Source organism: Microbacterium sp. C5A9 (assembly GCF_022627955.1).
GTDB lineage: Bacteria > Actinomycetota > Actinomycetes > Actinomycetales > Microbacteriaceae > Microbacterium.
On sequence record NZ_JABXGD010000001.1, the window covers coordinates 287319 to 702155 of the forward strand.

Here is a 414837-nt window from a genome sequence, read left to right on the forward strand (position 1 = left end):
GGAGAGACGATGAAGTCCACCGCCCCCGCAGTTCCCCGTCGACGCCGCACTCTGACGCTCGGCGTCGTCATGACCTTGGTCGCCACGCTGTTCACATCGATCGACGCTCCCGTCGTGCACGCGGCCGAGCCCGTGGCCGACGCTCCGCTGCGGATGACGGTGTCGTCGGAGAACCCGCTGCTGCTGACGCAGATGAACATCGGCAACGACATGGGCAAGACCGAGGGGTTCGCGCGCGAGTACAACGACGGCTGGAGCATGGGCCAGATCTGGGCATCCGTCCCGGACGACGTGAAGGGCAACATCGGGTTCGTCCTCCACCAGGGCCACAACGAGGAATCCGACGCCAACCCGGACATGTCCGCACGGTGGCTCGAGGACAACGTCGCTGAAGCCGATGAACTCGGCATCCCCGTCTTCATCCTGTGGGACGAGGGCAGGACGCTCATCTCCAACCAGACCCGGTGGCAGTTCCTCGAGCACCTCTACCGCACGTACGACACGTTCATGGGCACGGTCGTGTCCGAGCAGGCCGACACGCTCGGCGACCTGCCCGAAGCGCTGCGGATCGCGAACCAGTACGGCGGCTTCCACATTCTCGGCTCCCTCGAGGAGACGAACCAACTCGCCAGCCGCATGGAGACCCAGAGCTACTGGGACTCGGTGTCGAAGTACAAGCAGAACTTCATCTTCAACCCGAAGAACTTCCACGAGAACTTCGAGACGGTGAACGCCTGGACGCAGGGCGCGTGGCTCGCCGGCGCCTTCGACAACTGGGGGCCGTACTTCGACGGCTACCCGTACTACACCTGCGGAACCTTCGGTGTGCGCACCGCATACTCGAACTGCGGCGACCGCTGGTCCCGGAGCATCGCCGAGACCGTGTCCTCGATGATGATGCTCGACCAGTGGCAAGCCGGCGCCACCGTCTTCCATCTCGAGAATCAGCTCGACATGCCGACCGACGGCAGCTTCTACTCTCCGTACTTCTATCAGTCGATACTTCCCGCGATGCGATACATGCTGGAGCACGACGGACCGGACCGCGCGCAGATCATCGAACGCACGAAGGTCGCCTTCTCAGAGGTGGAAGGACCGATCTCCGGCCTCCCGGATTCCACGGCCGCGGGGCGCGGCGGCAATCCGAACCGCACCACGTTCTTCTCGATGTACGAGCAGGCGCCGGCTCTCACGGCGGTGCAGAAGCAGATGTGGTTCTACCTTCGTTCCAGCGGAAGGTACGGCATCGTGCCTCGGATCCCCAAGCTCGCGCCGGCCGCGCTCGTTGACCAGCTGCGAGCTGGGGGAGCGACGGTTCTGACCAAGTCGACCTACGGACCTGCGATGGGCTTCGGCGATACCCGAGGGGCGCTGTTCGACACCGCCTACCCAGCTATCTCCACCGGCGACGCCTTCGTGCAGAAGTCCGGAGCGAGCTGGCTGGTGTACAACTCCAACGACCGGGACAACTTCGCGCAGGACGCGTCCCTCCTGCTGACCGGGAGCACGTTCACTCGTCTCGAGATGCCGCAGATCACGCCCCACACCTGGGCGATGGTCACCGAGGACGGCGCGTCGCTCGACGTGCGTCTCAACACGTACCGGACGGACCGCGAAGCGGATCTGCTGTCGGTCGGCGGTGTGCGCGACATGGAGTTCAACCGCAACTTCGTCGAGTACGCGTACGTTCCGAACCCCCATGATGATGCGCTGCGGACGACGACGCTCCGCGTCGAGGTCGGCACCCAGCCCCAGCTCACGATCTCGGGGTACGACGGAAACCAGTACGACTACCAGGAGCACTACGACGCGTCGTCGAACACCTACACCCTGACCGTCCAGTCGAACGGCGTGGTCGACATCCGCCTGACCACCGGCGCCGACGACGCCGGATGGACGACCCTCCCGAGTTCCCAGGTGCGCACCGACGACGGTGGGCTGGATGCGGTGTTCGACGGCACGTCGGTTCGCTGGACCGGCGCATCCGCCGGCGCGGTGACGGTCGATGGCGTGGCGGTCGGGAACGCCGGCTCCGGAGCAGTCCACGTGACCGGCCTGTCGAACGGCGTCCACACACTGCGCATCGAGGGAGCCACGGGCGGGGAGGCCTCGTACGTTCCCTCCGTCGAGCACTCGGCGACCAGTGTCGAGTCGAACGACTTCACCTACGGCAGTGCGGCCGAGGACGAAGACGTGCTCTACGGATCCGATGGCTGGCGCGTCACCGAGGACGGCAGGATGAAGCTCGTCGGATACGTCTTCCCGTTCTACGGGGACACGACCGTCTACAACACGAACGTGAAGGCGAGCGACGTCCGATACGAGTCGTCGCTGTCCCTCGTCAACGGCACATCCGGATCCCTGATGGTGCGCGGTGATGAGAAGGGCAAGCTCGGCTACTTCTTCCGCCTCGACCCGCTCCGCGTGAACGACGGCCGCAACGGGACGGCGGGGTACTCCTGTTCGCTCCACAAAGACAGCGCCGGTTCGCTGAACGGCGGATGGGCGCCGGTCGCGACATGCGACCCGAGCGTCGTCCTGCAGCAGAACCGCAGCTATGACGTGGTCGTCGAGGCCCGCGGCGACACGATCACCGCGAGCATCGACGGGGCGCAGGTGCTCACCGTCACCGGTGCGGTCGAACGCGCCGGATACACCGGTGTCCGCTCCCCGGCCGCGCAGTCGTATGCCGGCACGTTCGGGCAGTTCGTCGAGTTGGACGACGCCACCGTCACCGACCTCGCCACGTCGAAGACGTACTCCACCGACTTCTCCTCGTGGACGACGGCGAAGGGATGGATGACGGAGACACCTCTCGTGTTCGGCTGGAACGACAGGGAGGACCCGCGGAGCTCGTTCACCTTCCCCTGGGAGTGGGACGTGAGCGGCGGCGAGATGACGGTCGTCGAGAACGATGTGTTCACCTCCGGGCTCGTCGGGCACGGCCGGCTCTCCGCGGGGAACTCGAACGCGGTCGCGACGGGCGGAGCGGAATCCGACTGGGCAGAGGACGGAGACTACGACTACTGGGCCTGGGTGAAGGTGACGGCCGGGAACCAGGGTGGTCTCGTCGTCCGCGGCGACGACGCCGGCGACGGCTACCAGGCTCGGGTCGACGTGGAAGCCGGAAGCGTCGAGCTCGGCACGGTCGTGGACGGAGAGTGGGCCCGTCTCGCCCAGGCAGATGTCGAGGGACTCGCGCGGGACGAGTGGATTCTGGTCAAGACCAGCGTCCGCGGCCCGCTCATCACGGTCTCGGTGGCAGGGCGCGAGGTGCTCAGCGCTGCGGACGACCGGTTCGAGACCGGGGCCGCCGGGATCTGGACGCCGAAGGGTGGGGAAGTGGATGTCGACGAGGCCCGGGTGGTGGCGCGTCCTGCGCTTCCTCTGACCGACGCGCGCACGGCGCTCACCACCGTCGCAGACGTCTCGGGTGTACCGCAGATCACCGGATACGACCTCGTCAGCGTGAAGACGGCACGCACCGAGCAACCGGCGCTCCCGGCGACGGTGACGGCCCGGTATTCAGACGGGTCGCGGCACGAGGTCGACGTGACGTGGCCGGCGTTGACCACGGCGCAGCTGAACACCGCCACGGCGCCGACGGCCGACGGGCCGAGCCGCGGAATCCACGTCGTCAGCGGCACCGTCGCCGGGTCCGCGATGCCCGTGCCTGCGACGGTCATGGTGATGCCGAACCTGACGACCCCGCTGAACGTCACCGGCACCTACTCGAGTGCTGCACCCTCGATTCCGAACCAGGTGCCGGGGCTCGGCACGTTCAGCGACGGGACGCGAACCTGGACGAAGTACCTCTACGTGCGGTGGCAGGACACCCCGCAGACCGCGCCCGGTTCGCCGAACACTCAGACCATCACCGGCACTGTCGGTGGCGCACCGTGGCAGACGGTGACGGCGACGATCGCGGTCACTCCCGACAAGGATCCGACCGACCCAGGCAGCGGGCCCGACCCGGAGCCGGTGCCCGCGAACCTGGCCCTGGGTGCCTCCGTGAAGACGTACTTCACGGCGTCGAACGCCGCGCGCGTTCCTGCGAAGATCGTCGACGGAGATCTGGCCACCGCCTGGTATACCGGCGGGTCGAGCGACGGGTCGTTCTCGGACGGCACGGCAGCATCCACGCAGGGATCGCTGTGCTCCTGGGTGTACGTCGATCTCGGCGCAGACGCCACGCTCAGCAGCGTCGCGACGCAGTTCGGAGAGAACCTCTCGACGTTCGGTTCGATGTTCAACGCGCCCTACAGCGTGCAGGTGCTCACCGACGCGGAGGCAGCGGCGCATACGGAGAAGGAGCGGAACAGCTCGGTGTGCACCCGCCGATCCGGAGGCAACTACGGATCGGCGGCGACGGGCAGCGAGTATGTCGTGACACCCGACGAGGACATCTGGCGCACGGTCGCCACGGGTACCGGGACCGCGACTCTGGCGTCGCTGGACCTGGCGCAGGTCGACGCGCGCTACGTGCGGATCCTCACGAATGAACCCGCGACCGCGCACCGCTATGGGACGGCGATCTACGAGCTGCAGGTCTGGGGGCTGCGTGACATGACGAATACGACGGCCCCCGCTGTGACGGGGACTCGCGGTATCGGTTCAGTGCTCGAGGCGAACGCCGGAGCGTGGAGCATCGACGACCCGGAGGTGCGGTTCCAATGGATGCGCGACGGCCAGCCGATCGACGGTGCACGGTCGCCGAAGTACACGCTCACCGAGGCCGATCTCGGCGCCGCAGTCACCGTGCGAGTGCGCGCTTTCCGCGACGGTTTCGCGCCCGGTGAGGCAGGCTCGAATGTCGTCACTCCCGTCGCAGCGCCGACAGCCACGATCAAGGACGGCGCGACCTTCACCGTGAGAACGGGCGAGACCTACGCCATGATCTCGTTCAAGCTCTACTCGGCGCAGAAGATCGACAGGGTCGTGCTGAACGGCACGACGAAGGATCTCACCGACAACCAGTGGTCCGACGTCAACTTCATCAGGCCGTCGACGTTCGGAGCCGTCACGGGGGTGAACGTGCTCGTCGTCTACGACGCGGAAGGGAACTCGAAGACCTCTACCTTCGTGCTGAACTAGGCGGCGTCGTCGCGCATCCGAGAGAAACACGCCCGGGGTGCTAGTTAGGATTACCTACCCTAACTTCAATCTTGCTACGGTCGAAGGGATCCCCTCCGCCGACAGATTGGTCCTCACCGTGCTCCGCCGCGCCTCCCTCGTCGCCCTCGTGGCCGCGTCCGCCCTGCTGCTCGCCTCCTGCGCCTCATCGGAGGGGCAGGCCGAAGAAGGCACCGGCGGCGACGCCGGCGTGACGCTCACGCACCCCTCGCTCGAGGGACTCGAGATCGACTTCGACGCCCAGCCGCAGGACATCGTCATGGACTGCTACGCCTACAGCTCGCTGCACGAGTACGGTGTCGAGCCGGTCGCGCTCTTCGGGTACGAGTGCGACAACCCGTTCGTAATGGGGGATGCCGACATCTCCGACATCCCGGTCGTCGGCACGGACGGCGAGATCGACGTCGAGAAGCTCGCCGAACTGCGTCCCGATGCGATCATCGGCCAGGGCACCGCCGAGGGATGGTCGTGGTTCGACGAAGACGTGAACGCGCAGATCACCCGCGTCGCGCCGTTCGTGCCGCTGCCGAGCAGCGAGACGATCGACGGTCGCATCGCCGACACCCGTGAGATCGCGGCCTTCTTCGGTGCCGACGTCACCTCCGACGCCATCGAGCAGTCCGATGCCGACCTCGCTGCGGCGAAGGAGGCCTTCGGTACCGCCATCGCCGACAGCGATCTCGACATCATGCTGACCAGCCCGACGAAGGAGATGCTCTACACGGGCGTCGGATTCGCTCAGGCGACGATGCTCGAGGAGCTCGGCGCCACGATCGTCGGCGCCGAGGCTCCGGCGACCGGCAACCCGTGGGGACAGGTCGCCTGGGAGGACGCGTCGACCTTCGGAGCCGACATCCTGCTCGTCGAGGGCTACGACGAGGACTTCGCGTTCAGCGCCGACCTGTGGAACGCTCTGCCCCCTGTCCAGGCCGAGCAGCTGGGTGCCTGGAGCTCGAAGGGCGCGATGACCGCATCCACCTACGCGGCATGGCTGAACGACCTGACCGATCTCGTCTCCTCCTCGACCAAGGTCGCCTGACACCCCGATGCACGCGCAGAACGCGGCAGTCGGGTCTGCCCCGGACACCCTCGTGTCCGGGGCGGACCCGCGACCCTCGGCGACCCGACCCCACCATCGGCGCCGGTGGCTCGGTCTTCTCGTGCTCGCCGTGCTCTGCGCACTGGCGCTCGCAGCGAGCATGCTGGTCGGATCGCGCTTCGTGGCTCCGGCAGACGTGCTGCACTTCCTCGTGCACCCAGATCCCGACGATGCGGTGTCGCAGACGATCTGGTTCTCACGAGTGCCGCGCACCGTCCTCGTGCTCGTCGCCGGGGCGGCACTGGGTGTCGCCGGCGCCCTGATGCAGGCGGTCACGCGGAATCCGATGACCGATCCCGGCATCCTGGGAGTGAACGCCGGCGCATCGCTCGCCGTGGTCGTGGGGCTCGCGTTCTTCGGCGTGACCGACATCTCGCAGTACATGTGGTGGTCGTTCGCGGGCGCGATGATCACCTCGGTGCTCGTGTTCGTGATCGGCAACACGGGCACGGCGCGCGGCAATCCGGTGCGGATGACGCTCTCGGGCGTCGCGCTCGGCGCGGTGCTGTCGGGCTTCACGTCGGCGGTGCTGCTGTCGAACTCCGAGATGCTGCAGCGCCTGCGCGGCTGGTCGGCGGGAACGACCGCCTCCCAGCCCCTCGACGCCACGCTCGCGATCGTGCCGGTCATCGCCGCGGGGCTCGCGATCGCGCTCCTCAGCTCTCGGTCGCTCGACGTGCTCTCACTCGGCGAGGCCTCGGCGGTCGCGATGGGGGCGCATCCGCAGCGCATCCGTCTCGTGGCGCTCGTCGCGATCGCGCTGCTCGCCGGCGGCGCGACGGCCGCGGCGGGGCCGATCGGCTTCCTGGGTCTGCTCGCACCGCACCTCGCACGCATGATCGTCGGTCCGCACCAGGGATGGATCATGGCGTACTCCGTGCTGATCGCGCCCGCGGTCATGGGCTTCGCCGACGTCCTCGGCCGGGTCATCACCGCGGGCGAGGTACCCGTGGGCATCGTCACCGCGTTCATCGGCGCGCCCGTGCTGATCTACATGGTCCGCCGCTACCGGGTCTCGGAGGTGTGAGGCGATGACCGACATCGACTTCGGCCGACGCGTCCTCCGTGTCGGACCGCCCTCGCGTCCGCTGCTCCTGGTCGACGCCCGATCCCTCGTGATCTGCACCTCGATCTGGATCGCGATCGTCGTGCTCGCCGTCTACGCACTGTGCACCGGATCCGCGCAGATCACGCCGTGGGAGGCTCTCGCGACGCTCGCCGGACGCGGAGACGACTACACGACCATGGTCGTGCTCGAGTGGCGCGCCCCCCGCATCCTGATGGCGGTGCTGCTGGGCGCCTGTCTCGCATTGAGCGGAGCGATCTTCCAGAACCTCACCGGCAATCCGCTCGGTTCCCCGGATGTCATCGGCTTCCAGACCGGGTCCTACACCGGCGCGCTCGTGGTGATGCTGCTGCTGGGCGGGGGATCGGCGGCGACCATGGTCGGTGCCCTCACCGGTGGTGTGGCGACGGCGTTCCTCGTGTTCTTCCTGTCTTCCACGCGCGGGGCGGTGCGCGGCGTGCGCCTGATCATCGTCGGCATCGCCGTGAGCGCCATGCTCGCCTCGGTGAACGTGTGGATCCTCCTCACCGCGACCGTCGAAGATGCGATCATGGCGGGCCTGTGGGGCGCCGGCAACCTCTCGGGAGTGTCCTGGCCGACCTTCGCGACCGCCCTCTTCGGCTCCGCGCTCTTCCTCGTCGCGGCGGCCGCGCTGAGCCGGCCGATGCGCATCATGCAGGTCGGGATGCCGTTCGCGACCGCTCTCGGGCAGAACGTCCGGCTGGTCCAGGTCTCGGCGATCGTGATCGGCGTCGGACTCACGGCGCTCGCCACCGCGACGGTCGGCCCGATCTCGTTCATCGCGCTCGCCGCGCCGCAGATCGCCCGCCGCATCGTGCGGTCCGACGGGCTCGCTCTGGGACCGACGGCTGCCGTCGGCTCGATGCTCCTGCTGCTGGCCGATGTGGTGGCGCAGCGGATCCACCCCGACTCGCCCCTGCCGGTCGGCATCGTCACGGTGTCGATCGGCGGACTCTACTTCCTGTGGCTGCTCCTCCGAGAGGGAAAGAAGCGATGACTCGATTGATGGTCGACGGGGCGGCGCTCGGCTATGCCGACACGCTCGTGTGCGAAGACGTGTCGGTGCAGATCCCCGATGGGGCGTTCACCGTGATCGTCGGTCCGAATGCCTGCGGCAAGTCGACCCTGCTGAAGAGCCTCACCCGGCTGCTGCCGCCCACGCGCGGCCGGGTGCTGCTCGACGGCCGGAGCCTCCACGAGATGCCGACCAAGCAGCTCGCACGCGAGGTCGGGTTGCTTCCGCAGGGGCCTGTCGCGCCCGACGGCATCCGCGTGGTCGATCTCGTCACGCGCGGACGCTACCCGCATCAGAGGCTCTTCGCGCCGTGGTCACCCGAAGACGAGACCGCGGTCGCAGAGGCGATGGACGCCACCGGCATCCGCCATCTCTCGGGGCGTCTCGTCGACGAGCTGTCCGGCGGGCAGCGGCAGCGCGTGTGGATGGCCGTCGCGCTCGCCCAGCAGACCCCGATCCTGCTGCTCGACGAGCCGACCACCTACCTCGACGTCAGCCATCAGATCGAACTCCTCGAACTGTGCCGATCGCTCAACCGGCGACAGGGCCACACGCTCGTGGCCGTGCTGCACGACCTCAACCAGGCCGCTCGCTACGCCGATCACATCATCGCGATGAAGGACGGAGAGGTGGTCGCGACCGGCAGCCCGGGGGAGGTGATCACCGAATCCCTCGTCTCGAGCGTGTTCGGGGTGGATGCCCGCGTGATCCCCGACCCGGAATCCGGCAGCCCGCTCGTGGTGCCGCGCTGGCCCCACGCCGTGTGACCCGCGAGTCACGCCGCGGAAGTCACCGGATCGTCACTCGAGGTCGCCGGCGATCGGGCCGTCCTCCACTTCGTCGACGAGGCAGATGCCGCCCGACGAGCTGGCTTCCATCATCAGCTCCTGGATCCATCTCGCGTTGAGGCGCGGGGTCTCGGGCTCGTCGAACACGAAGCGCACGGGGATCGACGGGTGGAGCCAGATGGTCGAGCGCCCGCGGGGCTCGCCCTCGGGGTGGCGCCACGACAGCGTGAAGCTCTCCTGCCGACGCAACTTCGTGGCGATGGCCACCTTCAGATGGGCCAGAGCGCGATCGTCGATGCGGATCGGCTCCTCGGTGGCGCCATAGAACAGCATTCCCATATATCGAGCGTAGCCAGCACCGGCGTGACGGTGGGCGAAGAATCCGTGCGCGTAGGGGACACCGGCGGTGCGCGAACAGCCGATGTACATTTCCGACGTGGCATTCTGGAGATGTCACCACGTGGCGGTTCCCCCGGATCGCCCCTTTCGCACGGGTTCTGTGGAGATGGGAGCAGAGGAGCCTCTGATGGGCAGATTCATCTACGAAGGTGGTCAGAAGGTCGAGATCGAGGACCGCGCTCTCACGCACCTGCAGCTCGTGATCACGGCCAAGCTGCGCCGCGGCGAGCCGTTCTCGTTCTCGTGGAAAGAGGACTCGAGCGTCGGCGGCGGGCGCACGACGGTCTGGATCCACTCGGGCAGCGCCCTCGTCTTCAAGTACTTCGGCAGCCGCCAGCCGGCCATCAACCGTGCGTGGGTCGACGCGCTCGCCTTCACCGCCAACGCGCCGTCCGGCCTCTACATCACACCGGAACCCGCCGAGGGCGGTGCCGTGGAGCGCAAACCCGAGGTGGCGAACGCCTGATCTCGTAGGCTGGGGGAATGCTCATCGCCCTCATCCGTCCCGTCGAGAGCAGCACCGTCGACGTCATCGGCGCGACCCTCGAAGACGTGCACGATCAGCTCATCGCCCATCAGCAGCCGGGCTTCGTGCTCGCATCGGCTCCCGTGCGCATGCTCAAGGGCGAGGCGAAGATGGAGTCCACCGGCACGTTCTGGCGGGTCGACGGAGTGCAGGAGATCGAGGCGGACGACATGGCCGCTCTCGAGGCCAAGGTTCCCGAGGGCTGGCGGATGCTCTCGGTGCGCAGCACCGACTGAGCACCCGCTGTCCGTCACGACGTGGCGAGCGCCTCCACGCCCTCGCCGACGGACGTGCCCTCGCCGACCGACCAGATGAACTCGGGCGTCCGACCGTTCACGGCGTGGTCGCCGAGCTGACGGGCCTTGAAGATCCACGGGTTGTGCGACGACACGGTGCGGGCGTTGCGCCAGTGCCGGTCGAGTGCCGTGCCCGAGCGCACCGCCGAGGCCCCCAGGGTGTCGAACAGGCGTGAAGCCGCGCGCGGCACCAGGTCGGTGAGCACGATCTGCGCCTGCGAGGAACGCAGCTCGGCGGTGACCACGGCATCCTCCGTCTCGGGCGTTCCCAGCACGTCCGCCGCGTGCTGCACGGCGCGGGCGACGTCGAGCACGAGTGCCCGTGCCGTGGCGCCGGTCGCGGTCAGCTCGCCGACGATCTGCAGCACCTGCGGGTCGTCGCCCGCGCGGCCGGCGCTCCCGTGGCTGTACACGCGGGTTCGCGCCCGCACCTGGGCGACCGTGTCGCGTTCGATCGCCGCGGCGATGCCGGCGAGCACCGACAGCAGGGTGAGCTGGTAGACCGCGGTCTGGAACGGGAAGCGAGACGTGAACGGCTCGACGTCGTCGTCGTCGACCGAGGCGTCGTCGAAGACCGCGGTGCCGGTTCCGGTCAGCGGCTGCCCGAATCCGTCCCAGTCGTCGGAGATCGACACCCCGCTCTGGTGCCGCCGGATGATCGCCGTGGCCGGCGTGCCGTCGAGGTCGACCGTGGCGTCGATCCACTCGGCGAAGATGCTGCCCGTGGTGTAGAACTTGCGTCCGTCGACCCGCCAGGTGCCGTCTGCCCGTCGGCTCACGCGCGTCTCGCTCGTGCCGACGGCCGCGGGGCCCGTCTCCGACCACGCGTTGCCGATCAGCTCGCCGTCGGCGATGCGCTGCAGCCACCGCGAACGCCGCGCGCTCGGGGCGGCGGCCAGCAGGTGCTCGACGTAGGCGATGTGGCCGCGGAAGATCTGCGGCAGGTTCGAGTCGGCTGCGGCGAGCTCGATGAGCAGCTCGGCGAACGACGGCCAGTCCAGACCGAACCCGCCGAGCTCGATCGGCAGTCGCAGCCGTCCGAATCCGGCGTCGCGCAGCGCGTCCACCTCGGCACGCGGCAGTTCACGGGCCTGCTCGCGGGTGATCGTGCCGGCCCCGATCTCGGCGAAGACCGGGCCGAGGTGCTTCCGGGCGGCGTCGAGCCGCTCTCTCTGCTCACTCATCAGGCGCACCCCTCAGGTGTACAGCGAGATCGGCTGGAGCTCGCCGTTCAGCGTCCATGCGCCGACCTCGAGCTTCTTGTAGTCGATCGGGTCGTGCAGCGAATGGGTGCGCACGTTCCGCCAGAACAGGTCGAGCCCCACATCGGCACGGGCGGAGCTCGAACCGGTGATCTCGAAGATGCGATCCGCGACCTCGAGGCCGACCTCGGTCGAGACGACCTTGACCTTGGCGATCTCGATCGCGAGCTCGCCGCGACGCGCGGCCGTGACCCGGCCGCCCTCGTCGACCACCTCGTCGAAGAGCCGCCCTGCGCGGTCGGCCAGCGCCTCGACGGCGGCGATGCGCGACGCGAACTCGCCGACCACGCGCTGCACGAACGGGTCGTCGCGGTACGTGTCGGCCTGGCTGAGGAACCAGGCGCGCGGACGCGAGCGCACGATGTCGAGCCCGCGCGCGAGCGCCCCCTCGGCGATGCCGAGGTAGAGGTTGCCGAAGGCGAGCTGGATGCCGGGGGTGATGAGCGTCGAGAACGGCTCGTCACCCAGTTCGCCGAGCACGTCGGCGGGGGAGACCCGCACGTTCTCGAAGCTCACGGAGCCGCTCGCCGACAGGCGTTGCCCGAGAGCATCCCAGTCGCCGAGGTAGCGGATGCCGTCGCGATCGTGGTCGAGCACCACGAGCTGAACGGTGCCGTCGAGGTCGCCTCCGCGCACGGCGGCGGCAGCGAGCACCACGTCGCCGGCCGAGGCGCCGGTCGAGAAGCGCTTCAGACCGTTGAGGCGGTACTCCTGGCCGTCGGCCGTGAGCTCGAGGTCGGGGTCGGTCGGGTTCACCGAGTCGCCCCACACCCAGCGACCCTCGACGGTCTTGCGGTGCCACGCGTCCTGCACCGCGGGGTCGGCGGCGAAGCCGATGTTGCCGGAGTTGATGTAGTGGTACGCGAGCACCTGCGCGATCGACGCGTCGGCGCGCGACAGGATGCGGATCACGAGGAACGCGGTCTCCCAGTGCGCACCGCCGCCGCCGAACTCCGCCGGCTGCAGCAGCGTCACCAGTCCGGCTTCGCGGAGCAGGTCGAGCTCGACGGTCGGGTCCTCGTTCGCACGGTCGCGCTGCAGGGCGTCGCCGGCGAGCTCTGCGGCGACGCGTTCGGCGACGCCGCGCCAGTGCCCGCGTTCGGCGGCGTCCGCCGTTCCGGTCCAGCGGCTGCGATTCGTGGTCTCGGCGATGACGCTCATCGGGCGCCCTCCTTCTCGGTGAGTGCGGTCAGATCGGCGGTGGCGGCGGTATCGGTGGCGGCGTCCACCAGCGGTCCGCCGCGGGTGCCGTCGAGCGCGGACGCCCCGCCGGCGTACGCGCCGCGATAGGCGTGCGCGGGGTGCCATTCCGGGACGACGGGAGAGCCGTCGCCGCTGAGGCGCCCGCGCAGGGTCCCCTCGGGGTAGTCGTCCCAGGTCCGTCCGCGACGGCGGAGTTCGGGAACGAGATGCTCGACGATGTCCTCGAACGAGCCGGGCGTCACCACGTAGGCGAGGTTGAAGCCGTCGACACCGCCGACCTCGACCCAGCGCTCCAGCTCGTCGGCGACCGTCTGCGGACCGCCCACGATGACGGGGCCGATGCCGCCGATGCCGACGTAGTGAGCGATGTCGCGAGGCGTCCACTTGCGGTCGGGGTCTGCCTTGGTGAACACCGACAGGGCGGAGCGTCCGGCATCCGTGTCGACGTACTCCAGAGGCACGTCGGGGTCGTACTGCGAGAGGTCGAGGCCCGTCCACCCCGCGTAGAGCGCCAGTGCGCCCTCGACCGAGACGTAGCGGCGGTAGTCGGCGAGCTTCGCCGCGGCCTCGTCGTCGGTCGCCGCGACGACGACCGTGACGAGGGTGAGGATCTTGACCGAGTCGCGCGGACGCCCGAGCGCTTCGGCGCGGTCGCGGATGTCGTCGGTCACAGGACGTGTCGCCTCGGGGCGCAGGCCGTTGATGAAGATCGCCTCGCCGTGCTTCGCGGCGAACTGCCTGCCTCGGGGCGATGCTCCCGCCTGGAACATCACGGGGGTGCGCTGCGGGCTGGGCTCCGCGAGGTGGATGCCGGGGACCCGGTAGTGACGACCGTCATGGCCGATCGGGTGCACGCGGGACGCATCCGCGAAGACGCCGGCCTCCCGGTCGCGCAGCACCGCGTCATCCTCCCACGAGCCCTCCCACAGCTTGTACGTGACGTCGAGGAACTCCTCGGCGATCTCGTAGCGGTCGTCGTGGGCGATGAGGGTGTCGAGCCCGAGGTTGCGGGCGGCGGAGTCGAGGTAGCTGGTGACGACGTTCCACCCCACGCGGCCGCGGGTGAAATGGTCGAGGGTCGAGAACCGGCGCGCGAGCGCATACGGCTGCTCGTAGGTCGTGGCGACGGTCACCCCGAACCCGAGGTGCTCGGTCGCATGCGCCATCGCGGAGATCTGCACGACGGGGTCACCGAGGGGGACCTGAGTCGCGTCGCCCAGAGCCGTGGCCGCTGAATCGCGGTAGACGTCGTAGGTGCCCAGCACGTCGGCGATGAAGATCGCATCGAACCTCCCTCGCTCGAGGGTCTTCGCCAGATCGACCCAGTAGTCGAGGTCGTGGTAGCGATCGGCCTGGTTCTCCGGGTGCCGCCAGAGTCCCGGGGCCTGGTGCGTCACGCACGTCATGTCGAAGGCGTTCAGGATGATGCGACGTGACACGGTGCTCCTCAGAAGGTCGGGGACGACGCGACCATAGTCCGGTCGCGTCCGCCGCCGCAGAGCTCGGCGACACATTCGGTCACGGTGCGACCCAGTGTTACGCGCACCGTGCACGCGGCAGAGGTCACGCCCTAGCGTGAGCGCCGATCTGCTTCCCCGACCCGAAGCCTGAGGAGCCCCCATGTCCCTTCTTCCGAGCCGCGGCGGTCGCCGCATCCTTCTCGGCGCCGCCGGCATCACCGCCGCGACGATCGTCATCGCGGGCTGCGCGGCGTCGGCGCCCGAGTCGGGATCCTCCGGCGCCGACGGCGACTTCTCCGGCCAGACCCTCAACGCGCTGCTCATCACCTCGCACGAGGGGGCCGGAAACTGGCTCAAGGAGCACTTCGAAGAGGAGACCGGCGCCGAGGTCAACCTCACGATCGTGCCCTACGACGAGATCGGCTCGACGCTCGCGCTCGACCAGCAGTCGGGGGCGAACACCTTCGACGTGGCGGCGCCCTGGTACGTCTCGATCGGCGACCTCGCCGAGGGCGGCTCGATCCAGGACCTCACCGACTGGATCGAGGAGACCCCCGCGCTCGACACCGACGACTTCATCCCCTCGATCAACGATCCGTACACGCTCGTCGGCGACCGCCGCTACGGCCTCCCGTTCGACGGCGACACGCATGTGCTCTTCTACAACAAGGAGATCCTCGAGCGGAACGGGATCACCGAGCCGCCGGCCACGTGGGACGAGTACCTCGCCGACGTGCAGACCATCACCGAGAACGAGGGCGCCGACGGCGTCTACGGATCCGCGATCTTCGGTCAGAAGTCCCCGCTGATCCTCGGAGCGGCGTATGCGAACCGTCTCGCCGGCTTCGGCGGCGAGTTCGTCGACGAGGACGGCACCCCCACGATCAACACCCCCGAGGCGGTCGCCGCCGCCCAGGCCCTGGTGGATGCCGTGCCCTATGCCTTCCCGACCGCGGCCGAGACCGACTTCGGCGTCGGCAACGGCGCCTGGTACGACGGAAAGGTCGGGTTCATCGAGAACTGGACCGACCTGGGCGTGGGGTCGGAGACCAACCCCGACTCGAAGGTCGCGGGCAAGTGGGGTGTGACGACGCTGCCGGTCGGCGGCGACAACACCGAGGCGCGCGCGTCGCTCGTGGCGGGCTTCACCTGGGTCATCGCGGCCAACACGCAGAAGACCGACCTGGCCAAGGCGTTCATCGAGTACGCGGCATCGAGCGAGGTCAACTCCGAGCTCATCGTCGCCGACCCGCAGACGGGCATCGACCCGAACCGCGAGTCGTCTCTCGAGAGCGCGGCCTACGGCGAGACCTACCCCGACCTGCAGCGGGTGAATCGCACGACGCTGAGCGGATCGCTCGCCTGGCCGACCGGCGAGAACGCCTCGCAGGCGGCGCAGATCCTCACGGACGAGCTCGCCAAGCTCATCGCCGGCGACGGCGGCACCGCCCAGGAGACCCTCGACCGCGTTCAGGCCGAGTGGGAAGAGATCCTTGGCTGATCCTTCGACGCGCGTCCGTCGGGCCCGCCCGTCCCGCCTCGTGCCGGGACGGGCGGGCCGGCGCACGACGGTGCGCACGGCGTCGCCGATCCTCACCGCCCCGGTCGTTCTGGCGATCGTCGTCCTGGGGGCGTACCCGCTGCTGTTCATCCTCGCCGCGGCCTTCACCGACTCGACGCTCGGACGGCCGTTCCAGGAGTGGGTCGGCGCCGAGAACCTCGAGAGCATCCTCACCGACGGCGACGTGGTCGCATCCTTCGCCCGCACCGTGGCCTACGCGCTCGTCGTGGCCGTCGCGAGCGTGGTGCTCGGGGTCGCCGTCGCGGTGGCGCTCGAGCGGGCGACGCGCGCGGGAGCGGTCGTGCGCACGCTGCTCCTGCTGCCTCTCATCACCCCGCCCGTCGTGGTCGGCACCCTGTGGAAGCTGGTCTTCAATCCGGGTGGCGGTCTGCTCGCGACGCTCCTGCCGGGGGTGTCACTCGCCCCGCTGTCGTCGACCGCCTGGGCGCTGCCCGCCATCGGCCTCGCCGACGTGTGGCAGTGGACTCCGCTGATCGTCATCCTCGTGTACGCGGCGCTGCTGACGCAGGATCCCGCGGTGCGCGAGGCCGCGTCGCTCGACGGCGCGCACGGCGTCGGCCTGTTCCGGCACATCACCTGGCCGGCGATCGCGGGCACCGTGGTCGCGGCGCTCTTCATCCGCATCGTCATCGCCCTCAAGGTGTTCGATCTCGTGTTCGTGATGACCTCGGGCGGCCCCGGTCAGGCCTCCACGACCACGACCTATCTCATCCAGCAGGTCGCTCTGAAGGAGTTCGACATCGGGAGGGCCTCGGCCATCACGATCGTCTTCGCCGTGATCGTCACCGCGGTCACCCTCGGGGTGGCGGCCCTGGCACGAAAGGCCCGAAATGAGTGAGCGGAGAATCCGCCGCCGACCCGTCGCGAGCGCGGTGCTCGTCATCGCACTGGCCGTCACCCTCGTGCCGCTCGCCTACCTGTTCTCGGTGTCTCTCATGGGCCGAGACGAAACGGTGTCGGGCGTGCTGTGGAGCGCCGACCCGCACTGGTCGAACTGGGGAGATGTGCTCGCGACCGACATCCCGCGGTCGATCCTGAACTCGCTGGCCGCCGCGATCGGCGGCGCGCTCGTGTCGCTCGTCCTGGCGGTGCCGGGGGCCTGGGCGATCGTTCGGTACGACGCCGGCGGCCGCACGCTTGCGGCGACTCTCATGAGCCCCTGGCTGCTCCCTCCAATCGTCGCGGTGGTTCCGCTGCTCACCCTTCTCCGCGTGGTCGGGCTGAACAACACCCTCGTCGGGCTCACGCTCGTCTATGCGCTGGTGAACGTGCCGGTCGCGGTGTGGCTGCTCGAGGGGTTCATCCGTCGCCTGCCGGTCGAGATCGAGGAGGCGGCGCGCATCGACGGCGCGGGCACGGCGCGGATGCTGTGGTCGGTGGTGGTTCCGTTGCTGCTGCCGAGCCTGGTCGCGATCGGCATCATCGTCGCGATCCTCAACTACAACGAGTTCCTGCTCGCGACCTTCCTGACGCAGAGCGTGGACTCGCAGACCTTCCCGGTGGCGCTGTCGCTCTTCTACGGCGACCGCACCCCCCACTTCGGAAAGATCGCGGCGGCGTCGTTCATCGGCGTCATCCCGGTGTTCGCCGCCGCCGTGTTCTTCCAGCGCTGGCTCGTCGGGGGACTGACCGCGGGCGCGGTGCGCTGAGGCGGGTCCCCGTCGCGTCACCTGCAGTTTCGGAATATCGGTGCTGTATTCCGGTGGTCGCGTAATCGAACGTCGATTCTCTGCTCTCTTAGATGAGTCGCCGATGAGAGCGACGTGAATCGGACTGGGGAAGACGATGACCGGGGAAAACGGTGTTCTGCGCGCTCGGATGAGCGCGATCGATGACAAGACGGCGCCGGAGGTGCGAGGAGCACGGGCGCATCGACTGTTCGCGGCTCTCGTGGGCCTGGTGCTCGCGCTCGCCGGGGTGCTGGGGGTGACGCTGCCCGCCTCAGCCGCGCCGACCGTGACGTATCCGGGCGCGATCAGCAACCTCACGCTCGCGACCGAGAGCGGCACCGGCTCGCTCGGACAGTGGGACGCGGTGCGCATCTCGGGCGACTGGTCGGTCCCCGACGGCGCGAAGGCCGGCGAGACCTTCGGCATGACCCTTCCGGCGGAGTTCAACCGCCACGCCGCGGGAGACTTCACCATCGCGGATCCGGCGAGCGGAGCGGTGCTCGCCACCTGCGTCGTCGCCTCCGGACACGGACCGGAGATCGTCTGCACGCTCACCGACGCGGTCGAGGGGCTGGAGCAGATCGGCGGCTCCTTCTGGATGCAGGCACAGGCGTCGCAGTCCACGACGAGCGAGACGGTGGACTTCGACCTGGGAGACCGGATCGAGATCGTGGACCTGCCCGGCACGGGCGGTATCGGTCCTGAGCGGCTGACCGAGAGTGCTCAGCCTTACAAGTACGGCGGCGCCACGGCGACCGACGGTCGGCTCAAGTGGATCGTCGGCGTGCCGAGCGGCCACGTCGATGACGGCGGGTTCACGATCGTCGACACGCTCGACACCGGGCTCGACGGACACCACTACACGGGGGAGATGCGTCTCGCTCAGCGCGAGGTGCAGAACGGAGAGCAGACCGGGTCGTGGACACCGGTGGATCCCGCGCGCTATCAGATGGTCTTCGCAGACGACGGACTCTCCTTCCGGCTGACCGCGAGCGGACTGCCGAACAGTGGGTTCGCCTACGAGCTGACCTACTTCACGCAGGCCGACGGAGCCGTCCTCGAGGGCGATGTGTTCGGGAACCGCGCGGTCGTCAACACCACCGAGATCTCGGCCACGCACACGGCGACCGAGACCGGCGGTGGCGACGGAAGCGGTGTCGTGTACACCCGCTTCTCGATCACCAAGGCGCTCACAGGTGCGCAGGCCGACGCGGCACGCGACGCCGAGTACACCGTGCGATACACGGTCGAGGGATCGGATGCACCGGCGGCGACACTCACCGTGCCGGTCGGAGAGTCGGTCACCAGCGCGCGTGCGCCGCTCGGATCCACGTTCGTGATCGAGGAGATCGATCTGCCCGCGATCGACGGTGTCGAATGGGGCGAGTGGACCATCACCGGCGAGGGCGTGACCGCTGCGGGTGACGGAACCTACGAGGTGACTCCCGGCACGGCGGCCGGCGTCGAGCTGACCCTCACGAACATCGCCAACACGGTGCCGGCTCCGACACCCGAGCCCACGCCCGAGCCGACGCCCGAGCCGACGCCCGAGGTCACGCCCGAGCCGACGCCTGAGCCGACGCCCGAGGTCACGCCTGAGCCGACGCCCGAGGTCACGCCGACGACGACGCCTGGACCTGTACCGTCAGAGACGCCGGCCACGCCGACCACGCCGACCACGCCGGCGGCCGGTGGGCTGGCTCTCACCGGCGGTGGTGACGGCCTGGCGCTGCTGCCGATCGCCGGTGTGCTGATCGTCGGCGGAGCTCTCGCGGCCGGCATCAGCGCCACGCGTCGAGCGCGCGCAACGCGGCGCTGACCCGCAGCATGCCGAGAGCGGCAGCCGTCGACCCGGTGGGTCGAGGGCTGCCGCTCTCTCGTGCGGGCCGCAGATCGGCCGTGCGATTCGGCGCTCAGCCGACGGCGTAGAGCGCACCGCCGACGATCACGGCGACGATGGTGGTCCATCCGACGATCGCAACGGCCTGCCAGATCAGGATCCGTCCCTTTCCGACGCCGGACGCGGCGAGCATGGTCGCCGTGAAGTGGGTGGGGAGGAGGAGCGGGCCGAGCAGGCTCACCCCGGGGACTCCGTACCGCTCGAAGGCGCGCTGGAACTTCTCGCGTCGAGCGGCGCCGCGCGGCGTCGTCTCGGGCTCGTCGTCGATCACGGTGCCACCGCCGGCCAGTGCGGCCTGACGCGTGCGTGAGCGGTTGACGATCGCCGAGCGGGCGCCCGAGCTCGCGATGACGAGCACCGCCACGCACAGGAAGTTGCCCACGATCGCCGCGATCGCGGCGACCACCGGGGTGATGCCGCCGAGGATGCCGATGGCGACGGCGCCCTCGCCCTCGATGAACGGGATGGCACCCGCGAGGGCGATGATCAGCGGCTGCACGAGGTCGGGGACCTGCGCGACGATGTCCTGGAAGGTCTCGACGAGGTTCATGGTGTTTCTCCTGCGGATCGATGCGACGGAGGATCCGCCGCGATGACTCCAGTCCACCGTGTCGCGTCGCTTCGCGTGAGTGTCGGGTCGTCACCTCTTCCCGGGTGGTTCGCACGGCGCATCCGTGACATCTGTCACGCCCGTATCGTGGGGGCATGCGCAGTCCCTCCCGTGTCTCCGACCAGCTCGGCGACCCTTCGCCCGGAGCACGACAGCTCGCGCGCGGCATCACGGCCACGTGGTGGTACACCTTCTCGGCTGTGGTGCTCCTCGAGCTCTTCCTCGTGTTCGTGTGGTCGCTGCGCGTGTTCGCCGAACCGGTCGGCGCCGTCGCGCCACTGGTCGTCGGCATCGGCGGGCTGGTCTGGTGGCTGTCGACGATGCTCCTGCTGACGGACTATCGTCGTCGGCTCGATGCGGAGTCGGGCATCCCCTGGGCGCGCATCGCCGGGCCCCTGCTCATCGCCGTCGCCTACGGGGTCGTGGCGGGGGTGCTGGCCGACAGCCTCCTGCTCGGGGCGATGCCGATCGCCCAGTCGGTCGTGCTGCTGAACTGGCCGCGCGGGGTGCGATATCGCGTGGTCCTGCTCCTGACGGCCGTGATGCTCGTGCTGGCCTTCGTCGACGGGGCGCGAGGTGCGGCGGCCGGCGGTCCGGAGATCTGGGGTCCGTCGCTGTACGCCGTGCTCATCCCGTCGATGACGGTCAGCTCGCTGTGGTGGTGGGACGTCCTCGTCACGCTGGACCGCGCGCGGGCGTCCGAGGCCCGACTCGCCGCCACGCAGGAGCGTCTGCGCGTCGCGACCGACGTGCACGACCTGCAGGGGCACCACCTGCAGGTGATCGCTCTGCAGCTCGAGCTGGCGGAGCGGCTGATGGAGCGGGATCCGGCGGCGGCGCTCGAGCAGCTTCAGCTCGCGCGGGGCAGCGTCGACGACGCCAGGCAGGGGACTCGCGATCTGGCCACGCGGTTCCGCGCGGTGCCCCTGGGCGACGAGGTCGCGAACGCGCGCGATCTGCTCCGTGCCGCCGGCCTCGATGTCGAGGCGACGATCGCCGCTGATGCCGACCGCGCTCCCTCGGCGGCTCTGGGGCCGGTGATCCGTGAGACGACGACCAACGTGCTCCGGCACGGGACCGGACGACGCGCCCGTCTGTCACTCACGAGGGTGAGGGAGGGGTGGCGCTTCGAGGTCGCCAACGACGCCGAGCGCCCGACCGCGACGGATCCGAGCGGCTCCGGGATCGACGGCGTGCGGCGACGCATCGCGGAGGCGGGCGGGACGCTCGAGGTCAGGGACTCCGAGGGGGAGTTCGCGGTGATCGTGACGGTTCCCGCGTCGGAGCACGCCGTCACGGTCGAGGGGGAGCGGCGATGATCCGCGTGCTGCTCGCCGATGACGAGGCGATGATCCGGTCGGCGCTCGCCGCGCTGCTGCGCTTGGAGGGCGACATCGACGTCGTCGCCGAGTGCGCCGACGGCGAGCAGGCGCTGCGTGAGGCCCTCCGGCTGACGCCCGACGTCTGCCTGCTCGATCTCGAGATGCCGGGTCTCGACGGCGTCGAGGTCGCCGAGCGGTTGCACCGCGCCATCTCCACTCGGTGCGTGGTCGTCACACGTCACGCCCGCCCCGGTGTGCTGCGTCGGGCTCTGGCATCCGGGGTGTCGGGGTTCCTGCCGAAGTCGCGGGGCGCAGACCAGGTCGCCGATGTCATCCGCCGGGTCGCGGCCGGCGCGCGGTATGTCGACCCGGAGATCGCGGCGGATGCTCTCAGCGACGAACGTGCCCCGCTCACCGACCGCGAACTCGACGTCCTGCGGGCCGGGCGGCGCGGGGAGACGACGGGACAGATCGCTCGCACGCTGTCACTCGCTCCGGGGACCGTCCGCAACCACATCTCCGCCGTGCTGGCGAAGCTGGCGGTCGCGACCCGTCAGCAGGCGGTGCTGCTCGCCGAGGAGCGCGGCTGGATCTGATGTGCGCTGCCCGTGGTCGCCGCGCGGCCGGAGCAGAAGGTGCGGGTGGAGCCGTGGGAGAGGGGCCCCACCCGCGAACCGCGCAGGATGGGGAGCAGCGCGGTCCAGACGTCGACGAGCGTGATCCCCGTGCTCGTCTTTCGTCTCACCTACAAGACCTCGCTGTCGCGGAATGATGACGCGCCCTCACAGTAGACATGCAGGAACGGTCAGCCCTCGTGGTGGTCGTGGTGGTCGTGGTGGTCGTCGTGTTCGTCTTCGAGAAGCATCCCGACGGACGTCGCGCAGGCATCGCCCTTCCACGCTTCGAGACCCTCGCGCACGGCGAACACCGCGATGACCAGACCCGCGACGGCATCTGCCCACCACCAGCCGAACAGGGAGTTGAGCGCGAGGCCCACGAGCACAGCGGCCGAGAGGTAGGTGCAGATCAGGGTCTGCAGGGAATCCGCGACCGCGGTGGCGGATCCGACCTCGCGCCCGGCGCGACGCTCCGCGAAGGACAGGAACGGCATCACGATCACGCTCACGGCGGTCAGCACGAGTCCGACGGTGCTGTGCTCAGGACGTTCCCCGGAGAGCAGCGCGAGAGCCGAAGACGCGGTCACGTATGCGGCCAGTGCGAAGAACGCCACGGCGATCACCCGCAGCGTCGGCTTCTCCCACCGCTGCGGGTCCTTGCGCGTGAACTGCCAGGCGACGGCCGCGGCCGACAGCACCTCGATCGTCGAGTCGAGTCCGAAGCCGATGAGGGCCGCCGACGACGCGATCGAGCCCGCCGTCAGGGCGACCACCGCCTCGACGAGGTTGTAGGCGATCGTGATCCCGACGAGCAGTCGGATGCGGCGGTGGAGGAGGTCCCTGCGCGCCGGGGCGAGGATCGGAGACGCCATCAGCAGGTGCACCCCTCGCCGTCGCAGCACGTCGGCTCGACGATGAGCGCGACCCGCATGAGCTCGTCGAGGGCGGGGGCGAGATGCGGATCGGCGAGCTCGTATCGGGTGCGCCGCCCGTCGGGCACGGTCACGACGAGTCCGCAGCCGCGGAGGCACGCGAGATGGTTGGAGAGGAGCTGTCGACTCACGCCGAGGTCGTCGGCGAGATCGGACGGGTACGCCGAGGAATCGCGGAGGGCGAGCATGATCGCGGCGCGCGTCGCATCGGAGAGCGCGTGCCCGAGTCGTGCCACTGCCGCGGTGTGAGTGAGGGAGGAGGAGAGAGCCACCGTCTCAGAGTACAGATTCTGCTGAATTCAGGAAAGCGTGTTGTCACTGTCCGGGGATCGGGACGACGGGCGTCGGCGGCGCAACACGGCCGAAACCTCGCGTCGGTAGCGTTGCCGGTACGCGAGGCTGAGGCAGGAGAGCACGGATCATGGGTGTGACGATCGAACGGGTCGAGTGGGAGCATGACGATGCCGAGCGACTGCGCGCGGCGCAGCGCGCCGAGCTCGACGCGCGGTACGGATGCGACGACCATGAGCCGGGTGTGGTCCCGACGGCCGATGACGTGCCGGTGTTCCTGATCGCGCGGGACGGGACCGGAGAGGCTGTCGTCTGCGGCGGACTGCGCCCGCTCGATGTCGAGGTGCTCGGTGCCGATGTGGCGGAGATCAAGCGCATGTACGCTGCCCCGTCGAGTCGCGGCACCGGCGCCGCGGTCGCGGTGCTGCGCGCGCTCGAGGTCGAGGCGCAGGCGCTCGGCATCCGGCGTCTGGTGCTCGAGACCGGAACCGCCCAGCCCGACGCGGTGCGCTTCTACGCGCGAGAGGGGTATTCGCCGATCCGGCTGTACGGGCACTACGTCGGCAGCGACCTCTCGCTGTGCTTCGCGCGAGACCTCAGCGACGGCTGACTCGCGTCAGCGCCTCCGCTCGAGGATCACGGCCGCCTCCGGCGCGACGACGATGGTGCCTTCGCCCGCACGCGACGAGGACGTCTCGAGCAGGACGGCATCCGACTCGTCGACGTCGAACTCGACATCGCCCGCCGTCAGGTTCACGAGCACCGACGTCTGCCCGCGATCGATGCGGAAGGCTCGAGCCCCGGGAGCCGCGTCGGGTGTCAGGACCGCGGCGTGCGTGCGCGTCTGATCGGGATCCGTGAGGTCGGGACTCCGTCTGCGGAGGGCGATGAGTCTGCGGTACAGATCGAGCAGGCCGGCGTGCTCGGGTGTCTCGGGCTCGCGCCAGTCGAGGTGCGAGCGGTCGAAGGTCTCGGGATCCTGCGGGTCGGGCACCTGGGCGGGGTCCCAGCCCATCTGCGCGAACTCTCCGATGCGGCCCTCGGCGGTGGCCCGCGCCAGCTCGGGCTCGAGGTGCGAGGTGAAGAACTGCCACGGCGTGGTCGCTCCCCACTCCTCGCCCATGAACAGCATCGGCGTGCCGGGTGCGGTGAGGGTGAGCACCGCGGCGACCTCGAGGCGCCCGCGGGACAGGCTCGCCGTGAGACGATCGCCCGCGGCGCGGTTGCCGATCTGGTCGTGATCCTGCGCGAACGTGACCAGCCGCCAGGCGGGGACATCTGTCGGCAGGGGGGATCCGTGCGGCCGCCCCCGGAACGACGAGAACGTCCCGTCGTGGAAGAAGCCGTGCTCCGACACCTTGACGAGGGCATCGGATGCCGCGAAGTCGGCGTAGTACCCCGCGGTCTCGCCGGTGAGGGCCACATGCGCGGCATGATGCCAGTCGTCCGACCACTGCGCGGTGAGGCCGTAGCCGCCCGCGTCACGCGGCAGGATCAGGGTCGGGTCGTTGAGATCGGACTCGGCGATCAGGCTGAGCGGCCGATCGAGCTGGGCGGACAGGGCGTCGACCCGTTCGGACAGCTGGCGGAGGATATGCGGCGTCTGCTCGTCGTGCAGGGCGTGCACGGCATCCAGACGGAGGCCGTCGACGTGGAAGTCGCGCAGCCACATCAGGGCGTTCTCGATGATGTACTCGCGCACGGCCGGCTCATCGAGGTTGACCGACTGGCCCCAGGAGGTGTGTTCGCCGTCGCGCAGGTACGGCCCGAACTCGGGCAGGTAGTTGCCGCTCGGGCCCAGGTGGTTGTAGACCACGTCCTGGATGACCGCGAGACCGCGCTGATGGGCGGCATCGACGAATCGCTGGTAGCCGGCGGGCCCGCCGTATGCCTCGTGCACCGCGTACCAGAGCACCCCGTCGTATCCCCAGTTCCAGGTGCCGCTGAACGCGTTGACGGGGAGCAGCTCGACGTGGGTGACGCCGAGGCGCACGAGGTGATCGAGTCGGCCGATCAGGGCGTCCAGAGTGCCCTCGGGCGTGAAGGTGCCGACATGCAGTTCGTAGATCACCGCTCCGGCGAGCCGGCGTCCGGTCCAGCCCTCATCGGCCCACTCGAAGCGCGAGGCGTCGAACAGGGCGGAGGGGCCGTGCACGCCTCGGGGCTGTCGTCGTGAGCGAGGATCCGGTCGCAGGTCGTCGCCGCCGTCGAGGAGGAACCCGTAGCGCTCGCCCTCCGCCATCGCGACGTCCACACTCCACCACCCGTCGTCGTGGGGTGCGGGCGCGAGGTCGTGCTCCGAGATCGGTACGCAGGCGGGGGTCAGCCGTCGCAGTCGCACGCTGTTCGCGTGCGGGGCCCACACCGAGATCATCGATCCTCCACCAGCAGCGCGACGGGGTACGTGTCGAGCAGATCGGCCATTCGCAGCGGGCCCCCTTCGAAGCGTCGCCCGGTGAGAGCATCCCGCACCGGAAGGTCGCGGTGCATCAGCACGGTGTCGCCCCAGCCCCCGCGTCGGGCCAGCGCGACCGGAAGCCGCGTGGCCACGGCGATCACGCCGCCCCGATCCATCGCGATCGCATGGGCGGATGCCTCGCCGGCGACGCCGGCGGGACGATAGCCCTCGAAGAGGTCGACGTTGTCGCGTCGCAGGCGCAGCGCTCGCGAGGTGACGAGCAGCTTGGCGAGCCCGGAATCGTCGATGGGCGGCAGGACGCCGCGCTCGGCATCCTCGTCGAGCCGGCGCAGCATGTCGCGCCGCGCGGCGAAGTCGACGGGCCTGCGGTTGTCGGGGTCGACCAGGGAGTGGTCCCACAGCTCGGTGCCCTGGTAGACGTCGGGGACCCCGGGTGCCGTCAGCTGGAGGAGCTTCGCGGAGAGCGAGTTGACCCGGCCGGGAGCGATGATCTCGCCCACGAACCGCTCGATGACGTCTCGAGCGGAGCCGTCGGCCGCCTCGGCGATGGCGATGACGCCCTTCTCGAAGTCGGCGTCCGGATGCTGCCACCCGGTCGACTCCGCGGCCTCGCGCGCGGCCTTCAGCCCGTATGCGGTCAGCCGCTCGGAGGAGATCGGCCAGGCCCCGACCGCCGCCTGCCACAGCAGCGCGTCGAGTGGACCGTGCCCGGTCGAGGCGATGCCGCGGAGCTCGGTCAGCACCTCCGCCCAGCGATCCGGGACCTCCGCGAGCACCGACAGGCGCGCCCGGACGTCTTCGGAGCGCTTCGTGTCGTGGGTCGACAGGGCTGTCAGCGCGTGCGGCCACGAGGCGAGGCGTGCCTGCTGCGCCGCGTGGAAAGCGTCGACCGGCAGGGAGGCGATCGAGGGGTCGCCTCCGACCTCGGTCAACGTGCCCAGACGGGTGAAGCGGTAGAACGCGGTGTCCTCGACGCCCTTCGCCATCACGGCCCCGGTCACCTGGGGGAAGCGCTCGGCCACCTCGAGGCTCGTGTCGAACAGCAGCGGGGTGAGTTCGGCGATCGCCTCGGCGAGGTCGGGCCGCCGCCGTGCCGCATCGTCGATCGCCTGCTGCACGTGCTCGCGTCCGGCCGGAAGGTACGCCCGGTAGACGGGGAAGCTCGCGATGATCTCCGTCAGCGCGTCCTCGGCATCGACCACGCCGAACGGAAGCGCTCTCACCAGTCGTCGCACCTCGGACTGCAGCAGCTCGTCGGCGACCATCCGCTTGGTCGTGAGGATGAGGTCGTGCCACGACTCCGCGGCGGGCAGCGAGGTCTCGGCGCGCAGCCGGGCGTCGAGCTCATCGAGCGCCTCGACGCCGGCGCCGTCGATCAGCACCCGGTCGACCTCGCCGAGGGCGTCGTAGCCGGTGGTGCCGTCGGTGCGCCACCACGAGGGCAGCTGCTCGCCGGGCTCCAGGATCTTCTCGACCACGGTGTACGCCGCGCCGGTCGCGTCGGCGAGATGCTCCAGGTAGGCGCCGGGATCGGCGAGGCCGTCCGGGTGGTCGACCCGGAGCCCGTCTGCGAGGCCCTCGGTGATCCAGCGGGCGATCTCGCGGTGCGACTCGTCGAACACGTCGGGAAGCTCGACCCGGATGCCGGCGAGCTCGGACACGGCGAAGAAGCGGCGGTAGTCGAGGTCCGTGTTCTGGTCCTCCCAGAAGCGGAGCTCGTAGTGCTGGGCCTCGATCAACGCGGGCAGGTCTGCGGACAGCTCGCCGGTTCCGGGTGCCAGCGGCAGGACGTGGTCGAAGTAGCTCAGGGTGCCGTCTGGCGCGTCCTCCGCCGGGGTCGTGTCGACGACGATCTCCCCGGCAGCGAGCACCTTCTCGAGCGAGGCTCCCAGGATCGGCAGCCGGACCTTGCCGTCGGCCACCCTCCTGTCGACGTCGAAGGCCACCGCGTGCCGAGAGGCGCGGCCGAGACGCAGCAGGTCCCACCACCAGAGGTTCGCGCGCGGGATCGCCACCCCCACGTGGTTCGGGACGATGTCGACGAGGATGCCGAGTCCCGCGGCGCGCGCGGCGGCGGCGAACCTCTCCAGCCCCTCGGGGCCTCCGCGGGCGTCGTCGACCCGTGAGTGGTCGACGACGTCGTAGCCGTGATCGGAACCCGGTACCGCGGCGAGCAGCGGCGACAGGTACGCCCACGACGACCCGAGGTCGGCGAGGTAGTCCGTGACCGCCGCGGCGTCGTCGAGAGTGAATCCGGCGCGGATCTGCAGGCGATACGTCGACAGGGGGCGCTGGGTCATCGCGGGAGCTCCGGGCTCGGCGCCGGCGCCGGAGTCTCGGCGCGCTCGGTCTGGATGCGCAGCGAGGCCTCGACGGAGTCGTCCGTCGGGACTTCGGTCTGGTCGACCTCGCGCAGGACAAGCAGCGAATGGGCTTCCAGGGTCACCGGTGCACCCGCGTCGAGCGGCGTGCCGCCCGCCCGATCGGAGGCGGTGTCGATCGCGACCTCCCAGGCGAGCCCGTGTCGTCCGTCCGGGAGAACCGCGTCGATCGACTCGCTCCCGCTGTGGAAGTACACGAGGAAGTTCTGATCGGACACCGGGCGGCCGCGGCGGTCCTTCTCACGGATTCCCTGCCCGTTGAGGAACATGCCGATCGCGAGGCCGAAGCCCGAATCCCAGTCCTCCGGTTCCATGCGGCGACCGTCCGGTCGCAGCCACACGACGTCGGGAACCCGCTCGCCGTCCTCCGAGCGGACCGGCCGCCCGTCGAAGAAGCGGCTTCGCCGGAACGTCGGATGCGCGCGGCGCAGTCTCGCGACGGCCGCCGTGAACTCGATCAGCGGTCGATCCGCCGCCTCCCAGTCGACCCAGGTGATCTCGTTGTCCTGGGCGTATCCGTTGTTGTTGCCGCCCTGCGTGCGGCCGAGCTCGTCGCCGTGCGCGATCATCGGCACGCCCTGCGAGAGCAGCAGCGTCGCCAGGAAGTTGCGCTGCTGACGTGCGCGGATGCGGTTGACGGCCTCGTCGTCGGACGGCCCTTCCACCCCGTTGTTGTCGGAGCGGTTGTGCGATTCGCCGTCGGCGTTGTCCTCGCCGTTCGCATCGTTGTGCTTCTCGTTGTACGACACGAGGTCGCGCAGCGTGAAGCCGTCGTGGGCGGTGACGAAGTTGATCGACGCCACGGGGCGTCGGCCGGAGTGCTCGTAGAGGTCGGCCGAGCCCGTGAGGCGCGAGGCGAACTCGCCGAGTGCCTGCGGCTCTCCGCGCCAGAAGTCGCGCACCGTGTCGCGGTACTTGCCGTTCCACTCGGTCCACTGCGGGGGGAAGTTGCCGACCTGGTACCCGCCGGGGCCCACGTCCCACGGCTCCGCGATCAGCTTCACCTGCGAGACGATCGGGTCCTGCTGCACGAGCTCGAAGAACGCCGCGAGGCGATCGACGTCGTAGAACTCGCGGGCGAGGGTCGAGGCGAGGTCGAACCGGAATCCGTCCACGTGCATCTCGGTGACCCAGTAGCGCAGCGAGTCCATGATCAGCTGCAGCGCATGCGGGTTGCCGGCGTTGAGGCTGTTGCCCGTCCCCGTGTAGTCGGTGTAGTAGCGGCGGTCCTCTTCGAGGCGGTAGTAGGCCTCGTTGTCGATGCCCCTCATCGAGAGCATCGGGCCCATGTGGTTGCCCTCCGCCGTGTGGTTGTAGACCACGTCGAGGATGACCTCGATGCCCGCGGCGTGCAGGGCGCGCACCATCGCTTTGAACTCCTGCACCTGCTGGCCGTGCTGGCCGCTGGACGAGTAGTCGTTGTGCGGGGCGAAGAACGCGAGCGTGTTGTAGCCCCAGTAGTTCGTCAGTCCCTTCTCCAGGAGAGTGGAGTCGTAGACGAACTGGTGCACGGGCATGAGCTCGATCGCGGTGACCCCGAGGTGCACGAGGTGCTCGATGACGGAGGGATGCGCGATCGCCGCGTAGGTGCCGCGCAGCTCGTCGGGCACATCGGGATGCCGCTCGGTGAGGCCCTTCACGTGCGCCTCGTAGATCACAGTCTGCGCGTACGGGGTCTTGGGCAGTCGATCGCCCGCCCACTCGAAGAACGGGTTGATGACGACGCCCTTGACCATGGTCGAGGCGGAGTCCTCGTCGTTGCGGGAATCGGGGTCGCCGAAGTCGTAGCCGAACAGGGGCTGACCCCAGTCGATCCGTCCTGCCACGGACTTCGCGTACGGGTCGAGGAGCAGCTTGTTCGGGTTGAACCGCTGACCCTGCGCGGGGTCGTAGGGTCCGTGCACGCGGTAGCCGTAGAGCTGGCCCGGCTGCACCGACGGCAGGTAGCCGTGCCAGACGAACGCGTCGACCTCCTCGAGGAGCACGCGCTCCTCGGTGCCGTCGTCGTCGAAGAGGCACAGCTCGACCTTCTCGGCGCCCTCGCTGAACAGGGCGAAGTTCGTGCCCTGACCGTCGAAGGTCGCGCCGAGCGGGTAGGGGGAGCCGGGCCAGACGTCGTGGCTCACTGAGCGCGCCGAGTCGCGACGGCGCGGTGCAGCACGGTCTTCACTGCCTCATGGAAGTCGTGCACCTGAGCGACTTCGTCGGCCTGGTGGTACGGATGCCCGACGTAGCAGACGAACACCGGATGCACGTGCTCGACGTATCCCACGGGTCCTCCGTGGAGAACCGCGTAGCGATCGAGGTCGACGCGTTCGTACAGGGGCTCGACGGGCGTGGCCGCGTTCTGGGGAGCCGTGCCGTTCGCGGGCTGGTGGTCATGCGCGGCATGTGTCTTCGCAGTCATGAGGGCTCCTGATTCTGTTGATGGCTCCACGGTAAGAGCTGAGAACCGGATGCGGAATACCATTGCCTCCCCGCGTCAAAGGCGCTAGGTCGAGAACGGCGGCGTCCCCGCGCGATAGCCTCTGGCCATGCCCTCGTTCGGAACCGCGCGCTCTCCCCTCGGAGAGATCGGCGTCGTCAGCGACGGAACGGCGATCCTGCGGGTCGCGTGGCTGGCGGATCCTCCCGCGGGGACGGATGCCGGGCCGGACCCGCTGCTGACCGAAGCCCTCCGCCAGCTGACCGCATACTTCGGCGGGACGTTGCGGGATTTCGACCTGCCGGTCGACCTCGGTCGTCAATCCGACACCACCCGCACGGTGCTGACGGCGCTGCACGAGACGGTCGGGCACGGAGACACGGTGACGTACGGCGGCCTCGCACGCCGCAGTGGCACGGATGTCCCGGCGCGGGGGATCGGCGCGATCATGGGAGCGAATCCTGTTCCGATCATCGTGCCGTGTCATCGGGTCGTCGCGGGAGACGGGCTCGGCGGATACTCCGGAGGCATGCCCGGTCAGGGGCTCGCGGCCAAGCGGTGGCTGCTCGAGCACGAGGGTGCGCTGCCCGCATCCCTGTTCTGACCGCGGGGGAGTCGGCGCTTCGCGTGAAATCAGCTCCCGGCCACCTGCGACAATGGAAGTCCCGTGCCGATTCCGATCTGAGGAGCCACCGTGCAGTACATCTCGACCCGAGGCGGCATGCAGCCGCTGCCGTACTGCGAGACGCTGCTCGAGGGCCTCGCGCCCGACGGTGGACTGGCCGTTCCCGAGACGATGCCGACGGTCGACGGCGAGACTCTCGAGCGCTGGCGTGCTCTGACGTATCCGCAGCTCGCGACCGAGGTGCTGGGGCTGTTCGCGACCGACATCCCGCGGGTCGACCTCGCACGCATGACGGCTGCCGCGTACGAGCCGTTCCCGGAGGCCGTCGTGCCGCTCCGGTCGATCGGCGACGACCTCACACTCGTGGGGCTGTCGGAGGGGCCGACCCTCGCGTTCAAGGACATGGCCATGCAGTTCCTCGGTCAGGTCGTCGAGTACGCCCTGGAGCGCAAGGGGTCGGTGCTCAACATCCTCGGCGCGACGTCGGGTGACACCGGGTCGGCCGCCGAGCATGCGCTCCGCGGCAAGGACCGCATCTCGGTCTTCATGCTGTCGCCGAAGGGGCGCATGAGCGCGTTCCAGCGTGCGCAGATGTTCTCTCTCGACGACGAGAACGTGCACAACATCGTCGTCGACGGTGTGTTCGACGACTGCCAGAACCTCGTCAAGGCGCTCGCCGGAGATCTCGACTTCAAGCGCGCGCAGAACCTGGGCGCCGTCAACTCGATCAACCTCGCCCGCATCACCGCGCAGGTCGTCTACTACTTCTGGGCGTGGCTGCGTGCGACGGACGCCGGCGGCTGGACCGAGGTGTCGTTCACGGTGCCGTCGGGCAACTTCGGCAACATCCTCTCCGGCTTCTTCGCGAAGCAGATGGGGCTTCCGATCCGTCGCCTCGTGCTCGCCGCCAACGAGAACAACGTCCTCGACGAGTTCTTCCGCACCGGCGTCTACCGCCCGCGCAGCGCCGCCCAGACCCTCGCCACGTCGAGCCCGTCGATGGACATCTCGAAGGCGTCGAATCTGGAGCGCTTCATCTTCGAGCTGGTGGGCCGCGACGCCGCCCGCGTCGTGAGCGCCTGGCAGGACCTCGACACGCAGGGCCACTTCGACTTCACGGCCGATCTCGAGCGGTTCGTGGAGGAGTTCGGCATCGTGAGCGGAACCTCGACCCACGATGATCGTCTCGCGACCATCAAGGCCGTCTACGACTCGACCGGCGACATCATCGACCCGCACACCGCAGACGGCGTCAAGGTCGCCCGCGAGTACGTCGAGCCGGGCGTGCCCATGCTCGTGCTCGAGACCGCCAAGCCGCAGAAGTTCGCCGAGACGATCCGTGAGGCGATCGGCGTCGAGCTCGAGTACTCGGACGAGGTGCGCGAGATGCTCGACGCCCCGCAGCGCACGACCGAGATGGCCGACGACGAGAGCGAGCTCCGCGCCTTCATCGAGGCGCACGCCCTGCGCTGACATACGGCGCGGATGACGCGCCGCTCAGTGTGTCACTCGGGGTCACCGTGGAGCATCCAGGGCACGCCGAACCGGTCGACGAGCATCCCGAACGTCCCGCCCCAGGGTGGGGTGTCGAGAGGCATCGTGATCGCGGCGCCGTCCGCGAGCGCATCCCACACCTCCTGTGTCCGCTCCTGGGTGTTGCCGCTCAGCGAGACCGAGAACCCCTGCGGCGGTTCGAACGGGATGCCGTCGGGGGTGTCCGATGCCATCAGGACGAGGCCGTCGGTCGTCGTGAGCTGGGCGTGCATCACGAGGTGCTTCTGATCCGCATTCTGGATCATGTCGGGGAAGTCGCCGAACACGCTGATCTCGAGATCACCGCCGAGCACGCTCTGATAGAACTCCATAGCCTGCCGCGCCTCGGTGCGGAAGGAGAGGTAGGGGTTGAGATTCGCCATTGTGCTGCCCTCACTCATGAAGCGGAGTCGTCGTGACGCGGAGTCGTCGTCGACCCCGTCTGCACGCTCATTCTTCGCCGGGGGTCAGACATCCGCAAGGGCGTGCGCGGCTGCTCAGGCCGGCAGCGCCCTCACCGCGGCGGTGAGCACCTGGGGGACGGTCGGCACGCCCTCGGCGCGGAAGACCTGAGTGCCCGAGGCATCGCGGACGATCACGGTGGGGGTGAAGCGGATGTCGAGCGCCTCGGCCGCATCCGGCTCGCGCGCGACGTCGATCTCGGTGATCGTGGCGTCGGGGAGGTACTTCGCCGCCTCCGCCAGGACGGATCGGGTGCGCGCGCAGGCTCCGCAGAACGCGGACGTGACGAGCGTCAGTTCCATGGGTCTCCCTCTCGGTCCTCGGAGTGCAACCGGCGAGGCCTGACCGATGTTCCCGTCGGCGCTCAGAACTCGGTGCGCTTGACGAGCCCGCGGTTCGTGCGGATGTGCTCGTAATCCCACTGGATCCGCCGGGACTCGGCGAGCCAGTCGGCGAGGAGCGCGATGTCGACCTCCGCCGCGTCGAGGAATCGCGCCTCGGCAGCCTGGAAGGTCCCGGATGCGGCCAGGCCGTCGGCGGCGAACGACTGCCCGCTCCAGAACATCAGCCGCACGGCATCCTTCAGCCGGTGGTATCCGACGATCGGATTCCCGTCGAGGAACCACACCGGGTGCGCGTGCCACACCCTGCCCTCCGCGTCGGGGAGGACCCGTTCGATCTCGGCCGCGAGAACCTCGCAGATCGCGCGATCTTCGGGGGCGAGCCTGCGATGGTAGTCGTCGATCTCTGTCGCACGGGTCATGGTGCGAGTATGGCCCGCGCGGCGGCCGAGATCGAGGAGGTCAGCGGTCCTTCGCGCCGGGGCGTGGGTGGAGAACCCCGGACGCGGCTCCGAGAGCGGCCCCGGCCACGGTGTCGACGATGCGCTCGAGCGCGACGTCCATCGATCCGATCTCCCCGGTCGCCGCCCCCGTGAGCAGCAGGACGAGAGGGGTGATGAACACGAGTGCCAGGGCGTAGTGGCGCACGACGACCAGTTCGATCGTGAACTGCAGTGCGCCCAGCAGCAGTGCGAGCCACAGCCCGGCGGGATGCAGCAGTGCGAGCAGCGCATACACGCCGGCTCCGACGACGGTGCCGAGCATCCGGTGCAGCCCACGCTCCACGGCGGCACGACGCGAGGCGGCGACGCCGATCACGGCGACGGCCGATCCCACGACCCAGTACGTGCGCACGGGGTCGATCACCAGGCCCAGAAGCACACCGAGCACCGCGACGATCGCCACCCGGATGAGCAGCATGCGCGAGTCGGGGGTGAAGGTCGGTCCGGGCAGCAGCTCTTTCAGGGGCCGGGCTGCGACGGCGCGCGTGCGGCGGCGCAGCAGAGGCGACACGGCGACCAGGTAGGAGAACAGGCAGCCCGCGGCGAGGGCCGCGAGATAGAGGAGCGGCGCGATCGGCGAACTGGCGATCACGTGGGCGGAGAGCCCGAAGACGAGGACGAAGAACAGCGGGCCCGGCGGACCGAGTCGGAACCCGAACGAGAGCGCTGCGCTGACGATCGCGACCACCACGACGCCGATGCTGACGAGCACGGCATTCGCCGAGAGGGCTGCTCCCAGAGCGGCGCTGAGCAGGAGACCCGCGGCCACGAGCGGGAGGATCCTCGCCCGGTCGACGACGGCGGCCCTGCCCGCGAACAGGACGGTGAAAGCTCCGGATGCCGCGATGTAGCCCAGCGACGGCTGGCCGAGCAGCGTCATGACCGCGATCGGCGCGGCGATGCCCAGGGCGGCCTGGGTCGCGAGGTGCCATCGCGGCCCGGGGGAGGGGGCGAAGGCGAACAGGCTCATTCCTCCATTCTCTCGCGGCTCGGGCCGCCCGCGAGACGTCGTGTGCGCCGCGTGACGCCGACGATACGATGGCCGACGTGACCGCACCGCGCCCCGGAATCGCTGAACGCCTCTCGCAGATGATCCAGCTGCCGACGGTGTCGGCCGAGCTCGAGGAGCGGGGCGCTGCGCCGTTCGACGACTTCGTCGCGCTGCTCGCCGAGCTCTATCCGCTCGTCCACGAGAAGCTCGCTCTCGAGCGTCACACCGACTTCGGTCTTCTGCTCCGCTGGCCCGGCCGAGGTGGGGCATCCGATGCCCCCCTCGTGCTGATGGCGCACTACGACGTGGTCCCCGTCGACGAGAGCGATGCGTGGACGCACCCGCCCTTCGCGGGGGTCATCGCCGACGGCGTCGTCTTCGGACGTGGAGCGCTCGACGACAAGGGGCCCCTGATCGTCGTACTCGAGGCGGTCGAGAACCTCCTCGCCGAGGGGTTCGTTCCGGCCCGCGACGTCTATCTCTCCTTCGGGGGCAACGAAGAGACCTATGGCCGCGCGGCTGAGGAGATCGCGCGCGTGCTGCGCGACCGGGGCATCGTGCCGTGGCTCGTCGTCGACGAGGGCGGGGCCGTGGTCGACGCGCCGCTGCCCTTCGTGCCCGGACGTGCCGCCATGATCGGCGTGGGCGAGAAGGGCGTCATGACCCTCACCCTGTCGGCGCGCGGCGAGGGCGGCCATGCCTCGGCGCCGCCTGCGCTCACCGCCGTCCGTCGGGTGGCGCGCGCCGTCGACCGGCTCGGACCTTCGACGTTCCGCCCGCGACCCTCCCGGGCGATCGGACGGATGCTGTCGCAGCTCGGCGCGCAGACACCGGGACCCGCCGGGCACCTGCTCCGCCTGCTCGGGGCCGCGCCGTGGCTCACGGGGCGGGTGTTCGCCGCGCTCGGCGGCGAGCCTGCGGCTCTCGTGCGCACGACCGTGGCGCCCACGATGCAGTCGGGCGGCACCGCGGCCAACGTCCTCCCGTCTCAGGCGTCCGCGACCGTCAACCTGCGGATCGCTCTGGGAGAGACGACGCAGCAGACCGTGATGCGGGTGCGTCGCCGCATCCGCGACCCGCTCATCACCGTGACGGTCGAGGAGGCGAGCGAGCCCTCGCCCGAATCCGCGACCGACAACGACCAGTTCGCGCTGCTCGCGGAGGCGCTCGCGGTGTCGCATCCGGGTGTTCCGGCGGTGCCGTACGTGATGATGGCGGCGACGGACTCCCGGCACTTCCACCGGTTCGCCCCTGCCGTGTACCGCTTCGCGCCGCTGGACATGTCGAACGCGCAGCGGGCGTCGATCCACGGCGTGGACGAGAACGTCGAGATCGCCGCCCTCGAGCGAGGAGAGCGGTTCCACCGCGCCCTCATCGAGCGGCTAGGGTGATCTCACCTTCCTCCGGGCGTCCGAGCGCCCGGATCCCCCTCTCATCGAGGAGTCGCGATGATGCGCAATCGGACTCTGGGCACCCTGGCGACGGTCGTCGGGTTCCTGGCCTTCGTCGAGTTCACGAGCGGTGTGCTGCAGGGCTACTACACGCCCATGCTCACCGACATCGCGCGGCACCTCGGCATCCACGACGCCGACGTCAACTGGCTCGAGGGCACGCAGCTCATGCTGTCGGCGCTCGTCGTGCCGGCGTTCGCGAAGCTCGGCGACATGGTCGGCCACAAGCGGATGCTCCTGATCTCGACCGCCCTGACCGCCGCGGCGGCTCTCGTCCTGCCGTTCACGGACTCGTTCGCGGTCTTCCTCATCGGGTGGACGCTGATGGGCTTCTATGTCGTCTGGCTGCCCCTGGAGATCGCTCTCATCTGGTCGCGGTCGCGGCGCATGGAGGGGCGCTCGTCGATCACGGCGAAGGCCGCCGGGCTTCTGGTCGCGGCGCTCGAGGGCGGGGCCATCATCGGGGCTCTCGTCGGCGGCGCGCTCATCGACGTCCTTCCCCTGACTGTCGTGCTCCTGATCCCCGCCGTATTGATCGTCGTCTGCTTCTTCGTCATCCTGTTCGGGGTGAAGGAGTCGCCCGACCCGACCGGCGGCGTGTTCGACACGGTCGGCGTCGTGCTCATCTCGATGGCGCTGATCTGCTTCACCGGGGGCCTCAGCCTGCTGCGTCTCGAGGGTGGGCTGGTCAACCCGTGGTCGTGGGCGGTCGTCATCCTCGGCGTTCTGCTGGTGGTCCCGTTCGTGCTGTGGGAGCTGCGCTGCGACGACCCGCTCATCGACGTGCGCATGTTCCGGTCGCCGGCTCTGGGGCCGGTGTTCCTCACCGCGGGCCTGTTCGGAGTGAGCGTCCTGGGGGCCCAGGCGCCGCTGTCGACGTTCGCGCGCACGGATCCCGGCGTGTACGGATACGGGCTCGGCACGACGGGGTTCGCGACGTCGCTGATCATCGGCCTGTACCTGATCGCCATGATCGCGGGTGCGCTCCTGTTCCCGGTGATCGCGCGCCTGCTCACCCCGCGCATCACCCTGATGGGCGCATCGCTGCTGGTGGGTGCGGGGTTCCTGTTGTTCCTGCCCTTCCACGACTCCTACCTGCAGGTCGTGACGAACATGGTCGTCGTCGGACTCGGATCGGGCGCCCTCGTGGCCGCGCTCCCGGCTGCGGCGGCCTCCGCGGCTCCCGCCACGCAGACGGGGGTCGCGACCGGACTCACCAACTCGGTCAAGACGGTGGGCGGGGCGATCGCCTCGTGCGTCTTCGGCATCGCGTTGCTGAACGGCGTGAGCGGCGCGGTCGAGGGCACGGCCGGATCCTTCGCCGGCTACATCACCGTGTGGGTGGTCTGCGGTGTCACCGCCCTCGTCGCGGCCGCGATCCTCGTGTTCGTCCCGAAAGAGGCGTTCACCGACCGGGCGGATGCCGAGGCTGTCGCCGCCCCGATCGTCTGAGGTCAGTCGCGGTCGAGGCCGAAGGAGCGCTTGACCACGGCCTGCATGTCGCGGTCGAGCCCGTCGATGCGCGTGTTCACGGTGTCGAAGCGGGCGTTCATCTCGTTGCGGAGTCCGCCGATCTGGGCATTCATCTCCCCGCGGAGTCCGCCGATCTCTCCGCGGAGTCCGCTGATCTCGGCCCGGACGACGCGGATGAAGAGCGTCGAGACGATGGTCAGCATGCCGAACATGAGCGCGGTGAACGAGCCGATCATCGTCCAGATCTGAGCGTCGTTCATGAGGTGCACCGTGTCATCCTCCCATCGTTCCCGACGGCGTATCCCGATCGGCGTCGCTGTATACCGTCATCCCATCGCGCGGGGAGAACTCGTGGCGAGCGCATGGGCGTGCAGAGGAGATCCGGCGCGAAACGATCAGGAGGTTCGAGGAGGGTTGTGCATGAACTCGACCCGGATTCCGCCGGCATCCTCGACGAACGAGGCGTAGTAGTTCTCACTGAACCGCTCGTAGATCTGGGGTTCGCGCACCACGGTCCACCCTGCGGCGACGGCGACCGCGTGCAGCCGGTCGACGTCGTCACGCGAGTCCACGGCGAACGCGAGATGCTGCCATCCGACGCGTCCGTGCACGTGCGGGCCGCTCGCCTCGTCGCGCGGGGCGAAGATGATCAGCTCGGTCTCCTCGCCGTGGTGCCATGAGATCGAGTGATCGTCTTCCGACCCGCTCTCGTATCCGAGTGCCGCGAGCACAGGGTGGAACTGCGCCCGTCCGGTCTCGAGGTCGTCGACGGTGATGCCCAGGTGATCGAGGAGAGCCATGCACCCAGTCTTGCAGGCCGGCGTCCGACGCCCCGGAGGACTCAGTGCGGCGCGTGGTACTCGGCTTCGCCCCGCTTCCAATAGCCCTTCACCACGGCGCGCGCCGAGTCGATGCCCCACCGTTCCAGCAGTGCGCGTCCGTGCCGGACGATCGACTGCTCGGCCGCGATGAAGACGAACGGGTCGACGCCGATCATGTCGGCGGCGGTCTGCTCTTCGAGGAACCCGATCAGCGCCGAGCCCGAGGGAGCATCGCCCCGATGCAGCCACTCGATCTCGACAGGTGCGTCGATGTCGACCTCCCGCCCGGCCGAGACCGTCTCGATCACGATCCGAGCCCCGACGTCCGAGGGGATCAGCGCGGCGAAGCGCCTGATGGCGGGGATCGCCGTCTCGTCTCCGACCAGCAGCCAGGAGTCGGGGGCGCCGGCGATGACGGCCGACCCGCGCGGTCCACCGACTCCGATCACCGAGCCGAGGGGAGCGGTGGCCGCCCACGGCGCCGCGACGCCGGTGTCTCCGTGCACCGCGAATTCGACGTCGAGCCAGTCAGGTCCCCACGCGAGGGGCGTGTACTCGCGGCTCGGCGCCGCGCGCATCTCCTCGACCGAGCTCACGGGGCCGGTGGGGAAGAACAGGCGCATGTGGTCGTCGGATCCGGGAGAGTCGAACCCCTCGAGATCGCTGCCGGTGAGGCGCACGCGCACGAAGTCGGGAGCGAGCCACTCTCGGGCGCTCAGGGTGACGGTGCGGAAACGCAGATCGAGGCCGCGGCGCTCGATCGAGAAGCCGGATTTCGTATCGCTCATAAAGTAAGGCTAACCTATCTTGAGAGCGGAACTTAGGCATGCCTAAGTCGCTCGTCCTGCGCCACTCGTGCGCGTTTCCACACAGCAGAACAGGAGTCTCTCCATGTCCATGCCCAGAATCCTCACCGCCACGAGCGTCGGCGTCGTCGGCCTTGTCGCGCTCGCCGGGTGCTCCTCCCCAGCCGAGGCCGAACCGGAGCAGACGGAAGCAGCTGCATCATCCGTCACGATCGAGGACAACACGGGCGAGCACGAGATCGCGACCCCTCCCGCATCCGTCGTCGCTCTCGACAACCGCACCTTCCAGACCCTCTCCGACTGGGGGATCGAGCTCTCGGCGGGCGCTGTCGCACTCATGCCCGACACCGTGTCGTACCTCGACGACGACTCGATCGTCGACATCGGACTCCACAGTGAGCCGAACCTCGAGGCGATCGTCGCGGTCGAGCCCGACCTGATCATCAGCGGACAGCGATTCACCCAGCACAACCAGGCGATCGCCGACCTGGTGCCGGATGCCACGATCATCGACCTCGAGCCGCGCGACGGTGAGCCCTTCGACGCCGAGCTCAAGCGGCAGACCACGGTCCTCGGCGAGATCTTCGGCAAGCAGGACGAGGCGAAGGAGCTGGTCGACGCCTTCGACGAGGCGGTCGAGCGCGCGACGGCAGCCTACGACGACTCGGCCACCGTGATGGCCGTCAACACGTCGGGCGGCGAGATCGGCTATCTCGCTCCGACGGTCGGGCGCTCGCTCGGCCCGATCTACGACATCCTCGGCCTCACGCCCGCTCTCGAGGTCGACGACGCGTCCGACGATCACCAGGGCGATGACATCTCGGTCGAGGCGATCGCCGCCTCGAACCCCGACTGGCTCCTGGTGCTCGACCGCGACGCCGTCTTCGCGGCCGAGACGCCGGACTACGTACAGGCGTCCGAGATCCTCGTGAACTCCGAGGCGCTGGCCGGCGTCACCGCGATCGCCGACGAGCAGATCGTCTACATGCCCACCGACACGTACCTCAACGAGGGCATCCAGACCTACACGACGTTCCTCAACGACTTCGCCGACGCCCTCGAGGCCGCGCAGAAGTGACCACCGCGTGGCGGCATCCGATCCTCGATCGGATGCCGCCATCCGGCGTTCCGTCATGAACCACCTCGTCACCTCCGAGTCCGCCCGCTCGTTCGAGCCGCCCCGTTCCGCCGGGCGGCTCTTCGACGTGAAGCTGCTGATCGGCGTCGTCGTCGTCGTCGCGCTCCTCGTCCTCTCGCTCTTCACCGGGGTCTACGACATCGCCGGCGCCGCCGACGGCGCCGAGATGTTCCAGATCACCCGCATCCCGCGCACGATCGCCCTCGTGCTCGCCGGCGCGGCCATGGCCATGGCCGGTCTCGTGATGCAGCTGCTCACCCAGAACCGCTTCGTCGAGCCGACGACCACCGGCACCACCGAATGGGCAGGCCTCGGTCTGCTGACCGTGATGGTGCTGGTGCCGCAGCCGTCGATCCCGCTGCGCATGGCCGGCGCGATCGTCGCCGCATTCATCGGCACCATGGTGTTCTTCGCCTTCCTGCGTCGCGTCTCGCTCTCCTCATCGCTCATCGTGCCGATCGTCGGGATCATGCTCGGCGCGGTGGTGGGCGCGGTATCGACTTACTTCGCGCTCGCCACCGACTCGCTCCAGGCGATCGGCGTCTGGTTCGCGGGCAGCTTCACCTCGGTGCTCCGAGGACAGTATGAGATGCTCTGGATCGTCGCTGTGGTGGGCGTGATCGTCTTCCTCGTGGCCGACCGCCTGACGATCGCCGGTCTCGGCAAGGAGATCGCGACCAACGTCGGGGTGAACTACGACCGGATCATCCTGCTCGGCACCGCACTCATCGCGGTCACCACCGGCGTGGTCACCGTCGTGGTCGGCAACCTGCCGTTCCTGGGGCTGATCGTCCCCAACATCGTCTCGATGGTCCGCGGTGACGATCTGCGCAGCAACCTGCCCTGGGTCTGCCTGCTCGGAATCGCCATCGTCACCGTCTGCGACATCATCGGGCGCACGATCATCATGCCGTTCGAGGTGCCGGTGTCGCTGATCCTCGGCGTCGTCGGTGCCGTCGTGTTCATCCTCCTGCTCCTGAGGCAGCGCCGCCGTGGCTAGCGCGATCGCGGGTGGTGCCCGCACGTCCGGATCCTTCACGACGCCGCGCGCACGGCGCCGCTACCTCCTCGTGCTCGGCCTCCTCGTCGTGCTCTCGGTGGTCTTCGCGTTCGGGCTGCTGGCGTGGGACAACCCGATGCCCGTGGGGTCAGCCGGGTTCTGGCGCATCGCCCAGCACCGGGCCACCAGCGTGACCGTCATGGTGGTGGTCGCGATCGCACAGGCGACCGCGACCGTGAGTTTCCAGACCGTCACGAACAATCGCATCATCACTCCGTCGATCATGGGCTTCGAGTCGCTGTACCGGGTCGTGCAGACGAGCACCGTGTACCTCTTCGGGGTCGCGGGACTCGTCGCGATCCAGGGCGTCTGGCAGTTCGGTCTGCAGGTCGTGATCATGGTGGCTCTCGCGATGGCCCTGTACGGGTGGCTGCTGTCGGGTCGCTACGGCAACCTGCACATCATGCTCCTCGTCGGCATCATCATCGGCGGCGGACTCGGTGCGATCTCGACGTTCATGCAGCGACTGCTCACGCCCAGCGAGTTCGACGTGCTCGCCGCGCGGCTGTTCGGCAACGTGTCGAACGCCGACGCGTCATACCTGCCGCTGGCGATCCCGCTCTGTCTGGCCGCGTCGACGCTGCTCGTGATGCGCTCGCGCCGCCTCGACGTCATGGCCCTCGGGGCGGATGCCGCGCGCTCGCTCGGGCTCGACCACAAGCGGGAGCTCTTCGTCGTGCTGTTCCTCGTCGCGGTGCTCATGGCGACCTCGACCGCGCTCGTCGGTCCGATGACCTTCCTCGGGTTCCTCGTCGCGACCCTCGCCTATCAGTTCTCGGACACGCACGACCACCGGCTCATCTTCCCCGTGGCCGTGCTCACCGCGTTCACGATCCTGGCGGGGGCGTACTTCGTGATGAAGAACGTCTTCTACGCGCAGGGCATGGTGTCGATCCTCATCGAGCTCGTCGGCGGGATCGTGTTCCTCATCGTCATCCTCAGAAAGGGCAGGCTGTGATCGCACTCGACGGCGTCCGCCGTGACTACAGCAGCGAGGTCGCCATCGGCCCCGTCGATCTCGAGATCCCCGCAGGCGGGATCACGGCGCTGATCGGACCGAACGGCGCGGGCAAGTCGACCCTGCTCACCATGATCGGACGTCTCGGCGGCATGGACGCCGGGTCGATCGAGATCGCAGGTTACGACGTCGCCACGACCAGATCGAAGGACCTGGCGAAGATCGTCTCGGTGCTGCGGCAGGAGAACCACTTCGTCACGCGGCTCACCGTGCGGCAGCTCGTCGGTTTCGGACGCTTCCCGCACTCGCGGGGACGATTGACCGGGGCCGACGAGGAGATCGTGAGCCGCGCCATCGACTTCCTCGACCTCGGAGACCTCGAGGGACGCTACCTCGACGAGCTGTCGGGAGGTCAGCGTCAGCGCGCCTATGTCGCGATGGTGCTGGCACAGGACACCGAGTTCGTGCTGCTCGACGAGCCGCTCAACAACCTCGACATGAAGCATGCGGTGCAGATGATGCAGCACCTGCGCCGGGCCTCGGACGAGCTCGGTCGCACGATCGTCATCGTGCTGCACGACATCAACTTCGCGGGTCACTACGCCGATCACATCTGCGCCATGAAGGACGGTGAGGTGGTGGAGTTCGGATCACCTCGCGAGATCATGACCGACGAGGTCCTGACGCGGGTGTTCGACACACCGGTGCAGGTGCTCGATGGGCCGTCGGGGCCGCTCGCCGTCTACTACTGACGAGGTGCGCGGGGCGGCCCGATGCGCACGCCCGCGTCAGAGTTCGACGCCGTGGTCCTCATCGTTCACCCCGGCGTTGCGCCCGCGGCGGGATTCGTATCCGATGAACCAGCCGAGCCAGACGATGGCCGCGAGCAGGATGCCGAGCCAGACGTTCTGGAAGATCAGGCCGACCACGACACCGAGGATCAGGAGCCCACCGGTGACGGAGAAGCGGAGCGCGTTGCGGGACATGCGTTCAGCCTAGGGCTCCGGAGGCTTCGCGGGGGGTCAGCGATCGCGATGGTCCTCCGGTGACAGACGCGGGCCGCGACGCGCTTCGCTGATGCCGCTCGCGAAGATGAGCCGGATCACCCGCTGCCGATGCCCGGCCCACGGCGCGAGGAGCTCGAGCATCCCGTCGTCGTCGGTCCGATGGCCCGTGAGCACGTGGCCGACCTCGTGCGCCAGGTGGTAGTCGCCGACGCTGACGGCGTCGGGGTCGCCGAGTGCGCGGATGCGCGTCTCCGCCGAGGTCCAGAGGCCGATGCCCGGGAGGCTCGTCAGCACACGGTCCCGGTCGTCGCCGGTCTCCGCAGCGAGAAGGGCGCGAGAGACGCTCTCGCCTCGGGACGCCGTGCGGACGATCGTCTTCGACTGCGGAGGCTGCACGCCGGCGCGATGCCACTCCCACGAGGGGATGGCCCGCCACACCTCGGACGTCGGAGCGGTGTACATCGGTCGCGGCGTCGGGCCGGGAGCGCGCTCACCGTACTTCGTGACGAGCAGACGCCAGGCACGGAAGGCCTCGAGCCCGGTGACCTTCTGCTCGAGGATGGCGCAGGCGAGCGCATCGAAGACCTCGCCCGTCCTGGCGAGGCGGATGCCGGGCGTGCGCCTCGCGACCTCGGCGATGAGCGGATGGAGCGACGCGTCGAAGCCCTGCGGGTCGTCGTCGGCTCCGCACAGAGCGGGCAGCCGGTCGAGCGCGTCATCGGCGCCCGAACCCCACGCGGTCGCGTGTATCCCTCCGTCGGCCGCGCGGAGAGCGAGCGTCGCCGGTCCGCGGGGAGTGCGCAGCGCCCGCCAGATCACCGGGCCGTCGAAGAGCATCGTCGGATCTCCGGGCCCGCGGCGGAGCATGCCGACCGTGCGCCGAAGATCGAGCGGGTGCGCGGGGCGATAGACGGCTTCGCGCCTGCGGACGGACACCGGAGGGCCGTCGGCGGCGGCATCGGTCGTCAGAGTCACGCTCCCACGGTACGCCGCGGGTCTGACACCGAGCTCAGAAGCGGTCGGGCGACGGGGTGCCGTGACCGTAGCGGATGACGACGTCGGCATGGCGGTCGAACCGGTAGCCGATGCCGCGCACGGTGCGGACGATGTCCTCGTAGCGGCCGAGCTTGGCGCGGAGGCGACGCACGTGGACGTCGATCGTGCGCTCTCCGGGCGTCTCGTCGTCCTGGGCCTGCCACAGCGCGGAAACGAGCTCGCTGCGCTCGATCGTGCGCCCCTCGCGGAGCACGAGGTACTGCAGCAGTTCGAACTCCTTGTAGGTGAACGCGGCCGACTCGCCGTCGATGAGCACGCGCTTGCGCGAGATGTCGACGACGACGCCGCCCTCTTCGTCGACCGTCTCCTCCTCGGCAGCAGCCTTGGTGCGGGCGATCGCGCCGGGCTCCTGCAGGGCGAGCCGGACGACGTCGAGGTCGCGACCGCCTGAGCCGTGCGGTGCGAGCGCGACGGTCGCATGGGTCTCGGCGCCGGGGGCGAGCTCGGCGAGAGTGCGGCGGAGGGCGTCGACGAGCAGGGGGAGGCTCACGCCGGCTTCGGCGGCCTTGATCTCGTCGAGGCCGACGTAGAGCGCGAAGCCGCGCGGTGAGCGGACGGCGGGAAGATCTGCGGCGAGCGGCTCCTCATCGGATCGCGCGGGGGAGGTGCGCACGGCGGAGACGGAGGGACGCTCGAGAAGAGTGGTGTTCGACATGATGATGAAGTCCTCAGGACATGAGCCGGAGAGAGGCTCTGATGCGTTGCAGGAATGACCGGGCGAGCCGGAGAGCGAGCAGGGGTGGGTGCTCGGAGACCAGTTCCCGCAGATCGCGAGGGTCAGGTCAGACGGAGTGGCTGTTCGTTCAGCGACACATTCGGCAACACATGCCAACGCGACCGGGCATCATCATCCCGGCAGTCCTGTTCGCCTCCTGGGCGGACAAAGGGCTTGCGTTGGTAGTCATGGGGGGATTATGTCCCACGATGTCCGGGCGTGTCAAAACGACTATTCGTAAGGGATGTGGGCGTAACGTGGGGCGGGTGAGCACATCGTCACTGGCATCCGGGTTCATCCTCACCGACGAGAAGGACGCCTCGCGGTACACGCTGATGCGCGACGGCCAGCTCGTCAGCGTCCTCGACTATCGCGACGACGGGCAGACCATCGCCCTGACCAGAGCCTTCACGGTGCCGACTTTCCGCGGCAAGGGCTATGCGGGAGCGGTCGTCGAGGGTGCCGTCGCCGACATCGAGGCGCGCGGGGATCGCACGGTCGATGCGGTGTGCTGGTACGTCGCCGACTGGTTCGCAGCCCATCCCGACCACGCTTCGCTGCTGCGCTCACGCTGACTTCCGGCCGTTTGACGCTGTGTTACGCGGGGCCGCTCTGCGAGGATGACAGCATGAAACTCGCCGAGGCCCTCACCGCCCGCGCCGATCTGCAGCGACGGATCGAGCAGCTCCGTGTTCGCATCACCGCGAACGCGCGCTATCAGGAGGGCGAGGAGCCGGCGGAGGACGCCGTGGCTCTGCTCGTCGAGGCGGATGCCGATCTCGCACGGCTGAGAGATCTGATCCGGCGCATCAACGCGACCAACTCGCGGCTCGATCTGGGCGCCGACGGCACCATGACCGATGCGCTCGCCACGCGTGACGTCCTCCGGCTTCAGCACTCGCTGCTGGTGGATGCCGCAGCAGCGGCGTCGGGCGCCTCGACCGTGTTCCGACAGATGCGGTCCGAGCTCCGGCAGCTCGCCGCGCTGCCCGTCGCCGACCTGAGGTCCAGGGCGGATTCGACGGCCCAGGAGCTGCGCGAGCTCGACAATCGGATCCAGCAGGCGAACTGGACCCACGATCTGGAGGAGTAGAGCGGAAGTCGGTAGTCGCGCCGAGGCGGACACAACCCCAGCCGGAGGGGCAATTCCGGCCCTGTCGGGCAGAGGGCAGCCCGGATTCGCATCGCGCAGCCCCGCATCCCACACAGGTGACCGAGCATGAGCACGGTGCATCACCGCGTGTCGATCGACGTGACGAGGGTGGGTCAGGGGACCTTCCGCTCTTCTCCCCGGTGTCTCCTCGGCGTTCAGCGGCACGCCTCGGACCGAATGTCGGTGGTCGTTCGTAGCGTGTGACCATGCGCATCCTGCACACCTCTGACTGGCACATCGGCCGCACCTTCCATGGCAGCTCGACCATGGACGCGCTGGCCGAGGTGCTGGCGGCGCTCACCGAGCAGGTGCGGGAGAACGCGGTCGACGTCGTCGTGGTCGCCGGCGACGTGTTCGACTCCGCGACACCCGCCGGTGCCGCGTACACGCTTCTCGGAGACGCACTCGTCGCGCTGCACGACACCGGGGCGACCGTGATCGTGACCAGCGGCAACCACGACTCGGCCGCGAGACTCGGATTCCAGGCGCGCCTGCTGCGCGACGGCATCCACGTGCTCACCGATCCGCTCGCGATCGGCGAGCCGGTCACGGTGAACGACGCAGACGGACCCGTGCGCTTCTTCGGGATCCCGTATCTCGAACCGGCCATCGTCCGGCAGCACTGGGCCGACACCGAACTGCGCACGCAGGCGCAGACGCTCGCGCACGCCATGGACATCGTCCGTCAGGGCATGCAGGAGAATCCGGGACGCTCCGTGGCGATCGCGCACTGCTTCGCCGCCGGCGTCGACGCGACGATCGGGCTCGAGCGCGAGGTGCGCCAGGGTGGACTCGACGTCGTGCCGCTCGCCGTCTTCGACGGGCCTGACTACGTCGCGCTCGGGCACATCCACGGACGTCAGCAGATCAGCGGACGCGTGCGGTACTCGGGGGCCCCGCTGCACTACAGCTTCGGCGAGCAGAACAAGCCACGCGGATCGTGGCTGGTCGACCTCGACGCGACCGGGCTGTCGTCGGTCGAGTGGCTCGATCTGCCGATCCCTCGTCCGCTGGTCACCCTCACCGGCACGCTCGAGGAGATCCTCTCCGACGAGAACGTCGCAGCCCACGCCGACCACTGGGTGTGCGCGGTCTACACGGATGCGCTCGCTCAGACCGAACCGATGCGACGGTTGCGCGAGCGGTACCCGCACTGTGCCATGGTGCAGCATCAGCCGACCGAGACAGCCGAGGCGGTCGAGCGCTCCTACGTCGACCGACTCCGCGGCGCCGTCACCGACCCGCAGCGCATCGAGGCCTTCCTCGAGCACGTCCGCTCGGGGCAGGGGGCCACCGAGCGTGAGGGCGAGCTGATCCGCGAGGTGCTCGATGACCGCGTGCGCGCGGAAGCGCTGATCTAGTCCGTGATGGCTGCGCGCGGTGATGCTCTGACAGTGAGGGTTCGGACACTGACGGCTCGGACCTCGAGGGCTACGACAGCGAAGAAGGTGCGTTGATGCAGCTGCACCGACTGCAGGTCGAGGGATTCGGTCCGTTCCGCGAACGGCAGGTCGTGGATTTCGACGCGTTCGCCGATGACGGCATCTTCCTGATCGCCGGTCGCACCGGGGCCGGCAAATCGAGCATCCTCGATGCCGTGTGCTTCGCCCTGTACGGCGGTGTTCCCCGATACGAAGGCGGCGAGAAGCGGCTCCGGAGCGATCACTGCGAACCCGACGACGTGACCGAGGTCGTGGTCGAGTTCAGCACGTCCGCCGGGCGCTACCGCGTCACGCGTTCACCCGACTACGAGCGGCCGAAGAAGCGCGGAGGAGGCATGACGGTGCAGGCCGCCGCCGTGCAGCTCGACATGCTGGTCGGCGGGGAATGGGTGGGGCTCGCCGCACGAGAGCGGGAGGCGGCGTACGAGCTCGATGAGATCCTGCAGCTGAGTCGCGAGCAGTTCCTCCAGGTGATCCTGCTCGCCCAGAACCGCTTCTCCGAGTTCCTGCTGGCAGGCAGCAGAGAGCGTCAGGCGCTGTTGCGACGTCTGTTCGGCACCGAGCGCTTCGAAGACGTGCAGGCGCGTTTCGATGACCGGCGCAGGGCTGCGGAGCATGCGGTCGGCGCACGACTCGCGACGGTGTCGGCGAGACTCGACGAGGGCGAGCGGCTCGTCGCGAGCGCCGGACTGGGTAGCGGTGCGGATGACGTCGCGGGGCAGGAGCGCGGCGCAGAGGCACGTCCGGCCGCGAGGACGGCTGACGAGCGGCTCGAAGAACTGCGGCAGGCGCGAGCGCGCGCCGACTACCGCGCGGAGCGGCGTGCGGCGGAGCGCGACGATGCCGAGAAGGCCGTCGCCGCCGCCGATGCAGCGCTCGCGACGGCGCGCGACGAGCAGCGGGCGCAGGTCGAACGAGACCGCGCCAGGGCTGCGCTCGAGCGTCTGGACGCCGACGAGCCGTCGATCCGCCTGGCGCGGGACGAGTGGGATGACGCCAGGGCCGCAGAGGTGCTGCGCGCACCGATCGCCGCCGCGGTCAAGGCGGCGGATCTGCTCGAGGCGGCTCTCGGAGCCGAGAGACGAGCGCACGCTGCGTGGGAAGCGCACGGGATCGCGGTCGACGACCTGTCGGGGTGGGCGGCCGAGCGGACGAAGCAGACGGGTGCGTGGGAACGTGCGGTCGAGCTGGAGCGCACGGCTCCCGAGCTCGACGCCGAGCTCGCCGCGGCGGCGGATGCCGTGAGCGCGGCGACGAGCCGCGTCGAGGCGGGCGAGGTCGAGCGCGCCGCGCTGCCCGCCCAGTGGGAGGCTCTCACTGCGGAGCGCGACGAGGCGCGTCGAGTCGCCGACCGTGCGGGTGATCTGGCGACGGCGCGAGACGCCGCCGCCGGTCGCCACGCCGCGGCGCTCGAGGTCGTGCGTCTCGACGCCGACCGAGCCGCGGCCGACCGGGCGCTCGCTGATGCCAGCGCGGCGTTGGCCACCGCGCAGGCGGCGCTCGCAGAGCTTCGGCGGCGACGACTCGACGGCTTCGCCGGCGAGCTGGCCACCTCTCTGCACGATGGCGACGAGTGTCCGGTCTGCGGTTCGCGCGAGCATCCGGCGCCGGCGGTGCACTCCGATCCAGTCTCCGCCGACGACATCGACCAGGCGGAGGCCGCTCGTGATCGACTGGCCGCTCGGGAGCGTGAGGCGGCGGACCTCGCATCGACCCTACGCGCCGAGCTCTCCGCCGCGATCACGCGAGCCGACGGAAGGGATCCCGAGGCGGCGGCCGCTGCACTCGCACGAGCGACCGAGGAGCATGCGCGGAGCGTCGCTGCGGGGGAGCGGATGCGCATCCTGGACAGCGAGCGGGACGCACTGACCGAGCGCATCCGACGACTCGACGCCGACCGCGACCACCACGCCACCGCCCTGGCCGCGGCTCGCGAGGAGCATGCCGTGCTCGTGCAGCGGGTGGCCGAGACCACGGCGGCGGTCGCGGAGGCGCGGGGTGACTTCGCCTCGGTGGCCGACCGCCTGGCGGCGACGACCGCGCAGGTCGAATCGGCGCGGAGCCTGATCGAGGCGACCGCCGAACGGGTGCGCCGCGCCGAGGCGGCAGCCGCAGCGCGAGCCGAGCAGGACGCGGCGCTCGCAGCCTCGGCGTTCGACGACGTCGACGCGGCAGAGCAGGCACTTCGATCCTCGGCCGCGATGGCGGCCCTCGAGAGCCGTGTCACTCAGCACGCGGTGCAGCGCGAGAAGGAGCGCGCGATCCTCCTCGATCTCGAGCTGCGCACGCTCCCCGAGGATCCGATCGATCTCGAGCCCGTCGAGCAGGAGTCCCGATCCGCCCGCCTGAGGTGGACGACGGCCGTCGATGAGGCCGGGCGGGCCGCGGGCGTGGCCGAGCAGCTCTCGGCGATCATCGACGCCGCGGCATCCGAACACGCGCGCACAGCCGATGAGGTCGCCGACTTCGAGATCCTCCGCGGCCTCGCGGACACCGTCGCAGGGCGCGGAGCGAACACCCGCAAGATGACCCTCGAGACGTTCGTGCTCGCCGCCGAGCTCGAGGAGATCGTCGACGCGGCGAACCGTCGTCTCGGCGACATGTCGACCGGGCGATACCAGCTCAGGCACTCCGATGCGCTCGCCGCCCGCGGCGCGGCATCCGGCCTGGGGATCGTCGTCTTCGACGCGTTCACCGGGCAGACACGGCCCGCGCAGTCGCTCTCCGGAGGAGAGACCTTCCTCAGCTCACTCGCGCTGGCACTCGGCCTCGCCGAGGTCGTCACAGCACGCGCGGGGGGAATCCGCCTCGACACGCTGTTCATCGACGAGGGGTTCGGATCCCTCGACGGCGACACCCTCGACGTCGCGATGCGCACACTCGACGAACTCAGGCAGGGCGGCCGCACCGTCGGCGTGATCAGTCACGTCGAGGCGATGCAGGAGCAGATCCCGGCACAGCTCCGGGTGCGTGCGACATCGGCGGGGCCGAGCGTCATCGAATCGCGCTGAGGCGCACTCCCGCTCTCGCGCCGACCGCCGCTGACACGCCGGCCACCGGTCTCGCGTCGGCAGGACGCCCGGTGCGACGCCGTCTGCCCTCAGACGCCGTACTCGCGGCGGATGACCTCGCGCAGCTGGACGCTGCACCGCGCGATCGCCTCGCGGAAGTCGACGAGAGCGCCGTCCTCGGCCCGATCGGAGATCGCGCGGAATGCACGGATCGGCACGCCGAACTGCTCCGCGACCCAGATGTACGCATAGGTCTCCATGTCGACGAGCCCCGCGCCCGACGGCCGGATGACAGCGGTGATCCCCGCATCGCCGACGAAGCTGTCACCGGTCGCGATCAGCACGCCCTCACGGCCCGTCGAGACTCGAGCAGGCAGAGACACGTGCTGTCCGGCGACGCCGTCGAGGTCGAACACATCGTGCTGCAGCGCGCTGCCGATCTCGTGCACGGTCGCTTCGAGCTCGGGGTCGATGCCCCCGGCGGTCCCGACGACCACGACCTCGGTGTACTCCCGCGCATCGAGCGCACGGGTCAGGGCGAACACGGCCTGCATCTTGCCCTCGCCCGTGACGAGCTGGTCGAATCCCTCGAGCTCCTCGGGGAACGCGGCGAGTTCGGAGGCCATGGCGGCGACGAGAAGTTTCACTCCGCCATCCTGCCAGGTCGGTGGGGCGCCACGAAGCCGGCCGCGTGCGAGCGACGTCATCCCGATGTAACACTGGGGGAGGATACTGACGTCGAGTAGACCGGAGGAACACGTGTCCCTGCAGCAGCAGATCTCTGAAGCGCTCGGTGTGAAGGCCGAGATCGACCCCGAGGTCGAGGTGGAGCGCCGTGTGGGCTTCCTCGTCGACTACCTCCGCGCGACCGGTGCGAAGGGCTTCGTGCTCGGGATCTCGGGCGGGCAGGACTCGACGCTCGCAGGACGTCTCGCGCAGCTCGCCGTCGAGCGGGTTCGGGCCGAGGGCGGCGAGGCGGCGTTCCTCGCCGTGCGTCTGCCGTATCGGGTGCAGAGCGATGCGGCCGACGCCGAGGCCGCCCTCGAGTTCATCGCTCCGGACTCCTCCGTCGAGGTGAACATCCAGAACGGCGTCGACGGCGTCGAAGAGGACATCGAGTTCGCAGTCACGAGCGACATCAGCGACTTCAACCGCGGCAACATCAAGGCGCGCGTGCGCATGGTGACGCAGTACGCCCTCGCGGGCCACGACGGCCTCCTCGTCATCGGCACCGACCACGCGGCGGAGGCGGTGACCGGCTTCTACACGAAGTTCGGCGACGGAGCGGCCGACATCCTCCCGCTGTCCGGCCTCAGCAAGCGTCAGGGGCGCTCGCTGCTCCTGCTGCTCGGAGCTCCCGACCGTCTCGCCTACAAGGTGCCGACCGCCGACCTGCTCGACGGCCAGCCCGGGCGCGCCGACGAAGACGAACTGGGGCTCACCTACGAGCAGATCGACGATTTCCTCGAGGGCCGCGATGTCGACCCCGAGGTGGCGGGGCGGATCGAGTCGCGGTATCTGGCCACGCAGCACAAGCGCAATCTCCCGGTTACCCCCGACGACACCTGGTGGCGCTGACGCTCGACGGAGAGCCCGTGTCGGATGCCGCAGCTAGTGTCGAAGCATCCGAGAGAACGGGAGCATCGTGCGGATCGACACTCAGGCGCAGCGCGTCATCTGGAGCGCAAGCGACCTCAAGGCGGCCGCCGAATGCGAGTTCGCGTGGTGTCGGGCCATCGACGCCAAACTGGGACGCGTGCCGGCTGTCGAGGAGCCGGAAGACGCGACGCTCGCGCGCGCCGCGCTGCTCGGCGACGTCCATGAGCAGAACGTCCTGGCGCGTTACATCGCCGATCTCGGCGACGACAGGGTGCATCGCATCGAGAAGGTGTCGTCGGTCGACGCCGAGGCTCTCGCAGCAGCCGTCGATGAGACGGTGCGTGCCCTGCGCTCCGACGCCGTCGTCGTCTTCCAGGCGGCGTTCGCGACGCCGGAGTTCGTCGGATTCGCCGACTTCCTGAAGCGCGACGACGACGGTCGCTGGCGCGTGCAGGATTCCAAGCTCGCGCGCAAGGCCAGGGTCACGGCCCTCATGCAGCTCGCGGCATATGTCGATCAGCTCGACAGGCTGGGGATCCCGAGATCGGACGAGGTCGACCTGATCCTCGGCGACGGATCGATCAGCACGCACGCGGTCGACGACCTGCTCCCGCTCTTCCAGGTGCGGCGCGCCCGGCTGCGCGCTCTGATCGCCGACCGGGCGATCGACGATCCGTCCGCCGACGCCGCGCTCGCGTGGGGCGACGACCGCGGCGACCTCGACGTGGTCGCGTGCGGGCGCTGCGCCACCTGCGAAGAGCAGGTCATCGCGCATCGCGACCTGCTGATGGTGGCGAGGATGCGTCCCGTGCAGCGCGCACGACTGCGCGCGGCGGGCATCGAGACGATCGATGCCCTGGCTGCGGCTGACGGCGCGCCGGAGGGCATGAACTCCGACACCTTCGAGACCCTGCGCGCGCAGGCGCAGCTGCAGCTCAGGGCGGATGCCGAGGGAGCACCGACCTACGACGTGCATTACGCGGCGGCGATCCACACGCTGCCGGTGCCGAGTCATGGCGACATCTTCTTCGACTTCGAGGGCGACCCGCTCTACACCGAACCCGCTCCGGACGGAGATGCCCACTGGGGGATCGACTACCTGTTCGGCTGGGTCGACAACTCCGACCAGTACAGTGCGCTGTGGGCTCATGACTTCGCCGCGGAGCGCGAGGCGTTCGAGCAGTTCCTGGACTTCGTGACGGTGCGCCGGGCGGCGCACCCGGGCATGCACATCTATCACTACGCGCCCTATGAGACCTCTCATCTCGTCGCCATGGCGGCGCGCCACGGGGTGCGCGAGGGCGAGGTCGACCGGCTGCTGCGCGAGGGCGTGTTCGTCGATCTGTACCCCCTGGTCCTGCGGACGGTCCGCGTGGGATCGAGGTCGTACTCGATCAAGAAGCTCGAACCGCTGTACATGGGCGACGACGTGCGGACCAGCGATGTGCAGAAGGGCGACGACTCGATCGTGCAGTACGTCGCCGCGCGCGAGCTCGCCGCGGCGGGGCAGCGGGCCGAGGCCGACGCGGTGCTCGCCGATCTCGCCGACTACAACCGCTATGACTGCGTGTCGACTCGGCGTCTGCGCAACTGGCTGATCGAGATCGCCAAGAAGGAGGGGGTGAACCCCGCGCCGCCCGATGAAGCCGACGAGGTCATCTACGAGCCGTCACCGCGGTCGGTGGCTCTGCTCGCCGACGCCGAGCGCGAGGTCGATGCGGGTGGTGACGGTCAGGTGCATCGCATCGCGGCCGCCGCCATCGACTACTTCCCCCGCGAGGCGAAGAGCTTCTGGGTGTCGCATTTCCAGCGTCTCAGGGAACCCGTGACGATGTGGGACGGCACACGTGACGTGGTGCGAGTCGACCGTTCCGCGTCGAGCGTGCTGCGCGACTGGAGCGTCGGAGAGGGGCGCCGTGTCATGTCGCGCGACCTCGAGATCCGCGGCGAGGTGTCGCCGGGCACCACGCTCGGCGTCGGGGCGCAGCCGTTCGCGCTCTATCCCGTCCCCGCGCCGTTCGACACCGATGTGCCCTCGCGTGCGGTGCACGTTCCGCACACCGTCACCGTCACCGAGGTGCTCGACGACGGGTACCTGATCACCGAGACGGCGATCCAGGGACAGACCTGGGATGAGCTCCCCCTCGCCCTGACTCCGGCCGCGCCTCCGCGCGTCGTCTCGCTGCAGGGAGCGATCGACGAGTGGGCCGACACGGTGCACGTCGCGGCGCCGGGCTTCCCGCGCGATGCTGCGACCGACATCCTGCGTCGCATCCCGCCGCGGACGATCTCCGGTGAGCCGCTGCCCTCGAAGGGCGACGACGTGATCGACGCGATCGTGCGCGGCATCCTCGACCTCGACGACAGCTACCTCGCGGTGCAGGGACCTCCGGGCACAGGCAAGACGTACACCGGTTCCCAGGTGATCGCGCGCCTCGTCAACGACCACGGCTTCCGCATCGGCGTCGTGGCGCAGTCGCACGCGATCATCGAGAACCTGCTCGAGCGGGTCGTCGCCGATGGCGTCCCTGCGGCGCAGGTCGGGAAGGCGCCGAAGGATCCTGCGGCAGAGCCCACGTACACGGTGATTCCCAAGAGCGGCATGGCGGCGTTCCTGGGCGAGCACGGCGCGCATGGCGCGGTCGTCGGTGGCACGGCCTGGGACTTCAGCAACACGTCGCGGGTCGATCGAGGGGGGCTCGATCTCCTCGTCGTCGATGAAGCCGGTCAGTTCTCCCTGGCCTCGACGATCGCCGTCGCCGCCGGCGCCCGGCGGCTGCTGCTGCTCGGTGACCCGCAGCAGCTTCCGCAGGTCAGTCAGGGCGCGCACCCCGAACCCGTCGACACCTCGGCTCTCGGCTGGGTCATGGACGGTGACGCGGTCGTCCGGCCCGATTACGGCTACTTCCTGGCGAGGTCGTGGCGCATGCACCCGTTCCTGGCGGCGCCCGTGTCGAAGCTCGCCTATGCCGGGCAGCTCGCCTCGGCGCCGGGGACCGAGCTGCGATCGCTGGCCGGCATCGACCCCGGCCTGCACGTCGTCCCTGTGCGGCACCGGGGCAACGCCACGCAGTCGGCCGAAGAGGCGGCACAAGTGGTGGCGCTGGTGCACGACCTCCTCGGACGCACGTTCACCGACAACGATGCGGATGCCACGGCTCGGCCGCTCGTCCAGAACGACATCATCGTCGTCGCGCCCTACAACGCGCAGCGTCAGATGGTCCACGATGCGCTCGCGACGGCCGGCTTCCCCGATGTGCCGGTCGGCACGGTGGACAACTTCCAAGGCAAGGAAGCCGTGGTCTCGATCACGTCGCTCGCCGCGTCCAGCGGTCGCGACGCCCCGCGCGGCCCCGAGTTCCTGCTGTTGCAGAACCGCCTGAACGTGGCCATCTCACGGGCACAGGTCGCGGCCTACCTGATCCATTCGCCTGCACTGCTCGACGATCTCCCGCGCACGCCCGAGGGGGTGGCGCGGCTCAGCGCCTTCGCGCGGCTCGTGGGCGTCGCCGGCTGAGAGGACGTTCATGCATACGCTCGACGAGATACTCCGGGCATCCGCCGCCTGGGTGTGGTTCCCCCGTGACAGCGAACAGGAGAAGCAGCACCTGCAACTCGTCCGGTACCCGTCTCGATTCGGAGCCGGGGTGCGGGGCTCGCAGGTCGCGTCGACGGCTGACACGGGCACGGTCGTCGACCACGCGATCGAGCGCACGCGAGCGTGGGGTGAAGCGGAGCTGACCTTCTGGACGAACGCCTCGGACAGTCCCGACATCGAGGACGAGCTGCGTCGTCGCGGGGCCGAGCACATCGACACCGTCGCGGTCTTCGCGCGAGAGATCGACGGGCTCTCGGTCGACGTTCCCCCCGGAGCGACCGCCGAGATCGTTCGCTCGATCGATCAGGTGCGCGAGGTCGACGCGGTCAATGTGCCGGTCTGGAAGCAGGCGCCGCTCGACGCGCCAGGGCTCGCGACGGAGCTCGCCGAGGTCATCGGATCGCTCGAGGCGGGCACCGGGTTCCGGGTGCTGGGGCGGCTGCACGGAGAAGCGGTGAGCACCGGCGGCTGCACGATCGTCGACGGTTTCGCGCGGCTCTGGGGCGCCGCGACGCTCGAAGGGGCGCGAGGGCGCGGCGCATACCGGGCCGTCCTCGCCGAGCGGCTGCGTGTGAGCGCCGAGATGGGGGCGACCACGGCCCTCGTCAAGGGACGCATCTCGACGTCGGCGCCGATTCTGGCCCGGGCGGGCTTCACCCATCACGGCGACGAGCGCGGATATCTCCTCCGCGTCTGATCGCCGGGTGGTCACTCACAGGCGCTCGCAGAGGAACGCCGTTCTCGCCCGTGCCGCAGAACGCAGACGGCGCCGCAGAACGCAGACGGCGCCGCAGAACTCAGACGGTGCCGTACAGGCGGTCGCCCGCGTCACCGAGACCGGGCACGATGTAGCCCTTCTCGTTGAGGCGCTCGTCGAGAGCCCCGAGGACGAGCGTCACATCGCGATCGCCGACCAGAGCCTCGATCGCGGCCACGCCCTCCGGCGTGCCCAGGAGGCAGATCGCCGTGACGTCCTTGGCTCCTCGGTCGAAGAGGAACTGGATCGCGGCGGCGAGCGATCCGCCGGTTGCGAGCATGGGGTCGATCGCGAAGCACTGGCGGTCGCTCAGGTCATCGGGAAGGCGTTCGGCGTACGTCGTCGGCTCGAACGTCTCCTCATCGCGCACCATGCCGAGGAATCCGACCTCGGCGGTCGGCAGCAGCTTGACGAGTCCTTCGAGCATGCCCAGGCCGGCGCGCAGGATGGGCACCACGATCGGTCGCGGTTCGGAGATCTTCACGCCCATCGTCGTCGTCACCGGCGTGGTGATCTCGATGGGGCTGACCTTGACGTTGCGAGTCGCCTCGTACGCGAGCAGCGTCACGAGCTCCTCGGTCAGCTGACGGAAGACGGGCGACGGGGTGCGGTGGTCGCGCAGGACCGAGAGCTTGTGGGTGACGAGAGGGTGGTCGGCGACGTGAACACGCATGGGTACAGGCTAATGCGCGGGACGCTCTCGCACGACATCGGCGGTGTCGACCCCGGGGGAGAATCGGCGTGGAGGGTGCCGAGCGGGCTGTCGTAGGCTCGACGCATGACCGCCGCCGACCTGATCGCGATGGGCCGCGCCCTCGAGCTCGCGGCCGATGCCGCATCAGCATCGGAGATCCCCGTGGGCGCCGTCGTCCTCGACGCGGAGGGACGCATCGTCGCCGAAGGGCGCAACACTCGCGAGGCGACGAACGACCCGACAGGTCATGCCGAGGTCGAGGCGCTGCGCGCCGCCGCGGCAGCCGTGGGCTCGTGGAACCTCGACGGACACACCCTCGTCGTGACTCTCGAGCCCTGCGTGATGTGCGCCGGGGCCATTCTGCAGGCGCGCGTCGGGCGGGTGGTGTTCGGTGCCTGGGACGAGAAGGCGGGCGCGGCGGGCTCGATGTACGACGTGCTCCGCGACAGGCGCCTGCCGTATCGGGCCGAGGTCATCGGAGGGGTCGAGGCGGATGCCGCCACCGCGCTGCTGCGGGACTTCTTCGAGCAGCGCCGCTGAACCGCAGGGCGGCGCGGGATCAGTCCGACGACTTGAGCACGAACACGTCGGTGGACGGTTCGGGGTCGAGCGAGGGCCGATACACGTCGGGCTCGATGTAGATCACCCGCGCGATCGGCATCGCCTCGCGGATGCGGGCCTCGATCGCGTCGATATCCACGGCGGCTTCGCGCAGCGGCTTGTCGGCGTTGAGGGCGATCTTCGCGGCGACCATCAGCTCGTCGGGGCCGAGGTAGAGGGTCTTCATGTGGATGATCTTCTCGATCTCGTCGCCGGCGTTGATCGCGTCGACGATGCGGTCGTGATCCGCCGCGGTCGCGCCCTCGCCCACCAGGAGGCTCTTCGTCTCGACTCCGAGCACGATCGCGATCAGAACGAGAAGGATGCCGATCATCAGGGTGCCGAGAGCATCGAAGACGGGGTTCCCGGTGATCACCGTGAGTCCGACTCCGAGCAGGGCGAAGGTGAGACCGGTGAGAGCGCCCACATCCTCCAACAGGACGACCGGCAGCTCGGGGGCCTTCGCGCGTCGCACGAACGACACCCATGATTGGCCCTTGTCGCGCACGAGGTTGCTCTCCTTCACCGCGGTGCGCAGGGAGAACGACTCCAGTCCGATCGCGACCACGAGCACGACGAGCGGCAGCCACCACCAGGTCGGATCGAGCTCGTGCGGGTGGGTGAGCTTGTCGATCGCCTCGTAGATCGCGAACAGCCCTCCCACAGAGAACAGGATGATCGAGACCACGAAGGCGTAGACGTAGCGTTCGCGTCCGTAGCCGAACGGATGCGCGCGATCGGCCTCCCGCTTCGCCTTCCGGCCGCCGAGCATGAGCAGCAGCTGATTGCCGGAGTCCGCGACCGAGTGGATGGCCTCGGCGAGCATAGAAGCAGACCCCGAGAGCGCCCAGGCGAGGAACTTCGCGAGAGCGATGCCGAGGTTCGCCAGGAATGCCGCGATGATCGCCTTGCTGCCGCCCGATGCACTCATGCGACGAGTCTAGATCGGGTACCCCGCTGAGACCGGGTATGCCCGCCGTAGGATGACGACATGGCTGACTCTCTTCCCGCTCTCGCGTTCCTCGGTGCCGGCTCGATGGGCGGTGCGATCCTCCGAGGGGTGGTCGCATCCGGCATCCGCGTCGACGGTGGCATCACGGCCACGAACCGCACGGCGGAGAAGGCTGTGGCGTCCGCCGACCTCGACGGCGTCACCAGCATCGCGCTGTCCGAGACCCCCGACGGCAACGCGGATGCGGTGGCGAAGGCGCGGATCGTCCTGGTGGGCGTGAAGCCGGCGATGGTGCCCGATCTGCTGCGCGAGATCGCCCCGCATCTCGCGGAAGATGCGATCGTCGTGAGCCTCGCGGCCGGTGTCACGATCCAGACCTTCGCCGACAACCTCGGCGCCGACGCCCGCGTCATCCGCTCCATGCCGAACACCCCCGCGACCGTCGGCAAGGGGGTGACCGGCCTCGCGGCGGGCGCAGCGGCATCCGCCGACGACCTGGCTCTCGTACATCGCCTGTTCGAGACGGTCGGCGCCGTGGTCGAGGTGCCCGAATCGCAGATCGACGCACTCTCGACCATCTCGGGTTCCGGCCCCGCCTACGTGTATCTCCTGATCGAGGAGCTCACGAAGGCCGCCACCGGCATGGGCTTCTCCGAGGCCGACGCGCGACTGATGGTCGAGCAGACCTTCATCGGCGCGACCGCGTTGCTCGACGCCTCGGGGGAGGAGCCCTCGGAGCTCCGCCGCCGCGTGACCAGCCCGAAGGGCACGACGGAGCGGGCCGTGGCCGTGCTGCAGGACGCGCACCTCGACCGCACGTTCGCGGAGGCCGCCGACGCCGCCCTCGCGCGCGCCCGAGAGCTCGCCGCCGGATCCTGACATGCAGCTGCGGTTCTCGGGAGCGATCTGGTTCTGGCGCGGTCCCGCGCCCTTCCACTTCGTCACGGTGCCGCCCGTCGAGAGCGAGATGATCGGCGAAGTCGCGAGCGTCGTCACCTACGGCTGGGGCATGATCCCGGCATCCGTCACGATCGGCCGAACCACCGTCACGACCGCGCTCTGGCCGAAGGACGGCGGCTACATCGTCCCCGTCAAGAAGCTGCTGCAGGACCGCGAGGGCCTCGGCGTGGACGACGTCGTCGAGATCGCCCTCGACATCGACGCCTGACAGCGGTGTCTGCCCGTGCGGCACGAGCGGATCGCGCTCAGCGGTCGAGTGAGGCGAACCGCTCGATGTCGCTGTTGGTGCCCGAGACGATGATCAGGTCGTGGTTGGTCACGATCGTGTTCGCCTCGGCATAGCGGAACGGCTTGCCCGGGCTCTTCACGCCGACCACGGTGACCTTGTACTTGCTCCGCACGCCCGACTCGTTGAGACCGACTCCGCGGATGAACTTCGGCGGGTACATCTTCGCGAGCACGAAGTCGTCGTCGAAGCGGATGAAGTCGAGCATGCGTCCCGACACGAGGTGGGCGACGCGCTCGCCGGCTTCACGCTCCGGATAGATGACATGGTTCGCGCCGACGCGGGCGAGGATCTTGCCGTGGGACTGAGAGACGGCCTTGGCCCAGATCTGCGGCACCTTGAGGTCGACCAGGTTCGCGGTGATCAGCACCGACGCTTCGATCGAGGAGCCGACGGCGACGACGGCGACCTGGAAGTCCTGCGCGCCGATCTGGCGCAGGGCGTCGATGTTCTTGGCATCGGCCTGCACGGTGTGCGTGACGCGATCGGACCACTTCTGCACGAGCTCGAGGTTGTCGTCGATCGCGAGCACCTCGCGGTCGAGGCGGTCGAGCTCGCCCGCGCACGCGGCACCGAACCGGCCGAGACCGATGACGAGGACGGGAGCGTCGCCCCGGAGGACTTCAACCAACGATCGGCCTTTCCACGGGCAGTGAGTAGTACTGCGTTCGCGACGTCGCGGCGACCGCCGCGGCGAGAGTCACTGTACCAACGCGCCCCATGAAGATGGTGGCGGCGAGCACGTACGCGCCGGCGTCGGGCAGCTCGGCCGTGAGCCCGGTCGACAGGCCCACGGTCGCGAAGGCCGAGATCACGTCGAACAGCACGTGGCTGATGTCGGCCTTGGTGATCTGCGCGATGATGATCGTCGAGAGGGCGACGATCGTGGCACCCCAGGCGACGACGCTGAGCGCGACGCGCTGCACATCGCTCGGGATGCGGCGACCGAAGGCCTCGACCGACTGCCGACCCTTGGCCTCGGACCACACAGCGATGGCGAGCACGGCGAGCGTGGTGACCTTGATGCCGCCGGCGGTGGATGCCGAGCCGCCACCGACGAACATGAGCATGCTCGCGGCGAGCAGGGACGAGCCGTTGAGGTCGTCCATCTCGATGACGTTGAAGCCGCCGGAACGGGTCATCGCCGAGAGGAAGAACGCCTGGAAGGTCGTGTCCGCGGCATCCATCGATCCGAAGGTCTTCGGGTTGGCGTACTCGAGGATCAGGAAGACGGCGGCACCGAGCACGAACAGCAGCACCGTCGTGACGAGTGTGAGCTTGGTGTGCAGCGACCACTTCTTGACGTGCCACACGTGCTTCGCGAGCGTGTAGATCACCGGGAAGCCGATGCTGCCGAGGAAGACGCCGACCATCAGCAGCGACAGCACGAGGTAGTCGTCGGCGAAGACGGCGACTCCGCCCGCATTCGGCGCGAAGCCCGTGTTCGTGAAGGCCATCGCGGCGAAGTACGGCGCCTCCCACAGCGCGGCGATGGGCTCGACCCCGGCCATCACGAGTGCCGGGTAGAGCAGGATCGCGAGCGCGCCTTCGATGATCAGGGCCGAGAGCGCGACGGTGGTGAGGAGCTGGCCGACCTCGCCGAGGCGCACGGTCTGGCTCTCGTTGACCACGCCGCCATGGGCGCGCAGCGGATTGGTGTCGCCGGCCGCCATGAGCTTGGCCCGAAGGCCGAGGCGCTTCGAGATGAGCATGCCCATGAGCGACGCGAGGGTGAGCACGCCCAGCGCGCCGATGTTGACGCCGACGAACACGAGCACGTGGCCGAAGGGCGACCAGTGCGTGGCCATGTCGACCGTCGAGAGCCCCGTGACGCAGATGGTCGACACCGCGGTGAACAGGGCGTCGGCCAGGGGCGTCACGGTGCCGGTCGCCGACGCGATCGGCAGCGACAGCAGGACCGTGAAGACGAGGATCAACAGGGCGAAGATCACGATCGCGAAGCGCGACGGCGATGACGTGATGAGGTGCTTGCCCCAGGACGCGGCGCTCTCGAGCCGCTGTCGGGGTGACGACGCCGAAACGAGGCCCGACATCGCGTCCCCCTTCTGTCTGCCTCCGCGTGAGCGCGGTCGCTCGACATGGTCACCGAGCCTTCGTCATGGTACTCCGTGCCAGGGACGACTACCCTGATCTCATGACCGACATCTTCGACGTGATCGCAGACGGCACGAGGCGCGACATCCTCCAGCTCCTCCTGCGCCGCACGTCAGAGGGCGATGCCGGCACCAGCGTGAGCCACATCGTCGCCGACCTGGGCATCAGCCAGCCCACCGTGTCCAAGCACCTCAAGGTCCTCCGCGAGGCCGATCTCGTCAGCGTGCGCGAAGACGGCCAGCGCCGCTTCTACAGCCTCGCCGTCGAGCCGCTCGAGGCCGTCGACGACTGGCTCGTGCCGTTCCTGATGGACGCATACGGCGACGACGCGCCGGACATCGACTACCCCGGGCTGCCGCTTCCCGACGGCGCCGCGCACGCCGCCGAGGTCGTCGGCCGCGCCGCGGCATCGGCGAAGCACGTGGTCGCGACCGCACTCAAGCGACTCGGCGCCTGACCGCCGCACGCACATCGCCCCCGGCGACAGGGGGGCTTGTCGTCGGGGGCGAGGCTGCGGGCCCCAGCCCGCGGGGACTCGGATGGTGCCATCGTGAGTCCCGACGTCAGCGTCGCAGACGAGTCTGAGCAGACCCGGCATGGCTCCTATGACTCCGCTGGGATGCGGGCCGTCCCGGCGTGCTCCGAGCCCTCCCTCTGTCTCGGGAACTCGTCGCCGTCCCAGAACCTCACTGATCACACGAGTCACGCGGGTTTACACGCGTCCCAAGTTCCCCATAGAGTGTGCTCAAATCGAGAAAGGGGTACGTGGGATGCCCGAGGTGCCTGATGTCCGGTTCCTTACGGTGGCCGAGGTCGCCGAGCTCATGCGCGTGTCGAAAATGACCGTGTATCGGATGGTGCACGCTGGGGAGCTGCCGGCCATCCGCTTCGGCCGCAGTTTCCGCGTGCCGGAGTCCGCTGTCGCGGAAGCGCTGCAGCGACCCATCGCCGACGTCGGCTAGCGTCGCCGACCGCGTGTCTCGCCCGTCGCCGAGAGGGTGACGGAGAGGCCCGTTCGGTTTGCTAGACTGATCCGAGGCATTTTTCCGTGCCCGTACCCGGGTGTCCGTCACCGTGCGACGCCCAGCCACTGACTTAGTGAGGTTTCCGTGGGTTCTGTCATCAAGAAGCGCCGCAAGCGCATGGCGAAGAAGAAGCACCGCAAGCTGCTTCGTAAGACTCGCCACCAGCGCCGCAACAAGAAGTAAGCGGCCAGACACGAGCGCCTGTCTCCGGACGGGCGCTTTGTGTCTCTGCCCTCGTTTTCCGTCTCGTCGCAGGAGCACGCCATGAAGTCGATCACCGTCACCGAGCTCGCCGAGCGCTCGAACACCCCGCTCATCGATGTGCGAGAGGTAGGCGAGTTCGCGGCGGGCCACGTGCCCGGGGCTATCAACATCCCGATGTCCGAGATCGGCAACCGCCTGGAAGAGCTCCCGGCCGAGTCGTTCGACGTGATCTGCCAGGCCGGCGGTCGCTCCGCCCGTGTCGTCGAGGCGCTCGAAGCCCGCGGCTACGACGCCACGAACGTCGAAGGCGGCACCGGAGAGTGGATCGCCCAGGGGCGCGCTGTCGAGGTGCCGTCGGCGTGACCACGCTGACCCTCATCGGCAAGCCCGACTGCCACCTCTGCGATGTCGCCTCCGACATCATCGATGCGGTGGTCGCGGAGCTGCCGGATGCCGCTGCCGAGCGCATCGAGATCGTCGAGGCGTCCATCCAGGACGACCCCGCGCTCTACGAGCTGTGGTGGGAGAAGATCCCGGTCGTCCTCATCGACGGCGACCTCCACGCCCACTGGCGTCTCTCGGCCGACCGGTTGCGCGAGGCGCTGGAAGAAGCCGTCCAGGAGGACGCGCTGAGGAAGGACGCCCGATGATCCGTCACGTGGTCAGCTGGAAGCTCGCTGCCGAAGACGCCGGAGAGCGCGCCGAGCAGGCGGCAGAGGTCGCCCGTCGCCTGAACGCCCTCGACGGCGTCGTGCCGCAGCTGCGATCGATCTCCGCCGGCGCGAACGTCGCATACCCCGACGCGAACTGGGATGTCACGCTCGTCGCGGACGTCGATTCCCTCGCCGCGCTGGAGGAGTACCAGGTGCACCCGGCGCACGAAGAGGTCGTCGCCTACGTGCGCTCGGTCGTCGCCTCGCGAGTGGCCGTCGACTTCGAGGTCTGACGCGACCTGTAACACGTCCGTCATATTCGGTCATACTTGCAACACAAATGTGATCCGCGGGGGACGGCCGACGGCACGCTCGTCCCTGTCGTGCATGTTTAGATGTTCTCCTACCCGTCCGTGGGCACTCATACCCTCGTCGTTCAGGAGCTGACATGCGCCGTCGCAACATCATCGCCGGGATCGCGCTCGCCGCGACCGCCACCCTCGCCCTCGCAGGCTGTGCGACGGGCGGCGAAGACGCCGGATCGGGTGATGACAACGAGTATGGCCTCGTGGAACCCGGAAAGCTCACGGTCTGCTCCGATGTTCCCTACCCGCCGTTCGAGATCGAAGACAGCAGCGCGCCGAGCGGATACTCCGGCTTCGACATCGAACTCCTGGGAGCAGTCGCGGAGAAGCTTGACCTCGAGATCGCTGTCCAGGACGTCGGGTTCGACGCGCTTCAGTCGGGAACCACCTTGGCGGCTGGAACTTGCGACGTGGGAGCTTCCGCAATGACCATCAGCGACGAGCGCAAGGCGAACATCGACTTCTCTGATCCGTATGTCGACTCCATGCAGTCTCTTCTCGTGCGGGCGGATTCCGGAATCGAGTCGATCGATGACCTGGACGGCAAGAACGTGGGCGTGCAGCAGGGAACGACTGGCGAGAGCTACGCGACGGAGAATGCGCCAGGAGCTGTTCTCGTGCAGTACCCGTCGGACGGAGAGCTGTGGCCGGCGATGCAGGCTGGCCAGATCGAAGCCATCCTCCAGGACCAGCCCGTGAACTACGTTCACGAGCAGGATGATTCCGCCTACAAGATCGTCGAAACCTACGAAACGAACGAGTCGTATGGGTTCGCCTTCGCCAAGGGTGAGAAGGACGCTCTCCGAGAAGCGGTCGACAGCGCGCTTCAGGAGGTCCGAGATGACGGAACCTATCAGGAGATCTTCGACAAGTACCTCGCGGTCAAGTGATCGGGGACAGATCGGGAGCGAAGGGACCTTGACGATGGCGTTAAGGCGCACGACCAAGCAGAAGATCTACCGATATGCCGTCTACGCGATTCTTATCGCATTAGTCGTCTGGGCCGCGGTCACCACCAACTGGGCCAAGATCGGTCCGCTCTTCTTCAACTTCGATGTTGCCGTGAAGATGTTCCCCGGGATCATCACGACGGCTCTCGTCAACACGCTCTGGTTCACTGCGGTGGCTTTCATCGGCGGGCTTGTGCTCGGCGTCATCCTTGCGCTGCTGAAGCTGTCAAGTATCGGACCCTTCCGTTGGATCGCGACCGTGTGGATCGAGCTATTCCGCGGACTGCCGGCCATTCTCACGATCTTCGGCGTGGCGTTTATCGTGCCGATCGCGACAGGCATCCGTGGTCAGCAGCTCGGCGGACCGGTGGTTCTCGGGCTGATCGGTCTCATCCTGGTCGCCTCCGCCTATATGGCCGAGACCATCCGAGCCGGTATCCAAGCGGTTCCCAAGGGACAGACGGAAGCGGCTCGATCCTTGGGGCTGTCGCCTATGAAGACGACGTTCTGGATCATCGTTCCGCAAGGGTTCCGGATCATTATCCCTCCGCTCACGAACGAATTCGTGCTACTGCTCAAGGACACCTCGCTGCTCTTTATCGCGGGGTCGTTCATCTGGTCCAAGGAGCTAACGACGTTCGCTCGCGATGCGACCACCCAGAACTCGAACGCGACGCCTCTGATAATGGCGGCAATCCTGTACCTGCTTGTGACGATCCCACTCACTCGCTTTACTGCGTATTTGGAACGAAGGATGTCGAGGCAGCGATGATCACCGAACTGATTGACGTCCACGCGCCGGCGATCGACCTGCAGGGGCTCGTGAAGAGCTTCGGCGACAACGAGGTGCTCAAGGGCATCGACCTCACCGTCACGAAGGGCGAGGTCGTCTGCATCATCGGCCCGTCGGGATCGGGGAAGTCGACGCTGCTGCGCTCGGTGAACCTGCTCGAGGAGCCGACCGGCGGCAAGGTGCTGATCGAGGGCATCGACATCACCGACCCCGACGTCGACATCGACCGGGTGCGCACGCGCATCGGCATGGTGTTCCAGAGCTTCAACCTCTTCCCGCACCTCGATGTGATGGGCAACCTCATGATCGCGCAGCAGCGCGTGAAGAAGCGCACCAAGGCCGAGGCCGAGCGCGTCGCGAAGGAGATGCTCGGACGCGTCGGACTGTCGGAGAAGGCCGATGCCTTCCCCGGACACCTCTCGGGCGGGCAGCAGCAGCGCGTCGCCATCGCGCGTGCACTGTGCATGAACCCCGACATGATGCTGTTCGACGAGCCCACCTCGGCTCTCGACCCCGAGCTCGTCGGTGAGGTGCTGCAGGTCATGCGCTCGCTTGCGGACGAGGGCATGACCATGCTCGTGGTCACGCACGAGATGGGGTTCGCGCGCGAGGTCGGCTCACGCCTGATCTTCATGGACGGCGGGCACATCGTCGAGGAGGGCGACCCGCGCGAGGTGCTCGGCAACCCGCAGCATCCGCGCACCCAGGACTTCCTCGCCCGAGTGCTCTGACCCTCGGATCACCCGCACACGGAGACCCCCTCCTGCTGAGTCGGCAGGAGGGGGTCCGTGTGTGAAGTGCGGAGTGCAGGTCAGTCGAGCTCGACGACCGTCGCTCCTGGGGCGTTGGACTTGACCGACTCGACGCCGTTCTTCGCGGCGGACCGCGTCGTGTAGCTCTCGCTCGACGCGATCACCTCGCCATTGCCGGCCTTCAGACGGAACCGGTGACCACCGGCGCTGTCGGTGTACAGCTCGAACTTGCCTGCCATGAGGAGTCCTTTCTCTGCCGAATCGAGGGAGAGGCGCCCCTCGGGGATCACGGTATCCCGGAGTACCGGCCAGGGCTAGTGCGAGTCAGCCCCGCGGATGCACGGCCACGGGCTCCGGTGCCACGGCGATCCGCACCCGGTCGCCGAACGCCGGGTGGATGCCGGGGGAGTGCTGCAACCGCACCAGCTCGCCCGACTCGGTGCGCACGAGTGTGCGGCGCATGCTGCCCAGGAACGTGCTCTCCTGAACGAGCGCGTCCGTCGCGGCATCCGCCTCCGAGGCGAAGTGCACGTTCTCAGGCCGCAGGTAGACGTCGACGGGGCCGTCGGCCGGCGACTGCAGCGGGAGCCGCTGGCCCCAGACCATGACGTGGTCGCCCTCCGCGACGCCGGACACCACGCTCGAGAGCCCGACGAATGCGGCGACTCCGGCGGTCGACGGGGTCGTGTAGAGCTGCTCGGGGGTGCCGATCTGCTCGATCCGGCCGGAGTTCATCACCGCGATCCGATCGGAGACGGCCAGTGCCTCCTCCTGATCGTGGGTGACGAAGACCGTGGTGATCCCGAGGCGGAGCTGGATGCGGCGGATCTCGTCGCGCAGCTGCACCCGCACCTTCGCGTCGAGGGCCGAGAGCGGCTCGTCGAGCAGGAGCACCTTCGGCTCGGTGACGAGGGCGCGGGCGAGCGCGACACGCTGCTGCTGCCCGCCCGAGAGCTGATGCGGGAAGCGGTCGGCGAAGTCGGCGAGGCCCACGAGGGCGAGGGCGTCGAGCGCGCGCTTCGCGGCCTCGGCCTTTCCGATGCCGCGGCGGCGCAGGCCGAACGCGGTGTTCTCCGCGACGCGCAGGTGCGGGAACAGCGAGTACGACTGGAAGACCATGCCGATGTCGCGCTTGTTCGTGGGGACGCGCGAGACGTCGCCGCCGTCGAGGAGCACGGCGCCGCTGTCGAGCCCTTCGAGCCCGGCGAGCACACGCAGCAGCGTGGTCTTGCCGCAGCCCGATGGGCCGAGCAGCGAGACGAACTCACCCGGAGCGATGTCGAGGTCGACGCCGTGCAGCACGGTCGTGCCGGAGTAGCTCTTCACGATGCCCTGGAGCTGCACCCTGGTGCCCTCGCCCGCCTCGGCGAGCAGCATGTTGTCGGCGGTCTGGGGGAGGGTCATGAGCGGGCCTTTCCGGTGCCGCGCGCGACGCGGCCGATGAGGAGGAGCAGCAGGAAGACGAACAGCAGCGCCAGAAGGGTGAAGATCGCCGGAGCGTACGGGTCCTGCTTCTGCACGACCACCATGGCCGTCTGGAAGACCTGACGGTTCAGGAGCGAGGCGATCGTGAACTCGCCGAGCACGACCGCGATCGAGATCAGCGAGGCCGCGAGCAGTCCCTGGCGCAGGTTCGGGGCGAGCACCCTGAGAACCACGGTGGGCCAGCTCGCGCCCAGTGAGCGGGCGGCCTCGGCGAGAGTGCGCAGATCGGCCGCGTCGATCGAGGCCTGGATCGACCGGTACGCGAACGGCAGCACGGTGATGCCGTAGGCGAAGGCCAGAGTCCAGGTGCCGGTGCCCAGGGTGCGGCCGATCTGCAGGTAGATCGGGGCGAGCCCGACGACGAGCACGATGGCCGGGATCGAGATCGGAAGCAGCACCGCGAACTCGAAGAGAGGCTTGAGCTTCGCGAAGCGCAGGTTCACCAGGATCATCGTCGGCGCGAGAAGGAGCAGCACGATCGCGACCGTCACGACGGCGAGGATCAGCGAGTTGCCGAGACCCGTCCAGATCGGCCTGATCGCGGCCGACTGCGCCGGATCGAACAGAGCCGTCCAGCGCTCGAACGACAGCGCGCCGTCGGTGCCCCGCAGCGTGTAGAGGAAGGTCGAGATCAGCGGTATCGCGAAGAACACGCCGACGACGATGCCGATGACCCACCGCGTCGCGAGGGAGGGGCCGAGACGGTTCACGACTGCCACCTCGCTGCCCGGCGCTGGATGAGCGAGTACAGGGCCATCACGACTCCCACGATCACGATCATGCCGAGCGCCAGGGCGCCGGCCAGGTTCTCCCGTCCGAGCACGGTCTCGCTGGTGAGTGACGCGCGGATCTGCAGCGGCACGATCTGCGACCCCTGACTGGCGAGAGCGGCGGCGGTCGCGTACGACGAGAAGGCGTTCGCGAAGAGCAGCAGCAGGCTGGCGAGGAACGAGGGGGCGAGCACGGGGATGCCGATGCGCAGCCAGAAGCTCGACCGGGTGCCGCCGAGCGTGAGGTTCGCCTCGGCCCACTGCGGCTTGAGCGCGGCGAGGGCGGGCATGAACGTGATGACCATGAGCGGGATCTGGAAGTAGATGTACGGGAGGATCAGGCCGGGGAGCTCGTACAGCCAGGTGCCGTTCGCGAAGATGTCGATGCCGAAGGCGTCCTGCAGGAACAGCTTGACCACGCCCTGGATGCCGATCGTGGCGATGAACGCGAACGCGAGCATGACGCCGCCGAACTGGGCGAGAACCCCGGCAGCGGCATCCACCGTCGAGCGCACGACGCCGTCGGGGTTCATGCCGAGCAGGGCATAGCAGACCAGGGCGCCGATGATGGCGCCGACCACGGCCGTGAGCAGCGACAGTCCGGCGGAGTTCGCGAACGTGGTGAGGACGACCGGGTCGCTGAGCGCCGAGACGTTCGACCAGGTGAAGGATCCGTCCTTCGTGAAGAACCCCGAGCCGATGGCGAGCACGGTCGGCACCGCGAGGAACAGCACCACGTAGGCGGCGAAGGGGACGAGACCGAGCCACGCGACGGACGGCGCGGAGCGCCGGGTCGGCGACGACGTCGCGGACCCGGCGCTCCGGGGAGGGAGGGAGACGGGGGCGGAAGCCGAGGCATCCGCCCCCGTCGTGGTGGCAGTGGTCACTGGACCGCCGCTGCCCACTTCTCGCCGAGCAGCGTGCCGGCGTTCGTCGACTGCTCCTCGGTCGGGACGACCGTCTCGCTCGGGACCTCGGGAAGGGCCGCGGCGAGGTCGGCGTCGATCGTGCCGGCCTCGGTCATGGCCTCCATGCGTGCCGGGCGGGCGCCGCCCTTGAGCCACAGGTTCTGCACCTCGTCGCTGTACAGGAACTCCTGCCACAGGCGCGCGGCGGCCGGGTTCGGGGCATCCTTGTTGATCGCCTGGTTGTAGTAGCCGGCGTAACCGGTGCCGTCGAGGACGACGACCTTCCAGTCCTTGTTGTCCGCCGTGTGCGCGGCGTTCAGGTAGTCCCAGTCGAAGACGACGGGGGTCTCGCCGCTCGCGACGGTCGCCGTGGTCACGTCGACCTTGAGCAGGTTGCCTGCCTTCTGCAGCTCGGCGAAGAAGTCGATGCCCGGCTGGAAGTCGTCGAGCGTGCCGTCGGACTGCACCGTCGCGAGACCGACGGCGGCGAAGGCCGCACCGGCCTGGGTCGGGTCGCCGTTGATGGCGACGGCGCCCTTGTACGCCGCATCCTTCAGGTCGTCGAGGGACTCGGGGGCGTCGTACTTCGAGGAGTCGTAGCCGATCGACATGTATCCGCCGTAGTCGCCGACGAAGAGACCGGTCTTCTCCTTGAGCGCGTCGGGGATCTCGTCCCACGTCTGCACCTGGTACGGCGCGAACACGTCGGTGTTCTGCAGAGCGACCGTCAGGCCGAGGTCGAACACGTCGGGGGCGGTGTCGAGGCCCTCGTTCGTCTTCGCCGCCTGGATCTCCTCGGCGCTCGAGACGTCGGGCGAGGCCTCGTTGATCGTGATCTCGGGGTACTTCTCGGCGAACAGATCGAGGATCTCGCCGTAGTTCGCCCAGTCGCGCGGAAGGGCGATGACGTTGAGCTGTCCCTCGGCCTTGGCGGTCTCTTCGAGGTCGGCGAACGAGCCGAAGTCGTCGACCGACGTCGCGGCGGCGGCGTCGACGGCCTCGCCTCCGCCGGAGGAAGCCGTCGCCTCCGTGCCGGTGGCGCAGGCCGTGAGGCCGAGCGCGGCGGTGGTGAACAGGGCGATGCCGGCGCCGATGCGCGCGCGGCGGTGGAAGTTCGTCATCAGGGTCCTCTCGGTGCCGGCGCTGTGAGCCGGATTCGGGTTGCGAGAGGACACTATGAGCCGCGGGTTGCCGACGATCCCGGCCCGGGTGAACGAGAGGTGTCCGAGTCGTGGCGGGTCGGGGCGGGCCCGCGCGCATCGCGCGATGCCGGCGATCTGACATCCTGGACGGATGGACATCGGCAGTGTGCTCGGGCTCGAGCAGCTCACCTGGGGCACGCTGATCCTCGTCATCGTCGCGGCGTTCGCTGCCGGCTGGATCGACGCCGTCGTCGGCGGCGGAGGGCTGCTGCAGCTCCCCGCGCTGCTGCTGATCCCCGGCATCTCGCCGATCCAGGCACTCGCGACGAACAAGCTCGCCTCCGTCTTCGGCACCGCCACGAGCAGCGTCACGTACTATCGGCGCGCGAAACCCGACATCCGCACCGCGTTGCCGATGGCCGCGATCGCGCTCGCCGGCTCCTTCGGGGGAGCCGCGGTCGCCACCGTGCTGCCTGCTGCCGCGTTCAAGCCGATCATCGTGGTCGCGCTGCTCGCCGTCGCGCTGTTCACCGCGTTCCGGCCGCAGATGGGAGCCGCGACTCGGCTGCGTTTCAGCGGTCACAAGCACCACATCATGGCCGGGCTCGCCGGGCTCGTGATCGGCTTCTACGACGGTCTGATCGGGCCGGGCACGGGCACGTTCCTGGTGATCTCGCTCGTCGCGCTGCTCGGCTACGACTTCCTCCAGGCGAGTGCGAAGGCCAAGATCGTGAACCTCGCCACGAACACCGGCGCGCTGCTGCTGTTCATCCCGCACGGCGCCGTGCTGTGGCTCCTCGGTGGCATCCTCGCTGTCGCCAACGTCGCCGGCAGCTACCTCGGCTCCCGCATGGCGATCTCGCGCGGCACGACCTTCATCCGCGTCGTGTTCCTCGTGGTGGTGGTCGCGCTGATCGCCAAGCTCGGTGTCGACGTGTGGAACGAGAACATCGCGCCGGCGCTTGCGCAGATCGGTGGTTGAGCGAGGCCGGCGGAGCCGCCCGAGACGAAACGTGGTGAGGTCGGCTTGCGGCGTTTCGTCTCAGTCGACTTCGTCGTCTTCGCTCAACGAACGGGGGTGACGAAGAGGCCCTCTCCCGCCGCAGCGGAAGAGGGCCTCTCGAGGACAGGGATCAGGCCTCGTCGTCCTCGGGCTCGAAGTCGACGCCGGCCTCGGCGCGCTGCTCGGCGGTGATCGGAGCAGGAGCCGCGGTCAGCGGGTCGAAGCCGTTGCCGGACTTCGGGAACGCGATGACGTCGCGGATCGACTCGGTCTTCGTCAGGTGCTGCAGCACGCGATCCATGCCGAGCGCGATCCCGCCGTGGGGCGGGGCGCCGAACTTGAACGCGTCGAGCAGGAAGCCGAACTGCTCCTGCGCGACCTCGTCGCTGATGCCCATGACCTCGAACACGCGCTTCTGCACGTCTTCGCGATGGATGCGGATCGATCCGCCGCCGAGCTCGGAGCCGTTGCACACGATGTCGTACGCGTAGGCGAGAGCCGAACCGGGGTCGGTGTCGAACGTGTCCTGGAACTCCGGCTTCGGACCCGTGAACGCGTGGTGCACGGCGGTCCATGCTCCGGCGCCGACGGCGACGTCGCCTGATGCGACGGCATCCGCTGCGGGCTCGAACATCGGAGCGTCGACGACCCACGTGAAGGCGAACTCGTCGGGGTTCAGGTAGCCCAGTCGGCGACCGATCTCGACGCGAGCCGCGCCGAGGAGCGCGCGGCTCTCCTTCGTCGATCCGGCGGCGAAGAACACGCAGTCACCGGCCGAAGCGCCGACGAACTCCGCGAGACCCGCCTGCTCGGCCTCGGAAAGGTTCTTGGCCGCGGGGCCGCCGAGTGTTCCGTCCTCGTTGAAGAGGACGTACGCGAGGCCGCGGGCGCCGCGCTGCTTGGCCCAGTCCTGCCACGCGTCGAGCTGCTTACGGGGCTGGCTCGCACCACCCGGCATGACGACGGCGCCGACGTACTCGGCCTGGAAGACGCGGAACGGGGTGTTCGCGAAGTACTCGGTCGCCTCGACGAGCTCGAGTCCGAAACGCAGGTCGGGCTTGTCGGAGCCGTACTTCGCCATCGCGTCGGCGTACGTCATGCGCGGCAGCGGGGTCTGCACCTCGACGCCGATGGTCTTCCACATCGCCTGGATGAGCGACTCCATCAGCGTGATGACGTCTTCCTGGTCGACGAAGCTCATCTCGATGTCGAGCTGCGTGAACTCGGGCTGCCGGTCGGCGCGGAAGTCCTCATCGCGATAGCAGCGCGCGATCTGGTAGTACTTCTCGACGCCGCCGACCATGAGCAGCTGCTTGAACAGCTGCGGCGACTGCGGCAGGGCGTACCAGCTGCCAGGGTGCAGGCGAGCGGGCACGACGAAATCGCGGGCGCCCTCGGGCGTCGAGCGCGTGAGCGTCGGCGTCTCGACCTCGGTGAAGTCCTCGCCGTGCAGCACGTCGCGGACGGCCTTGTAGACGTTCGAGCGCAGACGCAGAGCGGATGCCGCGGCCGGGCGACGCAGGTCGAGGTACCGGTACTTGAGACGGGCCTCCTCGCCGACCGTCTCGGTGTCGGCGACGGCGGTCGACACCTGGAACGGCAGGGGAGCGGACTCGTTCAGCACCTCGACGTCGGTCGCGATGAGCTCGATCTCGCCGGTGGGCAGGTTGGGGTTCGCGTTGCCGTCGGGGCGGCGGGAGACCTCGCCGGTCACCTTCAGGACGAACTCGTTGCGCAGCGGGTGCGCCACCTCTTCGTCGCGGATGACGACCTGAGCGATGCCCGATGCATCCCGAAGATCGATGAACGCGACTCCTCCGTGATCACGACGGCGATCGACCCAACCCGAGAGGGTGACGGTCTGACCGATATGCTCGGCTCGCAGTGAGCCTGCCGAGTGGGTGCGAAGCACGGAGGATTCCTCCTGATCTGGGAAATGATGAACCCGCCCATTCTACGGGGGCGGGTGTCGCCTCCTCCGCCGGTGGCACATCGATCAGTAGGATCTCCACGAGGGAAAGGCGCACCATGGACTCCAACGGCATCTCCGACCTGTTCGCAACGATCTTCTCCGGCACGGCGGGGCTCATCACCCTCGTCTTCTACATCCTCGTGGTGATCGGGTTGTGGAAGGTGTTCACGAAGGCCGGCTACCCCGGCATCCTCGCGATCATCCCGATCGTGAACGTGGTGTTCCTCGTCAAGATCGCCGGGATGTCCGGCTGGCTCGCGCTGCTGTACCTCATTCCCATCGTGGGCTTCGTGTTCGGCATCATCGTGGCGATCAGGCTCGGGGAGCGGTACGGCAAGGGCGGGTTCTTCTCGTTCTTCCTGCTGTTCGTCTTCCCCTACATCGGGTATCTGATCATCGGCTTCGGCGAGTCCCGCTACCGCGCGATCTGACATGGTGGCGTCGCGACTGCATCTCGTTCGTCACGGTGAGGTCCACAATCCGAAGCGCGTGCTCTACGGGCGGCTGCCGGATTACCACCTGAGCAGGGCCGGGCGCCGCATGGCGCAGGCGGCGGCCGACCACGTCTCCGGCCTGGATCGACCGGTCGCCGCGCTGTACTCCTCTCCGTTGGAGCGCGCGCAGGAGTCGGCGGAGCCGTTCGCGACCGGATTCGATCTGGTTCCCGAGATCGACATCCGCATCATCGAACCGACGAACGTGTTCGAGGGCACGCAGATGCGGCGCTCTCTCATGAACCCGCTCAACTGGTGGCACCTGCGGCAGCCCTCGCTGCCGAGCTGGGGCGAGCCGTACACGTCGATCGCGGAGCGGATGCTGAGCGCGATGGGTGAAGCCTGGCGTGCGGTGGACGGCGGTGACATCGTCATGGTGTCGCACCAGGCCCCGATCTGGATCACGCATCTGCGGGTCGCGGGACTGCCGCTCCGACACGACCCGCGCACGCGACGGTGCGCACTGTCGAGCGTCACCTCGTTCGAACTCGTCGGTGATGTGTGGCGCGAGGTCGCCTACGCCGAGCCCGCGTCGACCAGCGGCGCGGTCGACGTCGGCGCGGTCTGAGATCTCGTCTGTCCGGACCGCCTGAGTTGTCGTCTCCGGCGGGCGGAAGTCGTCCGGCGAGCGATCCGACGCGGATGCCGGCCGGGGTCAGCCGACCATGAGCGACTGGATCACGCCGACGGCCGCCATCTGACCGGCGGCGGCGGCGAGCAGCACCGCGGCCATCGGGCCGGGCAGCGACGCGCGGTGCGCGAGGTCACCCGCGGCGAAGACGCCCGGCGTCGACGTGCGCCCGAAGTCGTCGACCTCGATCGATCCCGACGGCAGCAGGTGCAGTCCGAGCTGGTCGGCGAACGGTGCGCGGTGTCGTTGCGAGCCGGCTGCCACGAAGACGCCTGCCACGGTCTGGTCGCCGGAATCCGTGGCGATGCGCACGCCGTCGTCGATCCGGCTCAGGGCGGTGACAGGTGCGGTGCTGACCCGAGCTCGTCGGCGCGAGAGAGTCTCGACCTCCTCGGCCGTGAAGGTCTGATCGACCGGATACACCGTGATTTCTCCCACGATCGGACCGAGCAGCCCGATCAGATGCTCGGCGCGAGCGGCGGGGCCGAGGATGCCGATCGAGCGTCCCGCATGCTCGTGGCCGTCGCAGAACGGACACGTGAATGCCCCGGTGCCCCACAGCTCCTGCAGTCCGGGCACCGGCGGCAGGTCATCGACGACACCCGTCGCGAGGATCACCTGGCGCGCCTCGACCGCATCGCCGTCGGCGAGGTGCACCGTGAAGCCGCCCTCCACCCCGGTGACGGTCTGGGCCGCGACGTCGCGGATCTCGACATCGTCGTATGCCGCGAGCTGCTCCCGCGCGGTCGCCCGGAACTCCGCGGGCGGTGTGCCGTCGGCGGCGATGACGTTGTGCATGTGCAGGACGGTGCCGTTGCGGTACTCACCCGAGTCGAGAAGGAGAGCGGGGCGGTGCATCCGCCCGAGTGTCAGCGCCGCCTGCAGGCCTGCGGGTCCTGCGCCGATGATGATCGCGTCGTACATGGTGGTCCTTCCGAGGGGTCGAGCTTGCGTTCTCCCTCAGTGTGTGACTTCATGTCAACATGAAGTCAAGTGTCGAGACCCCCTGGTCCGTCGGCGAGGTCGCGTCGCGGTTCGATTGTCAATCGTCACCCAACTCGGGGTATTTGTTCCCTCAAGTTGGACAGGCGCACGGTACTTGACTGAACGGCTCTACTTGACCGGCGGAATTCCGCGGTTTTGACACTCTCTATTGGAAAGTACCCATGCCAAAAACTCCACGAAAGACTCCGGCCGAGCTCGCTAAACCTTGGCCGACGGCGCCCTCGCCCGACATCGCTGGCGAAAGAGCGCGTCTGCTTGCCCTGAACCTGCAGGCCGCGATTGATGCCCGGCGCCGCGTGAAGTCTGGTGTCAGCGTACGCTCTATCGCCGACACCGCGGATCTCGACGAGGGGACGATCCGCAACATCCTGACAGGTGCGAGGTGGCCCGACCTGCGGACGATTACTCGTCTCGAGGAGGCGCTGGACACTTCCCTGTGGCCGGTGCGCCGAAGCAGAGACGACGTCCGATGAGGCGTATGAGCATCGGTGAGGTTGCAACCGCAGTGGGGCTGCCCACGAACGTCCTGCGGCACTGGGAGAGCATGAAGTTGTTGTCCCCGGAACGCGACGCCGGCGGTCGACGAACGTATGACGAGGATCAGATCGTGCGTATCGCTGTCATCCAGCGCAGCAAGGGTGCGGGGATGACGTTGGAGCAGATCGGCGTGATGCTCGACGACGGGGCACGCGAGCGTCATCAGGTGCTCCAGCAGCATCTCGACGACATCGACCGTCGGATGGAGGACATGCGCCGGTCGCGCGAGATGACCGAGCACGCGATGAACTGCCGCTCGCACGACATCGCGACCTGCCCGCGGTTCAGAGCAGGCGTTGCGGACGTGATGGCTCGCCTCTGACGTCATCGAGGGGAGGAGGTGGTTGGTCCACCCCAGGCGTGATTTCGTCTCAATTCTTGATCTAACTGTCCACTTATGCCCTCGAAATGTCCGACGTCGCCCGTAGACTGTCCACCATGGAGCACTTCCCGATTGTCACGTCTCTTGTCCGCGTCGCACTGGGGAACGACTCCGCGCGTCTGAGCCATCAGGTTCAACGCCTTGTCGAGGCTCTCGTTGCAGACGGAGAGGATGCTCAGGCTGAGGCGCTTTCCAAGCTGCTCAACCGCCGTTCTCGCAACACGGAACTCGCCCCGAGTCGTCTCACGCAGAGCAGTCGCGCGGTGCCTCTCGCTACCGGTCTCGAGAAGCTGAGTCCCCAGTCAGCTGTCCCTGTTGATAAGGATTCGTCAGCACCGTTGGCGACCATCATCATGCCGGATGACGTGGTCACGACTCTGCCGCTCTTCCCGGCGTCTGTCCATGCGAACATCGAGGCGCTGCTCATGGAGTGGATGAACGCGGATCGAATCCGGGAGGTCGGCCTTTCTCCGTCGCTGTCTCTCCTGGTGTACGGCGCTCCTGGGACAGGGAAGACGACTCTTGCGTTGTGGCTTGCGCAGCAGCTCGGACGACCTGTTGTTCTCGCGCGACTCGACGGACTCATCAGCTCCTTCCTTGGAACCACCGCTCGCAATCTGGGGGCACTGTTCACGTTCGCGAACAAGTACGACTGTGTCCTCGTCCTCGACGAGTTCGATGCCCTCGCCAAGGTGCGAGACGACCCGAATGAGGTGGGGGAGATCAAGCGAGTGGTCAACGCCCTGTTGCAGAACATGGATGTGCGGGTTGGAAGAGGTATCACCATCGCCCTGACCAACCACGAGGGTTTGCTGGACCCGGCGATCTGGCGCCGCTTCGAAGTGCAGCTCGCAGTGCCGAAGCCCGAGTTCGAGCAGCGCGTTCAGATTGCGCTTCGCTCACTGGACAGTGCCGACGACAGCGCTCGTGCTGAAGCGCATCTGCTGTCGTGGGTGGCGGAAGGGTTGTCAGGAGCTGAACTACGGACGCTGGCGACGAAGTATCGCAAGCGACGTCTATTCGTGAACGCGGAGGATGTACCGCCGGCGGCCACTATCGCTCAGGTGGCGAGCTCCACCTCTGTTCACATTGGCGACGATGTGCTGGACGTCTTGCAGCTTGACGAAGCAAAGCAGTTGAAGCCGCTGCACTCGAAGGGGTTCAGCTACGCCGACTTGGCCTACCTGTTCGATATCAGCACCAAGACCGTTCAGCGTCGTGTAACCGAGGAGTAGAAGTATGCCCAATGCGCCTGTACAGCTTGTGCTCAACAACGAGCGTCTCCGCGGCGACCGTAAGCGAGGCCGACCGGGGGATAACGGCACGGACTTCTTCGAGAACGACGATGGCGGCTTTGCCGCGCATCGCGAGTCCCTGGTTGCCGCGGTGAGGGCGATTCGGGATTCTCTCGCGCAGGCGAGCTTCGATGGTCTCGGCCACGTGAAGGTGACCATGAAGCGCACCGCTATCGCGAAGACGCACCGTCCGCAGACGAAGCTCTTCCAGGACCGGTGGGCTCCGCAAGTGGGAACGGACGGAGTTGGCGAGCCGATTTTTGCTGTGACGCCGGCTGCCCTCGACAAGGTCATCGCGGCGATGGATTCAGCGGAAACTGAAGTGGCGCGCAAGGTCGATGAGGAAACCGGGAAGGCGAGGCTCACGCCAACGAGACAGCGATGCGAGGTGTCTGCTATCGCATCTATCACGTTGTGGTCCGAGGCGGATCGCCGCGATTTCAGTGCCGCGGACGCGGCCACCTGGATGCAGCGAGCCGGTGCGGGCAGCGGCTACATCGTTACCTGTTTCCCCATCGTGTCGGCTGCCGACGTCGCGGGCGTGGTCACCGGCGCCAGCAAAGCCCTCGCCGCGTTGGAGGTGGCCCTCAGCCACGAGAAGCTCGACGTACATCCGCTGGCGGGGGCACGCGGCAGCGGTGGCGCTCTCTCCTTGACGGTCGCACTCTCACCCCGCGCCATCGAACCGGCGGGGGCCTCGGCTCTCACCCTTCCTGAAGCCCACGAGGACATCCTGCGGGCGTTGGGATCAAATCCGCTCGTTCGGTCCATTGCACTGCCGCCAATCGTCTCTGCAGAACGAGGGTCGAGCGCGGTCCTTGGCGGGCCGGCGCCGGAGCAGTACTTCGAGAACTCCGACGAAGTACCTGTGGCGAAAGTTGGAGTCATCGACGGAGGAGTCGGTGCGCACCTTGATGACTGGATTGGGGCACGGTGGGGACAGCTGAGGGACGACGACCGGGACACCGACCATGGCACGTTCATCTCAGGGCTTCTCATCGCCGAGAAGCGAATGAACCCTGCCTTCCCGGGGGAACAGAAGCATGGCTGTGTCGTCTACGACATTGATGTCCTGCCGGCCGACCCGGGAGGCACGGGGCGTCCGTTCAACGGCTACTACCCCGGAGGGTTCACCGAGTTCTTCGACGAGATCGAACAGGCCGTGGCGGAGTACCGCCGAGAGTATGGCGTTCGAGTGTTCAACCTGAGCATCAATGTGCGGGCGCCTCGGACGTCGCAGACGTACGGGTGGTCGGCTGAACGGCTTGACGAGATTGCAGTCAAGCACGATGTCATTTTCGTCATCTCTGCAGGGAATCTTGATCCGGCAGACACTCGGCCAGAGTGGCACTCGACGCCCACGAATGCGCTGGCCGCTCTTACCGCTGACACGGTCGGGTTCCTGGCCGAACCGGGGGAGAGCCTGCGTAACGTGTCGGTGAGCGCGGTGAATCCTCCGAGAATGCCTGGCCAAGTGCCGCTTGCCCTGGCCCGGTACAGCCGCCGCGGTCCCGGACTTCGAGGAGCAACGAAGCCTGACTTTGCTCATATCGGTGGCTCAGGCAGCCCGTTGGCGGATGGGAGCCGCGGAATCCTGTCGGTCAACGGTGACGGCGCACTGGTCACTGGCTGTGGCACCAGCTACGCGGCGCCGCTGGTCGCTCGACGCCTCGCCGACTTGGACTCGCTTATCGATGGTGAAGTCAGCCGAGAGGTACTCCTGGCACTGATGGTCCATTTCGCGAACACGCCGTTGCTCTATTCGCACAAGATGTTGCGTCCCGCCGCGCAGAATCTGATTGGGTTCGGCATGCCAATCACGGCCGAGAAGATGTTGCAGCGAGATGACTCGGAGATCACGCTGGTCGTCAGCAGCGTCATCCGCCCTCGGGAGGACAACTGGTTCGAGTTTCGCTGGCCCGATGCGCTGGTGGACGATGGAAAGTGCCGCGGGCAAGCGCGGGTGACGCTCGTTGCGCGCCCGCCAGTGGCGTATCAACACGGCGACGAACGAGTGCGCGCGAACATCGATGCGCACCTGAAGCAGAGGAAGAAGAACGGCAAGTTCGCCACGCGTCTCAAGCGCGTGAACGCTGCGCCGACTCCCGATAAGGAACACAAGAGCGAGCACGAACTCCTGGTTGAGTCGATGAAGTGGCAACTGGTGAAGTCGTTCGAAACGCCGAAGATGACTGGCAGCGGTCCGTCTGCGGAGTGGCGCTTTCAGGTCGACTACCTGGAGCGAGCTGACGAGCATCTGCCTGTGGAGGGGATCCCTTATGCGGCGATCCTCACCATCGCGGATCCGAAAGGGCAGGCTCCGGTATTCACCCAGATGCGCCAGAACCTGAACGCTGTGAATGTGCAGACTGATGACATCAGGACGAGCATCCGGACTCGTGCGACGACCTAGGAGTCGGTCGAGGTCGAAGTGGCGCGCAGCGTGATGTTGGCCAGCGATGCACAGCTGGACGCTCGCCGAACGTGCAGCGCGTGTGGCTTGAAAACGTGCACGAGGAGTTCCCTAGGCGAGACAAGCGCGACAGAGTCTCCTCGACGCGCGCAAGGCGTAAGACACCGCGGCCATCGTTGGTCGAGCGGGAACATGATCCGTCCAGGGTGAGCCGGCTCGAAACGGATGGAGTCAGGAGGAGGAGGTGCAGCCTCCTCCTCCCTTTCACTCAGCGGTGCAGGTTGCACCTCTAGGTCCCGGGCCGACGGATCGTGGATTGTCGGCCCGGGAAGATTACACGTCTGCCGAGGTGAGTATGTCGGCGGAAACGCTCACGTCCTGCGCGAGGGGAACCCGGATCGTCATAGGAGCCATGACTTCATCGATCTTGTACGTTCCCGCGAAGAGGTCGGAACCGGCTGCGGTCAGCGCCACATGAGCGTCCAGCCACATGAGGACGTCGTCATCGTGAGTCTGAGCAGTCAGGTCGATTTGACACAGGTCGTCCCGGGCACCGTCACTACCGTTGATGAGTACCCCGCTGGTGCCCACAATGCGAATGAGAGGGTTGGTGAGGGTGACTGCGAGTAGTCCGCGGTGAGCGACGAACCGAACCTCGCCGCCAAACTGCAAGTCCAAGCCTGCCGGCGTCTGGCGGACCGATGTCAGCGGGAAGTAGAACTGGCCATCGCGGGTGACTGATGCGCCGTCGCCCCAGCGGATGGAGCCGTCCGGCATGCTGCGGATGTATTGAAGAAAGGAGTCCTTGACACTCCAAGCGAAGCCCAGGTCGGCTCGGCCGTCGAATCGCGGTGTGTTCATGGCTACCTCCTTAGTCAGTGTTGCGGGGGCTTCATGCCCCCGCAACAGCAGTGGTCAGGCCGCGAGGACCCGTTCGACAGCGGCGCTTTCAATACCGAGCGCTTCGCCGACTGCCGCGTTCGTCAGCACACCCTCGTGGGTGCTGAGCCCGCGAGCGAGGGATGCGTCGGCAGCCAACGCCGCCCGCCATCCCTTGTCGGCGATGGCCAGAGCATAGGGCAGGGTTGCGTTGGTCAGAGAGATCGTAGACGTACGCGGGACGGCACCCGGCATGTTCGCTACGCAGTAGTAGATAGCGTCATGAACAGGGAAGGTGGGGTCATCGTGGGTGGTCGGGCGGGAGCCTTCGAAGCATCCGCCCTGGTCGATGGCGATGTCCACGAGGACGGAGCCTGGGCGCATGCGCGCCACCATCTCGTCGGTGACGAGCTTCGGAGCACTGGCGCCAGGGATGAGGACGGAGCCGATGACGAGGTCGGCGTCTTCTACCGCTGCAGCGATGGTGTAAGGGCTTGAACGCAGGGTTGTGACCCGCCCGTCGAAGCGTGCCTCGAGCGCGCGCAGCCGCGGAAGGTTTACGTCGAGCAGAGCAACTTCCGCCCCGAGCCCTAGCGCCATCGTAGCCGCGTGCTCGCCAGCTACGCCGCCGCCGATGATGACGACCTTGCCCTTAGGAGTTCCCGGGACGCCGCCGAGGAGAAGTCCGCGACCACCCTGAGACCGCATGAGTTGGTTCGCGCCCACCTGGGCGGAGAGCCTCCCCGCGACCTCCGACATCGGCGAGAGCAGCGGAAGGCTGCGATCCGGAAGCTGCACCGTCTCGTAGGCGATGGCAGTCGTGCCGCTGTCCAGCAAGGCCTGCGTGAGCGGGGCGTCCGCAGCGAGGTGCAGGTACGTGAAGAGGATCTGATCCTTGCGCATGAGCGAGTACTCACTATGGACCGGCTCCTTGACCTTCAGGATCATGTCCGCTTCTGCCCAGACTGATTCCGCGACAGGGCGGAGCTCAGCGCCGGCGTCCACGTACTCGTCGTCGGAGAATGCGCTGCCGACCCCAGCTCCTGCTTGGATGAGGACGCGGTGCCCATGCGCCGCGAGTTCAGCGACGCCGGCAGGGGTCGCCGCGACACGGTTCTCATTGTTCTTCACTTCCGCGGGAACACCAATAATCATGTGATTCTGCTTTCTCTTGCTGATGATGTGAACAGAGGGTCTAAATGGGCAGCGAGGGGTCGTCGACACCAACGACACGTCGCCCCTGATAGAACGCGACGCCTTGCGCGGGGCCATGACCACCCACCCCGGACATGCCCCAGAAGGTCTGCTGTGATTCCCCCGCCAAATCAGCCATCTTGGTGCCGTTCACCCTGACCTCTCCGGCGAGAAGACGAGCTCCTACCTGAATTGCTTCGTCCTCATCTGCGCCGAACACGAAGGCATCCAGCCCGCCGCCCGCAGCGTTTGCGTCGGAGATGGCATCGGCCACGCCGTCATAGGCATGCACAGTGACTGCCGGGCCGAACAGTTCCTCCGATGCCGCGGCCGCAGGAAGGCCTGTGATCACGGCAGGGCTGAAGAACCAGCCATCGGCAATCGGCCTCGTTCCCGCGCGGCGCACACGTGCCCCTCGAGCCTCTAGTGCAGCGATGGAGGCCTCGAGGCGGTCTCGATGTGCTTCGTAGGCAAGAGGCCCGAGGTCGCAATCGGGGTCGAATGAATCCCGGATCCGCACGCGCTCAGCTTCGGCGATGAGCGCTTCTGTGAGCGCGTCATGCAAGGACTTCGACACAAGAACCTTGCCGGGTGCCTCGCACCACTGCCCGTTCAGACGCGTCATGCCCGCAACAAGATCGGCCGCGGTTCTCTCCACATCGGCGTCACCAAGGACGACAGCGGGGTTGTTGGATCCGAGCTCAAGCTGGACGCTCGCGAGGGATTCTGCTGCCGCGCGGGCGACGGCGCGGCCTGCAGCGAGACCTCCTGTAAAGGTGATGACCCGAATCCGGGGATCCGAAGTAAGGGCGCTGCCCACCTTTGCGCCGCCGTGAACGAGCTGCAGGGACGCGGCGGGAAGGGCTTGAGCCTCGAGTACCTGAACGAACAGCCCGAACGCGATCTGCGCTCCCCCCGGTGTCCATTCGGAAGGCTTGAGTATCGACGGGGAGCCCGCGCCGAAGGCCGCGGCAAGTTTGGAGACAGCGACAAAAGTCGGCGCGTTCCACGGCGCGAGGATCAGGGTCGGCCCCAGGGAACGGTTCAGCAGACGAACGGTGCGGCCGGATGCAGACAGGTCCTTGCCGTCTCCGAGGTTGAGCACCTCTGCCGCCAAGGACCGCACCCGTGCCCCCAGCGAGCCCGCCAGCATCCGAGTCGTGGAGAGAGGATTGCCCGTGGACATCGAGTCCTGCAGTGCGATGTCCTCGGCAGCTTCATCCAGAAGCATTGCCCACTCCCCAAGGGCTGCGGCACGGGATGCGGGACCGAGGTCGTCAAGAGTTTGAGTGGTGAAAAGACGTTCCGCCGCGGTGATGGCGGTCGTCACGGATTCTAGGGAGTTCTCGAGCTGAGGGCCACGCCGTTCACCGGTGTTGGGATCGTGGAGCGATCCGATTGTGCGGTCCGGTACCACCCAGCGACCATCGATCCAAGATTGTGTCTCGACAACCGGTACTGACACCGTCACATCGTTTCCTCTCATTCGAACGACACCACCGTGCGGATCGTCTCTGGGGAGCGCATCGCGTTCAGTCCCGCGTTGATATCGGAGAACGGAATGACGGAGGTCACCATCGCGCGTAGGTCAAGGGCGCCTCGCTCGTATTGCTCGACGAGCATCGGCACGTCGGCGAGGAACTGGTTGGCACCCATGTAAGCGCCCTGGATGCGGCGGTCGCCTTCGATGAGGGCACCGGCATCGATGCTGATGCGCTTGCCGGCTGGCATGAGTCCGAGAATCGTGGCGATGCCGCCCGGGGCGAGCAGGTCGAAGGCAAGCTCGGCAGTCTCGGGTCGCCCCACCGCTTCGAACGAACGTGTCACGCCATCCGGGACGATCTCCCGCACAGCGTCCATGACCTCTGGTGACGGTCCGGACACCACGACATCCGTTGCCCCGATCTCGGAGGCGAGCAACAGCTTTTCGGGGTGTAGGTCGATGGCGATGACCCGCCGTGCTCCGGACATCCGAGCGGCTTGGATTGCAGCCATGCCGACACCGCCGCATCCGATGACGGCGACGGTGTCGTCGGGGCTCACCCGTGCGCCGTGAGTGACGGCGCCGACGCCCGTGCTGATGCAACAACCGAGGAGACAGGCGACATCGAGACCGACAGTGTCTGGTAGCACCGCGAGGGAAGCTTCATCGAGCACGAACGCTTCAGCGAACGTCCCCATCCCGCCCAACATGAACACAGGCGCGCCATCTTCGGTTTCCAGCTTGGGCCGGTCCCGTTGGCGACGCTCCGAGGTGCGCTCACAGAGCGTAGCGTGGCCGGCTACGCACTTCGGGCACGCACCACAGCTTGGGGTGACTGTGGCGACGACGCGGTCTCCGACCTTCACTCGATGCACGCCTGGACCGACACTTTCGACGACGCCGGCAACCTCGTGACCGAGCACAGCTGGTACATCCATGGGAAGGGTGCCGTCGGCGTAGTGAAGGTCGCTGTGGCACAGTCCGATGGCACCCGTGCGCACCAACACCTCGCCGTGGAGCGGCTCATCGAGGAGCAACGTACGGTGGTCAAGCGGTGCACCCGGGGTGAGCAGCACCGCGGCTCGGATCGGCAGTCGGGCCATTGCGACGTCCTCCTTAGAGCGCTTCGATGGGCTTCCACGGAATACTCACGCTCGGGCTCTGAACTCATGCGGTGCGCGCAGCACCGTGTTCATCCCGCCGGTGTGCGTCGTGCACATGTCCGACTAGGTGGTTTGTGATGGAGTGTGTGCTGGCCTTATCCATGCGCTTGAAGGAGCATTCATGCCAGACAGCTCTGCCCCCCGCCGTCCCACGCTGCTTGTCATCCAGCCTGATGCGAAGGATGATCTGGAGCGTCTCGGAGTGTGGATCGCAGAAGAGGGGGTGGATGTCACTGTGGTCCGGCCCTTCGACGGAGATGAGATCCCCGTCCTCAACGACGTAAATGGGCTCGTTGTCCTTGGCGGCAGCATGGGCGCAACGGATGTGGCTGACTTCCCGTGGTTGGAACGAATCAAGGAGCGGCTGCGCGAAGCGGTGGCGACGGAACTACCCACGCTGGGGATCTGTCTCGGAGCGCAACTACTCGCTGATGCGACAGGCGGAACTGTTCTCCGCGGTGACGCCGGTCTCGAGAGCGGCGTCGTCGCTGTGGATTGGGCACCGGAGGCCGAGGACGATCCGCTCGTTTACGGGTTGCCCCGACCGCTACTCGCCGGCGCGATGCACTTCGATGGCATCGTGAGCTTGCCCGAAGACGCGGTGCTGCTGGGTACGGGGGAGAAGTACCGTCATCAGGTGTTCCGTCTTGCCTCCGCATGGGGAGTGCAGTTCCATCCGGAGATCTCGCCCGCGCGCTTCGAGAGCTGGCGACCGTTGATCCCAGAGGAACACCATTCGGCCTACGACATCCAGACAGAGGAGTTCAAGTCGTCCGACTCCGCGGTGAAGGAAGGGTCGAAGGCCCTCGCCGAGCGCTTCGCCAACATCGTTCGCACCCGAGCAAAGGATGACGACTCTCTGCCCATCAATCCTCGGGTCGATCCATAGGCGGCGCGCACATACGAAGGCCGCGACATGGGCCTAGGTGACACTCTGTGCGGACTCAAGCTTCAGTAGCTTTCCGCACATCCCGATTGAGTGAACGACGGCGTTCACGGCGTTCAGGTCTCTTGAACGGGAGTATCCACTTATCAGGCAACATGCACTGAGAGGCATACCCGAATGGCGACAAATTCCACCCGGCGGGCGACCGCGGAAGTCTCAACCGACCTTCTGAAAGGCTCGATCCGGTTCTTCACCATCGTCTTGATGGTCACCGCGGCGGCGGCCCCACTGGTGGTGGTTTCCACCTACATCCCGATCTCCTTCGCGAACGGCGCCGGGATGGCGACGGCGCTGACGTATGTCGCAGCAACTCTGATCTTGCTCGTATTTGCAGTGGGATTTGCCCAGATGGCAAAGCGAATTACGGCGGCGGGGGCGTTCTACAACTACACGACGCAGGGCCTGGGCCGACCGATTGGGTTGGGTGCAGGGTGGACGGTCATGCTCGCCTACAGCATGATCGTCCCCGCTATCAGCGGCGGATTCGGATACTTCACCTCAGCGATGCTGGAGAACTACTTCGGGTGGGCTGTGCCGTGGTGGGTGTGCAGCGTTGCAGGCGTCATCCTCATGTTCGTGATCTCGTACTTCAAGGTCACGCTCACCGGCAAGATCCTCGGTGTCGCGCTCGGTCTTGAAGTGCTCGTTGTCTTCTTCGTCGCGACCGCAGTCATCGTTCAGGGCGGAGCCCAGGGGCAGATGCCCGAGGCGTTCAACCCGGCAGGATGGCTGGCCGCACCAGCTATCGGTATCGGCTTCTTCTTCGCGTTCTGGTCGTGGATCGGCTTTGAGACCACGGCGATCTACGGCGAAGAGACTACCGATCCGAAGCAGTCCGTACCTCGAGCGACGTACATCGCCGTGATCACGCTGGGCGTGTTCTACACCTTCGCGGCCTACGCGGGGATCGTCGGATTCGGTGACCAGACCATGGAGCAGGCGGGGAACCTTGTCGGGGACTACTACTTCGTCCTCGCAGACATGTACACGTGGCATTTCATGCGCGTGCTGATGGACTTCCTCGTCATCACCGGTTTCTTCGCGTGTGCGTTCGCGTTCCACAACAACGCCTCCCGGTATTTCTTCTCCATGGGGCGCGACCGCATTCTGCCAGCAGCCCTTGGACGTACGCACGACAAGCACAAGTCGCCCTATGTCGCTAACGGCGTTCAGGCGGCCATCGCGGTCGTCGTTATCCTTCTTTTCGCTCTTGGCGGCGCGGACCCGCTTCTGCAGTTGGGAGGCTGGTTGCCCATCTTCTGCACCGCAGGCGTTATTTTCGTGCAGTTGCTCGTCTCGCTCGCCGTGATCTTCTACTTCAACCGTGTCGGCCGTTCCGGCCCCGGGGCAACCTGGAAGACTCTCGTCGCTCCAGCTATCGGTGTCGTCGCACAAGCCATCGTCCTGGTGCTGCTTGTCGTCTACATCCCGTTCCTCGCCGGCGCGGATGTGGTGGTCGTAAATCTGATTCCGCTGTACGTCCTGCTCATCGCGCTCGCGGGCGTCGTCTACGCCCTCTACCTTCGCAAGCGCCGGCCGGCGGAATACGCCCGCATCGGCAAGATCTACGACGAGGAGGAGCTGCCCGACGCCCTCGACGCCACGGTCGGAGGGGAGGCTCCCGCCCGACCCTGAGCTCCGGTCATGACGACGCCCGGGCGAGGCTCCACCCTCGCCCGGGCGTCGTCGTTTGCCGACAGAGGCGCGCCCGTACGTCGTGCACCGCGAAACTAGGAACGATGTGCGCGGCGCACATATCGAGGCGTTTGCAGCGCCGATAGCCTCGCTGCACGCTCTTCATACTCACCATCAATGCAAGCTGGAAGGCAGGGCACATGAACAATGAGGTTCTGATCGAAGATCCGAAGCGCTACGTCGAGAAGTTCGTCGCCGAGCACGGGATCAAGGTCATCAAGATCGGTGCACCCGACATCGACGGCCTCTGGCGTGGTAAGCGCCTGTCTGCGAAGTACTTCGTCGAGTCCGCGTACGAAGTCGGAACGAACATCTGCAACATCCTCTTCGGGTGGGACATCGAGGATGCAAGCATCCCGAACCTCACCTTCACGGGCTGGCACACCGGCTACCCCGACGTGAATCTGCGACCCGATCTCACGACCCTCCGGCTTGTTCCCGGCGAGCCCGGTGTCGCCTCTGTTATCTGCGACCTCTACAACCCCGATGGCACACCGCTGGAGCAGTCGCCTCGCGGCGTCCTGCGGCGCGTCGTGGACCGTGCCGTGTCCCTCGGATACACGCCAATCTGCGCGTACGAATTCGAGTTCTACCTGTTCGAAGGAGCTCCTCGCGAACTCGCACGCCGCAACTGGCGTGATCTCGAGCCGATTACCAACGGCAACCACACGTACAGCGTGTATCGCGACTCGGGCACTGAGTATGTGATCGGCCTCATCCGCGACCAACTGGCGGAGCAGGGTGTGTTCATCGAGGCCAGCAACAGCGAGCACGGCGCAGGCCAGTTCGAAGTCAACATCCACTACGGAGAAGCCATCCAGGCGGCCGACAGCGCCCTGCTGCTCAAGCACACCGTCAAGGAGATTGCTGCCGCCCATGGAATGACCGCCTCCTTCATGGCCAAGGTCAACCCCGGGCAGGCCGGCTCGTCCGGCCACGTGCACCAGAGCCTGGTCAGCGCCGAGGACGAGGACGCCCTGTTCGCGAATCCGACGACGCCCGGTGAACTCAGCAGCATCGGAAGCGCGTACCTCGCCGGACTTGTCGCCGGCTCCCGCGACTTCACCGCGCTGTACCTGCCGACCGTGAACTCGTACAAACGAGTCGAAGGCGGGCAGTGGGCAGGATCCAGCGCCACATGGGGTGTCGACAACCGCACGGTCGCCATACGCAGCATCCCGTCCGCGGGCGCGGCCGCCCGTGTGGAGAACCGCATCGCGGGAGCGGACGCCAACCCTTATCTGGTTCTCGCCGCCAATATCGCCTCGGGACTCAGCGGGTTGGAGAAGTCTCTCACCCCGCCGGCGGCAGTGACCGGCAACGCATACGAACAGGACGGCAACGCCGCTCTTCGTCTGCCGCACACGCTCGAAGCAGCCACCGCTCTCTTCGCGAACAGCGACCTGGCGAAGGAGTACTTCGGCGAGGAGTTCGTGCGCCACTACACGGAGACCCGCCAGTGGGAGGTGCAGCAGTTCCACAAGGCTGTCACCGACTGGGAGACCTCCCGCTACCTCGAGCACATCTGATCCACAACAAGCCAAGAAAGAGAACGAATATGGGAAATCGACTTGAAGGACGTTTCGCCGCGGTCACCGGAGCCGCATCTGGCAACGGCCGCGCCATCGCCGAGAAGCTCCTCGACGAGGGAGCATCGCTCGCTGCCATCGACCTGAACCCGGAGGCCCTCGAAGCTGTGTTCGGCGGGCGCGACAACGTCATCAACATCCAGGCGAACGTCGCCGATGAGGACAGCGTCCGGGCAGGCTTCGCAAAGGTCGCGGACAAGTTCGGACGCCTCGACGTGCTGGTCAACAACGCCGGCATCGTGAAGTTCGGAACTTTCGAGGAACTGTCCGTCGCGGAATGGGATCAGGTGTTCGCGGTGAACTCGACTGGTCCGTTCATCGTGTCCCGCGAGGCGTACAGTCTCCTGCGAGCAGGAGACGGCGACCACACGCGTTCCATCGTGAACATCACCTCTGTGGAGGCGCACATCGTCATCTCCTCCAGCGGTCACCCCCAGATCCACTACAACGCCTCGAAGGGCGCCCTCCTGCAGCTCACTCGCGCGCTGGCCGTCGAGGCTGCCTCCTCCGGCATCCGAGTCAACGCCGTCGCCCCGGGATTCATCGAAACGCCGTTCACGGCGGAGGCTCTCGGAAAGGAAGAGGTACGCAACTGGCTGCTCGAGCGCACCCCGATGGGACGCATCGGCAAGCCCGAGGACGTCGCCAACGGCGTAGCGTTCCTGGCTTCGGACGAGTCGAGCTGGGTGACCGGAACGACGCTGTTCGTCGACGGTGGTTGGACGATCTACTGATGTCTCGCCCACTCATCGCAGTCACCGCCGACCGAAGCGTCCAGCAATCCGCGTTCGGTCCGCGGGACTCCACGCTCCAGGTTCTCAGTTACGCCGAGGCCGTGGTTTCTGCGGGGGGCCGGCCAGCCATCCTTCCGGCGACGGAAACGATCCCGGAGGACTTGCTCGACGGCTTCGACGCGCTCCTCCTCACCGGCGGGGGCGATCTGTCACCGGAGATGTACGGGCAGGCTCCTGACGAAACCGTTTACGGTGTCAGCCCGTTCCGGGACCGGTTCGAGACAGCTCTCGTCCGTGACGCCCGCGAGCGAGGCCTGCCGATCCTGGCGATCTGTCGTGGCCTGCAGCTCATCAACGTCCTGCGCGGCGGAACACTTATCCAGCACCTGGACGGGCACTGGCAGACCCGGCCGTCGAACGAAGCAGATCACGAGATCGCTATCGAGCCGACTTCACTCCTCGCCGGCATCGTCGGTGAGCGCATGGCGGTGAACAGCTACCACCACCAGGCGGTGGCGCGTCTCGGTGAGGGGCTGACAGTGACCGCTCGTGCGGGTGAAGTGGTAGAGGCGTTCGAAGACCCGTCCGCGAACCTCATCGCGGTGCAATGGCACCCCGAGCACCTGTTCCTCACCTCACCAGACAACCATGCTCTGTTCGACGACCTTGTTCGCCGAGCGAGCGCGTATACCGAAAGGAAACCGGCTCATGTCTGACAACGACACCCTCGCGGAATTCGACTTCCACGGGAAGGCTCTCGACACGATCTTCGATGACTACGCACAGATGCATGAGTCGAAGCCGGTCGGGCACAGCTCCAAGTACGGCGGATTCTGGTACATCTCCAAGAGCGAAGACATCTTCGACGCGGAGCAGGACCCTGAAACGTGGTCTGTCGGTCCGTCGATGCTGTTGCCATCCTTCGGCACGGATATGCCTCTCATCCCCATCGACATCGATCCGCCCACGCACGCGGGCTTTCGTAAGCTGCTGCTTCCGATGTTCACTCCCATGGCAATCAACAAGCTCGAACCGGGAATGCACACCACCGCCATCGAGCTGTCGGATCAGGTGAAGTCGGCGTTTGAGGACAGGGATGTTGTCGACGTGTCCGCTCTCTTCGCTCGTCCCTACCCGACGATTATCTTCAGTCGCCTTGCCGGGTATCCGGAAGAAGACTGGCCACTGTTCGACCAGTGGATCGATGACATCATCTACGAACGGACGAAGTCGCCTGAGAAGGCTAAAGCCGCGGGAGACGACCTCGTCGCCTACGTGCAGCGCCTCATCGACGACGGCCGCGCGGGCAAGGCGCTCGACGGCATCACCGGCGAGCTGCTCAACGCCACAATCGACGGGCGACCGCTGACGGATGACGAGCTGGTCTCATACGGGTATCTGCTGTTCCTCGCGGGCCTGGACACCACGGCTTGGGCGATCCGCTCCTCGCTGTGGTATCTCGCGCGCAACAAGGAGGCACAGGCGCTCCTGCGTCGCGAGCCCGACCGCATCATGGATGCGGCTGAAGAGTTCCTGCGCACGCTCTCGCCCGTGCAGGCGATGGCGCGCACCGCGAAGCAGGACACCACCGTCCGAGGCCAGGAGATCAAGGCGGGCGAGCGGGTGGTGCTCGTGTTCGGCGCCGGCAACCGAGACCCCGAGATCTACGACAACCCGAATGAGATCGACATCACGCGGGAGAACAACCGGCACCTCGCCTTCGGCGGCGGAATTCACCGGTGCCTGGGATCGAACCTCGGGCGTAAAGAAGTGGTCATCTCGCTCGAGCACTTCTTGGCGACCATTCCGGAGTTCGAGTTGGCTGAGGACGAGCCGTGGCACGGCGTCGGCCCGCTAAGGCTGCGCCTGACGGGAGGTGAGTGACTTGACGAAGATCTGGGTTGATCCGGCTCGTTGTCAGGGCCACGCACGATGCTTCATGATCGCGCCCGAAACCTTCTTCATCGACGATGAGGGCTACGGGCATGTCGTGGAAGGTCGGGAGGGCGCATTCGAGGAGGAGAACACGCGAAAGGCCATCCGAAACTGCCCCGAGCGCGCCATCAAGCTCATTGAGACGGAGGACGCGTGAGCGAGTCGCTGGTCGTGGTCGGCGCTTCGGTGGCGACCACGGCGTTCATCGAGCGGCTGAGGGAACTCGGCAACAGCTCGCAGGTGAGGGTCATCGACTGCGATCCCGACGCCCCGTACGACAGGCCGCCACTGTCCAAGCACTATCTTGTGGAGGGCGAAGCCGGAGACATCGCCGTTGACTGGAGCGACCTGGATGCCGAGCTCGTCCGTGCGCGCGCCACGAGCGTCGACACATCCGCATCTGTCGTACGGGTCGAGTACCCCGACGGCCGAGTAGGTGCTGTGCCGTTCGACCAGCTTGTGATTGCCACAGGAGCAAGCGCCGCCCGGCTTCCCATTGAGCCGGCGGACACGACCGTGCTGCGCAGCGCTGCCGATGCGCGGAATCTACGTGAACGCACCGCGAATGGGGAGTCCGCCGTCGTCATCGGAGCCGGCGCCATCGGCGTGGAGCTCGCCTCTTCACTCGCAGCGCGAGGGTCAAAGGTCGCGCTTCTGGATCGAGCCGCTGGCCCCTTGGAGCGGTTGCTGGCCGGTCATCTCGGCCAGGAGACTTCTACCTGGCTCGCGGACGCAGGTGTCGTATGTCACTGGGAAGCCGACATTGCTCGCATCAGCGCCACCGATGGTGGCTGGGAGGTGGAGCTGCGAGACGGGCCCGTGCTCGTGGGAGACGTCCTCATCAGCGCCGTCGGTGCCCGGCCTGCTGTCGCATGGCTGGAAGATAGCGGCCTTCTCACGCACGGGGCTTTGATGGTCGACGCCGATGGCCGCGTCGTTCAGGCAGGAACTGTTGTCCCTCACCTCTTTGGTATCGGTGATGCGGTCACGCGGATACGTGAGGGCGGTCCAGGCACCCGTACTGAGAGCTGGGCTGAGGCTCGGCAACAGGGGGCAAGCCTCGCGGAACTGTTGACCGGAGTCAGTAGGCAGCCTGCGCCGCCGTCATACTTCTGGACGGAAGTCGCGGGACGCAAGGTCCAGGTCGTCGGCTCGCTGCATCCCGACGCTGTGCCGGTGCTCGAGTTCGAGAATCCGGAGCGGGGCGCGACCCTGCATCGCTATGACGCGCCGGACGGAACAAGCGCATGGATCGGAGTCAATGCGCAACCGCGCATCGCGAGGCTGCTGACAGCGGCGTGAGAGCGCGCCGCTCGGAGCGGAGAGGGCATGTGCACCACGCACATGCCCTCTTTCGTTTCCGTGCTCTCTGCACGTCGGCTCGGCTCCCGCGTGAGCCAAGGTGGGACAACTGAAGCGGGCGAGCGACCCGCATACGGCGGAAGAGGACCGATGACGAACCTGACAATTCCCGTATGGAACCCGGCGACCGAAGAGCAGATCGACGAGGTGCGGGCGTTCACTCGCGCCGACGTCGACGTGTCAGTTGAGCGAGCAGTAACCGCGCAGAAGAGCTGGGCGAGCCTTCCTATCGCACAGCGCCAGCAGTTCCTGTTTGACCTCGCTGATGCGGTATCTCGCCATCGTCAGGAGCTGGCCAGCCTCGAATCACGCGATGTGGGCAAGCCGATGAAGGCGGCACTTGCCGAGGCGGACAGCGTCGCGGGCGTGTTCCGCTACTACGCCGGCACCATCGACAAGCTCACTGGTGAGACCATCCCTGTTGATGGGGGTGTGGCGCTGACCTTCCGTGAAGCAATCGGCGTCGTCGGAGTGATCACGCCATGGAACTTCCCTCTGCCTATCGCCAGCTGGAGCATCGCGCCCGCCCTCGCGGCCGGCAACGCCGTCATCGTCAAGCCGGCAAGCATGACTCCGCTGTCCACCGTTCGCCTCGGCGAGCTCGCTGCGGAAGTGTCGCCCATCCCACACCTCCTGCAGGTCGTCACCGGAGGTGGTGCCGAGGTGGGCTCCACGCTCATCGAGGACCGCAGAGTGGGCAAGATCAGTTTCACCGGATCCACGGAGGTCGGACGTTCCATCCTCCGCTCGAGCGCTGACACCATGAAGCGGGTCACGCTTGAGCTGGGAGGCAAGTCAGCGAACGTCGTCTTCGCTGATGCCGACATCGCGAAGGCTGCAAACGCCGCCCCATGGGCGGTGTTCGACAACACTGGACAGGACTGCTGCGCACGAAGCCGCATTCTGGTGCAGCGTCCCGTCCTGGACGAGTTCGTTGAGAAGTTCGTCGCCGCGACCAGCGCCTTGCGGATCGGAGACCCGTCGCAGCTGGACACGGACCTGGGCCCTCTCGTCTCTCAGGAACACCGCGCCACCGTCGAATCCTTCCTCGACGACAAGCTCGACGTCGTGTTCAAGGGATCCACTCCGAGCGGCCCCGGCTACTGGATGGCCCCCCACATCGCGGTCGACCAGGACGGCTCCACCCGAGCGGCGCGAGACGAGATCTTCGGCCCCGTCGCCGTTGTCATCCCGTTCGATACCGAAGAGGAAGCGGTTCAGCTCGCCAACCAGACCATCTACGGTCTGAGTGGCTCCATCTGGACGAGCAACGTCGGTCGCGCGCTGCGCGTCGCCAGGGGCGTGGAAAGCGGAACTCTATCCGTGAACTCGAACTCCTCGATCCGTGTGCAGGTGCCGTTCGGTGGCTTCAAGCAGTCCGGCATCGGACGCGAGCTGGGGATGGAGGGCGTACGCGGCTTCACCGAGCCGAAGTCGGTCTTCATCAGCACCGACTCATGACCATGCAGTCGAGCGTCGCAGAGGGGGGGACGAAGATGGCCGCGTCAGACGCTGCGGAACTCACCATTCTCTTCGGAAGCCAGACCGGAAACGCGGAGTACCTCGCGTTCCAGATCCACGGGAAGGCAGAGAAGGCCGGCAACAACGTCCAGCTGGCGTCGCTCGAGGACTGGCTGCACTCCGGTGACCGAGAGCTCCAACGACTCCTGGTCGTGACATCCACGCACGACAACGGCCACATGCCGGACAACGCGGCGGAGTTCTGGGACTGGCTCCAGCAACTGCCCTCAGGAGCGTTCGAAGGGCTACCGTACGCGGTCCTCTCCATCGGGGATTCCATGTACGAGGACTTCTGCAAGGCGGGCCACGATATCGACGAACGCCTCGAAGCCCTCGGAGCAGTCCGCCTCGTCGAGAGCATCGACTGCGACATTGACTTCGAGTTCAGTGCCGAGCGGTGGGCGAAGCCGGCAGTTCAGCAGCTGCTCGACGCCCAGCCATGGAACGGTGCGGTCGCTGGCGAGCCTGACAATGCGGACGAACCCGTCAAGGACAAGCACGCGAGCGCAGACCGAAATCAGACCGCTCGGGTGGTAGCAACCGCGCACCTCTCCAAGCCGGGCTCCGCGAAATATGTCGCACACTACGAACTCGCGTTCGACGAGCCATTCGCATACGCGCCCGGCGACTCCCTCTCAGTGTTCCCGAAGAACTCCGACCGCCTGGTGTCCCAGTGGATTGAGGCCTATGGGGAGCAGGTAGTCGACGGGAGACCGCTCCGAGAAATCCTCGCGCATGACGTCGAGCTGCGTTTGCCGCACCCGGGTCTCATCGTCGGTCTGTCGCGTCTGCAGCCTGATAACCAATCTGTGAGCGAGATCATCGATCTCATCCAGTCGGGGTCCCGAGAGCGCCTGGACGCATGGTTGTGGGGTCGCGACGTTCTGGACGTCATCACGGATCTCGGTTGCGAGGACGTTCCTGTGGCGGAGGTTCTGGCCGAGCTTCGGCCTCTCCAGCATCGGGACTATTCGATCTCCTCCAGTCCCCTTCGCGATGATGGCAGATTGCACATCACCGTTGCGGGCGTCCAATACGAGCTGGGACGCGGCGAGCATCAGGGGACAGCTACCGAGTTCCTTCGCAAGCGGGCCGAAGACGGTGCGCCGTTCGAGGTTCGTCGCGTGCCCGCGCACGAGTTCACTCTGCCCGCAGACGACCAGCCGGTGATCATGATCGGGCCCGGCGTGGGAGTCGCACCATTCCGAGCGTTCCTCCGGCATCGAGACGCTTCGGGCGCTTCCGGTCGCAACTGGTTGTTCTTCGGAGACCAGCATCGCGCGTACGACTGGCTGTACGAGGACGAGTTCGATGATCTGGCTAAGCGAGGCGTTCTCCATAGGCTCGATGTGGCGTTCTCCCGCGACCAGGCGGAGAAGCTCTACGTGCAACACGTGATGGTTGATCATGCGGATGAGCTGCGCGGATGGGTTGAGGACGGTGCCTACATCTTCGTCTGCGGCGATAAGACTCGCATGGCGGCAGACGTGGATCGGGCGCTTGTCGAGATCCTCGGTGAAGGCGATTTGACCGCGGGAGAGCAGCGCGTGGCCGCGCTGAAGGCCGCGGGTCGTTACGTCAAGGACGTTTACTGACCCACGACCGTACGGCTGACCCTGACGCTCGCGACCTGAGCCGCGAGCGTCAGGGGAGACCACTCGGTGCCGGACCCCAATACGATGCCGAGCACATGCTCAATACGCTGCATTCGCTGGCGCAGGGTGTTCCGGTGAATGAGCAACTGCTTGGCGGTCTCCTGCACCGACCCACCCCAGCCCGCGAGGACAGCTAGCGTATTCACGAGCTGGGTCCCCTGTTTGAGGTCGTACTGCACCAACGGCTCGAGCATGCCGACGAGCGACACGACCGTGGGGGCTAACTGTCGGACAACCTCGCTCAACGGAAGCATGCCGCGAACATCCTGGTGCGTCGCCAAAGACACAGGCGACGTCTGGCCGTACACGCCTGCCCACTCCAGCGCGCTCCGGGCGTCGTCAATCGCCTGGCGAATGCCGTCCGGGGTCGAGGAGATTGAGCCCACCCCAATCGATGCTCGCAGCCCAGTCCCTTCAGCGAGCCGTTGGGTGGCCTCGAACACGTGGGAACTCAGCTCAGGCGCCAGGCGCCCCCCGGGGGCATCGGCGAGCACCAATCCCCACGTGGAATGGAGGAGTACGACCGCGCGGCTTCCGGCGGCCACGCTGAGAGACTCCTTCAGAGCCCGACTGGCTGTCTCCCAATCCGTCTGCACACTGTGCACACGGACAAGAATGGGGCAGACCGGTCCATCCAGGCCTAGCTCTCCGAGAATGTTGGCTGCCTCTCTGTCGTCCTGAGTAAACCGCAACCTTGTCGCCAGAGAGGAGCCTACTGAGTTCAGATCGACGGCTTCGAGAAGGACGCCGAGCTGCATCGCTAGCGCACTCATGCGCTCGACGTCTCTCGAACGAAACCGAGCGGGTCGGTAGCAAGTGAGAATGCCGCGAGACGCGCCGATTCCGAGAGCGACGGACATGTGTTCAAGGCCTGCGCAGTGCTGTTCAATGCTGCTCTGAGCCGCGGACCGGGAGTGGGTCGACCAGACTCGTTGGCCGGCATCCGTCCGGGACGCGAACATAATCGGCGTTGCGGCGTTCTCGCGTCTACTCATGTATTCGAGCACGCACACCTGCCCATCGACGAGTTCCAGCACGCGTTGCGCAGCGAACTCCAAGGCCGGCACCAACGAGGTCCGGGACGCGGTGGGAAAATCGAGCAGGAAGTGCGCGATGGCTGACTGATGATTGAGGTCATTCACGGTCTCGGCGCGAGCGAGTCCTGTGGCAAGCAAGCGGCCGACCTCGACAGCGATAGCCAACTCATCCTGGCCGAACGCGTCTTCTTCTGTGGAGTACAGGGCGAACACGCCTCGGAGGTTGTTCGACTCGTCTGCAATCGGGGCCGCTAGCACCGAATGGAACTCCTCCTCCTCGATGTGCGCAAACGGGATGAAACGGGGGTCCTCCGCGGGCGCTCGATTGATGATGACGGACTCCTGGCGCATGGCCGCCCACCCGGCGATGCCTTCGCCGAGGCGCAACCGGATCTCGTCGATGCCGGTCTGCTGAGGAACCTGAGTTGCTACTCGCAGAACCAGGCGCTCGTCTTCTTCGTCCCAGAGGTATACGAATACAGCCTTCGTGTCGGTGGCTCGAGCAACCAGCTGCACGGCGTCCTCCGCAAGCTCGACGGGATCGCGACCCTGCGCGAACAGCAGCACGAGCTGCGAGAGCACCGCAGCGCGGCGCTCAGCAAGAACATCCTTACGATCCGATGACAACGACGACACCTTCCTTTGACTGGTGCAGACTCCTTCGCCTTGCCTCGCGACTGTAAGGCGCGGCCGTCACCGCCTCTTGTGCTCGACACACTCTGGCAGTGCTTCGAGTGTGCCTGATGCACATAGTAGACCCCGTGACGGATGGCACAGTTTCAGTGTTGGCGCCGACGAGGGCGCAACGAGGAGGGTGAGATGCCGACCGATCCGCAAACTCGCGACGCTCCCGTACAGAACCTCTGGCGGCACTTCGCCGACATGGGTGGAGAGACCCCGCAGGTTTTCGTCGAAGGGCGAGGAAGCTATCTCATCGACGATGCAGGGAATCGGTATCTCGATGCGTTGTCGAACCTGTATTGCGTCAACCTGGGCTATTCGCACGGTGCGGAGATGGGTCGAGCAGCGTTCGCGCAGTATTGCCAGCTCGGATACCACTCGTCCTGGGGTTCGACGCACCCGCGTGCCATAGAGCTCGCGGACCGGTTGGCCGCTTTAGCGCCGGCTGGGTTGAACCACGTCTTCTTCGTTCCGAGCGGCGGAGAATCGGTCGAGGCCGCCTGGAAACTCGCCCGCGCGTTTGCCCTGGCGAACGGTGAGGATCGATGGAAAGTCATCTCCCGGCAGTCCGCATACCACGGCACGACACTGGGCGCACTCTCGCTGAACGGACTCGACCACCTGCGGGAACAGTTCACGCCGATGCTGGTTCCGAGCATTCGGATTTCGAACACTAGGCGATTGCTCGACCCCGGCGCCGATTCTGTCGAGGACGCCGTCCAGGCGCTGCTCGACGAACTACAAGAACAGATCTTGATAAACGATCCTTCCACCATCGCGGCGCTGATCGTGGAGCCTGTGCAGAACCACGGCGGCATGCTCACTGCCCCACCGAGCTACTTCGCCGGTTTGCGGAGGCTATGCGACACCTACGGTTTGCTTCTCATCGCGGACGAGACGATCACGGCCTTCGGTCGCTGCGGTGAATGGTTCGCAAGCGCCCGATTCGGACTCGACCCAGACATCATCGTGACTGCGAAGGGGCTGTCCTCCGCGCATGCCGTGATGGGAGCGGTAATCGCCTCAGACCGAGTGTTCACACCTTTCCTGGATCCCGGTGCCTCGTTCCTTCACGGAAATACGTTCGGAGGCCACCCTGTGATGGCCGCTGTCGCCCTCAAGAATCTCGAGATCATGGAGCGCATCGACCTCCTCGGCCAGGTCGCCGCACGGCAAACCGCTCTCGAGGAGCGGTTGCGGTCGCTCCTGGACCTTGAGGTGGTCCACGATGTGAGGGGAGCCGGATATCTCTGGGCCGTCGAACTTGCCTCCGCACCATCCGGCGCTCCCAACGGAAGACATATCTGGGGCCCGTTCGAACTCGAGAGGAAGCTCCGCGAGCTGGGCGTGCTGACCCGAGTAGCGTTCGATGATGACATTGCCATCATCAACGTTGCTCCGCCGCTCGTGGCGGAGCAGACTGAGTTCGACATCATCGTCGATGCCTTGCGCTCGGTTCTCAGCGACGTGAGTGCCGAGGTGCTGCAGCGACGGGCCCACCTGAGTTCCCGGGCGTAGGTCGCCGAAGGAGGAACATGCCTGAAACGAACGGCGCGCTACCGCGGTTGACTGGCGCGCGAGACGGCTGGGTGCCTCCGACAGACTACTGCCCGGTCTCAATCGGCGCTCGCCTCATCGCTGACCGTTGGACGCTTCTCATCGTCCGCGAGATGCTCGTCGGAAGCACCCGGTTTAACGCCATCCACCGGGCTCTGCCGACGATGTCCCGCACCCTCTTCGCAACGCGGCTGCGATACCTGGTACGGATCGGTGTTGTGGAGCATTCGTCGGACACTGGCGAATACCGTCTCACAGCGTCCGGCCTCGCACTACGCCCGGTCCTCGAAGCGTTGGGCGCGTGGACACTGGACTGGAGGGTGTCGCCTTCGACGGATGCAGACTTGAATGTGGGGGCTCTCCTATGGCAAATGCACCTCGGGCTACAGCGCGACCGTCTTCCCAGCGGAGGTGTCGTCCTCGCGTTTCGTTTCCCCGACCAGAACCCGGGTGAGGCTTGGATGTTCGTCGACGAACACGGGTCAGGTGCCTGCGTGGGGACACCCGAACGGGAACCGGACTTGACGGTCACCGTAGATCTCCGCGTACTGAATGAGCTCTGGTGGGGGAAAAGACAGTGCGCTGTCGCAATCGCTGATGGTGACGTCGGCTTTCGCGGAGCGGAGACCCTAGCTCGGGCGTATCCGACGTGGTTCAGGCCGAAGAGTCTGACAGCCTGACTCTCGGGCGGACGCCGAAGTATCGGCGCCCACCCGACGCCAGCTCACACAGGGACTCGCTCCGAGTTGGATAGCCTCAACCAGGTTTGTACGACAGTGTCCGGATTGAGGGACATCGAGTCGACACCCTGCTCCACCAGCCACTGGGCAAGCTCCGGGTGGTCGCTGGGACCTTGGCCGCACACCCCGACATACTTCCCTTGAGCTTTACACGCCGTGATCGCCAGCGAGAGCATCTTCAGCACGGCGGGGTCGCGCTCGTCGAAGGACGCAGCGATGATTCCGCTGTCTCGGTCCAGGCCCAGCGTCAGCTGCGTCATGTCATTGGAACCGATGGAGAATCCGTCGAAGAACTCAAGGAATTCGGTGGCGAGAACCGCGTTTGAAGGCAGCTCGCACATCATCATGACCTTCAGATCGTTCTCGCCCCGTCGTAGTCCGTTACTTGCCAGCAGGTCCGTGACAGCGGCAGCCTCATCGAGTGTTCGTACGAACGGCACCATTACCTGCACGTTGCGCAGGCCCATGTCGTCACGAACGAATCGCAGCGCTTCGCATTCCATCGCGAAGCATTCGCGGAAGTCGTCCGAAATGTACCTCGACGCACCGCGGTACCCGAGCATGGGGTTCTCCTCCTTCGGTTCGTAGAGTTCTCCGCCGAGGAGATTGGCGTACTCATTGGACTTGAAGTCCGACAGTCGAACGATGACCGTCTCGGGTGCGAACGCCGCGGCGATTGTCGCGATGCCTTCGGCGACGCGCCGGATGAAGAACTCCCTGGGCGACGGGTAGGCCGCGATACGTTCGTCCACTTTCTGCCGCAGAACGGAGGGCAGGGTCGAGTGATCGAGCAACGCCTTCGGGTGGATACCGATCTGACGATTGATGATGAACTCCAGCCGGGCAAGGCCGACACCGTGATGCGGCAGACGTGAGAACGAGAAAGCTTGCTCCGGCGTACCGACGTTCATCATGATGCGAGCCGGAGGCGGTGGCATGTGGTCGAGCTCTGTCACTTCCTCGTCGAAGCCGAGCAGGCCGGCGTATACAAAGCCGGTGTCGCCCTCGGCGCAGCTGACCGTGACGTCCGTGCCGTCGCTGAGCACCGCAGTGGCGTTGCCGGTTCCCACGACCGCAGGAATGCCGAGTTCGCGCGCGATGATCGCGGCGTGACACGTGCGTCCCCCTCGATTCGTCACGATAGCTGCAGCACGCTTCATGATCGGTTCCCAATCGGGATCGGTCATGTCAGCGACGAGCACATCCCCCGTCTGAAAGTGGCGCATGTCGTCCACGCTGTCGAGCACACGCGTCGTGCCTGCGCCGATTCGCTGACCTATTGCACGGCCCTCAGTGAGGACGTCTCCGGATCGGCGAAGGGCGAAGCGTGTGAGGACGTTCGCTGCGGCGCGGGAGACGACAGTCTCCGGCCGCGCCTGCAAGATGTACACGTTGCCGTCGATCCCGTCCTTCGCCCATTCAATGTCCATCGGGCGCCCGTAGTGCTTTTCGATGGTCAAGGCATGACGAGCGAGTTCTTCGACCTCAGCGTCGGTGATCGAGAACTCGCGTCGCGCCCACTCGGGAACGGGGACGAAGGCGGTGCTCTTACCTGCATCGACCCGGTCGGTGTAGCGCATGGCTGTGCTCTTCTCGCCGACCGAGCGCCGCAGGATTGCTGGGCGTCCTTCGCGCAACCCGGGCTTGGACACGAAGAACTCGTCTGGGTTCACCGCCCCTTGAACCACTGCCTCACCGAGGCCGTATGAGCTGGTGATGAAGACAGCCTCGTCGAAACCTGATTCGGTGTCGATGGTGAACATCACACCCGATGCTCCGAGGTCAGAGCGGACCATGCGCTGTACTCCTGCAGAGATGGCGACGTCCACGCTGTCGAATCCGTGGTGTGCCCTGTAGGCAATGGCCCGGTCGTTGTACAGCGACGCGAACACTGCGCGGATCGCATCGAGGATGTTGTCGATTCCGCCAACATTGAGGTAGGTCTCCTGCTGACCGGCGAATGACGCGTCAGGAAGGTCTTCCGCGGTCGCGCTAGATCGGACAGCCCAGGTCACCGATGCCGGTTCGGGATCGGACGCGACGAGTTCTTCGAATGCTGCTCGAATGTCGTTCTCGAGGGTCTGGGGAAGAGGGTGGGCGAGGACAAGCTGGCGAATATCCGCGCCGACCCGAGCAAGTTCGATGACGTCGTCGACGTCGGTTCGTGCGATGACATCCGCGATGGTGGACCCGAGCGCCCCGTGAGCGATGAATTCACGGTACGCGTCAGCGGTCGTGGCGAAGCCGCGGGGTACACGTACCCCCAAATCGGTGAGGTGCGACACCATCTCTCCCAAGGAGGCGTTCTTTCCTCCCACTCGGCCAAGGTCGGACATCCCGACCTGATGGAACCACAGAACGTTGGTCATGCTTGTCTCCTTTGACGGGCTGCTAACGCAGGTTGAGGGTTTGAATCACGACGGCGGACATCTCCTCGACGCTCTTCGCTGAAGAGTTGAGGAAGGGGATGCCTGCGCTGCGGTAGAGATGCTCTGCTCTGCGGATCTCTGTCGTGCACTGGTTGAGGCTGGCGTAATGAGATTCGGGCCGACGCTCATGTCGGACCTGGCTGAGTCGCTGAGGCGTGGTGGTGAGGCCGAAGCACTTCGACGAGAATGGGCGGATCCGGGGAGGCAGGTCGTCGCTCGGTGGATCGTCATCGGTCAGTGGATAGTTCGCGACGTGCAGTCCGTGCTGGAGCGCGAGGTACATGGAGGTCGGCGTTTTTCCGCACCGACTCGGCGCGATGATGATGACGTCCGCGCGGTCTAGCCGGCGCAAGCTTTGACCGTCGTCGTGCTCGATGGTGTATTCGATGGCTTTGATCCGGGTGAAGTACCGGTCGGTGTCAGCAAGAGAGTGGTACCGACCCGATTCTGGTGTTGCGGACGCCCCAAGCGTCGCTTCGATGCTGGTCAGATGCCCGCGGAGCAGGTCGATAAGAACGGCCGGAACGTTCGCGAGGGCCAGACCGATCTCCGGATTCTTGGCGGTCATGAAGACGATTGGAGGGGGACCCATCTCCGCAGCCGCATGTACGAGCGCAACGACGGCGGCCGCCTCCCGTAGCGTCTCGACGAACGACACAGTTCTTCTGACGAACGCGAAGCCCGGGAAGTTGGAGAGCAAGGCGTTCCCCAAGGTCTCCGCGGTGATTCCAGTGCTGTCGGACACGAAGAACACCGCTCGGGGAGCGGAGGACTCGGCCATGGGATCACCTCGCCACCACCGTCGCTGAACGGCGATCCGAGGGTATGTGCGCAGGGCACGCGTTCGCTATGCGCCTTGTGCATCGAAGCCATTCAGACCGGGGGTACGAAATCTGCACTGGAGGCGGCGACCCGATCCGTATTGACTTTCCGCACTGCCACATCGAGGTGGCCTCTGCCATGACAGAAAGGCTCAGTATGACAACGTCCGTCCAGCCGCCTGACTTCGAGCGCCTGTTCAACGCCATCAACGCCCAGTACATCGCCGTCGACCCGGATCTACGAGTGGTTGCGGCGACCGATTCATTCCTCGCCGCAACCTTGAAGGAGCGTGCGAGCTCCGTGGGGAAGCACATTCTCGAGGTCTTCCCCGATAACCCGGACGACCCGACCGCGAACGGCACGGAGGTACTCCGCGGTTCCCTCGAAGAGGTCCTGCACACTGGTCAATCTCTGGTACTTGCACCCCAGAGGTACGACATGAAGCGCTCAGACGGCACATACGAGGAGCGCTACTGGCAGCCCCACAACGAACCTGTCTTTGACGACGACGGAAACGTCATCTACGTCCTCCACGGTGCGGAAGATGTCACCGCGCAGACCCTGTCCGAACGCAACAGTTGAACCCTCCCGAGGAGCATCACATGTCCACTTCAGTCACTCTCGTCGGCGGGCCCACCGCCGTGCTCAGCATCGGCGGTGTTCGGATCATCACCGACCCGACGTTCGATGCACCGCAGACCTACCACCACCCCATCGCTGGTCCGGTCGTGAAAAACGCAGCCCCCGCTTTCACGCCCGAAGAGCTCGGCCAGATCGACATCGCGCTCGCGTCCCACGAGCACATCGACAACCTCGATGTCAGCGGTCGCGGCTTCCTGACGATGGTGCCGCTCGCATACACGACGGAGGAGGTCGCTGCGAACTTCGGACCGAACGTCGTCGGGTTGGCGGAGCACGATTCCCGCACTGTGCCTCTCCCGGACGGTGGGGAGTTGACCATCACAGCGTTGCCGGCCAAGCATGGCCCGGAAGGAGTGTGGGAAGCGCTGGGGCCGGTGATCGGGTTCCACTTGGCCGGGCCGGGGCTCCCGACCGTTTACGTCAGCGGCGATAACTCGCAGATGGATGTCGTGGACGATATCGTCGAGCGCTATGGCCCGGTGGACATCGCTGTGCTGTTCGTCGGCGGCGCGAAGTTCGATGTCATCGCTGACGGAAGCTACATCACTCTCAGCAACGAACGGGCGCTCGAGGCGGCTCAGCGGCTTCAGGCGAAGAAGGTAGTCGCCATTCATGAGGACTCCTGGGCGCACTTCAGTCAGAGTGCTTCGGAGATCAAGGAGCTGTTCGAGCAGGCCGGGTTGGGCGAGGTCATCGTGGCGCTGAATCCAGGCGACACTGCGGAACTCGTCTGATTCTGCCCGGGGTGCCCGGTCGGTCTCCCACCGACCGGGCACCTTCCTGTCTACGAATGCACCCTTGCCTCTGGCGTGCGCACGCCGATGGCAACGATGATGGCCCCGACGAGCATGAGTGCGGCGGCGACGATAAACGCCGTTCCGTTGCCCGCGGACGTTGGCGTGAGCGCTTCAGCTTCTGAGGTCGCGGCAGCTCCAGCTGACGCGGCGGTGAAAACGGCCAGGCCGAGGGCGGCGCCGATCTGCTGCGCGCTGTTCACCAGGGACGACCCGACGCCTGCCGTGCCCACGGGGAGGTCACGTACTGCGGTCAGTGTCAGGACGACGAAGGCGGCACCGAGACCGAGTGCTGCGAGGAAAAGGCCGATAGCAATGTGCGGGAAGTATGCGGTGTCCGGCTTGATGGCGGCAAGCGAGAATAGTCCGCCAGAAGAGATTACGAGACCTGCAGCAGCGAGGAGGCGGGCAGGAAGTCGCTCGGCCAACTTGCCGCCGATGACGCTGGCGATGATGACCCCAAAACTGAACGGTAAGAACGCCAAACCTGTCATCATCTGGCCCATCCCTGCGACGTTCTGGAAGTACAGGGTCAGTAGGTAGAAGGTGCCCATGAGACCCGCGCCGATGAAGAGCACCACAACGTAGGAGACACTTCGGCTGATGTCGTGAAAGACGGAGAGCGGAAGCATCGGCTCCTGGCGGGTGCGCTGCATGATGACGAATCCGACGAGAAGGCCACCACCGACGATGACCGAGATGAGTACGGGTGGTGCTGCCCAACCCATTTCGCTCGCCTGAGTGATTGCGAGAACCAGCGATATGAGGCCAAGAGTTCCGACAACGGCGCTGGGAATATCGAGCCGCTGTCGGTGAGGGGGCGTTGAGGGAAGCAGTCGCGTTCCAATCAGGAGGGCGACCCCAACCGGGATGTTGATGAGAAACACCGACCGCCATCCCAACGTGGATGCGAGTATTCCGCCGAGGAGAACGCCGCCGATGATCCCAAGGCCCGACATCGCTCCGTACGCCGCGAACGCCTTGTTGCGTGCGGGGCCTTCGTCGAACGTGGTGGATATCAGGGCGAGCAGATTGGGTGCGGCCATCGCCGCGCCCAGGCCTTGGGCCGCGCGAGCGATGATGAGCGCTTCGCCGCTCCAGCTGAGCCCGGCAACTGCGGATGCTGCGATGAAGATGGCTAGGCCGATGGCAAGGACCCGGCGGCGTCCGAAAACGTCGCCGAGTTTTCCGCCGAGCAGAAGCAGACCGCCGAAGACCAAGATGTAGGCGTTGATGACCCACGGGAGGGCCGCCGGCGCGAGAGAGAACTCCGCTGCGATTGCGGGTAGGGCGATATTCGTGATGGTGTCGTCCAGGACCAGCATCAGCTGGGCGGTAGAGATGACCAACAGGGCCGCGGGGTGGGGAGGGGGTGTCGGGTGGTGTGTCATTTCAGAGCCAGAAGTAGTGAGTTCGAGAGCCGCGCAGGGTGGTGAGGTGGTTGGGATCGGTCGTGAAGGGCGACGGTGGTGGATAGCGCTTTGCGCGTGATGTCAGCGTCCGTTTCGTCTGTACGTGCTGCATCGACGACGAAGTGCTTCATGTGGTCGCGAGGAGTCGACTGGGACAGATCGAATACCGCCTCCTGTCCGACGGACGCCGTCCTCATCGGTTGGCGCGGCTACTGCGCGGAGCAGCAAGCGGTGGCGGGCGGATCAGCCTCAAGGGAGCTGGTGAGGATAGGCGAGCAGCAGCCAGAGCTGTTCTGGATCATGGGGAGTGGATCGTGACTGGTCATGCCGGAGTCCTTTGTGGCGGTTGGCTGGTGAAGGTGCTGCGGTATCACGCGGGTGCTGGGGAACCACGAGGATTCCGAACGAGCGAACGCGCAATACCCCGGATGGGTATCTCAATGAACACTAACACCATACCCCCGGGGGGTATGCAATCTGAGGATCCGGGCGCAGTGGGCGGGCTCGCGTCTTCGGAATCGGCCCCTAGTGCGCGGTCACAATTCCGATGACCGCCTGGATTGCAGTACCGGCGCCTGCGAGGAGGACCAGCGTGGCGAAGCAGATGCGGAGGACCCGCTCGGGGAGGCGGCGTGCCACGAGTGCGCTCGCGAACGCGACAATGACTGACGGAATACCGAACGCAAGAGCGATGGCCCAGTCTGGTTGGGTGACCGACGCATGTGCAGCGATGCCGGCAAGCGCGTTCACCACCGTCACAACCAGCGATGTTCCGATAGCCAATCTCAACGAAAGTCCGAGGAGTGCGACGAGTGCAGGGACGGTGATGAAACCGCCGCCCACGCCGAGCAGCCCGGTGAGGAACCCCACCGCTACGCCGACTCCCAGGGCGCGAAGAATCCACAGCTTCGGACGCGCCAGGCGGTCGTCGCCATTTTCACGACGACCTCGGAGCATCTGTGCGCCCGCGACCAGCATCAATGTGGCAAAGCCTACGAGCACGATCTCATCTGGCAGGAGGGAGCCGATAAACGTGCCTGCGAACGCTGCAGGTATGCCGCCGACAATGACGGCGCCGGCCGTCCGCCAGTCCACTCCGCCCCGAAGTCTGGGGATGATCGCCCCCAACGGAGCGAGAGCGCCCATGATGAGCGAAGTTGATACGGCGGTCGGCAGTGGGACGCCGGCGATATAGATCAAGGAAGGAACGGCGATGATTCCGCCTCCGGCGCCGACAAGGCCGGTGATCGCGCCGACCAGGGCGCCGAGAGCTGCAACGGCGTAGATCATTTGGGTGCACTCCTCCGGACCTCGATATGCCGCACGGTCGTAGTTGACCGCAAGCGGACGTGGTCATATCATCAGTGTACCGACCGAGTGCTCGGTCGGTACTTCTACTCAATGAGGAGACCACGTGTCCAATGCCGAACCCCCCATCACGCGCACCGCGTCGCCCCAAGCGGACGAACGACACGCAGCACCCCTGATTCCCGCCCCGACGCAGCGCGCGACGTGGAAGGTGATCTCCGCAATGATCGCGGCGCGCCTCGGAATCATGCTCACTGTGCTGACCCCGCTCACTGCCGGACTCACGCTCAAGCTTCAAGAGTTGCTGCCCGCAGACCAGGTCGTTGGGACGCTCGGCACCATCACGTCAATCGGGGCGCTCGCTGCCCTCCTCTTCGATCCGATCTTCGGCCGTCTCAGCGACCGCACCACGGGACGTTGGGGCAGGCGTCGCCCCTGGCTCGTCGTCGGCTCAGTAGGTGTCGTTCTCGCTCTTATCATCATCGGCGTCGCCCCGAACACTCTCATCGTTGGAGTCGGTTGGGTTCTCGCGCAGATGCTTGCTAACGCCGCCATCAGTGCTCATACAGCGACCATCGCCGACCAGCTCCCACCGATGCAGCGAGGCAAGGTCAGCGGCGCCATCGGTGTTGCCCAGCAAGCCGCTACTCTCGGTGCCGCCTATGCCGCGCAGTTTTTGAGCTCCAATATCCTGCTGCTGTTGCTCATCCCGGGAGTCATCGGTGCCGCCCTCACCGTGCTCTATGCTTTTGTTCTTCCTGACAAGGAGCTCCCGCACCGCCCGCGTAGTGAAGGCGGGCTGCGAACCATTCTCCTGACGTTCTGGGTGAACCCGCTGCGTCACCCGGACTTCGCGCTCACCTGGGCATCGCGGTTCCTCCTGGTGCTCGCCAACTTCATGTTTGTCACGTTCCGCCTGCTGTGGATTCAGCACGAGTTCGGTTTGGATGCTCCCACGGCGGCCGGAATCATGGCGACCGGCGTACTCTGCTACACGATCTCGCTGGTCGTGGCGGGGCAGTTGGCTGGGTGGCTTTCCGACAAGACGAAGCGCCGCAAGCCCTTCATTGTTGCGTCCGCCCTCATTTTCGCGGCAGGAACCTACCTGCTGGTCCATGCCAGCGAGCCCACGGCCTTCTTCTGGGCAGAAGTTGTCCTCGGAATCGGATTCGGGATCTACGTCGCGGTAGACCTGGCCCTGGTCATCGACGTCCTGCCAAACCCGGACAACGCAGCCAAAGACCTCGGCGTGTTCAACATCGCCATGGCTGGCCCGCAGGTGCTTGCCCCCGCCGTGTCCGCGTTCCTCATCGGAATCGGTACCGGCCAGAATTACGACCTCATGCTCGTCATCGCCGCCGTTGTCGCAGTGGTCGGTGCCGCACTGATTCTGCCCGTGAAAGGCTCCAAATGACAGACGCGAACCTCGATTCTCAAATCGATGAGGCTATCGCCGCCCTTAGCCTCGACGAGAAGATCCAGTTGCTGTCAGGGGGTGCGTTCTTCGCTCTCGCCGGGAACGACACAATCGGCTTGGACCCGGTGGTGCTGTCGGATGGCCCGACGGGTGTACGCGGTGAAGTGGTCGTCGGCGGACGGGAGAGCTGCTTGCTTCCGAATGCCAGCCTGCTCGCTCAGACCTGGAACGCCGAGGCTCTAGGCGAGGTCGGTGAGCTCCTCGCCGAGGAAGCCATCGACCAGGAAACGCACGTCGTTCTCGGGCCGACCATCAACCTCCACCGCACGCCATTGGGCGGGCGCCTATTCGAAGCCTTCAGCGAAGATCCTCTCCTCACGGGACTCCTGGCCGCCGCCTACGTGCGCGGGCTGCAGCGCAGGGGGATCGGGGCGAGCCTCAAGCATTTCCTGGGCAATGAATCGGAAACGGAGCGCACCACAGTAAACGCGGTGATGAGCGACCAGGCGTTGCGGGAGGTCTACCTCGCGCCCTTCCAGATTGTGCTGGAAGATGCGAATCCCTGGACGCTCATGGCCGCCTACAACAAGGTCAACGGCACGCCTTCCACCGAGCACAGCGCCTTGCTGGAGGGCGTGGTGAAAGAAGAGTGGGGCTACGACGGAGTCGTCGTCTCCGACTGGTTCGCCACCGGTTCCTGCGTCGAAAGTGTCACCGCGGGGTTGGATCTGGTCATGCCGGGACCGGTGACGGCATGGTCTGAGTCGCTTGCGGATGAGGTTCGCTCTGGAGCGGTCGCGGAGACCGTCGTCGACGAGCACCTGCGACGGATCCTGCTTCTCGCCTCGCGTGTGGGCGCGTTCGGTGAGAAACGCACGTGGGAGAAGGGTCTTCCTGCTCCGGCGAGCGAAGCGCGCTCGACGCAACTCATCAACCTCGCCGCACGCGGCATGGTGGTGTTGAAGAACGATAGCCAGACGCTCCCACTCACCGCCAAGGGCGGAAACATCGCTGTCATCGGCCGACATGGAATCGACACCATCGCGCAGGGTGGAGGATCCGCCCAGGTGCGTCCGCCGCACATTGTCAGCATCGCGGACGGTCTCCGCGCAGCGTTCGGCGGCGAGAACGTCACCGTCACCGACGGGGTAGAGACGCGCATGGTCCTTCCCGCCGCGCCGACGAGCCGCGTCAGTCACCCCATGACCGGCGTTCCTGGTATTCGTGTGCGAGTCTTCAACGATGCGGGAGTAGTCACCCACGACGGGCACTTGGACGTCGCCGAGCTAGAAGACAGCAGAACCGGATGGCTCGCGGACGCTGCACAGATCGAACTCAGCGCTCGACTTCAGGTGGCTGAACCTACTGACCTGCAGGTCGGGGTTCGCGGCCCGGGACGTTGGCACGTTGAGATTGCCGGTCGGGAGGAAGCGTTCGAGATACCGTTCCATGAGGGTCCCGGTGGGGGGTTCTTCCGCCCGCGGAGCCAAGCATTCACCATGAGGGTGAACCCGGGTGACCTCATAGTTGCCACCACCAAGAGAACCGAACTGCAGCGGATTGTCGGGATCGTTGTCGCGGAGGCGCGTCGCAGCCCGGCAGTTGCCATCAGCCGGGCCGTCGCCTCAGCGGCAGCTGCAGACACCGCCGTCGTCGTCGTGGGGAATACGCCTGACCAGGAGACGGAAGGTCAGGACAAGAGCACCCTCGCCCTGCCGGGTCACCAGGATGCGCTCGTCGCCGCAGTGGCGGGACAAGCAAGACGCACCGTCGTCGTTGTCAACGCCGCAACCCCGGTCCTGATGCCGTGGGCGAATCTTGTCGATGCCATCCTGTTCGTGGGCCTTCCGGGGCAGGAGGCCGGGCATGCTGTCGCCGCGGCGTTGCTCGGCGACATCCTTCCCGAGGGGCGGTTGGTCACCACCTTCCCGCAGGCGGACGGAGAAGGGCCGGCATGGACCACCACTCCGGTGAAGGGCGACCTGCGCTACACGGAGGGTGCCTTCGTTGGTCACCGCGGTTGGTATGCGCAAGGCCATGCCCCCGCGTACTGGTTCGGTCACGGGCTCGGGTACACGACGTGGGAGTACACCGAGCCGAGTGTGATCGAACGAGCTGGTGATGGCGCGGCGACCGTCGTAGCAGTTACGGTCCGCAACGCCGGGGACTTCGACGGGCGTGAGACGGTGCAGGTGTACTTGCAGCCCATAGACGAGGAGCAGCCTATCCGGCTTATCGGGTGGTCCCAGGTCGAGCTCGGCCCGGGCGCAGAGGCTCGCGTCGAAGTGGAATGCGATATTCGTCTGCAGCGTCACTGGGATAGCGACGCTGATGCGTGGACTTCGATTGACGCGGGAAGAATTTACGTTGGCCGGAACCTGGGGGATGTGCGGGGTACCCTAGACCTGGCTCCCCGGGGGGCCTTCGAACAGTCGGAGCCGAGTAGCGCCGTCCGAACGATCTGAGGTTGAAATCGCGTGTCCTTTCCATCGCAGTATGCAGCGCCCGTTGAGAAGTCCGCGCCGCAGCGCGACGGGGAGCGCACTCGACAACGTGCGATTCAGGTAGCGGCGGCACACATCTCCGCGAACGGGTTCCACAAGATGTCCATCGCTGCAGTCGCCGTCGAAGCAGGTGTCTCGCAGAGCGGGCTCCTGCACCATTTCCCATCGAAGGCCGCTCTCTTGAGCGCAGTTCTCGATGAGCAGGAGCGCTCGGACAGTGAGTTCTTGTTCGGTGACGGGGAACCGCCGCTGGGGTGGGACGCGTTCGATGCCCTCGTTGCTCTTGCGGCACACAACTCGACGAGGCCGCAGTGGGTTCAACTGTTCGTTCGCATCTCGGCTGAAGCGACAGCACCCACGCATCCGGGACACCCATGGATACGCCGCCATTATGACAGCGTCCGCTCCTGGCTGGTGGACGCCGTCGAGCACGGGAAGGCCAACGGCAGCATTCAAAGAGGCGCTCCCACCCGGCTAATCGTCGAGTCGACTGCAGCGCTTCTCGACGGCATTCAGCAGCAATGGGTGCTCGCGCCCGAGACGGTTTCGATGGTCGATAACGTGCGGTTCCACGTAGAGACGCTGAAGAAGAGCTGGGGCTGACTGACTCCTACGTGCCGTGCTCACGGAGGTTGGTCGGTCACTGCGCGCGACGGCTCTCGAGGGCGTCGCTGGCACGTGTGGCGCTCGATGAGTGAGACACGCGAGACTGGCGTCAAAACGATGTCTGGCGCTGCCTTTCCGCCTCGGTCGAGCGCCAGCCCGCCGTCACCGTCCGCTGAACGTCACGTTCGGCATGCCGCTCTTCGGGAACCAGGACGGCGGTTCGACGCTCAGCGGGAAGTTCGAATTGCCGTGGAACGAACGCTGGTCGACACCATCGTGCTTCGGGAGGGCGTCGAGCGTCGTCACCGGGTTCTTCGTCGAGTCGAGGATGGTCAGGTTGCGGAAGATCTGCTGGGCGATGAACGCGGCGGCGTCCCAGGCGCGGATGCCGTTCGCGTCGGCCAGGTCCAGGATGACGTCGAGCTGTGCCGCCGTGTACTCGAAGCGGAACTCGCCTTCGGTGGTTCGGACGGCGTCCGCGTTCACACGCTCCTCCGACCAGCAGTACTTGTGGATCTCCTCGACGCCGATACCAGGCACCAGCTTTTCGATGCCGACGACCTCGTGCCGAGCGAACGTCATGGCATCGTCCTGCCGGTGGTCGTAGCCGTAGAGCGGCGCCTCTTCGAGGGTGAGGAAGAGGGGGAACGGGGTGATGTTCACTGCGGTCATGGTGCCTCTATGCGCGGCGTTTGTCACGAACGGTGCACCTTTCCGACGTTGGGTTCGGACGTCTACAGTGACCACATGACTTCAAGCGACGGGGAGGGGAAATGATCCTCCCGCCGGAAGAGCAAGAGCGCCGTCGTCGCAGCGTTCAGAGGACGTTCGACGATCTTCGCCTCGACGGCCTTCGTCCCAGCCATGAAGCGCGCGTCGATGCCGAGGACTACATCTCGGGGCGCCGAACGCTCGATGAGCTCATCGAGCGGGTGGTCCAGCGGCACGCCCGTTCCTGAACGCGCAGAACATCCTCGAAGTTGGGTCCGCCGTCGAGCTGGAAGCCCAATCTGCCAAGGCCGGCAAGGTCCTGCCAAGGTGACCTCGGCTGGAGGAAGCCCTACTCCCGACTGGAATCGAAGGGCCCTGCCAAGGCTGCCAAGTAGTAGGTATGTCTGTTAAGAGATCAAAAGTAAGTAGTAGATATAGGGGACTTCACCCAGATTCTCTCTATAGGGATAGCTCCCGCACTTGGTCGCCTTGGCAGCGAGAGAATTTGTCAGCTCTGAACTGGGGTTTTAGGCAAATCGAGCCTTGGCGGACGGCCTTGAAGCCTTGGCAGCGTGCCAAATTACCTGGATTTGCACGAGAGTCGGCGGATGTGCCGCAGGGTAGTAGGTGAAGACGGAGCGCGCCCGTCTTCACTTGACAAGACCACAGAGCGAGAGCAACAACGTGCGAGCGTAAGGTGGACGCTCGGACCGGAGCTTTCGCGGTAGCTACGACAGGAGAGGACGGAATGAAGGGTTCGCGTCTCCTCACCACGCCACATGTTGCCGCCGAGATCAAAAGGTCGCTGGTCGCTGGCGACATCGAATTTGCAGACTGTCTCATCACTGAACTCTTCGGCCACGTCATCAACGCGACGGGCACGCCTCCCCACGGCCAGCTCGACGAGCCAAGACCGACGGGAAGCGGGCAATACGACGTTCTGCTCGCCACGGGGTTCGCTTACGCGCTGGAGCTGCGCGGTCTACCTGCTGAACGGTGGATGCGCGAAGCGCCGGCGTTGAGTCCGGAGTGGCTGTGAGATGGGGACGACGTCGCATCGCCGGGGTTCCGTGCGTTCATCCGGCGCCAGACACCTCCGATGTTCCTCGCCAGAGGGCTCCTTCTCCGTGACAGAGACCTGCGAGTCGCCTGACGATTGCAGGTCGGGTCAGGCCTCCGCTGCCTCTCGGATCTGCCGCAGCGACGGCGTCTCCATCCGGAGTGTCCGCATGTCGAGGAAGCCGAGACTGCCCTGTTGTCCGTCCCGGCCCATACTCGCCACGCGGCGGCCATCGTCGGTCTGACCGCCTCCCGGAACGTGCATGTGCCCATGTATCAACAGCTCCGGATGGTTGATAGCCCACACTTTCCCGACCCGGTGGCGTGAGTTGGCAGATCCGGCGAGAGCGTCATCCGGGAATGCCAGGGGATTCTCCCGGAGTACCGCGCGGACAGCTTTCACCGGCGTAAGGTCGGGTGTCTCGTGAGTGAGCATCAGATCGGCGGGTTCATAGTTGGCAGCGCCCACGAGGGCGGCCTTCGCCTGTGCGTCGGTGATGTCTTCGTCTGGCCACCAGCTCGCGCCGGGCTTGCGCCATGCCTTGTCAACGGAGGAAGCACCGCCCAGCGACAACACCCGACGGCCGCCGATGGTGAGGTATGCCGGCCGCGACAGCAACCACGTCATCGCCGATACTCGCACCGACGAGCCTGGATGAGTGTCAAGCAGGGGAGTGACGAGGTTCCAAGGCTCATGGTTCCCGAGCGTCACGAGGACAGTGTCGATGCTGCTGTCTTTGAATGCGGCGTCCTGGTCCCGCGGATTCATCCACCAGTCCCCGAGCTGGAGGATGGTGGTGATCTCAGGCGCAAGTGTGGACAACGCCCGCGCGAGCGTTCTGACCCAGTGGACGTTCCCGTGCCAGTCGCCGCACACCGCGACGCGCTCATCCGGGAGGTCAAGGTGTGTCGAGTACTCAAGTGCCTTCATCAGCTCCTCCAAGCCGCGGCTGCGTGTCTTGCATCGAGCAGGTCCTTGTCGACCTGCCCGGCTCGAAGCTGCTCAATGGCACTGGGCGCCGGTTCTCCGGTCTCGTCGTCGACGGGGGCGTTCAGCCACTGCGCCCACGTCCATGTCGACGCCGTGCCTGCGCTCAGTGCCTGCAGGACCTCGCCTGAGCCCTTGACCACTCGGCCGTTCCAGACCTGAAACTCTGGGTAGAGAGGTGTGCGTTCGACGGTCGTCAGTTCGAGTAGCTCGAGTGCTACTGCGGATGCGCTCACCTGCTGCGATGGCCATCCGAGCTCGCGCGCGATTGAGTGGGCTATGTAATAAGGACCGACGATGGCGGCCCACGAGTTGGGCTGGTCATCTGTCATCGTGTGAGCTCCTCCTGCGAATCGGGGACTCGTGCGGCGCGCTACGACGTCCTGCGCGATCCGCGAAGTCCGGAGTGTCACGGTTCTCTGAGGTAGAAGGTTGCAGGCCGGGCAAAATGCATCGAATCGAGCGTGCTCACGAGATTTCGGTCACGGTACGGAGCCATAACCCTCGCGGGGTCCACCCACTCAGCAATATAGTCCCAACATTACGTGTTGCGGAATATATTCTGCGCAAGCGTGGCTGCTGCTAAGCATCGCAACGCTCGGGTGACGTCGCGAGTCGACCACTGGTGCAGGACTGACAGTGATGTCAGTCCGCGGCGCTCCTCGAAGTTGGCCATGGTTCACCCGGCGGCCACGGTGTCGGAAGCCCGAAGAAGTCCAGTACGCGCACAGCGTTCGGCTCCGTCGCGATTCTTGTGCCATCGAAAGTGATCCGGTCGCCGACCACATCCAGTCCAGGCAGTGCTTGCTCGGCTCCAGGATGCGCCCAGACGGTCACCTCCACTTCCGCAAGCTTCGCGGGGTGGAGGCGGTTCACGAGCAAGACGCCCGCGACGCTGGTATTCCGCCAGCTTCCGGGGAGCCCGAAATATCCACCGTCCTCGGGGGATAGCTCGTCCTCTGAGCCGAGGTCATTTCCCCAGAAAGCCTGGAGGCTGTGATGCCGGTCCGTGTCGTAGAACGAGGTGCCGAGGGCGATAACGAACGGCGCATCGAGTGCACCGTACTTGTGGTGCTTCACTTCGAGTGCGTTCAGGATGACGCCTGCTCCATCGAACGACGCGGCCGGTTCGTGTGCAAACAGCGCTATCGCCCGCCTTCGCTTCCCTCGAGCTTTCCGGTCGACGGGAAGAGCGCAGAATGTCGCTGACCAGTCGTCGTGCGTCCATTCGAGAGTAGGTGCCGCGGAGAGGAGGTCCACCTCGTCGGGGTTAAGGGTGGCTAGCCACTGTTCGATCTCCCGTCGGAGCTTGGACGCGGCCGGGTCGGAGGCGCCCTGTGTCAATTCCACGAGCCCGATACGAAAGTTGGGGATCTTCGCCTTGTTGATGACGTCAACGAAGCGGTTGAAGCGGGACCTCTCCGCGTCGGTGACGTTGCTCCACCCCGGAGCGATGCACTCGACATACAGCCCAGCGTCATCCTTTTCCGCGTAGAAGTCGGGGTGCCGCGTGGAGTCGCTGAGCATCGGGTGAACCGTGACCTGGTAGCCAGCGCGGAGGAGCATCTCGTGTACGAAGAGTTCGTGGAGCGCGCTATTGAACTGACGGTCGTCCCGAGCCCGGAGTCGAGCGCGGATATCCTTGTACGCGAAATCGTCGACGACATGTGACGCCCAAGAGTCGATGAGGTGGCGGGGATGCTGCCAAAAGTCGCCGCTAACGCGGTTCAGGAACGTGTAGGTGCGCTCTGTGCTATGTCGTGGACTGCCATCCGTGCGTTCGACGGAATCGAAGACAGGCTGCCTGTCCGAGGCGTGCATGGGGTCTCGTCTTCCTCTCTGGTGGCGGCACGCTACCGGTCAGTCCATCTCGAAGAATGGAACGCCAGCAGCTTCGAGCTCGTCGTAGAGTGCACGAATCTTCCACGGAGTGGCCCCGTCGTCGGAGCGGGTGAAGATCACGCGCTCGGCAGCTCGGGACACACCGACGAAGAAGGTCATCGTCGCCTCGATGGAGTCCTTTGTGTACGCCCACCACTGTTCATCGTCTAGGCCAACGATGAACACCGTGTGGTACTCCAGACCTTTGCTGCGGTGGATCGTCATGAGAGGGATCGCGCCATCATCCATGAACGTGTCAGCCACGTCGGCCCAGTTGGCGGTCGTTTTCAATGCCCATTCGAGCCGGAGACCGACGGCAGTGAGCTTGGTCTTAGCCTCATCGACGTTCTCAGCCAGCTTCCGACCGTTTCCGAGGAGCTCAAGACTAAGGAAGCTCGTGAAGCGGTCAAGAGTGCCGGCTGCGATCTCTGTTGCCGCCGTGCTTGCGGGCAGCGCCGTCTTTGTCTCCGAGAACCATCCGCGCAGGTCGGTGAGATAGTCGGAGAGCTGGTCCTCCCACGTCTCGCCAAGCGAAGCAGCGGGTAGGAGGGCTCGGAGGGTGGATGCGGTTCGCAACCACGCGTCAGGCTCGCCTCCTCTCGATGCGGCGAGCCGCAATGTGTCGATGAACAGCCGAGTGAGGTCGTCTCCGAGGAGGTCCTGCAGGCGGATTTTGTTGATGTCTGTGTCATCGTTGCGAACCCGGAGGTCCCGCTTCGTGAAGGCCTCCCGAATGCGGGGCTCGATGTCGGCAACCTGTTGGCGAGCAAGGATGGCGTAATCGGACGCCAGTCGGCCGGATTCGTCGATGTCGTCGCGCACCCAGTCGGCGATCTTCGCCGCCTCGGTGTCGGGGTCTGGGAACGACCAGACCTGTGCGGCAGAGTCTCCAGTCTTCGATATCACCTTCGACGCCTGTTTTGCGGCGTCGGGGGACAACAGCTTCGCGAAGCGGTGCTGCAAGTCGACGAGCGCCGGGGAGGAACGGTAGTTGGATGTGAGCGCGAAAGTCTCCGCCCGGAAGTCGTTCTCAAACTCTTTGAATGCGTCGCTGAGCGCACCCGCCCAGCCCATGATGCGCTGATTCCGGTCGCCAACTGCGGTGACCTGGGCGTCTGTACCCGCGAACACCTCACGCAGGAACGAATACTGCGCGAAGGTGGTGTCCTGGAACTCGTCGACGAATACGTACGGGTACGTCACTGCCAGTGCGCGTCTGAGGTGGGGGCTGGTCCGGATGATGAGGTCCGCGAGACGGTTCAGCATCACGAAATCCACGGTCGGCAGTTTCCTGTCGAGGTAACGGTACGACCACCATTCCTTGACGGCGAAAGCCTCGGCTGTTGTCGGTGTGAGCAGGTCGTCGTTCAGCGGTGCGGAACCGACATGCTTGGCGAGGAAGTCGTCCGCCTTGATGGCGTATACACCTGAGCGGAAGGCCGCGGGCGCAGAGGCTGCGACATCAGTAAGGAAGTCTTTGATGTCCCTGTTGCTCGCGAATTCGATGCGGTAATTTGCGAACGCCCACTCGACTGGCAGCACATTGGAGAACCGGTCGACAATCATCTTCGTGAATGCGTCAAACGTCATCGACACAAACCGGGAAGCGTGGTCAGGAAGCCGCTCCCGAACACGGTCACGTAGGTTCGTCGCAGCGGACCGCTTGAACGAGATCGCGAGGATCTGCTGCGGATGCGCGCACAGGCCCGTTTCGAGGAGGTAGCTGGCGCGTTGCGCGAGAAACTCTGACTTGCCCGCTCCGGGGCCAGCGGCCACAGACGCGGTTTCCGACTTCAGCGCCTCCCAGGCGGCCTCCTCGAGGTCATCGATGCCGTGTGGCCGCCAATCGGCTTCAGGGGTGCTCATAGGTCACCGATCTCCTTCCCGATGACGGTGATGAGCGACTTCAGTCCACCGTCGATGGCCTTGAGCTTCGACTTCGGGATGCTCGCCATTGCACGTACGTGCGTGCTGGGTTTCGACTGTGATAGGAACAGGTAGCGGTACCACCGCAACTCCGTCTTCTTGGCGTCGGAGTCCCAGAAGGTCATCTCGGGTCGCACATCCGCGGCGCCGAGCACAGAGTTGCGTGCGTCATGTGTTGATGGGCCACGCCCACCGTTCTTGACGCGGTAGTACGTCGGGAACTTTGCAGACAACGTCATGTCCAAGTCCAGCGGCGCAGAGAAGAAGACGTACCAGCTGCGAAGGTGCTTCATCCACTCATCCAGCCGCGCCTGGGTGAGATCTTTCAGGTCTGCAACGCTCGTCGCTTGGCCGGGCGCACCATCGAACGGGTCGTAGCCTTCGTCGAGAAGATTGTTGACGACGTCCTTGATGCGGTCCTCCCCGCCGCCAGCCCGCCCGTAGTCGAGGTCGAGCAGGGTCGCGTAAGGAATCTCCAAGCCTTCCAGCAGCCGCCAGAAGTACAGTGTGTGCCGGCCGCCGAGAGGGATGATGGACACGAAGGACTGGTCAATGTGGATTCCACGCGCAGCGGCGAGGATCGGGAGCACGACCTCCTCTGAATCCCCCTCGCCGAGGACGACAAACTTCGCGAAGTAAAGCTCTGGGTACGCGCGGACAGCTTGGCGGATGTACTTACCCTCCTCGGTCCCTCTTGGGGGGAGAGGGACCTTTCGCACAACCGTGGTCAGCGTCTTTTCGTCAAGCCGGAAGTGTCGGATCCTCTCCGGCGCAATCCGGCTCACCACGCTGGAGGAGTGGCTGGAAATCACTGCTTGCGCTCGTCCTCCCTTGGCAACTGCGAGGAGTTGTCGCACGACTCGAGAGAGGAAGAACGGGGAGAGGTTGTTCTCCGGTTCTTCCAGGATGAGGAGAGTGAGAACCGGTAGCGACGAGGGCTTCACATCGAAGGCATCGGCGTGAGTGCCGGCGACGATCCCCTCTTCAAGATCGAGTGATGCGGCGGTCAGCGCGATGTGCAGAAGCGAGCGCTGGCCGTCGCTGAGTTCGGCGGCGGGTCTGGAGCGACCAGTCACCGACGGCTCGAACAGCAACTCCGCGTTGGAGACGAGAACTCGAAGCTCACGATTGATGGGCTCGAAGGTCGGTGTCGCATCCGTTTTCATGCTGTGCAGTTGCTGCCACCGTCGGGTGATGACATCGGTGACGGAAAGCACGACCTTCTCGTCTTTGAACCGTTCGGACAGTTCGGTGGCTGCTGTGGCGAGGTGCGTTCGGAAGTCGGCCGACCATTCTGCTGCCCGCCACAGCCGGCCACGAAGGAATGCCGTGACTTCACGGGCGCCATCGCGAGAGGCAGGGACGTAGATTGCCTGGATCTTCTCGCGTGCGCTCTCCTCAAACCGGGCGGATCGACTCTCGTCGTCGTCATCAAAGGTGTAGACGATTCGTCGCTCGGTTTTGATGGTTCCGTTCGCGCCGCCCTCGTCCGTCCACGTGGAGGTGACAACGATGCGGAGTTTCAGATGCCCGTCTTCGTTTGCGGTCATGTGCCGGAAGAATTCGGGGACGGTCCGTTCGGGGTGAGCGTCGGGGTCATCGAGTTCGGGGAAGGCGAAGACCGCTTCGATTCGCAGGTCCCGTTGTGCGGGCGCCGTCGTCTCGTTCGCGGGAACGTGGAAGTCGCTCAGTCGCACCGAGCGTTGGTCGGCTACGACGCTGAAGAGTCGAAGAAGTGCTTGGTTCGCGGCGGTTTTTCCTGTGGCGTTTCCGCCGAGCAGTGCCGTGAGACGCTCACTGAAGCGGATGACTTCGGGATCGGGGCCGAAGCTCTGAAAGTTCGTGAGCGTGAGTCTTTCCAGAAACATCTTGCCTCTTTCCGCGGTGCCGTGATGGTCGCTTCATCGCCAGCGACATGTGACCCGCCATCGTCATAGGTTCAGCCTAGAGATAGGAAGAGCTCGCGTTCGAGAGAAGCCCTTCATAGGCGCAACCGTGGGCGTGTTGGTCCTCAATTCTGTAGCGGGGCCTCTTCCAAAGGAGGTTCCTCGATACCCCTGGTGTGTGTCGGAAAGGGGAACCATGCAACCGTTTGAACCCGGTATCCGAGCGGCGGTTATCGCGGTTGAACCGCGACTTCCTGAGATTCGGCTGGCGCAGGAATCCCATCCTGACCAGTGGCAGGCACTGCACCTTGAGTCTTTCTGGAACGGGGACGCCGCGCTTGTGCTGCTGAAGCCGCAAAACGTCCGTCCCACCGATATGACGGTCACGGCAGATGGCGCCTTGCAGGAGCACATGGGCGGTCTCGGAGTCGTCCGCGAAACCTAACCGATGCTCGATTTTGCTGGCTGCGTCGGGGTCATTCGGTCTCCGCCAGCGTGACCCAGTCGTGCTCCGATTCGGCTGGAGACCCGTCGAGAACGTCGATACGTGATGCTCGTGGGTCCATTCGCACAGTTGCGAGAGTGCGAACCCGCTGGCCGAACGAGGCTCCTGGATCCGCGCGGCACGACAATTTCGGCTCACCCGGGTCTGAATGCAGGAACGATGGGAGATCGTCAATGGTGGTAGGTCTACGCCACGACCGTGTCCGCTGACAGAGCAGATCCTGTCGCTCGTAGCTGTCGTCGCCGAACCGTCCGCGCCGTTCACCGCCTTGCAGCTCAGCACTCAAGTAGTGATTGGTGTGCACGACGACATCATGCTCATCGGCAGGAACGACCCTCACCCCGTTCGGGCTGAGCTCCACAGCGCACGCAGTGTGAGAGTCGATGACGGTCAGGTTGCTGGAGCTCGCTAGAGGGGCACTCTGAAGTAGGTCGATGGCATCGAACACCGACGCGGCGTTATCAAGCACACTCGCAATGAGTACATGGATTGGGACTCCGGAGGTGTGGTCGTCGACGCTGGAGAGGATGTTGAGGAACACACCGACGCCTGCGCTGTTCATCCCGATCTTCGCAAGAATGCCGTGTTCGCTGACTCCACGGTGGGAGAGTCGTCCGCCGAACACTGTCTGCGTGTGCCAGTACGCGCTCAGTTCGTCTTGCCAGTCCCACGTTTGGATCCCCAGCACGCGGTGCTCGTCGGCGAATGCAAGCGTGCTGCATTCGCCGCCGAACGTTACGCCTTGCTCTTGGGACATCAACAGCTCGGTGCGGGCGTTCAGTGCTGTGATCTTCCATGGGTCGAGCTCCGCGGCCGATGCGATGCCTTCAATCTCTTCGGCGTATCGCCGGTCCCACGACCTGACAGTCTGTAGTGCGGCCTCGGCATGCTCTCGCACCTCGGATTCTTTCATCCCGCCGAGCGCGAAGAGGTCCAAGTACTGGGTAAGCATGTCGGGAAGGGCAGAAGACACTACTCGACCACGTTGAAGTCCTCGCGAACGGGGATTGGATGAGGTGACAGTGACGTGCTGGCGCATGGGGGTCCCCTCTCAGGCCGTTGTGGGGTAAGTACTGGCGACCTCAGCGGAAGGTGCGCTCGCAGTGTCACGCCGTGCAATGACTCGCCCCAACAAGACGCATCCCGTCAGGGTCGCGATGAGGAGGGCCGCGTAGAACACCGCGACCGCCCAGGGATTGTTGCCGCTGGCGTTCAACACCCACTGAGCGATGAATGCCGTTGGCCCGCCGATGAGTGATGAACACAGTTGGTAGGAGAGGGAGATGCCGGAGTATCTGATCTGCGGAGGGAACGCGTATGCAAGAAAGCTGGCGAGGACGGCGAAGTAGGAGCAGATGCTCCCGAACGAAAGCCACAGGGTGAGAGTGATGAAGAGGAGATTCCCACTCGTGATTGCAGCGAAGTAGGGGACGATGAGCAGGATCCCGACGCCAAGGCCGACCGCCATGACCCTCGTACGTCCGAAACGCTGCGCCGCGTGACCAGCGAGGAGCTGCGTGAAGAACTGCACCACCGAAGCCCCGACAAGAACATTGAGGATCACCTGCCGGTCGAACCCAAGCGGCCCCGTCGCCCACGCGAGAAGGAACGTATTGGTGAAGTAGGCGTTTGCGATTGCCATGATGGAGGCGAGGATCGCGAGGATGAGGATCAGCGGAGCCTGAGTGAACACACGGATGGCTGGTGCCCGTTCAGTAGCGCCTGCCTGCTTCGTCTCCAGGAACTCTTCCGATTCCGTCACGCGCAAACGGAGGACGATGCCCACCACGACGAGTACAACCGAGAAGAGGAACGGCAAGCGCCATCCCCAGGCGAAGAAGTCCTCATCGGGGAGCATCCCAACGAGGAGGAAGGACCCCGTCGCCAAAAGCGATCCGACGGGAGAGCCCTGCTGCACCCAGGCTCCAGCGACGGTCTTGCGCTTCACGTCGGCGTGCTCAGTTGCGATGAGGACGGCTCCGCCCCACTCGCCTCCAACGGCGAGTCCTTGGGCCGCACGCAGAAGCACGAGCAGGATCGGGGCGAGGAGACCCACCTGCGCGTAGGTCGGAAGCAATCCGATGAGAGTGGTAGAGACACCCATCAGAAGCAGGGTGGCAAGGAGCACGTTCTTACGGCCGAACTTGTCGCCGAAATGCCCAAAGACGAACGCGCCGAGTGGGCGGGTGAGGAATCCGACCCAGAGCGTCGCGAATGACGCTAATAGTCCGGTGCCCGCGTCGACGTCCGGGAAGAACACGGGGCCGAAGACGAGTGCCGCCGCCGTGCCGAAGACGAAGAAGTCAAACCATTCCAGTGAGTTGCCTATGAACGCCCCGATAAGCGCGGTGCGCTCCTTCGATGATGTCTTTGCCATTTCTTCTCATCTCCCTTGACGAGCCCTGCGGTCTAACTGGCCGCCGGTCCATCGTCATCCTTCTGAGGCGTGCCGTCTAATGCCGATGTGTGTTCTTCGGCATAACCTGAGGGAATGGACATCGTTGACTATCAGTGTGTACAGGCCATCGGTCGTCATCAATCGTTGACCGCGGCTGCTCACGCCTTGCACATCACGCAGCCGGCTCTGACCAAACGGGTGCAGCGTATGGAAGCCCGCATCGGTGCGAAGCTGTTCCATCGTCGACCAACGGGAATGCAGTTGACGGCGGCGGGGGCCACGATGCTTGAACTGAGCAGTGTGATTCTCTCCCAGGTAGAACAGCTCAACGCGGTGATGGACGCTCGTCATGGCGGCCAGCCCAGACTCCGCGTCGCGTGCCCTTTCAGCACCGCCGAGCATGTCCTTGCTCCGTTCATTGCCCAGGCGCCTCCCGGCGTCTCCGATCTCGTGGTGATGCCGGCAGACTCCATTGACAAAGCCCTGGACAGCGAGGCTGATCTGGCCGTGTCAACTGTGATGCCGAGCGCGGGCCGACAGTGGACTATCGTTGCGGAGATCCCCATCATGGCCCAAGCTCGAGATCTTTCTGGTTGGTCGAGATCGCCCTCTCAGTTCGACCTCGAAGCTAGCAAGACGGAGGTCCTCCTTATCCCGCGGACAGGCGTCGGGATCGCCGTGCGGGGACAGGCGGCTCACCTTCTTCCTACCGCGGTGTTTCGTGAAGTAGTCTCAGGTTCCGTCGCGCAGGCACTTGCAGCCAGCGGCCAGGGTGTCGCTCTAGCCACCGAGTCGGTGCGTTTCGGTCTTCAAACGATGCGGGCTTGCGTCCAGGATCGGGCGCTGTCAATCGCTCTATACGCGTCCTGGGACCCAGGCCACTTCGCAGTTCGAGAGATCCGAGAGCTGGTCGACCAGCTTGCCGCATGGATGGCGGAGGATCCACCGTTCCCGATTGTCCATCGTTCATGATGACCTGCATCGACTACTGTCGGCGTAATCAGCCGAGTCGCGAGTCCGTCAGAACGAACGGCGTGATCTTCAGGTCGATGAGCTTCCGGATCTTCCATCGCTGCTTGGAGGTGATTGCGTCCTTATCGCGCACTCCGAACATCTTCAGGAGGAAGTCGTAGTCATTCCACCCATCCCCGAAGTTGTAGGCGTCGGGCGTGAACACCCCCTCCTCGTAGAGGAAGCTGAGCGCTGCGCGCGAGAAGAAGTTCGTATCCATCGTGATGGGGGAACCTGACTTCGCGGCATCTCGAACCAAAAGCAGCTTTCGGAAGACTGTGATCTGCCGGTTCAGATCCGTCCGACCGAAGTGATTGACGCACGTGCTGCCGATGGGGAACAGGGTGCGGCCGTTCGCGTCATTCGCGATTGTGTACATCCAGAGCAGGTTTGTCTGACCGCACACACACTCGCCTTCGCTCGTTGGGTGCTCTTCGACGGAGATTACTTCCCATTCGAGCAGAGCTGTCTTCCACCGGTCCGCCACTGACGCGTCAATGACCGCGTGCCGCAAGACCTGAAAGTTCGCTGTTGTCCCCATACATCCCCCTGACGCTCACGACTGTATCGCGACGGAAGGGGTGCGTACGCGAGATGCCGATTGCGCGCGCGAGGATCGGTCAGTGGGACTCGCGAGCCCTCTGTGGGAGAGCTGAAGCGCCGTCAGGACGGCTCTGGCAGGACCATCTTGGCTGGAATGGTTGCGCCGCCTAGCAGTGCCTGATTAAAATCCGCATACGACACGCCGGTTAGACGCGTCTAACGAGATCGGATTTTCATGTCACTTTTCGAGGTCCGGCCAGTGGGTGCTCTGCTGCCACTCGCGACTGCTCGCGATCCACAATCCGAGGGGCTCGCCAATCAGTTTCCGAAGCCGACTCACGTCCTCCAGCTGCATCACGACGCGTCCGTTCAGCATACGCAGCAGACGGTCGTAGGGGATGTCCACTTCGGCCGCGAGAGCCGTGATGGTGCGGATTTCCGAGGAAGGAAGGAACTCCTCGACCACGCCATAAGCGATCCGATGCTGCAGCTGGGATGCCTCCAGGTGGGCGACTTCCTGAGGGGTCCACGACGCATCAGGCTCGAGCCAATCGGTGTGCCTACGTCGCCCGAAATCGCGAGCCGGGAGCACGTAAGAGCGCGGCGTATATCGGGGATTAGACATGTCTAACAGCGTAGTCGGAGCTTTTGACTTACTTGTCTACTTCGCCGTAAGCGGCGAGGTAGCCCGGTAGGGTCGTCACCGCGACGGAAATGGAGCTCAGATGAATCTGGTGAGACGGGCAGCGAAAGGTGCTGCAGGGGACGTGGATCGCATCTCCTGGAGAGACGCCAAAGGTGTTCATACGACTCGTGTGAGCAACGAGCATCGGCTCAACGAGTTGATGCCGGAAGGGCGCGCTCGTATCGCGCCGAAGTACAAAGGGCAGCTCAACTACCAAGGCCATTACTGGTTCGAGGGAGTAAGGGGAATGGTCTGGCATGAGTCGATGGCGGAGTATTCCTGGCTCATGATGTTCGACCACATGCGAGCGGTGCGCGCGGTGTCCGCCCAGCCCTTCGTCTTAGGCTTCGCTGACGGCACGACCCACGTTCCCGACTATCTGATGCGCACCGCCGATGGGAGTCGAATCGTACTCGACGTCCATCTGCAGTCGATGACGTCTGAGCGCGACCGCCAGGCGTTCGCCTCAACACAGCGAGTGTGCAATGAGCTCGGGTGGGAATACGTGCTTGTCGACCAGCTGCCCGACGTGACGGCGTGGAACCTCGAAATGGTCTCTAGATACCGTCACCCGATGTTTAAACCGTCGTCGGATGTGCGTGCGCGGATACTGCGTTCCGCCTGCAACGCACCACGGTACGGCGCGCTGCGCCGAGCGTTAGAGACCGACAAGCCAGGCGAACACGTACCCGCACTGATGCACCTGATGTGGCATCGAGAACTACTCATCGACCTCGATGCCGTCTTCACCGATAACTCCGCAGTAACCGCAGTCTGACAACTACCGACAGGAGAGACAATCATGCCTAAGCCCCCCAGCATCGTGCTCGGACAGATCGTTCAGCTTGGCCGCGGCCAGTTCCGAGTCATGTCTTACGGAAAGGGATGTTTCCGGATCCGCGACGAACGAACCGGCGACGAAGAAGTCATCCACCATCTGGAGCTTGCTCGCGAGCTCCTTCCTGGGGAGTCGCTCCGTACGGAGGATGCAAAGCCCAAGCCTCCTTTGTTCAATCAGGTGAACTCCCTGGACGACACCGCGCGCATTCTTGCTGTCCATCTGCAGCAACTCCTCGACGAGGATGTGCCGGCCATCGGCCGCATGGCGGCAAAGGTCGAAGAACTCGAGGCGCTCGGGATCAAGATCTCGGAAGGTACCCTGAGGCGTCGTCTCCGGAGCTACCGCGCGCTCGGCGTGGTCGGGCTCAGCGACGGACGAAGCACAAAGCCCAAAAGGCCGCTGTCGCGCACGGACCGCGTCGTCGTGGAGATTCTCGGAGAGATGCTCAACGACCACCTCGGGCGTTCGACCATCACCTACAGCAAGATCCGATCTGACCTTCGCGACGAGCTGACCAAACGCTTCCCCGATGCGGAAGCCCGTCCGACCACGCCCTCGCTCAGCACAGTGATTCGACTCGTCAGGCTCCTCGCGGGCGACCAAAACCCCACGCATGAGGCTGCCCGCCGGGAGACAGACGCGCTGGTCCCGAAGCGGACCTTCCGACCGCGAGGCGTGACCGCGCCGGGCGATGAGTGCCAGGTGGACACGACCGTCTTCGACGCGCTCGTCCGTATGCCGGACGGCAAAGTTGAACGACCCCACCTGACGATCTTGCTCGACCGCAAGACCAGAAGCATCCTGTCGCACGCGTTCACCGTCGGCGCCCCGACGGGCTACGACCATGCGCTTCTGCTCGCGAACGCCTTGGTTCCGCGACGCTCTCGACCGTGGGCCAAAGACTACGAGTCGCTCCAGCTGCCGGAGATGCCATGGGCGAAGCACCTCACCACTGAACAGCGTGCGGGGTTCGACGCGCACCGGCCGTACATCTTCCCCCGCCGCATCCTCATCGACAACGGCCAAGACTACAGATCACTCGTCTTCCGCGCCGCGTGCGAGAGGTACGGGATCAGCATCACAGAGGCGCCCCCGCAGAGCCCGACGAGTAAAGCGCATGTCGAACGCAACTTCGCGACCATCAACACCAAGTTCACGCAGTACCTCCCGGGGTACGTGGGCGGAAACATCGCTAGTCGCGGACGGAAGGCCCAAAGCGACGCGGTCATGAGCCTGCGCGAACTTGACGACCTGTTCGAGAGGTGGACCGGAATCGTTTGGCAGAATCGCGAACACGGCGGGCTCCGAGACAACGACGATCCCAGTCTCCGTCACACGCCCAACACGATGTTCATGGCGTCAGTCGCTCTCACCGGACATTTCACCGTCGCCTTGCAAGAGGACGACTTCATCTCTCTCATGCCCTCGACCCGACGGGTGGTCCAAAGCGACGGCATCAGCCTCAACAGCCGTACGTACGACAGCCCGCACCTGATCCCGTATCGCAGGCGTCGCGACATCAACGGAGCGGCGCTTCAGGTCGAAGTCCATTTCGACCCCACCGACCACCACCAGGTGTGGGTGAGAGGCGAAGACAACGCGTGGATCACCTGCCGATGGACAGCGCTTCCTGGCATGCAGCGCCCCCTCGATTCTGAACTGATGCAGCGCGCAGCGGAGTACACCCGAGGGACGGTCACGTTCAGCGATGACAAGGCTGACGAGATCCTGGGGAGTCTCCGACGGGCCGTCGAGGACGAGACTGCGGAGCGTGAAAAGGAAGAGCGCGAGCGAGAGCGCGCCCTGCGTCGCAATGAGCTGCGTGCTGCGCGACGTGCCGAAGCGCCTGACGCCAACGAAGACGACGAAGACGACGGCTTCGAGATGGCCGTCGCCTGACCGGCCCCGACAGGAACGAGGAACAACATGTTCGCATCTCCTGCTTCCGAGACCGGGGACGTGCATTTCGACCGTCGAAGCGCGCTTGAGCGTCTGCTGGAAAACCACACACCGTCCGCGCCTGAAGACATCACCCGAGCCGTTTATGAGAAATGGAGTCCGGATCGCCAAGCAGAGTTCAATCTGCAGCGCGCCACCCGGATCGCTGCCGGTGTCGTCATCAAGACGCCTCAACTCGACGAACTGGACAAGGAAATCAGGATCGCGGAGGCGTTCGCAGGTCGCGACATCGGGCGCACAGGCGTCATCGTGAATGGCCCGCCGACCACAGGTAAGACGACTGCTGCCTTCCACGCGATGTCGAAAGCGTTCCGGCGGCACACGCTCCGCTACCCGGACTGGAAGCGCGACGGGCACATCCCCGTGGTGTTTGTCGAGGTCCCGCCGGGCACTACAGCGAAGGGCATCATGGGGCGCTTCCTACGCTTCCTCGAGATTCCTTTCATCGAGAAGATGACCCTCGAGGCGCGGACGCAGCTCGTCACTCAACAACTGCAACGGGCGCGCACCTCGCTCATCGTCATCGACGAGATGCAGAATCTTGCGCGGCTCAGCAACGGATCCTTCGAATCCGCGCAGGCAATCAAGAATCTCCTCAACTCCCTGAAGACGGTTCCGCTGTATGTGGGATTCAAGTTGGATGACCTGTTTTCCCACGATGATCTCGGAGCGCAGTTCGCGGCGAGGTCAACGATGATCCGGCTGGATCGGATGAAGTCCCGCAACGCTGAAGGGAAGAGGAACTGGAGAGGACTCATCCGAGCGTTCGAGACCCAGTTCGCTCTCTTCAGCCACCCGACAGGCACGCTGATCCCGTACGCCGACTACCTCTGGCTTCGCACAGGCGGGTCGATTAGTGCACTGTCGCGACTTCTCACCGTTGCCGCGCTTCACGTCGTCGATTCGGAGCCGGATGAGCAGGTCATCAGCGTCGAGCTGCTGAAGAGCATCAAGCTCGACGTCGAGACCGAGGCGCGCTACGACGAGATGGTGCAGTCGAACGGGAATGCGAAGAGCGATGCTGCCTGAGTATGAGGCGATGCCCGTACGGGTTCGGCCTGTGCCGTTCGAAACGGCTCTCAGTTACGCGGAGCGCCTGGGTAAGGCAAACAGTGTCGGGACGAAGGCCTGGAACGGTGGTCTGCGGCTCATCAAACGACAGGCAGACGGCGACCCTGAAGCAGTCGAGCGCGCTCTGGAGATCCTGGGGAGATTGCAACCAGGGCACTTCGCGCGCGAACGGGCTCTGCTGCCAGCCCATCAGGATGGGGTCACCTGCAACAAGTGCGCCACCGGGCTCAGCGGACGGGTCGGATGCCTGCTGTGCACGGGTGGCACTGTCGCCACGCAGCTCGACCACGACGGACCACGCGTCTGTCGCCGGCACATGCGATGGGTCGGCCCGGGCGCACGCGCGGCACAGCAGTATCGAGTGGGTGCAGAGGTGCTGCGAGCAGACCGGCAGTACCGGAAGCTCCGCGCGCAGGGGGCGCTCGACGCGCACCGGCTGGCGGAACTGCTCGGATGTGTCGACGCGTGGGCGGAAAGCGAACCTGCCGAAGCGCCGAACGCGGCGACGCGGTTTGTGATTGCGGTGACGATAGCCACGCGCCTACTGGCCATGCACGCGACATCTGTGACCGACGTGAAGGACCGCTACGAGGCACTGCATGACGCCATCAACGACATCACGGGTGACGGGGGATGCGCGGTCTTGGTCGACGGCATCTGGATGCTGCTTCGCGTGGCAGGTCACGGCGACGGGCCGCACGCATTCCTCGGATTCTCGACGGAGGGTGCTCCGGATTCTGAGAGCTACTTGGAGCAGCGTCGGACGTGTGCCTATCCTCAGATGCGCGACCGGCATCTCACGCAGTTTGTGGGCTCAGTGGCTCCCGGCACCCGGTACGAACGCGCGCGAAACTCGGGCGCCAAGAACCAGTACCTCTGCCACCTGAATCACCGTTTCACCGCGTCAACATCAGTCCTGCAGGAGTTTCGCGGGTCGGACGGATGCAGATACTGTGCGCGTCGTGCCCCTCTCGCTGGATTCAACACGCTGGCCGACACCCATCCGTGGATCGCTGTCGAATGGCACACAGATGTCGGGGGACATGCGCTTCCCACAGACGTTCTGTCAGGCTCGAGCAAACTCGTACGTTGGAGATGCCCGGTGGGCCACCTCTATGAACGAACGGTGGCGCTTCGCGTGCGCGGTCAAGGATGCAAGGAGTGCGCAGCGACTGCCGGAGACCAGTCCTTCGCTGTCACACATTCGACGGCAGCAGCCGAGTGGCATCGGACGCTCAACCTCGGCGTCACGCCGGCTGACGTGACCGCTGAGTCCACAACGTCGCGATGGTGGATATGCGCTGCGTCAGCGCATATCTACGAGATGTCACCGCAGTCACGCGCGAGGGGCGCAGGGTGTCGAAGATGCCGCCGAGGTGCTCGCCCCAGCCTCGCGGAGTCGCATCCCGCTGTCGCCGCACTGTGGCACAAGTCGCGAAACGCCGGGCTCATGCCGTCTGACGTCCTCGCATCATCGCCCCAACGCGTATGGTTCACCTGCGCCGCAGGTCACGATGTGGAAAGAGCCGTGACAGCATTCGTGCGACGCCCGGAATGTGACCGCTGCGCTCTGCTCGTGACATCCGCGGAGGAGTCGATGGCGTACACCCATCCCCGGCTCTCGGCCGAGTTCGACAGGCGACGGAATACTGGTCTCACCCCAGAGACCGTGAGCGCTTCGACGACAGTCGTGCTCTGGTGGCGATGCGCTCGCAAGCACCGGTGGGAGGCCTCGGGGAAGCGTCGAGTCGAGGGTGGCGGGCACTGCCTGGTGTGCACCAATCGACGTGTGGTCGTCGGCGAAAACGACATGGCGACGACGCATCCAGAGTTGGCGGCCCAACTCGATCCCGTTCTGAACTTCCCGGTGACAGCGCACAACATCGTTGCCGGAACCGCGAAGAGACTGGTGTGGAGATGCGAACGGAACCCAAAGCACGTTTGGGAAGCGACTGGCCAGCAGCGAACCCGAGGGCGAGGATGTTCCGGCTGCTCAGGACGACACGTCCTCGCAGGCATGAACGACATGGCCACGACGCACCCCGTTATCGCGGCTGACTTCGACGAACGCAACAACGGATCACTCAAACCACAGAACCTTCTCGCCACAACCTCGAAGTCGCTGCACTGGGTCTGTGTCCGCGGGCACCGCGCCCGCGAATCCGGACGAGTGCGCACGGCTCGTGGTGGATGCAAGGAGTGCCTGCGCTGCTCGTAACTCGAACTCAAGGAAATGGCGGCCCCGCAAGTGCGGGGCCGCCATTTCCTTGTCTGTCATCGGGGCGGTTGGGGGTAATCCGAGACGAGGTCAGCGTGCCGAATGCGACGTCCACTCCGGGCGGGTTTACAGCGGTGTAGAGATCCGTTCAACTTCGGTGACGCGACCGGGCGACGGTTGTTGGAAGAATCCCCGTGATCCCGCGGATCAACTAGTGCGCTTCTCGTTTAAGTGAGCTGACGATTGACATCGATCTGCCCACGAACGTCCTGCGGCACTGGGAGTCGGTCGGGCTGCTGCGTCCTGCTCGCGATGCGGCGGGGCGGCGCCGGTTCGGGCAGGACGACGTCGTGCGGGTCGCCGTGATCCAGCGCAGCAAGGCGGCGGGCATGAGCCTCGAGCAGATCGCCGTGCTTCTCGACGACGGCAGCGCCGGGCGCCACGAGGTGCTGCAGGGGCACCTCGACGATCTGGATCGGCGGATGGAGGAGATGAGGATGTCGCGCGCGATGACGGAGCACGCGATGCGGTGCCGCTCGCACGACATCTCGACGTGTCCGCGCTTCCGCGCCAGCGTGTCAGACGTCCTCTCGCGGCTGTGACGGGACCCCGCATCCGGCCCATGCATAGGAACCCCGCGTAAAATCAGAGCCGTGCCACGCGTCTCGACGATTCGTCCGAACCGCAGCGGCCGCTCCTCCCGCATCAGGCTCTCTCGCCGTGCGGTCGGTGTCGCGCTCGCCGCGGTGTTCGCCATCGGTTTGAGCGCCTGCGCGCCGGACGCGGTGAGCGATTCCTTCCTCTCCGGTGAGAACACCGGCTATGTCGCCGCGGACGGCGCGATCGTCGAGATCCCCGTCGACAAGCGCGAGCCGGTGGACGACTTCAGCGGCATCACCGAGAACGGCGAGCAGTTCGACAGCAGCGAGCTCGCCGGCAAGGTCACGGTCGTGAACTTCTGGTACGCGGGATGCGCTCCGTGCCGTCTCGAGGCCGAGGATCTCGAGAGCGTCTGGCAGGACCTGGGGGGCGACGACGTCGCGTTCCTGGGAATCAACACGCGCGATCAGGCCGACACTGCCAAGGCCTTCTCCGCGGAGTTCGACGTCACGTACCCGAGTCTCATCGACGTCGACACCGCCGAGGCGAAGCTCGCCTTCTCGTCGTCCGTGCCGATCCAGGCGACGCCGACGACGCTCGTGCTCGACAAGCAGGGTCGGGTGGCGGCACGCATCATCGGACCGATCGACGGCACCTCGATCCTCTCGACGCTCGTCAAGGACGCGCTCGCGGAGGACTCGTGAGTCCCTCTGGAGCGGCGTGAACCCCGAAGCGATCATCGGATCGGGAGCCCTGTGGCTCGCGATCCCGGTCGCGATGCTCGCCGGCCTCGTGTCCTTCCTGTCGCCCTGCGTCCTGCCGCTGGTCCCCGGTTATCTCGGGTTCATCGGGGGAGCGGTCGCGCCGCGGCGGGCGGTGGGCTCCACAGGCGGCGCCACGCCGTCGGTCGAGGCCCCCGCACGCAGTCGCCTCGTGGTGGGCGTGCTGCTGTTCATCCTCGGATTCACCCTGGTCTTCGTGCTGTACACGGTGCTCAGCGGGACCTTCGGAGTCTTCTTCCTCCGCTGGGGTGACCTGATCACCCGCATCCTCGGCGTCGTCATCATCCTCATGGGGCTCGTCTTCCTCGGGGCGTTCGGATTCGCGCAGCGCGAGTTCCGCTTCCACGTGGATTCGAAGGCGGGCGTCATCGGCGCTCCGCTCCTCGGGATCGCTCTCGGCATCGGCTGGGCGCCGTGCATGGGGCCGACGCTGGGCGCGATCATCGCCCTGTCCTTCAACGCGGGCGACCCCGTGCGTGCGGGCTTCCTCGGCCTCGCCTACTCGCTCGGTCTGGGCATCCCGTTCCTGCTCGTCGCACTCGGATTCGGCTGGGCGACCAAGACCATCGGTTTCCTGCGCCGTCACATCCGCGTCGTGAACATCATCGGCGGGGTCCTGCTGATCGTGCTCGGCGTCCTGATGGTCACCGGATTGTGGACCGACATCATGTCTCGACTGACGGCGGTGATCGGCAGTGTCCCCCTCCCGTTCTGATCAGACCAAGACGCATCGGAAGGATGACGTGAGCAGCACTACCGACAGGTCCAGCGATCCGCTCCGGCCGTCAGACCATGTCGACGGCGAGGAGTCGATCACCCAGCCCCGCCTCGGAGTCGTGGGCTGGCTGCGCTGGGGATGGCGCCAGCTGACGTCGATGCGCACCGCGCTCATCCTGCTGCTCGTACTCGCGATCGCGGCGATCCCCGGGTCGATCTTCCCGCAGCGGATGGCCGACCCGAACGGCGTCACGCAGTGGGAGCGGGACAACCCCGATCTGTTCCCGGTGCTCGATTCGCTGAAGCTCTTCGACGTGTACCTGTCGCCGTGGTTCTCGGCGATCTACCTGCTGCTCTTCGCCTCGCTGGTGGGCTGCGTCATTCCGCGCATCAAGCATCACGCCAAGGCCCTCCGTGCCCGTCCGCCGCGCACACCCGTTCGACTCACCCGACTCGCCGACTATCGTGCGGTCGACCGTTCGTCTGCGGACCCCACGGCGGATGCCGCCGCGTCCATCGACATCGCCGCGAAGCAGCTCAAGGCACTCGGGTACCGCGTCGAGCGCTATGACTCCGGCCGCACCTTCTCGGCGTCGGCGGAGCGCGGGTACTGGCGCGAGACCGGCAACCTGCTCTTCCACCTCGCTCTGGTGGGTGTGCTGATCACGATCGGTGTCGGGGGCGGGTTCGCCTACACGGGCCAGCGTGTGCTGGTCGAGGGGGAGACCTTCGCCAACACCCTGCTCGACTACGACTCGATGAACCGGGGGCGCTTCGTGGCCGACGACGCGCTCGCGCCCTACTCGATGCGCCTCGACACCTTCGACGTCACGTATCAGCCGTTCGGCGAGCCGGGATCGGGCCAGGCCGGCGACTTCTCGGCGAACGTCACGGTGCAGGAGAACGGCGAGGAGCGCACCGGCTCGGTCAAGGTCAACGAACCGCTCGCGGTGGCCGACGACGACGTGTTCCTGCTGGGCAACGGCTACGCGCCCACGATCACGGTGCGCGACCCCGACGGCGACGTCGTGTTCACGAACAGCACCCCGTTCCTCCCACAGGACAACAACATGACCTCTCTCGGGGTCATCAAGGTGCCCGACGGACTCGCGGAGCAGGTCGGTCTGGTCGGCTTCTTCTATCCGACGACCGGGGTTCTCGACACCGGAGCGTTCTTCTCGGCGTACGGCGATCTCACCAACCCCACGTTGACGCTCGACGTCTACACGGGCGACCTCGGCATCAATGAGGGCGTGCCGCGCTCGGTGTACGTGCTCGACACCACAGGGATGACCAAGGTGACCGGGCGTACGACCGACCTGGAATCGATCGAGCTCACGCCCGGGCAGACCGCTGATCTGCCGAACGGCCTCGGCACCGTGACGTTCGACGACGAGTCGCCGGCCGGTGCCACCGACCTGTCGCAGTCCGTCAAGCGGTTCGCCTCGCTGCAGATCCACCGCGACGAGTCCGGCGTGTGGGTGCTCGGCTTCGCGCTGCTCGCGCTCGGCGGTCTCATGCTCGCGCTGTTCGTGCCTCGTCGACGCGTCTGGATCAAGGCGACATCGGCAGACGGCGCCGTCGCACTCGAGTACGCAGGTCTCGCTCGCGGCGAGGACCCGACGCTCGCTGCCGCCGTCGACGATCTCGTCGCCGGCCACGCGCGCCTGCTCGACGCCGCCGGAGTCACGCAGGCCGTCGAGACCCCTGACGCCCCCGAGGCCGGACCGGAGCCAGCCGCAGAGGCAGAGCCGGCCGCAGACGCGGAGCCGGCCGCAGAGGCAGAGCCGGCCGCAGACGCAGAGACCGAGCGACCCGCATCCGACACCCCGAAAGTAGACTGACACCATGTTCGACCTCGAAGTGATCTCGCCCGTCCTCCTCTGGACGGCGATCGCGATCTACGCGGCGGCCTTCGTGGCCTACGCCTTCGACCTCGCTCGCCGTTCGCAGCTGTCCGCGGATGCTGCCGGTGTGCGCGAGTTCGAGCTGGTCGGCGCAGGGGCGCCCGCCCGCGGCGCCCGGAGCGGGAAGGGTGCCGCGACGGCATCCGGAACCGACGCCGCACCGCAGCGATTCGTGATGGCGCGCATCGGGACCTCGCTCACGATCCTCGCCTTCCTCTTCCATCTCGGTGCGACGCTGACCCGCGGCTTCGCTGCCGGTCGTGTGCCGTGGGCCAACCTCTACGAGTTCGCGATGATGGGCACGCTGCTCATCGTCGCCGTCTTCCTCGTGGTGCTCACCCGCATCGACCTGCGCTTCCTCGGCACGTTCATCACCGGGCTCGTCGTCGTGCTGCTGGGGCTCGCGGCGACGAACTTCTACGTCGACGTCTCACCGCTGATGGACCCGCTGAAGAGCGTGTGGCTCGTGATCCACGTCTTCGTCGCCTCGCTCGGCACCGCGTTCTTCGCTCTGGCCTTCTCCCTCTCGGTGATCCAGCTCATGCAGTCCCGCCGCGAGCGTCTGATCTCGGAGGGCGCCGAGAAGACCGGCCCCGGGTTCCTCCGCACGTTCCCCGGCTCCGACCGCCTCGAGAGCATGGCGTACCGGTTCACGATCATCGGCTTCATCCTGTGGACGTTCACGCTCATCGCGGGATCGATCTGGGCCTACTACGCGTGGAGCCGGTTCTGGGGCTTCGACGTCAAGGAGACCTGGACCTTCGTGATCTGGGTCCTCTACGCCGGGTACATCCACGCTCGTGCGACGCGCGGCTGGCGGGGAAACCCGTCGGCATGGCTGGCGATCGTCGGCTTCTCCGCCGTGATCTTCAACTTCACGATCGTGAACGTGTTCTTCAAGGGCCTGCACGCCTACTCCGGCCTCAGCTGATCCGGCGAGACCGCCGCGGTGTCAGAGCGCGCCGAGCGGAATGATCTCGGCGTGCTCGACGCCGCCCTCGTACCAGACGAACTCGGCCTGGAAGATCCGCTCCGACGGTCGTGAGCCGAGCGATCGTCGCGACTTGTGCGCGAGCTCGGTCCAGACCGCCGTGGTGAGCGTCTTCGCATAGATCAGCGAGAGGTGGAACGTCCATTCGGCGGTGGGGCGTTCGTCCAGGCGACGGAAGTCGGTGGCCTCGAGCGCGGTGCTCAGGCTCGAGTACGCCGACGTGAGCGAGGCGGTGCGTGCCAGGCGCACGATCACGACCTGCCACGGTGTCGGGAACGCATCGACGGCCTCGGCCATGACGTCGATGGGGCGCTGGCCGGCAGCCCATTCGCGCAGCACGGCGAGCAGCTGCTCACGCCTCTCCGGCTCGGCGAAACCGCGCAGGGTGACATGACCCGTGTGGGGGTGCGGCACGTCCGCGCGCCCCAGCGCCGCCGCCTGCTCCGAGCGGTAAACATCGGCGACCGCCGTGGTCGGACGCAGCACGAGGTACTGCTGCCCCTCGAGTGAGGCGAGCTGGGCAGGAGTGTCCATGAAGGGTCGACGCATGTCTCGACCTTATGTCCCTGCCGAGGCGGCGCGCCGGTATGCCGGTCCCGCGATAGCGGCGCGCCGACTTTCGCCGGGCACGGATTCGGACCGGAACAGGAGAAACGCCGCACATCGGGGGTGAGGTGCGGCGTTTCTCGCCGGGAGTCCGAATCCGTGCCCGGGCAGACAGGGTCAGGCGGTCGCGAGCGCCGCCTTGGCGGAGGTCGTGCGCCGGAGAGCCACGGCCACCGTGGTCGCGACGAGCGCGAGCACGCCCCACACGACGAGGCCTGCGGCGGCCGCCCCATCGGGTGCGATCAGCCCGGCGAACGCGGGCGACGTCGGCAGCGCCGCCCCGAGGTCGGCGAGCCACCCCGGCACGGTCGAGATGAGTCCCGTCGCGACGGCCAGCACACCCACGAGAGCGCTGATCCAGCGGCCGATTCCGCCGAACACCGCGACGAGCGCCTGGTTCACGGCCGCGAACGCGATCCCCGCGAGGACGGCTGTCCCGGCGAACACCCACCACGCACCCGCGTCGTACTTCGCCACGAACTGCACGATCAGCGAGACCAGCAGGCCCTGCGCGGCGCCGATCACGGCGGCCGGCACGAACGCGCGGAGCGCGAGTCCCGCAGAGGAGCGCCGCGAGGTCAGGGCGCGGGCCGTGTGCGCGCGCATCACCAGGAACGAGGCGAGAGCGCCGAACCACAGCACGACTGCGGTGAGGAGCGGAATGGCCGTCGGTCCGAAGATCGTCGTGCCGTCGGCTCCCTCGGACGCCACCGGATCGGCGATCACCGAGGCGAGCGAGGTCGACTCCGAGTCGCTGAACGAGGGGAGCGACTCGGATGCGGTGCTCAGCCCGTCTGCGAGGTCGCTCGTCCCCGTCGCCAGGGTGTCGAGACCCGTCACGAGCTCGGTCGCACCGGTCGCCAGGTCGGTCGCTCCGCCCGAGAGCTGCCCGGCGCCGGAGGCGAGTGCGCGCGCACCCGATGCTGAGGCGACGAGGCCGTCGGTGGCGAGCTGGTTCAGCCCGTCGGCGAGCGTCGTCGCGCCCGCGCCGGCGTCGCCCAGCTGGGTGGAGAGCGTGCTGAACGCGCCGGGCAGGCCGGCGACGTTCGGGGCGACGTTCGTCAGGTAGCCCGACGCCGTGCCCGCCGAGGTCGCGGCCGTGACGGCGTCTCCTGCGGCGGCCGCGAGCTGTGCGCAGAGCTCGCCGGAGGTGGTCGGGTCGCACGTCGCGGCGAGGCCGCCGAGTGTCTGCGCGAGCGCCGCGGTCTGCGAGGCGGCGTCGGTCGCCGCGCCGGTGCCGGTCTGGATCGCGCCCACGAGCTGCGTCATCCCGTCGGCGTTCTTCTGCAGCTCGGCGGCTCCTGTCGTGAGGCCCAGGCCGATCTGCGATGCGCCGGCCGCGGCCTCGCGGGTCTTCGACGTGAGCGTGTCGAGCCCGTCGGCGAGCGACGAGGCGCCGGTGCCCAGTTCGGATGCCCCCGAGGCGAGCTGCGTGGCGCCGTCGGGGATCGCCGCAGCGCCGGTGGCCGCATCCCTGGCCCCGGTCGCGAGCTGCGCCGCGCCGTCTGCGGCCTCGCCGATCTGATCGCCGATGGTCGTGAAGCCGACCAGGATGTTCTCGGTCGTGGCCTCGGAGAGCATCGTCCCGAGACTCGAGGCGGCGACGTTCGCGATCTGGCTCGTGATGAGGTCGTCGGCGACGAGTCCGTCATCCGGGGTGGTGATCTGGATGGTCGCCTGCTCGGCGTCGCCGCCGCCGTCGGAGATCGCCTGGCCCGCCGAGGTCGCCGCCGCGGAGAAGTCCTCGGGGATCGTGATGACCGCCTGATAGGAGCCGTCGGCCAGACCGTCCTTCGCGTCGTCCTCGTTCGAGATCACCCAGGTGAGGTTCGAGTCGAGCTCATCCGACCCCTCGACGAGGCCGGAGGCGAGCTGACGTCCCAGCGGGGTGAGCTGCCCGTCGATCTCGACGGGCTCGTCGAGGTTCACGATCGCGGCCGTCATCGAGTCGAGGCGCTCGGCGGGATTCTGCAACGCGGCGACGAGGATGCCGCCGACGGCTGCAGGCAGCAGCAGGATGCCGAGGATCGTCAGCCACGTGATCGGCTTGCGCGAGCGGGCGCGCTCGATGGGGAGGGTCATGCTGTCACCTCGGTCGATTCGGAGGATTCGTCTGCGCCGTGAGCGGCAGAGGAGCGGGGGTCGCGCTGCGGTGCGGGGTCGTCGACGTCGATCACCTCGACGGCGGCGCGACCCGCGTCGGCGAGCAGTTCGAGCGCGACCTCGGGAGCGAGCGCGGTCAGCAGGACGGCGGTCGTCGGTCGTGCGTCGCGCAAGCGTGCGGCGACCTGATCGCGATCGGACCGGGAGAGCCGGTCGACGCCGTCGATCACCACCAGAGCGGGCTTGCCTCGCAGCGCCTCGGCGAGAGCAGCCGACAGGTTTCCGGCATCCGCGGCCATCACCGCGCCGACATGTGCACGCACCCAGGCCGCGCGGCCGGGCAGCAGGTGACCGGCGACCCGCAGGCGCCCGTCTTCGGGGGCCACACGCCCCGCGATCGTCAGCGACAGAGCCCGCAGCGCACCGCCGGAGGACCCGGTGAGAACAGCCGCCGACCCCGACCCGACGCGCAGACGGAGTCGCTCGATGCCGGCGTCGGCGAGAGACAGGTCATCCGCGGCGATCACGGAGTCGTCTCCCGGCCACTCGGCGAGGTGGCGCTCCCGCTCCACAGCCTCGCCCTCGATGTCGACACGGGGGAGGACCCGCTCGAGCCACGCCGGGATCTCCCAGGCGCGCTCTCCGAGGATCGCCATGAGTGCGGGGATCAGTGTCATCCGCACCAGGAACGCGTCGATCGCGATTCCGGCGGCGAGGCCGAGCGCGATGGGCTTCAGCGACGAGTCGCCCTCGGGCACGAACGCCACGAACACCGCGAACATGATGAGTCCGGCCGCCGTGACGACCTTCGCCGAACCGGTGAAGCCGCTGCGCACCGCACGCAGGGCGGCTGCGCGACGGGTGGCGCGATCCGGGCTCTTCCCGTCGGGATCGTGCACGAAGTCCTCGCGCATCCGAGACACCAGGAAGACCTGATAGTCCATCGCGAGTCCGAACAGCACGCCCATGAGGATGATCGGCATGAAGCTGATGATGGGGCCGACCTTCGCGACGTGCAGGGCGTCGGCGAACCAGCCCCACTCGAACACCGCACCGACGATGCCGAACCCGGCGACGATCGAGAGCAGGTACCCGGCGGCCGCGGTGATCGGCACCCACAGCGAGCGGAACACGATGGTCAGGAGGATCAGCGAGAGGCCGATCACGAACACGCCGAACGGCAGCAGCGCATTGCCCAGCTGGTCGGAGATGTCGATGCCGACGGCGGTGAACCCGGTGACCTTCAGATCGATGCCGAACTCGTCGAGCCACTCGTCGTGGTGCAACCGCAGCTCACGCACAAGGTCGGCGGTCGCGGGGTCGTCGGGTGCGGTCTCGGGGATGATCTGCACGATCCCCGTGTCTGCGGTCTCGTTGGGTGTGGCGAGCGCCACCTCCTTGACACCGTCGATCTTCGCGACCTCGTCGCCGAGGTCCTCCATCAGCGTCAGCGGATCGGTCGAGGTGACGATCGTGCCGGTCAGGATCAGCGGTCCGTTGAATCCGGCGCCGAACTCCTCGGCGACCAGGTCGTAGCTCTGTCGAGCCTCGTTGTCCTTCGGCAGCACGCCCGCATTCGGCAGTGCGAGATTGAGGCTCAGCGCCGGGATGGCCACGATGCCGAGACCCAGGACCACGGCCAGCGAGACGAGGATCGGACGCGTGGTCACTCCCGTCACCCAGCGGTCGCTGAAGCGGCGACGCGGAGCGGGTGCGGGCGCGCCCTCCTTCGCCTTCCGCGGCCTGCGCGGGCGGCCCGCGACGCGTCCCTTCATGAAGCCGAGCAGCGCGGGGGTGAGGGTCACCGCGATGGCGACCGCGACCGCGACGGCGGCGGATGCCGCGATGCCCATGGTCGTGAGGAACGGGATCCCCGCGAAACCGAGTCCGATGAGTGCGATCAGCACGGTGACGCCGGCGAACACCACGGCGGATCCGGCCGTGCCGACGGCGCGAGCGGTGGACTCCTCGGGGTCGACCCCCTCGCGGACCTGATCCTGGTGTCTGGCCATGATGAACAGCGCGTAGTCGATGCCGACCGCGAGCCCGAGCATGAGGGCGAGGAGGGGAGTGGTCGACGAGACGGTGGCGAAGGCCGTGGCCGCGAAGATGCCGGCCATCGAGATGCCGACGCCGAGCACGGCGGTGAGCAGGGGCAGGCCCGCGACGACGAACGATCGGAAGGTCACGATCAGCACGAGCAGCGCGATCAGGAGTCCGACGGCCTCGGTCAGGGTCACACCGGGGATCGAGGTGGCGAACAGCTCGCCGCCGAGCGAGGTCTGCGACCCCGGGGGAAGCTCGGCGGCGAGGTCGGCGACGACGGTCCGCAGCTCGTCCTGGGTCTCGTCCGAGACATCGGTCGACTGCCCGTCGAACTGCAGACGGATGATGCCCGCGGTCTCGTCGTCGGTGATCATGCCGCTGACCATCTCGTCGTACGGAGAGGTCGCGGACAGCACGGAGTCGTCGAGGTCGGCGAGCTTCTCGACGGTCTCCTCGATGTCATCCCGATACGTGTCGTCGGTGATCGAGTCGCCGTCGGCCGCGACGACGATGATCTGCGCGCTGGTGCCGCTGACCGCGGGGAACGAGCGGTTGAGCTGCTCGAGACCCGCCTGCGACTCGGTGCCCGGAATCGAGAAGGAGTTGTCGGTGCCCGCTCCCAGCACGAGGGCTCCGGCGCCGGCGATGCCGAGTGCGAGCAGCCAGGAGACGAGGACGCGCCACGGATGCCGGTAGGACCAGCGGCCGAGCGAGGACAGGAGTGTGGACACGAGTCTCCTCAGGGAATACGGGCCGGATACACAGGTGTATCCGATACATAGATGTATCGTAAGGTGATCCGAGCCCCGGAGTCTGTGTGCGGGGTGTGAGAATGAGAGGCAGGAGGACTCGATGACGACATCCGCCACCCGAAGCCGCGAGAACACCCGAGCCAGGCTGCTCGAGGCCGCAGCGCAGGTCTTCGCCGAGGTGGGCCTCGAGGGCGCCTCCGTCGAAGCGGTCTGCGAGCGTGCGGGCTTCACGCGCGGCGCCTTCTACTCGAACTTCGACTCGAAGGACGAGCTGTTCCTGATGCTCGCCGGCAGCGTCGCCGAGCAGCGTGTGGGAGCCGTGCGCGATCGCGTCGAGGAGATCGCCGCAGAGGGCGGCCTCACCGCCGGATGCGATCCGGTCGAGCTGGTGCAGCAGATCATGGATGCCGGAGGCGACGACCGCCTCGGGGTGATGCTCATGAGCGAGATCCGCATCCGGGCCCTGCGTGACGAGCAGTTCGGCGCGGCCTACCTCGTGCAGGAGCGCGAGATGGTGTCGAGCATCGCGACGATCATCACCGACATCGTGTCGGTGAGCTCCCTCGAGCTCAAGGTGCCCGCCGAAGAGGCGGCACGCATGCTCATGATCGTCTGGGAGGGCATGACGGTTCGGGGTGCCATGGCCGGACAGGATTCGGAGCAGCTGCGCCATTCGGGCAGCGAGGAGCTGGGAAGGCTCGTGCAGCTGCTGCTCGCCGAGTGATGTCGGTCAGCGTGCGGACAACACCTCGTAGCAGCGGCTGAGCCTCTCGAGCCACCAGTCGCGACGATCGTCCGAGGCGGCGAGTCGGCTCAGCGCCGCCGCGTCGGGGGAGACCCGCTCTGCCGAGATCGATCCGTCCACCGCGCGCAGGTCGGCCACGTCGTCGAGGAACAGCGACGAGGTGCCCAGGCCGCAGTCGTAGTCGAGCGTCGGCAGCGCGGCCGCGAGCGCGGCCCCCTGCGAGAGCCCGATCGCGGTGTCGAGCGCGCTGGAGACGACGACCGGCAGGCCCGCCGCCGTGACGATCTGCAGGGCGTGGGTGATGCCGCCGAGCGGCTGCGCCTTGATCACGAGCAGATCGGCCGCCTTCTCTCGGGCGACGGCGAGCGGGTCGGACGACTTGCGGATGCTCTCGTCGGCGGCGACCGGGATGCCCATGTACTTCACGCGGGTGCGCAGCTCGGCGAGTTCGGGCACCGTCGCGCAGGGCTGCTCGACGTACTCGAGGTCGAATTCGTTGAGGGCATGCACCGCGTGCTCGGCCTCATCGACGTTCCAGAATCCGTTCGCGTCGACGCGGATACGCCCCTCGGGGCCCATGGCCTCGCGCACGGCTCGCACGCGGGCGATGTCGTCGGCGAGCGTCTGCCCGGGTTCTGCGACCTTGACCTTGGCGGTGCGGCATCCGGCGAAGCGCGCCAGCACCTCGGCCACCCTCGCGGCGTCGATCGCCGGGATCGTGGCGTTGACCCCGATGCGCTCGCGCAGGGGCTCGGGCTGCGGTCGCCAGGCGAAGTCGATCGTCGCGGAGAGCCAGGTCGCGGCCTCGTCATCGTCGTATTCGAGGAAGGGGGAGAACTCCGCCCAGCCCTGCGGCCCCTCGACGAGCAGCGCCTCGCGGGTGTCGACGCCGCGGAATCGGGTGTGCATGGGCAGGGAGACGACCCGGGCCGTGCTGAGCAGGTCTGCGAGCGGAGGGAGCATGTGCTCATTCTGCTCGGGATCGTGCCGCGGGGGCATCCGCCGTGCCGGACGAGCAGGAGGACGTGATCTGGTGACAGTACATAAATGTGCGATTGACAATGGTGTGTGACGCACAGTACTGTGACGAACATGAACGACACCCTCGACACGCATCTGCAGGAACTGCGCCGCGGCACCGTGGTGCTCGCCTGCCTGCAGCTGCTGCGCACGGCGGGATACGGATACGCCCTGCTCGAAGAGCTCGAGCGCCGCGGCTTCGCGACCGACGCGAACACGCTGTACCCGCTGCTCCGCCGGCTCGAGAAGCAGGAGTACCTCACGAGCGAGTGGAACACCGACGAGGCGCGGCCTCGCAAGTTCTACCGCACATCGGAGGCCGGCATCCGGCTCGCCGACACCCTGACCGACGAATGGCGATCCCTCACCACGGCGATCGCGACCCTCACAGCCGAGGAGAACTGACATGACCACGACAGCCACGCTCACGGAGCGCTACATCAGCGCCACCATCCGCAGTCTCGCGCCCGAGATGCAGGACGACGTGCGCACCGAGCTCGAAGGTTCCATCGCCGACGCGATCGACGCCAGGCTCGAGCAGGGGGAGCAGCCGGGCGACGCCGAGCGGGCAGTGCTCACCGAACTCGGCGACCCGGGCATCCTCGCGGCGGGCTACGCCGATCGTCCGCTGCACCTGATCGGGCCGAAGTACTACCTCCTCTGGTGGCGACTGCTGAAGCTGCTGCTGATCATCGTGCCGATCTGCGCGTTCGGCGGTGTGGTGCTCGGACAGCTCATCGACGGCGCTCCGACGGGAGAGATCATCGGCAGCGCGGTCGTCGCCGCACTCGGCTCGATCGTGCACGTCGGCTTCTGGGTGACGCTGGTGTTCGTCATCCTCGAGCGCACCGGCGCCGACACCGGAGTGAAGTGGAGCGTCGACAACCTGCCCGAGCCGACCCAGAACGGCGCGGGGCGGGCGGACGCCATCGCATCGGTCGTATTCCTGCTGCTCGGTGTCGGAGCGGTGTTCTGGGACGCGTTCCTCGGGTTCTTCCCGACCGACGGCGCCCCGATCGCGATCCTGAATCCCGGTCTGTGGCCGTGGGGGATCACCGTCCTCCTCGCCCTCTTCGCCGCCGAGACCCTGCTCGCGGTCGTCGTCTACGCGAAGCGCCGATGGACGGTGGGCGTCGCCGTCGTCAACACGGTGCTGGCCGTGGCCTTCGCGGCATGGTCGCTCACCCTGCTGGTGACGGGCGAGCTCATCAACCCCGAGTTCCTGAGTTTCGTCTTCACCGACAACGGCGTGACGGACGAGACCATGCGGATCCTCGCCGTCATCACCGGATTCGGGCTCGTCGCCTTCCCGCTGTGGGACATCATCGACGGCTGGCTCAAGACCGTGCGCGCTCGCCGCGGCTGAGCGGGATGCGACGGTGCCGCCTCTCCGGGGGCGGCACCGTCTGCGTGTGCAACCCCGTCGGGAATAGGCTGGATGCCGTGACCAGCGCATTCGTCTCAGACCTGTTCGACCCGGACGAATGGGTGCTCGCGCCCGGTGCCGAGGACTACACCGACATCACCGCCCACGTGAGCACGGACGGCGGGGTCGCTCGCATCGCCTTCAACCGTCCCGAGGTGCGCAACGCCTTCCGCCCGCACACCGTCGACGAGCTCTACCGCGCGCTCGACGATGCGCGGCAGAACCCGCGCATCGGGGCCGTGCTGCTCACCGGCAACGGCCCGAGTCCGAAGGACGGCGGCTGGGCGTTCTGCTCGGGCGGCGATCAGCGCATCCGCGGCCGTGACGGGTACAAGTACTCCGACGACGAGACGACCGTGCACGATCCGGCGCGTGCCGGTCGCCTGCACATCCTCGAGGTGCAGCGGCTCATCCGCTTCATGCCGAAGGTCGTGATCGCGGTCGTTCCCGGCTGGGCTGCCGGCGGCGGGCACTCGCTGCACGTCGTGTGCGACCTCACGATCGCCTCGGCGGAGGAGGCGCGGTTCAAGCAGACCGACGCCGACGTGGGCAGCTTCGACGCCGGGTACGGCTCCGCCTACATGGCGCGGCAGACCGGTCAGAAGTTCGCCCGCGAGGTGTTCTTCCTCGCCGAGGAGTACTCGGCGCAGCGCGCCTACGAGGCGGGCGCCGTCAACCGCGTGGTGCCCCACGCCGACCTCGAGCGCGAAGCGCTGAGGATGGCCCGCACGGTGCTCACCAAGTCGCCCACCGCCATCAGGATGCTGAAGTTCGCGTTCAACGCCGTCGACGACGGACTCGTGGGTCAGCAGGTCTTCGCGGGTGAGGCCACACGTCTCGCGTACGGCACCGACGAGGCTGTGGAAGGACGGGACTCGTTCCTCGAGAAGCGTGACCCGGACTGGTCGTCGTTCCCCTGGCACTACTGAGTCCGGACAGCATCGAGCACGGCGGAGAACACGATGGTCGCACTGAGATCGACGGATGCCGACGATCCGGTCGCCCTCCGCGACGCACTCGCCCGTGCGCTCGACGGAGGTCCGGCGCTCGGATTCGGCATGCTCGGAGAAGCACCGGACCGGGTTCCCGACGGCACCGCGGTGGTGATCGCCACGTCGGGCTCGAGCGGCATCCCCAAGCGCGTCGCACTGAGCGCCGAGGCCCTGCGCGCGAGCGCCGAAGCGACGGCTGCGCGGATCGGGGGCGGACGGTGGCTGCTCGCACTCCCCGCCGGCTACGTCGCGGGTCTCCAGGTGATCGTGCGGTCGCTGCTCGCGGGCACGCATCCGATCGCGCTGCAGGGGCGCTTCTCGCCCGAGTCCTTCGCGGAATCGACGCTCGCGATGCTCCGGCCCTCGGCACACGCGTCCGGAGCGATCCCCGAGCTGTACACCTCGCTCGTCCCCGCGCAGCTGTCGACGCTGCTCGAGGCATCGGCAGACGGTCCGGTACTCGCGGCGCTGCGGGCGTATCGTGCGATCCTCGTCGGAGGCCAGGCCCTGCCAGAGCCTCTTCGCGACCGGGCGGCGGACCTCGGTGTGCGTCTCGTCCGCACCTACGGCTCGACCGAGACCAGCGGCGGATGCATCTACGACGGAACACCTCTCGACACGGTGGCCGTGCGCACGGTCGACGGTGAGCTGCGCATCGCCGGACCGATGCTCGCCGACGGCTACCTGGGCGACGGCGAGCTCACCGCGAAGAACTTCTCACGCGACGAGCACGGCATCCGCTGGTATCACACGGGCGACCTCGGGCTCGTCGACGACGGCACCGTGCGGGTGCACGGCCGTGCCGACAACGTGATCGTGTCGGGCGGCATCAACATCTCGCTCGATCGTGTCGAGAGGCTGGTCCGTCGCGTTCCGGGGCTCACCGGCGCCGTCGTGGTGGGCGTGCCGGACGAGCGCTGGGGAGAGGCATCGGTGATCGTGGCCGCTCGCGGCGACGCTCTTCGCCGCAGCGAGGCCGAGCAGCTCGCACACGCGCGCGACATCGTCGCCGACGAGCTCGGCAAGCATGCGAGACCCGCGCGGCTGATCCTCGTCGATGCGCTCGACGTCCTGCTCTCGGGCAAGCCCGATCGCGAGGCGATCCGTCGAGCGGTCGCCGAACTGCACTGATCCCTGCGCCGGTCGCCCTCGCTCGCCTGCCAGACTGAACCATGGCCATCTACACGCACGGACATCACGAGACCGTCCTCCGTTCGCACAGCAGCCGCGACATCGCGAACTCCGCCGAGTACCTTCGCCCGCATCTCACCGCGAGCACACGGCTCCTCGACGTCGGAGCGGGCCCGGGCAGCATCACGGTCGACTTCGCCGGCACCGTCGCCCACGTCACGGCCACCGAGATCGACGAGACGGCGCTCTCGCTCTCGCGGGATCGCGCCGCGAGCAGCGGCCTCACGAACCTCGACTTCTCGGTCGAGGACGTGCACGACCTCAGCTTCGCCGACGACAGCTTCGACGTGGTGCACGCGCATCAGGTGCTGCAGCACGTCGCCGACCCGGTGCAGGCCCTGCGGGAGATGCGTCGGGTCACGGCACCGGGCGGCGTGGTGGCGGCGCGCGACGCCGACTACGCGGGCTTCATCTGGTTCCCCGTCCTGCCCGAGCTCGACCGCTGGCTCGACCTCTACCGTCGGGCGGCGCGCGCGAACGGCGGCGAGCCCGACGCGGGCCGGCGCCTGCTCGCCTGGGCACGGGCAGCGGGATTCGAGGACGTCACGGCGACGACCTCCACCTGGACCTACGCGACGCCCGAGGATCGCGCCTGGTGGGGCGGCATGTGGGCCGACCGCATCCTGGAGTCGGCGCTCGCGCGCCAGCTGGTCGACAGCGCGATGGCCGCGCCCGACGACCTGCGTGACATCAGCGATGCGTGGAGGCGCTGGGCGGATGACGGCGACGGCTGGTATCTCGTGCCGCACGGCGAGATCATCGCCCGCGCCTGAGGCCGCGCCGCGCGGATACATCTCGCGGCGGATGCGTGGCGGTCGACCCGCCGCGTAGCGTGGGAGAGTGATCCGCCCGCTCTCTCGCACGGCGCTCGTGCTCGACATCGTCGGGGCGGCGCTGCTCTTCGTCATCCTCACGCCCTTCTCCGTCGCGTTTTACGGGCCGGGAGCGGGGACCGTGTCGAATCCGGTGGCCAGTACCGGCGCCATCGCCGTGTCGGGGCTGCTCATGTTCGGCGGCGTCGCGATCGGCAGGCTCGCCCCGGCGCTGGCGCTCGCCGCGGCCTGGGCGGGGGCGATCGTGCAGATGCTCGCCGGCTTCGGTCCGCTGCCCATCGACCTCGCGATCCTGCTGATCCTCTACGCGACCGCCGCGTGGGGATCGCGAGCCGTGCTGTGGTGGGGCTTCGGCTCGGCGCTCTTCGGCGCTTTCGTCGCAGCGCTCTACATGGTGTTCATCGGCGGGGTCACGGCCGGGGCGACCAACGGCTGGGACCAGCTCACCACGGGCACGCTGCTTCTCGTGCTGTCGATCCTCGCTCTCGGCTTCGCCTGGGTGTGCGGTCTTCTCTGGCGCGTCGTGCTGCGTGCCAGGAACACACGGACCGCGCAGCTGCAGGCCGAGTCGCTGGCCGCGGAGGAGCAGGAGCGCGTCCGGATCGCCCGGGACATGCATGACATCGTCGCGCATTCGCTCGCCGTCGTGATCGCGCAGGCCGACGGCGCGCGGTACGCCGCCGCGGCCCAGCCCGAGATGGCCGGCGAGGCGCTGACGACCATCGCCCAGACGGCACGGAGCGCCCTGAGCGACGTCCGGCTGCTGCTCACGCAGATGCGGCATCGCCAGGGCGAGGGTCCCCAGCCGACCCTCGCCGACCTCGAGACGCTGTTCGCCCAGGTGCGCCAGGCGGGGATCGAGCCTCGCATCACGGTCGATCCGATGCCCCCGGGCGAGCCGCCGGGAGCGATCCAGCTCGCGGTCTACCGAATCCTCCAGGAGGCGCTGACCAATGCGATCAGACACGGCGACGGAGCGGTCGACGTGCATCTCGCGTGGCTTCCCGATCGCGTCGACCTGCAGGTGCGCAACACCGTGGGGAAGGGCGCCGGAGGCACAGGGGCCATCTCGACCGGCGGAGGTCACGGGGTGATCGGCATGCGCGAACGCGCGCAGCTCGTGGGCGGTAGCCTGCAGGCGGAGCGTCACGGCACGCAGTTCGTGGTCCAGGCGTCGCTCCCGATCGGAGAACCAGCATGATCAGGGTCGTACTCGTCGACGACCAGGCGCTCTTCCGCGCCGGAATCCGGATGCTCGTCGCATCGCAGCCCGACCTCGATGTGGTGGGGGAGGCCGGAGACGGACGCGAGGCGGTGGCGCTCGTCCGTTCGGTCCGACCCGATGTGGTGCTCATGGACATCCGCATGCCGGTGATGGACGGACTGACCGCCACCGCGGAGATCCTCGCGCAGCCGGATCCGCCCCGCATCGTGATGCTCACGACCTTCGATCTCGACGAGGCCGCCGCCCGGGCGATCCGTCAGGGCGCGAGCGGATTCCTTCTCAAAGACGCGGACCCCGAGTTCCTGCTCGCGGCGATCCGCACGGTGCATGCCGGGTCGAGCGTGATCGCCGCTTCCGCGACGCGGGAGCTGTTCCAGCACTTCGCCGAGGCGCCGCAGCCCGTGCCCGCGGAGTTCTCCACCCTCACCGACCGCGAGCGGGAGATCTTCGCCCTCGCCGCACGGGGACTCTCGAACAGCGAGATCGCCGCGCGCGAGTACCTCAGCGAGGCCACCGTGAAGACGCACATCAGCCGCATCCTCGCGAAGCTCGCGCTGCGTGACCGGGTGCAGCTCGTCGTCTTCGCGTTCGAGCACGGGCTCGCCTGACTCGCTGGGCCGCCCCTGACTCGCGGGCCGCCCCGGATCGGAGGTTCGGTCCGATCGCCGGTTCCGGTGCGGATCATCCTTGCGATGTAGGCGGATGAGTCGAGCGGGCGACGCGGTCGGACACCCGCCCGAAATAGCGTCGTCGACATGGAGATCACGACCACCGACCTCGGGCTCGCAGCCCGCGTGCAGCACCTCAGCAAGACCTACGGGACAGGGGAGGGCGCGGTCCGCGCGCTCGACGACGTCAGCGTCGGCATCCGCCGCGGCCAGTTCACGGCCATCATGGGCCCCTCGGGGTCGGGCAAATCGACCCTCATGCACATCATGGCCGGGCTCGACACCCCGTCGGAGGGGCGGGCCTGGATCGGCGACACCGAGATCACCGGACTCGGCGACCTCGACCTGACGATCCTGCGTCGTCGCAGGGTCGGCTTCATCTTCCAGGCGTTCAACCTGGTGCCCACCCTCACGGCGCTGGGCAACATCATGCTCCCGTTCGAGCTCGACGGACGACGCCCGAGTGCGATCGAGAAGGCGCGCATCGACGGGCTCGTCGAGACGCTCGGGCTCGGGGCGCGCCTGCAGCACCGGCCGCATCAGCTGTCGGGCGGCCAGCAGCAGAGGGTGGCGATCGCCCGCGCGCTCGCCACCGCTCCCGATCTGGTCTTCGCCGACGAGCCCACGGGGAACCTCGATTCCGCGACAGGGCGAGAGGTGCTGCAGCTGCTCGCGACCGCGAGCCGCGAGCACGGGCAGTCGATCGCGATGGTCACGCACGACGCGATCGCCGCGAGCCACGCCGACCGGGTCCTGTTCCTGGGCGACGGTCGCCTCGTCGCCGATCACCCGCGTCAGAGCGCCGAGCAGATCTCCGCGTACATGCTCGCGGCAGAGGTCGCGGCATGAGCACCGTCAGCGCTCCCGTCATCCACACCGCGGTACCCCAGACGGCATCCACCGGTCCTCGGCTCGCGTGGCTGCGAGAGCGGGGCATGGGCGCGAGCATCCTCGTCGCCGCGCTGTCGGCTGCGTTCGGCGTCGTGCTCGTCGAGGTCACCGCCTACCTCGGCGCCGTCCTGCAGGCCGATCCGTTCATCGGCGACAGCGAGACCCTCGCCTTCATCGTCGGTCTGCTCTCGGTGCTGCTCACGGCGGTGGCCATGTACGTCGCCGCGATCGTCACGGCGAACACGTTCTCGACGATCATCGCGGGGCGCACCCGCCGCATCGCCCTGATGCGGCTGATCGGGGCGACCGCTCGATCTCAGCGCGCGGAGGTGGGCGGTCAGGGGCTGACCGTCGGCATCCTCGGCGCCGTCATCGGCGTGATCGCGGGGCTGGTGCTGTCGGCGGTCGGAGTGCAGATCGGCTCGACGATGATCACGCACCAGCCGTCCGGATTCTCTCTCGTGCAGCCCGCGCTCGTGCTGCCGGCGGTCGGCGTCGCGCTGACGACCTGGGCGGCGGCCTGGGTCGGGTCGCGGCGGGTGCTCGAGGTCACGCCGCTGCAGGCGATCGGCGGCTCGGTCGAGCGGACTCGCGACGAGGTGGCGCGCCCCGGCCGTCACCTCAGCGCGTGGGTGCTCCTCGTGGTGGGGTCGCTGCTGCTCGCCGGCGGCGTGGTGTTCGGGCTGGTCCACCCGCTCGGAGTCGTCGTCGCGTTCTTCGGCGGACTCCTCTCGTTCACGGGCCTGGCGCTCGGCGCCGTGCTCTTCATGCCGCCGGTGCTGCGGGTGGTCGGGCGGCTGTTCGGATCCAGCGCCACAGCTCGACTGGCGGCCGAGAACGCGCTGCGTCATCCGGAACGCTCTTCGCGCATGGCCATCGGCGTCGTCATGGGCGTCACGCTCGTGACGATGTTCGCGGTGGCGCTCGAGTCGGTCAAGCAGATGCTGATCGGGCAGTCGGAGGGATCGATCCCCGACGAGTTCTTCGCACCGTTCGACGCCTTCGCCGCCATCATGATGCTCCTCGTCGCGGTCTCCGCCGTGATCGCCGCCGTCGGGCTGGTCAATCTGCTCACGATCGGTGTGGTCCAGCGTCGACGCGAGCTCGGTCTGCTGCGCTCGATCGGGCTCTCGAATCGGCAGGTGCGCCGCATGGTGCTCCTGGAGGCCACGCACATCACCGTCGCCGCGACGATCACCGGCCTCGTGCTCGGCATGGTCTACGGATGGGTGGCGGCCCAGTCGCTGCTCGGGTCGACGCCCACGCTGCCGGACTTCGAACCGGCCGGTCTCGTCGCGCCCCACGTGCCGTGGCTGCCCATCGTGATCATCGTGGCCGCCACGGCGGTGCTGACGCTCGTCGCCGCTGCGGCCCCGACCCGGCTCGCGACGCGGGTGGCACCGGTCGAGGCGCTCGCCGCGGACTGAGCGACGTGCCAGGGCCCCGTCGGCGTCATCTGCCGACGGGGCCCTCGTCGTGCCGCATAAGCTGGACGGATGCCGGCTCCGTTCGACCAGTCCACGTATCAGGTGCGTCTCGAATGGGGCGTCGACGGCCTCGCCCGTCTCGCCCCCGCCGACATCGTCGTGGTGGTCGATGTCCTGCGATTCTCCTCGTCCGTGGCCGATGCCGTGGCATCCGGTTCCGAGGTGCCTCTCGAGGGTGCCGTCGCCTGGTCGCGCAACGGAGCGGCCGTCGCGGCGGCGGCGGGGGATGCCACGGTGCTGCTCGGCAGTCTTCGCAACGCCGGTGCCGTCGCCCGTGCCGTGGCGACACTGCAGAACCGGCGCCAGGCCCGCACCTCGGTGGCCGTCATCGCGGCGGGCGAGTCCGATGCCGCCGGCGCTCTGCGTGTCGCGGTCGAGGATCAGCTCGGGGCGGGCGCCGTGATCGCCGCGCTGACGGACCTCGGCATCGATCACACGGCGCCGGATGCCGCCGTCGCAGCCGAGGGCTTCCGGGCGCTCCGCAGGGCTCTGCGCCACATGGTGAGCGCCAGCGGGTCGGCCCGCGAGATCGCCGACGGGGTTCCCGCGACGGATCGCATGACCGCCGCAGGTGTGGTGCCGACGTCTCCGGCGGCTGCCGCCGAGCTCGACGCACTCGATGCCGTGCCGATTCTGCGCGACGGGGTGTTCGTCGCGTTCGAGTAGGCGGATCGACGTAGGGTCGGGTCATGCGGTACGTCCCTGCGCTCCTCCTCGATGCGGTCTTCGTTCTCGTCTTCGCGGCGATCGGTCGTGCGTCCCATGCCGAGGATCCGGCCGGATTCCTGGTCACGGCGTGGCCGTTCCTCGTCGCCCTGGCGCTCGGGCACCTGATCGCCGCGCTTCTGCCCGGTCGGCCCCGCCGCCCGTGGTCCCTCGCATGGGGAGCGGTGGTCTGGGTCGTGACGGTCGTGGGTGGGATGCTGCTGCGCGTCGCCTCCGGCGACACGGCTCAGATCGCGTTCATCATCGTCGCGACGATCACCCTCGGTGTGCTCCTGATCGGGTGGCGCGCGGCAGCCGCCCTGGTGCGTCACCGTCGCTCCGGGCACACGGCCGAGGACGCCGATCACTCATCGACTGATATGCCGCAGATCGATGCCGATCACGAGGCCCCCGCCGATCGGGAGCTCGACGCCGACCACGAGGCCGACCGGCTGCCGGGCTCAGGAGCGGAATCGGAACAGCGCTGAGTCGATCAGCGTGACATCTGCGCGGCCAGGCGGGTGTCGGCCGTGATCTCGCGCCGGGTCCAGGTGAACTGATACCGGGCGTCGAAGGAGCGCGAGCAGCGCGCGCACGACGTGGGTCGTGACGGACGGCGGTGCCGATACGTGACGTGACCCGCGGCGCAGGTGCCGACCCACGGGGCGAGCTCGACGGCCGTCTCGCCGTGATGGGTGGTGCCGCCCACGTAGCCCAGCTCGCGAGCCACGCGCTTCCATGCGGGCCCGTGCGCGGCGGCGTGCCCCGCCAGCGCATGCGCGACCTCGTGCAGCAGCACCTGATGGATGTCGTCGTCGTCGAACCGGGCCGCCAGATACCGCGACACCGTGATGCGCTTCTTCGTGTAGTCGCACTGCCCTGCGCGACGCTTCGCATGATCGAACCCGAAGGACCAGCTGTCGTCGAGGTGCAGCGCGATCAGTGCCTCGCCCCAGACCCGCACCCGGTCAAGTTCCGCCATGCGCTCAGGCTAAGCCATGCCGCCGACATCGCGGAGCATCCGGGCGTCAGCCGACGGGCATCCGGGCGTCAGCCGACGGGCATCCGGGCGTCAGCCGACGGGCAGAGGGGCGACGCGGTGCCGTTCCGCCGCCTCGATCGCGAGGAGCACGGTCTCGAGCTCGCTGTCGGCGGCCCCGGCTTCGCGGCGCAGGAACAGCGACTGCTTGAAACTCTCCCTGGCGGTCTCGTAATCGCCGGCCTCGTAGGCGTTCTTGCCGTGGTGCTGGTGTGCGAACGCCGCGATCGAGAGCCATCGCTGGCCCTCGGCCTCCGCCGCGCACGTCGCGAGCTCCTGCTCCGCGGCGGCGTGCGCGCCGCGGTACTGCAGAACGGTGGCGTGCAGAACCCGCGCGCGCAGCACGTCTCTGCGGGTGCCCGCCATCCGGGCCTGGCGCACTGTCGTGTCGGCGAGGGCGAGGGACTCGTCGAGACGACCGAGCACCTTGAGCAGCCACACGCGCTCGAGCAGGGCGGGAAGACTGCGCTGCTCCTCGATCTCCGCGAGTCGCGCCGCGCATTCATCGAGATCGACCAGTTCGCGAAGACTCTCCCGGTCGTATCCTCGGATGAAACTCATTGCTCTCCTTCCGCAGCGTCCCCTCGACCAGTCTGCCCCGAGAGTGCTCGCTCCGTCGGTCGGCACGCCCCGCTCGCTCGCATCCGGGTGCGATCCGAGCTGTTCAGCGCAGGAAGAGAGACGCGTCGGGACGGGGGGATGCCACGGCGTCCTGATCGGTCACGACGCGCGCACCCTGCACGAATGCCGCGACCTCCGCCCCCTGCGCGATCTTCGCCGGGTGCGGCCCCGCGGCGAGCATCCGCGGAAGCCACTCGGTGGGCAGCGGACCGGCGGAGGCGGCGATCACGAGATTGCCGAATCGCCTCCCCTTCAGCACCTGTGCGTCGGCGAGGATGGCGACCTCGGGCAGCACCTCGGCGATCGTCGCGACCTGCCGGCGGGCGAACGCGAGTCCCGGTCCGTCGGCGACATTGATGAGGAGCACTCCCGCCGGACCGAGCAGCTCGGCGATCTCGCGGTAGAACTCGATGCTGGTGAGGTGCGCCGGGGTCTGCGCGCCGGAGAAGACATCCGACACCACGAGGTCGCAGCTGCCGACGATCGCCGGGGGCAGTCGACGCACACCCTCTCGGGCGTCGCCGATGCGCAGCCGGATGGCGGCGCCGCGGGGGAGGGGCAGATGCTCACGCACCAGCGCGATGAGCGGCGCCTCGAGCTCGATGACCTGCTGGCGCGAGCCGGGCCTCGTCGCGTCGATGTAGCGGGGGATGGTCAGCGCTCCGGCGCCGAGGTGCACGGCAGTGAGAGCTCCGGCGGGGAGCTGATCGATCACGGCTCCCATGCGCACGATGTATTCGAAGTGAAGGTGCGTAGGATCGTCGAGGTCGACATGCGACTGAGGGGTGCCGTCGACCACCAGTTCGAAGCCGCTCGTGAACTCCGACGGGATGACGCGGGCCTCCCCGCCATGGTCGAGCCGGGTGTGCGGATGCTCGGCGTCGCGTGCTCGTGTCCGTCCCATTCCTCGAGACTACGCGGCTCTCAGACGCCGGTGGGACGGGCAGGGAGCGGGCCTCCGAGGCCCGATGTTACGGGCAAGTGACGTTTCCGGGAATAACTTGCAGGGAATTAGTTAGTGATGAATACTTTTTCCTAACCGGGTGGGTTCCCGAAGCCACCAGGACGTTCAAAGAGGAGATCCCTGATGCATAAGCGCATTCTTCCGGTCGTGGCGCTCGGCGCCGTGGCCACCCTGGGCCTGGCGGCCTGCGCCGGTGGCGCGACCGACAACGGCGGGTCTGCAGACGGAGAGGGCCAGGAGCTCACCGTCTGGATCATGAAGGGCACCAACCCCGACGCGAGCGCGTTCTACGACGAGGTGTCCGCGGCGTTCGAGGAGGAGACCGGAGCGACGGTCACGATCGAGGAGATCCAGTGGGCCGACGCCCACGATCGCTTCGTGACGTCGATCGCCGGTGGCACGACCCCCGACATCGCCGAGACCGGTACGACCTGGACCGCCGAGTTCGCGGATGCCGGCGCCCTCGAGCCGATCGACGAGTACGTCGACGCCGAGAAGGGGCTGCGCGACGACCTCGTCGAAGGTCTCGCCGTCGCCGGAACCTATGACGACGAGCTGTACGGCATGCCCTGGTACGCCGGTGTGCGCTCGATCGTCTACCGCACCGACGTGTTCGAGGAGCTCGGCCTCGAGGCTCCGAAGACGTGGGACGACATCGTCACCGCGGGTGAGGCCATCAAGGCCGCCAAGCCCGACATGCTCCCGTTCCCGGTCGCCGGCGACGCCGAGTTCCAGGTCTACCCCTGGGTGTGGGGCGCGGGCGGAGAGGTCGCGACCCTCGACGGCAAGACCTGGACCAGCGAGCTCGACAGCGACGAGTCGCAGGCCGGAATCGAGTTCTACACCGGACTCGCCACCGAGCACGGCTTCTCGTCGGCCGGTGCGACCACGTGGAAGGAGACCGACCTCCGCGACTCGTTCACGCAGGGCAACGTCGCGATGATGCTCTCCGGTTCCTGGACCCCGAAGGCGCTGATCGAGGCGAACCCCGACCTCGACGGCAAGATCGGCGCGGCCGTGATCCCCGGTGAGGACGGCGGCATCGCTCCGTCGGTGCTCGGCGGCTCGCACCTGTCGGTGTTCAACACCACCGAGAACCCGGAGCTCGCCTGGGAGTTCGTCAAGCTCATGACCACCGGCGAATTCGCCGAGAAGTGGGCGGACGAGACCGGGTACTTCCCGGGCGTCCAGTCGGCGATGGAAGAGGCGCTCGCCTCGACCGACCCGCTCGTCGCTCCGTTCGCGCAGCAGATGGTCGAGGGCGGAGCATCCGTGCCGGTGACCCCCAACTTCGGCGCCGTGCAGGCCAAGAAGACGACCAACTCGATGATCCAGGCGATCCTCAGCGGACAGAAGGACGTCGCCACCGCGACGAAGGATGCCGCTGCTGAGATGACCGACCTGCTCAACCAGTAAGGCTGTATCCCTCCATGTCGATGGTGCAAGCGCCACTGCCGGCCACGAAGGCGGAGTCCACCTCCGCCTCCGTGGCCGGCGGCCGGCCGCAGAAGAAGCGAGGACTCTCGCTGATCTCGGCTCGTCCCTGGCTCCTCCTCGCCCCGGGCCTGGTCATCCTCGCGGTGCTCATGCTCTGGCCTCTCGTCCAGGTCGTCATCTACTCTCTGCAGGACTACGGTCTGCGCGAGATCAACACCGGTGAGAGCAACTGGATCGGCGTCGACAACTACGTCGAGGCGCTCACCAACCCGACGCTCTGGACCGTGGTGCTGCCGAACACCGTCGGCTTCGCCGCCGTCGCCGTGTTCGTCACGGTCGCCGTGGGCACTCTCGTCGCGCTGCTCCTCGCACGACTCGGCACCGTGTGGCGCACGATCGTCTCGAGCTGCATCATGGTCGCGTGGGCGATGCCCGCGGTGACCGGCACCTACGTCTGGACCTTCATCTTCGATGCCGACCGGGGCATCTTCAACTCCGTCCTGACCGACCTCGGCCTGATGGACGATCCGGTCAACTGGTTCACGAACCAGTGGTCGTTCTACGCCATCGTGCTCCTCAACGTCGTGCACCACGGCTTCCCGTTCGTGGCGATCACGGTGCTCGCCGGACTCCTCGGCGTCTCGAAGGAGATGCTCGAGGCCGCAGCCCTCGACGGCGCGAACGCGTGGATGCGGTTCTGGAAGATCATCTTCCCCACCCTGAAGCCCGTCTTCTCCGTCGTCATCATCCTGTCGACCATCTGGGACTTCAAGGTCTTCGCGCAGGTCTACCTCATGCCCGGCGGTGGTGGCGGCAACCGGTCGGTGCTGAACCTCGGCGTCTGGTCGTACGTCGAGTCCTTCGGCCAGAACCGGTACGGATTCGGCGCCGCACTCGCCGTCCTGCTCACCCTCGTGCTGATCGGCATCACGATCGTGTACATCCGCTCCCTCATGAAGGAGGACGAGCTGTGAACCCCCGCCCGTCTGTCATGTCGCGCGTCGGCACCGGCATCGCGATCGCCGCGGTCCTCATCTTCACCCTGTTCCCCGTCTACTGGATGGTCTCCAGCGCGCTCGACGGCAAGGCCTCCAGCGGCGGACAGTCGCTGCTGCCGCAGGAGTTCACGTTCGACAACTTCGCGTACGTCCTCACCGACGGCGGGTTCGGCACGTACCTGCGCAACTCGGCGATCGTCGCTCTGGTGACGGTGCTGGTCAGCGCGCTGGTCTGCCTGCTCGCGGCCGTCGCGGTCGCGCGCTTCCGCTTCAAGTTCCGCACCACGATCCTCATGATGATCCTGGTCGTGCAGATGGTGCCGCTCGAGGCCCTCGTCATCCCGCTCTTCCTGCAGGTCAAGAGCCTCGGGCTGCTCAACAGCATCCTGGGACTCATGGTCGTGTACGTCGCGCTGTCCCTCGCCTTCGGCATCTGGATGCTGCGCGGTTTCGTCGCGGCCGTTCCGGTGGAGCTCGAAGAGGCCGCCTACATCGACGGCGCCAGCTGGTGGCGGATGTTCCGGTCCATCCTGCTGCCGCTCGTGATGCCGGGTCTCGTCGCGACGAGCATCTTCAGCTTCATCACGGCGTGGAACGAGTTCATCTTCGCGATGACGATCCTCGGCAGCGCGACCGACCAGTACACGGTGTCGATCGGTCTGAAGTCCTTCTTCGGCCTGCACTCGAACGACTGGGGCAGCATCATGGCCGCGTCGACGATCATCACGATCCCGGTCATGATCTTCTTCGTCATCGTGCAGCGGCGCCTGTCCGCCGGTATGGTCGCCGGAGCGGTGAAGGGATGAGCGACGAGCTCGAGCGTCTCGCGAACGGCGTTCTCTGGCCCGGCTTCTACGGCACCGAGGCCCCGGGGTGGTTGCTCGACGCGCTGCGCGGGGGACTCGCCGGCGTCGTGTACTTCGGCCAGAACGTCGGCGAGGGTCTCGCGGCGCTGAGCGCGCAGATCCTCACCGCCAACCCCGACGCGCTCATCGGGATCGACGAAGAGGGCGGCAGCGTCACGCGCCTCGAGTCCGTCTCGGGATCGACCCTGGCGGGCGCCGCCCAGCTCGGTCTGGTCGACGATCTCGCGGCGACCGAGGCGACGGGTGCCGAGCTCGCGCGCCGTGTCCGCGCGATCGGCGGCAACGTCGTGCTCGGCCCGGTCGCCGACGTCAACACGGACCCGCGCAACCCGGTGATCGGGGTCCGGTCCTTCGGCGGCGACGAGCGCCTGGTCTCCCGGCACGTCGTCGCCGAGGTCGAGGGGCTTCAGCGCGCGGGCGTCGCCGCCTGCGTCAAGCACTTCCCGGGCCACGGCGACACCCACGTGGACTCGCATCACGCTCTTCCGGAGATCTCCCTCGACATCGCGGAGTTCGACCGCGTGCACCTCGAGCCGTTCCGTGCGGCGGTCGCCGCGGGCGTCGACACCATCATGACGGCCCACATCGTGGTGCCCGCGTGGGGCTCAGAGCCTGCGACGCTCAACCCGCGGATCCTCGGGATGCTGCGGGAGTGGGGCTTCGAGGGCGTCATCATCACCGACGCGCTCGACATGGCCGCGATCCGCGAGACGGTCGGGATCGGCGTCGGCGCCGCTCGCGCCCTCGCGGCGGGGGCCGACCTGCTGTGCATCGGCAACCCGACGAACCCCGGCAGGGAGGTCCATCCCGACCAGGACCTCCGCGACTATCTCTCCGCCCGCGATGGGATCGTCGACGCGCTCCGTGACGGCTCGCTGCCGCGGGCACGGGTCGAGGAGGCGGCGCGTCGCGTCGCCGCTCTCGCGCAGACGCTGCGTGCGCGTGCCGCGGACTCTCACGACGACGCCGCACCCGACGCCGCACCGGGGGCCGACAGCATCGTGCGCCGCGCGGTCCGCGGTGCACGCGGCGACGCCGCCGAACTGGCGGTGCTCGACGCGCGGCGTCGATCATCGCTCGCGATCGACAGCGCGGCCGCCTACGTCGCCGCGACTCTCGCCGGTGACGGGCACGTCGCGCGACTCGACGTCGCACGCACCTCGGTGCAGGAGCAGGATGCGGCGCTCGACGAGGTGATCGCCGCCGAGGGGCGGACGGTCGTGCTCGTCGACCGACCTGACGCCGACGACGACCAGCGCGCCCTGATCGAACGCGCGGCCGAGCGCGACCCCGGTGCGGTGGTCGTGAACGTCGGGCTCCCGTCCCAGCGTCCGCTCGTGCTCCCCACCGTCGAGGTGGGGGCCGCCAGCCGCGTCGGAGCGCAGGCCGCCAGGGATCGGCTGCGCGGAGCATACGCGCGCAGCGCCGGTTCGTCACCGGGTGACGCCGAACACGACGACTGAGGCAGGATGGCCACGTGGACGCTGATGTTCTTGCACTGGTACGCCGAGCCGTACCGCGCCTGAGCGCCGCGGAGGCCAAGGTCGCCGAGACGATACTCGGCGACCCCACGCTCGTCGTCGATCTCGCGATCAACGATCTGGCGCGCTTGTGCAGCACATCGCTGTCGACCGTCGCGCGCTTCGCCCAGTCGCTCGGCTTCAGCGGGTATCGCGAACTCCGTGTGGCCGTCGCCCGCACGGTCACGTTGGCGCAGGCGCAGCAGGCGCGTTTCGGACTCGACACCACCGCGATCAGTCCCGACGACGAGCCCGCGGCGATCGCCGCGAAGCTCGCTGCCCAGGAGATCGACGCGATAGAGAAGACCGCTCGGGGCCTCGACGCCGCGGCGCTGGACCGGGTGGCTCTCGCGCTGGTCGAGGCACGGCACATCGACCTGTTCGGCCAGGCGGCATCGTCGCTCACTGCGCAGGACCTGCAGCAGAAGCTCGCGCGCATCGGATGCTCGGTGGCGCATTCGGCCGATCCTCACCTCGCCGTCACGACCGCCTCGCTGCGCTCGTCGGAGGACGTGGTCATCGGCTTCTCGCACGGCGGGGAGACGGCCGAGGTCGTGCAGGCGATCGAGGTCGCCCGCGACGCCGGAGCCCTGTCCGTCGCGATCACGAGCGCGGGAGATTCCACGCTGGCCCTGGCGGCCGACATCGCTCTGCTGACCCACGCCCACGAGTCGCCCTTCCGCATGGCGGCGATGTCGAGCCGCATCGCTCAGCTGGCGCTCGTCGACATCCTGTTCGTGCGGGTCGTGCAGCATCGCGGCGAGCCTGTCTCGATCCCGCTGCAGCTCACCCATCAGGCGGCCGCTCCGCGTCGCCGCCCTCCGAGCTGAATCGACGGACCCGCTGTCGGCCGCCGGCGTCGACCGGGTGACTCAGTCGATGTGATCGCGCGTGCTGGTGAGCGCCCGCGTCGCGATCCGGTGCGCTCGGGCGAGGCTCCCGGTGAGCGACAGTCCGCTGAGGACCCCGGCGAGGAACCCGGCGGCGAACGCGTCCCCGGCGCCGACGGTCTCGACGACGGGCGCGTCCAGCGCGGCGCTCTCGATGCGCTCCGCGCCGTCGTACGCGGTGGCACCGCCGGGACGGGTCACGACCAGGTGTCTCGGCTGAGGAAGGAGCGTTCGCAGGCTGTCCGGATCGGAGGTGCCGAACACGGCGTCGGCGTCCGCCCCCGTGCAGAAGACCACATCCGCCCGGCGCGCGTAGTCGGTGATCGCGGCCCGTCCCTCGTCGTGGCGTCCGCGCCACAGTGCCGGGCGCCAGTTCACGTCGAAGCTGATCAGCCCGGACTCCCGAGGGGCAGCGAAGACCGCATCCTGCGCCGCGCGGGCCGTGTCCGACAGCGCAGGGGTGATGCCGGTGGTGTGCACGAGCGCAGCCCGCTGGATCAGCCGCGAGACATCGGGCAGGGCGATGGTCTCGGGGGACATCGCGGCGGCCGCGGATCCGCGGCGGTAGTAGTGCATCGCGCTGTCGACGGACCCCTCGGGGAGGGGCCTGAGCTCCTTCACGTACAGGCCGGTGGGAGCCTCCGGATCGACCTCGATCGCCGAGTCGTCGACTCCGTGTCGACGAAGCTCCGCGCGCAGGAAGCGCCCGAAGCCGTCGTCGCCGACGCGGGACACGACCGCTGCGCCGACGCCCGCGGATGCCAGCGCGATCGCGGTGTTCCATTCGGCTCCGGCGAGGGAGCGGTGGAACGTGCGGCAGTCCTCGAGGGGGCCGGCGACCGAGGGGACGAGAGAGACCAGACCCTCGCCGAGACACACGGCGAGGGGAGAGGAGTCGGGCACGATCTGGAGATTACCGGATCACTTCGGTGAATCATCCGATACCGGAATGCAACCTGGAGATGTTTCGGATCGGTCGGCGCACTGGGTAGCGTCGATGCAACACGATTTCCGGACCCGAAGACGTCTCCGGAACGCGCACAGCAGCGCTCGACAGGAAGGTCACACAATGCACCACACAGTCATGCGTCGGCGAGGACTCCTCGCCGTATCCGGGGCGGCACTCGCCGCACTGGTCCTCTCGGGGTGCGTCGCCAGCGAGCGCGGCGACGACGGTGCGGAGGGCTCGGGCGATGTCGACGGTACGTTCGTGTTCGCCGCCTCGTCCGATCCGGCCAGCCTCGATCCCGCCTTCGCGCAGGACGGTGAGAGCTTCCGCGTCTCGCGGCAGATCTTCGAAGGACTCGTGGGCACCGAGCCCGGAACGGCCGACCCGGCGCCGCTGCTCGCCGAGTCGTGGGAATCGTCGGATGACGGCATGAGCCACACGTTCGCGCTGAAGGAGGACGTCACCTTCCACGACGGCACCCCGTTCAATGCCGAGGCCGTGTGCGCGAACTTCGACCGCTGGTACAACTGGACCGGCCTCGCGGCCTCCGAGGCGTTCGGCTACTACTACAACAAGCTCTTCAAGGGCTACGCCGACAACCCCGCGGATGCCGTCTACAAGTCGTGCACGCCCGACGGCGACTACTCGGTCACCGTCGAGCTGAACAAGCCGTTCGCCGGCTTCATCGCCTCTCTCTCGCTGCCGTCGTTCGGCATGCAGAGCCCCTCCGCGCTGTCGGAGTTCGGCGCAGACGACGTCAGCGGCTCGGCCGAGGCGCCCGTGCTCTCCGAGTACGCGATGGGCCACCCCGTCGGCACCGGTCCCTTCGAGTTCGAGGAATGGGCTCCCGGTGAGCAGGTCACCCTCAAGGCCTACGACGGCTACTGGGGCGATGCCGGCCAGGTCGACGAGATCATCTTCCGCACCATCGACGACCCGACCGCGCGTCGTCAGGCGCTCGAGTCCGGCTCGATCGACGGCTACGACCTCGTCGGCCCCGCCGACACCAAGGCGCTCGAGGACGACGGCTTCACGATGGTGTCGCGTCCGCCGTTCACGATCCTCTACCTGGCGTTCAACCAGGCCGTCCCCGCGCTGCAGGACCCCAAGGTGCGCGAGGCGCTCTCGTACGCGGTCGACAAGGACGCGCTGATCAGCCAGGTCCTGCCCGAGGGCACGGAGAAGGCGATCGAGTTCGTCCCCGACACCGTCAACGGATACAACCCCGACGTGACGACGTACGACTACGACCCCGAGAAGGCCAAGTCGCTGCTCGCAGAGGCCGGCTACACCGAGGCCAACCCGCTGAAGCTCGACTTCAACTACCCGGTCAACGTGTCGCGTCCGTACATGCCGGACCCCGAGCAGATCTTCACGGTCCTCTCGTCGCAGCTCGCCGAGGTCGGCGTCGAGACCACCCCGGTCTCGGAGGAGTGGGTCGAGTACCTCGACCGCACCACCGGCACCCCGGACCACGGCATCCACCTGCTGGGCTGGACCGGCGACTACAACGACACCGACAACTTCGTCGGCGTCTTCTTCGGACAGCAGAGCTCGGAGTGGGGCTTCGACAACCCGGAGCTGTTCCAGAAGCTGAACGAGGCCCGTGGTGTGTCGAGCCTCGAGGACCAGACGGCGCTCTACGAGGACATCAACGAGATGGTCGCGCAGTTCATCCCGGGTGTGCCGCTCGCGCACCCGGCGCCGACCCTGGCGTTCGACCCGCGCGTCGAGAGCTACCCCGCCAGCCCGGTGAACGACGAGGTCTTCACGGACATCGTCCTGACCGAGTAGGTCCGACCGACTGAGATGCCCTCCCGGGTCCCCGCGCGCGGCGCGGGGACCCGGGACCGGCGTCGCTCCTGATCAACGGAGACCTTCTTGCTGCGCACCATCGGCAGGCGACTGCTATTCCTCATCCCCACCCTGATCGGCCTCAGCATCCTGCTGTTCGCCTGGGTCAGGGCCCTGCCCGGCGGCCCCGCCGTCGCTCTTCTCGGTGAGAAGGCGACCCCGGATGCCATCGCCAGGGTCAACGAGCTCTACGGCTTCGACAGGCCGATCATCGAGCAGTACTTCATCTGGGTCGGCCGCCTCCTGCAGGGCGACTTCGGTACGTCGATCCAGACGAACCGTCCCGTGGTGGAGGAGTTCTTCCGGCGCTTCCCCGCGACCATCGAGCTGAGCGTCGTGGCGCTCATCTTCGCGGTGGGCGTCGGCATCCCGCTCGGGTACTGGGCGGCGCGCCGTCACGGCAAGTTCACCGACCACGCGTCGGTGGTCTTGAGCCTGATCGGCATCACCATCCCGGTGTTCTTCCTCGCCTTCATCCTCAAGTACGTCTTCGCCGTGCAGCTGGGCTGGCTGCCGTCCGACGGCCGGCAGAACCCCCGCATCGACGCGACCCACGTGACCGGCTTCTATGTGTGGGACGGCATCATCACCGGCGAGTTCGACGCCGCGTGGGACGCGTTCCTGCACCTCGTGCTCCCGGCCCTCGCGCTGGGCACGATCCCGCTCGCGATCATCGTCCGCATCACGAGGGCCAGCGTTCTCGAGGTGCAGAACGCCGACTACGTGCGCACCGGTCGCGCGAAGGGCGTGGGCGCCTCGACACTGCGGAGCCGCTTCATCCTGCGCAACGCGATGCTGCCGGTCATCACGACCATCGGCCTGCAGACGGGGCTCCTCATCTCGGGAGCGGTGCTCACGGAGACCGTGTTCGCCTTCCCCGGCATCGGCTCGTTCCTCGCGAGAGCGATCTTCACGAGGGACTTCCCGGTGCTGCAGGGCTTCATCATCTTCATCGCGATCGCCTACGCGCTGATCAACCTCGCGGTCGACGTGTCCTACAGCTTCATCGACCCGAGAGTGCGGGTGCAGTGATGTCCCGTCTCGTTCTCCGAAAGGGGGTGGCGTCATGACCATCTCGCTCCCACCCGCGCAGGGCCCGTCGGCCGCGAGCGGCGAGGTCGTCGACACCGTCGCCGTCGGCCAGGCCGGTCTGAAAGAAGGACCCGGCGGGTTCTGGCGTGACGTGTTCCGCCGACTCCGCCGCAACCCCACCGCCTGGATCGGCGCCGGCATCGTGCTGGCGTTCCTCGTCGTGGCGCTGCTCGCCCCCGTGCTCGCTCCGTATCCCGAGACGGCGCTGCCCGGCGCGAAGTACATCACGCCGACGAACATCCCCGGCCCCGGCGAGCTGCCGGAGTTCCCCCTCGGGCTCGACCGCTTCGGCGGCGACGTCCTGTCCAAGCTCATCTGGGGTGCACAGGCCTCGCTGCTGATCGGCGTCATCTCGACGGCGATGGGCCTGGTCGGCGGCATGACCCTCGGACTCCTCGCCGGCACGTTCGGCGGCTGGGTCGACACGATCATCATGCGCGTCGTCGACATCATCCTGTCGGTGCCGAACCTGCTGCTGGCCGTCTCGATCGCGGCGATCCTGGGGCAGACGCCGTTCGCAGTGATGATCGCGATCGGCGCCTCGCAGGTGCCGATCTTCGCCCGTCTGCTGCGCGCGTCGATGCTGCAGCAGCGATCCAGCGACTACGTGCTCTCGGCACAGACCCTCGGTCTGGGACGTGGGCAGATCACGATGTCGCACGTGCTTCCGAACGCCATCGGGCCGGTCATCGTGCAGGGGACGCTCACGCTCGCCACCGCGGTCATCGACGCCGCGGCGCTGTCGTTCCTCGGTCTCGGCGGCGGCCGCCCCGAGACGGCGGAGTGGGGCCGGATGCTCACCTACGCGCAGGCGGAACTCGCCATCGCGCCGTGGCTGGCGTTCCTGCCCGGCATCTGCATCGCGGTCACCGCGCTCGGCTTCACCCTGTTCGGTGAGGCGCTGCGCGAGGCCATGGACCCGAGGACGAGAGCACGATGAGCGCTGCGAAAGAGAACCACATGACGGATGCACCGCTGCTGTCGGTCGAGGGACTCGCGGTCGACTTCGCCACCATGGACGGCGTGGTCCACGCCGTCGAGGGCGTCGACCTCGAGATCGCGCCGGGGCAGACCGTCGCGATCGTGGGGGAGTCGGGCTCGGGCAAGTCGACGACCGCGATGGCGATCATCGGTCTGCTCGCCGGGGGAGGGCGCGTGGCCGCGGGCAGCATCCGCCTCGACGGACGCGAGATCGCGCACGCCCCTGAGCACGAGCTGCGCACGATCCGCGGACGCGACATCGGTCTCGTTCCGCAGGACCCGATGTCGAACCTGAACCCGGTCGCCAAGATCGGCACCCAGGTGGCGGAGACCCTCCTCGCTCACGGACTCGCGAACCGGCAGAACGTGCAGCAGAAGGTCGTCGAGGCGCTCACCGCGGCGGGGCTGCCCGACCCGGAGCGGCGCGCGAAGCAGTATCCGCATGAGTTCTCGGGCGGCATGCGTCAGCGAGCGCTGATCGCGATCGGCCTCGCGTGCAAGCCGCGGCTGCTGATCGCCGACGAGCCGACCAGTGCGCTCGACGTCACGGTGCAGCAGACGATCCTCGATCAGATCGGTGCGATGACGAGGGAGCTCGGCACCGCCGTGCTGCTCATCACCCACGACCTGGGTCTCGCGGCGGAGCGGGCCGAGCGGGTCATCGTGATGCACCGCGGCAAGGTCGTCGAGCAGGGTCCCGCGAAGCAGATCCTCGAGGCGCCGCAGCATCCCTACACGCAGTCGCTGGTGCAGGCGGCTCCGTCGGTGGCGGCGGCACGGCTACGGCCGGAGGCGTTCCATGCCGAGGATCGGCCGGCGGCGGATGCGACGGATGCCGTCGCGCCCAGCGCACCGGCATCCGCCGACAACATCGTCGAGATCGAGAACCTGACCAAGGTGTACCCGGTGCGCGGGCAGAAGGAGGACTTCGTCGCGGTCGACGACGTGTCGCTCGCCATCCCGCGCGGCGAGACGGTCGCGATCGTGGGGGAGTCGGGGTCGGGCAAGACGACGACGGCGCGGATGCTGCTGAAGATCATCGAGCCGACCAGCGGGCTGATCCGGTACGAGGGCAAGGACGTCGCGTCGCTCAGCCGTGCCGAGACGAAGGACTTCCGTCAGAAGGTGCAGCCGATCTTCCAGGATCCGTACTCGAGCCTGAACCCGATGTTCACGATCGAGCGACTGATCTCCGAGCCGCTCGACTTCTACAAGCGGGGGAGCAGCGCCGACCGGCGCAGGCGCGTCCGCCAGCTGCTCGACGACGTGGCGCTGCCGCAGTCGATGCTGCGTCGCTACCCCTCCGAGCTGTCGGGAGGCCAGCGGCAGCGCGTCGCGATCGCCCGCGCACTCGCGCTGTCGCCCGAGCTGATCGTGTGCGACGAGCCCGTGTCGGCCCTCGACGTGCTCGTGCAGGACCAGATCCTCACGCTGCTCGGCGACCTGCAGCGCGAGTACGGCCTCAGCTATCTCTTCATCTCGCACGACCTCGCGGTGGTGCGACTGATCAGCGACTACGTGTGCGTGATGAAGGACGGCTCACTCGTCGAGGCGGCTTCGTCGGAGGAGATCTTCACGAATCCGCGCGATCCCTACACGCGACGCCTGCTGGCGTCGATCCCGGGGAACGAACTGAACATCGCCTCCTGACGATCCGATCCCGACCTTCTCCGGGCGCCAATACCGCAGCGTCCGAAGAAGGTCAAGGATTGAACTTGCCATGTCGCGATATCGCGTCTATAGTTGGTAGTTGCGCTCGCTTCTCCGTGCCCTCATATGGTGGTCGGCATCTCGTTGAGCTATCGGGCGCACACTCCACCTGACGACAAAGGAATCGAGAAGCCCTGCGGGGCTCACGGAGGTTATTCCCTTGGCTGCTGCTCCCAACGCATCCACATCCACCACCACCAAGAACGGACGCGGAGCTTCCCGCCTCTCGTTCGCGAAGATCTCCGACACGCTGACGGTCCCCGACCTTCTCGCTCTGCAGACCGAGTCCTTCGGTTGGCTCGTCGGAAACGACGCCTGGAAGGCGCGGGTCGCCGAGGCGAACGCCGCCGGCCGGACCGACGTGAACCAGGTCTCCGGACTCGGCGAGATCTTCGAGGAGATCTCCCCGATCGAGGACCTCGGCGAGACCATGCAGCTCTCGTTCACGAACCCGTACCTCGAGCCCGAGAAGTACTCGATCGAGGAGTGCAAGGAGCGTGGCAAGACCTACGCCGCTCCGCTGTACGTCGAGGCCGAGTTCATGAACCACCTCACGGGTGAGATCAAGACCCAGACGGTCTTCATGGGCGACTTCCCGCTGCAGACCGACAAGGGAACGTTCATCATCAACGGCTCCGAGCGCGTCGTCGTCTCGCAGCTCGTGCGTTCGCCCGGTGTCTACTTCGACAAGACCCCCGACAAGACGTCCGACAAGGACATCGTCTCGGCGCGCGTCATCCCGAGCCGTGGTGCATGGCTCGAGTTCGAGATCGACAAGCGCGACCAGGTCGGCGTGCGCATCGACCGCAAGCGCAAGCAGTCCGTCACCGTCTTCCTCAAGGCCCTCGGCCTGTCGAGCGAGCAGATCCTCGCCGAGTTCTCGGGCTTCCCCTCGATCGAGGAGACCCTGGCCAAGGACACCATCGTCACGAAGGAAGATGCGCTCCGCGACATCTACCGCAAGCTGCGTCCGGGCGAGCAGGTGGCCGCCGAGGCCGCCCGTGCGCTCCTCGACAACTTCTACTTCAACCCGAAGCGCTACGACCTGGCGAAGGTCGGTCGTTACAAGATCAACCACAAGCTGGGTCTCGACGCGCCGCTGACCGACTCGGTGCTCACCGTCGACGACATCGTCGCGACGATCAAGTACCTCGTCCGTCTGCACGCCGGTGTCGACACGTTCGACGGCATCCGCTCGGGCAAGCAGGCCGAGATCCGCATCGCGACCGACGACATCGACAACTTCGGCAACCGTCGCATCCGCGCGGTCGGCGAGCTCATCCAGAACCAGGTACGCACCGGTCTGTCCCGCATGGAGCGCGTCGTCCGCGAGCGCATGACCACGCAGGACATCGAGGCGATCACGCCGCAGACCCTGATCAACGTGCGCCCCGTCGTCGCCGCGATCAAGGAGTTCTTCGGAACCTCGCAGCTGTCGCAGTTCATGGACCAGAACAACCCGCTCGCGGGTCTGACCAACAAGCGCCGCCTCTCGGCTCTCGGCCCCGGTGGTCTGAGCCGCGACCGCGCCGGTGTCGAGGTCCGTGACGTCCACCCCTCGCACTACGGCCGTATGTGCCCGATCGAGACCCCTGAAGGCCCGAACATCGGTCTGATCGGTGCTCTCGCGACGTTCGCGCGCATCAACTCGTTCGGTTTCATCGAGACCCCGTACCGCAAGGTCGAGGGTGGCGTCGTCACCGAGCACATCGACTACCTGACGGCTTCCGAAGAGGTCGACTTCAACATCGCGCAGGCCAACGCCCCGCTCGATGCCAAGGGTCGCTTCCGCGAGAGCCACGTCCTCGCACGCCCGAAGGGCGGCAGCGGCGAGGTGGACCTCTTCCTCCCCGAGGAGATCGGCTACATCGACGTCTCGCCGCGCCAGATGGTGTCGGTCGCTACCTCGCTCGTGCCGTTCCTCGAGCACGACGACGCGCAGCGCGCACTCATGGGTGCCAACATGCAGCGTCAGGCTGTGCCGCTGCTCCGCAGCGACTCGCCGCTCGTCGGAACCGGTATGGAGGGCTACACCGCCATCGACGCAGGTGACGTGCTCACCGCCGAGAAGGCCGGTGTCGTCACCGAGGTGTCCGCCGATCGCGTCACCGTCATGCTCGACGAGGGGGGAACGCAGGACTACCACCTGCGCAAGTTCGACCGCTCGAACCAGGGCACGTCGTACAACCAGAAGGTCGTCGTCAGCGAGGGCGAGCGCGTCGAGGTCGGAGAGGTCATCGCCGATGGCCCCGCCACCGAGAACGGCGAGCTGGCACTCGGAAAGAACCTCCTCGTCGCCTTCATGACGTGGGAGGGCTACAACTTCGAGGACGCGATCATCCTCAGCCAGGACCTGGTGAAGGACGACACCCTCTCCTCGATCCACATCGAGGAGTACGAGGTCGACGCCCGCGACACGAAGCTCGGCAAGGAGGAGATCACCCGTGACCTCCCCAACGTCAGCCCCGAGCTGCTGAAGGACCTCGACGAGCGCGGCATCATCCGCATCGGCGCCGAGGTCCGCCCCGGCGACATCCTCGTCGGCAAGGTCACGCCGAAGGGCGAGACCGAGCTGTCGGCCGAGGAGCGCCTGCTCCGCGCGATCTTCAACGAGAAGAGCCGCGAGGTCCGTGACACCTCTCTGAAGGTGCCCCACGGTGAGCAGGGCACGATCATCGCCGTCAAGGAGTTCAACGCCGAGGACGGCGACGACGAGCTCGGCTCCGGCGTGAACCGCCGCGTCGTGGTCTACATCGCCCAGAAGCGCAAGATCACCGAGGGTGACAAGCTCGCCGGCCGTCACGGCAACAAGGGTGTCATCGCCAAGATCCTCCCGATCGAGGACATGCCGTTCCTCGCGGACGGAACCCCGGTCGACATCGTGCTCAACCCGCTGGGTATCCCCGGTCGAATGAACTTCGGCCAGGTGCTCGAGACCCACCTCGGGTGGATCGCGAAGCAGGGCTGGAAGGTCGAGGGAACCCCGGAGTGGGCTGCGAAGCTCCCGAAGGACGCTTTCGAGGCCGCTCCCGGAACCAAGGTCGCCACCCCGGTGTTCGACGGTGCGAGCGAGGAGGAGATCTCCGGTCTCCTCGACGCGACCACCCCGACGCGCGACGGTGTCCGCCTGATCGACTCGAGCGGAAAGACGCAGCTGTTCGACGGCCGCTCCGGCGAGCCGTTCCCGGCGCCGATCTCCGTGGGCTACATGTACATCCTGAAGCTGCATCACCTGGTCGACGACAAGATCCACGCGCGTTCGACCGGTCCGTACTCGATGATCACCCAGCAGCCGCTCGGTGGTAAGGCGCAGTTCGGTGGACAGCGATTCGGTGAGATGGAGGTGTGGGCCCTCGAGGCCTACGGCGCCGCGTACGCGCTCCAGGAGCTCCTCACGATCAAGTCCGACGACATCCTCGGCCGCGTCAAGGTGTACGAGGCGATCGTCAAGGGCGAGAACATCCAGGAGCCCGGCATCCCCGAGTCCTTCAAGGTGCTCATGAAGGAGATGCAGTCGCTCTGCCTGAACGTCGAGGTCCTCTCGGCAGACGGCACGCTCGTCAACCTGCGTGACACCGACGACGAGGCCTTCCGCGCTGCGGAGGAGCTCGGCATCAACATCTCCAGCCGCTTCGAGGCCGCCTCGATCGACGAGATCTAAGGTTCAGGCCGCCGCCTGAGCGTGCAGCTCCGGCGGCGGCCCACCTCCCCGATTTCTTCAGAAGAATTCCTACACAGGAGAATTTGTGCTCGAGTCAAACACTTTCGATGAGCTTCGCATCGGTCTCGCGACCGCGGATCACATCCGCGCCTGGTCGTACGGCGAGGTCAAGAAGCCTGAAACCATCAACTACCGCACCCTGAAGCCGGAGAAGGACGGTCTCTTCGGAGAGCAGATCTTCGGCCCGTCCCGCGACTGGGAGTGCGCCTGCGGCAAGTACAAGCGTGTCCGCTTCAAGGGCATCGTCTGCGAGCGCTGCGGCGTCGAGGTCACCAAGAGCTCGGTCCGTCGTGAGCGCATGGGTCACATCGAGCTCGCCGCTCCCGTCACCCACATCTGGTACTTCAAGGGTGTTCCCTCGCGTCTGGGCTACCTGCTCGACATGGCGCCGAAGGACCTCGAGAAGGTCATCTACTTCGCCGCCTACATGGTCATCTCGGTCGACGAGGATGCTCGCCACCGTGACCTGGGCACGCAGGAGAACAACATCCGCCTCGAGCTGAAGACGCTCGGAGACCGTCGCGACGCGAAGATCGCCGAGCGCCTGGCTCGCCTGGAGGAGGAGCTCGCTTCCCTCGAGGCCGAGGGCGCCAAGGCCGACGCGAAGAAGAAGGTCAAGGACGCCGCCGAGAAGGAGATGTCGCTCATCCGCAAGGGTGCCGACGAGGCGATCGCCAAGCTCGAGCGCGTGTGGGAGGACTTCCGCACGCTCGAGGTCGGTGCACTGCGTCCCGAGGACGACGTCTTCCACGAGCTGCAGGACCGCTTCGGTCAGTACTTCGAGGCCTACATGGGTGCCGAGTCGATCCAGCGTCGCCTCGCGGCGTTCGACCTCGCTGCCGAGGCGGAGAGCCTGCACCTGCAGATCTCCGAGGGCAAGGGTCAGCGCAAGATCCGTGCGATCAAGCGTCTGAAGGTCGTCAACTCGTTCCTGGAGACCGGCATGAGCCCGGCCGCCATGGTCCTCGACGTCGTTCCGGTGATCCCGCCGGAGCTGCGCCCGATGGTGCAGCTCGACGGTGGCCGCTTCGCGACCTCCGACCTCAACGACCTCTACCGTCGTGTGATCAACCGCAACAACCGTCTTCGTCGTCTGATCGACCTCGGTGCCCCCGAGATCATCGTCAACAACGAGAAGCGCATGCTGCAGGAGGCCGTCGACGCCCTGTTCGACAACGGTCGCCGTGGTCGTCCCGTCACCGGTACCGGCAACCGCGCCCTGAAGTCCCTCAGCGACATGCTGAAGGGTAAGCAGGGTCGCTTCCGCCAGAACCTGCTCGGCAAGCGCGTCGACTACTCGGGCCGTTCGGTCATCATCGTCGGCCCGCAGCTGAAGCTGCACCAGTGCGGTCTGCCCAAGCAGATGGCTCTGGAGCTCTTCAAGCCGTTCGTCATCAAGCGCCTGATCGACCTCGGTCACTCGCAGAACATCAAGGCGGCGAAGCGCGCCGTCGAGCGCACGCGTCCCGAGGTCTGGGACGTGCTCGAGGAGATCATCCGCGAGCGCCCCGTGCTGCTCAACCGTGCACCCACGCTGCACCGTCTGGGCATCCAGGCGTTCGAGCCTCAGCTCGTCGAGGGCAAGGCCATCCAGCTGCACCCGCTCGTCTGCGCGGCGTTCAACGCCGACTTCGACGGTGACCAGATGGCTGTCCACCTGCCGCTCTCGGTCGAGGCTCAGGCCGAGGCCCGCGTGCTGATGCTCGCGTCGAACAACATCCTGAAGCCGTCTGACGGCCGTCCGGTCACCCTGCCTTCGCAGGACATGATCATCGGTCTGCACCACCTGACCACGGTCAAGGCGGGCGCAGCCGGTGAGGGCCGCGCGTTCGGTTCGGTGGGCGAGGCGATCCTGGCCAAGGACGAGGGCACCCTCGACCTGCAGGCCAAGGTCCGCATCCGCATCCCGGGTCTGACGTTCCTCGAGGGCGAAGCTCCCGAGGGCTACGAGCGCCACGGCCTCGTCGACGCGTCGCTCGGACAGGCGATCTTCAACGACACGCTGCCGAAGGGCTACCCCTTCGTCCGCGAGCAGGCTGACAAGAACAAGCTGTCGCAGATCGTCAACAAGCTGGCCGAGGAGTACCCCAAGGTCGAGACGGCCGCGTCGCTGGACCGCATCAAGGACGCCGGTTTCTACTGGGCCACGCGCTCGGGTGTGACCGTCGCCCTGAGCGACATCCTCACGCCGCCGAACAAGGCTGAGATCGTCGCCGGCTACGAGAAGCAGGCCGCGAAGGTCCAGTCCCAGTACGAGAAGGGCCTCACGACCGACACCGAGCGTCGTCAGGAGCTCATCAAGATCTGGACCGAGGCGACCGACGAGGTGCAGGCCGCGATGAAGGCGCACTTCCCCGAGGACAACACCATCAACCGCATGGTGTCGTCCGGTGCTCGTGGTAACTGGCTGCAGATCCGGAACATCGCCGGTATGCGTGGTCTGGTGAACAACCCCAAGGGTGAGATCATCCCGCGTCCGATCATCTCCTCGTACCGCGAGGGACTGTCGGTTGCGGAGTACTTCATCGCGACGCACGGTACCCGTAAGGGTCTCGCCGACACCGCTCTGCGTACCGCTGACTCGGGTTACCTGACCCGTCGTCTGGTGGATGTCTCGCAGGACGTCATCATCCGCGAAGAGGACTGTGGCACGTCGAAGGGCCTCGAGCTCCCGATCGCCGCTCCGAACTCGCAGGGTGAGCTGGTGCGCGACGCGAACGTCGAGAACTCGGTGTTCGCTCGTACCCTGGCCTCCGACGTGGTCGACAGCAAGGGCGAGGTCCTCGCCTCTGCCGGAGACGACGTGGGCGACGTGCTCATCGACAAGCTGGTCGAGGCGGGTGTCGAGACCATCAAGGTGCGCTCGGTGCTGACCTGTGACTCGGCCGTCGGTGTCTGCGCGCAGTGCTACGGACGTTCGCTCGCGACGGGTAAGACCGTCGACATCGGAGAGGCCGTCGGCATCATCGCGGCCCAGTCGATCGGTGAGCCCGGTACCCAGCTGACGATGCGTACCTTCCACACCGGTGGTTCGGCCTCGGCCGACGACATCACGCAGGGTCTGCCCCGCGTGCAGGAGCTCTTCGAGGCGCGTACCCCCAAGGCTGCGTCGCCCATCGCAGAGGCCGACGGTCGCATCACGATCGACGAGACCGACAAGGCCAAGAGGCTCATCCTCACGCCTGACAACGGTGACGAAGAGGTGATCTACCCGGTGCTGAAGCGTGCGACGCTTCTCGTCGAGGACGGTCAGCACGTCAACGTCGGTCAGCCGCTCCTGGTCGGAACGCTCGACCCCAAGGAGGTCATGCGTGTCATGGGTGCCCGCGAGGTGCAGCGTTACCTCGTCGGCGGCGTCCAGGGCGTCTACCGCTCGCAGGGTGTGCCGATCCACGACAAGCACATCGAGGTCATCGTCCGTCAGATGCTCCGCAAGGTCACCGTCGTCGATCACGCCGACACGACCCTGCTTCCGGGTGAGATGGTCGACCTCAAGCGCTACCAGGCGATCAACCGCGAGGCCGTGGCAGAGGGCAAGCGCCCCGCGTCGGGCCGTTCGGAGCTGATGGGTATCACGAAGGCGTCGCTCGCGACCGAATCGTGGCTGTCGGCCGCCTCCTTCCAGGAGACGACGCGAGTGCTCACCGAGGCTGCCATGCAGGGCAAGCGCGACCCGCTGGTCGGTCTCAAGGAGAACGTCATCATCGGTAAGCTCATCCCCGCCGGAACCGGTCTCTCGAAGTACCGCGACGTCACGGTCGAGGCCACCGAAGAAGCCAAGAGCGAGCGCTACCCGAACCGGATCTTCGCATCCGACGGCGCGTACGCTGACGGCGACTTCGGCTACGTCGACTTCGACGCGTTCTCGACGGACGACATCACGCCGGGTACGTACAATTGACCCGCTTGCGGGTCAAGATTGAGCGAGCACGCGCGTAGCGCGAGCGAGTCGAAACACTGACGTGCTGAGTGAGTGAGAAGGCCCCGGGCGATTTCGCCCGGGGCCTTCTTCGTGCCCCGGCGCCGGGCGGGGGAGCAGCTCAGTCGAACAGGTGCTCGATGATGCTGGAGGTGTACCCGGTCGGCGCGAGGTTCGAGTACACGGTGTCGATCAGGATGTCGTCGCGCCAGAACAGGGTGCGCCCGTCTGTGACGGGGTACTGCGGGTCGGGCCAGGTCTTCTCGCAGCGGGTGCCCCCGTCGGGCGTGAAGCAGCTGAATCCCTCGTTCGTCACCAGGGCGTTGAGCATGTCGAGCGCGGGGCCGCGGTTCATCCCCGAGATCGTGGTCACGAGCCCTGTGGTGTCGGCCCGCGGGTCGCGCCAGATGCAGGTGAGGGTGCCGTCGGCGCCGACGCCCGACGGTCCGAAGGCGGGGTCGTTCAGCGGTGTCTCTCCCAGCTGCGACAGCACGTCCTCGGAGAGGATGGCCCGGCAGTCGGTCGGCAGCGCCACCGGCGTGGAGGTAGGGGTCGGGGAGGCGGTCGGCGTCGTCGTCTGCTCCGGCTCTGCGCTCGACGACGCGGCGGGTGTCGAATCGGCGTCTCCGCCGCCGGTCGCACCGCCGCAGCCTGCGAGCAGGGTGATCAGGGCGAGAGCCGCGGCTCCCGAGGCGAGACGAGCGTTCATGCGCTCACCGTAGCGCTCCGCGCAGGCGTGACGACAGAGGCGGGCCGGATGCCGCGCGCACCGACCGCGAGTAGTGTCGGCAGGGTGAGTGGTGAAAGCGTGCACGAAGCCTCGTCCGTCGTCGTCATCGGAGACGCCCTGATCGATGAGATCCGCGACAGTGCCGGCGTCCGCGAGCTCGTCGGGGGAGCGGCGCTCAACGTGGCCGTCGGCCTGCGGCGACTCGGCGTGCCCACGACGTTGATCGCGATGGTGGGTGACGACGAGGCCGGCGACCACATCCGCGAGTATCTCGACGATCACGGTGTCACGCTCGTCGGCACTCCGGCGCCCTACGGGTCGTCCAGGGCAGTCGTCCAGCGCACAGCCGACGGCGAACCCACCTACGTCTTCAACGAGGCGGCGCAGCGGCGCAGCATCCGCTTCTCCGACGCCGCGGTCAGCGCGATCGCCGATGCCGACCTCGTCGTCGTCAGCTGCTTCCCCTTCGATGTTCCAGTCGAGGTCGAGGCGCTCGTCGAGGCGACGCGCGGAAAGCGACTCGCCATCGATCCCAACCCGCGTTCGGGGATGCTCCGCGATCGCGACGAGTTCGTGCGCGGCTTCGAGGCTCTCGCGCCGCACTCGGCGATCGTGAAGGTCGGTGCCGACGACGCCACCCTGCTGTACGACGGCGATCTCGACGCCCTTCGCGCGCGTCTTCGCGCGACCGGCAGCGGCGCGGTGCTCGCGACGGCGGGGGCGCAGGGAGCCGTGCTGGAGTCGGATGCCGGCGTCGTCTCGGCGCCGATCGCCACGCTTCCCGGGCGCATCGTCGACACGGTCGGCGCCGGTGATGCGACACTCGCCGCCGTCGCTGCCGGCCTCGTCCTCGACGCGCCCAGGGACCTCGACGCATGGACATCTCTGCTCGAGCGCGCGATGGACGTGGCGGCCGCCACCTGCCGTGCGGAGGGTGGTCTGCTCCGCACGCCGGAGTCTCTGGCAGACGCCGAGCGCGGCGTGCACGGCAGCTGACGCCTCGATTTCTCGTGCCTGCCTCCGACAGGTATGATTGATACTCGTGCCCCCGGTTGGCTGTCGAAGTCGGACGGGTGCGCTCTGGCGAGTTACCCAAGCGGCCAAAGGGATCTGACTGTAAATCAGCCGTCTTAGACTTCGGGGGTTCGAATCCCTCACTCGCCACCATGAGGTGTTCGCGGATCTCGAGGATTCCGTTCTCGGATCTCGGAGCACCAGGTACACGAAGAAAGCCGCCGGAATCCCGGCGGCTTTCTTCGTTCGTCGGCACCGGCCCGCGACCTTCATCTGCTACCCGCGCGGTCCGACCCGGATGCGGGGCAACGGAATGACGCCCGTCAGGCAACGGCCTCAGTCTCAGAGCACCTGCTGCGCGTCTCGAAACGAATGACCTTTCCTTCTGCCCCTCATTGGCGGGATCCTCCTCGTCGTCGCGCAGTCACGCCCGCTCGAGGGTGCGGGATGCTGTGTGCAAATTCTTGAACGCCATCCAGATATCCATGGACAGGGGGTCCATTCGAGCGCATACTCATACCCATAGGACATGGCCTCAGCAAAGGAGCACACCATGAGCGACTCGAACGAACCCGCTGAGCTCTTCTCCTCGCCTTCCGGGCCCGACGGCGCATCCATCACCGACTGGACCGACCTCGGGCGGGAGATGTGGGCGTACCTCACCGGACGCGGCGCAGCGGTGAACTACACCTTCGACGACATGACCGTCGAAGTGCCTCGGGACATCGGCCCCGACGCACCCCGTGCCACCTGGAAGTTCAACGGCACGCTGCGCGTCACGACCAGCGACAGCGCGTCGGGCGACGCGCATTCGGTCTAGCGGAGCCGACTCCGATGATCCGCCTCGACATCGATCTGCACGTCGAGCAGGTCGGACCCGACGACGACATCCCGACACGCTTCACGGTCAGGGCCGCGGGGAGCGAGGTGGTCGTCACCCTCGAAGAGAGCGCGGGCCTCGGCGGAATGAACCGCCATGACCTCGCGGCTCTCATCCCGCTGGCCGACGGGCTGGCACGGCGCGGCATCCGTGTGCGGGTGGACGGGCCGAAAGGCACCCTCGTGCACCTCGGCGATGTGAAGAGCGGACCCGTCGGGCGGGTGATCGCCGGTTCCCCGCACATCCGGCTCGGGCACCTCGCCACTCTCCTGTCCGAGATGCAGCACGGAGAGCGGCGAGGCGGCTTCCGTCTCCCCGCGCCTCCGCCGACCCCGTTCCCCCTCGTGCCGACGCTCGCCAGGAGGGTCCGGCGACGCGTGACGACGACGCACTACATCCCCGGCTCCGGCCGCCCTCGGCTGATCTTCGCCGTGGGGTCGGGTGACTGGGATCGCAGCAAGCCGAGGGAGTTCGACCTCCTTCCCGGACGCACGGTGATCGGCTCCGGCCCCGACGCCGATCTGCGCCTCGAGGGATTGGAGGCGCGTCACGCCGAGATCAGGCACAACGACGACGACGAGTACGTCCTCTACTCGTTCGCTCCCACCGGCGGAGGGCGGCCGAATCTGCCGCACAGCTCCGACGACGCGAGGATCCTGCGGACCGGCTCGCGCATCGAGATCGGGACCTGGCGACTCGCGTACTACCGGGAGGAGTTCGCGGATCACGGTCGTCCGTTCGGCGGGCGCCAGGGCGGCGAGTACGAGTTCCAGAAGCAGCAGCCGATCCGGCCGTACGGATCCGGCGAGCTCGGATGACGGGTTCGCCGCCGAGACATCAGACTGCTCCACGAAAGCCCCGGAGGGCGTGAGTCACTCCGGGGCTTTCGTCGTCCCGCGACGGAGCGGGCAGGATGGACCCTGTACGTGGAGATCGGTCGAGGGGGCGCCGTGGATGACGAGGACCGCAGTGCGCTCCGCCGAGGGCTCCGCAGCGCACTGATCTTCTACGTGTGCCTGCTGCCGCTCGGTGCGGTCGGCGCGGTGTACTTCCTCGTCGCCGGGAGTGTGACCGTGTCTTCGCACGATGAGCTCCGCGAGGCGACGTTCGGGTGGCCGTTCGGCTGGGTCACGCAGGACCTGTCGCGGTATCAGCCGGTCGCCTACCCCGCGACGATCGAGTTCGAATATCAGCGGGCATGGCACGATCCGATCGAGACCTCGTACGACCTGTGGCTCTTCGCTGCGGACAGCGCGATCGTCGCAGCCGTCCCGACGGTCATGCTGCTCATCGGCCTCGGGATGCTCCGGGCGAGGCGTGCGCTCCGCGAGTAGTCCGAGCGCCCGGTCAGGGGCGGATCCGGAGGTCCGCGTACGGATAGTGGCAGTCCGCGACGCTCTCGCAGTCGCGGTCGGGAACGAGCATGAGCATCGCCGTTCCCGTGAGGTGCGGCGGCAGATCGACCGAGACCGTGGTGGATCCGATCTCGAGCCGCGCCCCGGTGCTCGTGTCGCCGTCGGCGGTGCGGACGATCACCTCACCGGCCACGTGCTCGTCGACGTCGCAGCCCGCGGGTGTGATCGACACCGACACCGTCTGGCCCGCGTGCGGCAGAGGATCATCGGTCGTCAGCATCATCGCGATCCCCTCGCAGGCCTCCGGAGCGGCAGAAGGGACGGCCTCGGGGGGAGTACAGCCCGACAGCCCTCCTCCGAGCGCCACTGCCGCGAGCACTGCTCCGATCGAGTACCGCGTCGAACTCTTCATACCCTCCAGTGTCGGGGGTTCCGCGATCGTCTCAGCAGTGCGTGATCGTCTCAGTACTCGGAGTGCAGTCGCAGACGCGAGGCGATCTGCGCCGCCTGCTCCTGAGGGGAGAGGGCGATGTCGATCTCGATCGCCCTCTCGTCGTGTCCCAGCGGCTCGAGCGTGGCGAACTGCGAATCGAGCAGTGTGGCGGGCATGAAGTGCCCCTGTCGGCGAAGCATCCGATCGAGGATCAGCTCGCGCTCGCCGGTGAAGTGCACGAACGTGACCGCGTCGCGCCGCAGCACATCACGGTAGCTGCGCTTGAGCGCCGAGCAGGTCACGATGCCGGGCTCACCGGCGGCGATGCGCTCGTCGATCCATTCCGCGATGCGGTCGAGCCAGGGCCAGCGGTCGTCGTCGTTCAGTGCGTGTCCCGCCGCCATCTTGGCGACGTTCGCTTCGGGGTGCAGGTCGTCGCCCTCTTCGAAGCTCCAGCCCAGCCGGCCGGCGAGCATGGCTGCGACGGTGGACTTGCCGGTGCTGGCGACGCCCATGAAGACGAGAACCGGTGCAGTGGTGGTCATCATGAGGGCCTCACACGAAGATGCTCAGGACGAGGACGCCGGCGAGACCGGTGACCGAGATCAGACATTCGAGCACGGTCCAGGACTTGAGGGTCTGCGGGATGCTCAGGCCGAAGTATTCCTTGATGAGCCAGAACCCGGCGTCGTTGACGTGCGAGAGGAAGACCGAGCCCGAGCCGATCGCGAGCACGAGCAGCGCGACCATGGGGGAGTCGAGTGTCTCGGTGAGGGGCTGGAGGATGCCTGCCGCGGTGATCGTCGCCACGGTCGCCGAACCCGTCGCGATGCGGATCACGACGGCGACGAGCCACGCGAGCACGAGCACGGAGACGGAGGATCCCGACACGAACTCGGCGATCACGCCGCCGATGCCGGTGTCGACGAGCACCTGCTTGAAGCCGCCACCGGCTCCCACGATCAGAAGGATGCCGGCGATCGGACCGAGCGACGAGCCGACGATCTCATTGATGCGCGTGCGGTCGAACCCTGCGCCGCGGCCGAGGATGAAGAATCCGGCGAGCACGGCGATGAGCAGCGCGATGACGGGGGTGCCGAGGAAGTCGAGGGTGAGCTTCCAGGGTGCATCCGATCCGGCGGCCGAGATGTCGGCGACCGCCTTGGCGAGCATCAGGAACACGGGCAGCAGGATGCTGATGAGGGTCGCGAGGAACGACGGCCGGCGCTTCTGCACCTCTCCCTCGTCCTCTTCGGTCACGAAGAGCTCGGGAACGGGCACGTCGACCCAGCGGGCGGCGAAGCGGGCGAACAGCGGCCCCGAGATGATGACGGCGGGGATCGCGACGATGACGCCGAAGGCGAGCGTGAGACCGAGGTTCGCGCCGAGCGCGTCGATCGCGGCGAGCGGGCCGGGGTGCGGGGGCACGAGTCCGTGCATCGCGGAGAGTCCGGCGAGGGTGGGGATCGCGATGCGCATCAGCGGCTGTCCCGAGCGACGCGCCACGAGGATGATCACAGGCACGAGGAGCACGAGGCCGACCTCGAAGAACATGGGGAGGCCGATGACGGCGCCGATGAGGCCCATCACCCAGGGCAGCGACCGGGCGCTCGCCCGGCTCACGAGGGTGTCGACGATGCGGTCGGCTCCGCCCGAGTCGGCGAGGAGCTTGCCGTAGATCGCGCCGAGCGCGATCAGGATGCCGACGCCTCCCATGGTCGATCCGAACCCGGCGGAGAAGCTGGTGACCGAGGCCGCGATGTCCATGCCGGCGATCGCGCCGGTCGCGAGGGCGCCGATCGTGAGCGACAGGAACGGATGCAGCTTGACCCAGGTGATGAGGACGATGATGACCGCGATGCCGATGACGGCGGCGGCGATGAGCTGGCCGGCGGGGCGATCGACGGCGGGGGTGTCGCCGACTGCCGTCACGAGAGCGGACGCGGCGGGGGTGAAGAGTGCCATGAGCTTCCTTGATCCAGGCGGTGGTTCTGCCTTATGTCGTACATAATAAGCACGCCACCCGACACATGCGCAACATAACACTGTCGGAGACCTCTGAAACGCCACGACATCGCACGAGGGCGGGCATACTCGAGGTATGAATGCCCCCACCGTCGCAGGCAGCGTGCACGAGTCGCTCGTCGACGAGCTCGGCCGTGCGATCGTGGACGGTCGCCACGAGCCCGGCTCCCGCATGCTGACGGTCGAGCTGGCGCAGGAGCGCGGCGTCTCCCGCTCCGCGGCCCGTGAGGCCGTGCGGGTGCTGGAGTCCTTCGGGCTGGTGTGGGTGCGACGCAAGTCCGGTGTCGAGGTGCGCCCGCGCGCCGACTGGAACGTCTACGCGCCCGAGGTGATCGCGTGGCGCCTGGCGGGACCGGGGCGGGATGAGCAGCTGCGCGAGCTCAGCCAGCTGCGATCGGTGATCGAGCCCCTCGCCGCGCATCTCGCTGCGGGCGCCGCGTCGTCCGAGCAGAAGGTCGAGCTCGTCTCGCTCGTCGTCGCGATGGGCGAGGAAGACCACGAGGCCGATCGAGAGCGCTACCTGACCGCCGACGTGAGATTCCACCGGCTCCTGCTCGACGCATCGGGCAACGGCATGCTCGCGGCGCTCGGCGGCACGGTCGAAGCGGTGCTGCGCGGACGCACCGTGCACGACCTCATGCCCCACGTCGCGAACCAGAGTGCGGTGCAGTGGCATCGAGACGTGGCATTCGCCGTTGCCAGCGGGGATGCGGGTGCGGCGGCCGCCGCCATGCGCAACATCGTCTCCGAGGCGGATGAAGCCATGCAGCGGGCGGCTTCATAGACTGGTGAGATGCGAGCTCTCACCGAAGCGGAGGTCCGCGCGTCCTTCGTGAACGCGGATGCCGACGAGCTGCGGATCATGGAGATGCCGCACGACTTCGTCCTGACCGACTGGGACTACCTCGACTTCTTCGCCTGGCGCGACCCGGGTGCGGGCCGCCGCGGGTACGTGCTGATCCAGCACGAGGGTCGCATCTCGGGGGTGGTGCTGCGCGCGAGCGACCCGGGCCGTGGCCGCTCGGGGATGTGCAACATCTGCCACACCATGCAGCCGGGCAACCAGGTGGCGCTGTTCGGCGCACGTCGCGTCGGTGAGGCCGGGGCGCGCGGCGACTCGGTGGGTACCTACATGTGCGCCGATCTCTCCTGCCACGAGAACGTCCGCCTCGCCCACCCTCTCGCCCCCAACGAGATCCGCTCGCCCGGCCAGGTCGATTTCCGCCTCGACGGCACCCGGCGGCGCATGGAGGCGTTCGTCGGGCGGGTGTGGGCGTCTGCAGATACCGACTAGCCTGGGGGACTACGCACTGCGCTCGAAGGAGAAGCCATGAGTGATGTCATCCTGTTCCGTGTCGAGGAGGGGATGGCGCGACTCACGCTCAATCGTCCCGCGAGACTCAACGCCTTCAACGCCGAGCTCGCGCACGCGTGGCGCGACGTCACGCAGGAGGCGACGTCGCGGCCCGAGGTCAAGGCCATCCTGATCGACGCCGTCGGCCCCGCGTTCTGCGCCGGCGGCGACGTGATCGACATGTCGACCACCATGGGGTCGGGCGCCGACATCACGGCGCTCGCCGAGGTGATCAACGCCGGCATCCGCTCGCTCACGGAGTCGTCGGTGCCGGTGGTCGCTGCGGCGCACGGCACGACGGCAGGCGGCGGCCTGGGCATCCTGCTCAGCAGCGACTACGCCGTCGTCGGGTCTCGTTCGCGCCTGGGCAGTCTGTACGCGAACATCGGCCTCACGCCCGATCTGTCTGTTTCTGCACAGCTTGCGCGCGCCGTGGGCCAGCGTCGCGCTCTGCAGCTCGTGCTGCAGGACCGCCTGCTCACCGCCGACGAGGCCGTCGAGTGGGGGCTGGTGGCCGAATCGGTCTCCGGGTCGGATGCGGCAGACGAGGCCGACGCCGTGCGTGCGCGGGCCGAGGAGGTCGCCCGGTTCTGGCTGGCGGGTGCCGCCGACGCCTACGGGCAGGCGAAGCGCCTCGTGCGTTCGCAGCCGGAGCGGACGTTCGTCGAGCAGCTCAGCGAAGAAGCGCGCTCGATCGGTGCGTCGCTGGAGACACCTGAGGCGCAGGCGCGCATCGCCGCGTTCGCGGCATCTGCGGCTCGCGCGGGGCGCTGACGCCGCAGACGCGGGCGAACCGTCCGGGGAGACTCCGTCTCCGGGTGAACCCGTGTCCCGGGGAGCGCGGCACGAGTGCACAACGGGTGTGGACACGTCTGAATCGACGCGCTCGCATGCAAGGATGAAGCGCAACGCCGCTTCACGAGAGGAACGCGATGTCCCAGCCGGAGATCGCCCAGCAGCCGAGTGCGCTGGGTGAGAAGAAGAACCTGTCCCTCCTGATCCGAGGGGCGATCTGGATCGCCATCGGAGCGCTCATCGCCGCTGCACTGGTCTGCGTCGTGTGGGTGCTCATCGGCGATCAGGACGGACTCATCGGCAGGGCGTTCCTGACGATCCTCCTGCTCGCCGCGTTCGCGGGGATCGCGATCCTCGAAGCGGGACTCGCGCCCAACCGTCCGGACTGGCTGTCTCTCGCGAGCATGGTGAGCTGGATCGTCGCGCTGCTCGTCGGCGCCGTCAAGATCTGGCTCCCCGAGGACTCCTTCTCCTTCACCGCGGGCGAGAGGTTCTTCCAGTTGCTGGTCGTCGTGGGCATCCTGCAGCTCGCGCTGCTGCATGTGCGTCTGTTCACTCCGGCCGCACAGCGCCACGTGACCACGTTCACGCGCATCATCTACATCGCGACGATCGTGTTCCTCGGCGGCCTCGTCGGGATGCTCGTGTTCTTCCTGACGTTCCCGCACACGTTCGAGTACGGCGAGCTGTACTGGCGCATCGTCGTGGCGCTCACCATCCTCGCCGCCGTCGGCACGACCCTCATTCCGCTGCTCAACGCCCTGTTCGCGCCGAAGAAGCACGCTCCGATCGCGCAGGTCGGTGCTCCGGTGGCGCAGGCCTGGCCCACCTACGCCGACGCGGTCACACCCTTGCCGGTGCTGCCCGACGGGTCGCCTGACTGGAACGCCTATTACACGGGTCGGCCGTCGGTGCCCCAGCCGCAGCATCAGGCGGCGCTGCCCGCACCGCCGGCGACCCCGTTCCCGGTCGCACCGGATCCCGCAGCACAGACGACCGGGCAGCCCGCGCCGCCCGCGCCTCCTGCGCCTCAGGCGCCGCCGGCTCCGCCCGTGCCCCCGGCGTATATCGACTACCCGCCGGCTCCGCCGCGCCCTCCGCAGTGAGCATCGTCGCGGATCTGGTCGAGCTCGCCGCCGCCGTAGCGCGCGAGGCCGGCGATCTGGCCAGAATGAGACGTGAAGAGGGCGTGCACCTCGCGGCCACGAAATCGACCCTCGCCGACATCGTGACGGATGCCGACCGCGAGGTCGAGGAACTCATCCGCGCGCGCCTTCGCGAAGCGAGGCCCGGAGACGGGTTCCTCGGCGAGGAGTCCGCCGCCGATCCGGGTTCCACCGGCATCACCTGGGTCGTCGATCCCATCGACGGCACCGTCAACTACGCCTACGGCATTCCCGCCTACGCGGTGAGCATCGCCGCGGTCGAGGGCATCGCCGATCCCGATCAGTGGCAGGCGCTCGCCGGGGCCGTGTACGCCCCGGCATCCGGAGAGCTGTTCACCGCGGGCAGGGGAGCAGGCGCCTGGCTCGACGATCGCCGTCTGGCTGTCACCGTCGACACTCCTGCCGGAGCACTGCTGGCGACGGGCTTCGGCTACGACCCCGCCACTCACGACGGCGACCTCGCCACGGTCCGCAGCATCATGCCGATCGCACGCGACCTGCGCCGGGCGGGAGCCGCCGCTCTCGACCTCGCCTATGTGGCGGCAGGACGACTCGACGGATACTTCGAGCGCGGGCTCAAGCCCTGGGACTTCGCAGCGGGCTCACTGCTCGTGAGCGAGGCGGGAGGACGTGTGACGAGGCTCGATACGGAGTCGCTGAGACCCATGCTCGTCTCCGGTGGAATCGAGGTCCATGCGCGGCTTCTCGATATTCTGGGAGATGAAACGTGAGCAATTCATGGCATTCCCAGGTCTATCAGGCTAGGGTTTATCCGATCGTTACTTTCACCGGCCCGAATCGATGAGAGTTACAAGCGCCCCCGAGCTTGACGTTTAACCCGAGAGAATCTGTTTTGCCCTTCGAGAATCCCCAGGCTGCCTCTGCGCCCACGCGCCGATCCAGTCGTCCCCGCATCGCGGCCTCAGAGGCCTCCGCGGCAGGAGCAACGGCGACCACCTCCGAAGACATCAACACTGTCTCCGTAGCGACCAGCACTGCCACCGAAGCCTCCGGCGTCGTCCCCGAGGCACCGCTGTCGCGCCGTGCCGCCCGCCAGCGCCTGAGCACGGCCGAGATCTTCGTCGCCGCCGCGACCGCCGATTCTGCGACCGACGCCGTCGTGCCCGCCGATGAGACCGAAACCGCCGTCGCAGACGTGCCCGCTCACTCCGAGCCCGCCATCGTCTCGCTCGACGTCGACTCGGAATCCGCGCCGCAGGCATCGCGCCCGGCCGAATCCGCATCCGCATCCGCTCCTTTCCCGTCCACCGAAGAGGACGCGTTCGAGATCGCAGCTCGCGCGTTCCGTTCGGTCGCGACGGCAAGCACTCCGGTCGCCGAGCAGCCGAAGGCGTCCACTGACTCCGCTGCCCCCGAGGCGTCCACTCCCCATGTCGCGGTCGGCCGGCGAACGCCTCGTCGTTTCCTCGCGATCGGTGCGACCGTCGGCGTCATGAGCCTCGCGGGTCTCCTCGCGGTCGGCATGACGCTCCCCGCAGAGGCGGTCGCTGCAGTGCAGGGTGGACAGAGCCTCGCGTCGACCTCGCTGGTCGCCGCCTCCGGATCGGCGTCGAAGGCGTCGTCCGACGATGAGATCCAGGCCTTCGTCACGTCGTCCGACGTGCAGAACGAATCCCTGGCTCGCTCCGACAGCTTCTCGACGGTCTCGCTCGTCCAGGTCGCGTCCGAAGAGGGAATCAACTACTCGAACGAGCTCTTCACGAACGACACCGAAGCGGCCATCCAGTGGCCGTTCAAGGTCGGCGTGGGCATGAGCTCGGGATACGGCATGCGCTGGGGTCGTCTGCACGAGGGCATCGACTTCGTGCCCGGCGAGGGCGCCCCGATCCAGGCGATCGCCGACGGCGTCGTGCGCATCGCGACCGAGCAGGGCAACGCCTACGGCGTCACCGTGTACATCGATCACGTGATCGACGGTCAGGTCATCACGAGCCACTACTCGCACATGCAGTACGGCTCGCTGCAGGTCAAGGCCGGTCAGACGGTCAAGGTCGGCGACATCGTCGGGCACACCGGCAACACCGGTCGCTCGTACGGCGCGCACCTGCACTTCGAGCTCATCGTCAACGGCAGCACGATCGATCCGCTGCCGTGGTTGCGTGAGAACGCGGGTCGGTACTCGTACTGATCGGCTCGATTTCATGAGGACGCCATGGAGATGGTATTCTCGTGTGGTTGCCCCGCGAGGGGCAGCACGCCCCGATAGCTCAGTGGCAGAGCACTTCCATGGTAAGGAAGGGGTCGTCAGTTCAATCCTGACTCGGGGCTCACAGTGTTCGTATCTGCGATGCGGATACAGTGCGGCAGGGTAGCTCAGCTGGTCAGAGCGCACGACTCATAATCGTGAGGTCGCGGGTTCAAGCCCCGCTCCTGCTACAGATGAAAACCCCCGGGATTCCCGGGGGTTTTGTCGTATCCGACGTCATACGCGGCCGGATGAGAGCCGGCCGCTCTCGGTGAGGCGCGCGTAGATGTACATGTCGCGCGGACGTCCGTCGATCCGCTTCCACGCCCGCAGGAGGCCCTCACGCTCGTAGCCGGCTCGCTCGGCCACGCGCCAGGACCCTTCATTGCCGGGTTCGACGTACAGCTCGACTCGATCGATGCCCTCACGGGTGACCGCCCATCTCGTCAGCGTCGCGAGGGCATCGCCCGCGTATCCGAGACGGCGCTGCGACGGTCCGATCCAGTACCCGACACTCGCGCGGGCGTCTCCTGCCCGGAAGAGGCCGATATGTCCCACGGCGCGGTCGTCGTGATCGGCGATCGCGAACGCGTACCCCTCGCCGGAGCGCAGCCGGTCGTGCTGGCGCCTGACGAACGCCCGTGCCGCGGCCTCGCCTGCGAGCCGTGGCACCGTCGTGATGAGGGGGATCAGCGGATCGCTCGCCGCCTCCTGCACGATCGCGATGTCCGACTCGCGCCACTCGCGCAGTCGAACGCGCTCTCCGGTGAGCATCGGCAGAGGTCGTCGAGCGTCGATCATGCCCCGATGGTCCCACACCGCCGATCAGGTGACGGCCACGGCGCTGTCAAGGGGATCCCGCGCCCCGCGGCGGTCGCGCACACTGAGATTTCAGCAACCCGACGATCGGAGCGACAGATGTCTGACCAGAAGAGCACTCCTGACGGAGTCGAGGGGATCGACGCAGTCGGCGTCGACGCGGATTTCGTGACCAACGACCCGGCGCCTGCTCCCGACGAGGCGACACCGGGGGAGGAGCAGACCTCCGAGAGCCCCGACGAGGACTCCGTCGACGTCGCCGACCTTCCCTGATCGCCGACCCTCCTGACGCAGAAGAGAGCGCGGGCCCGCACCTCGAACATGAGGTGCGGGCCCGCGCTGCGCGTCGTCAGCGCGCGTCGGGCGTATCGCCGTCGTCCGGGGAGTCCGCGTCGCCGGCGTGAGTGTGCGCTCGGGGCGCGGCCCCCACCCGTGCGTCGCCGCGCATCTCGGCCTCGAGCCGCTCCGCCTCGTCGCCGCTGATTGCCTCGCCGCGGGCCACGAGTCCGGCCTGATCCGAGAGCGGGATCTGCTTCAGGAACAGCGACAGCACGAGCGCCAGGACGATGAACGGCACGAGGAACCAGAAGACGGGTGCGAGAGCATCCGCATACGCCGTGACGATGCCGTCGCGCACCTCGTCCGGCAACGCGTTCAGCGTCGCGGGATCGATCGTGGAGGCGGCCTGCGAGGCATCCTCCGGGGATGCCCCGGCATCCGCGAACACGCCGAGCAGGTTCTCGGTGAGACGTGTCGTGAAGATCGTGCCGAACACCGCGGTGCCGAGCGACGCCCCGACTTCGCGGAAGTAGTTGTTCGTGCTGGTCGCGGTGCCGATCTCGCCGGCCGGGACCGCATTCTGCACGACCAGCACGACGACCTGCATGATCAGGCCGAGGCCCGCCCCGAACACGAAGAGGAAGGCGCAGATGAGCCAGATCGGCGTGGTCGCTGACAGCGTGGTCATCGAGACCATCGCGATGCCGGTGAGGATCGTGCCGACGATCGGGTAGATCTTGTACTTGCCGGTCTTCGAGATCGCGATACCCGAGAAGATCGAGGTTCCGATCAGACCCACCATCATCGGGATCATGAGCAGGCCGGACGCCGCGGCCGAGGTGCCGGACGACATCTGCAGGAACGTGGGGACGAAGCCGATAGCAGCGAACATGCCGATGCCGAGCACGAGTCCGATCGCGGTCGCGTTGACGAAGATCGGGTTGCGGAAGAGGCTGAGCGGGATGATCGGGTCCTGCACCTTCGACTCGGTGATCACGAAGGCGGTCGCGGCGACGACGAGACCTGCACCCCACGCCCAGGTGGCGAGCGAATCCCAGCCGAACTCCTTGTCGCCACCGAAGTCGGTGAAGAAGATCAGGCACGTGGTGGCGATCGACAGGAAGATCACGCCGAAGATGTCGATCGGCTTCTCGGCCTTCTTGCTCGGCAGCTTCAGTGCGACGAGAGCGATGATGAACGCGGCGATGCCGACGGGGATGTTGATGTAGAACGCCCACTGCCACGTCATGTGATCGACGAAGAAGCCGCCGAGGAGCGGTCCGGCCACGGCGGACAGACCGAACACGGCGCCGAGCGGACCCATGTACTTGCCGCGCTCGTTGGCGGGGACGATATCGGCGATGATCGCCTGCGACAGGATCATCAGCCCGCCGCCGCCGAGGCCCTGCAGGGCGCGGAAGGTGACGAACATCCAGAAGTCGGTGGCGAAGGCGCAGCCCACCGAGGCCAGGGTGAACAGGGCGATCGCGACGAGGAAGAGGTTGCGACGACCGAGGACGTCTCCGAACTTTCCGTAGATCGGCATGACGATCGTCGTCGCCAGCAGATAGGCGGTGGTGATCCACACCTGGTGGTCCACACCGCCGAGCTGTCCGACGATCGTCGGCATGGCGGTCGAGACGATCGTCTGATCGAGGCTCGAGAGCAGCATGCCCGCGATCAGGGCGCTGAAGATGATCCAGATGCGGCGCTTCGTGAGCAGGAAGGGCGCATCCTTGGTGGCTGTGGCGGACATTCAGTCGGCTTTCTGTGATGGTGCGAACACGGTGCGAGCGACCTCGAGCCGACGGCTGACGAGATCGCTGAAGGACTCGGTGGAGTGGTGGTGCAGCAGCTGGTCCATGCTCAGGCGCACGAGGGCACCCACCGACTGGACGAGCACCTCGGCACGCAGTGCGGCATCGGCTCCCTCGCCTGATCTGCGCACGATGAGCTGCATGTCGCGCCGTTCGTTCTTCGCGATCTGCTCGAAGGCGGCCTTGATGAGGCGGGGCTCCTGCTCGATGATCGCGAACACGGCGGGAGCATCGTCGAGCGGGTTGAACAGCTCGAACCGGGCCATGGTCAGTCGGATGAAGTCGTCGAGCAGATCTCCGCCGTCTGCGACGAACTCCTCTTCGAGAGCCTCCTGGCGAGGGTCGATCGCGGCGAAACCGAAGACCGCGTTCTCCTTGCTCTCGAAGTAGTTGAAGAAGGTCCGTCGCGAGACGCCGACCTCGGCGCACACCTCTTCGACCGTGAAGCCCGCGAACCCGTGCTCCGATGTCAGGCGACGGGCGACGTCGGTCAGCGCGCGCGATGTCTCACGCTTGCGCTGATCACGCAATGACTCTGCACTCTCGCTCATAGAGTGCAATATTGCACTCTGAACCTAGGAGTGCACTGTGAGGATCTGGGAGCGATCGTGTCCTTCTCGTAACACTTACGAAACACTCCGTATCGTATCGTTGGGCCATGGCACCCGAAACGAGCGACAAGACCGGCCGTCCCACCGACGAAGACCTCTCGCGCCGGATTCTGGCCAGCGCCGCAGACCTGCTGGGGCAGCGCGGGTACCAGGCTCTCAGCGTCGAGCAGGTCGCCAAGGCCGTCGGATGCGGCAAGACGGCCATCTACCGCCGATACCCGGACAAGGCCGCCCTCGTCGCGGCCGTGCTCCGCGCACAGGTCCAGGTCGGGGACATGCCCGATCGCGGGAGCATCCGCGCCGATCTCCTCGAGCATGTGCTGCAGAACCAGCGCAACCAGGAGATCTCGCCGGAGCAGAGCCACGGGCTGCGGGCCATGTTCGAGCCCGATGTCTTCCCCACTCTGTGGGACACCTTCTTCCAGCACCGTCGCCGTCAGGGGATCGAGATCATCGATCGCGCGATCTCCCGAGGCGAACTCCCCGAGGACGTCCACCACGACATCCTCCTCGACACGATCGCCGGGCTCACCCTGTACCGGCAGTCCGTGAAGCGCGTACACATCGATCAGCGCCATTACGTCGACATCATCGACGCTCTCGTCAGCACCCCACCGCGTCGACTGACCGACGCCGATGAACAGGCCCACATTGACCACTGACACACCACCCCTCACTCGATCGATCCCGGGCGTCAGCGCCCGCGCGGTCGTCGGATTCCTCGTCTTCTGCGAACTCGCCAGCGGGTTCGTGCAGGGCTTCTACGCCCCGCTGCTCGGAGAGATCGCCGGCCACCTCCGGGTGTCCGACGCCGACATCACCTGGTTCCTCACGGTCCAGACGCTGGCCGCGGCGGTATGCGTGCCGCTCCTGTCGAAGCTCGGCGACATCTTCGGGCACCGACGTATGCTCCGCATCGCGGTCGTCGCCGTTCTCATCGGCACCCTCGTGACGGCCTTCCTGCCCAGCTACCCGCTCGTCCTCGCCGCCCGCATCCTCGTCGGGCCGCTCGCGGTCTGGCTTCCTCTCGAGATCGCGCTCGTACACAACCGCATCAAGGGCGAGACGGCGCGCACCTCGATCGGCCTCCTCGTGTCGTGCCTCACCGGTGGGGCGATCCTCGGCACCATCTCCGCCGGGGTCTTCTCGGCGATCCTCCCGAGCCTGACCCTCACGCTGCTCGTGCCCGTACTGTTCGTGGCGGTCAGCGTGTACGCGGTCTTCTTCAAGGTTCCGGAATCGACCTCGCGCACGGGCGCGAAGATCGACGTGCTCGGATTCGTCGGCATCGGTCTCGCGATGGTCGTCCTGCTGTTCGGGCTGCGCCTCGCGTCGAGCGAGGGCTTCGCCTCCGTGCCGACCATCGCGACGCTCGCCGCGGCCGTGGTGATCTTCGTGCTCTGGGTGCTGTGGGAGCTGCGCACGGACGCACCGGCGATCGATGTGCGGCTGATCGTGTCTCCCCGACTCGGCCCGGTGTACCTCACGGCGTTCCTCTTCGGGATGGTGATGTTCGGCGCACAGGCGCCATCGACGACGTTCCTCACCGCCGACCCCGCCGTCGCCGGCTACGGCTTCGCGGCGACCGCGGCGACGGCCTCGGCGGTCACGGCCGTGGTCACCATCCTCGCGACGGTCGGAGCAGCGACGTTCGCGCCCATCGCGCGCCGGATCGGCATCCGTGCCGTGCTGGTGAGCGGCGCCGTCTTCGCCGCATCGGGCTCTCTCATCCAGATCGCCTTCCACGACCACCTCTGGCAGATCTTCATGATCTCCGCGATCAACGGAATCGGCATGGGCTTCCTGCTCGGAGCGCTCCCTGCCCTGGTCGCAGAACTCGCTCCCAGCGACTCGACAGGCATCGCCGCAGGCGTGTACAACTCGCTGCGCACGCTCGGCGGCTCCGCCGCCGGGGCCGTGTTCGCCGTGCTGCTCGCCGGATTCACCACCTCCGGCGCGCTCCACTCGTCGATAGGCGGTTACATCACGATCTGGAGCGTCTGCGCCGGAGCGTTCGTCATCGCCGCCTTCGCACTCGCGTTCATGCGGATGCCCGGCAAGACCGACTCCTCCCTCACGAAAGGCTGACCCGTGACGATTCCTGACTTCTCCGAGGACGCCGCCGCGATCCTGCCCGACCTCGTCGCGCTCCGTCGCGCCCTGCACGGCGATCCGGAACTGGGACTCGACCTTCCGCGCACCCAGCAGAAGGTCCTCGACGCGCTCGCCGGCCTTCCGCTCGAGATCACGACGGGCACCCGTACGACCTCGGTGATCGGCGTGCTGCGTGGCGGGCTGCCGGGGCCGACGGTGGTGCTGCGCGGCGACATGGACGCGCTCCCGATCGAGGAGGCGACCGGCCTCGACTTCGCGTCGACCAACGGCGCCATGCATGCGTGCGGTCACGACCTGCACACCGCCGGCCTCGTCGGCGCGGCGAAGATCCTCTCCGCCCGGCGGCAGGAGCTGCACGGGTCGGTGATCTTCATGTTCCAGCCCGGCGAAGAGGGGCACGGCGGCGCGAAGATCATGCTCGACGAAGGACTCCTGAGCGCCGCGGGCGATCGACCTGTCGCGGCGTATGCCATCCACGTGGCTCCGGGGCCCCACGGTGTCTTCGCGACGCGCGGGGGAGCTGTCGCCGCCGGCTCCAATCAGCTGCATGTCACGGTGCGCGGACGAGGCGGGCACGGCTCGCAGCCGCACCAGACGCTCGATCCGGTGCCCGCAGCCGCAGAGATGGTGCTCGCGCTGCAGAGCTTCGTGACACGGCGATTCGATGCCTTCGATCCTGTCGTGCTGTCGGTCACCCGGCTGTCGACGGGTGAGGGCGCGGTCAATGTGATCCCCGAGTCGGTCGAGCTGGCGGCGACGGTGCGCCACATGTCAGCGTCGTCGCTCGCGATACTGCAGGAAGGACTGCCGCGAGTGATCGAGGGCGTCGCCGCGGCGCACGGACTGACCGCCGACGTGCGCTTCGAGACGATGTATCCGGTGACGGTCAACGATCCGCACGAGACGGTCGAGACGATCTCCGCCCTGCAGGGGGTCTTCGGTGGGAACCGGGTCCTGACGATGCCGTCGCCGATGATGGGGTCCGAGGACTTCGCGTTCGTGCTCGACGAGGTCCCGGGCACGTTCATCGCGCTCATGACATCTCCGCCCGGCACCGACCTGGCGACCGTCGAGTGGAATCACTCGCCGCGAGTGGTGTTCGACGACGCCGTGCTCGGCGATCAGGCGGCGGCGCTGGCGACCGTCGCGTTCGCTCGCACCGCCCGCTGATCAGCACCCGATCAGCGCGTTTTCAGAGGCCGTTCCCGCATGTGCGGGAACGGCCTCTGTCGTGCGCCCCGACGAATCTGTGACGATGTGCGCGCCAGACCCGTCTTAGGAGTGACGCTGCGCTGCGATCTGCGATCACCACTCGCGGATCCGCGACCGAAGGAGCACACGATGAAGACAGGCGGACGACGCTCCGCGACGCTCTCGTCCTGCTCCCGGCGGGGGCGGGCAGCGACGGGCCGAGTCCCGTCGTCCGCACCAGACCTCGGTGATCCGCGCGATGGCGGCCGTCGTTCCGGCCCTCACCGGAATCGCCCCGTTCCCGGAGCCTTCGCGCCTCGGGCGGCGGTGATGGACGACGGTGCAGCCGTTCGCGGACCGACGGGGACCGGCCTCGAGGCCGGAGCTGGGGGTCGTCGTGGGGACGACGGCCCTCAGCGCAACCCCCTACCCTCGCGACGTGTTTCCTGCGGGAATGACGTGCGGGGGAGGCGTCCGGAGCCGATCCGCAATCGTGTCGGCTCCGAATCTCTCTCGAAGGAACACAACGAAGGGGTGGCCGCATGGGTGGGGAACGCTACCGCAGCGCTCTCGAGCAGGCCGATGACCGGATCGTCGCCGGTCGGGCCATGGACGGCGATGTCGCGGCTTTCGCCGTGCTCGTCCGCCGGTACACGCCGATGATGCGCGCGTACACGCAGCGCATGCTGAACGCGTCGTCGGAGGTCGACGACATCGTGCAGGAGAGCTTCGTCACGGCCTGGCAGCGTTTCTCGGATCTCGACGATCCGGCCAAGGTCAAGAGCTGGCTCATGCGGATCGTCAGCCGCAAGGCGGTCGACCGCATCCGAGCCCTGCGCCCGACCGTCGACGTCGACGACGTCGAGCAGTCCGCGCCGCTCCGGTCCTCACCCGACAGGGTCGTGGAGGCCAGGGCCGGTCTCGAAGCCCTCGGCGTCGCTTTGCAGGAGCTGCCCGCGTCACAGCGAGAATGCTGGGTGCTCCGCGAGATGGGCGGGTACTCGTACGATGAGATCGCCCAGGAACTCGACATCTCGGTATCGACGGCGCGAGGACTTCTCGCCCGTGCGAGAAAGTACATGATCGTCCGAATGGAGGCCTGGCGATGACAGACGGACAGGGACCCGGTGATCTTCACCTTCTCGGGCTCGAGCCCGACGACCTCGACGGGCACACGCTCGACGAACTGACGGACTACCTCGAGGCGGGGAGACAGCCCCGTGACCCGTCGATCGAGGGCTCGGCGGGCTGCCAGCTCGCTCTCGACGCACTGCAGCGGCTGCGTGGACTGGGCGGCCAGCTGATCGATGCCGACGCGGCCGCGATGCCCGAGGTCGAGGAGAGCTGGGTCGACCGCATCCTCGACGGCATCGCGTTGGATGCGCGAGCAGGGCGACGCATCCCGTTCGCTGCGGATGCCGACGGCGCGGACTTCGCGATCACTGAAGGCGCGGTGAGAGGCCTCGTCCGCTCCGCGGAGAACGCCGTCGACGGGCTGCTCGTCGGATCCACGCATCTGCGGGGCGATGCGTCGGTGGTCGGATCGCCGATCCGTCTCGAGGTCGAGGCGAGCGCGTTCTATGGCGCGCGGATCCCCGATGCGGTGGCGCGACTGCGAACCGAGATCGCGGAACGGCTGCGTCACCACACCGAGCTGAATGTCGTGTCGATCGACATCACCGTCAGCGACATCCAGCAGATCGACACCTGGGCGAAGGGGACACGATGAACACGGACCGCGGCGATGTCGCCCGGAGGATCGAAGAGGCGATTCTGCGGACCCAGGGTGTGCGCAGCCTCTATCGACCCGGATCGCTGATCACCAATCTCGTCGGTGCGAGCGCGGCGGCTGTGGGGATCGTCTCACCGACCGAACCCCTCGTCGCGGTCACCGTGGCGGGAGAGGGGGCGACCGTCGACGGGGCTCTCGGCATCGACTACACCTCGCCGGCGATCGACACCCTGCGGCTGGTGCGCTCGTCGATCGGCGACGCGCTCGCCGATCTGGGGCTGACCGCGACGCGGATCGGGCTCACGATCGCCTACGTGCATCCCCGCGAGACCTCCTGAGTCGTCTCGTGAGAGCCCGCTGAGAGAGGCGCCGGACCCCTGGGGGATCCGGCGCCTCTCGAGGATGTCCCCGGTGATCAGGCGATCGCGCGGAGTCCCTCGACGAGCGGGGTGGTGGGGCGGCCGATCAGGCGCGAGAGCGTCCCGTCGGTGTCGGCGAGTGCCCCGCCGGCGATCCCGGCATCCAGGGCGACGACGAATCCGGCCGTTCCCTCGTCGAGTCCCGCCGCCCGGAGCGCAGCCAGCTGCTCGTCGGCCGTGAGGGCGTGGTACTCGATCTCGCGGCCCACGACCTCGCCGATCGCCGTGGCCAGCTCGCCGTAGTTCCACGCGACGTCGCCGCCCAGCTCGTAGACCTCGCCGATGTGCCCGTCATCGAGGAGAACGACCGCGGCGGCCTCGGCGAAGTCCTTGCGGCTCGCGGAGGCCACGCGTCCGTCGCCGGCGCCGGATGCGAGCACGCCGGTCTCGGCGCCGCGGGCGAGATCTGCGGCGTAGTTCTCGGTGTACCAGTTGTTGCGGAGGATCACCGCGGGCAGGCCGGACGCGACGATGGCCTCTTCGGTGGCCTTGTGCTCGGGCGCGAGGACGAGGTCGCTCGTGGTCGCCTTCGGAGCGCTCGTGTAGACGAACTTCGACACTCCCGCGGCCTTCGCGGCGTCGATCACGGCCTGATGCTGCGCGATCCGCTGCCCGACCTCCGAACCGGAGATCAGCAGCACCGAGTCGACGCCCTCCAGCGCGGCGGCGATCGAGGCGGGGTCGGCGTAGTCCACGCGGGCAGTCGGCACTCCGAGGTCCTGCGCCTTGGCGACGTCGCGGACTCCGGCGACGACGGACTGCGGGTCTGCGCCGCGCTCGAGGAGGCTGGCGATGACGAGGCGTCCGAGCTGGCCGGTGGCGCCGGTGACGAGGATGGTCATGGGGTGTCCTTTCCGTAGGTGACATGACCCACAACCGCTCGCACGCTCACGGACATTCCGATCCGCTGGTACCCACTTTGAAGTAAGGTACCTACATGACGGTTAGTTATGCAAAGATCCGGGAGTCCACGCCGCAGGTCTTCGAGCCCGGATGCAGCACCAGAGTGGTCCTCGACCATGTCATGAGCAAATGGGGAGTTCTCGTCCTGTCCTCGCTCTCGGACGGCACCCGACGCTGGGGCGAACTGCGTCGCGAGGTCGGCGGCATCAGCGAGAAGATGCTGGCGTCGACGCTGCGCACCCTCGCCGACGACGGTCTCGTGCACAGGCAGTCGTTCCCGTCTGTGCCCCCGCATGTCGAATACAGCCTGACCCCGCTCGGACGCGATCTCATGGACCGGATGCTGCCACTCGTCGAGTGGGTCGCCGATCACGCTGACGGGATGATCGGCCGAGATTGAGCGCAACGAAATCCGTCGTGGAGATGGGGCTGTCTCCACGGATTCCGTTGCTGAAAGAAAACGATTGACGCGATAACCGCAGTAGCTCTATGTTCTGAACATGTCAGCTACGACGCCGATCCATCTGGAACGCCCCGACGGCAAGGGGCTCGCAAGCGGTTCGCTGGGGCTGTGGGGGTCCACGGTCATCGGGCTCGCGTCCACAGCGCCCGTGTACTCGCTGGTCGCGACCCTCGGGTTCGTGGTGCTCGCCGTCGGCGCGCAGGCGCCGATCGCCTTCATCATCGCCTTCGTGCCGATGCTGCTGATCGCCTTCGCCTACCGTGAGCTGAACAACGCGGTTCCCGACTGCGGCACCACCTTCACCTGGGGCACCAAGGCCTTCGGTCCCTGGGTCGGTTGGATGGGCGGGTGGGGCGTCGCCGTCGCCGGAATGGTCGTGCTCGCCAACCTGGCCCAGATCGCCTCCGTCTACTTCTGGTCGCTGATCGGATTCGATCTCGAGAACAACGACTGGCGGATCATCCTGGTGGCCGTGCTCTTCATCGCGGCGATGACGTGGGTGAGCTGGCGCGGTGTCGAGATCGGCGAACGCATCCAGAACGTCCTCCTCGGCATCCAGTACCTCGCGCTGGCGATCTTCGTGGTGGCCGCCCTCTGGCAGTTCTTCGCAGGCACCGCGCCCAACCCGACGCCCTTCGACATGGAGTGGCTCAACCCGTTCGGCTTCACCTCCTGGTCCGGCTTCACGGAGTCGATCCTGCTCGCCCTCTTCATCTACTGGGGCTGGGACACGTGTCTCGCCCTGAACGAGGAGACCAAGGACCCCAAGAAGATCCCGGGTCGCGCCGCGCTGCTGACCACCGTCATCCTGCTGTTCACCTACGTGGGCGTCACCATCGCAGCCATGATGTACGCCGGACTCGGCGACACCGGCACCGGACTCGGCAACGAGGCCAACGCCGACGACTTCTTCCTCGCCATCAAGGACGGGCTGCTCGGCCCCTTCGGCTGGGTGCTGGTGGTCGCCGTGATCATCTCGGCGATCTCCTCGACGCAGACCACGATCCTCCCGACCGCACGCGGCACGCTCGCGATGGGCGTGTACCGCGCTCTGCCCGCGAAGTTCAAGGACGTGCACCCGAGGTACAAGACGCCGTCGTTCTCGACGATCGTCATGGGTGTCGTCGCCTCGGCGTACTACGTCGGCATGACCCTGATCAGTGACAACATCCTGCAGGACTCGATCCTGTCGCTCGGCCTCGCCATCGCCTTCTACTACGCGATCACGGGCTTCGCGTGCGTCTGGTACTTCCGCAAGGACCTCACCACCTCAGCGCGGGACTTCTTCTTCAAGGGTCTCTTCCCGCTGCTCGGCGGCCTCATGCTCACCGGCGCCTTCGTGCAGTCGGCGATCGACATGTGGGACGTGGACTACGGCTACACCGTGCTGTTCGGCATCGGCGGCACGTTCGTGATCGGCATCGGGTCGCTCGCCTTCGGTCTCGTGCTCATGTTCCTCTGGTACCTGTTCCCGCGGTCGAAGCGGTTCTTCCGCGGCGAGAGCCTCAATCGCGACACCCAGGTCATGGTCCCAGACGAGCCGGGCGACGTCATCCGCTCGATCGACGGCGGCATCTGAGCGGGATCGGGGTGCGCGCGGGGACGCCCTAGGCTTTATCCGTGCGCATCCGGCTCGACATCGCCTACGACGGCACCCACTTCCGAGGGTGGGCCAAGCAGCCCACCCTCCGCACGGTGCAGGGGACGCTCGAAGACGCGCTCGCCCGCATCGTCGGCTCGCCGGCGCAGTTCGTCGTCGCCGGGCGCACCGATGCGGGGGTGCACGCCGCGGGCCAGGTCGCGCACGTCGACCTCGACGACGAGCAGTGGGCGCGGATCGAATCGCGCAACGGCCGGGCCCCGCAGGACCCCGCCGCGTCCATCGCCCGACGCATGCGCGGAGTGCTCGGCGCCTACCCCGACGCGACCGTCACCCGCTCCTCGATCGCACCGGACGGGTTCGATGCGCGCTTCTCCGCGGTGTGGCGCCGGTACCGCTACCGCCTGGCGGACGAGTCGTCGGGGTACGACCCCGTGCGCCGCCACGACACGACGACGCATCGCGGGGTGCTCGACGAGCACGCGATGGACGCCGCCGCCCGGACGCTGATCGGTCTCCACGATTTCGCGGCGTACTGCAAGCCGCGAGACGAGGCCACGACGATCCGCACCCTGCTCGACTACCGCTGGACCCGCGACGCCGAGGGGGTCTTGGTCGCGGAGGTGAAGGCCGACGCGTTCTGCCACAGCATGGTGCGCGCTCTGGTCGGAGCATGCGCCGCCGTCGGGGAGGGGCGACTCGACGTCGACGACCTGGTGGTGCTGCGTGATGCGCTGACGAGGACGAGCGAGTTCAAGGTGCTCGCCGCGCGCGGGCTCACGCTCACCGAGGTGGGGTACCCGGCCGACGAGCTGCTCGCCACGCGCGCGGAGCAGACACGAGCCAGGCGCGACGACACGACCGCGTGACTCGGCTGCGCTGACGCCGAGTCTGCGCGATCCCGCTCTCCGCGGTGGCGGAGGCGGCATGCTGCAGATGAGGGGCGGGGCTGCCGATCCGTATGCTGAATCTACGAAGACGGGTTCACACGACGGCGGGGGCACGGTGACGGATCACGGGCGAGGTGACGGCTCATCTTTCGCGGGCGCGCTCCGCGCCGCGATCTCGGAGCGGGGGATCACGCTCGCGCGGCTGCAGAGCCAGCTGAAGGACGACGGCAACCCGATCTCGATGGCCACCCTGAGCTACTGGCGATCTGGGGATCGTCAGCCGGAGGGCGCGCAGTCGCTCAGCGTCGTGGAGGGACTCGAAGACAGGCTCGGCCTGGATCGCGGCCATCTGAGCACGCTCCTCCTTCCGTCGACTCGACTCGGAACCGTGGCGCCGCCGCGGTTGCCCTTCGACGAAGAGCGCGAGCAGCGCGAGACCGAGGAGACACTCGAGGCGTTGCGCGCGGCGCCGCAGGATGCCCTTCGCGACCTCTCGACGCACATGACGGTCTTCGTCGGCCGCAGCGGAGCGGTCGAGAAGATCGTGATGCGCTCGCTCGTGCAGGCGACGAAGGGCACGATCACGGAGATTCCGCTCATCGACGTGGCGCCGGTCGAGACCGAGACGATGTCGGTGATCTCGGATGTCGTGGGCGGACGGATCGATCGCGAGTACCTGCATCCCGGCCGGCTGCTGTCGGGGGTCGTGATCGCGCTCGACGAGCCGATCGTCGCGGGGAGCACGACGCTGTTCGAGTTCACCGAGACCTTTCCGCCCGGCTATCCGCCGCGCCAATCCGCGTGGCATGCCACGTCGCGGCCCGCCAGGGAGAGCCTGATCTGGGTTCGCTTCCACCCCGACGCCCCGCCGAGCTGGTGCGAGGAGTACCTCGAGACCGAGGACGAGTACGTGTCGTCGTTGCGAACGGTTCGCCACGGGGCGGTGCATCTCGCGCGGCACGGTTTCGGCCCCGGCATCCTGGGGCTCCGTTGGGGCTACGACGAGTGAGCCGGCTCCTCGGCGGAGGAGCCTCACATTCAGACGCCCGTGTGCTCAGGCGTCGCGGAGGATCCTCGCGGTGGTGCGGGCGCTGAAGAACAGGCTCTCGACGGGCACGCACTCGTCGGCCGCATGGAACTGTCCGTAGACGTCGAAGTCCTCCGGCACCCGCAGCGGGACGAACCCGTATCCGGAGACGCCGAGCCGCGCGAAGTGCTTGTTGTCCGTGGATGCCGGCAGCAGGTACGGCACGACGACGCCGTCGGGGTCCTCGGCGGTGACCGCGGCCGAGATCACGCTCTGGAAAGGAGTGTCGAGGGGGGAGGCGATCGGCGAGAGGGAGGCCGTCCAGCTCACTTCGACGTCGTCGCCGGCGAGGCGTGCGACCTCTTCCCGGAGCTCGTGCTCACGATCGGGCAGCGCTCGGAGATCGAGCGACGCCCGGGCGCTGGCAGGAATGATGTTGCTCTTGTCTCCGGCCCGGAGGACTGTCGGGGCGACGGTCTGACGCGCGGATGCCGCGATGACGCGCCCGACGAAGCCGAGACCGTCGAGCTGCGCATCCAGATCCTCGTCCGCGAAGGCGACACCGCGCTCGGTGCCGAACACCTCGAGGAATCGTTCGAGAGCCGGGGTCCGGACCACGGGGAAACGGTGCTCGCCGATCCGCGCGACAGCCGATGCCAGCCGGACCACGGGGTCGTCCGGTCTCGGGCGCGAGGCATGGCCCGCCGCACCGCGCGCTGTCAGGACCGCGCCGCCGACACCCTTCTCCGCCGTGGCCAGGAGATAGGCCCGGCGGCCCTCTGCGAGCGGGACCGAGAAGCCGCCGACCTCGCTGAGCGCCTCGGTCGCACCGGCCAGGAGGTCGGGGCGGTTGTCGACGATCCAGGAGGCACCCCATCGGCCACCGGCCTCCTCGTCGGCGAGGAAGGCGAAGATCAGGTCGCGTCGCGGTCGAGTGCCCGACCTCGCGAACTCGCGCGCGACGGCCAGGATGACGCCGGCGAAGTCCTTCATGTCGACGGCGCCTCGGCCGTACAGCAGGCCGTCGTCGATCTCCGCACCGAACGGCGGATGAGTCCAATCGCCCGAGTCGACGGGCACCACGTCGAGGTGCGCATGCACGATGAGCGCACCGGCCGTGGGGTCGGTGCCCGGTAGGCGAGCGATCACGCTGCCGCGCCCCGGGACGGGTTCCAGGAACGTCGTCGGGATGCCGGCATCCTCCAGCCGCTCCTGCACGAGCCGCGCGGCCCGGGTCTCCCCGTCGCCGACGGTCTCCGGATTCCCCGTGTTGACGCTGTCGATGCGGATCAGAGCGCGGACGAACTCGAGCGTCTCGTCCTCCATCACGGTACGTGTCACCCGCACACGATAGTGATCGGCGCGCCTCGATGAGGCTTCGCGTTACGCAGGAAGTCCTCGATTACGCGCGGTTACCGCGGGGACGGATCGCGAGCGTCGAGCGTGCTTCACTCTCGTCTTGTGAATGAATCCCGTGCGAAGAAGAAGCTCCTGTCCGTACTCGGCGCGCTCGCCGCCGGCGCCCTGACGCTGTCGATGGCAGCGTGCTCGGGTGCGACGGAGTCGGCGGCCGGCGGCACCGCCGACGACTCCGAGAACAGCACGATCGTGATCGGGGCCGATGACGGCACCGAGGCGCACTGGGCGATCCTGAAGGACAAGCTGGCGGAGGAGGGCATCGAGCTCGAGGTCCGCACCATCAACGACGGCGTCCAGCTGAACCAGGGCGTTCAGGACGGCGAGTTGGATGTGAACCTGTTCCAGCACCTGATCTTCCTCTCGCAGTTCAACGTCAACAACGGAGGAACGCTGGTGCCGGTCGGCGCCACCGCCGTGTACCCGCTCGCGATCTACTCCGAGGAGTACACCGCCGTCGAGGACCTCCCCGAGGGCGCGACCGTCGCCGTGCCGAACAACCCGACGAACCTGGCCCGTGCACTCCTCAACCTGCAGCGTGCGGGTCTCGTCGAGCTGAAGGACGGCGGCAGCAGCCTCTCCACGCCCGACGACATCGTCTCGAGCAGCGTCGAGGTGCTTCCCGTCGACGCCAACCAGACCGTCACGGCGCTCAAGGACGGCAGCGCACAGGCCGCGATCGTCAACAACACGCAGGCGCAGAAGGGCGGCCTCGGCGACGACCTGATCATCTTCAAGGAAGACCTCGACGACCCCGAGCTCGCCCCGTACATCAACGCTTTCGTCGTGCGCGAGGACCAGAAGGACGACCCCCGGTGGGCCGCGCTGCTCGAGGCGTATCACAGCACCGAGGTCGAGGCCTCGGTGACCGAGCTCAATCAGGGCAACCTGCAGTTCAAGGCCGACTGGAGTGCGGAAGACCTCCAGGCGGAGCTCGCCGACCTCGAAGACCAGCTGCGCGCGACCCAGTGACCGAGAGAGACGGCGGACCCGTGACGGTGATCAGCTTCGACGGGGTGTCCAAGGGGTTCCCCGCCACGCGGCGCGGGTCCGCCGTCTCGGCGCTCGACGATGTGGACCTCGCGGTCGAACGCGGCTCGATCGTGGGCGTGATCGGATACTCCGGAGCGGGCAAGTCCACGCTCGTCCGACTCGTGAACGGGCTCGAGAAGCCGACCGCCGGCGTCGTGGAGGTTCTCGGCGTCGATGTCGGCTCCGCATCCGCGACCCAGCTGCGCGGCCTCCGGGGCCGCATCGGGATGATCTTCCAGCAGTTCAACCTCTTCACCTCGCGCACGGTGCGCGGCAACGTCGCCTACCCGCTCAAGGTGGCGGGGTGGAAGAAGCAGGACATCGCTCCCCGCGTCGCCGAGCTGCTCGACTTCGTCGGCATCGGCGACAAGGCGAACAGCTTCCCGCGTGCGCTGTCGGGCGGCCAGAAGCAGCGCGTCGGCATCGCGCGCGCGATCGCCGCGAACCCCGAGCTCCTGCTCGCCGATGAGGCGACGAGTGCCCTCGATCCTCAGACGACGGGCGAGGTGCTCGCACTCCTCAAGGAGATCAACCGCACACTGGGGATCACGATCGTCGTGATCACGCACCAGATCTCGGTCGTGCACGAACTGTGCGATCAGGTGATCGTGATGGACGGCGGCAGGGTCGTCGACAGCGGCGACACCTATCGGGTGTTCGCGCATCCCCGTGCCGCGCTCACCGAGCGGTTCGTCTCGGCGGTCACGCAGGGAGTGCCGACGGGGGAGACCCTCGAGGCGCTCCTGCTCGGCGGAGGCACGCTGATCAGCGCCGACGTCAACGAGTTCACGAGCGAGAACGCCGCCGAGGTGTTCGAGAAGCACGGGGTGCGTCACACCGTCGTGTTCGGCGGGGTCACGGACATCCGTGGCCGCCAGCTCGGCACGCTCACGTATCGGGTGCACGCCGACGAGGGGGTGCTGGACGCCGTCGTCGCCGAGCTCTCGACACGGACGAGAGCGCAGCTGCTGCGAGCGCCCGATGCGCCGCCGGCTCAGGAGACGCCCGCCCGCGGAGAAGAGGTGTCCTCATGAGCGCCGTCCGCACCGCGACCGACTGGGGGAGCCTGACTCCGGTGCTCCTGCAGTCCATCCAGGAGACCGTCTACATGGTCGCCGTCACGCTGGTGATCGGCGGCGCAGCCGGCCTCCTCATCGGCGCGGTGCTGTATGCCACGCGTCCGGGGAATCTCTTCGCGAACCGGGTCGTGTTCGGCGTGCTGAACCTCCTCATCAACGTGATCCGGCCCATCCCGTTCATCATCTTCCTCACAGCGGTCGGCCCCGTGACGAAGGCGGTCGCGGGCACGACGCTCGGAACCGAGGCCGCCATCGTCCCGATGACGATCATGGCCGCCGTCGTCATCGGCCGGGTCGTCGAGCAGAATCTCGTCGCCGTGGATCCGGGCATCGTCGAAGCGGCCCTCGCGATCGGCGCGAAGCGGTTCGCCATCCTGTTCGGGCTCGTGATCCCCGAGGCGCTGGCTCCGCTGATCCTCGGGTACACGTTCATGTTCATCGCCGTCGTCGACATGTCGGCTATGGCGGGCTACATCGGCGGGGGAGGCCTCGGCAACTTCGCGATCATCTACGGCTACCAGCAGTTCAACCAGGAGGCCACCTGGGTGACCGTGGCGATCATCGTGGTGATCGTGCAGATCGGCCAGTTCATCGGCAACGGGCTCGCGCAGCGCGTCCTGCGCCGCTGAGCGAGACGACGCCCGTTCACCGAGACGACGGGTGATTGACACCGGAATCCAAGGAGCACGCACTAGCGTGAGACGTGATGAAGGTCATCTCGTACAACCTGCAGAAGCACCGTGCCGCGGGAGAGCTCGTGGCTCTCGCGGCGGCGCACGACCCCGACATCCTGTGTCTGCAGGAGTGCGACGTCGTCGACCTGCCCGATCGCATCGGCGACCTCGCTCTCGCCGACGCGACCCAGGGGAACCGACTCGGGCTCGCCCTGTTCTATCGGGAGAGCGAGTTCCACCTGCAGAGCGTCCGCACGATCGAGCTCAAGAAGTCGCTGCACGATCGCATCGCCAAGCCGGCGCACGAGCGCGTGCTGGGCGCGCGTCTGCGCGACATCGACACGGGCCGCGACTTCATCGCCGCGTCGTTCCACGCCGCGCCGCTGACGGCACTCAACTCGCTGCGCCGGCATCAGATCCGCGCCGCGCTCACGGAGCTCGCGACACTCGGCGAGGGACTCCCGCAGTTGATGGTGGGCGACTACAACTACCCCGTCTTCAAGGAGAACCTCGGCAAGACGGTCCGCGAGCACGGCTACGCCCTCACCATGAGCGATGACCACACCTACACGCGCTACCGGGTCTTCCGGGGGCACTACGACTTCGCGACCTCGGTCGGATTCGAGATCCAGCGGGTCACCACCCTGCCGCAGGGACTCAGTGACCATCGCCCGATCCTGGTGACGACGCGTTTCGATTGAGGGGCATCCGTCCGGTTTGGGATTACAGCCCCGAATGACGTAAGCTGTCTCTTTGGTACTCGACTGCCGAGTCCCACGAACGTGAGCCCTCCACTGGCGTGTTCCTCCCTCTCGGGAAGAACCACCCCGGAGTGGGATTCACGAACTTCTCCGTTCGAACAAGAAAGCAGCACTATCGTGACGCGCACTTACACCCCGAAGGCCGGCGAGGTCCAGCGTGACTGGGTCGTCATCGACGCCACTGACGTCGTTCTCGGCCGCCTGGCCTCGCACGCAGCTACGCTCCTGCGTGGCAAGCACAAGCCCACCTTCGCCAACCACATCGACTCGGGTGACTTCGTCATCATCGTGAACGCCGACAAGGTCGCGCTCACGGGTCAGAAGCTCCAGAAGAAGCTGGCCTACCGCCACTCGGGCTACCCGGGCGGACTGAAGTCGGTCACCTACGCCGAGCTTCTCGAGAAGAACCCTGTCCGCGCTGTGGAGAAGGCCATCCGTGGCATGCTCCCCAAGAACAGCCTGGGCCGTCAGCAGCTGTCGAAGCTCAAGGTGTACGTCGGTGCCGAGCACCCGCACGCCGCGCAGCAGCCGCAGACGTACACCCTCGACCAGGTCGCCCAGTAAGCGCCGTAAGACTTAAAGGACATACTCGTGGCTGACATCCAGGACACCACCGAAAACCTCCAGAACTTCTCGACGTCGACTCCCGAGACCGAAGCAGTCGAGGCGGCTCCCCGCCCCGTGCTGAGCGTCCCGGGTGCCGCTGTCGGCCGTCGCAAGCAGGCCATCGCCCGCGTGCGTCTCGTCCCCGGCTCGGGAACGATCACGGTCAACGGCCGCACGCTCGAGGACTACTTCCCGAACAAGCTGCACCAGCAGCTGATCAACGACCCGTTCACGATCCTCAATCTCGCGGGCGGCTATGACGTGATCGCGCGCATCTCCGGCGGTGGCCCCTCGGGCCAGGCCGGCGCCCTGCGTCTCGGTATCGCTCGTTCGCTCAACGGCATCGACGAGGAGAACAACCGCGCGACCCTGAAGAAGGCCGGCTTCCTCTCCCGTGACGCTCGCGTCAAGGAGCGCAAGAAGGCTGGACTCAAGAAGGCCCGCAAGGCGCCTCAGTACTCCAAGCGTTAAGGTCCACTGCTCCGATGCCGATCTTTGGCACGGACGGTGTGCGAGGGCTTGCCAATGGCATCCTCACCGCCGACCTGGCGCTCACCCTGGCCCAGGCGACTGCTGTCGTCCTGGGCCAGGGCCGTACTGCGGAGGCTCGCAAAGCCGAAGGCAAGCGACTCACCGCAGTCGTGGCACGAGACCCCCGCGTCTCCGGACACTTCCTCACCGCCGCGGTCTCGGCAGGACTCGCCTCCTCGGGGGTCGACGTGCTCGAGGCCGGGGTCATCCCGACGCCGGCACTCGCCTTCCTCGTCGCCGACCGCGACGCTGATTTCGGCGTCATGATCTCGGCGTCGCACAACGCGGCGCCCGACAACGGGATCAAGATCTTCGCGCGCGGCGGGGTGAAGCTCCCCGACATCGTCGAACAGCGCATCGAAGCCGCCATGGCGGGGGAGAAGCTGCGCCCGACCGGTGCGGGAGTGGGCAGGATCATCCGCTTCTCGGACGCGGAGGACCGCTACGTCGTGCATCTGCTCGGGTCGCTGCCGAACCGTCTGAACGGCATCAAGGTCGTTCTCGACTGCGCACACGGCGCGGCATCCGGTGTGTCCCCCGAGACCTTCCGCGATGCGGGAGCCGACGTGACAGTGATCGGCGCCGACCCCGACGGCTGGAACATCAACGACGGCGTCGGTTCGACGCACCTCGAGAACCTGGCCGAGGCGGTCGTGCGTCTCGGTGCCGACATCGGCATCGCGCACGACGGCGACGCGGATCGCTGTCTCGCGGTCGACGCGCAGGGCAACATCATCGACGGCGACCAGATCATGGCGATCCTCGCGGTCTCGATGAAGGAACGCGGGCACCTCACCGACGACACCCTCGTCGCGACCGTCATGAGTAACCTCGGTCTGCACGTCGCGATGCGCGAGCACGGGATCACCGTGCGGCAGACCGCCGTGGGCGATCGCTACGTGCTCGAGGACATGAACGCGGGCGGCTACGCGCTCGGCGGCGAGCAGTCCGGTCACGTGATCATGAGCGAGTACGCCACCACCGGCGACGGTCTGCTCACGGGCCTGCACCTCGTGGCCGAGATGGCCCGCACGAACAAGACGATCGCCGAGCTCGCCTCGGTGATGACGGTCTACCCGCAGGTGCTCATCAACGTGCGCGATGTCGACAAGGACGCGGTCGGCGACGATCCCGTCGTGCAGGACGCTGTGCGCGCCGTCGAGGCCGAACTCGGCGACACCGGACGCGTGCTGCTGCGCAAGTCGGGCACCGAGCCGCTCGTCCGCGTCATGGTCGAGGCCGCCGATGCCGACTCCGTGCAGACATACGCCGATCGTCTGGTCGACGTGGTCCGCGAGCGCCTCGCCCTCTGAGCATCCGCCGGTCACTCCCGTCGACCGTCTCGTCTCCCGCGCACCGTCGGGGCCACGAGGTGGTCGACGGGAGCGTTCTGCGTCAGGGGTGCATCAGGTCGTCGGCTGCTGGCCGAGCTGCTCGATGTACCGCAGCAGCACGCCCTCGCGGAGCGCCCACGGCGACACCTCGAGCTCGTCGACCCTGAGAGCCGTCATCGCGGTGTGCAGCGACACGGCGGCGGCGACGATCTGGAACGTGCGGTCGGCGGTGATCCCCGGCAGCTCCTGTCGTGCCGACGCCGGGATGCGCGCCAGGCGAGGGATCCACGAGCCCAGAGCCTCTCGAGGAAGCACCATGCGCTGGATGCCGGACCATCCGGGCATCGGATAACCCGCCAACCGGGCGAGCGAGCGGATGGCCTTCGACGAGCCCACGACGTGATCGGGTCGGGGCAGCGCCTCGAATCGAGGCAGGACCTCGGCGAGTGTCGACGTCGCGTGGGCGCGCAGCCGGTCCACGTCGTCCTCACCCGGAGGGTCGTTCGGCAGGAACTGCACGGTCATGCGCCCGGCGCCCAGGGGGACGGATGCCGCGGCATCCGGGAGCTCGTCGCCGCCCGCGGCGATCTCGAGCGATCCGCCGCCGATGTCGAGAAGCAGCAGCTGGCCGGCCGACCAGCCGAACCAGCGACGCACGGCGAGGAAGGTCAGCTCCGCCTCGGTCTCGCCGTCGAGCACCTGCAGCGGCTGACCGAGCGCGGCCTCGATGCGGGCGATCACCTCTGCGCCGTTCCGGGCGTCGCGCACCGCGCTGGTCGCGGTCGCCAGCAGCGCATCCACCCGCTCCTCCTCGGCGACGCGGCGGGCCTGCGAGACGGCGGCCTCGAGTGCACGCACGCCCTCATCGGAGATCGACCCGTCATCGGTGAGATACCGCATCAGCCGCAGAACGCTGCGGTCGCTCGTGGTCGCCAGAGGGCGGCCACCGGGGTGGACGTCGGCGGCGAGCATATGGACGGTGTTGGAACCGATGTCGAGAACTCCCAGGCGCACGGATAGACACTACCGCCGCCCCGTTACGATGTATCCGTGACCACCGCCGACCCCACGCTGCCCCTCTCGCCGTATCGGGAGATCGGCCGTGACGAATGGGCGCGGCTCGCCGCGGGACTCGATCAGCCTCTCACCGAGACCGAGGTCGTCGAGCTCCGGGGCATCGGAGACCGCCTCGACCTCACCGAGGTGCGCGAGGTCTATCTGCCGCTGAGTCGACTCCTCAGCCTCTATGCCACGGCCACGAAGCGTCTCGGCGCCGCGACGAGCTCGTTCCTGCAGGAGGACGACACGACGACTCCGTTCGTGGTCGGTGTCGCCGGTTCCGTCGCCGTGGGCAAGTCCACGATCGCCCGCCTGCTGCGCGAGCTCATGAGCCGGTGGCCGGGCACGCCCAGGGTCGAGCTCGTCACGACCGACGGCTTCCTGCATTCGAACGCCGAGCTCGAGCGGCGCGGGCTCATGGATCGCAAGGGGTTCCCCGAGTCCTACGACCGCCGTGCGCTGATCGAGTTCCTCACCGAGGTCAAGAGCGGCGCCGCCGAGGTGCGTGCTCCGTTCTACTCGCACATGCGCTACGACATCGTCCCCGACGCGCACGTCGTGGTGCGCCGCCCCGATGTCGTGATCGTCGAAGGCCTCAACGTGCTGCAGCCGCCGCCCGCGCCCAACGACGTGGCGGTGAGCGATCTCTTCGACTTCTCGATCTTCGTCGACGCCGACACCGCGCACATCGAGAAGTGGTACGTCGACCGGTTCCTCGCGCTGCGCGAAGGCGCGTTCTCGAACCCATCGTCGTACTTCAACGTCTTCGCGCACCTCACGGACGAGGAGGCGATCACCACCGCCCTCGGGTACTGGAACGAGATCAACATGCCGAACCTGGTCGAGAACGTGATGCCCACCAAGCATCGCGCCCGGCTGGTGCTGAACAAGGGCGTCGATCACAGCGTCGAGAGCGTGCTGCTCCGCAAGCTCTGAGGCGCGGGCGGGTCCCGGTTCGTTCGGGATCTTCGCAAAATAGCGCCCTTACGCTTGACCACATGTGTGGAATCGTCGGATACGTGGGCCCTCGGCCCAGCCAGGACATCCTGCTCGCGGGCCTCGCCCGTCTCGAGTACCGCGGCTACGACTCCGCGGGTGTCGCCGTCATCGACGGCCAGGGCTCGCTGGGTATGCGCAAGAAGGCCGGCAAGCTCGCCGCGCTGCGCGAATCGCTCGCCGATTCGGCTCTCGCCGACGGCAACACGGGCATCGGACACACGCGCTGGGCGACGCACGGCGGCCCCACCGACGTCAACGCCCACCCGCATCTGGCGGACGACGACAGGCTCGCTCTGATCCACAACGGGATCATCGAGAACTTCTCCGCGCTGCGCGACGAGCTGCTCGCCGACGGAGTGGTGTTCCGCAGCGAGACCGACACCGAGGTCGCCGCAGCGCTCCTCGGTCGCGAGTACCGCGGCAACGGCGGAGACCTGCAGCTCGCGTTCCGCAGCGTCGTCAACCGGCTCGAGGGCGCGTTCACGCTCCTCGCGCTGCACCAGGACCACCCGGGCCTCGTGGTCGGCGCCCGCCGCAACTCGCCGCTCGTGATCGGACTCGGCGAGGGAGAGAACTTCCTCGGATCCGACGTGGCTGCCTTCGTCGAGCACACGCGCAAGGCCCTCGCGATCGGTCAGGACCAGATCGTCTCGATCACCCCCGACGCCGTCACGGTCACCGACTTCGCCGGCACGCCGGTCGAGGCGGAGCCGTTCGACGTCTCGTGGGACGCCGCCGCCGCGGAGAAGGGCGGCTGGTCCAGCTTCATGGCGAAGGAGGTCGCCGAGCAGCCCGAGGCGGTCGCCAACACGCTGCGCGGTCGCATCCGGGACGGCCAGGTCGTCATCCCCGAGCTCGACGGTCTCGATGAGCTCTTCCTCGGCATCAACCGCATCATCATCACGGCCTGCGGCACCGCCGCCTACTCCGCGCTCGTCGGCAAGTACGCGATCGAGCAGTGGGCCCGCGTCCCGGTCGACGTCGAGCTCGCCCACGAGTTCCGCTATCGCGACCCGGTGATCGGAGCCGACACGCTCGTCGTCTCCATCAGCCAGTCCGGCGAGACCATGGACACCCTGATGGCCGTCAAGTACGCGCGCGAGCGCGGGGCGCGCACGCTGTCGATCTGCAACACGCAGGGCGCCACGATCCCGCGCGAGTCGGATGCCGTCGTCTACACGCACGCCGGTCCTGAGGTCGCCGTCGCGTCGACCAAGGCGTTCTCCGCCCAGATCACCGCTCTGCTGCTGCTCGGTCTGCACATGGGGCGCATCCGCGGGTCGGTCGAGGATGCCTCGGTCGACGTCGCCGAGCTCTCGGCGCTGCCGGAGAAGATCGCCAAGGTGCTGGCGAGCGAGCAGGAGCACGTCTCGCAGCTGGCCGGCTGGATGGCCGACACCCGCTCGGTGCTGTTCCTCGGCCGTCACGTCGGCTTCCCGATCGCGCTCGAGGGCGCGCTCAAGCTCAAGGAGATCTCGTACATCCATGCCGAGGGCTTCGCCGCAGGCGAGCTCAAGCACGGCCCGATCGCTCTGATCGAGCCGGGTCAGCCGGTGTTCGTCCTGGTGCCGTCGCCCCGTCACTCGGCGCTCGTGCACTCGAAGGTCGTGTCGAACATCCAGGAGATCCGCGCCCGCGGCGCCCGCGTGATCGTGGTCGCAGAAGAGGGCGATGCCGCCGTGCTGCCCTTCGCCGACGAGGTCATCCGCATCCCGCTCGCCGGGGCGATGTTCGAGCCGCTGCTCGCGGTCGTGCCGCTGCAGATCTTCGCGATGGCTCTCGCCACCGCCAAGGGTCTCGACGTCGACCAGCCCCGCAACCTCGCGAAGTCGGTCACGGTCGAGTAGCCCGCGCCGTCCTGGCGCGCCGTCGCACGTCCCGGGCGAGGCCCGGGCGGATGCCGCGACTAGGCTGAACTGGTGATCATCGGGACCGGCATCGACCTCGTGGACATCCCGCGGTTCGAGCGGACGCTCGAGCGCACTCCGCGGCTTCGGGAGCGGCTCTTCGCACCGGGGGAGCGGGGGCTCCGGCTGCCGTCGCTCGCGGCGAGATATGCCGCGAAAGAGGCGCTGATCAAGACGCTCGGCGGCTCGGACGGCGTGCACTGGATCGAGATCGAGATCGCCTCGGAAGCGTCGGGCCGACCGCATTTCGTGCTCTCGGGCACCACCGCCGAGGTCGTCGCCGAGCGCGGGATCACCCGACTGCATCTGACCCTCACCCACGACGCGGGGCTCGCCGCCGCATTCGTCGTCGCCGAAGGAGAGCCGCTGTGACCGTTCCGTTCCGCGAGGCGCGCATCGACCTGGATGCCGTCAGCGACAACGTCCGCCACTTCCGTCGGCTCACCGGCGTGCAGGTGATCGCCGTGGTCAAGGCCAATGCCTACGGGCACGGCGCCGCGGCCGCAGCGGTGGCTGCGCTCGCCGGGGGTGCGACGCGACTCGGCGTCGCCGAGATCCCCGAAGCCCTCGACCTGCGTCGCCAGGGCATCACGGCTCCGATCCTCGCCTGGCTGCATGCGCCAGGCGAGCGGTTCGTGCAGGCCGCCGAGCACGACATCGAGGTCGGCATCTCGTCGTTCGACCAGCTCGAGGCCGCGGGTGCGGCGGCGGCCGTCGACCGTCCGGTCGGTGTGCACCTCAAGTTCGAGACCGGGCTGTCGCGCAACGGCATCGCGCCCGCCGACTGGCGACGGGTGCTCGCCGAGGCCGCCCGCCTCGAGCGCATCGGGCGTCTGCGCATCATCGGCCTGTTCAGCCATCTGTCGAACACCTCGCTGCAGGACGACCGCGAGGCTCTCGCCAAGTTCGAGGAGGGCGTCGCGCTGGCGGCATCCTTCGGCATCCACCCGGAGATCCGCCACATCGCCGCCACAGCCGCGGCGATCGACCTGCCCGAGATGCGCCTGGATGCGGTGCGCGTCGGCGTCGGGATCTACGGCCTCTCGCCCTTCGACGACCGCTCGTCGGCCGAGCTCGGCCTGCGCCCCGCCATGACCCTGCGCGGCGCGGTCGCCGCGGTCCGCCGTGTCCCCGCGGGCGCCGGAGTCTCGTACGGCTACGACCACCGGACTCCGCACGACACCACACTCGTGCTCGTTCCGTTCGGCTACGCCGACGGCGTCCCGAGGCAGGCCTCGGGACGGCTGCCCGTCTCGATCGCAGGGCGGCGGCACACCAACGTCGGCCGCATCGCGATGGACCAGTTCGTCGTCGACGTCGGCGACGCCGCGGTCTCGATCGGCGACGAGGTCGTGCTGTTCGGCGATCCGACGCTCGGCGTCCCCTCCGCCGCGGAGTGGGCGAACGTCGCATCGACCATCAACTACGAGATCGTCACACGCATCGGCGCGCGCGTGCCTCGCAGGTCGGCATGAGCGTCGACCCCGCCTTCCTCGGCAGGCACGAGATCGCGACCGCCCATGCCATGGAGCAGCTCGGCTTCCGCATCGGCGAGCAGCTCGAGGCCGGCGACCTGCTGATCCTGACCGGTCCGCTGGGCGCGGGGAAGACGACGTTCACCCGCGGCCTCGCCGAGGGCCTCGGCGTGCGCGGCCCGGTGCAGAGCCCGACGTTCGTGATCGCCCGGACGCACCCGTCGCTCGTCGGCCGTGCCCCGCTCGTGCACGTCGACGCCTACCGCCTCGGCTCGGGAGCGGAGCTCGACGACCTCGACCTCGACCTCGCGCGGTCGGTCGTCGTGATCGAGTGGGGGCGCGGGATGGCCGAGGAGTTGGCGGAACGCTGGTGGGACATCGAGCTCGAGCGGCCGGTGGGCGGGGGCGACGACCTCGACGCGTCCGAGCTCGACGCGGATGCTCCGCGGCACGTCACGATCACCGCTGAGGGGCGCTCGGCGATCACCGGGTGAACCCCGACTACCCTGGAGAGGTGATCCTCGCCGTCGACACCTCCCTGGGCACCGCCGTCTCGCTCATCGATGCCGACGGCACCCTGCGCGCGCAGGCGTCTGCCGCCGATCCGCTCGGGCACGCCGAGGTGATCGGCGGGCTGCTGTCCCGCGCGCTCGACGAGGCGGGTGACGCTCCGATCTCGCACGTCGTCTCGGGCATGGGGCCGGGCCCCTTCACGGGACTTCGTATCGGCATCGCGGCGGCCCGCGCGTTCGCCCTGGGCCGCGGCATCCCCGTCGTGCCCGTGCCGAGCCATCATGCCGCGGCGCTCACGGCCATCGAGCACGATCGGGTCGAGGGCGTGTTCGCGGTCGTCACCGATGCACGGCGCCGCGAGGTCGCGATCACCGTGTTCGACGGCACGGATGCCGACGGCATCCCCGCGGTCGCGGCCGAGACCGTGCTCGTGCCTCGCGTCGACGCGGATGCGCGTCTCGACGGCATCCGCCGCATCGACGTCGAGACGCTCTCGGCCGCCGATCTCGCACGAGTGGGCGCGCGGGCCCTGGCTGCGGGACGCACGCTGGCCGACGCCGAGCCGCTGTACCTGCGTCAGCCCGATGTGACCATGCCCGGCGCTCCGAAGAAGGTGGGACTGTGACCCTTCGCGTCGCGACCCCCGACGACCTCGACGCCATCATGGCGATAGAGCACCGCTCCTTCCCGACGGATGCCTGGAGCCCGCAGGCCATGGCTCTCGAGCTCGCGAGCCCGCACGGTCGCTATCTCGTCGATGAGCACGAGGGCACGGTGGTCGGCTACGGAGGGGTGCGTGCGCTGGAGGGCGGATCGGACGCCGACATCCAGACGATCGCACTCGACGCCGAGTATCGCGGCGCCGGGCGCGGCCGGGCGCTGCTGCGTGCACTCCTCGCCGCCGCGGCCGAACGCGGCGCACGAGAGGTCTTCCTCGAAGTGCGGGCGGACAATCCGACGGCTGAAGGCCTCTACCTCTCCGAGGGGTTCGAGGAGATCGGACGTCGGCCGCGCTACTACCAGCCCGATGACGTCGACGCGGTGGTCATGCGCCTCGCGCTGCAGCACGCGCGTTCGGCGGAGCATCGCGTCGTCGGACCGGATGCCGCGAAGGAGGCGAGCGCATGACCGAGCCACTGGTGCTGGGCATCGAGACGAGCTGCGACGAGACAGGTATCGGCATCGTGCGCGGACGCACGCTGCTCTCGAACACGATCGCGTCGAGCATGGACGAGCACGCGCGCTACGGCGGCGTGGTGCCGGAGGTCGCGGCGCGCGCCCACCTCGAGGCGCTGCAGCCCTCGATCGACGCGGCACTCGCCGAGGCGGGGGTGCGGTTGCAGGACCTCGACGCCGTCGCCGTCACGAGCGGACCCGGCCTCGCCGGTGCGCTCATGGTGGGCGTCGGCGCGGCGAAGGGACTCGCCGTCGCGCTCGACAAGCCGCTCTACGCCGTGAACCACCTCGTGGGGCACATCGCCGCCGACATCCTCACCCCGGATTCGGCGCCGCTCGAGTATCCGACGATCGCCCTGCTGGTCTCGGGCGGCCACACGTCGCTGCTGCACGTCCGTGACCTCACCACCGACGTCGAGATGCTCGGCGAGACCATGGACGATGCAGCCGGTGAGGCCTTCGACAAGGTCGCACGACTGCTGTCGCTGCCGTACCCCGGCGGACCCGAGATCGACCGCGCCGCGGCGACCGGTGACCCGAACGCGATCCGCTTCCCCCGCGGCCTGTCCCGTGCGTCCGACCTCGCCGCGCACCGATACGACTTCTCGTTCTCCGGGCTGAAGACGGCGGTGGCGCGCTGGGTCGAACGCTGCGAAGCCGAGGGGGTCGAGGTGCCCGTCGCCGATGTGGCCGCGAGCTTCCGCGAGGCGGTCGTCGACGTGCTCGTCACGAAGGCTCTCGCCGCGTGCGCCGACCGGGGCGTGCCGCGTCTGCTGCTCGGCGGCGGGGTGATCGCGAACCGTCGGCTGCGCGAGGTCGCGCTGTCGAGGGCCGAGGCCGCCGGCGTCACCGTGCGCATCCCGCCGCTGTCGCTCTGCACCGACAACGGAGCCATGATCGCCGCGCTCGCAGCCGAGCTGATCACCTCCGGTCGTCGCCCGTCGACTCTCGCGTTCGGCGCCGATTCGACCCTTCCGGTGACCGAGATCCAGGTCGATGAGAGGGCGACGGTGAGCTGATGAGCGATGCGTCGCGCACGACGGGACCCGCAGACGCCGAGGGCGCAGCTGCCAGGGCCGCGGTTCCACCGGCGCGTGTCGAGCAGCCGACACCCGAGGTCGAGCGCCCGGAGGGAGCCGCGCGGCTTCCCGGAGCGCGGCGCGAGGGGTACACGAAGTTGCCGACCGGACCGGTCGGGATCGAACCCGTCGTCGTGACCGGCCCCGAGCTCGATCGCCCTCCGGGGGAGGTCGAGTGGGAGCCCACCGGCACCGCCGCGACACCCGTCATCGCGGACGAGACCAGACTCGCCCCGTGGGCGCTCATGGCCGCCGTCGTCGCGCTCGCCGCCTCGTTCTTCGTCGGCTGGGGCATACCGATCGCCATCGTCGCGGTCATCGCCTCGATCATGTCGCTCCGCCGCCCGGTCGAGAACCGTGCGATCGCGCGCTGGGCGCTGGTGCTCGGTCTGTGCGCCACGGTCTACAGCCTCGGCTGGCTGGTGTGGGCGGGCATGCAGTTCGAGAGGCTCGGCTGACACGATGCTCGACGCCCACGAGACCGCAGAGCTGCGAGCGCTCCAGGCGCGCGCGTACGGCCGCGACGGCGGTCTCAGCGACGCGGACGCCGTCCGGTTGCAGCAGCTCGAGCGGACGCGCCTGCAGACTCCTGCCGTGGCGCCGCGCGCGGCACGGGGTGAGGACGGGGGAGCGCCCGCCGATGCCCGAGGAGCGACGGAGCCCCGACACGCCACCGGGTCGCTCGATACCCGCGGGTCGCTCGATACCCGCGGGTCGCTCGATCCCCGAGAGCCGCTCGATCCCCGAAAGCCGGTGCAGCCCCCAGAGACGGCGACACCTGCGGAGCCCACTCCGGCAGCGGATGCTCTGCGTGCGGCGCCGACGGCGCTCCGCCGCCACTGGCGGGCGGTGGCTCTCGTCTGTGCGGGCGCGCTGATCGTGGGACTCGGAGCGGGCTGGGCGCTCTTCGGCCGTGACGATGAGCGCGTCCCGCTCAGTTCCGAAGAGCAGCAGCGGAGCCTCGACCTGCAGTCCGCGGGGGACTACGACCCGGGGACCGTCGAGGCGATCGGACGCGACGACGACGCCATCGTGTGGTTCGGCACGAAGAAGAACGGCGAGATGGAGTGCATCGTCCTCGACGTGGCGGGGGAGTCGTCGAGCGGCTGTCAGATCGCAGACGACCTCGAACGCGGCTACGGCCTCAGCGCGGCGGTGATCGATTCCCGCCGCAGCGACGAGGGGAGCGGCGAACAGATCACCGCGACCGCCGCGCGCACCCACACCGGAGAGATGGTCGCCCTGATCCAGCGCTGGGCGCTCGGTGTCGACGACTGGATGCAGCAGTTCGATCCCGCGGAGCAGGATCGCGCCGGAGAGCTCATGGAGCGGGGCTACGAGCCCTACTCCCTCGCCGTCATGGGGTACCTCGGCGGTGCGCCGGTCTGGTCGGCCACCCGCACCGAGGGATTCACGACCCAGCAGTGTCTGATCATCGACGCGGTCGACGCGACGAACTGCGCCGACGCCAACAACGGGATGATCCCGGGGGAGGGCGTCGTGATCGAGGGATCCTCGGTCGACGATGCGGAGCAGGTGACGAATCCCTGGAGCGTGACACTGGACTTCACTTCCATGGGCCGGTCGTATCTCGTCGTCACGGGCGATTTTCCGGGCGATGCCGACGGTGACGAGGTGACCACCGGCACCACGACGGTGCAGCCCGGCGACTCGCTCGAGGTCGGAGGGGAGCACGGCGACCCGATCCCGGTCGATGTCCCGCCCGGCGACGCGGGCTGACTCTCCGCCGGTTGACTCCGCGGGCTGGCTCTAGGCGGCCGGCGGAACGCGGTCGGCGAGGATCGCGCGACGCTGGGAGCCGACGCGCGTGAGGATCAGGGTCGCGGACGCGTCTCCGCGCAGACTGAGCTTCTTCCGGAACGCTGCGGGATCGATGTCCATGCCGCGCTTCTTGATCTCGAGCGTGCCGATGCCGTGGGCCTTCAGCGCCGTGTTGATCGCCTTCGGGTTGGCCGCGACCACCTCGCGCACGCGGAAGGACTGCACGAACGGGCTCGTGAGAGCGGCATCCGAGGTGAGGTAGGCGATCCTCTCGTCGAGCATCCCGGCATCGAGGCTCCTGGCCACATCGCCGATCAGGCGGGCGCGGATCACCGCGCCGTCCGGTTCGTGCAGGAAGGCGCCGAGCCCGCGTACCGGTGCATCCTCGGCGTCGGCCCCGGCGGTGAGCTCATGGGACTCGTCGCCGCGGATCACGAGCGCCGAGCGGCGCACGCCCTCGCGGGCCAGGATGCCCGTCCACACCACGAGCTCGACCACGCTGCCGTCCGCGCTCACCCACTGCGTCTCGGCGGCCGCGGGAAGGGCGTCGCGATCGTGCCCCGGACCGAGCTTGATCCCCGTCGGGATGCGTGAGGCGACCTCGAACGCCCAGTCCAGCGGCGGAGAGTACTCGTCGGACGAGACCCGCTGCGTGTCACCGTGGCCCTGGGTGCGCCGAGCGGGATCCATCCAGATCGCCCGCGTGCCGTCCGCCGTGTCGGGAACGTTCTCCTGGGCGATGCCGTGGCGCACGGTGGCGCTGTCGCCGAACGGCGCGAGGTTGTATGCGGCGATCGCGGACGTGACCTCGTCGGCGTCGACCGCGACGACGTCGAGGCCCGCTCCGGCGAAGGCGAGCGCGTCGCCGCCGATGCCGCAGCCGAGGTCGGCGACCTGGCTCACCCCCGCTCGCCGCAGCCGCTGCGCGTGCCGGGCTGCCACGCCGAGCCTGGTCGCCTGTTCCAGCCCGGCGCGGGTGAACAGCATCCGCGCGGCGAAGGGGCCGAACTTCGACTCCGCTTTCGCGCGCAGATGCGCCTGCCCGACCACCGCCGACACGAGATCGGGCGAGTGACCCGCGGCGCGCAGGCGGGAGACGGCGCGAGCGACGTCGGCGACCTGGGCGATCGGGCCCAGGGTGTCGAGCAGCTCGAGGCCTTCAGGGGTGAGCAGGGCTCTCAGCTCGGACATCTCCACGTCCTCAGCTTAGGCGGCGGCTCCGGTCGGCTCGGTGTCGGGGGCTGGCACTCGCATTGCATGAGTGCCAGCGCACCGCATAGACTGCTGTTAGCACTCTCGGGTTGAGAGTGCGAACAAGTCTTTCGTGTCAGCGTCAAGAAAGAAGAGGTAGACCGTGTCGGTTTCCATCAAGCCGCTCGAGGACCGCATCGTCATCAAGCAGGTCGAGGCCGAGCAGACCACCGCGAGTGGCCTGGTCATCCCCGACACCGCCAAGGAGAAGCCCCAGGAGGGCGAGGTCGTGGCCGTCGGCCCCGGTCGCATCGATGACAACGGCAACCGTGTTCCGCTCGACGTCGCCGTCGGCGACCGCGTGCTCTACAGCAAGTACGGCGGAACCGAAGTGAAGTTCGGCGCAGACGAGTTCCTCGTCCTGTCGGCCCGCGACGTTCTCGCGGTCGTCGTTCGCTGACCAGCGAACGAGCCGGTTCCTGAGCCCCTCGAGGGCCGGGGACGCCTGTTCCTCGAAGAGGGCCCGGATGCACCACGCATCCGGGCCCTCTTCGCATTCCGCCACGCGGCGCGCGATTCCTGCCATTCCCGGGCCCGGCGGGTCCGCGCGTGCGAGGGCCGTCGACGGCGGGCATAGTGTGGTGCGGTGAGCCTGACGACCCCCGCGATCCGTTCCACCCAGAGCGCGGGAGTCGCGTACGCCGGCGGCGCCTATCTGCTGTGGGGCGTGCTGCCTCTGTACTTCCTGCTGCTCGCTCCGACCGGGCCGTGGGAGGTTGTCGCCTGGCGCGTGCTCCTCTCCTTCGTGTTCTGCGGCATCCTGCTCACGGTCACGCGCGGCTGGAAGGCGCTGGGCGTGATCATCCGGCAGCCGAAGCTTCTGGGCTGGACGGCTCTGGCCGGCGTGCTCATCTACGTCAACTGGCAGGTCTTCCTCATCGGCACGCTCACCGGCCATGTGGTCGAGACGAGCCTCGGGTACTTCATCAACCCCATCGCGACGGTGCTGCTGGGTGTCTTCGTGCTCAAGGAGCGCATCCGCCGGCTCCAGTGGGCGGCGATCGGCATCGCGACGGTGGCCGTGGTCGTGATCGTCGTGTTCTACAGCTCGTTCCCGTGGATCGCGCTCTCGCTCACCGCATCCTTCGGCGTCTACGGACTCATCAAGAAGAAGATCGGCCCCGCCGTCGACGCGATCAGCGGCCTCACGCTCGAGTCGTTCTGGCTGATCCCCATCGCCGTGGTGCAGCTGATCCTCGTGGCGGCCACCCCCGCCGGCATCACGATGGGACAGTACGGTCCCTGGCACGCGGCGCTGCTCGCCTTCGCGGGCGTCGCGACGGCGGTGCCCCTGCTGCTGTTCGCCGCGGGCACGAGACGCATCAACCTGACGGTGATCGGCATGATCCAGTTCGTGACCCCCGTGATGCAGTTCATCATCGGCGCGGCGGTGCTGGGGGAGCCCATGCCGCTGGAGCGCTGGCTGGGCTTCATCATCGTGTGGATCGCGATCGCGGTGTTCGTCATCGACCTGCTGCTGGCCGGTCGTCGAGGCCGGCGAGAGGCGCGGCCCGAGCTGGTCTGAGCCCGAGGCGCGGTGCCCCTGACACTCGGTGCCGGATCGTTAACGCACCGAAACATCGGCGACCCCCAATCGACCAATTCCGGTCCTAGGGTTAGAGCACCCGAGCGTGGTCCGCAAATCCACGTTCAGATACGCAAGGGAGCATCATGAACTCACTGAAGGGCTCGCGCAAGGCGAGGGTCTTCGCCGGGATCGCGCTGGCCAGCGCGGCCGCCATCGTCATCGCGGGCTGCAGCAGCACGCCGACCGAGGAGCCTTCGGACGGGGGTGGATCGTCGTCCTCCGAGGACCTGACCCTCAAGCTCGGTTCGCTGCTGCCGCAGACGGGCTCGCTGTCGTTCCTGGGTCCGCCCATGGAATCGGGTGTCGGCCTCGCCGTCTCCGAGGTCAACGAGGCAGCAGCCGGCATCACCATCGACCTCACCGCCGAGGACGAGGGCGACACCGACACCAAGGCCTATGAGACCTCCATCACCAAGCTCGAGGGCGCGGATGTGTCCGCGATCGTCGGCGCCGCGGCATCGGGTGTGTCGCGACTGATCCTCGACGGCAACGTGAGTGCGGGAATCCTGCAGATCTCGGCGTCGAACACCGGTCCGGACTTCACGGACTGGGACGACAACGGACTGTACTTCCGCACCGCTCCCAGCGACCTGCTGCAGGGCGAGGTCCTCGGCAACCTGATCGCCGAGGACGGCGCCAAGACCCTCGGTGTGATCTACCAGAACGACGCCTATGGCACCGGTCTGTTCGAGAACATCAAGTCCACGTTCGAGGGCGCCGGCGGAGAGGTCGTCGCAGACGCCTCCTACAACGTCGGTGACGGCCAGTTCGACGCGCAGGTCGCGACGATCACGGCCGCGAACCCCGATGCCGTCGCGATCGTGTCGTTCGACCAGTTCAAGACCATCGCTCCGCTGCTGTCGAACGCCGGCGTCTCACCGGAGAAGTGGTACCTGGTCGACGGAAACCTGTCGGACTACGGCTCCTCGCCCGACACGAACTTCCCGTTCTCGCTCGAGGGCGCGCAGGGCACCAAGCCCGGGCCGGCGCTCGAGGATGACTTCACCGACCGTCTCCAGACATTCTGGACCGGTGAGGGCAACCCCGAGGTCAACGACTTCACCTACGCGGCGGAGGCGTACGACGCCGTCGTGCTCGTGGCTCTCGCATCGCTCGCAGCCGGTTCCACCGAGGGTGCGGACATCGCGGCGAAGATGCAGGAGGTCTCGGGAGGCACCGGAGACGGTGAGAAGTGCACCAGCTTCGCCGACTGCGCGAAGATCATCAACGACGGCGGAACGGCTGACTACGACGGCTACTCCGGCGAGATCACGTTCGACGAGAACGGCGACCCGCAGGGCGCCTCGATCGGCACCTACGTCTACGGCGCGGACAACCTGATCACCCGCACCAACTGATCACCCGATCACAGCGCGAAGGCCCCGGATGCCTCATCCGGGGCCTTCGTCATGCCCGGCGCCCCGCGGTGAGGCGCGAGGGCAGAGGGGGAGAGCCGTGACGGCACGAGAGAGGGGCGGATGCCGATGCATCCGCCCCTCTCGATGAACGCCTCAGGCGGCGTCGGTGCCCAGAGTGCCGAGGTAGAGCCCGATCACCTTCGGGTCGTTCAGCAGGTCGCGCCCTGTGCCCTCGTAGGCGTCCTTGCCCTGGTCCAGCACGTAGCCGCGGTCGCAGATCTGCAGGCAGCGCCGGGCGTTCTGCTCGACCATGATGGTGGTCACTCCGGCCTTGTTGATGTCGGAGACGCGGATGAACGCATCGTCCTGACGCACCGGGCTGAGACCGGCGGAGGGCTCGTCGAGAAGCAGCACCGACGGGTCCATCATCAGCGCCCGCGACATCGCGACCATCTGCCGCTCGCCGCCCGACAGCGAGCCCGCGCGCTGCTTGAGGCGCTTGCCCAGCTCGGCGAAGATCCCGGTGACGAACTCGAGCCGCTCCGCGTAGATCTTGGGGTTCTGGTACAGCCCCATCTGCAGGTTCTCCTCGATCGAGAGCGAGGGGAAGACGTTGTTCGTCTGCGGCACGAACGCGACGCCGCGCTTGACGAGCTTGTCGGCCTTGAGGCCGACGATGCTCTCGCCGTTGAGCGTGATCTCGCCGTCGCGCACATTCACCAGTCCGAACATGGCCTTCAGCAGCGTCGACTTGCCTGCGCCGTTGGGTCCGATGATGCCGATCAACTCGCCCTTGCGGGCGATGAGGTTGGCGCCGTTGAGGATGTTGACTCCCGGCAGGTAGCCGGCGTGCACGCCCTTCATCTCGACGACGATGTGATCGTTCTTCACAGAAGCGTCCTCGGTCATGCGCGTCCCTCCTCGGTGTCTTCGGCGGCGAGCTCGGCCTCGGCCTCTGCTTCGATCTGCTCGCGCAGCCGGACGGCCGCGGTGTCGGCGAGAACCGGGATGCGTCCGGTCACCGCTCCGAGGTCGACATCCTGATGCGCGCCGAGGTAGGCGTCGATCACCGCAGGATCCTCCATGACCTGGTCGGGAGGGCCTTCGGCCACGACGCGTCCCTCGGCCATGACGACGACCCAGTCCGCGATGTGCCGGACCATGTGCATGTCGTGCTCGACGAACAGCACCGTCATGCCCAGCTCCTTCAGGTCGAGGATGTGGTCGAGCAGAGATTGGGTGAGGGCCGGGTTCACGCCGGCCATCGGCTCGTCGAGCATGACGAGGGTCGGATCGCTCATGAGCGCACGCGCCATCTCGAGCAGCTTGCGCTGTCCGCCGGAGAGCGCGGCCGCGAAGTCCTTCTCCTTGGCGTCGAGCTTGAACCGCGCCAGCAGCTCACGGGCCTTCACCTCGATCTCCTGATCCTGCTTCCGCCAGAGGAAGGGGAACAGGCTCGACCAGAAGCCCTCGCCGCGCTGGTTCGGGGCGCCGAGCTTCATGTTCTCGAGCACGGTGAGCAGCGACAGCGACTTCGTCAGCTGGAACGTGCGCACCTGCCCCATGCGGGCGACCTTGAAGGAGGGGACGCCCGAGAGGTTGGTGCCGTCGAACGCCCAGGTGCCGCTGTTGGGCTTGTCGAACCCGCAGAGCAGGTTGAACAGCGTCGTCTTGCCGGCGCCGTTGGGGCCGATCAGCGCGGTGATCGCGCCGCGCGGGATCTCGAGGTGATCGACGTCGACGGCGGTCAGGCCGCCGAAGCGCCGCTGCACCGCGTCGACCACGAGGATCGGATCGACCTTACCCACGCCGGGGGCGGCGGGACCCGTGGTGAGTCCGGTGGTCTTCGGACGGCGGATGCTTCCGGTCGCGGGCGCCTGCTCGGCGCCGGCGTCGGGGGTCAGTTCATTTGACAAAGGTCATCTCCCTCTTGTCTCCGAGGATCCCCTGGGGGCGGAAGATCACGAGCAGCATCAGGGCCACACCGACGAAGACGAACACGAGCGTGGACGCCTGGCTGTCGGACATCGGGAGGATCCCCGACTTCGCGAGTGCGGGCAGCAGGTTCGCCAGGAAGGCGAAGACCACCCAGAACAGCACCGCGCCGAGCGTGGGGCCGAACACGGTCGCCGCTCCACCGAGCAGCAGGATCGTCCACAGGAAGAACGTGAGCGACGTCGTGTAGCTGCCGGGGACCACGGCCGAGGGGAGGACGAAGATGATGCCGCCCGCCGCGCCGATGATCCCGCCGACGACGAGGGCCTGCAGCTTGTAGGCGAACACGTTCTTGCCGAGCGAGCGCACGGCGTCCTCGTCTTCACGGATGCCCTTGAGCACGCGGCCCCAGGGACTGCGCATCAGCGACCACACCAGCAGGATCGCGATCGCGAGCACGATCAGGCCGAACACGCGGTTCCACAGGTCGTTCGCGGTGAAGGTCCACGGGCCGAAGCCGTAGGTGCCCTCGGGGAAGGGGTTCGCGTCGCGGAACCCTCCGTTGAACTGCGCGAGGCCGTCTGCGGAGTTGGTGTACTCGTCGAACACCTGCGTCGTGAACAGCAGGCGCACGATCTCACCGGCGGCGATCGTCGCGATGGCGAGGTAGTCGGCCCGCAGACGCAGGGTCGGGATGCCGAGGATGATCGCGAACACGGCCCCGCCGATCAGGCCGATGAGCATGCCGATCCACCAGGGGAGTCCGAAGGTGAGCACGGAGATCGCGTAGCCGTAGCCGCCGATCGCCATGAACGCGGCCATGCCGAAGTTGAGCAGGCCCGCGTAGCCGAAGTGCACCGCGAGGCCGGTCGCCGCGAGCGCGTAGGCGATCGTGACGGGGCTGAGCAGGTAGACCGCGGTGTTGGAGAAGATGCTTCCGAAGTCCATCGTCAGCCCAACCTTTCCTTGCGTCCGAGCAGACCCTGCGGCCTCACCAGGAGGATCACGATGAGGATGACAAGCGCGCTCGCGTACTTGAGGTCAGAGGGGATCCACAGCGTCGAGATCTCGACCGCGATCCCGACGATGAGCGAGCCGACGAGTGCGCCGAACGCGGTGCCGAGTCCGCCGAGCGTGATCGCGGCGAAGATCAGGAGCAGCATCTGCACGCCCATGTCCCACTTCACGCCGGGACGGAAGTACGCCCAGAGGATTCCGGAGATGGCGGCCAGCGAGCCTGCCAGGATCCACACGATGCGGATGACCCTGTCGACGTCGATGCCGGACGCCGCGGCGAGCTGCGGGTTGTCGGAGATCGCCCTGGTCGCCTTGCCGATGCGGGTGCGGGTCAGGAACCAGGCCACGCCGACGATGACGACGATGCTGACGCCCATGCCGATCATGTCGATGTACGACAGGGAGACGGGGCCGAACTGGATCGGCGTGGGGCTCGCTCCGGGGAGCTGACGGGTGCCGCCGCCGATGAAGTACTGGAAGACGTAGCGGAGGGCGAGCGAGAGCCCGATGCTCACGATCATCAGCTGCACGATCCCGAGCCCGCGTCGCCGCAGCGGACGCCAGAGGCCCGCATCCATCGCCCAGCCGAGCAGTCCACCGCCGATCACGGCGGCGACGATGCCGAGCCAGAGCGGCAGGTGCCAGAACGACGTCATGACCAGGGCGACCAGACCGCCCCATGTCACCATCTCGGCGTGCGCGAAGTTCGACAGTCGCGTCGTGCCGTAGATGAGTGCCGCACCCATCGACGCGAGTGCGAGCAGGAGGCCGAAGTTGAGGCCGCCGACCAGGCGCGACACGAGCTGGTCGACGAACGAGACGGTGGTCCGCTCGCCCTCGCCCAGGAAGAGGTTCATGATCTTGGTGCCGGTGAGCCCGAACTCGACCTCGAACGACGCCGTGGTGCCGGAGATCGGCTGCGTCCCCTCGGGGAGCTGCGCCGCATCGACGATCACGCCGTCAGGGAGGGTGTCCTCGTCGACGGTGAGCGTGTACGTCTCCTTCTCGGGCACGTACAGGCGCCACTTGCCCTCGGCGTCGGTCTCGGTCTCGCCCTCGAAGCCGTTGCCCTCGATCGTCATGACGACGCCTTCGACCGGATCGTCATCGAACGTGATGACACCGGCGAAGTAGAAGTCGGTGATCTCCTGCCCGTCATCCGTCTCTTCGGCGGATGCCGATGCGGGAGGCTGCAGCCAGAGGAAAGCGATGGCGAGCAGCGACGCCAGCAGGATCGTGACCCACCGCATTCCGCTTCGTTTCGCCGAGATCGTCGGACGCACAGAACCTCCAGCCCAGTACACAGGCCATGACGGAGTTGTGCATCGGCCCTGATGTACGACGGTATGAGCGTAATGTGTCGGCTCTGTTTCGACCAAGGCACGATCTGCTCACGGTGAGAACGATCCCATCACGAAGTTGCCCGGTCGCCTCGCGCCCGCGGGGGAACCCGCGCGCGGACGACGACGCGCGCGGGAATTTCCGCGCGGCCTCGGCGCTTAGAATTGGTACACCCTCGCCCCACATCGCGCCCGCAGGAGGACTATCCATGGACCAGCACGACCCCTTCGGCTTCGTCGGACTCACTTACGACGATGTGCTGCTCCTCCCGGGGCACACCGACGTCATCCCGAGCGAGGCAGACACCTCTTCGCGGATCACTCGCCGGATCTCGGTCGCCACACCGCTGCTCTCCAGCGCCATGGACACCGTCACCGAGTCGCGCATGGCGATCGCCATGGCTCGTGAGGGCGGCATCGGGATCCTGCACCGCAACCTGTCGATCGCCGACCAGGCCGCGCACGTCGACCGCGTCAAGCGCAGCGAGTCGGGCATGATCACCGACCCGATCACCACGACTCCCGACGCCACCGTCGAAGAGGTCGACGCGCTGTGCGCGAAGTACCGCATCTCGGGCCTCCCGGTCGTCGACCCCGACGGTCGCCTCGTCGGCATCATCACGAACCGCGACATGCGCTTCGTCTCGGGCTTCGAGCGCCAGACCACCTTCGTCAAGGACGTCATGACCTCGGAGGGACTCGTCACCGCGCCCGTCGGCGTCGCCGCCGGCGAGGTCATCGCCCTGTTCGCCAAGCACCGTGTCGAGAAGCTGCCCCTGATCGACGACGACGGCACGCTCGCCGGTCTCATCACGATCAAGGACTTCGACAAGAGCGAGAAGTACCCGCTCGCCACCAAGGACGACCAGGGTCGTCTGCGCGTGGGCGCCGCCATCGGATTCTTCGGCGATGCGTGGGAGCGCGCCGAGGCACTTCGCGATGCGGGTGTCGATGTGCTCGTCGTGGACACCGCGAACGGCCAGTCCCAGGGCGTCATCGACCTCGTCAAGCGGATCAAGGCCGACGAGAGCTTCGCGCACGTCGACGTGATCGGCGGCAACGTCGCGACCCGCGAGGGCGCGCAGGCGCTCGTCGACGCGGGCGTCGACGCCGTCAAGGTCGGCGTCGGTCCGGGATCCATCTGCACCACCCGCGTCGTCGCCGGCGTCGGCGTGCCGCAGGTGACCGCTGTCTACGAGGCGTCGCTCGCGGCGGCTCCGGCCGGCATCCCCGTGATCGCCGACGGAGGCCTGCAGTACTCGGGCGACATCGCGAAGGCGCTCGTCGCCGGCGCCGACGCCGTCATGCTCGGCTCGCTGCTCGCCGGCACCGACGAGTCGCCGGGCGAGATCGTCTTCCAGTCCGGCAAGCAGTTCAAGCAGTACCGGGGCATGGGCTCGCTGGGCGCCATGCAGACCCGCGGCAAGCAGACCTCCTACTCGAAGGACCGCTACTTCCAGGCCGACGTTCCGAGCGATGACAAGCTGATCCCCGAGGGCATCGAAGGACAGGTGCCGTACCGCGGACCCGTCTCGGCCGTGGCCTACCAGCTCGTGGGCGGCCTGCGTCAGTCGATGTTCTACGTCGGCGCTCGCACGATCGAAGAGCTCAAGCAGCGTGGCCGGTTCGTGCGCATCACCTCGGCCGGACTCAAGGAGTCGCACCCGCACGACGTGCAGATCGTCGTCGAGGCGCCGAACTACAAGCGCTGAGGCGTCACGACGGAGGGGCCGGATGCCTGAGCATCCGGCCCCTCCGTCGTTCTCCGCGCCCTTCCGCATGCCGAGAGCCGGGCGTACCGTGCGGGTATGTGTCGAAACATCGTGCCGCTGAACAACCTCGCGCCCGCCGCCACGGACGCGGAATGTCACGACGCCGCCCTGCAGTTCGTGCGCAAGATCTCCGGATCCACCTCGCCGTCCCGCGCGAACCAGGCGGTGTTCGATCGCGCGGTCGAGGAGATCGCCCGCGCGACGAGGGCGCTCGTCGATGACCTGACCACCTCGGCTCCGCGCAAGGACCGCGATGCCGAGGCGACCAAGCGGCGCGCGCGCTCGGCCGAGCGGTACGAGGCGATCCGCGTGTTCCAGGAGCAGAAGAGGGCCGCTCGCTCGGCCCCCTGACGTCGCGGCCCTCGCGCGGGCCGACGCGGCACGGGTATGCCAGTATTTAGGGAACCGCTCGACTTCCCTCGAGCCTCGGCGCGAAGGGCGCGGAGAGCTGCATGCCGGACCGCCGGCAGGGGGATTTCCCCATGGAGAGCTGAAGATATGACACAGGATGCTCCGCGCGTCCTCGTCGTCGACGACGACCCGGACGTGGCCCTGCTCGTGAAGACCGTGCTCGAGAGGCGCGCCGGCTGCGAGGTGGTGCTCGCCGAAGACGGTCTCGCCGCCACCCGGACGCTCTCCGAGTTCACTCCCGACGTCGTGGTGACCGACATCGAGATGCCCGGGCTCAGCGGGCTCGAGCTGCTGGCCGAGCTGAGACGCAGCGACCCGCTCGTCCCCGTCATCGTGATGACCGCTCACGTCTCGGTCGACTACGCGGTGTCGGCGCTGCGTGCACAGGCCGACGAGTTCCTGACGAAGCCCCTCGACAATGCAGGTCTCGTCGAGGCCGTGACGCGTCTTGCCGCCGAAGGACGGGCGCGTCGCGAGGCGAACAGGCCGAAGGAGGTCGTGCTCGCCGTCGGCGCTCACCCCGACGACGTCGAGATCGGCATCGGAGGGCTGCTCGCGGCGCACGCGGAAGCGGGGGACTCGATCACGATCCTCACGCTCTCGCGCGGGGGCCGCGGGGGAGTTGCGGACGATCGTCAGCACGAGTCGCTGGCCGCCGCCGAGCTGCTCGGAGCCCGCCTCTTCGTCAAGGATCTCGTCGACACGGAGATCTCCGGCGGAGGCTCGACCGTGCGGCTCATCGAGGAGGTCGTGCAGGAGATCCAGCCGACGATCGTCTACACGCACTCCGCGCACGATCGGCATCAGGATCACCGCGCGGTCGGCGAGGCGACCATCGTCGCGACCCGTCGTGTGGGCACAGTGGCGTGCTATCAGAGCCCGTCGGCGACGATCGACTTCCGCCCGACCCGCTTCGTGCGCATCGACGATTTCCTCGATCGCAAGCTGAGACTGCTCGAATGCTTCGGGTCGCAGACGGCGACCCGCGACTACCTCGAGCCCGAGTTCGTGACCGCCACCGCGCGCTACTGGTCGCGTTTCGGTGGCGGCGCGGCCGTCGAGCCGCTCGAAGTGGTGCGCGAGACCGCCGACTTCCTCGGCGCACATGAACTGACTCGGCGGGAGAGCTGATGGTCGCACGCGTACTGGTCACCGGAGCCGGGGGTCCCGCCGGCGTCGCGGTGATCCGCTCCCTGCTTCGCCGCTCAGACCTCGAGATCTTCGCCGCCGACATGGACGGCTGGGCGAGCGGCATCTACCTGGTGCCGCCGACGCATCGACGTCTGGTGCCGCCGGGGCGGGCCGACGACTTCGTCCCCGCGATCGCGCGCATGGTCGAGGAGGATGCTCTCGATCTGGTGATCTCGACCGTCGACGTCGAGCTCATCGCACTCGCCGGTCGACGCGAGGAGCTCGCTCCGGCCGTGCTCGCCGCTCCGTCACAGGACACACTCTCGGTCGCGCTCGACAAGCTGCTGCTCTCCGAGCGCTGCGAGTCGACCGGACGCACTCCGCGCACCGTGCTCGCCGGACCCGACGCGCAGGCCGTGGACTGGGACTTCCCGGTGTTCGCCAAGCCCCGCCAGGGAGCGGGCAGCCGTGGCGTGAGGATGGTGCCGGATCGCACCGCCCTCGACGCCCTGCCGATCGACGAGGGACTCATCGTGCAGGACTACCTGCCGGGCGAGGAGTACTCGGTGGACGTGATCGCGGATGCCTCCGGCGCCGTGGTCGCCGCCGTGCCCCGCACGCGCGCCCGGGTCGACTCCGGTGTCGCGATCGCCGGTCGCACAGTGCACGACGCCGAGCTCGAGGACACCGCTGCGGCGATCGCCCAGGCGATCGGACTGCTCGGCGTCGCGAACGTGCAGCTGCGTCGGGATCGCGACGGTCGCGCGGTGCTGCTCGAGGTGAACCCGCGGTTCCCCGGAGCCCTTCCGCTCACCATCGCCGCGGGGGTCGACATCCCCGCGCTCGTCGCCGACCTCTTCCTGGGGCGCGCCATCCCGCAGAGCATCCCGTTCCGCGAGGTGGCCTCGGTGCGCTTCCTCGAAGACGTGATCGTCGAGATCGACGAGGTGCTCGTGTCCGAGCACGCGGGGCACCAGGAGGAGCTGTGAACGATGCCGTGCTGCAGGGCGATCACCACGTTCACTCGACCTTCTCGGACGATGCCGTGTCGACCCTCGCCGAGAACGTGGCCGCAGCCGCGGCGGTCGGTCTGACCACGCTCCGTCTCGTCGACCACGTGCGTCGCTCGACGACCTGGGTGCCCGACTACCTCACGGCGGTGCGGGAGCTGCGGGTCCCCGACGGACTCACCGTCCTGACGGGTGTCGAGGCGAAGATCCTCGACGCCTCTGGCGCGCTCGACATCCCCGACCTCCCGACCGGGATCGACCGGATCCTGATCGCCGACCACCAGTTCCCGGGGATCGACGGGCCGCTGGGGCCCACCGCGGTGCGCGAGCGCATCGCGCGCGGCTGGGCTGCCGACGATGCGCTCGACCAGCTGGTCTCCGGACTCATCGCGGCGATGCGGCGCCACCCCGGCAATCAGCTCGCACACTGCTTCTCGATCCTCCCGAAGATCGGTCTGTCCGAGGACGACCTCGGCACCGAACGGGTCCAGGCGTGGGCGCGGACCGCGGCCGAGACGGACACGCTCGTCGAGGTGAACGAGAAGTGGGGATGCCCCGGAGCACCGCTCCTGGACGCCCTGCACGCCGCGGGCGCCGAGATCGTCGCCTCCACCGACAGCCACGTCGCCACCGAAGTCGGGCGCTATGCCCGCGTCGCCGAACTCCTCTCGCAGCGGAAAGCGCGCTGATGCCCGAACTCGACTGGATCGAGACGCTCGTCGTCGTCATCCTGCTCCTGTGCGTGCTCGTCGGCACGTTGCCGGTGATCAACACGGGCCTGCAGTTCCTCTCCCTGCCCCTGCACGCGTTCCGCAATCACTACGGCAAGGCGGCGCCGTATCACCCGCGTATCGCCGTGCTCATCCCGGCCTGGAACGAAGGACTCGTGCTCGGTCAGGCGATCGAGCGACTGACGCAGCTCGAATACCCCGCCGACCGCCTGCGGATCTTCGTGATCGACGACGCCTCCACCGACGACACCCCCGAGGTGGTGGCGGCGAAGGCGGCGGCCTACCCCGGTCGGGTCGTGCACCTGCGCCGAGACCGGGGCGGTCAGGGGAAGGCCCACACGCTCAACCACGGTCTCGAGGCGGTGCTCGCGGACGAGTGGACGGAGGCAGTCCTCATCATGGACGCCGACGTGATCTTCGCCCGCGACTCGCTGCGCAAGATGAGCCGGCATCTCGCGGATCCCGACGTCGGTGCCGTCACGGCGTACATCGCCGAGGGAAGCCGCGACCGCAACTACCTCACCCGGTTCATCGCCATCGAGTACGTGATCGGCCAGCTCTCCGCCCGCCGTGTGCAGAACGTGGGAGGGGCGATCGCCTGTCTGGCCGGCGGGGCCCAGCTGCATTCGCGCGCGAACCTCGAGGCGATCGGGGGACGGATCCCGACCGGCACGCTCGCCGAGGACACGATGACCACGTTCGAGGGTCAGCTGGCCGGGCGGCGGATGGTCTTCGAACCGCACGCCGTGGTCCTGGCCGAGGAGCCGCGCACGATCGACAGCCTGTGGAAGCAGCGTCTGCGGTGGGCGCGAGGCAACGTGCAGCTGACCTCGATCTACCGCAAGCTGTGGTTCCGACCCAGTCGGGTGCACAACCTGGGCAGCTTCACGTTCGGTCTCGCGTGGTTCACGATCCTGCTCCTGCCGGCGTTCATGGTCCTCGCGGCCGCGGGCCTGCTCACCCTGCTGCTCCTGCACAGCGACATCGCCGAGTTCGTGTTCCGCTTCATGTGGATCGCTGCCGCATGCATCTACCTGTTCTCCATGCTCTACGCGGTGCAACTGGACCCCCGCATCGGACGTCAGTCGTGGCGTGAGGCGCTGATGTTCCCCGGTCTCGGCGCCCTGATCCTCATGGCGATCGCCCTCTTCCCCTGGCTGTTCGAGAGCGGTCTGCGGGAGCTGGGCTTCGCGGTGACGGATCAGACACGGTTCGTCTGGGCGGTCATCTTCTACCTGTGGGGGCCGATCTCGATGCTCGGCATCTGGCTGGCGAGAGCCGTGGAGCCGTTGCCAGGCGGGCGCTTCTTCGCCGGGCTGCTCCTCTACGTCTGCGGCTACGGTTCGCTGCTGTGCGCGATCACGGTGGACTCGTACATCAAGGAGTGGCGTCGTGCCGACGCCGCATGGATCAAGACTGAGAAGATCGGACGGGTCGACTCATGACCGATGCGCCTCCACCCTCCCCGGAGCAGGACGAGATCGCGGCCGATGCTCGGCGCGAGAGGCGGCTGATCCCGCAGGCGCTGCTCGCTCTCGCCATCGTCGTCGTGATCGTCGTCGTGCGAGAGCTGCTTCTGCGATGAGTGACCGTCAGACGGCCCTGGTGGTCGAGGACAGCGCCGATCAGCGGGACCTCCTGCGGCGCTACCTCGATCGTGAGGGCTTCGACGTCGTCGCCGCCGTCGATGCGGAGTCGGCGATCGCGGCGTTCGGCGAGACCCGACCCGTCGTGGCCGTGATCGACCTTCTGCTTCCCGGCATCACGGGCGAGGAATGCGTGCGTCTGCTGCGCACCCGGCATCCGGAGTGCTTCGTGATCGTGAGTTCGGTGCTGGATCCCGGGGAATATCCCGACGCCGATGCCGCGCTGCCGAAACCCATAGTGGGGGCCGATCTGCGCAGGATCCTCCGGAGCGTCAGCCGATGACGACCGGCCACACCGTCCAGGTGTCGCTCCAGCGGGGATGGCGTCGCTACTTCGACAACCCGACCCCGCTGATGAAGCAGGGCCCGACGGCGATCGCGGTCGGCATCGCCGCTCTGCTGATCGGCGCGATCCCGGACTTTCCGGTCTCGCACGTCGGGGGAGTGATCGTCGGGATCGGCATGGTCGGGGCGGTCACGGTGCTCGCTGCCGTGCTCTCCGCACGCGGGGTCTACGACGGATGGGTGGTCACGCTCATCCCGGTCATCGACATCCTGGGGATCGGCGTGCTGCGATCGGGCACCGGCGGAGCCGCATCGCTCTTCTCCTCGCTCGTGCTGCTGCCGGTCATCTGGATCGCGGCCGCGCCGGGCTTCCGACAGGTCTTCCTCGTCGGCGCGCTCACCTCGATCGCCCTGCTGATGCCCTACATCGCCGAGCCCCCCGAGAACGCGCTCGCCTGGCTGCGCGGTGTGATCGGACCGCTCGTGTTCGCCACCGTCGGGGCGATCGTCAACGAGCTCTCCCGGTTCCAGCGGCTGCGGATAGCCCAGGCCGAGGCGCACGTGACCGAACGGACCTCCGCACTCGCCGCCAACGAGACGACTCTCCAGAAGCTGCGCGACAGCGAGGCGCAGTATCGCGCCCTGTCGGAATCGTTCTCGAGTCTGTGGAACTCGATCACCGGGCAGGCGGTGATCGCCACCGACAACGACGGCACGATCACGGCCTGGAATCCGGGTGCTGTCCGTCTGCTCGGGATGCCGGTCGCCGACGCCGTGGATCGGGTGCGCGTGGACCGCTTCTTCGACTCCGCCGTGCTGGCGCAGTTCGCGTCGGACGTCGATCAGGCCGCCGATCGACTGCATCCGGGGCTCCGGGCTCTGTTCGACGAGGCGGATGCCGGGGTCTCGGTCGACTCCGACGTCGAGGTGATCACGGTGGGCGGCTCGTCTGTCCCCGCACGAGTGACCGTCTCGCCCTACCAGGACACCGACGGCTCGCGACGGGGGTATCTGCTCGTGATCACCGACGAGACGCGAGCCGTCGAGGTGGCCCGCATGAAGGACGAGTTCGTGGGGATGATCTCGCACGAGCTGCGCACGCCGCTGAGCGCGATCATCGGGTTCCTCGACCTTCTGCAGAACGATCCCGCACAGCCGCTCACCGCGGATCAGCAGGAGTTCGTCGGGATCATCGAGCGCAACGCGCAGCGGCTGCTGAACCTCGTCGGAGACCTCCTGTTCACCGCGCAGGTCGAATCGGGCCGCTTCCCTCTGGAGCGCCGGGACGCCGACGTCGGCGAGCTCGTGCGCAACGCCGTGGCCTCATCGGGGCCCCATGCCCAGCGGGAGGGGATCGAGCTCGTCGCCGAGGTGCCGACCGCCCCCGTGCGCATGTCGATCGACTCGGGCCGCATGGGGCAGGCGGTGGACAACCTGCTGTCCAACGCGATCAAGTTCACGACGGTGGGCGGCCGCGTCACCGCGAGCGTCCGCCAGGTGGACGCCGGAGTCGAGGTGGCCGTGCGCGATACGGGCGTCGGCATCCCCGAGGACGAGCAGGGCATGCTCTTCACACGCTTCTTCCGCGCCTCGACGGCGACGCGCAACGCCGTGCCGGGAGTCGGACTCGGCCTCACCATCACCCGTGCGATCGTGCTGGCTCACGGCGGATCGATGGATGTCACGAGTCGGGAGGGCGTCGGGACCGAGTTCCGGATGATCCTGCCCGTGTCTCCCCGCACCGAAGCCATTCCGATCGTCGGTCGCGCGGGGTGACCGCTCCGAAGTGACCGCGCGGCGCCGGCGCTCTCGTTCCTGATAGCCTGGTCGGCTCGCCATGCGGGCGGAAGGACGGCACGCACGGTGGGATACATAGATGCAGCAGGGGTCTCGCTGACTCTTCCCGACGGCAGACCGCTGCTCGACGAGGTGACGTTCCGCGTCGGATCCGGGTCGACGAGCGCGCTGATCGGGCCGAACGGCGCGGGCAAGACGACGCTGCTCCGCATCATCCGCGGTGATCAGGCACCCGACGCCGGTGTCGTGACGATCGACGGCGGACTCGGCGTCATGGACCAGTTCGTCGGGCACGGTGAGGCCGGGCAGACCGTGCATGAACTGCTGGTCGGCGTCGCGCCGCGTCGCATCCGCGGGGCCGCGGAAGCGCTCGAGGCTGCCGAGAACGCGCTGATCGAGCGAGACGAGCACGACACTCAGATGGCCTACGCGACGGCGATCGCCGAGTATGCGGATGCGGGCGGCTACGAGCATGAGACGGTGTGGGACCAGTGCACGGTCGCGGCGCTCGGCGTGCCCTATGAGCGGGCACGTTTCCGCGATCTCGCCACGCTCTCGGGCGGCGAGCAGAAGCGACTCGCCCTCGAGGCGCTGCTGCGCGGTCCCGACGAGGTGCTGCTCCTCGACGAGCCCGACAACTACCTCGATGTGCCGACCAAGAGATGGCTCGAGGAGCAGCTGCGTCAGACGCCGAAGACCGTGCTGCTCGTGTCGCACGATCGTGAGCTCCTCGCACGGGCCGTCGACCGGCTGATCACGCTCGAACCCGGGGGTGCCGGTGCCTCGGCGTGGGTGCACGGCGGCGGATTCGCGACCTATCACCGGGCGCGCACCGATCGGATGGACCGACTCGACGAGCTTCGACGCCGGTGGGATGAGCAGCACGAGAAGCTGCGCATCCTCGTGGCGACGCTCAAGGTCAAGGCGTCGGCGAACGACGGGTTCGCCTCGCGATATCAGGCGGCGCAGACGCGGCTGCGCAAGTTCGAGGACGCCGGTCCGCCGGAGGAGCGGCCGCCTGCCCAGGAGTTCGACATGCGCCTGCGCGGGGCGCGCACCGGCAAGCGGGCGGTGGTGGCGCGGCGGCTCGAGCTCACGGGGCTGATGAGGCCGTTCGACGCGGAGGTCTGGTACGGCGATCGCGTCGCCGTGCTCGGGTCCAACGGCTCGGGGAAGTCGCACTTCCTGAGGCTGCTCGCGCGCGGCGGCAGCGACCCCGATCCGGCTCTCGGCCACGTCACTTCGACGGGGGAGCAGCTCGCCGACGTCGAGCATGCCGGTCGAGCGGTCCTCGGCGCCCGCGTCGTGCCCGGCCTGTTCGCGCAGACGCACGCGCATCCGGAGTTCATCGGGCGCACGCTGCTCGAGATCCTGCACAGGGGAGACGAGCGACGGGCGGGGATGCCTCGGGATGCCGCGAGCTCGGCCCTCGACCGCTACGGCCTCGTGCGACAGGCGCAGCAGACGTTCGACTCGCTCTCGGGCGGGCAGCAGGCGCGCTTCCAGGTGCTGCTGCTCGAGCTCTCGGGGGCGACACTGCTGCTGCTGGACGAACCCACGGACAACCTCGACATCGAATCCGCCGAGGCTCTCGAAGCGGCGCTCGTGCGTTTCGAGGGCACCGTGCTCGCGGTCACGCACGACCGCTGGTTCGCGCGCTCGTTCGACCGGTTCCTCGTCTTCGGCTCGGAGGGAGACGTCTACGAGGCCGACGAGCCCGTCTGGGACGAGCGCCGGGTCGCGCGAGCGCGCTGAGGCCGTCGCGCGACCGCGTGCCCTAGGGCAGGCGGAACGGCTCGGCCGCGAGAGCGGTCGGGTCGAGCGCGAGGTCGGCGAGGGTGGCGCCGACTCCCGGTGCGAACTTGAATCCGTGCCCCGAGAAGCCCGCGCCCACCACGATCCGTCCCCGCCGATCGAGCACGAAGGCGCTGTCTTCGGTCGACGTGTAGGTGCAGCTGATCGGCACGGCGGATGCCGGGTCGACGCCCGGCAGCCACTCGCGCACGTAGTCCGCGAGCGCGTCGGCGTGCGTGGTGCGGTGCGGTCGGTCATCCGGGTCGACGAGGTCGCCGACGCGGTGGAAGCCGACCTTGACGCCCTCGCCCGGTGTCGGCATCCCGTAGACGGTCGCCGGATAGCGCTCCGGGTCGACGTAGTGGTTGAACGACGGCCAGGTCGATCCGTCCACGGGCAGGAAGTGCGCCGGCGTCTCCTCGGAGACCTCGAGACGGGGGAGCGGGATGCCCGGGAGCATCCTCTCGGTCCAGGCGCCCATCGTCGCGACCACGGTGTCGGCGCGCACCCGACCGTCGGTGAGCACGAGGTCGACGCCGGAGCCGGTCTCCTCGATGCGGCTCACCGGGGTCTGCCACCGCACCTCGCCGCCGGCATCCACGATGCGCCTCTCCAGTTCGCCGAGGGCCGCGGCGGCCCTGGCGACACCGGCGTCACGGGAGAAGAGCACCGCGTCGCGGAACCGCATGCCGGCCCACCGCGACGCCGCGTCGGCGGGTGACAGGATCTCGGCGTGGATGCCCCGCTCGGCGAGACGGCTCTCGATCCTGCCCAGATCGGCATGGCCATGGGTCACCAGACCGTGCAGACGCAGCAGGGGCTCGCCGTCGACCGGCCCCAGCGCATCCCACCCCTGTCGCGCGCGGACGAGCAGATCGAGGTAGTGCTCCTCGTCATAGGCGTTGTTGAAGTTGCGCGTCGCGCCGTGCGAGGCCCCTTCGAGGTGACCCCGGGCGAAGCGCTCGAAGACCACGGGGCGGTGTCCTCGTCTCGTCAGCTCCCACGCGGTCGCGAGTCCCATCACGCCGCCGCCGACGACGGCGACCTCCACGGCATCCACCGACATACTGCCTCCCGATCTCCCTTCCAGTCTCCCAGCCGTCGGCACGCTCGCGCGCGCCCGGTAGTCTGGAGGGGTGACCATGGAGATCGAGCTCGGCCGAGGCAAGCGCGCGCGACGCGCGTACACGTTCGACGACATCGCGGTGGTGCCGTCGCGGCGCACGCGAAACCCCGAGGACGTGTCGACCGCATGGACGATCGACGCCTTCGGCTTCGGCATCCCGGTGCTCGGTGCGCCGATGGACTCCGTCGTGAGCCCGCAGACGGCGATCATGCTGGGCCAGCTCGGCGGACTCGGCGTGCTCGACCTCGAGGGGCTGTGGACCCGGTACGACGACCCCGAGCCGCTGCTCGCCGAGATCGCGGGCCTCGATGAGGGGCAGGCGACCGCGCGCATGCAGCAGCTGTACGCCGAGCCGATCAAGCCCGCGCTCATCACGCAGCGGATCGCCGAGATCCGCGAAGCCGGTGTGACCGTCGCCGGCTCGCTGACCCCGCAGCGCACGCAGGAGTTCTACGACACCGTCGCCGCCGCCGGGGTCGACCTCTTCGTGATCCGCGGCACCACGGTGTCGGCAGAGCACGTCTCGAGCGTCGACGAGCCGCTGAACCTCAAGAAGTTCATCTACGACCTCGACGTCCCCGTGATCGTCGGCGGCGCAGCGACCTACACGGCCGCGCTGCACCTCATGCGCACCGGCGCGGCCGGAGTGCTCGTCGGATTCGGCGGGGGAGCGGCGTCGACCACGCGCGCCACCCTCGGCATCCACGCCCCCATGGCCACGGCCGTCTCCGATGTCGCCGCCGCTCGCCGCGACTACCTCGACGAGTCGGGCGGACGCTACGTGCACGTGATCGCCGACGGTGGCGTCGGCACATCCGGCGACATCGTCAAGGCACTCGCGATGGGCGCCGACGCGGTCATGCTCGGCGTCGCACTCGCCCGCGCCACCGATGCCCCCGGCCGCGGATTCCACTGGGGCCCCGAGGCTCACCACCCCAAGCTGCCGCGCGGCCGGCGCGTCGAGGTGGGCGGCATCGGCACCCTCGAGGAGATCCTCTACGGCCCGGCTCCCGTCGTCGACGGCACGGCCAACCTCATCGGGGCTCTGCGCAAGTCGATGGCCACGACCGGATACTCCGACCTCAAAGAGTTCCAGCGCGTCGAGGTCGTCCTCGCACCGTACGAGGCCTGAGGCCCAGTTCGACACCGTGACATCACCCGCACTGTTCCCCCCGACCCTCCGTGAGGTCATGCTCCGGGGGCGCTGGATCGGCATGCTCGTGCTGTGTCTGGTGGTCGCCGGTGTCTTCGCCTGGCTCGGGCAGTGGCAGCTGGAGCGCGCGATCGACACCGACCCGCCGCCTCCCGGCGTCACCGAGGAGGTCCGTCCGCTGACCGACGTCCTGCAGCCCGGAGAGTACCTCGCGGAGCCGCTGGTCGGGCAGAAGGTCGAGACCTCCGGCACCTGGGTCCCGCAGGACTTCCTCGTGGTCTCGAGCCGGTACAACGACGATGTCGAGGGCTACTGGGTGACCGGCCAGCTGAGAGTGGCCGACCGCACCTCGATCGCGGTCGCGATCGGCTGGACCGACGACCGCGCCGTCGCCGACGCCGCCGTCGAGCAGCTCGAGGCCGCCGCAGAGGGCGGCGCGACGGTCGATGTCGCCGGGCGCATCATCTCGGACGAGGGGCCGTCCACGCCTCCCGCCGACGACCCCACGCGCATGGATCGCATGTCGACCGCCGCCCTCCTCAGCTTCTGGCACGACACCGACCAGCTCGACGTCTACCGTCCGTTCCTCGCATCCACCACCGCCGATGCGGGGCTCGTCGACATCTCCTCGCCAGCCCCCGACGAGCGCTCGCCGGTGAACTGGTTGAACATCTTCTACGCGGCGGAGTGGGCGATCTTCGCGGGCTTCGCGTTCTACCTCTGGTACCGGCTCGCGAAAGACGCGTGGGAGCGCGAGGTCGAGGAGTTCGAGGACGCCGCGTCCGCTGCTCCGGTCGACTGAGAGCACGCGCATCCGCGCACGCTCGGGCGCGCATCCGAGCGCGTTCCCGTCGTGCTTTCTACCTTCGTCAGGGGTCGGTCGGGCCAATCGGTGAGCGCTGGGTGACCAATGGGAAAACTCCGTTGAGGTTGTCCGAGGGCCTCCGTATGCTCGCTCACATGTGCGTCAGCTGAGAGCCCGCACAGACGCGGTTTCACGAGAGCCGTCGCCAGACCACACCCGAGGAGACAAACACCGATGATGTCCGCTCCCGCCGCCGCGAACCACGAGGTTCCCGGTTCAGATCGCAGAGGTCGGGGGCGCGTCGGCGTCCTCGCCGCCACCTGCGTCGCCGCCCTGGGTGCCAGTGCCCTGATCGCTGCCCCCGCCTCCGCCGACGTCACCGGGACGGGGGTGGTCATCAACGAGGCCTACCTCTCCGGAGGCAGTGCAGGCGCGGCGTTCACGAACAAGTTCGTCGAGCTGTACAACCCGACCACCCAGCCCGTGTCCCTCGACGGCTTCTCGCTGCAGTACCGCTCCGCCACGGGCACGGCCGCGTTCAGCGGGGTCGCCCCGCTCAGCGGCACGATCCCCGCCGGTGGGCACTACCTCGTGCAGGGCGGCAGCAACGGCACGAACGGCGCGGCTCTGCCGACGGCGGACGCCGTGGGCACCCTCAACCCCAGCGGAACGAACGGCACGCTCGCGCTCGTGCAGGGCACAGCGCCGGTCACCCTCACCCCGGGCTCCGTCGCGGGGGTCGACGGCGTCGTCGACGTGCTCGGGTACGGAACCTCGAACACGTTCGAGACCAAGGCCGCGACTCCGCCCACGGGGAACACCGACGTGAAGTCGCTCACCCGCACCGGCGGCGTCGACACCGACGACAACAGCGTCGACTTCACGCTCTCCGCCTCGATCACGCCTCAGAACACCGGCGGCTCCGACCCCGGCACCGACCCCGGCACCGACCCCGTGACGGCGTCGATCGCCGAGGTGCAGGGCACGACCGACGTCTCGCCGCTGAACGGCCAGACGGTCACGGTCGAGGGTGTCGTGACGGCCGACTTCCGCACCGGCGGGTACAAGGGCATCGTCATCCAGACCCAGGGCTCGGGCGGAGACGCGGACGCGACACCCGGAGCCTCCGACGGCGTCTTCGTCTACCTCGACGCGCTCGCCCCGACTCTGGCGATCGGCGACCTCGTCTCGGTCACGGGCTCGGTCAGTGAATACTTCGGTCAGACCCAGATCAACCCGAGCGTGCTCGCGGGCGTCTCGGTCGTGCAGGCCGGGGTCGGTGTGCCCGCCCTCACGCCGCTGCCCGACACGGTGGTCGGCGCCGATCGCGAGCAGTACGAGAACATGTACGTCGCGCCGGCGGGCACCTACCGGCTCGCGTCGAGCCACCAGCTCTACAACTTCGGCACGCTGTGGCTCAACGCCGGCGACGACCTCAACGTCAAGAGCACCGAGCTCGCCCGCCCCGGCGACGAGGCGGCCGCGATCGCGGCGGCCAACCGTGCGAACCGGATCCTCCTCGACGACGCCTGGTCGATCCAGGTGACGAACAGCGGGCACCCGAACGGTCAGCCCTACTTCACCGAAGAGCAGGTCGTGCGCAACGGCGACACGGTCGACTTCAGCGACACCGGCTACGTGCTGCAGTACGGCTTCGACGACTGGCGCCTGCAGCCGGTCGTGCCGATCGACAGCACCACCCCCGCCGAGCAGAAGGCCGGATTCACGGCCACCAACCCTCGTGCCGATTCGGCACCCGAGGTCGGCGGCGACGTGCAGGTCGCGTCGTTCAACGTCTTCAACTACTTCACGACGCTCAAGAGCGAGAACTCCAACGCCCGAGGCGCGGCCGACGCCGCGCAGTTCGCGATCCAGAAGTCCAAGATCGTCGCGGCGATCAACGGCCTGGACGCCGAGATCGTCTCGCTCATGGAGATCGAGAACTCGATCAAGCTCGGCGGTTCGCTCGACGAGGCGCTCGCGGATCTCGTCGACGGCCTCAACGACGCGCTCGGTGCCGAGGAGTGGGACTACGTCCGCACCCCGGATGAGCTGAACGACGCGGCGACGACGGACTTCATCACCAGCGCGATCATCTACAAGAAGGATGCCGTCGAGACCGTGGGCGACAGCCTGACCGTGACCGACGAGTCCGTGTGGGGCAACGCGCGCGAGCCGATCGCTCAGGCGTTCGATGTCGACGGCCGCGTCGTCACGGTCGTCGCGAACCACTTCAAGTCGAAGTCGGCGCCCGAGGGTGGCGGTGCGGAACCTGCCGACGGCCAGGGCTTCTTCAACGCCGATCGCGTGAAGCAGGCGAACTCGCTCCAGGACTTCACCGAGGAGATCGAGGAGACCACCGGCAGCAGCGACATCCTGCTGATCGGTGACTTCAACGCCTACGCGAAGGAAGATCCGATCGACCTCTTCACCTCCGCAGGGTGGAGCGACGTCGCGCGGGAGAAGGCACCGGAGCAGCACACGTACTCGTTCGACGGCGAGCTCGGCTCGCTCGACCATGTGCTCGCGTCGCCCTCGCTCGCCGCGTCGATCACCGGCGCAGGCGTCTGGAGCATCAACTCGCCGGAGTGGAGCGACCGCGGTTATGCGTTCGGCGCCACCGAGGCGGGTACGCCGTTCCGCTCCAGCGACCACGACCCGATCATCGTCGGGGTCTCGTCCGAGATCCCCCCGGTGAGCATCGACGTCGTCACGATGAACGACTTCCACGGTCGCATCGAGGCCGACGGGGCCGCGGCCGGTGCCGCGGTGGTCGCCGGAGCCGTGCAGCAGTTCCGGGCCGAGAACCCGAACACGATCTTCGCCGGTGTCGGCGATCTGATCGGCGCGTCGACGTTCACCTCGTTCATCAACGACGACAACCCGACGATCGACGCGCTCAACGCGGCCGGTCTCGATGTCAGCGCCGCAGGCAATCACGAGTTCGACCAGGGCTGGGAGGATCTGCGCGACCGCGTGCAGGACCGCGCGGACTGGGAGTACATCTCGTCGAACGTGTTCCTCACCGAGACCGGCGAGCCCGCGCTCGCTCCGGCCTGGGTCAAGGAGCTCGACGGGGTCAAGGTGGGCTTCATCGGTGCCGTGACGGAAGACCTCGACTCGCTCGTGTCGCCCGAGGGCATCGCCGATCTCGAGGTGCGCAGCATCGCCGACTCGGTGAATGCCGTCGCCGACGACCTGCGCGACGGAGACGGCTCGAACGGTGAGGCCGACGTCGTCATCCTCCTCGTCCACGAGGGTGCCGCGAGCACCGAGCTGTCGAGTATCACGCCCGACTCGCCCCTCGGCGAGATCGTCTACGGGGTCGACGAGGACGTGAACGCCATCGTGTCGGCGCACACGCACCTCGCGTACAACCACGTGATCGACGGTCGTCCCGTCATCTCGGCCGGCCAGTACGGCGAGAACCTCGGGCTGATGAACCTCCAGGTCGATCCGAAGACCAAGGAGCTCATCTCGATCACGAACGAGATCAAGCCGCTCACGGCCAACGGTCAGGCCCTGTATCCGGCCGTGCCGGAGGTCGCCGACATCGTCGCGAAGGCGAAGGCCGACGCAGACGTGCTGGGAGCGATCAAGGTCGGAGACATCACCGCCGACTTCAACCGCGCGCGTCAGACGAACGGGTCCGAGAACCGAGGCGGCGAGTCCACCATCGGCAACTTCGTGGCCGATGTGCAGAAGTGGTCGACGGGCGCGGACATCGCGCTCATGAACCCGGGCGGCATCAGGGCCAACCTCGCCTACGCCTCGTCGAACGCGAACGACCCGAACGGCAACGTCACCTACCGGGAGGCGGCGACGGTGCAGCCGTTCGCCAACACCCTGGTGACTCTGACCCTCACGGGTGCGCAGCTGAAGAGCGTGCTCGAGGAGCAGTGGCAGCCGGCGGGCTCCGCTCGTCCGTTCCTCAAGCTCGGCGTCTCGGAGGGACTCGTCTACACGTACGACCCCGCCGCGGCGCAGGGCTCACGGGTCACCTCGATCACGCTCGACGGCACCGCGATCGATCCGGCGGCGAACTACACGGTCGCGGCCAACTCGTTCCTGGCGGGGGGTGGAGACAACTTCTCCACCTTCGCGCAGGGCTCGGGCAAGCGCGACACCGGGAAGATCGACCTGCAGTCGATGGTCGACTGGTTCGACGCGAACAAGACGGCGACCCCCGACCTCGCGCAGCGCGCGGTGGGCGTCTCGGTCAGCGCACCGGATGCCGACGGCTACAGCGCCGGCGACCAGGTGACCGTCGCTCTCTCATCGCTGGCGTTCAGCGCCGGGGAGCAGGCTCCCGGAGAGGTGACGCTCTCGCTCGGCGGCACCCAGCTCGCGACGGGCGCGGTCGATCCGACGATCGTCGACACGACCGATGAGGTCGGGCGCGCGACCCTCACCTTCACGGTCCCGTCGGGCGTCTTCGGCGAGCAGCAGCTCACCGTCGCCGTCGCGGGGACGGGAACCACCGCGACGGTGCCGTTCACGATCGCGGATGAGAAGCCCGCGGAGTTCGCAGGTGCGATCGACCTCGGTTCGTCGAAGGTGGCTGCAGGCAAGAAGCTGCAGATCACCGGTGAGGGCTACGAACCGGGCGAGACCGTGACCGTCGAGCTGCGGCCGAAGAAGGGGGCGCCCCTCGAGGTCGGAACCGTGCAGGTCCGGGCTGACGGCAGCTTCTCGACCGCGGTCACGGTGCCGAAGAACGCGCAGCCGGGCAAGTACACGGTCGCGGTGTCGCAGGCCGACGGAGATGAGGCCACGGCCACCGTCACCGTCAACCGTGCGGGCGGCATCGGCGGGATCATCGGCGGCATCATCGACTGGCTCTGGGATCTCATCAACGGCTGGTTCTGATCTCATGCGATGAGGAGCGGGCCGGGGGAGTGATCCCCCGGCCCGCTTCGTCATGCCTGCATGTCTCGATGCAGCGCAGGGAAAACAACATCTGACACTTGTCTTCGTTTGGTTTTCTGTTGTATCGTGTGGGAAAGTTTTCCACCAGCAACGGAGCAGCGATGTACGCGATGGAGCGCCAGCAGGGAATCGAACGGATCCTGGCAGACGACGGACGGGTGTCCGTCGTCGAACTGGCGCAGCGGTTCGACGTGACGACCGAGACGATCCGACGCGATCTCGCCGCTCTCGAGGAGGCGGGTTCGCTCGTGCGGGTGCACGGGGGAGCCGTCGCGAAGGACGACGACAGCACGAACGAGGCCTCGGTCCTCGAGCGCATCCAGCAGCACGGACCGGCGAAGCGGGCGATCGCCGTCCGCGCGCTCGCGGCGCTCGGATCCGACTTCCACGGATCCGTCTTCATCGACGCCGGCACGACTGCTGCAGCTGTCGCGGAGGGACTCTCCGCCCGTGCGACGCCCGTGCCGCAGGGATCACGAGCGCGCGTCGAGGCGGTGACGCACTCGCTGACGATCGCCCCCGTCCTCGCGGTCGCCGAGGGCATCTCGCTCACGGTCATCGGCGGCCGGATCCGCGGGGTCACGGCCGCAGCGGTCGGGGCCGAGACGGTCGCGACGATCGGCCGGCTGCGCCCCGACATCGCGTTCATCGGAGCCAACGGCATCTCGGCCGGGTTCGGCCTGAGCACCCCGGATCCCGACGAGGCATCCGTCAAGGCCGCCATCGTCCGCGCCGCACGTCGCGTGATCGTGGTCGCGGACTCGAGCAAGCACGACCGGGAACTGCTCGTGTCGTTCGCGTCTCTGCGCGACATCGATGTGCTCGTGACCGATGCGGAGCCGCCGGCGGATCTGGCGGCAGAGCTCGCGGACGCTGACGTGGAGGTGTGGCTCGCATGATCGTCACCCTCACCGTCAACCCCGCGCTCGACCGGACCATCGCCCTCGATGCCGCGCTGCGACCCGGCGAGGTGCAGGCGGCGCGCTCTGCGCGCGAGGAGGCCGGAGGAAAAGGCGTCAACGTCTCGCGCGTGGTCGCGGCCGCCGGCGTCGACACCCTGGCGGTGCTCCCGCTCGCGACCGACGACCCCTATCGCGTCCCGCTCGCCGCCTCAGGCATCTCGACCGTCCCGGTTCCCGTCGCCCGGCAGGTGCGCACGAACCTCGCGATCACGGATCCCGACGGGGTCACCACCAAGATCAACCTCCCGGGGAGCCCGCTGAGCGGCGCGGACTCGGCGGCTGTGGTGCACGCGGTCGTCGAGGCGAGCGCAGATGCCGACTGGCTGGTTCTCGCGGGCTCGCTTCCCGATTCGGCCGCCGCCTCGTTCTATGTCGACGTCATCAGTGCGGTTCGCGATCGGCGGGGCGCGAGCGCGCCGCGGATCGCCGTCGACGCGTCGGGTCCCGCGCTCCATGAGGTCGTCGCGCACGGAGCGGTCGATCTCATCAAGCCGAACGACGAAGAGCTCGCCGAACTCCTCGGCACTCCCGTCGACGGCACGAGTCCCGAAGGGATCATGGACAGCGTCCGCGCCATCGTCCCCGCACGCGTCGCCGCCGCACTCATCACACTCGGCGGTGCCGGCGCGGTGCTCGTGACGGCGCAGGGCGCCTGGTTCGCCGTGGCTCCGCGCATCCGCGTGGTCAGCACCGTCGGCGCGGGGGACAGCTCGCTCGCGGGCTACCTGCTCGCCGATCGCGCCGGCGCCGATGCGGCGGCCCGGCTCACATCCGCCATCCGCTACGGCGCCGCCGCGGCGTCGCTCCCGGGGACACAGGTGCCGACACCGGCCGACCTCGGGCACCACGACATCTCTGTTCGATCGATCTGATCACTGACGACCACTGGAGGTCATCATGTCCGAAACCATCAACGCCGAGCTCGTCAGCATCGACGCGCCGCTCGGCACCGACAAAGCGGCGGTCATCCGCGCCCTCGCCGACAGGGTCGCCGCGCAGGGTCGCGCCAGCAGCGGCGAGGGGCTCTTCGCCGATGCCTGGGCCCGCGAGCAGAAGGACGAGACGGGCCTTCCCGGAGGCATCGCGATTCCGCACGCGAAGAGCGCGTCGGTGACGATCCCCACCCTGGCGTTCGCACGACTCGCACCCGGAGTCGACTTCGGCGCCCCGGACGGCCCCGCGGATCTCGTCTTCCTCATCGCGGCTCCGGACACCGCCGCCGAGGCGCATCTCGCGATGCTGTCCAAGCTCGCGCGCAGTCTCATGCAGGACGAGTTCACGGGTGCCCTGCGCGCGGCACGCGGAGCCGACGAGGTCGTGCGCATCGTCGACGCCGCGATCGCGGACGAGCCTGCGGCCGCGCCTGCGGCCGGCTCCGCGGCCGTCGCGGAAGACGTCACGCCGGCCTCCGCGCCCACGCCGCCCACCGCCGGTGAGCGCTCGTCGGCGAAGATCGTCGCGGTCACCGCCTGCGCCACCGGCATCGCCCACACCTTCATGGCCGCCGACGCGCTGACGGCTGCCGGCCGAGAGCAGGGGATCGACCTCGTCGTCGAGCCGCAGGGCTCCAGCGGATACAAGCCGCTGCCGCAGAGCGTCATCGACGACGCGGACGCCGTGATCTTCGCGGTCGACGTCGATGTGCGCGAACAGGAGCGATTCGCCGGCAAGCCGGTCGTGCGCTCGGGCGTCAAGCGCGGCATCGAGGAGCCGAAGCAGCTCATCGCCGAGGCGATCGCCGCGGCGGCCGACCCGTCGTCGCCGCGGGTCACGGGAGCCGCGGCCTCGGCGGCATCCGGTGCCTCGTCCACCGCCGCTCCGCAGTCGATGGGCCGCCGGATCCAGCGCATCCTGCTCACCGGCGTCAGCTACATGATCCCGTTCGTCGCGGGTGGCGGCCTGCTCATCGCGCTGGGCTTCCTCTTCGGCGGCTACGGAGTGAACACCGACAACCAGGCGTTCACCGTGATCCTCGAGAACGCGCTGTGGGACCTCCCCGCGGGCGGTCTCGGCCAGTACATCGGCTCGGTGCTCTTCGTGATCGGCGCCACCTCGATGGGGTTCCTGGTCTCGGCGCTCTCGGGATACATCGCGTTCGCGATCGCAGACCGGCCGGGCATCGCGCCGGGCTTCGTCGCGGGTGCGGTCGCGGTGCTCATGAACGCCGGCTTCATCGGCGGAATCGTCGGAGGACTCCTCGCCGGTACGGTGGCGTGGGCGATCGGTCGCATCGATGCTCCCCGATGGCTGCGTGGCCTGATGCCGGTCGTGATCATCCCGCTCCTCGCATCGCTCGCGGCCTCCGGCCTCATGCTCCTGTTCCTCGGACGGCCGATCGCCTGGCTGATGCTCGTGCTGAACGACTGGCTGACCGGTCTCGCCGGCACCTCGGGCATCGTCCTGGTGGGCGTGATCCTCGGACTCATGATGTGCTTCGACCTCGGCGGTCCCGTCAACAAGGTGGCGTACGCATTCGCGACGGCCGGTCTCGCATCCGCATCGACCGACAACCCCACGCCGTACCTCATCATGGCCGCCGTGATGTGCGCCGGCATGGTTCCTCCGCTCGCGATGGCGCTGGCGTCCACGGTGCTCGATCGCCGTCTGTTCACGCCCGTCGAGCGCGAGAACGGCGTCGCGGCGTGGCTGCTGGGCGCATCGTTCATCAGCGAGGGGGCGATCCCGTTCGCGGCCGCCGACCCGCTCCGGGTGATTCCCGCGTCGATGCTCGGCGGTGCGGTCACGGGTGCGCTGAGCATGGCGCTGTCCGTGCAGTCGCTCGCCCCGCACGGCGGGATCTTCGTCTTCTTCGCGATCGACCCCATCTGGGGCTTCCTGCTCGCGCTGGTGGCGGGAACCCTCGTGAGCGCGTTCGCCGTGATCGGACTGAAGCGCTTCGCACGGTCGAAGACCTCCCGCGAAGCATCCCTCGTCGCTGCGGCGGCCTGACCACCGGCGCGGCACTCGCACCGGCGAACGAAACGAAGGAGAGACCGAAATGGTAGAACGACAGGCGATCATCGCCAGCGGCTCCGGCCTGCACGCACGTCCGGCCAAGCTGTTCGTGGCGGCGGTGCAGGAGAAGGGGATCCCCGTCACGATCTCGGCGGGTGGGGGAGCGGAGCTCAACGCGGGTAGCATCCTCGCTCTCATGGGTCTCGGCGCGTCGAAGGGCACGACCGTCACCCTGCGCTCCGAGGCCGACGGCGCGGAGCAGGCGCTCGACGAACTCGCGGCCCTGCTCGAGACCGACCTCGACGCCGTCTGAGAGACATCGAGGCCGTTCAGGCGGTATCACCGCCCGGCGGCGCAGCCGCTCGTGTCGTCAGTCCCTGAGGTCACCGCGTCAGGGGCTGACGACCTCGACCTCAGCCTGGGCGAGAGCGGCGGCGAAATCGGCGGTCGGAGCGGCGTCCGTCACGAGATAGTCCGCGCGGTCGAGGGTGGCCACCTGCGCGAACAGCCGACGACCGAACTTCGACGAGTCGGCGAGGATGGCGGTGCGCTCGGCGCGCTGGATCATCTCGGCCATCATCGAGGCGTCACCCATGTTGGACGTCGAGAACCCCGCCGCGTCGATCGCCCCGACGGCGATCAGCGCCAGGTCGCACCGGATGTCGACCTCGGGTCCGCCCGGCGTCATGGTGAAGGTGACGGGGCCGGTCGTCGCCTGTGTGATCGCTCGCACCGCCCCGCCGAACACATACAGATCACGGAACACCGCGGGGGAGATCTCCGCCGGGATCCGGAGATTGTTCGTCGCGATGGTGAGATCGCGGTGATTGCGCAGGGCGCGGGCGAGCGCGAGCGTGGTCGTGCCCGCATTGAGCATGACGACAGCGCCGTCGTCGATCAGCCCCGCGGCGAGGCGGGCGATCTTCTCCTTCTCCTCGGTCTGCATCCGCAGACGCACGTCGAGCGCGCGGTCCTTGAGCTGCGCCTCGGCGCTGACCGCGCCGCCGTGCGTGCGGACGACCACTCCCTCGCGATCGAGCTGGTCGAGGTCGCGGCGGATGGTGTCGATCGAGACGCGGAAATGCTCCGCGAGACCACCCACCGTCACTTCCCCGGCCTGCTCGACGAAGGCGGCGAGATCGGCCTTGCGGCCCGCGGGGAGTCGGCGCTTCGGCGCCGGTGCGGTTGCTTCCATGCACTCATCTCTAGCACATTCGAATGAAAAATCGGCAGACTTCGGCATAAATCCGCATCGCGAATGCGCGGAGCATACTGTCGAAAAGCCGCGTCGATACGGGGGCGGAGGTGAATTCCTCGCCCTCTCCAGCCGGTGAGTCCGAAGGAAATGCTTGACGTTCCTGCAAATGTCGGCATAACATGGCTCAAAACCGCACGAACGAGCATTGAAGCGCTGTGCGGCACGATCTCGAAGAGGAGAAGTGATGATCACAGTGGGGCGAGGGCGACGCATTCTGAAGCTCGCCGGCGCAGCGACAGCAGCCGTGACAGTCCTGGCCGTGGCAGGGTGCGCGGCAGGCGACAGCGGAACCGATGGATCCGATGGCGGAGACGTCACCATCGAGTTCGCCCAGTGGTGGGAGCCCGAGCTCCCCGACGGTGAGTTCCGGGCGCTCATCGACGAGTTCGAAGAGGCCAACCCGGGCATCACGGTCAAACTCGTGAGCGGCCCGTACGCATCGACCAAGGAGCAGCTCTTCGCCGGAGCGGCATCCGGCACGATGCCGGACGTGGTCGGTCTCGACGGCGCGTGGGTCAACGATTTCGCCTCCCAGGGTGTCATCTCCGACCTGAGCGCCCTCATGGAGGAGTACGACTACGACGACAGCGAGCTGGCGAGCCAGATCCAGGTCGACGGCAGCACCTACATGATCCCGGTCGTGAACTTCGTGTACCCGATGTTCACGAACGACAGCCTCCTCGCAGACGCGGGCGTCACCGCCCCGCCGACCACCCGCACGGAGTTCGCGGATGCCGCGTCGAAGGTCTCGGCCCTCGGCGGCGACGTCTCGGGCTGGGTCCTCCCGCTCTCCCTCGAAGCGCCGAACGGCGTGCAGAACGACGTCATGTCGTGGGTGTGGGCGTCGGGTGGCTCGATGCTCAAGGACGGCCAGCCCGATCTGACGAACGACGACGTCACGTCGGCGGTCGACTTCATCGGCGGCATGTGGGACGACGGCTCGATCGCCTCGGGATCCTTCACCATGAAGGAGCAGGACAAGGTCGAGGAGTTCACCAACGGCCGCGTCGGCATGATGATCGACTCGCTCGCGCACATCAACCTGATCCGTGAGACGAACCCCGACCTGAAGTTCTCGATCTCGGCGCTGCCCGCCGAAGACGGCTACGACGGCGAGCGCGGCATCCCCTACGCCTCCTGGGGCATCGGCGTCGCCGAGAACTCCGAGCACAAGGAGGCCGCGTTCAAGCTGGTCGAGTTCCTGATGAGCGAGCAGACCAACTCGGAGCTCTCGACCATGGCGAACGCGTTCCCCGGAAACTCGACGTCCGTTCCCGGATTCGTCGAGGACGACGAGCTGTTCGCCCAGGCGTTCGAGATCTACCAGGCCGGATACCCGGCCAACGAGTTCACGGGCCTCCCGGTCGCCGAAGAGCTGATGCGTCAGCTCGGCGAGCAGCTGCAGTCCGCGTTCGACGGGCAGCAGTCGATCGACGATGCGCTGAAGACCGCGCAGGAGGCCTGGAAAGCGGAGTTCTGATCACCCGCTTCCCGAATGAACGGGGTGCCGCATCGCTCCCGATGCGATGCGGCACCCGACCAACCAAGGAGCCATGCTTCCCATGAGTCTGAGAACAGTCGACGACACCGAGGTGATCGTCACCGGGGTTCCGATGTCCCGGCGCAGGCGGCAGCTGCGCAAGACCACCGAGTCGTACGCCTTCCTCTCTCCGACGATCATCCTGCTGTTCGTCCTGATGATCGTGCCGATCGTCATGGTGGTCGGGTACTCGTTCCAGGACAACGTGATCCTGAACAAGTCGCCCGAGTTCGTCGGCATCGGCAACTACGTCGAGATCCTCGGGGACCCGCGCTTCTGGAAGGCGACCGGCAACACGATCCTCTTCACGGTGACGAGCGTGGTCGCTCACCTGGTGCTCGGACTCGCCTTCGCGATGATGCTCAACAGCCCTCTGCTCGGCCGGTTCTCACGGTCGTTCTTCCGGGCCCTGTACGTCTTGCCGTGGCTGTTCACGGTCGCCGTGATCGCCGTGCTCTGGCGCATGCTGCTCGCCCCGAACGGTGTCGTGAACTTCCTGCTCAACACCGACATCGAATGGCTCGCCTCCCCGCAGCTCGCGCTCGGGACGATCATCTTCATCAACATCTGGGCCGGCTACCCCTTCTTCATGGTGAGTCTTCTCGCCGGCCTCCAGGGCATCCCGAACGAGCTGAACGAGGCCGCCACAGTCGACGGCGCGGGGGCGATCCAGCGGTTCTGGAACGTGACCATCCCTCAGCTGCGTCCGATCATCGTCAGCCTGGTGCTGCTCGATCTGATCTGGACCTCGCAGCAGTTCGCCCTCATCTGGATGACCACCGGCGGCGGACCGATCGACGTGACCGAGGTGCTCAGCACCTTCACCTACAAGCTGGCCTTCGCCAAGTACGACTTCTCGCTCGCGGCGACCTCCGCCGTGCTGGTCCTGCTCATGTCGATGGTGCTCGCCGTCTTCTACGTCCGTCACCAGAAAGCGAGGGACTGATCATGGCTCTCACGGTTCAGAACCAGCGCCGCGTCGCCAGGACCGGCGTGATGATCGGCCTCATCCTCGGTGCCGTGTTCGCCGCGGGCCCCGTGCTCTGGATGCTGTCGAGCTCGTTCAAGTCGAACACCCAGATCTTCGAGCTGCCGCCGCGACTGCTCACCGACACGTTCTCGTTCGACGCCTACATCGCGATCTTCACGAATCCCGAGACGATGCGGTTCTTCCTGAACAGCTACGTCGTCGCGGGCTCCGTCACGATCCTGACGCTGCTCGTCGCGATCCAGGCCGCGTACGCGTTCAGCCGCTTCGACTTCCGCGGCAAGCGCATCCTGAACGTCGTCATCGTCAGCGTGCAGGCCGTGCCGCCCATCACCCTGCTGATCCCGTACTTCGGGTTGATGGTGGCTCTCGGGCTCTACAACTCCTACCTCGGGCTGATCCTCACCTACATGGTGTTCACGCTGCCCTACGCGATCATCATGATGACCGGCTACTTCAACACCCTGCCGAAGGAGCTCGACGAGGCCGTCCGCGTCGACGGCGCCGGGTCCATGACCGCCCTGTGGCGCATCCTGGTGCCGATCTCGATCCCGGGCATCGTGTCGGTCGGCATCTACACCTTCATGATCGCGTGGAACGAGTACCTGTTCGCGCTGACGCTCACGCGCACGATCGACATGCGCACGGTGCCCATCGGCATCCAGCTGCTCATGGGCCAGCACTCGTACGAGTGGAACCAGATCATGGCGATGAGCGTGCTCGGCTCCATTCCCGTCCTCATCCTCTTCCTCTTCTTCCAGCGGTACTTCATCAGCGGTCTCACGGCGGGGTCCGTGAAGAGCTGACGTCGCGCCGACGCATCCGACCACCACGAAAACAGGAGAAACACGTGCTCTACACCGGCAGATCCATCCTCGATGTCGCCAACGAGAACAACTTCGCCATCCCGGCCTTCAACATCAGCGACTGGGCGATGTTCACCGGGATCATGGACATCAGCGAGGAGAAGGCCGCCCCGGTCATCATCGCCATCCATCCCGACGAGGTGTCCCACATCACCACCGACCTGATCGCCGCGATGCACTCCCGTGCGCACCGCTCGAGCGTGCCCGTCGCGATCCACTGGGACCACGGCGGCAGCTACGAGCAGATCATCACGGCTATCAAGGCGGGCTTCACCTCGGTCATGATCGACGCCTCGCTGCTGCCGTTCGACGAGAACGTCGCGCTGACCCGCAAGGTCGTCGACGCCGCGCACGCGGTGGGCATCCAGGTGGAGGGCGAGCTCGGTACGATCGGCGCGAACGACAGCTACGGCGAGTCCGGTGCGGCGGAGATCATCTACACGAACCCCGCCGACGCGGTGCGCTTCGTCGAGGAGACCGGGGTCGACAGCCTCGCCATCGCGATCGGCACCTCGCACGGGCTGTACCCGAGCGACAGGAACCCCGAGCTGCGTCACGACCTGCTCGAGGAGATCAAGGCGGCGGTCGGCATCCCGCTCGTGCTGCATGGCGGCTCGTCGAACCCGGATGCCGAGCTGCGCCGCGCGGTCGACCTCGGCGTCAACAAGATCAACATCTCCAGCGACATCAAGGTCTCGTACCACGACCGCATGCGCGAGGTGCTGGGCACCGACCGTCGTCTGCGCGAGCCGAACGCGATCCAGCCGGCCGCGCTCGAGGCCATGAAGGCGACCGCTGCAGAGAAGATCGAGCTGTTCGGCGCAGACGGCAAGGCCACGCTCTACTGAGCTGCGGACAATCGGAGGATGATCGGCGACGTGGACAGAACGCTCGTACTCGGACTCGGCGGCACCGTCGACTATGAGCTCACCTGGGACGCCTCGGTTCTCGACAGGCTCGCGCAGGCCCACGGCGTGCGACGCCACGAGCTGACGGCCACGGCGCCGATCACCGACGAGCGCTCGCTGCTGGTGGCGGTGCTCGCGTTCGTCGCCTCGGGCACCGGGGCGGAGCGGTTCGTCGCCTCGTCCGATGTCATCGAGGACTTCGTCTCGCATTTCGCGTACGAGATCACCCTCGGGGGAACCGGGGTGCGTGCGGGGCTCGTCCTCGACGCCCTCGGCCTCCCGAGCGTGCAGCACCTGGTGAGCATCGACGCCAACGTCCGTCGACTCCTTCCGGAGTCGATCGGCTACATCTGCTCGGCGACCGAGGACACCCTCGATCCGCACCTCATCGTGCAGTATCCGGTCGGTGCGCGCGTGCGACTCACCGACGGCGAGGTGCTGTCGCCCGCGCCCAACCGCCTGATCTTCGCGAACGATCCCCCCAACCGGCGGATGCTGCTCTCGGCCGATCTCGCCGCGTCCCTGTCGAGCGCGGGAGTCTTCCTCGTCTCGGGCTTCAATACGATGCAGGATCACGACCTGCTCGAGCAGCGACTCGTCGAGCTGCAGCGCGCGATGTCGACTCTGCCGGGCGACGCTCTCGTCTATTACGAGGATGCGGGCTTCTACACGCGGGGTTTCGCCGAGACCGTGCGAGCCCGGCTGCTGCCGCAGATCGACGTCTACGGCATGAACGAGGACGAACTGCAGGAGTACCTCGGGAGGTCGGTGAATCTGCTCGACACAGCCGACGTCATCCGCGCCCTCCGCGAGGTGCACATGATCATCCCCGCTCGCGCGCTCGTGGTGCACACACGCTACTGGGCGATCGCCGCGGGGCCGGATGCGGGTCGGCACCGCTCCGCGCTCGACTCCGCCGTCCGCGTCGCCGCCACACGCTACCGGGTGGGCGATGGCCTGACCGCCGCCGATGTCGACGACACGGCCGCGATGCCGCGTCACGGGGGAGGGGAGGCCCTCGTCGTCGCCGTCGAGGCTGCTCTTCCCGATGCCGTGGGCGTCGCGGCGTTCTCGCTGGACGTCGCGAACCCGACCACCGTGGGCCTCGGAGACACGTTCGTCGGCGGATTCCTCGCCGGTGTCGTGCGATCGAAGGAGAGCGTATGAATCCCGTCCTGCTGCCGTCGAACAGACCCGCCGAGCGCTTCTACCGAGGCGGTGCACGCATCAGCGCCTTCCGTGGCGAAGAGGGGGCGGCGCCCCGCGAGCCGGAGGACTGGATCGGATCGACGACCACGGTCAACGGCGAGCCCGAGCTCGGTCTCACCACGCTTCCCGACGGCCGGCTGCTGCGCACGGCCATCGAGCAGGATCCGGTGTCCTGGCTGGGAGACGAGCACGTCGCGCGCTGGGGAGCGGACACGCGGCTCCTCGTGAAGCTGCTCGATGCCGGGCAGCGCCTGCCCGTGCACGCCCACCCGCACGACGACTTCGCCGCGACGCATCTCGGACGTGCGCACGGCAAGGCCGAGGCCTGGTACATCCTGCAGGGCGGCACGGTGCACGTCGGGCTGGCGGAGGACGTGGATGCCGCGGTGCTCGCCGATCTCGTCGAGCGGCAGGACGTCACTGCGCTGCTCGGCCTGCTGCACGAGATCGAGGTGGCTGCCGGCGACGTCGTCTGGGTGCCACCGGGGGAGCTGCACGCGATCGGAGCCGGCGTCCTCCTCCTCGAACTGCAGCAGCCCGAAGACCTGTCGATCCTCCTCGAGTGGCAGGGGTTCGCGATCGACGGTGCCACCCTCGGTCACCTCGGTCTCGGCTTCGACGTCGCGCTCGCCGCGGTCACCAGGCGGGGGCGCGCGAGTGCCGACCTCGGCGCGCTCGTGAGCACGGCGCCGGCATCCGGCTCGGCATTCCCTGCGGCCGCCGACGAGTACTTCCGACTCGAGCGACTGCCGGTCGACGGGGTCGCCGTGATCGACCGGGGATTCTCGATCGTGGTCGTCAGCGACGGTCGCGTCGAGATCGGCGGCGAGCCGCTTCCGGCGGGCTCCGCTCTGCTCGTCCCGCATGCGGCGGGAGCGCTCGAGGCGAGCGGCCGCGGCGAGCTTCTCGTGGCTCGTCCGCCGGCCCCCTGAGCCGGAATCGGCGCGGATTCTCCCCGGCTAGACTGGTGTCATGCCCGAACCGAAAGTCGCCAGCTTTCCGGCGATCCGTGGTGCGCTGAAGTTCTACCAGATCGCGTCGATCATCACCGGAGTCATGCTGCTCCTGCTGTTGGCCGAGATGGTGCTCAAGTACACGCCGATCCACCTCGAACTCTTCGCGGGAGGCTCGGGCGGACCGCTCTGGTTCGCCGGGGTGCTCGCCGGACCCGACTGCCAATGGTGGTCGCTGTTCGCACCGTGGACGAACTCGTGCGAGATGACCTCTCTGGGAGACGGCGTCAACCTGTCGCTGTTCATCCTGGTCGCGCACGGTTGGTTCTATGTGGTGTACCTCTTCGCGTGCTTCCGGGTGTGGAGCCTCATGCGCTGGCCGTTCCCGCGATTCATCCTGCTCGCCCTCGGCGGTATCGTCCCGCTGCTCTCCTTCTTCATGGAGGCGGTCGTGGCGCGCGAGGTCAAGACCTATCTCTCCACCCGCGAGGCCGCCGAGGCCTCCGCCCCTGCCACGGAAGGTGTCCGGTGACCGAACAGTCCGAGACCCAGCAGCGCCCCGCGCTCGTCGTCGACTTCGGCGCGCAGTACGCGCAGCTGATCGCCCGTCGAGTGCGCGAGGCCGGTGTCTACAGCGAGATCGTGCCGCACACCGCCACGGCCGCCGAGATCGCCGAGAAGAACCCGGTCGCGATCATCCTCTCGGGTGGTCCCTCGTCGGTGTACGAAGAGGGCGCTCCGCGTCTCGACCCCGCCGTGTTCGAGCTCGGTGTTCCCACTCTGGGCATCTGCTACGGCTTCCAGTACATGGCGCAGACCCTCGGAGGTGAGGTCGCGAACACCGGCCTCCGCGAGTACGGGGCGACGGATGCCGTCATCTCGGGTGACGGCGGCACGCTGCTCGGCGGCCAGCCGGCCGAGCAGAACGTGTGGATGAGTCACGGCGATCAGGTCGCCAAGGCCCCTGAGGGCTTCGACGTGCTCGCGACGACCGACGCCACGAAGGTCGCCGCGTTCGCGAACGAGGAGCGCGGCTTCTACGGCGTGCAGTGGCACCCCGAGGTCAAGCACTCCGACCACGGCCAGCAGGTGCTCGAGAACTTCCTGCACAAGGGCGCCGGTCTCGCGTCCGACTGGAACAGCGGCAACGTGATCGCCGAGCAGATCGAGCGCATCCGCGAGCAGGTCGGCGACGCGCGCGTCATCTCCGCGCTCTCGGGCGGTGTCGACTCCGCCGTCTCGACGGCTCTCGTGCACAAGGCCATCGGCGATCAGCTCACCGCGGTGTTCGTCGATCACGGACTCCTCCGCAAGGGCGAGCGCGAGCAGGTCGAGAAGGACTACGTCGAGTCCACCGGCGTCCGCCTGATCACGGTCGACGCGGCAGACACGTTCCTCGGACACCTCCAGGGTGTGACCGACCCGGAGGAGAAGCGCAAGATCATCGGGCGCGAGTTCATCCGTGCGTTCGAGAAGGTGCAGCTCGACCTCGTGGCCGAGGCCAAGGCCTCGGGAGGCGCCCCCGTCAAGTTTCTCGTGCAGGGCACGCTGTACCCCGACGTCGTCGAGTCCGGCGGCGGTGCGGGAACCGCGAACATCAAGTCCCACCACAACGTCGGCGGGCTGCCCGACGACCTCGACTTCGAGCTCATCGAGCCGCTGCGGGCCCTCTTCAAGGACGAGGTGCGGGCGATCGGCCGCGAGCTCGGCATCCCCGAGGCGATCGTCGGCCGCCAGCCGTTCCCGGGACCGGGGCTCGGCATCCGCATCATCGGCGAGGTCACGCAGGACCGACTCGAGATCCTGCGTGAGGCCGACGCGATCGCCCGTGAGGAGCTGACCAAGGCGGGCCTCGACCAGGAGATCTGGCAGTGCCCGGTCGTGCTGCTCGCCGACGTCCGCTCCGTCGGCGTCCAGGGCGACGGCCGCACGTACGGTCACCCGATCGTGCTGCGTCCGGTGTCGAGTGAAGACGCCATGACCGCCGACTGGACGCGTCTGCCCTATGACGTGCTCTCCAAGATCTCGAACCGCATCACGAACGGCGTCCGCGACGTCAACCGCGTGGTTCTCGACGTGACCTCGAAGCCGCCGGGGACCATCGAGTGGGAGTGACGCAGGAGCTCCCACTCGCGTAGGCACTGGTGGCACTGGGAGTGACTTCGCTCTCGCGCCGGTGACATCGAACGGGCACGGACCATCACGGTCCGTGCCCGTTCGCGGTATTTCGGGCAGGATGAGCGTATGACCACGGCGCGGACGAAGATCACGGTTATCGGTGCAGGCAGCGTAGGGGTGAGCGTGGCGTATGCGGCGCTGATCCGGGGGAGCGCGGCGGAGGTCGCGCTCTACGACATCGCGACGGACAAGGTCGATGCCGAGGTGCTCGACCTCGCGCACGGCACGCAGTTCACCTCGGCGGCGGTGAGCGGGGGATCCGACCTCTCCGTGGTCGACGGCAGTGACGTGATCGTGGTGACGGCCGGGGCCAAGCAGCAGCCCGGGCAGACGCGTATGGAGCTCTCGGGTATCAACGCGCGGCTGCTCGAGACGCTCATGCCGCAGCTCGTCGAGCGGGCGCCGTCAGCCGTGTTCATCATCGTCACCAACCCGGCCGATGTGATGACCGTGGTCGCGCAGCGCGTCTCGGGGCTTCCGCCGCATCGGGTGTTCGGCTCCGGCACCGTGCTCGACACGTCGCGGCTGCGGTGGCGTCTCGCCCATCGCGCGAATGTCAGCACCGCGAGCGTGCACGCCGACATCGTGGGCGAGCACGGCGATACGGAGTTCCCCCTCTGGTCGAACGCGACCATCGGCTCGGTGCCGATCCTCGACTGGCCGGCCGACGAGCCGTTCACGACGGAAGAGCTCGACCACATCGCGATCGAGGTGCGTGACGCGGCGTACGCGGTCATCCGGGGCAAGGGCGCGACGAACCTCGCGATCGGCGTCAGCTGCGCCCGCATCGCCGAGGCCGTGCTGCACGACGAGCGGGCCGTGATCCCGGTGGCGACGGTGCTCGCCGGCGAGTACGGCATCGACGGTGTCGCGCTGTCGGTGCCGTCGGTCGTGGGGGCGGCCGGAGCCGTGCCGCTGGCGGAGACCCCGATGAGCGAGCACGAGCTGGGTCTGCTCCGGGCCTCTGCCGAGGCGATCCAGGCGGCGGTCGACGAGCTCGGCTGACCGCGCTCGGAGAAGATCTCAGAATTCTTCGTCGAGGATGTCGATCCGGGGTGTTCCCGTTCGACGTCTTCAGTGAGAGGGTCGAGAAGCGGCCCCACCCACCAAGGAGAACACCATGAAGTACATGCTGATCATGCGCTCGAACGACGACGCGGTCGAGGCGTACAAGGAGATGCCCTTCGAGGAGGTCATCGCGGCCATGGGCGCCTACAACGAGTCGATGATCAAGGCCGGCGTGCTGGCTGCGGGCGAGGGCCTGAGCGATGCCGCCGAGGGCTTCGTCGTCGACTTCAGCGCCGAGACGCCGCTCATCACCGACGGCCCCTACGGAGAGACGAAGGAGCTGTTCAACGGCTTCTGGATCCTCGAGGTGTCCAGTCGCGAAGAGGCGGCGGAGTGGGCGAGCCGGGCACCCCTCGGCAAGGGATCGTTCCTCGAGGTGCGGCGCGTGACCGACGAGTCCGACTTCCCGGCCGACAACGAGTGGATCGAGAAGGAGAAGGGCTGGCGCGAGGAGGAAGAGGCGCGCCGGGCCCAGCAGTGAGATGACCGACGACAGCGAGACGGCGCGCTCCGCACCCGGTACGGGTGCTGCGGAGCGCGCCGTCGCCGCCGTGTGGCGCATCGAGGCCGCGAAGATCGTCGCGACGCTCACTGGCGTGGTCGGCGACTTCGGCCTCGCAGAGGACCTCGCGCAGGAGGCGCTGGTGGATGCTCTGCATCAGTGGCCGGTCGACGGGGTGCCCCGCAACGGCGCCGCATGGCTCACCGCCGTCGCGAAGCGCAGGGCGATCGACGGCTGGCGCCGCCGTGAGCGGTTGGACGACCGGATGGCGGTGATCGCGCACGACCTGGAGCGCGAGCAGGCGGAGGCCGCGGACGCGCCTCCCTGGGACCCGGATGCCGTCGACGACGACGTGCTCCGGTTGATCTTCATCTCGTGCCACCCCGTGCTCTCGCGGGAGGCGCAGGTGGCGCTGACCCTGCGAGTGGTGGGCGGTCTGTCGAGCGAGGAGATCGCACGGGCGTTCCTCGTGCCGACCGCGACCGTGCAGCAGCGCATCGTGCGAGCCAAGAAGACCCTCGCCGCCGCGCACGTGCCCTTCGAGATGCCGCCCCGCGAGGAGCATGCGGCCAGGCTCGGGTCGATTCTCGGCGTGCTGTATCTGATCTTCAACGAGGGGCATGCGGCCAGCAGCGGCCGCGACTGGATGCGCCCCGAGCTGAGTCTCGAAGCCATTCGGCTGACGCGTGTGCTCGCGGCGCTGATGCCGCGGGAGCGCGACGTGCACAGCCTCCTCGCCCTCATGGAGCTGACCGCGGCGCGGTTCCCCTCCCGCGTGGATGCGCAGGGAGACCCTGTGCTGCTCGCCGATCAGGATCGTCGCCGGTGGGAACGCAGTCGTATCGCGCGCGGGCGGGCGGCCCTCGCCACGGCCGATGCCCTCGGCTCCGGGCGCGGTCCCTACGGCCTGCAGGCCGCGATCGCCGAGTGCCATGCGGTCGCGGCGAGTGTGGACGACACGGACTGGGACCGCATCGTGCTGCTGTACGAGGCGCTCGGTCGCATCGCGCCATCGCCGGTCGTCGAGCTCAACCGGGCCGCGGCCGTGGCGATGGCGACGGGCCCGGCATCCGCTCTGGCGATCATCGATCGGCTCTCGGCATCCGGTGCCCTGGCCGGCTACCACCTGCTTCCGGCGACGCGCGCCGAGCTGCTGCGGCGTCTCGGACGTGAGGAGGAGGCGCGGGGCGAGTTCGCGGTCGCCGCGGCTCTCGCGGGCAACGATCGTGAACGTGCGCTGCTCGAGGCCAAGGCGGCGACGCCCTCAGCGCACTGACCCGCAGACAGAGAAACGCCCTCTCCCCGATGACGGGAAGAGGGCGTCTCCGATGATGCTGTCGTATCAGCTGCGGGCCTTGCTGCCGCGACCGACGATCAGGCCGTAGATCAGCAGCACGATGATCGAGCCGCCGATGGCGAGGAGCCACGTGCCCAGGTCCCAGAACTCCGTGAGGGGACGGTTCAGGATCAGGCTTCCGAGCCATCCTCCGAGCAGCGCTCCCACGACGCCGAGCAGAAGGGTGATGAACCATCCGCCGCCCTGCTTGCCGGGAAGGATCAGCTTCGCGATCGCGCCGGCGATGAGGCCGAGAAGAAGGAATCCGAGAAAGCTCATGTTCAGCTCCTTTATTTCGTGAGCCCCAGGGTGCCAGGGCTCGTGTGATCCACTGTGCCCTCCCAGCTGACTATCAGCCAACCCCTTGCGCTGAGACCTTCAGATGTGCGAAGAGGCCCGCCTCCGCAAGGAGACGGGCCTCGTCGAGCGACCGGAGGTCAGTTGACCGGAGGTCAGTTGTTGCCGCGGGCGATCGCGATGATCCGCAGGATCTCCACGTAGAGCCAGACGACCGTGACCATGATGCCGAAGGCGCCGAGCCAGCCGTACTTGCGGGGAGCGCCGTTGCGCACGCCCTGCTGGATCTGGTCGAAGTCGAGCACCAGCGAGTAGGCGGCCATGATGACGACCAGCACACCGATGATCACGCCGAGCGGGATGCCGAGGATCTCGACCTTGCTCAGGAGTCCGAAGGCGGCACCCTCGCCGAGCACACCGGTCCAGGTGAGGACGACGTTGAGCAGGGAGAACACCAGGTAGCCGACCATGGCGATCATGAAGATCTTGGTGGCCTTCTTCGACGCGCGGATCTTGCCGCTGGCGAAGAGGGCGAGGGTCACGCCGACCACCGAGACGGTGGCGAGGGTGGCCTGGAAGACGATTCCGGGGTAGAGCACCTCGAAGAACGCCGAGATGCCACCGATGAAGAGGCCCTCGAACGCGGCGTACGCGAAGATCAGCGCGGGACGCACCTTCTTGCGAGAGGTGAACGAGATGACCATCGCGAGCACGAACCCACCGAGCGCGCCGACGATCCACGGCAGGAGGTTCGGCTGGAACTGGTCGTACGGGTTCTGGACGGGAGCGGCGACGCCGCCCAGCGTCAGGAACCAGCCGACGGCCGCGGTGACGAGCAGGATGCCGAAGAGTCCGGCGGTCTTCCAGACGGTGTCCTCGACCGACATCCGGTCGGTCTCGATGGCGCCGGCGGGCGGAGCGGCGTACATGCCCTCCAGCTGTGCGTTCGCAGCGGCGTCCATGGTGCCGTGCTGGAACGATGCGGCCTGTGCCCCCTGAGCGCCCTGCGGCGCGCCCGGGTAGGTCGCGACATTCCGCGGATCCTGCTGCTGGAACGCCGGGTTGTTGAAGGCGAAGTTGCTCATGTGGGCCTCACTCCAAAGTGGGTTGTAGGTCTCTTTCCTCAACGATAGCCGGAATGCGGATTCATCAGGGTGTCCTACGCTGAGAGCGTGCCCAGGAAATCGCCTCTCGTGATCGGGCACCGCGGTGCGCCCGGCTACCGTCCCGAACACAGTCGCTCCTCCTACGAACTCGCGCTCGCGATGGGGGTGGATGCGGTCGAGCCCGACGTCGTCGCCACGAAGGACGGCGTGCTGATCGTGCGACACGAGAACGAGATCTCCGGCACCACCGACGTGGCCGAGCATCCGGAGTTCGCCGACCGCAGGACGACCAAGCGCGTCGACGGCGAGGCCCTGACCGGATGGTTCTGCGAGGACTTCACTTGGGCCGAGCTCACGACGCTGCGCAGCCGCGAGCGTCTTCCCGAGGTTCGGGCGGCGAGTGCGAGCTTCGACGGATCGCAGGCGATCCTCCGGCTCCGTGACGTGCTCGACATCGTGCGCGAGGGGTCCTCGGAGCACGGGCGGGAGATCGGGGTGGTCCTCGAGGTCAAGCACGCGACCTACTTCGCGAGCATCGGACTCGACCTGGCGCCGCTGATCGCGCGGGATCTGCGCGAGGCCGGCTGGGCGGACGGCGAGCTGCCGCTGATCGTCGAGTCCTTCGAATCCACGGTGCTCGCGCAGCTCAAGTCGCTCGGCGTCGCGGCATCGTACGTCTACCTCATCGAAGCCGCCGGGCGCCCCTACGATCTCCTCGTCGCGCACGGTGCCGCGGGGCAGACCTACAATGAGGCGGTCACGGCGAGCGGCCTCGATGCCTTGGCCGGTGTCGTCGACGGCATCAGCGTCGACAAGCGGATGCTGCTGGCGAGGGGCAACACGATCGTCGCCGATGCCCATGCCCGAGGACTCACGGTCTTCACCTGGACCTGCCGCCCGGAGAACCGGTTCCTGGCCCCCGAGTTCCGCGGGGCAGGGGGCAAGAGCGCCTACGGCGACTACGAGGCGGAGTGGGGCGTCATCGCGAGCACCGGAGTAGACGGGGTCTTCGTCGACCATCCGGACCTCGGAGTCGGCTTCTTCCGCGGCTGAGCGGCCTCGAACCCCGGAGGCGTCTCAGAGCGGGCCGAGGACGTCGCGCACGGTGCGGTCGAGGTGCAACGAGCGCAGCGGTGCCAGGATCTCGCGCTCCTCGAAGCGGAAATGCGATTCCATGATCGCTCCCACACCGTCGAGGTGCCGCGCGATGACGTCGCTGCTCTCGCCACCCTCGACGGCGGTGCGCAGTCCGCCGAGCAGGTGCGTGAGCATCGAGTGGTCCTGCATGAGCGCGTCGACCACGTCGCCCAGCTCGGGGTGCTCCTCGCGCAACGCGGGGAACAGGGCGCGGTCCTCGCTCCGATGATGGCCGTCGAGGGCGGAGCAGAAGCCGATGCAGAAGAGTGCGAGGTCCGAGGCGGCATCCGGGGCGTCGGCCCCGTCCTCGAGCGCTGCTCGTGTGGCGTCCAGGGCGGCGCGGAGGCGCGTGTGCGCCCGGCGGAGTTCGTCGTCCCACGCGATCAGGCGGTCGGCATCCATCCCGACCAGTCTAGGGAGAGGGCGCCGTGGCGTCTCAGAGCGTGCGGTCGAACGCGCCGCGGCGCGACACGATCTCCTTGCCGAGGGGCATCAGCGAGACCGGGACCATCTTGAAGTCGGCGATGCCCATCGGGATCCCGATGATGGTGACGCAGAGCAGAAGACCCGAGACGATGTGGCCGATGGCGAGCCACCAGCCGGCGAGGATGACCCAGAGCACGTTGCCGAGGAACGAGCCGACGCCCGAGGTGGGCTTGCTGACGATCTCGCGGCCGAACGGCCAGATCGCGTAGCGCGCGATGCGGAACGAGGCGATGGCCCACGGGATCGTCACGATCGGGATGCAGAGCAGGATGCCCGCGAGCATGTACCCGAGGAAGAGTCCGAGGCCGGCGAAGATCAGCCAGATGATGTTGAGGATCGTGCGCACCCCTCGATTCTCGCACCGGCACCTGAGCGCCGAGGGTGAATGGACACCGGTCGTTCACCACGTGTGCACCCGGGGGCCGTCGGGCAGCCATGCGAGGTCGCTGATGTGAGGTGATCCCCCTCTGATTCCCTCAGGAGCCCCATGTCCCGCCTGCACTCCGCGGCTGCGCTGACCACGGTCTGCGCCCTCAGCGCCGCCGCTCTGCTCGCCGTCCCTCTCGCCGCCGCCGGGGCGGAACCCGGCGTTCGCATCAACGAAGTCGAGTCGAGCGGGGGGCTCCCCGGCGACTGGATCGAGTTCGTCAACGCGTCCGGCGCCGCCGTCGACCTGAGCGGATACGTCGTCACGGACGACGGGGAGGACGAGTCGTACACGTTCCCCGACGGCACGGTCATCGAACCGGGTGCGCACCTCGTTCTCGATCAGCTGGATGCCGGCGTCGGCGACTTCGCCTTCGGCCTCGGCAAGGCCGACCAGGTGCGCCTGTTCGATCGGGACGGCGCGCTCGTCGACGAGACGGCGTGGGACGCGCACGCCCCGGTGACGTGGGGTGCGCGCGACGTCGACGGCTCCGTCGAATGGGCCGACACCGCCGAGCCCACGAAGGGCTCCGCGAACGTCTTCGCGATCGACAGCCCTCTGGGCGGCACGATCGCGATCAACGAGGTCGACTCGCAGCCCGCGGACTGGGTCGAGTTCGTCAACGCGGGCGACGCCCCGCTCGACATCTCGGGCTACGAGATCCGCGACAACTCCGATGACCACCGGTGGCAGTTCCTTCCGGGTTCGACGATCGACGCGGGGGAGTTCCTCGTGGTCGACGAGGCGTCGATCGGGCTGGTCGACGGGGTGGAGACGGCCTTCCGAGACCCGATCGGGATCGGCAGCGCCGACCGCATCCGGCTCTTCGACGCGTCGGGCGTGCAGATCGACGACACCCTGCCCTGGAACGGGCACGCCGCGATCGACGGCGACGCCATCGCGGCCACGCTCGCCCGGTGCCCCGACGGTCAGGGGGCCTTCGGGCTCGCGTACGCGACGCCCGGTGCGCCGAACTCGTGCGTCGTGCCCGACGTCGTCATCAACGAGATCGAGTCGAACGGCGACGCCACCGACTGGGTCGAGATCGTCAACACCGGCAGCACGCCGGTCGACGTCTCGGGCTGGACCGTCATGGACGGGGATCCTGTCGGACACGCGTCGGAGACGACACCGCTTCCTGCGGGCACAGCGCTCGAGGCCGGCGCCTATCTCGTGTTCGACCAGCCCACGGACTTCGTGTTCGGCCTCGGCAACGGCGACACCGTGACCGTCCGCGATGCCGACCTCGATGTCGTCGACGAGCACGTCTATGCCGCGCACGCGGAGGGGGTCCTCGCCCGCTGCGCCGACGGCAGCGGAGATCTCGTCGACATCGCGGTGTCGACCAAGGGCGCGCGGAACGCGTGCGGCAACCCCGTGCGGATCAACGAGGTCGAGTCCGACGGAGGATCCCCCGACGACTGGATCGAACTGGTCAATCCGACGGCGACCGCGCTCGACGTCTCGGGCATCGTCGTGAAGGACGACGACGACGCCCACTCGTACGCCATCCCGGCGGAGACCGCGATCGCCGCCGGAGGCCACCTGGTCATCGAGCGCGCGGAGCTCGGCTTCGGGCTCGGCGACGGCGACTCGGTGCGGGTGTTCGACGGCGAGCTCCTCGTCGACTCGACCACCTGGGGAGCGGGACACCCGGCGACGACCTGGGGTCGGTGCCCCGACGCGACGGGCACGTTCGCCGTCACCGCGGAGAGCACGAAGGGGGCGGCGAACATCTGCGAGGGCGAGATCGCGGTGTCGCCGTGGCCCGGTTCGCCGGAGGTCCGAGTGCTCGACGACGTGCCGACCTTCCTCGAGGACAGCTCGGGTCTGGACGTGCAGGAGACCGCCGACGGCGCGTACCTCTGGGCCGTCGACAACGGAGAGGGGCGCATCTGGAAGCTCCGGGTGCATGCCGACGGGAAGTTCACTCAGATCGAGGGCTGGGAGTCCGGCAAGCGGGTGCGATTCCCGAAGGACGCCGCAGCGCCGGGGGCCGCAGGGCCGGACACCGAGGGCATCACCGTCGACGGCGACGGGCTCGTGTACGTCGCGTCGGAGCGGGACAACAGCGCGAAGGGCGTCAACCGGAACACGATCCTCATGGTCGACCCCGAGGCGTCGAGCGGCGACCTCGTCGCTCAGCAGGAGTGGGACCTGACCGCTCAGCTGCCGGACGTCGGGGCGAACCTCGGCATGGAAGCCGTGCAGTGGGTGCCCGACAGCGCCCTCGACGGCGCCCTGTTCGACGTGAACACGGGCGCGGCCTACGACGCGGCCGACTACGACGGGCACGGCGAGGGCCTGTTCTTCGTGGCTGTCGAGGACAACGGTCACGTCTACGCCTTCGCCCTCGCCGCGGACGGCACCGCGACCCTCGTCTCGGAGATCGCCCCCGGACTCGCGGGTGTCATGGCGCTGGATTACGACAGCGTGCTCGACGTGCTCTGGGCGGTCTGCGACGACGGCTGCCAGGGGCGGTCGGCCCAGATCACGCTGAACGGCACAGAGAAGCCGGGCATCGCCCACTTCGCGCGACCGTCGTCGATGCCCGACATCAACAACGAGGGCTTCGCGACGGCTCCGGCCTCGCTCGCGATCGACGGCCAGCGGCCGGTGTGGTGGTTCGCGGACGGCTTCGCCTCGGAGGCGCTCCGCACCGGCACACTTCCGGTCGTGGACGGCGAGAACCCGGGGGAGAACCCGGGGGAGAACCCCGGTGAGAACCCGGGGGAGAACCCGGGGGAGAACCCGGGGGAGAACCCGGGGGAGAACCCCGGCGAGAACCCGGGCGAGAACCCGGGCGAGAATCCCGGCACGGAGACGCCGGGCGGGGAGCAGCCGGGGGGTGAGGACCCGGGAGTCGAGATCCCCGCGGTCACGCCGTCTCCGCTCCCCGGTTCCGCGCTGACGGACGACAACCGCCACGGCGTCTCGGTGAACCCCTCCGTGGCCGGTCGCGGCGATCGTGTGACCGTCAGCACCGGCCGCGATCACGCTGGCGAGCGGCTCGCGGTCTGGATGTACTCCGACCCGGTGGCGCTCGGTGTGAGCTCCGCCTCGGACACCGGCGGCGTCACGGTGACGATACCGACGGATGCCGCGCTCGGCGCGCACCGCATCGCGGTGTATGCGGCGGACGGCGCGCTCGTGGGCTGGGCGGACATCACCGTCACCGCGCCGCAGGGACTCGCGGCGACCGGTGCCGACGCGCCCGTCGTGGCGGTCGTCGTGGCGATGCTGCTGCTGGTCGCCGGCTCCCTCATCGTGCGCCGTCGTCGGACGATCTGATCCGCTCGGTAGGATGAGGGGTGCGCGCCACACTGCGCATCCCTCATCCGCCGATCACGGAGAGTCTCTGCCGTCCTCAGACGCCGAGGACGGCATGCGCGCCGTCGGCATCCGCCTGGCGATACTCCTCTGCGAGACGCGCGGTGCGCTCGGCGGCCAATCGCAGGGTGGCGGCATGCAGACGCCACTGGGCGTCAGTGGCGGACGAGCGCCGCGTGAACGCCCGCTCCGCATCGCCCTCCCAGCGGGAGCGCAGATCCTGCCCCGACGCCGCGAGAGCGTCGAGTGACTCGACGATGGCCGCCGCCGCGGCGCGCGTGTCCGCGGCGATCTCGCCGAGACGATCGGGGTCGACCGTGAGATCCACGGCTCAGCCTCCCAGTCCGGGCGAGGGGTAGCCCCTGTCCGCATCGGAGCGGATGCTCGCGGCGATGTCGGACTCCGCGCCGAACAGCTCGGCGCTGCGATCGGCGAGAGCGGCCATCGCGCGATGCTGCGCGGCGGCGATCGTCTCGAGCGTCAGCTGGGCGAGTGCGGGCAGCGCGAGGCCCTCGGCTGCGGGACCGAACTCCAGTCCCGCGAGCCGGCCTCCCACCTTGGCGCGGACCGTCACCTCTCCGCGGGGGCTCCGCACCGATTCGACGAGTGTGTCGACATCGGTCGCGAGCGCCTGCGCCCGCGCCTGGTTCTGCTGCGCCTGACGGTTGATGTCATCGAGCTGCTTCCGGGCCGCGGCGAATCCCTCGTCGATGCCGAATGTGCTGTCGTCCATGTGGTCCTCCTCAGTCCTGAACGGTCATGCCGGTGGGGGCCGCCGGCACGTCGCCCGGCCACGAGCCGAGGCGCTCGCGATTGCGCGCCCCCTGCTCCTTGCTGTCCGTCAGATCGATCGCCGCGGCGCTGAAGGGCTTCGGCGTCGTGTCGACATCCCGCGCCCACCCCGCCTGCGCGGCCGCGGCCGCCACGTCGAAGCCGCCCTCCGCCGAGGTGCGCACTCTGATGTCGATCCGCGCGTTCGGCATGTATCCCTCGCGCACCGACCACACGGATGCCACGACGAAGTCGACGAACGCCGTGCCGTCGGCGATCGCGAAGCCCGGCTCGACCTCGAGCGAGATCGCGTATCCCGTGTTGCCCTTGATGTTGGGCTTCTGGCCGCCGGCGATGTCGGAGACCACGATGCCGGGCACCGCCTCGAGCGAGTCGCGCATCTCGGAGAGCGTCTGACCGCCCGAGGCGGCGTCGTGCGGGACGTCGCTCCCGCGATCCCCGGCCCCGATCGCGCACCCCGTGAGCGCGAGCACGCTCACGGCGACGGCGGAGAGGGCGAGCCAGCGTCTAGCGGCCATAGTGCATCATGTCCTCGAGTCGGTACTGCATGTCGGCCCAGATGCTCACGTCGGAGATGCCCGCATAGGCCGGGTTGGTGTTGCCGGGGAATCCCAGACTCGAGAGGATCGTCGAGTCGTAGGCGCCGGTGACCTCGAAGACGCCGCGGCCGTCGACGTTGCGCAGGCGGAACGCGACCTCGCCAGGGTGCTCCGGATGTCCCGGCTGCGCGGCGATCACGAAGCCGTCGTCGGTGATCTGCTGCACGACGATGTCGCCCGCCGTGACATCCGGGATGCCCAGTCCGAACAGCGACGTCTTGATGGTCTGCTCCTCGCCGGTGAGCTGCATGTTGAGCTGCGAGTTGTCGCCCTCACGGGAGGGGAGGAAGACGTGGCCGAACTCCTGCTGCAGCATCTGGTTCAGCTGTTCGGTCGTCATGTCGGTGGGCCCGAGGTCGAACTCGTGCGAGTACCCGAGCTCGTAGTCGCCGAGGAAGCGGTGGTCGGAACCCTCGTAGGGCACCGGGCCCGGGTTGTAGGTGTCGCCCAGGCTTCCCGGGGGAATGGCTCCGGGCAGGCCACCGAGCGGACCGAGGATCGCGCCGGGCGGGAACTGCTCGAGCAGCTCGCCCAGCAGGTCCTCGAGTCGCTGGTGGAACGGGATGATCGCGCGGTAGAGGTCTGTGGCGAGACGCAGCATCTCCCGCAGCGCCTGCAGCGCGCGGTCGATGTTCGAGGTGGCCTCAGCCACCACCTGCGCGCAGTTGTCGGCGAAGTCCCGGATCACCTGGGCCTTCTTGTCGAGCTCCCAGGGCCAGCTGCCGAACAGGAGATCCTTGATGCTGCCTCCGACGGTCGAGAGCAGCTCGAAGCCGGCGCAGACCAGGGAGCGCATGATCTCGACGGCGCGCACACACAGCTGGAGCGCCTGGCTCACGACCTTCGACCAGTCGGCGATCGAGTGCGTCGCCGCGGAGAGAACCCGCAGCGAGCCTTCGACGACCGTCGCGGTGATCCCCTGCACGTGACCGCTGATCTGGGTGAGGGCCTGCTGGTAGAGCTCCGACGCCGACTGCACGTCACCCGCGTACGTCTCCCACGCGTGAGACGCCTGATAGAGCCCGGTCGGGTCCCCGGTCACCTGCTCGAGCAGCTCCTCCAGCGGACGCACGAACTGCATGATGTCGGAGGCGAAGCCGCTGAGGCCGCCCCCGCAGTCGTCGCCGGCACCGCCTCCGGCCGGGAGCTGACTGCTCCAGCTTCCGGATGCGAGCGACGAGGCGGCCGAGTCCGCCTCGGGGAGTACCGCGATGCTCATGTCAGTGTCAGCCTTCCGATGCGATGCGGTCGAGATCCGCACGCCCCGTGTCGTCGACCGTCTGGAACCCGTCCACGGCCTTCTGCACCCCGTCCGCGGTGCGCTGAGAGACCGTCCCGACGACGCCGGACGCGCCCTCGACGATCCCACCCAGCGAATTGAGGACGGGTGGGATGAAGGCCCCGATGGGGCCGAAGGCCATGCCCGGCACCGCGGACGAGAGGCTGTCACGCGACGCGGCGAGCTTCGCCGCGGCCTCGGTCAGGGCGGTACGTGCCGCGTCGTACGCATCGCTGTGCACTTCGATCGCAGTCATCAGGTCGAGTTCCCCCTCGGATCAACCGCCTCGCCGCTGATCTGCGGGCAGACGCACGTCAACGATAGGTCGGCGACGGCGGCGAGCCAAGTCTGCGGCTGCCGCCTCGCCTCCACCCCGCGATGTCGGCGCCTCGGCCTAGACTCATAAGGCCATGACAGAAGCCCCCCTCATCGTGCCCGGAACCGTCGGCCCCCACTCCACCGGAGGACAGGGCCAGGACGATCTCCTCGCCGGTCTCAACCCGCAGCAGCTCGAAGCCGTCACCTATCGCGGCCCCGCGCTGCTCATCGTCGCGGGCGCCGGTTCCGGCAAGACGAGCGTGCTCACCCGACGCATCGCGTCGCTGCTGCGCGCTCGCGAGGCATGGCCGAGCCAGATCCTCGCGATCACCTTCACGAACAAGGCGGCGGGCGAGATGCGCGAGCGCGTGGAGGCGATCATCGGCGATGCCGCCCGCGGCATGTGGATCTCGACCTTCCACTCGGCGTGCGTGCGCATCCTGCGGCGTGAGGCCGAGCAGTTCGGCTTCACCAAGTCGTTCACGATCTATGACTCCGGCGACTCGCGGGCGCTCATCAAGCGTCTCGTCAAAGAGCATGAGGCCGATGCCTACGGGCTGACGCCCGGTGCGGTGCAGTCGCGCATCTCGAAGCTCAAGAACGAGCTGTCGGATGCCGAGGCCTACGCCCGCCAGGCCAACATGTCCGACCCCGCCGAGCGCATCTTCGTCGAGCTGTTCGCCGACTACCAGCGTCAGCTGCAGAAGGCCAACGCCTTCGACTTCGACGACCTCATCGGGCAGACGGTCTACCTGTTCCGTGCGTTCCCGCAGGTCGCCGACACCTACCGCCGCCGCTTCCGGCACATCCTCGTCGACGAGTACCAGGACACGAACCACGCGCAGTACGCGCTCATCCACGAGCTGACGCGCCCCGTGTCTGGCGACGCCCCCGATCCCTATGCCTCGAACGGCATGATGATCTTCGAGCCGGAGACCACCCCCGAGCTCGCGGGCGCCTCCCTCACGGTGGTCGGCGATTCCGACCAGTCGATCTACGCCTTCCGCGGCGCCGACATCCGCAACATCAGCGAGTTCGAGCGCGATTTCCCCGGGGCGCGGGTCGTGCTCCTGGAGCAGAACTACCGCTCGACGCAGAACATCCTGTCCGCCGCGAACGCCGTGATCGGCAACAACTTCGACCGCAAGGACAAGAAGCTCTGGAGCGACAAGGGCGACGGTGACAAGATCATCGGCTTCACCGGCTACTCGCAGCACGATGAGGCGCAGTTCGTCGCGGACGAGGTCGAGTCTCTCCGCCGCGCCGGCATCCCGTACTCCGAGATGGCCGTGTTCTACCGCACGAACTCGCAGTCGCGAGCGCTCGAGGAGATCTTCATCCGGTCGGCCGTGCCGTACAAGATCATGGGCGGCACGAAGTTCTACGAGCGCGCCGAGATCAAGGACGCGCTGGCGTACCTGGTCGCGGTCGCCAATCCGGCCGACGAGATGGCCGTGCGCCGCATCCTGAACAAGCCCCGGCGCGGTATCGGCGACGTCAGCGAGACCGCGATCGCCCGGTTCGCCGAAGAGCACGAGATCACCTTCCGTCAGGCGCTGTCCGTTTCCGACCAGTTGGGATTCGGCCCGAAGATCCAGGGTGCGATCGCGCAGCTCGACGCCGTGCTCTCCGAGGCGACCGAGATCATGCTGCCGTCGTCGGGAGAGCTGCCGGCGCCCACCACGGTCGCCGACGGGCTCAGCCTGCTGCTCTCGAAGAGCGGCTACCTCGACGCGCTGCGCGCGAGCCGTGACCCCCAGGACGAGGCCCGGGTCGAGAACCTCGACGAGTTCGTCGCCGTGGCCCGCGATTTCGCGCGCAACAATCCCGAGGGCACCATCGTCGACTTCCTCACCGAGGTCGCTCTCGTCTCGGACGCCGACGATCTCGACGACGAGTCCGGATCCGTGTCGCTCATGACGATGCACACCGCGAAGGGGCTCGAGTACGACGCCGTCTTCGTCACGGGTGTCGAAGAAGATCTCATCCCGCACCGCATCTCGGCGGGTGAGCCGGGCGGCCCGCAGGAAGAGCGGCGCCTCTTCTACGTCGGCATCACGCGTGCCCGCAAGCGGCTGCACCTGTCGCTCGCCATGACACGGGCGCAGTTCGGCGAGGTCTCGGTCGCCATGCCGAGCCGCTTCCTGCAGGAGATCCCCGCCGGGCTCATCGACTGGCGCCAGTCGCCCGGTGACGTCAACTCGCGCGGCGGCATGCAGTCGCGAGCGCTGAACGCCCGTCGTGCCGGCGGCTTCGGCGGCTCAGGATCCGATGATCGGTTCGCGGTGAAGCAGCTTCCCGGTCGCGACTCCCTCAAGCCGCTGTCGACCGCGATGGACAAGTTCCCCAACCGCGTCACGGCGAAGATGAGGGACAACGGCGACCTCGAGCTGGCCGCCGGCGATCGCATCCGTCATTCCGACTTCGGCGACGGTCGTGTCGATGCGGTCACCGGAGAGGGCGCGAAGCGCATCGCCCACGTGCGGTTCGACTCGGCGGGGCAGAAGAAGCTGCTGATCAAGGTCGCGCCGATCGAGAAGATCTAAGGCATCCGCGGGTTAGGCTGATCCATATGGCCCTGTTCTCCCGCCGCAAGAAGTCCGCTGACGACGCTGTCACCGACCCGACCGAGCCTGAGAACGTCGAGACGTCAGACGCGTCTGCGGAAGACGCTGCCGCCACGGCCGCGCCCGAGGACGCGACGCCCACGATCGGCATCTCCGTGCAGGCGTTCCGCGGAGTGGGCGCGCAGGCGGGTCCTGAGGTCTCCCTCACCGAGCCCGATCCTGCCGCAGCCACGCCGACCCCGTCCGGTGCGTCGACGCCCGCAGCCCCCGTCGCCCCGACCGGATCCGCCGTACCGTCCGCGCCTGCGCAGCCGGCCACCGAGCGTCGCCTGCCTCTGGCCGCCGCGACGCCCCCGGAGCAGACCGAGACGGTCCCCGGCATGAAGGACAACGTCCTGCTGCGCGAGGCCCTGACCGAGATCGAGAAGGGCGCGACCAACGAGCAGCTCCTCGGCGTGCTCCGTCAGGCGCTGCAGGGTCACCTCTACATCCGTGTGAACGGCGACGCCCGCGCGCAGATCAGCGAGGGCAAGCCGCTCTCGGTGGCCGTCGTGCGCGACGGCGAACGCCAGTTCATGCTGGGGTTCAGCTCGGCGGCCGCGGTCCGCGACTCCGTGCAGCTCGAGAAGGACCCGACGGCCACCTCCGCGGTCGCCCAGCCCGTGACCTCCGTTCTCCAGCAGGTCGTCGCCGGCGAGTTCGCCGGTCTCATCGTCGACAACGCCTCCGCACCGCACCGTGTGGTCTTCCCGACCGAGCTGCTGCAGAAGACGCTCGACCAGGCAGACGTCGACATGACGGTGAAGTCGATCATCGCCGCGCCGCGTCAGCAGGATTCTGCCGTGAAGCTCGGCGAGGCGCTCGCGGCGAAGCGCATGTGGGTGGCGGTGAACGACGGCGCCGGCACGGGGCAGGTCGGCATCGCCGAGGCGCAGACTCCCGACGGCAAGAGGTTCCTCCAGCTCTTCTCCCACCCTCTCGAGGTCATCGCACTCGGACGCGGCGATCGTCCGCTGCCGTTCGAGCCGCTGCAGCTGGCGAAGCTGCTGTCGACGCACTCCGAGATGGCCGGGGTGATCGTGGATCCCGCCGGTCCGACGATGGTCGTCGAGCGCGACTCGCTGAGTGCGGTGCTGATCCTCGACATCGACATCGACGACTGACGAGCCACCGGGGTTCCGCCGGTCTGGTGCGCGCCCTAAGGTCGGAGCATGGCCTCCGAGCGCGTGACGTTGACCGTCGTCGATCCCGATGCTGAGCGCGAGGTTGTGCTCTCGAGTCCCAACAAGGTGATCTGGCCCGACGTCGGCATCACGAAGGCCGAGCTGGCCGAATACTTCCAGATCGTGAGCGGGCCGTTCCTCGAGGCGAACGGCGATCGTCCCGTCTCGCTCGAGCGCTTTCGCGACGGCGTCGGCTCGGCGTCGGCGCCGAAGGCCGAGGGCTTCTTCTCGAAGAACCCGCCCAAGGGGACACCCGACTATGTCGATGCGGTGACGGTCACGTACAACAGCGGACGACGGCATCCGCAGATCGTGCTGAATCGGCCGAGCGCGATCGTGTGGGCCGCGCAGATGAACACCATCGTCTTCCACCCGTGGGCGTCGCTCGCCTCGGATCCGGACAACCCCGTCGAGCTGCGCATCGACCTCGACCCGCAACCGGGGACGAGCTTCGTCGACGCTGTTCCCGCCGCGCTGGCTCTGCGCGAGGTGCTGCAGGAGGTCGGGCTGACCGCGTTCGTCAAGACCAGCGGCAACCGGGGTCTGCACGTCTTCGCTCCGATCGAGCCGATGCACGAGTTCCTCGACGTGCGCCATGCCGTGATCGCCGCGGGACGTGAGCTCGAACGACGGATGCCCGAGAAGGTCACGACGAACTGGTGGAAGGAGGAGCGCGGTGAGCGGGTGTTCATCGACTTCAACCAGGCGAATCGGGATCGGACGATGGCCGGTGCCTACAGCCCGCGTGCGCTCCCCGGTGCGACCGTGTCGACCCCGGTGCACTGGGACGAGCTCGAGGGCCTCGACCCGGCGGGCTTCACCGTGCGCAGCATCCCGACGCGGCTCGAGGAGCTGGGCGACGCGTGGCAGGGGATGCAGGATGCGCCGGGCCGCATCGACACTCTTCTCGAGTGGTGGGAGCGCGACAGGGCGGATGGTCTCGGTGAGCTGCCGTTCCCGCCCGAGTTCCCGAAGATGCCCGGCGAGCCGCCCCGCGTGCAGCCGAGCAAGAAGGTCGCCGCGCACTGGGACGAGGACGGCGCACCCGTCGAGGAGTGACCCTCGGCCGACCAGCGCCCCTGGCTGACGAGTGCGCGTCAGTGGAGGACGTCTGCGAGGTCGTACCCCGCCACGGTGTCGAGCTGATCGTAGGTGCACGAGCGCGCCTCGCGGTCGGGACGCCAGCGCTCGAACTGCACCGTGTGCCGGAAGCGCGACCCCTCGAGCTGGTCGTAGCGGACCTCGAGCACGAGCTCGGGGCGCAGTCGCACGAACGACACGTCCTTCGAGCCGCTGAAGCGCGAGCGCTCTCCTGCGCCGGTGATCGCGTCTCCGGAGTCGTCGCGTTCGACGAGGGGTGCGAGGTCGTCGACGAGCTCTCTGCGCCGGACGTCGCTCCACGCAGCGACGCCGCCGACCTGGCGCAGCGTGCCGTCGGAGTCGTACAGGCCGACGAGCAGCGACCCGACGCCGGAGCCGGACTTGTGGATGCGGTAGCCGAGCGCGACGACATCGGCGGTGCGCGCGTGCTTGATCTTGATGAGCGTGCGCTTGCCCGGGGCATACGGCTGATCGAGCGGTTTCGCGACGACACCGTCGAGCCCCGCTCCTTCGAACTCCGCGAGCCAGCGCACGGCGGCGTCGCGGTCGCGCGTCGTGCGTGTGATGTGCAGCGGATGCTCGACGTCGGCCATCATCGCCTCGAGGCGTTCGCGCCGTTCGGCGAAGGGTGCGTTCAGCAGGTCGTCATCACCGAGGGCCAGCAGGTCGAAGGCGATGAACATCGCCGGCGTCTCGTCGGCGAGCTTTGTCACGCGCGAGGCTGCGGGGTGGATGCGCTGGCTCAGCGCCTCCCAGTCGAGTCGCTGAGCGCCGTCGGGTCCGGTGGCGACGACGATCTCGCCGTCGAGCAGGCACGGCCCCGGCAGCACCCGGGGGATCGCCTCGACGAGCTCGGGGAAGTAGCGGGTCAGGGGTTTCGCCCCGCGCGACCCGATCTCGACCGTCTCGCCGTCCCACGAGATCAGTCCGCGGAAGCCGTCCCACTTCGGCTCGAACAGGAGCCCTCCGGTCGTCTTCGCGGGATCGGGGACGGACGCCGCCGCCTTCGCCAACATGGGGGAGGGGATCTCGTAGCGCATGGATCCATCCTGGCGGTGCCGAGGACGAGACAGAAGGGCTGTTCGCGTCGTCAGCCGAACAGGTCGTCGAGGGTCACGCGCGTTCCGGCATCCGTCAGCGCGGTGCGTGCAGCGTGCCACCCGGCCATGCCGTTCACGCCGGGGCCCGGAGGCGTCGAGGCCGAGGCGAGGTACACCCCGGGCATCGGAGTGCGCCACGGTGTCGTGCCGAGCACGGGTCTGCGCAGCGCCTGCGGGATGGTGAAGGCGCCGCCGAGGATGTCTCCGCCGATCTCCGACGGGTTGATCGCCTCGCGTGACGAGGCGGGAACGGAGTGGTGCGCGAGGATCAGGTCACGGAATCCGGGGGCGAAGCGCTCGACCTGTCGCGTGATGAGCTCGGTCGCATCGAGGTCGGAGTTCTGCGGCACGTGGATGTAGGCCCACAGCACCGCCTTCCCCTCGGGTGCTCGAGAGTCGTCGAAGATCGACGGCTGCACGCTGAGCACGTAGGGGCGCTCCGAGATCCGTCCGCGTGCGACCTCGTTCTCGCTCTCCCAGACCTCCGCCGCCGTCCCGCCGAGATGCACGGTCGGCGACCGGGCGACGTCCGTGTTCGTCCAGGGGATCGGTCCGTCGAGGGCGAAGTCGACCTTGGCCGCGGCCGGGCCGTATCGGTAGGCGCTGATCGCCCGTGCGTATCCCGACGGGATGTCCGGGTGGGTCAGTGTCAGGCGGGGCGAGGTGTTCAGCAGCAGCAGATCTCCTCGAGCGGGGTCGCCCCAGTCGAGTGACCCGAGATCCGTGATGTGCGTGCTCGTCTCGACGGAACCGCCGTGGGCGTCGATGTCGGCGACCATGCTGTCGGCGATGCGCTGTGCTCCGCCTCGCGGGTACATCCACCCCCCGGCGTGCGCCTGCGCCGCGAGCAGAAGTCCTGCCGCGGCTCCGGCGAGCGAGGGGAGAGGCGTGTTCGCGTGCGCCAGGACTCCCGACATCAGGCCCGAGGCCTCTTCGGTGCGGAAAGCGCGTCGAGCGAACGGTGTGCCCTGATCGAGCATCCGCAGGGCGAATCGCAGGGCCGTGATCGGCTCGTGCGGGATTCTGAGCATCTGATTGCCCGTGAAGTCGACGACGCCGTCGACATGCCTGCTCAGCGGGCGCAGCAGCGAGAGCCACGCGCGCTCGTCGGCGCCCAGTCCGACGGCGGTGCGCTCGATGTCGCGCCACGCGATTCCGGCCCTGCCCTCGTCGAGCGGATGCGCGTAGGAGATCTCGGGGGTGATCCACTCGATCCGCTCGGCGAGGCCGAACGCCTGGAAGAACGGTGACGAGAGCGCGGCGGGATGCACCGCGGCGCAGACGTCGTGGTGGAACCCCGAAAGGGTCGAGTCGTGCGTGCGCACCCCTCCGCCGATCGTGTCGGCGGCCTCGAGCACGCGCACCTCGTAGCCGGCGCGGGCGAGGGCCACGGCCGCCGCAATGCCGTTCGGACCGGACCCGATGATCGTCGCGCGTGCCATGCGGCCAGTCTTCCACGTCTGGGCGTGAGATCCTTGAAGTGATGAACGAAGTCCAGGGCCCGACCCCCACAGGCAATTCCCGTCCGTACCGCACCCTCGCGGAGGCGCTCCGCGCGCACCGCATCGCCGTCGAGAACCACGAGTTCATCACGGCGATCATGGATGCCGTCGGCATCTCCTCCTACATCGACCGCGGCCGCTACATCGAGGCGATCCGCCGTGGCGAGGGCGCCGCCCTGCACATCGGCAAGACGTACACCAACGGCTTCACGGAGGACGAGGTCATCGTCATCGGTTCGACGCCGTTGCGTCTGCAGCCGAGTGAGGGCCGCGCGCCCTACTTCTACGTGACGCACCCGAGCGAGTTCCGCCCCCTCGCGCCGGTGAAGGCGAAGCGGTCGACGACGCCCCGCGCCGCTGCGGCTCCGAAGGTCCCGCGCACTCCCAAGTTCGTCGAGCGCGACTACGGCGTGTGCGACGTGTGCTTCATGGTGAAGACGCCCGCCGGCGGCTGCGGCTGCGACTGATCACGACGTGCGCGGCGTCACGCCGGTGAGCTCTTCCGAGACCCGCCAGATGCGGGCGGCCGCCGCGTCGTCGCGCAGTCGCGAGTAGAGCTTCTGCGGGCCTGGTCCTCCACCCAGGTGGCCGATGCCGGACGGGCCGTAGAAGCCTCCGCCGACGGCATCCGGAGCGGTCGCGGCGTACAGAGCCGCCAGCCCGGCCGTCTCGGGTGTTCCGACGAGGACGCCGCGGCGCGACAGCGCCTCGATGATCCGTCGTGATCCGGTCTGAGTCGCTCGGCCGAGATCCGGTTGCGCAGCGAGCAGGTTGGTCGGTGCGACTCCGGGATGCGAGAGCAGGCTCCGGATTCCCCACCCCTCGGCTCTGCTCCGCCGATCGAGTTCCCGGCCGAACAGTCCGAAGGCGATCTTCGACTGGCTGTACGCGCGCATCCCGTTGTACGACCGCTCCCAGTGCAGGTCGTCCCAGTTGATCGCGCCGCTGTCCGCCGCGATGCTGATCTGCGACACGACGCGCGCCTTCCCCTCCGCGAGAAGCGGGAGCAGGCCCCCGACCAGCGCGAAGTGCCCGAGGTGGTTCGCGCCGAACTGGAGTTCGAACCCGTCTGCCGTGGTGCGCCGAGTGGGTGGTGTCATCACTCCGGCATTGTTGATGAGGATGCTGATCGGAGTGTCCTCCGCCCGCAGCGTCGCGGCGAGGGCGCCGACCGACTCGAGCGACGCGAGGTCGAGATCACGGAGCGACAGCGACGCATCCGGCACGACCCGGCGGATGCGCTCGATCGCCGCCTCGCCCTTCTCGCGGCTGCGCACCGGCAGGACGATCTCGGCGCCCGCAGCGGCGAGCCGACTCGCGATATGCAGGCCGATCCCGTCGCTGGCCCCGGTGATCACCGCTCGGGCGCCGTGCTGCGCGGGTATGACCAGGTGTGTGTTCTTTTGCGGCATGTGAGTTCTCTTCTCTGTCGACGTCGATGCTCTCGCGGCGGCGCCCGGGGCATCCAGGGATCGTCGATCCATGGATCGACCGGCGGCCGACTGATACAACGGATACGAGGACGGGAGACCCGGAATGGCGATCGACAGGCGTGGCCTCGCGGAGTTCCTCCGCGGACGCCGTGAGGCGCTGCAGCCGGAGGACGTCGGACTCCCGCGTGGGGACAGGCGCCGCACGAGCGGGCTGCGTCGCGAGGAGGCGTCGGCGCTCAGTCACATGTCGACCGACTACTACGCACGACTGGAGCAGGAACGGGGGCCGCAGCCGTCGGAGCAGATGGTCGCTGCGATCGCCCAGGGGCTGCATCTCTCGGTGGGCGAGCGTGACCACCTCTTCGCCCTCGCCGGCCACACACCGCCGCCGCGCGGGGCCGAGAGCGACCACGTGAGTCCGGGAATGCTCCGCATCTTCGATCGGCTGCAGGACACCCCTGCCGAGGTCGTCACCGAACTCGGGGAGACGCTGCGTCAGAACGCTCTCGGCATCGCTCTCGTCGGGGACCTTTCGCGTTTCCGAGGGCCAGAGCGCAGCATCGGGTACCGCTGGTTCACCGATGCGTCGACACGGCGGGGCTACGACTCCGACGACCACGCCTTCCTCTCCCGGCTGTGGGTGTCGGGACTGCGAGAGGTCGCCACGGTGCGCGGCCCGGGTTCGCGCGCAGCGCGCTACGTGGAGCTCCTCCTCGAACGCAGCGAGGAGTTCGGCGTGATCTGGGAGCGGCACGAGGTCGGTCTTCGCCCGCCGGGCACCAAGCGGTTCGTCCACGCCGAGCTCGGACGCCTGGAACTCTCCTGCCAGACGCTCGTGGACCCGGAGCAGTCGCATGCGCTGCTCGTCTACACGGCCGCACCGGGGAGCGAGAGCCAGGAGAAGCTGCGGCTCCTGTCGGTGATCGGCGCCCAGAGGTTCGGGATCGACTCCGACACCGCGCCGGCCGCCGAGCGTCCCGAGCGCTGAGCGCGGGGTCACCCGCTCAGGCGAAGGCGCTCATCCCCGTGATGTCGCGTCCCAGCAGCAGCGCCTGCACACTCTCGGTGCCTTCGTAGGTGTGGATCGCCTCGATGTCGGCCATGTGCTGCATCACGCCGTTCTCGAGCAGGATGCCGTTGCCTCCGAGCAGGTCGCGGGCGATCGACGCCACCCGGCGCGCGGCCCGCGTGTTGTGGAACTTCGCGAGTGACGCCTGCGTGGGGCGCAGCTGGCCCGCCGTCTCGAGGTCCGCGAGGCGGCGGCAGTAGAGCTGCATCGCCGTGAGGTCCTCGAGCATGTGGGTCAGCCGTTCTTGCACCATCTGGAACTTCGCCAGCGGCTTGCCGAACTGGACGCGCTCCTTCGAGTAGGCGAGGGCCGCCTCGTAGCAGGCGGTCGCGTGACCGAGTGCAGACCAGGCCACGCCCGAGCGGGTCGCGTAGAGCACGATCGAGGCGTCTTTGAAGCTCTTCGTCCCCGGCAGCACGGAGTCCAGCGGCACGCGGACGTCGTTGAGCGCGATGTGCGCCTGATGGATCGCACGCAGCGATGCCTTGCCGCGGATCGGCGTGCCGGTGTATCCGGGGGTGTCCTGTTCGACGAGGAAGCAGCGGACGGCGCCGTGCTCCGCCGCAGTGTCGTCGTCGACGCGGGCCCACACGAAGGTGATGCCGCCGGATGCGCCGTTGCCGATCCATTTCTTCGCGCCGCGGATGACCCACTCCTCGCCGTCGCGCCGAGCCACCGTCTCGAGCGACACCGAGTCGGAGCCGTGGTCGGGCTCGGTGAGCGCGAAGGACCCGAAGACCGAGCCGTCGGCGAGAGCCGTGAGCCATCTCTCCTGCTGCGCGGGCGAACCGAAGAGCGCGAGGGTGCGCAGCGCGAGGCCGCCCTGCACGGCGAGCACGGTGCCGAGCGAGCCGTCGCCGCGCGAGATCTCCATGTTCACCAGACCGGCGGCGAGAGGGGAGAGGCGGGTGAGCGACGGGTGCTCGATGCCGTCGACCACGAGGTCCATCTCGCCCATTCGGCGAGCGGCGTCGAGCGGATACTCCGCGCGGTCCCAGGCCTCCGCCATCTGCGGTCCGACCTCGTCGATGTACGCCTTCGCGCGATCCCACGCGACCCGATCGGCCTCGGGGATGTCGGCGAAGACGGCGTAGTAGTCGCTGTCCTGTCGGCCGGTGATGTCATACGACGAGACGCGCTCGCCGGGGAAGGGGGAAGCTGCAGTGCTCATGGAGACTCCTTCGTGGCACTAGGTATCGTACTCCTCGATACTCAGTTCCACGACCCGGAGGTCGAGTCGCCGCTCAGCTGATCTGGGAGCGCAGTCGCCTCGTGACCTCGGCGATCGGCATCGACCGCGGGAACACCGCGACGACGACGTCGTCCGGGGCGTCGGCCGCGGCCTCGGACGGCACTCCGTAGCGTCGGCGCACGTCGGCGAGGGCCGTCTGGAGCGTCGACAGCGGCACCTTCTTCTTGCCGCGCAGCAGCTGGCGCAGCACATGGTTGTGCACGGCGGTGACGAGGGCCGAGAATCCGACCGCGTCCAGAGGATCGATGCCCGGAAGAGAGCTGCGCAGGTAGTCGTCGAACAGGCGCTCGTAGCGGAAGACCGTGATGATCTCGCGCTCACGGAGCACCGGCACCTGACGGACGATCTGGTAGCGGCGGCGGGCGAGCTCCGGGTCGTGCGCGAAGTGGGCGAAGACCGACTCGGATGCTGCACACACGGCGCCCCACGGATCGTCATGTCCTTCGGACAGGAACGCGCGCAGCTGCTCGAGAAGCACCTCGTGGTCGGCGAAGACGACGTCCTCCTTGCCGCCGAACTGGCGGAAGAACGTCGAGCGGGAGACTCCTGCGGCTTTCGCGATCTGCTCGACGGACGTCTGATCGAAGCCGTGTGACGCGAAGAGCTCGAGTGCAGCGGCCACGACGCCGGTGCGCAGTTCTGCGGATTCGTGCATGGGATGAGCCTAGACCTCGCCGCCGGGAGCGTTCAGTTCGAGGTAGTAGGCTGGGCGACTGGTCGATGTCTCGACATCGAGAGAATTACCAGACAGCAGCCCAGTGAAGGAACCACAGTGGATCTGTACGAGTACCAGGCACGAGACGTTTTCGAGAAGTACGGAGTGCCGGTTCTCGCCGGCATCGTCGCCGACACCCCCGAGGAGGTGAAGGCAGCCGCGGAGAAGATCGGCGGCGTCGTCGTCGTCAAGGCCCAGGTCAAGACCGGTGGTCGCGGCAAGGCCGGCGGCGTCAAGGTCGCGAAGACCCCCGACGAGGCATACGAGGCGGCGAAGGCGATCCTCGGTCTCGACATCAAGGGCCACATCGTCAAGCGCGTCATGGTCGCACAGGGTGCGCGCATCGCCGAGGAGTTCTACTTCTCCGTGCTGCTCGATCGCGCCAACCGCTCGTACCTGAGCCTCTGCTCGGTCGAGGGCGGCATGGAGATCGAGGAGCTCGCGGTCGAGCGTCCCGAGGCTCTCGCGCGTGTCGAGGTCAACCCGCTGACGGGTATCGACAAGGAGAAGGCCGTCGAGATCGCTCGCGCCGCCAACTTCCCCGAAGACCTGATCGAGAAGGTCTCCGATGTCTTCGTCAAGCTCTTCGACGTCTACAAGGGCGAGGACGCGACGCTCGTGGAGGTCAACCCGCTGGTCCGCACCGAAGAGGGCGACATCATCGCCCTCGACGGCAAGGTCACGCTCGACGACAACGCCTCCGAGATCCGTCACCCCGAGCACGAGGCGCTCGAGGACAAGGACGCCGCCGACCCGCTCGAGGCCAAGGCCAAGAAGAGCGGCCTGAACTACGTCAAGCTCGACGGCGAGGTCGGAATCATCGGCAACGGTGCAGGACTCGTCATGTCGACGCTCGACGTCGTCGCCTACGCCGGTGAGAACCACAACGGCGTCAAGCCCGCCAACTTCCTCGACATCGGCGGCGGCGCCTCGGCTGAGGTCATGGCCGCCGGCCTCGACGTCATCCTCGGCGACCCGCAGGTCAAGAGCGTGTTCGTGAACGTCTTCGGCGGCATCACGGCATGCGACGCCGTCGCCAACGGCATCAAGGGTGCCCTCGAGACCCTCGGCAGCGCGGCCTCCAAGCCGCTCGTCGTGCGCCTCGACGGCAACCGCGTCGACGAGGGTCGCGCGATCCTCGCCGAGTACGCACACCCGCTCGTCACGCTCGCCAGCACCATGGACGAGGGCGCCGACAAGGCCGCCGAACTCGCCAACGCCTGATCGCAGAGAGACACAAGGACTAGAGAAATGTCGATCTACCTCAACAAGGACTCCAAGGTCATCGTCCAGGGCATCACCGGCGGCGAGGGCACCAAGCACACGGCACTCATGCTGAAGGCCGGCACCCAGGTCGTCGGCGGCGTGAACGCCCGCAAGGCCGGCACCACGGTCTCGCACACCGACAAGGACGGCAACGCCGTCGAGCTCCCCGTCTTCGCCTCGGTCGCCGAGGCCATGAAGGAGACCGGCGCCGACGTGTCGATCGCCTTCGTCCCCGGCGCCTTCACGAAGGACGCGATGATCGAGGCCATCGACGCCGAGATCCCGCTGCTCGTCGTCATCACCGAGGGCGTCCCCGTGGGCGACTCGGCCGAGGCGTGGGCCTACGCGCAGAGCAAGGGCAACACGACCCGCATCATCGGACCGAACTGCCCCGGCATCATCACCCCCGGTGAGGCGCTCGTCGGCATCACGCCCGCGAACATCACCGGCAAGGGCCCGATCGGCCTCGTGTCGAAGTCGGGCACCCTGACGTACCAGATGATGTTCGAGCTGCGCGACCTGGGCTTCTCGACTGCCATCGGCATCGGCGGCGACCCCGTCATCGGCACCACGCACATCGACGCGCTCGCCGCGTTCGAGGCCGACCCCGAGACCAAGGCGATCGTGATGATCGGTGAGATCGGCGGCGACGCCGAAGAGCGCGCGGCCGACTACATCAAGGCGCACGTCACCAAGCCGGTCGTCGGCTACGTCGCGGGCTTCACGGCTCCCGAGGGCAAGACCATGGGCCACGCCGGTGCGATCGTCTCCGGCTCAGCCGGTACCGCTCAGGCGAAGAAGGAGGCCCTCGAGGCCGCCGGTGTCAAGGTCGGCAAGACGCCGTCCGAGACCGCCGCTCTGATGCGCGAGATCGTCGAAGCGCTCTAAGCGATATACTCGAAGAGAAGGCCCCGGACTCCACTCCGGGGCCTTCTTTCATGCCCGCCCCGAGTCGTCGGCGCTGGCGCGCCAGGTGGGTGTCTCGAGGCGGAGCGCGGCGCGATGCGCCCGGGCGATCTCGGGTCCCGCACGCGACAGAGGGGCGGATGCAGCTCGCATCCGCCCCTCTGGTGGTCGTTCGTCGCTCAGGCGACGCCGAAGAGCGCTTCGATCGGCCCGCGGGCGAAGAAGATCACGAAGCCGACGCCGACCGCCCACAGCAGCGGGTGGATGGTCTTGGCCCGGCCGGAGAAGGCGTTCACGACGATCCAGCTGATGAAGCCCGCACCGATGCCGTTGGCGATCGAGTAGGTCATCGGCATCACGGTCGCGGTGAGGAACACCGGCAGCAGCACGCGGAAGTCGCTCAGATCGATGTTCTTGATCTGCGCGAGCATGAGCGCTCCGACGAGCACGAGAGCGGCGGCGGCGACCGCTCCGGGCACGAGCGAGGTGAGCGGGGTGAAGAACATCGCGACGAGGAACATCGCACCGGTGATGACGGTGGCGAAGCCCGTGCGGGCGCCCTCGCCGATGCCGGCGCCGGACTCGACGAACACGGTGGCCGACGATGACGACGTGCCACCACCCGCGATCGCGCCGATGCCCTCAACGACCAGAGCGGACTTGATGCGGGGGAAGTCGCCCTTCTCGTCGGCCAGGTCGGCTTCCTTCGCCAGGCCCGTCATGGTGCCCATCGCGTCGAAGAAGTTCGAGAACAGCAGGGTGAAGACGAACATCACGAGGGCGACCAGGCTGACCTTCTCGAGGTCGAAGCCGAAGTCGACCTGACCGATGAGGCTGAGGTCGGGAAGCCCGACGATCGCGCCGGTGAAGCCGAAGTCGAGACCGAACGGCCAGATCAGGTTGGCGATCGCGCCGAGAACGGTGCCACCGACGAGTGCGATGAGGATCGCGCCCTTCACCCGCAGCGCCGTGAGCACTCCACCGAGCAGGAGCGTGATCACGAAGAGCACGGTCGGGATCGAGGCGACGGAGCCGCCGATGCCGAGGTCGACGGGCGGCGAGGCGTTTCCGGTGGCGGTGACGAAGCCGGCGTTGACGAAGCCGATGAAGGCGATGAACAGGCCGATTCCGACGGTGATCGCGAGCTTGAGCTGCACGGGCACGGCGTCGAAGATCATCTTGCGCAGGCCGGTGGCCGCGAGCAGGACGATGATGACACCGTTGATCATCACGAGTGCCATGGCTTCGGGCCAGGTCACCGTGCCGACGACGGAGAACGCGATGAACGCGTTGATGCCGAGTCCGGCCGCGAAGGCGAACGGCAGGCGGGTGATGAGACCGAACAGGATCGTCATGACACCGGCGGTCAGCGCGGTGGCGGCGGCCACGGCGGTACCGGCGAGAGTGTTGCCGTCGACGTCGGGCGTCGACAGGATGATCGGGTTCAGGATCACGATGTAGGCCATCGTGACGAACGTCACCAGGCCACCTCGGATCTCGGTGCCGATCGTGGATCCGCGCTTGCTGATCTCGAAGAAGCGGTCCAGGGCGTTCGGGGGCTCGGCCTGGGATCGGGTGGGGGACGGGGCAGTTGACATCGGGAAACCTCCGCAGGAGACGATATCGTGTCGCCCGCGTCGCGCGCGTCCCCAGGGCTCCCACGGCCTTCACGTCGTAGTCTCGAATCGATATGCAACGCCTCCTCGTCGCGCTCCTCGCCGCCTTCGACGCCGCCATCGCCGCGGCGGTGGGCCTCGTCGTCCTCCTGGCGCCGCTGACCCTGCTGTGGACGCTCGCCTTCGGTGCGACGGCCGACTGGGGCGCGCTGTGGCCGCTGGCCGGGACCCTGTGGCAGTTCGGCCATGGTGTGCCGCTGAGCATCGAGATCTCCACCGACGTCCTGCGTGCGGCCGGAGTCGCGCCCGACGCCGCCGCCTTCACGCTCTCGGTCGCTCCGCTCGCGTTCCTGGTCTTCACCCTGCTCTTCGCCGCCCGCTCGGGCGCGCGAGCCGCCCGCGCGGGCGCGTGGCTGCTCGGCACGCTCGCGGGGACCGCCGCGTTCGGCGCGATCGCGGCCGCCGTCGCGCTCACCGCGCAGCTCGGCGGCGCGCAGGTGCCCTTCGCCCCGGCGATCGTCTTCCCCACGGCGGTCTACCTGGTGGGGGCCCTGTGCGGATCGGTGGCTGCCGTGTGGGACGACGGCGACGGCGGTCTGATCGATCGTGTGCACGACCTCATGGACTCCTGGGGCGACTGGGCGCCGGTGCCCGCCGCCGCCGTGCGCGGTGCGGCGTTCGCCCTGGTCGCGGTGACGGCCGTCTCGGCCGCCGCGCTCGCTGTGGCCACGGTCGTGCGCGGCGGTGAGGTGGTCGCGCTCTTCCAGGCGGCGCGGGTGGATGCTCTCGGGGCGACCGTGATCACCCTCGGTCAGCTGGCGTACCTGCCCACCCTGCTGGTGTGGACGGCGTCCTGGCTCGCCGGACCCGGTTTCGCTGTGGGGATCGGCACGGCGGTGTCACCCGCCGGTACCCAGCTGGGGGTCGTCCCGGGCATCCCCGTCCTGGGTCTCCTTCCCGAGAACTCGTCGATCTGGATGCTCATCGTGGTCATCGTCCCGATCGGGGCGGGTGCGGTCGCAGGCTGGGCGGTACGCTCGCGCCTGGTGTGGGAGGGGACGCCGTTGGGCGCCGCGCCGAGAGCGGTCATCGCGCTCGGGATCGCTGCTCTCTCCGCCGGTGTGGCCGCCGTCGCGGCGCTGCTCGCGGGCGGCTCCCTGGGCCCGGGGCGCCTGGCGGAAGCCGGGCCGTCCGCACTGCCGTTCGCTCTCGCGCTCGGCGGCGAGGTGCTGCTGGGGGCCGCGATCCTGCTGCTGTCACCGCGCAACCGCGATGAGCTCGCCGAAGAGCGCACCGCTCGGTGGATCGCCGAGATGTCGGCATCCGAAGCCGCACCGGCGACCGTCGAGGCCGCGAATGAGACCGACGGATCCGACTATGCCACCGCGCCTCTCGACGACCTCTCCGGGTACCGGCCCCCGGGCCGCGACCCGAACGGCCCGCACGACTGACACGCGGGTCGGGGCGTCTCCTCCGCCCCGGTAGACTGGGCGCGTGCTCACGGTCGCCGTTCTCATCTCGGGCACCGGCTCGAACCTTCGCGCCCTCCTCGAGGCCGCTCGTCACCCCGATTTCCCTGCGCGGGTGGTGGTCGTCGGTGCCGATCGCGAAGCCGACGGCCTCGCCCACGCCGAGGAGTTCGGCATCCCGAGCTTCACCGTGCCGTGGCACGAGCACGAGTCCCGTGAGGCCTGGGGCGAGGAGCTCGGTCGTCAGCTCGCCGTCTGGAACGCCGATCTCGTCGTGCTCAGCGGTCTCATGCGCCTGCTCCCTCCCGCGCTCGTCGCGGACCTCTCGCCGCGCCTGATCAACACCCACCCCGCGTACCTGCCGGAGTTCCCCGGGGCGCACGGCGTGCGCGACGCGCTCGCCGCCGGAGTCGCCGAGACGGGCGCGAGCGTGATCGTGGTCGACGACGGCGTCGACACGGGCCCGATCCTCGCCCAGGAGCGGGTGCAGATCGTCGACGGCGACACCGAGCACACCCTGCACGAGCGCATCAAGCCCGTCGAACGCCGACTGCTCATCGACGTGGTGCGACGCATCGCGACCGGCGAGCTCCCGCTGCACGCAGCATCCTGAACCGATCCACGCACGCCACCCTCGCACGAAGGAGCCCATCATGGCCGGCCCCCGCCACGACCACTCGCTGTACCGCGATCGCGACACCGTCGCCGTCCGCCGCGCACTCGTCTCGGTCAGCGACAAGACCGATCTGCTGGTGCTCGCCCAGGCGCTCTCCGACGCCGGAGTGCAGATCGTCTCGACCGGCTCGACGGCCTCGACGATCCGCGAGGCCGGATTCGACGTGACCGATGTCGCCGCCGTCACCGGCGTCGCCGAGATGCTCGACGGACGCGTCAAGACGCTGCACCCGAAGATCCACGGCGGCCTGCTCGCCGATCTGCGCCTCGAGGACCACGAGCGTCAGCTCGCCGACCTCGACATCGAGCCGTTCGAGCTCGTCGTCGTCAACCTCTACCCGTTCGTCGAGACGGTCGCCTCGGGTGCCGAGGGTGACGACGTCGTCGAGCAGATCGACATCGGCGGCCCCGCCATGGTGCGTGCCGCGGCGAAGAACCACGCGAACGTCGCGATCGTCGTCTCGCCCCAGTCGTACCCCGGCATCATCACCGCGATCGAGAACGGCGGCACGACCCTGACGCAGCGCCGCGAGCTCGCCGCACGCGCCTTCGCGCACACGGCCGCCTACGACACGGCGGTCGCCGCCTGGTTCGCCGAGGGCACGCTGGGCGACGGCGAAGACCTGCCCACTCACCTCACGATCCAGGCCGAGCGCCTCGCAACGCTGCGCTACGGCGAGAACTCGCATCAGCGCGGCGCGATCTACACGCGCGTCGGCGGCCACGGTATCGCCCAGGCCACGCAGCTGCAGGGCAAGGAGATGTCGTACAACAACTACGTCGACGCGGATGCCGCGCTGCGCGCCGCCTACGACATGGTCAAGCCCGCCGTCGCGATCATCAAGCACGCGAACCCGTGCGGCATCGCGACCACCGCTCCCAATGCTCTCGACCCGATCGCAAGCGCGCACATCCGCGCCCACGAGTGCGACCCCGTGTCGGCCTACGGCGGCGTCATCGCCGCGAACGGCACCGTGACGCTCAAGATGGCCGAGAACCTCAAGGACATCTTCACCGAGGTCATCGTCGCGCCGTCGTTCGAGCCCGCAGCCCTCGAGGTCTTCAAAGCGAAGAAGAACCTGCGCCTGCTGCAGCTGCCCGAGGACTGGCAGCAGGAGCGTATGGACGTGCGTCTGGTCTCGGGCGGTCTGCTGCTGCAGGACGCCGACCGCTTCCCCGACGACATCGTGTCGGTCGCGAAGAACTGGGAGCTCGTCTCGGGCGAGCGTCCGAGCGACGAGGAGATGGAGAACCTCATCTTCGCGTGGAAGGCATGCCGGGCCGTGAAGTCGAACGCCATCGTGCTCGCGAAGGACAACGCCACGGTCGGCGTCGGCATGGGCCAGGTCAACCGCGTCGACTCGTGCCGTCTCGCGGTCGAGCGTGCCGGTGACCGTGCCGCCGGCTCGGTCGCAGCCTCCGATGCGTTCTTCCCGTTCGCCGACGGGGCCCAGGTGCTCATCGACGCGGGCGTCACCGCGATCGTGCAGCCCGGTGGGTCGGTGCGCGACGAAGAGGTCGTGGACGCCGCGCGCAAGGCCGGCGTCACGATGTTCTTCACCGGAGAGCGTCACTTCTTCCACTGAGTCGCGCAGCCGTCGATGACGGCCGGTGCTCAGAACGCCACGATGGCGGCCATCGCGACCGTCGATGCCGCCATCGTGGTGTGATGCACGCGGTGGAGCCACGACGGCTCCGCGCGCAGTGCGATCGCCGAGAGCAGGATCGCTCCGAGCCCGAGAGCCACGCTGAGCACCTGCGGCATCCCTGAGCCCCCGCCGTGGGAGTGCGCGGAAGAGGCCCCCGCGCCGGCGACGCCCGTCGCAGGAATCGCCGCCATCAGAAGGATGAGCGCAGCGGTCGAGACGAGTCCGAGCGCGAGGTGGGCCGACAGCATGCCGCCTGCCTGCGCTCTCCGGCCTTCGAGCGCAGCCGGCACCCGGCAGCGGATCGCGAGCGCGATCGCGGTGGGGACCATGACGGCGAACCAGACGACGGGCGGCAGCAGCGCGACCGTCATGGCATCGCTCATGCCCGCCAGCATCAGCACGGCCGCGGCGATCTCGGGAGCGCCGACTCCCCGCCGGATGCCGATCAACGACCCCGCACCGATCGCCGCCAGTGCCAGTGCGCCGAGGTGCAGGAGGTCGTTCATCGGACGGACGAGGGGTGCGCGTCGCTCAGGATGCCCACACGACGCCACTCGGCGTCGACGACGTCGGCCGGCGCCGCGGCGGCGAAGGACAGGGCCCCCGCCGCGACGTCGAGAGCGACCGTGAGTTTCGTCTCCCAGCGGAGGTGCTCGGGCTGATCGGGCCGCGCGCGCACGGAGATCGGTGCGTTCGGGATGGCGCCGAACGCGAGGGCGCGTTCGCGATCGTCCACGATCCGCGCAAGATCCGCCGCATCCGTCAGACACCGGTATCGAGGCACACTCGTGGTCTCGTAGGGCGAGTACTCGCCGGCGGCGAGCGTCTCGTCGAGGAAGTGGTTCGTGTGGGCCAGCGTGCGGCCGCGCGGCACCGGCAGCACCGCCACCCCCGCGGGGGAGACCTCGACGGCTGCGGCCTCGGCCACCCGTCCGTCGAAGGCCGCGACGGTCAGGACGCTGGATGCGGCGAGCGGCACGCTCCGTGCGACCTCGACCGCCTCGGCGACCGTCGACGCACGGTCGAGGATCATACGTGCGAGCACGTGCACCGGCACTCCCGGCTGCGAGCCGTCGGAGCGGTGATGGAGGATGTTGAAGTGGAGTCCGAGGCCGCGGTCGTTCACGCCGATCTTCGCCGGTTGTCCGAATTCGCAGAAGGTCACGACTCCGGTTCCGGATGCCGACCGCAGGCGCCGCACCACGGTCTCGTTCGACAGGGTCTCGTGCCAGTCCCAGGTCTGGAGGGTGCGCGGCGCACTCGCCTCCTCGGGCACGTACACGACGGTCGAGCACTCCATCGACGGCGTCATGCGCGCCAGGATCTCGGTGCGCGCGGTCAGCAGATGCACGTCGGTCGACGACAGACCGCTGCCCTCGGCGATCCCGACGAACTCGTCGGCGATCTCGGGTGCGTGGGTCTCGGTCATCGCCCGGCATTCGTCGGCGATCGCCCGGGCGCGCTCGGCGGGGACGCCCGACTGCGCGAAGAGCCTCAGATAGGAGTCGCGGGCCGCGGCGAGCTGCGGCGACCAGTGCGCGCCGAATCGCCGGCCCTCCTCGCGCGGCTCCGCGGCCTCGGCAGACCACTCGTGGACGATCACTGCTCTCCTCCGATGCGTTCGACGAGTTCGGCGACGTCTCCGTAGGGGCAGCCGCGGGCGCGGGATGCCGCGGCGACGCGCTCGCGCACCTCGCGCGGCTTGTCCTGACTCACCTTGAAGACCGCGCGCTGCTCGATGATCTCGAACCGGAACGACACGATCCCCCCGACGATGCGCTCGAACGTGGGCAGCGAGCTCTGCATGTCCCATGCCGTCGGCTCGAGGCTCTCGAGCTCCTCGACAGTGCGGGTGACGACATGCATGCCGTCGTCCGAGCCCTCGAGCACGGTCACCCTGGCCGTGAGATGCACGGCCGCGTAATCCCATGTCGGCACGTTGGGGTCGTCGGCGTAGGTGGTGGGCGAGACGTAGCCGTGGGGTCCGGAGAACACCAGCAGCACCGAGTCTCCGTCGGCGATCTGCTGCCATTGCGGATTCTTCCGCGCGATGTGCCCCAGCAGCTCGCCACCGACGAAGCCGCCGTCCGGCGCCATCCGCTCGATGATCACCGGAGTGTGCGTGACGGTGGGGGCGCCCGCGGCCCCGCCGCCGTTGGTCACGACGAGCGCGAACGGGTGTCGACGGACCAGCTCGGTGATCTCGTGCTGCGACGGAGCGAGGTACTTCTCGAATTCGTACACGGTCAGCCCGCCGCGCAGAGGATCGCGTCCCACGCCGTCTCGCCCGCGAGGGTGGCGACGGCGGTCGAGTTCAGCGAGAGGCGGCCCCGGGAGGTGCGGGGGTTCTCGGGCAGCGCGACCTCGTCGGTCGTCAACGCGAAGAGCGTGTCGCCGTCGAGCGGGGTGTGGAAGGGCTGGATGCCGCGGTGCATCGAGCTGTGCACCTGCAGACCGAACTGCCTGAGTTCGGTGTCGCTGAGCTGCACGTTCGTGACGACCGCGGTGATCGTGGTGTTGCCCGACATCGAGTCGACGAGTCGGGACTCGCCGATCGCCTCCTCGTAGTCGAGTGCAGGATGGCGGCGCTCGCCGGTGTTCGCGTCGTAGTTGCCGCGGATGATCCTGCCGGAGCGATCGAGGATCACCCCGTAGGGGTTGAGCACCGTCACGACGAGGACCTTCACGTCACCCACCTGGCGGAAGGCGACGCCCTGGCCGGTGAATTCCACCCGCGCCGGGTCGACCTTTCCGGACGATGCCGAGGCGCCACCTCCGACCCGGCCGACCTCGACGACGCCCTGACGTGCGGCCTGCAGGGCGGCCTTGCCGAGCGCGGTGTCGGGGAAGACGGAGTTCTCGCGCACCGAATAGTCGTAGATGATCGCTCCGGAGACGAGCTGGAGCTGGTCGAATCCGGAACGGTTCTCGGCACGCTCGAACAGCGCCTCCGACACACCGGCGACCGCGGAGAGGCCGTACACCGAGCCCCCGGCGAGGCAGACGGCGTGGTTGTACCCGTACAGGCCGCTGGCGCCGACGGCGCCTCCGCGACGGTCGGTGAACGTCCGCGCGCCGGCCGGGATCGACAGCACCGTCGCTCCGGTCGGACCCTCGGCGTACTCGGCCGTTCCGAGGAGCACGCCGGGGAAGTCGTACTCGACCTGCCCGCGATCGGTGCCGTGCACGGGCGAGAGGGCGTAGTCGCCGTTGGATCGGCGCGGTCCTGCGGCGAGGACGGGGGCGAGACGGTGGGTGTCGGTCACGATGAGAGCTCCTGGAACAGTTGACGCGAATAGGGATGGCTGGGCAGGTCGTAGAAGACCTCGGTCGGGGCGTGCTCGACGATCTCGCCGGCGCGCATCACCGCCACGTGATGGGAGATGTAGCGCACGGCTGCCAGGTCGTGGGAGATGAACAGGGCCGCGAAGCCGTGCTCCGCCTGCAGGTCCTGGATGAGGTTGAGGATCTGCGCCTGCACCGAGACGTCGAGCGCGCTGACGGCCTCGTCGAAGACGATGAAGGCGGGGTGGGTCACGAGCGCCCGCGCGACGCTCACCCGCTGCAGCTGTCCGCCCGAGAGCTGGTGGGGACGGCGAGCGGCGAACGAGGCCGGGAGGCCGACGCTCTCGAGCATCGCCAGAGCGCGCTCCTCGGTCGCCGGCGTGCGACGCTCGTGCACGAGCACGGGTTCGAGCACCGACGAGAGCACGGTCGAGCGCGGGTCGAGTGCCCATCGCGGATGCTGCAGGACCGCCTGCATCCGCCCGGCGCGGGATCGCAGACTCCGGGCGAGCGGCGCTCCCTGGAACCTCACGGCGCCCGAGTCGGGGTGCTGCAGTCCGAGCACCACGGTCCCCGTCGTCGTCTTGCCCGAGCCGGACTCGCCGACCAGGCCCAGCGTCTCGCCGGGCGCCACCGAGAACGAGACGCCCGACATGGCCCTGACCTCTCGCTTGCCCGCGCCGAAGCCCGAGGAGAAGGCGACGCTGACGTCGTCGAGTTCGACGGTGGGGATTACGGAGGACGCGCTCATGCCGACACCTCCTGTTCGGGGATGAGTCCTGCTCGCCGATCCGCCAGCACCAGGTCCGCGGTGCGGATGCACAGACTGTGTCGTGGCGACACGGGCTCGGGTCTGACGATCTCGCACGCATCGATGCGGTGAGCACAGCGTGCCGCGAAGGCGCAGCCCTCCGCCTCGCCGTGCAGCACCGGCGGGGAACCGGGGATGCTCGAGAGTCGCTCTCCTCTCTTCGCACGGGAGGGATCGGTCGCCGCGAGCGCTCGGGCGTACGGGTGCACGGGGGTGCCGAGCACGGCTGATGCCGGACCGCGTTCGACGACCCTGCCGGCGTACATGACGGCGACCTCGTCGCACCAGCGAGCGACGGCCGGCAGGTCGTGGCTGAGCCAGAGGATGGTCGTGCCCTGCTCCTTCGCCTGAGCGAACAGCAGCCGGATGACCTCTTCGCGCACCTGGCTGTCGAGCGCCGCGGTCGGCTCGTCGGCGATCAGCAGCCGGGGACGGCGGCACATCGCCATGGCGATGGCCACACGCTGGGCCATCCCGCCCGAGATCTGATGGGGGAAGAGACGGATGACGCGCGCAGGATCGGCGATCTGCATGCCCTCCAGCAGCTCCACCTGGCGGCGGGGAGAGCCGTCGTCGCCGACGGCCCGGAGCACGAGCTTCAGCTGGGCGCCGATGCGCATCGTCGGGTCGAGCGAGCCGATCGGATCCTGCGCGATGTAGGCGAGGGTGCCGCGTCGGTAGTCGCGCAGCGCGTCGTCGTCGAGACCGAGCACGTCGATGCCGTCGACCTCGATCAGGCCGCTGACGATCTGCGCCGAGCGCGGCTGCAGGCGGCCGATGACGGAGGCGAGGGTCGACTTGCCGGAGCCCGACTCGCCCACGATCGCGACCGAGCTGCCGTCGGCGACGTCGAGGTCGACCCCGTCGAGGGCCCTGACCGTGGTGGCGCCGGTGAACTCCAGTGCCAGGTCGCTGATGCGTACGGCGGTCATCGGAGGGACCTCGTCTCTCGCGGTTCGAATCGGTCACGGAGTCCGTCGCCGATGATGTTGATGCACAGGATCGAGACCACCAGCACGGCGCCGGGGACGATCACGAGCTGGGGAGCCTGGGTCATGTAGAGCATCCCCTGTTGGATGAGCAGACCGAGGGAGGCCTCAGGGGCCTGCACGCCGAAGCCGAGGAAGCTCAGTCCGCCCTCGACGAGGATCGCGACGGAGAGCGCGTAGCTCGCCTGCACCGCGATCGTGCCCGCGATGTTCGGCAGCAGTCGGCGGACGAAGATCACCGGGGTTCGTACTCCGCTGATGCGCGCCGACACGATGAAGTCCCGTTCGGCGACCGCTCGGGTCGCGATGCGCACCACGCGGGTCATGAGAGGGATCGTGATGACGACGATGCTGATGATCGCCGCCGGCCGACCGGGGCCGAGCAGGGCGGAGACGAGGATCGCCAGCACGAGTGCGGGGAACGCGTAGAGCACGTCGGCGACGCGCATCACCGCCTCGTTCACCGCACCCCCGTAGTAGCCCGCGAGCATCCCGAGCACCGTGCTGACCACCGCCGAGCAGACGACCGCGACGATCGAGACGACGAGCGTGGTCGCCGTGCCCTGGAACAGGCGGGGGAGGAGCGAGCGTCCGAGGTTGTCGGTGCCGAACGGCGCGAGTGCCGACGGGCCCTCGAGCCGGCCGCCGACCGTCGCGGTCGTCGACCCGGCGAGGCCGGTGAGTACGGCGATCACGGTGATCACGACCACGAGGCCGAGCACGACGATCGCGGTGCGCAGCACGGCGTCGCTGCGACGCCAGGCGCCGCGTGTCGCGTCGCCGGCCGCGCGGACGCGGTGCGTGGCTGTGGGGACGACGGTCATCGGCGGCTCCCTCCGGTCAGGCGCAGGCGGGGATCCAGCGCATTGGCGATGAGGTCGACGAGCAGGCTCGCGACGATGAACACGATGGCGGCGAGCAGCACCGCGCTCTGGACGATCGCATAGTCGCGCCGCCCGAGAGCGGTCTGCAGGTACGACCCCATGCCGGGGATGTTGAACACGAACTCGACGATCACGGTGCCGCCGAGGAGGACGGCGATGAGGGCGCCGACGATCGTGAGGATCGGGGCTGCGGCGTTGCGCAGCACGTGGTGGCGGATGATGAACCAGGGGGTCTCGCCTCGCGCCACGGCGGCCTGCACATGCGGTTCGACGAGGACGTTCATGACCGCATCCCTCGTGTTCCTGGCGACCACCGCGACACAGCCGACGGCGAGAACCGTGACGGGAAGCACGAGAGCCCCGAAGAAGCGCGCAGGGTCGACGGCGAACGGCGCGAACCGGCCGACCGAGACGCCGAGCCCCAGGGTCGAGACGGCGAAGACCACGACGCCCGCGAGCAGGAACTCGGGGATGCTGATGCCCAGAGCGCTGACGATCCGGCCCACGGCACCGGCGGAACCCTCCGACCGTAGGGCTGCGAAGAAGCCGAGCGGGATGCCGACGAGCAGAGTGACGACGATCGTCAGCAGTGCGATCATCGCCGTGACGGGCAGGCGTGCGGCGAACTCGTCGGTGACGGACACGTTCGACACGAACGAGTAGCCGAGGTCACCGGTGAGAACGCCGAACAGCCAGTGGAAGTACTGCGCGACCACCGGGTCGTCGAGCCCGGACTCGGCCACCGCCTGGGCCCGCTGCGCCTCGGTGGCGAGCGGACCCAGGACGAGGTCGATGTAGTCGCCCGGCATGAGACGGACGGACGCGAAGATCAGCACCGAGACGACGACGAGCGTCACGAGTGCGGCGCCGATGCGCCGGAGCGACCACAGAGCGACGGCCATGTCAGCTGGCGCGGAACTGGGTGATGTACCGCAGGAAGTTGCCGTAGCCTTCGTCGCTGCTGAGCGTCGGCGACAGCGACTCCGTGTTCCATCCGATCGTGGAGGGACGCAGCACCAGCGGCACCATCTCGCTCTGCTCGTCGGCGACGGCGCAGAGATTCTCGAACACGGCGGCCCGGTCGGCCCCCGGCTCGGTCGAGTATCCGTCGGCGATCAGGCCGTCGAGCTCGTCGGAGCCCTTCATGAAGACGGCCGAGAACCCGGCGACCTCGGGGTTCCACCAGGTCGTGACCATCGCGGGGTCCGCGTAGCCGGCGAACCAGCTCAGCGCCAGGTCGAAGGTCGCGGGGCTGCCGTACACCTGATCGGAGTAGGTGGCGTAATCGACCTGCTGGATGTCGACGGTCACGCCGATCTCGGCGAGGTTCTGCTGCATGACCTGCGCGATCTGGGCGAGCACCGGCTCGTCGGTGTACACGACGAGGTCGAGCTCGAGGCCTCCGACCTCGTCGATCACGGCCTTCGCCGCGGCGACGTCGTGCGCGGCGGAGGGCAGGTCCTCGGCGACGCACGAATCGGGGAGACCGGCGGGGGTGACCCCGGTCGCCGCGGTCGAGCCGCCGAATGCGAGCTCGTTGATCGCATCCCGGTCGATCGCGCTGTTGATGGCGAAGCGGACGTCCTCATCCTGCAGCGCCTCGTCGCCCGTGAGCGAGTTGATCATGAGGTAGTGGAAGTCGGTGTTCTTCTGCCCGACGACGCTGACGTCCTGCGCGTTCGCGAGGAGCTCCGCCGAGTCGATGGAGTTGAGCACGGCGAAGTCCGCCGAACCGTCTCTCAGCGCGGCGGCCCTGGTGGCCTCGTCGCCGACGATGTCGATCGTCAGCGACGAGAAGCCCAGCGAGGCGGCGTCGGGGTGGTGCTCGTTCGGCTCGAACGTCCACTCCTCGTCCTGTCGGTGCGCGGTCGCGACCAGGGGGCCGGTGCCGACCATCTCGGTCGTGATGTCGATCTCGCCCGACTCGATCTCGGCCATCGGCAGGATGGCGGCGGGGGTGTTCGCCAGCGCGGCCAGGAACGGTGCATACGGCTCCGACAGGGTGACCGTGACCTCGAGATCGCCGGTCACCTCGACCGACGCGATCGGGCCGAGCTGACCCGTCCAGGTGGTGGGGGTGTCGATGAGGCGCTGCAGGCTGCCGGCGACATCGGCAGCCGTCATCGGGCGTCCGTTCGAGAACACCGCGTCATCCGCCAGCGTGAAGACGTACTCGGTGTCGCTCGGCGTCTCCCAGGAGGTGGCGAGCGACGGCGCGACGTCGAGGTTCTCGTCGATCGTGGTGAGGGTCTCGTACGACAGCCCCTCGAGCATCCACGAGCGTGCGGTCGCCGCACCCTGCGGGTCGAGACCGCTCGCCTCTGCGGTGTCGTAGTCGACCTGGACGACGAGGTCGCCACCGCCGTCGAAGGCGTCGTCTGCGACGGCGAGGAAGCCGGGCGCCGCCTCCTCCTGGGTGGGTTCGGCGTCTGGGGAGGCGCCGGCGGCGCATCCGGTGAGTGCGAGGACGGCGATGGCGGACATCGCCACCCCCGCGCGAGCTGCTGTGTGCATGTCGGTGTTTCCCTTCGGGATGCCGGACGACGGCTGATCAGCCGTGGTGCGACGACGGGCGGACAGAGAGGTGATGCAGGTGGTGCTCGGAGTGCGCAGAGCCTGTGTCCTCGTGAGCGCAGGCGCATGCGGTGGGGGAGGCCGGGACGTCGAGGGTCGGGTTCCGGTCGAAGAAGTCGTGGGGCTTGAGGGTGAATCCGCACGTGTCGACGGGCATGATCGGCCAGTCCTCGGTGCGGGGGAAATGGGTGAGACCGAAGGTGTGCCAGAGCACGAGGTCGGCGCCGTCGAGCGAGGCGTCGTCCGCGACGAAGGCGGGGAGGCCCTGTTCGGGGGCGCTCTGATTGACGACGTCGCCCGCGGGGTAGCGTTCGTCGGGGTCGTAGGCGGTGACCCACAGATCCGACGTCGCAAACCGCGCCCGCGACGCGATCACCGATTCGGGCTGCGCCAGCAGCACCGGCTTGCCCTCGGGGGTGAGTACGTAGGAGGTCGGTCGGCCCAGGCGGTTCTTCGCGGTCGCGCTGCTCACGCGCCAGGTGCGATCGACGGTGGAGTTCGCGCGTCGGCGTCCCTCCTGCTCGCTCCGCAGCCGGGTGGTCGTGAATCCGATCGCACTGCCGTGCACGTTGTCGTCGTCGATCGGCAGGGCTCCGACGTCGATCTCGTCGATGACGGCCGGGCCGTCGTCGACCGCCATGTCGAGCCGGGCGCAGAACAGATGCTGGTGATACGGGGCGGCGAGCCCCGGTGCCAGCTCGCTCGCGAATCGGCTGGTGCGCTCGTCGTAGGCGGCGGTGAAGACGAGGCCGGTCGCCTTGGCCTCGAACTCGATCTTGCCGTCGAGGTAGAGGTACCAGTAGAAGCCGTAGTCGTAGTTGCCGACCGTGACGAAGAACGAGATCACCAGGCGGCGCTGTCGTCGCACATCGCTCGAGCCGGTGAACTGCTCGGTGTGCTTCCAGAGCACCCCGGCATCCTCCTCGTGGATGCAGATCGCGTGGGGCAGCACCTTGACCTCTCCGCGTGCGTCGGCGATCGGCACGTCGAGGTAGGTGATGTCGCCGACGCAGTCGCAGCCGAGTTCGAGCGAGTTCACGAGCCGTCCGAGCTGGTACTCGCCGGTGTCGAAGTAGTTCTGCCAGAAGCGCACCGGGCCCGGGTCTCCGTACGGCACGAGCATCTCCGCGATCGAGGCGCGGTGCACGATCGGACGTACACGACCGTCGTCCTCGAATCCGATGCCGTGCAGGATGAGCCCCTCCCGCATGTCGTACCCGATGCGCAGCGACCACTTCTCCCACGAGATCACGTCGCCGTCGAACGAGAAGCTCGGTCCTTCCGGCTGCGTGATGACGATCGGCTTCTGCGTCGTGCGCTCGGGTCCGAAGGTTCCGGGCACGTGATAGTCGGCGGTCTCCTGGGGGATCGGCATCACCCCGGTGTCGATGACGTCGACGACCGTCCTGCTCGCGAGGTCGACGTAGGCGACGAGACCGTCGATCGGGTGCGCCCAGGGCATGGTCTGCGGAGTCGGCTGGTGGTGTCCGAGCACGCGCGCCAGTCGGCGTCCGCTCTCGCCCTCGATCGGGTATCGGCCCGCCGACAGACCGGCGAGCGCCACGGTGCTCGGGTCGTCGATGCCGCGAGCGGAGAGCGCGGTGGCCCAGCGCTCGTCGGCGCCGATGAGCTCGCGGATGATCGCGTGCTCCTCCTGCAGCAGCGGCACCTGGCCGTCGATCTCGGGGTCGATGTCGACGTCTCTCGCGAGCGTGCGGGAGCCGAGGTCGACCGAGAGTGCCCGTGCGCGTCCGCTGTCGACGTCGAGGAGCTGCACCCGTGCGCGGCGGGGGACGTCGCGGCCTGCGGCGACCTCGGCGCGGTCGGGCTCGTCGAGTCCGAGGTAGGCGATGCGGTGCTGGTCGTCGAGGGCGCCTTCCGCGCGGAGGATTTCGGCCACGCGCTGCAGCTCGTCCGCCGAGAGCGTCGCGTACGGCGCGCCGGATCCGTCGCCGAGGCGGCGCGAGCGCTGGACGTGGTCGGACGAGGAACAGCTGCAGTTCATGGAGTCTCCATCGGAAGTCGGTGCCGGAACGTCTGCGTGCCGGAACGTTCCGGCAAAAGTATGCGAAAAGCGTGTTACGGCGCAAGACCCGATGTGTTTCGAGTGGATTACGGCTTGCTCCCTGTGGTTAGACTCGGCCGCATGCAAGAGCCACGACGCGCCAGATTGATCGATGTCGCTCGGCGCGCGGGTGTCGGGAAGACCACGGCGTCCGATGCGCTCAACGGCGGCGGTCGCGTGTCGCCGGCCACTCGGGAAGCCGTCCTGGCGGCGGCGGCCGAGCTCGGATACTCGGTCAACACGGCCGCGAGGAGCCTCCGAGGCGGCGCGATCGGCACCATCGGGATCGTTCTCCCCGAGGTCGTGTCCCGGTCGTCGTACTACATGGCGTTCACCTTCGGGATCGTCACGAGCGCGGCGGCCCACGACATCGACGTGACCATCGTGAGCCCGTCGGCGTCGTCCGGTCGGTCTCGGCCCATCCGCGCGGACGGATTGATCATCGGCGATCCGGTGTCCGGCGACCCCGGGCTGCCTTCGCTCATGGCCTCCGGCATCCCGATCGTCACCCAGGAGCACCTGCCCGACGACATCGAGGGCGTTCCCGACGGCGTCATCTGGTCGTCGCACGAGGCGGCGATGCTCCGGCTCTTCGACGAGATCGACGTCACGGGGGCGCAGCATCCCGCGCTGCTGGTCGCTCCGGATGCCACGGACTGGTCGCGCCAGCTCGTCTCCGGCTATCGCCGAGGATGCGCGGCGCGCGGTCTCGATCCGGTCCTCGCGCCGATCTCGTTCGAGGCGCCCTGGCACGCGGTGCGCGAGTCGACCGAACGGCTGCTGCAGACGAATCCGGACACCGACGTGATCATCTGCGGGCCGGACTCCAGCGCGATCGAGGTCGTCGCCGTGCTCGGACGACTCGGGCGCACGATCGGCGAGGACATCACGGTCGTCTCGTGCGTGGACCATCCGTCGCTGCCGTTCCTGACCCCGTCCATCACCTCGATCGATCTGCGCCCCCGCGATTCGGGTGTCGCCTGCGCCGAGCTGCTGATCGACCTGCTCGACGGCCGTGCGGCATCCGGCACCGATGTGGAGTTCCCGATCACGGTGGTCGCGAGGGAATCCACTTCTCAGGCGCTGCGGGTGCGTCGGTGAGCGCGCCGCTCGACGGGATCGTCGTCGCCGACTTCTCCCGCGTCCTCGCGGGTCCGCTGGCCACCATGACGCTCGCCGATCTCGGTGCACGGGTCATCAAGGTCGAGCGGCCAGGCACGGGAGACGACACGAGGGCGTGGGGTCCGCCGTACGCCGAGTCCGGGATCACGACGTACTTCGAATCCGCCAACCGCGGCAAGGAATCCGTGGCTCTCGACCTCACTGATCCGGGCGACGTGGCGCGCGCTCGCGAGCTGATCGCGAGAAGCGACGTGGTGATCGAGAACTTCCGACCGGGGCTCTTCGCGAAACTCGGGTTCGACTGGGACTCGCTCAGCGCCGAGCACCCCGGTCTCGTCTACGTGTCGGTGAGCGGGTTCGGGCTGGGAGCCGGCGCGGCGCTGCCCGGATACGACTTCGTCGCGCAGGCGGTCGGCGGCCTCATGCACATCACCGGAGAGACCGGTGGCGATGCGATGAAGGCCGGTGTCGCCGTGGTCGACGTGCTGACCGGCAAGGACGCGGTGATCGGCATCCTCGCGGCCCTCCGCCGGCGGGAGCTGACGGGGCGCGGTTCGAGGATCGACGTCAACCTGCTCTCGAGCCTGCAGGCGGCACTGGTCAATCAGATGTCGGCGCACCTGGGCGCCGGTACGGAACCCGGACGGCTGGGCAACCGGCATCCGTCGATCGCCCCGTACGAAGCACTGCGATGCGCGGACGCACCGATCGCGGTGGCCTGCGGCAATGACGCGCAGTTCGCCCGGATGACCGCCGAGCTCGGGTGCCCGCAACTCGCCGCCGATCCGCGGTTCCTCAGGAACCCCGACCGTGTCGCGCATCGCGAGGCACTCGTCGTCGAGCTCGAGTCGGCGCTGGCTGCCGACACGGCGACGGCGTGGGCCGCGCGGCTGAACCGCATCGGCGTGGCCGCCGGCGTCGTCAACTCGATCGGAGACGGGATCGCGCTCGCCGAGGAGCTCGGACTCGAACCGGTGTGGGAGGCGGTCGGCGCCGACGGGCGTCGGTCGGCGCAGATCCGCTCGCCGCTCACGTGGTCCCCGGCGATCCCGGTGAGCGCGTCAGCACCCCCTCGACTCGGCGAGCATGACGAGTCCGTGCGGGCCTGGTTGGACGCCGATCGCTAGAGCCCGCGATCGCGGAGTGCGATCCACAGTTCGGCCGCGACGTCGGGGTCGTCGAGCGAGGCGTCGAGCATCTTCTCGGCGGTGGTGATCCTCGGCCGGATGGTGTTCCGATGCACGCCGAGATCCCGTGCCGTCCGCTCGGCCTGGTGACGATTGCGCAGGTACGCGATGACGGTGCGCCGCAGCTCCGGCTCGGTGTGCGCGAGCAGATCCGCCCAGCGGCGCGACCGCGATTCCGGATCGGTGCGCGCTCCCGCGTCGGGATCCGCGCGGTGGAGCGCCATGACGCGGGCGGCTGCGGCGGCGACGTCCTCCAGGCCGACCGGTCCGCTGACGACTCCGGACTCGGGCGTCGCGCCCGCATCCGCGGAAATCAGGGTGAGATGCACGCCCTCGTGAGCACTCCCGGCGCCGAATCCGCCGTCGACGGTGGCGCCGGCGCCGGCAACGACCCGGAAGAGCATCGGCAGGGGGATGCCGGAGGCATGGGCGAGTGCGCGGGCGGCCGCGGGTTCGCCGCGGAGCGCGAGCTCAGCGACCCAGTGCTCCGGAGTCGGCCCCCTTCGCTCCCGCGCACTCAGCAGTCGCAGCAGCGCGGCGGCGGTGAGGGCGAGTTGACGGTCCGAGCTGCCGAACGGTCGGCCCGCGCCGATGGCGAGCGCTCCGCGGGTGCGGTCGCCATCGGTGACCGCGTGCGCGACGACCGTCGAGCCGTGCGACACGAACGACGCCGCCTCGACGCCGGAGCGCAGCAGCGACCTCTCCACGTCTGCACGCACGGAGGGCAGCATCCCCTCGAGCGACGGGGGATGCAGGATGTCCGTCGAGCCGCCAGGACCGATCGGCAGCCAGGCGACCCATCCGCCGATGGCCTGCGCCATCACCCGCACGACCGCGCCGATCGGATCGGGCCCGGCCGCGGCCTGCACGAGCCGGGTGTGTGCGTGCGCGGTGCGCATCGCCTCCTCCTGGCCGCCGCGGCCCGCGAGCGACCAGAACGCTCGCGAGACGTCGAGGAACGGGACGCCGTCCGGCACTTCGAAGATCGGTATGCCGGTCGCGCGGCATCGCTCGACCAGCGCGGGGGGCGCGTGCTCCCATCCTTCGCCGAGTCCGATCCCGATCGCGCCGATGCCCTGCTCGGCGAGTCGGTCGACGTAGAGATCTGCCGAGTCGGCGTGCAGCGGGATGCCGGTGGTGAGCAGCAGCTCGCCGCCGTCGAGGTAGCGACCGGGGTCGTCGAGCTCCGAGACGTGCACCCCGGTGATGCTCCGTGCGGCGTCGAACGGTGCGAGCGGTCGCAGTGAGGCGCCCGATGCGAGTGCGAGTTCACCGAGCGAGACCATGTCGCCATTGTGCAGTACGCACAGGGCGGGCATCAAGACTGGGCGAGATGTCACCCACGATGCCCGGGGCACGCTCTAGCGTCGACCGCATGACCACCGCTCCGCATCTGATCACCGAGATCCCCGGCCCGCGATCGCGCGAGCTGCACGCTCAGCGCACCGCCGCCGTCGCCTCCGGGTTCGGGATCACCCTTCCCGTCTTCATCGCCCGCGCCGCCACCTCGACTCTCGAGGACGTCGACGGCAACACGCTCATCGATCTCGCCTCGGGCATCGCCGTCACCAGCGTGGGTGCGGCGAATCCTCGAGTGCGTGAGAACGTCGCGGCCCAGCTCGAGCTCTTCACCCACACGTGCTTCATGGTGACCGAGTACGAAGGGTTCGTGCGGGTGGCCGAATGGCTCAACGCCCACGTGCCCGGCGACTTCGAGAAGCGGACCGCGCTGTTCAGCACGGGCGCCGAGGCCGTCGAGAACGCGGTCAAGATCGCCCGGGCGCACACCGGGCGGCCGGGGGTGCTCGTGATCGACGAGGCGTACCACGGCCGTTCGCTGCTGACCATGGCGATGACCGCCAAGGAGCACCCGTACAAGACCGCATTCGGCCCGTTCCCGCACGATGTCGTGCGGGGGCCGAACGCCAACCCGCTGCGGGGCGAGGGCGCCGATGCCGCACTCGCCGAGATCGAGCGGATCATCATCGAGCACGGCGACGAGCACTTCGCCGCGCTCGTCGTCGAGCCGATCCAGGGCGAGGGCGGATTCATCGTCCCCGCCGAGGGATTCCTCGCGGGGCTCCGCCGGATCGCGGACGCGCACGGCATCGTCCTCGTCATCGACGAGATCCAGAGCGGCCTCGGCCGCACGGGACGACTGTTCGCGAGCGAGCACGAGGGGGTCGCCGGCGACATCACACTCACGGCCAAGGCGCTCGGCGGCGGGCTGCCCCTCAGCGCGGTCACGGGCCGAGCCGAGATCATGGACGCGGCGCACACGGGGGGCCTCGGCGGCACGTACGCGGGCAACCCGCTCGCCTGCGCCGCGGCGCTCGCCGTGTTCGACGTGCTCGAAGACCCCGAGCTGCTGCCGGGCGTCATGCGCATCGAACAGGCGATCCGGGCCCACCTCGAGCCGCTGCGCGCCGAGTTCCCGGTGATCGCCGAGGTGCGCGGGCGAGGCGCGATGATGGCCCTCGAGTTCGCCGACCCCGACACGCTCGCGCCGCGCGCCGATCTCGCTCAGCGCATCACCGCCGCCTGCCACGCCGCGGGCGTCCTCACGCTGACCTGCGGCACGCACGGCAACGTCATCCGCCTGCTTCCGCCGCTCGTGATCGAGCCGGCCGTGCTCGACACCGGACTCGAGATCCTCAGCCGTTCCATCCGCTCCATCGCCGCCGAGGAGGCCGCAGCATGACCGCCGTTCCCGACCTGCTCGACTTCGACGAGATGCTCAGCGACGACGAACGGGCGACGCGCGATCGCGTGCGGGCGTTCGTCGACGCGCGCATCCGTCCCCACATCGCCGACTGGTACGACCGCGCGATCTTCCCGACCGAGCTCGTACCGGAGCTGGCCGATCTCGGACTCCTCGGCATGCACCTCTCGGGATACGGGTGCGCCGGCCGCAGCGCCGTCGAATACGGGCTCTCCGCCATGGAGCTCGAAGCGGGCGACTCGGGTCTGCGCACCTTCGTGTCGGTGCAGGGATCGCTCGCGATGAGCGCGATCCACAAGCACGGCAGCGAGGAGCAGAAGCAGGAGTGGCTGCCTCGCATGGCCCGCGGCGAGGTCATCGGATGCTTCGGGCTCACCGAGCCCAACTCCGGGTCCGATCCCTCGAGCATGACCACCTTCGCTCGTCGCGACGGCGACGGCTGGGTCATCAACGGCGCGAAGCGCTGGATCGGTCTCGCCTCGATCGCCCAGGTCGCGATCATCTGGGCGCAGACGGATGACGGCGTGCGCGGCTTCATCGTGCCCACGGACTCCGACGGCTTCGTCGCGACGCCGATCGCCCCCAAGCTCTCGATGCGCGCGTCGATCCAGTGCGACATCACGCTCACCGACGTGCGTCTGCCTGCCACCGCGCAGCTTCCGGAGGCGCGCGGTCTCCGGGCCCCGTTCTCGTGCCTGAACGAGGCGCGCTACGGCATCGGCTGGGGAGTGATCGGCGCTGCGCGCGACAGCTACGCCACGGCCCTGTCGTACTCCCGCACGCGCATCCAGTTCAACCAGCCGATCGCTGCGTTCCAGCTCACGCAGCAGAAGCTCGTCGACATGGCGGTCGAGATCGAGAAGGCCCAGCTGCTCGCTCTGCGCCTCGGCAGACTGAAGGATGCGGGAAAGCTCGCGCCGCATCAGATCTCCGTCGCCAAGCTCAGCAACACCAGGGCGGCCATCGGCATCGCCCGCGAGGCGAGGACCGTCCTCGGCGGCAACGGAGTGTCCGGCGACTACTCGCCGCTGCGTCACGCCGCCAACCTCGAATCCGTCCGCACGTACGAGGGCACCGACGAAGTGCACACGCTCGTGCTCGGAGCCCACATCACCGGGTTCTCCGCCTTCCGCAGCACTGTCACCGAGGGAGCATCATGACCGCCATCGCCCTGCGCCACTTCATCGACGGAAGCTGGGTCGAGGGCGGGGGAGAAGCCCTCGTCGACGTCAATCCGAGTCGTCCGAGCGACGTCGTCGCCGAGGGCCCGGGAGCGTCGGATGCCGATGTCGACCGCGCCTACGCGGCGGCCCGCGCGGCCGTCGACGGCTGGCGTCGGACACCGGCTCGCGCTCGCGCCGGCATCCTCCTCCGTGCAGCCGACATCATCGAGGCGCATCGTGAGGAGTGGGGAGGAGAGCTGGCGAGGGAAGAGGGCAAGACGCTCGTCGAGGCGATCGCCGAGACCGGCCATGCCGCGAACATCCTCCGCTTCCACGCGCAGGAGGTCGAACGCCAGAGCGGCGGTGTCTTCGAGTCGCCCACCCCGGGCGAACGCATCCTCGTGATCCGCCGGCCGGTGGGGGTCGTCGGGGCGATCACTCCCTTCAACTTCCCGATCTCGATTCCCGCATGGAAGCTCGCTCCGGCGCTGGTGTGGGGCAACACCGTGGTCTGGAAGCCCGCGACATCCGTCCCCGTGCTGGCGATGCGATTCGCCGAGGCGCTGGAGCAGGCCGGACTGCCTCGCGGGGTGCTGAACCTCGTGAACGGCACGGCCGCCGTCGGGGAGGCGATCGTCTCGCATCCGGACGTCGACGCGGTGACCTTCACCGGGTCCACGAAGGTCGGCAGGGTCATCGCCGCGCAGCTGGCGGCCCGCGGCATCCCGTTCCAGGGCGAGCTGGGCGGCAAGAACGCGTCGCTCGTGCTCGCCGATGCCGACCTCGACGTCGCCGTCGAGCAGGTGGCGGTCGGCGCGTTCCGCGCCGCGGGGCAGAAGTGCACGGCGACATCTCGGGTGATCGTGCACGACGCGATAGCCGACGAGTTCCTGCGTCGGCTCGCCGCGCGTACCGAGCGGATGATCGTGGGTGATGCCCAGGATCCGGCGGTCGAGGTCGGGCCCGTCGTCGACTCCGCCGCGCGAGATCGGGTGGCCGCCGCCATCGCGCGCGCTCGGACGTCGGCGACAGCGGTGGTCGCTCCGGAACCGTATGGGCCCGGCGATCTCGACGACGGGTACTTCATCGCGCCGTCGGTGTTCGAGCTGAACGAGGACGAGCCGGGCGAGCTGTGGACGGACGAGCTGTTCGGCCCCGTGATCGGCGTGCGCAGGGTCTCGAGCACCGAAGACGGGATCGCGCTCGTCAACGACAGCGAATACGGCCTCTCGACCGCCGTCTTCACGACAGGTCTCGCGGACGCGCTCCGTGCGATCGAGGAGATCAGGGCGGGTGTCGTGCACATCAACTCGGCGTCGGCCGGCGCAGACCTGCACGTGCCGTTCGGCGGCAGCGGTGCGAGCGCGCTCGGTCCGAAAGAGCAGGGAGCGGCTGCCCGAGAGTTCTTCACCGAGACGGCCACGGTCTATCTGAAGGGCTGATCGGGGCACCGCTGCGGCATCCACTGCGATGTCCGATTTCCGCCAGTCCGGGTCGGTGGGGCGTGACAGAGTGGAGGCATGAGCTTCCCCGTGACCGACTTCGACGAACGGTATCGCGCGATCAGCGCGCGCGACACGCGTTTCGACGGACAGTTCGTGACGGCCGTGCGCTCCACCGGCATCTACTGCCGCCCGAGCTGTCCCGCGCGCACGCCCAAGCCTCAGAACGTCACGTTCTATCCCACGAGCGCGGCGGCGCATGAGGCGGGGTACCGCGCGTGCAAGCGCTGCCTGCCCGAGGCGGCACCCGGGTCGCCCGCCTGGGATTTGCGCAGCGACGTCGCCGCGCGGGCGATGCGCCTGATCGCGTCGGGCGTCGTCGAGCGCGAGGGCGTCTCCGGCCTCGCCCTGCGCCTGGGCTACTCGACCCGGCACCTCACGCGACTGCTCTCGACCGAGCTCGGTGCCGGCCCCCTGGCGCTCGCGCGGGCGCATCGAGCCCACACGGCGCGGATGCTGCTCGTCGGCACCGACATGCCGATCTCCGACATCGCCTTCTCCGCCGGTTTCGCGAGCATCCGGCAGTGCAACGACACGATCCGCGAGGTCTTCGGCCTCACCCCGGGTGAGCTGAGAGCGCGGCGCCGGACGCCGGCATCCGCTGTCCCCGGCGCGATCGATCTGGTCCTGCCCTACCGCGGCCCGCTCGACGCGGACGGAGTGTTCCAGTGGATGGCCGCACGGGCCGTGTCGGGGGTCGAAGAGGCGACGGCCACGTCGTTCTCCCGCCATCTCCGCATGGCGGGAGGCCCGGCCTGGTTCGAGGTGAGTCAGGATGCCGCCGCCCGTCTGCACCTGCGCGCTCGCGTGGCCCAGCTCGGCGATCTCGCCCCGCTCGTCTCGACCGCGCGGCGCATCTTCGATCTCGACGCGGACCCTCTCGCGGTCGACCAGGCGCTGAGCGCGCACCCCGAGCTCGCTCCTCTCGTCGCCCGCACCCCCGGCATCCGCGTACCGGGGGCTGCGGATCCGCACGAGATGCTGATCCGCGCGATGATCGGGCAGCAGATCACGGTCGTCGCCGCGCGGACGGCGCTCACGGCTCTCACCGAGGCGCTGGGGGAGCGGACCGAGCACGGTCTGCTCTTCCCCACGATGTCGGCGATCGCCGAGCACGGCGCCGAGGTGCTCCGGGGCCCCGGAGCCCGCATCCGCGCGATCGTCGGAGTCGCCTCCGCGCTCGCCGACGGCACGCTCGCGCTCACCGTGGGCGACGACGGGGTCGCGCAGCGGGCGGCACTGCTCGCGATGCCGGGCATCGGTCCGTGGACGGCCGACTACGTGCGCATGCGCGTGCTCGGCGATCCCGACATCCTGCTCCCCGGTGACGTCGCCCTGCGGGCGGGCGCCGCGGCCTCCGGGCTTCCCGGCGAACCCGCACCGCTGACCGCCTGGGCCGAGCGCGCCGCACCGTGGCGCAGCTATCTCAGCGCCCACCTCTGGCGTGCGGCGCCGATACGACCGACACGAGCATCGACGACACCCAGCAAGGCCCCGATCGCCGCCGCGACGGCAGGTTCGAAGGAGACATCATGACCGCCCTGATCCAGACCGTCGACACCCCCGACGGTCCCTTCACGATCCTCGCCGACGACCGCCAGCGGGTGCTCGCGTCCGGATGGACCGCCGATCGCGCGGCGATCATCGGTCGTCTCGCGGCCGCCACGCGGCCGGTCGAGGTCAGGGCGGGCGAGACCGATGCCGCAGCATCGGTGCGTGCGTTCTACGCGGGCGACCTGTCGGCGATCGACGCGGTCGCCGTGGCGCAGGTCGGCACGCCGCTGCAGATGGCCGGATGGGCTGCTCTGCGCACGATCGAGCCGGGAGAGCCGCTGACCTACACCTCGTTCGCGGCACGGCTCGGCAACCCCCGAGCGGTGCGCGCGGCGGCGTCGATCTGCGCGCGGAACGCCCCGGCGCTCTTCGTGCCCTGCCATCGCGTGCTGCGCACCGACGGCACGCTCGGCGGCTTCGCCTGGGGGCTCGACGTCAAGCAGCGCCTGCTGGCGCGCGAGGCGGGCGCGGCTGAGGTGTGACCTCGGCGTTCTCACGCCGAGAATCAGCGGATCGGGAATCTCTCTTGTGTTCAGCCGGTTCACAGGAATAGGCTGGTGGGCTGTCGCACCGACCGGACGACGCCGCCGAGCCCTGAGGAGGACACCATGACATCGATCGCCTCTGCGCAGATCAACGCTCTCGGCTCGACCCTGGCGCGACCGCTCCGCTAGAGCCCCTTCCCACACGCACGACTGCACCGGATGCCGGACTCCGAGAGTCCGTTCACGCGTCCGTCCCCGTCAGCAACCGCTTACCCATACGAAACTCGTCTGAGAGACATGTCTTCCTCGCCTTCATCGCAGAACGCCTCCCCGTCCTCCTCTCTTTCCACTCCGGCCGCACTGTGGCGCCTCAAACCCTTCGTGAAGCCGGTCATCTGGCGACTCGCCGGCGGTGCCGCCAGCGCGCTCGTCGCGGCGATCATCGCCCTGATGATCCCGATCGTCCTTGAGCAGATCATCCGCGGACCGGTGCAGACCGGTGCGATCGACGCCATCGCCTGGGGTGCGCTCGCCGTCTTCGGTCTCGCCCTCGGCGAGGCGCTGATGGTGTGGCTGCGCCGTCAGTTCGTGCTCAACCCCGCGACCCAGGTCGAGTACACGATGCGCACCGAGCTCTACTCGCGCCTGCAGACGCTGCCCGTGTCGTTCCATGACCGCTGGCAGTCGGGTCAGCTGCTGAGCCGCATGATGCAGGACATCGGTCTCATCCGCCGTTGGCTGGCGTTCGGTCTCGTGCTGCTGGTCGTCAACATCCTGACCATCGTCATCGGAGCGGTGCTGCTGTTCCGCTGGCACTGGCTGCTCGGCACGATCTTCATCGTCACCGCGATCCCGCTGTGGATCCGCGGATACCTGTTCGAGAAGCGCTACGGCGCGCTCACACGGCGCAGCCAGGATCAGGCGGGCGATCTCGCCACCAGCGTCGAGGAGAGCGTGCACGGCATCCGCGTGCTGAAGGCCTTCGGCCGTGGCAAGCACGCGCTCAGCCGGTTCAGCCGTCAGGCCGAGACGCTGCGCGAGACCGAGATGAGCAAGGCCGGAGCGATCGCATCGATCTGGTTCTGGCTCGATCTGATGCCCCAGATCGCCTTCGGTCTCAGCCTGATGTCGGGCATCTGGCTGATCTCGCAGGGGGCGATCGAGCTGCCAGAGCTCTTCGCGTTCTTCGCGATGGCCACGGTGCTCCGCTGGCCCATCGAGTCGATCGGGTTCCTGTTCTCGTTCATGCTCGATGCGCGCACCGCGACGGACCGCGTGTTCGACATCTTCTCCGAGACGAACACGATCACCGACCCCGAGAACCCGGTGCACATCGCGGAGCCGCGCGGCGAGCTCGCGTTCGAGGGAGCGCACTTCCGCTACCAGGACGCGGGAGCGCACGAGCGCGACCTGCTCGACGGGGTCGACCTCGTGCTGCGCCCGGGCGAGACGATGGCGCTCGTCGGTCTCACCGGCAGTGGCAAGACCACGCTCACCACGCTGCCGACGCGTCTGTACGACGTGACCGGCGGTCGCGTGACGCTCGACGGCGTCGACGTGCGCGACCTGCCGCTCGCCGAGCTGCGCCAGCACATCGCGATGGCGTTCGAGGACGCGACGCTGTTCTCGGCGACCGTGCGTGAGAACGTGCTGCTCGGTCGTGCCGATCTCGACGTGCACAGCGACGAGGCCGAGCGCGTCCTGCGCGAGGCGCTCGACGTGGCGCAGGCCGCGTTCGTCGACGCGCTGCCCGAGGGCACCGAGACGATCATCGGCGAGGAGGGGCTGAGCCTCTCCGGCGGTCAGCGTCAGCGTCTGGCCCTCGCGCGCGCCGTCGCCGCGAACCCGAAGGTGCTCGTGCTCGACGACCCGCTCTCGGCTCTCGACGTCGACACCGAGGCGCTCGTCGAAGAGGCGCTGCGCCATGTGCTGGCCGACACGACAGCCATGATCGTCGCCCACCGGCCGTCGACCGTGGCGCTCGCCGACCGTGTGGCCCTGCTCGAGGCCGGGCGGGTCACCGCCGTCGGCACCCACAGCGAGCTTCTGAAGACGAGTCGCCACTACCGCCACGTCATCTCGAGCCTCGAGGCGGAAGAGGCCGCGCGCACCGGCGCGATCCCGATCATCCGCGACGAGGAGGACGAGATCGACTCCGTGGTCCGTGAAGGAATCCGCGAGGCCGCAGCCGACGAAGACATCATCACCGAGAAGGAGGTGCAGCGATGAGCTCCGCGATCACCGGAACCCAGGATGAAGACCGCTCCCGCTACACCAAGGAGGAGAGCCGGGCGATCCGTCGCCGTTCGCTGCACCTGCTGGGGTCGCTGGTGCGCCCGCTGAAGCGCCAGATCATTCTCGCCGGAGTGGTGCTCGTCATCTCGACCGCGCTGCAGGTGGCGGGGCCGATACTGATCAGCATCGGCCTCGACCGCGCCCTGCCGGCGGTGCTCGAGCGCGCGGACTGGATGCCGACCTTCATGATCGGCGGCATCTACCTCCTCGCCGGCGCCGTCGCCGCGATCATGATCGCCTGGTACGTGATCGTCGCGGCCAAGCTCACCCAGGCCGTGCTGCTGGATCTGCGCAAGCGGATCTTCCTGCACACTCAGCGCCTGAGCCTCGAGTTCCACGAGTCGTACACGTCCGGGCGCATCATCTCGCGACAGACGAGCGATCTCGACTCGATCAAGGAGCTCCTCGACGGCGGACTGAACGAGCTCGTCTCCGGCGTACTCTTCGGACTGTTCACGTTCATCGCCCTGTGCGTCTGGGACTGGCAGTCCGGGCTCATCCTGGCGATCGGCGGCATCCCGCTGTTCTTCCTGATGCGCTGGTTCTACTCGCGTTCGCAGCTCGTCTACCGCGAGTCCCGCGTAATCAGCGCGAAGGTCATCGTGCAGTTCGTCGAGACCATGACCGGCATCCGCGCCGTGAAGGCCTTCCGCAAGGAGCCGCGCAACGACGCCGCCTTCCAGAAGATCGCGGGGGAGTACCGCGACGTCAACCGCCGCTCGATGTTGCTGTTCGGCACGTTCGAGCCCGGGCTGATGGGCGTCGCCGCCCTGGTGCTCGGCATCGTCGTCCTGTGGGGTGGCATCCGTGTCTCGGAGGGCGCGCTGACGGTCGGCGTGCTGCTGTCGGCGGTGCTGTACGTGCGGAACTTCTTCGCCCCGATGCAGGAGATCGCGATGTTCCTCAACTCCTATCAGTCCGCCACGGCGGCGCTGGAGAAGGTGTCGGGCGTGCTCGAAGAGGTGCCGACGGTTCCGGACCCCGAGAAGCCGGTGGATCTGTGGGAGTCGCGCGGTCACATCGAGTTCGATGAGGTGACATTCGGGTACAACGGGGAGAAGACGATCCTGCCGAACTTCTCGCTCGACATCCCCGCGGGGCAGACCATCGCGCTCGTCGGCACGACCGGTGCGGGCAAGTCGACCCTGGCGAAGCTGATCTCGCGCTTCTACGACCCGTCGATCGGAAAGGTGACGCTCGACGGCGTCGACCTGCGCGACCTGCATCCGAAGGATCTCCGCCGCGCCATCGTCATGGTCACGCAGGAGGCGTACCTGTTCAGCGGCACGGTCGCCGACAACATCGCCCTCGGCAAGCCCGACGCCTCGCTCGATGAGATCAGGGCCGCGGCTCGCGCGGTCGGCGCCGACGAGTTCATCTCGTCGCTCCCCGACGGCTACGGCACCGATGTCAACAAGCGCGGCGGTCGCGTGTCGGCAGGACAGCGTCAGCTGATCTCGTTCGCGCGGGCGTTCCTCGCCGACCCCGCGGTGCTGATCCTCGACGAGGCGACGGCCTCGCTGGACATCCCGTCGGAGCGACTGATCCAGGACGCTCTGCAGACCCTGCTGAAGGACCGCACGGCGATCATCATCGCGCACCGTCTGTCGACGGTCGCGATCGCGGATCGCGTGCTGGTCATGGAGCACGGCGCGATCATCGAGGACGACACCCCCGAGACGCTCATCAACGGCACCGGGAAGTTCGCCCAGCTGCACGCCGCCTGGCAGGAGACCCTGGTCTGATCGAGCGAGACTCCTGAGCGCCGAGGCCACGACCGATCATCGGTCGTGGCCTCGGCCGTCCGCCGGAGGGCGGAGCGCGGAGCCGCCTGCCTGGGTAGCATCGGAGTATGGATCCGTTGTCGCTCGCCGTCGAGTTGTGGTGGATCGCGCCCGTCGCCGCCGGAGGAGTCGCCGCCGGCGCGGTCGGACTGCGCCGCCGCAGCACGAGGAGCGGTCGCCGACTCGAGTACGACGCGGCTCGGCACGATCTCAAGGCCGCGCGGGATGCGGCTGCCGAACGGCGTCTGGCGGTCAAGCTCGCCAGAGCGGATGTCTCCCGTATCTCCGCCGAACGCAGTGCGCGGCGTGCGACACCCGAGCAGGTCGCCGGAGCGAAGCGCATGCTGCGGGCCAAGGAGAACGACGCCAGGGCAGCCTCCGCCGATGTCCGGGCGAAGCAGGTGCGTCTGAACGCCGCACGTGCGGCGATCCCCGCGGCATCCGCTCCGCGTCCGCTGGAACGGCTGCAGGCTCAGCACGATGCGATCACGGCGCAGTGGATGCGGTACGAGACGGATCCGGCGCTGCAGATCGCGTATCCGGCCATGACCGATGTGAAGCAGCCCGCGACGGCCGCGTATGCGCGTGCCGCAGGCCGTGCGGTCGACGCGCGCCGCGCCGCGACGAGCATGGTCGACGCCGCCACCTATGCCGAGTACCGCGACGCGGTCGGCGACCTCGAGCGCGCTCTCGAGGCCGCCGAACACGCAGCCCGCGTCCAGGCGGGCGAGTCGCCGTCGGCATCGAACTGGCAGGGCGCCGCTCACGACCTCATCACGCGGTCGACCGAGGCGATCGACCGTGCCGCCGGTGCCGCCGCCTCGGCATTCGCCGCGTGGAACGACCGGAAGCGGCCCGACCGGCGCTAGCGCCCCGCGCCCCGACCCATCCGCCGATCGTGCGCGTGCGGACTCCTGCTGAAGGTGTCCCGGATCGACGGCGTCCGACCGTCCTCCGCCGCGGCCCCCTCGATCTGATACGACGCCGTGGCAGAGCCGAACGCGGATCCCTCGGGCAGGGCGAGTCCGGAGCCGCGGTAGTCGGCGGCGGGGGAGAGGCGGGTCATCCGGTCACCTCTGACAGGTCGGCCGAGTACGTCCGCTCCTCGCCGCCCGGAGCGGTCACCGTCACGGTGGCGGTGCCCGTCCCGCCCGGGAAGACCCGCAGCTGCAGACCGTCGTGATAGTCGTAGTCGGGCCGATCGCTCCGCGCTCCCCAGGGCAGCACGGTGCCGGCCCGCACGTACAGCGGCAGCGAGTCGTACCCGTGCGTCTCGCGACGCCATCCGCCGCTCGTCGTCACGGTCTCGCCGGTGAGCAGCGAGGTCCAGACCCCCTCCGGCAGGTAGAACTCGACCGACCCGTCGGGGGAGAACACCGGTGCGACGAGCAGGCGGGAGCCGAGCATGTACTGGCGATCCAGATAGCCGACAGCGGGGTCGTCCGGGAACTCCAGCTGCATCGGGCGCATCAGCGGATGCCCCGTGTGCACGGCGTCCAGACCCTGCTGATACAGATACGGCATGAGCTGCATCTTGAGCTGCGTGAATCGGCGGGTGACGTCGACGGCCTCCTCGTCGAACAGCCACGGCACCCGGTACGAGCTCGATCCGTGGAAGCGCGAGTGGGATCCGAGCAGCCCGAAGGCCGTCCAGCGCTTGAAGACCCCTGCGTCCGGGGTGCCCTCGAAGCCGCCGATGTCGTGGCTCCAGAACGCGAATCCACTGAGGGCGAGGGAGAGCCCGCCGCGCAGCGTCTCGGCCATGGAGGCGTAGGTCGAGGTCGAGTCCCCGCCCCAGTGCACCGGCATGCTCTGACCGCCCGCCGTGGCCGAGCGGGCGAAGAGCACGGCGTCGTCGGCTCCGCGCGCCTCGGTGAGCACGTCGTGCACGGCGCGGTTGTAGAGGTCGGTGTACAGGTTGTGCATCCGCTCCGGATCCGAGCCGTCGGCCCACACCACCTCGGTGGGGATGCGCTCGCCGAAGTCGGTCTTGAAGCAGTCGACGCCCTGGGCGATCAGACGGCGCAGGTGGCCCTGATACCAGGCGGTGGCCTCGGGGTTCGTGAAGTCGACGAGACCCATGCCCGCCTGCCAGAGATCCCACTGCCACACGGAGCCGTCGGGCCGGGTGACGAGGAAGCCGCGGTCGGCCGCCTCGCGGAACAGGGGAGAGCGCTGCGCGATGTAGGGGTTGATCCACACGCACACGCGCAGATCCTTCTCGTGCAGCCGCGACAGCATCCCCTCGGGATCGGGGAACACCCGCGGATCCCACTCGAAGTCGCACCAGTTGAACTCGCGCATCCAGAAGCAGTCGAAGTGGAAGACGGACACGGGAAGCTCGCGCGCGGCCATCTCGTCGATGAACGCGCTGACGGTCTGCTCGTCGTAGTCGGTCGTGAAGCTCGTCGAGAGCCAGAGACCGTACGACCACGCGGGCACTACCGGCGGCCGACCGGTGAGCGCGGTGTAGCGCGAGAGCACCTCCTTGGGGGTGGGGCCCGCGATCACGAAGTACTCGAGCACCTCGCCGGAGACCGAGAACTGCACGCGCTCGACGGTCTCCGAGCCGATCTCGTACGAGACGTGACCGGGGTCGTTGACCAACACGCCGTATCCGCGGTTCGACAGATGGAAGGGGATGCTCTTGTAGGCCTGCTCGCTCGACGTGCCGCCGTCGGCGTTCCAGATGTCGACGGACTGGCCGTTCTTCACGAGAGGGCCGAAGCGCTCGCCGAGGCCGTAGATCAGCTCGCCGACGCCGAGCTCGAGCTGCTCGTGCACGAAGGCCGACGCGCTCGGAGCCGAGCCGCCCGCGTGCGAGCCGCCCTGGCGGGCGTTGTCGACGATGCCGGAGTCCACCTGCGCGCCGGGTGCGAGCCGCAGGTAGCCCTGGGCCTTGTGGCCGCTGCCGGTCACCCGGTGTCCGTCGACCTCGAACGAGAGATCCCAGGGCGAGCCGGGCGCGATGCGGGCGACGAGCGCACCCGCGTCGAGCGTGCCGCCGACGTCGGAGACGGACGCGGTGGCACCGCCGGTCGAGGCGCCGGGAAGACCGAAGCCTCCGTGCCATCGCGCGCCCTCGTGATGCGCGATGCGCACCCGGATGACGCCTTCGGCCGGCGACGAGAGCGTCGTCGTCAGCACCGGCCGGTTGAGGGTGTCGCCGCGCTTGGCGATGGCCATGGTCGGCGCGGTGATGACGATGCCTGCGCCGTCGGGGGTGTCGTCGGTCTCGTCGATGTCGTAGGCCTCCTGCGCGTACAGCGCGGTGACGCCCGGACGCAGTTGCCAGAACCCGTCGGTGAACTTCATTACTTGACTGCTCCTGCCGTGATGCCGCGCGTGAGTGTGCGCTGGAAGATGAGGAAGAAGATGAGCGTGGGGATGATGCCGAGGAGCGCGGAGGCGCTCGTCGTGGTGACGTCCATCAGGCGATCGCCCTGCAGCACGCTGATCGCGACGGGGACGGTCTGGTTGGCGTTCGAGGCGAGGAACGTCAGCGGGATGAGGAACTCGTTCCACGTCCAGATGAAGAAGAAGATGAGCAGCACCGACAGGGTCGGGCGGCTGATCGGGAAGACGACCCGCCAGAGGATCTGCCAGCGGCTCGCACCGTCGAGCGAGGCGGCCTCGAGCACCTCCTTGGGGAACGTGCCGTACACCGAGGACAGCAGGTAGGTGCCGAACGCCGCCTGGATGACGGTGAAGACGATGATGACCGACCAGACGTTGTCGTACAGTCCGACGGACTTGAACATGTAGTACAGCGGATAGAGCAGCGCCTCCTGCGGCAGCAGGTTCGCGAGCAGGAACAGCAGCACGATCCAGCTGCGTCCGCGCACGCGTCCGATGCCGATCGCGAACGCGTTGAGCATCGAGATGACGACCGCGAGCACCGAGACGATGCCGGCGATGAAGATCGAGTTCCAGACCTTCTCAGGGAAGTTGACCCGCTCCCAGAACTTGATGATGCCGCCGAAGTCCAGCGTCTCGGGGAAGGCGAGCGGACCCGAGGTCGCGTAGTCGACCGGCGACTTGAACGAGTTCACGAGCACGAGATAGAACGGCGCGATCACGAGCAGTGCGCCTATCACGACGAGCGCGAGCATCAGCCAGTCGACGGGACGCTTCTTGGTCATGCCGCCACGGGGACGGGCCTTCGACGGCTTGCCGGTGACGATGGCGGTGGTGGCGTGCATCACAGACCCGCCCTTTCCTTGCGCTCGAGCGAGTTCTGGACGCGGATGAAGATGATCGACACGATGACCACGACGATCGTGAGCACGGTCGCGATCGTCGCTCCGTAGCCGACGTTCCGCTTGGTGAAGAACTCCTGGTACGCGTAGTAGGCCGGCACCAGGGTCGAGCCGGCAGGACCACCGCGCGTGATGATGTAGACCGGACCGAAGACCTTCAGGGCGGCGATCGTGCAGGTCAGGGTGACGACGAAGATCTCGGGGCGGATGATGCTCATGGTGATCGCCGAGAAGCGCTGGAACCAGTTGGCTCCGTCGAGCTCTGCGGCTTCGTAGAGCTCGGGATCCACCCGCTGGAGCGCCGCCATGAAGACGACCACCGGGTAGCCGAGCTGCACCCAGACCATGACGACCATCAGGACGATCAGCGCCGAGGGCATCTGGCCGAGCCAGTCGTAGGCCGGCACTCCGAACCAGCCGAGGATCTGGTTCAGGGCCCCGTCGCCGCCCGGCCGCACGATCCAGCCGATCACGATGCCGGCGACGGCGATGGGGAGGATCTGGGGGAGGTAGTAGGTCGCGCGGAGGAAGCTTCCGACCTTGCCGCCGAACTTGCGGCCGACGACGTCGAAGAGCAGCGCGGCGACCATGAGGCCGACGATGGTGGGGACGACGACCATGGCGATGATCATCCACACGGAGTTGGTGAACGAGGTCCAGAAGTCGCCGTCGGTGAGGATCTTCTGCCAGTTCTCCAGACCGATGAACTCCGGCGTGCGCACGCCCTTCCACTTCGTGAAGGTCAGGTACACGTTCCAGATCAGCGGGACGATGACGACGACGAGCAGGAGCACGAAGCCGGGGAGCAGATACATCCAGTAGGCGCCGGTCCCTCCGCTGCGCTGCGGGATCGACGGCTCTTCGGGCGGCAGCTTCGTGCGGCCCTCACGGCGAGTGGCGAGTGACATGTTCATCTCCAGGGGGATGCGGGGGCGACGCCGACCGGTCGCCGCCCCCGCGAGTGGATCAACGGAATTCCGCGGTGCCCTCGTCGTACTGCTCGCCGAGGTTCTCATTGGTGGTCTCGGCGTCCTGCGACCCCGTGATGAGACCCTGCAGCTCCTGCACGATCACGTCGTAGAAGCCGGGCGCGGGCCAGTCCGGGTAGAACGACAGGCCATCGGCCTCGAGCACGCCGTTGAACGTCTCGATGAGCGCGGCGCTCTTCTCGTCGGTGATGTCCGCCGTGTCGGCGGCGACCGGCAGCCCGCCGTTGTTGCCGATGATCGCCTGGATCTCGGGACGCATCGTGATGTCGATGAACTCGTACGCCAGCTCCTTGTTCGCGGCGTTCTCGGGCACGACCCACAGGTTGCCCGACGATCCGAGCGACAGGTCGGCACCAGGGAAGGCGGTCAGGGTCCAGTCGAAGTCGGTGGCCTCGGCGACGAAGCGGCCGAACCACCAGGATCCCGACACGAAGATCGGGGAGCTGCCGTTGATGAACGAGACGCCGGCGTCCTCGGCCTTGACCGACGACACGTCGGAGGCGATGTAGCCCTTGTCGACGTACTCCTGGAGGGTCTCGGTGGCTGCGGTGACCTCGGGGCCCTGCCAGTCGACCGGCTCCTTGTAGAGCTGGTAGTCGTCGACGAAGCCGCGGTCGCCCGCGTTCAGGGCGAGCTGGTACCAGAGCTGACCCAGAGGGTACTCGGCACCGGCCTCGGCCAGTGGGGTGACGCCCTGGGCCACGAACGCGTCGAGCACGTCGACGAACTCGTCGTACGTGGTCGGGATCTCGAGGCCGGCGGCGGCGAAGGCGTCCTGGTTGTAGTAGACGCCGACGAACTCGCCGTAGTTCGGGATGCCGAACCAGGTGTCGCCGCCCATCACACCGTCGTCCGAGTACTTGGCGGTGGTCTGCAGCGACGGCGCGAGCTTCTCGTCCCAGCCGTACTCCTCGACCGCGTCGGAGATGTCCGAGATGAGTCCCGTCGAGGCGAGGAACCCCGCCGTGGCGTTGCCCTTGTTGAACTCCATCAGGTCGGGAGCGGCGTCCGTGTCGAGCACCTGGCTCGCCGTCTTCTGGATCTGCTCGAAGGACTTCTCCTCGAACTCGACCTTCGCGCCGGTCTCCTCTTCGAAGACGGCGATCGCCTCGGCCCAGGCCTTGCCCATCGCGCTGTCTGCGCCCTCGTAGTGCCAGAGCTTGAGCGTCTGCCCGTCGCCGCCGTCATCGGAGGATCCGGCGGTACAGCCGCTCAGGGCGATTCCCGTCGCGGTCAGCGCGGCCAGAGCCGCCAGCGTCTTCGTCCTGCGGGTGTTGCGTGCCATCGTCGGCACTCCTTTCTGATTGGCCCTGAGGCCGGACACATCGGTGGGTCGTTCGTCTTCAGTTGTCGCGCGGTGTCATCGAAGCGTTTCGACGATGGTGATGCGCGTGTGCGTCTCCGCCTCGGTCATTCCCTCGCGGGGATGACCGATCCGGCGGAGTGGTACTCGGGGGCGATGAGGTGGATGCGCGGCGCTGTCCCGGGGTGATCGAGGTGCTGCTCGGCCAGCTCGACGGCCAGGTCGCACGACTGCTGAGGGATCAGCGGGATCGTGTCCACGGGGACGGCGAGCGCGGTGGTGTCGAACGAGGCGGCGGCCGAGATGACGGACACGTCCCGTCCGACCCGCAGCCCGCGAGCATCGAGAACTCGCAGGAGCACCTCGTGGACGTCTCCCACCGCGTGCACGATGAACGCGCGGTCACCCCGGTCGAGTGCCGCCTCGGTCGCAGCGCGGACCGCGGCGGGGTCGGTCGTCGAGGCGCCGGTCGTCGACCATTCGAGCGCGATGCCCCGGGCCGCCGTGCGCTCCTGCACGCCGCGCAGCAGCCGTCGCGGGAAGTTCGACTTGCGGTACGAGACCTCGGTCTGCCCGAGGAGGGTGACGCTCGAGTGACCGGCATCCGCGATCCGGTCGACGGCGATGCGTCCGGCCGACTCGAAGTCGAGGTCGACGCAGGTGAGGCCCGCCGGGTCGTCGGGGATGCCGATGAACACCGTGGGCGTGCGCACGCTGCGCGCGATGGCGGCTCGGTCATCGTCGGGCGCCACGTCGAGCACGAGGATCGCGTCGACCAGTCGGCTCGCCGCGACCCGGTTCATGCCGTCGGAGGCCTGCTCGTCCGTGAGGAGCAGGATGTCGTAGCCGCGGCGACGCGCGGCCACGGAGGTGGCGAGGACGAACGCCATGTGCGTGGGGGCGTGCGTGTCGGCGCGCAGCGGTTCGGTCAGGGCGAAGATGTGGGTGCGGCGCCCGGCGAGCATGCGGGCACCCGCATCGGGCTCGTAGCCGAGATCCTGAACCGCGCCCTCGATGCGAAGGCGCGTCTTCTCGGAGACGGGACGCTTGCCGCTCAGGGCGTAGGAGACGGTGCTGATCGATACGCCGGCGGCCTTCGCCACCTCGTGGATCGTCGCCATGCTGACTCCATCGTCGCTTGTGTCGGGAACTTGTCGAAGCGTTTCGCTCTCGCGTCAGAAGCGATGATAGGCACGGATCGAGGTGGCGCGCAAGCTTTTTGTGGCGGATGGCAACAAAAAGCGTCGATCGCCGTGGGAGCGTTCCCGCGGATCGACCGGATAAGGCGACGGAGCCTCGATGGGGGAGGGGATTCGAGACCCCGCCGCCGGCCTAGGACGTGACGCGGATCTCGGCGATGACCTCGGAGTACTCGGTCTCGCCGACCGGCGTGAACCCGACGCGGAGGAAGAAGGCCTCCGGTCCGTCCTCGCCCGCCTCGTAGATGACGTTGACGTGGTCGACGCCGCGCGCGCGTGCCTCTTCGACGAGCTGCTCGACGGCGAAGCGGCCGAGGCCCTTGCCCTGGTCGTCGGCGTCGACGTTGATGCGCCAGAGCACAGAGCGGAAGTGCTCCTCGGGAGCCTCGGGGTCGAAGTTCGCGCTCACGAATCCGACGACCTGATCGCCGTCGAGCACGACGCGCTGCCAGGAGGTCAGCGGGTTGATGACGGTGGCCGCGATGCCGTAGGACACCGGAGCGAGGAACTGCTCCTGTCCGGGCTTGAGCGACAGGTTGTTCACGGCGACGATCGTCGCAGCGGAGAGTTCGACCATGCGCAGTTCGGACATAGTCACAGGCTAGCCCCTCCGGTGGCTCCCTGCCGCGAAACCTCGACTTTCGTCAGGGGTGCCGGTGCACGGAATGCCGGAAGTCGATGCCGGTGCGACCTCCGGGCGGACATGCGCCGGGAGAGCCTCAGGTATCTTGGTATCGAGACAAATATGCCCTCGCGAACGGAGAACCTCCTGGTGACCGACGACGCCATCATCTACACCTACACGGACGAGGCTCCGGCTCTCGCCACGGCTTCCTTCCTGCCGATCATCAAGGCCTACACGGGTCAGGCGGGTATCGAGGTCGAGACCCGCGACATCTCGCTCGGAGGACGCATCCTCGCCGCGTTCCCGCAGAAGCTCACGCCGGAGCAGCAGGTCGGCGACTCGCTCGCCGAGCTCGGCGGACTCGCGACGCTTCCCGAGGCGAACATCATCAAGCTGCCGAACATCTCGGCCTCGATCCCGCAGCTCAAGGGCGCGATCGCCGAGCTGCAGTCGCAGGGCTACGACATCCCCGACTTCCCGGACGAGCCCTCCTCTCTCGAGGAGAAGGACGTCCGTGCGCGCTATGACCGCATCAAGGGATCCGCGGTCAACCCGGTGCTCCGTGAGGGCAACAGCGACCGTCGCGCGCCCCTGGCCGTGAAGAACTACGCCAAGAAGCACCCGCACCGCAACAAGCCCTTCGCCGAAGGCTCGAAGACGCGCGTCGCCACTCTCGGCCACGACGACTTCAAGCACAACGAGCGCTCCTGGGTCGCGGCACACGACGACGTGCTGAGCTTCCGCCACACCGCCGCCGACGGCACCGTGACGGTTCTGAAAGAGGGACTGAAGGTCCTGCCGCGCGAGATCATCGACGCGACGTTCCTCTCGGCCGCGCACCTCGACGCCTTCCTCGCGGAGACGCTGGAGGCGGCCAAGAACGACGACGTCCTCTACTCCGTGCACCTCAAGGCGACGATGATGAAGGTCAGCGACCCGATCATCTTCGGACACGTCGTGCGTGCGTTCTTCCACGACGTCTTCGCGCAGTACGGCGACAAGCTCGCCGCCGCGGGTCTCAACGCCAACGACGGTCTCGGCTCGATCCTCGCGGGGCTCGGCGACATCGCCGGCGGCGACGAGATCGCTGCCGCATTCGACAAGGCCATCGCCGAGGGGCCGCGCCTGTCGTACGTGAACTCCGACAAGGGCACCACGAACCTGCACGTGCCGAGCGACGTGATCGTCGACGCCTCGATGCCCGCGCTCGTGCGCAACGGCGGCAAGCTGTGGGGTAAGGACGGCGGCGAGGCCGACACCCTCGCGGTCATCCCGGACTCGTCGTACGCGAGCGTCTACCAGGCCGTGATCGACGATGTGATCGCGAACGGCCCGCTCGACCCCGCCACGATCGGCACCGTGCCGAACGTCGGCCTGATGGCGCAGGCGGCCGAGGAGTACGGCAGCCACGACAAGACCTTCGAGATCGCCACCGCGGGCACCGTCCAGGTGCTCGACAGTGAGGGCACCGTGCTCATCGAGCACCAGGTCGGCGCCGGTGACATCTGGCGGGCGACGCAGACCAAGCACATCCCCGTCATGGATTGGGTGAAGCTGGCCGTCACCCGCGCCCGTGCGACCGGCGACCCTGCCGTGTTCTGGCTCGACGCGAACCGCTCGCACGACGCGCAGATCATCGCGAAGGTGCACCAGGGTCTCGCGACCCTCGACACCAAGGGGCTGACGATCACGATCCTCGCTCCCGAAGAGGCGACGCGATACACGCTCGCGCGCATGCGTCACGGCCTCGACACCATCTCGGTGACCGGCAACGTACTGCGTGACTACCTGACCGACCTGTTCCCGATCCTCGAGGTCGGCACGAGCGCCAAGATGCTCTCGATCGTGCCGCTGCTGGCCGGTGGAGGACTGTTCGAGACCGGTGCCGGCGGCTCCGCTCCGAAGCACGTGCAGCAGCTCGTCGAGGAGAACTACCTGCGCTGGGACTCGCTCGGCGAGTTCTTCGCGCTGGCCGCGTCGCTCGAGCACTTCGCGGACCGCACCGGCAACGAGAAGGCGCGCGTCCTCGCGGAGACGCTGGATGCCGCGACCGGCACCTTCCTCGAAGAGGATCGCTCGCCCGGACGCGCCCTCGGCACGATCGACAACCGCGGAAGCCACTTCTACCTGGGCCTGTACTGGGCGCAGGAGCTGGCCGCGCAGACGAAGGATGCGGAGCTCGCCGCAGCCTTCGCACCGATCGCCGCCACGCTCGCCGAGAACGAGGAGAAGATCGTCTCCGAGCTCAACGCGGTGCAGGGCAAGGCCGTCGAGATCGGCGGCTACTACCGCCCCGACGACGCGCTCGTGGCAGCCGTCATGCGTCCGTCCGCGACGCTGAACGGCATCGTCGACGCCCTGGCCTGACCGATACGACAAGAGGCCGGATGCGAGAGCATCCGGCCTCTTGTCGTATCCCGGGACTCGATGACCGCGTGACGGTCCTGCCCGAGTGCGGTCAGTTGTGGACCGAGACTTCCATTCCGAGCGGGGACCAGTCGTAGACGAACTTGGCGACGTCGATCGGCATGTTGATGCAGCCGTGGCTGCGCGGGTTGCCGAAGTCGTTGTGCCAGTAGGTGCCGTGGAAGCCCTCGTCGCCGTTGAAGTAGGTGACCCAGGGGACGTTGGGCGTCTCGGTGATCGAGCCGTCGGGCTCGCGGCTCTTCATGTTCTGCGAGCGCAGGTGGGCGTACACGGTGAAGTTGCCGACATCGGTGGGCGTCGCGGCCTTGCCGGACGAGATCGCCCAGGAGCGCACGACGTTGCCGTTCTCGATCAGTGTCGCCGTCTGCGAGCCGAGGTCGACGTCGATGCGCCGCTCGAGGTTCACGGATTCGAAGGGCGTCTCCGAGACCTGGATCGGGAAGACTCCGTTTCCGCTCTCGAGGTTCGCGGCGGCCTCGGCGGCCAGGTTCGAGGTGTCTCCGACGGCGCGTCCGGTGACGCCCTCCGTCTCGACGCGCAGGATCTCGCCCGACGAGTTCACGATGTTCGTCGCGTTCACGGGGGCTCGATCCACGACGCCCGCGAGGCCGTCGACCGTCGCCTGGATCGCCGCGGCGTCCGCCGAGATGCGCAGCTCACCGTCGTCGTCGACGACCGTCACCCAGGTCGACACGGTGGCAGGGTCGATCGGGACCGTGCGCTCCTCGCCGATGTAGAACCCGACAGAGCCGAGCATCTCGTTCATCGACGCCGCGAGCGCGGTCGCGGCATCGTCGCTGACGGCGGGCGCCGCTTCGGAGGGGCCGCCGGGGAACTCGAGGCTCGTGCCCCCGTCGGCGACGGCGTCGGCGATCGCCGCGGTGAGGGCATCGACGTCGACGGCGGTACCCGGTGCGGACGGGGTGATCGTGAAGGCTCCGGCGGCGCCGTCGAAGACGACGCCGGCGTCGACCGGCTCCTCGAAGCTCGAAGGTACGGCATCGCGCAGCACGGCGTCGGCCGTGGCCGCATCGAGGGTGATGTCGCCGGGCACCGGGTCGCCCGACCAGGATCCGATGTTCCAGAGGGGGCGCTCCGCGAAGGCCTGGTCGGCGAGGGCGGCGGCATCGATCGTCGCGCCCAGCTCTGCACCGGTCAGCACGACGTCGTCGCCGGCTCCGGTCAGCGTGATCTCGGTGGTCTCGACGTGCTCGGTGATGACGTCGGCGGCGGCGCCCGGGGTGAGCCAGCCGACGGGGATGCCGGCGACGGTCGTTCCCGGCGCGATGAGGATCATCGATGCGGCGCCCGCGCCCAGGGCGACAGCGCCGACTCCCAGGCCGATCCACAGCCCGAGACGCTTCTTCTTCGGCGCAGGCTCAATGGGAGCCCAGGCCAGCGGTGCGTCGCCGTCCTTCGGAGGCTGGGAGTCGGTGGGCGTGTCAGCGCCCTCGCTCGATGGCGTGGCGGAGTCGAGACCTTCGCCGGAGGCTGGCGCCTCATTCAGCTTCTCGGTCTTCGCATCCTGTGCTGAGATCAGATCGGTCACGAACTTCACCCCCCGGTTCTCACGTGGCCTGTATATCGCTAATGGTACGGGATCGGATGTAACGGGGAGGCAACGGTCGTGATATAGCGCGCGAGGGCGCCGTGCTGTCAGTCGGAGACGACGGCGATCCCGTCGATCTCGACGAGCATCTCCTCGCGGGGCAGGCCCGTGAACACGGTGGTGCGCGACGGCAGGACGCCGCTGCTCGTGTGCGCGGTGACGAAGGCGCCGTATGCCTCGTTCATGAGCGCGAAGTCCTCACGCTTCGTGAGGTACACGCGCAGCATCACGACGTCGTCGAACGTCGCACCCGAGGCCTCGACGATCGCCTTGACGTTCTCGAGCGTCCGGGTCGTCTGCTCGGCCACGTCACCCGGGAAGAGGTACTCGTTCGTCCGCGGGTCGACAGGGCCCTGCCCCGAGACCTGCACGAACGGGCCCTTGCGCACGCCCTGCGAGAACGTGTGGGCGGGGGCGGGGGCGGCGTCGGTCGAAACGCGGATCTTCGCAGTCATACCGACAGCCTAGTAGCCTTGTTAGATGCCTCTACAAATTCCGGATCCCGTCCTCGGCACCTGGGCGAAGGGCTTCTCGGCGAGAGCCGCCGGTCTCCGCCTCTCGGAGGTCGCCGCAGCGGGGCTGCACCTGTCGGACATGTCGACCCCCGTGCTCACGGTGCACCAGGGCGCGCTCGACCACAACGAGGCGACGGTCTTCTCCTGGGCGGCGGAGCAGGGTGTCCTGCTCGCTCCTCACGGCAAGACGACCATGGCGCCCGCGCTGTGGCAGCGTCTTCTCGACGCCGGCGCCTGGGGTATCTCGGTCGCCACTCCCTGGCAGGCCGACGTCGCGGTCGAGGCGGGCGTCACCACCGTCCTGATCGCGAACGGGCTCACCGACGTCGCTGCCGCGCGGAGGCTCGGTGCGCTGCTCGCCGCCGATCCGCAGCTGCGCATCCTCTGCTGGGCCGACTCGGTCGCCACCGTCGGCATCCTGGCGGAGGCGCAGCTCGATCCGACGCACCCGCTCGACGTGCTCGTCGAACTCGGCGGTATCGGCGGACGCACCGGCGCGCGCACGGTCGAGGAGGGGGAGCGGATCGCGCGGGCGATCGCCGCGGCACCCGGCCTCCGCCTCGCCGGTGTCACGGGATACGAGGGGCCGTTCGGGCCCGACCGCAGCGACGCGTCGGTCGCCGCCGTCGACGCGTATCTGGCGACTCTCGTCGAGCTCCACTCGCGGCTCGTCTACCCGGACGGCATCCGACCGGTGGTGAGCGCCGGCGGCAGCTCGTTCCCCGACCGCGCGGCCGCCGTGCTCTCTCCTCTCGCCGCCGGCGGTGCCGACGTCGTGCTGAGATCGGGAGCGTTCCAGATCCACGACGACGGCTTCTACTCGCGCATGTCTCCGTTCGGCCCGATCGCAGGCACGCAGCCGCTCCGCTCCGCCATGCACGCGTGGGCGCGGGTCGTGTCGCAGCCCGAGCCGGGGCTCGCGCTCCTCGACGCCGGGCGCCGTGACGTGCCCTTCGACCTCGACCTGCCGGTTCCCCAGTCCGTCGACGGCGAGATCACGGCGCTCAACGACCAGCACGCGTTCCTGAACACGGCGGACGGAGTCGAGGTGCATCCCGGCGACGTCGTGCGCCTCGGCCTGTCGCACCCGTGCACCGCATTCGACAAGTGGCGGGTCGTCGCGATCATCGACGATCCCGATGCCGCCGATCCCCGCGTGATCGGAGCCGTGGCCACATGCTTCTGAGCACCGAGAAGCCCGTTCGCGTCTATCGACGGGCGACCGTCGTCGACGGCACCGGTGCCGAGCGCTTCGAGGCCGACGTGGCTGTCGAGGGAGATCGTGTCGTCGCAGTGACCCGGCAGGGCGATGCCACGGATGCGGTGCTCCCCGACAGCGCGATCGAGGTCGACGCCGCCGGGCTCGTGCTCGCACCCGGCTTCATCGACATGCACGCCCACAGCGACCTCGCGGTGCTGCACGGCGCCGAGCACGACGCGAAGATCCGCCAGGGCGTCACGACCGAGGTGCTCGGTCAGGACGGCCTCGGCTACGCACCGCTCGACGACACCGCGGCAGCGGTGATCCCGCTGCAGATCGCGGGGTGGAATGGCATGCCGGCAGAGGTGCCCTGGCGCACGATGGACGATCTGCTGACGGCGATCGACGCGGCGACCGCCGCCAACGCCGCGGTCCTCGTGCCCCAGGGAAACCTGCGGATGATGGTGATCGGGCACGAGAATCGCGCGGCGACGCCGGGAGAGATCGCCGCGATGGCCGCCCTCCTCGGCGACGCGCTGGATGCGGGGGCGTTCGGCATGTCCAGCGGTCTCACCTACACGCCCGGGATGTACGCCGACACCGCCGAACTCGAGGCGCTGTGCCGGGTCGTGGCCGAGCGTGGGGGCTACTGGGCTCCGCACACGCGCAGCTACGGCGGTGCCGCGCTCGACGCGTACCGCGAGGCGGTCGACATCGGTCGGCGCACCGGATGCCCCGTGCACCTGACCCACGCGACCATGAACTTCGCGCCGAACCGAGGTCGTGCCGCGGAGCTCCTCGATCTCGTCGATCAGGCACTCGCCGACGGCGTGGACGTCACACTCGACACGTACCCCTATCTGCCCGGAGCGACGACGCTGGCCGCGCTGCTGCCCAGCCGCCTCTCCGAGAGCGGCGACCTGCTCGGCACGATCGCCGCCCTCGATGAGGGGCAGCGCGAGGTCGTCCGGATCGAGCTGGAGGACATCGGCTGCGACGGCTTCCACGGTGAACCCGCCGACTGGGAGGCGATCCAGATCGCGGGCACCGGCGATCCGGCCCTCGCCGACCTGGTCGGACGAACGGTGGCCGAGATCGCGGGATCGTCCGGGCGCCGTGCCGTGGACGTCGTGCTCGACACGATCGTCGCCGACGCCGGTGCGACGAGCATCCTGATGCACATCGGAGACGAGCAGAACGTCCGAGCGATCATGCGCCACCCGCGGCACTGCGGCGGGAGCGACGGGATCCTGATCGGGGCCCGCCCGCATCCGCGCGGTCGAGGCACGTTCCCGCGCTATCTCGGCACGTACGTGCGCGAGCTCGGCATCCTCACCCTCGAAGAGGCGGTGCGGCACCTCTCGGGTACCCCCGCGGCACGCCTCGGGCTGGACCGCGGTGATGCGCCGCGCGGTGTGATCCGCCCGGGGGCGACGGCCGACCTCGTGCTGTTCGACCCCGCGACGGTCGATGCCGGCGCCACCTTCGAGCACCCCCATGAACCGCCGATCGGCATCGTCGAGGTGCTCGTGGGCGGTGTGCCCGTCGTCGTCGACGGCGCCGTCACCGGGGCTGCACCCGGACGAGCGCTCCGGATGCCTCCACCGCCGCACCGGGCCACGGTGCCCGCCGTCGAGTCGACGATCGACTCCGGCGCCGAGCCGTTCGCCTGGACGGAGCGCACGCCGATCGTCGCCTCCGCGGATCTCGCGGCCTCCGCCTCTCGTCTGCGCGGGGAGGAGGGGGCTGCCGAGGGTCCGCCGATCCTGCTGCGCGTCGACCCCGCGATCGGGCTCGAGCCGTTCGCGCGCGACCGCGTGACCGATGAGGCGTTCCGGATCACCGTGACGGCTCAGGGCGTCGACATCGTCGGAGCGACCCCCGCCGGTGTGTTCCGCGGGGCGACCGTGCTCCGCCAGTTCCGTGCGCCCGGAGACGCACGCCGCCGCATCCCTGCGGGCACGTGGCAGGGTGCTCCTGCCTTCGCGTGGCGCGGAGTGATGCTGGACGTCGCGAGGCACTTCCGTCCGGCCGACGATGTGCGTCGCCTGATCGATCTGCTCGCCGACCACCACCTCAGCGTGCTGCACCTGCATCTCACCGATGACCAGGGCTGGCGCTTCGCCGTGCCCGGATATCCGCGACTCACCGAGGTCGGCGCCCGTCGCGAGGCGACGCAGCGGGGACACGGGCCTGCCGCGACCGTCGAACCGGGCGTGCACGAGGGGCACTACACCGACGCCGAGATCCGTGATCTCGTCGCATACGCCGCCGAGCGGTTCGTGACCGTGGTTCCCGAGGTCGAGCTGCCGGGGCACATCCAGGCGGCGCTCGCGGCCTACCCCGAGCTCGGGAACGTCGACGCCGGTGAGCCGATCACGGCGCCCTGGGAGCGATTCGGCGTGAACCCGCGCACGCTCGCCCCCACAGACGCGGCTCTCGCCTTCGGCAGGGCGGCGATCGACGCGCTCTGCGAGCTCTTCGACTCCCCGTGGATCGGGATCGGGGGCGACGAGGTGCCCGTCACCGAGTGGGACCGGAGCGACGCGGCGCAGGAGCGGATGCGTGAGCTCGGCCTGGCCACGGCACACGACGTCCAGCCGTGGTTCACGGCCTGCTTCGTCGAGCATGTGCGCGCCCGCGGGCGCTCGGCGCTCGCGTGGGACGAGGTGCTGGAGGGCGACGTCCCCGAGGGGGTGAGCGTCCTCGCGTGGCGGGGCCCCGTCGCGATGCGGGAGGCGCTGGATCGGGGGATCCCCGTGATCGCGTGCCCCGACCTCGAGGTCTACCTCGACTATCCGCAGTCCGACTCCGTCGAGGAGCCGATCAGGGTGGGGCCTCCGCTGTCTCTGGAGACCGCCTACGGCCTGCAGATCGACGACCGCGCTGAGGGGGGACAGTCGAACGTCTGGACAGAGCATCTGCCGACCAGGGACCGGGTGGACTTCGCGATGTTCCCCCGGCTCGCGGCCATCGCCGAACGGCTGTGGGACGGGGGAGCGCCGCGGGAGTTCGAGGGCTTCGCGCGTCGTCTGCCGGTGCACCTGCGGCGGCTGGCGGAAGCAGGGGTGCGGTATCGTCCCCTGAGCGGTCCGATGCCCGACCAGCGGCGTCCGGGAGTGCCGGGGAAGCCCCTCACCCGTGCGGCGCGGGAGGAGATCGTCGCGGGTCTCGTCGCCCGTCTGATCGACCGGTCCGCGTCGGTACCAGGTTCACCCATCCACTGATGTAACGTTTCGGTAACCCTCCCGGCGCGGCGCCGGGCTGGGGTTGCACAATTTTTGTTCGTAAGGTCTACTAACAAACATGTCCGTATCGGATGAACAGCGCCCAACGACGACGCCGGAGTACGCCGGTACGAGTGCTCACGCCTTCGGCCCCGGTCGTCATCTGCGCTCGCGCTCGAAAGTGCTCCCGGAGCACGCGCGAGGGCACAACAGGGCGCTCGTCCTGCAGACCCTGTACCACTCGGGCGCCATGAGCCGGGCCGACCTCTCGCGCGAGACCGGTCTGACCCGGGTCACGATCTCGGACCTCGTCGCGGAGTTCATCGCCGACGGCATCGTGGTCGAGATGGGCGTGCGCGAGACCGTGGGCCCAGGCAAGCCGCCGATCCTCATCGACATCGACCGCATCGGCCACCAGATCATCGGAATCGACCTGTCCGGCCCGCACGCGTTCGTGGGGGCGCTGCTCAGCCTCGACGGCGATGTGATCGAGCGTCGCGAGGTGCCGCGGCCCGACAGCGCCGACGGTGACGCCACGTACGCGGCGACCCTCTCTCTCGCGCGGGCGCTCGTGGCGACCGCGACGCAGCCGATCCTCGGAGTCGGCATCGGGACACCCGGTGTGGTGCGGCCAGACGGCGTCGTCCTGAGCTCGCCGAACCTCGGCTGGAGCAACCTGCCGCTGGAGGCGAAGCTCGGAGTCGACCTCGACCTGCCGGTGCTGGTCCGCAACGACGCCAACGCGGCCGTGCTCGCCGAGTACACGTTCGGCGAGGCCAAGGCCGACTTCATGCTCATCCGCATCGGCCGCGGCGTCGGCGCCGGGCTCATCACCGGCAGCCAGCCGCTGCTGGGCAGCCGCTTCGCTGCGGGCGAGATCGGCCACGTCACGGTCGGCACAGACGGCGGACCACGCTGCGCATGCGGCAAGGACGGCTGTCTCGAGGCCTGGCTGAGCGAGACGCGTCTGCGGCCCGCCATCGAGGCGACGCCGGAATCGCGCGACGAGATCCTTCGCGATGCGGGCACCCGGATGGCCATCGCCGTCGCCCCGATCGTCGCGGCCCTCGATCTGTCGGAGGTCGTGCTGTCGGGTCCTGCCGATCTGCTCGACGGCGTGCTCATCGACGCAGCCGTCCACACCCTGCATGCGCGCACGCTCGAGGGCGTGTTCGAGGACGCGCTCATCCGTCGCACCTCGCAGGCCGACATCGTGCTGCGGGGGACCGCGGTGATGGTGCTCTCCGGACAGCTGGGTGTCTCATGACCCGCGCGCACGCCCCGAACGGCTGCCAGGACGCCGTCCGATGACGCACGACAGCATCGCCGACCTCGCCGGTCGGCCCATTCGCGTGGGCCTCGACGTCGGCGGAACGAAGATCGACGCCGTCGCGGTCGGCTCCGACGGCGAGATCATCGCGCGGGTCCGTCGCCCCACCGGCTGGGGTGACGACGCCGTGGTCTCGAGCATCGTCGAGGTGGTGAGAGAGCTCGCCGTCGACGGCGGATTCGCATCGTCGGACGTCGGCACCGTCGGTGTGGGCATCCCCGGGGTCGTCGACTCCGACGCCGGGCGGGTGCTGCACGCGGTCAACCTCGGTGTCGAGTCGCTCGACCTCGCCGACCGTGTGTCTACGCTTCTCGGTGTCCCCGTGCGGGTCGAGAACGACGTCAAGGCGGCCGCGCTCGGCGCCGCCGCCCTGCGAGGCGTGAGCGGGTCGATGGCGTACCTCAACCTCGGCACCGGCGTCGCCGCGGGCATCGTCGTCGACGGGGAGATCTGGCGCGGATCGCGCGGGACGGCGGGAGAGGTCGGTCACCTCTCGGTCGACCCGAACGGTCGTCTGTGCGGATGCGGCCAGCGCGGCTGCATCGAGACCTTCTGCGGAGGCGGGGCGCTCGCCCGAGCCTGGAACCGGCCGGGCTCGCTGCCCGTGCGCGACATCCTCGACGCCGCCGAGTCCGGCGACGAGCGGGCGACGGCGCTGCGCGCCGACCTGTTCCACGGCGGTGCGGCCGCCGTGCGGGCTCTCGTGCTCTCGGCGGATGTCGAGCGCGTGATCATCGGCGGAGGGCTGACCGCGCTCGGCGACCGGCTCTACGACGGCATCCGCGCCTCTCTGCACGCCGGGGCGGCGGCCTCGGCCTTCATGCGCTCGCTGCACCTCGACGAACGGATCGAGCTGCTTCCCGCCGGTTCCCCCGCGGCCGCCTTCGGCGCCGCGGTGGTCGGCGCCACCACCCCTTCGAAGGAGACAGTGTCCCATGGCTGAAGTCGTCATCGTCGAGAACGCCGCCGCGGCAGGCGAGCTGGTCGCGGCAGAGATCGTCGAGCTCATCGACCGTCGTGCCGACGCCGTGCTCGGTCTCGCCACGGGTTCCACCCCGCTGCCGGTCTACCAGGCGCTGCGCACGCGGCTCGCGGGCCGTGACGTGTCGCAGGTGCGGGGCTTCGCGCTCGACGAGTACGTCGGGCTCGACCCCGCGCACGCCGAGAGCTACCGCTCGGTCATCACCCGCGATGTGGTGGAGCCGCTCGGGCTCGACCCTCGGCGCATCCATGTGCCCAACGGCGCGGCGGAGACGATCCAGCACGCCGGCGACGACTACGAGACGGCGATCGAGGTGGCGGGCGGGGTCGACCTGCAGATCCTCGGCATCGGAACCGACGGCCACATCGGCTTCAACGAACCCGGCTCATCCTTCGCGTCGCGCACGCGGGTGAAGACGCTCACCGAGCAGACCCGCGAGGACAACGCGCGCTTCTTCGACTCGATCGACGATGTGCCGCGGCACTGCATCACCCAGGGCCTCGGCACGATCCTGCGCGCGCGACACCTCGTCCTGCTCGCGTTCGGTGAGGGCAAGGCGCAGGCGGTCGCCGATGCCGTCGAGGGGCCTCTCGCGGCCATCCTCCCGGGGTCGGCGATCCAGCTCCACCCGCACGCGACGGTCGTGGTCGATGAGGCCGCGGCATCGCGGCTGAAGCTCGCCGACTACTACCGGTACACCTTCGCGAACAAGCCCGCCTGGCAGGGCATCTGAGCCTTCGAGGCTGATCAGGGTCTGGTCGCCGGCCACGCCAGCGGCAGAAGGTGCTCGACACTGAGCGGTGCCAGCGGCAGCGTCTCGGCATCGGACGGGGTGATCCAGCGGAGTTCGGCGAGCTCGGCCTGAGCCACCGGCTCCGCCGCTCCGATCGTGACGACGAAGGCGTCGGCGACGACCCGATGACCGGGTTCGTTCGCCGCGGCGGAGACGAACGTGCCGAGCGGTTCGAGGTCGGCGGGGCCGAGCTCGAGCCCGAGCTCCTCGTGCAGCTCTCGGGTGAGCGTCTCGGCCGGCGTCTCGCCGGCCTCGGGCTTGCCTCCCGGCTGCATGAAGCGCGTCGTGCCGTGCTTGCGTACGACGAGCACCCGCCGATCCGCATCGAGGATGATCGCTGCGCTCACGTGGATGTCAGGCATCGGCGGTGAAGACCTTCCCGGGGTTGAGGATGCCGAGCGGGTCGAACGCCCGGGTGATCTGCCGTTGCAGCTCCCACTGGTCCTGGCCGATCTCGTCGGCCAGCCAGCGACTCTTGAGCGTTCCGATGCCGTGCTCGCCGGTCAGCGTGCCGCCGAGGGCGATCGCCGCCCGGAACAGCTCGTCTGCGGCCTCCCAGACGATGGCGGGGGTCTCGTCACCCTCGAAGATGAAGTTCGGGTGCAGATTGCCGTCTCCGGCGTGCGCCACGGACGGGATCGTGAGAGAGAACTTCTTCTCGATCCGGGCGATCTCGTCGAACATCGCGGGCATGGCGCTGCGGGGCACGGAGACGTCCTCGATGAGGGTCGTTCCCAGCGCCGCCATGGCCGGATGCATGGAGCGGCGGATGGCGAGCATCCGCTCGCCCTCCTCGCGGTCGTGCGAGACCTGGGTGGCTCCGTGGTGCGCGGTCAGGATCTCGGCGATCGCGGCGGCCTCCGGGATCGCGGCGGGACCGTCGGTCTGGATGGTCAGCTGGGCGCTGCCCGCGGCGGGAGCGGGCAGCGTGAGGAGCGCGGAGACGGCTGCGAGGCTCGCGGCATCCATGAGCTCCATGATCGCCGGCTGGATTCCCGAGGCGGTGACCGCGGATGCGGCGGACGCGGCTGATCGGACATCGGGGAACGTCGCCGTCACCGTGCAGGTGTCGCCGTCGATCAGGCGCCGCAGCTTGAGGGTGGCGGACACGACCACGCCCAGGGTGCCCTCCGAGCCGATCACGAGCGACGTGAGGTCGAGGCCGGTGACTCCCTTGACGCTGCGGTGCCCGAGATGCAGCAGCCGTCCGTCGGAGAGCACCAGATCGAGGCCCAGCACCGCGTCTCGGACCACGCCGTACTTGGCGCAGAGGAGCCCGCCCGCACCGGTGGCGATGTTGCCGCCGACGGTCGAGATCGCTCGGCTGGCAGGATCGGGTGCCCACCACAGACCGTGCTCGGCGAGGGCGGCGTTGAGGTCGGCGTTGATGATCCCGGGCTCGACGACCGCCAGCAGATCATCGGCCCGGATCTCGTGGATCGCCGTCATGCGGAGCAGGGAGAGGACGATCTCGCCGGCTCCGCCGTTCGCTGCACCGGCGAGGCCCGTGCCCGCGCCGCGAATCACGACGGGTGTTCGCGTCCGGGTCGCGATGCGCATGACGGCCTGCACATGCTCGACGGACTCGGCGTGCACGATCGCCAGAGGACGGCCGGGTGCGGCATGGCCGGACTGATCGGCGCGCGCGCTCTCGAGTGCCGAGGGATCGGTGTCGACGAGGACACCGAGCTCTGATCTCAGCAGATCGAGGGTGCTCATTCGATGCGACGGCGTCCGCTCACGACGCCCGCGCCGACCGCCACCACGGCGAAGGCGATGCCGATGAGGGGCTGGTCCATGAGCCACCAGGCGATCGTGACGCCGACGTAGATGAGCAGCTCGACCGCCGCTCGCAGGAACGGATGCAGACGCAGTACCGGGCGCGGCGACAGGAAGAGCGCCCACACGAGGATCACGACGACGGGGGCGCCGATTCCGAGGATGACGTTCCACGGCAGAGGCCAGGTGGCGAAGCCCCACAGTGCGAGCGTGCCGACGGCGATCACCAGGACGATCGAGCGGACGATGTCGAGGGCGGTGAAGGTCGGCCGATCGACGCCGGGAACAGAGGCGGGATCCTGGTGCATGGATCCAGTCTATTCGCCGTGCGGAGTGCTCAGAGCGGGGCCGCGGCGGCGTCGACGAGCTCGGCCGTACCGTCTTCGACGGGAGGCTGGGTCTCTTCGACGGGAGGCTGGGTCTCTTCGACGGGAGGCTGCGTCTCTTCGACGGGAGGCTGCGTCTCTTCGACGGGAGGCTGCGTCTCTTCGACGGGAGGCTGCGTCTCCTCGACGGGAGGCTGGGTCTCCTCGACCGGGGGAGCGGGCTCGTCGACCGGCGGCTCCTCGGGGGCAGCGGGAGCGTCTTCGCATCCCCCGAAGACCGTCGTGAGGCTGCTGAGCGAGAAGGCAGGGCCGATCTCCCCCTCGAGCGGAGCGCCGTTCTCGTCCAGTCCGGTGTACTGGAACTGCACCGAGGCGTCATTGAGCAGCTGGGTGAAGGTGGGACGCAGGTTGATGACGCCGTTGCCGGCTGCGTCGAGAGTCGTGCCGGTCGTGCCCGCGGTGCTGCCGTCGAGAAGCGCCCGCACATCCCAGTCGGCGGCACCCTGGACCGTGATCCAGTAGTGGGTGATGGGGAAGAGCTTTCCGTCCTCCCACGTGCAGGTGACGAGGCTGGACACGACGGCGGGAGAGCCGTCGGGCACGACGATGGGATCGACCGGGTCGACGGGGTCCACGGGATCGACGGGGTCGACAGGGTCCACCGGGTCGACGGGATCCACAGGGTCGACGGGATCCACAGGGTCGACGGGATCGACGGGGTCCACCGGGTCGACAGGATCCACGGGGTCCACCGGGTCGACAGGATCCACGGGGTCCACCGGGTCGACAGGATCGACGGGAGGGTCAACGGGAGGATCGACCGGGTCCACGGGATCCACCGGAGGGTCAACAGGATCCACGGGAGGGTCGACGGGATCGACGGGAGGGTCGACGGGATCGACGGGAGGGTCGACCTCGGGAGCCGGCGTCGACGGCGGAGCCGGCTGAGCGGGCTGCACGGCCGACGGCGGCGCGATGAGTTCCGGAGCTGCGTCCTCCGCGGGATCGCTGATCACCGGTTCCTCGGCGGGCGGCGTGACCGGCTCGGGAGCGGAATCGGAGTCGTCGTCGACGGCGTCGGGCTTCTGCTCCTCCGCCTTCATCGACTCGTCGGGGCCGACGTCCGCGCTGATCGATGAGGAGTCGGTGTCGCCGGCGCTGGGCAGAGATGCCGCGGGCGATGCACCGGCGAGACCGGGGATGATGGTGGCGGCGGCGACCACTCCCGCCACGACGAGAGCTGCCGTCCCGGCGCCGACGAGCGCTCCCATTCCGCTGAGGATGCCTCCTCCGGTCGTCGCGGCGGAGCCTCCCGTGCCGCCGGCGCCCGCAGCACCGCCGGCTCCGGAGCCGCCCGAGCCGCCGGTCGATCCGGCCGCGCCAGTGCTCACACCGGCGGAGCCGCCGCCCACGACAACGGCGCCGTGCGTGACGGTGGAGGGCATGGCGGCGAGCGCGACGATCGGTGTGCCCCCGCCCTGCAGGGTGGCGAGGTAGCCCGCCGATCCGGTCACGCCGAGGACGAGAGGGAGGAGGACGAGCGCCAGCCGCTTCGAGATGTCCTTCGCCTCGGCCGCCACGATCATGCATCGTGCGCACACTTCGAGGTGCTGCTCGAGTCGCTTGTGGTCGCGGGTGCCGAGGTTGCCCCGCGAGTAGGCGCCGAGGTGCTCGATCGTCCACTGGCAGTCCGACCCGGGGGCGGCGCTGCGCAGATGCGCCTGGATCCACGCCTCGCGCAGGCCCTCACGGGCTCGGAAGGCGAGCTGCGAGACCGCGCCGGCCTTCATGCCGAGCAGCGGTGCAGCCTCCTGCGGCTTCATCTGCTCGATCTCGGTGTACCAGAGCACCTCCTGCCAGCGGGAGGGAAGACTGCGGAAGGCCTGGGCGGTGAGGCTGCGGTCGAGGGCTTCATTCGCCGCCTGCTCGGTGCTGTCGGGATCGACGACCGTGTCGAGTTCGTCGATGGCCGACTCGCGACGGGAGCGCCCCCAGGCGGCGGCGGTGTTGCGGATGCTGGTGAAGAGGTAGGCGCGGAAGGACCCATTGGGACCGCCGCCCTTGATGATCGCCTGGTAGATGCGGGTGTAGGACTCCTGGACCAGATCGTCGGGATCGATCGACGACGTGATCGATCGCGCGACCGACATGCCCGACGGGTAGTGGCGTCGCCACAGTTCACCGAAGGCCGTGGCGTCACCCGAGCGGGTGCGCAGCACCAGCTCGGTGTCAGCGATCGATTCGTCGTACGGTGTGTTGTCGTGATCCACAGTCATCCGTCTTTCATGGAGAGCGGAAGTGCCTCCACAGTAAGAGACGCGTGATTCGTTCTTTCATCACGCGTCTTCTCCATTCTCTCTCCGATCTTTCCTGCACGCCACCCCACGAGAGAGATCTCCTGCATCAGAACTCGATTTAAGAATCCCAGATCAGCAGCATTATCCAGAGTTCACCGAAGAAATCTCGAAGATTTTCTGAGAAGTCGCGTAATGAATCGGGGTCGTCTTCGTCTCATCACATAGAGACAGCCACGAGCTCCACCGGGGGGCGGAGCTCAGGTGCTCATGCAGGGGGCATGAGCGCAGGCACGGCGGGTCGGGAGCCTCGGGGGAGGAGTTCTCGACTCGCCGCTCTGAGTGGGGGGGGGATTCGTGAAGGGGCCGCCGATCTGGGGAACGGCGGCCCCTCACTCACGAAGAAGAAGGCACCGGAGAGCGCAGGGTTGCGCGTCGATGCGCGCAGAGTGAGGCTAGGCCCGACCGCCCGTCCATGCGTGCACGACGCGCAACTGTGCATCCCACAGCACCGCATCGCCCAGATGGCCGGGGGAGAGACGGCCGAGCCGATCGCCGACGCCGACCGCGTGCGCGGGCGTCTCGGTCGCGGCCCGCACGGCTTCGGTCAGCGGCACACCGGCTGCCACCGTCCGGCGGATGGCCTCGTCCTGTGTGAGCGTCGAGCCTGCGATCGAGCCGGTGTCGTTCGCGCGGGCCACCCCGTCGCGGACCGTCACCTTCACGGCGCCGAGGTCGTAGTCGCCGTCGGCACTTCCCGCGGCGGCCATCGCGTCGGTGATCAGGGCGACGCGCCCCGGCGCGGCATCGAACAGCAGCTTGACGACGTGAGGATCGAGGTGCACGTCGTCGGCGATGGCCTCCAGCACGACCCGGCGATCGGCGGCGGCGGCGAGGACCGGGCCGGGCGCGCGGTGATGGATGCCGGGCATCGCGTTGAAGGCGTGTGTGAGGATCGACGCGCCCGCGTCGAATGCCGCGATGGCCGTGGACGCATCGGCGTCGGTGTGCCCGACCGCTGCGGCGGCCCCTGCCTCGGTGATCAGCCGGATCGCGTCGATCCCGCCGGGGAGCTCCGGTGCGATCGTCACCTGGCGGATCGTGCCGCGGCCCGCCGCGAGCAGCCGCGAGACGTCATCGGCGACGGGTTCGCGCAGTAGGCCGGGTGAGTGCGCTCCGTGATGACCGGGATCGAGGAACGGACCCTCGAGGTGCGATCCGAGGATGTCGGCGTCGGTGGTCATCAGATCGGCGATCTCGGCCACTCGGCGCGAGAGATCGTCGAGGGGCGCGGTCACCAGGGACACGACCGCTCGGGTGGTCCCGTGCGCACGGTGCAGGGCTCTCGCGGCGCGGATGGCGTCGATGCCGTCGTCGAACGACGCTCCCGCGCCACCGTGTCCGTGGATGTCGATGAGGCCGGGGGTGAGTATCGCGCCCGCGCCCGCCGTGCTCCGGGCATCGACCTCCTCGTCGGCGCGAGACCAGGTCGCGCCGATGCCGCGATCGACGATCACGCCGTTCTCCACACGCACCCAGGCGTCGTGCGCGGTCTCGCCGCCGTCGATGATCGTCGCCGAGTGCACGAGGAGCGACCCTGACGGGGTGGATGTGACATTCATCGATCGGTCCATGGGATCTCCTCGGCGCGGTGGAAGTCGATCCGGGCAGTCTCCCAGAGCGGAGCGAGTGTCGCGAGCCGGGCGCGGAACGACTCCCAGGTCCGTTCGGGGGCGTCTCGGGGTGACCAGGCGATCTCCGCCTGGGCGGCGGCACGGGGGAACACCAGCTGCTCGACATCGCCGATCGTCCGGGTGGTCTCGCTCCACAGCGGGGCCTCGACGCCGATGATCGCCGCCTCCGGGACGTCGAGCACGGCGGTCGGCTCCCAGTCGTACGCACGTCTGACGTCGACGACGCCCGCCCAGGTGAGCCCGAGGGGGAAGTCGTCGGAGTACTTCATGTCGAGGTACGCGACGTCTGCCGGTGACATGATCAGCGCCCCGCCGCGTTCGACGAAGTGCGCCGCCTCCTCGGCGTGCGTGCCTTCGGGGGTCGTCTTGCCCCAGTACTGGCCGATGGTGCCTTCGGCGATGCCCGCGGCGGCGCCGACCTCGTGCCAGGCGATCGGGATCTTCCCCTGCTCGACCACGATCGCGGTGGCGCGTTCGACGAAGACGTCGAAGTCGGCCTGCGGTGTTCCGAGCGATTCGTCGCCGCCGATGTGGATGTACGGTCCCGGCGTGAGCTCGGCGATCTCGCGCACGACGTCGCGCACGAAACCGTAGGTGCGCTCGTCATGGATGCGCACGCTCGAGTGGCCGACGCCCCAGCCGAGATACGGCTCGCCCTGGACGGGCAGGGGCTGACCCAGGCGGGCGGATTCGGCGATCAGGCCGTCGTTGAGGACCGGAGCCTCCACGAGCTCGGGGTACGCGACGCCGATGGCATGCGTGTGTCCCGGCAGGTCGATCTCGGGGATCACGATCATGTGGCGGGCGGCCGCGTACTCGACGATGGTGCGGTACTCGGCCTTCGAGTAGAACCCGCCGGGGTCACCGCCTGCCGCGGTCTGCGACGCCGACGTGGTCAGCTTCGGCCAGGAGTCGATCTGGATGCGCCACCCTTGGTCGTCGGTGAGGTGCAGGTGCAGGTGATTGAACTTCAGCGCGCTGGTGGCGTCGATGAACTTCAGGACCTCGGCGACGGTGAAGAAGTGCCGAGTGACGTCGAGCATGACCCCGCGGCGTTCGAAGCGCGGGGCGTCGGAGATCTCGGAGTGGAGGAAGCCCCACCCCTCGTCGTCCTGGCGCAGCAGCTGCAGCAGGGTCCGGGTTCCGTAGAACAGTCCGGCCTCGTCACCGCCCACGATCTCGACCGATTCGCCGACCGTGAGCGTGTAGCCCTCCGGCCCCGCGGCGTCCGGATCGATCGTCAGCGAGATCACCGTGCCGGCGCTGTCGCCGTTCCGGTCGGAGCGGGAGAGTCGGATGCCGGTGCGCTCGGCGATCGCGGTGATCAGCTGCTCGACAGGGCGCGGGTCGCCGATGACCCGGACGGCCTCGCTGACCGGCATCCGGCCGTCGCCGACCCGGGCGGCGAGGGGGAGGGGAACGAGGGGCATGGAATGTGGAAGGACCATGAACAAAACCTATCGTGCGACGGCCGGAGAGCACAGAGGGGAATCCGCTATGCTCGTAACCGTCGCGACTGGCGTCTGGGTGGACTACCACCGGGGAGCGACTGACCACGGAATTCGACCGCGCGCCTGGGCCGATTGGTATACCCGTTCGAATCCGTAGTCAGAGGAGCATGTCATGACCGACCGTTACTTCAACGCCCCGCTCGCCGAGGTCGACCCCGAGATCGCTCAGGTCCTCGACCGTGAGCTGCAGCGTCAGCAGACGTTCCTCGAGATGATCGCGTCCGAGAACTTCGTCCCCGTCTCTGTGCTGCAGTCCCAGGGCTCGGTCCTGACGAACAAGTACGCCGAGGGCTACCCCGGCCGCCGCTACTACGGCGGCTGCGAAGAGGTCGACGTCGCGGAGGAGCTGGCCATCCAGCGCGCGAAGGACCTGTTCGGTGCGGAGTTCGCCAACGTCCAGCCCCACTCCGGCGCCTCGGCGAACGCCGCCGTGCTGCACGCGATCGCCCGCCCCGGCGACACGCTGCTCGGTCTCGCGCTCGATCAGGGCGGTCACCTCACCCACGGCATGAAGATCAACTTCTCGGGCCGTCTCTACGACATCGTCGCCTACGGCGTGAACCCCGAGACCTCGACCATCGACATGGACGAGGTGCGCCGCCTCGCGATCGAGCACAAGCCGAAGGTCATCATCGCCGGCTGGTCGGCCTACCCCCGCACGCTCGACTTCGCCGCGTTCCGCGCGATCGCCGACGAGGTCGGGGCGCTGCTCTGGGTCGACATGGCGCACTTCGCCGGCCTGGTGGCCGCCGGGCTGCACCCCAACCCGGTGCCGCATGCTCACGTCGTCTCGTCGACCGTGCACAAGACGATCGGCGGCCCCCGTTCGGGCTTCATCCTCACGAACGACGCCGACCTCGCGAAGAAGATCAACACGGCCGTGTTCCCGGGCCAGCAGGGCGGCCCCCTCATGCACGTGATCGCCGCCAAGGCGACCGCGTTCAAGCTCGCCGGCACCCCGGAGTTCAAGGAGCGCCAGGAGCGCGTCCTCCGCGGAGCATCCATCCTCGCCGAGCGCCTCTCGCAGCAGGATGTGAAGGACGCCGGCATCGGCGTGCGCTCCGGCGGCACCGATGTGCACCTGGTGCTCGTCGACCTGCGTGACGCCGAGATTGACGGCAAGCAGGCCGAAGACCTGCTGCACGACATCCACATCACGGTCAACCGCAACGCGGTGCCGAACGACCCGCGCCCGCCGATGGTCACCTCGGGCCTGCGTATCGGAACCCCGGCTCTCGCGACCCGCGGATTCGGCGACGCCGAGTTCACCGAGGTCGCCGACGTGATCGCGCTCGCCCTGCAGCCGGGTGCCGACGTGGAGGCGCTCCGCGCTCGCGTCGACGCGCTCGCCGCAGGCTTCCCGCTCTACCCGGACCTGCAGCAGTGACCGCGAAGATCCTCGACGGCAAGGCGGCGTCGGCCGCGATCAAGGCCGAGCTGACCGAGCGGGTCGCGGCGCTGAAGGAGAAGGGCATCGTCCCCGGCATCGCCACCGTGCTCGTCGGCGCCGACCCGGCATCCCAGCTCTACGTGGGGATGAAGCACCGTCAGTCCGAGGCGATCGGGATGAACTCGATCCAGCGTGAGCTCCCGGCGGACGCCACCCAGGCCGACGTCGAGGCGCTGATCGACGAGCTCAACGCCGACCCGGAGTGCCACGGTTACATCGTGCAGCTGCCGCTGCCGAAGCACATCGACACCGACGCGATCCTCGAGCGCATCGATCCGGCGAAGGATGCCGACGGTCTGCACCCGACCAACCTCGGCCGGCTCGTGCTCAACGTGAACAGCCCGATCCACACGCCGCTGCCGTGCACACCGCGCGGTGTGATCGAGCTGCTGCTGCGCAACGGCTACGACTTCGCGGGCAAGCACGTGGTGGTCGTGGGGCGCGGCGTGACCATCGGTCGCTCGATCGGTCTGCTGCTCACCCGTCGCGACCTCAACGCCACCGTCACGCTCACGCATACCGGCACGGTCGACATGCCGCGCTACCTGCGCGAGGCCGACGTGATCGTCGCGGCGGCAGGGGTCAAGCACCTCATCCGCGCCGAAGACGTCAAGCCGGGCGCTGCGGTGCTCGACGTCGGCGTGACCCGAGAGTCGCACCCCGAGACCGGCAAGAGCCTGGTCTTCGGCGACGTGCACCCGGACGTCGCCGAGGTCGCCGGCTGGGTGTCGCCGAATCCCGGTGGTGTCGGGCCGATGACCGTCGCCCTGCTCATGACCAACGTCGTCGAGGCGGCTGAACGCCTCGTCTGACCGTCCGCGCGGTCCCGATGTGCGCATCCGGCCCCGGTCCGCGGCCTTCTCCTGCTTATCCGTCCGCGGATCGGGGGCGAAGTCCGCAGGATCGGGGCCGTTTCGTCGTCAGCCCAGCTCGTCGAACATCCGTCGCTGCTCGGGGGTGAGGCCGTCGTCAGCGCGGTCGCGCGCGTCGGACGTGGCTGGGGGCTCGGCAGCGCTGCCCCTCGGGGTGCTCCCGCGCGAGACCCTCGACCGCACGGCGTCGTAGAGCTCGCCGGCCTTCGCCCGCAGCCTGTCATCGACCTGGTCGTATACCACCCAGCCGAGCAGCAGGAAGAGGGGCGGGAGCACGTAGCTCCAGAAGCCGGAGGCGCGGACGCCGCTCAGCCACACGACGGCCACCCAGATGATCAGCTCGACCAGATAGACGAGGACGTACTGCACGACCTTCTCACCGGTCTTCGTGCGGTCGGCCGCGGACTTCGCCGCCGCCCTGCGGAACGCACCGGTGAGCAGAGGCTTCACGAAGAGCGCCGCGAGGGTCAGGATGACCGCGGCCCAGAGCGCGTGGACGCCGACGGAGACGCCCGCCGAGAGCAGGCCGATGAGCAGCAGGACCACGACGTTGTACACGTAGAGCGCGGCGAACCGAACGATTCCGTTCTTCATGTGACCAGAATTCCACATTCTGGCGGCAGCGTCAGTCGGCGCCGTGCCTCGCCTGCGCTCGCGGGACGCATGCACGCCGCGGCATCCGTCGTCGAGAAGGGCCTGACAAGTGGGGGCCGCGCCAATATGCTGTCGGCAACATCCCTGCGAGAGGAACCCCCGTGGACATCGCGTTGTTCGTCATCCAGCTGCTCGTGGTCCTCGGATGCATCGTCATGGGAACCCGCTCGAGCGGTGTGGGTCTCGGGCTCTGGGGCGGCACGGGTGTCGCCGTCCTCGTGTTCGTCTTCGGCCTCGCACCCGGATCCCCGCCGGTGGATGCTCTTCTCATCGTGCTCTCGGTGGTGCTCGCCGCCTCCATGATGCAGTCGGCGGGCGGCATCGACTGGATGGTGTCGGTCGCCGCCAAGCTCATCGCTCGGAATCCGAAGCAGATCACCCTCGTCGCCCCTCTCGTGTCGTTCCTCTTCTCGGTGGGGGCGGGCACCTCCAACATCCTCTATCCGCTGCTGCCGGTCATCCAGGATCTGTCGTACCGCAACGGAATCCGACCGTCGCGCCCGCTCTCGCTCTCGGTCGTCGCGACCGGTGTCGCCCTCGCATGCAGCCCGGTGTCGGCGGCCATGGCGGCCATGGTGACCCTCACGGACACCGCGCCCTGGAACTTCGAGCTCATCGACATCCTCAAGGTGACGATCCCCGCCGCGATCGTCGGCATCGTGGTGTCGAGCTTCGTCGTGAACAGGCTCGGCAAGGACCTGGCCGACGATCCCGACGTGCAGGCCCGCATCGCCCGCGGCGAACTGGCCGCGCCTCGGGCGGATGCCGCCGAGATCAAGGCCGACGTCACCGTCACGACGGCCGGTCGCAATGCGGCGATCATCTTCCTGCTCGGGGTGGCCGCCATCGTCGTGTTCGGCCTGTTCAAGGGCATCCGCCCGCTCGACGCGTCGGGCGATCCGGTCGCGATGACGCCGATCATCGAGATCGTGATGTTCCTCGTCGGAACACTGATCCTGGTTGTCTCGAGGCCGAAGGTCGCGGGGATCCCGACGATGACGGTGTTCAAGGCCGGAATGGTGTCGGCGATCGCCCTGTTCGGGCTCGCGTGGCTCACCGACACGTTCCTCACCGCGCACACCGAGCTCATCTCGAGCACGGTCGGCAGCTGGGTGAGCGCCGCCCCGTGGATCTTCGCCCTCGGCGTCTTCCTCGTCTGCGTGCTGACGACGAGTCAGTCGACCGCGACCCGGACGATCGTCCCCATCGGCCTCGCGGCGGGGATACCGCTCGGTCTGCTCAGCGGCATGTGGGCGGGGGCGTTCGCCGGCATCTACCTGCTGCCGACCAACGGGTCGCAGATCGCGGCGGCGAACTTCGACACCTCAGGCACCACCAAGCTCGGTACGAAGCTGGTCGACCACTCGTTCTTCCTGCCGACGCTGATCCTCGCCGCGACCACGATCGCCTTCGGTGCGCTCTTCGGAGTGATCTGGGGCGGGTGAGCGTTCAGAGCTCCCGGTACAGGTCCCACGACCGGCGGCACGCCTCGGCGACCTCGCGGACGTGGGCGGGATCCTCCGTGATCCAGTCGGTGCCCGGCTGGTGGAGCTCGGCGACCGCGGCCGAGCCGAGCAGGAACTCGCGCAGGAACTCCGCCTGCACCGCGTCCAGTTCGAGCGCAGCCTCGGCGGCGGCGGGTGCGAGCTCGCGGAAACGTCGGCCCGCCGCGAGGATCTCCTGGCTGCCGAGGTAGGGCTGATTCAGGGCGACGTCGGTCGGATCGTCGACCCGGAATCCGGCGCGATGCGCGTCCGCAAGGGCCCGGAGCCTCTCGGGCGCCATCGTCGGCGGATCGGCGGGATCGCGTTCGTCGCCGCGCGCACCGCCGCGATTGGAGAGCGCGACGACGGAGGGAAGGCGGTCCTTTTCGGCACGGGAGACGTTCACGGCGCCATCGCGCGTCGTGGTGGTGTTCATGGTGTCGTGGAAGGACAGCCGGGTGAAGCGGCCGCCGGTCCTCAGCTTCGCCTCGACGAATCGCTCGGTGAGAGCGTCGCGTGTGCGCTCGTAGACACCGAGACCCCGTTCGCCGACCTCGACGAAGGTCTGCACGAGTCGGTCGCGCTCGACCTCGTCGGCCGGAACCTCGAGGATCGGGAAGAACGAGAACGTCACCGGACGGATCGCATCGACGCCCGTGAGGTCGACCTTCTGCCACGCGCCGGCCGCACGTGTGCGCTCGATCGCCGCGCTGAGATCGCCCGCGATGTCGGCGGGACGGGCGCGATTGGGATCGCGGACGAGCCGGGGATGCGGATTGAGCACGGCGACCACGCGGGGGTCGGTCCTCGCCCACTCGCGCACGATCGCGTCGGTGGCGACATCCGTGAAGTCGTACTGGAGCCGTCGCGTCAGCGCCGGGGAGAGGAACGGCACGAGCTCTTCCGGGATGCGAGCCCCCGCATGCGGGCAGCTCACGAGCACATCCGCCTCGGCGACGGCCTCGTCGAGGCTGCGGTTCTCGGCGTCGGCGTAGACGGTGATCTCGTCGGCGGAGAACGTCCGGCCGGCGGGGATGAGATCGAGAGCGCTCATGCGCTCATGCTAGCCGCGGGGGCGCGGGAGGTCAGCCCTGTGCGTGCAGGCTGCTCTCGATGTTCGTGATGCGCGCCTGCTCATCGAAGTGGAACGTCGCCGATCCTGTCGAGTCCGCGACGGTCGCGCCCGAGAAGGACTCGTCGGCCCAGGTGAGGTTCCAGCCGGCCAGGCGAGCCGCGTCCCATACGGCGGTGCGGGCATCGGGCATCGCGAGGCCCGAGAGGATGCGGGGGAGGGCGATGGCCGCTGCGGCGACGGTCAGCGGGGGGATCGGCGCGTCGAGCAGGAACACGGCGGACGTGCCTCCTCCGACCGGGGCGATGTAGTAGGGCGCTCGGCCGGTGAGCTCGATGGCGACCGCTCCGACCGTGTGGGCTGCCTGCGTGATCCACTCGGCATCGTCGGCCGCGTCATCGGGGAAGGGGAGCTCGGTCCGGCTCAGCTCGGCGATGCCGTGCTCGGTTCCGTAGTCGCGGAGCTGCGCCGCGATACCGGCGGCGTCTCCCTGGGGATGCGCCCATGCCCAGAGGAGCGAGCGGGGGCCGGGCGCGATCGTGGCCACGAGATGAGCCCGGGTCACCAGCTGGCGGGTGGCATCGGCGTTCGACGTGAAGGTGATCGTCCCTGCCGCCATGTCGGCATCCCAGCGGTTCTCGCCGAGAGTCTCGAGCGCCGAGGCGAGCGAGTCCTGGCGGAGCGCGGTGAACAGTGCGGCACGGTCGGCGAGCGGCTGGAGCGCGGCGAAGGTCATGGTCCCAGTCTCGCCCGGATTGCTATGAATTAGCCAGTGTCGCGAGGGGCGCGAATGGCAGTTCGCGGGCGCGGAAACCGCCATTCGCGTTCCTCGAAGGACGAAGTTCAGAGCACGGCCGTCGAGCCCCGTGCGACGAACCACCCCGTCGTGCGAATCAGACGGCCCGTGCCCGTACCGCCCGTGGCGAGAAGAGCGCCTCTGCGCCCCCGAGCTCCAGATCGGAGATCCTGACTGCGGCGTCCGAGGCGAGCGACCGGTTGCCGGCGAGACCGACCGCAACACTGCGGATGCCGTCGGTCCAGTCGGCCGTGCGACCCAGCGGGTCGGCGAGACCGCCTCGAAACACATCGTGCAGCAGCATGTCGTCGCCACCGCCGTGACCGCCGGCGCTCCCGTCGATCTCGACCACGCGCGCGCGTCCGAAGTGCGGCTGGACGACCAGACGCTCGCCGACGGGGCGCGAGGGGTCGTCGGAGACCAGATCGGGTCGAGCGCTGGGATCGACGATGGTCCTGCCGGCCTCGTCGACGGTCACCGACCCGCGCTCCACGACGTTCAGCTCGGCACGACCGCGTGTCCCGTTGACCGACACCGTGTAGCCCTCCCACGGGGAGTGGGCATTGAGTGAGTACGACATGGTGCTGCCACGGGCGTAGTCGACGACGAGCGACAGGTTGTCCTCGATGGTGATGCCCTCGTCGAAGACGTCGCGATCGCGGAGGTAGCCGTCGAAGTGCTCCTGGTCGAGGTACAGGCCTCGCCATACGGGATCGGTGCGCAGGTCCAGGCTGAAGGGATCGTGCAGGGTCGAGTCGGTGGTCCCTCGCTCGGGTCTGGGTCCCACATCGCGACGGCGGGCGTTCTCCGCGCCGTAGAAGCGCAGGCCTCCTGCGGCGAACACGCGCGCCGGAGTGTCTTCCAACCACCAGTTGACCAGGTCGAAGTGATGGCTCGCCTTGTGGATCAGCAGCCCTCCGGATCGCGACTTGTCGCGATGCCAGCGACGGAAGTAGTCGGCACCGTGCGCGGTGTCCAGCACCCATTCGAAGTGAACGCTCGTGACGTCCCCGATCTCGCCGGACGCGAGGACCCTCTTCAGAGCGGTGTTGCGAGGTGAGTACCGGTAGTTGAAGGTGAGGATGACCTCCCGGCCGGTGCGCTCGACGGCGTCGGCGATCCGGCGGACGCCCTCTTCATCGATCGTCAACGGCTTCTCGGTGATCGCATCCGCACCCGCTTCGAGAGTGCGCACGATGTGGTCGGCGTGCGTGTGATCGGGGGAGGTGATGATGACGCGGTCGACGCGGTGACGTGCGATCGCGTCGCCCAGATCCTCCGGGGCGAACCGTGCGGGTGCGCCGAGCCCCGGATGGCGGGCGAGCGACCACTCCCGGCGTCCGGTGTTGGTGTCGGCCGCCGCCACCAGTTCGGCATGTTCGGCGTGGGCGCCGGCGATCGCCTCGAGGTACATCTGCGCGCGTGAGCCGGTTCCCACGATGGCGTAGCGGGTTCGTGTCATGGTGTCGTCCTTCCGACTACTTGATGCCGCTGGTCGCAGACCCCTTGATGAGGAACCTTTGACCGAACAGGAAGATGAGGAACAGCGGGACGAGCGAGACGACGCTCATCGCGAACATCGAGCCGTAGTCCGAGCTGGATTGCGCATCGAGGAAGCCCTTCAGCGCCAAGGAGGCGGGGAACAGCTCCGGAAGGCGCACGTAGATGAGGGGCCCGAAGAAGTCGCCCCACGTCCAGATGAAAGTGAAGATCGCCGTGGTCGCCAGCGAGGGAACGATCATCGGCAGAGTGATCTGGAAGTAGCTGCGGAAATGCCCCGCACCGTCCATCCGGGCCGCTTCGAACAGCTCCTTGGGCAGGCCACGGATGAACTGGACCATCAGGAAGATGAAGAACGCCTCCGTCGCGAGGAACTTCGGCGCGATCAGCGGGAGGAATGTGTTCAGCCAACCCAGCTCCTTGTAGATCAGGAACTGGGGGACCAGCAGGACCTGAAACGGCAGCATGATCGATCCCAGCATCAGGACGAACGCCAGCGTGCGGCCGCGGAACTTCAGACGAGCGAAGGCGTAGGCGGCCATCGAACAGGACAGCAGGTTGCCGACGATCGCTCCCAGGGCGATGACGGAGGAGTTGAACAGGAACACACCGAACGGCGCCTGCAGGTCGTTCCACCCGTTGACGTAGTTGTCGAGCGTGAGATCGGTCGTGAACACGCTGAGGTCGCGGAAGATCTGATCGTTCGGCTTGAGGCTCGACACGACGAGCCAGATCAGGGGGTAGATCATCAACAGGGAGGCCGCCGACAGTGCGAGGTGCTTGCCGATCGACCGCGCACGCTGCAAGAGGGGTGTGCGGGCGCCCGCGATGCGCCGACCCCTCAGGTCGGTGCGCCCCGGGCGGAGCAGAGTCTCGGTCTCAGTCGTCATAGAACACCCAATACTTCGAAAGCCAGAAGTTGAACGCAGTGAAGGCGGCGATCACCAGCAGCAGGAACCAGGACATCGCCGAGGCGTACCCCATGTCGAGCTCGGTGAACGCCTCCTTGTAGAGCAGGAGCGTGAAGAACATGGTCGAATCGCTCGGTCCGCCTGTGCCTCCGGAGACCACGTAGGCCTGGGTGAAGGACTGGAAGGCGAAGATGATCTGCAGCACCAGATTGAAGAAGATGACCGGTGTGAGCAGCGGGAACGTGATCGAGAAGAACTGACGGACGCGCCCGGCGCCGTCCATCGACGCCGCCTCGTAGTACATCTCCGGTATCTGTCGCAGACCCGCCAGGAAGATCACCATGGGCGATCCGAAGGTCCAGATGTGCAGGACGATCAGGGTTCCCAACGCGAAGTCCGGGTGGCCGATCCATCCTGGACCGTCGATCCCGAACCAGGCGAGGAAGCCGTTGACGATGCCGTCCTTGCCGAAGACTTGACGCCACAGGATCGCCACGGCGACCGAGCCGCCGAGAAGGGAGGGGAGGTAGAAGATCGATCGGTAGAACGACAGCCCGCGCATCCCCTTGTCCAGGAGGATCGCAAGCCCCAGTGCGAGCGCGAGCTGCAGCGGCACTCCGACGAACACGTAGATCAGCGTCACGCGGAACGAGTTCCAGAAACGCGCATCCGAGAACATCTCGACGATGTTGTCGAACCCCGACCAGACCGGCGGTCGCAGCAGGTTGTAGTCCGTAAAGGAGAGATACAGCGATGCGATGATCGGACCGATGGTGAGACCCAGCAGGCCGATCAGCCAGGGTAGGAGAAAGACCAGCGCCGCCTTGTTGTCGGGGAATCTCTCTTTGACCCGTATCGCCGGACCGCGCCGGGAGCGGGCGATCGTGCGTAGTTCGCCGAGACTGCTCACGTGACCTCCTTGTCATGTCTCTGATCCGATGAGAAATCGGTTTCACGAATTCTCCGATTATTGACGCGACTGTGACGATCCGTCAAGTCGAACCCGCCCGAGGAATTCGGGGAGATCGTGAATTCGTTGCCTGTGACGCGAAATGCGTTGACAGGAGAATCCCGTCGATGTTAGCTTCTTTCGAGAAATCGGTTTCTCCTGACTCATCGTCTGAGCGGACCGAATGCCCTGACATCCCGGCCGCCCAGGCGGCCTCAACTGAAAGAGGCGCAATGACGCGTATCATCCGTGCCCATGCGGTCATCGGCTCCGCCGTCGCCGCGACCCTTCTGCTCGCGAGTTGCTCAGGCGGCACAGCAGACGGGGGATCCGTCGATGACTCCGGCGAAAAGATCGAACTCGAGATGTCCTGGTGGGGGGACGACAGCCGCGCCGCGCTGTTCGGGGAGGTCATCGACCTGTTCGAGGCCGAGCACCCGAACATCACGGTCGTGCAGACGCCCGTGGGTGCGCCGGACGATCTGTTCAACCGCCTGGCGACCGACTTCGCGGGCGGAGGCGACACCGCTCCCGATGTGTTCGCCCTCGGTGGGGCCAAGCCGCAGGAGTATGGAGAACTCGGCGCCCTCCTGGATCTGTCCACCGTCGAGGAGCAGCTCGACTACAGCCAATACCCGGACTTCTCCCTCACCAACGCGACCGTCGACGATGCGCTGTACGGGCTGCCGACGGGCGGCAACGCGACTGCCGCGTTCGTGAATCTCGACGTGTTCGCCCAGGCCGGTGTCGAGCCGCCGAGCGAGGGCTGGACCTGGGGCGATCTGATCGACGCGGCCGGTGAGATCGGCAGCGCCGGCCTGACCAACGCGGCGGGACAGCCGATCTACGGCATCGACCTGCGCATCGGAGACGTCATCGGAACGTACTCCGGTCAGGTCAGCGAGCTGGGGATGTACGACTGGGACGGCCAGCTGGGCGTCACCGCCGAGGACATCGCGGGCTGGTATGAGATCGAGCAGGAGCTTTCGGACGGCGGCGGCCTGCCGGACCCATCTGTCGTCACCGCGAACTGGCAGCTGCCGCCGGACCAGCAGCCGTTCACCCTCGGGCAGGCCGCGATCACCTTCGGGTACAGCAACCTCATGAGCGTGTATGCCACGGCAGGTGAGAACGTGCAGATGATGCTGCCGCCGTCGTCGACGAAGACCTCGGGCGTCGCGCTGCTTCCCTCGGCATTCTGGGCGATCAATGCGGCGACCGATCACCCGCAGGCGGCAGCGCTGCTGGTGGATTGGTTCTTGAACGAGCCCGCCGCTGCAGAGCTCATCCTCGACTCCCGCGGTGTGCCGTTCAACCCCGCGACCCTCGAGGTCGTGTCCCCCCTGCTCAGCGCGCCCGGCCAGATCGCCGCGGACTATGTCGACGTCGTGCTCGACGAGGGTGTCGTCGCCCCGCCCCAGCCCGCCGGTGGATCGATCATGAACGAGCTGTCCCAGCGCATGGAGTCCGATGTGCTGTTCGGTCGATCGACGCCGGACGAAGCCGGGAAGAAGTGGGTCGACGAACTGGGCGCAGCCCTGAAGTGAAAGATTCGGCGGTGGGGCGCGCTGCGCCCCACCGCCGATCTCCCGAGGAGAGCATCATGAGCGACGCACACCGTGCGGACATCAGGCGCCGGCTGCGAAGTGCGCATCCTGCGCGCGACGCCGGCATCGACGGGACACCGTTGGGCGCGGCCCTCGATGGGTCGGGAGTACGTTTCGCCGCCTCGTCGGGACCGCTCGAGCGGCGCTGGCTCGAAGCGCTCGGCCAGCTTTCGCGCTGCATCCGTCCGCTCCTCGACGGCGTGCCGGTGCTCAACGAGGGCGGTGTGTATCGCGGATGCTGGATCGAGAGCACAGGAACGATCAACACCGAGGTGCTCGGTCGGTTCGCCCCCGACATCGCTCGCGACACCCTGCGGCAGTTCGCCGTGCATCAGCGGGCGGACGGGATGATCCCGTACAAGGTGACCGACGCGGGACCCGGGTTCAGTCAGATCCAGATCGTCACCCCGCTCGCGCGCGTGGTGTGGCGTCACTGGCTGTCGACCGGGGATCGCGATCTCCTGCGGACGATGTACGCGGCGATGGTGCGGTACGACGCGTGGCTGGCCCGATATCGCGACACCCGCGGCACAGGCGGAGTGGAGGCGTTCTGTGCGTTCGACACGGGACACGACCTGTCGCCCCGGTTCTGGTTCGCCCCGGACCGTGCTCTGCACGGCGATGCCCGCGAGTGCGATCCGCTGATGCCGGGGGTGCCCTTCATCGCGCCTGACCTCACCGCGAACGTCGCGTGCCAGCGCTCGTACCTCGCACTCATCGCTGCCGAGCTGGGGGACGACATCGAGGCCGAGCGCTGGCGGGTCGCCGCCGAGACGTCGCTCCGGGCGCTGCACGAGCACTGCTTCGACGAGGAAGACGGCTTCTACTACGACAACGATCGCGCCGGGCGGCACGTGCGCATCGAGAGCGATGTTCTGGCGCGCGTGCTCGCCTGCGAGGTGGGCGACGCGGAGTTCTTCATCCGCAGCCTGCGCCGTTACCTCATGAACACACGCAAGTTCCTCGCTCACTACGGCTTCACCTCCCTCGCGATGGACGACCCGCGCTTCGACCACGACGCGGGACGCAACAGCTGGGGCGGGCCGGTGAACTTCCTCGCCCTGCTCCGTGCGCCGGAGGCCTTCGAGCGCCACGGACACGTCGCCGAGCTCAGTCTCACAGCATCCGCGGTGTTGTCCGCGATCGCCGTCGCACCGCGCTTTCCGCAGTGCCTCGATCCCTGGTCGGGCACGGCCGGTTATACCGAGGAATACGCGCCGTCCATCCTCTGGTTCCTCGATGCGATCGAACGGCACAGCGGGATACTCGTGCGTCCGGACGGGGGGATCTGGTTCTCGGGACTCGCACCGACCCGGCTCGAGCACGGTGCGGCTGCTGATGCCGTCGGCTACCGCCGCGCGGTCGACGGGCAGGCGTGGGAGCTGGTCGCGGACGATGAGATCGTCGAGGTGCACCGGAACGACATGTTCGCGTTCTCGTTCCCCCGGGGCTGGCGCGTGGAGACGGATCGAGCGGGCGCGCCCACCGCTGTCGTGGGACTCGCCGCCGGCGCCGTCGAGGGCGAGCTCACGCTTCCCGGAGGAGGGACCCGGCTGACAGCGACGCCGAACGAGCGCATCGCTCGGCGCGACGGTGCTGTCGACGAGCGCACCGCGGTCGAGTTCGTGGGCCCGGTCTTCGACTGAGTCGCACTCTGCCGGAGGGTGCCGTGGTGCGCCTCCGGCGGCGCACGTCCGCGCGTCACGCGCGCAGGCGCAAGCCCTTGTCGGTCTCCTCGAGAGGGAAGAACGCCGCGCGTTCCTCCGGAGTGCGGTTCGGGGTGTGCAGCGCGAGCAGCAGGTCGCCGTCGGCATCCGCGAAGATCATGCCGTGCCCGCCGTCGGCCGGCCAGATCGCGTGTTCGCTCTGGGACCAGGGGCCGATGATCGAGTGGGATGCGGAGGTCGCCACGCCCATCGCATAGCCGGAGTCCCCGAAGCTGGACCACAGCATCAGCAGCCGCCCGTCGCGGGTGCGGTGCAGCGAGGGGCCGTCGGTGACGAACACCTGCGGGAATTCGGGCCGGGGGATCGAACGCGCCCACGGCGCCTCTGATGCTCGGAACAGCAATCGCGGCGCACCCACCGCGGTGCGCAGGTCGTCGGTGAGCCGCATGGCGTGCACCTCGCCATCGCCGACGTCTTTCCACTCGTGGCAGAAGACGAGGTAGGGGACGCCGTTCTCGATGTGCAGGGTGCCGTCCAGGCACTCCCACCCGCGCGGGGTCAGCGGTCCGTCGGACCATGGCTCGTAAGGGCCTTCGGGGCGATCGGCTCGCAGCACCTGGGTGCCCCGACGGTGCCCCTCTGCCGTGAAGGTCGCGAACATGTAGAAGCCCGAGTCATACCGGTGCACCTCCGGCGCCCAGTACTGCGTGCGAGACCAGAAGTCGCTCGGCGGACGGAATGCCGGGAGCGGACCGTGCCATTCCTCGAGATCGTCGCTCCAGTAGGTGTCGAATCCGGTGGCGGGGCCGCTCCAGATGTTCACGTCGGTGCTGCCGAACAGCCAGTGGCGTCCCGCGTCGACCAGGACGAACGGGTCGCGAATCTGGATCTCGTCGAGTCTCACGACTCCGCACCGTCTTCCTGCCTCGGCGGTGCGGTCGACCCTCGGATCTCCAGCCTCGGCTGGAACACGACGTCGTGATCGGGAATGTCGCCGTCGATGAGTGCCCGCATGCGGTTCCAAGCCAGAGTGCCCAGGGACTCGTGCGGGACGGATGCCGTCGTCAGAGGCGGTGTCATGAAGCGAGCGAAGGGGATGTCGTCGAAGCCGGTCACCGAGATGTCGTCCGGCACGCGGAGGCCCTGCTCCTGCAGTCCGTGGATCAGGCCGATGGCGACCAGGTCGTTGAAGGCGAGCACCGCTGTCGCGCCGCTGCGGGCCACGGCGGGCGCCGCCGCCAAGCCGTGCTCGCTGTTCGCCCCGCCGCGCACCCGGGTCAGGGACAGGTCCTTCGTCGAGCCCGTCACATCGCCGATCCCGCGGAGTCGGTTCTCGTTGGCCGGCCCGTCCGGGCCTTCGACGTAGGCCAGGTGCCGGTGCCCGAGGGAGTGCAGATGTCGTGCGAGCGCCTCGAGCCCGGCTCGGGAGTCGACCGTCAGGGTGGGCGCGGAGGTGGAATGACTCGAGCGGTTCAGGAGTACCACGGGACCCAGCGCGTTGGTCGTCTCTCCGAGTGCCGCGTCGGGCATCCGCGGCGCGCACAGCACGAGAGCATCGCAGCGGCGGCGCACCTCAGCCGCCAGCAGCGGTTCGTCCTCGGGTGATTCGGCCGAATCGGCGACGAGCACGCGGTACCCGTCGGCTGCGGCGGCCTTGCTGAGACTCGCCAGCACCGCCTGGAAGCTGGGGTTGGTGAGGTCGGGCACGAGGAACGCGATCGCCTTCGTCTGTCCGAGGGAGAAGCTGCGGGCGAGGTGATTGGGGGAGTAGTGCAGCTCCCGGGCTGCCGTCCGGACGCGCTCGGCCGTCTCGGGGTCGCCGAAGAACCGATCGTTCATGACGCGCGACACTGTGGCGGGCGAGACGCCCGCGGCCTGCGCCACCGCGCTGATCGTGGTCGCTCCGGAGCGTGGAGTCATCGGGTTCTCCTCCCGAGCGGTGAGCGGTGAGCGGTGCGGCCGCTGGCTCGCGGCTCACGTCAGTGTATCGGTGAAACCGATTTCTCGCATCGTCTGACGGTCGATCCCATCGTCGAGCGACTTCTCAGTAACTCGCGCGGGTGCTGTCGTCGGACGTCGGGATGAACCGGGTGGCCAGAGCCTCGGATGCGCGCGCGAGCATCGCCACGTCGGCGCCCACCGCCACGAAGTCGGCGCCGGCCGTGATGTACGCATCGGCGGCAGCCGGGTCGAAGGCGTTCACGCCGACGGGGACGCCGACGGTCGCGACGGCGGCGAAGACCTGCTCGACGGCCGCGACGACCTCGGGGTGCGTCTGCTGCCCCAGCAGCCCCATCGAGGCCGAGAGGTCAGAGGGACCGACGAAGATCGCGTCGACACCGTCGACCGCGGCGATCTCGGAGGCCGCCTCGACTCCCGCTGCCGTCTCGATCTGCACCGTCAGGGACGTGTGCGTCGCGGAATCCTGCAGGTATCCGTCGACCCTGTTCCAGCGCGCACTGCGCGCGAGCGCACTTCCGACACCGCGCACGCCGGCAGGCGGATACCGGGTCGCGGCGACGGCCGCACGCGCCTCGTCGGCCGATGACACCATCGGCACGATGAGGTTCTGCGCGCCGAGGTCGAGGACCTGTTTGATCGCGACGACGTCGTTGACCGGGACGCGGACCACCGGCGTGATCGGATACGCGGCTGCCACCTGCAGCTGCAGCAGGGTCGATTCGAGCGTGTTCGCGGAGTGCTCCATGTCGATCAGGAGCCAGTCGAGCCCGGACCCGGCGGCGACCTCGGTGACCAGCGGACTGCCCGAGCAGGCCCACATCCCGATCAGCGACCGGTCGGAGGCCGCGAGCTGCTCGCGGAAGGAGGGGCTCAGATGAAGCGGCATGCGATCGTTCCCATCGGTCCGTAGTCACACAGCACCTCGTCGCCGCGCGACACCCACATCGGGCGTGTGAACGATCCTGCCAGGATGATCTCCCCGGCCTCCAGACGCGCGCCGTGCTGATGGAACTTGTTCGCGAGCCAGGCGACGCCCGTCGCGGGGTGCCCGAGCACGCCGGCCGCGACGCCGGTCTCCTCGATCTCGCCGTTGCGCGAGAGCACACCCGGTACCCAGCGGAGGTCGATCTCGTCCGGACGCTTGCGCACGGTGCCGAGCACCATCGCTCCATAGGCCGCGTTGTCGCTGATCGTGTCGACGATCGTGCGACCCTCGAGCTCGATGTGCGAGTTCAGTACCTCGAGGGCGGGCACGGCGTAGTCGATCGCCGCGAGGGCGTCATCGAGCGTGCAGTCGGGCCCCTCGAGCGGATGCTTGAGCACGAAAGCGAGCTCGACCTCGATGCGCACGTTCGAGAAGTGATCGACCGGGATCTCGGCGCCCGACTCGTGGACCGTGTCGTCGAACATCACACCGTAGTCGGGCTCGGTGATGCCGGTGGCCTGCTGCATCGCCTTGGACGTCAGGCCGATCTTGCGCCCGACGAGCCGACGGCCCGCAGCGATCTGCGAGTCGCGCCACACGCCCTGGATCGCGTACGAGTCCTCGACCGTGGCCTCGGGATGGCGAGCGGTGATCCGGGGGATCACCCCGTGGGTGCGATCAGCCTCGGCCAGCTCTGCGGCGATCTGTTCGATGGTGTCTGCGGACAGCATCCGTCTCTCCTCTGCGTCTGATCGGTCAGAGCTGGTGGCCGAGCTTGTACTCGCCCTGCTTGTACTCGGGCATGCCCTCGTCGTCGGGACGCGTGTACGAGAACCCGTCTGCGCCGATCGTGACGGCCATCTCCGAGCTGTCGGTGCGGGCGACGACCGGCTGCGGATTGCCGTCGAGATCGAGCACGAGCGAGGCCTCGGTGTACCAGGAGGGCACGACGGGGTTGCCCCACCAGTCGCGGCGCTGGTTGTCGTGCACGTCCCATGTCACGACGGGGTTGTCGGGGTCGCCCGTGTAGTAGTCCTGCGTGTACACCTCGACGCGGTGGCCGTCGGGGTCGCGCAGGTACAGGTAGAACGCGTTCGAGACACCGTGCCGCCCGGGGCCCCGCTCGATCGCGTCGGAGCGTCGGAGGGCGCCGAGCTTGTCGCAGATCGCCAGGATGTTGTGCTTCTCGTGGGTCGCGAAGCATACGTGGTGCATGCGCGGGCCGTCGCCGCCGGTCATCGCCGTGTCGTGCACGGTCGGCTTGCGGCGCATCCAGGCGGCGTACACCGTTCCCTCGTCGTCCTGGATGTCCTCGGTCACTCGGAAGCCCAGGTCCTGCATGAACTTGACGGCTCGCGGCACGTCGGGGGTGACCTGGTTGAAGTGGTCCAGGCGCACGAGCTCGCCGGGGATGTGCAGGTCGTAGCGCCACGACATCCGCTCGACGTGGTCGGACTGGTGGAAGAACTCGATGGGGAAGCCCAGCGGATCGACGACGCGCACCGAGTCGCCGACGCCCTTCACGAACCCGTCGGGGTTGCGGCGCACGTCGCAGCCGAGCTCGGAGTAGAACGCGACCGCGAGGTCGAGGTCGGCTGCCGAGCGGACGCGGTACGAGAACGCGGCGACCGCGGCGATCGGTCCCTTGCGGAGCACCAGGTTGTGGTGGATGAACTCCTCGGTCGAGCGGAGGTAGATCGCCTCGTCGTCTTCTTCCGTGACGTACAGGCCGAGCACGTCGACGTAGAACACCCGCGAGGCGGCGAGGTCGGTGACGACCAGTTCCATGTAGGCGCAGCGCAGCACATCGGGCGGCGTGCTCTCGGGGGTCGCGACGGGGTTGTCGGTCTGGATCGGAGCCTCCTGGCTCACGTAGTAGCCCGAGGAGGTCAGCGTCTTCGCGGTCTTGTCGGTCATGTCAGCGTCCTTGCTCACGTCGGGTTCGGGTCAGTTCTTGCCGAAGGTCGGGTTGTGGGCACCGCCGAGCGTGATGTGCACGCTCTGCTGGTCGGTGTAGAAGTCGATCGAGCGGTAGCCGCCCTCGTGACCGAGACCCGAGGCCTTGACGCCGCCGAACGGGGTGCGCAGGTCTCGGACGTTGTTGCTGTTCAGCCACACCATGCCGGCCTCGACGGACTGCGCGAAGTTGTGCGCGCGCGTCAGGTCGTTGGTCCAGATGTAGGCCGCGAGGCCGTACTTCGTGTTGTTCGCGAGCGCGAGCGCCTCGTCGTCGGAGTCGAACGGCGTGATCGCGACGACGGGCCCGAAGATCTCCTCCTGGAAGATGCGGGCGTCGGGGGAGACGTCGGCGAACACCGTCGGCGCCACGAAGTTGCCCTCGTCGAAGCCCTCGGGGCGCCCGCCGCCGGCGACGAGACGTCCCTCGGTCTTGCCGATCTCGACGTAGCTCATCACCTTGTCGTAGTGCTCGGGGTGCACGAGGGCGCCCACCTCGGTCGCGGGATCGTGCGGGTAGCCGACTCTGACGCGCGTCGCCTGCGCCGCATAGCGCTCGACGAACTCGTCGTAGATCGCGCGCTCGACGAGGATGCGGGATCCTGCCGTGCAGCGCTCGCCGTTGAGCGAGAAGACGCCGAAGATCGTGGCGTCGACCGCGGCCTCGAGGTCGGCATCGGCGAACACGACGGCGGGAGACTTGCCGCCGAGCTCCATCGACAGGCCCTTGAGGAACGGCGCGGCGTTGCCGAAGATGATCTGCCCGGTGCGGCTCTCACCGGTGAAGGAGATGAGCGGGACGTCGGGATGCTTCACGAGTGCGTCTCCGGCGTCTTCGCCGAGTCCGTTCACGAGGTTGAAGACGCCGTTCGGAAGACCTGCCTCCTCGAAGATCCCGGCCCACAGCGAGGCCGAGAGCGGCGTGAACTCGGCGGGCTTCAACACCACGGTGTTGCCGGTCGCGAGTGCGGGACCGAGCTTCCACGACTCGAGCATGAACGGCGTGTTCCACGGCGTGATGAGGCCGGCGACGCCGATCGGCTTGCGATTGACGTAGTTCATCTGCTTGCCCGGCACCTTGAAGGCGTCGTCGGACTGCGCGACGATCAGGTCGGCGAAGAAGCGGAAGTTCTCGGCGGCGCGACGTGCCTGCCCGAGGGCCTGCGTGATGGGGAGGCCGGAGTCGTACGACTCGAGCTCCGCGAGTCGGGCGTCGCGCGACTCGACGATGTCGGCGATCCGGTGCAGCACCCGTGAGCGCTCGCGGGGGAGCATGCGCGGCCACGGGCCCTCGTCGAAGGCCCGCTTCGCGGCGGCGACCGCGAGCTCGATGTCGGCCTTCTTGCCGGCGGCGGCGGTCGTGTACGTCCGGTTCGTCACGGGGTCGAGCACATCGAACGTGTCGCCGTCGACGGAGTCCACGAACGCGCCGTCGATGTAGTGCTGGATGTGGTCGGGCAGATCTGCGGGAATGCGGGAATCGGTCATGACTCGTCTCCTCCGGTGGGGTGCGAACGGGTGTGCAGCGCATCGAGGAAGGCATCCCTCGTGCGCCAGCGGTGGTTGCGTGCGGCGAGCTCGATCTCGAGCGGATCGGCGTCCGCACGGATCAGCTGCAGGATCTGCGTGTGCTCCTCGACCGAGTGCCGGGCGCGGCCGGGAACGTAGGCGAACGTCGAGTCGCGGATACCGGAGAGCCGGGACCATCCGCGGTGCACGAGATCGAGCAGATGCGGGTTGGGGCACGGGCCGAACAGCAGCGAGTGGAACTGCCGGTTGAGCTCGGTGAAGGCATGGGCGTCGAGGTGATCGAGCATCCGGGTCATCCGTTCGTTGACCGCCTCGGCGGCGTCGAGCGTCGCGGCGTCGAGCAGAGGCGCCGACAGCGCCGTGGCCGCACCCTCCACGAGGCCGAGTGTCTGCATCGTGTGCGCGTACTCGCTCTCGTCGACGAGCGTCACGCGCGCTCCCACGTTGCGCTCGAACGTGACCAGGCCTTCGGCTTCGAGCCGGCGGATGGCCTCGCGCACCGGCACGACGCTCATCCCCAGCTCCTCCGCGAGCGAGCCGAGAACCAGCCGGTACCCAGGGCCGAACGTGTGGCCGGCGATGCGCGCGCGGATCCAGGTGTAGGCCTGCTCCGACTTGCTGGAGGTCGTGGCAGAGGTCATCGCCGTGGCCCGTCCGCGGATGCCGTGCCGGTGGCGGCCTCGTACTTCGCGCGCCACTCGCCCGTGAGCGGGAAGAGCCCGTCGACCGGATGGCCCGCGGCGACCTGCTCGGCGATCCACGCGTCTTCGGTCTCCTGGGCGAGAGCATCGTCGGCCACCTGCTCGGCGAGCGCGGGCGGGATCACGATCACGCCGTCGCCGTCGCCCACGATGATGTCGCCGGGCTGCACGGTGGCTCCGCCGCACGAGATGATCGCATCGACGTCCCAGGGCACGTGCCTGCGTCCGAGCACCGAGGGGTGCGCGCCCTGCGAGAAGACCGGGAGGCCGATCTCGGCCACCGCGTCGAAGTCGCGCACGCCGCCGTCGGTCACCACGCCCGCCGCGCCCCGGGCGCGGGCTCGAAGCGCCAGGATGTCGCCGAGCGTGCCGGTGGTGGCGTCGCCGCGCGCCTCGATCACGATGATCTCGCCGTCGTCCACGGCGTCGAAGGCGCGCTTCTGCGCGTTGTAGCCGCCGCCGTGGCTTGCGAAGAGGTCTTCGCGGAAGGGGACGAAGCGCAGGGTCTTGGCGGTGCCGACGATCTTGGCTCCGGGGATGTTCGCGGACACGCCGTCGATGAAGCAGGAGTGGTGTCCCCGCTTGCGCAGCTGCGCGGAGAGCCCGGCGGTGGGTGCCTCGAGCAGCTTGGCGCGCAGTTCGGGGGAAAGCGCCGGAACAGACGTCTCGGCGGGAAGACCTGCGGCGTCACGAGAGCCCCAGGCTTCGGCGCGCTGCAGATCGTCGACCGCCGGGAGGGAGCCGAGGTCGCCGTCGAACGGGGTCTCGCCCTGCGTGACCGTGGTCACCAGGCGGCCGGTGGTGGGAGCCCCCGCGGCATCCGGAGCATCGACCTCGATCTCGACCACGTCGCCGGGCACGATCACCGACGACCCTGCGGGTGTGCCGGTGAGGATGACGTCGCCGGGCTCGAGCGTGAAGTGCTGGGAGAGGTCGGCGACGAGCTGGGCGAGCGGGAAGATCAGCCCGGCGGTGGTGTCGTCCTGCCGCAGCTCGCCGTTGACCCAGGCGCGCACGCGGAGTGCCGACGGGTCGACGGTGCGGGCGTCGATGAGGTCGGGGCCGAGCGGCGTGAAGCCGTCGCCGCCCTTGGAGCGGACGTTGGAGCCCTTGTCGTTCGCGCGCAGATCGTAGAGACCGAGGTCGTTCGCGGCGGTGACCCACCCCACGTGATCCCAGGCGTCGGCGAGCGAGACGTGGCGCGCCGCTGTGCCGATCACGAGAGCGATCTCGCCCTCGAAGGCCAGCAGCTCGGTGCCGGCGGGGCGTTCGACCGTGCCGCCGGAGGCGCCGACGGAGCTCGCGGGCTTGAGGAAGTAGGAGGGGGCGGCCGGGCGGCGGCCGCGCTGATCGGCGCGGGACGCGTAGCTCAGGTGGATCGCGATGATCTTTCCGGGGCGGGTCATGGATGCCGTCACGGGGGCGCCTCCTCGCGCTCTTCGGCGACGCCTTGTGCGTCGTATTCGAAATCATATATCATCGGTTCCACCCCCGGCAAGCATCCGAATCCCCCTCGCGAGCACGCCGTGACAATGCAGTCACAACCGAAGGAGACACCCCATGAGCGGGCAGTCAGCACAAGGGTTCACCCCCACCGGAACCATCGCGACACCGGCGGATCGCCGTCGGGTCGTGTTCGCCACGGTCGTCGGGACCACCGTCGAGTGGTACGACTTCTTCATCTACGCCACGGCCGTCGGCCTGGTCTTCGGACAGCTGTTCTTCGAGCCGCTCGGCGCGAACAGCGCCATCATCGCCTTCGCGACGGTCGGAGTCAGCTTCCTCTTCCGTCCGCTCGGGGCGTTCCTCGCCGGTCACTACGGCGACAAGCTCGGGCGCAAGACCGTGCTCATGTGGACCCTGATCCTGATGGGCGCGGCGACCGCCCTCATCGGAATCCTCCCGACGTACGAGGCCATCGGCATCGCCGCGCCCATCATGCTCGTGCTCCTGCGCATCATCCAGGGCATCTCGGCCGGCGGCGAGTGGGGTGGAGCGGTGCTGATGGCCGTCGAGCACGCGCCCCGCACCAGGCGCGGCATCTTCGGCGCGTCCCCGCAGATCGGAGTGCCGCTCGGCCTGCTGCTGGCCTCGGGAGTGATGGCCCTCATGACCGCGATCGCGCCCGGCGACCAGTTCCTGCAGTGGGGATGGCGCATCCCGTTCCTGCTGAGCGTGGTGCTGATCCTCATCGGCTACTACGTGCGCCGCAAGGTCGAGGAGAGCCCTGTCTTCACCGAACTCGCCGAGCGCAAGGAGAAGGCGAAGATGCCGATCGTGCAGCTCTTCCGCAAGCACCTGCTGCTCGTGATCATCGCCGCCTTCGTCTTCGCCGGCAACAACGCCGTCGGCTACATGACCACGGGCGGATACATCCAGGGCTATGCGACCAACCCCGAAGGACCGATCGGACTCGAGCGCGGACCCGTGCTGTGGGCCGTCGCCGGCTCTGCCGTGACCTGGCTCATCACGACGCTGATCGCCGGGTGGCTGTCGGATCGCATCGGGCGGCGCACCACCTACATCATCGGCTGGATCATGCAGCTCGTCGGCGTGTTCACGCTCTTCCCGCTGGTCAACACGGGTCAGATCGGGATGCTCTTCGCGGGGCTCGCGATCCTCACCATCGGTCTCGGCTTCACCTACGGCCCGCAGGCCGCGCTGTACACCGAGCTCTTCCCCGCCAGCATCCGCTTCTCGGGCGTCTCGATCTCGTACGCGATCGGAGCGATCGCGGGCGGCGCCTTCGCCCCGACCATCGCGACCGCGATCGTGCAGGCGACCGGTTCGACGCAGGCGGTCACCTGGTACCTCGCGGGCATGACGGTGCTCGGCCTCGTCGCGACACTGCTGCTGCGCGACCGCTCCGGGATCCCCCTGGGGCCGGACCACGAGGACGAGCAGTCCGTGAGCCCGATCTACGGCCTGGCCAAGGCCTGACGCCGACCCGGCACCCTCTCAGTCAGCACCCGGAAGGAATCGACGACGATGCAGTTCCACCACCACGGTTACGTCTCGGGGGATCCGCGCGTGACGGATGCCGCCGGCCTCGGCGCGGATCGCCCCGCGGACCTCCCCGACGAGATCGACGTCCTCATCGTCGGATCCGGCCCGGCCGGGATGCTGCTCGCCGCGCAGCTGTCCCAGTACCCCGACGTCTCCACGCGCATCATCGAGAAGCGCGAGGGGCGGCTCGTGCTCGGTCAGGCCGACGGCATCCAACCGCGCAGCGTCGAGACCTTCCAGGCGTTCGGCTTCGCGGAGCGGATCATCGCCGAGGCGTACAACATCGGCTGGATGAACTTCTGGGGACCCGATCCCGAGCGGCCGGGTCAGATCGTGCGCACCTCGCGCACGGCCGACTACGCGTACGACATCTGCGAGTTCCCGCATCTGATCGTCAATCAGGCGCGCGTCCTCGACTACTTCGCCGAGGCCGCCGCCCACGGGCCCGGCCGCATCGCGCCCGACTACGGCGTGGAGTTCGTCGGGCTCACGGTGCAGCAGGACGGGGAGTACCCGGTCGAGGTCGCCGTCCGGTACTCGGCCGGGGAGCGCGCAGGGCAGGAGCGGACGATCCGCGCCAGATACGTCGTCGGGTGCGACGGTGCCCGCAGCGGTGTGCGTCAGGCGATCGGTCGCACCCACGTGGGGGCGAGCGCGGCGCACGCCTGGGGCGTGATGGACGTGCTCGTGAACACCGACTTCCCCGACTGGCGCACCAAGTGCGCCATCAACTCCGAGGCGGGGAACATCCTGCACATCCCGCGCGAGGGCGGCTACCTCAGCCGGATGTACATCGATCTCGGCGAGGTCGCGGAGGACGATGACCACCGCGTGCGGCAGACGCCGATCGACGAAATCATCCGCAAGGCGAACGCGATCCTCAGCCCCTACACGCTCGACGTGAAGGAGGTCGCCTGGCACAGCGTCTACGAGGTCGGCCACCGGGTCACCGACGGCTTCGACGATGTGAGCGACGGGTCGGGCCGCACACCGCGGGTGTTCCTCACGGGCGACGCCTGCCATACGCACAGCGCCAAGGCCGGGCAGGGCATGAACGTCTCGATGCAGGACGGCTTCAACCTCGGCTGGAAGCTCGGATCCGTGCTGACCGGCCGGTCGCCGGAGACGCTGCTCGCGACCTACGGCGCCGAGCGGCGGCCGGTCGCCCAGCAGCTCATCGACTTCGATCGCGAGTGGTCGTCGCTCATGGCGCGCAAGCCGTCGGAGATCACCGATCCCACCGATCTGGCGACGTACTACCTGGCGACGGCGGAGTTCCCCTCTGGATTCATGACGCAGTACACCTCGTCGATGATCACGGGGACCGACGCGCACCAGGCGCTCGCCGCGGGGTTCCCCCTCGGCAAGCGCTTCAAGTCGGCGGAGGTCGTGCGAGTGGGCGACGGCAACGTCATCCACCTGGGCCACCACGCGAAGGCCGACGGTCGTTGGCGCGTGTACGCGTTCGGCGGGCGTGACGGGGCGACGCTCGATGTCTGGGCCGAGCAGGCTGCTCCGGTGTTCGCGCGCTTCACTCCGGCGGATGCCGACGAGGATGCCGTGTTCGACGTGAAGGCGATCTACCAGCAGCCCTACGAAGAGGTCGAGGTCACCTCGGCTCCTGCGCTGTTCCAGCCGAAGACCGGGCCGCTCGGGCTCACCGACTGGGAGAAGGTCTATGCCGCAGGGCCGTCGAAGTGGACCGAGACCGACATCTTCGAGGCGCGGGAGCTGTCGCGGGACGGCGTCGTGATCGTGGTGCGCCCCGACCAGTACGTCGCGGCGATCCTGCCGCTGGAGGCGACGGACGACCTGGCCTCGTTCCTCGAGGGGGCGCTGCTGCCGGCATCCTGAGGGCCGCGCGGATCGCTCGCCCGTTCGGGAGGAGATCACGCGCTCGGGAGGGGGGATCCGTGAGATTCGTCCTCCCCGAGACGCGGTTCTCCTCCCGAGCGCGGGGACGCGGCGACCCCGATCAGGAGAGACGCGCCGAACGGGGGAGAGGGCTCTGGCGGGTGTCGGAGGCTCCGCGTAGCCTGAGGGCCGATGGGCGCCGATGCCCGCGAACGAGGAGTGCGTGATGACCTGGAAGATCGAGCTCATCTTCATGCCGGTGACCGACGTCGACCGCTCGAAGGAGTTCTACACGAAGATCGGATTCACCCCCGACCACGATCAGGTGCCCTATGAGGGTCTGCGTTTCGTGCAGATGACCCCGCCCGGTTCTGCCTGCTCGATCGCCTTCGGCACGGGACTCGAGATTCCCCTCGAGCCCGGTCAGCAGAAGACGATCCAGGTGGTGGTGCCGAACGCCGAGGAGGCGAAGGCGCAGCTCGAGGCGGTCGGCGTGACGACGAAGGGTGTCGAAGACCTGGGCTGGGGCCGCTTCGTCTGGTTCGACGACCCCGACGGCAACACCTGGACGCTTCAGGAGCTGCCGGACTACAGCACGCAGGCCTGATGCCGCGGGAGGCCGGAGCTCAGCGCGCGGAGATCACGCGCAGACCTTCCGGCGCTCCTTCGGGGAACAACACGCGGATGCCGGACACGACGTCGGCGACGGGCACCCAGCGAACAGGGCTGCCCTCATCGAGGATGCGGAGCTCCGCGTCGAGCGGCACGGCATCGAGCGCTGCGGACGACACGGCGAACACATGCGCGATCTCGTGACCGGGCGAGCCCTCGTACGTGAAGATGTTCTCCCACACGCCAAGGAGCTCCGCGGTCTCGAGCGTGACGCCGAGCTCTTCCATGAACTCCCGCCGCAGCGCTTCGGCCGCCGTCTCGCCGAACTCGATGCCCCCGCCGATGGCGCGCAGGAAGTCGAGGCCACGCGAGTGATCATGACCCTCGAGCGCGAGGAGATGCCCGTCCTTCACGGGCAGACCGACGGCGATGTTGCGGATGGCTGGCATCTCGGAAGGCTAACCCACGTCCGACCGACGACTCCTCAGCCGATGCGCGTCGCCCCGCCGGAGACGACGATGCCGCCGGAGTCCGGGATCGTCACCGTGAGCAGGCTCGGTCGCCGCACGTGTTCGCCCTGGTGGATGCGGACCGTCCGCTCCGGATGGCCCTGCTCGCGAAGGTAGGCGCCGACGGCCGCCGCGGCCGAGCCCGTGGCAGGGTCCTCGGTGATGCGTCCGACCGGGAACAGGTTCCGCGCGTCGAAGTCCGCAGCACCGACCTCGTGCAGCACCGTGACCGTGCCCGCCCAGCCCTGCTCGCGCATGAGGGCGGCGACATCTGCGGGGAAGAAGCGGAACTGGTCGAACACCTCGCGGTCTCGGATGACGATGATCGGATGCCAGTTGCCGGCGAACGCCTCCTTCACCGGGAGGCGCTCGTCGAGATCGGCGCGGGCGATGCCCAGGAGGGCGAGCAGTCGTTCGAGAACCGGGACGTCGAGATCGCGGACCCGAGGTTCGACGCTCGTGAACGACACGGCGAGCCGTCCGTCGTCGTCGATCGCGGAGCGGAGCGCCACAGCACCCGCATCCGTGTCGAAGACCACCTCGCCAGGCCCGTCGCGCTCGGCCAGGGCGACAGCCGCGGCCACTGTCGCGTGGCCGCAGAACGGCACCTCCGCCGCCGGCGACCAGTAGCGCACCCGGTGGCGCGGGACCGAGGCATCCGCCGCCCGCCCGACGAGGAACGCGGTCTCGGAGTATCCGACCTCCGCCGCGATGCGCTGCATCTGCTCGTCGCTCATGCCGCCCGCGTCGAGCACGACCCCCGCGGGGTTCCCGCCCTCGGAGGTCGCTGCGAAGGCGCTGTAGCGCAGGACACCGGGGAGTTCCGTCATGACGAGGAGCCTACCGAGCGCGAGGAGTCACGAGTTCACCCGGATGATCTCCTGCTGGTACGGCGCGATGACGTCGCCCGAGATGCGCAGGTCGAGCAGCAGGAAACGCCGTGTCGAGGCATCCTCGTGCGCCCAGCTGGCCAGTCGATCCAGGTCGGCGAGGGTCTTCACGACGACGCCCTCCGCGCCGACGGCGGCGCCGAACGCGGCGAAGTCGACCTCCGGGATCCGCATCGGGCCCTCCGCGAGGCCCTTCAGGCCGTAGAGGTTGACCTCGGCACCGTAGGCGGCGTCGTTCCAGATCACGGCGATACCTCGGCCCTGCGCGGCCCGGACGGCGGATTCGAGGTCGGCGATCGCCATGAGCCCGCCGCCGTCACCCGAGGTCAGCACGACGGTGGAGTCGCGGCGGGCGAGAGCCGCGCCGACCACGCTCGGCCAGCCCTGTCCGATCGACTGGAACGCGGTGCCGACCATCATCATCCTGTCGGGAGCCTCGACCGGCCAGTACATGTTCGCCCAGCCGATGAAGTGCCCGCCGTCCGAGACGACGACGCGATCGCTCGGCAGGAGCTCGGCGATGCGCCGTGCGGCCGAACGGGGATCGAGACGACCGTCGGGGGCGAGGTCGTCGCCGGACTCGTACACGCGTGCGGCCGCGACGTCGACGGATTCGCGCCAGGGCGCCGACGATGGCGCGGAGCCGACCCGCGCGACGAGCTCCTCGGCGGCGAGGCGAGCGTCCGCGCGGACGAAGCCGCCGACATGGGGGTGGGTCGCCGCCGGAGCGATGTCGATCTGGAACACGCGCGTGCCCGGGGCGAACAGCTCGCCGAACCGCATCGTGAACTGGTTGAGCGAGGCGCCGAAGACGACCGCGACGTCGGCGGTGCGGATCAGTTCCATGGCGCCGTCGGCGCCGAAGCCGCCCGCGACACCGAGGTCGTACCGGGCATCGGGGAAGACTCCGCGGCCGAGCGCGGACGACGCGGTCAGGGCTCCGGTCAGGCGGGCGAGCTCGCCGAGTGCGTCACCGGCGCCGGCCAGCCAGGCGCCGCGACCGGCGAGAAGGACCGGGCGGGATGCTCCGGCCAGCGCCGCGGCGATCTCATCCAGCGTGCCCTCGACGAACTCGCCGCGGAGAGCGAGCGGCGCGGGAAGGCGCGGCATCGGCGCCTCGGGCACCGCCCCCGCGTCGAGCGACGCCACGTCGTAGGGGATGGCCAGCACGACGGGCACGCGGTAGGTCAGCGCGTGCTCGATCGCGATCACGGTGGTCGCGGCGGCATCGGCGCGACCGACGGTATAGGTGCGGGCGCCGACGGCGGAGGCGAGGGCGATCTGGTCGACGTCCCACGGGCGAGGTCCCGAGGTCGGCTCGTCGCCCACCACGAGCACGAGCGGCACGTGCGCCTGCACGGCCTCGGCGAGAGCCGTGAGCGTGTTGGTGAAGCCCGCGCCGTACGTCGAGGTGCCGGCGGCGATGCGTCCGGATGCCCGGAAGTGCGCGTCGGCCGCGACGACCGCGCCCTGCTCATGGCGCACGGCGGTGAAGACCGCATCCGTCTGAGTCTCGATCGCGTCGAGGAAGTAGGCGTTGCCGTTGCCCATCACGCCGAAGACGGCGTCGATGTGCTGGGCGAGGGTGAGCGCGACGTGCGCGGAGACGGTGGGCATGCGAAAGCCTCTCGAGACAGGGACGGAGAACGTGCGATTCCGTATGTGTCTCGCCCCGCCTCGTCGTGGGGTGCTTCGTGCCTCTTTTTCAGGCACCGGCGGCAGTGAGCGCCGGACGAGTCGATCCTACCGCCGCGGTGGCCGTCGCGGCTCCGTCTCGCGCACGTAACACCGCCGAAACGGTGACAGGGAAACATGCGGACATGGAGTCGCTGTTCAACGGATACACCTCGCGTCGATCACCCCGGCGGGCGGGTGCTGCTCCGTGGGACGAGATGTTCCCCGCAGACGCGGCTCCCGGAGGCGAGGGCGTCCGCCTCCCGTACCGGGACATGTACCCCGCGCTCGCCGGAATGGACGATGCGGAGCTCCGGGCGCGCACGGATGCTCTCGCGAGCTCGTATCTGGCGCAGGGCGTGACCTTCGACTTCGCCGGCGAAGAGCGCCCCTTCCCGCTGGACGTGGTGCCGCGTGTGCTCGCGGCCGACGACTGGGCCTACGTCGAGTCCGGGGTGAAGCAGCGCGTCCGCGCGTTGGAGGCCTTTCTGGCCGACGTGTACGGTCCGCAGCTCGCCGTGCAGGACGGGGTGATCCCCGCGTCGCTGATCAGCTCGTCGTCGCACTTCCACCGTCAGGCGGCGGGGATCGTGGGGGCGAACGGCGTCCGCATCCATGTCGCCGGCATCGATGTCATCCGCGATGAGGCGGGAGCGTGGCGGGTTCTCGAAGACAACGTGCGCGTGCCGAGCGGCGTCAGCTACGTGCTCGCGAATCGTCGGGTGATGGCGCAGACCCTGCCCGAGCTGTTCACGAGCCTGCGCGTGCGGCCCGTCGTCGACTACCCGGGGCGACTGCTGCAGGCCCTGCGTGCGGCGGCGCCCGCGGGCGTCGACGACCCGACGGTCGTCGTGCTCACGCCCGGCGTGCACAACTCGGCGTATTACGAGCACACCCTGCTGGCGCGCATGATGGGGATCGAGCTGGTCGAGGGGCGCGACCTGTTCTGCTCCGGCGGGCGGGTGTGGATGCACACGACCGCCGGCCCCACGCGGGTCGACGTGATCTACCGGAGGGTCGACGACGAGTTCCTCGATCCGCAGCAGTTCCGTCCGGACTCGGTGCTCGGCGCCCCCGGGTTGATGCTCGCCGCCCGGCTCGGGAACGTCACCCTGGCCAACGCGGTCGGCAACGGCGTCGCCGACGACAAGCTCGTGTACACGTACGTGCCCGACCTCATCCGCTACTACCTGGGGGAGGAGCCGGTGCTCCCGAACGTCGACACCTGGCGCCTCGAAGAGCCGAACGCGCTCGAGGAGGTCCTCGATCGGCTCGACGAGCTCGTCGTGAAGCCCGTCGACGGCTCGGGCGGCAAAGGACTCGTCGTGGGGCCCGATGCGTCACGCGAGACGCTGGAGGAGCTCCGCAAGACTCTGCTCGCGGACCCGCGGGGATGGATCGCGCAGCCGGTCGTGCAGCTCTCGACGATTCCCACGCTCGTCGAAGACGGGTTCCGCCCTCGGCACGTCGACCTGCGGCCCTTCGCGGTCAACGACGGGCAGGACATCTGGGTGCTGCCGGGTGGGCTCACCAGGGTCGCGCTGCCCGAGGGTCAGTTGGTCGTGAACTCGAGTCAGGGCGGCGGGTCGAAGGACACCTGGGTGCTGGACCCGTCGCTGTTCACCGGGCCCACCACGACCGTGACCGGCGAGCCCGATCCGGCGGCCGACGAGGTGTCGATCGCGACCGGAGCGATCGCGATCGTGTCGACGCCGCGCGAGGAGCCGCATCAGCCCTTCCTCTCATCGCCGCAGGACGAGGACCTCGAGCTGCGTCACCACCAGCAGCAACAGCAGCAGCAACAACAACGGCAGCAGCGGCAGGACGAGCGCGGAGGTGCGACATGCTGAGCCGTATCGCCGAGGCGCTGTTCTGGATCGGTCGCTACGTCGAGCGGGCGGACGGCACCGCGCGCATCCTCGACGTGCATCTGCAGCTGCTGCTCGAGGATCCCTGGGTCGAGGAGGACACCGCCTGTCGGGCGCTCCTGTCGGTCATGGGCACGACCGCCGACGACGACGCGGTGCTGAGTCGCGACGACGTGGTGCGCCTGCTCGCCCTCGACCGCGAGCATTCCGCCTCGATCGCCCACTCGATCGCCTCCGCGAGGGAGAACGCGCGCCGCGCGCGCGAGATCATCTCGACGGATCTCTGGGAGACGCTCAACGAATCCAACGCGCGGATGCCGCGACGCATCGCCTCGGACAAGACGCACCCGTTCTTCCGCTGGGTGCGCGACCGGTCGGCGCTCGCCTTCGGGGTCGTGGACTCGTCGACGAGCAGAGACGAGGCGTGGCACTTCTTCGTGCTCGGCCGATCGATCGAGCGCGCCGACATGACCGCCCGCCTGCTGGCGACACGGTCGCTGACCGAGGCCGGGGGCCCGAGCTGGACGACGCTCCTGCGCAGCTGCGGAGCGTACGAAGCCCATCTGCGCAGTCACCGGGCCGTGCCGACCGGAGCCTCGGCCGTGGAGTTCCTGCTCGTGGATCGGCTGTTTCCCCGGTCGGTGCTCTCGAGCATCCTGCAGGCCGAGGAGTGTCTGCGCGGGATCGATCCGGCCGGCGCCTTCGGTACCCCGGATCGCGCCCACCGGGTGCTGGGTCGCATGAGGTCGGAGCTCGAGTACCGACCGATCGGCGACACCGTGCATCGGCTGTCGGAGAGCATGGAGGAGGTCCAGGTGGGGATGTCGATGGCGAGCGACGCGATCAGGGAACGCTACTTCCCGTCGATCGCGATGCCGGTGTGGATCGGAGAGGCGCTGTGAGCCGGCTCCGGATCGTGCACCGCACGGGTTTCCGCTACGAGCAGCCGGCGACGGCGTCGTACAACGAGGCGCGGATGCTGCCGCACTCGCGTGAGGGACAGTTCGTGCTGCAGGCGACGCTCGACATCTCGCCGACCGCGACGCAGCATTCGTATGCGGACTACTGGGACACGCGGGTCTCGACGTTCGAGGTGCTCACACCTCATCAGGAGCTCTCGGTGACGGCGACCAGCGTCGTCGACGTCAGGCCGCTGCCGCATGCGGGCCCCGGGATCGACTGGGATGAGCTCGCCGCGCGGATCGGGCAGTCGCTCAGCCTCGCCGAATGCGTGACGCAGACACCCGCGACCGCGCCGGACGAGGAGATGCACGAGCTCGCGCTGCGGATCGAGGCCGAGGGCGGCGGGGTCGACGAGACGGCCTTCGAGATCTGCCGGACGGTCGGGGAGGCGATGGAGTATCGCAGCGGCGTGACCGGGGTGAGCTCCACGGCGCGCGATGCGTGGCCCGCGCGGTCTGGCGTCTGCCAGGACATCGCGCACGTCGCGCTCGGCGTGCTGCGGGCGGCGGGGATCCCCGCGCGCTACGTGTCGGGCTACCTGCACCCCGACCCGACGGCCGCGATCGGGCAGTCGGTGACGGGGGAGTCGCACGCCTGGGTGGAGTGGTACTCCGGCGAATGGCGCGGCTACGATCCGACCAACCTGGTCGAGGTGGGGGAGTCGCACGTCTACGTCGGGCACGGGCGCGACTATGCCGATGTCGCTCCGTTGCGCGGCGTGTACGCCGGCCCGAGTGCATCCGAGCTGTTCGTCTCGGTCGAGGTCACGCGGCTGGGATGAACCGGGATCATGGTCGGGTGAGACTCGCCGGTGGGGAAGAATGAGACGATGACGGATGCTTCGATCGAGCGCGAGACGCTCACCTGGGACGGCTTCGGATCCGCGACGCGAGATCTCGCGCGCCGCATCCTCGACAGCGGCTTCGTGCCGGAGGTCGTGGTCGCGATCGCCCGCGGCGGGCTGCTGCCGGCCGGCGCGATCGCCTATGGTCTCGGTGCCAAGAACTGCGGCGCGATCAACGTCGAGTTCTACACCGGCATCGGCACGGTGCTCGATGCCCCCGAGGTGTTGCCGCCCGAGCTCGACATGGCGTACCTCGACGGCCGACGGGTGCTGCTCGTCGACGACGTCGCCGACTCGGGGCGCACCCTCGCGCTGGCCGTGCAGCTGCTGAAGGACAAGGGCGCCGATGTGCGCTCCGTCACGATCTACACGAAGCCGTCGACGATCATCCAGCCCGACTACGCGTGGAAGGACACCGACCTCTGGATCAACTTCCCGTGGTCGTTCCAGGGCACCGTGCGCGAAGAGGATCTCGGGCTCGCACCCAGCGCCTGACCTGGCCTCAGCCGCGCAGCAGCGATCGCAGGGTCTGGATCGTGTCGGCACCCGACGGGGTCTTGTCGGGGCGGTATCCCTTCACCCGGGCGAACCGCAGCGCGATGCCGCCGGGGTAGCGGGGTGACTTCTGCACGCCGTCGATGGCGATCTCGACCACGAACTCGGGGCGCAGGAACACGGTGCTCTGCGTACGCCGTGTCTCCAGCGGCGGAAAGCTCTCGGTCTGCCAGCGCAGCAGCTCGTCGGTGAGTCCCTTGAAGGTCTTGCCGACCATCACGAAGCCGCCCGGTTCGCCGAACTCGCCCTCAGGGTCGAGCGCGCCGAGATGGAGGTTCGACAGCCACGCCTGCCGGCGCCCCGACCCCCACTCGGCCGCGAGCACGACCAGGTCGTAGGTCAGCACCGGTTTGACCTTGACCCAGGACTTGCCACGCCGCCCGGCGGAGTACGGAGCGTCGATCCCCTTGACGAGCACGCCCTCGTGCCCCGCCGCCAGTGCGTCGCGGGACAGCTGTTCGGCGGCTGCGGGGTCGTCGGTGACGATGCCGGGCATGCGCCACTCGCCGGCCACGCGCTCGAGCTCTGCCAGGCGGGTCGAGAGAGGCTCGTCGAGCAGGTCGCGCCCGTCGACGTGAAGCACATCGAAGAACCAGGGGCGCAGCACCAGATCGCGCGAGACGTCGGCGCCGAATCGCGACATCGTCTCCTGGAAGGGCCGAGGACCGCCGTCTTCGTCGAGCGACAGGGTCTCGCCGTCGAGGATCAGGTCGTGAGCAGGCAGCGAACGCACGATCTCGACCAGCTCCGGCACACGGTGCGTGATGTCGGCCAGGCTTCGGGTGAAGACGCCGACCTCATCGCCGTGGCGGTGGACCTGGATGCGCGCGCCGTCGAGCTTGTACTCGACCGATGCGATTCCGGTGACCTCGAGCGCGGCGGACGGCGTCGACGCGGTCGAGGCGAGCATCGGCAGCACGGGACGGCCGACCACCAGGCCGACGGACTCGAGTTCGGACGCGGTGCCGGTGAGGGCGATCACGGCGGTGTCGCCGAGGTCGCCCGACAGCATCGCCGCTCGTCGCACGGAGGCCGCAGGGCGATCCGCGGCGCGGGCTATCGCGTCGAGCAGCACACCGCCCAGAGCGCCCGTGCGCAGCTCGCCCAGCATCGCGCGCGACAGGAAGTCCCACTCCGGCGCGGTCGCCCGGGAGGCGAGGCCGGAGAGGAGATCGTTCCGCGCGGTCGCCGACCCCGATCCCGATGTGCGGGCCAGCGTCTCGAACGCCGCGTCGACGTCTCCGATCGACAGCGAGGGTTCCCCGGCATGCGTCACCTCGAGGGCGGAGACCCCGCGCCAGCCCACGCCCAGGCGTCCCTGGCGCGGTGTCGCGAGGAGCAGCCCGACGAGGGCGGGGACGTCGTCCGCGTCCGCGCGCGCCAGCAGCCGCGAGAGTGCATCGATCTTGGCGAGGCGCGATGCGGTGGCGGCGACCTCTTCAGCGGTGGAGACGAGCTCCGAGAGCAACATGCATGCAGTCTCGCACCGGCATCCGACATCGGCGACGGCCTTGCGTCCGCCCTTCCCGTCGCAGTAGGTGCGCGCGGACTCAGCGTCCGCGGAACTCCGGCGTCCTCTTCTGCTGGAAGGCCGCGAAGCCCTCGCGATAGTCGTCCGTGTCGCAGAGCGCGGCCTGTGCGGCGTTCTCGATGTCGACCGCCTCCCACAGCGCGAGACGCTCGTCGCGGATCCTCGCGACCAGCTGCTTGCTCGCGAGGAAGGCCGCGGTGGCGCCGCGGGCGGCGGCGGCCGCGGCATCCGTCGTGGTCTGCACCACCTCGTCGTCGGGGAGAACCCGCGAGAACAGCCCGGACGCCACCGCCTCCGTGCCGCTCATCAGGCGTCCGGTGTAGATGAGGTCGAGTGTCTTGTGCGCGCCGAGCCGCTCGACGAAGAGGGCGTGCCCGCCCGAGTCGAGGGTCGCACCCAGCGCGGCGAACGGCGAGCCGATCTTCGCCGATTCCGCGACGTACACGACGTCGGTGGCGATGAGCAGTCCCAGCCCGACTCCCAGGCAGGCGCCGTGCGCGACCGCGAAGGTCGGGGCGGGGAAGCGCGACATCCGCTGCAGCAGCGGCGTCACGAGGCCGCCGAGGTATCCGATCACGTCGTCGTCGCGCGGGTCGACGCCCGAGATGTCGCGGCCCGCGCAGAACGCTCGCCCCTCACCCCGCAGCACGAGCGCGCGCACTCCGGCCGCCTCGGCCTCGTCGTACGCATGACCGAGATCGCGGAGGGCCTGCTCGTCGAGCGAATTCCGCTTCGCGGGCGCGTCGAGCACGACGGTCGCGACGTCGTCGTCGATGGCGAGATCGATCATCGGATGCTCCTCAGACGTCGTAGTCGACCACGATACGGTCGCTCGTCGGGTGGGACTGACAGGTCAGCACGTAGCCGCGCTCGAGTTCGTCGGGTTCGAGCGCGTAGTTCTCGGTCATGGTGACGCTGCCCTCGATGACCCGGGCGCGACACGTGCCGCACACACCGCCGGCGCACGCGAACGGAGCATCGGGCCGCACCCGCAGCGCCGCGTTCAGCACCGACTCGTGCGCGTCGACCGGGCTCTCGACCGTCGAGGAGACGCCGTCGAGGTTCACCTCGATGCGGATCGTCTTCTCGCCCGCTCGCACCTCGACCGGACGCGCCGCACGCACCGGCTCATCGCCGGTCGTGAAGAGCTCGAAACGGATGTGCTCCCGCGGCACCCCCACGTCGGCGAGCACCTCACGGCACAGGTCGACGAGCGAGAGCGGTCCGCACAGGAACCACTCGTCGACGTCGGCCGGGTCGATGAGCATGCCCAGGATGGTGCGCAGCTTCTCGTCGTCGATGCGCCCCGACAGCACGGGGGCCGTGCGCTGCTCGCGCGAGAGCACGTGGTGCAGGGTCAGGCGCGTCGGATATCGGTCCTTCAGATCGGCGAGATCCTCGAGGAACATCACGTCGAGCGTCGACCGGTTCGTGTACAGGAGCGTGAAGCGGGACGTCTCGGAGCGCGTGAGCACGGTGTGCGCGAGAGCCATCAGCGGGGTGATCCCCGAGCCCGCGGCGATCCCGACGACATGGCGGTGATCGAGGTCGTCGAGGCCCGACGTGAACGTCCCCTGCGGGCTCATCACGTCGATCTCGAATCCGGCGTGCAGGCCCGTCTGCGCCCAGGTGGAGAAGAGCCCGCCCTCGTCGCGCTTCACGGCCACGCTGAGTCGCGTCGGCATGCCCGCCGCGATCTGCGCATCCGTGCGGTGCTCGGGCGCGCGGCACAGCGAGTACGAGCGGCGCACCTCGGTGCCCTCGAGAGTCGTCCGCAGCGCCACGTACTGCCCGGGCAGGTGGTCGTAGTCGTCGGCGAGCTCGGCGGGGACGGTGAACGTCACCTCGACGGAGTCGTCGGTGAGCCGCCGGACCTCCTCGACGGCGAGGGTGTGGAAGCGGGCGCGCTTCTTCGAGGTCGACGCGGCGGGGCGCGGCGTGACCGCCGGCGTGGGGCCGGACACGGCGAACAGCGACATCAGTGCACCTTGAAGTGATCGAAGGGCTCGAGACAGGCGCGGCATTCGAACAGCGCCTTGCACGAGGTGGAGCCGAAGCGCGAGACCTCGCGCGTGTCGAGGGATCCGCACCGCGGGCAGCGCACGCTGATGGCCAGGCGGATCGGGCCGGATGAGACGGCCGCGCGTCCGCTCGGAGGTGCGATGCCGTACTGCGACAGCTTCTGTCTGCCGGCATCCGACATCCAGTCCGTCGTCCAGGCGGGGGAGAGCACGAGGCGCACGTCGACCCGCGCGTATCCGGCCGCGGTGAGGGCCAGGATGACGTCATCGCGGATCGTGTCCATCGCCGGGCATCCGCTGTACGTCGGGGTGATCTCGACCGTGACCGTGTCGCCGTCCACCGCGACCGTGCGGAGCACGCCGAGGTCCTCGATCGTGAGCACGGGCACCTCGGGGTCGGCCACAGCCGCGGCGATGGCCCAGGCGCGGGTCTGCGAGTTCGTGATCACCATGATGCTCCCGGGTGCCGTCTGGCGAGCACCTGCATCTCGGCGAGCAGGTGACCGAGCGGAGCCGCATGCGCGCCGCGTCGGCCGCCGGCGGACGAGGCTCGGACGTCGGGTGTGGTCAGCTCCGCCTCCGCGAACACGGTCTTCACGACGGCATCGAACCCCGCTCGCAGTGTCGAGGGCCGGACGGCGACGTCGCCGAGGCGGTCGATCAGCGGCTCGTCGCGGAAGAGCTCATCGACATACGGCCAGACATCGCCGAGCGCGCGGATGATCCGCCGACGCGACTCGTCGGTGCCGCCGGCGAGGCGCAGCACCCACTGCACCGCGTGGTCGCGGTGGTAGTCGACCTCTTTGAGCGACTTCTCGGCGATCGCCGCGAAGGTCTCGTCGGTGCTCGCTCGCAGCGCGGAGTAGAGCTCGAACATGAAGGTCGACACGACGAACTGCCGCGCGATCGTCTGCGCGAAGTCGCCGTTGGGCTGCTCGACGATCCAGGCGCTGCGGAACTCCGGCTCATCGCGGAAGTACGCCAGATCATCTTCGGAGCGCCCGTCGTACGAGCCCGCGAAGTGCAGGAACGAGCGCGCATGGCCGAGCAGGTCGAGCGCGATGTTGCCGAGCGCGACGTCCTCTTCGAGCTCCGGCGCGCGGGAGATCCACTCGCCGAGCTGCTGCGAGAGGATCAGGGCGTCGTCGCCGAGCCACAGCGCGTACTCGGCGATGTCGGCGGATGCCGCGGCGGAGCCGGTTCCGGTGAGCTCCTCGCTCAGCCGCAGCTCGTCGACCGAGACGTCGCCGTGCAGGTCGCCGTGCAGGTCTGCGTGGATGTCGTTCACAGGTGCGGCACCCCTTCAGAAGCCGTGTAGTAGACGGCATGCCGATAGTTCTTGCCGGCGGGGCTCTCGAAATAGGCGCCCTTGGCGTCGGGGTCGCTCGTCGTGATCGCGTCGGCGGGCACGGCCCAGATCGACACGCCCTCGCCCCGGCGCGTGTAGAGGTCGCGGGCGTTGCGGATCGCCATCTCGGCATCCGGAGCGTGCAGAGAGCCGACATGCACATGGCTCAGGCCGCGGTTCGCCCGGACGAAGACCTCCCAGAGGGGCCAGGGCTCGCGCTCATCGGCGCCGGGCGTCGCCATCACGCCGCCGCCTTCGTCTTCGACGCCTGCTTGCGGGCGTACTCGGCCGCGGCCTCGCGCACCCAGGCGCCGTCCTCGTGCGCCGTGCGGCGGCGCTCGAGGCGCTCGGCGTTGCACGGGCCGTTGCCCCGTAGGACCTCGAAGAACTCGTCCCAGTCGATCTCGCCGATCACATACTGCCCGGTCTCCTCGTCGACGCGCAGATCGGGGTCGGGGAGCGTGACGCCCAGGATCTCGGCCTGCGGCACGAGCATCCCGACGAAGCGCTGGCGCAGCTCGTCGTTGGTGAAGCGCTTGATCTTCCACTTCATCGACTGGGCGGAGTTGGGGGACTGGTCATCCGGCGGCCCGAACATCGCCAGGCTCGGCCAGTACCAGCGGTTCACGGCATCCTGTGCCATCTGCTTCTGCTCGTCGGTGCCCTGCATCAGCGAGAGCAGGATCTCGAATCCCTGGCGCTGGTGGAACGACTCCTCCTTGCAGACGCGCACCATCGCGCGGCCATATGGCCCGTACGAGGCCCGGCACAGCGGCACCTGGTTGCAGATCGCGGCACCGTCGACGAGCCATCCGATCGCGCCCATGTCTGCCCAGGTGGGCGTGGGGTAGTTGAAGATCGACGAGTATTTGGCCTTGCCGCTGATGAGCTGGTCCATCATCTCGTCACGCGTGATCCCGAGGGTCTGCGCCGCGGAGTACAGGTAGAGCCCGTGCCCCGCTTCGTCCTGCACCTTGGCCATCAGGATCGCCTTGCGCTTGAGGCTCGGCGCCCGGGTGATCCAGTTGCCCTCCGGCTGCATGCCGATGATCTCGGAGTGCGCGTGCTGAGAGATCTGACGGATCAGCGTCTTGCGGTACGCGTCGGGCATCCAGTCGCGGGGCTCGATGCGCTGCTCGTTCGCGATCAGCTCATCGAACAGTCGCTCGTCGTCGGAGAGCTGGTCGTCGGCGGGCTCGCCATCGACGACGGAGAGATCTGCGGGGCTGGTCATCATCGACTCCTCAGTGTCCGATCCTCTTTACTGACCGGTCGTTAGGTAATTCTGACACGGCGGTCCGCGGTGCGCAAGGCGAGCGGCTCAGCGCGACCGGGAGACGAGGTCGAGAAGGGCCCGCCCGTACGCCTCAGAGGGGTCGGGATGCTCGAATCGCAGGGTCTCTCCGGCGATCTCGACCTCGACGACGAACGCGTCGGGCAGACGTGTGAGCGCGCGGAACGTGCCTCGCAGCAGCTCGCGCAGCTGGTCTTCCCGCGGGAGCCAGACCGCGTCGGCGAGCGTGACGGCATCGAGAGCCCATTCGGTCGTGCCGTTGAACGCGAGGTCCGTGCCGCTCGGCGTCTGCCGCGCTTCGATCGTCATCCCACTCACCGTGAACACATCGGCCTCGGCTTCGAGCTCGACCTCGTCGGGCAGGTCGAGCTGGAAGCGGTCGCCCTCGGCCGGATGCCACGCGAGTCCGGCGTCGCGCAGGGATACGGCCAGTTCTCGGGTGATCATCTCTCCACGCTAGACGACGTGATCGGGGCGCGGGGCGGCGTTCCGCCTGTGGATGAACGGCTCCCGTGTGTCGGCGGCCTGGGGCAGAGTGGAGGCATGACTTCCCCCGCCGCTGTCGACACCCGCACCGCTGCGCTCTCGGCGCTCCGCGAGCTGGTCGGTCGTCCTGATGCCGACTTCCACGACGGCCAGTACGAGGCCATCGAGGCCCTCGTCGAGGGGCGGCGTCGCGCGCTCGTCGTGCAGCGCACCGGGTGGGGCAAGTCGGCCGTGTACTTCGTCGCGACGCTGCTGCTGCGACGGCAGGGCGCTGGCCCCACCGTGCTCGTCTCGCCGCTTCTCGCGCTGATGCGCGACCAGATCGCCGCAGCCGAGCGCGCGGGCGTGCGCGCGGTCGCGATCAACTCGACGAACGCGCATGAGTGGTCCGAGGTGATGGAGCAGCTCGACCGAGACGAGGTCGACGTGCTGCTCGTGTCGCCCGAGCGACTCAACAATCCTGCGTTCCGCGAGCAGCAGCTGCCGGCGCTCGTGCGACGGATCGGAATGCTGGTGGTCGACGAGGCGCACTGCATCAGCGACTGGGGGCATGACTTCCGCCCCGACTACCGACGGCTGCGCGATCTGATCGAGCAGATGCCGCCTCAGGTGCCGGTGCTCGCCACCACGGCGACAGCGAACAGCAGAGTGGTGGCGGATGTCGCGGAGCAGCTCGGGACAGGCGGCGCGGAGGCCTCGGGTGACCAGCCCGAGGTGCTCACGATCCGCGGCCCGCTCGCTCGCACCTCGCTGCGACTCGGAGTGCTGCGGCTCCGTGATTCCGCGAGCCGGTTGGCGTGGTTGCTGAGTCACATCGACGACCTCCCCGGCGCCGGCATCATCTACACGCTCACCGTCGCCGCCGCGGTAGACACCGCACGCCTGCTGCGCGAACACGGCCACGAGGTGCGTGCCTACACGGGGCAGACCGACACCGACGAGCGCGCCGAGTCCGAGGGGATGCTGAAGCGCAACGAGGTCAAGGCGCTCGTCGCGACCAGCGCCCTGGGCATGGGATTCGACAAGCCCGATCTCGGCTTCGTGCTGCACCTCGGCGCGCCCTCATCGCCCGTGGCCTACTACCAGCAGGTCGGTCGTGCCGGTCGTGCGAGCGAGAGTGCCGACGTGCTGCTGCTGCCTGGCGTCGAGGATCGAGACATCTGGCACTACTTCGCCACCGCGTCGATGCCCGACCGCGAGCGCGCCGAGCGTGTCATCGGGGCGCTCGGGGATCAGCCGATCTCGACACCGGCGCTCGAGGCGATGGTCGACATCCGCCGCACGCCGCTCGAGCTGCTGCTCAAGGTGCTCGACGTCGACGGAGCGGTGCGCCGGGTGCAGGGCGGGTGGGTCGCGACCGGACAGCCGTGGACGTACGACGCCGAGCGCTATGAGCGCATCGCGGCGGAGCGCCGCGCCGAGCAGCAGCACATGATCGATTACGAGCAGACCGACGGATGCCGCATGGAGTTCCTCCAGCGCTCCCTCGACGACGCCACGGCGGCGCCCTGTGGCCGATGCGACAACTGCGCGGGAGTCTGGTTCCCTCGCGAGATCGGAGAGTCCGCGACCACGCAGGCGGCGGAGTCGCTCGATCGCGTCGGTGTCCCGGTCGAGCCGCGCAAGGCCTGGCCGACCGGTGCCGACAGACTCGACGTGCCGGTCAAGGGGCGCATCGCGCCGGGGGAGCAGGCAGGAGAGGGGCGCGCTCTCGCCCGACTGACCGACCTGGGCTGGGGCGGCACTCTGCGCGATCTCTTCGCGGCAGGGGCGCCGGACACCGCGGTGACTCCTCAGGTGCTCGGCGGCTGCGTTCGTGTGCTCGCCGGCTGGAAGTGGGACGAGCGCCCGGTCGCCGTGGTCGCGATGCCGTCGCGGTCGCATCCGCTGCTCGTCGACTCACTCGCTCGCGGCATCGCCGAGATCGGTCGACTGCCGCACCTCGGCGCGCTCGATCCGGTGAACGGCGGCCCGTCGGGGCAGCCCGGTGGCAACAGCGTCTTCCGTCTCGCGGGGCTGTGGGATCGGTTCAGCGCGCAGGGCCTCGACATCCCCGAGGGGCCTGTGCTCCTCGTCGACGACATGGCCGACAGCCGGTGGACTCTCACCGTCGCCGCGCGCACGCTGCGTCAGGCCGGCGCCACGGAGGTGCTTCCGTTCGTGCTCGCGCTCCGCGGCTGACGTCCGAGACGCAGCTCCGACCGAAGCACCTCAGCGCAGGTCGTATACGCGCTTGTACTTGCCCTCGCTTCGGGGCAGGGCGCCGGGCTCTTCGACCGTGACATCGACGGTGGTGCCGATGTGCATCTTGATCCGATGAGCCAGCACCGCGGCCGCGGCATCGCACTCCTCGGCACTCAGCGACGGGTGTCGCTCGATGCGCACCGTCATGGTGTCGAGACGATTGACGTGGTGCAGCTCGAGCACGAAGTGGGGCGTCAGCGTCTCGATGCCCATCACGAGTTCTTCGATCTGCGTGGGGAACAGATTCACACCGCGCAGGATGATCATGTCGTCGTTGCGCCCGGTGATCTTCTCCATCCTCCGAAGAGCGGGGTACGTGGTCCCCGGCAGCAGGCGTGTGAGGTCGCGGGTGCGGTAGCGGATGACCGGGAACGCCTCCTTGGTGAGCGAGGTGAAGACCAGCTCGCCGAGGTCGCCGTCGTGCAGCCGATCGCCGGTGTCACCGTCGATGATCTCGGGGAGGAAATGGTCTTCCCAGATGTGCGGACCGTCCTTGGTGAGGACGCTCTCGCTCGCGACACCGGGGCCCATCACCTCGCTGAGCCCGTAGATGTCGACCGCGTCGATGTTCAGTCGTCGCTCGATCTCTCGCCGCATCTCGTTCGTCCACGGCTCCGCGCCGAGCACAGCCACTCGGAGCGACGTCGTCGTCGGGTCGATCCCCGCCGCCTCCATGGCATCCGCGATCGTGAGCAGATAGCTCGGCGTGCAGAGGATGGCGTCGGGTTCGAAGTCGGTGATCAGCTGCACCTGCCGCGCCGTCTGGCCGCCGGACACGGGGATCACGGTAGCACCCAGGCGCTCGATACCCGCGTGCGCACCGAGTCCGCCGGTGAAGAGTCCGTAGCCGTACGCGTTGTGCACCTTCATCCCGGCGCGGATCCCCGCTGCGTGCAGCGACCTCGCGATCAGGTCGCTCCAGCGGTCGAGGTCGCCCTCGGTGTACCCGACGACGGTCGGACGCCCCGTCGTCCCGGACGATGCGTGCACGCGCCGGACCTCGGCCATGGGCACGGCGAACATGCCGAACGGGTAGCTCTCGCGCAGGTCGGCCTTGGTGGTGAACGGCAGCTTCTGCACGTCGTCGAGGGTGCGGATGTCGTCGGGGTGCACGCCGTGCGCGTCGAACTTGCGGCGATAGGTCGGCACGTTCTCGTACGCGTGGTGGACCGTCCACTGCAGGCGCTCGAGCTGGAGCCGAGCGAGTGCCTCCGCGGAGTGCAGTTCGGTCTCGGCGCCGAACTCGGGGCGGGCGTCAGTCATGGTCATCGTCGACTCCTTCGTCGCAAGGTGGGGCTTCTCCATCAGATCGCGGATGATGAGGGCTCGATCTGCCGAAGGCGTACGACCCTGTGCAGGGTGCGCACGAACGGTCGTCGGCGCTGTACCGGCCCGCGTTCGCGATCGTAGGCTCCGGACACCGGACAGAGCAGTCCGCGATCAAGGAGGATGCTGTGACCACGACCACGACGACGATCCTGGAGTCCATCACCGCGCCGGAGGGCGGCGGTCGCCCCATCCCGGATGCGGCGACGCGCGAGATGATCGGCCATGCGCCCGTTCATACGGTCGATGACCTGAATCGCGCCATCGTGAACGCTCGCTCCGCGCAGCCGGCGTGGGCTGCTCTCGGGCACGCCGAGCGCAGTCGCATCCTCACCGCGATCGCCGACGACCTCGACGCGAACGCTGAAGAGCTGGCCGTGATCCTCTCGCGGGAGCAGGGCAAGCCGCTGAACGGGCCGAACGCCCGCTTCGAGGTCGGGGCGTGCTCCGCCTGGACGCGCACCGCCGCCGACACGCCTCTCGAACCGGAGGTCGTCTTCGAGGCCGGTGACTCGCGCGCAGAGGTCCACTACGACCCGCTCGGAGTGGTCGGCGCCATCGGGCCGTGGAACTGGCCGATGATGATCACGGTGTGGCAGATCGCACCCTCGCTGCGCATGGGCAACACGGTGGTGGTCAAGCCCAGCGAGTACACGCCCCTCTCGGTGCTCGCGCTCGCCGCGATCTACAACAGGCACCTGCCCGACGGCGTGCTGACCGTGATCTCGGGCGACCGCGAGGTGGGGGCGGCGATCGCGGCTCATCCCGACCTCGACAAGATCATGTTCACGGGGTCGACGGCCACGGGCCGCCGGATCGTCGAGGCGTCGTCGAACAGTCTCGCCCGGCTGACTCTCGAGCTCGGCGGCAATGACGCCGGCATCATCCTTCCGGGAACCGATGTCGCGGCCATCGCCGAGAACCTGTTCTGGGGGATCTTCATCAACACCGGTCAGACATGCGCCGCACTCAAGCGGCTCTACGTGCACGACTCGCAGTACGACGAGGTCGTGGACACCCTCGCGAAGCTGGCCGACGCCATGCCGCTCGGCAACGGTCTCGACGAGGCGAACGTCCTCGGGCCGCTCCAGAACGAGAAGCAGTTCGACATCGTGGCCCGACTCGTCGATGACGCCAGAGAGCGCGGTGCGCGGATCGTCACCGGTGGAGAGCCCGCGCCCGAGCACGGACCGCTGTTCTACCGCACGACGGTCGTCGCCGACATCGACGACGGAACCGCACTCGTCGACGAGGAGCAGTTCGGTCCGGTCATCCCGGTCATCCGGTACTCGGATGTCGACGATGCCGTGCGCCGCGCGAACGACTCGGCCCAGGGACTGGGGGCGTCGGTGTGGTCTGACGACCCGGATGCCGCGAGCGAGGTCGCCCGCCGTGTGCAGGCCGGCACCGTATGGATCAACCAGCACGGCGCGATCAACCCGCACGTGCCGTTCGGCGGCATCAAGGCCAGCGGCTACGGCCAGGAGTTCGGGGTGGCGGGGCTCAAGGCGGTCGCGGCTCCCAAGGTCATCCAGCGCTGAGGGCGGGCCGCAGGTCGGGATCAGGTCGGGGCCGGAATCGTGAGCACTCCGATTCCGGCCCTCACCATGCAGGGGCCGCACGATCTCACCCCTCCTGCGAGCGGTTCGTCGTGAGCGAGCGGCCGCGCACCTCGGCGACGACGTCACCGGACTCGTCGGTCACCGAGACGTCGTAGAGGCCGTTGCGGCCGCTCACGACCCGGCGCACGGCCCGCGCCGTCAGACGCTGGCCCGCAGTCGTGGACTTCAGGAACGTGATGTCCGCGCCGCCGGCGACCGTGACCCGTTCGTCCTCGTTGCAGGCGATCGCGAAGGCTGTGTCGGCGAGCGTGAACACCAGACCGCCGTGCGTGATCGCGAAGCCGTTCAGCATGTCATCCCGCACCGTCATCGAGACCACCGCCTCTCCCGGCTCATCGAGCTCGACGACCATGCCGAGCATCGCCGAGGCGGCGTCGCGCTGCATCATCGGCCTCATGCGGCCACACCCTCGGGCGTCTGCTCCTTGTTCACCAGCGTGAGCACGTCGTAGGTCGCCACGAACTCGTCGCTCTGGTTGCGGATGACCGCATCCCAGCGCACCTCGCCGTACTCGTCGGTCTCGCGCGGCGTGATCTGCTTGGCCGTGAGCTCGACGCGGATCGTGTCGCCGGGGGAGACCGGCGTGATGAACCGCAGATTCTCCAGGCCGTAGTTCGCGAGCACCGGCCCGGGCTCGGGGTCGACGAACAGACCGGCCGCCCACGACACGAGCAGGTAGCCGTGCGCCACGCGGCCGGGGAAGAACGGGTTCGCGGCGGCGGCGGCCTCGTCCATGTGCGCATAGAACGTGTCGCCGGTGAAGTGGGCGAAGGTCTCGATGTCGTCGAGCGTGACCTCGCGCGAGGCCGAGACGATCTGGTCGCCGATCCGCAGCTCCGCGAGCGACTTGCGGAACGGATGCCGACCGCCGCTGTGCGCCGCGGCACCCGCGTGCCACACGCCGGTCAGCGCGGTGAGCATCTCGGGCGAGCCCTGCACCGCGGTCCGCTGCATGTGGTGCAGCACAGCACGGATGCCACCCAGCTCCTCGCCGCCGCCGGCGCGGCCGGGGCCGCCGTGCACGAGGTTCGGCAGCGGGGATCCGTGCCCGGTCGACGATCGGGCGTCGTCGCGGTCGAGCAGCAGCATCCGGCCGTTGAACGGTGCGATGCGTGTCGCGAGTTCCACCGCCTGCACGGGATCGTGCGTCGCGATGCTGGTGACGAGCGATCCGCCGCCCCGAGCGACGAGCGCCGCGGCGTCGGCGGTGGTGTCGTAGGTGAGTAGCGACGACACCGGACCGAAGGCCTCGATCGAGTGCGCCGCCTCGGCCTGCGCATCGTCGAAGCGCAGCAGCAGGGGGGAGACGAACGCGCCGTCGGGGGAGAGGCCGGTGCTGCCGTCGGAGAGCCGCACCTCGGGAGCATCCGTCGTTCCGACGACGATCCGTCCTCCCGCTGTCTGCAGCCTGCCGACCTGACGCAGCACCTCGTCGCGCTGCGCGGTCGACGCGAGGGGTCCCATCGTCACGCCTTCGGCGCGCGGGTCGCCCAGCACCGTCTTGTCGGCGATGCGCGCCTGCACAGCGGAGATCACGGCATCCGCCGACCCGGTGGGGACGATCGCCCGGCGGATCGCGGTGCACTTCTGTCCGGCCTTGGTGGTCATCTCGGTGACGAGCTGGCGTACGTAGGCGTCGAACTCGGGCGTGCCCTCGACCGCGTCGGTGCCGAGCACCGAGGCATTGATCGAATCGGTCTCGGCCGTGAACCGCACCCCGCCGGTCTGCACAGCCGGGTGGGCCTTGAGGCTCTCCGCCGTCGACGCGCTGCCGGTGAAGCCGACGATGTCGCCGAGTCGAAGATGCTCGAACAGGTCGGGAACGCCGCCGCTGACCAGCTGCAGAGAGCCCTCGGGAAGCAGCCCGGACTCGACGAGGATGCGCACCATGGCCTCGGCCAGATAGCCCGTGGGAGTTGCGGGCTTCACGAGCGTCGGCATGCCGGCGAGGAACGCCGGCGCGAACTTCTCGAGCGATCCCCACACCGGGAAGTTGAACGCGTTGATCTGCACGGCCACGCCGGGGAGCGTGGTGTAGACATGGCGCCCGAGGAACGACCCGTCCTTCGAGAGCGGCTCGACCGGCCCGTCGACGTGCACGCGGCTGTTGGGCAGTTCGCGTCGCCCCTTGCCGGAGTACGAGAACAGCACGCCGATGCCGCCGTCGATGTCGACCCACGAGTCGTTCTTCGTCGCACCGGTGCGGGCGGACAGCGCATACAGCTCGTCCTTGCGGTCGGTCAGGGCGAGAGCGAACTGCTTGAGCAGCACCCCTCGTTGGTGGAAGGTCAGCGCACCGAGGCTCCGCTGTCCGACCGTGCGCGCGTGCTCCAGGGCCGCCGCGAGATCCAAGCCCTCGGTGGATACGAGAGTGACGACGTCCCCGGTGGACGCATCCCGCACCTCGGCGGATCGCGTGGGCGACGACGGCGTCCACCACGTGCCCTGGACATAGCTCGGCAGATACTCGGTCATCTCTCCTCGTTCCATGTGTAGAACCCTTCGCCGCTCTTGCGGCCGAGCTTTCCTTCGGCGACCATGCGTCGCAGCAGCTCCGGCGGAGCGAAACGCTCGCCCAGTGTGCTCTCCAGCTCCTCGGCGATGCCGAGCCGCACGTCGAGCCCGACGATGTCGGTGGTGCGCAGCGGACCCACCGGATGCCGGTATCCGAGTGTCATCGCCGCATCGATGTCGGCCGCGGTCGCGACGCCCTCGTCGAGCATCCGGATCGCCTCCAGCCCGAGCATCACGCCCAGGCGCGAGGAGGCGAAGCCGGGGGAGTCGCTGACGACGATCGGCGTCTTGCCGAGCGCGGACACCCAGCCGCCGGCGCGGTCGGTCACCGCGGAGTCGGTCGCGGTCCCGTGCACGATCTCGACGAGCGCGGAGGCAGGAACCGGGTTGAAGAAGTGGAGGCCGAGGAAGAGCTCCGGACGCAGGCGGTGGGTGGCGAGGTCATCGATCGAGATCGACGACGTGTTGCTCGCCAACGTCGCATGCGCGGGCATCGCCGCCTCGGCTCTGGCGAGCGCGTGCTCCTTGAGCTCGCGATCCTCGGGCACCGCCTCGATCACGAGATCGAGGTCGGCGAACGCCGCGATGTCGCTTCCTGTGGTGAGACGGCCGATGATGTCGGCCTCCTGCAGGGAAGAATCACGTTCGACGGAGCGGCGGATGCTGTCGCTGACGCGTGCCAGGGCTGCATCCGCGCTCGCCGCGTCGCGCTCGACCACGGTGACGTGCGAGCCGGCGAGCAGGAACGCATGCGCGATCCCGGCTCCCATGCGCCCTCCGCCGAGCACTCCGACCCCGCGCGGTGCCTTCGCCGTCTCGCTCATCGGTTCTTCCTCTCGAGGAATGCCGTCATGCGGCGGTGCTTCTCGGGCGACTCGAACAGCTCGGCCTGCAGCTCGAGCTCGATCGCCGGATGCTGCGCGCGCGGGGTGCGCAGTGCGCGTTTCGTGTGCTGCGTCGCTCTCGGATCGTTCGCCACGATGCGGTCGACGATCGCGTGCGCCGCCGGAAGCAGCTCGTCGGAGGGATGCAGCGACGAGACGAGCCCCCACCGCAGTGCGTCCTCGGCGTCGAGCGCTCGTCCGGTGAGCAGCAGCTCGCTCGCCCGCGCGTCGCCGACGATCTCGGGCAGGCGCCACGTCGCGCCCGCGGCGGCGATGATCCCGAGTCCCGTCTCCGGGTTGCCGATGCGCAGAGACGGCGTCGCGATGCGGATGTCGGCCGCGTAGGCGAGTTCGGCGCCACCGCCGAGTGCATAGCCGTCGATCGCCGCGATCACCGGCATCGGCAGTTCGCGCACGCGGATGAAGGCCATCGCATTGATGCCGCGCCTGGCGTCGTCCGCAGTGCGGTCGCGCAGCTGGGCGATATCGGCGCCCGCGGCGAAGACGCCGTCGGAGCCGGTGACGATGAGCGTCCGCGGCGAGGCCTCGAGTGCGGCGCACAGCTCGTGCAGCGCGTCGATGGTCTCCTGGTCGATCGCGTTGCGCTTCTCGGGGCGGTCGAGCGTGGCGACGACCCGGTCGTCGCGCTCCTCGATGTGCAGGGTCATGGGAGACGCTCCACGATCATCGCGGTGCCCTGCCCGACGCCGACGCACATCGTGGCGAGGCCGTATCGCGCTCCCTCGCGTTCGAGTCGGCCCAGCAGCGTGACGATGAGCCGTGACCCGCTCGAGCCGAGCGGGTGGCCCAGCGCGATGGCACCGCCGTCGGCGTTGACGATCGTCGGGTCGAGCCCCAGGCGGCGGATGCAGGCGAGGGACTGCGATGCGAAGGCCTCGTTCAGCTCGACGGCTCCGAGGTCGCCGACCTGCAGCCCCGCCTTCGCGAGCGCTTTCTGCGTGGCCGGCACCGGACCGAGGCCCATGATCTCGGGGGCGAGAGCGGCGGTCGCCGCCGCGACGATCCGCGCGCGAGGCCGCAGGCCATGCCGCTCGACTGCCTCTGCACTCGCCACGACGATCGCGGAGGAGCCGTCGTTCAGAGAACTGGAGTTCCCGGCGGTCACCACGTCGCCGCCGGCGACCACGGCGCGCAACGTCGCGAGCGCGTCGAGAGTGGTGTCGCGCCGGGGTCCCTCGTCGGTGTCGACGATTCCGCGGCTCGTCTCGACCCCCACGATCTCGTCGGCGAACCGACCGGCATCGATCGCGGCGATGGCCCGCTGGTGGCTCTGGAGGGCGAACGCGTCCGCATCCGTCCGACTGATCCCGTCGACGCGCGCGACCTCCTCTGCCGTCTCGGGCATCGAGAAGGTGGCCTTGTCGCGGGCGCTCAGGAGGGGGTTCGTGAAGCGCCAGCCGATCGAGGTGTCGAAGGCGGCGCCGGGCTTGGCCCACGGCCGATCGGGCTTCGACTGCACCCAGGGCGCCCTGGTCATCGACTCGACGCCGCCGGCGACGATGAGGTCGGCGTCGCCGGCGCGCACGGCGTTCGCGGCGAGTGCGATCGCTGACATTCCGGAGGCGCAGAGGCGGTTGACCGTCAGTCCGGGGATCGAATCGGGGAGGCCCGCGAGCAGCACCGCCATGCGCGCCACGTTGCGATTGTCCTCTCCGGCCTGATTGGCAGCCCCGAGGATGACCTCGTCGATCGCCTCGACCGGGATGGTGGACCTGCGGACCGTCTCACCCACCACGAGGGCGGCGAGGTCGTCCGGGCGGACGGACGCGAGAGCGCCTCCGTACCGGCCGACGGGGGTGCGGACGCCCTCGACGAGATAGGCCTCGGACATCGTCATCCTCTCGATCACCAACGCTGGCGATAATTTCAGACCGATCGGTCAGGAATACGATCTCAGATCGCAGAGCGAATGGCAACTCACCGGGAATGACAGACTTGGCCCATGGCGCAGCCCCGATCCGATGCGCCGGCCCCCAAGCGCGGCCGGCCAGGTTATGACCGTGAGCAGGTGCTCGCGGTCGCCGTGAAGGTCTTCAACGAGCAGGGCTACGACGCGACGAGTGTCGCGGATCTCAGCGCGACGCTGGGACTCACCAAGTCCGCGCTCTACCACCACTTCGAATCGAAGTCCGCGATCCTCGAACTCGCGCTGAACGACGCCCTCGACGCGCTCGAGGCCGTCGTCGACGAGGCGACGGCGCGGCATCCGCTCGCCTCCGACCGCCTGCGATCGATCATCCGCGGCGCGGTGCGCGTGCTGACCGAGAAGCTCCCGTCGGTGACGCTGCTGCTGCGGGTGCGTGGCAACGGAGAGGTCGAGACCGCGGCGCTCGTGCGTCGTCGCGCGTTCGACCAGCGCGTGACCGCGATCGTCACCGAGGCGCAGACCGAGGGACTGATCCGCGACGACGTGGATGCCGCCGTCGCGACGAGGCTCATCTTCGGCATGATCAACTCGGTCGTCGAGTGGTACCGGCCCGGTGGACCCGTCGACCCCGACGAACTGGGCGAGGACATCCTCCGGGTGAGCCTGGACGGACTGCAGTCGCGCTGAGTCGATCCCGCGCCGATGTAGTGCGCGTATGCTGTCCGACACGCGATGAGGCGAGGAGTGACCAATGGACGATCGCGCACCCGATGCGGTCGCTGGCAGAGTCGTCGTCGACTGCGGTGCGGTGCCCTCCGCCGAGCGGTTCGACATGTGGACGGATGCCGTGAACCGCAGCTTCGTGCCGCTGCGGGCCTGGTCGTCCGAACGGGCCGAGCGGTCGGGGTTCCAGGGCAAGCTCGTCGCGCAGCCGGTCGGGCCGCTGTCGGTCTCGAGCGTCGCGGGCTCGGCCGTCCGGGTGAGCCGCACGAAGGCCGAGATCGCTCGAGACGACCCCGGCCACATCAAACTCGGCGTGCAGCTGCAGGGGCGCAGCCTGATCGGTCAAGACGGTCGAGAGGCGACCCTGATGCCCGGCGACTTCGCCGTCTACGACACGACGAGGCCGTATGCGCTCGACTTCGACGGTCCGTTCCGGATGCTCGTGGTGATGTTCCCCCTCGAGACGCTGCGCATCGATCGGGCACGTCTGCGCGCCCTCACCGCGTCGCGGTTCTCCGGGCGCGAGGGCGTCGGTGCGATCGCGTCGTCGATGCTGCGCGCCTATGACGCGACGCTCGAGAACGGCACGCTGCAGAATCGGATGCCGTTGTCGGACGCGGTGCTCGACCTGCTCACCGCAGCGCTGGGCGAGCGGCTCGAAGTGGAGCTGGACGGCGGCGAAGAGGTCGGCCGCCGTGCTCTGCTCACGCGGATCGAGCTGTACATCGCCGAGCACCTCGGCGATGCCGAGCTCACCGTCACGGAGATCGCGAGGGCCCACCACATCTCTGTGCGCTATCTGCAGAAGCTGTTCGAGGGCAAGAACGATACCGTGAGCGCGTGGATCCGGCACCGTCGGCTCGACGCCACGAGGCGCGACCTGAGCAACCCGACGCAGAGTGCGCAGCAGATCTCCTCGATCGGCGCGCGGTGGGGCTTCACCGACGCCACCGCGTTCACCCGCGCTTTCCGCACCCGGTTCGGTATGACGCCCAGCGAGTACCGCGCGCAGACGCTCACCGTCGCGCACTGAGCCCGCGGCCTCCTCGAGTGCGACGACGTGCATCCGTGCGCATCCGGCACACTGGTGTTCGCCGGTGGCCGGTTCCGAGCGCGGTGAAAGGTCGATCCTGATCTGAGAGCAGACGAAGACGTCTGTCGTTCAGAGAGGAACGAGTGATGACCGAGCTCACAGAAGTGGCCGACTACGTCGTGATCGGTGCGGGATCCGCGGGAAGTGCGATCGCACGCCGGCTCGTGGATGCGGGGCGCAGCGTGCACGTGATCGAGGCGGGCTCCGTCGACAGCGATCCGAGCATCCACTCTCCGCAGGGCTGGCCGGGGCTGCTCATGTCGCCGAACGACTGGGCGGTCATGACGACGCCCCAGCAGCATCTCGGCGGACGGGTGCTCTACTGGCCCCGCGGCAAGACCCTCGGCGGGTCGAGCTCGCTGAACGGCATGATCTACATGCGCGGCGACCGCCGCGATTACGACGGCTGGGCGGCGCAGGGCGCGAGCGGCTGGTCGTGGGACGACGTGCTCCCGTACTTCCGCAAGTCCGAGGATCACGCCGACGGCGCCGACGAATTCCACGGCGCCGGTGGACCGCTGCATGTCGAGCGGATCCCTGCCGGCGCGCGGCATCCGCTCGCGGCGGCCTTTGTGGAGGCGTCGGTGTCGAGCGGCATCCCGCGTACGGAGGATTTCAATCGCGAGAGACTCGACGGTGCCGGCTTCAACCACACGACGACCAAGGACGGCAAGCGGGCATCGGCCTGGCAGTCGTTCGTGGCGCCGATCCTCGGGCACGAGGAACTGGCGGTGACCACGAACGCGCTGGTCGGCCGGATCGTCGTCGAGGAGGGGAGGGCCGTCGGCGTGGAGTACGAGGTCGACGGAGTCCGTCACCTCGCGAAAGCGCGGCGCGAGATCGTGCTGTCCGGCGGTGCGATCGGGTCACCTGCCGTGCTCCTGCGCTCGGGGATCGGTCCCCGGGGCGACCTGGAGCGGCTGGGCATCGAGGTCGTCGCGGATGTGCCCGGTGTCGGGGAGAACCTGCACGACCATCTGCTGGTCAGCGTGCTGTACGACGCCCTCGACCCGGTGGCCCCACCGCAGTGGAACCTGCTCGAGAGCCAGCTGTATGCGCGCTCCAGCGTCGTGAGCGACTCGGATGCCCCCGACCTGCAGCCGCTCTTCATCCACGTGCCGTACCCGACCGACGGGGGAGCCGCGCCCGAGCAGGGCTATACGATCACCGCAGGGATCGTCCGGCCGCACTCGCGCGGCAGCGTGCGTCTGTCGTCGGCCGAGCCGTCGGTCGCGCCGCTCGTCGATCCGAACGTGTTCGCCGATGAGCGTGACCTCGAGGCGATGGTCGACGCGATCGAACTCGTCAGGGAGATCGGCGGTCGCGACGAGTTCGCGCCCTTCCGAGCATCCGAGTTCGCTCCGGGCGAGAACGTCACGACCCGCGATGAGCTGCGCGATTTCGCCCGCAGGACCGTCGGGACCTATCACCACCAGGTGGGCACGTGCCGGATGGGTGTCGACGAGCTGGCGGTCGTCGATCCGCAGCTTCGAGTGCGGGGCGTCGCAGGGCTCCGGGTCGCGGACGCATCGGTGATGCCGTTCGTGCCGAGTGCCAACACGAATGCGCCCTCGATCATGATCGGCGAGCGCGCGGCTGACCTGCTGCTGGCCGAGTAGGTCTTTCGCCGACGGTCAGTCGTCGGCGGGGGCGACGCGCGGCGGCCAGGACGTCGCGCCGAGCTCGCGGGAGATGTTGCGCGCCGTCTCGCGCAGCGCGTTGAGCACGGCGTCGGGTGCCGGCGTCTGCGACGTCGGCATCACGACGGCGACCGCCGCGACGATGTCGTTCGACGCGTCGGCCACGGGCGCGGCGATCGACGACTCCCCGAGCACGGCCTCGTCGGTCTCCGAGGCGCTGCCGCGTTCGGCGATGGCGGGCAGCTCCAGCGTCAGGCGCGCGATGTCGGTGATCGTGTCGCCTGTGAGGCTGCGCAGCGGTCGCTCGAACACCGTACGCTGGAACCCGAGGTCGTGCGCGAGCAGGACCTTGCCCATCGCCGAGGCGTGAGCGGGGATCGCGACGCCGGTCTCGAGCATCTGCTGGCTGTCGTCGGGGCGCAGGTCGTGGTGGATGACGAGCACCTCGTGGAAGTGCGGTGCTCCCAGCCGCACCGGGAGATTCGTGCGTCGAGCGAGTTCCTGCGTCCAGCGCATGGCCCGCGCCCGTACGTCGAGCGTGTCGAGGTACACATTGCTCAGACGCAGCAGCGTCGGACCGAGCATGTAGCGCTGCCCGCCGCGCTCCTTGGCGACCAGTCCGTGCTCGCGCAGGGACTTGACGATCCCGTGCACGGTCGAGGGGGGAAGGCCCAGTGCGACGGAGAGATCGGTGATGCCGAGGTGGCGCGCACCCTGTAGCAGCTCGAGCACCTTGGCGGCGCGGTCGATGGCCTGGATCACGGTGGCCTCCTCCTCCGGGTCGTCGTCGAGCCGGACAGTCGCGTCGGTCGTCTGAGTGGACCTTGACAACTCGACTGCGCCCGAGCATATTCGACATTGACGAATAACTTTCCAATATTGCGAAAGATCGCCACCGCAGAGATCAAGGGAGATCGAACGATGAAGAAGCTCATCAACAACCCCGCCGATGTGCTGGACGAGTCGCTGCGAGGCGTCGCACTCGCGCATCCCGAGCTGTCCGTCGACTTCGAGAATCACGTGATCACGCGCGCGACTCCGAAGGACGCGGGCAAGGTCGCGGTGGTGTCGGGTGGCGGGTCGGGCCACGAGCCGCTGCACGGCGGCTATGTGGGGCCGGGGATGCTGGATGCCGCCGTCGCAGGCGAGGTCTTCACGTCGCCGACACCCGATCGGGTGCAGGCGGCGACCAAGGCCGTCGACCGCGGTGCCGGCGTGCTGCACATCGTCAAGAACTACACCGGCGACGTGCTGAACTTCGAGATGGCTGCCGAGCTCGCCGAGATGGAGGGCATCGAGGTCGGCACCGTGATCGTCGACGACGATGTCGCCGTGCAGGACTCGCTGTACACGGCCGGTCGCCGTGGTGTCGGACTCACGGTGCTGCTGGAGAAGCTCGTGGGAGCGGCCGCCGAAGAGGGACAGGACCTCGGATCGATCGTGGAGCTCGCGACGCGCATCAACGGCCAAGGACGTTCCATGGGCATGGCACTGACCAGCTGCACGGTACCCGCCGCGGGCAAGCCCACGTTCGACCTTCCCGACGATCAGATGGAGATCGGCATCGGCATCCACGGCGAGCCGGGCCGCCACCGCGAACCGCTGGCGCCGGCATCCGAGATCGCCCGTCAGCTCGTCGAGCCGATCCTCGCCGACCTCGACCTGACCGGGCCGGCGATCGTGATGCTGAACGGCATGGGGGGATCGCCTTTGATCGAGCTCTACCTGATGTACGGCGAGGTGGCGGCGCTGCTCGAGAAGGCCGGTGTGCAGATCGCGCGCACCCTGGTCGGCGACTACATCACCTCGCTCGACATGGCAGGCTGCTCGCTCACGGTGCTGAAGGCCGACGACGAGCTGCTGCGGCTCTGGGATGCCCCGGTGAACACCCCGGGTCTGCGGTGGGGAGCATGATGGCGAGCGTCGACACCGCCGCGCTGCTCGACTGGATCCACCGGTTCCGCGACGTCGTGACCGAGAAGCGGGACTGGCTGACCGAACTCGACTCGGCGATCGGCGACGCCGACCACGGCGCGAACATGGCCAGAGGGATGGATGCGGTCGTCGCGAAGCTCGACGCGGGCGCGCCGGCCACCGCCGACGAACTGCTCAAGACCGTCGGCATGACGCTGGTGAGCTCGGTCGGCGGCGCGAGCGGTCCGCTGTACGGAACCCTCTTCCTGCGCATGGGGATGTCGGCGGGGCCGGTGACCGAGTTGGATGCCACGGCGCTCGCCGCCTCGCTGCGGGCGGGTCTCGACGGCATCGTGGCTCGCGGCAAGGCCGAGGCGGGGGACAAGACCATGTTCGACGCGATGGCGCCGGCGGTCGACGCGCTCGACGCGGCCATCGCCGGCGGCGCCGACCTCGTGGCCGCGACCGAGGCGGCAGCGCAGGCCGCGGCTGCCGGCCGCGACGCCACCCTGCCGCTCGTCGCGCGCAAGGGGCGCGCGAGCTATCTGGGTGAGCGCAGCGCCGGTCACCTCGACCCCGGATCGGCATCCACGACGCTGCTGCTCGAGACCCTCGCGCAGGCGACGGCGGACTCGTCCCGATGATCGGCATCGTCGCCGTCTCCCACAGCGCACGGCTCGGGGAGGCGGCGCTGGAGCTTGCCCTGCAGATGGTGCGGGGTGACGGCGTGCGCGTGCGTGTCGCCGCCGGTGCGGGCGCGGAGGCAGACGGCACGCCGATCCTCGGCACCGATGCCGTCGCGGTCGCGGCGGCGATCGACGAGCTCGCGGCGGACTGCGACGGGGTGCTCGTGCTCATGGACCTGGGGTCGGCCGTGCTCAGCGCCGAACTCGCTCTCGAGCTGCGGATGAGCGAGGTGCCGGTGCGCCTCGCTCCCGCGCCGTTCGTCGAGGGGCTGCTCGCCGCGGTCGTGTCGGCGGCGGCGGGCGGGTCGCTCGACGACGTGGCCGCCGAGGCGGCAGCGTCGCTCGCGGCGAAGGCCGGCCAGCTCGGGGATGCCGCGACGGCATCCCCATCGACAGCGATCGACGCTGATGAGCGCGGGCCGGCGATCACGCGCGTGGTGACGGTGCGGAATCCGCTCGGCATCCATGCGCGGCCGGCCGCTCTGATCGCCGAGGCGTCCGTCGGCGCGGACGTCAGGCTGCGGCTCCTGCCGGACGGTCCGGAGGCAGGAGCGGCCAGCCTGTCACGTCTGCTGATCCTGGGAGCCCGGCAGGGCGACGCGGTCGAGCTGACGGCCACCGGCCCGGAGGCGGACGCCGCCCTCGACCGCCTGACCGCTCTCTTCGCGGAGGGATTCGGTGAGGGGACCGAGACCGCCCCGAGCCCCGATGGCGCCGATCATCCGAACGCGACCACGCCGACCACGCCGACCACGCCGACCACGCCGACCACGACGGCAGCGCCGGCGGAGCCGGTGCGCGCGGGAACCGTTCTGCGGGGTCGCGGGGTGAGTGCGGGGCGGGTCGCTGCGCCCGCGGTGCTCCTCGCGCCCGCCCTGGCGGAGCCCGAATCGCGCACGGTCATACCGCCCGACCGCCGCGAGAGCGAGGTGGTCGCCATCGAGCGGGCCGTGGAAGCGGTCGCCGAGCAGCTGCGCGCCCGCTCCGCTGCCGCCACGGGCGAGGCCGGGGCGATCCTCGATGCGTCGCGGCTGATCGCCTCCGACCCGGAGCTCGTCGCGGAAGCCTCCTCTCTCGTGCGGTCGACGGGGCGGTCGGCGGCCCGTGCCGTGTGGGAGACCGCACTGGCGCACGAGCAGGGGCTCGAAGCACTGGGCGGCCGCATGGCCGAGCGGGTCGCCGACATCCGCGACGTGCGCGACCGCATCGTCGCGGGCATCCTCGGCATCGACCTGCCCGGCGTGCCCGAGCGCGACGAGCCGTTCGTGCTGGTGGCCGCGGATCTGGCGCCGGCCGACACCGCATCGTTGGACGGCGGCAACTGCGTCGCACTCGTGACCGCACAGGGCGGACCCACCTCGCACACCGCGATCATCGCCCGATCGCTCGGACTTCCGGCCGTGGTCGGGGTCGTCGGCGCGACCGGGATCCCGGTCGGCATGACGGTGCTCGTCGACGGTGACCGCGGAACGGTCGACGTCGACCCCGACGAGTCGCGCATCGCGAGCGCGAGAGCCGTGGTCGAGCCGGTGCGATTCGCCGGGCGGGGTGCGCTCGCCGACGGCCGCCGGATCGCTCTGCTCGCCAACGTCGGGGGAGCGGCGGAGGCCACGGCGGCTGCCGCCGCGCGCGCCGAGGGCGTGGGCCTGTTCCGCACCGAGTTCTGCTTCCTCGATCGGGTCGACGCGCCGTCGATCGACGAGCAGGTGGCGGTGTACCGGGGAGTGCTCGCGGAGTTCCCCGGCCTCAGGGTCGTCGTGCGCACGCTCGACGCGGGCAGCGACAAGCCGCTGCCGTTCGCGAACGCGGATGCCGAGGAGAACCCGGCCCTCGGGGTCCGGGGCCTGCGGATCGCCCGCCGCTCGCCTGCGCTGCTCGACGATCAGCTGCGCGCCCTGGCGCTCGCCGCCGAGGCGGAGTCGGCGCTCGTCGAGGTGATGGCGCCGATGGTCGCGACGGTCGAGGAGGCACGCGACTTCGCGGAACGAGCCAGGGCCGCGGGCCTCGCGACGGTGGGGGTGATGATCGAGACGCCGTCTGCGGCTCTGCTGGCATCCGAGATGCTCGAGGTCGTCGACTTCGTCAGCATCGGCACCAACGACCTGGCGCAGTACACGCTCGCGGCAGATCGGATGCTGGGGGAGCTCGGCGACCTGAACGACCCGTGGCAGCCCGCGGTGCTGCGTCTGATCGGTGCTGCGGGGGCCGCCGGCCGCACGTGGGGGCTTCCGGTCGGCGTGTGCGGAGAGGCCGCTGCCGACCCGACCCTCGCGCCCGTGCTCGTCGGCCTCGGGGTCACGTCGCTCTCGATGGCGCCGCGGGCTCTGGGTGGGGTCGCTGCCGCGCTCGGCGGCGTCACCGAGGCGCAGTGCCTCGCCGCCGCCGAAGCCGTGCTCCGCGCGGCGACCGCGTCGGAGGCGCATGCGGCGGCGACCGAGATCCTCGGCATGTGAACAGAGAAGGGGCCGGTCGCATGACCGGCCCCTTCGGTGTTCGTCCGCGACGCGCTCAGGCGTGCAGGTCGACGCCCTTCGGCTCCTTGACCATCGACACTCCGATGAGGGAGATCACCGCGGCGATCGCGATGTACACGCCGATCGTCCACGCGGCCTGGAACTGGTTCATCAGCGATTCGGCGATCATCGGGGCGAAGGCCCCGCCGAGGATGGCACCCAGCGCGTACCCGATCGAGACGCCCGAGTACCGCACGGTGGCGGGGAACATCTCGGCATAGAGGGCGGCCTGCGGACCGTAGGACAGTCCGAGCGCGAAGGTCATCACGAACAGTGCCACGAAGTACCAGAGGATGTTCGCCGTGTCGATCAGGAACCACATCGGCACCGCCCAGAGCGCGAGGGCGATGTACCCGATCTGGAACGTGCGGACGCGTCCGAGCCGATCGGACAGATGGCCGCCCCAGAGCGTGAAGATGAGCCACCCGAAGGATGCGAGCGTCGTGGCCAGCAGCACCGGAGGACGCTCCATGCCGAGCACGGTGACGGCGTAGGTGGCGAAGAACGCGATGAGCAGATAGCCGGCGGCGTTGTTGCCGATGAAGATGAGCGCGGTCAGCACCACCTGCTTGGCGTTCTTCCGGAACAGCCGACCCAGCGGTGCCGAGGCCTCCTGTCGGCGACGCTGGAGGTCTTCGAAGACGGGGCTCTCGTCGACCGCGCGCCTGATGACGTAGCCGACCGCGATCAGCACGATCGAGAGCAGGAACGGGATGCGCCAGCCCCAGGCGAGGAAGGCCTCGGGTGACATCGCGCTCGTCAGCACCCAGAGCGTGGCCGTGGCGAGGATCATGCCGATCGGGACGCCGATCTGAGGGAACGCGCCGAAGAGTCCTCGTCGGTTGGTCGGAGCGTGCTCGACGGCCATCAGCGCCGCCCCGCCCCACTCGCCGCCCGCCGAGAAGCCCTGCAGGATGCGGAGCACGATGAGCAGGATCGGTGCGGCGACCCCGATCGCGGCGTATGTCGGGAGCAGGCCGATCAGGGACGTCGAGAGTCCCATCATCACGAGGGTGAACACCAACATCTTCTTGCGACCGAGTTTGTCGCCGAGGTGTCCGGCGATGATGGCGCCGAGCGGGCGGAACAGGAACGAGATCCCGATGGTGGCGAACGAGAGCACCTGCGCGAAGCCCTTGTTCTCCTCGGCGATCGGCGCCAGGAAGAGCGGGGCGAGCACGAGGCCCGCGGCCTGTGCGTAGATGAAGAAGTCGTACCACTCGATCGAGGTGCCGACGAGCGTGCTGGCGAGGACGCGTCGTTCCTCCGTGGGCATCCGCCCTGTCGAGCTGCGGGCAGAGACTGCTGACGTCATGAGAACTCCGTTGTTCTGCGGTGGGGGAGAGCGACGCTGCGTCGCCCGGGTCACTTACCGAATGATCGGTCAGTAAATGAAGAGCGTAACGCATCAGGGGATGCAGCCCAAGAGCTGCGATCTCGGCACCGCGCGGAAGAGGGGCGCGGACTGCGAGGACGTCCTCCGACCTCGGACGCCGGGCCGACAGGTGTATGCGCCGGATGGCATGTGATTTCTCTCATTCTCGTATCGACATGCATTTCGCCCTCGACCGGACGAGCACGACGACCGTACTCTCCAGACGGGGGCGTCGGATCTCGGCGTGAACAGCGAATCGGAGGAACGTCATGCGTGTGCGGAATCGTGGTCGGGTGCGTGCTGCGCTCGGCGTCGTCGGAATCGGAGCTCTCCTCGCGCTCACCGCCTGTGCGCCCGCGGCGGATCCGTCGACGTCAGCGACGCCGACACCGACACCAGAGGCCTCCTCGCCGGAGCCCTATACCGGTCCCGTGTCGTTCGTCGGGGACGAACTCTCGTGGCTGTTGCCCTCGGCTGAGGACATCGTCGCTCTGATTCCCTCGGCGTCAGAGGTGAGTGCACCCTCCGACGCTCTGCAGCAGATCTCCGACGGTGGCGGACCGGAGTTCGCGCCAGCGATCTGCGGTGTGCTCTACATGGAGCAGTCGCTCGCTTCTCTGGGAGCGCGGACGATGTCATGGTCGATGCCGAGCGATACCGAGTACTCGTCGAACAGCGTCATCGCCATGCAGTTCGCCGATGAGGCTCAGGTGGCCGCGCGGATGGATCAGCTCGAGCGTGCCGCGGCAGAATGCGGCGCGTTCGACTACGGCAGCCCCCAGACCTTCGAGTCGGTCGTCGCGGATGACGAGGACGGCGCCCGTGCGCTGGCGGGAACGCTGAACGCCGACCCGTCCTCCGACGGCTGGCGGGTCTTCCAAGGATTCGCGGCAGTGGGTAACACCCTCGTCCATTTGAGGACCTCGCTGCCCGATGATGCACCGATCGACGCGGCGGCCGCGGTCGAGCTGCTGCAGACGACCGCGATCGGTGCGAAATCCGAACTCATGGAGAGTCTGACGTCGACCCCTCCGGCAGAGGCGACGGAGCCGGAGGGCGATGCATCCGCGCCCTGGGCAGAGTGGTCGATCACGTCGTCGGGTGTCGGCCCGGTCCGCCTCGGCGACGCCTACGACGACGTCGTGGCTGTGCTGCCGGGTGCTGCGGTGACCCCGCCCTCGTACCCGGGTGGTCCCTGGATCTTCACGAGCCCGGACGGCACCGCCTCGCTCATCGTCACAGCGACCGAGGACGGGATGATCTCCGAGATCACCGCCGGCGCCCGCTCTGATGAAGAGGATGCCGGAGTCGACGGCGTTGCGGCACCGCACGCGCTCGAGGTGCGCATCGGTGACCCGGTATCGTCGGCGCTCGCCGCGTTCCCGTCGGGAACGCGAGTGCACATCTCGTCATCGGGGCAGTGGGCGTACTACGCCGCCGACAGAGAGGGACGCCTCCTCACGTTCCACACCTCACGGGAGGACACCGACTCCACGGAGGCGCGGATCATCGGCATCACGACGGCCGACACCACCCTGCGAGGCGACCTCACCGTGGAGTGAGGCCCGCGGTGCCGGCCGGCGCCGGGATCGTCACACCCTGCCGAATGCGCGCAGCGGATGCTCGATCAACTCGGTCACGCGGCGGAGGAAGCTCGCGGCGTAGCCGCCGTCGCACACGCGGTGGTCGAACACCAGGGACAGCTGGGCGATGCGGCGCGCGACGATCTGCCCGTCGACCACCCAGGGGCGCTCGATGATGCGTCCGATGCCGAGGATCGCGACGTCCGGGTGATTGATGATGGCGGCGGATCCGTCGACTCCGAGTCCGCCGTAGTTGTTCAGGGTGAAGGTCGAGCCGCGCAGACGCTCGGGAGGCATCGACCCGGATCGCGCGGTCGCCGTGAGGTCGCGCAACGCCGCGTCGAGCTCGTCGACGCGGAGTTCGTGCGCGCGCGGGATGACAGGAACCAGGAGTCCGCGGTCGGTGTCGGCCGCCACGCCCAGGTTGACGCCGTCGAACGAGATCAGCTCGGAGGCGTCGTCGCTGAGCCGTGAGGCGAGCACGGGATGCTCTTCGAGGGCGAGCAGCACGAAGCGCGCGATGAGCGCTGTCACCGAGGGTGCTCTGCCGCCTTCGGGTGCCATCTGCGATCGCAGCCCCCACAGCTCGGTCGCGTCGACATCGACCCAGACCGTCGCTTCGGGGATCTCCGAGCGACTGCGAGTCAGCCGGGCGCTGACCGTGCGACGCAGCGCGGACAGGCGCTCGCGAGAGGTGACGGAGAGGCCGTCGACGGTGCCGGTGCCTGTGCCTGTGCCTGTGCTCGCACCACGATGCTGGGCGGCTGCTCCGTCGACGGCGTCGTCCACCGCGGCGGCGAGGACGTCGGCGCGGGTGATGGCTCCGTCGTGTCCCGTCGGGACGATCGCGTGCACGTCGAGTCCGAGATCCCGTGCCAGGCGCCGGACGAGAGGGGAGCGGACCGCGACGGGACCGTGGGCCCGAGCGTCCTGTGCAGGGGGCTCGGGTGCGGACTCCTCGGGTGGGGTCTTCTCGGGTGCGATCTGAGTCAGCGAGGGCGGAGTCGTCGACCCGGATGCCGCTCGCGGGCGGCGGCGTCCTGACCGGCCGCGCTCGGTGGTGCCGTAGCCGATCAGGACGTTGCCGGATCCGGCACGTTCCTCGTCGCGATAGGCATCGTGCTCGACGGCGACCGATGGCTCCCGGCCTGCGGAGGGAGCCGCGTCGGCGACCTCGAGCACGGGGGCGCCGACGTCGATGGCCGAGCCGGGCTCGCCGTGCAGCGCCGTCACGACGCCCGCGAACGGCGACGGCAGCTCGACGATGCTCTTGGCCGTCTCGACCTCGGCGATCGGCTGGTCCGTGACGATGGTGTCGCCGACAGCGACGAGCCATTGCACGAGCCCCGCTTCGGTCAGGCCCTCGCCGAGGTCGGGCAGACGGAACACACGGGTGGTGAGGGCGGTCATGATGCGCCCTCTTCGCGGTCGGAGTCCTCCCAGTGCAGCGAGTCGATCGCGTCGAGGACGCGGTCGACATCGGGCAGGTGCCAGTGCTCGAGCTTCGGCGGTGCGTACGGGATGTCGAACCCCGTGACCCGGCGCACCGGAGCCTCGAGATACTCGAAGCAGCGCTCGAACACGCGGGCCTGGATCTCGGAGGCGACGCTCGCATACCCCGGCGCCTCGGCGATCACGACAGCCCGTCCCGTCGCCCGCACGGCCACGGTGACGGTCGCGTCGTCGAACGGCGAGAGCGAGCGGATGTCGACGACCTGCACGCTGCGCCCTTCGGATGCCGCGACCTCGGCGGCCTCGAGGGCTAGGGGCACGGATGCGCCGTAGGCGAGGAGCGTGACGTCGGTGCCGTCTCTCGCGATGCGCGCGGCGCCGATCCGGGCGCTGACCGTGGTGTCGACCTCGCCCTTCGTCCAGTACAGCTTCTTCGGCTCGAGGAAGATCACCGGGTCGGGAGATGCGATCGCCGCGCGGAGCAGCGAGTACGCGTCCTGCGGGGTCGACGGACTCACGACGGTGAGTCCCGGGGTGTGCGCGTAATACGCCTCGGAGGAGTCGCAGTGGTGTTCGACGCCGCCGATCCCGCCGCCGAACGGGATGCGGATCACCATCGGCATCCGCACCCCTCCGCGCGTCCGATTGCCGAGCTTCGCGACGTGACTGACGATCTGTTCGAAGGCCGGCAGCGCGAAGGCGTCGAACTGCAGCTCGACGACGGGGCGCATGCCGTTCATCGCCATGCCCACCGCCATGCCGACGATGCCGGACTCGGCGAGAGGGGTGTCGAAGCAGCGGTCCTCGCCGAACCGCGCGGTGAGTGCATCGGTGATCCGGAAGACCCCGCCGAGGGCGCCGACGTCTTCGCCGAAGACCACGACCTCGGAGTCTGCCTCGATGGCGTCGGCGAGGGCGAGGTTCAGCGCGGCCGCCATGCTCATGGTCGACACGGATGTCGAGCGCTCGTCCACGCGGATGTCGTCGTGTGCGATGGTCATCGGGCACCTCCTGCGGTGGCGTCAGCGGTGTGCTCGATCTCTCGCCGTAGCAGCTGCCACTGCTCCTCGAGCTGCGGCGACCTCGCCTCGGTCACGAAGCGGAAGAGATCTTCGGGGTCGATGTCCGCATCCTCGTTGAGCGCTTCTCGCATCGCCGTCGCGGTCTCCTCCGCGGCGGCCGCATACTCCTCTTCCAGCTCGGGAGTGAGTGCGCCGGTGTCGCGGAGATGCGCGCGCAAGCGGGTCAGGGGGTCGCGCTCGATCCACGACTGCACCTCGGCGCGCTCGCGGTACCGGGTGTCGTCGTCGGCGTTCGTATGCGCCTGCATCCGGTAGGTATGCGCCTCGACGAGGCTCGGTCCGCCCCCCGATCGCGCGCGCTCGACGGCCTCGCCGAGCACGGCCAGGACCGCGGCGATGTCGTTGCCGTCGACGCGCTGGCCGGGAATCCCGTAGCCGATGGCCTTGTGGGCGAGGGAGGGTGCCGCCGTCTGTCGACTGAGCGGGACCGAGATCGCGAATCCGTTGTTCTGCACGAAGAAGACAACGGGCACGTGGAAGACCGCGGCGAAGTTCAGGGCCTCGTGGAAGTCGCCCTCGCTCGTGGCGCCGTCGCCGCAGAGGGCGAGCACGACGGTGTCTTCTCCTCGGCGCTTCGCCGCGTAGGCGAAGCCGACGGCGTGCAGCAGCTGCGTCGCCAGGGGAGTGGCCTGCGGGGCGACGTGGTGGGCGCGGACGTCATAGCCCGAGTGCCAGTCTCCCTTGAGCAGGACGAGGGCTTCGGCGGCCGGGACGCCGCGCGCGATGACGGCGACCGAGTCCCGGTAGGTGGGAAAGAGCCAGTCGCCCTCGGCGAGGGCGAGGGCTGCGCCGACCTGGCAGGCCTCCTGTCCGTGCGACGACGGATAGACGGCGAGGCGCCCCTGGCGGACGAGGGCGCTCGCCTGGTCGTTGATGCGGCGTCCCTCGACGAGACCGCGGTAGGCCGTGAGAAGCGTCTCGGCATCCGGACGGGGGAACTGCTCATCGGTGGTGCCGACGCCTGAGGCGTCGATCAACTGCACGGGCTCCCGCCGAGGCAGAAGTCGATCCTCCGGTGACCGGAATCGCTCGTCATCCATCTGTCCGCCCTCCTCGCCGAACTCGATGGAACGAGCATGCGCCCTCCACGCCAATCGTCCAAGAGATGTCCGCACATCCTGGACGAGTGCGTCGAAGGTGGCGCTCCACCTTGCAAAGTGTCAGAATTCTGGCACCGGACGAAGGGGTTCCACGACATGCTCGACGACACCGATCGCGCGATCCTGGGCGAGCTGCAGCGCGATGCCCGATCCTCCATGACGGCGATCGCCGAGGCGGTCCATGTCTCCCGCGCCGGCGCGCACGCCCGCATCAGACGGCTCACGGAGGCGGGGGTGATCACCGGCTACACCGTGCGCACCGATCCGGTGCGTCTCGGGCACCACGCGAGCGCCTATGTGACCCTCGCGATCGAGCAGGCGACCTGGCAGGAGGTGAGCGCGCGGCTGCGCGCGATCCCCGAGATCGAGCACATGGCTCTGGTCGGAGGGGACTTCGACGTCATCCTGCTCGTGCGGGCGAGCGACGCGCGTGACCTGCGTCGCATCGTGCTGGAGGACATCCAGGCGATCCCGTCGATCCGCTCCACGCGCACGACGCTCATCTTCGAGGACTTCGCGCTGATCTGATCTCCGGTCGCTCAGCCGATGACGAGGTCCAGACCGTGCTCGCTCGCGACCACCCGCACCTGCGTCAGATCGTCGATGTGGTAGTCGGGGGAGTGCGTCGGGGCGTGGGGGCCGACGCCGACGACGCGCATCCCGGCGGCATGCGCGGCCTGGATGCCCGCCCCCGAGTCCTCGAAGACGACGCAGTCCGCCGGGTCCGCTCCGACCAGCTCGGCGCCGAGCAGGAACCCCTCGGGGTCCGGCTTCGACGCGCTGACGCTCTCCGCCGTCACGGCGAGCGGCGGCACCGCGAGGCCTGCCGCCTCCATGCGAGCCGTCATGAGACGCACATCGGCAGAGGTGACGATGGCATGCGCGTGCTCCCGCAGACTCGAGAGGAACGCCGCGGCGCCCGCGATCTCGATCACGCCGTCGACGTCGCCCGCCTCGCGCGCGAGCATGTCGCGGTTCTCGCTGAGGTTGAGGGAGTGGTCGCGCTCGGGGAGCATGATCGCCATGCTCTGGTGACCCTGACGACCGTGCACGACGCTCAGCACGGTCGCGGGGTCGATGCCGTGCGGCTCGGCCCACGCGAGCCAGAGCCGCTCCACCACAGCCGTCGAATCGACGAGGGTCCCGTCCATGTCGAGGAGGACGGCGCGGGCGGAGATGGTCTCGGTCATCGTTTCAGCGTACCTCCGCGACTCGGCTGCCCACCGTGCGTGCGTTCCCCGCGGTGGTGTGCCCCCACGGTGCGCGCTCGAACCGACATACTTCAAGGAGAAATCCTCGGAAGGGGGAGCCATGAAAGCCATCGGCGCGAAGGCCATGGGTGTTCTGCGGCAGCTGCGGGGCCCCGATACGGCGGATGCCGTCTTCGAGGCGACGGCTCTCATCGTGGGCACCGTGTTCCTGCTCGCAGGATTCGCGGTCGCCTTCCCCGTGTTCTGGGGGCGCGAGCTCGCGATCAGCGGCTCCGGATCGATCGGGGCGTTCGCCGCGATCGGCGGTGCGATCACCGCGGTCCTCGCCTTCGCCGCCGGCCGGTTCGCCGTGCGGCCCGAGCAGATCGATCCGAGTGCGGTGCGTGACGGCTTCAGCGTTCCGGGTGACCGACTGCGCTGATACGACCTCGCCGCCATCGCATTCGCGCACGCCGCGATCGCCTACCTGGGATGGATCGGCATCGCCGAGCTGCTCGAGCGCAGTTTCACCGGTGCGCCGGTCTTCGCCTTCCCCGGGGCCGTGCTGGTCGCCGTCGCGTTCGCGCTCACCGCATACGTGTCGTTCCTCAGCGCCGTGGCGCTGACGCCGGTGGTGCTGTCGCTCGTGCTGGCGGTCTTCCTCGTCGTCGGCGCGTTCGCGGCGATGCTCGCGTCGAGCGACGTCGACTGGTGGCGCGACAACCTGTCGGCACTGGGGATGAGCAGCAACAGCGCGTCGCTGGCCTTCAACCTCACCCTCATCATCGCCGGGGTCATGGTGACGACCATCGCCCGCTACGCCACGGCGGGGCTGCCCGCGTCCGCGCCCGAGGACCGACGCGGACGCACCGTGGTGCGCGGGGGACTCATCCTCATGGGGATCTTCCTGGCGTGTGTCGGCATCTTCCCCGTCGACGAGTTCTTCCTCGTGCACAACTCCGTCGCCACCGGCATGGTCGTCGTGTTCGCGGTCGTCGTGATCGGCCTGCCCTGGTTCCTGCCCACGATCCCCAAGGTCTTCGTCGCCTTCGGCTGGGCCTTCGTGCTGGTGATCGTCCTGCTGGCGGTGTTCTTCGCGACCGGGTACTACAACCTGACGGCCGTCGAGCTCATCGCCGCCGTGCTGATCTTCAGCTGGATCATCGTGTTCCTGCGCACGGCAGGCTCGGTCGTGTCGGTCGACCGGCTCGAGCCCGTCGCGCCCTGAGCCTCAGTCCGCGTCGGTCCCGCCGGGGGCGTGCAGAGGCTGCGTGGCCTCCGAGGTGCGCTGCAGGGCATCGATCGTGGCGTCGTGGCGCCGCTGCCCGATCCCGACGAACAGGCAGTCGACGACCGCGAGCTGCGCGATGCGACTGACCATCGCCCCCGCGCGCAGCCGGGGTTCGCGTGCGTGCGTCAGGAGCGCGTGGTCGGCCTGGGCGACGAGGGGCGAGGATGCGGCCCCGGTGATGGCGATCGTGATGCTCGCCGCGGAGCGCGCCGTCTGCAGGAACGTCACGGTCTCGCGCGTCGTGCCGGAGTGCGACAGCCCGATCGCCACGGACCGCGTGGTTCCCAGCGCCGCGACGGCCGTCGCCTCGTGCGAGTCCGAGGCGACCACGGCGAGCCGCCCGATGCGCAGGAGCTTCTGGCCGAGGTCGGCGGCTGCCAATCCGCTCGCGCCGACCCCGAACAGGACGATCCGATCGGCGATGTCGACGGCGTCGACCGCCCTCGCCAGCGCCTCGTAGTCGAGTGCCGCGACCGTCTCCTCGATCGCGAGCAGTTCGAGGGCTGCGACCTTCGCCGTGGCCTGGCGCAGCGAGTCCGCCGCGGAGATCTCCGAGCCGAAGCCCGCGGGTGCGCCGAACTGGGCCGATTCGCGGCCGAGTTCGGCGGCCACGGCCATGCGCAGCGCGGCGTATCCGTCGACGCCGATCGCGCGGCAGAAGCGGATCACCGATGCGACGGAGGTCTGGCACGTGGAGGCCAGCTCGGTGATGGTGCTGTCGACCACGATCGACGGCGTCCGGGCGACCACGCGGGCGATGCGGGCGAGCGACGGCGGCAGGACGTCGGTCACCGCGGCGATGGTCGTCTGGATGCTCATCGGTCTCCTCGCCTCGTCGGTTTGAATAATTCTTTCATGAAGTCTCGTCCGTGCGTAGACTATTTTCATGCCTTCCGCTTCCGCCGTGCTCGCCGTCGACCTCGGCAAATCGCGGTGCCGCGCGGTCCTGATCGATGCCGAGCGCCGGGTCGTGCACGACGGCGTCGGCGCTCCGGGACTCGCAGCCCGCGGCGGGGTGGCCGCGGCGCTCGCCGCCGTCC

The 414837-nt window shown here is 68.3% G+C and carries 377 protein-coding genes, 3 tRNA genes, 1 pseudogene and 1 riboswitch; of the genes and pseudogenes, 225 read left to right on the forward strand and 156 right to left on the reverse strand.

Features of this window, described 5'->3' with window-relative positions:
- Positions 1-9 precede the first annotated feature (9 nt).
- The 5 genes from HWD99_RS01255 to HWD99_RS01275 all read left to right on the forward strand — a co-directional run bounded on the left by HWD99_RS01255 (position 10) and on the right by HWD99_RS01275 (position 9101).
- A complete protein-coding gene (locus tag HWD99_RS01255; RefSeq protein WP_241794425.1) occupies positions 10-5094 on the forward strand; it encodes a glycosyl hydrolase family 98 C-terminal domain-containing protein in 5085 nt (1694 codons plus the stop codon).
- Positions 5095-5212: 118 nt separating this feature from the next.
- Positions 5213-6172: an ABC transporter substrate-binding protein gene (locus HWD99_RS01260; RefSeq protein WP_241794426.1), complete on the forward strand. Its 960-nt coding sequence runs from the start codon at positions 5213-5215 to the stop codon at positions 6170-6172.
- 7 nt (positions 6173-6179) lie between these two features.
- On the forward strand, positions 6180-7259 hold the full coding sequence (locus tag HWD99_RS01265) for an iron ABC transporter permease (RefSeq protein ID WP_241794427.1): 1080 nt from the start codon (positions 6180-6182) through the stop codon (positions 7257-7259).
- 4 nt (positions 7260-7263) lie between these two features.
- Positions 7264-8316, forward strand: a complete 1053-nt coding sequence (locus HWD99_RS01270) for an iron chelate uptake ABC transporter family permease subunit (RefSeq protein ID WP_241794428.1) — start codon at positions 7264-7266, stop codon at positions 8314-8316.
- A complete protein-coding gene (locus HWD99_RS01275; RefSeq protein ID WP_241794429.1) occupies positions 8313-9101 on the forward strand; it encodes an ABC transporter ATP-binding protein in 789 nt (262 codons plus the stop codon). Before HWD99_RS01270 ends, HWD99_RS01275 begins: the two co-directional genes overlap by 4 nt.
- 33 nt (positions 9102-9134) lie before the next feature.
- On the opposite strand, the gene HWD99_RS01280 is transcribed toward HWD99_RS01275, so the two are convergent.
- Entirely contained in the window at positions 9135-9461 is a 327-nt protein-coding gene (locus HWD99_RS01280) for a hypothetical protein (protein ID WP_241794430.1), read from the reverse strand.
- 187 nt (positions 9462-9648) lie between these two features.
- On the opposite strand from HWD99_RS01280, the gene HWD99_RS01285 reads away from it, so the two are divergent.
- Positions 9649-9987, forward strand: a complete 339-nt coding sequence (locus HWD99_RS01285) for an ATP-dependent DNA ligase (protein ID WP_194762813.1) — start codon at positions 9649-9651, stop codon at positions 9985-9987.
- A gap of 17 nt (positions 9988-10004) precedes the next feature.
- Positions 10005-10283: a hypothetical protein gene (locus HWD99_RS01290; RefSeq protein WP_241794431.1), complete on the forward strand. Its 279-nt coding sequence runs from the start codon at positions 10005-10007 to the stop codon at positions 10281-10283.
- A 14-nt stretch (positions 10284-10297) separates the two neighbouring features.
- On the opposite strand, the gene HWD99_RS01295 is transcribed toward HWD99_RS01290, so the two are convergent.
- From HWD99_RS01295 to HWD99_RS01305, 3 genes are read right to left on the reverse strand one after another with little or no spacing between them, the layout of a single operon-like run.
- The gene (locus tag HWD99_RS01295; protein WP_241794432.1) at positions 10298-11527 is read right to left on the reverse strand and encodes an acyl-CoA dehydrogenase family protein; all 1230 of its coding nucleotides are present in this window, start codon (positions 11525-11527) and stop codon (positions 10298-10300) included.
- A gap of 12 nt (positions 11528-11539) precedes the next feature.
- A complete protein-coding gene (locus HWD99_RS01300) occupies positions 11540-12766 on the reverse strand; it encodes an acyl-CoA dehydrogenase family protein (RefSeq protein ID WP_241794433.1) in 1227 nt (408 codons plus the stop codon).
- Positions 12763-14247, reverse strand: a complete 1485-nt coding sequence (locus HWD99_RS01305; protein WP_241794434.1) for an LLM class flavin-dependent oxidoreductase — start codon at positions 14245-14247, stop codon at positions 12763-12765. The genes HWD99_RS01300 and HWD99_RS01305 overlap by 4 nt, the downstream gene beginning before the upstream one ends.
- Before the next feature lie 181 nt (positions 14248-14428).
- Here HWD99_RS01305 and HWD99_RS01310 point away from each other — a divergent pair, with 181 nt between their 5' ends.
- The 4 genes from HWD99_RS01310 to HWD99_RS01325 all read left to right on the forward strand — a co-directional run bounded on the left by HWD99_RS01310 (position 14429) and on the right by HWD99_RS01325 (position 19339).
- A complete protein-coding gene (locus tag HWD99_RS01310; protein ID WP_241794435.1) occupies positions 14429-15769 on the forward strand; it encodes a sugar ABC transporter substrate-binding protein in 1341 nt (446 codons plus the stop codon).
- Positions 15762-16688 (forward strand): carbohydrate ABC transporter permease, encoded by a 927-nt coding sequence (locus tag HWD99_RS01315; protein WP_241794436.1) that lies wholly within the window; start codon positions 15762-15764, stop codon positions 16686-16688. Before HWD99_RS01310 ends, HWD99_RS01315 begins: the two co-directional genes overlap by 8 nt.
- Complete coding sequence (locus HWD99_RS01320) at positions 16681-17499, forward strand: carbohydrate ABC transporter permease (RefSeq protein ID WP_241794437.1); 819 nt, start codon at positions 16681-16683, stop codon at positions 17497-17499. The genes HWD99_RS01315 and HWD99_RS01320 overlap by 8 nt, the downstream gene beginning before the upstream one ends.
- A 169-nt stretch (positions 17500-17668) precedes the next feature.
- Positions 17669-19339: an Ig-like domain-containing protein gene (locus HWD99_RS01325; protein ID WP_241794438.1), complete on the forward strand. Its 1671-nt coding sequence runs from the start codon at positions 17669-17671 to the stop codon at positions 19337-19339.
- A gap of 94 nt (positions 19340-19433) precedes the next feature.
- On the opposite strand, the gene HWD99_RS01330 is transcribed toward HWD99_RS01325, so the two are convergent.
- On the reverse strand, positions 19434-19970 hold the full coding sequence (locus tag HWD99_RS01330; protein ID WP_241794439.1) for a small multidrug efflux protein: 537 nt from the start codon (positions 19968-19970) through the stop codon (positions 19434-19436).
- 155 nt (positions 19971-20125) lie between these two features.
- On the opposite strand from HWD99_RS01330, the gene HWD99_RS01335 reads away from it, so the two are divergent.
- Both HWD99_RS01335 and HWD99_RS01340 read left to right on the forward strand, forming a co-directional pair.
- A complete protein-coding gene (locus HWD99_RS01335) occupies positions 20126-21349 on the forward strand; it encodes a sensor histidine kinase (RefSeq protein ID WP_241794440.1) in 1224 nt (407 codons plus the stop codon).
- A complete protein-coding gene (locus HWD99_RS01340) occupies positions 21346-21948 on the forward strand; it encodes a response regulator transcription factor (protein ID WP_241794441.1) in 603 nt (200 codons plus the stop codon). Before HWD99_RS01335 ends, HWD99_RS01340 begins: the two co-directional genes overlap by 4 nt.
- 209 nt (positions 21949-22157) lie before the next feature.
- Here HWD99_RS01340 and HWD99_RS01345 read toward each other — a convergent pair whose 3' ends face one another.
- Positions 22158-22841 carry a cation diffusion facilitator family transporter gene (locus HWD99_RS01345; protein WP_241794442.1) on the reverse strand — a complete coding sequence of 228 codons (684 nt, stop codon included), beginning with the start codon at positions 22839-22841 and terminating at the stop codon, positions 22158-22160.
- Complete coding sequence (locus tag HWD99_RS01350; protein ID WP_241794443.1) at positions 22841-23173, reverse strand: helix-turn-helix transcriptional regulator; 333 nt, start codon at positions 23171-23173, stop codon at positions 22841-22843. Before HWD99_RS01350 ends, HWD99_RS01345 begins: the two co-directional genes overlap by 1 nt.
- Before the next feature lie 149 nt (positions 23174-23322).
- Between HWD99_RS01350 and HWD99_RS01355 the strand changes: the two genes are divergently transcribed.
- A complete protein-coding gene (locus tag HWD99_RS01355) occupies positions 23323-23802 on the forward strand; it encodes a GNAT family N-acetyltransferase (protein ID WP_241794444.1) in 480 nt (159 codons plus the stop codon).
- Between the two features lie 6 nt (positions 23803-23808).
- Here the strand turns inward: HWD99_RS01355 and treZ are convergent, their stop codons facing one another.
- From treZ to HWD99_RS01375, 4 genes are read right to left on the reverse strand one after another with little or no spacing between them, the layout of a single operon-like run.
- Entirely contained in the window at positions 23809-25566 is a 1758-nt protein-coding gene (treZ, locus tag HWD99_RS01360) for a malto-oligosyltrehalose trehalohydrolase (RefSeq protein ID WP_241794445.1), read from the reverse strand.
- On the reverse strand, positions 25563-27911 hold the full coding sequence (treY, locus tag HWD99_RS01365; RefSeq protein WP_241794446.1) for a malto-oligosyltrehalose synthase: 2349 nt from the start codon (positions 27909-27911) through the stop codon (positions 25563-25565). Before treY ends, treZ begins: the two co-directional genes overlap by 4 nt.
- Complete coding sequence (gene glgX, locus HWD99_RS01370; RefSeq protein ID WP_241794447.1) at positions 27908-30118, reverse strand: glycogen debranching protein GlgX; 2211 nt, start codon at positions 30116-30118, stop codon at positions 27908-27910. The genes treY and glgX overlap by 4 nt, the downstream gene beginning before the upstream one ends.
- A complete protein-coding gene (locus tag HWD99_RS01375) occupies positions 30115-30399 on the reverse strand; it encodes a hypothetical protein (protein ID WP_241794448.1) in 285 nt (94 codons plus the stop codon). The genes glgX and HWD99_RS01375 overlap by 4 nt, the downstream gene beginning before the upstream one ends.
- 127 nt (positions 30400-30526) lie before the next feature.
- On the opposite strand from HWD99_RS01375, the gene HWD99_RS01380 reads away from it, so the two are divergent.
- Both HWD99_RS01380 and thrC read left to right on the forward strand, forming a co-directional pair.
- Positions 30527-31021, forward strand: a complete 495-nt coding sequence (locus tag HWD99_RS01380) for a methylated-DNA--[protein]-cysteine S-methyltransferase (protein WP_241794449.1) — start codon at positions 30527-30529, stop codon at positions 31019-31021.
- A 90-nt stretch (positions 31022-31111) separates the two neighbouring features.
- Positions 31112-32515, forward strand: a complete 1404-nt coding sequence (gene thrC, locus HWD99_RS01385) for a threonine synthase (protein WP_241794450.1) — start codon at positions 31112-31114, stop codon at positions 32513-32515.
- 32 nt (positions 32516-32547) lie between these two features.
- Here the strand turns inward: thrC and HWD99_RS01390 are convergent, their stop codons facing one another.
- The 4 genes from HWD99_RS01390 to HWD99_RS01405 form a co-directional block, all read right to left on the reverse strand.
- The gene (locus tag HWD99_RS01390; protein ID WP_241794451.1) at positions 32548-32958 is read right to left on the reverse strand and encodes a VOC family protein; all 411 of its coding nucleotides are present in this window, start codon (positions 32956-32958) and stop codon (positions 32548-32550) included.
- A gap of 114 nt (positions 32959-33072) precedes the next feature.
- A complete protein-coding gene (locus tag HWD99_RS01395) occupies positions 33073-33339 on the reverse strand; it encodes a thioredoxin family protein (protein WP_241794452.1) in 267 nt (88 codons plus the stop codon).
- 62 nt (positions 33340-33401) lie between these two features.
- Entirely contained in the window at positions 33402-33800 is a 399-nt protein-coding gene (locus tag HWD99_RS01400) for a DUF1801 domain-containing protein (RefSeq protein ID WP_241794453.1), read from the reverse strand.
- Positions 33801-33840: 40 nt separating this feature from the next.
- Positions 33841-34851 carry an FUSC family protein gene (locus tag HWD99_RS01405; RefSeq protein WP_241794454.1) on the reverse strand — a complete coding sequence of 337 codons (1011 nt, stop codon included), beginning with the start codon at positions 34849-34851 and terminating at the stop codon, positions 33841-33843.
- 68 nt (positions 34852-34919) lie between these two features.
- On the opposite strand from HWD99_RS01405, the gene HWD99_RS01410 reads away from it, so the two are divergent.
- A complete protein-coding gene (locus HWD99_RS01410) occupies positions 34920-36263 on the forward strand; it encodes a M20/M25/M40 family metallo-hydrolase (protein ID WP_241794455.1) in 1344 nt (447 codons plus the stop codon).
- A 57-nt stretch (positions 36264-36320) separates the two neighbouring features.
- Entirely contained in the window at positions 36321-37775 is a 1455-nt protein-coding gene (locus HWD99_RS01415; protein WP_241794456.1) for an MFS transporter, read from the forward strand.
- 2 nt (positions 37776-37777) lie between these two features.
- Here the strand turns inward: HWD99_RS01415 and HWD99_RS01420 are convergent, their stop codons facing one another.
- The 3 genes from HWD99_RS01420 to HWD99_RS01430 all read right to left on the reverse strand — a co-directional run bounded on the left by HWD99_RS01420 (position 37778) and on the right by HWD99_RS01430 (position 39405).
- Complete coding sequence (locus HWD99_RS01420; protein ID WP_241794457.1) at positions 37778-38056, reverse strand: hypothetical protein; 279 nt, start codon at positions 38054-38056, stop codon at positions 37778-37780.
- A gap of 135 nt (positions 38057-38191) precedes the next feature.
- Positions 38192-38596 carry a VOC family protein gene (locus HWD99_RS01425; RefSeq protein WP_241794458.1) on the reverse strand — a complete coding sequence of 135 codons (405 nt, stop codon included), beginning with the start codon at positions 38594-38596 and terminating at the stop codon, positions 38192-38194.
- A gap of 41 nt (positions 38597-38637) precedes the next feature.
- The gene (locus HWD99_RS01430; protein ID WP_241794459.1) at positions 38638-39405 is read right to left on the reverse strand and encodes a siderophore-interacting protein; all 768 of its coding nucleotides are present in this window, start codon (positions 39403-39405) and stop codon (positions 38638-38640) included.
- Positions 39406-39508: 103 nt separating this feature from the next.
- On the opposite strand from HWD99_RS01430, the gene HWD99_RS01435 reads away from it, so the two are divergent.
- From HWD99_RS01435 to HWD99_RS01450, 4 genes are read left to right on the forward strand one after another with little or no spacing between them, the layout of a single operon-like run.
- Positions 39509-40501 (forward strand): siderophore ABC transporter substrate-binding protein, encoded by a 993-nt coding sequence (locus HWD99_RS01435; protein WP_241794460.1) that lies wholly within the window; start codon positions 39509-39511, stop codon positions 40499-40501.
- Between the two features lie 55 nt (positions 40502-40556).
- Positions 40557-41561, forward strand: a complete 1005-nt coding sequence (locus tag HWD99_RS01440; RefSeq protein ID WP_241794792.1) for an iron chelate uptake ABC transporter family permease subunit — start codon at positions 40557-40559, stop codon at positions 41559-41561.
- Positions 41554-42579, forward strand: a complete 1026-nt coding sequence (locus tag HWD99_RS01445) for an iron chelate uptake ABC transporter family permease subunit (protein ID WP_241794461.1) — start codon at positions 41554-41556, stop codon at positions 42577-42579. Before HWD99_RS01440 ends, HWD99_RS01445 begins: the two co-directional genes overlap by 8 nt.
- Positions 42576-43331 (forward strand): ABC transporter ATP-binding protein, encoded by a 756-nt coding sequence (locus HWD99_RS01450; protein ID WP_241794462.1) that lies wholly within the window; start codon positions 42576-42578, stop codon positions 43329-43331. The genes HWD99_RS01445 and HWD99_RS01450 overlap by 4 nt, the downstream gene beginning before the upstream one ends.
- A 36-nt stretch (positions 43332-43367) precedes the next feature.
- Here HWD99_RS01450 and HWD99_RS01455 read toward each other — a convergent pair whose 3' ends face one another.
- From HWD99_RS01455 to HWD99_RS01465, 3 genes are read right to left on the reverse strand one after another with little or no spacing between them, the layout of a single operon-like run.
- Positions 43368-43565: a hypothetical protein gene (locus tag HWD99_RS01455; RefSeq protein ID WP_241794463.1), complete on the reverse strand. Its 198-nt coding sequence runs from the start codon at positions 43563-43565 to the stop codon at positions 43368-43370.
- Between the two features lie 36 nt (positions 43566-43601).
- Positions 43602-44561 carry a DNA-3-methyladenine glycosylase gene (locus HWD99_RS01460; protein WP_374205440.1) on the reverse strand — a complete coding sequence of 320 codons (960 nt, stop codon included), beginning with the start codon at positions 44559-44561 and terminating at the stop codon, positions 43602-43604.
- Between the two features lie 34 nt (positions 44562-44595).
- Positions 44596-45297 (reverse strand): winged helix-turn-helix domain-containing protein, encoded by a 702-nt coding sequence (locus HWD99_RS01465; RefSeq protein ID WP_241794464.1) that lies wholly within the window; start codon positions 45295-45297, stop codon positions 44596-44598.
- Positions 45298-45692: 395 nt separating this feature from the next.
- On the opposite strand from HWD99_RS01465, the gene HWD99_RS01470 reads away from it, so the two are divergent.
- From HWD99_RS01470 to HWD99_RS01485, 4 genes are all read left to right on the forward strand, one after another.
- Positions 45693-45932, forward strand: coding sequence for a GNAT family N-acetyltransferase (locus tag HWD99_RS01470; RefSeq protein WP_241794794.1), 240 nt, complete (start codon positions 45693-45695; stop codon positions 45930-45932).
- Between the two features lie 53 nt (positions 45933-45985).
- On the forward strand, positions 45986-46450 hold the full coding sequence (locus HWD99_RS01475) for a DIP1984 family protein (protein WP_241794465.1): 465 nt from the start codon (positions 45986-45988) through the stop codon (positions 46448-46450).
- A gap of 266 nt (positions 46451-46716) precedes the next feature.
- On the forward strand, positions 46717-47871 hold the full coding sequence (locus tag HWD99_RS01480; protein ID WP_241794466.1) for an exonuclease SbcCD subunit D: 1155 nt from the start codon (positions 46717-46719) through the stop codon (positions 47869-47871).
- 95 nt (positions 47872-47966) lie between these two features.
- Positions 47967-50963, forward strand: coding sequence for an AAA family ATPase (locus tag HWD99_RS01485; protein ID WP_241794467.1), 2997 nt, complete (start codon positions 47967-47969; stop codon positions 50961-50963).
- 89 nt (positions 50964-51052) lie between these two features.
- Here the strand turns inward: HWD99_RS01485 and HWD99_RS01490 are convergent, their stop codons facing one another.
- Positions 51053-51610, reverse strand: coding sequence for a nucleoside phosphorylase (locus HWD99_RS01490; protein WP_241794468.1), 558 nt, complete (start codon positions 51608-51610; stop codon positions 51053-51055).
- A gap of 112 nt (positions 51611-51722) precedes the next feature.
- Between HWD99_RS01490 and nadE the strand changes: the two genes are divergently transcribed.
- The 3 genes from nadE to HWD99_RS01505 all read left to right on the forward strand — a co-directional run bounded on the left by nadE (position 51723) and on the right by HWD99_RS01505 (position 56857).
- On the forward strand, positions 51723-52541 hold the full coding sequence (gene nadE, locus HWD99_RS01495; RefSeq protein ID WP_241794469.1) for an ammonia-dependent NAD(+) synthetase: 819 nt from the start codon (positions 51723-51725) through the stop codon (positions 52539-52541).
- Between the two features lie 67 nt (positions 52542-52608).
- The gene (locus HWD99_RS01500; protein WP_241794470.1) at positions 52609-56079 is read left to right on the forward strand and encodes a bifunctional RecB family nuclease/DEAD/DEAH box helicase; all 3471 of its coding nucleotides are present in this window, start codon (positions 52609-52611) and stop codon (positions 56077-56079) included.
- 10 nt (positions 56080-56089) lie between these two features.
- On the forward strand, positions 56090-56857 hold the full coding sequence (locus HWD99_RS01505) for a hypothetical protein (RefSeq protein WP_241794471.1): 768 nt from the start codon (positions 56090-56092) through the stop codon (positions 56855-56857).
- Positions 56858-56957: 100 nt separating this feature from the next.
- Here HWD99_RS01505 and upp read toward each other — a convergent pair whose 3' ends face one another.
- Complete coding sequence (gene upp / locus HWD99_RS01510; RefSeq protein WP_045254751.1) at positions 56958-57590, reverse strand: uracil phosphoribosyltransferase; 633 nt, start codon at positions 57588-57590, stop codon at positions 56958-56960.
- A gap of 105 nt (positions 57591-57695) precedes the next feature.
- Between upp and HWD99_RS01515 the strand changes: the two genes are divergently transcribed.
- Complete coding sequence (locus HWD99_RS01515; RefSeq protein ID WP_241794472.1) at positions 57696-58151, forward strand: nucleoside deaminase; 456 nt, start codon at positions 57696-57698, stop codon at positions 58149-58151.
- A 19-nt stretch (positions 58152-58170) separates the two neighbouring features.
- Here the strand turns inward: HWD99_RS01515 and HWD99_RS01520 are convergent, their stop codons facing one another.
- Positions 58171-59142, reverse strand: a complete 972-nt coding sequence (locus HWD99_RS01520) for a cation diffusion facilitator family transporter (RefSeq protein WP_241794473.1) — start codon at positions 59140-59142, stop codon at positions 58171-58173.
- Positions 59143-59202: 60 nt separating this feature from the next.
- Here HWD99_RS01520 and proC point away from each other — a divergent pair, with 60 nt between their 5' ends.
- Positions 59203-60042, forward strand: a complete 840-nt coding sequence (gene proC, locus HWD99_RS01525; RefSeq protein ID WP_241794474.1) for a pyrroline-5-carboxylate reductase — start codon at positions 59203-59205, stop codon at positions 60040-60042.
- Between the two features lies 1 nt (position 60043).
- The gene (locus tag HWD99_RS01530) at positions 60044-60331 is read left to right on the forward strand and encodes a DUF1905 domain-containing protein (protein WP_241794475.1); all 288 of its coding nucleotides are present in this window, start codon (positions 60044-60046) and stop codon (positions 60329-60331) included.
- A gap of 37 nt (positions 60332-60368) precedes the next feature.
- On the opposite strand, the gene HWD99_RS01535 is transcribed toward HWD99_RS01530, so the two are convergent.
- Positions 60369-61040 (reverse strand): TrkA family potassium uptake protein, encoded by a 672-nt coding sequence (locus tag HWD99_RS01535; protein WP_050721759.1) that lies wholly within the window; start codon positions 61038-61040, stop codon positions 60369-60371.
- Positions 61033-62463: a TrkH family potassium uptake protein gene (locus HWD99_RS01540; protein ID WP_241794476.1), complete on the reverse strand. Its 1431-nt coding sequence runs from the start codon at positions 62461-62463 to the stop codon at positions 61033-61035. Before HWD99_RS01540 ends, HWD99_RS01535 begins: the two co-directional genes overlap by 8 nt.
- A gap of 101 nt (positions 62464-62564) precedes the next feature.
- On the opposite strand from HWD99_RS01540, the gene HWD99_RS01545 reads away from it, so the two are divergent.
- The 9 genes from HWD99_RS01545 (at position 62565) to HWD99_RS01585 (ending at position 67245) form a co-directional block, all read left to right on the forward strand.
- Positions 62565-62981, forward strand: a complete 417-nt coding sequence (locus HWD99_RS01545) for a helix-turn-helix transcriptional regulator (protein WP_241794477.1) — start codon at positions 62565-62567, stop codon at positions 62979-62981.
- A 313-nt stretch (positions 62982-63294) separates the two neighbouring features.
- On the forward strand, positions 63295-63486 hold the full coding sequence (locus HWD99_RS01550; protein ID WP_053098849.1) for a helix-turn-helix domain-containing protein: 192 nt from the start codon (positions 63295-63297) through the stop codon (positions 63484-63486).
- A gap of 147 nt (positions 63487-63633) precedes the next feature.
- On the forward strand, positions 63634-63732 hold the full coding sequence (locus tag HWD99_RS01555; RefSeq protein ID WP_003792170.1) for a 30S ribosomal protein bS22: 99 nt from the start codon (positions 63634-63636) through the stop codon (positions 63730-63732).
- 81 nt (positions 63733-63813) lie between these two features.
- Positions 63814-64116: a rhodanese-like domain-containing protein gene (locus tag HWD99_RS01560; protein WP_241794478.1), complete on the forward strand. Its 303-nt coding sequence runs from the start codon at positions 63814-63816 to the stop codon at positions 64114-64116.
- Complete coding sequence (locus HWD99_RS01565) at positions 64113-64403, forward strand: glutaredoxin family protein (RefSeq protein WP_241794479.1); 291 nt, start codon at positions 64113-64115, stop codon at positions 64401-64403. Before HWD99_RS01560 ends, HWD99_RS01565 begins: the two co-directional genes overlap by 4 nt.
- Positions 64400-64699: a Dabb family protein gene (locus HWD99_RS01570; RefSeq protein ID WP_241794480.1), complete on the forward strand. Its 300-nt coding sequence runs from the start codon at positions 64400-64402 to the stop codon at positions 64697-64699. Before HWD99_RS01565 ends, HWD99_RS01570 begins: the two co-directional genes overlap by 4 nt.
- A 155-nt stretch (positions 64700-64854) precedes the next feature.
- Entirely contained in the window at positions 64855-65661 is an 807-nt protein-coding gene (locus tag HWD99_RS01575; protein ID WP_241794481.1) for a transporter substrate-binding domain-containing protein, read from the forward strand.
- Positions 65662-65695: 34 nt separating this feature from the next.
- On the forward strand, positions 65696-66493 hold the full coding sequence (locus tag HWD99_RS01580; protein WP_241794795.1) for an amino acid ABC transporter permease: 798 nt from the start codon (positions 65696-65698) through the stop codon (positions 66491-66493).
- Positions 66490-67245 (forward strand): amino acid ABC transporter ATP-binding protein, encoded by a 756-nt coding sequence (locus HWD99_RS01585; RefSeq protein WP_241794482.1) that lies wholly within the window; start codon positions 66490-66492, stop codon positions 67243-67245. Before HWD99_RS01580 ends, HWD99_RS01585 begins: the two co-directional genes overlap by 4 nt.
- 80 nt (positions 67246-67325) lie before the next feature.
- Here HWD99_RS01585 and HWD99_RS01590 read toward each other — a convergent pair whose 3' ends face one another.
- The 5 genes from HWD99_RS01590 to HWD99_RS01610 all read right to left on the reverse strand — a co-directional run bounded on the left by HWD99_RS01590 (position 67326) and on the right by HWD99_RS01610 (position 71550).
- Positions 67326-67505, reverse strand: coding sequence for a YegP family protein (locus tag HWD99_RS01590; protein ID WP_241794483.1), 180 nt, complete (start codon positions 67503-67505; stop codon positions 67326-67328).
- An 85-nt stretch (positions 67506-67590) separates the two neighbouring features.
- Complete coding sequence (locus tag HWD99_RS01595) at positions 67591-68670, reverse strand: ABC transporter ATP-binding protein (RefSeq protein ID WP_241794484.1); 1080 nt, start codon at positions 68668-68670, stop codon at positions 67591-67593.
- Positions 68667-69461, reverse strand: a complete 795-nt coding sequence (locus HWD99_RS01600) for an ABC transporter permease (RefSeq protein WP_241794485.1) — start codon at positions 69459-69461, stop codon at positions 68667-68669. The genes HWD99_RS01595 and HWD99_RS01600 overlap by 4 nt, the downstream gene beginning before the upstream one ends.
- A complete protein-coding gene (locus HWD99_RS01605; protein ID WP_241794486.1) occupies positions 69458-70408 on the reverse strand; it encodes an ABC transporter permease subunit in 951 nt (316 codons plus the stop codon). Before HWD99_RS01605 ends, HWD99_RS01600 begins: the two co-directional genes overlap by 4 nt.
- Positions 70405-71550 carry an ABC transporter substrate-binding protein gene (locus HWD99_RS01610; RefSeq protein WP_241794487.1) on the reverse strand — a complete coding sequence of 382 codons (1146 nt, stop codon included), beginning with the start codon at positions 71548-71550 and terminating at the stop codon, positions 70405-70407. The genes HWD99_RS01605 and HWD99_RS01610 overlap by 4 nt, the downstream gene beginning before the upstream one ends.
- A gap of 172 nt (positions 71551-71722) precedes the next feature.
- Here HWD99_RS01610 and HWD99_RS01615 point away from each other — a divergent pair, with 172 nt between their 5' ends.
- Complete coding sequence (locus HWD99_RS01615; protein WP_241794488.1) at positions 71723-72553, forward strand: TSUP family transporter; 831 nt, start codon at positions 71723-71725, stop codon at positions 72551-72553.
- A gap of 151 nt (positions 72554-72704) precedes the next feature.
- Here the strand turns inward: HWD99_RS01615 and aspS are convergent, their stop codons facing one another.
- Positions 72705-74486: an aspartate--tRNA ligase gene (gene aspS / locus HWD99_RS01620; protein ID WP_241794489.1), complete on the reverse strand. Its 1782-nt coding sequence runs from the start codon at positions 74484-74486 to the stop codon at positions 72705-72707.
- A 116-nt stretch (positions 74487-74602) separates the two neighbouring features.
- Between aspS and HWD99_RS01625 the strand changes: the two genes are divergently transcribed.
- Positions 74603-74977 (forward strand): DUF5684 domain-containing protein, encoded by a 375-nt coding sequence (locus tag HWD99_RS01625; protein ID WP_241794490.1) that lies wholly within the window; start codon positions 74603-74605, stop codon positions 74975-74977.
- Position 74978: 1 nt separating this feature from the next.
- A complete protein-coding gene (locus HWD99_RS01630) occupies positions 74979-75608 on the forward strand; it encodes a histidine phosphatase family protein (RefSeq protein WP_241794491.1) in 630 nt (209 codons plus the stop codon).
- Between the two features lie 87 nt (positions 75609-75695).
- Here the strand turns inward: HWD99_RS01630 and HWD99_RS01635 are convergent, their stop codons facing one another.
- A complete protein-coding gene (locus tag HWD99_RS01635; protein WP_241794492.1) occupies positions 75696-76595 on the reverse strand; it encodes an NAD(P)/FAD-dependent oxidoreductase in 900 nt (299 codons plus the stop codon).
- A 242-nt stretch (positions 76596-76837) separates the two neighbouring features.
- Between HWD99_RS01635 and HWD99_RS18740 the strand changes: the two genes are divergently transcribed.
- From HWD99_RS18740 to HWD99_RS01650, 4 genes are all read left to right on the forward strand, one after another.
- Complete coding sequence (locus tag HWD99_RS18740) at positions 76838-77149, forward strand: helix-turn-helix domain-containing protein (protein WP_374205441.1); 312 nt, start codon at positions 76838-76840, stop codon at positions 77147-77149.
- Between the two features lie 5 nt (positions 77150-77154).
- Positions 77155-77535, forward strand: coding sequence for a MerR family transcriptional regulator (locus HWD99_RS01640; protein ID WP_241794493.1), 381 nt, complete (start codon positions 77155-77157; stop codon positions 77533-77535).
- A 116-nt stretch (positions 77536-77651) separates the two neighbouring features.
- Positions 77652-78830, forward strand: a complete 1179-nt coding sequence (locus tag HWD99_RS01645; protein WP_241794494.1) for an ATP-binding protein — start codon at positions 77652-77654, stop codon at positions 78828-78830.
- A gap of 4 nt (positions 78831-78834) precedes the next feature.
- Positions 78835-81303, forward strand: a complete 2469-nt coding sequence (locus HWD99_RS01650) for a S8 family peptidase (RefSeq protein WP_241794495.1) — start codon at positions 78835-78837, stop codon at positions 81301-81303.
- A gap of 333 nt (positions 81304-81636) precedes the next feature.
- Here the strand turns inward: HWD99_RS01650 and HWD99_RS01655 are convergent, their stop codons facing one another.
- From HWD99_RS01655 to HWD99_RS01670, 4 genes are read right to left on the reverse strand one after another with little or no spacing between them, the layout of a single operon-like run.
- Positions 81637-82164, reverse strand: a complete 528-nt coding sequence (locus tag HWD99_RS01655) for an HtaA domain-containing protein (protein WP_241794496.1) — start codon at positions 82162-82164, stop codon at positions 81637-81639.
- 54 nt (positions 82165-82218) lie between these two features.
- Entirely contained in the window at positions 82219-83337 is a 1119-nt protein-coding gene (ald, locus tag HWD99_RS01660) for an alanine dehydrogenase (RefSeq protein ID WP_241794497.1), read from the reverse strand.
- Positions 83338-83377: 40 nt separating this feature from the next.
- The gene (locus tag HWD99_RS01665; protein ID WP_274617896.1) at positions 83378-84862 is read right to left on the reverse strand and encodes an aldehyde dehydrogenase; all 1485 of its coding nucleotides are present in this window, start codon (positions 84860-84862) and stop codon (positions 83378-83380) included.
- Positions 84859-85962: a Zn-dependent alcohol dehydrogenase gene (locus HWD99_RS01670; RefSeq protein ID WP_241794499.1), complete on the reverse strand. Its 1104-nt coding sequence runs from the start codon at positions 85960-85962 to the stop codon at positions 84859-84861. The genes HWD99_RS01665 and HWD99_RS01670 overlap by 4 nt, the downstream gene beginning before the upstream one ends.
- 181 nt (positions 85963-86143) lie before the next feature.
- Between HWD99_RS01670 and HWD99_RS01675 the strand changes: the two genes are divergently transcribed.
- From HWD99_RS01675 to HWD99_RS01720, 10 genes are all read left to right on the forward strand, one after another.
- Entirely contained in the window at positions 86144-86911 is a 768-nt protein-coding gene (locus HWD99_RS01675; RefSeq protein WP_241794500.1) for a type 1 glutamine amidotransferase, read from the forward strand.
- 174 nt (positions 86912-87085) lie between these two features.
- Entirely contained in the window at positions 87086-88603 is a 1518-nt protein-coding gene (locus HWD99_RS01680) for an APC family permease (protein WP_241794501.1), read from the forward strand.
- Between the two features lie 200 nt (positions 88604-88803).
- Complete coding sequence (locus HWD99_RS01685; protein WP_241794502.1) at positions 88804-90192, forward strand: glutamine synthetase family protein; 1389 nt, start codon at positions 88804-88806, stop codon at positions 90190-90192.
- A 29-nt stretch (positions 90193-90221) separates the two neighbouring features.
- Positions 90222-90986, forward strand: coding sequence for an SDR family NAD(P)-dependent oxidoreductase (locus tag HWD99_RS01690; protein ID WP_241794503.1), 765 nt, complete (start codon positions 90222-90224; stop codon positions 90984-90986).
- The gene (locus tag HWD99_RS01695; protein WP_241794504.1) at positions 90986-91702 is read left to right on the forward strand and encodes a gamma-glutamyl-gamma-aminobutyrate hydrolase family protein; all 717 of its coding nucleotides are present in this window, start codon (positions 90986-90988) and stop codon (positions 91700-91702) included. Before HWD99_RS01690 ends, HWD99_RS01695 begins: the two co-directional genes overlap by 1 nt.
- Positions 91695-92870: a cytochrome P450 gene (locus HWD99_RS01700; protein WP_241794505.1), complete on the forward strand. Its 1176-nt coding sequence runs from the start codon at positions 91695-91697 to the stop codon at positions 92868-92870. The genes HWD99_RS01695 and HWD99_RS01700 overlap by 8 nt, the downstream gene beginning before the upstream one ends.
- Position 92871: 1 nt before the next feature.
- Positions 92872-93078, forward strand: a complete 207-nt coding sequence (locus HWD99_RS01705) for a ferredoxin (protein WP_241794506.1) — start codon at positions 92872-92874, stop codon at positions 93076-93078.
- Positions 93075-94223: an NAD(P)/FAD-dependent oxidoreductase gene (locus tag HWD99_RS01710; RefSeq protein ID WP_241794507.1), complete on the forward strand. Its 1149-nt coding sequence runs from the start codon at positions 93075-93077 to the stop codon at positions 94221-94223. The genes HWD99_RS01705 and HWD99_RS01710 overlap by 4 nt, the downstream gene beginning before the upstream one ends.
- A 150-nt stretch (positions 94224-94373) precedes the next feature.
- Entirely contained in the window at positions 94374-95744 is a 1371-nt protein-coding gene (locus HWD99_RS01715; RefSeq protein ID WP_241794508.1) for an aldehyde dehydrogenase, read from the forward strand.
- A complete protein-coding gene (locus tag HWD99_RS01720; protein WP_241794509.1) occupies positions 95741-97399 on the forward strand; it encodes a sulfite reductase flavoprotein subunit alpha in 1659 nt (552 codons plus the stop codon). Before HWD99_RS01715 ends, HWD99_RS01720 begins: the two co-directional genes overlap by 4 nt.
- Here HWD99_RS01720 and HWD99_RS01725 read toward each other — a convergent pair.
- On the reverse strand, positions 97393-99123 hold the full coding sequence (locus tag HWD99_RS01725; RefSeq protein WP_241794510.1) for a GAF domain-containing protein: 1731 nt from the start codon (positions 99121-99123) through the stop codon (positions 97393-97395). The genes HWD99_RS01720 and HWD99_RS01725 overlap by 7 nt on opposite strands.
- Positions 99124-99315: 192 nt before the next feature.
- Between HWD99_RS01725 and HWD99_RS01730 the strand changes: the two genes are divergently transcribed.
- Together HWD99_RS01730 and HWD99_RS01735 are read left to right on the forward strand one after the other, a co-directional pair.
- Positions 99316-100695 carry an aminotransferase class III-fold pyridoxal phosphate-dependent enzyme gene (locus HWD99_RS01730; RefSeq protein ID WP_241794511.1) on the forward strand — a complete coding sequence of 460 codons (1380 nt, stop codon included), beginning with the start codon at positions 99316-99318 and terminating at the stop codon, positions 100693-100695.
- A 17-nt stretch (positions 100696-100712) separates the two neighbouring features.
- Positions 100713-101414, forward strand: a complete 702-nt coding sequence (locus tag HWD99_RS01735; RefSeq protein ID WP_241794512.1) for a helix-turn-helix domain-containing protein — start codon at positions 100713-100715, stop codon at positions 101412-101414.
- A gap of 44 nt (positions 101415-101458) precedes the next feature.
- Here the strand turns inward: HWD99_RS01735 and ppsA are convergent, their stop codons facing one another.
- Complete coding sequence (ppsA, locus tag HWD99_RS01740; RefSeq protein WP_241794513.1) at positions 101459-103843, reverse strand: phosphoenolpyruvate synthase; 2385 nt, start codon at positions 103841-103843, stop codon at positions 101459-101461.
- Positions 103844-103865: 22 nt separating this feature from the next.
- The gene (locus tag HWD99_RS01745) at positions 103866-104684 is read right to left on the reverse strand and encodes a pyruvate, water dikinase regulatory protein (protein ID WP_241794514.1); all 819 of its coding nucleotides are present in this window, start codon (positions 104682-104684) and stop codon (positions 103866-103868) included.
- Positions 104685-104881: 197 nt separating this feature from the next.
- On the opposite strand from HWD99_RS01745, the gene HWD99_RS01750 reads away from it, so the two are divergent.
- Positions 104882-105307: a PAS domain-containing protein gene (locus HWD99_RS01750; protein WP_241794515.1), complete on the forward strand. Its 426-nt coding sequence runs from the start codon at positions 104882-104884 to the stop codon at positions 105305-105307.
- Positions 105308-105327: 20 nt separating this feature from the next.
- Positions 105328-106101, forward strand: coding sequence for an MBL fold metallo-hydrolase (locus tag HWD99_RS01755; protein ID WP_241794516.1), 774 nt, complete (start codon positions 105328-105330; stop codon positions 106099-106101).
- 50 nt (positions 106102-106151) lie between these two features.
- Here the strand turns inward: HWD99_RS01755 and HWD99_RS01760 are convergent, their stop codons facing one another.
- Positions 106152-107486 carry an MFS transporter gene (locus tag HWD99_RS01760; RefSeq protein WP_241794517.1) on the reverse strand — a complete coding sequence of 445 codons (1335 nt, stop codon included), beginning with the start codon at positions 107484-107486 and terminating at the stop codon, positions 106152-106154.
- A gap of 612 nt (positions 107487-108098) precedes the next feature.
- Complete coding sequence (locus tag HWD99_RS01765) at positions 108099-108863, reverse strand: sulfite exporter TauE/SafE family protein (RefSeq protein ID WP_241794518.1); 765 nt, start codon at positions 108861-108863, stop codon at positions 108099-108101.
- A 124-nt stretch (positions 108864-108987) separates the two neighbouring features.
- Between HWD99_RS01765 and HWD99_RS01770 the strand changes: the two genes are divergently transcribed.
- Genes HWD99_RS01770 through HWD99_RS18640 form a run of 3 tightly spaced genes read left to right on the forward strand, consistent with a single transcriptional unit; the run spans position 108988 to position 113405 of the window.
- Positions 108988-110295, forward strand: a complete 1308-nt coding sequence (locus HWD99_RS01770; RefSeq protein ID WP_241794519.1) for an MFS transporter — start codon at positions 108988-108990, stop codon at positions 110293-110295.
- On the forward strand, positions 110292-112763 hold the full coding sequence (locus HWD99_RS01775) for a beta-glucosidase (protein WP_241794520.1): 2472 nt from the start codon (positions 110292-110294) through the stop codon (positions 112761-112763). Before HWD99_RS01770 ends, HWD99_RS01775 begins: the two co-directional genes overlap by 4 nt.
- A gap of 12 nt (positions 112764-112775) precedes the next feature.
- Positions 112776-113405: a TetR/AcrR family transcriptional regulator gene (locus HWD99_RS18640; protein WP_308220668.1), complete on the forward strand. Its 630-nt coding sequence runs from the start codon at positions 112776-112778 to the stop codon at positions 113403-113405.
- Between the two features lie 165 nt (positions 113406-113570).
- Here HWD99_RS18640 and HWD99_RS01785 read toward each other — a convergent pair whose 3' ends face one another.
- Positions 113571-114080: a hypothetical protein gene (locus HWD99_RS01785; protein WP_241794522.1), complete on the reverse strand. Its 510-nt coding sequence runs from the start codon at positions 114078-114080 to the stop codon at positions 113571-113573.
- Between the two features lie 101 nt (positions 114081-114181).
- Between HWD99_RS01785 and HWD99_RS18745 the strand changes: the two genes are divergently transcribed.
- Both HWD99_RS18745 and HWD99_RS01795 read left to right on the forward strand, forming a co-directional pair.
- Entirely contained in the window at positions 114182-114367 is a 186-nt protein-coding gene (locus tag HWD99_RS18745) for an antitoxin VbhA family protein (protein WP_374205442.1), read from the forward strand.
- A 500-nt stretch (positions 114368-114867) separates the two neighbouring features.
- A complete protein-coding gene (locus HWD99_RS01795; RefSeq protein ID WP_241794524.1) occupies positions 114868-115158 on the forward strand; it encodes a hypothetical protein in 291 nt (96 codons plus the stop codon).
- A 129-nt stretch (positions 115159-115287) separates the two neighbouring features.
- Here the strand turns inward: HWD99_RS01795 and HWD99_RS01800 are convergent, their stop codons facing one another.
- From HWD99_RS01800 to HWD99_RS01820, 5 genes are all read right to left on the reverse strand, one after another.
- Positions 115288-116109, reverse strand: a complete 822-nt coding sequence (locus HWD99_RS01800; protein ID WP_241794525.1) for a metallophosphoesterase — start codon at positions 116107-116109, stop codon at positions 115288-115290.
- Complete coding sequence (locus tag HWD99_RS01805) at positions 116109-116498, reverse strand: hypothetical protein (RefSeq protein WP_241794526.1); 390 nt, start codon at positions 116496-116498, stop codon at positions 116109-116111. The genes HWD99_RS01800 and HWD99_RS01805 overlap by 1 nt, the downstream gene beginning before the upstream one ends.
- Positions 116499-116811: 313 nt before the next feature.
- Positions 116812-117987 carry a hypothetical protein gene (locus tag HWD99_RS01810; protein ID WP_241794527.1) on the reverse strand — a complete coding sequence of 392 codons (1176 nt, stop codon included), beginning with the start codon at positions 117985-117987 and terminating at the stop codon, positions 116812-116814.
- 39 nt (positions 117988-118026) lie between these two features.
- Positions 118027-119913 (reverse strand): UvrD-helicase domain-containing protein, encoded by a 1887-nt coding sequence (locus HWD99_RS01815; protein WP_241794528.1) that lies wholly within the window; start codon positions 119911-119913, stop codon positions 118027-118029.
- A complete protein-coding gene (locus tag HWD99_RS01820) occupies positions 119910-121841 on the reverse strand; it encodes an ATP-dependent endonuclease (RefSeq protein WP_241794529.1) in 1932 nt (643 codons plus the stop codon). Before HWD99_RS01820 ends, HWD99_RS01815 begins: the two co-directional genes overlap by 4 nt.
- A gap of 214 nt (positions 121842-122055) precedes the next feature.
- Here HWD99_RS01820 and HWD99_RS01825 point away from each other — a divergent pair, with 214 nt between their 5' ends.
- The gene (locus tag HWD99_RS01825) at positions 122056-122304 is read left to right on the forward strand and encodes a hypothetical protein (RefSeq protein ID WP_241794530.1); all 249 of its coding nucleotides are present in this window, start codon (positions 122056-122058) and stop codon (positions 122302-122304) included.
- Positions 122305-122335: 31 nt separating this feature from the next.
- On the opposite strand, the gene HWD99_RS01830 is transcribed toward HWD99_RS01825, so the two are convergent.
- Positions 122336-123403 carry a C45 family peptidase gene (locus HWD99_RS01830; RefSeq protein WP_274617897.1) on the reverse strand — a complete coding sequence of 356 codons (1068 nt, stop codon included), beginning with the start codon at positions 123401-123403 and terminating at the stop codon, positions 122336-122338.
- Between the two features lie 12 nt (positions 123404-123415).
- Positions 123416-124741 (reverse strand): MFS transporter, encoded by a 1326-nt coding sequence (locus tag HWD99_RS01835; protein ID WP_241794532.1) that lies wholly within the window; start codon positions 124739-124741, stop codon positions 123416-123418.
- 114 nt (positions 124742-124855) lie between these two features.
- Between HWD99_RS01835 and HWD99_RS01840 the strand changes: the two genes are divergently transcribed.
- Positions 124856-125734, forward strand: coding sequence for a LysR family transcriptional regulator (locus HWD99_RS01840; protein WP_241794533.1), 879 nt, complete (start codon positions 124856-124858; stop codon positions 125732-125734).
- Positions 125735-125762: 28 nt separating this feature from the next.
- On the opposite strand, the gene HWD99_RS01845 is transcribed toward HWD99_RS01840, so the two are convergent.
- Both HWD99_RS01845 and HWD99_RS01850 read right to left on the reverse strand, forming a co-directional pair.
- The gene (locus HWD99_RS01845; protein WP_241794534.1) at positions 125763-126314 is read right to left on the reverse strand and encodes a hypothetical protein; all 552 of its coding nucleotides are present in this window, start codon (positions 126312-126314) and stop codon (positions 125763-125765) included.
- Between the two features lie 240 nt (positions 126315-126554).
- Positions 126555-126941, reverse strand: a complete 387-nt coding sequence (locus HWD99_RS01850) for a hypothetical protein (protein ID WP_241794535.1) — start codon at positions 126939-126941, stop codon at positions 126555-126557.
- Positions 126942-127083: 142 nt separating this feature from the next.
- Here HWD99_RS01850 and HWD99_RS01855 point away from each other — a divergent pair, with 142 nt between their 5' ends.
- The 9 genes from HWD99_RS01855 (at position 127084) to ccsB (ending at position 138027) form a co-directional block, all read left to right on the forward strand.
- Positions 127084-127779 carry a TnsA-like heteromeric transposase endonuclease subunit gene (locus HWD99_RS01855; protein WP_241794536.1) on the forward strand — a complete coding sequence of 232 codons (696 nt, stop codon included), beginning with the start codon at positions 127084-127086 and terminating at the stop codon, positions 127777-127779.
- Between the two features lie 24 nt (positions 127780-127803).
- Positions 127804-129741: a Mu transposase C-terminal domain-containing protein gene (locus HWD99_RS01860; protein ID WP_241794537.1), complete on the forward strand. Its 1938-nt coding sequence runs from the start codon at positions 127804-127806 to the stop codon at positions 129739-129741.
- A 27-nt stretch (positions 129742-129768) separates the two neighbouring features.
- The gene (locus HWD99_RS01865; RefSeq protein ID WP_241794538.1) at positions 129769-130830 is read left to right on the forward strand and encodes a TniB family NTP-binding protein; all 1062 of its coding nucleotides are present in this window, start codon (positions 129769-129771) and stop codon (positions 130828-130830) included.
- 823 nt (positions 130831-131653) lie between these two features.
- Positions 131654-133090 (forward strand): zinc-ribbon domain-containing protein, encoded by a 1437-nt coding sequence (locus tag HWD99_RS18750; protein ID WP_374205444.1) that lies wholly within the window; start codon positions 131654-131656, stop codon positions 133088-133090.
- A gap of 236 nt (positions 133091-133326) precedes the next feature.
- The gene (locus tag HWD99_RS01870; protein WP_274617938.1) at positions 133327-133692 is read left to right on the forward strand and encodes a MerR family transcriptional regulator; all 366 of its coding nucleotides are present in this window, start codon (positions 133327-133329) and stop codon (positions 133690-133692) included.
- A 51-nt stretch (positions 133693-133743) separates the two neighbouring features.
- Positions 133744-134394 (forward strand): TlpA disulfide reductase family protein, encoded by a 651-nt coding sequence (locus HWD99_RS01875; protein WP_241794539.1) that lies wholly within the window; start codon positions 133744-133746, stop codon positions 134392-134394.
- A gap of 16 nt (positions 134395-134410) precedes the next feature.
- A complete protein-coding gene (locus tag HWD99_RS01880; RefSeq protein WP_241794540.1) occupies positions 134411-135187 on the forward strand; it encodes a cytochrome c biogenesis CcdA family protein in 777 nt (258 codons plus the stop codon).
- 28 nt (positions 135188-135215) lie between these two features.
- Positions 135216-137033, forward strand: a complete 1818-nt coding sequence (locus HWD99_RS01885) for a cytochrome c biogenesis protein ResB (protein ID WP_241794541.1) — start codon at positions 135216-135218, stop codon at positions 137031-137033.
- A 4-nt stretch (positions 137034-137037) separates the two neighbouring features.
- A complete protein-coding gene (gene ccsB, locus HWD99_RS01890; RefSeq protein ID WP_241794542.1) occupies positions 137038-138027 on the forward strand; it encodes a c-type cytochrome biogenesis protein CcsB in 990 nt (329 codons plus the stop codon).
- A 21-nt stretch (positions 138028-138048) separates the two neighbouring features.
- Here ccsB and HWD99_RS01895 read toward each other — a convergent pair whose 3' ends face one another.
- The 3 genes from HWD99_RS01895 to HWD99_RS01905 form a co-directional block, all read right to left on the reverse strand.
- The gene (locus HWD99_RS01895) at positions 138049-138636 is read right to left on the reverse strand and encodes a 2'-5' RNA ligase family protein (protein WP_241794543.1); all 588 of its coding nucleotides are present in this window, start codon (positions 138634-138636) and stop codon (positions 138049-138051) included.
- Between the two features lie 174 nt (positions 138637-138810).
- Positions 138811-140775, reverse strand: a complete 1965-nt coding sequence (locus tag HWD99_RS01900; protein ID WP_241794544.1) for a YhgE/Pip family protein — start codon at positions 140773-140775, stop codon at positions 138811-138813.
- Positions 140772-143573: an efflux RND transporter permease subunit gene (locus tag HWD99_RS01905; protein ID WP_241794545.1), complete on the reverse strand. Its 2802-nt coding sequence runs from the start codon at positions 143571-143573 to the stop codon at positions 140772-140774. Before HWD99_RS01905 ends, HWD99_RS01900 begins: the two co-directional genes overlap by 4 nt.
- A gap of 121 nt (positions 143574-143694) precedes the next feature.
- Here HWD99_RS01905 and HWD99_RS01910 point away from each other — a divergent pair, with 121 nt between their 5' ends.
- On the forward strand, positions 143695-144318 hold the full coding sequence (locus HWD99_RS01910) for a TetR/AcrR family transcriptional regulator (RefSeq protein ID WP_241794546.1): 624 nt from the start codon (positions 143695-143697) through the stop codon (positions 144316-144318).
- A 6-nt stretch (positions 144319-144324) separates the two neighbouring features.
- Here HWD99_RS01910 and HWD99_RS01915 read toward each other — a convergent pair whose 3' ends face one another.
- Positions 144325-145302, reverse strand: a complete 978-nt coding sequence (locus HWD99_RS01915; RefSeq protein ID WP_241794547.1) for an o-succinylbenzoate synthase — start codon at positions 145300-145302, stop codon at positions 144325-144327.
- Between the two features lie 129 nt (positions 145303-145431).
- Between HWD99_RS01915 and HWD99_RS01920 the strand changes: the two genes are divergently transcribed.
- The 11 genes from HWD99_RS01920 to HWD99_RS01970 all read left to right on the forward strand — a co-directional run bounded on the left by HWD99_RS01920 (position 145432) and on the right by HWD99_RS01970 (position 155265).
- On the forward strand, positions 145432-145764 hold the full coding sequence (locus HWD99_RS01920; protein ID WP_241794548.1) for a PadR family transcriptional regulator: 333 nt from the start codon (positions 145432-145434) through the stop codon (positions 145762-145764).
- A 1-nt stretch (position 145765) separates the two neighbouring features.
- Positions 145766-146725, forward strand: a complete 960-nt coding sequence (locus tag HWD99_RS01925) for a permease prefix domain 1-containing protein (RefSeq protein ID WP_241794549.1) — start codon at positions 145766-145768, stop codon at positions 146723-146725.
- Between the two features lie 77 nt (positions 146726-146802).
- Positions 146803-147714 carry a 1,4-dihydroxy-2-naphthoyl-CoA synthase gene (locus HWD99_RS01930; protein ID WP_241794550.1) on the forward strand — a complete coding sequence of 304 codons (912 nt, stop codon included), beginning with the start codon at positions 146803-146805 and terminating at the stop codon, positions 147712-147714.
- Positions 147715-147747: 33 nt separating this feature from the next.
- On the forward strand, positions 147748-148908 hold the full coding sequence (locus HWD99_RS01935) for an AMP-binding protein (protein ID WP_241794551.1): 1161 nt from the start codon (positions 147748-147750) through the stop codon (positions 148906-148908).
- Positions 148909-148949: 41 nt separating this feature from the next.
- Entirely contained in the window at positions 148950-149741 is a 792-nt protein-coding gene (locus HWD99_RS01940) for a class I SAM-dependent methyltransferase (RefSeq protein WP_241794552.1), read from the forward strand.
- 67 nt (positions 149742-149808) lie between these two features.
- Positions 149809-151002 carry a histidine kinase gene (locus HWD99_RS01945; protein ID WP_241794553.1) on the forward strand — a complete coding sequence of 398 codons (1194 nt, stop codon included), beginning with the start codon at positions 149809-149811 and terminating at the stop codon, positions 151000-151002.
- Positions 150999-151634, forward strand: a complete 636-nt coding sequence (locus HWD99_RS01950) for a response regulator transcription factor (RefSeq protein ID WP_241794554.1) — start codon at positions 150999-151001, stop codon at positions 151632-151634. The genes HWD99_RS01945 and HWD99_RS01950 overlap by 4 nt, the downstream gene beginning before the upstream one ends.
- 147 nt (positions 151635-151781) lie before the next feature.
- Entirely contained in the window at positions 151782-152543 is a 762-nt protein-coding gene (locus HWD99_RS01955) for an ABC transporter ATP-binding protein (protein WP_241794555.1), read from the forward strand.
- Positions 152540-154012: an ABC transporter permease gene (locus HWD99_RS01960; protein ID WP_241794556.1), complete on the forward strand. Its 1473-nt coding sequence runs from the start codon at positions 152540-152542 to the stop codon at positions 154010-154012. The genes HWD99_RS01955 and HWD99_RS01960 overlap by 4 nt, the downstream gene beginning before the upstream one ends.
- Before the next feature lie 69 nt (positions 154013-154081).
- Positions 154082-154738 (forward strand): 2-phosphosulfolactate phosphatase, encoded by a 657-nt coding sequence (locus tag HWD99_RS01965; RefSeq protein WP_241794557.1) that lies wholly within the window; start codon positions 154082-154084, stop codon positions 154736-154738.
- Positions 154739-154761: 23 nt separating this feature from the next.
- Positions 154762-155265: a DUF3054 domain-containing protein gene (locus tag HWD99_RS01970; RefSeq protein WP_241794558.1), complete on the forward strand. Its 504-nt coding sequence runs from the start codon at positions 154762-154764 to the stop codon at positions 155263-155265.
- Between the two features lie 5 nt (positions 155266-155270).
- Here HWD99_RS01970 and HWD99_RS01975 read toward each other — a convergent pair whose 3' ends face one another.
- The 3 genes from HWD99_RS01975 to HWD99_RS01985 all read right to left on the reverse strand — a co-directional run bounded on the left by HWD99_RS01975 (position 155271) and on the right by HWD99_RS01985 (position 157341).
- Positions 155271-155759: a SprT-like domain-containing protein gene (locus HWD99_RS01975; RefSeq protein ID WP_241794559.1), complete on the reverse strand. Its 489-nt coding sequence runs from the start codon at positions 155757-155759 to the stop codon at positions 155271-155273.
- Positions 155760-155849: 90 nt separating this feature from the next.
- Positions 155850-156377, reverse strand: a complete 528-nt coding sequence (locus tag HWD99_RS01980; protein WP_241794560.1) for a hypothetical protein — start codon at positions 156375-156377, stop codon at positions 155850-155852.
- A gap of 103 nt (positions 156378-156480) precedes the next feature.
- A complete protein-coding gene (locus HWD99_RS01985; protein WP_241794561.1) occupies positions 156481-157341 on the reverse strand; it encodes a spermidine synthase in 861 nt (286 codons plus the stop codon).
- A 183-nt stretch (positions 157342-157524) separates the two neighbouring features.
- Here HWD99_RS01985 and HWD99_RS01990 point away from each other — a divergent pair, with 183 nt between their 5' ends.
- The 5 genes from HWD99_RS01990 to HWD99_RS02010 are packed head-to-tail and all read left to right on the forward strand — an operon-like array spanning position 157525 to position 163052.
- Complete coding sequence (locus tag HWD99_RS01990) at positions 157525-158817, forward strand: sugar ABC transporter substrate-binding protein (protein ID WP_241794562.1); 1293 nt, start codon at positions 157525-157527, stop codon at positions 158815-158817.
- A 14-nt stretch (positions 158818-158831) separates the two neighbouring features.
- Positions 158832-159812 carry a carbohydrate ABC transporter permease gene (locus HWD99_RS01995; RefSeq protein ID WP_241794563.1) on the forward strand — a complete coding sequence of 327 codons (981 nt, stop codon included), beginning with the start codon at positions 158832-158834 and terminating at the stop codon, positions 159810-159812.
- Positions 159809-160642 carry a carbohydrate ABC transporter permease gene (locus HWD99_RS02000; protein WP_241794564.1) on the forward strand — a complete coding sequence of 278 codons (834 nt, stop codon included), beginning with the start codon at positions 159809-159811 and terminating at the stop codon, positions 160640-160642. The genes HWD99_RS01995 and HWD99_RS02000 overlap by 4 nt, the downstream gene beginning before the upstream one ends.
- The gene (locus tag HWD99_RS02005) at positions 160639-162165 is read left to right on the forward strand and encodes a glycoside hydrolase family 3 protein (RefSeq protein ID WP_241794565.1); all 1527 of its coding nucleotides are present in this window, start codon (positions 160639-160641) and stop codon (positions 162163-162165) included. The genes HWD99_RS02000 and HWD99_RS02005 overlap by 4 nt, the downstream gene beginning before the upstream one ends.
- A 14-nt stretch (positions 162166-162179) precedes the next feature.
- On the forward strand, positions 162180-163052 hold the full coding sequence (locus tag HWD99_RS02010; RefSeq protein WP_241794566.1) for a MurR/RpiR family transcriptional regulator: 873 nt from the start codon (positions 162180-162182) through the stop codon (positions 163050-163052).
- Between the two features lie 42 nt (positions 163053-163094).
- On the opposite strand, the gene HWD99_RS02015 is transcribed toward HWD99_RS02010, so the two are convergent.
- Positions 163095-164015 carry a sugar kinase gene (locus HWD99_RS02015; protein ID WP_241794567.1) on the reverse strand — a complete coding sequence of 307 codons (921 nt, stop codon included), beginning with the start codon at positions 164013-164015 and terminating at the stop codon, positions 163095-163097.
- A 166-nt stretch (positions 164016-164181) separates the two neighbouring features.
- Between HWD99_RS02015 and HWD99_RS02020 the strand changes: the two genes are divergently transcribed.
- From HWD99_RS02020 to rpoC, 6 genes are all read left to right on the forward strand, one after another.
- Positions 164182-165855: an ABC transporter substrate-binding protein gene (locus HWD99_RS02020; RefSeq protein ID WP_241794568.1), complete on the forward strand. Its 1674-nt coding sequence runs from the start codon at positions 164182-164184 to the stop codon at positions 165853-165855.
- Between the two features lie 87 nt (positions 165856-165942).
- On the forward strand, positions 165943-166947 hold the full coding sequence (locus HWD99_RS02025; RefSeq protein WP_241794569.1) for an ABC transporter permease: 1005 nt from the start codon (positions 165943-165945) through the stop codon (positions 166945-166947).
- A 34-nt stretch (positions 166948-166981) separates the two neighbouring features.
- Positions 166982-167947 (forward strand): ABC transporter permease, encoded by a 966-nt coding sequence (locus HWD99_RS02030; RefSeq protein ID WP_241794570.1) that lies wholly within the window; start codon positions 166982-166984, stop codon positions 167945-167947.
- Positions 167944-169638, forward strand: coding sequence for an ABC transporter ATP-binding protein (locus HWD99_RS02035; protein ID WP_241794571.1), 1695 nt, complete (start codon positions 167944-167946; stop codon positions 169636-169638). Before HWD99_RS02030 ends, HWD99_RS02035 begins: the two co-directional genes overlap by 4 nt.
- 220 nt (positions 169639-169858) lie before the next feature.
- Positions 169859-173359 carry a DNA-directed RNA polymerase subunit beta gene (locus HWD99_RS02040; protein WP_194764634.1) on the forward strand — a complete coding sequence of 1167 codons (3501 nt, stop codon included), beginning with the start codon at positions 169859-169861 and terminating at the stop codon, positions 173357-173359.
- A gap of 85 nt (positions 173360-173444) precedes the next feature.
- The gene (gene rpoC / locus HWD99_RS02045) at positions 173445-177320 is read left to right on the forward strand and encodes a DNA-directed RNA polymerase subunit beta' (RefSeq protein WP_241794572.1); all 3876 of its coding nucleotides are present in this window, start codon (positions 173445-173447) and stop codon (positions 177318-177320) included.
- A gap of 139 nt (positions 177321-177459) precedes the next feature.
- Here rpoC and HWD99_RS02050 read toward each other — a convergent pair whose 3' ends face one another.
- Positions 177460-178047, reverse strand: coding sequence for a hypothetical protein (locus HWD99_RS02050; protein ID WP_241794573.1), 588 nt, complete (start codon positions 178045-178047; stop codon positions 177460-177462).
- A gap of 84 nt (positions 178048-178131) precedes the next feature.
- Here HWD99_RS02050 and HWD99_RS02055 point away from each other — a divergent pair, with 84 nt between their 5' ends.
- From HWD99_RS02055 to HWD99_RS02075, 5 genes are all read left to right on the forward strand, one after another.
- Positions 178132-179064, forward strand: a complete 933-nt coding sequence (locus HWD99_RS02055) for a PfkB family carbohydrate kinase (RefSeq protein WP_241794574.1) — start codon at positions 178132-178134, stop codon at positions 179062-179064.
- A gap of 86 nt (positions 179065-179150) precedes the next feature.
- Positions 179151-179235: transfer RNA gene (locus tag HWD99_RS02060), tRNA-Tyr, on the forward strand.
- Positions 179236-179635: 400 nt separating this feature from the next.
- A complete protein-coding gene (locus tag HWD99_RS02065; RefSeq protein ID WP_241794575.1) occupies positions 179636-179902 on the forward strand; it encodes a hypothetical protein in 267 nt (88 codons plus the stop codon).
- A 14-nt stretch (positions 179903-179916) separates the two neighbouring features.
- Positions 179917-180780, forward strand: a complete 864-nt coding sequence (locus HWD99_RS02070; RefSeq protein WP_241794576.1) for an FHA domain-containing protein — start codon at positions 179917-179919, stop codon at positions 180778-180780.
- A 132-nt stretch (positions 180781-180912) separates the two neighbouring features.
- Entirely contained in the window at positions 180913-181296 is a 384-nt protein-coding gene (locus HWD99_RS02075) for a hypothetical protein (RefSeq protein ID WP_241794577.1), read from the forward strand.
- A 13-nt stretch (positions 181297-181309) separates the two neighbouring features.
- On the opposite strand, the gene HWD99_RS02080 is transcribed toward HWD99_RS02075, so the two are convergent.
- From HWD99_RS02080 to HWD99_RS02090, 3 genes are read right to left on the reverse strand one after another with little or no spacing between them, the layout of a single operon-like run.
- Entirely contained in the window at positions 181310-181729 is a 420-nt protein-coding gene (locus HWD99_RS02080; RefSeq protein WP_241794578.1) for a hypothetical protein, read from the reverse strand.
- A 50-nt stretch (positions 181730-181779) separates the two neighbouring features.
- Positions 181780-182295 (reverse strand): gluconokinase, encoded by a 516-nt coding sequence (locus tag HWD99_RS02085; RefSeq protein WP_241794579.1) that lies wholly within the window; start codon positions 182293-182295, stop codon positions 181780-181782.
- Between the two features lie 10 nt (positions 182296-182305).
- Positions 182306-183715: a GntP family permease gene (locus HWD99_RS02090; protein WP_241794580.1), complete on the reverse strand. Its 1410-nt coding sequence runs from the start codon at positions 183713-183715 to the stop codon at positions 182306-182308.
- A gap of 136 nt (positions 183716-183851) precedes the next feature.
- Between HWD99_RS02090 and HWD99_RS02095 the strand changes: the two genes are divergently transcribed.
- The 8 genes from HWD99_RS02095 (at position 183852) to HWD99_RS02130 (ending at position 189487) form a co-directional block, all read left to right on the forward strand.
- Positions 183852-184559, forward strand: a complete 708-nt coding sequence (locus tag HWD99_RS02095) for a FadR/GntR family transcriptional regulator (protein WP_241794581.1) — start codon at positions 183852-183854, stop codon at positions 184557-184559.
- Positions 184560-184568: 9 nt separating this feature from the next.
- Positions 184569-185069, forward strand: a complete 501-nt coding sequence (locus HWD99_RS02100) for an FBP domain-containing protein (protein WP_241794582.1) — start codon at positions 184569-184571, stop codon at positions 185067-185069.
- 36 nt (positions 185070-185105) lie between these two features.
- Complete coding sequence (locus HWD99_RS02105) at positions 185106-185903, forward strand: enoyl-CoA hydratase/isomerase family protein (RefSeq protein WP_241794583.1); 798 nt, start codon at positions 185106-185108, stop codon at positions 185901-185903.
- Positions 185904-186061: 158 nt separating this feature from the next.
- Positions 186062-187030, forward strand: coding sequence for a hypothetical protein (locus HWD99_RS02110; RefSeq protein WP_241794584.1), 969 nt, complete (start codon positions 186062-186064; stop codon positions 187028-187030).
- Positions 187027-187821, forward strand: coding sequence for an inositol monophosphatase family protein (locus HWD99_RS02115; protein WP_241794585.1), 795 nt, complete (start codon positions 187027-187029; stop codon positions 187819-187821). Before HWD99_RS02110 ends, HWD99_RS02115 begins: the two co-directional genes overlap by 4 nt.
- A gap of 122 nt (positions 187822-187943) precedes the next feature.
- Positions 187944-189239, forward strand: a complete 1296-nt coding sequence (locus tag HWD99_RS02120) for a M23 family metallopeptidase (protein WP_241794586.1) — start codon at positions 187944-187946, stop codon at positions 189237-189239.
- A 68-nt stretch (positions 189240-189307) separates the two neighbouring features.
- Positions 189308-189379 (forward strand) — tRNA-Thr (locus tag HWD99_RS02125).
- Between the two features lie 34 nt (positions 189380-189413).
- Positions 189414-189487: transfer RNA gene (locus HWD99_RS02130), tRNA-Met, on the forward strand.
- Between the two features lie 46 nt (positions 189488-189533).
- Here the strand turns inward: HWD99_RS02130 and HWD99_RS02135 are convergent.
- Positions 189534-190097 (reverse strand): GNAT family N-acetyltransferase, encoded by a 564-nt coding sequence (locus HWD99_RS02135; protein WP_241794587.1) that lies wholly within the window; start codon positions 190095-190097, stop codon positions 189534-189536.
- Positions 190098-190214: 117 nt separating this feature from the next.
- Here HWD99_RS02135 and HWD99_RS02140 point away from each other — a divergent pair, with 117 nt between their 5' ends.
- Positions 190215-190388, forward strand: coding sequence for a hypothetical protein (locus HWD99_RS02140; protein WP_241794588.1), 174 nt, complete (start codon positions 190215-190217; stop codon positions 190386-190388).
- A 76-nt stretch (positions 190389-190464) separates the two neighbouring features.
- On the opposite strand, the gene HWD99_RS02145 is transcribed toward HWD99_RS02140, so the two are convergent.
- Positions 190465-192150 carry an MDR family MFS transporter gene (locus tag HWD99_RS02145; RefSeq protein WP_241794589.1) on the reverse strand — a complete coding sequence of 562 codons (1686 nt, stop codon included), beginning with the start codon at positions 192148-192150 and terminating at the stop codon, positions 190465-190467.
- Positions 192151-192762, reverse strand: coding sequence for a TetR/AcrR family transcriptional regulator (locus HWD99_RS02150; RefSeq protein WP_241794590.1), 612 nt, complete (start codon positions 192760-192762; stop codon positions 192151-192153).
- Positions 192763-192869: 107 nt separating this feature from the next.
- On the opposite strand from HWD99_RS02150, the gene HWD99_RS02155 reads away from it, so the two are divergent.
- From HWD99_RS02155 to HWD99_RS02180, 6 genes are all read left to right on the forward strand, one after another.
- Complete coding sequence (locus HWD99_RS02155; protein WP_241794591.1) at positions 192870-193484, forward strand: TetR/AcrR family transcriptional regulator; 615 nt, start codon at positions 192870-192872, stop codon at positions 193482-193484.
- Positions 193474-194910 (forward strand): MFS transporter, encoded by a 1437-nt coding sequence (locus HWD99_RS02160; RefSeq protein WP_241794592.1) that lies wholly within the window; start codon positions 193474-193476, stop codon positions 194908-194910. The genes HWD99_RS02155 and HWD99_RS02160 overlap by 11 nt, the downstream gene beginning before the upstream one ends.
- A 3-nt stretch (positions 194911-194913) precedes the next feature.
- Positions 194914-196107 carry a M20 family metallopeptidase gene (locus tag HWD99_RS02165; RefSeq protein WP_241794593.1) on the forward strand — a complete coding sequence of 398 codons (1194 nt, stop codon included), beginning with the start codon at positions 194914-194916 and terminating at the stop codon, positions 196105-196107.
- A 563-nt stretch (positions 196108-196670) separates the two neighbouring features.
- Positions 196671-197237 carry an RNA polymerase sigma factor gene (locus HWD99_RS02170; RefSeq protein ID WP_241794594.1) on the forward strand — a complete coding sequence of 189 codons (567 nt, stop codon included), beginning with the start codon at positions 196671-196673 and terminating at the stop codon, positions 197235-197237.
- Positions 197234-197857, forward strand: coding sequence for an Asp23/Gls24 family envelope stress response protein (locus HWD99_RS02175; protein WP_241794595.1), 624 nt, complete (start codon positions 197234-197236; stop codon positions 197855-197857). The genes HWD99_RS02170 and HWD99_RS02175 overlap by 4 nt, the downstream gene beginning before the upstream one ends.
- Positions 197854-198198, forward strand: a complete 345-nt coding sequence (locus HWD99_RS02180; protein ID WP_241794596.1) for a hypothetical protein — start codon at positions 197854-197856, stop codon at positions 198196-198198. Before HWD99_RS02175 ends, HWD99_RS02180 begins: the two co-directional genes overlap by 4 nt.
- Before the next feature lie 77 nt (positions 198199-198275).
- On the opposite strand, the gene HWD99_RS02185 is transcribed toward HWD99_RS02180, so the two are convergent.
- Positions 198276-199121: an SDR family oxidoreductase gene (locus HWD99_RS02185; RefSeq protein ID WP_241794597.1), complete on the reverse strand. Its 846-nt coding sequence runs from the start codon at positions 199119-199121 to the stop codon at positions 198276-198278.
- 95 nt (positions 199122-199216) lie between these two features.
- Here HWD99_RS02185 and HWD99_RS02190 point away from each other — a divergent pair, with 95 nt between their 5' ends.
- The 4 genes from HWD99_RS02190 to HWD99_RS02205 all read left to right on the forward strand — a co-directional run bounded on the left by HWD99_RS02190 (position 199217) and on the right by HWD99_RS02205 (position 203144).
- Complete coding sequence (locus HWD99_RS02190; RefSeq protein WP_241794598.1) at positions 199217-199582, forward strand: helix-turn-helix domain-containing protein; 366 nt, start codon at positions 199217-199219, stop codon at positions 199580-199582.
- Between the two features lie 100 nt (positions 199583-199682).
- Positions 199683-201224, forward strand: coding sequence for an APC family permease (locus tag HWD99_RS02195; protein ID WP_241794599.1), 1542 nt, complete (start codon positions 199683-199685; stop codon positions 201222-201224).
- Between the two features lie 41 nt (positions 201225-201265).
- Positions 201266-202114, forward strand: coding sequence for a tRNA pseudouridine(38-40) synthase TruA (truA, locus tag HWD99_RS02200; protein WP_241794600.1), 849 nt, complete (start codon positions 201266-201268; stop codon positions 202112-202114).
- Positions 202115-202250: 136 nt separating this feature from the next.
- Positions 202251-203144, forward strand: coding sequence for a hypothetical protein (locus HWD99_RS02205; protein WP_241794601.1), 894 nt, complete (start codon positions 202251-202253; stop codon positions 203142-203144).
- Positions 203145-203189: 45 nt separating this feature from the next.
- Here HWD99_RS02205 and HWD99_RS02210 read toward each other — a convergent pair whose 3' ends face one another.
- Positions 203190-204503 carry a M20/M25/M40 family metallo-hydrolase gene (locus HWD99_RS02210; RefSeq protein ID WP_241794602.1) on the reverse strand — a complete coding sequence of 438 codons (1314 nt, stop codon included), beginning with the start codon at positions 204501-204503 and terminating at the stop codon, positions 203190-203192.
- A 120-nt stretch (positions 204504-204623) separates the two neighbouring features.
- On the opposite strand from HWD99_RS02210, the gene HWD99_RS02215 reads away from it, so the two are divergent.
- The 7 genes from HWD99_RS02215 (at position 204624) to glmM (ending at position 210574) form a co-directional block, all read left to right on the forward strand.
- Positions 204624-205550 (forward strand): MetQ/NlpA family ABC transporter substrate-binding protein, encoded by a 927-nt coding sequence (locus HWD99_RS02215; RefSeq protein WP_241794603.1) that lies wholly within the window; start codon positions 204624-204626, stop codon positions 205548-205550.
- The gene (locus tag HWD99_RS02220; RefSeq protein WP_241794604.1) at positions 205547-206644 is read left to right on the forward strand and encodes a methionine ABC transporter ATP-binding protein; all 1098 of its coding nucleotides are present in this window, start codon (positions 205547-205549) and stop codon (positions 206642-206644) included. The genes HWD99_RS02215 and HWD99_RS02220 overlap by 4 nt, the downstream gene beginning before the upstream one ends.
- Positions 206641-207318: a methionine ABC transporter permease gene (locus HWD99_RS02225; RefSeq protein ID WP_241794605.1), complete on the forward strand. Its 678-nt coding sequence runs from the start codon at positions 206641-206643 to the stop codon at positions 207316-207318. The genes HWD99_RS02220 and HWD99_RS02225 overlap by 4 nt, the downstream gene beginning before the upstream one ends.
- Positions 207319-207395: 77 nt before the next feature.
- On the forward strand, positions 207396-208064 hold the full coding sequence (locus HWD99_RS02230; RefSeq protein WP_241794606.1) for an endonuclease/exonuclease/phosphatase family protein: 669 nt from the start codon (positions 207396-207398) through the stop codon (positions 208062-208064).
- 177 nt (positions 208065-208241) lie between these two features.
- Positions 208242-208688: a 50S ribosomal protein L13 gene (gene rplM / locus HWD99_RS02235; RefSeq protein ID WP_167946044.1), complete on the forward strand. Its 447-nt coding sequence runs from the start codon at positions 208242-208244 to the stop codon at positions 208686-208688.
- Positions 208689-208715: 27 nt separating this feature from the next.
- Positions 208716-209201, forward strand: a complete 486-nt coding sequence (rpsI, locus tag HWD99_RS02240) for a 30S ribosomal protein S9 (RefSeq protein ID WP_194764608.1) — start codon at positions 208716-208718, stop codon at positions 209199-209201.
- Positions 209202-209215: 14 nt separating this feature from the next.
- A complete protein-coding gene (gene glmM, locus HWD99_RS02245) occupies positions 209216-210574 on the forward strand; it encodes a phosphoglucosamine mutase (protein ID WP_241794607.1) in 1359 nt (452 codons plus the stop codon).
- Between the two features lie 93 nt (positions 210575-210667).
- Here glmM and HWD99_RS02250 read toward each other — a convergent pair whose 3' ends face one another.
- Complete coding sequence (locus HWD99_RS02250) at positions 210668-211609, reverse strand: Ppx/GppA phosphatase family protein (RefSeq protein ID WP_241794608.1); 942 nt, start codon at positions 211607-211609, stop codon at positions 210668-210670.
- A 36-nt stretch (positions 211610-211645) separates the two neighbouring features.
- On the opposite strand from HWD99_RS02250, the gene coaA reads away from it, so the two are divergent.
- The 10 genes from coaA to HWD99_RS02300 all read left to right on the forward strand — a co-directional run bounded on the left by coaA (position 211646) and on the right by HWD99_RS02300 (position 220543).
- Positions 211646-212590 (forward strand): type I pantothenate kinase, encoded by a 945-nt coding sequence (coaA, locus tag HWD99_RS02255; RefSeq protein ID WP_241794609.1) that lies wholly within the window; start codon positions 211646-211648, stop codon positions 212588-212590.
- Positions 212591-212652: 62 nt separating this feature from the next.
- Positions 212653-214500, forward strand: coding sequence for a glutamine--fructose-6-phosphate transaminase (isomerizing) (gene glmS / locus HWD99_RS02260; RefSeq protein WP_241794610.1), 1848 nt, complete (start codon positions 212653-212655; stop codon positions 214498-214500).
- A 72-nt stretch (positions 214501-214572) separates the two neighbouring features.
- On the forward strand, positions 214573-214932 hold the full coding sequence (locus HWD99_RS02265) for a holo-ACP synthase (protein WP_241794611.1): 360 nt from the start codon (positions 214573-214575) through the stop codon (positions 214930-214932).
- A complete protein-coding gene (alr, locus tag HWD99_RS02270) occupies positions 214929-216035 on the forward strand; it encodes an alanine racemase (protein ID WP_241794612.1) in 1107 nt (368 codons plus the stop codon). Before HWD99_RS02265 ends, alr begins: the two co-directional genes overlap by 4 nt.
- Entirely contained in the window at positions 216032-216529 is a 498-nt protein-coding gene (tsaE, locus tag HWD99_RS02275) for a tRNA (adenosine(37)-N6)-threonylcarbamoyltransferase complex ATPase subunit type 1 TsaE (protein ID WP_241794613.1), read from the forward strand. The genes alr and tsaE overlap by 4 nt, the downstream gene beginning before the upstream one ends.
- Before the next feature lie 20 nt (positions 216530-216549).
- Positions 216550-217173 (forward strand): tRNA (adenosine(37)-N6)-threonylcarbamoyltransferase complex dimerization subunit type 1 TsaB, encoded by a 624-nt coding sequence (gene tsaB / locus HWD99_RS02280; RefSeq protein WP_241794614.1) that lies wholly within the window; start codon positions 216550-216552, stop codon positions 217171-217173.
- Positions 217170-217676, forward strand: coding sequence for a ribosomal protein S18-alanine N-acetyltransferase (rimI, locus tag HWD99_RS02285; RefSeq protein ID WP_241794615.1), 507 nt, complete (start codon positions 217170-217172; stop codon positions 217674-217676). The genes tsaB and rimI overlap by 4 nt, the downstream gene beginning before the upstream one ends.
- Entirely contained in the window at positions 217673-218743 is a 1071-nt protein-coding gene (tsaD, locus tag HWD99_RS02290; protein ID WP_241794616.1) for a tRNA (adenosine(37)-N6)-threonylcarbamoyltransferase complex transferase subunit TsaD, read from the forward strand. Before rimI ends, tsaD begins: the two co-directional genes overlap by 4 nt.
- Positions 218743-219261 carry a hypothetical protein gene (locus HWD99_RS02295; protein ID WP_241794617.1) on the forward strand — a complete coding sequence of 173 codons (519 nt, stop codon included), beginning with the start codon at positions 218743-218745 and terminating at the stop codon, positions 219259-219261. Before tsaD ends, HWD99_RS02295 begins: the two co-directional genes overlap by 1 nt.
- 4 nt (positions 219262-219265) lie before the next feature.
- Positions 219266-220543: a hypothetical protein gene (locus HWD99_RS02300; RefSeq protein WP_241794618.1), complete on the forward strand. Its 1278-nt coding sequence runs from the start codon at positions 219266-219268 to the stop codon at positions 220541-220543.
- 30 nt (positions 220544-220573) lie between these two features.
- Here the strand turns inward: HWD99_RS02300 and HWD99_RS02305 are convergent, their stop codons facing one another.
- Positions 220574-221782, reverse strand: a complete 1209-nt coding sequence (locus HWD99_RS02305; protein ID WP_241794619.1) for a class I SAM-dependent methyltransferase — start codon at positions 221780-221782, stop codon at positions 220574-220576.
- Positions 221783-221939: 157 nt separating this feature from the next.
- On the opposite strand from HWD99_RS02305, the gene groES reads away from it, so the two are divergent.
- From groES to HWD99_RS02320, 3 genes are all read left to right on the forward strand, one after another.
- Positions 221940-222236, forward strand: a complete 297-nt coding sequence (gene groES / locus HWD99_RS02310) for a co-chaperone GroES (RefSeq protein WP_017203655.1) — start codon at positions 221940-221942, stop codon at positions 222234-222236.
- A gap of 192 nt (positions 222237-222428) precedes the next feature.
- Positions 222429-223361 carry an EamA family transporter RarD gene (rarD, locus tag HWD99_RS02315; protein ID WP_241794797.1) on the forward strand — a complete coding sequence of 311 codons (933 nt, stop codon included), beginning with the start codon at positions 222429-222431 and terminating at the stop codon, positions 223359-223361.
- A gap of 146 nt (positions 223362-223507) precedes the next feature.
- Positions 223508-224782, forward strand: coding sequence for an ABC transporter substrate-binding protein (locus tag HWD99_RS02320; protein ID WP_241794620.1), 1275 nt, complete (start codon positions 223508-223510; stop codon positions 224780-224782).
- Between the two features lie 153 nt (positions 224783-224935).
- Here HWD99_RS02320 and HWD99_RS02325 read toward each other — a convergent pair whose 3' ends face one another.
- The 4 genes from HWD99_RS02325 to HWD99_RS02340 are packed head-to-tail and all read right to left on the reverse strand — an operon-like array spanning position 224936 to position 228984.
- Entirely contained in the window at positions 224936-225691 is a 756-nt protein-coding gene (locus tag HWD99_RS02325) for an ABC transporter ATP-binding protein (RefSeq protein WP_241794621.1), read from the reverse strand.
- On the reverse strand, positions 225688-226641 hold the full coding sequence (locus tag HWD99_RS02330; RefSeq protein WP_241794798.1) for an ABC transporter ATP-binding protein: 954 nt from the start codon (positions 226639-226641) through the stop codon (positions 225688-225690). The genes HWD99_RS02325 and HWD99_RS02330 overlap by 4 nt, the downstream gene beginning before the upstream one ends.
- 46 nt (positions 226642-226687) lie before the next feature.
- Positions 226688-227665 (reverse strand): branched-chain amino acid ABC transporter permease, encoded by a 978-nt coding sequence (locus tag HWD99_RS02335; RefSeq protein WP_194764592.1) that lies wholly within the window; start codon positions 227663-227665, stop codon positions 226688-226690.
- Between the two features lie 2 nt (positions 227666-227667).
- Positions 227668-228984 carry a branched-chain amino acid ABC transporter permease gene (locus HWD99_RS02340; RefSeq protein ID WP_241794622.1) on the reverse strand — a complete coding sequence of 439 codons (1317 nt, stop codon included), beginning with the start codon at positions 228982-228984 and terminating at the stop codon, positions 227668-227670.
- Positions 228985-229283: 299 nt separating this feature from the next.
- Between HWD99_RS02340 and guaB the strand changes: the two genes are divergently transcribed.
- The 10 genes from guaB to HWD99_RS02390 all read left to right on the forward strand — a co-directional run bounded on the left by guaB (position 229284) and on the right by HWD99_RS02390 (position 239612).
- Entirely contained in the window at positions 229284-230786 is a 1503-nt protein-coding gene (gene guaB, locus HWD99_RS02345; RefSeq protein ID WP_241794623.1) for an IMP dehydrogenase, read from the forward strand.
- Between the two features lie 96 nt (positions 230787-230882).
- Positions 230883-231197 (forward strand): DUF2277 domain-containing protein, encoded by a 315-nt coding sequence (locus HWD99_RS02350; protein WP_241794624.1) that lies wholly within the window; start codon positions 230883-230885, stop codon positions 231195-231197.
- Positions 231198-231344: 147 nt separating this feature from the next.
- Positions 231345-232388, forward strand: a complete 1044-nt coding sequence (locus HWD99_RS02355) for a response regulator (RefSeq protein ID WP_241794625.1) — start codon at positions 231345-231347, stop codon at positions 232386-232388.
- Positions 232388-233377 (forward strand): ATP-grasp domain-containing protein, encoded by a 990-nt coding sequence (locus HWD99_RS02360; protein ID WP_241794626.1) that lies wholly within the window; start codon positions 232388-232390, stop codon positions 233375-233377. Before HWD99_RS02355 ends, HWD99_RS02360 begins: the two co-directional genes overlap by 1 nt.
- Positions 233374-234087, forward strand: coding sequence for a PHP domain-containing protein (locus tag HWD99_RS02365; RefSeq protein WP_241794627.1), 714 nt, complete (start codon positions 233374-233376; stop codon positions 234085-234087). Before HWD99_RS02360 ends, HWD99_RS02365 begins: the two co-directional genes overlap by 4 nt.
- Positions 234087-235574 (forward strand): glycosyltransferase, encoded by a 1488-nt coding sequence (locus HWD99_RS02370; protein ID WP_241794628.1) that lies wholly within the window; start codon positions 234087-234089, stop codon positions 235572-235574. The genes HWD99_RS02365 and HWD99_RS02370 overlap by 1 nt, the downstream gene beginning before the upstream one ends.
- Positions 235571-235714 (forward strand): hypothetical protein, encoded by a 144-nt coding sequence (locus HWD99_RS02375; protein WP_241794629.1) that lies wholly within the window; start codon positions 235571-235573, stop codon positions 235712-235714. The genes HWD99_RS02370 and HWD99_RS02375 overlap by 4 nt, the downstream gene beginning before the upstream one ends.
- Positions 235711-236058, forward strand: a complete 348-nt coding sequence (locus HWD99_RS02380; RefSeq protein WP_241794630.1) for a response regulator — start codon at positions 235711-235713, stop codon at positions 236056-236058. The genes HWD99_RS02375 and HWD99_RS02380 overlap by 4 nt, the downstream gene beginning before the upstream one ends.
- Entirely contained in the window at positions 236055-237836 is a 1782-nt protein-coding gene (locus tag HWD99_RS02385; protein ID WP_241794631.1) for a cell wall metabolism sensor histidine kinase WalK, read from the forward strand. The genes HWD99_RS02380 and HWD99_RS02385 overlap by 4 nt, the downstream gene beginning before the upstream one ends.
- 87 nt (positions 237837-237923) lie before the next feature.
- A complete protein-coding gene (locus tag HWD99_RS02390) occupies positions 237924-239612 on the forward strand; it encodes an ABC-F family ATP-binding cassette domain-containing protein (protein ID WP_241794632.1) in 1689 nt (562 codons plus the stop codon).
- A gap of 22 nt (positions 239613-239634) precedes the next feature.
- On the opposite strand, the gene HWD99_RS02395 is transcribed toward HWD99_RS02390, so the two are convergent.
- Positions 239635-240717 (reverse strand): FAD-dependent oxidoreductase, encoded by a 1083-nt coding sequence (locus tag HWD99_RS02395; RefSeq protein WP_241794633.1) that lies wholly within the window; start codon positions 240715-240717, stop codon positions 239635-239637.
- 76 nt (positions 240718-240793) lie between these two features.
- Between HWD99_RS02395 and HWD99_RS02400 the strand changes: the two genes are divergently transcribed.
- The 7 genes from HWD99_RS02400 (at position 240794) to HWD99_RS02430 (ending at position 251894) form a co-directional block, all read left to right on the forward strand.
- Entirely contained in the window at positions 240794-241909 is a 1116-nt protein-coding gene (locus HWD99_RS02400) for a GuaB3 family IMP dehydrogenase-related protein (protein ID WP_241794799.1), read from the forward strand.
- A 58-nt stretch (positions 241910-241967) separates the two neighbouring features.
- A complete protein-coding gene (locus HWD99_RS02405) occupies positions 241968-242732 on the forward strand; it encodes an SURF1 family protein (protein ID WP_241794800.1) in 765 nt (254 codons plus the stop codon).
- Between the two features lie 237 nt (positions 242733-242969).
- Positions 242970-247604, forward strand: a complete 4635-nt coding sequence (locus tag HWD99_RS02410; protein ID WP_241794634.1) for an ExeM/NucH family extracellular endonuclease — start codon at positions 242970-242972, stop codon at positions 247602-247604.
- Positions 247605-247765: 161 nt separating this feature from the next.
- The gene (locus HWD99_RS02415; protein ID WP_241794635.1) at positions 247766-248563 is read left to right on the forward strand and encodes a DeoR/GlpR family DNA-binding transcription regulator; all 798 of its coding nucleotides are present in this window, start codon (positions 247766-247768) and stop codon (positions 248561-248563) included.
- Positions 248560-249498 carry a 1-phosphofructokinase family hexose kinase gene (locus HWD99_RS02420; protein ID WP_241794636.1) on the forward strand — a complete coding sequence of 313 codons (939 nt, stop codon included), beginning with the start codon at positions 248560-248562 and terminating at the stop codon, positions 249496-249498. The genes HWD99_RS02415 and HWD99_RS02420 overlap by 4 nt, the downstream gene beginning before the upstream one ends.
- Positions 249499-249523: 25 nt before the next feature.
- On the forward strand, positions 249524-251575 hold the full coding sequence (locus HWD99_RS02425) for a fructose-specific PTS transporter subunit EIIC (RefSeq protein WP_241794637.1): 2052 nt from the start codon (positions 249524-249526) through the stop codon (positions 251573-251575).
- A 49-nt stretch (positions 251576-251624) separates the two neighbouring features.
- Complete coding sequence (locus HWD99_RS02430) at positions 251625-251894, forward strand: HPr family phosphocarrier protein (RefSeq protein WP_241794638.1); 270 nt, start codon at positions 251625-251627, stop codon at positions 251892-251894.
- Between the two features lie 78 nt (positions 251895-251972).
- On the opposite strand, the gene HWD99_RS02435 is transcribed toward HWD99_RS02430, so the two are convergent.
- The gene (locus HWD99_RS02435) at positions 251973-252776 is read right to left on the reverse strand and encodes a DeoR/GlpR family DNA-binding transcription regulator (protein WP_241794639.1); all 804 of its coding nucleotides are present in this window, start codon (positions 252774-252776) and stop codon (positions 251973-251975) included.
- 247 nt (positions 252777-253023) lie between these two features.
- On the opposite strand from HWD99_RS02435, the gene HWD99_RS02440 reads away from it, so the two are divergent.
- The 11 genes from HWD99_RS02440 (at position 253024) to HWD99_RS02490 (ending at position 264327) form a co-directional block, all read left to right on the forward strand.
- Positions 253024-254319: a sugar ABC transporter substrate-binding protein gene (locus HWD99_RS02440; protein WP_241794640.1), complete on the forward strand. Its 1296-nt coding sequence runs from the start codon at positions 253024-253026 to the stop codon at positions 254317-254319.
- A gap of 82 nt (positions 254320-254401) precedes the next feature.
- The gene (locus tag HWD99_RS02445; protein WP_241794641.1) at positions 254402-255325 is read left to right on the forward strand and encodes a carbohydrate ABC transporter permease; all 924 of its coding nucleotides are present in this window, start codon (positions 254402-254404) and stop codon (positions 255323-255325) included.
- Between the two features lie 2 nt (positions 255326-255327).
- Complete coding sequence (locus HWD99_RS02450) at positions 255328-256173, forward strand: carbohydrate ABC transporter permease (protein ID WP_241794642.1); 846 nt, start codon at positions 255328-255330, stop codon at positions 256171-256173.
- A gap of 44 nt (positions 256174-256217) precedes the next feature.
- The gene (locus HWD99_RS02455; RefSeq protein WP_241794643.1) at positions 256218-257081 is read left to right on the forward strand and encodes a ketose-bisphosphate aldolase; all 864 of its coding nucleotides are present in this window, start codon (positions 256218-256220) and stop codon (positions 257079-257081) included.
- 30 nt (positions 257082-257111) lie between these two features.
- Positions 257112-258308 (forward strand): ADP-dependent glucokinase/phosphofructokinase, encoded by a 1197-nt coding sequence (locus tag HWD99_RS02460; protein WP_241794644.1) that lies wholly within the window; start codon positions 257112-257114, stop codon positions 258306-258308.
- Positions 258305-259282, forward strand: a complete 978-nt coding sequence (locus HWD99_RS02465) for a class I mannose-6-phosphate isomerase (RefSeq protein WP_241794645.1) — start codon at positions 258305-258307, stop codon at positions 259280-259282. Before HWD99_RS02460 ends, HWD99_RS02465 begins: the two co-directional genes overlap by 4 nt.
- A 40-nt stretch (positions 259283-259322) precedes the next feature.
- Positions 259323-259835, forward strand: a complete 513-nt coding sequence (locus HWD99_RS02470; RefSeq protein WP_241794646.1) for a DUF3817 domain-containing protein — start codon at positions 259323-259325, stop codon at positions 259833-259835.
- Positions 259832-261418, forward strand: coding sequence for a glutamine-hydrolyzing GMP synthase (gene guaA / locus HWD99_RS02475; RefSeq protein ID WP_241794647.1), 1587 nt, complete (start codon positions 259832-259834; stop codon positions 261416-261418). The genes HWD99_RS02470 and guaA overlap by 4 nt, the downstream gene beginning before the upstream one ends.
- 129 nt (positions 261419-261547) lie before the next feature.
- Complete coding sequence (locus tag HWD99_RS02480; protein ID WP_241794648.1) at positions 261548-262486, forward strand: L-lactate dehydrogenase; 939 nt, start codon at positions 261548-261550, stop codon at positions 262484-262486.
- Between the two features lie 115 nt (positions 262487-262601).
- Positions 262602-263030 carry a YciI family protein gene (locus HWD99_RS02485; RefSeq protein ID WP_241794649.1) on the forward strand — a complete coding sequence of 143 codons (429 nt, stop codon included), beginning with the start codon at positions 262602-262604 and terminating at the stop codon, positions 263028-263030.
- A gap of 1 nt (position 263031) precedes the next feature.
- The gene (locus tag HWD99_RS02490; RefSeq protein ID WP_241794650.1) at positions 263032-264327 is read left to right on the forward strand and encodes an RNA polymerase sigma factor; all 1296 of its coding nucleotides are present in this window, start codon (positions 263032-263034) and stop codon (positions 264325-264327) included.
- 66 nt (positions 264328-264393) lie between these two features.
- On the opposite strand, the gene HWD99_RS02495 is transcribed toward HWD99_RS02490, so the two are convergent.
- Both HWD99_RS02495 and HWD99_RS02500 read right to left on the reverse strand, forming a co-directional pair.
- Positions 264394-264666, reverse strand: coding sequence for a GlsB/YeaQ/YmgE family stress response membrane protein (locus HWD99_RS02495; RefSeq protein ID WP_045279323.1), 273 nt, complete (start codon positions 264664-264666; stop codon positions 264394-264396).
- A gap of 173 nt (positions 264667-264839) precedes the next feature.
- Positions 264840-265769 carry a Bax inhibitor-1/YccA family protein gene (locus HWD99_RS02500; protein WP_241794651.1) on the reverse strand — a complete coding sequence of 310 codons (930 nt, stop codon included), beginning with the start codon at positions 265767-265769 and terminating at the stop codon, positions 264840-264842.
- 87 nt (positions 265770-265856) lie between these two features.
- On the opposite strand from HWD99_RS02500, the gene HWD99_RS02505 reads away from it, so the two are divergent.
- Positions 265857-266843: a glycerophosphodiester phosphodiesterase family protein gene (locus tag HWD99_RS02505; protein ID WP_241794652.1), complete on the forward strand. Its 987-nt coding sequence runs from the start codon at positions 265857-265859 to the stop codon at positions 266841-266843.
- A 24-nt stretch (positions 266844-266867) separates the two neighbouring features.
- Here HWD99_RS02505 and HWD99_RS02510 read toward each other — a convergent pair whose 3' ends face one another.
- Positions 266868-267329: a hemerythrin domain-containing protein gene (locus HWD99_RS02510; RefSeq protein WP_241794653.1), complete on the reverse strand. Its 462-nt coding sequence runs from the start codon at positions 267327-267329 to the stop codon at positions 266868-266870.
- Between the two features lie 34 nt (positions 267330-267363).
- Positions 267364-267759 (reverse strand): YccF domain-containing protein, encoded by a 396-nt coding sequence (locus tag HWD99_RS02515; protein ID WP_241794654.1) that lies wholly within the window; start codon positions 267757-267759, stop codon positions 267364-267366.
- Between the two features lie 141 nt (positions 267760-267900).
- Between HWD99_RS02515 and HWD99_RS02520 the strand changes: the two genes are divergently transcribed.
- On the forward strand, positions 267901-271131 hold the full coding sequence (locus tag HWD99_RS02520) for a lamin tail domain-containing protein (RefSeq protein WP_241794655.1): 3231 nt from the start codon (positions 267901-267903) through the stop codon (positions 271129-271131).
- 76 nt (positions 271132-271207) lie between these two features.
- Here the strand turns inward: HWD99_RS02520 and HWD99_RS02525 are convergent, their stop codons facing one another.
- Genes HWD99_RS02525 through HWD99_RS02545 form a run of 5 tightly spaced genes read right to left on the reverse strand, consistent with a single transcriptional unit; the run spans position 271208 to position 274096 of the window.
- Entirely contained in the window at positions 271208-271498 is a 291-nt protein-coding gene (locus tag HWD99_RS02525; RefSeq protein ID WP_241794656.1) for a WXG100 family type VII secretion target, read from the reverse strand.
- A 3-nt stretch (positions 271499-271501) separates the two neighbouring features.
- Positions 271502-271903, reverse strand: a complete 402-nt coding sequence (locus HWD99_RS02530; RefSeq protein ID WP_241794657.1) for a YbaB/EbfC family nucleoid-associated protein — start codon at positions 271901-271903, stop codon at positions 271502-271504.
- 10 nt (positions 271904-271913) lie between these two features.
- Positions 271914-272480 carry a hypothetical protein gene (locus tag HWD99_RS02535; RefSeq protein ID WP_241794658.1) on the reverse strand — a complete coding sequence of 189 codons (567 nt, stop codon included), beginning with the start codon at positions 272478-272480 and terminating at the stop codon, positions 271914-271916.
- Positions 272470-273780 (reverse strand): hypothetical protein, encoded by a 1311-nt coding sequence (locus HWD99_RS02540; RefSeq protein ID WP_241794659.1) that lies wholly within the window; start codon positions 273778-273780, stop codon positions 272470-272472. Before HWD99_RS02540 ends, HWD99_RS02535 begins: the two co-directional genes overlap by 11 nt.
- A gap of 7 nt (positions 273781-273787) precedes the next feature.
- Positions 273788-274096, reverse strand: a complete 309-nt coding sequence (locus HWD99_RS02545) for a hypothetical protein (RefSeq protein WP_241794660.1) — start codon at positions 274094-274096, stop codon at positions 273788-273790.
- A gap of 154 nt (positions 274097-274250) precedes the next feature.
- On the opposite strand from HWD99_RS02545, the gene HWD99_RS02550 reads away from it, so the two are divergent.
- From HWD99_RS02550 to ligD, 3 genes are read left to right on the forward strand one after another with little or no spacing between them, the layout of a single operon-like run.
- Positions 274251-276704 carry an ATP-dependent helicase gene (locus HWD99_RS02550; RefSeq protein ID WP_241794661.1) on the forward strand — a complete coding sequence of 818 codons (2454 nt, stop codon included), beginning with the start codon at positions 274251-274253 and terminating at the stop codon, positions 276702-276704.
- A 26-nt stretch (positions 276705-276730) separates the two neighbouring features.
- Positions 276731-277888 (forward strand): SseB family protein, encoded by a 1158-nt coding sequence (locus tag HWD99_RS02555; RefSeq protein ID WP_241794662.1) that lies wholly within the window; start codon positions 276731-276733, stop codon positions 277886-277888.
- A 48-nt stretch (positions 277889-277936) separates the two neighbouring features.
- Positions 277937-279007: a non-homologous end-joining DNA ligase gene (gene ligD / locus HWD99_RS02560; RefSeq protein WP_241794663.1), complete on the forward strand. Its 1071-nt coding sequence runs from the start codon at positions 277937-277939 to the stop codon at positions 279005-279007.
- 38 nt (positions 279008-279045) lie between these two features.
- On the opposite strand, the gene HWD99_RS02565 is transcribed toward ligD, so the two are convergent.
- Both HWD99_RS02565 and HWD99_RS02570 read right to left on the reverse strand, forming a co-directional pair.
- A complete protein-coding gene (locus HWD99_RS02565) occupies positions 279046-280089 on the reverse strand; it encodes an ATP-dependent DNA ligase (RefSeq protein WP_241794664.1) in 1044 nt (347 codons plus the stop codon).
- Positions 280090-280139: 50 nt separating this feature from the next.
- Positions 280140-281591: an NAD(P)/FAD-dependent oxidoreductase gene (locus HWD99_RS02570; protein WP_241794666.1), complete on the reverse strand. Its 1452-nt coding sequence runs from the start codon at positions 281589-281591 to the stop codon at positions 280140-280142.
- Positions 281592-281632: 41 nt separating this feature from the next.
- Between HWD99_RS02570 and HWD99_RS02575 the strand changes: the two genes are divergently transcribed.
- Positions 281633-282118 carry a hypothetical protein gene (locus HWD99_RS02575; RefSeq protein WP_241794668.1) on the forward strand — a complete coding sequence of 162 codons (486 nt, stop codon included), beginning with the start codon at positions 281633-281635 and terminating at the stop codon, positions 282116-282118.
- Here the strand turns inward: HWD99_RS02575 and HWD99_RS02580 are convergent, their stop codons facing one another.
- A complete protein-coding gene (locus tag HWD99_RS02580; RefSeq protein WP_241794670.1) occupies positions 282119-283063 on the reverse strand; it encodes an SDR family oxidoreductase in 945 nt (314 codons plus the stop codon).
- A gap of 124 nt (positions 283064-283187) precedes the next feature.
- Between HWD99_RS02580 and HWD99_RS02585 the strand changes: the two genes are divergently transcribed.
- On the forward strand, positions 283188-284072 hold the full coding sequence (locus tag HWD99_RS02585; protein ID WP_241794671.1) for a helix-turn-helix transcriptional regulator: 885 nt from the start codon (positions 283188-283190) through the stop codon (positions 284070-284072).
- A 16-nt stretch (positions 284073-284088) separates the two neighbouring features.
- On the opposite strand, the gene HWD99_RS02590 is transcribed toward HWD99_RS02585, so the two are convergent.
- Positions 284089-285324 (reverse strand): acyl-CoA dehydrogenase family protein, encoded by a 1236-nt coding sequence (locus tag HWD99_RS02590; RefSeq protein ID WP_241794672.1) that lies wholly within the window; start codon positions 285322-285324, stop codon positions 284089-284091.
- Positions 285325-285397: 73 nt separating this feature from the next.
- Positions 285398-286060, reverse strand: a complete 663-nt coding sequence (locus HWD99_RS02595; RefSeq protein WP_241794673.1) for a TetR/AcrR family transcriptional regulator — start codon at positions 286058-286060, stop codon at positions 285398-285400.
- A gap of 117 nt (positions 286061-286177) precedes the next feature.
- Between HWD99_RS02595 and sucC the strand changes: the two genes are divergently transcribed.
- Entirely contained in the window at positions 286178-287344 is a 1167-nt protein-coding gene (gene sucC / locus HWD99_RS02600; RefSeq protein WP_241794674.1) for an ADP-forming succinate--CoA ligase subunit beta, read from the forward strand.
- Between the two features lie 27 nt (positions 287345-287371).
- Positions 287372-288274, forward strand: a complete 903-nt coding sequence (gene sucD / locus HWD99_RS02605; protein WP_056508436.1) for a succinate--CoA ligase subunit alpha — start codon at positions 287372-287374, stop codon at positions 288272-288274.
- Positions 288275-288471: 197 nt separating this feature from the next.
- Here the strand turns inward: sucD and HWD99_RS02610 are convergent, their stop codons facing one another.
- Positions 288472-289890: an NCS2 family permease gene (locus tag HWD99_RS02610; protein ID WP_241794675.1), complete on the reverse strand. Its 1419-nt coding sequence runs from the start codon at positions 289888-289890 to the stop codon at positions 288472-288474.
- 92 nt (positions 289891-289982) lie between these two features.
- Between HWD99_RS02610 and HWD99_RS02615 the strand changes: the two genes are divergently transcribed.
- The 3 genes from HWD99_RS02615 to purH are packed head-to-tail and all read left to right on the forward strand — an operon-like array spanning position 289983 to position 293638.
- Positions 289983-291359, forward strand: a complete 1377-nt coding sequence (locus HWD99_RS02615) for a DUF6350 family protein (RefSeq protein ID WP_241794676.1) — start codon at positions 289983-289985, stop codon at positions 291357-291359.
- A 43-nt stretch (positions 291360-291402) separates the two neighbouring features.
- Positions 291403-291990 (forward strand): phosphoribosylglycinamide formyltransferase, encoded by a 588-nt coding sequence (purN, locus tag HWD99_RS02620; protein WP_241794677.1) that lies wholly within the window; start codon positions 291403-291405, stop codon positions 291988-291990.
- Between the two features lie 40 nt (positions 291991-292030).
- Complete coding sequence (purH, locus tag HWD99_RS02625; protein ID WP_241794678.1) at positions 292031-293638, forward strand: bifunctional phosphoribosylaminoimidazolecarboxamide formyltransferase/IMP cyclohydrolase; 1608 nt, start codon at positions 292031-292033, stop codon at positions 293636-293638.
- A gap of 29 nt (positions 293639-293667) precedes the next feature.
- Here the strand turns inward: purH and HWD99_RS02630 are convergent, their stop codons facing one another.
- Genes HWD99_RS02630 through HWD99_RS02675 form a run of 10 tightly spaced genes read right to left on the reverse strand, consistent with a single transcriptional unit; the run spans position 293668 to position 304249 of the window.
- Complete coding sequence (locus HWD99_RS02630) at positions 293668-294207, reverse strand: hypothetical protein (protein WP_241794679.1); 540 nt, start codon at positions 294205-294207, stop codon at positions 293668-293670.
- Positions 294204-295304, reverse strand: coding sequence for a C45 family peptidase (locus tag HWD99_RS02635; RefSeq protein ID WP_241794680.1), 1101 nt, complete (start codon positions 295302-295304; stop codon positions 294204-294206). Before HWD99_RS02635 ends, HWD99_RS02630 begins: the two co-directional genes overlap by 4 nt.
- The gene (locus HWD99_RS02640) at positions 295301-295978 is read right to left on the reverse strand and encodes an FMN-binding negative transcriptional regulator (RefSeq protein WP_241794682.1); all 678 of its coding nucleotides are present in this window, start codon (positions 295976-295978) and stop codon (positions 295301-295303) included. Before HWD99_RS02640 ends, HWD99_RS02635 begins: the two co-directional genes overlap by 4 nt.
- Positions 295948-296967 carry a P1 family peptidase gene (locus HWD99_RS02645; protein WP_241794683.1) on the reverse strand — a complete coding sequence of 340 codons (1020 nt, stop codon included), beginning with the start codon at positions 296965-296967 and terminating at the stop codon, positions 295948-295950. The genes HWD99_RS02640 and HWD99_RS02645 overlap by 31 nt, the downstream gene beginning before the upstream one ends.
- On the reverse strand, positions 296964-297737 hold the full coding sequence (locus HWD99_RS02650; protein WP_241794684.1) for an ATP-binding cassette domain-containing protein: 774 nt from the start codon (positions 297735-297737) through the stop codon (positions 296964-296966). Before HWD99_RS02650 ends, HWD99_RS02645 begins: the two co-directional genes overlap by 4 nt.
- Positions 297734-298729, reverse strand: a complete 996-nt coding sequence (locus HWD99_RS02655; protein ID WP_241794685.1) for an ABC transporter ATP-binding protein — start codon at positions 298727-298729, stop codon at positions 297734-297736. Before HWD99_RS02655 ends, HWD99_RS02650 begins: the two co-directional genes overlap by 4 nt.
- Positions 298726-299610 (reverse strand): ABC transporter permease, encoded by an 885-nt coding sequence (locus tag HWD99_RS02660; protein WP_241794686.1) that lies wholly within the window; start codon positions 299608-299610, stop codon positions 298726-298728. The genes HWD99_RS02655 and HWD99_RS02660 overlap by 4 nt, the downstream gene beginning before the upstream one ends.
- Positions 299607-300572: an ABC transporter permease gene (locus tag HWD99_RS02665; protein ID WP_241794687.1), complete on the reverse strand. Its 966-nt coding sequence runs from the start codon at positions 300570-300572 to the stop codon at positions 299607-299609. The genes HWD99_RS02660 and HWD99_RS02665 overlap by 4 nt, the downstream gene beginning before the upstream one ends.
- A 1-nt stretch (position 300573) precedes the next feature.
- Positions 300574-302184 (reverse strand): ABC transporter substrate-binding protein, encoded by a 1611-nt coding sequence (locus HWD99_RS02670; protein ID WP_241794689.1) that lies wholly within the window; start codon positions 302182-302184, stop codon positions 300574-300576.
- A 37-nt stretch (positions 302185-302221) separates the two neighbouring features.
- Entirely contained in the window at positions 302222-304249 is a 2028-nt protein-coding gene (locus HWD99_RS02675) for a primary-amine oxidase (protein ID WP_241794690.1), read from the reverse strand.
- 141 nt (positions 304250-304390) lie between these two features.
- Here HWD99_RS02675 and HWD99_RS02680 point away from each other — a divergent pair, with 141 nt between their 5' ends.
- Positions 304391-305410: a LacI family DNA-binding transcriptional regulator gene (locus HWD99_RS02680; RefSeq protein WP_241794691.1), complete on the forward strand. Its 1020-nt coding sequence runs from the start codon at positions 304391-304393 to the stop codon at positions 305408-305410.
- Positions 305407-306558 carry a CaiB/BaiF CoA-transferase family protein gene (locus HWD99_RS02685; RefSeq protein WP_241794692.1) on the forward strand — a complete coding sequence of 384 codons (1152 nt, stop codon included), beginning with the start codon at positions 305407-305409 and terminating at the stop codon, positions 306556-306558. The genes HWD99_RS02680 and HWD99_RS02685 overlap by 4 nt, the downstream gene beginning before the upstream one ends.
- Here HWD99_RS02685 and HWD99_RS02690 read toward each other — a convergent pair.
- Positions 306555-307904 (reverse strand): PucR family transcriptional regulator, encoded by a 1350-nt coding sequence (locus HWD99_RS02690; protein ID WP_241794693.1) that lies wholly within the window; start codon positions 307902-307904, stop codon positions 306555-306557. The two genes, HWD99_RS02685 and HWD99_RS02690, sit on opposite strands and share 4 nt — an antisense overlap.
- An 89-nt stretch (positions 307905-307993) precedes the next feature.
- Between HWD99_RS02690 and gabT the strand changes: the two genes are divergently transcribed.
- The 8 genes from gabT (at position 307994) to HWD99_RS02730 (ending at position 318992) form a co-directional block, all read left to right on the forward strand.
- Entirely contained in the window at positions 307994-309319 is a 1326-nt protein-coding gene (gabT, locus tag HWD99_RS02695; RefSeq protein WP_241794694.1) for a 4-aminobutyrate--2-oxoglutarate transaminase, read from the forward strand.
- Positions 309316-310500 (forward strand): acyl-CoA dehydrogenase family protein, encoded by a 1185-nt coding sequence (locus HWD99_RS02700; RefSeq protein WP_241794695.1) that lies wholly within the window; start codon positions 309316-309318, stop codon positions 310498-310500. The genes gabT and HWD99_RS02700 overlap by 4 nt, the downstream gene beginning before the upstream one ends.
- Entirely contained in the window at positions 310497-311945 is a 1449-nt protein-coding gene (locus tag HWD99_RS02705) for an aldehyde dehydrogenase family protein (protein ID WP_241794696.1), read from the forward strand. Before HWD99_RS02700 ends, HWD99_RS02705 begins: the two co-directional genes overlap by 4 nt.
- A 78-nt stretch (positions 311946-312023) precedes the next feature.
- Positions 312024-313541 carry a DNA-3-methyladenine glycosylase 2 family protein gene (locus HWD99_RS02710; protein WP_241794697.1) on the forward strand — a complete coding sequence of 506 codons (1518 nt, stop codon included), beginning with the start codon at positions 312024-312026 and terminating at the stop codon, positions 313539-313541.
- Positions 313538-314041: a methylated-DNA--[protein]-cysteine S-methyltransferase gene (locus tag HWD99_RS02715; protein WP_241794698.1), complete on the forward strand. Its 504-nt coding sequence runs from the start codon at positions 313538-313540 to the stop codon at positions 314039-314041. The genes HWD99_RS02710 and HWD99_RS02715 overlap by 4 nt, the downstream gene beginning before the upstream one ends.
- 300 nt (positions 314042-314341) lie before the next feature.
- On the forward strand, positions 314342-316273 hold the full coding sequence (locus HWD99_RS02720; protein WP_241794700.1) for an ABC transporter ATP-binding protein: 1932 nt from the start codon (positions 314342-314344) through the stop codon (positions 316271-316273).
- Positions 316270-318084 (forward strand): ABC transporter ATP-binding protein, encoded by a 1815-nt coding sequence (locus HWD99_RS02725; RefSeq protein ID WP_241794701.1) that lies wholly within the window; start codon positions 316270-316272, stop codon positions 318082-318084. Before HWD99_RS02720 ends, HWD99_RS02725 begins: the two co-directional genes overlap by 4 nt.
- Positions 318085-318191: 107 nt before the next feature.
- Complete coding sequence (locus HWD99_RS02730) at positions 318192-318992, forward strand: hypothetical protein (protein ID WP_241794702.1); 801 nt, start codon at positions 318192-318194, stop codon at positions 318990-318992.
- 38 nt (positions 318993-319030) lie between these two features.
- Here HWD99_RS02730 and HWD99_RS02735 read toward each other — a convergent pair.
- The 7 genes and pseudogenes from HWD99_RS02735 to HWD99_RS02765 all read right to left on the reverse strand — a co-directional run.
- Positions 319031-319189: pseudogene (locus HWD99_RS02735) on the reverse strand (family 1 glycosylhydrolase); the annotation flags it as partial.
- A complete protein-coding gene (yicI, locus tag HWD99_RS02740; protein WP_241794703.1) occupies positions 319186-321438 on the reverse strand; it encodes an alpha-xylosidase in 2253 nt (750 codons plus the stop codon). The pseudogene HWD99_RS02735 and the gene yicI, both read right to left, overlap by 4 nt.
- Positions 321438-322325, reverse strand: coding sequence for a carbohydrate ABC transporter permease (locus HWD99_RS02745; protein WP_241794704.1), 888 nt, complete (start codon positions 322323-322325; stop codon positions 321438-321440). The genes yicI and HWD99_RS02745 overlap by 1 nt, the downstream gene beginning before the upstream one ends.
- Positions 322325-323290: a carbohydrate ABC transporter permease gene (locus HWD99_RS02750; protein WP_241794705.1), complete on the reverse strand. Its 966-nt coding sequence runs from the start codon at positions 323288-323290 to the stop codon at positions 322325-322327. The genes HWD99_RS02745 and HWD99_RS02750 overlap by 1 nt, the downstream gene beginning before the upstream one ends.
- Positions 323291-323348: 58 nt before the next feature.
- Entirely contained in the window at positions 323349-324656 is a 1308-nt protein-coding gene (locus tag HWD99_RS02755) for an ABC transporter substrate-binding protein (RefSeq protein WP_241794706.1), read from the reverse strand.
- A gap of 125 nt (positions 324657-324781) precedes the next feature.
- On the reverse strand, positions 324782-325795 hold the full coding sequence (locus HWD99_RS02760) for a LacI family DNA-binding transcriptional regulator (RefSeq protein WP_241794707.1): 1014 nt from the start codon (positions 325793-325795) through the stop codon (positions 324782-324784).
- A gap of 211 nt (positions 325796-326006) precedes the next feature.
- On the reverse strand, positions 326007-326465 hold the full coding sequence (locus HWD99_RS02765) for a GNAT family N-acetyltransferase (RefSeq protein ID WP_241794708.1): 459 nt from the start codon (positions 326463-326465) through the stop codon (positions 326007-326009).
- Positions 326466-326645: 180 nt separating this feature from the next.
- On the opposite strand from HWD99_RS02765, the gene HWD99_RS02770 reads away from it, so the two are divergent.
- Entirely contained in the window at positions 326646-328865 is a 2220-nt protein-coding gene (locus HWD99_RS02770; RefSeq protein WP_241794801.1) for an NADP-dependent isocitrate dehydrogenase, read from the forward strand.
- Positions 328866-328956: 91 nt separating this feature from the next.
- On the opposite strand, the gene HWD99_RS02775 is transcribed toward HWD99_RS02770, so the two are convergent.
- Complete coding sequence (locus tag HWD99_RS02775) at positions 328957-330483, reverse strand: L,D-transpeptidase family protein (RefSeq protein ID WP_241794709.1); 1527 nt, start codon at positions 330481-330483, stop codon at positions 328957-328959.
- A gap of 98 nt (positions 330484-330581) precedes the next feature.
- A complete protein-coding gene (locus HWD99_RS02780) occupies positions 330582-330989 on the reverse strand; it encodes a RidA family protein (protein WP_241794710.1) in 408 nt (135 codons plus the stop codon).
- Positions 330990-331014: 25 nt separating this feature from the next.
- On the opposite strand from HWD99_RS02780, the gene HWD99_RS02785 reads away from it, so the two are divergent.
- From HWD99_RS02785 to nagB, 5 genes are all read left to right on the forward strand, one after another.
- The gene (locus HWD99_RS02785) at positions 331015-332235 is read left to right on the forward strand and encodes an alanine racemase (RefSeq protein WP_241794711.1); all 1221 of its coding nucleotides are present in this window, start codon (positions 331015-331017) and stop codon (positions 332233-332235) included.
- The gene (locus HWD99_RS02790) at positions 332226-335477 is read left to right on the forward strand and encodes a family 20 glycosylhydrolase (RefSeq protein ID WP_241794712.1); all 3252 of its coding nucleotides are present in this window, start codon (positions 332226-332228) and stop codon (positions 335475-335477) included. Before HWD99_RS02785 ends, HWD99_RS02790 begins: the two co-directional genes overlap by 10 nt.
- A 79-nt stretch (positions 335478-335556) precedes the next feature.
- Positions 335557-336744, forward strand: a complete 1188-nt coding sequence (locus tag HWD99_RS02795; RefSeq protein ID WP_241794713.1) for an ROK family transcriptional regulator — start codon at positions 335557-335559, stop codon at positions 336742-336744.
- A 40-nt stretch (positions 336745-336784) separates the two neighbouring features.
- Complete coding sequence (locus HWD99_RS02800) at positions 336785-337750, forward strand: ROK family protein (protein ID WP_241794714.1); 966 nt, start codon at positions 336785-336787, stop codon at positions 337748-337750.
- Entirely contained in the window at positions 337743-338522 is a 780-nt protein-coding gene (gene nagB, locus HWD99_RS02805; protein WP_241794715.1) for a glucosamine-6-phosphate deaminase, read from the forward strand. The genes HWD99_RS02800 and nagB overlap by 8 nt, the downstream gene beginning before the upstream one ends.
- A 14-nt stretch (positions 338523-338536) precedes the next feature.
- Here the strand turns inward: nagB and HWD99_RS02810 are convergent, their stop codons facing one another.
- The 6 genes from HWD99_RS02810 to HWD99_RS02835 form a co-directional block, all read right to left on the reverse strand.
- Complete coding sequence (locus HWD99_RS02810; RefSeq protein ID WP_241794716.1) at positions 338537-338944, reverse strand: NUDIX domain-containing protein; 408 nt, start codon at positions 338942-338944, stop codon at positions 338537-338539.
- Positions 338937-340301 carry an FAD-binding oxidoreductase gene (locus tag HWD99_RS02815; protein ID WP_241794718.1) on the reverse strand — a complete coding sequence of 455 codons (1365 nt, stop codon included), beginning with the start codon at positions 340299-340301 and terminating at the stop codon, positions 338937-338939. Before HWD99_RS02815 ends, HWD99_RS02810 begins: the two co-directional genes overlap by 8 nt.
- A complete protein-coding gene (locus HWD99_RS02820; RefSeq protein WP_241794719.1) occupies positions 340298-340669 on the reverse strand; it encodes a YrdB family protein in 372 nt (123 codons plus the stop codon). Before HWD99_RS02820 ends, HWD99_RS02815 begins: the two co-directional genes overlap by 4 nt.
- Positions 340670-340698: 29 nt before the next feature.
- On the reverse strand, positions 340699-342963 hold the full coding sequence (locus HWD99_RS02825; protein ID WP_241794721.1) for a sigma-70 family RNA polymerase sigma factor: 2265 nt from the start codon (positions 342961-342963) through the stop codon (positions 340699-340701).
- Positions 342964-343436: 473 nt separating this feature from the next.
- Positions 343437-344603: an N-acetylglucosamine-6-phosphate deacetylase gene (gene nagA, locus HWD99_RS02830; protein WP_241794723.1), complete on the reverse strand. Its 1167-nt coding sequence runs from the start codon at positions 344601-344603 to the stop codon at positions 343437-343439.
- The gene (locus HWD99_RS02835) at positions 344600-346123 is read right to left on the reverse strand and encodes a family 20 glycosylhydrolase (protein ID WP_241794724.1); all 1524 of its coding nucleotides are present in this window, start codon (positions 346121-346123) and stop codon (positions 344600-344602) included. Before HWD99_RS02835 ends, nagA begins: the two co-directional genes overlap by 4 nt.
- 54 nt (positions 346124-346177) lie before the next feature.
- A riboswitch (ZMP/ZTP riboswitch) is annotated at positions 346178-346262 on the forward strand.
- A 36-nt stretch (positions 346263-346298) separates the two neighbouring features.
- Between HWD99_RS02835 and glyA the strand changes: the two genes are divergently transcribed.
- Together glyA and HWD99_RS02845 are read left to right on the forward strand one after the other, a co-directional pair.
- Positions 346299-347573, forward strand: a complete 1275-nt coding sequence (glyA, locus tag HWD99_RS02840; RefSeq protein WP_241794726.1) for a serine hydroxymethyltransferase — start codon at positions 346299-346301, stop codon at positions 347571-347573.
- Positions 347570-348448, forward strand: coding sequence for a bifunctional methylenetetrahydrofolate dehydrogenase/methenyltetrahydrofolate cyclohydrolase (locus HWD99_RS02845; RefSeq protein ID WP_241794728.1), 879 nt, complete (start codon positions 347570-347572; stop codon positions 348446-348448). Before glyA ends, HWD99_RS02845 begins: the two co-directional genes overlap by 4 nt.
- A 108-nt stretch (positions 348449-348556) precedes the next feature.
- Here HWD99_RS02845 and HWD99_RS02850 read toward each other — a convergent pair whose 3' ends face one another.
- Positions 348557-349102, reverse strand: coding sequence for a hypothetical protein (locus HWD99_RS02850; RefSeq protein WP_241794729.1), 546 nt, complete (start codon positions 349100-349102; stop codon positions 348557-348559).
- Positions 349103-349263: 161 nt separating this feature from the next.
- Between HWD99_RS02850 and HWD99_RS02855 the strand changes: the two genes are divergently transcribed.
- Positions 349264-350607, forward strand: coding sequence for an anaerobic C4-dicarboxylate transporter (locus HWD99_RS02855; RefSeq protein ID WP_241794730.1), 1344 nt, complete (start codon positions 349264-349266; stop codon positions 350605-350607).
- Between the two features lie 4 nt (positions 350608-350611).
- On the opposite strand, the gene HWD99_RS02860 is transcribed toward HWD99_RS02855, so the two are convergent.
- From HWD99_RS02860 to HWD99_RS02880, 5 genes are all read right to left on the reverse strand, one after another.
- Positions 350612-351700, reverse strand: coding sequence for an N-formylglutamate amidohydrolase (locus HWD99_RS02860; protein WP_241794731.1), 1089 nt, complete (start codon positions 351698-351700; stop codon positions 350612-350614).
- 31 nt (positions 351701-351731) lie between these two features.
- Complete coding sequence (locus HWD99_RS02865; RefSeq protein ID WP_241794732.1) at positions 351732-352454, reverse strand: DUF6882 domain-containing protein; 723 nt, start codon at positions 352452-352454, stop codon at positions 351732-351734.
- Between the two features lie 157 nt (positions 352455-352611).
- The gene (locus HWD99_RS02870; protein WP_241794733.1) at positions 352612-353976 is read right to left on the reverse strand and encodes a Gfo/Idh/MocA family protein; all 1365 of its coding nucleotides are present in this window, start codon (positions 353974-353976) and stop codon (positions 352612-352614) included.
- Positions 353977-353992: 16 nt separating this feature from the next.
- Positions 353993-354904: a carbohydrate ABC transporter permease gene (locus HWD99_RS02875; protein WP_241794734.1), complete on the reverse strand. Its 912-nt coding sequence runs from the start codon at positions 354902-354904 to the stop codon at positions 353993-353995.
- Positions 354894-355835, reverse strand: coding sequence for a carbohydrate ABC transporter permease (locus HWD99_RS02880; RefSeq protein ID WP_241794736.1), 942 nt, complete (start codon positions 355833-355835; stop codon positions 354894-354896). Before HWD99_RS02880 ends, HWD99_RS02875 begins: the two co-directional genes overlap by 11 nt.
- A 272-nt stretch (positions 355836-356107) precedes the next feature.
- On the opposite strand from HWD99_RS02880, the gene HWD99_RS02885 reads away from it, so the two are divergent.
- Positions 356108-357421, forward strand: a complete 1314-nt coding sequence (locus HWD99_RS02885; protein ID WP_241794737.1) for an ABC transporter substrate-binding protein — start codon at positions 356108-356110, stop codon at positions 357419-357421.
- Positions 357422-357477: 56 nt separating this feature from the next.
- Positions 357478-359127, forward strand: coding sequence for a hypothetical protein (locus tag HWD99_RS02890; RefSeq protein ID WP_241794738.1), 1650 nt, complete (start codon positions 357478-357480; stop codon positions 359125-359127).
- A 55-nt stretch (positions 359128-359182) separates the two neighbouring features.
- On the opposite strand, the gene HWD99_RS02895 is transcribed toward HWD99_RS02890, so the two are convergent.
- From HWD99_RS02895 to HWD99_RS02930, 8 genes are all read right to left on the reverse strand, one after another.
- The gene (locus tag HWD99_RS02895; protein WP_241794739.1) at positions 359183-360052 is read right to left on the reverse strand and encodes a glycoside hydrolase family 43 protein; all 870 of its coding nucleotides are present in this window, start codon (positions 360050-360052) and stop codon (positions 359183-359185) included.
- Positions 360049-361068 carry a LacI family DNA-binding transcriptional regulator gene (locus tag HWD99_RS02900; protein WP_241794740.1) on the reverse strand — a complete coding sequence of 340 codons (1020 nt, stop codon included), beginning with the start codon at positions 361066-361068 and terminating at the stop codon, positions 360049-360051. The genes HWD99_RS02895 and HWD99_RS02900 overlap by 4 nt, the downstream gene beginning before the upstream one ends.
- Positions 361069-361192: 124 nt before the next feature.
- Positions 361193-361996, reverse strand: coding sequence for an HpcH/HpaI aldolase/citrate lyase family protein (locus HWD99_RS02905; protein WP_241794741.1), 804 nt, complete (start codon positions 361994-361996; stop codon positions 361193-361195).
- Positions 361981-362766 carry a 2-keto-4-pentenoate hydratase gene (locus HWD99_RS02910; protein WP_241794742.1) on the reverse strand — a complete coding sequence of 262 codons (786 nt, stop codon included), beginning with the start codon at positions 362764-362766 and terminating at the stop codon, positions 361981-361983. Before HWD99_RS02910 ends, HWD99_RS02905 begins: the two co-directional genes overlap by 16 nt.
- A 25-nt stretch (positions 362767-362791) precedes the next feature.
- Positions 362792-363952, reverse strand: coding sequence for a 3,4-dihydroxyphenylacetate 2,3-dioxygenase (hpaD, locus tag HWD99_RS02915; protein WP_241794743.1), 1161 nt, complete (start codon positions 363950-363952; stop codon positions 362792-362794).
- A gap of 30 nt (positions 363953-363982) precedes the next feature.
- Positions 363983-365479, reverse strand: coding sequence for a 5-carboxymethyl-2-hydroxymuconate semialdehyde dehydrogenase (hpaE, locus tag HWD99_RS02920; protein WP_241794745.1), 1497 nt, complete (start codon positions 365477-365479; stop codon positions 363983-363985).
- A complete protein-coding gene (locus tag HWD99_RS02925) occupies positions 365476-366162 on the reverse strand; it encodes a GntR family transcriptional regulator (RefSeq protein ID WP_241794746.1) in 687 nt (228 codons plus the stop codon). Before HWD99_RS02925 ends, hpaE begins: the two co-directional genes overlap by 4 nt.
- Positions 366159-367628, reverse strand: a complete 1470-nt coding sequence (locus HWD99_RS02930; RefSeq protein ID WP_241794802.1) for a fumarylacetoacetate hydrolase family protein — start codon at positions 367626-367628, stop codon at positions 366159-366161. Before HWD99_RS02930 ends, HWD99_RS02925 begins: the two co-directional genes overlap by 4 nt.
- 154 nt (positions 367629-367782) lie before the next feature.
- On the opposite strand from HWD99_RS02930, the gene HWD99_RS02935 reads away from it, so the two are divergent.
- The 3 genes from HWD99_RS02935 to HWD99_RS02945 all read left to right on the forward strand — a co-directional run bounded on the left by HWD99_RS02935 (position 367783) and on the right by HWD99_RS02945 (position 371689).
- On the forward strand, positions 367783-369162 hold the full coding sequence (locus HWD99_RS02935) for an MFS transporter (RefSeq protein WP_241794748.1): 1380 nt from the start codon (positions 367783-367785) through the stop codon (positions 369160-369162).
- A gap of 48 nt (positions 369163-369210) precedes the next feature.
- Complete coding sequence (locus tag HWD99_RS02940; protein ID WP_241794749.1) at positions 369211-371082, forward strand: FAD-dependent monooxygenase; 1872 nt, start codon at positions 369211-369213, stop codon at positions 371080-371082.
- A 226-nt stretch (positions 371083-371308) separates the two neighbouring features.
- Complete coding sequence (locus HWD99_RS02945; protein ID WP_241794750.1) at positions 371309-371689, forward strand: VOC family protein; 381 nt, start codon at positions 371309-371311, stop codon at positions 371687-371689.
- A 19-nt stretch (positions 371690-371708) separates the two neighbouring features.
- Here the strand turns inward: HWD99_RS02945 and HWD99_RS02950 are convergent, their stop codons facing one another.
- From HWD99_RS02950 to HWD99_RS02960, 3 genes are read right to left on the reverse strand one after another with little or no spacing between them, the layout of a single operon-like run.
- A complete protein-coding gene (locus tag HWD99_RS02950) occupies positions 371709-372143 on the reverse strand; it encodes an NUDIX hydrolase (RefSeq protein WP_241794751.1) in 435 nt (144 codons plus the stop codon).
- Between the two features lie 35 nt (positions 372144-372178).
- Positions 372179-373033, reverse strand: a complete 855-nt coding sequence (locus HWD99_RS02955; protein WP_241794752.1) for a PhzF family phenazine biosynthesis protein — start codon at positions 373031-373033, stop codon at positions 372179-372181.
- A 27-nt stretch (positions 373034-373060) separates the two neighbouring features.
- Positions 373061-374710 carry a thiamine pyrophosphate-binding protein gene (locus tag HWD99_RS02960; RefSeq protein WP_241794753.1) on the reverse strand — a complete coding sequence of 550 codons (1650 nt, stop codon included), beginning with the start codon at positions 374708-374710 and terminating at the stop codon, positions 373061-373063.
- Between the two features lie 203 nt (positions 374711-374913).
- Between HWD99_RS02960 and HWD99_RS02965 the strand changes: the two genes are divergently transcribed.
- Genes HWD99_RS02965 through HWD99_RS02980 form a run of 4 tightly spaced genes read left to right on the forward strand, consistent with a single transcriptional unit; the run spans position 374914 to position 378937 of the window.
- Positions 374914-376617, forward strand: coding sequence for a circularly permuted type 2 ATP-grasp protein (locus HWD99_RS02965; RefSeq protein WP_241794754.1), 1704 nt, complete (start codon positions 374914-374916; stop codon positions 376615-376617).
- Entirely contained in the window at positions 376611-377537 is a 927-nt protein-coding gene (locus tag HWD99_RS02970; RefSeq protein WP_241794755.1) for an alpha-E domain-containing protein, read from the forward strand. Before HWD99_RS02965 ends, HWD99_RS02970 begins: the two co-directional genes overlap by 7 nt.
- Positions 377534-378379 (forward strand): transglutaminase family protein, encoded by an 846-nt coding sequence (locus tag HWD99_RS02975; protein ID WP_241794756.1) that lies wholly within the window; start codon positions 377534-377536, stop codon positions 378377-378379. Before HWD99_RS02970 ends, HWD99_RS02975 begins: the two co-directional genes overlap by 4 nt.
- A gap of 48 nt (positions 378380-378427) precedes the next feature.
- Positions 378428-378937: a phosphoribosyltransferase gene (locus tag HWD99_RS02980; protein ID WP_194765189.1), complete on the forward strand. Its 510-nt coding sequence runs from the start codon at positions 378428-378430 to the stop codon at positions 378935-378937.
- Positions 378938-378944: 7 nt separating this feature from the next.
- Here HWD99_RS02980 and HWD99_RS02985 read toward each other — a convergent pair whose 3' ends face one another.
- The 8 genes from HWD99_RS02985 to HWD99_RS03020 all read right to left on the reverse strand — a co-directional run bounded on the left by HWD99_RS02985 (position 378945) and on the right by HWD99_RS03020 (position 385638).
- Complete coding sequence (locus HWD99_RS02985) at positions 378945-380468, reverse strand: ATP-dependent DNA ligase (protein WP_241794757.1); 1524 nt, start codon at positions 380466-380468, stop codon at positions 378945-378947.
- Between the two features lie 79 nt (positions 380469-380547).
- Positions 380548-381318, reverse strand: coding sequence for an enoyl-CoA hydratase/isomerase family protein (locus HWD99_RS02990; protein ID WP_241794758.1), 771 nt, complete (start codon positions 381316-381318; stop codon positions 380548-380550).
- A 10-nt stretch (positions 381319-381328) separates the two neighbouring features.
- Entirely contained in the window at positions 381329-382507 is a 1179-nt protein-coding gene (paaE, locus tag HWD99_RS02995; RefSeq protein WP_241794759.1) for a 1,2-phenylacetyl-CoA epoxidase subunit PaaE, read from the reverse strand.
- Positions 382507-383001: a 1,2-phenylacetyl-CoA epoxidase subunit PaaD gene (gene paaD, locus HWD99_RS03000; RefSeq protein ID WP_241794760.1), complete on the reverse strand. Its 495-nt coding sequence runs from the start codon at positions 382999-383001 to the stop codon at positions 382507-382509. Before paaD ends, paaE begins: the two co-directional genes overlap by 1 nt.
- Positions 382995-383837 carry a 1,2-phenylacetyl-CoA epoxidase subunit PaaC gene (gene paaC, locus HWD99_RS03005; RefSeq protein WP_374205443.1) on the reverse strand — a complete coding sequence of 281 codons (843 nt, stop codon included), beginning with the start codon at positions 383835-383837 and terminating at the stop codon, positions 382995-382997. The genes paaD and paaC overlap by 7 nt, the downstream gene beginning before the upstream one ends.
- Positions 383834-384139 carry a 1,2-phenylacetyl-CoA epoxidase subunit PaaB gene (gene paaB / locus HWD99_RS03010; protein WP_136056072.1) on the reverse strand — a complete coding sequence of 102 codons (306 nt, stop codon included), beginning with the start codon at positions 384137-384139 and terminating at the stop codon, positions 383834-383836. Before paaB ends, paaC begins: the two co-directional genes overlap by 4 nt.
- Positions 384139-385134, reverse strand: a complete 996-nt coding sequence (paaA, locus tag HWD99_RS03015; protein WP_241794761.1) for a 1,2-phenylacetyl-CoA epoxidase subunit PaaA — start codon at positions 385132-385134, stop codon at positions 384139-384141. Before paaA ends, paaB begins: the two co-directional genes overlap by 1 nt.
- A gap of 84 nt (positions 385135-385218) precedes the next feature.
- Positions 385219-385638 carry a pilus assembly protein CpaE gene (locus HWD99_RS03020; RefSeq protein ID WP_241794762.1) on the reverse strand — a complete coding sequence of 140 codons (420 nt, stop codon included), beginning with the start codon at positions 385636-385638 and terminating at the stop codon, positions 385219-385221.
- Positions 385639-385734: 96 nt separating this feature from the next.
- Here HWD99_RS03020 and HWD99_RS03025 point away from each other — a divergent pair, with 96 nt between their 5' ends.
- Positions 385735-387858 carry a RecQ family ATP-dependent DNA helicase gene (locus HWD99_RS03025; RefSeq protein ID WP_241794763.1) on the forward strand — a complete coding sequence of 708 codons (2124 nt, stop codon included), beginning with the start codon at positions 385735-385737 and terminating at the stop codon, positions 387856-387858.
- Positions 387859-387888: 30 nt separating this feature from the next.
- On the opposite strand, the gene paaK is transcribed toward HWD99_RS03025, so the two are convergent.
- On the reverse strand, positions 387889-389190 hold the full coding sequence (gene paaK, locus HWD99_RS03030; protein ID WP_241794764.1) for a phenylacetate--CoA ligase PaaK: 1302 nt from the start codon (positions 389188-389190) through the stop codon (positions 387889-387891).
- A 185-nt stretch (positions 389191-389375) separates the two neighbouring features.
- On the opposite strand from paaK, the gene HWD99_RS03035 reads away from it, so the two are divergent.
- Positions 389376-390788 (forward strand): aldehyde dehydrogenase family protein, encoded by a 1413-nt coding sequence (locus HWD99_RS03035; RefSeq protein ID WP_241794765.1) that lies wholly within the window; start codon positions 389376-389378, stop codon positions 390786-390788.
- Between the two features lie 85 nt (positions 390789-390873).
- Here the strand turns inward: HWD99_RS03035 and paaI are convergent, their stop codons facing one another.
- From paaI to HWD99_RS03060, 5 genes are read right to left on the reverse strand one after another with little or no spacing between them, the layout of a single operon-like run.
- Positions 390874-391257 carry a hydroxyphenylacetyl-CoA thioesterase PaaI gene (gene paaI / locus HWD99_RS03040; RefSeq protein WP_241794766.1) on the reverse strand — a complete coding sequence of 128 codons (384 nt, stop codon included), beginning with the start codon at positions 391255-391257 and terminating at the stop codon, positions 390874-390876.
- A gap of 5 nt (positions 391258-391262) precedes the next feature.
- Positions 391263-393344: a phenylacetic acid degradation bifunctional protein PaaZ gene (gene paaZ / locus HWD99_RS03045; RefSeq protein ID WP_241794767.1), complete on the reverse strand. Its 2082-nt coding sequence runs from the start codon at positions 393342-393344 to the stop codon at positions 391263-391265.
- The gene (locus HWD99_RS03050; RefSeq protein WP_241794768.1) at positions 393341-394207 is read right to left on the reverse strand and encodes a 3-hydroxyacyl-CoA dehydrogenase family protein; all 867 of its coding nucleotides are present in this window, start codon (positions 394205-394207) and stop codon (positions 393341-393343) included. Before HWD99_RS03050 ends, paaZ begins: the two co-directional genes overlap by 4 nt.
- Entirely contained in the window at positions 394204-394935 is a 732-nt protein-coding gene (locus HWD99_RS03055) for an enoyl-CoA hydratase/isomerase family protein (protein WP_241794769.1), read from the reverse strand. Before HWD99_RS03055 ends, HWD99_RS03050 begins: the two co-directional genes overlap by 4 nt.
- Positions 394932-396119 carry an acetyl-CoA C-acyltransferase gene (locus HWD99_RS03060; RefSeq protein WP_241794770.1) on the reverse strand — a complete coding sequence of 396 codons (1188 nt, stop codon included), beginning with the start codon at positions 396117-396119 and terminating at the stop codon, positions 394932-394934. The genes HWD99_RS03055 and HWD99_RS03060 overlap by 4 nt, the downstream gene beginning before the upstream one ends.
- A 111-nt stretch (positions 396120-396230) precedes the next feature.
- On the opposite strand from HWD99_RS03060, the gene HWD99_RS03065 reads away from it, so the two are divergent.
- The 3 genes from HWD99_RS03065 (at position 396231) to HWD99_RS03075 (ending at position 399590) form a co-directional block, all read left to right on the forward strand.
- Positions 396231-396842 (forward strand): TetR/AcrR family transcriptional regulator, encoded by a 612-nt coding sequence (locus HWD99_RS03065; RefSeq protein ID WP_241794771.1) that lies wholly within the window; start codon positions 396231-396233, stop codon positions 396840-396842.
- A 64-nt stretch (positions 396843-396906) separates the two neighbouring features.
- Positions 396907-397911, forward strand: coding sequence for a helix-turn-helix domain-containing protein (locus HWD99_RS03070; protein ID WP_241794772.1), 1005 nt, complete (start codon positions 396907-396909; stop codon positions 397909-397911).
- A 146-nt stretch (positions 397912-398057) separates the two neighbouring features.
- Positions 398058-399590 (forward strand): GMC family oxidoreductase, encoded by a 1533-nt coding sequence (locus tag HWD99_RS03075; RefSeq protein ID WP_241794773.1) that lies wholly within the window; start codon positions 398058-398060, stop codon positions 399588-399590.
- Between the two features lie 15 nt (positions 399591-399605).
- On the opposite strand, the gene HWD99_RS03080 is transcribed toward HWD99_RS03075, so the two are convergent.
- A complete protein-coding gene (locus HWD99_RS03080) occupies positions 399606-400442 on the reverse strand; it encodes an IclR family transcriptional regulator (protein ID WP_241794774.1) in 837 nt (278 codons plus the stop codon).
- Positions 400443-400532: 90 nt separating this feature from the next.
- Here HWD99_RS03080 and dhaK point away from each other — a divergent pair, with 90 nt between their 5' ends.
- The 3 genes from dhaK to ptsP are packed head-to-tail and all read left to right on the forward strand — an operon-like array spanning position 400533 to position 404664.
- On the forward strand, positions 400533-401525 hold the full coding sequence (gene dhaK, locus HWD99_RS03085; protein ID WP_241794775.1) for a dihydroxyacetone kinase subunit DhaK: 993 nt from the start codon (positions 400533-400535) through the stop codon (positions 401523-401525).
- Positions 401525-402169 carry a dihydroxyacetone kinase subunit DhaL gene (gene dhaL, locus HWD99_RS03090; RefSeq protein ID WP_374205445.1) on the forward strand — a complete coding sequence of 215 codons (645 nt, stop codon included), beginning with the start codon at positions 401525-401527 and terminating at the stop codon, positions 402167-402169. Before dhaK ends, dhaL begins: the two co-directional genes overlap by 1 nt.
- A complete protein-coding gene (gene ptsP / locus HWD99_RS03095) occupies positions 402166-404664 on the forward strand; it encodes a phosphoenolpyruvate--protein phosphotransferase (RefSeq protein WP_241794777.1) in 2499 nt (832 codons plus the stop codon). The genes dhaL and ptsP overlap by 4 nt, the downstream gene beginning before the upstream one ends.
- Before the next feature lie 55 nt (positions 404665-404719).
- Here ptsP and HWD99_RS03100 read toward each other — a convergent pair whose 3' ends face one another.
- Positions 404720-406039, reverse strand: coding sequence for an MFS transporter (locus HWD99_RS03100; protein WP_241794778.1), 1320 nt, complete (start codon positions 406037-406039; stop codon positions 404720-404722).
- Positions 406040-406392: 353 nt separating this feature from the next.
- Between HWD99_RS03100 and HWD99_RS03105 the strand changes: the two genes are divergently transcribed.
- Positions 406393-407661: a hypothetical protein gene (locus tag HWD99_RS03105; protein WP_241794779.1), complete on the forward strand. Its 1269-nt coding sequence runs from the start codon at positions 406393-406395 to the stop codon at positions 407659-407661.
- 30 nt (positions 407662-407691) lie between these two features.
- Here HWD99_RS03105 and HWD99_RS03110 read toward each other — a convergent pair whose 3' ends face one another.
- Genes HWD99_RS03110 through pdhA form a run of 3 tightly spaced genes read right to left on the reverse strand, consistent with a single transcriptional unit; the run spans position 407692 to position 411256 of the window.
- The gene (locus tag HWD99_RS03110) at positions 407692-409092 is read right to left on the reverse strand and encodes a dihydrolipoamide acetyltransferase family protein (protein WP_241794780.1); all 1401 of its coding nucleotides are present in this window, start codon (positions 409090-409092) and stop codon (positions 407692-407694) included.
- Positions 409089-410135 carry an alpha-ketoacid dehydrogenase subunit beta gene (locus HWD99_RS03115; protein ID WP_241794781.1) on the reverse strand — a complete coding sequence of 349 codons (1047 nt, stop codon included), beginning with the start codon at positions 410133-410135 and terminating at the stop codon, positions 409089-409091. The genes HWD99_RS03110 and HWD99_RS03115 overlap by 4 nt, the downstream gene beginning before the upstream one ends.
- Positions 410132-411256, reverse strand: coding sequence for a pyruvate dehydrogenase (acetyl-transferring) E1 component subunit alpha (gene pdhA, locus HWD99_RS03120; RefSeq protein WP_241794782.1), 1125 nt, complete (start codon positions 411254-411256; stop codon positions 410132-410134). Before pdhA ends, HWD99_RS03115 begins: the two co-directional genes overlap by 4 nt.
- A gap of 156 nt (positions 411257-411412) precedes the next feature.
- Here pdhA and HWD99_RS03125 point away from each other — a divergent pair, with 156 nt between their 5' ends.
- Positions 411413-411844 carry an Lrp/AsnC family transcriptional regulator gene (locus tag HWD99_RS03125; protein ID WP_241794783.1) on the forward strand — a complete coding sequence of 144 codons (432 nt, stop codon included), beginning with the start codon at positions 411413-411415 and terminating at the stop codon, positions 411842-411844.
- Positions 411845-411855: 11 nt separating this feature from the next.
- On the opposite strand, the gene HWD99_RS03130 is transcribed toward HWD99_RS03125, so the two are convergent.
- Entirely contained in the window at positions 411856-412506 is a 651-nt protein-coding gene (locus HWD99_RS03130; RefSeq protein WP_241794784.1) for an HAD-IA family hydrolase, read from the reverse strand.
- Between the two features lie 121 nt (positions 412507-412627).
- On the opposite strand from HWD99_RS03130, the gene HWD99_RS03135 reads away from it, so the two are divergent.
- Both HWD99_RS03135 and HWD99_RS03140 read left to right on the forward strand, forming a co-directional pair.
- Complete coding sequence (locus tag HWD99_RS03135; RefSeq protein ID WP_241794785.1) at positions 412628-412948, forward strand: hypothetical protein; 321 nt, start codon at positions 412628-412630, stop codon at positions 412946-412948.
- A gap of 120 nt (positions 412949-413068) precedes the next feature.
- Positions 413069-413734 (forward strand): DUF998 domain-containing protein, encoded by a 666-nt coding sequence (locus HWD99_RS03140; protein WP_241794786.1) that lies wholly within the window; start codon positions 413069-413071, stop codon positions 413732-413734.
- 3 nt (positions 413735-413737) lie between these two features.
- On the opposite strand, the gene HWD99_RS03145 is transcribed toward HWD99_RS03140, so the two are convergent.
- Positions 413738-414616, reverse strand: coding sequence for a MurR/RpiR family transcriptional regulator (locus HWD99_RS03145; RefSeq protein WP_241794787.1), 879 nt, complete (start codon positions 414614-414616; stop codon positions 413738-413740).
- Positions 414617-414837: the final 221 nt, after the last annotated feature.

Coding starts and splice junctions, on each gene's coding strand:
- HWD99_RS01255 (WP_241794425.1), top strand. CDS start 10: ATGAAGTCCACCGCCCCCGCAGTTCCCCGTCGACGCCGCACTCTGACG.
- HWD99_RS01265 (WP_241794427.1), top strand. CDS start 6,180: ATGCACGCGCAGAACGCGGCAGTCGGGTCTGCCCCGGACACCCTCGTG.
- HWD99_RS01270 (WP_241794428.1), top strand. CDS start 7,264: ATGACCGACATCGACTTCGGCCGACGCGTCCTCCGTGTCGGACCGCCC.
- HWD99_RS01275 (WP_241794429.1), top strand. CDS start 8,313: ATGACTCGATTGATGGTCGACGGGGCGGCGCTCGGCTATGCCGACACG.
- HWD99_RS01280 (WP_241794430.1), bottom strand. CDS start 9,461: ATGGGAATGCTGTTCTATGGCGCCACCGAGGAGCCGATCCGCATCGAC.
- HWD99_RS01285 (WP_194762813.1), top strand. CDS start 9,649: ATGGGCAGATTCATCTACGAAGGTGGTCAGAAGGTCGAGATCGAGGAC.
- HWD99_RS01290 (WP_241794431.1), top strand. CDS start 10,005: ATGCTCATCGCCCTCATCCGTCCCGTCGAGAGCAGCACCGTCGACGTC.
- HWD99_RS01295 (WP_241794432.1), bottom strand. CDS start 11,527: ATGAGTGAGCAGAGAGAGCGGCTCGACGCCGCCCGGAAGCACCTCGGC.
- HWD99_RS01300 (WP_241794433.1), bottom strand. CDS start 12,766: ATGAGCGTCATCGCCGAGACCACGAATCGCAGCCGCTGGACCGGAACG.
- HWD99_RS01310 (WP_241794435.1), top strand. CDS start 14,429: ATGTCCCTTCTTCCGAGCCGCGGCGGTCGCCGCATCCTTCTCGGCGCC.
- HWD99_RS01320 (WP_241794437.1), top strand. CDS start 16,681: ATGAGTGAGCGGAGAATCCGCCGCCGACCCGTCGCGAGCGCGGTGCTC.
- HWD99_RS01325 (WP_241794438.1), top strand. CDS start 17,669: ATGAGCGCGATCGATGACAAGACGGCGCCGGAGGTGCGAGGAGCACGG.
- HWD99_RS01330 (WP_241794439.1), bottom strand. CDS start 19,970: ATGAACCTCGTCGAGACCTTCCAGGACATCGTCGCGCAGGTCCCCGAC.
- HWD99_RS01335 (WP_241794440.1), top strand. CDS start 20,126: ATGCGCAGTCCCTCCCGTGTCTCCGACCAGCTCGGCGACCCTTCGCCC.
- HWD99_RS01340 (WP_241794441.1), top strand. CDS start 21,346: ATGATCCGCGTGCTGCTCGCCGATGACGAGGCGATGATCCGGTCGGCG.
- HWD99_RS01345 (WP_241794442.1), bottom strand. CDS start 22,841: ATGGCGTCTCCGATCCTCGCCCCGGCGCGCAGGGACCTCCTCCACCGC.
- HWD99_RS01355 (WP_241794444.1), top strand. CDS start 23,323: ATGGGTGTGACGATCGAACGGGTCGAGTGGGAGCATGACGATGCCGAG.
- treZ (WP_241794445.1), bottom strand. CDS start 25,566: ATGATCTCGGTGTGGGCCCCGCACGCGAACAGCGTGCGACTGCGACGG.
- treY (WP_241794446.1), bottom strand. CDS start 27,911: ATGACCCAGCGCCCCCTGTCGACGTATCGCCTGCAGATCCGCGCCGGA.
- HWD99_RS01375 (WP_241794448.1), bottom strand. CDS start 30,399: ATGACTGCGAAGACACATGCCGCGCATGACCACCAGCCCGCGAACGGC.
- HWD99_RS01380 (WP_241794449.1), top strand. CDS start 30,527: ATGCCCTCGTTCGGAACCGCGCGCTCTCCCCTCGGAGAGATCGGCGTC.
- HWD99_RS01390 (WP_241794451.1), bottom strand. CDS start 32,958: ATGGCGAATCTCAACCCCTACCTCTCCTTCCGCACCGAGGCGCGGCAG.
- HWD99_RS01395 (WP_241794452.1), bottom strand. CDS start 33,339: ATGGAACTGACGCTCGTCACGTCCGCGTTCTGCGGAGCCTGCGCGCGC.
- HWD99_RS01400 (WP_241794453.1), bottom strand. CDS start 33,800: ATGACCCGTGCGACAGAGATCGACGACTACCATCGCAGGCTCGCCCCC.
- HWD99_RS01405 (WP_241794454.1), bottom strand. CDS start 34,851: ATGAGCCTGTTCGCCTTCGCCCCCTCCCCCGGGCCGCGATGGCACCTC.
- HWD99_RS01410 (WP_241794455.1), top strand. CDS start 34,920: ATGGCCGACGTGACCGCACCGCGCCCCGGAATCGCTGAACGCCTCTCG.
- HWD99_RS01415 (WP_241794456.1), top strand. CDS start 36,321: ATGATGCGCAATCGGACTCTGGGCACCCTGGCGACGGTCGTCGGGTTC.
- HWD99_RS01420 (WP_241794457.1), bottom strand. CDS start 38,056: ATGAACGACGCTCAGATCTGGACGATGATCGGCTCGTTCACCGCGCTC.
- HWD99_RS01425 (WP_241794458.1), bottom strand. CDS start 38,596: ATGGCTCTCCTCGATCACCTGGGCATCACCGTCGACGACCTCGAGACC.
- HWD99_RS01430 (WP_241794459.1), bottom strand. CDS start 39,405: ATGAGCGATACGAAATCCGGCTTCTCGATCGAGCGCCGCGGCCTCGAT.
- HWD99_RS01435 (WP_241794460.1), top strand. CDS start 39,509: ATGTCCATGCCCAGAATCCTCACCGCCACGAGCGTCGGCGTCGTCGGC.
- HWD99_RS01440 (WP_241794792.1), top strand. CDS start 40,557: ATGAACCACCTCGTCACCTCCGAGTCCGCCCGCTCGTTCGAGCCGCCC.
- HWD99_RS01455 (WP_241794463.1), bottom strand. CDS start 43,565: ATGTCCCGCAACGCGCTCCGCTTCTCCGTCACCGGTGGGCTCCTGATC.
- HWD99_RS01465 (WP_241794464.1), bottom strand. CDS start 45,297: ATGTCGAACACCACTCTTCTCGAGCGTCCCTCCGTCTCCGCCGTGCGC.
- HWD99_RS01470 (WP_241794794.1), top strand. CDS start 45,693: ATGCGCGACGGCCAGCTCGTCAGCGTCCTCGACTATCGCGACGACGGG.
- HWD99_RS01475 (WP_241794465.1), top strand. CDS start 45,986: ATGAAACTCGCCGAGGCCCTCACCGCCCGCGCCGATCTGCAGCGACGG.
- HWD99_RS01480 (WP_241794466.1), top strand. CDS start 46,717: ATGCGCATCCTGCACACCTCTGACTGGCACATCGGCCGCACCTTCCAT.
- HWD99_RS01485 (WP_241794467.1), top strand. CDS start 47,967: ATGCAGCTGCACCGACTGCAGGTCGAGGGATTCGGTCCGTTCCGCGAA.
- HWD99_RS01505 (WP_241794471.1), top strand. CDS start 56,090: ATGCATACGCTCGACGAGATACTCCGGGCATCCGCCGCCTGGGTGTGG.
- upp (WP_045254751.1), bottom strand. CDS start 57,590: ATGCGTGTTCACGTCGCCGACCACCCTCTCGTCACCCACAAGCTCTCG.
- HWD99_RS01515 (WP_241794472.1), top strand. CDS start 57,696: ATGACCGCCGCCGACCTGATCGCGATGGGCCGCGCCCTCGAGCTCGCG.
- HWD99_RS01520 (WP_241794473.1), bottom strand. CDS start 59,142: ATGAGTGCATCGGGCGGCAGCAAGGCGATCATCGCGGCATTCCTGGCG.
- proC (WP_241794474.1), top strand. CDS start 59,203: ATGGCTGACTCTCTTCCCGCTCTCGCGTTCCTCGGTGCCGGCTCGATG.
- HWD99_RS01530 (WP_241794475.1), top strand. CDS start 60,044: ATGCAGCTGCGGTTCTCGGGAGCGATCTGGTTCTGGCGCGGTCCCGCG.
- HWD99_RS01540 (WP_241794476.1), bottom strand. CDS start 62,463: ATGTCGGGCCTCGTTTCGGCGTCGTCACCCCGACAGCGGCTCGAGAGC.
- HWD99_RS01545 (WP_241794477.1), top strand. CDS start 62,565: ATGACCGACATCTTCGACGTGATCGCAGACGGCACGAGGCGCGACATC.
- HWD99_RS01550 (WP_053098849.1), top strand. CDS start 63,295: ATGCCCGAGGTGCCTGATGTCCGGTTCCTTACGGTGGCCGAGGTCGCC.
- HWD99_RS01560 (WP_241794478.1), top strand. CDS start 63,814: ATGAAGTCGATCACCGTCACCGAGCTCGCCGAGCGCTCGAACACCCCG.
- HWD99_RS01570 (WP_241794480.1), top strand. CDS start 64,400: ATGATCCGTCACGTGGTCAGCTGGAAGCTCGCTGCCGAAGACGCCGGA.
- HWD99_RS01575 (WP_241794481.1), top strand. CDS start 64,855: ATGCGCCGTCGCAACATCATCGCCGGGATCGCGCTCGCCGCGACCGCC.
- HWD99_RS01580 (WP_241794795.1), top strand. CDS start 65,696: ATGGCGTTAAGGCGCACGACCAAGCAGAAGATCTACCGATATGCCGTC.
- HWD99_RS01585 (WP_241794482.1), top strand. CDS start 66,490: ATGATCACCGAACTGATTGACGTCCACGCGCCGGCGATCGACCTGCAG.
- HWD99_RS01590 (WP_241794483.1), bottom strand. CDS start 67,505: ATGGCAGGCAAGTTCGAGCTGTACACCGACAGCGCCGGTGGTCACCGG.
- HWD99_RS01595 (WP_241794484.1), bottom strand. CDS start 68,670: ATGACCCTCCCCCAGACCGCCGACAACATGCTGCTCGCCGAGGCGGGC.
- HWD99_RS01610 (WP_241794487.1), bottom strand. CDS start 71,550: ATGACGAACTTCCACCGCCGCGCGCGCATCGGCGCCGGCATCGCCCTG.
- HWD99_RS01615 (WP_241794488.1), top strand. CDS start 71,723: ATGGACATCGGCAGTGTGCTCGGGCTCGAGCAGCTCACCTGGGGCACG.
- HWD99_RS01625 (WP_241794490.1), top strand. CDS start 74,603: ATGGACTCCAACGGCATCTCCGACCTGTTCGCAACGATCTTCTCCGGC.
- HWD99_RS01630 (WP_241794491.1), top strand. CDS start 74,979: ATGGTGGCGTCGCGACTGCATCTCGTTCGTCACGGTGAGGTCCACAAT.
- HWD99_RS01635 (WP_241794492.1), bottom strand. CDS start 76,595: ATGTACGACGCGATCATCATCGGCGCAGGACCCGCAGGCCTGCAGGCG.
- HWD99_RS18740 (WP_374205441.1), top strand. CDS start 76,838: ATGCCAAAAACTCCACGAAAGACTCCGGCCGAGCTCGCTAAACCTTGG.
- HWD99_RS01640 (WP_241794493.1), top strand. CDS start 77,155: ATGAGCATCGGTGAGGTTGCAACCGCAGTGGGGCTGCCCACGAACGTC.
- HWD99_RS01645 (WP_241794494.1), top strand. CDS start 77,652: ATGGAGCACTTCCCGATTGTCACGTCTCTTGTCCGCGTCGCACTGGGG.
- HWD99_RS01650 (WP_241794495.1), top strand. CDS start 78,835: ATGCCCAATGCGCCTGTACAGCTTGTGCTCAACAACGAGCGTCTCCGC.
- HWD99_RS01655 (WP_241794496.1), bottom strand. CDS start 82,164: ATGAACACACCGCGATTCGACGGCCGAGCCGACCTGGGCTTCGCTTGG.
- ald (WP_241794497.1), bottom strand. CDS start 83,337: ATGATTATTGGTGTTCCCGCGGAAGTGAAGAACAATGAGAACCGTGTC.
- HWD99_RS01665 (WP_274617896.1), bottom strand. CDS start 84,862: ATGAGAGGAAACGATGTGACGGTGTCAGTACCGGTTGTCGAGACACAA.
- HWD99_RS01670 (WP_241794499.1), bottom strand. CDS start 85,962: ATGGCCCGACTGCCGATCCGAGCCGCGGTGCTGCTCACCCCGGGTGCA.
- HWD99_RS01675 (WP_241794500.1), top strand. CDS start 86,144: ATGCCAGACAGCTCTGCCCCCCGCCGTCCCACGCTGCTTGTCATCCAG.
- HWD99_RS01680 (WP_241794501.1), top strand. CDS start 87,086: ATGGCGACAAATTCCACCCGGCGGGCGACCGCGGAAGTCTCAACCGAC.
- HWD99_RS01685 (WP_241794502.1), top strand. CDS start 88,804: ATGAACAATGAGGTTCTGATCGAAGATCCGAAGCGCTACGTCGAGAAG.
- HWD99_RS01690 (WP_241794503.1), top strand. CDS start 90,222: ATGGGAAATCGACTTGAAGGACGTTTCGCCGCGGTCACCGGAGCCGCA.
- HWD99_RS01695 (WP_241794504.1), top strand. CDS start 90,986: ATGTCTCGCCCACTCATCGCAGTCACCGCCGACCGAAGCGTCCAGCAA.
- HWD99_RS01700 (WP_241794505.1), top strand. CDS start 91,695: ATGTCTGACAACGACACCCTCGCGGAATTCGACTTCCACGGGAAGGCT.
- HWD99_RS01715 (WP_241794508.1), top strand. CDS start 94,374: ATGACGAACCTGACAATTCCCGTATGGAACCCGGCGACCGAAGAGCAG.
- HWD99_RS01720 (WP_241794509.1), top strand. CDS start 95,741: ATGACCATGCAGTCGAGCGTCGCAGAGGGGGGGACGAAGATGGCCGCG.
- HWD99_RS01730 (WP_241794511.1), top strand. CDS start 99,316: ATGCCGACCGATCCGCAAACTCGCGACGCTCCCGTACAGAACCTCTGG.
- HWD99_RS01735 (WP_241794512.1), top strand. CDS start 100,713: ATGCCTGAAACGAACGGCGCGCTACCGCGGTTGACTGGCGCGCGAGAC.
- ppsA (WP_241794513.1), bottom strand. CDS start 103,843: ATGACCAACGTTCTGTGGTTCCATCAGGTCGGGATGTCCGACCTTGGC.
- HWD99_RS01745 (WP_241794514.1), bottom strand. CDS start 104,684: ATGGCCGAGTCCTCCGCTCCCCGAGCGGTGTTCTTCGTGTCCGACAGC.
- HWD99_RS01750 (WP_241794515.1), top strand. CDS start 104,882: ATGACAACGTCCGTCCAGCCGCCTGACTTCGAGCGCCTGTTCAACGCC.
- HWD99_RS01755 (WP_241794516.1), top strand. CDS start 105,328: ATGTCCACTTCAGTCACTCTCGTCGGCGGGCCCACCGCCGTGCTCAGC.
- HWD99_RS01760 (WP_241794517.1), bottom strand. CDS start 107,486: ATGCTGGTCCTGGACGACACCATCACGAATATCGCCCTACCCGCAATC.
- HWD99_RS01765 (WP_241794518.1), bottom strand. CDS start 108,863: ATGATCTACGCCGTTGCAGCTCTCGGCGCCCTGGTCGGCGCGATCACC.
- HWD99_RS01775 (WP_241794520.1), top strand. CDS start 110,292: ATGACAGACGCGAACCTCGATTCTCAAATCGATGAGGCTATCGCCGCC.
- HWD99_RS01785 (WP_241794522.1), bottom strand. CDS start 114,080: ATGACCGCAGTGAACATCACCCCGTTCCCCCTCTTCCTCACCCTCGAA.
- HWD99_RS18745 (WP_374205442.1), top strand. CDS start 114,182: ATGATCCTCCCGCCGGAAGAGCAAGAGCGCCGTCGTCGCAGCGTTCAG.
- HWD99_RS01795 (WP_241794524.1), top strand. CDS start 114,868: ATGAAGGGTTCGCGTCTCCTCACCACGCCACATGTTGCCGCCGAGATC.
- HWD99_RS01800 (WP_241794525.1), bottom strand. CDS start 116,109: ATGAAGGCACTTGAGTACTCGACACACCTTGACCTCCCGGATGAGCGC.
- HWD99_RS01805 (WP_241794526.1), bottom strand. CDS start 116,498: ATGACAGATGACCAGCCCAACTCGTGGGCCGCCATCGTCGGTCCTTAT.
- HWD99_RS01810 (WP_241794527.1), bottom strand. CDS start 117,987: ATGCACGCCTCGGACAGGCAGCCTGTCTTCGATTCCGTCGAACGCACG.
- HWD99_RS01815 (WP_241794528.1), bottom strand. CDS start 119,913: ATGAGCACCCCTGAAGCCGATTGGCGGCCACACGGCATCGATGACCTC.
- HWD99_RS01820 (WP_241794529.1), bottom strand. CDS start 121,841: ATGTTTCTGGAAAGACTCACGCTCACGAACTTTCAGAGCTTCGGCCCC.
- HWD99_RS01825 (WP_241794530.1), top strand. CDS start 122,056: ATGCAACCGTTTGAACCCGGTATCCGAGCGGCGGTTATCGCGGTTGAA.
- HWD99_RS01830 (WP_274617897.1), bottom strand. CDS start 123,403: ATGCGCCAGCACGTCACTGTCACCTCATCCAATCCCCGTTCGCGAGGA.
- HWD99_RS01835 (WP_241794532.1), bottom strand. CDS start 124,741: ATGGCAAAGACATCATCGAAGGAGCGCACCGCGCTTATCGGGGCGTTC.
- HWD99_RS01840 (WP_241794533.1), top strand. CDS start 124,856: ATGGACATCGTTGACTATCAGTGTGTACAGGCCATCGGTCGTCATCAA.
- HWD99_RS01845 (WP_241794534.1), bottom strand. CDS start 126,314: ATGGGGACAACAGCGAACTTTCAGGTCTTGCGGCACGCGGTCATTGAC.
- HWD99_RS01850 (WP_241794535.1), bottom strand. CDS start 126,941: ATGTCTAATCCCCGATATACGCCGCGCTCTTACGTGCTCCCGGCTCGC.
- HWD99_RS01860 (WP_241794537.1), top strand. CDS start 127,804: ATGCCTAAGCCCCCCAGCATCGTGCTCGGACAGATCGTTCAGCTTGGC.
- HWD99_RS01865 (WP_241794538.1), top strand. CDS start 129,769: ATGTTCGCATCTCCTGCTTCCGAGACCGGGGACGTGCATTTCGACCGT.
- HWD99_RS18750 (WP_374205444.1), top strand. CDS start 131,654: ATGCGCGACCGGCATCTCACGCAGTTTGTGGGCTCAGTGGCTCCCGGC.
- ccsB (WP_241794542.1), top strand. CDS start 137,038: ATGTTCGACCTCGAAGTGATCTCGCCCGTCCTCCTCTGGACGGCGATC.
- HWD99_RS01895 (WP_241794543.1), bottom strand. CDS start 138,636: ATGCGTCGACCCTTCATGGACACTCCTGCCCAGCTCGCCTCACTCGAG.
- HWD99_RS01900 (WP_241794544.1), bottom strand. CDS start 140,775: ATGACCCTCCCCATCGAGCGCGCCCGCTCGCGCAAGCCGATCACGTGG.
- HWD99_RS01910 (WP_241794546.1), top strand. CDS start 143,695: ATGACGACATCCGCCACCCGAAGCCGCGAGAACACCCGAGCCAGGCTG.
- HWD99_RS01915 (WP_241794547.1), bottom strand. CDS start 145,302: ATGCTCCCTCCGCTCGCAGACCTGCTCAGCACGGCCCGGGTCGTCTCC.
- HWD99_RS01920 (WP_241794548.1), top strand. CDS start 145,432: ATGAACGACACCCTCGACACGCATCTGCAGGAACTGCGCCGCGGCACC.
- HWD99_RS01925 (WP_241794549.1), top strand. CDS start 145,766: ATGACCACGACAGCCACGCTCACGGAGCGCTACATCAGCGCCACCATC.
- HWD99_RS01935 (WP_241794551.1), top strand. CDS start 147,748: ATGGTCGCACTGAGATCGACGGATGCCGACGATCCGGTCGCCCTCCGC.
- HWD99_RS01940 (WP_241794552.1), top strand. CDS start 148,950: ATGGCCATCTACACGCACGGACATCACGAGACCGTCCTCCGTTCGCAC.
- HWD99_RS01950 (WP_241794554.1), top strand. CDS start 150,999: ATGATCAGGGTCGTACTCGTCGACGACCAGGCGCTCTTCCGCGCCGGA.
- HWD99_RS01955 (WP_241794555.1), top strand. CDS start 151,782: ATGGAGATCACGACCACCGACCTCGGGCTCGCAGCCCGCGTGCAGCAC.
- HWD99_RS01960 (WP_241794556.1), top strand. CDS start 152,540: ATGAGCACCGTCAGCGCTCCCGTCATCCACACCGCGGTACCCCAGACG.
- HWD99_RS01965 (WP_241794557.1), top strand. CDS start 154,082: ATGCCGGCTCCGTTCGACCAGTCCACGTATCAGGTGCGTCTCGAATGG.
- HWD99_RS01970 (WP_241794558.1), top strand. CDS start 154,762: ATGCGGTACGTCCCTGCGCTCCTCCTCGATGCGGTCTTCGTTCTCGTC.
- HWD99_RS01975 (WP_241794559.1), bottom strand. CDS start 155,759: ATGGCGGAACTTGACCGGGTGCGGGTCTGGGGCGAGGCACTGATCGCG.
- HWD99_RS01980 (WP_241794560.1), bottom strand. CDS start 156,377: ATGAGTTTCATCCGAGGATACGACCGGGAGAGTCTTCGCGAACTGGTC.
- HWD99_RS01985 (WP_241794561.1), bottom strand. CDS start 157,341: ATGGGACGGACACGAGCACGCGACGCCGAGCATCCGCACACCCGGCTC.
- HWD99_RS01990 (WP_241794562.1), top strand. CDS start 157,525: ATGCATAAGCGCATTCTTCCGGTCGTGGCGCTCGGCGCCGTGGCCACC.
- HWD99_RS01995 (WP_241794563.1), top strand. CDS start 158,832: ATGTCGATGGTGCAAGCGCCACTGCCGGCCACGAAGGCGGAGTCCACC.
- HWD99_RS02005 (WP_241794565.1), top strand. CDS start 160,639: ATGAGCGACGAGCTCGAGCGTCTCGCGAACGGCGTTCTCTGGCCCGGC.
- HWD99_RS02020 (WP_241794568.1), top strand. CDS start 164,182: ATGCACCACACAGTCATGCGTCGGCGAGGACTCCTCGCCGTATCCGGG.
- HWD99_RS02030 (WP_241794570.1), top strand. CDS start 166,982: ATGACCATCTCGCTCCCACCCGCGCAGGGCCCGTCGGCCGCGAGCGGC.
- HWD99_RS02035 (WP_241794571.1), top strand. CDS start 167,944: ATGAGCGCTGCGAAAGAGAACCACATGACGGATGCACCGCTGCTGTCG.
- HWD99_RS02050 (WP_241794573.1), bottom strand. CDS start 178,047: ATGAACGCTCGTCTCGCCTCGGGAGCCGCGGCTCTCGCCCTGATCACC.
- HWD99_RS02065 (WP_241794575.1), top strand. CDS start 179,636: ATGAGCGACTCGAACGAACCCGCTGAGCTCTTCTCCTCGCCTTCCGGG.
- HWD99_RS02070 (WP_241794576.1), top strand. CDS start 179,917: ATGATCCGCCTCGACATCGATCTGCACGTCGAGCAGGTCGGACCCGAC.
- HWD99_RS02080 (WP_241794578.1), bottom strand. CDS start 181,729: ATGAAGAGTTCGACGCGGTACTCGATCGGAGCAGTGCTCGCGGCAGTG.
- HWD99_RS02085 (WP_241794579.1), bottom strand. CDS start 182,295: ATGACCACCACTGCACCGGTTCTCGTCTTCATGGGCGTCGCCAGCACC.
- HWD99_RS02090 (WP_241794580.1), bottom strand. CDS start 183,715: ATGGCACTCTTCACCCCCGCCGCGTCCGCTCTCGTGACGGCAGTCGGC.
- HWD99_RS02095 (WP_241794581.1), top strand. CDS start 183,852: ATGAATGCCCCCACCGTCGCAGGCAGCGTGCACGAGTCGCTCGTCGAC.
- HWD99_RS02100 (WP_241794582.1), top strand. CDS start 184,569: ATGCGAGCTCTCACCGAAGCGGAGGTCCGCGCGTCCTTCGTGAACGCG.
- HWD99_RS02105 (WP_241794583.1), top strand. CDS start 185,106: ATGAGTGATGTCATCCTGTTCCGTGTCGAGGAGGGGATGGCGCGACTC.
- HWD99_RS02110 (WP_241794584.1), top strand. CDS start 186,062: ATGTCCCAGCCGGAGATCGCCCAGCAGCCGAGTGCGCTGGGTGAGAAG.
- HWD99_RS02135 (WP_241794587.1), bottom strand. CDS start 190,097: ATGATCGACGCTCGACGACCTCTGCCGATGCTCACCGGAGAGCGCGTT.
- HWD99_RS02140 (WP_241794588.1), top strand. CDS start 190,215: ATGTCTGACCAGAAGAGCACTCCTGACGGAGTCGAGGGGATCGACGCA.
- HWD99_RS02145 (WP_241794589.1), bottom strand. CDS start 192,150: ATGTCCGCCACAGCCACCAAGGATGCGCCCTTCCTGCTCACGAAGCGC.
- HWD99_RS02150 (WP_241794590.1), bottom strand. CDS start 192,762: ATGAGCGAGAGTGCAGAGTCATTGCGTGATCAGCGCAAGCGTGAGACA.
- HWD99_RS02155 (WP_241794591.1), top strand. CDS start 192,870: ATGGCACCCGAAACGAGCGACAAGACCGGCCGTCCCACCGACGAAGAC.
- HWD99_RS02170 (WP_241794594.1), top strand. CDS start 196,671: ATGGGTGGGGAACGCTACCGCAGCGCTCTCGAGCAGGCCGATGACCGG.
- HWD99_RS02175 (WP_241794595.1), top strand. CDS start 197,234: ATGACAGACGGACAGGGACCCGGTGATCTTCACCTTCTCGGGCTCGAG.
- HWD99_RS02180 (WP_241794596.1), top strand. CDS start 197,854: ATGAACACGGACCGCGGCGATGTCGCCCGGAGGATCGAAGAGGCGATT.
- HWD99_RS02185 (WP_241794597.1), bottom strand. CDS start 199,121: ATGACCATCCTCGTCACCGGCGCCACCGGCCAGCTCGGACGCCTCGTC.
- HWD99_RS02190 (WP_241794598.1), top strand. CDS start 199,217: ATGACGGTTAGTTATGCAAAGATCCGGGAGTCCACGCCGCAGGTCTTC.
- HWD99_RS02195 (WP_241794599.1), top strand. CDS start 199,683: ATGTCAGCTACGACGCCGATCCATCTGGAACGCCCCGACGGCAAGGGG.
- HWD99_RS02225 (WP_241794605.1), top strand. CDS start 206,641: ATGAGCGCCGTCCGCACCGCGACCGACTGGGGGAGCCTGACTCCGGTG.
- HWD99_RS02230 (WP_241794606.1), top strand. CDS start 207,396: ATGAAGGTCATCTCGTACAACCTGCAGAAGCACCGTGCCGCGGGAGAG.
- glmM (WP_241794607.1), top strand. CDS start 209,216: ATGCCGATCTTTGGCACGGACGGTGTGCGAGGGCTTGCCAATGGCATC.
- glmS (WP_241794610.1), top strand. CDS start 212,653: ATGTGTGGAATCGTCGGATACGTGGGCCCTCGGCCCAGCCAGGACATC.
- tsaE (WP_241794613.1), top strand. CDS start 216,032: ATGAGCGTCGACCCCGCCTTCCTCGGCAGGCACGAGATCGCGACCGCC.
- tsaD (WP_241794616.1), top strand. CDS start 217,673: ATGACCGAGCCACTGGTGCTGGGCATCGAGACGAGCTGCGACGAGACA.
- HWD99_RS02295 (WP_241794617.1), top strand. CDS start 218,743: ATGAGCGATGCGTCGCGCACGACGGGACCCGCAGACGCCGAGGGCGCA.
- HWD99_RS02300 (WP_241794618.1), top strand. CDS start 219,266: ATGCTCGACGCCCACGAGACCGCAGAGCTGCGAGCGCTCCAGGCGCGC.
- HWD99_RS02320 (WP_241794620.1), top strand. CDS start 223,508: ATGAACTCACTGAAGGGCTCGCGCAAGGCGAGGGTCTTCGCCGGGATC.
- HWD99_RS02325 (WP_241794621.1), bottom strand. CDS start 225,691: ATGACCGAGGACGCTTCTGTGAAGAACGATCACATCGTCGTCGAGATG.
- HWD99_RS02335 (WP_194764592.1), bottom strand. CDS start 227,665: ATGGACTTCGGAAGCATCTTCTCCAACACCGCGGTCTACCTGCTCAGC.
- HWD99_RS02340 (WP_241794622.1), bottom strand. CDS start 228,984: ATGCGGTGGGTCACGATCCTGCTGGCGTCGCTGCTCGCCATCGCTTTC.
- guaB (WP_241794623.1), top strand. CDS start 229,284: ATGGACCAGCACGACCCCTTCGGCTTCGTCGGACTCACTTACGACGAT.
- HWD99_RS02350 (WP_241794624.1), top strand. CDS start 230,883: ATGTGTCGAAACATCGTGCCGCTGAACAACCTCGCGCCCGCCGCCACG.
- HWD99_RS02355 (WP_241794625.1), top strand. CDS start 231,345: ATGACACAGGATGCTCCGCGCGTCCTCGTCGTCGACGACGACCCGGAC.
- HWD99_RS02360 (WP_241794626.1), top strand. CDS start 232,388: ATGGTCGCACGCGTACTGGTCACCGGAGCCGGGGGTCCCGCCGGCGTC.
- HWD99_RS02370 (WP_241794628.1), top strand. CDS start 234,087: ATGCCCGAACTCGACTGGATCGAGACGCTCGTCGTCGTCATCCTGCTC.
- HWD99_RS02375 (WP_241794629.1), top strand. CDS start 235,571: ATGACCGATGCGCCTCCACCCTCCCCGGAGCAGGACGAGATCGCGGCC.
- HWD99_RS02380 (WP_241794630.1), top strand. CDS start 235,711: ATGAGTGACCGTCAGACGGCCCTGGTGGTCGAGGACAGCGCCGATCAG.
- HWD99_RS02385 (WP_241794631.1), top strand. CDS start 236,055: ATGACGACCGGCCACACCGTCCAGGTGTCGCTCCAGCGGGGATGGCGT.
- HWD99_RS02395 (WP_241794633.1), bottom strand. CDS start 240,717: ATGTCGGTGGATGCCGTGGAGGTCGCCGTCGTCGGCGGCGGCGTGATG.
- HWD99_RS02400 (WP_241794799.1), top strand. CDS start 240,794: ATGGAGATCGAGCTCGGCCGAGGCAAGCGCGCGCGACGCGCGTACACG.
- HWD99_RS02405 (WP_241794800.1), top strand. CDS start 241,968: ATGCTCCGGGGGCGCTGGATCGGCATGCTCGTGCTGTGTCTGGTGGTC.
- HWD99_RS02410 (WP_241794634.1), top strand. CDS start 242,970: ATGATGTCCGCTCCCGCCGCCGCGAACCACGAGGTTCCCGGTTCAGAT.
- HWD99_RS02415 (WP_241794635.1), top strand. CDS start 247,766: ATGTACGCGATGGAGCGCCAGCAGGGAATCGAACGGATCCTGGCAGAC.
- HWD99_RS02420 (WP_241794636.1), top strand. CDS start 248,560: ATGATCGTCACCCTCACCGTCAACCCCGCGCTCGACCGGACCATCGCC.
- HWD99_RS02425 (WP_241794637.1), top strand. CDS start 249,524: ATGTCCGAAACCATCAACGCCGAGCTCGTCAGCATCGACGCGCCGCTC.
- HWD99_RS02430 (WP_241794638.1), top strand. CDS start 251,625: ATGGTAGAACGACAGGCGATCATCGCCAGCGGCTCCGGCCTGCACGCA.
- HWD99_RS02435 (WP_241794639.1), bottom strand. CDS start 252,776: ATGGAAGCAACCGCACCGGCGCCGAAGCGCCGACTCCCCGCGGGCCGC.
- HWD99_RS02440 (WP_241794640.1), top strand. CDS start 253,024: ATGATCACAGTGGGGCGAGGGCGACGCATTCTGAAGCTCGCCGGCGCA.
- HWD99_RS02445 (WP_241794641.1), top strand. CDS start 254,402: ATGAGTCTGAGAACAGTCGACGACACCGAGGTGATCGTCACCGGGGTT.
- HWD99_RS02450 (WP_241794642.1), top strand. CDS start 255,328: ATGGCTCTCACGGTTCAGAACCAGCGCCGCGTCGCCAGGACCGGCGTG.
- HWD99_RS02465 (WP_241794645.1), top strand. CDS start 258,305: ATGAATCCCGTCCTGCTGCCGTCGAACAGACCCGCCGAGCGCTTCTAC.
- HWD99_RS02470 (WP_241794646.1), top strand. CDS start 259,323: ATGCCCGAACCGAAAGTCGCCAGCTTTCCGGCGATCCGTGGTGCGCTG.
- HWD99_RS02480 (WP_241794648.1), top strand. CDS start 261,548: ATGACCACGGCGCGGACGAAGATCACGGTTATCGGTGCAGGCAGCGTA.
- HWD99_RS02485 (WP_241794649.1), top strand. CDS start 262,602: ATGAAGTACATGCTGATCATGCGCTCGAACGACGACGCGGTCGAGGCG.
- HWD99_RS02490 (WP_241794650.1), top strand. CDS start 263,032: ATGACCGACGACAGCGAGACGGCGCGCTCCGCACCCGGTACGGGTGCT.
- HWD99_RS02495 (WP_045279323.1), bottom strand. CDS start 264,666: ATGAGCTTTCTCGGATTCCTTCTTCTCGGCCTCATCGCCGGCGCGATC.
- HWD99_RS02500 (WP_241794651.1), bottom strand. CDS start 265,769: ATGAGCAACTTCGCCTTCAACAACCCGGCGTTCCAGCAGCAGGATCCG.
- HWD99_RS02510 (WP_241794653.1), bottom strand. CDS start 267,329: ATGGATGCCGACCGCCTGATCGCGTGGGACGACGAACTCCGCCGGGCG.
- HWD99_RS02520 (WP_241794655.1), top strand. CDS start 267,901: ATGTCCCGCCTGCACTCCGCGGCTGCGCTGACCACGGTCTGCGCCCTC.
- HWD99_RS02530 (WP_241794657.1), bottom strand. CDS start 271,903: ATGGACGACAGCACATTCGGCATCGACGAGGGATTCGCCGCGGCCCGG.
- HWD99_RS02535 (WP_241794658.1), bottom strand. CDS start 272,480: ATGGCCGCTAGACGCTGGCTCGCCCTCTCCGCCGTCGCCGTGAGCGTG.
- HWD99_RS02540 (WP_241794659.1), bottom strand. CDS start 273,780: ATGAGCATCGCGGTACTCCCCGAGGCGGACTCGGCCGCCTCGTCGCTC.
- HWD99_RS02545 (WP_241794660.1), bottom strand. CDS start 274,096: ATGACTGCGATCGAAGTGCACAGCGATGCGTACGACGCGGCACGTACC.
- HWD99_RS02550 (WP_241794661.1), top strand. CDS start 274,251: ATGACAGAAGCCCCCCTCATCGTGCCCGGAACCGTCGGCCCCCACTCC.
- HWD99_RS02555 (WP_241794662.1), top strand. CDS start 276,731: ATGGCCCTGTTCTCCCGCCGCAAGAAGTCCGCTGACGACGCTGTCACC.
- ligD (WP_241794663.1), top strand. CDS start 277,937: ATGGCCTCCGAGCGCGTGACGTTGACCGTCGTCGATCCCGATGCTGAG.
- HWD99_RS02565 (WP_241794664.1), bottom strand. CDS start 280,089: ATGCGCTACGAGATCCCCTCCCCCATGTTGGCGAAGGCGGCGGCGTCC.
- HWD99_RS02570 (WP_241794666.1), bottom strand. CDS start 281,591: ATGGCACGCGCGACGATCATCGGGTCCGGTCCGAACGGCATTGCGGCG.
- HWD99_RS02575 (WP_241794668.1), top strand. CDS start 281,633: ATGAACGAAGTCCAGGGCCCGACCCCCACAGGCAATTCCCGTCCGTAC.
- HWD99_RS02580 (WP_241794670.1), bottom strand. CDS start 283,063: ATGCCGCAAAAGAACACACACCTGGTCATACCCGCGCAGCACGGCGCC.
- HWD99_RS02585 (WP_241794671.1), top strand. CDS start 283,188: ATGGCGATCGACAGGCGTGGCCTCGCGGAGTTCCTCCGCGGACGCCGT.
- HWD99_RS02590 (WP_241794672.1), bottom strand. CDS start 285,324: ATGAGCACTGCAGCTTCCCCCTTCCCCGGCGAGCGCGTCTCGTCGTAT.
- HWD99_RS02595 (WP_241794673.1), bottom strand. CDS start 286,060: ATGCACGAATCCGCAGAACTGCGCACCGGCGTCGTGGCCGCTGCACTC.
- sucD (WP_056508436.1), top strand. CDS start 287,372: ATGTCGATCTACCTCAACAAGGACTCCAAGGTCATCGTCCAGGGCATC.
- HWD99_RS02610 (WP_241794675.1), bottom strand. CDS start 289,890: ATGTCAACTGCCCCGTCCCCCACCCGATCCCAGGCCGAGCCCCCGAAC.
- HWD99_RS02615 (WP_241794676.1), top strand. CDS start 289,983: ATGCAACGCCTCCTCGTCGCGCTCCTCGCCGCCTTCGACGCCGCCATC.
- purH (WP_241794678.1), top strand. CDS start 292,031: ATGGCCGGCCCCCGCCACGACCACTCGCTGTACCGCGATCGCGACACC.
- HWD99_RS02630 (WP_241794679.1), bottom strand. CDS start 294,207: ATGAACGACCTCCTGCACCTCGGCGCACTGGCACTGGCGGCGATCGGT.
- HWD99_RS02650 (WP_241794684.1), bottom strand. CDS start 297,737: ATGAGCGCGTCCTCCGTAATCCCCACCGTCGAACTCGACGACGTCAGC.
- HWD99_RS02655 (WP_241794685.1), bottom strand. CDS start 298,729: ATGACCGCCGTACGCATCAGCGACCTGGCACTGGAGTTCACCGGCGCC.
- HWD99_RS02660 (WP_241794686.1), bottom strand. CDS start 299,610: ATGACCGTCGTCCCCACAGCCACGCACCGCGTCCGCGCGGCCGGCGAC.
- HWD99_RS02665 (WP_241794687.1), bottom strand. CDS start 300,572: ATGGCCGTCGCTCTGTGGTCGCTCCGGCGCATCGGCGCCGCACTCGTG.
- HWD99_RS02670 (WP_241794689.1), bottom strand. CDS start 302,184: ATGCACACAGCAGCTCGCGCGGGGGTGGCGATGTCCGCCATCGCCGTC.
- HWD99_RS02675 (WP_241794690.1), bottom strand. CDS start 304,249: ATGAACTGCAGCTGTTCCTCGTCCGACCACGTCCAGCGCTCGCGCCGC.
- HWD99_RS02680 (WP_241794691.1), top strand. CDS start 304,391: ATGCAAGAGCCACGACGCGCCAGATTGATCGATGTCGCTCGGCGCGCG.
- HWD99_RS02690 (WP_241794693.1), bottom strand. CDS start 307,904: ATGGTCTCGCTCGGTGAACTCGCACTCGCATCGGGCGCCTCACTGCGA.
- gabT (WP_241794694.1), top strand. CDS start 307,994: ATGACCACCGCTCCGCATCTGATCACCGAGATCCCCGGCCCGCGATCG.
- HWD99_RS02700 (WP_241794695.1), top strand. CDS start 309,316: ATGACCGCCGTTCCCGACCTGCTCGACTTCGACGAGATGCTCAGCGAC.
- HWD99_RS02705 (WP_241794696.1), top strand. CDS start 310,497: ATGACCGCCATCGCCCTGCGCCACTTCATCGACGGAAGCTGGGTCGAG.
- HWD99_RS02710 (WP_241794697.1), top strand. CDS start 312,024: ATGAGCTTCCCCGTGACCGACTTCGACGAACGGTATCGCGCGATCAGC.
- HWD99_RS02715 (WP_241794698.1), top strand. CDS start 313,538: ATGACCGCCCTGATCCAGACCGTCGACACCCCCGACGGTCCCTTCACG.
- HWD99_RS02720 (WP_241794700.1), top strand. CDS start 314,342: ATGTCTTCCTCGCCTTCATCGCAGAACGCCTCCCCGTCCTCCTCTCTT.
- HWD99_RS02725 (WP_241794701.1), top strand. CDS start 316,270: ATGAGCTCCGCGATCACCGGAACCCAGGATGAAGACCGCTCCCGCTAC.
- HWD99_RS02730 (WP_241794702.1), top strand. CDS start 318,192: ATGGATCCGTTGTCGCTCGCCGTCGAGTTGTGGTGGATCGCGCCCGTC.
- yicI (WP_241794703.1), bottom strand. CDS start 321,438: ATGAAGTTCACCGACGGGTTCTGGCAACTGCGTCCGGGCGTCACCGCG.
- HWD99_RS02745 (WP_241794704.1), bottom strand. CDS start 322,325: ATGCACGCCACCACCGCCATCGTCACCGGCAAGCCGTCGAAGGCCCGT.
- HWD99_RS02750 (WP_241794705.1), bottom strand. CDS start 323,290: ATGTCACTCGCCACTCGCCGTGAGGGCCGCACGAAGCTGCCGCCCGAA.
- HWD99_RS02755 (WP_241794706.1), bottom strand. CDS start 324,656: ATGGCACGCAACACCCGCAGGACGAAGACGCTGGCGGCTCTGGCCGCG.
- HWD99_RS02760 (WP_241794707.1), bottom strand. CDS start 325,795: ATGGCGACGATCCACGAGGTGGCGAAGGCCGCCGGCGTATCGATCAGC.
- HWD99_RS02765 (WP_241794708.1), bottom strand. CDS start 326,465: ATGTCCGAACTGCGCATGGTCGAACTCTCCGCTGCGACGATCGTCGCC.
- HWD99_RS02780 (WP_241794710.1), bottom strand. CDS start 330,989: ATGACTGCGAAGATCCGCGTTTCGACCGACGCCGCCCCCGCCCCCGCC.
- HWD99_RS02785 (WP_241794711.1), top strand. CDS start 331,015: ATGCCTCTACAAATTCCGGATCCCGTCCTCGGCACCTGGGCGAAGGGC.
- HWD99_RS02790 (WP_241794712.1), top strand. CDS start 332,226: ATGCTTCTGAGCACCGAGAAGCCCGTTCGCGTCTATCGACGGGCGACC.
- HWD99_RS02795 (WP_241794713.1), top strand. CDS start 335,557: ATGTCCGTATCGGATGAACAGCGCCCAACGACGACGCCGGAGTACGCC.
- HWD99_RS02800 (WP_241794714.1), top strand. CDS start 336,785: ATGACGCACGACAGCATCGCCGACCTCGCCGGTCGGCCCATTCGCGTG.
- nagB (WP_241794715.1), top strand. CDS start 337,743: ATGGCTGAAGTCGTCATCGTCGAGAACGCCGCCGCGGCAGGCGAGCTG.
- HWD99_RS02810 (WP_241794716.1), bottom strand. CDS start 338,944: ATGCCTGACATCCACGTGAGCGCAGCGATCATCCTCGATGCGGATCGG.
- HWD99_RS02815 (WP_241794718.1), bottom strand. CDS start 340,301: ATGAGCACCCTCGATCTGCTGAGATCAGAGCTCGGTGTCCTCGTCGAC.
- HWD99_RS02820 (WP_241794719.1), bottom strand. CDS start 340,669: ATGCACCAGGATCCCGCCTCTGTTCCCGGCGTCGATCGGCCGACCTTC.
- HWD99_RS02825 (WP_241794721.1), bottom strand. CDS start 342,963: ATGACTGTGGATCACGACAACACACCGTACGACGAATCGATCGCTGAC.
- nagA (WP_241794723.1), bottom strand. CDS start 344,603: ATGAATGTCACATCCACCCCGTCAGGGTCGCTCCTCGTGCACTCGGCG.
- HWD99_RS02835 (WP_241794724.1), bottom strand. CDS start 346,123: ATGGTCCTTCCACATTCCATGCCCCTCGTTCCCCTCCCCCTCGCCGCC.
- glyA (WP_241794726.1), top strand. CDS start 346,299: ATGACCGACCGTTACTTCAACGCCCCGCTCGCCGAGGTCGACCCCGAG.
- HWD99_RS02850 (WP_241794729.1), bottom strand. CDS start 349,102: ATGAAGAACGGAATCGTTCGGTTCGCCGCGCTCTACGTGTACAACGTC.
- HWD99_RS02860 (WP_241794731.1), bottom strand. CDS start 351,700: ATGAGCGCTCTCGATCTCATCCCCGCCGGCCGGACGTTCTCCGCCGAC.
- HWD99_RS02865 (WP_241794732.1), bottom strand. CDS start 352,454: ATGACCTTCGCCGCGCTCCAGCCGCTCGCCGACCGTGCCGCACTGTTC.
- HWD99_RS02870 (WP_241794733.1), bottom strand. CDS start 353,976: ATGACACGAACCCGCTACGCCATCGTGGGAACCGGCTCACGCGCGCAG.
- HWD99_RS02875 (WP_241794734.1), bottom strand. CDS start 354,904: ATGACGACTGAGACCGAGACTCTGCTCCGCCCGGGGCGCACCGACCTG.
- HWD99_RS02885 (WP_241794737.1), top strand. CDS start 356,108: ATGACGCGTATCATCCGTGCCCATGCGGTCATCGGCTCCGCCGTCGCC.
- HWD99_RS02890 (WP_241794738.1), top strand. CDS start 357,478: ATGAGCGACGCACACCGTGCGGACATCAGGCGCCGGCTGCGAAGTGCG.
- HWD99_RS02900 (WP_241794740.1), bottom strand. CDS start 361,068: ATGACTCCACGCTCCGGAGCGACCACGATCAGCGCGGTGGCGCAGGCC.
- HWD99_RS02905 (WP_241794741.1), bottom strand. CDS start 361,996: ATGCCGCTTCATCTGAGCCCCTCCTTCCGCGAGCAGCTCGCGGCCTCC.
- HWD99_RS02910 (WP_241794742.1), bottom strand. CDS start 362,766: ATGCTGTCCGCAGACACCATCGAACAGATCGCCGCAGAGCTGGCCGAG.
- hpaD (WP_241794743.1), bottom strand. CDS start 363,952: ATGACCGACAAGACCGCGAAGACGCTGACCTCCTCGGGCTACTACGTG.
- hpaE (WP_241794745.1), bottom strand. CDS start 365,479: ATGACCGATTCCCGCATTCCCGCAGATCTGCCCGACCACATCCAGCAC.
- HWD99_RS02925 (WP_241794746.1), bottom strand. CDS start 366,162: ATGACCTCTGCCACGACCTCCAGCAAGTCGGAGCAGGCCTACACCTGG.
- HWD99_RS02930 (WP_241794802.1), bottom strand. CDS start 367,628: ATGACCCGCCCCGGAAAGATCATCGCGATCCACCTGAGCTACGCGTCC.
- HWD99_RS02935 (WP_241794748.1), top strand. CDS start 367,783: ATGAGCGGGCAGTCAGCACAAGGGTTCACCCCCACCGGAACCATCGCG.
- HWD99_RS02940 (WP_241794749.1), top strand. CDS start 369,211: ATGCAGTTCCACCACCACGGTTACGTCTCGGGGGATCCGCGCGTGACG.
- HWD99_RS02945 (WP_241794750.1), top strand. CDS start 371,309: ATGACCTGGAAGATCGAGCTCATCTTCATGCCGGTGACCGACGTCGAC.
- HWD99_RS02950 (WP_241794751.1), bottom strand. CDS start 372,143: ATGCCAGCCATCCGCAACATCGCCGTCGGTCTGCCCGTGAAGGACGGG.
- HWD99_RS02955 (WP_241794752.1), bottom strand. CDS start 373,033: ATGACGGAACTCCCCGGTGTCCTGCGCTACAGCGCCTTCGCAGCGACC.
- HWD99_RS02960 (WP_241794753.1), bottom strand. CDS start 374,710: ATGCCCACCGTCTCCGCGCACGTCGCGCTCACCCTCGCCCAGCACATC.
- HWD99_RS02965 (WP_241794754.1), top strand. CDS start 374,914: ATGGAGTCGCTGTTCAACGGATACACCTCGCGTCGATCACCCCGGCGG.
- HWD99_RS02970 (WP_241794755.1), top strand. CDS start 376,611: ATGCTGAGCCGTATCGCCGAGGCGCTGTTCTGGATCGGTCGCTACGTC.
- HWD99_RS02980 (WP_194765189.1), top strand. CDS start 378,428: ATGACGGATGCTTCGATCGAGCGCGAGACGCTCACCTGGGACGGCTTC.
- HWD99_RS02985 (WP_241794757.1), bottom strand. CDS start 380,468: ATGTTGCTCTCGGAGCTCGTCTCCACCGCTGAAGAGGTCGCCGCCACC.
- HWD99_RS02990 (WP_241794758.1), bottom strand. CDS start 381,318: ATGATCGATCTCGCCATCGACGACGACGTCGCGACCGTCGTGCTCGAC.
- paaE (WP_241794759.1), bottom strand. CDS start 382,507: ATGTCGCTGTTCGCCGTGTCCGGCCCCACGCCGGCGGTCACGCCGCGC.
- paaD (WP_241794760.1), bottom strand. CDS start 383,001: ATGGTGATCACGAACTCGCAGACCCGCGCCTGGGCCATCGCCGCGGCT.
- paaB (WP_136056072.1), bottom strand. CDS start 384,139: ATGGCGACGCCCGGCGCCGATGAGCGCGAGCCCTGGCCCCTCTGGGAG.
- paaA (WP_241794761.1), bottom strand. CDS start 385,134: ATGATGACCAGCCCCGCAGATCTCTCCGTCGTCGATGGCGAGCCCGCC.
- HWD99_RS03020 (WP_241794762.1), bottom strand. CDS start 385,638: ATGATCACCCGAGAACTGGCCGTATCCCTGCGCGACGCCGGACTCGCG.
- HWD99_RS03025 (WP_241794763.1), top strand. CDS start 385,735: ATGACTTCCCCCGCCGCTGTCGACACCCGCACCGCTGCGCTCTCGGCG.
- paaK (WP_241794764.1), bottom strand. CDS start 389,190: ATGACCATGACTGACGCCCGCCCCGAGTTCGGCGCCGAGACCGAACTG.
- paaI (WP_241794766.1), bottom strand. CDS start 391,257: ATGATGCAGCGCGACGCCGCCTCGGCGATGCTCGGCATGGTCGTCGAG.
- paaZ (WP_241794767.1), bottom strand. CDS start 393,344: ATGACCGAGTATCTGCCGAGCTATGTCCAGGGCACGTGGTGGACGCCG.
- HWD99_RS03050 (WP_241794768.1), bottom strand. CDS start 394,207: ATGAGCGAGACGGCGAAGGCACCGCGCGGGGTCGGAGTGCTCGGCGGA.
- HWD99_RS03055 (WP_241794769.1), bottom strand. CDS start 394,935: ATGACCCTGCACATCGAGGAGCGCGACGACCGGGTCGTCGCCACGCTC.
- HWD99_RS03060 (WP_241794770.1), bottom strand. CDS start 396,119: ATGTCCGAGGCCTATCTCGTCGAGGGCGTCCGCACCCCCGTCGGCCGG.
- HWD99_RS03065 (WP_241794771.1), top strand. CDS start 396,231: ATGGCGCAGCCCCGATCCGATGCGCCGGCCCCCAAGCGCGGCCGGCCA.
- HWD99_RS03070 (WP_241794772.1), top strand. CDS start 396,907: ATGGACGATCGCGCACCCGATGCGGTCGCTGGCAGAGTCGTCGTCGAC.
- HWD99_RS03075 (WP_241794773.1), top strand. CDS start 398,058: ATGACCGAGCTCACAGAAGTGGCCGACTACGTCGTGATCGGTGCGGGA.
- dhaK (WP_241794775.1), top strand. CDS start 400,533: ATGAAGAAGCTCATCAACAACCCCGCCGATGTGCTGGACGAGTCGCTG.
- dhaL (WP_374205445.1), top strand. CDS start 401,525: ATGGCGAGCGTCGACACCGCCGCGCTGCTCGACTGGATCCACCGGTTC.
- ptsP (WP_241794777.1), top strand. CDS start 402,166: ATGATCGGCATCGTCGCCGTCTCCCACAGCGCACGGCTCGGGGAGGCG.
- HWD99_RS03100 (WP_241794778.1), bottom strand. CDS start 406,039: ATGACGTCAGCAGTCTCTGCCCGCAGCTCGACAGGGCGGATGCCCACG.
- HWD99_RS03110 (WP_241794780.1), bottom strand. CDS start 409,092: ATGACCGCCCTCACCACCCGTGTGTTCCGTCTGCCCGACCTCGGCGAG.
- HWD99_RS03115 (WP_241794781.1), bottom strand. CDS start 410,135: ATGACCATCGCACACGACGACATCCGCGTGGACGAGCGCTCGACATCC.
- pdhA (WP_241794782.1), bottom strand. CDS start 411,256: ATGGATGACGAGCGATTCCGGTCACCGGAGGATCGACTTCTGCCTCGG.
- HWD99_RS03125 (WP_241794783.1), top strand. CDS start 411,413: ATGCTCGACGACACCGATCGCGCGATCCTGGGCGAGCTGCAGCGCGAT.
- HWD99_RS03130 (WP_241794784.1), bottom strand. CDS start 412,506: ATGACCGAGACCATCTCCGCCCGCGCCGTCCTCCTCGACATGGACGGG.
- HWD99_RS03135 (WP_241794785.1), top strand. CDS start 412,628: ATGAAAGCCATCGGCGCGAAGGCCATGGGTGTTCTGCGGCAGCTGCGG.
- HWD99_RS03145 (WP_241794787.1), bottom strand. CDS start 414,616: ATGAGCATCCAGACGACCATCGCCGCGGTGACCGACGTCCTGCCGCCG.